The following is a 447,000-nucleotide window of genomic DNA, read 5'->3' on the forward strand; positions in this document are numbered from 1 at the left end:
ACTGTATCGCCGTAGCAACCGTCATTGCGACCAGCGGGCCAGGCACCCGTTTGAGACCGGGAATTTTGGACGCGGTGACGACCAGCAAAAGACTGAGTGCAGCCAGCAGGGTAGTGGCCATATGAAGATCCGGGAGCGCCTGTAGCAAATGCCAGAGCTTTTCATGGAAGTGCTCTCCACTGATCGCCGGTAAGCCGAAAAAGTCTTTCCACTGTCCGACCCAGATGATCACGCCGATGCCGGCGGTGAATCCGACGATCACGGGATCGGGGATAAACTTGATGATTGCACCCAGCCGGGCGATCCCGAGCAATAACAGCATGGCGCCCGCCATCATCGTAGCGATTTGCAGGCCGTCAACCCCATGCTTGGCCGTGACCCCCGCCAGAATCACGATGAACGCACCTGTTGGTCCTGCAATCTGTAAGCGGCTCCCCCCAAAGAGCGAAACCAGCAGGCCGCCAATGATTGCGGTGTAGATGCCTTGCTCGGGCTTGACGCCAGAGGCAATGGCAAACGCCATGGCCAGGGGGAGCGCCACGATCCCGACGATCACGCCAGACACCAGGTTGCGGAGCCAGTGCTTTCGACCCAACAACCCCGCCTTCCATGCCTCACCTATCGCAATCACGGCTAGCTCCTCAGTACATGCATGTGCATAATATTAACATGCAGTTATAATTTAAATACCTTGGAGCCACTGCTTCGAACGGCTGGAGATGTTGCCGGTAAAAGCTCGGACGGAACTGAGCGGGCATACACTGCATATAGAGAATTTTGAGAAAGCGCGTAGCGTGGTGACAGACATGAATCGCAAAGCTGTGAAAAGCAAACATGCCGAAGGCGTAACCTTTGACACCCACTTGATCGCAAACCCGACCAATCCCAAGGAGTGGATCGTATTCTTCAAGAAGGACGCCGGGAGGAGTTATTTTTTGGTTGATGACAATGAAGAAGTTGAGTCTTTCGGGCATCTGGATGACTTGATCGCCGAACTTCGAGACTTGGGTCTCAAGACCGCTGAAATCCATATCTGACCTTTGGATGGCGCCTTGGCGATGGTGACCCTCGACGTGATCAGCCAGCTCTCATCCAAGGGTGATCGGTACAGGCAGGTCGAACCTGCCCCTGCCTGTCTATCTGTGTGATCTACATAAAAGACGTCCTTGCCGCGACCCGCCACCTCGGCTTGCCGCCGGGCATCGGCATTCGAATGGTCCAGGGGCTAAGCGCGATGGCCGTTTTTTTAGCACGGCCTTGCTTCCAATAGAGGCAAGGCGTCGAGCCGATATTGGCGCTTCAATCCAGCAGGCGCGTGAGCGCCGCGACCCCCACAGGCGGCTCTGCCGTCCAGGGCACAACGATCACTGCATGCCGGGTTTGGTCGGCGACGCGCGCCATCTGTTTGCGCTCGCTCTCCAGTCGCGCTCGCAACAACGGGTCTTGGGTGTCCGTGGCCAGTAGCGACTTATTGACCACCCACGCAAAGGGTTCGATGTTGGCCCTGCGCAAGTCATCCTGCAGCGCTGCGGCCTGAGACACGGGCGTGGCTTCGGGCAGCGTCACCAGGATGATTTTGCTGTAGTGCGCATCTTGCAGGCGCATCAAGGGCGTAACGATGTGGTCCGAGGCCTTGCCTTCGAACGCCCGAACCATCTGGCGGTGATAGGCGCCAGTGGCATCCATCAGCAGCAGCGAGTGACCGGTGGGGGCGGTGTCCAGCACCACGAACGAGGTTCTGGCTTGAGAAACCACACGGGAAAACGCATGGAAAACGGCAACCTCTTCGGTGCAGGGGGAGCGCAGATCCTCAATGAGCAACGCTGTCTCATCTTCCGTCAAGGTCGGCGCGCGGGACGCTACGATCTTGTCCACGTATTTTTGAGTTTCGACCTTGGGGTCGATGCGGCCTACGCTGAGTCCCTGCACATCGGCGTTGAGGGTCACCGCCAGATGCGCCGCAGGATCGGTCGTACTCAAATGCACGGATTTGCCGCGCTGGACCAGGCCTAGCGCGATGGCGGCGGCAATGGTGGTTTTGCCAACGCCACCTTTGCCCATGACCATGATCAGCCCGCGCTCGTCCTTGGCAAGCTCGGCAACCAGTTCCGAGAGCCCGTGATATTCGAGGTGTGATGGCGCTTGGGATGCCGGGCTTGTTGATCGGGCAGGCTGCGGGTCAAGCAGCCCGCGCAGCGCGGGCAAGCCAACGGAATCCACAGCCTTGAGTGGAATGTAATCGACGGCCAGCGGGCGCAGCGAAGCGGGCATCTCGTCGAGCGCCTGTTGGCCAATGGCCTCGATGGCGGCAGCAATCGGGTCATTCAAGTCGCTGCGTTTGAACACGGCGTTCACGACCAGACGCTGATTTTTCAGGCCCAAATCACGAAGTTCGTCGGAGGAGCGTGCTGCTTCGGCGAGCGCGCCTTTATCGGGCCGGGCCACGAGCACGACGGTGGTCAGGGCAGGGTTATTGAGTGCAGCCAAAGCCTGGTTGAACAGCTGCTCCTGCATTTTCAAACCCGAGTGCGGCCCCAGACAGGACGCCCCACGATCATTGCCTTCCAGAAATCCGCTCCACGCTTTGGGCAGGCTCAACAGCCTGAGCGTGTGTCCCGTGGGAGCTGTATCGAACACGACATGGTCATAGGCTGCGCCGCCTTGCGCCAAGAGGTGGGAGAACTCATCGAAGGTGGCGATTTCGGTCGTGCAGGCCCCCGAGAGTTGCTCACGCACCAGTGCAATGTCTTGATCGCTGGCTTGCGAGCCCATTTGCTCGACCACTCTGGCTCGGTAGTCGGTGGCTGCGGTTGCGGGGTCAATGTTGAGCACGAACATGCCAGGCACGTCCGGCACCGCGACAGGCTGATTGCTCAGCTCGATGCCGAGCATCTCGTCAAGATTCGAGGCGGCGTCCGTGCTGACCAGAAGCACGTTCTTGCCTGCGTCAGCCAGCGCGATGGACACCGCCGTGGAGACCGACGTTTTGCCAACCCCGCCCTTGCCGGTGAAGAACACATATTTGGTGGGCTGATCGAGCAGTTTGATGGTTGGCTGCGTGGTCACTCTGACCTCTCCTGGGGAGCACGACTGGGGATCTGAGTGTAGACCGATGCCCGGCACTAAAAACATTGTCTTATGAGCCGGGCGGAACATTCAGGGGCTTGTTGAAGCGCCCTACAACTCACTTCCTGAAAGCTACAACACCCTGCGTCGTTGCCGACGGTCACGCCAGAATCCGCCGGCTTGTGCGCCTTGGGGCTGCTCGGTAACTTGATTCGCGTCACTGCGCATCAGTGATCAGGTTTAGTCGCCCTGTGGTGTATCGAAGCGCATCTGCCTCCGGATAGTCAGGTCATGTTAATGCTTGCATTTCATGGTAGTTGTGCGCAGGGCGCCTTCGGGTGCGCCGGTTTGGTACTCCCCGGTCGACTAACCTGCATGCAGCTTCCACCCCTTGTTTAGTCGCAAGTGATGACGGCTCCACGTTTTTGGGGACTGAACATGATCAAGCCTTCACCCAATCCCCCGATTTTCACAGCTGGCGGAAATCACGGCGAACCGGGTGCTGGATCAGATCGATCCGCGTGAGTAGGGCGGACACGCAAGTGGCAATCAAAATGACAGGGGCGGCATTGCGCCGCCCCCGTTTCAAGTGATGGGTTTCACTTCAGGTCGAAGCGATCCAGGTTCATCACCTTGGTCCAGGCCGCCACGAAGTCATGGACGAACTTCTCTTGCGCCCCGGCGGTTGCATAGACCTCCGCCAGTGCCCGCAACTGCGCATTGGAACCGAACACCAGATCGACGCGGGTGGCGGTCCACTTGGGCTGGCCGGTCTTGCGGTCGCGACCTTCAAACTCCTCATTGGCCTCCGACACCGGTTTCCATTCCACCCCCATGTCCAGCAAGTGGGTGAAGAAGTCGTTGGTCAGCGCTTCCGGGCGTGTGGTGAAGACGCCGTGGGCGGTTTTTCCGACGTTGGTGTTGAGCACGCGCAGGCCACCGATCAGCACGGTCATTTCCGGCGCGGTGAGGGTCAGCAATTGCGCCTTGTCGATCAGCAGCTGCTCGGCGGGTACGCGGTAGCGGGTCTTGAGGTAGTTACGGAAACCGTCGGCGATGGGTTCGAGGAAGCCGAACGACTCGACATCGGTCTGTTCCTGGCTGGCGTCCATTCGCCCCGGCCTGAAAGGCACCGAGATGTTATGCCCGGCGGTTCGCGCGGCGTGTTCGACACCGGCACCGCCGGCCAGCACGATCAGGTCGGCCAGCGACACTTTCTTGCCACCGGTATTGAACTCCTTCTGGATGCTCTCGAGTTTTGCCAGCACCTTCGCCAGTTGTTCCGGCTGATTGGCCTGCCAGGACTTCTGTGGCGCCAGACGCAGGCGTCCGCCGTTGGCGCCGCCGCGTTTATCGGAACCACGGAAGGTGGAAGCCGCCGCCCAGGCCGTGGACACCAGCTCTGACACCGTCAGGCCCGAAGCCAACACCTTGCTCTTGAGCGTGGCGATGTCACTGTCGTTGATCAATTCATGGTCGAGCGCCGGGATCGGGTCTTGCCAGAGCAGCTCTTCGTCAGGCATTTCCGGGCCGAGGTAGCGCGAAAGCGGCCCCATGTCGCGGTGGATCAGTTTGAACCAGGCACGGGCGAAAGCGTCGGCCAACTGGTCGGGATTGGCCAGGAAGCGACGGGCAATCGGTTCGTAGATCGGATCGAAACGCAGGGCCAGGTCCGAGGTGAGCATGGTCGGATCGCGGCGTTTTGACGGGTCATGGGCATCGGGAATGATGCCGGCGCCCGCGCCGTTTTTAGGTTTCCACTGGTGCGCGCCAGCCGGGCTCTTGGTCAGTTCCCACTCAAAGCCGAACAGGTTTTCCAGGTAGTTGTTGCTCCATTGGGTCGGAGTGGTGGTCCAGGTGACCTCCAGGCCGCTGGTGATGGTGTCGGGCCCTTTGCCGGTGCCGAAGCTGTTTTTCCAGCCCAGGCCCTGTTGTTCCAGGCCGGCCGCTTCGGGTTCTGGCCCGACATTGTCGGCAGGGCCGGCGCCGTGGGTCTTGCCGAAGGCGTGGCCGCCCGCGATCAGCGCCACGGTCTCTTCGTCATTCATGGCCATGCGGCCGAAGGTTTCGCGAATATCCAGCGCTGAAGCCACCGGGTCCGGCTGGCCTTCCGGGCCTTCCGGGTTGACGTAGATCAGGCCCATTTGCACGGCGGCGAGGGGGTTTTCCAGGTTGCGACCTTGCTCGGTACGGCTGTCCTCGTTTTTCCCCGGCTCGGCGACGAGCGGCACATCACCGGGCGCCTGCACGGGTTTGCTGTCATCTTTGCCATAGCGCGTGTCGCCGCCCAGCCATTTGTTTTCCGAGCCCCAGTAGACGTCCTCATCCGGTTCCCAGACGTCCGCGCGGCCGCCGGAAAAGCCGAAGGTCTTGAAGCCCATGGATTCCAGGGCGACGTTGCCGGTGAGTACGATCAGGTCGGCCCAGGAAATATTGCGGCCATATTTTTGCTTGATCGGCCAGAGCAGCCGGCGCGCCTTGTCCAGGCTGACGTTGTCCGGCCAACTGTTGAGGGGAGCAAAGCGCTGCTGGCCGGAGCCGGCGCCGCCACGGCCGTCACCGGTGCGGTAGGTGCCGGCGGCGTGCCAGGCCATGCGAATAAACAGCGGGCCATAGTGGCCGAAGTCTGCCGGCCACCAGTCTTGCGAGTCTGTCATCAGCGCGTTCAGGTCATTCTTGACCGCCGCGAAGTCCAGGCTCTTGAAGGCTTCGGCGTAGTTGAAACCCTCGCCCATGGGGTCGGACAGGGGCGAGTGCTGGTGCAGGATCCTCAGGTTCAGTTGGTTCGGCCACCAGTCGCGGTTCGTGGTGCCACCGCCGGCGGCATGATTGAACGGGCATTTCGATTCAGTTGCCATGTGTGCGCTACCCTCGGTCGTGTCCATGCCGCCATCCGGCCCGGCTCGGGCGGGAAAGCGGCCAGTGAAATCAATGACTCAGGCGGCGGGCCCAGGTCGATCAACGGATCGTCGTGGCCACGCGGACATTCATGACAGCGGCAATTGATGTGCCGAGAGATTACGGTACGCCTGGTCGGTTTCTGACTCATTGTTGTCTTGATATCAGGTCTTGGCCGGCCAGAGTGCACCGGCAGAAGCTAATGCTAGTTGCCCATTGGCAAGTCAGCTAATAGTCGCAGTATTGGCAGGTGATAGGCGCAATCTCTCAGCCCGGCACAGAGTATTGCAGGCGCGGCTTGGCAATGTGCCACAATAGTTGTTCGTTACGGCATCACGATCAGGCGGATTGAATGGACGGCCTTGGTTTTCGGCACGAGCAGGATCGTTACATTGCACAGCAGGTGCACATGGATCGATTGCATCAGTTGTTTCGCCAATCGGTTTCGGCGGTTTTCGGCAGTTTTCTGGCCGTGATCATGTTGAGCTGGCTGTGTTGGGATCGTTTTGATCATAACGTGGTTTTCTGGTGGATAGCCCTGCTGACGGGGGCGACGTTGATACGCATTTTGATGTTCGTAGTCTATTTCCACAGCCCGGCAGCGCTGCGCACGCCGCAGCGCTGGGAACTCAAGTATTGGCTGACGCTGGTGTTGTCCGCTGGCATCTGGGGCGCTGGAGCGTTGGCGGTCATGCCCAGGGACGACCTGTTGGCCCAGGCGCTGGTCATGTTGTTTACCGTCGGCATGTCCGTCAGTGCGGTGTCCTGTTACTCGGCCTACCGCTACATGACGGTGGTGTCGATTTCCCTGGTGCTGTTGCCTTGCACCCTGTGGCTGCTGTTCCAGCCGTCATCCCTGCAAATCGGGATGGCCGTGGCGGTCCTGGTGTTCGCCTCATTCGTGTTCAGGGCCACCAGCAGCCTGGCCAATGCGGTGGAAACGGCCTTTCGGCTAACCCGCGAAATGGAGCTGGCGCACAGCATCTCCACGCGCGCGGCACAAACCGATGAACTCACCGGCCTGAGAAACCGGCGGGCTTTTTTCCAGCATGCCCAGCAGCTCTATAGCCATTGCCGAAATTACCAGTTGCCGCTGTGTGCGGTCATGCTGGACATGGATCACTTCAAACACATCAACGACACCTACGGGCACCAGATCGGCGATCAGGTCCTGCGACAAATGGGGGTGGTGATCGGTCAATCCTTTCGCGAGGGCGATATCCACGGTCGACTGGGCGGGGAGGAGTTCGCGGTGTTGCTGCCCAATACCTCCATCGAGACCGCCCAGGGCATTGCCGAGGACCTCATCCAGTCCATTTCCGGGCTCATGACCGGCCCGGTTCACTGCATAACCGCCAGTGTCGGTGTGGCGATCATGGTGCCTGGCGACAATGATTTGCACAGTTTGATGTGCAACGCTGATAAAGCGCTTTACCGCGCCAAGGCCCGTGGGCGCAACCAGGTCGCGGTGGCCGAGTAACGACCGGTAGCACCGGTCGGGTGCTCATCCCAGTATGAAATACACCTTGCGCACCGCCGTGAGGTTTTCCCAGGTGCCTTGAAATCCGGCGGCTACCACAAACGAAGCGCCGGGGCCGAATGTGCAACTGACACCCTGCGCATCGGTCAGGCGCACCGTGCCTTCGAGGATATGGCACAGCTCGTCGTAATCGCATTGGCAGCGCTCCAGATGCGGGCCGGCTTCCCAGATGCCGGCCACGGCGTTTTTCTGCGGAGCCACGAAGTGGCGCCAGCTGCTGCTGCGATAGGGCGCATCGACAAGGGCCGGGTCATTGACTTCGAGCTCTTTGGGGATCAACTGCGGATTGGCGAAGTTGATCACGTGCTGGGGCAGGGCGCTGGACATGCGGATCTCCGGTTCAGGAATCGAAGCCGATACCAAAGGCATCGAAGGTTTTGAGCAACAGGTCGCGATGACCATCGCGGTCTTCCCGGGCCAGCGAGCGCTGCGCCAGCTTCACCCCGGCGTAGCGCAGTGGCTCTGGCGGAAAACGGAAGGGCGCCCTGGAGGTCATCATCAGTTCTGTTCGTTCGGTGGCTTCGCCGGCCAGCAGGTCGAGCATGTTCAGCGCGGCAAAACGGCTGGCCGACACGCCTTGCCCGGTGAAGCCGAGGGCGTAGGCCACGCGACCCTGCATCTCACAGCCGGTGAACATCGTGGTGCGCGCGGAGGTGTCGATGATGCCGCCCCAGGCATGGCTGAAGCGCACGTCGCGTAATGGCGGGAATGCCTGGTGAAACTGCTCGGCGAGGCGCTTGAAGCTCGCCGGTCGTTGCGTCAGCGCTTCATCGCGGCGTCCACCGAAGTGATAGATGGCGTCGTAGCCGGCCCAGAGTATGCGGTTGTCGGCGGTCTTGCGCAGGTAATGGAACTGGTTGCCCGAATCGGCGATGCCGTAGCGGCCGGTCCAGCCGATAGCCTGCAGTTGCTCATCGCTCAGCGGCTCGCTGACCAGGCTGTAGTCATATACCGGGATCACGCTGGAGGCCAGGTGCCCGAGCAGCGGCGGGGCGATGTTGGTCGCGAGGGCGATTTGCCCGGCTTCCATCCCGCCGTTCGCCGTGCGCAAGCGCAGACGGTCGCCGGTGTTCTGAAGTTCCAGCACCGGGCTTTGCTCGAACAACCGAATGCCCTGCTTAAGGCAGACCCGGCGCAACTCGGCGGCCATCTTCGCCGGGTTGAGCAGCGCGTAGTTCGGTTCGAACACTCCGGCACCGTAGAGTGGTGAGTTCAGGTGCTGTGCCAGCGCGCGGCCTTCAAGCCATTGGCACTCAATGCCGAACCGGGCGTAGTTGCGTTGCATCGAGCGCAAACCCTCGACCTGCCAGGGTTGGCTCGCCAGGTTCAACTTGCCTTCGCGCTCGAACTCGACCTGCATGCCGAAGTGCTGCAGGTCGGCCGCCAACTCGTCGAGGTTCTGCCGTCCCAGGCGGATCAGTCGCTCGGCTTCCTGGGGCCAGCGTTTCAGTGCATTGGAAACGCCATGGGAGATGCTTGGCGCGCAGAAACCGCCGTTGCGTCCGCTGGCTTCACCGCCGCAGTGGCGTGCTTCGATGATCGCAATGTTCAGGGTTGGCCGGCGTTGACGAGCCAACAGCGCCGTCCACAACCCGGTGAAGCCGCCGCCGACAACGGCCAGGTCGCATTGCAGGCTGCCCGCCAGTGGCGATGCGCTTGGCGCTTGTGCGACGGTGTCCTGCCAGAACGGGTGGGCGTGTACGTTGTCGAGCGAGTCGTGGCGCGGTGGGGACTTCATTCAGCAACTCCGGCGTTGTGGGCGGCAATGGTGGGTCAGCTGTCGGGCAAGGCCAGAATCGCCCGAGCCGCCAGGTCGGTGCCGCGAATCGCCTGCATGCGCTCGCTGAACGCCTTGAGGCGCTGTTTCATCCCGTGGTCGGCCAGCAACTGTTCGAGGGCGGCGGGCAGTGCCGCCAGCGGATCGGCGAAGCGTGGCAGGTAGCGGCCGACGCCGACTTCCTCGGCGCGCGCGGCGTTGTCGTGGCCGTCCCAGCAGTAAGGGATGATCAGTGACGGCAAGCCGAAGTACAGCGCTTCACAGAAACTGTTGTTGCCGCCGTGATGAATGAACAGCTCGCACTCCTTGAGCACCGCCGGTTGGGCAAACCAGCTGTCGAGGTACACGTTGTCCGGCACGGTGGTGTACATGTCGCGGTAGGCGCCGACGTTGATCAGGAAGCGATAGGGCAGGGTTTCGACCGTGCCGATCAGTCGTTTCATCATCTCGGTGTCGGCGGCACCGAGGCTGCCGAAACTGATGTAGATCAGCGGCGCTTCGTTGTGCCGCGGAAAGTCAGGAACGATGTAGGGCGCTTCGCGGCGCACGCAGCCGTCTAGGTAGACGTAGCGTTGCGGGTCCAGAGGTTGCTGGCGTTCGTAGCGTACCGGCGTCGGCGACAGCAGCAGGTTGAGCCACGGCGAGTCGACGAGGAACTGGCCGGGCGGGCAGGGTGGCGTGCCGTTGCTGGCGAGAAACTGCGAAAAGCGCTCATGGGCCGGTGCGACGGCTTTCAGGTAATGCTCGGTGAAGCGCTCGCGGCCTTCGACATCACTGGCCAGGCAACCGGACAGGTAGGGCGGCACGGCGGCGTCGGGGAGTTCGGTTTCCGCGCAGGAGACCATCCGCACCCACGGGCAGCCGGCGTTGGCGATGGCCGGAAACATGACCACGTTATCGAGGACGATCACATCCGGTTTCAGCCGGCTGAGCAATTGCTGCAAGGGTTTTTCCGCTTCGATCGCGGTGTCGATGATCGCGTCCCAGGCCGGTGCCACGTAGCTGTCGATCTGCGCCAGCGGGGTCTGGTCGAAGTAGGGAATGTTGCGCTCGATGAAGCGCTCCCAATAGTGCTGGTGCTCCGCCGCCGACAATGGGCTGGCTTGCGGGATCGGGTACTCGTCGAAACCGTATTCGGCGAAAAGTCCCCGGAAATGCTCGTGGCAGATGAACACCGGTTTGGCGCCCAGTTCACGCAGCGATTGGGCGATACCAATGCAGTTCAAGGCTGCGCCGAAACTGGCTTCTGGAAACAGGGCGATTAATTTTTGTGTGTGCATGGCGCCGCCAGATCCAAGGCGGGAAAGTCCCGCCGTTTCTGAAGATGATTTGATGCTGTCTTATTTTATAAAAAAAATCATCAAGTTTTTTGAGGCGCTTCAACGGCGCCCGAGCGGGTGGCTCTGCGGTATGCCACGGTTGGCGGTTTGCGGGCGTTGCGCGGCGCTCAGGCGCAGGTGCAGGCGCAGCAGGTCGGCAGCGATCTCCATTTGTCCGCGCTCGATGTGGGCGATGATTTGCAGGTGCTCGCGCAAGGCTTCCTGCAAGCGGTGCACGCTGACCGATGGCAGCAGGTTCGGCAGGCGTCGCAGGCTCTGGTGCTGGAGCAGGGCGTCGCCGATGAAACGGTTGCCGCAGCTCTGGGCCAGCAGTTCGTGGAAGCTGATATCCAGCTCGCGGAACTGCTGGATGTCGAAGTCTTCCACCGGGCGCGCCAGCAGGGTTTGCATGGCGCTGCGCAGAAGGGCCAGGCGTTGCGGGTCGGCGTTGAACTGCCCGCCGAGCAAGGCTTCCGGCTCGAGAATGAGGCGGAATTTCAGGCTTTCCTCCAGCGCGGCAAGGCTGTTCAGTGAGGGCCGAAACAGCCAGGACTGGCCGGGGCCGCGTTCAATTGCCTGGCTTTCGCTCAGTTGTTGCAGGGCTTTCTGCGCCGCCGGCCGGCCTATGTCGTACCGGCGCATCAACTCGCTGATGCTGATGCTGTCACCCAGGCGGCCGGCCATGCGGTCGCGCAGGACCGAGGTGGCCAGCTCTTCTTCTTCGGCCTGGGGCAGGGCGGCGTTGAAGGCCTGGCCAGCGGGGGCCGCAATCAGGCGATAGCCCTTGCCGGCTTCATGGCTCAGCAGGTTTTCTTCCAGCAGCACTTTGAGGGCGCCACGAATCAGGGTGCGCGAGACCTGAAAGGTGCGTGCCAGTGCTTGCTCGGCCACCGGGTCACCGGCCACCAGCCCGGTTTCCTGGGTGTGTTCCAGGATCCTTCGGGCCAGTTCAAGGTGGTTGGTGCGGGGTTTTTTCTCGGCTGTTGTGCTCAAGCGTTTTATCTCGGTTCGGTCGCTTCGGACTCAGGCGCTCATCTTATGCCATGCGCCGCTCAATCGTCAGGCGCAGAAAAAAAGCGTTGACATCTTTTGATGCTGGTCCTAATTTCTAAAAAAAAACACATGTAATCGTTTCTCGTTTTGCCGTACTGCCTTCGAAAAAACAATAAACAATCGTCGGGTGAGTATCATGAGAAAGCTGAAAGACGTGCTGTGCGTGGGGTTGGCCGTTTCCCTGGCGATCGCTACACAGGCTGCAAGCGCGAAAGACATGGTGATTTCCATCTGGGACGGCTACATGGCCCCGGATGCGCTGGACAAGTTCAAGGCGGCCAGTGGCGTCGATGTCGACAAAGCCTTGCACGCCACCAACGAAGAGATCATGGGCAAGCTCATGGCGTCTGGCGGTGAAGGGTACGACGTGGTCTTCGTCTCCTCGCCCTTCGCCGAAGTCCTGCACAAGCAAGGGCTGCTGACCGACATCGATCCGGTCAAGGTCCCCAATCTCAAAAACCTCTACCCCGAAGCCACTCACCTGGAATACGACCCCGGCAACCACTTCTCGGTGCCTTACACCTGGGGCACGACGGGTATCTGCTATCGCACCGACAAGGTGACCCCGGCGCCGCAAAGCTGGAACGACCTGCTCAACCCCAGCGATGCGCTCAAGGGCAAGGTCACGATGCTGGCCACCGACCGCTGGATGCTCGGGGCCGGATTCCTCGCCAAGGGCTGGTCGGTCAACGACAGCGACCCCGGCCAGATCGCCGCCGTACGCGATCAGCTGATCGCCACCAAAAAACGCATCCTCGCCTTTGACGACACCACCTTTTATTCCAAGCTCGCTTCCGGCGAATCGCTGATGGCGCACGCCTGGGATGGCTGGTGCAACTACGGCACCCAGGCCAACGCGGCGATCAAGTTTGTCGTGCCCAAGGAAGGTTCCGACCTGTGGGTGGACACCATGGTCGTGCTGAAAAGCTCGAAGCATCAGGACGAGGCGTTCAAGTTCGTCAACTTCATGCTGGCCAAGGAAAACCACGTCTGGGTCGCCGAAAACATCCTCTACAAAATCCCCAACCAGGCTGCAATGGCCGGCTTGTCCGCTGACCTGCTCAAGCAATACCCCAACCTGACCATCGCCCCGGGCGAGCTGGTGAAGATGGAGCAATTGCGCGACCTGGGCGGCACCACGCAGAAGGCCTACACCCGGGCCGTCACCGAAATCATGGCGGCACAGAACTAAGCCCCACACAACGCAAGCCGCATCGAACCGAGGCATGTCGTGCATGCCTCGCCACGCTCGCAAGCCGCCTCGGTCCTGAGGCGGGAGGATATGGGTAATGAGTGCTTTGCATGCTGACAGGCGTCTGTCGGCCTGGCTTCTTGCGCCCGGCTTCGGCTGGCTGCTGACTTTTCTGGTGATTCCTTGCTTGCTGGTGCTGGTCTACAGCTTCGTCGAACGCGGTGCTTATGGCGGCATCGATTGGTTGTTCACCTGGGAAAACTACCAGCGCGCCTTTGATCCGCTGTACCTGAGCATCCTGCTCAAATCGGCAAAAATCGCCGGTCTGGCAACGGTCTTCGCGGTGCTGATCGGCTACCCGGCGGCCTACGCCATTGCCCGTGCGCCACGGCGTCGGCAAGCGGTATTCCTGTTTCTGGTGATGCTGCCGTTCTGGAGCAACTACCTGATCCGAACCTATGCCTGGATCGTCCTGCTCAACCGTGAAGGCCTGATCAACCGCCTGCTGCAACTGTGCGGCTACAGCGGTGAACCCATCAGCCTGCTGTACACCGAAGCGTCGGTGGTGCTGGGGCTGGTCTACAACTACATCCCGTTTGTGATCCTGGCGATTTTCTCCTCGCTGTCGCGGATCAACAACGAACTCTGGGACGCCTCCAAAGACCTCGGTGCTTCGGGCTGGATGACCTTTCGCCGGATCATCCTGCCCCTGAGCGTGCCCGGCATTGCCGCGGGCGCGGTGTTTGTCTTCGTCCTCAGCATCGGCAACTTCATCACCGCCGATTTGCTCGGCGGCAAGCAGGTGCAGATGGTCGGCAACCTGATCTACTCGCAGTTCCTGACCGCGCGGGACTGGCCGTTCGGCGCGGCCCTGAGCTTCTTCCTGATCGCGATCATGCTGGTCCTGTTGTTCATCCAGGCACTGGTGGCCCGTCGTGCCGAAGGAGGCCGCCCATGAGTCGATCACCTTCCGTTGGCGGCAGCGTCCTCAATGCGCATCTGGGTCTGGTCTACGCCTTCCTCTATGTGCCGATCCTGGTGTTGATCCTGCTCTCGTTCAACAAGTCCGGCTTGCCCACCGCCTGGGGCGGGGTGTCCCTGAAGTGGTATGCGGCGCTGGCGCACAACTCGGCGATATTGTCGGCGGCGCTCAACACCCTGATCGTGGCGCTGTCGGCGACCTTCATTGCCTGTGTGCTCGGCACCTTGCTGGCACTGGGCATCGAGATGCGTCGCAAGGGCGATGACAAGGGGCAGGTAGTCGACACCTTGTTGATGGCGCCGATGATCATCCCCGACATCGTCCTGGCCATCGCGCTGCTGAGCTTCTTCAACCTGCTCAAGGTCGGGCTGGGGCTGCACTCGATCATCATCAGCCACGCGGTGTTCAACATCGCCTTCGTCTGCGCCGTGGTGCGCACCCGGCTCAAGCATTTCGACTATTCGATTCTCGAAGCCTCGATCGACCTCGGCGCGAGCGGGTTCACCACCTTTCGCCGGGTGCTGTTGCCGGCGATTTTTCCCGGTGTGCTGGCCGGTGGTTTGCTCGCGTTCACCCTGTCGGTGGACGAATTCATCATCGCCTTTTTCAACTCCGGTTCCGGCCAGGCCTCGACCACGTTACCGATGCAGATCTACGCCATGATCCGTTTTGGCGTCACCCCGGAAATCAACGCCCTGGCGACGCTGGTGATGCTGGTCAGCATCACTGCGCTGCTGGCTTCGCAGCGTCTCAACAAGGCTCCTCGCACCCATGAATAATTCATCTGCGGTACTGATCCTGGACAAGGTCAGCAAGTCTTATGGCAACGGCCTGGCCGTCGACGAGGTGTCGCTGAACATCCGCGAGAACGAGTTTTTCGCCCTGTTGGGACCGTCCGGCTGCGGCAAGACCACGCTGCTGCGCATGCTCGCCGGATTCGAGACGCCCAGCGGCGGCTGCATCTACCTGGACGGCAAGGACATCTCACCGCTGCCGGCCAACAAGCGGCCATTGAATTTGATGTTCCAGTCCTATGCGCTGTTTCCCAACATGACCGTGCGCAAGAACATTGCCTACGGCCTGGAAATGGAGCGTCTGCCGGATGCGGAAATCCGCCGCCGGGTCGATGAAGTGCTGAGCACCGCGCAACTCGGGGAGCTGGCCGAGCGCAAGCCCGATCAGCTGTCCGGTGGCCAGCGTCAACGGGTCGCCCTGGCACGGGCGCTGGTCAAGCGTCCTCGGGTGTTGCTGCTCGATGAGCCGCTGGGCGCACTGGATAAGAAGCTGCGGGAAAAAATGCAGCTGGAACTCAAGCGCCTGCAACTGGAAAGCGGTATCACCTTCATCATCGTCACCCACGATCAGGAAGAAGCGTTGGTGATGTCCGATCGCATGGCGGTGCTCGACGGCGGCAAGGTCTGCCAGTGCGGCAGCCCGAGCGAGCTCTACGAGAACCCCAACAGCCGCTTCGTCGCCAATTTCATCGGGGTCAGCAACCTGTTTGAAGGCGTGCGTTCGGGCGAGCGTTCGGTGCGGGTCAACGGCCAGGAGCTGGTGGTCGAGACCGACGTACCGCTGGTGCCTGGTCAATCGGTGGCCCTGGTGGTGCGTCCGGAACGTTTGCAAGTGCTGACCGAAGAGGCCGGCACCTGCGCCAACCAGGTCAGCGGCAAGATCGTCGAAATCGCTTACCACGGCCTCGACACCAATGTGCATGTGCAGACGGGCCTCAGCGACAAGGCCCTGATCGTTCGCGTGCCGTCGTCGCAATTCGAATTCGCCCGTTTCGCAATCGGTACGACCATCCGCTTGGGCTGGCAGCCTCGCCACGCCCGTGTTTTGACGCGCTGAACAATAAAAAGACCAGGCAGGAGTATCTCTCGATGAAACAGAAAGTGATCGCCTTCTTTCCGGAAGCCGCTTATGGCCCGGCGCTGAACTCAGTCGGTATCGCCCAGGCCTGCGAAGCGCTGGGCCATAAGGCGGTATTCCTCACCGACCCCGGAATGAGCGGCGTGTACGCCGGTTACGGGTTTGAAGAACACATGGTCAACATGTCGGCACCGATGCCCCCCGAGGACATGGCGCGCTACTGGGTCGACTTCATCAACGGCCACATTCCCAACTTCCGCAAGTCGCCGCTGGAGCAGATCGACAACTACGTGAAGGAATGCTGGGCCGCCATCGTCGAGACCGCCAAGTGGGCGCAAAAGGACCTGCCGGCGGTGCTGGACAAGGTCAAACCCGACTTGATCTGCGTCGACAACGTGATCCTGTTTCCGGCGATCAAACAGTACGGCAAGCCGTGGGTGCGGATCATTTCCTGCTCGGAAAACGAGATCGAAGACCCGGATATCCCGCCGCACCTGTCGGGCATGAGCATCGACGACAAGGCCGGGCATGCACAATTTCGCCAGCGTTTCGAAGAGGTGGTCGGGCCGATCCACGACGACTTCAACCAGTTCCTGCAAGCCCACGGCGAGCAGCCGTATCCGCTGGGGATCTTCTTCGAAGCTTCGCCTTACATGAACCTGCTGCTGTACCCCGACGCGGTCAAGTTCGAGCGCCGGCATCCGCTGCCGCCCGAGCGTTTTCATTACCTGCAAGGCTGTGTGCGGCACGACACGAACTATGAGATTCCGACGTTCCGCGCCAACAACGATAAGCCGTTGCTCTACGTCAGCTTCGGCAGCCTCGGCTCCGGTGATGTCGACCTGCTCAAACGCTTGATCGCGGCCGTGGGCCAGCTCCCGTATCGCGCACTGTTCAATGTCGGCGAGCATCTTGATGAGTACCCGGACCTGCCGGACAACGTGCAGATCTCCAACTGGTTCCCGCAGCCTTCGGTGATTGCCCAGGTCGATGCGGTGATCCACCACGGCGGCAACAACAGCTTCACCGAGTGCCTGTTTTTCGGCAAACCGGCGATCGTCATGTCGTACGTATGGGATGGCCACGACAACGCCATGCGCGCCGAGGAAAGCGGCCACGGCTTCAAGCTCGACCGTTACCAATGGACCGAAGCGCAACTGGCGGAAAAACTCGCCGCGTGCCTCAACGACGAGGCCATGCGCCAACGCCTGCAGCGCACCAGCGCGCAGATGCAATCACGCAAGGGCCCGGCCGACGCGGCCGCCATCCTCGACAAGGTGCTTAACGATGCCTGATTCATCCACCACGGCGGGATTCACGCCGTACCTCGAAGCCGTCAGCACTCGCACCGACCTGGTGGACTGGGGCGTGCAGAGCGACGCCGTCGAAGGTGTCTCACATTCCAGCGGTCGGCTGCTGTTCAAGGGGCCGAACAACAGCCCGGAAACCGGACTGTGGGTCTGCACGCCAGGTCGCTGGCGGCTGGCGATTCCCCGTGACGAGCTGTGCCATTTCATCGCCGGCGCGGCCACGTACCGCCACGACAATGGCGAAGTGATCGAGGTTCGCCCCAACACCCTGGTGCTGTTCCCGGCCGGCTGGACCGGCGAATGCCACGTCCGGGAAACCCTGCGCAACGTCTACATGCTGGCCTGAGCCTTTGACCTCTGTAGGAGCGAGCTTGCTCGCGATGGACGTCAACGATGACAAGGGCTGTCTGGATAAACGCGGTGCCCTGGCGTCCTTCGCGAGCAAGCTCGCTCCTGCAGTTGCCAGGCGTTAACCCTTTTTTATTGGAGAAGATTTATGACCACCCCGTTTCTGTACAACCCGCTGGAAATCACCGAAGTCAAGGACTGGGGCGTGATCCCGACCATGCTCGAAGGCGAGTCCCGTGTCTCGGGCGTGGTGCTGCACAAAGGCCCCGAAGGCCAGTCCGAATGCGGTGTGTGGATCTGCACGCCGGGCAAGTGGTTTTGCCATGTCACCAGCGACGAGTTCTGCCATTTCCTCGAAGGCCGCTGCACCTACGTGCATGAGTCCGGCGAAGTGATCGAGATCAAACCCGATACGGCGGCCTTCTTCCGCAAGGACTGGAAGGGCGTGTGCACCGTCCACGAGACCGTGAAAAAGGTCTACATGATCCGGTGAATGCCATGACAGATGCACCTGCGTCATTGCCCACCCGTGAGCACCAGCGCGCAGCCTTTCTCGCGCGCGCCGGTTACGCGGGGGCGTCCTTGGTCGCGTTGCCAGCCGACGCGTCGAGCCGGCGATATTTTCGCCTGGAAGGGGTCGGTTTGTTGCTGATGGATTCGCCGCCCCACAGCGAGCCGATTGGCCCCTTTGTCCAGGTTGCCCGTCATTTGCACGGGCTCGGATTGTCGGCGCCGGCCTTGTTGCAAGTGGATGAAGAGGCGGGGCTGGCGTTGATCGAGGATTTCGGTCACGACACCTACACCCGGTTGCTGGCGACCGGGTACCCGGAGCGCGAGTTGTATCGCCTGGCGGTTGATGCGTTGGTGGCCTTGCATGGCTCGGCGCCAGGCGCGGAGCTGGCGGCCTACGACGCCCGGCAATTAAGCGACGAGTGCGCGTTGTTCATCGACTGGTATGCGCCGTTGTTGATCGGCAAGGAGGCGGCGCAGGCTTTGCGCGAATCGTATCTGCAGCAGTTTGCCGATGCCTTCGCCGATGTTGCGCAACGTCGCGAAGCGCTGGTACTGCGCGACTTTCACGTCGACAACCTGATGCTGCTGCAAGGCCGCGAAGGCGTCGCGGCCTGTGGCCTGCTGGACTTCCAGGATGCGCTGGTGGGCGCTGCGGCGTACGACTTGATGTCGCTGCTCGAAGACGCTCGCCGCGACATGTCCGAAGGACTGCGTATGGCGTTGCTCAGCCATTACCTGGTGCAGCGCCCGGAACTCGACGCCCCGCGTTTTCTTGAAGATTACCGGCGACTGGCCGCCCAGCGTCACGCCAAGGTGCTGGGAATTTTCGTGCGCCTGGCCGGACGCGATGGCAAGCACGGCTACCTGGCTCACCTGCCGCGTACCCTCGGTCTGTTTGTTCGAGCGCTGAACGCCGAAGCCCTGGCGCCGCTGCGCGAGTGGCTCGACCGGCACTTGCCGGGCTGGCGCGAACCTTTGCCCGCCGCGACCCTGGCGGCACTGCGCGAAACCCCTTATCGATTGGTTCAAGGATCCTCCCATGGCCACGTTCAACACTGACATCGCCTCACGCTTCATCAACGCCGAATACCTGCCACTGACCAGCGCGCGGGTGCGCCAGGTGCTGGACCCGGCGACCCTGCAACCGGTCGGGCAGGTTGGCCTGTGCGACGAAACCGATGTTCAGGCGGCCATCGATGCCGCAACCGCCGCGCAAAAACACTGGCGCCTGGTCGATGCGAAAAGCCGCGCTGCACGCCTGCATCAACTGGCCAATGCGATTGAGCAGGACGTCGCCTGCAACCGTGAAGTCGCACGCTTGATGACCCTGGAAATGGGCAAGCCGTTTCCCGAGGCCATGGGTGAGCTGGCCAACTGCGCGCCGATCTTTCGCTATTACGCGGAAATGGCCCGGGACGATGCGGGCAAGGTCGCCGGCACCACGCAGATCGGTTCTTTCCAGCATGTGCGCTACGAGCCCTACGGTGTCAGCGTGCACATCATGCCGTTCAATTTTCCGATCCTGCTGATGTGCTGGACGGTCGCTGCCTCGCTGGCGGCGGGCAACGCCTGCATCGTCAAGCCGGCGGAAGCCACGACCCTGTGCACCCTCAAGTTCATGGAGCATTTCACCTCACTGCTGCCGGGGCTGATGTCTTGCGTGCCGGGCGATGCCGCCACCGCGCAGTTACTGGTGAAGTCAGCGCAGACCCACGCCGTGGCCTTTACCGGCAGCGTCGCCGCTGGCCAGGCGGTTGCAGTGGCGTGCGCGCAGCAGATGAAACCCTGTGTGATCGAGGCCGGGGGCAGCGACCCGTTGATCATCTCCAAACACGCGCCGCTGGAGGTGGCCGCTGCGGGCGCCGTGACTGCGGCATTCCATCTGAGCGGACAGATCTGCACCTCGGCGGAACGCTTCTACGTGGTCGATGAGATCCACGACGCGTTTGTCGCGAAGTTTGCCGAGCGTACCCGCGCCTTGCGCATCGGCCATGGCCTGGAGCGTACGGAAATCGGGCCGATGGTCAGCGAGGCGGCGCGCAACAAGGTCATGCGCCTGGTCGACGACGCCCTGGCCAAGGGCGCGACGCTGGTTTGTGGCGGACGCATACCGCCGCAGCACAGCGTCGGCTGGTTCTATGAACCGACCATTCTGACCGGCGTCACCGGTGACATGGCGATCCTTAAGGAGGAGTGTTTTGGCCCAGTGGCGGCGATCTGTCGTGTCAGCGATTTCGACGAAGCCGTGCGCTTGGCCAACGACTCGCCGTTCGGCCTGGGTGCTTCGTTGTTCACCACCGACCTTGCCGAAGCGATGGAGGCCGCCGATCGCCTGGAATCGGGGATGGTCTGGGTCAACAACCCGCTGATCGACAACGACGCGCTGCCGTTTGGTGGCTGGAAGATGTCCGGCCTGGGGCGCGAGTTGGGACGTCAGGGACTGGAAGCGTTCCGCCGCTCGAAAATGGTCATCATCGATCATCAGCCGAAGATCCAGGACTGGTGGTATCCGTATGCCGACGATGTGTTCTATCGCGATCCGGCGTGAGGCGTTGACGCATTGGGGGGATTTGTCATGACGGACAACGTTGGCTGGCCAACCCTGGCAGTGATTCTCGCCGCCGGGCAGGGCACTCGCATGCGGTCGCCGCTGCCGAAGGTCATGCACGCGGTGGGCGATCGACCGCTGCTCGGCCATGTGCTGGCGGCGGTCGAGGCCGCCGGCATCGAGCAGGTGGCAGTGGTGCTCGGGGCGGGTGGGCCTGTCGTGGCCGACTACCTGCGGCAGGCGGCACCGACCGCGCGGCTGTTTACTCAGCATGAACAGTTGGGTACCGCCCACGCACTGCTCGCCGCCCGTGGAGCCTTGCAGGCCCACGAACAGGGCTGTGTGTTGGTGCTGTTCGGAGACTCACCGCTGATCAGTGCGCAGACACTCTCGCGGTTGCGCCAGGCCTTGATCGATGGCGCCGCGGTGGCAGTCGCCGGGTTTCACACCGATCAGCCTGGACCCTACGGACGCTTGCTGGTGGAGGACGGCCACTTGCGGGCTATCCGCGAGGCCAAGGATGCCAGTGCAGAGGAGTTGCAAGTCAGCTTCTGCAACGGCGGGGTCATGGGCCTGCGCGCCGACAGCTGTCTCTGGCTGCTGGAACGCATCGGCAAGCAAAACGCCCAGGGCGAGTATTACCTGACCGATGTCGTGACCGTGGCCAACGGTGCCGGTTTGCCGGTGACGGCGGTGGAAGTGCAGGAGGACGATGTGCGCGGGGTCAATGACCGCGAACAACTGCTCGCCGCCGAACGGATTTACCGGCAGCGCCAGGCAAACCTGTAGGCGCGGGCGGTTCAGGCCTTCGTTGCAACTCCGTGCGGATGCCGGGCAGTCATTGCCGGGCGCTGGTGACCCCGAGGAACCGGCCAATCACCAGCGTCAGCAAAATCAGCGAAGCCTGAACTCAGGCCTTGACCCAGCGCTGGCGACTCCAGCTGCTCAGCGAATCGACGGCGAACACCAGCAACAGCATGGCCAGAATCACTGTGCTGGCCTGCGCTTCCTGGAACAGGCTGAGGCTGACATACAGCATCTGGCCCAACCCGCCTGCACCGACGAACCCCAGCACACTGGCCATGCGGATATTGTTCTCCCAGCGGTACAGGATGTAGGCCAGCAATTGCGGCAGCAGGTTGGGCAGGGTGCCGTAACAGAACGCCCACAGCGCATTGCCGCCTTGCAGGCGAATCGCTTCGGCCGGTTGCGGCGGGGTGTTTTCCAGGGCTTCGGCGAACAGGCGACCGAGTACGCCGGTGGTGTGCAGCGCCAATGCCAGGGTCCCGGCGTTCGGGCCGAGCCCGGCAGCCAGCACCATCAGCGCCGCCCATACCAGCTCAGGCACCGCACGCAGGGCATTGAGCAGCAGGCGCGAAGCGCTTTTGAACGGCCAGCCGAAGCGCCCGGCGGCGGGCAATGCCAACAGCAGGCCGAACACCGCCGCGAGCAGGGTGCCCAAGGCTGACATGGCGATGGTTTCCAGGGCGCCACGGCCGATGGCTTGCAGGTGACCGGCGCTCAGGTCCGGGCTGAGAAATCGCTGCGCGTAGGCGCCCATCTGTTTCAGATTGCCGCTGGCGCCCAATTCGCCGAGGTCGATGCCCAGGTAGCTGAATGAAGCGACGATGGCGGCGCCGATGCCCAGGAGCAGCGCCAGATTGATCAGGCGATTCATGCCAGCCTCCAGCGCAGCAGGCGACTGAGTTGATCGGCAAGCAGGACCAGCACGAGGAACGTCAGCAACAGGCTGGCGACTTCGCCGCTGGCGAACATGCGCAGCGACAGATCCATCTGCTGGCCCAGGCCACCGGCCCCGACGAACCCCATCACCACCGAGGCGCGAATCGCGCATTCCCAGCGATACACCGTGTACGACAGCAACTCCGCCGCGACATTGGGCAAGATCCCGTAGGCAAACGCCGCGAGCCGGCCACTGCCCGCCTGCAGCAACGCGTGGGCCGGGCGCTGGTCGACCGACTCGAAAATCTCCGCGTAGACCTTGCCCAGCATGCCGCTGTAGGTGATGGCGATGGCCAGCACCCCGGCCGTGGGGCCAAGGCCGACGGCACGCACGAACAACAGGGCCCAGACGATTTCCGGCACGCTGCGCAGGAAGATCAATAAGCCGCGCACCGGCCAGCGCAGCAATTGAGCCCAGGGGCTCGGGCGTCCGGCACGGGACGCCGCCGACAGCGACAGCGCCCGACTGGCCAGCAGGCTGGCGGGGACGGCCAACAACAAGGCCAGGGCCAGGCCCGCCGTGGCGATGGCCAGGGTCTGTAAGGTCGCTTGCACTAATAGCTCAAGGAATTCTTCGCCGTGGGCCGGAGGCCAGAAGGCGGAGACGAAACGGCCTATCTCGCTCTGACTGTCACCCGCCAGCAGCACGCTCAGGTCCAGCTCGCTGAAGTGGATGCCCGGCCACAACAGGGCAATCGCCAGCAGGCTGAGCAGCAGGCGCGGTCCGGCGGCGGGGTCGCGGTTGTCACGCGTCAGCATCGGGGTATCTGCACGCTCAAGGGCGGCGGCGCAACCGGGGAGAATTGCAGTTGCTCGTTGGCGTAGAGCGTGTCGAGCAGGTCGCGGTCGACCTGGCTGGCCGGCAGGTCGAACAGGATCTGTCCGTCGCGCAAGCCGATGATCCGCGAAAAGTGCGCCAGCGCCAGTTCCACCGCATGCAGGCTGGCGACCAGGGTGACGTTGTGTTCGCGGGCATGACGGCAGAGGACCGACAGCGTGTGCTCGGCCAGCACCGGGTCCATGGCCGACACCGGCTCATCGGCCAACAGCACTTCCGGCGCTTGGTACAACACGCGGGCAATGCCCACGCGCTGCAACTGACCACCGGACAATTGCTGGCACTGCGCGAACAATTTGTCGCTCAGGTCCAGCCGGGTCAACGCCGCGCGAGCGCCGGGAATGTCCAGCGGATGCACCAGGTTCAGCAGGCTTTTGCCCAGGCCCCACTGACCGATCTTCCCGGCCAGTACCGCCGTCACTACGCGTTGGCGGGGCGGCAGCGGGGGCGCTTGATGCACCAGGCCGATGCGCGCGCGCAGGCGCTGACGCTGCCGGGCGGACAGCTGCCAGGCCCGTTCGCCCAGCACTTGCAATTCGCCACTGCTGGGTCGCAGGGCAGTGGCCAGCAGGTTGAGCAGGCTCGACTTGCCGGCGCCGGACGGACCGATGATGGCCACCTGTTCGTTGGCCCCGATGTGCAGGTCCAGGCCCCGCAAGGCATGGACGCCGTTGCCGTGGGTCAGGCTGACGCCACTCAAGTGCAATGTCATTTGAGCAGGTCGGCGGCGCGTGCGGCTTCCTCGATGCCCTTGTAGTTTTCGGGCTTGGTTTCGATGAAGCGGCTGGCGGCTTGCAGATCGAGAATCTCCTTGTCCGCCGGTTTCGCCGGGTCTAGGGCGAGGAAGGCGGCCTTGATCTTCGCTGCCAGGGCCGGGTCGAGGGTTCCGCGCACGGTCCAGTTGTAATCGAAGTAGGCCGGGGTGGTGGCAAACACCCTGACCTTGGTGGTGTCGACCTTGCCGGCGGCCACCAGTTTTTCCCAGACGCTGGCGTTCAATACCCCGGCATCGACCTTGCCGGCCTGGACCCAGGCCACCGTGGCGTCATGGGCGCCGGAGTAGCCGACGCGGCTGAAGTACGTTTCCGGCTTGATGCCATCCTTGAGCATGAAATAGCGCGGCATCAGGCTGCCCGAGGTCGAAGACACCGAACCAAAGGCAAAGCTCTTGCCCTTGAGATCGGCCAGGGATTTGACGGCCGGGTCGGCGGTGATGAATTTGCTGGTGAACTGGGCGTCCTGCTCACGCTGTACCAGTGGTATTGCGTTGCCGGTTTTCAGGCGCGCCTGCACGAACGTAAAGCCTCCGAGCCAGGCCAGATCGATGCGGTCGGTGGCCAGGGCCTCGACCACCGCCGGATAGTCGCTGACCGGCACGAACTCGACCTTCATCCCCAACTGCTGCTCCAGATAAGCGCCCAGTGGCTTGAATTTGCGCAGCAGTTCGGTCGGGGCTTCGTCAGGAATGGCGCTGACTTTCAAGGTGTCAGCGGCCTGGGTCAGCAGGGTGCAGACAGACAGGGTCAAGCCGACGGCCAATGCCAGGGTACGCTTGAGCATGGAGGTTCTCCGGTGCATTAACGGAAGAGTGACGATGCGCCCGTTGCCAGCCAATTGCTGCCGGGCGCTTTGTGAGGGTAGACGAAACCTTCAGGTGATCGCATTGATGTTCGCAAAAAACGCAGAGCCAGCTCCTACTGGGGATCGCTGCCGGTCGCGGGTTTCGTGGTCATTGAAATCAGACTGTGGGAGCGAGCCCGCTCGCGATGGCCTCAAGGGCGCCGCGTTTATCCAGAAAGCACGCGTCATCGTTAACGCCCATCGTCGGAACGCCGCCCGGAGCCGGCTCGCTCCTACAGACGGCCGTGGAACGCTGCGTCGAAAATGTCCGCTGCGCCGGCCCGGGTGATCGGCAGTGGGTTGCCGCCGGCCGACGGATCGACAATGGCCATGTCCGCGATCAGGTCGGCTTGTTTGGCGTCCACCCCCAATTCAAACAGGGTGTGGGGCACGCCGATGTCCTTGCGCAATTTGAGGACGAAGGCCAGAAAGCTGTCGAACCCCGGCGAGGGCAAACGTAAATAAGCAGCCAGGCGGGTGATGCGCTCTTCAATGGCCGGGCGATTGAATTTCAGCACGTAGGGCATCAGGGTGGCGTCGGTCATGCCGTGATGGGTGTCGTACAACGCACCAATCGGATGGGCGAGGGCATGCATGCCGCCCAGGCCTTTCTGGAAAGCAGTGGCTCCCATCGCCGCGGCCGCGAGCATTTGCCCGCGCGCATCGAGGTCCGAAGGGGTATGCACCGCCCGTACCAGCGCATTGGTCACCAGGCGCATGCCTTCGACCGCGATGCCATCGGCCATGGGGTGAAAGCCGGGGGCGCAATACGCTTCCAGACAGTGCGCCAAGGCATCCATGCCGGTACCAGCGGTGACTTTGGCCGGCATGCCGACGGTCAGGGCCGGGTCGCTGATGACCACTCGGGGCATCATTTTCGGGTGGAAGATGATGCGTTTGGTGTGGCTCGCCTCGTCGATGATCACCGCCGCGCGGCCCACTTCAGAGCCCGTACCCGCCGTGGTCGGCACCGCGATGATCGGGGCGATGCGGCTTTCATCGGCGCGGGTCCAGTAGTCGCCGATGTCTTCGAAATCCCAGACCGGGCGGGTCTGGCCGCTCATGAACGCAATGAGCTTGCCCATGTCCAGGCCGCTGCCACCGCCGAAGGCGATTACACCGTCGTGTTGGCCAGCGCGCCAGGCGTCGAGGCCGCCGGCCAGGTTGGCTTCGACCGGGTTGGGCTTGAGGTCGCAGAACAGCGCGACGCCCAGGCCGTCGGCGCGCAGGGCATCGAGGGCCGCCGTGGTGATCGGGGCTCGCGCCAGGCCACTGTCGGTGACCAGTAACGGTCGCTGGATCCCCTGGCTGCGGCAGACCTCGGCCAGCTCGGTGATGCGGCCGACGCCAAAGCGAATGCTCGTGGGGTAGTTCCAGTTTCCGGTCAGGCTCATGGTTCAGATCTCGTGGCGCAGATGGAAGGATTTGGCGCGGGTCAGGTGTTCGTAGCCCAGCCGCGACAAGGTCACGCCGCGCCCGCTGTTCTTCACGCCGGTCCAGGCCAGGGCCGGGTCCAGGTAATCACAGCGATTCATGAACAGGGTGCCGGTGTCGATTTCGTTGCCCAGGCGTTCGGCGGCGGCGAGGTCCCGGGTCCAGATTGAGGCGCTGAGCCCGAACTCACTGTCGTTCATCAAGGCGATCGCCTCGTCGTCGCCGGTCACCGGCATGATGCCGACCACCGGGCCGAAGCTTTCATCGCGCATGACGGACATCTGATGGGTGACATCGACCAACACCTGCGGCGCGAGGTAAGCGCTGCCCGGCACATCGACGGCAAAGGCCAGTGGATCGATCAGCGCCCTGGCGCCCTGGGCCAGGGCCTCGGCGATCTGGGCGCGCACGAAGACCGCCGCGCCGGGCGTCACCAGCGGACCGAGGGTGGTGGCCGGGTCCAGTGGATTGCCGAGCACGTACTGGCGGGTCAGTTCGACGAAGCGCTCGACAAAGGCCGGGTAGATTGTTTGATCGACATAGATGCGCTCCACGGCGCAGCAGCTTTGCCCGGAGTTGAAGAAGCTGCCGTCCACCAGGTTTTCTACCGCCTGTTCGAGATCGGCGTCTGCCCGCACGTAGGCAGGGTCCTTGCCGCCAAGTTCCAGGCCTATGCCGAGGAAGCGTCCCGTGGCCGCGCTTTCCATGGCCCGGCCGGCTTCCACTGATCCGGTGAAATTAACCTGCTGCACCTGCCCGCTGGCAATGATCGCAGCGGTTTGATCATGGTCGAGCAACAGGTTCTGGAACAGCCCTGGCGGCAGTTGGGCGCGAGCCATGGCGGCGGCGAACCGTTCGCCCACCAGCAGGGTTTGCGAAGCGTGTTTGAGGATCACGGCGTTGCCGGCCATCAACGCCGGGATAATCGTGTTGACGGCGGTGAGGTAGGGGTAATTCCAGGGCGCGATCACCAGCACCGTGCCCAGCGGTTCACGTTTGATCAACCGGCGAAAACCGGCGACGGGCGTGGGTTCAACCGCTGCCAGGGACTCTGGTGCAATGGCGATCATGTAGCGTGCGCGTTCCTCGAAACCCCGCAGCTCGCCCGCGCCAAAACGCACCGGACGGCCCATTTGCCAGGCCAGCTCCGGGACGATCTCGTCTTTCATGGCCAGCATCGCGTCCACCGCCGCGCTGCAATACGCCGCGCGCTCGCTCAGTGGCCGGCGTTTCCATTGCGCCTGGGCGGCGCTGGCATCCGCCAGAGCCTGTTCGATCTGTGCCGCATCGGCATACTGGCGCTCGGCGTAAACCCGGCCATCGACCGGTGAGATCAGTTGAATCGTCGAAAGCATGTCGGTCTCAATAGCGCTCGAAGCCGCGCTGCAATTCCCAATCGGTCACCCGCCGGTCGTACTCTTTCTGTTCCCATTCGGCGGTGTGTACATAGTGGTCAACCACTTCATCACCGAAGGCTTCGCGCAACATGCTCGAGCCCTGGAGGGCGGCACTGGCCTCGCGCAAGGTCTTGGAGACTTCGGGCAGTTGCTCGTCGAGATAGGCGTCACCTTCGAAGGGTGGGGCGAGGTCGAGCTTCTCGTCGATCCCCGCCAGCCCGGCCGCGATCAACGCGGCGAAGGCCAGGTAGGGGTTGAGGTCGGCACCGCCAATGCGGCATTCGATGCGGATGGATTTGCTGCTTTCAGCGCACAGGCGAAAGCCTGCGGTTCGGTTGTCGCGGCTCCACACCGCTCGGGTCGGTGCAAAGGTGCCGGCCTGAAAGCGCTTGTAGGAGTTGATGTAGGGCGCGAGAAAACAGGTGATGTCGTTGGCATACTTGAGCTGCCCGGCCACCCAGGCGCGCATCAGTTTCGACATGCCGAACTCGGCCTTGGCATCGTAGAAAAGAGGCTTTTTGGCGTTCTTGTCCCACAGCGAATTGTGGATGTGGCTACTGGAACCGGCGGCGTCATAGCGCCACTTGGCCATGAACGTGATCGCTTTGCCTTGCAGTTGCGCGATCTCCTTGCAGGCATGCTTGATGATGACGTGGTGGTCGGCCATGGTCATGGCATCGGCGTATCGGATGTTGATTTCTTCCTGGCCCGGTCCCCATTCGCCCTTGGAGTTTTCCACGGGAATGCCGCACGCCTGCAGGTGCTTGCGAATCGCCCGCAGCACCGGCTCTTCGCGGGTGGTCTGCAGGATGTTGTAGTCCTCGATGTAGTGACCGGCGGTTTTCGGCTTGTGGTAGTTGCGCTTGTGAATGGCTTCGTAGCTTTCGTCGAACAGGTAGAACTCCAGCTCCGAAGCGAACATGCCGGTGTAGCCGCGCTCGCGCAGGCGCTCGACCTGCTTTTTCAGGATCGCCCGCGGGCTGTGCGGCAGGTCCCTTCGATGGTGATGGTCGAGCACATCACAGAGCACCAGCGCCGTGCATTCAAGCCAGGGCACCTTGCGCAAGGTGCTCATGTCGGGCTTTAGCACGAAGTCGCCGTAGCCTTTGCTCCAGCTGGCGGCGGCATAACCGGGCACCGGCTCCATGTCGATGTCGTCGGCGAGCAGGTAATTGCAGCAGTGGGTTTCTTCATGGCCGCTGTCGATGAAAAACTCGACCTGGAAACGCTTGCCGACCAGTCGCCCCTGCATGTCGACCATGCACACCAGGACGGTGTCGATTTCGCCGGAGGCGGCAGCACGCTTGAGTTCGTCAAAACTGAGGAGAGGCTCGGTCATCACGGCAAGTCCTGCGCAAATGGTGTTGGGCCTGTCTGAATCAGCTGTTGCAGACGCTCTCCAGAAAAACCCGAAACCTGCAGATGCGAGCATCGTGAGCAATAAGCTGCACTAAGCTTAGCCTACTGTTGCTTTTCGCAAGTTGCGCTGATCGAAGCCTTTATGAATCGTGTTGAACACTGCCGGGAACGGACCCATCGGTGCAGGCCGGCACGGGTTCGCGAGGAGAAAAGAGATGGCAAAGAAGAAAGAGCACAACACCTACCGACACCTCAAGCAGCAATACCCGCAGTACCTGGACGCCGTGGAGGCATTGGGCGCGGCCGTGCGTGAGGCGGGGCCGCTGGAGGAAAAAGTGGTCCAGTTGGTCCAGCTTGGCGCGGCGGCGGCCATCCATTCCGAAGGCGCTGTCCACAGTCATGCCCGGCGGGCCGCGCAAGCGGGGGCAACGCCGGAGGAAATCCGCCATGCACTGATCGCATTGACCAGCACGATCGGTTTCCCTACTGTCGTGGCCGCCCTCAGTTGGGCGCAAGATGTGATGGACGAGGGGGCACCCTAGTCCGAACTGCTTGGCATCGCGTTTCACCAACAGATTACGGAGTGGGTCGGGCATTGATCGAACGACGGCAATTCAGCGGAGGCATGAAGGGGAAAAACCTTCGCTATCTCAATGAGCACACAGGTGACCTGCGAACGGTTCGAACTGGATTCCTGTTGCTCGAACATTTCTCGCTGCCGGCGTTTACCCAGGCGCTGGACACCTTTGTCACGGCGAATCTGCTACGCCCGGAGGCGTTTTCTTCGCGAACCTTTGGCCTGAACGAAGGCGAGGTCGTCAGCGATCTGGGACTGGTGATTCGCCCCGATGCCAGACTCGACTGTTCGGAGATCAAGGCGCTGGATCTGCTGGTCATTTGCGGTGGCTATCGGACGGAACTCAAGGCCAGTGAGGGTTTTATCAACCTGCTGAGGACCGCAGCAGAGCAGGGTGTCAGTCTGGCCGGGTTGTGGAATGGTGCGTGGTTCCTCGGCAAGGCCGGTTTGCTCGACGGTTACCGCTGCGCCATTCACCCCGAACATCGTCCGGCGCTCGCGGAGTTCTGCAAGGCGACGCAAGTCAGCAGCGAACCCTACATCATCGATCGGGACCGGCTCACGGCGTCCAGCCCTTCCGGGGCATTCCACATGGCGCTGGACTGGATCAAGGGTCTGCACGACAAAGCACTGGTCGAGGGTATCGAGGACATCCTGGCTTTCGAAGAATCTCGCTACCGGCGTATCAAGCCCACTGAAAATATCTGCGTGAGTGCGCCCTTGCGCGAGGTGGTGAAGTTGATGGACGCCAACCTCGAGGAGCCTCTGGAGCTGGAGCAACTGGCGGTCTATGCAGGCCGTTCCCGTCGGCAACTGGAACGTCTGTTCCGGGAGCAACTGGGCACCACGCCGCAACGCTACTACATGGAGCTGCGGATCACTGAAGCGCGCCGGCTGCTGCAGCACACGGAGTTGTCACAGGTCGATGTGCTGGTGGCCTGTGGCTTTGTTTCGCCCAGTCATTTCAGCAAGTGCTACAGCGCGTACTTCGGTTACCGGCCATCGAAGGAAAAGCGACTCGTCAAATGACCCCCATTGATGGTCCGGGCGACCGTCCAGAATTGCCCTGTGCCGATTTCGTCATCCCCTGTGCCCAAACCCATCAAGCCAGCTCGCCTTGAACAGACCACCCTGAACGGTCTGTTCAAGGAGATGACCATGATCCATCTGAGCCTGATCGAAGCCCGTGAGTTGGCCGAATCGATCCTGTTGCACAACGGTTTTAATCTGGCCCATGCGCAAGCGGTGGCGGCGACGGTGATCGCCGGCGAGCGAGATGGCTGCGCCTCCCATGGTTTGTACCGGATTCTGGGGTGTGTGAATTCCCTGCGAGCCGGCAAGGTGTCGGCCACGGCCGAGCCGCAGGTGATCGACCAGGCACCGTCGATCGTGCGGGTGGATGCGGGGGGTGGATTCTCGCAGTTGGCGTTCCAGGCGGGGTTGCCGTTGCTGGCGCAGAAAACCCGAGACAATGGTATTGCCGCACTGGCGATCAACCGCTGCGTGCATTTTTCCGCGCTATGGGTGGAGATCGAGCAACTGACCGCAGAGGGCCTGGTCGCGCTGGCGTGCAACCCGAGCCATGCCTGGGTAGCGCCGGCCGGGGGACGTCTGCCGGTGTTCGGCACCAATCCCATTGCCTTTGGCTGGCCGCGGGCGGGACAGGACCCTTTCGTGTTCGACTTTGCCACCAGCGCCATCGCCCGGGGCGACATCGAACTGCACCGCCGCGCCGGCAAGGCGATCCCCGAAGGCTGGGGCGTGGATGCACAGGGTCAGCCGACGACCGATGCCAACGTGGTGCTCGACAGCGGCGCAATGCTGACATTCGGCGGACACAAGGGCTCGGCGCTGGCGGCCATGGTCGAGTTGATCGCCGGGCCGTTGATCGGTGACCTGACCAGCGCTGAATCGCTGGCTTACGACGCCGGCAGCAAGTCTTCGCCGTACCATGGCGAACTCATCATCGCACTGGATCCCCGACGCTTTCTGGGCGACTCGGCGCCGGTACATCTGGCCAGGGCCGAAGCGTTGTTTCAGGGCATTGAAGGACAGGGCGCGCGTTTGCCGTCGCAGCGACGTTATGCGGCGCGGGCGCGCAGCCTGGCGGAAGGGGTGCAGATTCCCGAAGCGCTGTACAACGACCTCAAGGCACTGCTGGCCTGAACGCTAAGGCACGCCACCTGACCTGCAGGAGCAGCCGGTCGAGGCTCCTGCAGGGATTGCGGTGGTTTTCAGATCGGGTCGCGATGGCTGGTGCCGTCGACCAGTCGGGTGATGCCCAGTGGATTGGCGTTTTTCAGGGCATCGGGTAACAGTGCTTCCGGGCAGTTCTGGTAGCACACCGGGCGCAGGAAACGCTCGATGGCCAGGCTGCCGACCGAGGTGCCACGGGCATCGGAGGTGGCCGGGTAGGGACCGCCATGCACCATCGCGTCACAGACTTCGACACCAGTGGGGTAGCCGTTGAACAACACCCGGCCCACCTTTTGTTCCAGCAGCCCCAGCAATTGCCCATGCGCCTGCAGATCTTCTACCTCGCCTATCAGGGTCGCGGTGAGTTGCCCGTGCAAACTGTTCAGGGCCTGTTGCAGCTGAGCCGCGTCGGCCACTTCGACCAGAAGGGTGGTCGGGCCGAACACTTCTTCCTGCAGCAGCGGATCACCCCGCAGCAACAGGCTGACATCGGCCCTGAACAGTTGCGGTCGCGCCTGATTGCCCTGTTGCTCATGACCGGCCAGGTGTGTCACCCCTGAATGGTTGAGCAAGGCCTGCACACCTTTCTCATAGCTGCCGAGGGTGCCGGCGTTGAGCATGGTTTGCGCGGGCTGCCCGGCCATCAGGGTCGCGAGCCGGGCGCTGAATGCGCTGAAGTGCGGGGAACGGATACCGATCACCAACCCCGGATTGGTACAGAACTGACCGCAGCCCTGAACCACCGAAGCGACCAGTTCGCCGGCAATGGTTTCGCCGCGCAGCCGCAGGGCTTCGGGCAATACCACCAGCGGGTTGATGCTGCTCATTTCGGCGAACACCGGAATCGGTTGTGGCCGCGCCGCCGCCATGTCGCATAACGCACGGCCGCCCTTGAGCGAACCGGTGAAGCCGACTGCCTGAATCGCCGGATGCTTGACCAGCGCTTCGCCAACGCCGGCCCCGTAGATCATGTTGAACACGCCTTTGGGCATGCCGGTCTGCTCGGCGGCGCGGATGATCACATCGGCGACGATGTCGGCGGTTGCCATGTGGCCGCTGTGGGCCTTGAACACCACCGGGCACCCGGCGGCCAGGGCGGCTGCGGTATCGCCGCCGGCCGTGGAGAAGGCCAGCGGGAAATTGCTCGCGCCGAACACCGCGACCGGACCGACGCCGATCCGGTACTGACGCAGGTCGACCCTTGGCAACGGTTGACGGTCGGGCAGGGCGCGGTCGATGCGTGCACCGTAGAAATCGCCGCGACGCAGGACCTGGGCGAACAGGCGCATCTGGCCGCTGGTGCGTGCGCGCTCACCTTGAATGCGTGCGCTCGGCAACGCGGTTTCGCGAGTGACCAGGGCGACGAACCGTTCATCCAGAGCGTCCAGTTGCGCGGCAATGGCGTCGAGGAAATCCGCCCGGCGCGCTGCCGGCAGGTTGCGAAAGGTCGGGTAAGCGAACGCGGCGGCCTGGGCGGCGGCGTCCACTTCCTCCGCCGTGGCTTGCATGAACGAGTAGGGCAGCGCTTCGCCTGTGTTGGCGTCACGGCTGTGCAAGGTGATGCTGCCAGCGGCACTGCGCGCACCGCCGATGTAGTTGTGGCCGAGGATCTCGGACATTGAGTACTCCTGTCGCAAATGAGGAATGGAACCCTTGTAGGAGCGAGCTTGCTCGCGATGGACGTCAACGATTACGCGTGCTTTCTGAATGAACGCGTTGTCCCTACGTTCTTCGCGAGCGGGCTCGCTCCTACAGGTAACAAGCTCACGCCAGGGAATCAGCCCGACGCGGGGTAGTCGAGGCCGGGTCCAGCGCGGCAATGCGCGCCGCCGACTCGGCATCCACCGAATGCAGCGACTTGCCACGGGTCTCGCGGGTCAGGCCGACGGCGACGATGGAGATCAATGCGGCACCGACCAGGTACCAGGCGATCGGTGTCGAGCTGTGGTACTTGTTGAGCAGGGTGATGGCGATCAGTGGGGCCAGGGAGCCGGCGAAGATCGGCGCCACCTGGTAGCACAGCGATAACGCGGTGTAGCGCACGTGCGTCGGGAACATTTCGGCCATCAGCGCCGAGTAGGGTGCGTAGGTCATCGACTCGATGGCCAGGCCCAGGGTGATGGCCGCCATGATCAGCCAGTTGTTGCCCGTGTCCATCATCGGGAAACCGACGAAGCCCCAGAAAGCGGTCAGCACTGCGCCGACCAGGTACACCGGTTTGCGCCCGACCAGGTCCGACAGGTAGCCCATCAGCGGAATCAGGAAGAAGTGCAGCAGGTGAGCGCCGAACATCAGCAACAGGATCTCGGAGGTGTCCTTGTGCACCACCAGTTTCAGGTAGGTGATCGAGAACGTCACCACGGTGTAGTAGAGGATGTTTTCGGCGAATCGCGCGCCGATGCCCACCAGCACCGAACGCCAGTGATGGCGCAGTACTTCCACCACCCCCAGTTGTTGCTGGCGGGTCTGTGCCTGGCGGGCCTGGGCTTCCTTGAAGATCGGGGCGTCATCGACACTGGTGCGAATCCAGTAGCCGATCAGCACCACCACCGCCGAGAACCAGAACGCCACGCGCCAGCCCCAGGCGAGGAATTGCTGCTCCGACAGGTTCGACGACAACAGCAGCAGGGCGACCGTCGCCACCAGGTTACCGGCGGGCACACCGGCCTGCGGCCAACTGGCCCAGAAGCCACGGCGATTGTCCGGGCAATGTTCCGACACCAGCAGAATCGCACCGCCCCATTCACCGCCAAAGGCGAAGCCCTGTATCAGGCGCAGCAGCACCAGCAACACTGGCGCGGCATAGCCGATCTGGTCGAAACCGGGCAGGCAGCCCATCAGGAACGTGGTGATGCCGACCACCACCAGGCTCAGTTGCAACAGGCGCTTGCGGCCGAACTTGTCACCGTAGTGACCGAACACCAGGCCACCCAGCGGGCGGGCGAGAAAGCCCACGGCATAGAGGGCGAAGGCGGCAATGATGCCGTCGATGGGGCTGTCGGTCTGGCGGAAGAACAACTGGCCGAACACCAGTGCCGAAGCCGTCCCGTAGAGAAAGAATTCATACCACTCGGCGACAGTGCCGGCCATGGCAGCGGCCACGACGCGCTTGAGTCCCGAGGGTGTGGTTGCGCTTTGAATGTGTTGAGCGTTGGACATGATGACGTTCCCTGTAGAGGCGCAAAAAACAGGCAGCCGGGCCGGACCCGCAAGGGCCCGCCCGGCAATCACTCAGAGACCGACGTCCGGCAGCTGCGGACGGTTGGCCAGGGCCTTGGCCATGATCTGTTCGACGAACACCCGGTCGGCTTCCGGCAACGCCAGGCGCGGTGGACGGGTCAGGGCGCTGCCGCGACCGGCGATGGCTTCACACAGCTTGATGCACTGCACCAGGTCGGCACGGGCATCCAGGTGCAGGATCGGCATCAGCCATTCGTAGATCGGCATGGCTTCGGCAAAACGTCCGGCCTTGGCCAGGCGGAAGATGGTTTCACCTTCTTTCGGGAACACGTTGGACATGCCCGACACCCAGCCCTCGGCACCGACGGCGATGCTTTCCAGCACGACGTCATCGAGACCGGCGAACAGCACGAAACGGTCACCGACCTCATTGCGCACGTCGATGAAACGACGGGTATCGCCAGACGAATCCTTGAAGCACACCACGTTGTCGCAGTCGGCCAGGGAAATCAGGATGTCCGGGGTGACGTCGTTTTTGTAGATCGGCGGGTTGTTGTAGACCATCAATGGCACGTCGGCGTTTTTCGCCACGTAGCGGTAGTGCTCGGCGGTCTCGAACGGCTTGGAACCGTAGACCAGCGCCGGCATCAGCATCACACCGTCGACGCCGACCTTGCGCACGGCATTGGCGACCTTGGCCGCTTGCACGCTGGTGAATTCGGCGACGCCGCAGATCACCGGTACACGGCCGCGAGAAGCGTCCACGGCCACTTCAGTCACGGCGATTTTCTCTTCGGCGGTCAGCGAGGTGTTTTCACCGACCGAACCGCAGACCACCAGGCCTGACACACCGTCACGGATGACGTTGGAAATCACCTGGTGAGTTTTATCCAGGTTAATGGTGAAGTCATCGTTGAATTGAGTGGTCACTGCGGGGAAGACGCCACTCCAGTTGATTCGCTTGCTCATTGTTGCCTCCGGTTCGTTAATTGTATTTCGTATACGATATTTAAAGTGAAAGATTTCGGCTAGTGCTTTTTTCGTTCAATGGATGGTTTTTCAGCCGTTGGTTTGGTGAAACTCATGTAGCGAGGGAGCAAGCACCCTCGCCACAAAGGCTTTGCATTGATATCAAGCACCGGGCCAGGTATCCGAAAGGCGATAGCCCTGTGGCCAAGGGTCGCTTGGATCGAGTAACAATTGGTGGGTGCCGGTGATCCAGGCTCGCCCGGAAATGCACGGATAAATGGCAGCACGGCCGGCCACTTCGGTCAGCGAATCAATGCGGCAGTGGAACTCGGAACCGATGATCGAACGCCCGATAAAGCGTTCGCCCACCTGCATCAAGCCCTTGGCCTGCAACACCGCCATGCGTGCCGAGCAACCGGTGCCGGTGGGCGAGCGGTCGATTTTGCCCGGTTGAATGACCACCGCATTGGCACCGGTGGCGATGCCATTTTCATGGACGATGGGCGCGGCGATCTGGCAGAACGAGATGTGCGACCAATCGGGGTTTAGCGGATGAACGAAGCCCAATTGTTCATTGGCTGCCCGGGTGATTTTCAGCCCGACCGCCACCAGGTCGGCGGCCTCGTCCGGGCGGATGGAAAAGCCCAGGCCCTTGGCATCGGCGATCACGAAGCTGTCGCCACCGTAAGCCGTATCGACCTGCAGCGAACCGAGACCCTCGACTTCGATCCAGGCATCCAGGCGATCGGCGAAGGAGGGCACATTCTTGATTTCTACCCGTTCGACCTTGCCGTCACGGCAATCGGCCACGGCCTCGATCAACCCCCCGGGGGCTTCCAGCACCAGGCGGGTTTGTGGCTCGGTCATCGGCAGGATGCCGCTGTCGAGCAACACCGTGGCCACGCACAAGGAATTCGAACCGGACATCGGTGGCGTGTCGGCCGGCTCCATGATGATCCAGGCCATCTGCGCCCGCGGGTCCTTGGCCGGCACCAGCAGGTTGACGTGACGGAACACTCCGCCGCGTGGTTCGTTAAGCACGAAGTTGCGCAGGGTTTCATCCCTGGCGATCCAGCGCGACTGCTCCCACACGGTGGCGCCTGGCGGTGGCGCGACACCGCCGACAATCACATCGCCGACCTCGCCTTCGGCGTGGCAGCTGACGACATGGATGACTTTTGATGAACGCATGCTGTGCTCCTTGTTGTGCCTGTCAGGGCCTCATCGCGGGCAAGTCGAATCGTCGCACCGCGATGGGTCCATCAATTACTTCACTGATTTGAGAAACGCCGCAGTCTCCGCATGCACCGGATTGCCAATGACCTGGTCGGGCGAGCCGATCTCGTGCACCAGGCCATTGCGAAAGAACGCCACGCGGTCGGACACGTCGCGGGCAAAGCGGATCTCGTGGGTCACCAGGACCATGGTCATGCCGTCTTCGGCGAGCATGCGCATGGTGTCCAGCACCTCGCCCACCAGTTGCGGGTCGAGGGCCGAGGTGGCTTCGTCGAACAGCATGTAGTCCGGCGACATCGCCAGGGCACGGGCGATGGCCATGCGTTGCTGCTGGCCACCGGACAGCTTGCCGGGGAAGGTCTTGAGCTTGTCGCCCAGGCCCACATGGGTCAGTTGCTTGACCGCCAGTTCTTCAGCTTCGGCCTTGCTCTTGCCCAGTACCTTGCGCGGCGCCAGCATGACGTTTTCCAGCACGGTCAAATGCGGGAAGGCGTTCCATTGCTGGAACACGATGCCGATCTTCTGCCGCAGGCGGTTGAGGTCGGTGGCGCTGTGATGGACCTCGACACCGTCGACGCGGATGTTGCCTTTCTGGATCGGTTCCAGGCCGTTGATGCACATCAGCAGGGTCGATTTGCCGGAGCCGGAGCCGCCGATGATCGACACCACCTCGCCCTTGTTCACCGTCAGGTTCACGCCCTTGACCACTTCGAGGTTGCCGAAGGATTTATGTACGTTGTCGATCTCAATCATTTTCTTGCCACCTTCTTTCCAGACGAGCGCCGAGGCGGGCGACCACCAGGCTCATGACGTAGTAGATAAGGCCCGCGATGCACAGCACCAGCAGCGGTTCCTGGATGCGGGTCACGATGGTTTGCGAGGCGCGCAGCAGTTCGACGATGCCGATCCACATCACCAGCGCGGTGTCTTTCATCACCCCGAGCACCAGGTTCAGCCAGCCGGGGAAGGCCACCCGCGTGGCCATCGGCAGGACGATCCAGCGCAGGTCCTGGAGAAAACTCAGGCCCAATGAACGGCTGGCCCGGCGCACCGTGAACGGCACGGCCAACACGCCGCCGCGCACGATTTCGGTGAAGTACGCGGCGGTGTAGACGCCCAGCACGATGCAGCCGACGCTGAAGGCGCTGATGTTCAGGCCGACGATGCTTTTGAGTGAGTTGAACAGCACGAACTGGATCAGCAACGGCACGCTGCGAAACACATCCAGCACCCAGGCCAGCGGCAGGCTGGCCCTTGGCAACAGCGCGCGCAAAAGGCCGAACAGCAGGCCCGCCAGGGAACCGAGGATGATCGACCAGAACGTCAGCTGCAGGGTGACCCAGGCCCCGTTGAGCAGGAACAGCAGGTCATTCGAGGAAAAATCGGTGGCAAACATGGACAGCTCCTCAGTAACGGAACAACCGCCAGGCCATCAGCCGGGCTGTCGCGACGATCGCCTTGGCAATCGCGTAATACAGCACCGCCGCGATGGCGAAGTACTCGAAGGTGCGGAAGGTTTTGACGTTGTATTCCTGGGTCACGCCGGTCAGGTCATTGTTCAGCCCGACGATCACCCCCAGCGACGTCATCAGCACCGCCCAGACCATCTGATTGGTCAACGGGTAGAAGACGATGCGCAGCAACTGCGGAACGATGATCATGCGGTAGGTCTGGAAGGCGCTCATGCCCAGCGAACGTGCGGCACGCACCTGGGTGTGGGGCACGGCCTTGAGCCCGCCGCGAAAGTTTTCCGCCAGGTAACCGGCATTGTTGAAGGTGATCCCGGCCAGCAACGCGAGCCACGAACTGACATGCAAGCCCAGCGAGCCGAGGCCGAAGTACAGGACGTAGATCTGGAACAGCGAGGGGGTGTTGCGGGCAATCGACACCCAGCCATTGCCGATGCCGCGCAACAGCGGATGCCTGGCTTCACGCATGACGGTCAGGGCCAGGGCGATCAGCACGCCGAAGATCATCGACAGGGCGGCGGTCTCGAAGGTGACCAGGGCGCCGTTGAGCATATCGGGCAGGGCGCGCAGGGCCGAGCGCCATTGGAAGGTGTAATCAAACATGCGCGGGGCTCTCCAGTTGGGCGGCAGGTTGCAGCCAGGCCGGCAGTCGCCCGCTGGCCGTGGCACTGCACGCGGCATCGACGCATTCGGCCAGGCTGGCGAAATGCACCTTGCGCCCCACCAGGCCCGGGGCGTAATGGGCGTACTTGCCGGAGTTGGTCATCAGGGTGGTCGCGGCCGGCGGAATCACCGGCTCGCCGAGCATGCACCAGCAGGTGTCGGTGACCAGGGTGGCGCCGAAGGCCTCGATCACCGCGATATGCCCGGCCTCGCGTGCCTGTTCCAGTACCGCGCGCCCGCAGGTGATGGCGAGCACCACGTCCGGGTGTTTGTGCCGACCCCGGCACAGCCGCGCCAGGTGAGCGAACTCGCCAAGGGAAAAATGCGGGTTGCCCAGCGACACCACATCCACCCGCGGGTCACGGGCGCTGTTGAGCTCGCGCCAACTGAGCATCAGGTCCTGCAGGCGGATTTTTTCCACGGGAATGCGTGTGCCGGCGTCCAGCACCTGTGCCGGGTCGATGGCCTCCGGGGTGACCCCGGCGATATGAAACAGCGGCGCCGCCGAGGTGGTGGCGAAAGCCGCACCAAAGGCTTTCAGGTCGTCCAGGCCCGGCTTGCGCTTTTCCAGGCCCAGCACCAGCGGCACGCGGCTGCCGGCCAACGCGCCGATGTGATAACCGAGCAGCGGGTAAAAGGCATCGTCCAGATCATCAAGGGCGGGCAACTCGATCTGCAACCGCGCCTTGCGTTGCGCGTCCAGATGGCAGCCGATCAACGGGGCGCGGCCGGTCAGGGCGATGCAGATGTCGAGGTAGTCCGGATACTTCAGGGTACGCGCGCCCAGCACGCTGTTGGCGTAGACCACCGCATTGGATTCGGCCCAGACAATCTGCTCGCCCGCCTTGGGCGCGCTGTCGAGCAAGTAGGGCGCGCAGGTGTAGCTGAGCTGTGCGCCCATCGCCATGTAGGCATCGCCCAGGGCACTGGCGGGTTCGCCGAGGGCCGGGTCGACGCCCAGCTCGCGCCAACGGCGCTGGTCCACGGAGATCGAATTGAGGGTGGTGGGCACCCGGACTTTCGCCCCCCATTGCACCAGTTGTCGGGCAAAGCGCAGGCTTGCCGGCCCCGTGTAGATGCAGCCATCGATGTGCGCCTGGGTGACATCCACCAGGCGGCGCGCACCTTGCAGTTCGGCCATGCGCAGGACGATCTGCATGGCCACCTGGGCGGCTTTGCCCAACTCGCCGTCGAGCAGGGCCTGATCCTGTTCGGTGAGTTCGATGGAGGTGTGTGTTGCGTCTTTCTGCAGCGGGCTGTCGATGGCCTGCCAGGCATCGCCCGGTGGCTGATCGAACACGCTGACCTCGGTGTTTTCGACCCGGGCGAAGGCCCCGCCGCGCAAGGCGGCAAAGGCCTCCCGGCCGATGCACAGCACCGGCAGGGAACGCTCGAAAATGGTCTGAGCCACCAGCACGCCCAGGGTCAGGATCTCGTCGGGTTCGGCCAGCACCAGTGCCGCCGGTGCATGGCCGTTGCTGATCAGCTCCATCAACACACTGCTGCCGGTGCACGAGCCACGGCCGCTGGGAATCGCCAGCACACAACCGGCCAGGTATTCGCCGCTGAGGGGATGGTGGCGATCGATGACCTCGCCAGTGGCGGAATCCACTCCGCCCCAGAAACTCAGGCCGACATCGGCGAACAACAGGGCGCCTTGAGCAGCGCCCGGGACCAGGCTGCGACCGGTCAGAAAAGTGGACCTGGGCATACCGGGCACCTTAGTAGTAGACCTGTGGCACGGTCAGGTTGGTCGGCGCGATATCGGTGCCGACCCATTTGACGAACAGCTCCTTGTAACGACCGGTGCGCACTTGCTGGTTGACGAACAGGTTGAGGTAGTTAAGCAGGCCGTACTCGTTGCGCTTGGCGCCGAGGGACACGTAGTCGATGACGTAGGGGGCGTTACCGGCGACTTTCAGATTTTTGTATTTACCCGACTTGAGCGTGGCGGCAGCGACGGTGTTGGTGACCACGGTTGCGTCGATGTGGCCCTGGGCGACGGCCAGCAAGGTGTCGTTCTGCGACTGGTACGCACGGAAGCTGCCGGTGCCCCAGTTCTTCACGTCTTTCTCCAGGGCGATGGCCTCATAGGTGCCGCTGGTATTGCCCACTGCTTTGCCCTTGAGGTCGTCAAAGCCATTGATGCCGGTATCGTCGCGGGTCAGCACCACCATCTGGAACGCGAAGTACGGCACGGTGAGGCCGACGGTCTTGGCGCGTTCGAGGGTGTCGGAGGTGGAGGCAACGATCACATCGGCGCGCCCCGAGACCAGCGCCGGGATGCGGTCAGGGAACGGTGTCTCGACCACTTCAGCCTCGACCCCCAGAATCTTCGCCAGGTCATGGCAGTAGTCCACGTCGAAGCCGGCCGGGTTGTTGCCCGCATCGCGGAAGCCCATGGGCGGGAAGTCCAGGGTGACGGCACAGCGCAGCTTGCCCGAGCCGATGATGTCATCGAGCTTGTCGGCCTGTGCGGTGGCGATAAAGGAGGTACTGAGAACAGCGCTGAGGGCTACGGCAAATGCGGGGTTTTTCATAGAGGCCTCGTTGGGTTAAGTGCTGTTGAATATCGTATTGGGGATTTCGTATACGATATTAACAATAGCAATCAATGTGCCTGTTTCCAGTTTCGGCAGTGAAATTGTTTTTGGGCCTCGGGTTAGAGGCGTTTCAGGGGCGTTGCGACTGGAAGGGTTGCGCCGTTGCCGCGCTGGGCGGTGTTACATATGGGAGCATCGGTTGCGCTGACGCCCCGTTAAGAAACATGGGAGTACATATCCGTTTCTGCGGTAACGGCTGCTGGCGGTTTCGCCCTTGCGGCGAGTCACTTGGAAAAGGCCCAACGCGACCAAAACCAGCCCAAACACCCCTAACCCCGATCCCCCCGATACTGACTCGGCGACAAACGGGTCAGCGCCCGAAACTGCCGGCTGAACGCACTGTGGTCGGTATATCCACAGCGCAAGGCAATTTCGGTGATCGGCAGGTCGGTGTGCAGCAACAACCGCGATCCCTCTTCCAGGCGCGCCTTGTGAATCATCTGCCGTGGCGTGAGCTGGAACACCCGCTTGCAATGACGCTCCAGCTGCGCCACGGAATAGCCGGCGATGGCGGTCAATTCGGCGAGGCTGATGGGCTGGGCGAAGTGATTGCGGATGTGCAAATCCACCGCGGCGAGTTTCTGATAGGCCGGATGATTGGACTGCGGCGATTGCAGGTCGCGGGAGATGCCGGCCAGGCCGACGATGTGGCCTTGCGCATCGTACAGCGCGAGTTTGTGGGTCAGGCACCAGATCGGCTGGTTGCCGAAATACAGGTGCAGTTCCAGTTGATCGGCCAGTACCCGGCCGCTGGAGAGCACGCGTCGATCCTGTTCGGTGTACAGCGGACCGAAGTGCTCCGGGAAGACCATGTCGGCGGTGCGTCCCAGCAGATCCTCACTGTGTTTGAAGCCGCAGCGCCGGGCCAGGGTCTGGTTGACGAAGGCGTAACGGGCCTCGCGATCCTTGATGAAAAACACCACATCGGACAGGGTGTCGAGTAGCGGCGCGATCGGCTGGAGACTGTTCAGCAGCGTCGGTAAATCGCAGGGCTTGAAGGTGGTGAGCGAGGGGTACATGGCGTTGGGGGCCTGATGGCGACCCCCGGGATCATAGTGGCTCGGCCGCGTGGCCGAAACCCCTGGCGCAGTCATGATGCTGGCGGGGTATCGTCCAGGGACATCAAGGTCTCGATGCGCGCCGGGCTGAACGGCGGGCGCGGCGTCGAGGGTGGCCAGCCAAACAGATGCTGTACCGCGCCGCCACACACACGCCCCTGGCAGGCGCCCATGCCGCAGCGGCTGGCCAGCTTGGCCGCGCGCCAATCGGTGTGCCTGGCCAATGCCCCATGGGGCACGTCTTCGCAGCGGCACACCAGGGTGTCGGGGCGGGCCAGCGACTTGAGTCGCGGGTCGAGGGCGAATGCCCGGTTCAGCGCTTTGGCGAACCCCTGCCAGCGTGCCCGGCGTGGCCACAATTGCCGGGCCGCTTCGACATCACCCATGGCGGCGTGGCCGGCAATCGCGCCTTCGACCAAGGCCAGTTCACTGCCACCGAAGCCGGTGCATTCACCCGCCGCGTAATGATCGACGCGGCTGGCTTGCCAGGCATCCACTGCCAACGCCTGGCCTTCGAGGGCATAACCCAGGGCCTGACCCAATTGAACGTTGGGGATCAGACCAAAACCACAGGCCAGCCGGTCACACGCCAGCTCGACGATCTTGCCTTGCTGGTGCAGGCGCACACCTTCGAGTCGGTCGCTGCCAAGGGCTGCCAGCACGTAGGTCCCGGTTCGGTAGTGGCGGTCCAACAGCGTGAACGTCTGCAGCAGTTTGTTGGGCCAGCGCGGCAGTTGCGCCGCGAACCCGGCCACCGCCTTGAGCGACGCTTGTTCGGCGACGCACTGCAGGGTGGCCCCGTTCTTTTTCGCGGTGGCGGCACTGGCCAGTAACAGCGGCCCGCTACCGGCGATCACCACGCGCTGATCCTGCACCGGCAACCCGGCCTTGATCAGCGCCTGCAAACCACCGGCCCCGGTGACCCCCGGCAGTGTCCAGCCGGGGAAGGGCAGCAGCAGTTCGCGGGCACCGGTGCACAGGATCAGTTTGTCGTAGCTGATCAGCCAGCCGTGCTCGTCGTCTTCGACCAGCAGTTGTTTCGGACCGGGATTGGCGATCACCCGGGTGCTGGGGTGATGGCGGATGTTGCGGTGGGACTGCACACGCTCGCGCAACTGACGGGCCTGGATCGGCACGCTGGCCTGTGGACCGTCGCGCCAGATTTGCCCGCCCGCCAGCGGATTGTCGTCGAGCATGACAATGCGGGCACCACTGGGCGCGGCGGCCAGTGCGGCGGCCATGCCGGCGGGACCGGCACCGACGATCAACAGATCGGCATATTCATTCATGGGCGTGTCTCCACCTGCATGCCGTCACGGCAGAGGGTCTGGCAGGCCAGGCGCCGTCGACCGTCGATGGTCACCCGACATTCCTGGCAGATGCCCATGCCGCACAGCGGTGCGCGGCGTTGACCACTGACCGAAGTGCGTGTGCAGCCGTCGCTGCCCAATGCCAGGGCCGCGGCGACACTGGTGCCCTCGGCGACTCTCAGGGCACGGCCGTCGAGCATCAATTCAGGCATAGGCGGGTTCTCCGAGGAAACGCTGGGGCAGATAGGGGTATGCGGCCAGTGGCGGGGTTTCGTTGAACAGTTGCGCGACCAGCAAATCGGCGGTGCCGGGGGCCGTGGTCACCCCCAGACCTTCATGACCGACCGCCAGCCACAAGCCCTGGCGTTGTGGGTGTTGACCCACCAGCGGCAGGCCATCCGGGCTGGCAGCGCGAAAACCGGTCCAGGCGCGGATGCCATTGAGTCGCGCCAACCCCGGCATGTATTGGGCCGCGCGCTTGAGCATTTTCGCCAGCATCCAGCCTTCGACCTGCGGATCGGTGGTGCCGAACTGCCGCGAGGCGCCGATGAACAATTGCCCGGTCGGACGCGGCTGGATATTGCAGGCCGTCGAGGGGCCCTTGGCGTTATGGGCGCTGGTGACGTAACCCAGTTCCACCAGGGTGTGGGTGACCGTGGCGGGGTAGCGGTCGGTGATCAGCAAGTGGCCTTTCTTCGGCTCGATGGGCAGCTCCGGGCACAGCTCATTGGCCTGGATACCGTTGGCCAGCACCACGGCCTCGGCACTGAGCCACTGACCGTCATCAAGCCGCACCCGATTGCCATCGACCTCGATGACCCGCGCCTGGCGCTGGCGGACGTTCGGTGTGTCGAGCATCCAGTTGGCCGTCGCGGGCGCGTACAGAATGCCGTCGCCGTTGATCAGCAGCCCCCCTTCAAGGCCTTCGTGCAGTTCCGGTTCACGCTGGCGCAAGGCCTTGGCGCCGACCAGCTCACAGGCCACGCCATGGGCTTGCAGGTTCAGGTATTTACTGTGGGCCACCGCCATCTCTTCGGCGTTGGCCGCCAGCCACAAGGTGCCGTTGCTACGGTACGCACAGCCCTCGGGCAAGTCTGCTGCCTGCTCGCGCCAGCGCTGCAGGGAATGATTGCTCAGGGCCAGTTCCGCCGGGTTGTCGTCGAGCACCAGCAGATGGCCCATGCCCGCCGCCGTCGCGCCGTGCAGGCCGGCGTCGAGCACCAGTACCTGCAAGCCACGCCGCGCCAGCGCCTGGGCGCAGGCCGCGCCGATGATGCCGGCGCCGATCACGATCACATCGGCCGCATGGCTGCGATTCACGGGCGGATGCCCCAGGCAAACGGGTCGTCCTGCTCGATGATCAGGCTGGCCTCGGCACTGATGAAGGCGCGGCCTCGAATGGTCGGCACGATGCGCTCGCCTTGCCACTCGAAAGAGCCTTCGAACTCGCTGCCGATGACACTCGCCTGGCGCCAGATCTGTCCGGGCTGCAACTTGTCGTCGGCCGCCAGGCACGCCAGTTTGGCGCTGGTGCCGGTGCCACAGGGTGAACGGTCGTAGGCCTTGCCGGGGCAGAGCACGAAGTTGCGGCTGTCCGCGTGATCGTCAGCGGCGAACAGTTCGACATGGTCGATCAGGCCGCCGTCTTCGCCACGAATGCCCTGGTCTTGCAGCGCTTGTTGAACGGCGTAGGTGTAAGCGGTCAGGGCATCAAGGTTGTCGCCAGCCACCCGCAGCCCGTGATCGGCGATCAGGAAAAACCAGTTGCCGCCCCAGGCGATGTCGCCGGTCACCTGGCCGATGCCCGGCACCTGTACTTGCAGCGCCTTGCGATAACGGTAGGCCGGAACGTTGCGCACACTCACCGAATGATCGTCGTGCAGGGTGGCCTGCACCGTGCCTACCGGCGTCTCGATGCTGTGCACGCCGGGGCCGATTTTGCCCAGGTGGGCCAGGGAGGCGACGAGGCCGATGGTGCCGTGGCCGCACATGCCCAGATAACCGCTGTTATTGAAGAAAATCACGCCGGCACAGGCGCTCGGGTCCGCGGGTTCGCAGAGCAGGGCGCCCACCAGCACGTCACTGCCCCGTGGCTCCAGCACACAGGCCGCACGCCATTGGTCGTGCTGTTCGGCCAGGCGTTGGCGCCGTTCAGCCATGCTGCCGGTGCCCAGATCAGGAAAGCCGGCGGTCACCAGGCGAGTCGGTTCGCCGCCGGTGTGGGAGTCGATCACGGAGATGCGTTTCATCGGAGGGCCACGTCCATTCGGTTGGGTGACCGAAAGAGTGGCCCGTACAGCGGGGTGCCGGCTTGATGGATTTAACCGATGCCGATGACGAAATCAGCACAGTCATCGCTGCGGTCAGTGAGCGTGGGGCAGGTGCTTGAACAGGGTCTCGCAGACCCCGGCGATATGTTCGTCCAGCAGCTTCACCGCCAGGTTGACATCGCCTGCACGGCACGCCGCGAGAATCTCGCGGTGCTCGTGATCGGCGCGCTCCTTGCCGGCCGACAGGCTCATCTGCATGCGCAGGTAACGCTCCAGCTTGTCATTGACCGAACGTATCAGACTGACCAGAAACGGCCGTTGCGCCGGTTCATAGAGGCAGGCATGCAGCTCCCAGTTCAGCTCGGCCCAGCGCCCCACGTCGTCTTCGCCGATGAACTCCTGGCAGATACGCTCGGCGCGGGCGAAGGTTTCTTCGGTCATGTTGGGAATCGCCAGGCGCAACACCTTGTCTTCAAGCAGCATGCGCACTTCGAACATCTGCGCCAGTTCCGCGTCGGAAATGCGCGTGACCATCGCCCCGCGATTGCGCTGGAACATCACCAGCCCTTCGGCCTCCAGCCGCTTGAGCGCCTCGCGCACCGGAATTTTGCTGACGTTGAACTGCCGGGCAATGTCGTCCTGGCGAATCGGCTCATCCTCGGCAAAGTGCCCGGCGACGATCGCGTCCCGCAGATGACGGGTGATGATTTCCGACGTCGAAGGCGTATTGCCAAGGTCGGGAGCGTTGAGTTTGGGTAGGTTCACGGCGGCGGTCGTTCGGAGTGGGAGATAGCGACAGGGTATACGAAATTCGTTCGCTGATCTTGCCTGGCGGCGACGAGCCGCCAGCCTCCAGGTGTACCCCCAGGTCCGGGCATCAGACTTCCTGATGCGTCGGCCGGAACAGTATTTCATTGATGTCCATGTCCTCCGGCTGGCTGATGGCGAAGGCCACGGCGCGGGCGAACGCGTCTGCTGGCAGGGCGATTTCGTACAGCTTGCGCACGCTGGCGGCGATGTCGGCTTCGGTGATGCTGTTTGGCAGCTCGGTGGCGACAGCGCCAGGGGAAATGACCGTCGTCCGGATGTTGTAGGGCTTGACCTCCTGGCGCAGCCCTTCGGACAGGGCCAGCACTGCATGCTTGGTCGCCGCATACACTGCGCTGCCAGGACGAACCTTGTGCCCGGCCACCGACGATACGTTGATGAACTGGCCGGACTTTTGCCGTTGCATGTGTGGTAGCGCTGCGGCTATTCCGTACAGCACGCCCTTGATGTTGACGTCGATCATCCGGTCCCAGTCCTCGACCTTGAGTCGCTCCAGGGGCGAGTGGGGCATCAGTCCGGCGTTGTTGATCATGACGTCGATACGCCCGTGAGCCTGAACGGCCGCATCAACCAGCGCCTTGACCTGATCGCATTGGGTGACGTCGGTCTGCACCGCAAGCGCTTGGGCGGCGTTGGCATTCAACTCATCGGCGAGCGCCTGAATACGGTCCAGCCTGCGGGCTCCCAGTATCACTTTGGCGCCCTGGGCGCTTAGCAGACGGGCAGTCGCTTCGCCCAATCCGCTGCTGGCACCGGTAATGACGATGACTTTGTCCTGAATGTTCTCGCTCATGCTGGCTCCTGGGTGGATGACCCTGTTTTCCCGGTTGGCGGTCAGGCGCCGGGTGGTGCGTGGTATCAACGGCCGACCCGTTGTTGCAGGTGTGCCGGGTAACGGTCGCCGACAATTTGAATCTGCTGCAGGGCGGCTTCGATAGTGGCCAGGTCCTGCGGGCCCAGTTCGATGAACGCCGCGCCGAGGTTTTCCTCGAGACGATGCAGTTTGGTCGTCCCCGGAATCGGCACGATCCATGGTTGGCGCGCCAGCAGCCAGGCGATGGCGATCTGCGCCCGGGTGGCGCCTTTGCTGTCGGCGATGTGGCCGAGGGCCTCGACCAGTTGGGCATTGGCACGACGGCTTTCTTCGTTGAAGCGCGGCACGACATTGCGAAAGTCATCGGCCGCGAACGTTGTTGCGGCATCGATGGCGCCCGTGAGGAACCCCTTGCCCAAAGGGCTGAATGGCACAAAACCGATGCCCAGTTCCTCAAGCAGGGGAAGGATTTCCTTTTCCGGCTCTCGCCACCACAGCGAATACTCGCTTTGCAGGGCGGTGACAGGTTGTACGGCGTGGGCCCGACGAATCGTCTGCGCGCCGGCTTCGGACAAACCGAAGTGTTTGACTTTACCTTCGGCGATCAGTTGTTGGACGGTGCCGGCGACGTCTTCGATGGGCACATCGGGGTCGACGCGATGCTGGTACAAGAGATCGATGCAATCGGTCTTCAAGCGCTTGAGCGAAGCCTCGGTCACTGCACGGATGTGTTCCGGGCGGCTGTCCAGACCCTGCGCCACCTCGCCGTTCTTGAAACCGAATTTGGTGGCAATCACGATCTGCTCACGAAACGGCGCCAGGGCTTCGCCCAACAGTGATTCATTGGTGAATGGGCCGTAGGCTTCGGCGGTATCGAAGAACGTCACGCCGTGCTCGAAGGCGCCGCGTATCAAACTGATGGCCTCGGCTTTGTCCATCGCCGGTCCATAGCCGTAACTGATGCCCATGCAACCCATGCCGATGGCTGACACTTCAAGACCGCTTTTGCCCAACAATCGCGTGTGCATGTTTTCGTCTCCGTTCAAGGTGTGCCGTTACCTTATATTGCTGTTTAGACCTCAACAATATAGGCTCGTGTACATGGGTTAGTGAGGAAAATTCATCAATGATTCGCGCAGATTTACCGGGGCTCACAGCGTTCATCGCGATCGCTGAACAGCGCAGTTTCAGTGGGGCGGCGAGGGTGCTGGGGGTGTCTTCTTCCGCGCTCAGTCACTCGATGCGCAACCTGGAAGCGCGCCTGGAAATGCGCCTGTTCAACCGCACCACGCGCTCGGTGGCATTGACAGAGGCGGGGGAGCAGTTGCTCAAGGGCGTACGGCCGCTCATGAACGATCTGGCGAAGGTGGTCAATGACGTCACTTCCGCCCGAATCTCGCCTTCGGGGTCCATCCGCATCAGCGCCTCGGAATCGTCGATCCGGCCGCTGATTCGCCACGTCGTTCCGGATTTCGTGGCCCGTTATCCGCACATCCATATCGAGTTCGTGGCCGACAGCAAGCTGCAAGACATTGTGGGCGATGGTTTCGACGCTGGCATCCGGCTGTTCGATGATGTGCCGCGAGACATGATCGCCGTCCGTTTCGGGCCGGACCTGCGTTTCGCGGCGGTCGCCTCGCCCGAGTACCTTGAGCGCCATCCGGCACCGCAGGCTCCCCAGGATTTGAAAGCGCACCGCTGCATTCGGTTTCGTTTTACCAGCGGTGGACTGTTCCGCTGGGATTTCAAGCACGACGGGCAAAGCGCCAGCCTTGACGTGGAAGGGCAGATCACCATGGACAACGTGAACCTGATGATCGAAGCCGCACTGGCCGGGGTCGGGGTGGCGTGGGTGCCCGAAGCGCAGGTTGCCGATCACTTGCAGGCCGGCCGGTTGATCCATCTGCTGGCGCAATGGAGCCCGAATTACTCCGGGCTTTGCCTGTATTACCCGGCCAACCGTCATCCACCGATAGCACTACGATTGTTCGCACAGGCCGTCCGGGAGTGGGCGGACCTGTAGCGATCCTGGGCCGGCGAGACTCAATCAGCCGCGAACCGCCCGGGAGCGCCAGACCATCATCTTTTCGATCTGCATCTCTTTCATGGTGTGTGGAATGCCTCCCACGCCATGCCCCGACAGGCGCGCTCCGGCGAACGGCATCCAGTCGACGCGGAATAGCGTGTTCTCGTTGACCATCACCGCCGTGGCGTCGAGGTCCTGATAGCACTGCATGGCGGTGTCCAGATCGCGGGTGAAGACTGCGGCCTGGAAGGCATAGGGCAGGGCGTTGGCCAGTTGGATCGCATCGGCCAGATCGTCATAGGCGTACACCGCCACCACCGGGCCGAACACTTCCTTTTGCATCACATTCGAATCGATGGGCGGGTTGAGCAGCACGGTCGGCGCATAGCCGTTGTAGTCCAGAACGCGACCGCCCGAGATCAAACGGGCCCCGCCGACGACGGCTGCATTGACCCATTGGTCCACGCGACGCACTTCACGTTCGGCGATCAGCGGACCGACATCGGTACGGATATCGGTCGGATCACCGACCACCATGGCATCGCCCAACTGGCCCAGGCGGACGGCGACCTGTTCGGCGATGCTGCGATGGCAGAAGATCCGTTGCACGCTCACGCAGGCTTGCCCGGCGTGCCAGAAACCGCCACGAGCGATGCGCGGCAGGGCGTCATCGAGATCGGCGTCCGCGGCGAGGATCACCGGCGCCACGCCACCATGCTCCAGCGCGCAGCGAGTGCCGGGTGCCAGGGTTGAGCGCAACATCCAGCCGACGGCCGCCGAGCCGATGAAGCTGAAGAAACCCACACGCGGGTCCGCGACCAGCTTGCCGGTGACGGCGTTATCGGTCGGCAGCACCATCTGCGCCCAGCCAGTTGGCAGGCCGGCCTCGGCCAGGATTTGCAGGAGCGTGCGGCAACTGAGCGGGGTGTTGGCCGCCGGCTTGACGATCACCGGGGCACTGACGGCGATGGCGGGCACCACCTGATGCACGATCAGATTGAAGGGATGGTTGAACGCCGATACGGCGGCGACCACACCGATGGGCTCGTATTGGGTGAAGGCCACACGGTTCTGCGAGGTGGCGTTGAGTCCCATCGGAATCACGTGACCGCCCTCGGTACGCAGCACCTCGATGCAGTTGAGGATGCCATCGATACCGCGCTCGACTTCGGTGATCGAGTCCTTCAGCGGCTTGCCGCCTTCGCTGGCCGCCTGGGTCGCAATCTCGACCTTGCGCGCGGCGATCAACCCGGCGGCGCGTTGCAGGATTTCAATACGTTGCGGCTTGGACAACCACTGGCTGCGGTCGCGAAAAATGCCATGGGCGACGCTCAGCGCCTGCTCGACATCCGCCTCGGTGGACACCGCCACCTGGCCGACGACGGCGCCATTGTAAGGGGCGTGCACAGTCAGGGTTTGTACGGACATGGGGCTTACCTCGTGGGGGACAAAAAGGCAGTCGACCTGCCTGATTACGATTCGGGCCGACGGTCTGTCAGCCTTTGGCGCCACGGTAATCCTGAATGAGTGTTTGCAAAAATGAATAATCGAGAGGGGGTTGTTCAGTTTTAGAGAAAACCTGTCTCCCACCCCCCACCCATGCCTTGCGCGTCTTTATATATGGCTCAAGGGTCCAGCGTTTTGCTGAAGAAAGAGCACACTATCGAGTCCTTCTCAGGTTTCTGGCCTTCAATTTCCTGAGCAAACCGATGACCGGCCGCAGCACAGACACCCTGTCAAAGAAGGACAGTTCATGCAGGTCCGTGCGCGAGGGTCTTTGATAGCCGAGATTGGCGGTGAAGTAGTAAGCCCGAATGGCGTTGTTCTGATGGATAAGGGTATTGAGGGCCGCGTCATAGTGCATCGGACCGCCGTCAGGGTGTCCTGGCGGTCGCTCCAGAATCTGCAATAAAAAATCCCTCAATGTGCCGAAGCATTTGCCGTTCACGGCGTAGAAATGGGCCAAATGGATGGGTTGGTCGACCACTTTCCAGGTGGGCATGCTTGAGTCCGTTTCAACCGGATGCCCAAAATAGATGATGTCCCAGTCCATGCCATCCAGCGCCTCGATGGCCTGTTTTCCATACTGGGAAATGCGTCTGGAAAACTGTATGTCGTCCTCCAGGATCAGGATGTTTTTCAAATCCAGGCGCATGGCCTCTTCGAGCACCCCCAGGTGACTCAAAAAGCAGCCTCTGACCCCGACGCTCGGGAAGCCTTCTCCCTCGGTGGGCGTAACAGCCTTGAAAAAGCCTACTTTTTCATCATCTATGTGAAAGCCGTTGCGAGCGAATTCTTCTTCCGTTTCGAGACGGCGATCCTTCCTCGACGCGATATTGATGATTTTTGCTCGATCAAAATAGTCGATCACATTCATCTGTCAGGTCCTTGGGGCAGACAATCAGGGCGGCTGGATGGGGAACCGGCAGAATGGCTGGCGATTTTGACCGTTTCTCTATCGACACCGGGCTGCAGTATAGGCGGCATTTCCCGATGGGTTCGGGTTTCGTGAACCGGCGTGCCGCGACCGCGAGAGGGCTCGGCGGCAGCCGGTTCCATGCGCATTTGGGGCATGCGGCTGATCCGGATCGAGGCTATTGCTCGAGACGGCCGTTGGGGGCGCGAAAAACCGCTGGCCCTGCTCAAAATCCCAGGTAGCTGAAGCACACGAGTGCCAGCGCCAAGGCAATACCCAGCGCCGTTGCGGCTTTTTTCGATGGGTTGAACCGGGGCAGGGTTTCGTTCAATGGCAGCAAGCCGGGATTCGAACAGGCGTTGAGGTCATGGCGGCGAGGTCGAAGGGTCTGGTAGGTGTAGCGCAAACCCAGCAGCACGAAAAGCGCCAGCAGGCTGAAGGCAAGCCAGCGAGCCATTGACGGTTTTGCAAGGGTAGCGGCACCCTCGTGTTCACAGATCGCGCTATTGAATTCCAGAACACTGATTTGCTGGGCCGCCGCCGGGGATAGCTTTTTGTCGGCGTTGATCGCTGCCAGTTGCGTCAGGTCCAGGTCCTGATATTTCCAGAGCGTTGACGATCCTTCACGGCAGTAGGTGAACGAGACAGGGTTTGAGGCTCTGATAACACAAGCGTCGTTGATCCCCATTTTTTTCAGGGTTTCAGTCGCTGACCTCGTGAAGTCCAGGTCGAGCACGGGGACGATCCCGTTGGCGCAAGCCGCGAACGAAACCAACAGGCTCCCCATGGCGCAGATGGATGACATTTTCAAAGTCGGAGCTCCCTGGGTTTCGGGTGGCTTTTTGTTATGGGTGCGGAGCCTGGCTGCAACCTGCCTTCGATGAAGTCTAGACGTTAACTTTTGAATGCTTGCTGCTTTTTATCGACGTGCAGAGAGCTGTTGTGGCGCCAGAAAAGCGTCGTGGAAGTAGTTACGAAAGGCCTGCATCGCCGGGCTGAATTCCCGTTCTCGATGCCAGGCCAGGCCGACGCTCATGGGCGTGACCTTGTCGGTGACGGTCAGGGTTTCGATGCGCTTGCCCTCCAGCGACCAGGGGCGGTGCACCAGGTCCGAGAGGATCGCCACGCCGCTGCCATTGGCGACCATGCTGCGCACCGCTTCCACCGAACTCGTCCGCACCCGCACGTTCGGCTGCTGGTGGGCATGTTCCCAGTAACGCATGGCGCTTTGTTCGGCCTCGTCGACGGTCAGCAGGATGTAAGGTTCCTTCGCCACGTCGGCAAGGCTGACGGCCGAGCGTTCGCACAAGGGATGGTGGCTGGGCAGCCATAGCCGGCGCTCGGAATTGAAGAGGATCTCCGAAACGATGTCCGGGTGAGTCAGGTTCGCGGTGAGCACCACCGCCATGTCGAAGCGGCCCTCCAGCAGGCCTTGCTCGATGGCCGTACGCTCCTGTTCGTGGACTTCGATGGCCACGTCCGGATGCCAATGCTCAAGCCGTTGCAGGTGGTGCGGCAGGAAGTAGCCGATCACCGTGTAGCTCGCCGCCAACCGCAACAGGCCGCTGGCGCGGACGTCTGGCAGCGGACTGTTCAACGCGTCATCGACGCTGCGCAAAATCACGTAGGCCCGGTTGAGAAAATGTCGCCCGGCATCGGTCAGGCTCATGCCTTGGGCCGAGCGCTGGAACAACAGCGTGCCGAGAATTCCCTCCAGTTCCTTGATCGCGGTGGTCACCGCCGACTGGGAAATATTCAAATGAATCGCCGCCTGGGAGATCTGTCCGATCTCGGCGGTGGCGACGAAGTAGCGGACCTGGCGCAGGGTCAGTGACATGGGCACTCCGGATGACGGGGTATCTGATTTTCAGAGCTATCTGTTTTTCAGAAGATGGGCCCTCTGATAATAGATCTTCCCAAGGGGGTGGCCGGAATTTAACTTGGCTTGCATGAAGTCACAAGCGTCAGGAGCAAGCGTCATGCAAGCAGTAGATTTCAACTCGGACATGGGCGAAGGCTTCGGCCCGTGGACCATCGGCGATGGCGTCGACAATGAACTGATGGCGTTCATCAGCTCGGCCAACGTCGCCACCGGTTTCCATGCCGGCGACCCCGGCACCATGCGCCGCACGGTCGAACGGGCCAAGGCCCTGGGTGTGGCGGTCGGTGCGCATCCAGGCTTTCGCGATCTGGTCGGGTTTGGTCGCCGGCACATCAACGCCCCGGCCCAGGAACTGGTCGACGACATGCTTTACCAGTTGGGCGCCCTGCGTGAACTCGCCCGGGTCCATGGCGTGGCGCTGCAACACATCAAGCCCCACGGCGCGCTGTACATGCACCTGGCCCGGGACGAGCAAGCCGCGCGTTTGCTGGTGGAAAACCTCCAGCGCCTGGAGCCCGAGTTGCTGCTGTATTGCATGCCTGACTCGGTGATCTGGCGCGTCGCCAAGGAACTCGGCCAACCGGTGATTCGCGAGTTCTATGCCGACCGTGAGTACGACCTCAGCGGCTCCATCGTCTTTACCCGCAACGTACGCGCCTACGACCCTGCCCAGGTGGCGGCACGGGTGCTGCGTGCCTGCCAGGAAGGCGTGGTGCGCACAGTAGAAGGTGAAGACCTGGCGATCGAATTCGATTCCATCTGCCTGCACAGCGACACCCCCGGTGCGCTGGCGTTGGTCGAAGCCACCCGCAACGCGCTCGATACCGCCGGGATCAAGGTTCGCGCGCCGCGCTGAATCAGCACGAATCATCGGGCACACAGACGCCCGGGATTGAATAACGATTCATTTTTTTGCCTGCCTTTCTACAACTATTCCAAGAGGAACAGACATGGCCGAACACGCTGTCATCACCCCATTGCCAGGGACCTTCTATCGCAAAGCCACGCCTGAATCGGCGAACTACGTCGAGGTTGGCGCGCAGGTCAGCGCCGACACGGTGATTGGCCTGATCGAGGTCATGAAGCAGTTTTCCGAACTGACCGCCGGGACGGCCGGTCGCCTCAGCGCATTCCTGGTCGAAGACGGTGATCCGGTGGAGCCGGGTCAGGTTGTCGCAACGCTCGACGACGAGTGAGGGGCGCGATCATGACTCAAGGCATTCGTAAATTACTGATCGCCAACCGGGGCGAAATCGCCGTGCGGATTATCCGCGCCGCCAAGGAACTGGGGATTCCCACCGTTGCCGCGTGCAGCGAAGCGGATGTCGATTCCCAGGCGGCGCGCATGGCCGACGAGGTGCATATTCTCGGCCCGGCCCGCGCTGACAAGAGTTACCTGAACGTCGAGGCATTGCTCGGCGCCTTGAAAGCCACGGGCGCCAATGCAGTCCATCCCGGTTATGGCTTCCTCTCGGAAAATGCCGACTTCGCCGAGGCGGTGCTGGGGGCCGGGGCCATTTTCGTCGGCCCGAGCCCGGAGACGATCCGGCGCATGGGTGACAAGGCTGAAGCCCGGCGCACCGCTCAGGAAGCGGGCGTGCCCGTGGTGCCCGGTTCGCCCGGTGAACTGTTCGATGTCGAATCGGCGCTCAAGGCTGCTGAAGCCGTGGGCTTTCCGCTGCTGATCAAGGCCTCGGCCGGCGGTGGCGGACGGGGTATTCGCCTGGCGGAAAACGCCGGACAACTGGCCGAAGAGTTCCCCCGGTCCCAGCGCGAAGCCCAGGCGGCGTTCGGCAACGGCGCGGTGTACCTGGAGCGCTTCATCAGCCGGGCACGGCATATCGAAGTGCAGGTGTTGGGCGACGGTCAGCACGCGGTGCATTTGTTCGAGCGCGAGTGTTCGTTGCAACGTCGCCGGCAGAAGATTTTCGAGGAAGCGCCATCGCCGGCCCTCAACCCACAGCAACGCGAGACACTCTGCGCCAGCGCCGTGCGCCTCACCGAGTCCCTGGGCTACAAGGGCGCGGGGACCCTGGAGTACCTGTATGACGACGCTACCGGCGAGTTTTTCTTTATCGAGATGAACACGCGGATTCAGGTGGAGCATCCGGTCAGCGAGTTGATTACCGGCATCGATCTGGTTCAGGCGATGTTGCGCATTGCCGGCGGCGAACCGCTGGGCCTCAGGCAAAGCGATATCCGGCTCAATGGCGCGGCGCTGCAAATGCGCCTGAATGCCGAAGACCCGGCACGGGATTTCTTCCCCAGCCCGGGCCTGGTCGAGTCCCTGGTCTGGCCGCAAGGTGAGGGCGTTCGGGTCGACAGCCATCTCTATCAAGGCTACCGCGTGCCGCCTTACTATGACTCGCTGTTGGCCAAGCTGATCGTCCATGGTCGCGACCGTGCCGAGGCCCTGGCCCGTGCCCGCATCGCCGTGGAGCAGACCACGCTCACCGGCATGGCCAGCACCTTGTCGTTGCACCGTGATTTGTTGGAGCAGCCCTGGCTGCACAGCGCCGACTTCCATACCGGCACCCTGGAAACCTGGCTGGCCGAGCGCCGCAGTGGAGGTCAAGCATGAGCACTGCAATCCGCTATAGTTTTGGCGCTGATGAGCATCTGTTTGCCGAAGTCAGCGACAGCATGTCCCTTGAGGCATTCTTCAAGGGCATGGCGGTCACCCGTGCGGTGGAGCGTCTGGCGCTGGATGGCGTGCTCGATGTGTGCCTGGCCAATGCCTCGTTCCAGATTCGTTTCGACCCGGACCGCATCGCGCCACACACCTTGCTCGAAGCCGTGCAGGGAGCCGAGGCCGAGGCGGTCGCCGAACGCACTTTGCAGACCCGGATCATCGAAATCCCGGTGCTCTATAACGATCCCTGGACCCACGAAACCCTGATGCGCTTTCGCGACCGTCACCAGGACCCGAGCGCGACGGACCTGGAGTACGCCGCGCGGATCAACGGCCTGGCGGACGTCGAGGCCTTCATCGCCGCCCACAGTGGTTCGCCATGGTTTGTCTCGATGGTCGGTTTCGTCGCCGGCTTGCCGTTCATGTTCCAGATGGTCGAGCGCGAGCGTCAGTTGCAAGTGCCCAAGTACCTGCGACCGCGCACCGACACGCCGAAGTTGACTCTGGGGCATGGCGGTTGCTTTGGCTGCATCTACTCGGTACGCGGTGCCGGCGGCTACCAGATGTTCGGCGTCACGCCGGCACCGATCTACGACCCGCAGCAGAACCTGGCGTACCTTAAGGAGCACATGGTGTTCTTCCGTCCGGGCGACATCGTGCAGTTCAAGCCGATGGACCGTGAGGCCTATGACCAGGCAGTGGCCGACGTGGAAGGCGGGCGCTTCGACCTGCGGATCCGGCCAGTGGAATTTTCCCTGGATGCCTTTCTGGCCGATCCCGTCGGCTATCCCAAGTCGCTGCAGGAGGTGCTGGTATGATCAAGGTACTCAAACCCGGCCTCGCCACGTCGGTACAGGACCTGGGGCGCGAAGGTTACTACCACCTGGGTATTCCACCCTCCGGCGCACTCGACCAATACGCGTTGAGCGCGGCCAACCAGTTGGTCGGCAACCCGGCCGGGGCCGCGGCGCTTGAATGCACCTTGCTGGGCCCGGAGCTGGAATTCCAGCAAGACGCACTGGTGGCGGTGTGCGGTGCGCACATGACGCCGAAGGTCGATGGCGTGGAGATGCATCACGACACGGCGTTCTCGGTGAAGGCCGGGCAAACGTTGCGCTTCGATTTTCCCAAGGCCGGCGCGCGTGCCTATCTGGCGGTGGCCGGCGGCATCGACGTACCGCTGGTGCTCGGCAGTCGTTCGACTTACGCCTTGGGCGCGCTTGGCGGTTTCCAAGGGCGGCGCCTGATGGCCGGTGACGAATTGCCCGTGGGGATTGCCAGTGGCAAGAGCCACGCCGGGGCCAGTCTGCCCATGGCGCTACGGCAGTCGCTGGGGGGCGAAATCACCCTGCGCGTCGTACCGGGGCTGTACTACGAGCGTTTGACGCCCGCGGCGGCGGACAGCTTTTTCGCCGAAGCCTGGACCGTCGGCTCCGAAGCGGACCGCATCGGCTATCGCTTCAAGGGCGGCAGCGCGCTGACCTTCCAGCCGCGCGAGCAACCCTTCGGCGCCGGCTCCGATCCCTCGAACATCGTCGACAGTTGCTACCCGATCGGTTCGATCCAGGTGCCGGCCGGGCTCGAACCCATCGTGTTGCACCGCGATGCGGTGTCCGGTGGCGGCTACGCGATGATTGGCACCGTGATCAGCGCCGACCTCGACTTGATCGGCCAGATGCAGCCCAACCAGAAGGCCCGTTTCAAAGCGGTCACCCTGGAAGAAGCACTGGAAGCACGACGTTCCTATAAGAAAAAACTCAGCTGCCTGAGCAAGCTGTTCCCTTCCTGATTCTGCCCGCCGCACGGCGCGGGTCATGCCAAACGGTTAGCCAACGCCGCACTTCGGTGCGGTGGCGGCTGCCCGCGCTTCAACCTTTGACTGGTTCTGGAGTTCACGCATATGGCTGCTTTATCGCAATCGAGTCAAACCGGGCAAGACCCGGCCAATCACCCCGTTCCCGCCGACGCACGCATGGGCCGATTGTCCCTGACCATGGCCTGGTGGGCGGTGTGCAGTGCAATGTTCTACATCGTGGTCGGCGCGTCGTTGGCGTTGTCGTACGGCGCCCGCAATGCGCTGATCGGCATGGTGCTATCGGTGATCAGCTACGGCCTGGTCAACACGGTGCTCAGTCGCTTCGCCATCCGCAGCGGTTTGTCGGTGGCCTTGTTTTCAAGGTTGCTGTTCGGCAGCACCGGGGCCTGTCTGGCGACCTTGATCTTCTTCTCGACGGCCATTTATTACGCGGTGTTCGAAGGCTCGGTGATCGCCGTGGCGCTCAATCACCTGTACCCGCAGCTGGTGTTCCCGCTGGCGGCATTGCTGGTGGTGCTGTACAGCGTGCCGATGATCCTGGGCAGCGTGCAGCACTGGCTGGACAAGCTCAACGGCGTGTTGTTGCCGGTGTACCTGGGGGGCTTGCTGGTGGCGGTGGGGCTGTCGATCAGTCGTTATGGCTACCAGCCGCAATGGCTGGATTTCGGCCCGGCAACCCCCAGCGCGTTCGGTTGGTGGGACTGCTTCGTCGCCTACATGGGCGTTTGGGTGCTGATGCTGTTCACCTTCGACTACGCCCGTTTCGGCAAACCCGAGGACGCCGAATACCACGGCCGCTGGAACTTCGGCATGCCGTTCTACGCGGTGACCTTTCTGCTCAACGGCGCGGCGGGGATCTATCTGGTCAGCAGCATTCCCCATGAAGGCGCGCTGAACGAAGTGTCGGTGGTCATGGCGATCCTGCAACTGATGGGGCTGTGGGGATTGTTGTTCGTCTGGGCCACGCAAACCCGGATCAACACCGCCAACTACTACCTGGCGACGATGAACATGCAGGCGTTCTTTGCGCGTTTTGGCGTGCGCGGTTCGTACCTGGCGTGGGCGCTGGCGGTCGGGGTGATCGTGTATGGCCTGATTCTCGCCGATGTGTTTGCCTACCTGCTCAAGGCCCTGGCTTATCAAGGCATTTTCGTCGTGGCCTGGGTCGGCGTGGCGTTGGCGCAGATACGCTGCGGCCGCAGTGACGTGGCGTCGCTCGAACGGGTAACAGCGTTCAATTCGGCGGGCTTGGGCGCCTGGTTTGGGGCCACGGCATTGGGACTGGCGCTGATGTTTTCCGGCCCTGGCTTGAGCAGCTTTTCCGCACCCTCAACCGTGATCGTGGCGTTCGCCTTGCAGGCGGGGCTGTCCCGTCGTAGCCGGTTGCGGTTGCAATTGGCAGAGTAAGGCTGGCTGACCCGTCGCTTGGCGATCAGCGAAAAAAGAAAGCGTTGGATCACCGGGCCGCTGCCGGGGTGTCGATGACCCTGGCAGCGGCTTTTGCACGAGCAGGAGCGGGTCAACTACGCTGAAGCTGCGCGGGGCAGTCATCGATGGCGACTCACTGCTTGCGCTGCGTCCGTCCCTGGAGCACCCGATGCCATCCATCATCCCGCGCCTGCTGGCGCTAGTGCTGCTTTGTCTGACGTTTGAAACGGCAGCCCCGGCCGACGCCTGCCCGGCTGGCGAAAAACAGGTGTGTCTGGACGGTTGCATCTGCCTGCCGGGACAGTTGCTCGGCACCTTGCCTGAAGACATCCATCTGGTCGCGGCACCCGCCCTGGCGCTGTGGCTGACCCAAGCGCGCGCTGAAGCCGCCGCTGGCGTCCAGGCCATCCCGGCGCATATCCGGGAGCAACTGTTGCGCTGGTACGACCCTGGTGTCCTCGATGCCGCGCGCTACAAAGTCAGCGACAACGGCCAGTTCAGCACCGCCACTGCCATGCTGCAAAACCCCGATGTGGGGGCCGTGACGCTCATCGACATCATTCTGTTCCGTGATGCCCAATCCGCCGAACAGAACCTCGCGCTCTGGGCTCACGAGCTGAAGCATGTGCAGCAGTTTCAGCAATGGGGGGTAGACGGATTTGCCCAGCGCTATACACAAGATTTCAATGCGGTGGAGGCGCCGGCTTATGCCGTACAGGCTGAGGTCAGGCGATCGGTACGGGAAGGGGCTGACTGAAGAGACGCGACGCCCGTCGAGGGGCGCTATCGACGCAACTGTACCGGACTCACGCCAAGGCGCTGCCTGAACGTGGTCGTCATGTGCGCCTGGGAGTTGAAGCCACAGGTGTGGGCGATTTCTGCCAGTGTCGCGGTTGAGTCGCGCATCAGGGCGCGGGCCTTGGCCAGGCGCCGGTCGATCAGGTAACTGTGCGGGCTTTTGCCCGCTGCGTGCTTGAAGGCTCGAATGAAATAACCTTCGGACAATCCCAGCAAGTCCGCCATCGCCTGCACACCCAGCGGACCGTCGAGACCGGCGTCAATGAACTCGTCGAGCAATCGCATCCGGCTGGCGGTGATGGCGCCCAGGGCGGGTGTCGCCCCTGCCTGGTGATCGCTTGTCCGTTCAGCCAGGGCGAGTGCCCAGGCTTCCCAGTCATCCTCAACCGAAGCCTGTAACAACGCCGCGCGCATTCGCAGCGCCAGGGTGATGGCCTGTTGATCGATTCGATTGTTGAAGGCGCGGTCCCCCACCAACGGCAGGCCATCGGTGCGCATGACCCGCAGGTATTCACCGCCCTTGGGCGACTCGGACAGCACGTCGCACCCGGCGGGGACGAATGCCAGGCCATTGGGCATGGCGTCGAAGGGCAAAACCCGGTCGCTGCCGATGGCGTGCAGGCCTCGCTGGCTGTCGAAGGCAAAGCCGATCGCTGATTGGGTGGCCACGTATCGGGTCGCATAAGCGGCGCCGGGCAGCAGCTCGATCGCCCAGGGCCCGGCCTCGACACGACGGGCCGGTTCAGAGGGGAGCGGGGGTGGAGGGCGGTTTCGATGGTTCATGCCCGCCATAGTAATGAACAGGGGGCGCAAAAGTCAGGTCAGTTTTCTGAAAGCCGGGGTGATCAAGCCCTGTCTAGACTGGGCAAAACCTCAGGGAGACCCCTCATGCACAGACTGACTCGCGACGATATCGAACAGGCGGCACGCCACGTGTACCAGGTCATGCCGGCCACTGCCCAGTACGCGTGGCCCTTGCTGGCCGAGCGCCTGGGTTGCACGGTGTGGGTCAAGCACGAAAATCACACGCCGACCGGTGCGTTCAAGGTGCGTGGCGGCGTTACCTTCATGCACTGGCTCAAGCGTACGCACCCTGAGGTGCGGGGGATCGTCAGCGCGACCCGCGGCAACCATGGCCAGAGTCTGGCGCTGGCGGCCAGCGCGTCGGGTTTGCGGGCGTTGATTGTCGTGCCGCAAGGTAATTCGCTGGAGAAGAACAACGCGATGCGCGGCTTTGGCGGCGAAGTGGTGGAGTACGGCCGCGATTTTGACGAGGCCCGCGAAGAGGCCGCGCGCCTGGCGCAAGCGCATGGCCTGTACCTGGTGCCGCCGTTCCATGCCGAGTTGGTCAAGGGTGTGGCCACTTATGCGCTGGAGTTGTTCAAGGCCGCACCGGATCTGGATACGGTCTACGTGCCGATTGGCTGTGGCTCGGGGATCTGCGGGGTGATCGCCGCCCGTGATGCGTTGGGCCTGAACACCCGGGTGGTGGGGGTGGTGTCCACCGAGGCAGCGGCGGCCAAATTATCCTTTGAAGCGGGAGAAATCCTCGAAACCGCCACGGCCAATACCTTCGCTGATGGTCTGGCCGTGCGTAAACCGGTGCCCGCCGCCTTTGATATCTACGGGGCGGCTGCGGCGCGAATCGTATCGGTCAGCGAGGATGAGATCGCCGAGGCCATGCGCGTGTATTACACCGATACCCACAATCTCGCCGAAGGCGCCGGCGCGGCGGCCCTGGCGGCGTTGATGCAGGAATGTGAAGCGATGGCGGGAAGAAAGGTCGGCGTGATTCTGTCGGGCGGGAATGTCGATCGTTCGGTGTATGCCAGGGTGATTGGGTGAAAAAAGGGCTCAATATCTGTAGGAGCCAGCCTGCTGGCGATGATCGTTAACGGTAACGCGTATGAACGGGTTAAACCCGGGATGTTTTAGACCATCGCTGGCAAGCCAGCTCCGGACGTACGCGTGCAGTCACGGGCTCGTGACCTGCAGGGTTCGATCGACCAGGCGGATGCTGTCGCGTCCGCCACGCTTGGACTCGTAGAGCGCCGCATCGCCCTGTTCGATCAAGGCTGCCAGGCTGGAGGGCGGATGGTCGAACAGGTTGGCGCCGATGCTCAGGGTCACTGCTTCGGGCGTGGCGAAGGTTTGTGAGGCCGTGATGTGAAAGCGGCCTCGCAGCAGGTTGCCCAACTCGACGATGTGCTCGTTCGATGTGTCACTCAGCAGGATGACGAACTCGTCACCGCCCAGCCGGGCCACCAGTGCGCCCTCGGGCGAATGCGAACGAATCATCTCGCTGAGTGCGACCAGCAGGCGGTCGCCTGCGGTGTGGCCGTAGAGGTCGTTGACCAGTTTGAAGTTGTCGATATCGATCAACAGCAGGGCACCGGGGCGAGCGCTCGAGACTTCAGCCAACAGGCGTGGTGCCCGTACCTCCAGGGCTCGGCGGTTGTACAGGGCGGTCAACGGATCGCGTTCGGCCAGCCGGGCGATCTGCTCCTCCCGCCTGTGGCGTTCGGTCCCGGTCATCGAGAGGGCGATCAGCATGATCGCCATGGCGCCTTCGACCAGCGAGATCTGAATGATTTCGCCCCGCAAGGCTGCCAGATCGATCAGCGTGCCCGGAATAACCACCGAGATGGCCTTGGCCAGATAGAACAGCCCATGGATCAACAGCACAAAGCGCAGCTGTGCCGCGCCCACGCTCAATGACTTGCCATGGGGGCGCAGGAGGAAACTGGCGCGCAGCGTCGGCAGCGCCACCAGCAAGGAATTGGCCACCAGCATGATCTTCGACCACGAGGGGTCATCCGGCAGTGCCAGCAGTGCACACCAGGCGACGACGATCAGCCACCAGGCACGAGACAGGCGTATCCGGGAAAAGCGCGCGACGCCCAGCAGGAAAAGCCAGTGGGCCAGGACCAGCAGGCCATTGGCAAACCAGATGCCAATCAACAAAAGGCCGCTCATGCGCAGCAAGGCGAGCGTAGACCCCACGGTGATCGTGGCGAAGCCCGCGCTCCAGAACAGCAGTGAAGATTCACGGATGCTGCGCCATTCGACCGCCAGATACAGGGCGGCGGCCGCAGCGAGGGCGATCGAGATTGTCAACATTGTGGGAGGGTCGAGCGCCATAACCTTGTTGCCTGCTGATTTGCGGTGAAGGGGGCGATTGTAAGCGTTTGGGTGGAATTTTCAGAGAGTAGCGGCCCGGCACCGCAACAGGACGTCGGCAGGGCGGGCAGCTGAAGGTTGATCTGCCCGCCCGGGAACGATCAATGCAATCCGCATTGTCTTCGTGAAATTTATGGTGTATTTTTTCATGAAATTATAAGAAATTAATTTCATGAGGCCCGTATGTTTCAGCAGTCCACCCAGCATGTCGCGAGCTACTACGCCTACAGTTGCGCCAATCGCCTGACCACTCGACCTGCGCTGGTGGGAGACCATGACACTGAAATCGTGATCATCGGCGCTGGCTTCAGCGGGCTGCACACGGCGCTGCGTCTGGCATTGGCCGGCAAACGGGTGACGCTGCTGGAAGCCAGCCGCGTGGCCTGGGCTGCATCGGGGCGCAATGGCGGGCAGGCCATTCTCGGTTGGTCGTGCGACATGCCGCCGCTGGAGGCTGCCCTGGGTTATGAACGTGCCCGGCGCCTGTGGGACGGCATGCGCTGGGCCGCCGGGGAGTTGCGTGAACTGCCCGGGCGTCATGGCTTCGACTGCGACTATCGGGCCGGGCACCTGTGGACTTCGGTCATGCCGCGCCGGGTCAGCCTGTTGACCGAATGGCAACGCGAAGCCAGTCACAAGTGGGGTCACGACGGCTTGCAGTTCATTCCCCGCGAGCAGTTGCCCGATTGGGTGGCCAGCGAGCGCTATCAGGCCGGCCTTTATGATCCCGAAGGCGCGCACCTCAATCCATTGAAGCTGGCACTGGGCCTGGCCGCCGCCATCGAGCGTGCCGGTGGCCGTATCCATGAACAAAGCAAGGCGTTGAACTATCGGGAAGAGGGCGGTCGGTTTCAGGTGAACACCGAACGTGGGTCGATCCGGGCCGATGTGCTGGTCCTGGCGTGCAACGCCTATCTGGATCGTCTCGACCCGAAGCTGGCCAGTTGTGTGTTGCCGGTCGGGACCTATCAGGTCGCCACCGCCCCCCTGACGCCCGAGAAAGCCACCTCGCTGCTGCCGACCAATGTGTGCGTCACCGATAACCAGTTTGTCCTCGATTACTTCCGCCGTACCCCGGACAACCGTTTGCTGTTCGGCGGTGGCTGCACCTATCTGGGTGGCATGCCCAAGGACATCGCCAGGGCGACGCGACCATTCCTGGAACGCGTGTTTCCACAGCTCAAGGGTGTCGATCTGGCGTTCGCCTGGGGCGGACACATCGACCTGACCCTGAACCGCACACCGGATGTTGGCCGCCAGGGGGATCGCTACTGGCTACAGGGGTATTCCGGCCACGGCGTGCTGCCGACCCTGGCAGCGGCGCGCGCGGTGTCGGATGCGATTCTCGGCCAGGCGGATGAGTTGGCGTTGTATCAAGGTTTGAGTAATGGCAGCTTTCCCGGCGGCAAGTACCTGGCAGCGCCGCTGGAGGCGATCGGCAAAGCCTGGTATCGACTGCGCGACAGCATTTGATGAGTCATTCAGCGGAATCCCGGTCATGAACAAGCAAGAAGAAATCGCCGCGCTGGCGATCCTGATTCACGATTTACGCAAGCACAAGAAGTTCACCTTGAAGGAGCTGGCAGACCGGATCGGTCGATCGGTGGGGTTTTTGTCTCAGGTCGAGCGCGGTTTGTCGCGGCCGACAGTGGCCGATCTGACGGCGATCAGTGAAACCCTCGGCGTGCCGACCACCTATTTCTATAGCTTGCCCAAACCCAAGGTCCTGCCGTGGGTGACCCGGCCGGACGAGCGCCGCACCGTGTATTACGCCAACGGGATTACCGACATCCTGGTATCGCCGAAGATGCGCGCTTCGTTCTCGATGCTCGAAAGCCATCTGGAAGCCGGCGCCAGCAGTGGTGACAGGCACCTGACCGACAGCTCGGAGCAGGGCGGCTACGTGCTCGAGGGCGAGTTGACGTTGTGGCTGGGCGACGACGAGCCGGTCACGTTGCGCGCCGGCGACAGTTTTCAATTCGACAGTCACACCCGTTGCCGCTACGGCAACCTGACCGAGCAGCTGACGCGCGTGCTCTGGGTCTACACATGATCGCCACCCCAAGAACTTTCCAAGGAACAACCATGATGGATGCTGCCTGCTCTGATCTGCTCGCCGAAGTGCGTGCCTTTCGCCAACGCTACCCCGAGGTGCGTTATGTCGACCTGATTTCCCTGGACATTCCCGGGCACTTCTACGGCAAGCGTTATCCCGTAGAGATGCTGGAAAAAGTCGCGGCCGGCAGCGCGCTCAAGCTGCCGCAGAACTGCGTGTTGCTGGGCGTGCAGGGCGGGTTGTTCAAGATCGGTGACTACTGCTTCAACGACGGTGACCCGGACGCGCTGCGGCGCCTGGTCCCTGGCACGCTCAAACCGGTGACCTGGGAAGCACAGCCCCTGGGGCAGATGCTGATTACTTCCGACGGCACCGAAAAGCCGATCGTTTTCGAACCGCGCGAAGTGCTGGCGCAGGTGCTGGATCGACTGGCGCGCAAAGGCATTCATCCGGTGGTGGCCTTCGAGCTGGAGTTTTACCTGTTCGATAAAAAGCTGCGTGACGGCTTGCCGCAATTCCCCCGCGATGACCTGACCGACGATGCCGACGATCAACCGAACATGCACATCGAGCGCCTGACGCGCTTTGCCCCGGTGCTCGATGAAATGGTCGAGGCGTCACGGGCCCAGGGCATCGATGCCACGGTGATTACGGCGGAACTGGGACCGGGGCAGTTCGAAATCAACTTCGGGCATCTCGACGACGGTCTGCGTGCTGCCGACTGGGCCGCGCTGTTCTGTCGCAGCACCCGTGGCGTTGCGCTCAAGCACGGCTACCGCGCCAGCTTCATGGCCAAGCCTTACTTGCAGCACCCCGGCAGCGGCATGCACGTGCATGTCAGCCTGTACGATGCCGAGGGTAAAAACCTGCTGGCCGCCAACCAGCAGCAACCCCTGCGCCATGCCGTGGCCGGTTGCCTGGAATTGCTGCCCCACAGCATGCCGATCTTCGCGCCGAACCAGAATGCCTATCGCCGCCTGGGCGGCACGACCAACGTGGCCACCCATGCGAGCTGGGGCTTTGAAGACCGCGATGCGTGCCTGCGCATTCCGGAGTCGGACGCGAAAAACCTGCGCATCGAATATCGCCTGGCCGGTGCCGATGCCAACCCTTATCTGGTGCTGGCGGCGATTCTGGTAGGGCTCGAGCATGGCCTGGAAGCAGGCAAGGAGCCGATCCCGCCGCTCAACGAAGACCGCAACAGTGGCATCGATTTCCCGGTGGAAATGCTCGAAGCCGTGCGCGCGATGCAGCATCAGCCGCAATTGCGCGAAGGCCTGGGGGCGGAGTTCGTCGATGTGTATTGCGAGAACAAACGTCAGGATCACCTGGCGTTCATGCAGGAAATCAGTGCCCGGGAATATCGCTGGTATCTGTGACGCCTGGGTGTTGAGGTGGCATCCCGCCTCAACACCCACCGCCATCGCGCCTTGAATGGCAGTGTCTACGCGTCCCGGTCATGGGCGGCGGCCGCCAGCTGCGCGGCGTCCACACGAACGAAAATCGAGTCTCCGATCGCCGTGAGTACGTCCCCGGCGTAGACCTCGCAGATCACGCGACTCTTGCGTCCGACTTCACCTTCCACTTTCGCCCGCAGGGTCAACGGAACGCCCATGGGGGTCGGTTTGATGAACTTGATGCCCAGGTTGCCCGTGACGCAATTGATGCGGGGCAGGCTGGCGACGTCGCGCTGTTCGGCGCGGTAGTGATAGGCCATTGCCGCCCAGTTTGAATGGCAATCCACCAGCATGGCGATCATTCCGCCGTAAACCAGATCGGGCCAGCCACAAAATTGAGCGTCGGGCAGATGCTCGGCCACGACATGCACGCCGTCCTCATGCCAGTAGCTTTTAATGTGCAGCCCGTGGGGATTGCTGCCGCCGCAACCATAACAAACGCCCTCGGGCGCAGCGGTGTCTTGCAGGGAGAGGTCGAGCCTGGACATACCTTGAGGATCCTCGAAAAGTGTGGGGCAAGCCTAGCGGATTTCCAGGCCGGACCGAAAGTGATGCGTGCGTTGTAACCTCAGGTGAATGCGCTGAAGCTATCCACAAATTGCGTGGGTATACCTGTGGATAACGCGCCAGGCAGCAGGAAACGTGGGGCTTGTAATGTGTTGGTCATTTATTGATCTTTTATTGCGGAACGCGCTTCGTTGCCCACGACGGTCATCGGCTGACGAGGCTGGCGACGGGCTCGCCGGCGCGGGAGGGTCCTTCCATCAGCCCGTCGCCTTCCCGTTCAAAGCACAAGACTTCCGGCCGAAAAGCCGGATAATGGCGGCCATTTCGTTTAGCTCGTCATTTTGGTAATCCCGCATGGAAATCAAGGTCAACTTTCTCGACAACCTTCGACTTGAAGCCAAGTTCGATGACTTCACTGTCGTGGCCGACCAGCCTATTCGCTATAAGGGCGATGGCTCGGCCCCTGGTCCGTTCGATTACTTCTTGGCTTCTTCGGCTTTGTGCGCGGCTTATTTTGTGAAGCTGTATTGCGACACTCGCGGCATTCCCACGGAAAATATCCGCCTGTCGCAGAACAACATTGTTGACCCGGAAAACCGCTACAACCAGATTTTCAAGATCCAGGTCGAGTTGCCAGCCGATATCTCCGCCAAAGACCGCCAGGGCATTTTGCGTTCCATCGACCGTTGCACCGTGAAAAAAGTGGTGCAGACCGGGCCTGAGTTCGTGATCGAAGAAGTGGAAAACCTCGATGCCGATGCCCAGGCGTTGTTGATGCCTCATTCGGGGTCGCAAGAGGGCACCTATATTGCGGGCAAGGATCTGCCGCTGGAGCAGACCATCGCCAACATGTCGGGGATCCTGGCTGACCTGGGCATGAAGATCGAAATCGCTTCGTGGCGCAATATCGTGCCCAATGTGTGGTCGCTGCACATTCGCGATGCGCACTCGCCAATGTGCTTTACCAATGGCAAGGGCGCGACCAAGGAAGGCGCGTTGGCGTCGGCGTTGGGCGAGTTTATCGAGCGACTCAATTGCAACTTCTTCTACAACGATCAGTTCTGGGGAGAAGACATCGCCAATGCGGCGTTCGTGCATTACCCGGATGAGCGCTGGTTCAAGCCTGGCCCCCAGGATGCGCTGCCGGCAGAAATACTCGACGAGTACTGCCTGGCGATTTACAACCCCGATGGCGAGTTGCGGGGCTCGCACCTGTACGACACCAACTCCGGCAATACACAGCGCGGTATCTGTTCGCTACCGTTTGTGCGCCAGTCGGATGGCGAGGTGGTGTATTTCCCGTCCAACCTGATCGAGAACCTGTTCCTCAGCAATGGCATGAGTGCCGGTAACACCCTGGCCGAAGCCCAGGTGCAATGCCTGTCTGAAATCTTCGAGCGCGCGGTCAAGCGCGAGATTCTCGAAGGTGAAATGGCACTGCCGGATGTGCCGCAGCACGTGCTGGCAAAATACCCGAGCATTCTGGCCGGCATCCAAGGGCTGGAAGAGCAGGGCTTCCCGGTGCTGGTCAAGGATGCGTCGCTGGGAGGGGAGTTCCCGGTGATGTGCGTCACCTTGATGAACCCGCGTACCGGTGGCGTGTTTGCCTCGTTCGGCGCGCACCCAAGCTTTGAAGTGGCACTGGAACGCAGCCTCACCGAGTTGCTGCAGGGGCGCAGCTTTGAAGGTCTGAACGATCTCCCTCAGCCGACCTTTGAGGGGCAGGCCGTGACGGAGCCGAATAACTTCGTCGAGCACTTCATTGACTCCAGCGGTGTGGTGTCGTGGCGCTTCTTCAGTGCCAAGGCCGATTTCGAATTCGTTGAGTGGGACTTCTCCGGGCAAGGGGAAAATTCCAATGCCGTAGAAGCCGCCACCTTGTTCGGTATCCTTCAGGACATGGGCAAGGAAGTGTACATGGCGGTCTATGAGCACATCGGCGCCAAGGCCTGCCGCATTCTGGTGCCGGATTATTCGGAAATCTATCCGGTCGACGATCTGGTCTGGGACAACACCAACAAAGCGCTGACATTCCGCGCCGACATTCTCAACCTGCACAGCCTGAGCAAAGTCGGGCTGAGAACCCTGGCCAAGCGCCTGGAAGACAGCGAGCTGGACGACTACACAGACATCACCACCTTGATCGGAATCGAATTCGACGACAACACGCCGTGGGGCAAGTTGACGATCCTGGAGTTGAGGCTGCTGATTTACCTGGCCTTGCAGAAGTTTGAACAGGCGAAGGATCTGGTGGAAGCCTTCCTGCAGTACAACGACAACACCGTCGAGCGCGGCCTGTTCTATCAAGCCGTGAACGTGGTCCTGGAAATGCAGTTGGACGACGATCTGGAACTGGCCGACTACGAAGTCAATTTCCGCCGGATGTTCGGCAATGAGCGCATGGACGCTGCGATCGGCTCGGTCGACGGCAGTGTGCGTTTCTACGGCCTGACCCCGACGAGCACGAAGCTGGAAGGGCTCGATCGACATTTGCGTCTGATCGAAAGCTATAAAAAACTGCACACGGCGCGGGCCAGTGTGACAATTGCCTGACGCCGCTCAGTCAAGGGATTGAACGAATGAAATCATTCAGCATTCGCGAGCTTGAAAGTACGGATACCGAAGCACTGCTGGCCTTTGAACGCCATAACCGCGCCTGGTTTGAATCTCATATTGATGCGCGCGATCCTGCGTTTTATTCATTGCCGGGTGTCGCCGAGCACATTGCGGGCTATTTGTCCGATTTTGCTGTCGGTGCCTGGCATCCGTTCGTTATCGAAGATTGCAGTGGGAACATAGTGGGGCGAGCCAATCTGAAAGACATTGGTTCGCCGCCAGGTTCTGCGCAAGTGGGCTATCGGATTGATCAAGGCGTGTGCGGGCAAGGACTGGCCACACTGGCGCTCAGGCACCTGATCCAGGCGGCACGGACCCGTTGGCGACTGACCCAATTGGTTGCCTGTGTATACGAGACAAATGTTGGCTCAAGAAAAGTGCTGGAACGGTGCGGATTCCTGCCCGAGCAACCCTCTTGCACCGACGAGACCGGGGGCGAACGCCGATTCGTCCTGTCGATCCAGTGAGCCGGCCCCGGCCCCGGCCAAAACAAAGCACAGGGATACAAGTACGGCGCCGTCGGGCACTCCATAGTTGAAGGGTAGTTTTTCATTCAACAATGGAGCGACTCCCATGCCTACCGCATCCGCCGTGCCCGGAAAGACCCTGCTGAACCCTGACGATCACACCCTCATCATGATCGATCATCAGTCGCAAATGTCCTTTGCGACCAAGTCCATCGACGCTGTGAATCTGCGCAACAACGCTGCCCTGGTGGCCAAGGCGGCGAAAGAGTTCGGGGTCGCGACCATCCTGACCACGGTCGCAGAGAAAAGCTTTTCCGGACCCATCTTCGATGAAATCAAATCGGTCTTCCCAGAGCAGCCCGTCATCGACCGCACCAGCATGAACACCTGGGAAGATCCGCGCATTGCGGTGGAGGTGAACCGTCACGACAAGGCCAAGATCGTGCTGGCGGGCCTCTGGACATCCGTGTGCATCGTGGGCCCGGCGCTCTCTGCCCTGGATCAGGGTTTCGAGGTGTATTTCATTGCGGACGCTTGCGGTGATGTGTCGGTCGAGGCCCATGAAATGGCCATTCAGCGCATGATCCAGCTTGGCGCGCGCCCGATGACTTCCCTGCAATACCTGCTCGAGTTGCAACGTGACTGGGCTCGTACCGACACCTACGATGCCACCGTGAAAACTTCCATCGCCAATGGTGGCGCCTATGGTTTGGGACTGATCTATGCCAAAACCATGTTCAATGCGTCCGAAGGCCACTGATTGCCCGGCGTTACCGAACAGGTAAAGGGCAGCGGTGCTCCCCGACACACCTGAACGCTGGTCATGGCGCCCCTTGATTGGGGCGTTTCCATTTATATCGAACGCTTTATAACCCATGGGGAGCGGGGCGCGCCCCCATTTCATGACGTTGATTTGATTCCACGCTCGAACCGGTTAATATACGATTTATATGCATTTCATATAGTGGAAGTCATGGGAATCGTCAAAATTTCAGAAAACATGCATGAGAACCTGCGCGTCGCCAGCGACGCGCTGAGTCGCTCGATCAATGCGCAAGCCGAACACTGGATGCGCATCGGGATGCTCGCGGAATTACATCCAAACCTCGATCACAGCGATATTTGCCGCTTGCTGATTCGTGCCGAGTCGGCGGGCGGACTGGATCTGAAACAGCTCTGCGCTGTCGCGGATATCGCTCAAGGCTCCCAACCCCATGCAAGCTCAGGAGCCAGTCAATGAAGGCGAACGTCAGGATCAACAGCCTCGCGGAAATCGCCCAGTCACGCGCGGCAGGCACATTGGCCGCCGAAGTGCTGGCCATGATCACTCCCCATGTGAAAGCCGGGGTCACCACCAACGAACTCGATCGGCTCTGTCACGACCACATCGTCAACGTGCAGAAAGCCATCCCGGGCAACATTGGCTATCACGGCTTCCCGAAGACCGTGTGCGCATCCGTCAACGAAGTGGTCTGCCATGGCATCCCTTCGAACAGGACGTTGAAGGATGGCGACATCGTGAACATCGATATCGCTGTCATCAAGGATGGCTGGTATGGCGATACCAGCCGCATGTACTTCGTTGGCGAGCCCAGTGCGCAGGCTCGGCATTTGGTCAAGACAACCTATGAAGCCATGTGTGCCGGCATAAGACTCGTCCGCCCCGGTGCCACGTTGGGCGACATTGGTCATGCCATCCAGGCGGTCGCGGAAAGGGATGGGTTCAGCGTTGTGCGCGAATACTGCGGCCATGGTATCGGCAAGATCTACCACGACGAGCCGCAGGTACTGCATTACGGTTATCCGGGCCAGGGCCTGAAATTGAAAGCCGGGATGATTTTCACCATTGAGCCCATGCTCAACGCGGGCAAACGTCATGTGAAGACCCTCGCCGATGGCTGGACGGTGGTCACCAAGGATCAATCGCTATCGGCCCAGTGGGAGCACATGGTGGCCGTCACTGACGATGGCTTTCAGATTTTGACGCCCTGGCCCGATCGTAGCGACGAATATCCCGCCATCGGGCAATAGCCGTTCAGGTGCACGGAAGACGGGATCTGTCTTCCGTGCATGGCGCTAGTGACTGCAACGGTGACTGGTCGGGTGGCACAGACGCTGAGACCAAAGACAGCGAGTAAAGAGTTTCGGGTAATAATCGACAACTTTCGGCGAGCAATTTGTTGTCTGTCTCATTGTTGGCGCCAAAGCAAATAAAACCATTGAAAAAAATCGTCATAAGCTATAAACAAAAAGCTCACTGGCATATTGCTAGCAATCAGTAAGTGGGCATCGCCAGTTTTTGGCTCAGGGAGCGCTGATGAGTGTTCGTCAATTGACCGACTCCCCGCGGCAATCGAACGACTGCGACGTTGTCGCATCTCAACCAAAAGGGACGTCGGGTACTGTCGGCATGGCTTACGCTGGCAACGAGAACATGATCCAGCAAATGCTGGACTCAGCGCGCAACTGGGCCCATACCTGCGCGTGGGCGGTTTACCGCACCGGTGAACAATTGCATCGGGTCGGTCAGGGCGACGCCTGGATGCAGTGGCCGTCCAGCATCCCGAACGAAGAGTTCGACGCCTTCTGCCAGACCCGGCGATTGCACCGCTGGCCCACCGGCAAGGGCGAAAGTGAATTGGGTTGGCTACTCGCGCCGGTCAGCGAAGCCGCAGACCCGGCGCTCGCCGACTTTGCCCTGCGGCTGGGCATTCAGGTCCAGACCAATACCCTTGCCCGTGCGCAGATCACTCAGCGAGTGCTGTATGAGATCACCTACCTGGCCAGTTCGACCCGCGACCGCTCGGTGTTTCTGGTGGGGGTTCACCGGCTGCTGGCCAGCCTGATCGATGCCGAGAACTTCTATCTTGCGCTGTATGACCCCCATAGCGGCAAGATCGACTACCCGTATTACGTCGACATCATCGATGTCGATGCCCTGGAGTCCGAAAACTACGAATACCTTGACCCTTCGCACCTGTCGTTGACCGGGCAGGTATTGACCACTGCCCAGCCGTTGCTGATCGACGCCGCCGGTATCCTCGCGGCTGAAGCCGAAGGCCGTTTCTACTGTGTGGGTGACCGTCCCGAGTTCTGGATGGGCGCCCCGTTGAAAAATGCCTCGGATGACGTGTTCGGCATGCTCGCGATGCAGGTCTACGACGTTTCTCGTATCTACAGTGCTGAAGATCGCGCGCTGTTCCTTGTGGTGGCCCGCCACGTCGCCATGGCCCTGGATCGGATTCTGCACCGCGAGGACCTGGAAGAAACCGTGATGCGTCGCACCCTGGAGCTTTCGGCACTCAACGAAGCCTTGAGGCAGGAAGTGGCGGATCGGGAGCGCGCCGAACACCTGCAGAGCGCGTTGTTCCAGATCGCGGAGCTATCGAGTCAACCGGGCGACATGGCTGAGTTGTTTCAAACCTTGCATGGCATCGTCGGTGACTTGCTGTTCGCGCAAAACTTCTACATCGCGCTGTTCGACGACGCGACCAGTGAAGTGACCTTTCCCTATTACGTCGATGAGCGGCAGACGACCAGCCCGGCAGCGCGGCGTGGGTGCCGGGGCTTGACTGAATACGTTATCCGTCAGCGCCGACCTTGCCTGATTGACTCTGACAAAGCCGAGCGACTGGCGGCCGAGGGTGAAATCGAACTGGCCGACGAGTCCGTCCGATCCCATTCCTGGCTGGGCATTCCCTTGTTCGATGGCGACGTGGTGCGTGGCGTGCTGGCGGTGCAAAGCTACACCTCGCAGGTGCGCTATACCCTGCGGGATCAGGATCTGCTGACGTTCGTGTCGCGGCACATTGATACGGCGTTGTCGCGGCGCACGGCTGCCGAAGCGATCCACGCCGCCAACCTCAAGCTGGAAGCGCGGGTGCAGAGCCGCACCCGCGAACTCGATCACGCCAATGCCAAGTTGCAACACGAAAACTCCCACGATGCGCTGACCGGGTTGCCGAATCGCACTTACCTGCAACAGCGCCTCAATTCGGCCTGGTCGCAGTTCGGCAGGGAAGGCGGGCACCTGGCGGTCATGTTCATCGACCTGGACCGTTTCAAGATGGTCAACGACAGCCTCGGCCACCATTTTGGCGACCTGCTGTTGATGCAGGCCGCCCATCGCCTGCGCGGATGCCTGCGCGACGCCGACATGCTGGCGCGCCTGGGGGGCGATGAGTTTTCGGTCCTCGCTCCCGAAGCGCCGCTGGACGTGGTGATCGAAATCGCCGAACGGATCCTGGTGGCGTTTGACCTGCCGTTTTTCATCAATGGCTACGAAGTGTTTTCATCCTGCAGCATCGGTATTGTCAGTGCCGACAGTCAGTTCCATCACGAACCGGCGGATTTGCTGCGTGATGCCGACGCGGCGATGTACCGGGTCAAGAGCGCCGGGCGCGACAGTTACGCGGTGTTCAACCAGGAAGTGCGCCGGGAAGTCTCGGACCAGGTGGAGCGCGAAGGGGCCTTGCGCAACGCGCTCAAGCGCACGGACGAACTGCTGCCGTATTTCCAGCCGATCGTCAGCGTCGAAAGCGGCGAATTACTCGCCCTTGAGGCGCTGGTCCGCTGGCATCAACCGGGCGGCCGGGTGATCGCGCCGGGCGAGTTCCTGCCGGATGTCGAGGGTTTGCGCCTGATCGGCCGGCTGGATCTTTACATGCTCACCAGCGTTGCAATGATCCTCGCACAACCCGAGCACGCCAATTGGCCTGCGGTGCACGTCAATTGCTCCAGCTACAGCATGACGCGCCCGGACTTCGCCAATGAAGTGCTGGCGCTGCTGGCGCGACACGGGGTCGAACCATCACGCATTTGCCTGGAGTTGACCGAAGGTGCGCTGGTCGCCGAGCCGGCGATTGCCCGGCTGACCATGCAGCAATTGGCCGACAACGGTATGTCGGTGATGCTCGATGACTTCGGCGCCGGGTTCTCTTCCCTGAGCTATGTGCATCAATACCGCTTCAGCGGCTTGAAGATCGACAAGTCGTTCATCCTCGAACTGACCACCAGCGCCCGCAGTCGCGCGATCGTCCGGGCGATCGTGCGGATGGCCGAATCGCTCGACCTCAGCGTGGTGGCCGAAGGTGTCGAGGATCAAGCGACGCTGGACTTGCTGCGCGAAATGGGCGCAGGGCAGGCCCAGGGATATCATTTTGCCAAGCCAATGGGACTGGAGGCGTTGCTGGCCAGTTCGCTGATCGGTCACTAGGGCTTGTCGGTGTTTTGCATCTGGAGAAACCGCGATTCAGAGCGGTAGAAGCGCTTTTTTTGCTGCCGCGCCATTACTTTCTGCATTGCGCCAACACCACTTGGCAGGTGTCCGGCGTGCCACCGGACCGCCCGGCATAGCGTATGCAATTGTCCAGGGATTTTTTGCGAGCCATGTTCAAGGTGTCGCCCCATGCCAGACCGCCTTCACCGGAAGTGGGCAGCGCTTTTGCGTAACAGTTCGAGCCGGTGCTCGACGTCGAATAGCGAGCCTTGGCGGCTTTGCCTGAACATCCCGCTGTCAGCACCAGGCTGAGGGCGAGTAACGAGGGCAAGACCCATGACCTGCCTTTTCGTGCGGTGTTTGTGGTCATCCCGTTGCCCCCGTATCAAACGGCTCAAAGCGTGATTGCGATCATACTGCACTCGGGCTGGACGGTGTTGCGCCTGACCGTGGTGACCTGCCGGGGGAGGATTTGGACGGGGCGAACCATGGCCCTGGTCGCCGGGATTTGAAATCCAGGGCGTTGCTCGACAGAATTGCGTCCCGATCCGGCCTGCGGTGCTGGACGTTCGTAGTGAAAAGGGGTTGCAGTTGAACCAACAGACATTGTCCATGCGCCTGGAGCGTGTGGCGGCGCATGTGCCAGCCGATGCACGCCTGGCCGATATCGGCTCGGATCACGCCTACTTGCCGGTGGCCTTAATGCGTCGTGGCGCCATCGCGGCGGCGGTGGCCGGCGAGGTGGCATTGACGCCATTGCGCTCGGCCGAACGCACCGTGCGCGAGAACGGCCTGGAGCAGTGGATCACCGTGCGCCTGGCCAATGGCCTGGCGGCGATCGAGCCGGGAGACGGCATCACGGCGATCAGCCTCTGTGGCATGGGTGGCGAGACGATCCGCGACATCCTCGACAGCGGCAAGGCGCGCCTGAGCGGCCGGGAACGCCTGATCCTGCAGCCCAACGGCGGCGAGCAGCCGCTGCGTCAATGGCTGATGGACAATGGCTACCGAATCCTCTGCGAGGAAGTGCTGCGGGAAAACCGCTTTGACTACGAAATCATCGTCGCCGAGCGCGACGGACCGGTGACCTATACCGCCGAGGAACTGTACTTCGGCCCGCTGCAGATGCAGGCACGCAGCCCGGCGTTCCTGACCAAGTGGCAGCGCCTGCTGCGCCATAAACAGCAGACCCTGACCCACTTCGCCCGGGCGCGACAGGCAGTGCCCGAAGAGAAGGCCGAGGAAATCGCCCGGCAGGCCCGGTGGATCACTGAGCTGCTGAATTGAACCGCGAAGTCGCGCAAGGCGGGGGAGCGTCTGAGCGACGATCAAAAGTCTGAATACGCTTGCCGAATAATGTTGGCCGCGACGCACGTTAATGGCTGATATCTTTGCGCCATCATGCTACAACCCTGCCAACTCTCGCACCTTCACGCAGACGTTTTACATTGGTTAAAAAGGGATGTTCTCGCAATGACGCGCGCCGTTTTCGGTACCAAGTCGGTACACGACCTCATCACCCACGCAAATGGACAGCCCAACCGGTTCTGGATACCCGCCTACCAGCGCGGTTACCGATGGAAGCCGATGCAAGTGACGCAATTGCTCGAGGACGTCCGGGAATTTGCCAAGCGTGAGAATGCTCAGCCCCACGAGTATTACTGCCTGCAACCGTTAGTGCTCAAAGACACACGCCAGGGCCAATACGAGGTGGTCGATGGCCAGCAGCGCCTCACGACGCTGCTGCTGATACTTCGTCATTTCAATGAGCGGGTGACCGTCAAGTATCGATCAAAACTGTTCAGCCTGGCATACGAAACCCGACCGGAGTTGCGGGACTTTCTGGACGATCCTTCTGAGGACACCGCCACCCGAAACGTTGACTATTTCTATCTGTACCAGGCGATCCAGACTATCGAACAATGGTTCGAATCACGGGACCACGAATTCGAAGAGATCAAATCGACGCTGCTCAACAAGACCCGTGTGATCTGGTACGAGCTCTCTGACCGGGAAAATGCCGTGGACGCCTTTACCCGGCTGAATGTGGGCAAGATAGCCTTGACCAACGACGAGCTTATCCGGGCGTTGTTTTTGCGCCAACGGGACGATGCCGAGGGTGCTGTTAGCCTCCAGCAGTTGCAGATTGCCCATGAATGGGACCAGTTGGAAAAAGCGCTACAGAACGACGCGTTCTGGTATTTCCTCAATAACAAGACCAGCGGCGGCCACAACCGTATCGGCTTCCTGTTCACGCTGATTGCCCGCCTCGACGCAGAGCCCTCGTTTGACCCGGACGAGCGATACTCGGTTTTCCACACTTACAACCGCAGGCTTTCGGCAGCAGGCGCCACGACCGCGAGCGAATGGTTGAGGGTCAAGCAGGTTTACATGCTGCTGGAGGAATGGTTCGAAGACCGGCGTCTGTACCATATCATCGGCTTTCTGGTGCAATCGGGCACAGCGGTCGATGCCATCTTCCGACTGTCGCAAAACATTCCCAAAAGGCAATTCGAACAAAAGCTTCGTAGCCTTGCATTCCTCAAGTTAACCGGCTCGGCGATGCCGGAGGCAGCAACGGCTGACGTTCTGAGGGCGACGATTAAACAGTTCCTCGGCGACCTGGAGTACGGCCAAAAGCATGCGCTCAAAATCCGTGCAACGCTGTTGCTCTTCAATCTGACCAGCCTGCTGCAAAACACGGCTTCGAACATTCGTTTTCAGTTCGACAGTTTCAAGGCGAACAGCTGGGACATCGAGCACGTCCGGTCGGTGACCACCTCTATTCCCAAAGGTAAAACTGAAAGAGACAGATGGCTACAACTGGCTCAGAAGCAACTGACGGGCGCAGACGATCAACGGGATCTTTGCAGGGCCATCGCGGCGTACTTCGCGCAAACCGAGTCTGCTACCGACACGCAGTTTCACGATTTGCACACTCGCGTCCTGGCGGCCTTCAAAGAGGACAGCGAAGTTGATGACAGTATCGGCAACCTTACGCTGCTGGATGCTCAAACGAATCGTGGTTACGGCAATGCGGTGTTTGCCGTGAAACGGGAGCGGATACTGGAACTTGATCAGCGTGGCATTTTTGTACCGCTGTGTACGCGAAACCTGTTCCTCAAATGCTACAGCCAGGGTGTGGACCACCTGCTTTTCTGGAGCGTCAAGGACAGTCAGGGTTACCTCGAAGCCATGTGCAATACCCTCGTCAACTTCTTTCTGGACAAGCAGGAGCCAAGCGTATGAGCGGCGCAGGAAGCCAGATGGTGTTCGCTGATCTGTTCCAGGGCGGTCAAAGCATTCGCATCCCGCTAATTCAGCGGGATTACGCGCAAGGACGATCCGACAGCATCGATGTGCGCAACGATTTCCTCGTTGCACTGAACAAGGCATTCCAGTTGCCGGAGGACGCCCCGGAACTCCCCCTCAACCTGGATTTCATTTATGGCACCCTCAATGAGGCGGGTCAGTTTCAGCCGTTGGACGGTCAGCAGCGTCTGACCACACTGTTCCTCCTTCACTGGTATATCGCGCTGCGGGACGGTCAGCTGGAGCTGTTCAGAACGCTTTTCTGCGACGATCAGGCCTCACGCTTCACCTACAGTGTTCGCCCGAGCAGTACGGAATTCTTTGATGCGCTCAGCCAATTCAAACCGGACCACGCCATTACCGCCGAAGCGTCCATCGCTGCGCAGATTTGCGACCAGCCCTGGTATTTCCGCCATTGGAGACTGGACCCTACCATCCAGTCCGCCCTCACGATGGTGCAGGCCATCCACGAGCTTTTCTTCGAAACACGGACGGCAACGCTCGCTCGCCTGGTGGATCGCGAGCGCCCCGTCATCAGCTTTCAGAAACTCGACCTGCGTGATTTTGGCCTGGCCGATGATCTCTATATCAAAATGAACGCCCGCGGGATGCCGCTCACGCCATTCGAAACATTCAAGGCCCGTTATGAACAGGTTCTGGAGAAACAGTTCGAGGGTGAGACGCGCAACATGGGCGGCGTTCAGACGAGCGTGGCGAAGTTTTTCGCCTGGCGTCTGGACACCCAATGGGCCGATTTTTTCTGGAACATCTGTAACCAGGACAATCGCGATTCATCACCCACGGCGATGCACCTGTTTGACGATGCGGTGATGAACATGTTGCGCCTGATTGCCATTGCGACCCGCGACTGCAGTCAAACTCGCTACAACGATGAATTCGTCAAGCTGAGGGCTGCGGATCAGCGCAACACCTATCAGACGTATGAGGAAAATGGCTGGCTCGACCGGGCATTTTCGGAAACGGTCCTGATGCTGTTTGAAGGGTGGAGCGCAGGGCAAACGGGTTTCGCCCTGAAGCTACCGGACGACCGAGTCTTCGACGAAAAGGCATTCTTCAAGACGGCCATTGCCGAACCGTTGTCGATCAGCTATCCGCAGATCGTTGAGTTCGTCGCCTACATCGAATTTCTCAGAGCGCATGGTGACAGCCAGCCGCAAGCGTTTCAGGAATGGATGCGTGTGGTGGTGAACCTTACCGTCAACACTACTTACGTCAGGCCCGAGGATGTGCGACGCAGCATCAATGGCCTGCGCGAGTTGATTCCTCATGCCGTGCAAATTCTTGAATACATCGCTTCAACCCCTGGCCCGGTGACTGGATTCAATGGCGCGCAGGCGTCGGAAGAGGTGCAGAAGGCGAAACTGATCCTGGCAGAGCACAATTGGCGAGGGCTGATAGAACAAGCGGAATCTCATTTGTATTTCCGTGGGCAGATCGATTTTCTCCTGGAGCGCAGCGAAGCACTTCGCTTGTTCGACGACAGTGAGGACGCTCAGTCTGTGGACCATGCTAGTGCGCAACTGGCATTCCAGCGCAGTTTCGATATGGCCCAGAAGACGTTTACCCCACGCGGTCTCGCGAGCTTCAAGGATTTTCTATGGGAAAGGGCCTTGCTCACCCTCGGTGATTATTTCTTGCGCAATGGCAGTAACTGGTCCTTTCTGGTCAATGGCGCGACGGAGCAGGGCAGTTGGAAGCGACTGCTCGGCGGAGCACGTGATGCGCGCAATATCCTGTTCAAACTCTGGGACCAATTGGACGCTGAGCAGCCACTGGAGCCTCAACTGCAGCGCATCATTACTTCGGCCCATCCAGAGGCGCTTTGGCAAAAACTGCTGATCGAAACGCCCGAGGCATTCAACTACTGCAGCAGGCGCCAGATGCGCTTCGTCAATGACGATGTGCAGGACATCTATTTGCTCGCCAGAGAACGCATGAGCGGTGCGCATGCCGAACTCAACACGTATGCCCTGCATGCCCGGTTACAGCGAGAAGGTGGTGCAGCGTTACAACCACTTTCGCTTCCGTACTACGAATCCGTATCGGGGGAAGCGGAAGAGCCTTACCTGTATTTTCATCATGAGCACGCTGGCAGGGAGATACACCTTTACGTCAGTTACAAGAAGGGCCAATTCCAGCTGCAGATCGAAAATTCCGAGCTTCAAGGAAGGGAGGCGCTACAGGCACAATTGTGCCAAGCCATCGGTTTTCAACCGCGCCCGGAATACCTGACCGCTGAATGCCCATTGGGCGAGATCGACGAGGCCTTGCTAAAAGTCGCGGCGCTGCTCAAGGCAAACTGAACAACGCGTGACGCAGGGCCTGTCCTCGGAGGACGGCCCCGCGTGCGTTTGTTGTAGCGTGGCTGCCAGTTCATGGGGGCGCAAACTCACGGTTGCCGCGACCTCATCCAGCGGTTGATAGGCCGCTGCCGCCCGTTGCAGCGTCTCGCCGATTTGCGCCCGCAGTTCGACTGGCCGCTCCACGATCATTGCGTCGCCCTGGGACAGAATCCACCAGTGCAACTGCCAGGTGTTGCTCAGCGTCGCATGCACCCGATAGCCGTTCTCCAAGGGTTCCAGCGTCATGTCCGGACTCAAGGGCGTCTCGCGAATCAGGCGTGCCTTACGTTCACTCACCCAAGCCTGGAAGCGGATTTTTTCCGACAATCCGAATTGCAACGCATCGCTGCCCAGGTAGGCGCGCAGGTCGAACTCGTGCAGGCCCTCGGCAGGCTTGTCCAATTGATCGACAGATCGAAAACGATGCACTGCGAACTGGCGCACATCGGTGTACGGATGCGCCGTGGCAATCAAATAGGTCACCAGCCCGCGCTGCACCATCGCCAAGGGGTTGAGCGTCATTTCGCTGAGCTTGTCGGTATGGGCGGAGTAGTACTGGCACTGCACCTGACACTCATTGATCAGTGCCTTTTGCAGGGATTCGAGCCGCTGCGGATCAATGTCCGGCGCCTGCAGATTCAGGTCCGGTCGCACACTGGCAACCTTTTCCAGCCAACGGGCGGCGGGGTTGTCGTCCTCCAGTCCCTTGAGCTTGCGCCGGGCATGCACAAAACGAGGTTCCAGCACGCTCAGCATGCTGGCGGGCAGCAGGGGGCGGATGGCATCTTCAACCAGCGCCAGGCTCAAGGCTTCGGTCAACGTGATGCCTTGCAATTCGACATTGACCCCGGGCGTCCAGTACCAGGCTTGCGGCGTGTCCCCGCTGCACTGCAAGGGGAACACCAGGGACAAATCATTCAAGTCTCGCTCGACGGTGCGCCGGCTGATGATGTAGCCGGACGCCTCGAGTCGCCCCAGAAGCTCGGTCACCGTGATGCCCGACTCGCGTTTGGGCAAGTGCTTGAGCAGTTCCCACTGGCGACTGACAGTGGAATGGGATTTGGCTGACGGCACGGTGTTTTCCTTGTGCAGGGGGGCAGAGTGCGGCAGCGGAGGACACTGCCTGGCGGTGAACGTCAAGCTGATGTCGGCGCAAAGCGCCCGTGCTTGAGCCTCTCCAGAGATATTTCCCGGATGCATTCTGTCGCGGAATGGCGATAAGCTATCACTTATTGAAGTTCGGGAAAACGCCAAAGAAGTTGTTTCATCCTTGTCGTATCGACGACTGCGCGCTGATCGAAATCATGCAACCCGAGTCTGCCTCTGATGTAGATCCGTCCTGATTCAAATGGAGTTTTCATACTTGGTTAAACACTTCAAGTTCCTGACCTTGCCACACGGTGCCAGTGAGGTAGCGAATGTGTTCGTTCATGGTTATTCCGCCGGGCACGATCTAAGGGATCGTCGGCTGTTGTCCAAGCAAATTCCTTCCACGCTGCACAGTGGCATCAATATCCTCGGCTTCTGGCGCTCGGGTCATTTCATGCAGATGTCAAATGCCTCCCGGCAGTTGATCGCGGGTGCCAGCCGGGTCCATCCCTATTTCGCCGTGGCGGCATTCGCCGCGGAGCGGGTGGCACATTTTGCGCGCAGCCGACGTCGGGCGGTGGAGATGGGCGAGGTGCTGCTCAGTGAGCTTGACGATTACCTGTTGGCCAGGCACCCCTACGTGACCGAAATCAATCTGATCGGTCACTCGTTGGGCGGTCGAGTGCTGGTCAGCGCGCTAAGAAAACTGGTTCGCCAACCGGGTGGTTGCAGTCTCACCATCGGCGATGTGTTGCTGATGGCGGCAGCCGTCGAAGTCGGTGCCGAAGAAGCGCGAGGACTCAAGGACTGCATCAATGGCCGGTTGATTAATGCCTTCTCCAGGAATGACCGGATCCTGTTGATGAACGCAGACGAGAAGTGCCTGGGTCGCCACGAGGTTGCGAACTTCGACAACGTTGAGATGGACGGCTTCGGCCACCAGGATTACTGGCCGAAGCTGCATAAAGTATTGGCCAGCACCGGTTTCGCCGGATTCCAGGGCCAGCATTACCCCGCGCCCATGGGCAAGGAAGTGGCCTCGCAGGAGGATCACGTGCGTGATGACTATTTGCTCTACGACCTCTTTGAACAGATCGAGCAGTCGCATCCCGCCTTGTTGGGTGAGGCGATCAAACACCTCAAGACCAGCAGTTGGACAGATCTGGACGACAACGAAAGCGACAAGCTCTACGCCTTCACACGGGAATTTCAGCTATTGGGCGGACATTGCCTGGCAAACATGACGCGACGCCGTGGTTTGCCTTATGCCGAAGTGCTTGAAATGTTGGTAGCGCATTTCGAGTTAGGTGACGACCTGCATGACTGTGCGACGATCCTGGAACTCGAGGCCGCCTTGGTTCGCACGTTTTTCAGTAACGCTTTTGCGGATGGGCATGTGTTGTGCCAATCACCTGAGAAAGTCCTGGAAACCCTTTCGGCGGAGCACTATTTCAAGCACGTCGATGCGCTGGCGGAGCGCTTGACGTTGAGCTCCTATTTCAAGTCGCCGACCTCTGACGACGGCGCCCAGGTAGTTGGCCGGGTGAGCACAGGAACGACGATGGGAACCATTGCCGGTGCCGCCTCCTTGAACGTGTTGTCGATGGTGCCCAAGCTCTTGGGGAATTCCGTCGGGCGGGTCATCACCAATTTCAAGACGGCTCTGAAACCCGGTTATTCGGCATTGATTCCGGCGGTGGCCATCATCTTTTATGCCCGGGTGAAACTAGGCAACAGCGGGTTGCATTGAGGGAAGGGGCCGCCAGGCCTTCATGCCGGGCGGCGAACAGGCAGGATCAGGTCGTCAATGCTTTTATTTAAGGCGCTGCGAGAGCTGGAAGCCCGAGCGCGCCAAGTTTCTCTTGCACTTGATTGAGCTTCTGCTGGCGATTGCGGATGAACTCCGAACGCTCGGTGACGACTGCGATGATCTTCTCGAACTCCTTGAGCTGAGGAGCAAAGAAATCGAGCAGTTTTTCATCATCACCAATAATGTCGTAGATGTCCTTGAACGAACTCTTGATGACCACGGTGATGGACTCTTTGACGGTCTTCAGTTCCTGCTCGAGTTCATGGGCCTTGTAAGCACTCAGAAGGTCGGAAGTCAGGTTGAAGGCCGCGCCTGCCGGACCCGCCCATTTGGAAATGGCACCGGCAATCTTGGTAGCTTGCCAGGGCTTGAACTTGATGACCACGCCGGTCACGTCACCCAGTATGTTTCGCGCGGCAAATATAGCACCCTTGATGGCATCGGGGCTCAGGTTGGCGATGCCTTTGGCAGCGCCGCCCAGTGACTTGAGCGCGCCCTCGCTCATGGCATTGAGGAAGCTTTCACTTGAGTTGAGTTGACGGCCGATGTCCTGGGAAATACGGCTGGTGACCTTGGATGATTGATCGAACGAGCGATCGATGGAGGCCTTGATCCTCAGGTTGAGCTTGTAGCCGACGCCTTCTTCGGTGTACCCGATTTCATCCTCGAGATAACCACGAATGTCTTCCAGTGACAGTGGACGGAGTTTGCCGAGCAACTCGTTCTCGATGTTGCGCAGCTCCTCGAATAGCTCACCCGCGAGGCGTTTGACTTCGCGACGGCCCTTGGAAATATCCTGCTTGATACGGATCGATTCCTCGTTGTTCTGCTGATCCAGAATTTCCAGCTTGCTTTGTTGTTCCTGGGCTTTGAGCACATGTTGAGCGACGACATCGTGCACGACGTCCATACCCGTTTTGGCAATCAATACTGCAGGTACATTGTCCTGCAGGATACGACTGGTCATGGCCTTCAGATCGTTGATCCGAGAGCGACTTTCGTAATGCTCGGGTTTACCGAACCAGAACTCCAGGCCTCGGCCACCGGGGTTAGAGGCCAGGCAGACGATGTTCAGGCGCGTCAGTTCGTCCGCACTCAGATTGGCTGCACGCTGTAGCTTGGCTTTCAGGTTGTCCTTCTTGATGGTGGCCTGATCATCGAACAGCACCTGTTCGGTCAAGTCGGTCACTTCATCCATCTTGTTGATCACGAAAACCGTCGAAGACAATTTGTTCAAGTCACGCAGTACCCACTTGGCGATCGCGTTGTGGCTTTCCTTGAGGGGGTTGGTGGCGTCCACTACGTAGAGGATCAAGTGCGCTTCGGAGATGTAGCGTTTCGTCAGATCCTCATAAACCACCTGATCGCCATCGACGGTCTTTTCCTTATCGCCGAAAAGTCCAGGGGTGTCGACGATTTCGCACTTGCCAGGAAGCCCCTCGGGGCTATAAATCGCCAGGCGATCGGAGGATTCATCCATGTCGATCTTCATGTCGGCCATGACTTTGCCGAGCCACGCGGCAATCACGCTGGTCTTGCCATCGGAGAATGCACCCAACAGTGCAATGCGCAACACGTCGGCTTCGATCGCCTGAACCGCCGAGTCCAGTTTTTCCATTTCGGCGCTGACATCAGTGCCCAACTCGCCCAGTTCCTTCAAGATTTTCCGAAGTTCATCGAGGCCTTTGATCGCCGCCTGTTTATCAACATTGAATTGCGAAAAGTGTTCCATGGGGCATGTTCTCCAATTGATCTTTAGTACGGTTCATCAACGCCATCTGCTGCTTGATGATGTGCAGCGGGCGAGTCAGAGATGTATGGATGTCGTTGACCTGCCCAAGGACTTTGTCTTCGATCTGGCGGCGGACCGGAGCGAGCAAATCTTTCAGTTCCTCACGCAATGAGCCGATGGCCTGGTCGCGTGCCTCGTCGATTTTTTCCTGGACCTGAGCTTGGGCTTTACGAACGCGCTTGTCCTTGCCGACGAAGAAATTCATGACGTTGATCAGGACCCCCACCAGGGCGCCGGCTACCGCGCCAATAATGTTCCCGACGACGGGAAATGCCGTGCCGATACCCGCCCCGGCCAGGGCATAGGAGCCGACGTTGAACAGCATCCAGCCATAGTCGCCGAGATCGAGACCCAGCCCCAGCTCCGGTGTCTTGTAGGTGGAGTCAATGTCTGAGTGGGTGTAAGCGATTGCCTGTTCGAATTCAACCCGTGAGACGTCCTCCAGCAGTCGTTGCATGGCCTGGACCAAATCATCCTGCAACTCTTCCAGGTACTTTTCGAATTGTGTCTGCAGATCTTCTTTGAGCCGCTCCTGACGCTCCCGAAACGCGCGCTGGATCTTGCTGGAAATCAACTCGTTCTCGCCGAAATTTTCCTCGACGATCTTGTCGGCAGCGGCGCTCAAGTCGATGAACAGTCCTTTCCAGAGGTTTCTACGACCGTCCTGGACCAGTCGTTCGAATCTGGCTAATCCGTCCTTGACGGCGACACGGCACTTGTCGAATTCCGCCTCGGTCCGGGCCAGAAAGGTCTCATGGCTGTCATGGAGCTCTTTCAAGATGCCGAGGTTTTCCACCAGCAGCTCGCGCACCTTGGTCTTGTTGCTTTCAATCATGTCCTCTTTGAAGGTGCCCAGTTTTCCATGAAGCACCTGCGCGACCGACTTGATCTGACTGAATTCATACATGGCCTTCGACGAGGCGAAGTGCTTGCGGTAATTGCGTTGCTGGATGACCAGGTCGCGATCACGGGAGGGGTGGATGGTCGTACGTTGCGTACCGGGTTCAAGGGCCAGGGCCGAAAAGGCCAACAATCCCTGAACGCAGTGACCGGACCGTATGGCATTGGCGCCCAGCACTGATTCGAGTACACCCACGGTCTGCTGCAATGCCGTTGCCGAACCCCCATGTTCGAGGACCTGTCGATCTTCCTCGAACTCATAGGCATCGGCGTTGCCGCGCACATTCACCAGTGGACACACTTGGGTGCCGAGACGCAGATAGGAGTGGATCTTCTGCGCGGTGGCTTTTTCAGGTTTCTTGTTTGTGCCGTTGACGTAGAAGACCAGATGCGCTTTGGCCACCGCTTCGCGGACCATATGAGCATATTTGTCTTCGTCACCTTCAATGCCGGGGACGTCAATCAACTGGAAGCGTTTGCCCTTGTAGTTAAGGGTGTAGAACGTATTGCCTTTGGTGAAGTCTGCCTCGCCCGTACCGATGATTCGTCCGTCTATGCGCAGGGCCAGGGCCTTTTTTTGTTCGAACGCCATGATCCCGGAAAAAACGCCGTCCAGGCGCTGATTCAGCAATTCATTGAGGGCTGCCGAGTTCGTCTCGATAGGGGTAAAGGATCTTTTTCCGAACGCCGGCTCAGGTACGGCGGTCGCTTCATCGAACAGTTCGTCGAGCTCGAAATTGCTCATCTCAGACTCCCGCCAGCTTCAGGAACATGGCCGAAGCGACTGCCCCCAGCACCATTGCGCCGAAGGTACATAGCATCAGCCGGGTCTTGATCCTGGCGCTGGATGCTTGCTGTGCAATTTGCAATCGTTGAGCGGCTTCTTCCTGTTCGGCTTTCAAGCGGGTATCGGCTTCCTGTTCAGCCAAACGCTTTCTGGCGTCTGCCTCCGCTTCAGCGATACGGTTTCTGGCAGCTGATTCTTCCTGAATAATTAACGAAAGACGGGCCGTTGCGGTGCGCAGGATGGTGATCTCCGATGCATATTCCTCATAGACCCTGTAGAGGCCTTCACGCAATCGGTCGATATGCTCGGCCAGCGCTTTTTCGTATTTCTCCAGGTCGTGAGCGTTTTGCTCCAGTAGCGCCTGACGGGATTCTTCCTTGAACAGGATGCGCAACGACTCGATGATCGTGCTCTTTCCGGCGTTGGTTTCGCCAAAAAACGCCATGGTAAACATGTCCCATTCGGCGTGCGTCTTCAGTTGGACGAGCTCGTCATCGAAGCGGGTCTGGATGGCGCGCAGCTTCTCGGTCATGTTGCCGAGTTCGCGCTTGCCGTCCTTGTGTTCGACATTGAGCTCCAGAATGTTAGCCATGGCGCTGGCGATGCTGTCGGAAACATCGGAATACAGGCGGTTGAGATCTTGAGGCGTGTTCATTGCTTTTCCTTGTGTGCGTGAATCAACCTGAACATCAATGTTCAAGGACGTTCGAGTCGAGGGACGATAAACGTGTGATAGATACAGGTCGTACTAAGTGTCCTGTAACGCGACGACATTTTGTGTCGTGCCTTAGTTGGATTTCAGGCCTTCGGCACGGTTTATCGGCAAAGTATGAAAAAAATCCAATGGTAAAGGGGGCTAACGGTTTACCTTCAGCGCGACTCAATCTGTCGCACCGCACCCGCATGCTCGCGTCATCGAACAAAGGTGGATCTGTCATGCTGAAAAACATTCTGGCTGCTGTGGGCTTCGTGGTGATCGCCAAGAAAGGGTATGGGTTGTTCCGGCAGTACAAGACGATGGAGGCGCAGGTCGAGTTCTTGCGCAAGGGGCGCGGGGAGGCTTAATGTCACCCGGTCATTTTTCTCAATCCCGTATTCGGCAAGGAAGTCAGCATGATTCAATCGGCAGCCCAGACAATCTCGTCGCTGTGGCCAATGATGGGGACGTTGGGAACCCTTCGAACGCCTTCCCGGCGCTCAACATTCGATATCGATAGCGTGACGCCGGAGCGGGTCAAGGTGCTTGCCGGCCAATCAGGGGTCGTGATTCCCAAGGCAGCCTTCGAAGCGGTGGTGGAATATCTGTACGACAATGGCCACCATGCGGGCAATCCGTGCACGATTGAGTCTGACAATGATCATGACAAGGCTGGCCCCCTGTGCAAAATCGCCCGACGATTGCCGGCAAGGGGGTACGGTCCGCGAAATATCACCTATTTGCTGCCGATCCTTGAGCAACTGGGCGTTGTGGGGATCCGACCGAGTCGGCCCACGGCTGTCTGGTTGACCACGGTTGCGGGGACGGCTTCGGTCGATCCGCTGCCCATACTGGCCGCCGCTGACGTCACGCCCGCGGGAAGCCTGAGTGCAGTCCAGCAGGCCTTCGCCCGTCATTTGGCGACGTTGTGGTCAGGCGCGCCGGGCTCTTTCAAGCACCGTTATCTCACCACCACGCATCACTCCTGGAAACCCTGGAAAGCGCGAAGCCAAGGCGACGATTGGTGGTGCCTGACCCTGGCCCAGGCAGAAGCGCATTACTCCTGGCCTGAAAGCGCTGCACCGCATGACTTCGCCAGCATCGCGGCCCGGCTTCGCACCGCTTTGGCCGAAAACGATCACGCGGCTGCGCTGCAGGCTTGCCTGGACATATTCGATTGGGGCGGCGTCGCGCGAAAGGAGGACGATGCTTCCCTGGTCTGGGTCAAGGCGCAAGCGGCGGCCAAGACCCTGTGCGGCTCGATCCTCGCCGCGGTCGAATTGCTCCGGCCTGGATGCACGCAGTCGTTGAAGGCGTTCGATGGCAAGGACCTGCTGATGAACTCGGCGATGACCAAAATCTACGCCGCCGCTGACCCGAAGAACATCATCATCTACGATGGGCGGGTAGGGGCTGCCTTGGGGTTGTTGGCGCGTCAGTGGCTCGAAGCCGCTGGACAGAGCGTTGTACCGGCGGACCTGGCGTTTCGCTGGGGCCCCAATACCAAGACACCGAGCAACAAGGTCGAAACCCGGGATCCCTCCCGGGGTGGCTTTCAGTTTATCCAGCTGTATCGAAGCTCGGCCCGGGAACCGAACCCGACTCAGACTTGGGCCGAGCTCGTACGGATGACCAATCGCCTTTTGCGCGAGGTGATCCGCCTGCGAGCCCAGGAGCAGCAGAGTGTGACCTTGCTGGCGCTGGAACGTGCATTGTTTATGGTTGGCTATGACGTGCGTTGCCTGCCGGCAGCGATCAAACACCCACCCGAAGAAGCCGGGTCCTGGCCGAGTGCTTGATTCGGCCATGCCGATGGCCCGCAAGGGGTCGTGATGGCGTTCCAGACTCAACGGTTGCGCAACGCACGCCACGTCGTGGTTTTCTCCGGTGCAGGCCTCAGCGCCGAGAGCGGCATCGCGATATTTCGTGATGCCCTGACCGGGCTGTGGGAGCATTTCGATCCCGCAGCGCTGGCCACTGCCCAAGCCTTCCGCAACGACCCCGCCCTGGTGTGGAGCTGGTACGAGTGGCGGCGGGCCAAGGTGCTTGCGGCGCAACCGAACGCTGCGCATCGGGCGATAGCCACCCTTGCTCAATACATTCCCAGGCTGACCGTTGTCACCCAGAACGTTGATGACTTGCTGGAGCGCGCCGGTTGTTCCGACGTTCTGCATTTGCATGGCAGCCTGGGGTCACCGCGTTGTTTTGCCTGCGCGCGATCGTACAGCTTCGGTGCCGATCAACCCGTTGAAGCGCAAGAGGGGCGTCGCATCGAGCCGCCGCGTTGCCGGCATTGCAACGGCAAGGTCAGGCCTGGCGTCGTCTGGTTTGGCGAGTCGCTGCCGGATGACGTGTGGCGCAAGGCCGTGTCGGCAGCGAAGGATTGTGATGTGCTGCTGTCGGTCGGGACGTCCGGACTGGTGCAGCCGGCGGCGGAGATTCCACGCATGGCCTTGCAATAGGGCGCACAGGTCGTACACATCAATCTGCAACCGGAGGCTGTGGCAGGGGATCGCGAATTCAGCCTCGCCGGCAGGGCGGCAGAGGTTCTGCCACGCCTGCTCGAACAGGCGTTCGGATAGTACCCGGACTGCGGCGTGCCCCTTCAAGGCGCACTCATTGGATGAACCCGATGGGACGCTGCAGTCTGGCAGACTTCAGTCGACACTCGGCCAGCAACGCCTGTGCCATTTCCTCGGCGTTCGAAAATGGCTTGAACCGAGCCCGTCGTGCCAAGCTGGCAAAATCCCCAGGCGTCAAACGCCCTTCACCGCGTAGCCGCTGGCCGGCGGAGTGTTCCGGGTCTTCAAGGTTCAACGCCTTCAGATGCGCTGCAAACAAGGCCTGGGCCTGGACCTGGTTCAGATAACCAAAATGCACCTTCAGATCGAAACGCCGTAAGGAAGCCTCGTCCAAGTCCTGGATCAGGTTGGTGGAGGCGATGAAAAGCCCGCGATAGCTCTCCATCTGTGTGAGCATTTCATTCACGGCGGTGATCTCCCAGCTCTGGCGTGCATTGCGGCGATCTTGCAGAAAGCTGTCGACTTCATCGAGCAGCAGGACCGCGTCTTCCTGCTGCGCGCGTTCGAAGGCTCCGGCAAGATTCTGTTCGGTCATCCCTACGTAAGGAGAGACCAGATCGGACACGCGCTTGACCATCAGTGGCTTGCCCAGCTCTCGCGCCAACCAGCGGCCAAAAGCGGTCTTGCCGGTTCCCGGCGGCCCGTAGAAACACAGCCGTGCATGGGGGTGGGTGCGCAAACCATCGACCAGTCCGGCGAGGGGCAGGTCGGCATTTATCCATTGCGGTGAATAGAAGGCCGGCAGGCCGTTGCCATCGACCTGCTGCAGCCTGTCAAAACCCTGGGCTTTCAAGGTACCGTCGATGATGCAGCGGATCGTGCTGTCGAGCGTGGTGCCGGCGCGTTTCGAGACGCTGTGGCCCACCCGTACTGCGCGTTCCAGGACCGCCGGGGTGACCTGTTCATTGGCCGCAAGGTGTTCTACCAACTCGTCGCTGAGTTTGCCGGCGACACACTCACGCAGCATCCGTTTGCGCTGCGCCTGTGGCGGGTTAGACACCTCGATCACCAAGTCGAAGCGACGAATGTGGGCGGCGTCGATGGCCTCGATGCTGTTGCTCAACCAGAAACACGGCAGCGAATTCTCTTCGAGCATGCGGTTGATCCAACCCTTATGGGAGCGGGCATTGGCGTCGGCGCCGACAGTCTGGAAAATGTCTTCGATCTCATCGAGTGCCAGCAGCGCCCGTTGTGAGCGCAATACGCTATTGGCCGCGCGCAGGGAGCACAATCGTTGCTTGGCAAACACCGGGTCGCCATCGCGGTCGGTACAGGCCACTTCATACAGCGCGCTGTCCACGCTCTTGGCGAGCAAGCGGGTCAGTTGCGTCTTGCCGGTGCCCGGTGGCCCGTAGAGCAAGATGTTCACACCCGTTTTGCCTTGTACCAGGGCCTTGGCGAGGTAGCGTTGAGCGATATCCAGAGGGCGCTTGACATGGCTGTAGTGCTCTCGGCTCAAGCTGCCCGGCGGGCTCAAGCGGAATGCATAAGAAAAAAACTCCAGCGGCGTGCCCTTGCTGTATCGCAGCATCGCGGGCAGTTGGGTGTTGCTCACCAGGAGTATGGAGCTCAATGCCATGGATACGCGGTGGCCGGTACCGATTTCCAGCAAGCCCGCCCGGATCAGCGGGCTATCAAGCCCAAGGCCTGCCTCCACCTCCGGCAGGGTGAGGCCCAACAGTACCGATAACACTTTCACTGCGCGCTTGAAGCCCAGCATCCCCAATTGATCGGTGGCGTCACTCAGCACCGGGTCGTTGTGCATCAGTACGCAGAAGCCGAGTATTCGCAACTCGGCCTCGCTCAGGTTCAACAACGCCCCCAATTCCCCGAGATTGCTCGCCAGGCGATCAGGATAGGAGGCTTGTGGATGAGCGGCCTGAAACTTGCGCGCATCCTGACGCAACGTGGTCAATGCCTCGGCCGCGCTGTACTCATCGTCGTCGACCCATTTCTCCAGGCCCAGCCCGAGCGCCAGGTCGTCATCGTTGAACCCGTGCCGACCGAGAAAATTCCGGTGACCGCCAAGCTCCAGCAGCAGTTGGAAGCACCACTTCAGGGAAAGCGGGCACGTATCGGCGGCACGTTGGTTGTCGGGGGCGAACGGAGTGAGTGTGGAGCGCATAAAAGGTGTCCTGACACATGAGAAAGGACACGATGAATGCAGTCGTGGTCAGAATGCGTCGCGAGCCCGGCAAGGATGACTCACTCGTAAAGCCATGGCTTCAACTCATCCAGGTTCTTCACCACGATCTGCTGGGCCGCTGCCTTGGGGTCGTGTTTTTTCGGGTCGATCTGGAACCGTTGCAACACGTATTTGACCAAGGCCCGGCGTGTGGGAATGACCAGCACGCCCTCCGCCATCCCGAAGTCCGCTTCAATGATTGCTTTCTGGGCCGGTTTGAGACGTGAGTCGGGTTCGATGACCACAGCGATTTCCGTGTTCCAGTCCTCGTCTTCGTCGATGAGATTGTCGGTCTTGCGTTCGAACTCCGGTTGGCCACGCAGGCGACTCAACACAAAATCCCGGTACTCACGATTTTTCTCGCAATAGGCCCGGACATGCCAGCGCATGCCGGTGTAAATCAGGGTGTGAGGTGCAATCAGACGAGTTTCCGGTTCCGGGTTGGCCAGGGACACGTATTCGACTGCAATCACCTCGCTGTCGCGACAAGCCTTGAGCAACGGGCGCAACACTTCGGGACGAATCGTGCGGTCGGGCACCTCCAGGACCAGCGTGTGGGCATACGCCAGGGCGAGCCCTTCTATATGCGGCGCTCGGGAATGGGTCTGGTTCAGCAGATGCAGATAAGCGTTGGCACTGTCGTCGATGAACCGCGGCTTGAACTGCTTGCTCGGTACGTAGCCCTTGAGGTGCTTGTCATATGTAAGGTTTTTGGGCGCATGTTCGGTGATGTAGGTATTGATGTCCTTCGAGGCCTGCTGACGACTGATCCCGAAGCTCTGAATCAAGTGCCCCGTGGTCAGCCGGCCTTCCCACCAGGCAACCGTCTCGATCAAGCGATAGCGAAGTGCCAGGTCCCAGCGAACCTGCTTGATGTCTTGCATGCGTTTCATGGTCACCTGATCTGCTCGAATTGTTTACCTGTATAAGTCTACATTCTAGACCTGTCGTTAAACACTACATATCGTGTTCCTGTCTTTGACGTTGATTGGACTCATGAAGGAAATGGATATGGACATGTTGGACATGTTTTCGCTGCTGGCTCTGGCGTTACTCGGGATGATCCTGTTGGCCTTGTCGCTACAGTATCTGAGACTGCGTGGCATCTGGAAGATGATGCTCGATTGCCGCAGTTCGATGCGCTGGGCGCGGATCCAGGAAATGGAAAACAAGGAGCTTCGCTCCGCCCTGCGCGCAGAAAAAGCGCATGTCGAGCAACTGACGCGAAAGCTGGTGCTGTTGCAGGCGCTGGTCCCGCAGACGTAAGGGCACAGGCGTTGCCTGGGGATCATGGCGCTCGCTGCTGAGTCGAGCGCTGGAATGAAATGACTATTTGAGGGACAGAGAATGCCAATAAAGCCCAAGCCGTTCACTTTTGTTTGCGGCAAATGCGGCTGGAACAAAGTCATGGCGCCCCAGAGCGATTGCCTGGGGCCAGGTGATTGGTACGAGCGGTGCCCGAAATGCGGCAACCAAACATTGAGCGTGCGCAGGGCAGGGTGGCTGGAGGGGAAATGGGCGGAGCTGCGCCCGTGGCGTTAAAAAAACCAGTGAAGTCGGGGGGAAGGGCACCGTACAACGGGGATATTGAACGGTGCCCTGAAGGGGTCCATCGACGGGGGTGTGCGCTGCCTGATTTGCGATTCGCACTCTTCGTTCAGATATCTCTCACCGGGGTCGATCCCGTACAACCGCCGCTAGAGTCTGGCCTGATGCTCGGGTTTATTCACAAACTGAACTTCAACCCGGCGATTCTTCTCGTCTGAAGGATCGATGTTCGGCAAGGGCTGTGAGTCTCCGTAGCCGGCAACGATCACCCGTTTGGCCTGTTGCTCACCCAGCATCTCGATCAACAACTTACGTGCTTCGCGTGCCCGAGCTGCGGAAAGGGTGAAGTTATCGTCATACACCGTGCAGTATTTCGCGAAGTCAGTCACTGGCCGACCCACCTGGATGTTGTCGGTATGGCCTTCGACCAAAATCTGGGCCTGACTGGAGGTGTCGATGAAGGCGGCGATTTTCGGGCTCAAGAGTTTGAGTTCGCGATGAGCTTCATCGGTGACACAGGCGCTGCTGCGCGCGAACATCTTGTCGCCCAGGGTGATCTTGCCGCCCGCCAGGTCGAATGAAACCAACCCGGCGTCCCCCTGGTCGGCAAGCGCCTTTTGCATCTCCTGCAAAAGACCGCTCAGCCGCTCCTGGTCGGTCACCAGGCTCTTGTTCTTTTCCTCCTGGCGCTTGAGTTCCGCAAATTGGTTCTGCAGTACCGACACCACCAGCAGCAGCATGACCACCGCCATTACTCCGGCCATCAGGTCGGAGATGGATACCCATTCGTTTGGTTTGTCCTTCATGCTTGCTCCAGGGCCTCGGCTTCTTGCCTGGCGCAGAGTGCTTCACGAATGCTTGCGGCGGCATGGTTCAGCTGATCCAGGGAGACCTGGAGCGGTTTGAGATCCGGTACGGGACGCTCAGGGGCCGAGGCCAGCGTCTTCAGGGTGTCCGGGATTTGTTCCAGCATTTTGCTGACATTGGCATATCGGCTGTCCAGATCTGCCATGCGCTGACCGTTCTGCGAAACAGCCGTCAGACTCAACTTGATGTCCTTCGTCACCTTCTCGACCATCGAGGTCATGGTGATGACGCTGGCATTGAGGCTGCCACTGATTTCCTTGAACTCTTCGCTGCTCTCGATCTGAATGTTGGCGGTGGCCTTCATGTTTTTCGCCACTTCATTCATGGCCGCGTTAACGGAGTCGGACATGTCAACGATGGACGTGGAGATGTTGTCGGTTGCCTTATCGAGGTTGGTCGACATGTTCGACAGGTTGACCTTGAGGTCATCGCTCATGCTCCTGATGGTCGAGTCCAGACTTACGCTGACCTCATTCATGACCCCTGACAATCCAGCTGTCGCGCCTTCAAGATCCGAACCCATTTTCTGCAGGTTGACGCTGAAGTCATCGTTCATCGTTTTCAGCGTGTCGTTGAGGCCGTCTTTGACACCGTTCAGAACCACAGTCATCTGATTGCTCAAGTCATTGACCACGACTTGCAGATCGCTTGCCGATGCGCCGACCTTCAGCGCGGCATCGCCCATGTTGGCGCCTGCTTGCTGCAGGGCGGCGAGGTTGTCCTGGCTGCTCTGCGTGAATTGACGCAGTGCTGCCTGGGATTGATCCGACGAGCGCGCAATTTCAGCGAGCTGAGTGAGACTGTCCCGAGCGGTTGCATGGTGTTCTTCACCGCGCTGGAGGACTGCTGCAACCCCGGTGCCCAGATCGACGACGCCTTGACTGACCTGCTCGAAATTGTGCTGCCAACGAGCATTTTGCGCCTCATCCGACTGCAGGCGCTGTTCGTTGATCCGCTGCGATTGATCTATCAGCGACGCTGTCTGGGCACTGAGGGCCGACACGGTTTGATCCGACGATTGGGCAATGCCTGCAAGGTGAGCGAGGCTTTTCTCAGCGGTTGTGTGGTGCTCATTGCTGCGATTCAGCGTGGCCGTGGCCACCCTTGTCAGGTTGACGATGCCGTCGTTCAACTGTTCGAAATGGGCCTGCCAGCGAGTGTTTTGCACTTGGTCCGCTTGCAGGCGCTGCTCGGCCATGCGCCGCCCTTCGGTTTTCATGGATTCGGTCTGGACGGCCAGCGCCGAGACGATAACCTTGGCTGATCCCATCATCGAAGCTTGAAGGAATTCGGCTTGTCCGGCCTTGGCTTTTTCCTGTTGCTGGCGCGTGTTGTCCAACTCGCGTTTCATCTTGCCGATGCACCAGATCAGCCGGCGGTCTTCGAAGCCATTGATCGACTCCCAGACCTTGAGCAGGATAAACGCGATAATCCCCCAGGTAGAGGTTTTGAATTTGGTGCCCAGACCTTGCATCATCGAGGTCAGGTCCTGCATGGCACCGCCCATCGCGCCGACGGATGCGCCACCACTGTTCTGCAGAATCGTCGAGGCCTTGTCCAACGCCAGACCCAATCCCAAAAAGGTCCCGAGAAGACCCAGTATCAGCAGCATGCCGGGCATGATGTTGGCAATTTTCTCGGCGGTGGTTGCTACAGCCTGGCTGAGTTCATGAATCGAACCGTGTTCGACCTCGAGCGTCGTATCCTGCTGTTGGTCTTTTTTACCCTGCCATTTCATCTCCCAGGACTTCTCCCGGGCCTTGATCTTTACCCACACAATCGTGCTGAGTACGCCCACGACAATGATCGAGGAAAACGCAATCTGGATGGGTTCGTTGCTCGGTGTCAGAAAGTTGAGGACATCGACAATCATGCCGCGACCTCGACCAGGGTAAAGGCCTCGGTTCGTGCGCGGCAGTCTTCTTCGAATATGTTCGCAAAGTCGACGATCAGCGCTTGCTGGTCTTGCGTGAGCTCATCCCATTTCTTTTGATTTTGCGCGCAATCGATGATGAGTTTGCCCACCTCGTTGCTACGCTCGATCATATAGCCCTTGCCTTCTGCCGTGAGACCCTCTTCTCCTTTCTCGAGCAGTTGCAGGAAGCCCTCGGATGCATATACGTAATTGCACTTCTCGCGAACGGAATTTTCCAGCGTTTGCAACTTGACGGCGTCGGTATCGACCGATTTCAGCAGGTCATTGAGCACGACCTGTTCTTCCGGAGTAAGGGTTTCCAGACGCTTGGCCAGTGTCAGTCGTTTAGCCAGGATTTTGTCGCGGGCCAGTGTCTGGTTCAGCTCTTTCCAGTTTGCTTCGAGCTTCTCAAGGTCTACGTTCCAGGCCAGGATCATTTCTTCGAAGACGAACGGAATGACTGATTTGCCGAAGTGTTGGGTGGTCAGTTGATCCAGCGTTCTGGCTTGCTCAATCGTCAAGCTTGGTGCGCTGGAGATCAGGCAGGCTGAAATGTCCATCAAGGCAATCATGTCGTTATTGACGTCCGCCAGCGTTTCGATCGACGTCATGCTCTTTTCGTAGAACGCCAGCAATTTTTGTGCAGCTCTCACCCGCAGGTAATGGTTGAAGTCTTCAACTTCACCGGCGTTCACGGCTTTGAGGATTTTTGCGCGCACCAGCATGTAGCTGTTGATCAGAGCCGCCACGCGTACGGCGGGTTGTTCAGCGGCAGGCACTTCTTGCATGGCTGCCTGAAAGGCTTCTGCTCGTGCTTCGGCTTCTTTGATTTCGATGTCGTTGAGGACTTTTTCCTTGATGTCCTTGGCATGCTTGATAACCCAGTCAATGGCCTTTTTCAGTTGGCCCATCAGCGGGTGGCTTTCAATGTTTTCGAGAAACGCCAGTGCGCGTTCCAGGCCCTGGGCCATCAGTTTCACCACTGGCCATGGCGCAAGGTTCGCCAGCGTGGTCAAGGCGACGCGTGCCTTGCTGATGTGAGGTTTTACCGCCTGCCATATTTTCTGTACGTCGCCGACAAACGTTTCGGCTTCATCCGCCAGCCAACTGATGGTCTTGACCGCTACTTCCTTGACCTTGTTGATGACCGCCGGAACCACACTGGCCACGGTATCGACCACATCAGAGACGAAGCCGGAAATCGCGCTGCCCAAACTACTGAAAAATCCCATGTCCTACTCCTTTAGCTGACGCCCAGCAGTTTTCTGGCAACGTCCAATTTTGAATTCGAGGGGTGATGGGTCGCGGTTGAGCCCAACTCTGCAACAGCTGTCCGAACTTGATCGATGGCTGCCTGGATATGGCTTGCCGACAGGCGGGGAGTGGTGGATTGAACCAGCGCCTTGGGCAAAGCCAAGCGCATGCAGGTGCGAATTTCGCGACCGGAAAGTGATTCGGATAATTGAGCGGCACTGTCGAGGATCATGTCGCGATCATCAGCAAGCGGTATGCCTGGCACCAGCATTTTCGACCAGATGAAGCGCCGTTCATCATGACCCGGAAGTTCAAACATGATGTGTTGGGAAATGCGGCTGACGAAGGCTGAATCGTAATTCTTGGCAAAGTTTGTCGCGAAAATCACGATGCCTTCATGGCGCTCCAGTTCGATCAATAACGTTGAACGCATCGCGTTGACTTCGTTGTCGATTCCCTGGGTAACAGAAGACAGTCGCTTGCCGAGCAGCGTATCGGCCTCGTCGAAAAACAACACAGCGTCTTCGACTTTTGCCGCTTCGAAGACCTGGACAATGTTTTTCGAGGTATCGCCCATGAACTTGCTTTCAAGATCGGCAATGCTCACCAGCATGATTTTTTTGCCAAGGCTCCCGGCGAAGGCTTCTGCGGTGAGTGTCTTGCCTGTGCCAGGCGGACCATAGAAGTTCAGGATCAGGCTTTTCCCTGCCGGATCCACCGCGCCGAAACCCCATTCAACGTAAATTTTCTGATAGTGCTCGATTTTCAAGAGCGCTTCGTCAAGTTGAGCGCGTACCGATTCTGATAGAACGACGTCTTCATTGAGCGTATAGCGTGGCGGGGTGCATCTGAAGTCCGTAGACGGTGGCGGGGGCGGTTTTACAGCATTGCCCGGCATATCCAGGCCTTCAGTGAACTGAGGCCGAAGGCGACTCAGAAGTGAATCTTTCGATGACATGGTATTCGGCCTTGAGATGATAAACGTCCATAAACAGTCAAGCGTCGCAGGACCCGCTGCGCTTTAGAGCGGGTCGTGGATCGCCAGTGGCTATGTCGGCAGCCCTGAGCAGACCTTGATCATTCGGCCAGTAAATTCAAACTCGGACAGACCAGACGCACCATCTTGTCCGCCTTGCGTCGATAGTTCATGTTTTCGTCCGAGGTCCAGACGTAAGCCTTCAACCAGATCGTCATGTTCAGGTATTGAAACCGGATGCAGCTTTCACCATCGAGTTTTTTCAGCGTTCGCTTGACCTTCCGTTCACGCTCGAACACGGTGGCGACCAGGCCGACCCGATAGTCCAGTGCATCGTCCTGCAAGGCTTTGACGGACCGGAAATCCGCGTCGGAGAATCGGTAGTAGTGACCTCGTTCAAGTTCGAGTTCGGTTTTGATCTCGTCATTCTCGTGACTGTACGGATGACTGTGATAGTCCCCCAGATAGCAAACTTCCGGGAAAAACGTATCAATGAAGCCTTGTTTCAGGTCCTGAGCTTCATCGGTATAAATGACGGAGTTCTGATCTCTTTCAACGGCAGTGGAAGTGTCTGCCAGTACCACTCGATACATCGTCTGGGTGCCAATGGTTCGCTGACAGTACCCCCACAAATGCCCGAACGTTTCGACTTCCGCCGCCGAGTCGCCGTTGGTCAAGACATGTTCCAGTTTGTAGGCTTCCAGTGCTGACGTGACGATACTGAAAAACGCTTGTTCGGATATTGAAACAACGGAGTCAATCATGACGTTCCTTAGTCATTCAGAAGGTGCATTGCGACAGGAATCTATAGAAGAATGAAGAGGTTGTCAGTTGAATAGTGGCGAAATGATTCCTATGAGGTCAGGCCCCCGAGTAGCATGAGCTTCAACTGACAGGGCCGGCATGTCCTTTAGCCGACATCCGCTGGCTTGTTAGCGTTAGTCGGTAATCCGTCAGCGGGTTAGAGTCGCCGATACCTTCCTGGCAAAACCGGATGATCCCGATGACGCGCCCGCGCTTTTTACCCGACAACTTCACCCTGACCCTGGTCGGCGTGGTCCTGCTCGCCAGCTTGCTGCCTGCCAGTGGCCAGGTGGCGGTAGGCTTCGGCTGGCTGACCAACATCGCCATTGCCTTGCTGTTTTTTCTGCATGGCGCCAAATTGTCCCGCGAATCGATCATCGCCGGCGCCGGCCACTGGCGCTTGCATCTGCTGGTGTTCAGCCTGACTTTCGTGCTGTTTCCGCTGCTTGGCCTGGCGCTCAAGCCTGTGTTGTCGCCGTTGATCGGTGATGACCTGTACATGGGCATGCTCTACCTCTGCGCGCTGCCTGCCACGGTGCAGTCGGCGATTGCCTTCACTTCCCTGGCACGCGGCAACGTTCCGGCGGCGATTTGCAGCGCGGCGGCGTCCAGCCTGTTCGGGATTTTCCTGACGCCATTGCTGGTGACGTTGCTGTTGAACGTGCACGGCGACGGTGGTTCGACCCTCGATGCGATTGTGAAAATCAGCGTGCAACTGTTGCTGCCGTTCGTGGCCGGGCAGATCGCACGACGCTGGATCGGCGCTTGGGTCGGGCGCAACAAGGGCTGGCTGAAGTTCGTCGATCAGGGCTCGATTCTGCTGGTGGTCTACGGGGCGTTCAGTGAAGCGGTGAACGAAGGCATCTGGCACCAGATTCCGCTGCGGGACCTGGCGGGGCTGGTGGTCGCCTGCTGCGTGGTACTGGGGCTGGTGCTGGCGGCGTCGACCGTGCTGGGCAAGGCCTTTGGCTTCAATCAGGAAGACCGCATCACCATTCTGTTCTGCGGCTCGAAGAAAAGCCTGGCGACCGGGGTGCCGATGGCCCAGGTCTTGTTCGCTGGCAGCACCATCGGCGTGTTGATCCTGCCGTTAATGTTGTTCCATCAGATTCAACTGATGGTCTGTGCGGTCCTGGCGCAGCGCTACGCCAATCGCCAGGAGTCGGTGGCCGAACTGATGGGGCAGGTCGATCCTTGATAATCAGGGGGCCGGAACTCGAATTCCGGCTCAGACACACGGCTTCGATACACCCGGTGTCCGCGCGACACCGCTGCGCACTTCCCTGGCGGTGCAGCCGAAATGCTGGCGAAAGCTGCGGGTGAATTGCGCCTGGTCACTGAACCCCCAACGCATGGCCAGTTCGCCGATCGACAGGTGGCAATTGGGGTCGTGCAGGCCTCGGTGGACCGCTTCGAGGCGGCGCAGACGAATCCATTCCCCGAGGCTGTAAGGCGTGCTGCTGAAGAGTTTGTGCAAATAGCGCACGGACAGGCCGCAAGCCTGCGCGATCACTTGGGGCGCCAGGTCCGGGTTGCCCAGTTGTTTGTCGACGTAATGTTCGATGCGTTGCAAATGCATGGCTGCCAGGTTCGAACTTTCACTGCTGAGCACTCGCTCATCGTCGCGCAAGGCCATTAACAAGGTTGAAAGTGCCTGCTCCAACAGCATGTGGCGGGCGGGTTCGTCACATTCGTCGAAGCGGGCGGCACACATCGCCAGTTGATCGACGAAAATCCGTCCGAGTGCGCGCTTGGCATCGAAGCAGAAGCGGGTGTAGCGCTCGGCCCCGCGCAGTTGCCCATGCAACGCGCGTTCGGGGAGCTTGAACACCCAGAGGTCGTTGTCGCTGGCATAGTGAAAGCGGTAGGGGGCATCGCCACGTTCGAAGATGAATCCGCCGGGCTGGCAATGCAGGGCGCGGCCGTCCTGCTCGAAATGCACTTCGCTGCGACGCGGTACGGTGACCAGGTAGCAGGCTTCATGATCTTCACTGACCTGGGCCTTGCTGCGCGAATAGCCGAGCTGACTGGAGCGCAAGCGTGACAGGGTCAGCGGGGTGCTGCCGGTTTCCCAGATCTGCAGGCTGCCGCTGAAGGTGCTGCTGGGGGCGAACTCCAGGGACAATGGGAAATAGGCGCTGCCGATGGCCTGGGCCCAGAGCGGCTGGCGTTGACTGTCGGGCCAGGAGCGGGTGGAAAGTTTGTACGCCATGGCGGCCCTCGTATCTTTTTATTATGAGGACGGTGCCGAGGTAGAGAACCCTCGGCACCGCTGGTTTGCCATCATTTGCCAATGCTTACGGGCGGTCAATCATCAGGCGTCAGCCGGTAGGTGGCCGAGGGCGCCAGCGTCGCCTGCCAGCCCGGAGGAACCACGATGTTGGTGGTCGACTCCTCGATCACACAAGGGCCTCGCACCCTTTGTCCGGATTGCAGCCGGTCACCGTTGTACACCGGGGTTTCCTGCCAGGACGACTGCGCGCTGAACAGCATCGAGCGGTAGCTGCTCGCCTGGGGTGCGGCGTCTTCGTCGGGCGCCGGCAGCTCCGGCATCGGTGGGCGTTGCAGACGGGCAATCACCGAACACTCAAGGTTGACCAGCTCGGCGGGGCTCTCAGGCTCGCTGTAGGAAAACAGTGCCTTGTGCCGCGTGTGGAACGCTTCACGCAAGGCCACCAGACTCGACTGATCCAGTTGATCGCAGGTCAGCTCGACGCTGCATTCGTGAATCTGGCCGAGGTAGCGGATTTCCAGGTTGTACAGGCACTCCACCTTGTTGTCGGCACCGAAGCCATCGTCGCGCAGGTTGTTCATGCCGCGCTCGCGCAAGTCGCGCAGGGTCTGATTGAGCAGGGGCAGGTTGACCAGATCGTCGTCCAGGCGCATGGGCAGGGTGGTCAGCTGGTCGTATCGGATGTCCGAGAGAATCTGCCCGTAGGCGCACAGCCCGGAAGCCACTTTCGGAATCAGTACCACCTGGCTGCCGATTTCCTCGGCCAGACGCATGACGTGCATGCCCGCCGCACCGCCCGCACCGATCAGGGCGAAGTCCCGTGGGTCATAGCCACGCTCCACCGAGACCCGGCGAATGCCGCTGACCATGTTCAGGTTGACCAGGGTGATGATGCCGATGGCCGCACGTTCGACGCTGATGCCCAATGGCTCGGCGATTTTGCTCCGGATCGCGTCGATGGCCGCTTTACGATTGAGGCGAATGCTGCCGCCCAACAGCGCGCCGTCGGCCAGGTAGCCCAGCGCCAGGTTGGCGTCGGTCACGGTGGGCTCGGTACCGCCCTTGTCGTAGCACACCGGGCCGGGGTTGGCCCCCGCGCTGCGCGGGCCGACCTGAAGCATGCCGAAGTCATCGAGGTAGGCGATCGAGCCACCACCGGCACCGAGGGTTTCCACCTGGATCATCGGCACGCCGATGCGATAGCGCAGGAAGTCGGTGTCCTTGCTGAAGTTGGTGCGCCCGGATTTGCTCAGGGTGATGTCGAACGAGGTGCCGCCCATGTCTACGGTGATCACGTTATTGATGCCGAACGGCTGCGCGACACACAACCCCGCTTGCGGCGCGGAGGCCGGGCCGGAGTTGATGGCATTCACCGCCCGCTCGCGCATCACCACACCCGGCGCCAGGCCGCCGTTGGACTGGAAGTAGCGCGTCGGTTGCTGCGCGCCAAGCTCCTCGAACAGCGCATCGATCCGTTCGATGTAGCGGCCCATGACCGGGCTCAGGTACGCGTTGACCACGACGGTCGAGGTGCGGGTGTACTCGCGGATCTGCGGGAACACTTCGCTGCCGGTGCAGACGAACACCCCCGGCAATGCCGCACGCACCATGGCGGCGGCGCGCAGTTCGTGGCTGGGGTTGCGCACCGACCAGACGAAGGAAATGGCCACGGCCTTGACGTCCTGCTCGCGGAAATACTCGATGGCCTGGCGAATCGCGTCTTCGTCGAGCGCGGCGTATTCGCTGCCGTCACTGAGCATTCGGCCACCGATGGGCCGGCGCAGGTGACGGGGCACCAGCATGTAGGCCGGCGGGTAGCTGGCGTCATAGCGATGCCCGTCTTCCTTGTGGCCCAGGCGGATTTCCAGGCTGTCCTCATGGCCGTCGGTGCACAGCAGGCCAACCTTGACCCCGGTCTTTTCGATCAGGGCGTTGAGGGCCACGGTGGTGCCGTTGATGCACAGGTCACAGTCGCCAATGATCTCGGCCGGCGTACGGCCAATGGCATCGGCGATTTGCGCCAGGCCGTTGCGGATCGCGATCGTGCCGTCCTGGGGTGTCGAGGGTGCCTTGAACAGCTGCACGTTGCCGGTGCGGTCGGCGAGGATGAAATCGGTGAAGGTGCCGCCGGCGTCGATGCCCAGACGATATTGTTGCTTGCTCATGATGAGGGATTCCAGATTGCTCAAAGGGGCCGGGCTCGATTAGTGCGCGGTACGGCAGGCGTGGGTCGCGGCGTCATCGACCTGGCCATTGCTGTCGATCACCACGCCGTACTCCAGGCGCGCGCCTTCGCGGGATACAAGGCCGTTGCGCACATCGTTGACGACGCTGGCCACCGGGCGACGCAGCGGATTGCCGTAGCCACCGCCGCCAGGGTTGACGTTGATCACCCGTTCGCCCGGTTGCGCGGTGAGTTGCGCGTTGTAGATGAAGGACTGTTCCTCACCATCGGCCTTGCGGTGGATCAGCCGCCCCAATTTCGGTTCGAGCAAGACGTTATTCGCGCCCGCGGCACCCGATGTCGGCAGTTGCCGACCCTCGCCAAAACCCACCACCGTCATGGCGTGGTTCAGCGGTTCGATTTCGATGCGCGTACCCGAGCCACCGCGAAATTCGCCGGCACCACCGCTGTCGGTCATCAGGCTGTAGCGATGGATGAGGATCGGGTAGGAGTACTCCAGCAATTCGATGTCACCGGACATCAGCGCGCCAAAACAGCACAGCGGACCGCACGCCGGCCAACCGTCCATGGCCTTGTTCGCACCGGCACCGGAGATGATCGACGCGAGCACCATGGTCACGTACTCGTCGTTGCCATTGCGCGGGTCGTGGCCGGCAATGTTGATCCCGCTGGCGTGGCCCCAAGAGGCGGTCACACGGTCGGGAGCGGCTTGTTCCAGGGCCTGGCGCACCGCATCGGCCAGGGTTTCCATCGGCGTGGTGGTGCTGTTGACGTGGGGCGCCGGTTCCTGCGCGTTGCATAGGGTGCCCGGCGGGCCGAGATCGACGGACACGCAGCGGTACAGCCCTTCGTTATACGGCGGCGGCACCTGAGCGAACATCATCAGCCCCAGGTAAACCCCGGACACTGAGTTACCGGCATACGAGTTGATGAAATAGGGCACCTGGGGCGGACTTTCGATGAGGATGTGCGCTTCATCACCACGAATCTCTACCTGCGCGGTGATCGACAGTTCGCCCAGCCCATGGCCCGAGTCTTCCAGCACCGCGGTGCCGGTGTAAAAGCCGTCCGGGACGTCACGCAGCAAGGCACGCATGTGCCGGTCCGCCATGTCCTTCAACTCGGCGATGCACGCGCGCACCTGTTCCACGCCATAGCGATCGAGCAATTCGAGCAAATGCCGTTCGCCGACGTTGCAGGCGCCGTATTGAGCGTTGAGATCGCCTTCCTGATAGGCACGGGCACGCATGTTGGTCAGCAGCAGGTTGATCACGTCCTCACGGCGCTTGCCCCGCGACCATAGTTTCACCGGCGGGATGCGCAAACCTTCGGCGTAGATTTCCTTGGCATCGGGGTTGTAGCCGGCGGGCACCGGGCCGCCGATGTCGGTCAGGTGGCCTTTGCAAACGGCCCAGAACACCAGTTCGCCCTGGTAGAACACCGGTTTGTACATGCAGCAGTCGAGGATGTGGCTGCCCATGTAGGCCGGATCGTTGTGATAGATCACATCGCCTTCTTCGACTTCGTCACCGAAGAAACCGGCGACGCATTTCATCGCCGGAATCAGCGAACCGAGGTGAATCGGGATGTCCTGGCCTTGCAGGATCATTTCCGGAAGGTGGTCAAACAGTGCATTCGAATAGTCGTGAGCCAGGTTGAAAACGCTCGAACGACCGGTTTTCTCAAGGGTGATGGTCATTTCGCGTTGCGCGGTTTCCAGCGCGCCTCGCACGACGGCCAGGGTGATCGGATCTACTGTACTCATGGGTCACCAGAAATCTTGTTGTTATCCAGGTGAAGGTCAGGACGAACGTCTAACCCACGACACCAAACTACCTGCTCGAACCATCGGCTGGCTTGGCGCAAAGCGCACTGGAAGTTGATTGCCCGTGCACTGTTGGTGGGTTTGCGTTTGCCTGAAGACGGTCATTAGTAAACGTAGGGATCAGCCGCAACTGGCGCGCACGAACCAGCTGCGCCTGGCGTTGTTCAGCAGCAGCCAATAGGCGCTGAAGGCGCTGAGGAAGGTCACGGGTGCAGACCAGGTGGCCAGGGCCGCATGGCCACAATTAAGCAGCGCAATACCCAGGGCGGCGGCAAGGAACCACGCCCCGAGCCCACAGGGGTTGAAGGCGCTGACCCTATCCACCTGGTATTCGATCCGGTCCTGGAACAACTGGCTGTAGCGCGGCGAGAAAATGTGCGCCAGAGCAATCGCGACCCAGGCCACCACGAAGATGCTCTGGTACGACAGCGCTTGCAGGATGTAAGCGAAAACGTTCAGGCGCATCAGGGTGTAGACCAGTACGCCGACGGCGATGGCCCAGGCGATGTAAGGCACTTTCGCCAGTCCGATGCCGCCGAAAAAGGCCTGCATGTTGGTGGCCGCCAGGTAGAAGTTCGCCGAGTTGATGCGCGTCTGGCTGATCCAGACAAAGATCAGGCCCCAGATCCCCATCAGCTCGACGATCGCCATCACCACCGACACCTCGCTCAGGCCGCCGGGGGCAGGAATGGTCCCGGCCAGGAAAATCCCGACCAGGCCATTGATCAAAAAGGTGACGGTGTAAAAGGGCAGGCCGAAGTTGAAGCGGGCATGGTAGGTGGCGTCTTCCTTGCGGCCGAAACGTGCGTAGTCCCAGGTGTACATCATCAGGATCCACACGCCCATGAAGTAGCTGAAACAATCCCACCAGCCATTCGCCACCGGGCCGCTCGCCGGTCCCATTTGCAGCCAGGCAGCGCTGTAGCCGTATTGTTCGATGGTCACCACTACCAGCGCGGCCAGACCGATCAGGTAGAAGGGCAGCAACACGCCGTTGAGCTTGTCCATCCAGTTTTGCACGCTGCCGAAAATCAACGGCACGCTGTACAGCACCACCAACAGGTAGGCCTGATTGATCGACAAAGTCGGCACGTACTGTTGAATTGCAATGGCAATCACCGAGCCTTCGAACACGCTGTAATAGGTCGCGGTGGCGAAGAAGATCAAGGTCGCGAGGATCGCGCCCTTGCGCCCGAACAGCACCCGCGAAAACAGCGCGACCGACAGTCCGGTCTTGATCGCATAGCGCGCAATCACGCCATTGATGGCGGCGTAGGTCACGACCGACAACAGCAGGCCGATGATCGCGTTTTGAGTGCCGAAGGTCATTGCCAGGGTGGCGGAAACGACAAGCCAGAACATCGCGCTGCAAATGCCCCACCAGGCCATCGTCAGCGAGGGTTTACTCATGCGGTGTGTGTCGGCGACGGCGGCGACCGAAAAATCGGTGCTGTCGCCCTGTTTCTGAAGGATGGCGGCCATGGTTCTTCTCTTGTTTTTGGATGAAGAACCAGGATGGTAAGAGGCCTTTGGCGCCGAATGATTGCTATTGGCGGCCCTGTCTTTTGTCGTGGAGTGAAGCGCATGGACAGTCACTACGGCCTGCCAACCCGGCCGGCGCCGGGACAGCAGAGCCGTGCTGCGTCCCGTCAGTGCGAATGCCGGGGCTCGCCGCCACTGCGGGCGATGACTCGCAGGTGCAGGGTCGCCGGTTCCAGGCAGCCGCCGGTGGACAGTTGCCCGACCAGTTGGCGGTAAAGCTCCTGCCAGGGGGTTTGCGAGGCGGGGATGTTCGGCGTCCACTCGGCGCGGCGCCGGGCCATTTCGGCTTCATCGACCAGCAGGTTGACCGATCTGGCGTTGAGGTCGACGCGCAGGCGGTCGTTGGTTTTCAGCAACGCCAGGCCGCCACCGACCGCCGCTTCCGGCGACATGTTGAGGATCGACGGGCTGGCGGAAGTGCCGCTCTGGCGACCGTCGCCCAGGCAGGGCAGGGAGTCGATGCCTTGCTTGATCAGTGCCGCCGGCGGAGCCATGTTCACCACTTCGGCACTGCCGGGATAGCCCACGGTGCCAGCGCCACGAATCACCAGGATGCAGCGTTCGTCGATATCCAGCGACGGGTCGTCGATTCGCGCGTGATAGTCCTCCGGCCCTTCGAACACGATGGCCCGCGCTTCGAAGCTGTTTTCCGCGCCGGGTTCGGACAGGTAGGTCTTGCGGAACGCCTCGCCGACCACCGACATCTTCATGATCGCGCTGTCGAAGAAGTTGCCGCTGAGCACGATGAAACCGGCGCGGTGCTTGAGCGGGGTCTCGAAGGGATAGATCACGTCGGCGTTGCTGGTCAGGGTGCCGCTGACGATTTCGCCGATGGTCTTGCCGCTGACCGTGGCGCAGTCTTCGTGCAGTCGCCCGGCTTTTTGCAGTTCATGCATGACCGCCGGAACACCGCCCGCGCGGTGGAAACCTTCGCCCAGGTATTTGCCGGCCGGCATGCAGTTGACCAGCAGCGGCACGTCTTCGCCAATGCGCTGCCAGTCATCCAGGCTCAATTCCACGCCCATGTGCCGGGCGATGGCGATCAAGTGCGGAGGGCAGTTGCTTGAGGCCCCCAGTGCCGAGGCCACGGCGATGGCGTTCTCGAAGGCCTCGCGGGTCATGATCTGTGACGGGCGCACATCCTGCATCACCAGTTCGCAGATGCGCTTGCCGGTGGCATAGGCCATTTGTCCGCGTTCCCGATAGGGCGCCGGAATGCTTGCGCAGCCGGGCAGCGACATGCCCAGGGCTTCGGCCAGCGCATTCATCGACAGGGCGGTGCCCATGGTGTTGCAGTGGCCCACCGAAGGCGATGCTGCGGTGGTCATTTCCATGAAGCCTTCGTAATCGATTTCTCCGGCCGCCATCAGATTGCGTGCGTGCCAGAGCACGGTGCCGGAGCCGATCAGTTCACCCTTGTGGTGACCGTCGAGCATCGGCCCGCCGGACAGGACGATGGAGGGCAGGTCGGTGGTTGCGGCGGCCATCAGGCAGGCGGGGGTGGTTTTGTCGCAACCGGTGGTGAGCACCACGCCGTCCAGTGGGTAGCCGTGGAGGATTTCCACCAGCCCCAGATAGGCCAGGTTACGGTCCAGCGCGGCGGTCGGTCGACGGGATTGCTCGGCGATCGGGTGCACCGGAAACTCCATGGGAATGCCCCCGGCGTCACGAATGCCGGCCTTGACCCGCTGGGCCAGTTCCAGGTGATGGCGGTTGCACGGCGTCAGGTCGCTGCCGGTCTGGGCGATCCCGATGATCGGGCGGCCGGACTGCAACTCTTCACGGGTCATGCCGTAGTTCATGTAGCGTTCGACGTACAGGGCAGTCATGTCCGCGTGGGCAGGGTCGTTGAACCATTGCTCGCTGCGCAGGCGGCGTTTTGGAATGTCACTCATGATCGGGTCTCTCTTGTCATTGGATGAATCGACAATCTGTCGTGGCTTCAGCGCGCGAGCAGTCCTCGGGCTGCCAGGTTACGCAGCAGGGCGTTCACACCAAAGGTCCAGGGCTCGGCGTCACAGCTGTGAGTGACGCGGTTGTGCAGACTGCCGAGCAACGGACTGCTGATGCTGACCCGGTCGCCGAGTTTGTGGGTGAAGCCGCTTCCGGCATGATCGCGATCCTCGGTCGGGGCGAACAGAGTACCGAGAAACAGCAGGAAGCCGTCAGGGTATTGGTGATTGGCGTTGAGGGTCTGGCTGGCCAGGTCCTGCGGGTCGCGGCTGATCTGGTTCATGGAACTCGAGCCCCGCATCCGGTAACCGTCTTCGCCCTGCACCTCGAGGTCGACCACGCAGGCACGCACGTCATCGAGGCTGAAGTGTTCATCGAACAGGCGAATGAACGGCCCGATGGAGCAGGAAGCGTTGTTGTCCTTGGCCTTGCTCAGCAACAGGGCGCTACGGCCTTCGAAATCCCGCAGGTTCACATCGTTGCCCAGGGTCGCGCCATGGATCTGGCCACGGCTGTTCACCGCCAGCACCACTTCCGGTTCCGGGTTGTTCCACTGCGAACCGGGGTGAATGCCGATGCGGCTGCCACTGCCGACGGCGGCGAGTACCGGTGCCTTGGTGAAAATCTCCGCGTCCGGACCGATACCGACTTCAAGGTATTGCGACCACATGCCCTGTTCGATCAGCAAGGCTTTCAAACGCATGGCCTGCTCGGAGCCGGGGACGATCGAACGCAGGTTGTCACCGATGACCCCATGCACGGTGGCGCGAACGGCTTCGGCCTTTGCGGCGTCACCGCCGGCCTGCTCCTCGATCACCCGTTCGATCATGCTGGCGGCGAAGGTGACACCGGCCGCCTTGATCACCTGTAAATCCAGGGGCGGCAGCAGATAAGGCCTGGTCGGATCAGCATCGGGGCCCGTGTTGGCCAGCAGGGCTTCGACACTGGCGATGAAGGTGCCGGGTGTCTGGCGTACGGCCGACAGCGGCGAGTCCGATTCCAGCAAGTCACTCAAGGTCGCGAAACGGTCCGACAGATCGAACACACCGTCCGCGCGCAGGACAATCGGCGATGGCCCGGCAATCTGGCCGGGAACCCAGGCGCGGCCGATCAGAGTACCGGCCACACCGTCGACCGGCAGGGTGTTTTCAGGCGTAAGCAGTAGCGACATGAGGAATCTTCCTGGTTCGTAAAGCCTTCACGCTAGGGCGGCCAGTCGATAAACTCCAATGAGATATATTCAGTATTCGATAACTTCCGGTTATTGCTTCTTCGGGGAATGCCCATGTCAGAACTGTCCTTCTCCAGCGTCTGCGGCTGGCTCAAATTCCGCCATCTGTTGCTGATCGACTCGCTGGGGCGCACGCGCAACATGCACCTGGCGGCGCAGCAGATGAACCTCAGCCAGCCGGCCATCAGCAAGATGCTCAAGGAAATCGAAAGCCTGCTCGGCTTTGCCCTGTTCGAACGCCAGCCGCGGAGCATGCCGCCCACGGCGCTGGGCGAGCATGTGCTGCGTTACGCGCAGATCGCACTGAACGATGCCCGCTCGTTCGTCGAGCAGATCAGCAGTCTGCGCGAGGGCGGTCACGGTCACCTCAAGGTCGGCGGGATTTTTGCCGCCACGGCGGTGGCGCTGCCGGAGGCGATCCTGCAGATCAAGCAACGCTGGCCCTTGCTGTCGATTGAAGTGGTGGAGCAAACCAGTAATCACCTGATGGAAATGCTCGAAGAGAAAAAGCTCGATCTGGCGGTTGCCCGCTTCACCGATCAAAGCCAGCAGCAGCGCTATGATTTCCAGCCACTGGCGCCCGAGCCGTTCTGCATTGTGGTCAACAGCCGTCATCCATTGGCTGACGCTGGCCCGACCTCGTTGCAGCAATTGGTGGATTTGCCCTGGATTCTCTACCCGGTCGGCACGCCGATTCGCGCACGCATGGAGCTGGCCTTCGCCGAAGCCGGGGTAGGGATGCCGAAAAACACCGTCGATACCATTTCCATGCAGACCTTCCTCCAGGTCCTGCAGCGCGGGGCGATGATCGGGATGTTGCCCAATGCCATGGTCAATCCGCTGCTCGACAGCGGACAGTTGAAAACCCTGGATACGCCGTTGCACCTGGTGCCACAGGACTACGGCATCCTCACCCGCAAGGGCGAGCACCTGCTCGGTGCGGCCCTGGAGTTCGCCGAGATCCTCAAGGAAAACGCGCGGCTGGCCAGCGATACGGCCCATTGAAACGTGCCGGCTCCTGCGGGGCTGGCCGTTGCCAAAAAAACGCGATTTTCGATAACGTTTCGTTATCGGTTAATCCAAAAATGCCATTGGGAAAGAATCGGTTCGCGACAGTAGAGTATCGACCAGCTTCCAATCAGGGTCAGGAGACTGTCATGCCCGAACTGTCCGGACACAATTTCATCGCCGGTGGCCGTAGCGCCGCCGGGTCGGTGGTGCTGCACAGCATTGATGCGACCACCGGGCAACCACTGCCCACGGCTTTCATTCAGGCTACGGTTGAGGAAGTGGACGCCGCTGCCTCGGCTGCCGCCCAGGCCAGCCCGATTTACCGCAATCTGTCCGCCGAGCGCCGGGCGCAATTCCTCGAAGCGATCGCCGCTGAACTGGATGCGCTGGGCGATGATTTCGTCGACCTGGTCAGCCAGGAAACCGCGTTGCCAGCGGCCCGTATCCAGGGCGAACGAGCCCGTACCAGCGGTCAGATGCGCCTGTTTGCCCAGGCGTTGCGGCGCGGTGATTTCTACGGCGCCCGTATCGATCTGCCACTTCCGGCACGCCAACCTTTACCGCGCGTCGATCTGCGTCAATGCCGCCTGGGCATCGGCCCGGTGGCGGTGTTCGGCGCCAGTAATTTTCCCTTGGCCTTCTCCACCGCCGGTGGTGATACCGCCGCCGCGCTGGCGGCAGGCTGCCCGGTGGTGTTCAAGGCCCACAGCGGGCATATGGCGACGGCGCAACGGGTCGCCGAAGCGATCATTCGTGCCGCCGAGAAAACCGGGATGCCGGCGGGTGTGTTCAACATGATTTTCGGCGCCGGCGTCGGTGAAGCGCTGGTCAAGCATCCACAGATCCAGGCGGTCGGCTTCACCGGCTCGCTCAAGGGCGGCCGGGCGCTGTGTGACATGGCGGCTGCACGTGCGCAACCGATCCCGGTGTTCGCCGAGATGAGCAGCATCAACCCGGTGCTGGTCCTGCCCGAGGCCCTGCAAGTACGTGGCGAGCGTATCGCCAGCGAGCTGGCCGCGTCGGTGGTGATGGGCGCCGGGCAGTTCTGTACCAACCCCGGCCTGGTCATCGGCATACGCTCTGCGGCATTCACCCGCTTCGTACAGACACTCAGTGCCCTGATGGCCGATCAGCCGGCGCAAACCATGCTCAACGCCGGCGGCCTGCGCAGTTATGTGCACGGTTGCGAAACCTTGCTCGCGCATCCGCAGATCACCCATCTGGCCGGGCAGGCGCAGGCAGGCAATCAAGCCCGGGCGCAATTGTTCCAGGCGGACGTCAACCTGTTGCTGACGGGCAACGAATTGCTCCAGGAAGAAATCTTCGGCCCGGCCACCGTGGTGGTTGAGGTGGCTGACCGGACTGAGCTATTGGCGGCCCTGCAAGGGTTGCGCGGGCAACTGACCGCCACCCTGATCGGTGAACCGGCGGAGCTGGAACAATCTGTCGACCTGGTGGCCGTACTCGAACAGAAGGTCGGTCGCGTGCTGGTCAACGGGTATCCCACCGGCGTGGAAGTTTGCGATGCCATGGTTCACGGCGGCCCCTGGCCGGCGACTTCCGACGCCCGTGGCACCTCGGTGGGCACCCTGGCCATCGACCGCTTCCTGCGCCCGGTGTGCTACCAGAACTTCCCCGATGCCTTGCTCCCCGAGGCGCTCAAAAATCGCAATCCACTGGGGCTGACGCGCCTGGTCAACGGAGAGAAAACCACCCAGGCGCTGTAGCCGGCATCACCGCCGAGTGAACCGCTCACTCGGCGTAACCCATTCGATAAAAACAATCAGGCATGTCCACATGCCCAGGGGTTACCTCCATGCAAACCATATCCGAGCATTTGCCCGCGCAGGCGCACGCCAGCGAACAAGACTTTGAAGACCGGACCTACCGCAAGGTCATCTGGCGCATCCTTCCCGTCCTGCTCCTGTGCTACATGGCCGCGTACCTGGACCGGGTCAACATCGGCTTCGCCAAGCTCGACATGCTCAACGAGCTGCAATTCAGCAACACCGTCTACGCCTTGGGCGCCAGTATGTTCTTCTGGGGCTATTTCCTGTTTGAAGTACCGAGCAACCTGTTGCTGCATCGCTACGGCGCACGCTTCTGGATCGCCCGGATCATGTTGACCTGGGCCGTGATCTCCATGGCCGTGGCATTCACCGTGCCGCTGGCGGGCGTGTTCCACATCGAATCGAGCACGATGTTCTACGTGCTGCGCTTCCTGTTGGGCATTTGCGAAGCGGGCTTCTTCCCCGGGGTGATTCTGTACCTCAACTACTGGTTTCCGACGCACCGCCAGAGCCGCGTGATGTCCGGGTTCCTGATGGCCATGCCGATCAGCCTGACCCTGGGCGGAATACTGTCCGGTTGGTTGATGAACAGCATGCAAGGCGTGCACGGCATGTCCGGCTGGCAGTGGATGCTGATCATCGAGGGCATTCCTTCGATCATCATGGCGTTCGTCGTGATCGTCTGCCTGGCGAACAACATCGACTCCGCCAAATGGTTGTCCGCGGCGGAAAAGGCCTTGCTCAAGGCCAATCTGCACACCGATAACCAGGGCAAGGCTTCACGCCTGAGCGAAGTGTTCTTCAATCCACGGGTGTGGTTGCTGGTACTGATCCTGCTGACCTTCAACACCGGCTTTTACGGCCTGGCGTTCTGGATGCCCTCGATCATCAAGAGCACCGGTATCACCAACAGCTTGCACATCGGTTTGCTGACTGCCATTCCTTACGCGGTGGCCGTGGTCGCGATGCTGCTCAACGCGCGGCACTCCAACCGTACCGGAGAGCGACGCATGCACGCGGCGATTCCGGCGTTCATCGGTGGCCTGGGGCTGATGCTCAGCGCCTATTTCGCCGACAACCTGGTGCTGTCCGTGCTGTTCCTTAGCGTATCCGCCTCGGGGATTCTCAGCCTGATGCCGATTTACTGGACCCTGCCGGGGACAGTCCTGTCCGGCGTCGCCGCAGCGGCTGGTATCGGCATGATCAACGCCTTCGGCAACCTGTCCGGCTTCACCGGTTCGATGATCACCGCCGTGGCGGAAAACCTCACTGGTAATATCAACAACGGCACTTACGTATTGGCGCTGTGCCTGTTCGTCAGCGGTGGGCTGATCCTGGCCATTCCCGCCTCAATGCTCGGCCGGTCCCCGAAAGTCGCCATCGCCACTGCCAAACTGGAAACAGCATGAACATGCAACACAAGCGGGTGCTGGTCACGGCGGCCGGGCAGGGTATCGGCATGGCCAGCGCCATCGCCTTTGCCCGGGCCGGTGCCGAGGTGTTTGCCAGTGATATCGATATCCGCGCGCTGGAGGGCGTCGAAGGCATCACCGCCCTTACGCTGGACGTGACGTCGGCGAGCGCCATCAGCCAGGCCTGTGAACGTATCGGTGGCCTGGATGTGCTGTTCAACTGCGCTGGCTACGTGCACAGCGGCAACATCCTCGAGTGCGATGAAGCGGCCTGGGCGCGTTCGATGGACATCAATGTCACCGCCATGTACCGGATGATCCGCGCGTTTCTGCCGGGCATGCTGGCGCGTGGCGGCGGCTCGATCATCAACATGTCGTCGGTGGTGTCCAGCATCAAGGGCGTGCCCAACCGGTTCGCCTATGCTGCCAGCAAGGCGGCGGTGGTGGGGCTGACCAAGGCCGTCGCGGCGGACTTCATCGGCCAGGGCATTCGCTGCAACGCGATCTGCCCCGGCACCGTGGAGTCTCCGTCACTGCGCCAGCGTATCTCGGCCCAGGCAGCACAACAGGGCGTCGACGAAGCCCGGGTCTACCAGCAATTCCTCGACCGCCAGCCGATGGGGCGTATCGGCAGCCCCGAGGAAATTGCCCGATTGGCCTTGTACCTGGGCAGCGACGCGTCCAGCTACACCACCGGTGGTGTGCATGTCATCGATGGCGGCATGAGCATCTGAAACCGGTCTGTATTTTTCGATCAAGCAGGAGAACCCCATGAAACTGTTGCGTTATGGCGAAAAAGGTTCGGAGAAACCCGGCCTGCTGGATGCCGACAATCGGCTCCGCGACCTCTCGGGCCATGTGCCGGATATCGCCGGACAGGTCCTGTACCCGGACAGCCTGGCGGCGCTTGCGGCCATCGACCCGCTAAGCTTGCCCCTCGTTGAAGGGCAGCCACGGATCGGTGCCTGTGTCGGGCAGGTCGGTAAATTTATCTGCATCGGTTTGAACTACGCCGACCATGCGGCCGAGTCGAACATGGAAGTGCCGAAAGAGCCGATCATCTTCAGCAAATGGACCAGTGCCATCGGCGGCCCGAATGACAACATCGAGATCCCGCGCGGCTCGCTCAAGACCGATTGGGAAGTCGAACTCGGCGTAGTCATCGGCAAAGGCGGGCGCTGCATCGACGAGGCGAACGCCATGGAGCACGTCGCCGGTTATTGCGTCATCAACGACGTGTCGGAACGCGAGTGGCAACTGGAGCGCGGCGGCACCTGGGACAAGGGCAAAGGCTTCGACACCTTCGGCCCGCTCGGCCCGTGGCTGGTGACCCGCGATGAAGTCGCCGACCCCCATGTGCTGGACCTGTGGCTGGAGGTCGACGGCCACCGCTACCAGCAAGGCAATACGCGGACATTGATCTTCACTGTGCCACAGCTGATTGCCTACCTCAGTCGTTGCATGAGCCTGCAACCTGGCGATGTGATTTCCACCGGCACACCGCCTGGCGTGGGCCTGGGGATCAAGCCTGCCCCTGTCTTCCTGCGCCCCGGCCAGACCATTCGCCTGGGCATTACCGGCCTGGGTGAGCAGCACCAGGTCACCGTGCAGGCGGATTGATCGGGACGCTGGCCTTGATTCCGGAACGACCGCCTCTTCCGTGGCGTAATGGTCATGTCGTTGGCAAGCGTCCCAGCCGACCTTGCCGCCGACTGGGACGCTGCTGCTTGAGGCGGTGGCTAGCGAGCGCGGTTAATTCAGATCTTCGGCCTGATGCCGTTCAGGCACCTGACTCGCCTCATCCCCCCACGTCCGGTTGACACGCTGACCCCGAATGACCGCCGGCCGGTTGGCAATCTCCTCGGCCCAGCGTTGCACATGGGTGTACTCATGCGCAGACAAAAACTCGGCAGCCGAGTACACCTTGTCCCGCACCAACTGGCCGTACCAGGGCCAGACCGCGATATCGGCGATGGTATAGCGGTCACCGGCCAGGTACGGGCTTTGGGCAAGACGGCGGTCGAGGACGTCCAGCTGACGCTTGGCTTCCATGGCGAAACGGTTGATCGGGTACTCGAACTTCTCCGGCGCATAGGCGTAAAAGTGCCCGAACCCGCCACCCAGGTAGGGCGCCGCACCCATCTGCCAGAACAGCCAGTTCAGGGTTTCGGTGCGCCCTGCGGGATCGGTGGGCAGGAAGGCGCCGAACTTTTCCGCCAGGTAAAGCAGGATCGAACCGGACTCGAAGACACGGATCGGCGGCTCGACGCTGCGGTCCAGCAGCGCCGGAATCTTCGAGTTCGGATTGATCTCGACGAAGCCGCTGGAGAACTGATCACCCTCGCCGATGCGGATCAGCCAGGCGTCGTACTCGGCGCCGGTTTTGCCCAGCGCCAGCAGTTCCTCAAGCAGGATGGTCACCTTCACGCCATTGGGCGTGGCCAGTGAATAAAGCTGCAGGGGATGCTTGCCGATCGGCAACGCCTTGTCATGGGTCGGGCCCGCAGTTGGGCGGTTGATGCTGGCGAACTGGCCGCCGGACGGGGCGTCGTTTATCCAGACCTTGGGTGGGACGTAGGGCTTATTGCTCACGAGATGGACCCCCATAGTGTGTTTGCTGTGATCACGTGGTTCTTGGACTCAATACCACCCGGGTGGGGCGGTCAAGCCGATACTGCGCGCGTCCTGATAGACAGGGCTGTTGTACCACGCGCGTGCGGCGGCCATGGCGGGAAAGCAGCTGAATGTCGAATAGGGACGACCCTCAGCGCGCATGATTGACGCGTCAGGTATCGAGCTCAATCACACAGGCATCATCAAAGTCCGGGTTTTCATTGATGCCATTTTTTGCGTAGCCCCGGGCATTGCAAATGACGCGGGTGTTGCCCACTCGATAATCAAAGCTCCCGTGGGTGTGGCCATGCAACCAAAGCGCCGGCTGCCAGTCCTTGATCCGCTGTTCGAGGTCTGAAACAAAACTCGAATTGATCGGTGAATTCGCGAAGGCCGGGCTGATGCTCGAGCGTGTCGGCGCGAAATGGGAAACCACCACCGTGGGAAGGGCGCTGTCGCGGCTGAAGCATTCATCCAGCCAGGCGACGGTCTGCAGGAACATCAACTGGGAGATGGCCGGCGTGAACAGGTCGGGAAAATCGGGGGAGATTTTGATGTGGCTGAAGTCCCGGATGAGCGCCGTCGCCAGGTCTACGCCCTGGGCCCGGTCTTGTGCGTCATCGAACAAACGATAGTCAGACCACAAGGTGCAGCCCAAAAACCGTACGCCGTCGTGGACATACTCCGAGCGCTCCAATACGTGAATCCCTGTGCCTTGGGACAACCGTTTCAACTGCTCGCAGGTGGAGGTCAGGTCGCTGCCATAAAACTCATGATTGCCGGCTACGTACACGATCGGAGCAGGACAGGCTTTGGCCCACTCGATGGCGGCGGTCGGCCGGGCGATGTCTCCGGCGAGCACGACAATATCGGCATCCACGACGGGAAAAGGGATCGCGTTGACGGACAAGTGGACATCGGACAGCAAAGCAATGCGCATTGATCAACTCCGTCGTGTATTGAAGGGCGTTTCATCTTAACCCTTCACGACGAGTGTGGGAGCGAGACTGTTCGCAATGGCGGCCTGGCGGTCGACAGTTTTGTGGGCGGTGCCGACGTCATCGCGGGCAAGCCAGCGCCCACAGGGACCGTGAGCGACCTCGGTTTTTGAGGTCGCTGAAGCTCACATTGTGGAAGCAAGCCTGCTCGCGAAGCGGTCGGTCTGTTTACTTCAAATACCAGCCCCAGGGTTGCTCGCTGACGTACTCGGTGACCTGCTTGACCTCCAGATAATTGTGCAAGCCCCATTCCCCCAGCTCACGGCCGATCCCGCTGTGTTTCATGCCGCCCCACGGCGCTTCGACGAAGGTCGGTTGCGAGCAGTTGACCCAGACAATCCCGGCGCGCAACTGGTTGGCCACCCGTGCGCTGCGTTGCAGGTCGGCGCTCATCACCGCAGCGGCGAGGCCGAAGCGGCTGGCGTTGGCCATTTGCACGGCTTGTTCTTCGGTGTTGAAGCGCTTGATGCACAGCACCGGGCCGAAGACTTCTTCGCGCCAGAGAATGCTGCTGTGTCCCGGTTCGTCGAAGATCGCCGGCTCGATGAAGTAACCCTCTGGCAAATGCGCTGGCCGGCGGCCGCCGGTGAGCAGGCGCGCACCGCTGGCCAGGCCCTGATCGATAAAACCGAGCACCTTGTCGTACTGGCCCTGACTGACCAGAGGCCCCAGCAGCACGCCCGGCTCCAGGCCCGGGCCGATGGTGATCTTGCGGGTTTCTTCCACCAGTCGTTCAATCAAACGCGGGGCGATGCTGTCCTGCACCAACAGGCGCGAGGTGGCGCTGCACACCTGGCCCTGGTTCCAGAAGATCCCGAACAGAATCCACTCCACGGCAGCTTCGACATCCGCGTCGTCGAACACGATGAACGCCGACTTGCCGCCCAGTTCCAGGCTGATGTTCTTAATGTCACGGGCCGCGGCCGACATGATTTTCGCGCCCGTGGGCACGCTGCCGGTGAAGGCCAGTTTGTCCACGCCGGGGTGCTCGGTCAGCGGGCTGCCAGCCTCGGCGCCGAGCCCGGTGACCACGTTGAGCACGCCCGCCGGCAGGCCGATGCGGTCAGCGGCGGCGGCCAGCTCCAGCGCTGTCAATGGCGTCAGCTCGGACGGCTTCAACACCACCGTGGCGCCCGCCGCCAGGGCTGGAGCCACTTTCCAGGCGGCCATCAGCAGCGGGTAGTTCCAAGGGATGATCTGCCCGGCCACGCCAATCGGCTCGTGGCGGATACGGCAGCGGAAACGGGCGTCCGGCAATGCCAGGGGCTGGTCCTGCTGTTCGTCGAGTTCACGGGCCAGGCCGGCGTAATAGCGAAAACAGCCAATCGCATCGCCGATGTCCCACTGCGCTTCGGGCAAGGGTTTGCCGTTGTCGCGCACCTCCAGTTCCGCCAGCGCGGACTGGCCGTTTTCCAGTTCATCGGCCAGGGCCTCCAGCCACTGCGCGCGCTCGGCGCCGGTGGTTTGGCTCCAGCCATTGTCGAAGGCGCGCCTGGCGGCGCGCACGGCATGGTCGACGTCCTCTTCGGTGCCGGCCGCCACCCGGTGGAATACTTGTTCGGTGGCCGGGTCGACGACCTCCAGATAGCCGCCCAGGTCCGGGCTGACCCACTCGCCGTTGATGTATAGCTGATCACGCATGGTGCGACTCCTGAACGCCGGTCTGGCGGTTTTGCAGAGAGCGGGAAGTGAATAACAGTGCCAGCGACACGCAGATGATCACCGTCGAGATCGCGTTGATCTCTGGCGTCACACCGCGGCGGATGGACGAGAAAATGTAGATCGGTAAGGTCGTCTCGGAACCGGCGACGAAGAAGGCGATGATGAAGTCGTCGAAGCTGAAGGTGAACGCCAGCAGGAACCCGGCCATGATCGCGGGGCTGATCTGCGGCAGGGTCACCCGCCAGAAGGTTTGCATGGGTGGGGCGTAGAGGTCGGCCGAGGCTTCCAGCAACGCCTTGTCCAGCGAGTCGACACGGCTGCGCACAATTACCATGACCAGCGCCATGGTGAACAGCGAGTGCGCGGCGATCACGGTGAAGAACCCCATGTTCAACCGTGGCACGCTGGGCATCCAGCTCGCCAGCAGCGGGTTGATCAGGTCGAACAGGCTGATGAAGGCGATCAGCGTGGAGATGCCGATGACGATGCCCGGGACAATGATCGCGCAGTAGGTCAGGGCATCGAACAGCAGGCGAACCTTGCGTCCGGCGCGCTGCAGGCCGAACACCGCGAGGGTGCCGAACAGCGTCGCCAGCACCGCCGAACACAAGGCAATGAAGGCGCTGTGACCGAGGGCTTCCATGATGAACGGGTTGTCGAAGGCGCGGCCAAACCATTGCACCGAGCAGCACTCGAAGGCCAGGCCACTGCGCCCGGCGTTGAAGCTGAACAGGATGATCAGGGCGATCGGCGCGTAGAGAAACAGGTACAGCGAAGTCGAATAGCTGCGCAGCCACATGTCACAGGCCTCCGTCGGCAGGGCGGCCGCCATAGCGCGCCACGAGCTTCAAATACAGGCCGATGATCAGCAACATCATCGCCACCAGGGTCATCGCCAGCGCACTGCCGAAGGGCCAGTTGCGTGACTGAAGGAACAGGTCGACCAGCGCGTTGCCGACAAAGAACACCTTGCCGCCACCGAGAATGGCCGGGATCAGGAACTCACCCATCAGCAGGATAAACACCAGCATCACCCCGGTGATGATCCCCGGTGCCGAGAGGGGCAGGGTGATCCTGCGAAAGCTCTCGAAGGCACTGGCACCCAGGTCCGCCGACGCTTCGAGCAGGCGCTTGTCGAGTTTTTCCAGGCTGACGTAGATCGGGAACACCATCAGCGGCAGGTAGCCATAGACGATGCCGATCAGCACGGCCCAGGGCGTGTTGATCAGCCGCACGTCTTCCAGGCCAAGGCTGGCCAGCAACGCCGGAATGCCCTTGCCGCTGAGGATGAAAATCCACGCGTAGGTGCGGATCAGGAAACTGGTCCAGAACGGCACGATCACCAGGGTCAGCAACAGCGAACGGTTTTTGCTGACCTTGACGGCGAGGAAGTACGCCAGCGGGTAGGCCGCCACCAGGCACACCAGGGTGCCCAGTGGCGCCAACACCAGCGTGTTGCCGAACGCCGCCGCCCGCGAACCGAGGTTCAGGTAGTTGGCCAGCGTGAAGCCCCCGGCATACCCGCCCACGGCGCTGCGCTCGCCGAAACTGAAGACCAGGATGATCACCAGCGGCATCAGTAACAGCAGCAGGAACCACAGGGTCGAAGGCAAGAGCATCAGCAGGGTGATCCGCCGGCCGAGGCTGCGCCGTGGGCGCACCTCGACTGACAGGGCACTGCCCGGCTGCACCGTTTGCGGGTGGGCGGCGGCATTCATGGGCGACTCCTCGTTAGCCATGGCAAGTGATCAGGCGGATTTGAAACGGGCCATCAGTTCGGCGCGGGCCGGGCTGGTGAGCGTCGCTGCCGCACCGAATTCCAGTGGGCTGAGGGCTTCGGCGGCCGGGTACATGATCGGATCACTGAGCATGGCCGTCGGCAGCAGGGCATCGACCCGCTTGTCACCGCTCGGGTAGCCGTGGCTCAGCACTTCGAGCTTGTTGTGCTGCGGATCGAGCAGGTAGTTGATGAAGGCGTAGGCGGCGTCCTTGTGCTCCGAGTTTTTCGGAATGGCGAAGAAGTCGCTCCACAGCTCGCCGCCTTCCTTGCCCAGCTCGAACTGCATCTGCGCGTTGTCGCGATGCAGCTGCGAGGCGTCACCGGTCCACGACATGGCCAGCCAGGCGTCGCCGCTGCGCATCGACGGCTGGATGTCGGAGTTGATGGCGAACAGGTGCGGCTTGACTTCGATCAGCAGCTTTTCGGCATCGGCCAGTTCTTTCGGGTCCAGGGAGTTGAAGCTGTAACCGAAGCTTTTCAGGGCGTTGCCGATGGCAGTGAGTTGATAGTCGTGGACCATGGTGCGGCCACTGGCAGGCCCCTGGGCGGCGGCCCAGAATTCTTTCCAGCTGGTTGGGCCGTTCTTCAGCTTGCCAGTGTCATAAAGCATGCCGGTGGTGCCCCAGTTCTTCGGCACCGCATAGACCTTGCCGTCGACTGTGCCCTGGGCCATGAACTTCTGCTGGAACGCCGAGGCATCGAAATTGGGAATGCGCGACAGGTCCAGGGGCTCGATCAAGCCCAGGCCAACGTAGGTGCTGATGGTGTAGTTGGTCGGCACCAGCACGTCCCAGCCACTGCCGCCGGCCTGCAACTTGGCGAGCATTTCTTCGTTAGAGCCGAACACGCTCATCGATACCCGCGCTCCTGTGGTCTTGGCGAACGCGTCGAGGTTTTCCTGACTGTGGTAGTTCGGCCAGGTCGCCAGCGACAGGCGATCCCCCAGTTTGCCCTGCTCGGCGGCCTCGGCCGTTGAGGTCAGCAGGCCGGGCATATGGGTGGCGACCACCGCCGCGGCGATCCCGAGGCCGGTACGGCCAAGAAAGTCGCGGCGACTGATCGAGCCGTTCTGCCAGCTGCGCAGGGTTTTGATAAAGGTCTTCTGGTCCATAGCACGCTCCCCATCCGGTTGATGAAACGAATCGACGACTTACAACGCCATGGCCAGGCCATTGGCGTGATCCCAGCCGACGCGTACAGCCGCGCCGTGTTCGAATGCGTTGGCGCCGTGGTCCTGCTGGCGCGGCACGCGCACGCAGACCACGCCGAAGGCCTGGGTGCGCACGCGGTATTCGGTGGTGTTGCCCAGGTAGATCCGGTCCTCGACGCAGCCTTGCAGGGTCACTTCCCGCGCCATGTCGGCGCTGGCACCGGCAATGCTGATCAGTTCAGGGCGCACGGCGATGCAGCCGTCGGCGTTGGCGCTCAGGGCCTTGCCGGTGGGCGTCAGCGGGCTGGTCAGTTCCAGTCCCTGCTCGGTGCGCAGGACCACCGAACGGCCATTCAGATGGCGGACGGTGCCGTTGAACAGGTTGGACTCACCGATAAAGTCGGCCACGTAGCGGCTGGCCGGAGCTTCGTAGAGTTGTTCCGGGGTGGCGGTCTGGATGATCGAGCCGTTGTGCATCACGCTGATGCTGTCGCTCATGGACAGCGCTTCTTCCTGATCGTGAGTGACCAGCACGAAGGTGATGCCGACCTCGCGTTGCAGGCGCAGCAATTCCGACTGCATCTCCTTGCGCAACTTGCGGTCCAGTGCCGCCAGCGGCTCATCGAGCAGCAGCACGGTGGGCTTGTTGACCAGCGCCCGGGCCAGGGCCACGCGCTGTTGTTGGCCGCCGGAAAGCTCACTCGGTTTGCGCTGGCCGAAGCCGCTGAGGCGCACCATTTCCAGGGCTTCATCGGCCATGCGCAGCTGTTGTTTTTTGTCGGGGCGCGGTGTGCGATAGCGCAGGCCATAGGCAATGTTTTGCGCCACGGTCAGGTGCGGGAACAGCGCGTAATGCTGGAACACCATGTTCACCGGCCGCTCGAAGGCCGGAACGCCGGCAACGTTCCTGCCCGCCAGGCGCACTTCACCGCTGGTGGGCTGTTCGAACCCGGCGATCATGCGCAGGGTGGTGGTTTTGCCACAGCCCGAGCCGCCGAGGAAAGAATGGAACGAACCGCGCCGCACGGCGAAATTCAAACCACTGACAGCCTGTACCTGGCCATAGCGTTTGACCACGTTGCAGAATTCGATATCGCTTGGCGGGTTGTCGTTCACGAGGCGGGCTCCCTTGCAGTGATGAATCAGTGCGTCGGGGGCCAAACTAGCAATGAGGGTTTTGCGGCGTATATATCCCTTGGGGGGTAGGAGAGGGTATGCGGAGCCTGGGCGAGGCTATAAAAGGGCATGTAGGAGCGAGCCTGATCGCGATGGTCGTGAACGATGGCGCGTGCTTGCAGGCTAAGCGCGGTGCCCTTGGGTCCATTGCGAGCAGGCGTTCCTCCTGTAAGGGGTGTGTTGCAGGCGAGCGTTCTTGGATTAGATAATTTTGCCATTTGGCACTATAGTTTGTGCCAGATGTCATAGCGACGGAGACTGCCATGAGCGCCAAGAAAAAAGATGATGTAGCTGATGAGGCTGTCAAAGATGCCGGTCGCTTCACGAGTGCTCAAATGCGCCAGCTTGAAGCGGCAGTAAAAATCTCGGGTCGAAAGAAACCTGCGGTGACCACTACTGCGACAGATCACCCGCCACGCATGGTCGCGATCTTGCTCTCCGGGAATGCGGGTGATGATCGTATGGAGATTTACCGAGCCGTAAGAAACGGTTTTCCGCTGCAGTCAGTGCTCAACATGATCGAAAACAGCGAGGTGTATAAGCAACGCGGCGTGCTGTCGAAAATCGTTGGCGCTTCTGATCGCACGCTGGCGCGGCGGCTGAAAACGCCCAATGAAATCTTGACCTCGGAGCAAAGCACGCGCGCGCTCAACTATGCCGAAGTCTTGGAAAAAGCCACGGAGGTGCTGGGCTCGCGCGAGCTGGCCGAGCAATGGATGGTCAAACCTGCGCGTGGCCTGGACGGTGAAATACCCATCGATTTGATTTCTAACTCGGTGGGCTATGAGTTGGTGACTGATTTTCTGACGCGCATCGAGTATGGGGTCTATTGATGGCTAAAGACCCCTTCAGCAGTGAGATTCACTTCTGGCGCCTCGACCCTGCCGAGTATGCCCCCACATGGCATTTGGGCGTGGGGGCAGAAAAGGTCGGTGGACGCTGGAACCCTAAAGGCATGGCCACGGTTTATGCCAGCCTGGATGCCTCTACGGCCATTCTCGAGGTGGCGGTGCACAAGGATTTCGACGCGTTGGATTGCAAGCCTCATCGCCTGACGCAGGCCCGTGTGCTGGACCCGTCCAGGATTCACGTGGTACGGCCCGAAACCATCGCAAACCCCAATTGGTTGGTCCCTGGCACCCCAAGCCGCAGCCAGCAACAGTTCGGTGCCGATCTGCTGCGCCAGCATCCGTTTGTTTTGGTGCCATCGAGCGTGTCGCCGCATAGCTGGAATTTGCTGATGAACCCGCAAATGGCCAATGGTTTGTACGAGCTGGTGCTGCAAGAGCCTTTTGGTCTGGATGGCCGGCTTAACAAGCCTCAAGCCTGAAGCGCATCATCCCCTCTAGTACCCATCCAGTGATGTTTAATGAACGGGTACGTGCTGCTTGCAAGCACTGTGCAAGCTACCAGCCAACGGCGCGACCTCGATCCCCTTGCAGCCTGTCGCTTGAAGCTTGCAGCTGATTTTCAGTGAGGTCGCGGATAAACAGTCCGAGCAATTCCGACTGGCTGCCGATGCCGAGCTTGGCGTAGAGGTTCTTGCGGTGGATTTTTACCGTGCCCGGACTGATGTTCAGTTGTTCGGCAACCGAGGCGCTGGAGTGACCGCGCAACAGCAGCTGCACAATCTCCTGTTCGCGTCCGGTGAGAATGTGCGCGCCGAACTGATCGAAGGCTTCGCGGATCTTGAAGTCCAGATCCTGCGCGGGTCGCGGTTGCTGGGCCTGACGCAAGCGCCAGGCTTCATTGATGACCTGCTCGACCACCGCTTGCGCGCACTCGATCAACTGCATTTCGTCACGGCTGAACGCGCAACTGGCCGAGGAACGCATCAGCGACAGCACGGCCGTGGCACCGGCGCCGAGGTCGACGAAAAACGCCACTTCTTCTGCCAGACCGGTTTGCTGGTAATAAGTCAGGTAGTACTCGCCGAGGTAGAAGTGGTCGGGCGCGAACTGGCGCAATCGCCACAATCCGGGTGCCTGCCCGCGCGTACAGGCCAGGTAGAACGGATCGAGCAAATACGGTCCGCACTGATAGTCATCGACATACACCGCGCGTTTGTCCGCCGAGAAGGTGTCGAACAACGCCAGGGGCCGGTGATTGCCTTCGTAGACGAACAGGACGAAATGATCGACCGGGCAGACTTGCCGCAACCAGTGACTAAGGCCCGACAGCCGTGCATGCCCGGCGGGCAAGTCGAGCAGGTGGGCGACACCGGTGGTCCAGAGTTTCAGTTCCTTGGGGCGCATGGTGGCTTCAAGCAAGGGAGGATCGCCTTGAGATGCACAAAGTACGCCATGCCTGTTTTGGCCGTGCGGGGCAGGGCGGGGGGATCGAAATGCTTGAAAAAGATGCACTGCAATGGGGCCGGGTGTTACCGAGTGCTACAGCTTTGGTAGCAGAAGTGATGAGTTTCAATCACGTTCGAGAACGTCGAATGAGCAAGCGGTTGGCGCCGACACCGGCTGTGGTTGCTTCAATAGATTTTCGGAATCAACCGCCAGCTCCGGGTGCAATAAGCCTCGTAGTCAGCACCAAACTGCGCCCGCAATAGCGCCTCCTCCGAATCGATCCGCGCAATCAGCGGGATCACCGTCAGCGCGGCCAGCAACAGTCCGACTGCCGAACGGAATGCCAGCGCCCAGCCTACAGCGATGATCAACATCCCCAGATAACTGGGGTTACGCAGGCGGCGATAAATTCCGTCGGTGACCAGGCTGTGCCCCGGTTGAATCGCCACCAGCCCGCTGAAGCGCTTGCCCAGCACGAACACCGGCCAGATTCGCAGGGCGCCGCCCAGGATGTACAGCACTGCCCCGAGCCAACGCACACCCTCGCCGCCGAACGTCCAGACGTCGACCCGGTCGGTGTAGGCCGGTAGAAATCCGCTCAGTAAGCCAATGATGCCAAAGGCCGGCAGCACCCAGCGGTTGGCCCGGTCTTCACGTTCGCCGGAACTGAGGTTGACCTCGGTGAACAGCGAAGCGACGACCATCGCCAGGGTGGCAAGCGCCACCACGACCAGCGCGCCATGAGAGAAAAAGGCGGCGAATCCGCCCAGCCCCCAAATCGCGAGCCAGAGGTAGGCGAAGGTGGACACGAAGGCGATAAAAGCCAGTTTTACGGAAATTTTCATGATGCTTCGATCAGTGGGCACACCCTTGATTATAGGATCCGTCCCAGTCGGCGGTCGCCCCTGGCCCCGCGCTGCGTTATCGCTGAAACGCCAGTCTCGGGTCAGGGTGAACTAAGCTTGAAACAGGACCGTTCACCGCTGGCTCGCGGAACATTCGACGAGTGGGCGGCGTGCACCAGGAGCCGCCATGCTTCACATCAGAACCCCGTTGATCCTGCACCCTGGCCTCTCTTCCCCGGCCCGTCGCATTTGGCTCAAACTGGAAAACCTGCAACCCAGTGGCTCATTCAAACTGCGTGGCATGGGGCTTTTGTGCAGTCAGGCCGAAGCCCAGGGCAAAACCAGAGTCGTCTGTCCTTCCGGGGGCAACGCCGGGTTCGCCACCGCCGTGGCGGCCGTCAGCCTGGGATTGCAGGCGTGCATCGTCGTGCCGCACACCACCCCTGAAAGCACCCGCGCCAGAATCCGCAAAACCGGCGCCGAGGTGATTGTCCACGGCAAGGTCTGGGACGAAGCCAACCAACGGGCCATGGAGCTGGCGCAGGGGGCGGACACCGAATATGTCCCGGCTTTCGATCACCCGGTGCTGTGGCAAGGGCACAGCACGATGGTCGATGAAATCCTCGAAGACTGCCCGCAAGTCGATGCGTTGGTCACGTCGGTGGGCGGCGGCGGTTTGCTGGCGGGCCTGCTCACCGGGCTGATCCGCCATCGGCGCATGGACTGCCGGATCGTTGCCTGTGAAACCCGAGGCGCGGCGTCGTTCGCGGCAGCCATGGCGGCCGGGCATCCCGTGCGCCTGCCACGGATCGACACAGTCGCCACGTCACTCGGCGCCTCTGAGGTGGCGGCGTGGCCGGTGCGGCACATCCTCGATTTTCCCCACGAGTGCGTGGTGCTCGGGGACGAGGAGGCGATCATGGGCGTGGTGCGGTACGCCAATGATTGTCGCCAGTTGGTCGAGCCGGCATGTGGAGTTTCACTGGCGATTGCGTACCTGGATCATCCGGCGATTGCCCAGGCCCATGACGTGGTGATTGTGGTCTGTGGCGGTGTCAGCATCACCCCGGCCCTGGTGGCCGGGTGGGCGCGGCATGCTTGAAGCCACACCCGTCAAGCAAGGCAGGGCTGAAAACGCTGTCCAGGTTTCACAAGCCCCACCGCTGAGGTTGGCCATCGTTATTGACCGGCTGGAACGCCTTCCTGGACGAGAATGGCGCGAGCCAGGTCTTCGTCGCTTGCGTTGTTGAGGTCGGGGTGCTCCTGCCGGAGCTGTTTGAGAACCGATTCCAGATAGGCGCCGCGAATCGTACCGCCACTGGCCACGAAGCTGGAGGCGTCATCACGGGCGGGAATCATGAGTTTGTGGTCCTTGAACGTCGAGTACAGCGATGCGGAAACCCCGGCTGAGGTGGCGACATCGCCTGCGTCCACCTTGGCCATTGCAGAGCCGAAGGGTAAACACAGCAACAGAGAAGAAACGATAATCAGACGGCGCATGACGGTGTCCTCTGAAAGCGTGAAGCAAAAAGGAAGTACCTCATCATTTAGGATGCATGGCGGTCGCCAGGAGTTCCCTGATGGTGAAGATTGACACGGGTGCAGTCGGATAATCATTTTTCCTCCGGGACCGGGTTCCCAAGGTCCGGACTGTAGGCGCTGGCTTGCCAGCGAAGGCGGTTGTGGGAGCGGCACGATATCCAGAGGCGACATGGGCGGCCGGCTCCCGATGCCCATCGTCTTCGTGGTCAGGGCCATGCTGTTGGCGATATTCTCCTGCCTGATCGATTACCGAGAGCGGGAGCTGGTTTGACATGAAGGCAGGGCGGGTGAGCGTCGATATCGACAGCGTGGTGGTTGGGGCCGGAGTGGTCGGGCTGGCGGTGGCCAGGGCGCTGGCCATGAGCGGGCGCGAAGTGATTCTGGTCGAGGCCGGCGAAGGCATAGGCGTGGGCATCAGTTCGCGCAATTCCGAAGTGATCCACGCCGGCATCTATTACCCCGGCGGCAGCCTCAAGGCGCAGTTGTGCGTGGAGGGCAAGCAACGCCTCTACGCCTTCTGCGACGAGCGTGGCGTCAGCCATCAGCGCCTGGGCAAGTTGATCGTGGCCACCGATGAAGCCCAGCGCACGGCGTTGCAGGGTTTGCTGGAGCAGGGCCGGCGCAACGGTGTCGATGACCTGCAATGGCTGGCGGCGAGTGAGGCGCGGGAACTGGAACCGGCGTTGTCCTGCGTCGCCGCGCTGTGGTCGCCGTCCACCGGCATCGTCGACTCCCATGGCTTGATGCTGGCGTTGCAGGCCGATGCCGAAGCCGGGGGGGCGTCACTGGCGTTTCATACGCCGCTGTTGTCGGCGCGTTGCCTCGAACAGGGTTTCGAGTTGCACATGGGCGGTGCCGAACCCATGACCTTGAGCTGTCGCGAACTGATCAACTGTGCAGGGTTGTCTGCGCCCGAGGTGGCAAGCCGCATCGCCGGCCTGCCTGCGCAATACATTCCAGAGGCGCGGTTGTGCAAGGGCAGCTATTTCAGTTTCAGTGGCCGGGCGCCGTTTCGCCATCTGGTGTATCCGGCACCGGAAAGTGCCGGGCTGGGTGTGCACATGACCCTCGACCTGGGCGGCCAGGCGCGATTCGGGCCTGATGTGGAATGGGTCGATCACATCGACTACCGCGTCAATCCATCGCGGGGCGACGGCTTTTATCAGGCGATCCGGCGTTACTGGCCGGGGTTGCCCGATGGCAGTCTGCAACCGGCCTACAGCGGTATTCGCCCGAAAATCAGCGGCCCGACTCAGCATGGCGTAGCGGGATTGGTGAACCTGTTCGGCATTGAATCCCCAGGCCTGACCAGTAGCCTGGCGCTGGCCGATCGGGTACTGGATACGCTCGCGCAGTAACCACCGTACCGATGATCAGCCACAGCACTGCGGCGTGGGGATAGCGCTATCCTTGAAAGATGCGCTCATCGCCATCGGAGAAGTCTGATGATCAACGTACGCACTGCCCGCCTGCTTGCCGATTACAAACAATGGGCCAACCAGCGCCTCTTCGATAACCTGGCGCAACTGCCCCCGGCCGAGGTCTACAAACAGCGCGCCGGCATTTTCAAGAACATGATGGGCACGCTGAACCACATCTATGTAGTGGATTGCCTCTGGCAAGCCCACCTCGAAGGCCGGGGACACGGCTTCAAAACCTCCCACGACATGGTTCACCCTGAACTGTCGGCACTGCGCCAGGCGCAACAGATCGTTGATCACTGGTATTGCGAGTGGACCGCCCGGCAGACCGATGCCTCACTGGACAAACCCGTCCGGTTTACCTTTCTCTCCGGTGAAAGCGGCACCATGAGCGCCGGCGCGATGTTGATGCACGTGGTCAACCACGCCAGCTATCACCGTGGCTGGGTGATCCAGATGTATTTCGAGATCCCGGCCATGCCACCCATGACGGACCTGCCGATCTACTTGCGCGAGACCGATCCGCAGTTCAATTCGCTCAATGTCCCGGTGGTGGAGCAGACATGTGCTCCACAATTTTCGAGCGCAACCAACGTTCTGCCGGATCGTTATCGTTGACGCCGTTCCAGACCATGGACAGTTCGGACAGCTTGATCTCGAACGGCGCATCGTCGGCACGCAGTTGGGGACTGCCTTCGATCAGCGCGCTCGCCGCGTAATCCGGCACCGTTGCCAGCATGTCGGTGCCCGCCAGCAAGGCGCGCAGCCCGGCAAACTGCGGCACCGCCAGCACCACCCGGCGCGAGCGGCCGATGCGGGCGAGATCGGTGTCGATCGCCCCGGTCAGATCCCCGGAAAACGACACCAGTGCATGGGGACGTTCGCAGAATTCATCGAGCGTCAGGGGGCCGGGCCGGTTGTCGCCGCGCAGGATCTTGACGCTCAAGTCTCGCAGTTTCTTGCGCTTGGCATTGGCCGGCAATTCCGTGGTGTAGCTGATCCCGACGGTAATCTCCCCGGTGGCGAGCATCGACGACATCAACAGGAAATTCACCCGCCGCACGACGACCACCACGTTCTGCGCTTCTTCGCGTATCTGCTTGAGCAACGGTGGAAACAGCCCGAATTCGGCGTCATCCGACAGGCCGATGCGAAACACGTCACGGCTGGTGGACGGGTCGAAGTCCTTGGCCCGGCTGACCGCACCGGAAATGGTGTCCATCGCCGGCTGCAGTTCCTTGAGAATCACCAGGGCGCGCGGCGTCGGCTCCAGGCTACGGCCATTGCGTACCAGCAACGGATCGTCAAACAAATCCCGCAACCGCGCCAGCGCCGCGCTGACCGCAGGCTGGCCGAGAAACAGTTTCTCTGCGGCGCGGGTCAGGTTCTTCTCGAACATCAGGGTTTCGAAAATCACCAACAGGTTCATGTCCACGCGGCGCAGGTCGTTGCGGTTCATGGTGGGGGCTCGTGGGGGGGCTGGGTCTTTTCAGTAAAGCAGCAAACCCTGGGCCTGCTCTGTGGCCGGATGACTTGCGAGCTATTTGATCGAACGGCTGAACTTAATGTCGTCTCGTAACTTCTCTAAAAGATGCTTGTTGTTTAAGAAGCAAATTGGAAGTATTGAAGAAAAATGTGGCGCTTATGCTGATTAAGTATTTGCTTTTGGGATTCGCGAATTGCGAGCAGCCTTTCATTGTATTGTTTAGCAACCTCCGATGATATTGTTATCGGCTCGCCGTTTTTGGTGTGTGTTACAGGTCTATGCGTCGCCAGGATAAGCCTATCCACCCACGCCTGGTCGGCTCGCGGCTGATCTCCATGCACATAGTCCAGTAGATTGATCTGGGCGCTCAGTTTTTCTTGGTTGGGGTAATGCAGGGCGGGTGGGAATTCATCTATTGGCAAGCTGCTTAGTGAGACACCAGACAAGGCGAGTTTTTTTCTTGCGATCATTTCCAGGTTTATGGGCTCAGTGCCTAGCATTTGATAGGCTTTTCTTTGTTTGAAATCGTTCTCAACTATGTTTTTGAGTGGTAATTTCATTTGACTTGTCATTTTATTGTATTGTTTTGCTGCGAGTAGAGCTTGGTTTTTAGTTATGTGTTCATAAGGTTTTAATTTGCTCCCGTTGAGCTTGAATGTTATTTTTCCGAAAATACTGGTTTTAATATGTATTTGGGGTTGATGTCCGCTAGGGTCGTTAAAGTTTACTGGATCCCCTGCGCAATAAGCATAACAATTCAGCCCACCCTTCCCAAACGGACTCAAACTGTCCGGGCTGTTAAATCGCATCAGCACCGGATTAAACGCCCTATAACCATTACCCAGCAGATAATGCCCGGTCAGTGGGTCAGGCCGTTCGCCATTGAACCCCATCAAACTCATCCATCCATTTGTCGCTTGGCGGTGACCATAGGGTGCATAGGCGATGGGTTGTGCCTGGTGGTTGGCTTTGAGTGTGTTGAGCACCGAGCGTTGCTGATCAATCGCCAGTAGCGTGGTGGCGTGCTCGACACCCTGTTGCTCTTGTTGCGCCAGCAGCCAGTCACCGTGCTGGAAGAGGGTTTGGCGCAACGCCCCCTGAATTTCAGTGGCCAGGCGGCTTTTGCAGTAGAAGCGCTGAAGGGGTGGCGCGTCAGTCAGTCCCTGGCCGGTCAAGCGGTCGAGGGCGTCGTAGCGGTATTGGCAGAGCAGTGTTGCGCGTGTTGCTGGCATGTTGGGCGCTCCCGAAAGGCTGGCGTGGTGGCGAGCAGTATTGGGGTTTTCGGAACGGGCGTGAACTATCAGAACTGTTAGGTTTGCTGGGGGGCAGAGTCGATGGTGAATGATCAGCTGTGGGAAAGGTTTGTCGGAACGCAAGGTTTGGGGCCGCTGCGTGGCCCGGCGGGAGCGAGCTCCCTCGCCACAGGGTTGGGTGTTTACAACATCGACGACATCAACGTGAAATTCACTCGCCGCACGACGACCACCACGTTCTGTGCTTCTTCGCGTATCTGCTTGAGCAACGGTGGAAACAGCCCGAATTCGGCGTCATCGGACAGGCCGATGCGAAACACGTCACGGCTGGTGGACGGGTCGAAATCCTTGGCCCGGCTGACCGCACCGGAAATGGTGTCCATCGCCGGTTGCAGTTCCTTGAGAATCACCAGGGCGCGCGGCGTCGGCTCCAGGCTACGGCCGTTGCGTACCAGCAACGGATCGTCAAACAAATCCCGCAACCGCGCCAGCGCCGCGCTGACCGCAGGCTGGCCGAGGAACAATTTCTCTGCGGCGCGGGTCAGGTTTTTTTCGAACATCAGGGTTTCGAAAATCACCAACAGGTTCATGTCCACGCGGCGCAGGTCGTTGCGGTTCATGATGGGGGCTCGTGGGGTTTTGGTTTCCTTAGTAAAGCACCTAATCCTAGAGGACATAACCGTCGCCTCGGCTTTGAGGGATGGAGAGACTTGTTCAAAAATCACGTGAAATGATCAGACCTGATGCGCTTGGCCTGCTCGATTAATTTGTCATGATCACGATGTTTTAAATGATTTAGCGAGCGGATAAACATGCTGGCGGTTTCAGGTCTTGGTCTGTCAAGTTGCGATGATGAGGGGTGGTAAACGCCTTCGCTGGCTGCAAGTAACCGGGCCATAGAAAATGGACGAGTCTGATCGATATCGGCGCCATATCTATTTGTTCGGATGTACCTGATAAGTGCTTCGCTATCAGCAAGCGATGAAACGTTTTTTAATTCTTCTTTTAATTTGGTTTTGATTTCTATGGCAGGGCTGTCAATAATTTTTTTTGAGTTTCTAAGTTTGTACAATGTCATTTCTTTCAGGGTTGGAACTTTGTTCGGTTGATCATAAAAAAGCCCTAAATAGCGGGCGTCTTGGGCGGACTCATTGAGCGCCGTGATTGTAAGGTTGTCCATGTTCTGGATGGCGCGAATACCGGCTTCTTGAGATATTCCAGCTTTCAAAGTGTATACAGATGGAGCTCCGACTGGATTGCGCACGATTATAGAAGTCGGTGATGTATGAAGAATACTTCGGGGGAACTTTAGATGGCCACTAGGGTCACTTGAATTGACAGGGTCCCCCTCGCAATAAGCATACGCATTCAACCCACCCTCGCCAAACGGACTTAAACTGTCCGGACTGTTAAATCGCATCAGCACCGGATTAAACGCTCGATAGCCATTACCCAGCAAATAGTGCCCGGTCAGTGGGTCAGGCCGTTCGCCATTGAACCCCATCAAACTCATCCATCCATTTGTCGCTTGGCGGTGACCATAGGGCGCATAGGCGATGGGTTGTGCCTGGTGGTTGGCTTTGAGTGTGTTCAGCACCGAGCGTTGCTGATCAATCGCCAGCAGCGTGGTGGCGTGCTCGACACCCTGTTGCTGTTGTTGCGCCAGCAGCCAATCACCGTGCTGGAAGAGGGTTTGGCGCAACGCTCCCTGAATCTCCGTGGCCAGTCGGCTTTTGCAGTAGAAGCGCTGAAGGGGTGGCGCGTCAGTCAGTCCCTGGCCGGTCAAGCGGTCGAGGGCGTCGTAGCGGTATTGGCAGAGCAGTGTTGCGCGCGTTGCTGGCATGTTGGGCGCTCCCGAAAGGCTGGCGTGGTGGCGAGCAGTATTGGGGGTTTCGGAACCTGCGGGAACTATCAGAACTGTTAGGTTTGCTGGGGGGGGCAGAGCCGATGGTGAGTGATCACCTGTGGGAAAGGTTTGTCGGAACGCAGGGTTTGGGGCCGCTGCGTGGCCCAGCGGGAGCGAGCTCCCTCGCTACAGGGTTTTGTGCTCAGTCGGGAGGGTCGATGCGGTCCAGTGCGCGGTTCACGGCCAGTTCGCCGAGCATGATCACTTGTGCGATGCCCAGCAGGGTGTTGCGACTGGTGCCTTGCGTACGGTCCGCGAGGTCCAGGGTCATGACGTTGGCCGAGGCCAGGGATTCGCAGGCGTGGGCCAGCAGGGATTCGGTGTCGAGCTCGGGGTCGACGATGAACATGCGGCAGGTTTTGCGCGGGGTGGCGCGGATGTCGGCGGCGGAGGGGATGCGGTCGGTGGGTTCGTGGTGGTTTTCTGGATTGGGGTTTTCGGAGGGAGATGCTGGATCGGTGTGTGGCGGGGTGGGTGTAGTTTTCAACATGGATGGAGCTCCTGGGCTGTGACTTGGGAGCCGTCACCTTTCGCTACCAAACGAGGGTGGCGGCCATGCTCAGGTGGGTAGACCGGTAGTCCCAGGAAACCGGTGCATCCGAAGACGCCCTGTGCATGGCCACCATAAGCAGCAAAGACAAAACAGTCTCTGCAAAAGGTGGCGTTACACGCCTGGAAAATCCGGGCTACCAAACCCGATCGCTGTTCTTTTCAGCGACCGGCAAACGATAGAACCCGCCCCCAAGGCGCAAAAGCCGGCGGATTCTGGCGTACCCGTAGGCAACGGCGCAAGGCGCTGTAGCTTTCACGAAGTAACGCTGACAGCCATTAAACATCTGCCCACGGCCAGTGCTCTCGCCATCCGGTTTTCACTCAATTCTTGTGCTGACCCGCGTGTGCGACGCCGGCGTGATCAGGGGCTGGCGCCTGTGAAACAAGGTCGTGCCAGGCGAATTGACCCTTGATCCGAGCGAAGCGCAGCCAGAGGGTAATTTTCTGACGGGTCGCTACACTCTTTCCGTCCATGACCGCGTGATTCCCGCAACCTTCTGGCAGGCGCTGCGTGAGGCAAAACTGTTATCCGAGCGCGCACCCCTGCCGATCACTGGAGCTTGAGCATGAAAATCGATCTGAGTGGAAAACTGGCGATTGTCAGCGGCAGCACGGCCGGCATCGGCCTGGGCATCAGCCAGGCGTTGGCCGAGTCCGGCGCCACGGTGGTGGTGATCGGTCGCGATATGGCCAAAGTCGAACAGGCTTTGGCGAGCATTCGCCAGCAGGTGCCGGGCGCTCAACTGCGGGGGCTGGCTGCCGATCTCGGGACAGCCGAAGGTGCGGAAATTCTGTTCGCCGCCGAACCACGGGCCGACATCCTGGTGAACAACCTGGGGATCTACGAAGCGGTGGATTTCTTCGACACCCCCGACAGCGAGTGGACGCGCTTCTATGAAGTCAACGTGATCTCCGGTGTGCGTCTGTCCCGGCATTACGTGCCGGACATGGTCAAGCAGGGCTGGGGGCGGGTGATTTTCCTGTCTTCGGAATCCGGGATCGCGATCCCGGCCGACATGCTCAACTATGGCGTGACCAAAAGCGCCAACCTGGCGGTGTCCCATGGGCTGGCCAAACGGCTGGCGGGCACCGGGGTGACGGTGAATGCGATCTTGCCGGGCCCGACCTTGACCGATGGCGTGGAGAAGATGCTCAAGGATGCCATTGCGCAATCCGGTCGCAGCCTCCAGGAGGAAGCCGACGCCTTCGTGCGCAAGGCCCGTCCCACTTCGATCATCCAGCGCGTGGCCCATGTCGAGGAAGTCGCGAATCTGGTGGCTTACATCGCTTCGCCGCTATCCTCAGCCACCACGGGCGCCGCCCTGCGGGTCGACGGCGGTGTCGTCGACAGCCTGGCCATCTGAACCTACTGACCAAGAGAGAATATGACATGGCATCTGCATCAGCCTTCATCGACATCCCGGCCTCGGCCGATCAGGTCTGGCAACTGATTGGGGGATTCAACTCGCTGCCGGACTGGCTGCCGCTGATTCCCAAGAGTGAACTCAGCGAGGGCGGGCGTGTGCGCAGCCTGAAAACGGCGGATGGCGCGGTGGTGATCGAGCGCCTGCAAGGGTTCGATAACGCGGGCAAGACCTACAGCTACTCGATTGAGCAGGCGCCGTTTCCGGCCACTGAGTACCTGGCGACGATCAAGGTTGAAAGCCAGGGCGAGGGCGCCCGGGTGACCTGGTCCGGTCGGTTTGAGCCGGTGGGGGTCAGTGACGAGGAAGTGGTGGCGTTGTTCGCCGGGATTTATCAGGGCGGACTGCAGGCACTGCGGGCCAATTACCCCGCCTAGCCTGGATCTGTGGGAGCCGGCTTGCCGGCGAAGAGTCCTTCCGGCCTTGCAGCGCTGCCACGGCCGCTTTCGCTGGCAAGCCAGCTCCCACAGGTTTTGTGTTTATCCTCAGGTCGGGGTAATCAAGCTTTGGCGGCAATCGATCACCAGCCGCGCCCCCCCGAGCTCACTGCGACCCACCTCCAGCGTAAAGCCGTGCAGGCTGACAATTGCCGCGACGATCGACAGGCCCAGGCCGAAACCGCTTTTCTGATTGCCCGCCTCGGCGCGATAGAAGCGCTGGAACACCGCCTCGCGTTCAGCCTCCGGGATTCCGGGACCGGAATCGAGCACTTCGATGCGGGTATGCCCCCCCTGATTGACCCCTCGCAAAATCACCGCGCCGCCGGGCGGGGTGAACTTGATCGAGTTGCTCAACAGGTTCGCGATCGCCTCGAACAGCAACGCCCGGTCGCCCTTCAGGGGCGGCAATGACCCAGGCACGTGCAATTGAAAAACCAGGCCATCGTCTTCGGCCAGTGGCAGATAAAAATCATGCAGTTCCTGCAGCAACGGCACCGGGTCGAGTTGCACGAAACCGGAGCGGCGTTGGCGGTCTTCCAGTTCGGAAATCCGCAGCAAGCCCCGAAAACGCGCCATCAGGGTGTCGGCCTCGCTCAGTACCGAATCGAGTTGCGCCGCTTCGGCAGAGCCTTCACCGGCCTGTTGTTGCATGCGATAGAGCTGTGCGCGCAAGCGGGTCAGCGGCGTGCGCAGGTCGTGGGCGATGTTGTCGCACACGCCCTTGACCTCGTTCATCAAGCGCTCGATGCGTTCGAGCATGGCGTTGACGATGGCGGCGAGCATGTCCAGTTCATCGCGGCGATTGGACAACGGCAGGCGCTTGGTCAGGTCCCCGGCGACGATGGCCTCGGCACTGGCCTGAATCGCGCGAATTCGCCGCAGCGGACGGCGGCGCAACAAGTGCCAGCCGACGATGCCCGGCAGGATGGTCAGGGTCACGCCCCAGAACAATGCATGGAGGATGATGCGGGTGACGGCAAACAACGAACCGTTGTCCCGTACCAGGACCAGCCAGCGTCCATCCTCGGTTGCGGTCGCCACCGCGTCGCAGCTGTCGGCGGGCAAGGTCGGGTCGTCGGAGTCGGTGCAGTCGCTTAGCATGTGGATCTCGCCGTCCAGCGGCAAGTCGAGCGGGATACGGCGCAGGGCGCCGCTGAGGTGACGGTGCTGATCATCGAACAGGCCATAGGCGTCGATGCCGCGAATGTCGAAGGTCATGCTGACCGCGAGGGCATCCACCAGTTGTTCACCCTGAAAGCGCGAAAACAGGTGCTGACGCTGCATCAGCGAATGTTTGGCCAGATTGTCCAGGTAAGCGGACACCTCGTAGTACATGACCCCCATGAGAATCCCGCTCCAGGTCACGAACAGCGCACTGTAGAGCGCCAGCAGACGACTGCTGGAAGAACGCCAGCCTTTAGACGGGTTCGGCAATGACATAACCCGAGCCTCGCACGGTTCGAATCAGTGGAACATTGCCCGGTGGGTCGATTTTTTTGCGCAGGCGGCCAATGTGCACGTCGATCAGGTTGGTGCCCGGATCGAAGTGATAGCCCCAGACTTCTTCGAAAATCATCATCCGCGACAGGATTTGCCCGGTGTTGCGCATCAGGAATTCCAGCAGCTTGTATTCGGTGGGCAGCAGCGTCAGTAACTCACCATTGCGGCTGGCTTCGTGGCTGATCAGGTTCAGTTCCAGGTCCGCCACCCGCAACGTGGTGACGTGCGCCGTCACGGTGTTCTGGCGGCGCAACAGGACTTCGACGCGGGCGGCCATTTCATCGGTGGCGAAGGGTTTGGTCAGGTAATCGTCGCCACCGGCACGCAGGCCGCGCACGCGTTCGTCGACGTCGGAGAGGGCGCTGATCATCAGGATGGGGGTCGCCACGCCCATGGTCCGCAGTGTGGTGACGATGGCCAGGCCATCCAGCTCGGGCAGCATGCGGTCGAGGGTGATCAGGTCATAGTGGCCGCTGACTGCGCGCTCCAGCCCTTCGCGGCCGTTGTCGACCCAGTCGACTTCGAGGCCGTGGCTGCTCAGTTCGGCGACAATTTCCCGGGCGGTTACGGCGTCGTCTTCGATGGTCAAGATTCGGGTCATAGGCTGGCCTGATAAATCGGTTCAAGTCTGAGTTCGAAGCATTTTGCCAAGAATTGCCAGTGACTTAATAAATTAACTTTCATGTGATCGCGGTGCATTTAAGGAACGTTGATATCATTGGGCCATAATTTCAACGGGAAGTTGCACCTTGCGTACTCTAAAGCCTGGCTGGATGCCGATGTGCCTGCTGTTGCTGAGTGTTGTCTGCTCATCGACATGGGCCGCCAATACACCGTGTTCGGGAAAGAAGGGCGGTGTCGCCCGTTGTGACGGTGATCTGTTCCTGTGTAACGACGGCTCTATCAGTGCCTCGAAAAAAAGTTGTTCATCTATATATGGCAGCAAAAGCCAGGCCCGGCCACAAGCACGTGTGCAGGAGGCCGAGGGTTGTGCTTGCGGAACCGGTTCGTTCTGCACGGGCCCCAGAGGCGGCGTTTACTGCCTCACGCCGGCAGGCAATAAAAGCTATAGGCGCAAGTAGTTTTCGCAATGCAGAAAGCCCGCCCGGGCGGGCTCTTTATTGCATCTTGCATGACCCTCGGAAGTTCCATCTTTGTAACCATCTGAAGTTAAAGGACTTATCTGGAATTCGCGACTGGCATGGTCACTGCAATTGTTCATTCGAAGAGTTGTAACACCATCTTTCTGCCTGGAGCGATACAACGATGAATAGATCCTCTGATGGTTTCTATCCCGCCGCGGATGAGTCGAGCACGCTCTCGGGTGTGTCCTGGGGGGCGATTTTCGCCGGGGCCGCGGCCGCGGCCGCGTTATCGCTGATCCTCGTGCTGCTGGGTTTCGGCCTTGGATTTTCGGCGGTTTCGCCTTGGGCCAATGAGGGGGTGAGCGCCAAAGGCCTGGGTATTTCAACCATCGTCTGGCTGGCCGCCACCCAGATCATCGCCTCCGGGGCCGGTGGCTACATCGCCGGCCGGCTGCGGGTGAAATGGGCGTATATGCACGGCGATGAAGTCTACTTCCGCGACACCGCCCATGGCTTCCTGGCGTGGTGCGTGGCGACACTCGTGACGGCGACGCTGGTGGCCGGTTCGGTCAGCAGCCTGATCAGCGGCGGGGTGCAGGCCGGGGCGAATGTCGCCGGTGGCGCGGCCAGTGCCATGACGCAAGTGGCCGGTACGGCTGCCGTCAATTCGGGCGGCGATCAATACGGTTACTTCGTCGACAGCCTGTTTCGCGATGATCGTCCGGCCGCCGTCAGCGATGACGCCGCCCGCGGCACCGTCACCCGCATTTTCGTCCGCTCCTTGAGTAACAACGGGCAACTGGCTGCCGAAGATCGCACTTATCTCGCGCAGTTGGTGGCGCAGCGGACCAACCTTACCCAGGCGGACGCTGAACGTCGTGTCGATGAAGTCTATGCCCGCACCCAACAGGCCGTGGCCGACGCCAGGCTGAAGGCACAACAAGCGGCAGACACGGCCGCTAAAGTCGCTGCCTGGACCACGTTGTGGATGTTCGTTGCACTGTTGGCCGGTGCGTTTTTCGCCAGCCTTGCCGCGACTTTCGGCGGTCGTCGCCGGGATGCCGTGGTGTATCTGGAAACCGACACCTACGTGACCACCACAGCCATTCGTTAACTCAGGAGAAACACCATGCGCTCATTACTGTTGTTCTTTCTTGGTGTACCCATCCCGATCATCATTCTGATCGCGCTGTTCATGCACTGATCTTCCGGGGCCTGAGCCTCTGCCGCTTCTGCCTTTGGCAGAAGCGGCCTTTTGGTTGGAGGCCAAATGAGGCGCCGCCTGTCTGTCAGTCAATCGGCGTACTGACAAACGCCTCAAGCCCTTCGGCATACTCGGTGAATGCAGCGATTCGCGGACATTGCGCCCCGGCGACCTGATCCGGCACCACCAGGTTGGTAAAGCTCCAGGCCACGGCGAGGGTGAGTCCATCCTGATCAATCGAACCGTCGGTTTTCAGCGGGTGTTTTTCCAGTTCCCGTTCCAGGGCTGAATAAGCCGCCGCCAGTTGTCCTTCGACTCGCTCAACCCAGGGTTCGTATTGAATCTCCGCCGGCCGCAGGTTGCGCTCGTAATAGAGCTGCACCGATTTTTCGCAGGCTGCCAACGCCAGCCCGATAAGGCGCAACGAGCGCACACGTTGCTCGATTCCCTTGGGCATCAGGCTGCGGCCAGGTTCGGCCAGTGCCTCCAGGTAATCGATGATCAGGGTCGAATCCATCAGTACTTCGCCATCATCCAGCACCAGCGTGGGGGCCTTGACCACGGGGTTGATCTGCTGGAACTGCTCGAAGTGCCTGAACACCGAAACCGATTCATGCTCCAGCGCAATGCCCAGGCGTTTGGCAGAAATGGCGACGCGTCGTACGTAAGGCGAATCCAGCATGCCGATCAGCTTCATTTAACCGCTCCTTGAAATAGCCACTTCGGGACGGACAACCTTAGCTGAGGATGCCTGACGTGAAAATGGGGGGCGTGCCGGTAGCCATTTGTCTTCTATATACCTCCGCTGGATTGAATTTCTTGCTATAAACGCACTCCGATGCCCGCCTTAGATCATTTTCGAGGCTTTGCCGGGAAAATTCGCTGTCTTTTCAGTTGCTGAGGCCTCAAGTCGGCCTTAGACTGCCGCCCCTCGTAAATTGAGTGCCGGGTGGCGCTTGGAACAAACGGCGCCTTTCCGATGGCCTGCCCAGGTCCGCCGGAAAGCTCCCTTATTCGCCTTAATGCACGTTTTTTTATAGAGATATCAATGACAAAGGACAAGTTGCTGGCCATGCCGGCGGATGACTACATGAATGCCGAGCAACATGCTTTTTTCGCCGAGCTGTTGCAGAACATGAAAGTCGAAACCCATGAGCGCATCGAACAGAACCGCATTGCCATCGAGAGCCTGGACACCCCGGCCGACCCGGCTGACGCGGCTTCCGTCGAAGAAGAGCGCACCTGGCTGGTGAACGCGATCGATCGCGATCAGCGCATGCTGCCTCAGTTGGAACAAGCCCTGGAACGCATCAAGGAAGACAGCTTCGGCTGGTGCGATGACAGCGGTGAGCCCATCGGCCTGAAACGCCTGCTGATCAGCCCGACGACCAAGTACTGCATCGAAGCTCAAGAGCGTCACGAGCAGATCGACAAGCACCAGCGTCAGGCGTGATTCTGCAGGCCGCCCGTTTAACTCGGGTAGCCTGTGAAAAGATCGCAGCCTTCGTCAGCGCCTGCCTTCCTTCCGGTCGGCGCTGCCGAAGGCTGCGATCTTTGCTTTTCAACGCCTGCGTAAAGCCCCGCACTTCTATTGATCTGCTGCAACGACCACGACTAAAGGCCCATGGATAATGGCTTTCTGCTGGCGTTTAATGCGATGACAACAATTAGAAGATGGCGGGGTGATAACGATGACGAGAGACGGATCTCTGGTTGCGGCAGTGCCTGCACCAGTACTTTTGCCGAAACACCGCTGGCTGACGCCGTCGCTGCAGAGCATCGCCCTGATGCTGTTGCTGTGTGGCATGACGCTGGGGGGCTGGTCGCTTTACCTGAGCCTGCCATTGGCGGTGCTCATTATCTGGCTGCCTCGTCTGCGTTCGCGTGCGGCACCTGAAGCGGTTCCAGCGGATACGTCCAGCGCCATCTCCGCGTTAACCCGCGATCTTTCCTACACCACCAGTCATAACGCCTTGTCGGCCGCAGGCGTGGCCTTCTCGGTCAAGCAACTGGCGGACAAGCTGCAATCGCAACTCGGTGCGGCGGCGCAGATCGTCAGCAATGCCGAAGTGATGATTGCCACCGAACAAGCCACCTCGACCCTCAGCCGCGAAGCCCTGAGCGCCGCCAGCGAGGCGCATCAGAGTGGCGTGGCCGGGCGAACCGAACTGATCGAGTCGATTGCGCGCATGCATCAGCTCAGTCAGCGCGCCAGTAACAGCCGCGAGCTGATCGAGGCCCTGAGCCTGCGCAGCGATGACATTCAGCGGGTCACTTTGGTGATTCAGTCCATCGCCAGCCAGACCAATTTGCTGGCGTTGAACGCCGCCATCGAAGCGGCGCGCGCCGGTGAGCACGGGCGTGGTTTTGCAGTGGTGGCCGACGAGGTTCGTGGCCTCGCCGCGCGCACCGCCACGGCAACCGGTGAAGTCGGGGAGATGGTGGCCGATATCCAGCAACGCACCGCGCAAGTGGTGGAGCAGATCCGTCAACTGTCCAGCGACCTCGACACCGGCGTCCAGCAGGTCGAGCACACGGGGCAGCACCTGGATAACATCGCGCGGCTGGCGGCCAGTGTCGAACACCAGGTCGGGGAAATTGCCCGAGGCGCAGAGACCAATCGCGAACAGCTCGACAGCCTGTTTCATGCCATCGAACAGATGCGCAGCGACCTGGCCATCAGCGACCAGCAGACTCAGCGTCTGGCTCAGGCCGCGGTGCAGATGGAAGGTCAGGCCGAAACCATCAGTGAGCGCCTGGCGGCAGTCGGGCTGGATGACTATCACCAGCGTATCTACGACCTGGCCCGCGAAGGGGCGAGCCAGATTACCGCGCGATTCGAAGCGGATATCGATGCCGGACGTATCAGTCTCGATGACCTGTTCGACCGAAACTATCAGGCAATCCCCGACACCAGTCCGCCCAAGTACCAGACGCGCTTCGACCGCTACACCGATCAGGTCTTGCCGGCGATTCAGGAGCCGCTGTTGCCGCGCCACGAAGGCCTGGTGTTCGCCATTGCCTGCACCCCTCAAGGCTACGTGCCGACCCATAACAAAGTCTTCAGCCAGCCGCTGACCGGCGATGTGCAGGTCGATACCTTGCAAAACCGCACCAAACGCAAATTCGCTGATCGCACCGGCGTCCGTTGCGGCAGCCACCAACAGGCGGTGCTGCTGCAAACTTACACTCGCGATACTGGAGAGCTCATGCACGACCTGTCGGTGCCGATCATGCTCAAGGGGCGTCATTGGGGCGGTTTGCGCCTGGGCTACAAGCCGGAAAATCCGCGCTAGCGGCTTGATGCTGTTCAGACAAGGACGACCACTTCTGCTATGACGAGCACGCTTGCTCGCCATAGATACAGTGGTCGTCCTGAATGGCGTCTTTCGCAGGGGCCCGTCAAATCGGTTCCAGCAGGTGGGATGAGGTGCTTTATTGTTACGGTTTTGGCAACTCTGCTGTGCGGGGCCGCTGCTTTTTCCGCTCGTATCCGCTGATTAACATGCCGGCATAGTTAGGTTGCTAACTGAGCTCGAGAGGTCAGCATGCACGGTAAGGTTGATGTTGCGGTGATGATTGGCAGCGGTGTGCCCGCCAGTTTGCGGGCGTTGGGGCAGAGTGTCTGCTGGGTGGTGCTGCTCAACGGTGAGCGCCGGGGGACGGCGTTTTCCAGTCGCGATGAAGCGGAGGAGTGCAAGGCTGCCTGGTTGGCGCAATTGAATACTGCAACACCTGGCAGCCTGCGTTACGCCCGGGGTTAGTGAATTTGATGCATACGCAGGTTCAAGTCGTCGACCACCCGCGCCCAGTCGGCATCTTCACGCAATTGTTCTTTCAGGAAGCCTGCCTGTTGCGGCGTCCAGAACTCGGCGTCGATGAGTTTCTTGTCGTCGGGCAACGGTGAATGACTGGCAATGAAATCGTCGATAGCTTTCTGGGTGGAGTCCAGGCCGAGCTGGTCGAACAAACCTTTCAAGTCGTGTGTCGGTGATTCCATCTTCATCTCCTTGCAGCGGGTCGGTCACGTCGAGTACGAGATCTGAGGCGCGGCTACATTGCATCTGAGGGGGCCGCGCGTCAGGAGTTCGAAAGCGATGTTCAAACGCAGCAGTGAGCATAGACCGCAAACTCGAACATCAGGCTTTCAATGCACCTGCATCGACGGCCGCCTTCAACTCCCTGGCGGATTCCTGGGCTGCGGTGGCGGCGACGTCCGAGGTTTTGAACCAGCGATCTTTTTCGACCTGATGGTAGCTCACGGTATTCAGCGGCGGCTTGGCGCGCATGACAATGACAGCCTGGAATTCGCCGTCGACCTCTCTGGCTTCGCCCCAAATAAAAAATTCGCCGATATCAAATTCCGTCACGTAGCTGCCTTCCCTTGGAAATAACTGTTTGTTTAACGCTGCCCACCCAGAGAGGGGTGCGTGTCGTTGGCCGGCCAGTATGGCAGTTGTTGCAGGCCGGCGGCTGAGTTAAGTCGCCGGCATGACGAAACGTCTATCCAAAGGCAAGGAGCGATCCGGTCAGGTACGTGATTCAAGTGACCGGGCGAGTGCGCAGGCTTCGTTGTGATCGCCGCGGAAACCTCTTACATGCCCTGTGGAAATTTCTTTGATATGGAAGAAGGCATTGCCGGCCAATATCACCTGGAACCTCGGTGGGCCGGGGATGTGGGTGACCCGTTCAGGGTGCTGTAACACCGCCGGATGCGGCGTTTGGGGATGAGCGAAGTGTGTCAGTGTGCACATATGAAGTCCTTTTCATTGTTTTACCGACGTATGTACGACGGTATGGGTAGTCTCGATGAGCGTCGCTGCTCTAGAATCACCCCCACTGGTGGGTGATCGATGTTTATCTAAAGCAATTTCTTTCTGGCGATATGTCAGAAAAGTGCTTTTTTTTGAGAGAATTTTCCTCGAAGTTGATAGTCCGTACTTCTCTGACCGTACAAAGGGCGTTTTCCTTCAACCTTTGACGAACGTCAGGCAAGACGATGTGAGCGACATCCAGTAGTCTGCTCAAGCGTCGTGATGGATGAGCCTCCTGCTCATCTCAGGATTTCAATTCGGGTTATCTGGCTTCACCTTCGGCATTGCCGCTTTTTTTGGCTGTGCGCTGTTTTCGCGTGCAGCGTCATTTTCAGATGTGGGGATGTTTCCTTGGCAGTAAGTAATCTCGATATGCATGCTTTGTTCGTGCTGGGTGATTTGCGCGCAAAGCTTGTTAAACAGTTTCAGTCACGTTTCGTTTACATCACCGAACAGAACGCTGAAGGCATTTACGTTGCCGAAATCGACACCGAGTCAGCGCTGGTGGTGGACGATAAACCCGGGCTCAAACTCAAGGTTGGCGATCATTTCAGTGCCTCGGTTTTGCCCAGTCGCGAAGGCGGCAAACTGGAAATCAAATTCCGCGATATCAAACTGACGGTCTACGGCCTGGGCGATTATGCCTTTGTCACCACCGCCGACGGTCATGCCATCGTGTTCAAGGAGGGTCACAACGTGGTGATGGTGTTCGCCGCCCACGAGCAGTTGCAGGAAGGCCTGACCAAAACCCTCAAGGCCGTGACAGCCAAGGCCGCCAAGTGGCGCAAGGGTGAACTGGTGACGTTCAAGGCCAGCGAGTAATGAGCCTGACCCGCGCCGACTTCCATGAGCAGAACCTCGCCAACGCTCAAGCCGAGGCCCAACGGCTATTCGGGCAGAAGGCTGTGCTGCAGGGAGCCTGGCTGAATTGGGTGGCCTCGCAGATCTACGCGTTGCGCCCGGCAGCGTATGCCAGCATGGTCAGAAGAGAACTGGCGCGCTTGCAGGAAACTTCCTAAAACCAGGGCATGCCCCCTCGAAAGCGGGAACCTCTACTACAGTCAGTTGACTGACTATTCAGAGGCTTCGCGGCCTTCTGCCAGGCCATCCTGCGATTGCTGTGAACAGCACGAGGTGTAAAGCATGAAAGGTTTTCGACGGTTGCTGGCCGCTGCCCTGGCCACTTTCGGGTTGTTGGCGTCATCGGTTCCCGTATCGGCTGCCCAGGCACCGATCCACTTCGCTGACCTGAATTGGGAGAGTGGCAGCCTGATCACCGATATCCTGCGCATCATTGTCGAGAAGGGCTACGGGTTGCCGACCGACACCTTGCCGGGCACCACCATTACCCTGGAAACCGCCCTGGCCAACAATGACATTCAGGTCATTGGCGAGGAATGGGCCGGGCGCAGTCCGGTCTGGGTCAAGGCGGAGGCCGAAGGCAAGGTGGCGAGCCTGGGGGATACGGTCAAGGGCGCCACCGAAGGCTGGTGGGTGCCGGAGTATGTGATCAAGGGTGACCCGGCCAGGGGCATCAAGCCGCTGGCGCCGGATCTGCGCAGTGTCACTGACCTGCCGCGCTACAAAGAGGTGTTCAAGGATCCGGAGGCCCCGACCAAGGGACGGTTCCTCAACAGCCCCATCGGCTGGACGTCGGAAGTGGTCAATAAACAGAAGCTCAAGGCGTATGGGCTGGAAGACAGCTACGTGAACTTCCGCAGTGGTTCCGGTGCGGCACTGGACGCGGAGATCAGTTCCTCGATCCGTCGCGGCAAACCGGTGCTGTTCTATTATTGGTCGCCCACGCCGCTGCTCGGTCGATTCAAATTGATTCAACTGCAAGAGCCGCCGTTCGACGCCGAAGCCTGGAAAACCCTGACCGACGCTGACAATCCCAATCCGAAACCGACCCGTTCGCTGGCTTCGAAACTGTCCATTGGTGTGTCTACGCCGTTCCAGAAGCAGTACCCGCAGATTGCCGAGTTCTTCACCAAGGTCGATCTGCCCATCGACCCGTTGAACAAGGCCCTGGCCGAGATGAGCGAGAAACACACCGCGCCGCGCCAGGCCGCCGAAGCGTTCATGAAGGCGCACCCGGATGTGTGGAAAGCCTGGCTGCCCAAGGAGGTGGCGGACAAGGTTTCGGCCGGGCTCTAATGCCGCCTCGGCGATCGCTGGCGGTGGCGTTGGTCGGGTCGGACCGACAAGTTCGTGCAGTTCAGGAAATGCCAACTAGGATGATTTTGTTCAAATCCCTTTCAAGGATTTCTGACCATGACTCTGGTGTTGGCTCAATGGCTGGTGACGATCTTCGCCGCGATCAGCCTGATGCATGTCTACTGGGCTTTGGGTGGCGAGTGGGCCGCCGTGGCGGTGGTGCCGCAAGTGCCGGTGGAAGGCGGGCTGAAATTGCGACCGGCCTTCAGACCGCGGGGCTGGATCACGTTGATGGTGGCCGGTGCGTTGTTGCTGATTTCATTGCTGGTGTGCTTGCGCGTGGGGTGGTGGGTGCCGGCGGTGTCCCATTGGTCGCTGCAATGGCTGATCAGTGCCATCGCGATCATGATGTTCGCCCGGGCCATTGGGGATTCGGACCTGGTGGGCTTTTTCAAAGAGGTCAAGGGCTCGAAGTTTGCCCGGCTGGATACCTGGGTTTATTCGCCGTTGTGTGTGGTGCTGGGGGCGGGATTGTTGGCGGTGGCCTGGGTCTGAATCCATCGCGAGCAGGCTCGTGACAGCGTCAGCCCGGCCAATACAAAAACGCTGAACTAGCGACCGCTTTCGCTGCGCCGGCTGGACACCTCCGCCGGCACATCATCCCCCGCCATGCGCTTGCGAAACAGCGCCGCCCTGGCCAGCAGCAAGGTGGTCACCGGCACGGTAATCGCCAGCAGAATCGGAATCAGCCAGGCGTGCAGCACCGGCGCGGACTTGAGTGCCGAAAAGTAGATGATCGAGGCCAGTGCCACGCACCACGCGCCCAGGGTCGAGGCCAGCGCCGGCGGGTGCATGCGCTGGAAGTAATCCTTCATTCGCACCAGGCCGATGGCGCCGACCAATGCAAACAGACTGCTGAGCACCAGCAGGATGACCACCGGGATTTCCACCCACACAGACAGTTGCGCGCTCATTCGATCACCTCGCCACGCAGCAGGAATTTCGCCAGGGCAAACGAGCCGACGAAGCCAAACAGCGCAATCAGCAGCGCTGCCTCGAAGTAAGTGTCGCTGGCATAGCGAATGCCCAGTGCCAGCATCATCAGCATCGCGATGATGTACAGGTAGTCCAGTGCCAGTACCCGGTCCTGGGCCGACGGGCCCTTGAACAGGCGGATGAGGGTCAGAATCATCGCCACGGAAAACAGCAACAGGCTCAGCATAATTGCATTCGATAGCAGGGCGCTCATTCGAATATCTCCATCAACGGGCGCTCGTAGGTCGCCTTGAAGTGCTCAATGAACAGTGCTTCGTCTTCCAGATCGAAGACATGCAACAGCAGAATGCTGCGGTCCAGCGCCAGTTCCGACCAGACCGTGCCGGGCACCACGGTGCAGATCATCGACAGCGTCGCCAGGCCGTTGGCGTCGCGCAGGTCCAGCGGTACCTTGATGAACCGCGAGCGCGGTGGCCGGCGCCCGGCGTTGAGCACGCTCCAGGCCACGGCGAGGTTGGACACCACCACATCGCGTCCAACCATCAGGAACAGGCGCAGGATCACCCCCGGCCGGCGGATGCGGATCGGCAGCGGGCGCAACTTGCGCATCATCAACGGTGCGCAGAACCCCAGCATTGCACCCAGCAACAAATTGCCGGGGCTCATCGACAGGTTCAGCACCAGCCACAACAGCCACAGCGCCAGCGACAACCACGGTGCAGGAAACAGGCGCTTCATGGTTGCACCTCCAGCAGCGCGGCCTTGGATTCCGGGCTGGGCACTGCCCGGGTGCCGAGCACGGCCATCACATACTGCTGCGGGTTGTTCAAGGTATCGGCGGCCGCCTGGGTGTAGCGCAACAGCGGTTCGGCCTTGAAGGTCAACAGGATGCTCAGACCCAACAGCGCGAAAATCGGCACGCACTCCAGCCGCCGCAGGACCGGCGACGGTCGTTCTTGCGGCGTCCAGAAACGCTGGATGCCCAGGCGCGAAAAAGCCACCAGCGAGGCCAACCCGGAGAGGATCAGCAATGCCAGCAACCCCCACGCCGCGTTCGACACCGGCTCGTCACCGGCGCTGCCCAGGCCCAGCGGGTTGAGCAGGGCGCTGAGCAGGCTGAGCTTGCCGATGAAGCCGGAAAGTGGCGGCATGCCGATGATCAACAGCGCGCAGGCAATGAAGCTCAAGCCGAGGAAGGCCATGGTCCAGGGAATCACCTGGCCGACCACGGCTTTGAGATCGTCGTCGAGGTTGTCCTTGACCGGCACCGAAGCTTGCAGTGGTCGCGGCAGCATCTCGTTTTCATCTTCCAGCGGGATCTCGACCGCCGAGCGCGAACGTTCGATCAATTCTGCCAGCAGGAACAGCGCGCTCAGTGCGAGGGTCGAGCTGACCAGATAGAACAGCGCCGCGCCGATCAGGTTGGGTTGGGCGAAACCGATGGCCGACAACAGAATGCCCGCCGACACCAGAATGCTCAGGCTGGCCATGCGCTCCAACCGTTGCGCGGCGAGGATCGCTATGGCCGCGCAGACGATGGTCGCCATGCCGCCGTAGATCAGCCAGTCGCCGCCGAAGTACGCCGACGCCCCGGCCTGCCCGGAGAACAGCAGGGTCCACAGGCGCAGCAGGGTGTAGATGCCGACCTTGGTCATGATCGCGAACATCGCTGCCACTGGCGCGCTCGCCGAGGAATAGGCCGGCACCAGCCAGAAGTTCAGCGGCCACATCCCGGCCTTGGCCAGGAACGCCACCGCGAGAATGCCTGCACCGGCATGCAGCAGGCCGCGATCGGCCTGCGGCACCAGCGGAATCTTCAACGCCAGGTTGGCCATGTTCAAGGTGCCGGTGACGCCGTAGATCAGCGCCGCGCCAATCAGGAACAGGGTCGAGGCCAGCAGGTTGATCGAGATGTAGTGCAGCCCCGCCGACACCCGCGCGCGACCCGAACCGTGCAGCATCAGGCCATAGGAAGCGGCCAGCAGCACTTCAAAGAACACGAACAGGTTGAACAGGTCCGCCGTCAGGAAGGCGCCATACAGGCCCATCAACTGAATCTGGAACAGCGCATGGAAACTCGAACCGGCACTGTCCCAGCGCGCCATGGCGAACAGCAACGCGCTGACGCCGATGATGCCGGTCAGTACCAGCATCAACGCGGACAGGCGATCGACCACCAGCACCAGGCCGAACGGCGTCTGCCAGTTGCCCGGCAGGTAGACGCCTATGGAGCCGGGCACGCCGGTGGTTTGTGTCCATTGCAGCAGCAGTACGGAAATGCCCAGGCCCATCAGGCTGGAGAACAAATTGATCTTGGCCTTAAGCGGTCGATGTTTCTCGCCAAGCATCAGCATGATGGCGGCGGTCAGCAGCGGCAGCAGAATCGGGGCCGCGATCAGGTGCGTCATTGCATTCATTCTTTAGGCTCCCGGCCATCCACATGGTCGGTGCCGGTCAGGCCCCGGGAGGCCAGCAAAACCACCAGGAACAGCGCGGTCATGGCGAAGCTGATCACGATCGCCGTGAGGACCAGCGCCTGCGGCAACGGGTCGGTGTAATGCAGCAGGTCCTGCGGCACGCCGTCCTTGATGATCGGCTCCTTGCCGATGAACAGGCTGCCCATGCTGAAGATGAACAGGTTGACGCCATAGGACAGCAGGCACAGGCCCATGACCACCTGGAACGTCCGTGGCCGCAGGATCAGCCAGACGCCGGACGCGGCCAGTACGCCGATGGCGATGGCAATGACTTCTTCCATCAGACGGTCTCCTTCATGGCGACGGGTTTTGGCTGCGCAGCCGTTTTGTGACCCCGAACCGATTGGTGGGCGAGGGCGGTGAGGATCAGCAGGGTCGAGCCCACCACCACGGCGTACACGCCAATGTCAAAGAACAGCGCGCTGGCCACATGAATGTCGCCCAGCACCGGCAGGTCCAGATGCCAGGTGTGAGTGGTGAGGAATGGATACCCGACCGCCATGGCACCCAGGCCCGTGACGGTGGCGAACAGCAGGCCGGTGCTCATCCAGCGCAGCGGTCGCAGACTCATTTGCGCCTCGACCCACTGGGTGCCGGCGACCATGTATTGCAGGATGAACGCCACCGACATCACCAGGCCCGCGACGAAACCGCCACCCGGCTGGTTGTGCCCGCGCATGAACAGGTAAAAGGACACCACCACGGCAATCGGCAGCAGCAGGCGCACCAGCACCGCCGGCACCATCATGAAGCCCAGGGCGGTGTCGCTGGCGTGGCGCGGGTTGACCAGATCAGTAACCACGTCGGGCGCCAGCAGGCGTTGTTGCGCTGGCAGTTGCAGGCTTTCTTTCGGTGGGCGGAAACGTCGCAACAAGGCGAACACGGTCAGGGCCACGGCCACCAGCACGGTGATTTCGCCCAGGGTGTCGAAGCCGCGGAAGTCCACCAGCATCACGTTGACTACGTTACTGCCACCGCCTTCAGGCAGGGCGCGACTGAGGTAGAACGAGGAAATGTCGTTCGGTGTCTGCCGGGTCAGCATCGCGTAGGCCAGCAACGCCATGCCGCCGCCGACCACGGTCGACAGCAGCAAGTCACGGATACGGCGGATGCGCGCTTTGCGCAGGCTGCTCGGCAAGGGCGAGACTTCTTCGATCCGTCGGGGCAGCCAGCGCAGGCCCAGCAGGATCAGCACCGTGGTCACCACTTCGACCACCAGCTGCGTCAGGGCCAGGTCCGGCGCCGAGAACCAGACAAAGGTCACGCAGGTCATCAGGCCGCAGACGCTGACCATGGTCAGGGCGGCGAGACGGTGGTACTTGGCCTGCCAGGCGGCGCCAAGGGCGCAGGCAATCGCCAGCAGCCACAGGATGACGAACACGATCGAGCCGGGAATCTTCGGCCGGTCGCCCCAGTGCAGGCTGCTGTGCAACATCGGAATCAAGCCGGCCAGCACGGCGGCGAGCACCATCAGGAACAGCTGGGTCTGCAGGCGTTTGGTACTGATCCGTCGTTCCAGGCGCCGGGCCAGGCGCATTTTGATCACCAGGATGCGTTCGAACAGGCGCTTGCCGTTGAACCGTCCAATCAGCGGCGGGTAGCGGAAGCGCCCGCGCTTGAGCTGATTACGCAGCAGCAGATACACCACGATGCCGCCGGACATGGCGATCAGGCTCATGATCATCGGCGCGTTCCAGCCGTGCCAGATCGCCAGGCTGTACTCCGGCAAGGTGCCGCCCACCACCGGCAGCGCGGCAGCGGCGAGCAGCGGGCCCACCACCTGAGCAGGGAAAATGCCCACCACCAGGCAGGTGAACACCAGCAACTCGACTGGCGCGCGCATCCAGCGTGGCGGTTCGTGCGGGGTGTGGGGCAGGTCGGTGGCGGTCGGGCCGAAGAACACGTCCACGGTGAAGCGCAGAGAGTAGGCGACGCTGAAGGTGCCGGCGATGGTCGCGACGATCGGCAGGGCCATCTCGACCCAGGCTGTGGCGTTGATGAACACGGTTTCGGCGAAGAACATCTCTTTTGAGAGGAAGCCGTTGAGCAATGGCACGCCGGCCATGGAGGCACTGGCGACCATGGCCAGGGTCGCGGTGAACGGAATCAGCTTGAACAGGCCGTTGAGCCGGCGAATGTCGCGGGTGCCGCTTTCGTGGTCGATGATCCCGGCGGCCATGAACAGCGAGGCCTTGAAGGTGGCATGGTTGAGGATGTGAAACACTGCTGCCACGGCCGCCAGCGGACTGTTCAGGCCCAGCAGCAGCGTGATCAGGCCCAGGTGGCTGATGGTCGAGTAGGCCAGCAGGCCCTTGAGGTCGTTCTGGAACATCGCGCAATAGGCGCCGAGCAACAGGGTGCAGGCCCCGGCCCCGCTGACGATGTAGAACCATTCTTCGCTGCCGGACAGCGACGGCCACAACCGTGCCAGCAGAAACACCCCGGCCTTGACCATGGTCGCCGAGTGCAGATAGGCCGATACCGGTGTCGGCGCCGCCATGGCGTGGGGCAGCCAGAAGTGGAAGGGGAATTGCGCGCTTTTGCTCAGCGCGCCGATCAGGATCAGGGGGAGCAGAATGGGGTAGAGGGCATGTGCGCGAATCAGATCGCCGGCGGCCAGGACCTTGTCCAGGTCATAGCTGCCGACCACATGGCCGAGCAGCATGACCCCCGCCAGCAGGCACAGACCGCCAGCGCCGGTGACCATCAGCGCCATATAGGCTCCGCGCCGGGCATCGGCCCGGTGGTGCCAGTAGCCGATCAGCAGGAATGAAAAGAGGCTGGTCAGCTCCCAGAAAAACACGATCTGAATCAGGTTGCCGGAGATCACCAGCCCGAGCATGGCGCCCATGAACGCCAGGAAAAACGCAAAGAAGCGGGGCACCGGATCGTCCGGCGACATGTAGTAACGGGCGTACAGGGACACCAGCGTGCCGATGCCCAGTACCAGCATCGAGAACAGCCAGGCGAAACCGTCCATGCGCAAGACAAAGTTCAGGCCCAGGCTGGGCAGCCAGAAGAACTCTTCACGGATCACGCCGCCATGGGCGATTTGCGGGTAAAGGAGCGCGACCTGAAGGGTGCCGATCAAGGCCACCAGGCCAGCCAACAGGGATTCGGTATTACGCGCGTTGTGTGGCAGCACCGCTGCCAGACAGCTGCCTATGAAAGGCAGAAGCAGTAGAACTATCAGGGACATAGGCTTCTAATCTGCGGAAGTTTGTGAAGCATCATACGTGCCAGCTCCCGGATCGCCAAACGCCAAGCTGTCGCAGAATCCTACAAGGTAGACGGAAAAAGCCCGTTTTTCGTTGTTTCAGAGAAGGTGTCTGACCGGACTGACACCATCGCGAGCACGCACTGGCCCCTGGGGTGCGAGCTTGCTCGCGATGGCGATTTATCAAACGCCACCGATTTCATCGCTTAACCTTGAGTTTCGCGCTCCAGGGCTTCTTCAGGCGTAGCCACCTTACCCTTGGTCTTCAACTCGCTGACAATCACCGCCGCGACGATCAACCCCGCCCCCAGTAGCGCAATCGCCGGCAAGCGCTCCCCGGCAATCCGCCCGACAATCCCGGCCCACACCGGCTCACCGGCATAAATCAGCGTGGCGCGGGTGGGCGAAACACTCTTCTGCGCCCAGTTCATTGCCACTTGAATCGCGGCGCTCGCCATGCCCAGGCCCAGGGCACTGCACAGCAGCAGCCAGGAGAAATCCGGAATCCGTTCCTGGGTCGGGACCACCATCAAGAACGACAGCAGGGATGTGACGGCCAGTTGCACCACGGTCACCCGCTTCACATCGACCTGGCCGGCATAGGTGCTGATCAGAATGATTTCCGCCGCAATGGCAATGGCGCTGATCAAGGTCGCGATTTCACCGGGGCTGAAGTGGAAAGACGCCCCGGCCGGGCCCGACAGCAGCATCAGGCCAGTGAAAGCCAGCATGATGCCGATGCTCGGCATCAGCCCCGGACGACGCCCCAGTACCAGCCATTGCAGCAAGGGCACGAAGGGCACGTAAAGCGCGGTGATGAACGCCGACTGGCTGCTGGGAATACTTTGCAACCCGACGGTCTGGAGGCCGTAACCGAGCATGATCGCCACGCCGATAAAGGCGCCGGCCTTGAATTCGAAAAAGGTCAGGTCGCGCAGGGTGCGCCAGGAGAAGAGGGCCACGATGCTTGCGGCGGCGGCAAAGCGCAGGCCGACGAAAAACATCGGCCCGCTGACGGTCATCGCATGCTGAACCAGCAAAAAGGTCCCGCCCCAGACCATGGTGATCAGCACCAGCACGCACTCGGCCTTGCTGAGCCGCAGGAAACGAGAGGAAGCTTGGGGAGCGTTCGGCGACGTCATGATCTTGCGCACTACCTGAGGGGGACGCACAATGCGCCCGAAGTTGGGCAGTATACTGCGCAACACCACCAAGTGAGCAATATAGTGCACAAAGATTCCACGCCCCGGGCTTCGGTCCTGCAGCACGTCAGCCAGAATATCCGACGCCTGCGCCATGCCGCCGACATGAGCCAGACTGCCCTGGCTGAAAAGTCCGGTGTCAGCCGCCGCATGCTGGTGGCCATCGAAGCCGGCGAAAAGAACGTCAGCCTGACCACCCTCGATCGCGTGGCCGAAGCACTGGACGTGGCGTTCAGCGACCTGATCCAGGCCCCCGACGCCCGCGATCACAGCCGCATCAATGAGCTGGCCTGGGCAGGGACGATCCCCGGTAGCAAGGCGGTATTGCTGGCCAAGGCCAACGCCACCCGTGAAGTCGAACTCTGGGAATGGCGCCTCGAACCGGGTGAGCATTATCCGTCGGAACCGGATGCCGATGGCTGGAGCGAACAGTTCTACGTCTTCGAAGGCTGCCTGACCCTGATGGTCGGTGATGTGCCGCACCGTATCAGCGCCGGCGAGTTCTTCATGTTCGCCAGCAACCAGCCACATTCCTATCGCAACGATGGGCCGGTGGCGGTACGTTTTGTGCGCAACGTGGTGATCTGAACTGTTTGCCCATCAACACTGGATAAACATTTTGCTGTTCTCAAGTTGTGAGGCTTTCTCGGTTAATTGGTTAACTCATTGAAAATTAATTAATTAAATTTCAGGCACGACTCCTGCAAAAGCTCTGGTGCACTCACCCAGAACCTGGAATCGGCCCATGACAGCCTCAGCCCAACCCCTTCATACCGCCCATGTGATCCGCTCGGACGCCGAGGCGATTGCCGTCGCTCACAAGCTCGCCGAGCGTTTCGTCGTCGAGGCCAGCGTACGGGATCGCGAGCGACGCCTGCCCGTCGCCGAACTCGACGAGTTCTCAGCCAGCGGCCTCTGGGGCATCACCGTGCCAAAAGCCTACGGTGGTGCCGGCGTCTCCTATGTGACCGTGGCCGAAGTGATCAAGATCATTTCCGCCGCCGATTCGTCCCTCGGCCAGATCCCGCAAAACCACCTCGGCGTGCTCGACATTCTGCTGCAAACCGCCAGCGAAGAGCAGAAGCGCTACTACTTCGGCAAAGTGCTGAAGGGCTACCGTTTCGGCAATGCCTTCTCCGAATCCAAAAGCAAAACCGCCGGCGCCTTCGAAACCCGGATTCGTTTCAACGATGACAGCGCGCAAATCGATGGCGAGAAGTTCTACTGCACCGGTGCGCTGTTCGCGCACATCGTGCCGGCCGTGGCGGTCAACGAGCAGAACCAGGCGTTCATCGCCTTCATCGAGCGTGATAACCCGGGCTTGAGCGTGATCGACAGCTGGGACGGTTTTGGCCAGCGCACCACCGCCAGCGGCGGAGTGACCCTGAACGCGGTGAAGGTTCCGCTCAGCGCGGTGATCCCGGCCCATAAAGCCTTCGACGAACCCACCGCCGACGGCCCGATCTCGCAAATCATCCAGGCCGCCGTCGACACCGGCATCGCCGTCGGCGCCCTGGAAGAAACCAAGCGCTACGCCCGTGAGGCGCGACCCTGGATCGACAGCGGCCAGGATCACGGCTGGCAGGACCCGTACAGCATCGCTGCCATCGGCGACCTCGAGTGGCGCGTGCATGGCACGGAAGCAATCCTGAAAAAAGCCGGCCAGGCCATCGATGCCGCGCTGCTCGACGCCAATGAAGACACCGTGGCCCACGCCTCGGTGGTGGTGGCCCAGGCCAAAGTGTTGTCCGCCGAGATCGCCTTGCTCGCCAGCAGCAAGCTGTTCGAGCTGGCGGGAACCCGCTCGGTGCTCGGCAAATACAACCTCGATCGCCACTGGCGCAACGCCCGGACCCACACCCTGCACGACCCGGCGCGCTGGAAATACCACCTGATCGGCAACTACCTGCTCAACGGCGTGAAACCTGCGCGCCACGCCTGGAACTGAGGAGCTCAGCATGAACGCCTTGACCCAACCGATTGCTACCGAACAACCCTTGTCCAACAGTCAGCACGACCTGCACAACGCCCGCAGCCTGCTCGAGGCCACCCTGCGTTTCGTCCGCACGCAGGCTCACCCCTGGGCCGGCAGCGGCTTGACCAACGCCAGCGAAGATCCTTACGTGATCAGCCGTTTCGGCGACGTACAGATCCGCATCGAAGTCGCTGCCGCACTGCTCGAACGTGCCGAAGACTTTGTGAACAGCCATGAAGACGCCACCGAAACACGCATCGCCATTGCCGAAGCGCACCTGGCCAGCGCCGAAGCCCTGAGCACCGCGAGCAACGCCGAATTCGAACTCACCGGTCAACGCACTGCGCTGCCCGGTTCGCTGCACGACCCGTTGCGCTGGAAGCTCCAGGTCATCGGCAACTTCCGCCTCAATGGCATTCATCCCCCAAGTTCTCCAATCTCCGCAAAGGGAGCCGTTTGATGGCCCGTGAAATTCGTCTCAACGCCTTTGACATGAACTGCGTCGGCCACCAGTCGCCGGGATTGTGGGCACACCCACGGGACCGCTCATGGCAGTACAAGGACCTGGAATACTGGACTGACCTGGCGAAAATCCTCGAGCGCGGCAAGTTCGACGGTTTGTTCATCGCCGACGTACTGGGTATCTATGACGTGTACAACGGCAATGGTGATGCGGCGATCCGCCAGGCCGCGCAAGTGCCGGTCAACGATCCGTTGCAACTGATCCCGCCGATGGCGCTGGTGACCGAACATTTGGGTTTTGGCCTGACCGCGTCGCTGTCGTTCGAGCATCCGTATCCGTTCGCCCGCCGCCTGTCGACCCTCGATCACCTGACCAAGGGGCGCGCGGGCTGGAACATCGTCACTTCGTACCTGGAGAGCGGCGCGAAGAACCTCGGGCAGAAATCCCAGACCGAACACGACGCCCGTTACGACTACGCCGAGGAATACCTGGAGGTTTGCTACAAACTGTGGGAAGGCAGCTGGGAAGAGGGCGCCATCCTGCGCGATCGTGCGCGGCGGGTGTTCAGCGATCCGAGCAAGATCCATGAAATCCGGCACGTCGGCAAACACTTCCAGGTGCCGGGTATTCATCTCTGCGAGCCCTCGCCGCAAAGGACTCCGGTGCTGTATCAGGCCGGCGCTTCGAGTCGCGGCAAACAATTCGCCGCTGAACATGCCGAGTGCGTGTTCGTCGCCGCACCGTCGAAAGTGCTGCTGAAGAAAACCGTCGCCGATATCCGCCGGCGTGCGGCGGAGGCGGGGCGCGATCCGAGGAAGATCCTCATCTTCAACCTGCAAACGGTGATCCTCGGCGAGACCGACGCCAAGGCCAAGGCCAAGTTCGAAGAGTACAAGACCTGGGTCAGTTACGAAGGCGCCATGGCCTTGATTTCCGGTTGGACCGGCATCGATTTCAGCCAGTTCAAACCCGACGAACCGCTCAAGCATGTGCACACCAACGCCATTCAATCTGCGGTGGAGGCGTTCTCCAGTGCCGACCCGAACAAAGTCTGGACCCCCAACGAACTGGCCGACTGGGTCGGGATTGGCGGCTTTGGGCCGTTGTTCGTCGGCAGCCCGGAAACCGTGGCCGACCTGTTGCAGGAATGGGTTGAAGAGACAGACGTGGACGGGTTCAACCTGGCGTACGCGCTGACCCACGAAACCTTCATCGATGCCGTGGAATTGCTGGTGCCCGAGTTGCAGAAACGCGGGGTCTACAAGACCGAATACGCCCCCGGCACCTTGCGCGAGAAGCTGTTTGGTGAAGGGCCGCGATTGCCCGAGATCCATCCAGGCAGTGGCTATCGCGATCTGGCGGCGTTGCGTCAGCAGGAGAAAAAAGTCGTGTCTGCCTAGCGCCCGAGCACGCCACCTGTCCCCGTGTGGGAGCGAGCTCGCGATGAAGCCGGCACCGACAACATCGATGTCACCTGGCAGGACGCCATCGCCGGCAAGCCGGCTCCCACAGGAAATTGGCTGTGCCCCGGATTTCCGGTTCAGTCAGTGCCCCCTGTGGGAGCGAGCTTGCTCGCGATGAGGCCGGCACAGCCAACATCGATGTCACCTGGCAGGACGCCATCGCCGGCAAGCCGGCTCCCACAGGAAATTGGCTGTGCCCCGGATTTCCGGTTCAGCCAGTGCCCCCTGTGGGAGCGAGCTTGCTCGCGATGAGGCCGGCACAGCCAACATCGATGTCACCTGGCAGGACGCCATCGCCGGCAAGCCGGCTCCCACAGGAAATTGGCTGTGCCCCGGATTTCCGGTTCAGCAAGTGCCCCCTGTGGGAGCGAGCTTGCTCGCGATGAGGCCGGCACAGCCAACATCGATGTCACCTGGCAGGACGCCATCGCCGGCAAGCCAGCTGCCACAAGGACAGTGTTGTTTTAGAGATTGCGTTAATTCTTCAGCCCAGCGGACCACCGCACGCTTTTGCCCATGACAGAGAGGTCAACCCATGAGCGTGCACGAACTCAAACGTCCGCCGATTGCGGACACCACGGAGTGGCGGGTCAATGTGCCCCAGGCCCTGGAGCATCTGCGCCATTGGGCGCAGGTCAACCCCCTGCAGCCGGCCTTGCGGCACAAACGGCACGGACAGTGGTTCATCTGGCGCTGGATCGACGTCTTGCGGGATGTCGAACGTCTGGCCGATGGCCTGCGTCGGCAAGGAATCGATGAGGACTCGCGGCTGGCCGTCAGCGGGGCCTTCGAACCGAACCTGTTGCTGCTGGCCCTGGCCACCCGACAGGTGGGCGGTGAGGTGCTGGTCGTTGCGGACAACCTCGATGCACAGGCGCTGCATAACGTTCTGTGGCGCGCGCGTCCCACTCACGCCTTTGTGTCGGGCCGGCAGGCGCAGCAACTCTGGTTCAACCAGGGCCAGTCACTGCTCGACTTCGACCAGTTGCTTGGCCCGGTGGAAACCCCGCAACGCCTTCGCCTGGGGGTATTCGGCGCGCAATGGTGGAGCGAAGAGGGCACCGAGTGGCAGGCCGGCCTGACGGTGTTGTTCGAGCAATGGTTAAGCCGTGGCCACACCCTGGCCTTCCCGGAGAGCCCCGGCAGTGCCAGCCGCGACCGTCGCGAAGTGGCGCCGTCGGGCTTGCTGCTGTCCGCCGGGCGTTTGCACGTGCTGGCCGCTGAGATCGACAGCCGTCTGGCCCCGCTGGGCACCTGGCGCCGACGTCTGTGCGACTGGGCCATTGCCCATCCGGAAAGCGGTCCGCAACGCCTGATCAAGCACCGCGTTCGCCGTTTGCTGGGCTTTCACAACCTGCACTTCATCTGGCAAGCCACACGCAGCGCCGAGTCTCCAACCGAGCCGACCTGGCTCGCTGAATTCAAACGGGACATCGCATGAGCTCGACCGATTCCATTCTGCAAGTCAGCGGCATTTCCCTGTCCTTCAAAGGCGTCAAGGCGATCAACGAGCTCTCGTTCGACGTTCGCCGTGGCGAGATCTGCGCCTTGATCGGCCCCAACGGTGCGGGCAAGAGTTCATTGCTCAATGTGCTCAATGGCGTGTATCGCTTCGATGCCGGTTCGATCGTGTTCGAACAGCAACCGTTCAAACGCATCGACCCTTTGAGCGCCGCCCGCCGGGGCATTGGCCGCACGTTTCAGAACAACGCGCTGTTCAAGAAAATGAGCGTGATCGACAACCTGCTCACCGGCCTGTCGCGGCATCTGCGCAGCAGCTTTATCGAGCAGGCATTGGGCCTGCCGCGAGCCCGCCGTGAAGCGCAGCAGTTGCGCCAGCAGGCACAGGGCGTTCTCGAGTTCCTCGAACTGCAGGCCCAGCGCGATGTGCCGGTGGGCAATCTTTCCTACGGGCTGCAAAAACGCGTGGAGTTGGGCCGTGCCTTGATTGCCGGCCCAACCCTGTTGCTGCTCGACGAACCGCTGGCCGGGATGAACGCCGAAGAAAAACAGGAAATGGCCCGGTTCATCGCCGATATCAACCGTGAGCTTGGCACCACTGTGGTGTTGATCGAGCACGACATGAGCGTGGTGATGGGTCTGTCCGACCATGTGGTGGTGCTCGATTACGGGCGCAAGGTCGGCGACGGCACGCCCGCCGAAGTGCAGGCCAACCCCGAGGTGATCGCGGCGTATCTGGGAGTGGTGCACGGATGACGTTTTTCTTCGAAACCCTGCTCGGCGGCTTGCTCGCCGGGACCATGTATTCGCTGGTCGCCATCGGCTTCGTGCTGATCTACAAGGCCAGCGGTGTGTTCAATTTCGCCCAGGGCGCCATGCTGCTGTTTGCCGCGCTGACCTTCGTCAGCCTGCACGATCAAGGTGTGCCGTTCGCCCTGGCGCTGGCGCTGACGGTGGTGGTGATGATCATCGGCGCGCTGTTGATCGAACGGCTGGTGCTGCGGCCGCTGGTCAATCGCTCGCAGATCACCCTGTTCATGGCCACGCTGGGGCTGTCCTTCATCATCGAAGGTTTGGCGCAGGGCCTGATGGGCTCGCAGGTGCGGGCGCTGGATCTGGGCATTGATGATGTGCCGCTGTTTATCGGCGGGATGATGGTCAGCCAGTTCGACCTGATCGCCGCTGCTGCCGCCATTGTCTTGGTGACGGTGCTGGCGCTGTTGTTCAACAAGACCCGTATCGGCGTTTCCTTGCGTGCGGTGGCCGATGACACCACCGCCGCGTTGTCGATCGGCATCAACCTCAACCGTATCTGGCAGATCGTCTGGGCGGTGGCCGGGGTCGTCGGGCTGGTGGCCGGGTTGCTCTGGGGCGCGCGGCAAGGGGTGCAGTTTTCCCTGTCGCTGGTGGTGCTCAAGGCCTTGCCGGTGTTGATCATCGGCGGCTTCACCGCGATTGGCGGGGCGATTGTCGGTGGGCTGATTGTCGGTGCGGCGGAAAACCTCGCCGAGGTCTACATCGGCCCGCTGATCGGCGGCGGCATCACCCCGTGGTTCGCTTACTTCCTGGCCCTGGCCTTCCTCTACCTGCGTCCCGCCGGCCTGTTCGGCGAGCGCGCCATCGAGCGAGTCTGAACCCATGTCAATTTCCCTTACCCGCGAAACCGCACCGGCGGTACTGGTCCAGCGGCGCCTGCCATTGGGTCTGATAGGCCTGCTGTTGATCGCGTTTATCGTCGTGCCGCTGACCGGCAATGATTATTGGCTGAACGCCATTTTGATTCCGTTTCTGGTGCTGTCCCTGGCCGGGCTCGGCTTGAACCTGCTCACCGGCTACACCGGGCAGACTTCGGTGGGCGCGGCCGGGTTCATGGCGGTCGGTGCCTTTGCCACTTACGGGTTTCTCCTGCGTTTGCCTGAGGTGGGTCTGCCCGTGGCCTTGCTCGGCGGCGGCTTGATCAGTGCCTTGGTGGGCTTCGTCTTTGGCCTGCCGAGTTCGCGAATCAAGGGTTTCTACCTGATGGTCAGCACGCTGGCGGCGCAGTTTTTCCTGGAGTGGCTGTTCGTCAAATTCCCCTGGTTCTACAACTACGGCTCCTCGGGAACGATCACCGCGCCGAGACTGGCGTTGTTCGGCCATGACCTGAACACACCGCTGGGGCGCTACCTGCTGACCCTGAGCACGGTGCTGCTGTTGACCTGGGTCGCGCTGAACCTGGTGAAAAGCCAGATCGGCCGCAACTGGATGGCCATCCGCGACATGGACACCGCCGCTGCCGTGATCGGCATTCCCGTGGCGCGCTACAAACACCTGGCGTTCGCCGTCAGCTCGTTCTACCTCGGCATTGCCGGCGCGTTGTGGGCCTTCGCCTACCTGGGCACGGCCAGTGCCAGCAGCTTCGATATCAACCGGTCGTTCCAGATCCTGTTCATCATCATTATCGGCGGCATGGGCAGCATTGCCGGCAACTTCGTCGGCGCGGCGTTCATCAGCCTGTTGCCGATCCTGCTCAGCCACGCCGGGCAAGCCTTGCTCGGGGGCGCGGTGGACGCCGGGCAACTGCAGAACCTGCAAAAAATCATCTTCGGCGTGCTGATCATCCTGTTTCTGATCAAGGAACCGGAAGGCCTGATCCGCCTGCTAAGCAACCTTCGTGAACGGCTGAGCCATTGGCCGCTGCGCTTCTAAATCCCACCCCTTAATTAGAGAGACAACATGCGTGCATCCTTGAAACGTTCCCTGATCGGCGCCGCGCTGACGCTGGCGGTTTTCGGCAGTGCTGTACCGCCGGCCATGGCCTCGCCGGACCAGCAGTTCTTCCCGCTGGCCACTTACCGGGTCGGCGCCTACGCCTCCAGTGGCGTGCAGGTGTGGGCCGGGATGATTGATTACCTGAACTACATCAACGAGGTGGAAGGCGGCATCAACGGGGTGAAACTGGTCTGGCAGGAATGCGAAACCGAGTGGACGGCAGAGAAGGGCATCGAGTGCTACGAGCGCTTCAAGAAAGGCCTGGATGGCGCGCCCGTGGCGGTCTATCAGCCAAACGGCGCCCCGGCGGCCTACGCCTTGAGCGAGCGGGCGGAAGTCGACAAGATCCCGTTGATCACCCTGGGCTACGGCCGCACCGAAGCCACCGACGGCACGGTGTTCCCCTATAACTTCCCGGTGATGCTGACCTTCTACAGCGAGGCGTCGAGCCTGATCAATTACATCGCCCAGCGTGAAGGCGGGTTCGACAAGCTCAAGGGCAAGAAGATCGCCACGGTCTACCACGACTCGGCCTACGGTCGCGAAACCCTTGGCCCGTTGAAGTTGCTGGCCGAGAAGTACGGCTTCGAAAACATCCAGATTCCGGTGGCCGATCCGGGCAACGAGCAATCGGCGCAATGGCGGCAGATCCGTCAACTCAACCCGGACTGGGTGTTCCTGCGCACCTGGGGGGTGTCGACGCCCGTCGCGGTCAAGACCGCCGCGCGTTTCGGCTTCCCGGTGGACCACATCGTCGGCGACATCTGGGCCAGTTCCAGCGAAGACGTGCTGCCCGCCGGCGCTGCCGCCAAGGGATATCTGGCGCTGACGCCATACCCGGCCGGCACGGATTTCGAAATTCATAAACGCCTCAAGCAATACATCCTCGACAAGGGCAAGAGCGACCTCAAGGACCTGAAGAATTTCGGCAGCGTCTACTACAACTCCGGGCTGGTGAACGCGGCGGTGGCGGTGGAAGCGATTCGCACCGCCCAGGCGAGGTTCGGCAAGCGTCCGCTCAACGGCGAAGAAGGGCGCTGGGGCCTGGAACACTTGAACATCGATGATGCGCGGCTCAAGGACATGGGCTACTTCGGCCTGATGCAAAACCTCAAGCTGTCCTGCAAGGATCACGAGGGCGGTGGTTCGGCGCGGGTCCAGCAGTGGGACGGCGCCAACTGGACGCTGATCAGCGACTGGATCGCCGCCGACCGCGCGTTGCTGCGGCCGTTGATCGACGAAAAATCCGCCGCGTTCGCCAAGGAAAAAGGCCTGACGCCACGCACCTGCACCGGAGATGAATAAGCCATGAACCAGGCCACCAGCGACATCGCTGCCCCTGACCTGTTGCGGGTCAACGACATCGAAGTGATCTACGACGGCGCTATCCTGGCCGTGGCCGGGGTGTCGCTGACCGTGCCCAAGGGCGGCATCGTCGCCTTGCTCGGGGCCAACGGCGCGGGCAAAAGCACCACGCTCAAGGCGATTTCCGGGTTGGTGCGCGCGGAGCGGGCGCAAGTCAGCCGCGGCAGCATCGAGTTTCTGGGCTGCGATACCGCAGGCGTCGACCCGAGCCTGCGGGTGCGCCAAGGCATGGTGCATGTGCTTGAGGGACGCCATGTGTTCGCGCAGTTGACGGTCGAGGACAATCTGCGCAGCGGCGGCTTTGTCCGTGGTCTCGGCCACCAGGACATGGCTCGGGATCTGGAGCGCATCTACACCTGGTTTCCCCGCCTGAAAACCAAGCGCAAGACCCAGGCCGGGCTGACGTCCGGCGGCGAGCAGCAGATGGTCGCCATCGGCCGGGCCCTGATGACGCGTCCTACTTTGGTACTGCTCGATGAACCGTCCATGGGTTTGGCGCCTATTATCGTCCAGGAGATTTTCGAGATCGTCGCCCAGCTCAATCGCGAGGCGCAGGTGAGCTTCCTGATTGCCGAGCAAAATATTAATGTCGCGCTCAAGTACGCCTCACAGGCCTGTGTTCTCGACACCGGCCGGGTGGTGTTGTCCGGCAGCGCCGAAAGCCTGCGCACGCGGGACGATCTGCACGACTTCTATCTAGGCAAACATTGATCAGCGAGAACGGCATGAGCGAAACCCCAAGCGGACAGGCGACCGACGCCATCCGCCACGCAGACATCCTGATCATCGGCGGCGGCCTCAGCGGCGCGATGCTGGCGGCGCAACTGTTGCGGCTGCCGGGCAAGCGCCGGGTGCTGGTGATCGAACCCCGCGCCGAGCTGGGTCGCGGCGAGGCCTACAGTGCCGTGGAGCTGGGCCATACCCTCAACGGCAACGCAGCACGCATGAGTGTCGACCCGGACAATGCCGACGACCTGACCCAATGGCTGACCGAACACATCGCCGCCGGTGGCTGGCCGGAATCGGACGAGCAACATGTGCCGATCAGCGAACTGTTCCCGCCTCGGGGCCTGTTCGGTCTGTACGTGCAACAGCGCCTGGCCGAGGCGCAGGCGGTGGGCGCGTTGAACGGTTCAACGGTGGAACATGTGCGGGCCGAGGTGGTGGATCTGCAAACCGATGCGGATTCGGTGCGGTTGACCTTGAGCGATGGCCAGCGCTTGCAGGGCGCTTTCGCGGTGCTGGCCACCGGAATGTTCCCGGCTGCGCGCACGCCGCAGACTGAATCCAGCGGCTTGAATGCGGCGGCGCTCGATCCTTGGGATGTGGTGGCCATGGGACAACTCGATCCGTATTCGACGGTCCTGATCATCGGCTCGGGCCTGACCATGGTCGATGCCGTGGTGTCGTTGGAACAGGCGGGGCATCGGGGGCCGATCGAGGTGTTTTCCCGGCACGGCCTGCTGCCCCATGTGCGGCGACAACCACCGGCCTGGGTCGATTTTCTGGCCGAGGATCACAGCATTCGTACGCCGCGACAGTTGGTCCGCGAACTGCGTCGGCATTGCCGCGATGCGATCGCCCAGGGCATCGATTGGCAAGCGCCACTGGACACGGTGCGAGCGCATATCGGCCGCTTGTGGAGTCAGGCCACCGATGTACAGCGCCGGCAATTCGTGCGGCACGTGCGCCCCTGGTGGGAAAGCCATCACCACCGCTCGCCACCCTTGAGCGCCGAACTGGTGGCGCGCCTGCACAGGGAAGGGCGGTTGCGCATCCAGGCGGCGTCGTTCAAAGGGCTTGCGCCTTCCCGGGGCGGTGAGGTGAGCATCCACATTCGCCGCCGGGGCGAGGCTGGCACTACGGTCGTCAGCGGCGCCGCGCTGATCAACTCCAGCGGCATCGAATATGACTGGCGACGGGTGGCTCGGCCGTTGCCACAGCAATTGCTCGCGCGGGGATTGATCCGGCCGGGGCCTCTGGCGCTGGGAATCGCTGCGCAGGCCGATGGTGCGGTGCTGGATGCCGACGGCCTGCCTGCCAGCCGTCTGTTCGCCATGGGCCCCCCATTGCGCGGGATGTGGTGGGAAAGCACCGCGGTGACGGACGTCGCCAGCCAGGCCAAAGCCCTGGCCGCACGACTGGCTGCACCCTAAACGAAGAAACCCAACCATGTCGGCTTTTGACGCGAGATAAAAACAAGCGGTCAGGGAAACGTTGTTCCGCAAATGGGCTAAGCGGGATGAATTGGAGGGGCGTGGGGTACGGCGAGTCAAGAGGGGAAGGCGGAGCGCAGGGCCACGAAGCGAGGTCTGATCTGGAATGGGCGTGAGCCTGTCAGCATTGAGGCGGTAAAAAGCGACGCAGGCCCCATCCCGTGGGGCCTGCGCCTACGGCTTGTTACGCCGTGGTATTTATACGTGTGCCGATCGAACCTGAGGTCGCTTTGGTCTGCTCGACTTCGCCCGGTTTGCTCCCGTCATGATCGCCGTCGCTATCGATTTGTACCGTCGGGGGCTTTTGGTGTTTGATGGCTGGGGTTTGTGGCAGGGTGATATGGGTCGAAGAACTTATTGCCGATGTCATGTTAATCCCCTTAAGGAGCAGTAGTTTGAGTGGGTACTATCGGCATCTTATTTTAAATATTCAGGGTATTTGGCACGAGATCCACTCAATTAAAACAAGTGAGATCGGTTCCCAGTCATTAGTTGGTTTGTGTATGTTGGAAAGTTGTAAGGTGTGAAAAAAATGTGATGCCTCTGTGAATAATGGGAGATTTGTTGTAACGGCTTTAATACAAACACTTGAGTGCTCGCCAGGCCGTCACTATTCAAAGATGCGCTGTCAGTGATCAATGATCGAGGTCCGGGCGCTGCCAGGGATCAACGTGCGTCATCAGATTCAAAACGCGGTGCCTTCGCATGACGTTCTCCCGGGCTGCAACGGCGATGGCATGACCGTGCTCAACGGTAATCGAGGCATCTACTTCTATGTGAGCGTCCACAATGATCATGTCGCCCATTTTTCGAGTACGTAGATCATGTACCCCTTTAATACCTGATGTTTGTTGGAGCGTATCGCGGATAGCTGCGATCTCTTGCTCATCCGCAGCACGGTCCATCAGGTCGTGCAATGAGTCCCAGGTGAAGGTCCAGCCCATTTTGGCAATCATGCCACCGACAACCAGCGCAGCAATGGGGTCAAGAATCGGGTAGCCCGCCAGGTTTCCGGCAATGCCTATCCCAACCACCAAGGAGGAAGCGGCGTCGGAGCGCGCGTGCCAGGCATTGGCAACCAACAAGCTGGATTTAACTTTTTTGGCGACGCTCAGCATAAAGCGAAACAACAACTCCTTGGCCACCAACGCTGCCAGGGCAACCCACAACGCAGTCGCATGCACCGTCGGAATGGATTCGGGGGTTTCAAGCTTTAATACCGCAGAACCAATCATGCCGACACCCACGATCAACAGCAGCAGTCCCAATACCATGGACGCAGCGGTCTCAAAACGCAGATGCCCATAGGGATGACCTTCGTCGGCATCCTGCTTGCTTTTATGGCTGGCGAACAACACGACAAAGTCAGCGATCAGGTCGGATAAGGAATGAATACCATCCGCGACAAGTCCCTGGGACTTAGATAGCAATCCAACGGCAATCTGGGTTAGCGAAAGTACAATATTAACGATGACACTTACCCAGGTGCATCGGGAGGCTGCCGCTGCACGCGCGAGTTGACTGTAACCCTCGTCCTCAGACTCGTTGGAGAACTCTTCGTGAATCATTACTTATGCCTTTAGTTGAGATTGATACTCGTTGTATTACACGAGCAGCAGGGGCGCGGTGATAGCGCTATTTGAATAGCCCAAAAGCATAATGCTTGTAAGAATCTTGGCGCAAGAACATACGCAGTATTAATCAAGCGACGTGAAGGAAATATGACTGGGTTGTGGAGTATAAAATTGTAAATGCTAATATTTCACGTACTCAAACTTATTGGGTTTGGGCAAGTTTGATGTTCCAAGTGGGGATGAGCTGCAGGCGATTTGGTTGCGTTTGCAAATGACCGCTTTTGGCCGTTCTTTGCCGATTCCTCCTATTTAATCCAAAGCCTCCGTCTAACCGCGATCGCGAGTTGTCTCGATCTCTCAGCGTTATCCGGTGGCGCCTGATTCTTCTGTGCCTGGAAGCAACGAGCCGAAGCAATGGCTTCGGCTCGCGATCCAACAGTCTGGATTAGCTGGCTTATGCAACCACTTGATAACACGGCACATACGCCGCGCCGCCGGGCAGTTTCATCCGGTGCTGGGCAACGAAGGCCTTGAGCAACAGATCCAATGGCTGCATCACCGCCGCATCGCCCCGGATCTGGTAAGGCCCGTTTTCTTCGATCAGGCGGATGCCCTTGTCCTTGACGTTGCCGGCAACGATGCCGGAGAACGCGCGGCGCAGGTTGGCGGCGAGTTCGTGTGGCGGCAGGTCGCGGCTCAGTTTCAGGTTGGCCATGTTTTCGTGGGTCGGGTCGAACGGGCGCTGGAAGCCTTCGTCGATTTTCAGCAGCCAGTTGAAGTGGAACGCGTCATTGCGCTCGCGGCGGAACTGCTTGACCGCTTTGAGGCCCTGGGTCATCTGCCGTGCGACTTCGGCAGGGTCGTCGATGATGATTTCGTAGTGTTGTTTGGCCGTCTCGCCCAGGGTGGCGCCGACGAAGGCGTCCAGTTGCTCCAGGTACGGCGCGGCGTGTTTCGGGCCGGTGAGGATGACCGGGAAGGGCAGGCCCTTGTTGTCCGGGTGCATCAGGATGCCGAGCAGGTACAGGAACTCTTCGGCGGTGCCGGCGCCGCCCGGGAAGATGATGATGCCGTGGCCGACGCGGACGAAGGCTTCCAGGCGCTTTTCGATGTCCGGCAGGATCACCAGTTCGTTGACGATCGGGTTCGGCGCCTCGGCGGCAATGATGCCCGGCTCGGTCAAGCCCAGGTAACGACCGCCATGGATGCGTTGCTTGGCGTGGGCGATGGTGGCGCCTTTCATCGGTCCCTTCATCACGCCGGGGCCGCAACCGGTACAGATGTCGAGGCTGCGCAGGCCCAGTTCGTGACCGACTTTCTTGGTGTATTTGTATTCTTCGGTGTTGATCGAGTGGCCGCCCCAGCACACCACGATCTTCGGCTCGACGCCGGGACGCAAGGTGCGGGCATTGCGCAGCAGGTGGAAGACGTAGTCGCTGATGCCCTGGGAGGTGCTCAGGTCGATGCGTTGGCTGTCGAGTTCGTTTTCGGTGTAGACGATGTCGCGCAGGGCGCTGAACAGCATTTCCCGGGTGCTGGCGATCATTTCGCCATCGACGAAGGCGTCGGCCGGGGCGTTCAGCAATTCCAGGCGTACACCGCGGTCCTGTTGGTGGATGCGGATTTCGAAGTCCTTGTAGGCTTCGAGAATGGTCTTGGCGTTATCGACGTGGGCGCCGGTGTTGAGGATGGCCAGGGCGCATTGGCGGAAGATGTCGTAGGTGCTGCCGGATCCGGCTTCGCTCAGTTGTTGGACTTCCCGTTGGGAGAGGGTTTCCAGGCTGCCTTTAGGGCTGACCGAGGCGTTGATTACTTGTCGTTGGGACATTCAATGATCCTTAAAACGATGTCATTCCCACAGAAACAACGAATGACATCCGAATAGTGTGTATCCAGGAAAGAAGATGGCACTGATTGCACGGTCTCGCCACGTCCCCATTTGACGATAAAAAGATGAAAAGGAGCTCCAGCATAGCTAAATCCCGCGCAGAGGCGATAATGCCCGCTATCTTTTTCGCTGCGACTGAAGGAAACCCGACGCAATGTTCGAAATCCAGCCGATGAACGCCGAAGCCTATCGTCAACAAACGCGGCGCAGTACGGTGATGATTGCCTTGATTTTCCTGGCGCTGGCCATGGCGCTGTCGACGTTGGCGGTGGCGGTGTTTGGTGAACCTGGCGGGGACAATCTTCGGTTCAACATTGGCGGCGTGTTTGCCGCAGTGCTGGTGATGGCGGCGCTGATGCGCCAGGTGTTCTGGACCCGGCCATGGATGGCGCCAGCGGTCTACAGCTGGCAACTCAAGCGCAGCCTGATGAGCATCACCAACGTCATGCACCATGTCACGACGGCGGTGGAGGCGGGCGATCCGACAGCGATGAAGCTGCTGCGCTTCTATCATCTGGGTTTGAGCCAGATGCATCAACTGGACGGCAACTCCAGCGATCATGGGCAATTGCACCGGGAAATGGAGCAGCACAAGGCGCGGATGGACGCGTTGGGAATCGATACCGAACAGACGCGGCTGGATCCGGTCTGGATAGAGACCGTGAAGCAGGCATCGCGTTAGACGCCGGCGTCTTCACACGCATTAAAGGAGCGAGGCATGGGGCATCCCTCCATTTACGAGCACATTGAAACAAACCGCTCCGGCGTCGCGAGGCGCAAGATTCGCTCGGCCGTAACGCTGATGGTTGCCGTGTGCCTGTCGATGACGGTGATCGTGATTTGGGAAGCCTGGAGTTCGCGCCGGTACCATCTGCATGACAAGGAAGTGGCCATGTCCAACCTTGCGCAGACCCTGGCCTCGCAAGCGCAGTCGTCAATCAAACAGGCCGATACGCTGCTGTTTGCATTAGTCGATCGCCTGGAAAACGAGGGCGTCGGGCCGGGGCAACTGGATCGCCTGCAACGCTTGCTCAGCGCCGAGCGCAGTGAGCTGAGCCAGATCCACGGCCTGTTCGTGTATGACGAAAACGGGCGCTGGATCGTCAATTCGAACGGCGCCGAAGTGGGGGGCGCCAACAACTCGGACCGTGAATATTTCATTTACCACCGTGACCATCCCGACCGTGGGCCGCACATTGGACCGTCGATAAAGAGCCGTTCCAGCGGCGAATGGATCATGACGGTCTCGCGCCGGGTCAATTATCCGGATGGCCGTTTTGCTGGCGTGGCGCTGGCGACGATCTATCTCAACCACTTCCTGCAGCTCTACGACAGCATCGACATGGGCGATAACGGTGTCATCAACCTGATCGCGGACGATGCCAGCATTATCGTGCGGCGTCCCTTCAATGAAGCGGATATCGGCACCAGCCTGGCCAAAAGCGCACTGTTCACCCGGTTGTTGCCCGCTGCCGGATCAGGGACGGCTTCGACCAGTTCCATCATTGACGATGTCGAGCGAGTCATCGGGTATCGGCGGGTCGAGGGTTATCCCTTGATCGTTTTTGCCGCGCTGGACAAAGCAGAAGTTCTGGCGGGCTGGCGCAGGCAGTCCTTGCTCAGCGCGGGGGTCGTCTTGCTGTTGCTGGGGTTTTCCGGCGTGCTCGGTTATCGCCTGATCAAGTTGATGAAACAGCAGGATCGTGCCCGGATCGAGCTGCTCGGCACCCAGGACAAGCTCCTTGAACTCAACCGCAACCTTGAGTTGCTGGCGCTGGAGGACGCATTGACAGGGCTGGCCAACCGCCGCCAGTTCGATTTGTTCATCCACTCGGAAATGGGGCGCGCGCGGCGCAACGAGACGGGCCTGGCGCTGCTGATGATCGATGTCGATCATTTCAAGGCATTCAACGATCAGTATGGCCATCTGGCCGGTGATGAGTGCTTGCGCAGTATCAGTGCAATCATCATCGACAATATCAAGCGCCCGGGGGACCTGGCGGCCCGGTTCGGTGGCGAGGAGTTTGCCGTGGTGCTGCCTGGCACCGATTACGTGGGGGCGTTTCTGGTGGCGGAAAATATCCGTCGCGCGGTGGAGGCGGCCGACCTCGAGCACAGTGAAAGCCCCGAAGGCCGGGTGACCGTAAGCGTCGGAGTGTGTGGCTACAATCCGGCCTTGCAAGCGCAGACCGAGGACTTGATCGGTGCCGCCGACAAGGCGCTCTACGTGGCCAAGACCAGCGGGCGCAACATGAGTGTGATTGCCAACTGACACTCAGACAAAGCGATCACTGCCCTGAACCAGTTGGGTGGCCAGGTACGACTGCTTGAGCTTTTCCAGCCACCAGTCCAGAGCGCGACCGTCATGATCGCCGCGCCAACCGGCGTACAGCACGTTGGGCTCACGAGGGTCGGCCATCTGCTTTTCAATCAGCGCACCGCTCTTGAGCAGCGAGCCGACCCGGTGCCTCGGCAGCCAACCCACACCCAATCCGTCGCACTGCGCGAGGATTTTCGCGCGCATGGTCGGCACCGCCAGCATGGGTTGTCCGCCGGACACGCCGTAGGTACTGCCCTCGGTAGACCTGGATGAATCGGCCACGACAATCGCCCGGTGTCGGGCCACCTCGGCGCGAGAAACCGGTTCCCTGGCCTTGGCCAGCGGATGCTTTGGCGACACCGCGAACACCCACTCCATTTCACCCAACTGCATCCAGCGCAAGGACGGGATCGCCGGTGGTTCGTTGGTGGCGCCGATGATCAGGTCCGCGCGCCCTTCACGCAGGGCTTCCCAGACCCCTCGCAGTACTTCCTGGGTGATGCGCAGCGGGACACCGGAACCCAGCGCGTCGAACTCATGAATCACCGGCATCAATGTCTCGAATTCCAGCAGTTCGTCAGTGACGATCCACAATCGACTCTCCCAGCCGTTGGCCACTTGCTGAACCCGTTGCGTCAGGCGCGAGACATCCTGCATCAGCCGCGCCGCTTCGTTCACCAGTAACTCGCCGGCGGGGGTGAGTTGCAGGCGATAGCGACGGCGGTCGAAGAGCAGCGCATCGAAACGCTCTTCCAGTTGCCGGGCGGCATAGGACACCGTGGACGGCGCTTTGCCGAGGTGGGCGGCGGCCCGTGACAGGCTGCCGGTTTCGCGGATGGCCTCCAGCAAGGCCAGGTCTTCAATCGACAGCATGTTGTTCAATCCTCAATCGAGCACGCCACTATTGCAGGAGCCACCCTCGGCAGTTCACACCCGGTGCCTCAGGGCATGCGACGTATTTGCCACTGCCGAAACAATCGAAGATAGACCAGCCCGTTGATCAGCAGCACTACGCTGCCCAAACCCAGTTGTATGCCCGGTGTCAGACCGGCCGGATAAATGACCGGCCAGACGTAATGTTCGATGAAACCAGCGCCATAGCCGCTTTGCCCGGCGGCATGGCGCAGCCGGTTTTCCCAGTCGGTGAGCGGGCAGGGCAGGTGGAAGAACTCCACCGCCATACCCCACAGCGCGGCGGGCAGGTGCCACCAGACCAGGCAGCGCCATTTGAGCACCAGTAGCCCGCCGAACACGACGAACAGAATGAACGACAGATGAAACAGTACCAGCCCGTCGGCGGCGATTCGGTAGAGCATGTCGACTCCCGGACGCTTCAGGCGAATCGTTCCATGGTACTCGGGCGGGTGGCGGGTGCTCTATCGATTGTCGTGCGCCAGCGCGTCGAGCACCTCCTTCAATCGCGTCACCATGGCCTCGCTGCTGGGTTGCATCGGCGCGCGCAGTTCATCCTCGATCAAGCCTTCAAGGGCCAGGGCGGTTTTCACCGGGGCGGGATTGGGTTCGACGAACAGGCTCTGGATCAGTGGCAGCAACTGGAAGAAGGTCACACGCCCGGCGGCCAATTGGTTGTCGCGTATCTGTTGATACAGCTGGACGAACAGTTCCGGATGAACGTGCGCCGACGCCGCGATGGCCCCTTTGGCACCCAGGCACAGGGCGCTGAAAATCTGGTTGTCTTCGCCGCACAGCACATCAACCAGACCACTGGACAGCAGCGCGAGGGTGCTGGTCAGGTTGCCGCCGCAGTCCTTGATCGCGACGATGCGCTCGTGGGCGACGATGTTGAGCAGGGTCGCCTGTTCGAACGTCACGCCGGTGCGGTAAGGGATGTCGTAGAGAATCAGCGGCACGCTGGAAGCATCGGCGACGGTCTGGAAAAACGCTTCGAGCCCCGCCTGGGACGGGCGGATGTAGTACGGTGGTGGCACCAGCAAACCGGCCACCGGACGCTTCAGGATCTCGCGCTGCAACTGCAGCAACTCGCTCAGGTTGTTGCCGGCCAGGCCCATGACCACGCGATGGGCCGGTACTTGCTCGAGCACGGCATCGAGCACCGCCAGTTGCTCCTGTTTGCTCATGGCCGCCGGTTCGCCGGTGGTGCCACAGACAATCAGGCCATCGATGCCTTTTTCCAGCAGGTGGCCGACCAGTCGGCGCAAAGCGACGAAATCGATGGCACCGTTGTGGAACGGCGTGACGAGTGGAACCCAGATACCTTGAAACGATGACATGCGATGACTCCTGAAGGTTTGACCGATTTCGTCACCGTCAGAAGCGTAGTAGGAAGCAAGCAAGGGGAGGGTGGTCCGTCGCGCTCAATGTCCTGTCAGCTCATCTGACGGGACAGCGCGCCCCGGTCACATGAGCGACTGTTTCTTCGATTTGAGGGCGTGCGCAACGCAACCTTGCGCCTTGGCATTCAAGCCAATGACGTCAATGTTGAGGTTGAAGGTTGCGGACATGTTTGCTTACACCCTGATTGAGGCGCTCAGTTTTAAAAGGCGGCGCCGGGTTTGTCAATCACGAAAATCTGCGAACGATGCGCGCATGCGTCCGTTGCGCTTGGCCTGATAGAGCAATTTGTCGACCTGCTCGACGAACACCAGTGCCGTAGTGTGCTGCGTTGCGTGGGTAGTACCGACCCCCAGGCTCAGGCTGAGCAGCGGCGATACTGCGGAAAATTCGTGGGGAATCTGCTGCTGGCGAATCAGGTGCAGGCACTTGTTGGCCACCAATCGCGCGGATTCGGCATCGGTTTCCGGCAGCAGCCAGACGAACTCTTCACCGCCGATCCGGGCGATGAAATCCCGTGGTCGATTCGCCGCCAGCGACAGCGTGCGCGCCACGCGGCGCAGGCATTCGTCACCCTTGATGTGGCCGTAATGGTCGTTGTACTGCTTGAAATAATCGATATCCAGCACGATCACCGACAGCGGCGCGCCGCTGCGCTGGGCACTGCTCCATTCCCGTTCCAGCACGGTGTCGAACATGCGCCGGTTGGCGATGCCCGTCAGGCCATCCTGGAAGGAATACTCTTCGAGCTGTTTTTGCAGGCGTAGCAGGTGCTCTTCGGTTTTCTTGCGTTCACTGATGTCGAACATGAACCCGACCAGCGCCTCGACCTCGCCGTCCTTGCGCACCACGTGCACCACATCGCGAATCCACACGTATTCACCGCTGCGGGTCAGTGCCCGGTAATCCGCCTCGTGATCGACGCCGGCACGGGATTGCGAGACGCAGAACTCCACCACATAGGCGCGATCGTCCGGGTGCATGCGCTCGACCCAGTCATTGACGCCGACCCAGCTGTCCTGCTTCCAGCCCAGCAGGCTTTCGATCTGCGGCCCGATGTAGCTGAAGGTCATGGTCTTCCAGTCAATTCGCCAGGGAATTGCCTTGGTCGACTCAAGCAGGGTTTTGTAAACGTCGCTTTCGGTTTCGACTGAATACATGGACGGCCGCACCTCGAGGGGAAAAATGCAGCGCCATCATGTTGATACTATTGAGCCGACGCAAGCAGGCAGCCGATGAATGGCAATATGCGCAAGATAGTTCAAGCCAACGTCGGCCAGTACTGGCACAGTTTGCCGTCCTTCACTGGTTGTAGAGCGTTATGTCCAATTCACTCATGCCGCGCAGTGCGTTCCTTCGCGGCGCCGCGGCGATCATGCCGCTGTCCCTGGCCACCGCACCCTGGGGGTTGCTGGCCGGCTCCATGGCCATCGAAGCCAACCTCACCCCCCTGCAAGGCCAGGGCTTGTCGAGCATCGTGTTTGCCGGCGCCGCGCAATTGGTAGCCATCGGCATGCTCAAGGGCGGCGCCGGGATCTTTTCGATCCTGCTGACCACGCTCTTGCTGACCTCCCAACACTTGCTTTATGGAATGAGCCTGCGTTCGGTAATTTCGCCGCTGCCGGGTCGCTGGCGGGCAGGATTGGGCTTTCTGCTCACCGATGAGTTGTTCGCCCTGACCAGTCAGCATGACAAGCAACAGTTCAACCGTTGGTACGCCCTCGGGGTCGGCTTGACGTTCTACGTCGCCTGGAACCTCTTTACCCTGGCCGGCATCGTGCTCGGCAGCAGCATTCCGGGCCTTGAGCACCTGGGGCTCGACTTCTCCATCGCCGCCACCTTCATCGCCCTGATCACCCCGGTGGTGCGCAATGTGCCGACGGTGGTGTGTGTTGCGGTGTCACTGTTCTGTTCGGTGCTGTTCAGCTACTGGCAATGGGGCTCGGCGCTGGTGTTGTCGGGGTTGGCGGGCATGAGCGCCGGTTTTATCTGCAATAAATTCTACGGTGGACGCACATGATGGTCTGGGCAGTGATTTTCGGGATGGGCGCGTTGGTGTTCCTCAACCGCTATGTGTTTCTGGAACCGCGCCTGCCGGTGCGCTTGAGCAGCAATGCCCGACAGTTCCTGGGCTTTGCCGTGCCGGGCATGTTGACCGCGATCTGCGGGCCGATTGTGTTCATGCCGGAAAAGCAGCTGAATCTGCATTGGGACAACCCTTACCTGATCAGCTCGCTGGTGGCCATCGGCCTGGTGCTGTACACCCGCAACACCTTGCTTAGCATGCTGTTGAGCATGGGCTTCTTCTTTTTGCTGCGAGGGTGGCTGTGAGCCGGGCACGGGAAATTGTTCTACGCTTAAGATTGATGACCGATCCCTTCAGGAAGAGAGGTGAACATGACAACTGACCCAAAGCGTCCGGACCTTGACGACGACACGGATGAACCAACGGAAGAAGAGCTGGAACAGCAGAAGCACTCGCAGCAGACATGGAAACATGACGACAGCCGGGAGCTGTCGGAGCGCGATATGGAGATGCCATTGAAGCCCTGAGCGGGCCGCGTACAAATCAGCCCCGTCGTCGAACGCGTCGTCGAACGGGGCTTTTCAATTCTGTCAGACCGCTTCATCCCAGCGAATCTGGGTGATTCCCAGTTGCCGTGCCTCGATGCGCGCCGTTTCGAGGGAAGAATGTGCAGTCAGTTGAAACTCGTGCTGCGGGAAAGCGTGGGTGTAGGCCGAATGAAGGATGAATGACAGGTTCAAGTTATTTCATCAATCAAGGTGGCTGCCTGGTTTCTGACGTTGCCAACCGCTTTGCTCACCCTGTGCCATTGAAATGCATCGCTGCCTTCACCCTGCAAAAGTACCAACTGCTCGGCGCGCTCCTTTGGGGTGGCCGGGTCCAGCCATTCCCGCGCCAGCTCGGCCGACAGCACGACGGGGCGGCGGTCGTGAATGTCCAGCAAGCCGCCGGCGCTGTCGGCGGTGATGATGACAAAGCCGTCATCGTCCCGAGGCGCGGCGCCGCCAACGGGGAACTGTCCGATTGCCGCGCAGTAGATCGGTCCCCGGTCGTGTCGTCGGATCAGCCAGGGTTGCCGGGTGCCGTCGCCGGCGTCCACCCATTCGAACCAGTTGTCGATCGGGCAGATTGCCCGGTGCGGCCAGATCGCCCGGAAAAACGGGCCATGGGCGACTTTCTCGACCCGCGCGTTGATCGGTGGCGCGCGATCCTTCGCCCAGTGCGGGCGCCAGCCCCAGCGCTGTGGGTCAGCATGCAAGCCATCGTTCTCCAGATGCAGCAATGCAAGTTGCGTGGTGGGCGCAGCGTTGTAGCGCGCCAAGGGTTCATCGCCAACGCGATTGATCATCGCGTCGGGAATGCTTAGCGCAGCGACGAAATCGTGGATGCCTCGATACTGCGACAGCCTTCCGCACATCGACCGAACCCTCCGGATTGGAGTGTTCAGCATAGTTGCTTCCTGCGGGCGCCAGGCGCCTTCAGGATTTGGCATGCAGGTTCAGATCACATGCGCCCGCTGCAACTCGGTCAACGACAACGCTTTGAGTTGTGCCAGCAGCGGGTCCCGGCGGTCACGGGGATGCACCAGTTCTACCGCCAGCTCCTGGCGAATGCTGCTGGGGCGATTGTCCATGACCAACACGCGATCACTGAGGTAGAGCGCTTCATCGACATCGTGAGTCACCAACAGCAAGGCAATGGCGTGGCGCTCGGCCAGTTGTAGCAGCAAGTCCTGCAGTTTCATGCGGGTAAAGGCGTCTACCGCGCTGAAAGGTTCGTCGAGCAGCAACACTTGCGGCCGCGAATAGAGGCCACGGGCGATGGCCACCCGTTGCGCCATGCCGCCGGAAAGGGCCTTGGGCAGGGTCTGGGCAAAGCCACCGAGGCCGACTTCCTCGATCAACTGCGCGACCCAGGCCTTGTCGTAATGGTTGTCGGCGCTGAAACCGATGTTCTGTTCAACCGTCAACCAGGGTATCAGCCGTGGTTCCTGGAACACGAACGCTACCTCACCGGCGCGGCTGCGCAGTTCGCCCTGGAAGTCCTTCTCCAGTCCGGCGACGATCCGCAACAAGGTGCTTTTGCCGCAACCGCTGGGGCCGAGCAGGCTGACGGTTTCCCGAGGCAGCAACTGCAAGTGGATGTTGTTGAGCACGGTGGTGGCGGCGAAGGTTTTGCGCTCGACGCGAATATCCAGCAAGTGTTCGGTCATGGCTCAATCCTCTGCGCTGTGGCCGTTGAAAGTGTCGCGCCAGGCCAGGAAACGTTTCTCCAGGCTGGCCAGCAGGCCGTCGCTGAGCTTGCCCAGCAGCGCCAGTACAATGATTGCCGCCAGGACGATGTCCGGGCGAGAAGTCTCGCGGCCGTCACTGAGCAAATAACCCAGGCCTTTGGTTGCCGCGATCAACTCGGCGGCCACCAGAAACATCCACGCCAGACTCATGCCGCTGCGCAGCCCGGTGAACAGGCCGGGCAGGGCGGCGGGCAGCAGAATCCGCAGCACCAGTCGGCGGTGGCTGAAACCGTACATCTGCCCGACCTCCACCAGTTTGCGGTCGATGTTGCGGATCGCCGCGACGCCATTGAGGTACACCGGAAAGAACGCGCCGATGGCAATCAGGACAATTTTCGAAGTCTCGTCGATCCCCAGCCACAGCAACAACAGCGGTACCCAGGCCAGGCTGGGAATCGAACGCAGGCCGGCGAATGTCGGTTCCAGCCAGGCTTCGGCTTCCCGGCTCAGCCCGACCCAGGCAGCGAATACCAGGGCCAGGCTGGCGCCGATGGCGAAACCGAGCAAGACGCGCAACAGGCTGGCGCTGATGTGCTTCCACAAGGCACCCTCGGCCAGATCCCGCAAAGTCAGGGCAATGTCGCTCGGCGCCGGCATCTGGTAGGACGGCAGCCAACCGACGCGTACGACGATTTCCAGCATGAGGATGATCAGCGCCGGCAGCGCCAGCGCCTTGAGACGCAGGCGCCAGACATTGTTCAGCCGACGCGGAGCCGGCAATGCCAAGTGGGCTGGCAGGTTTTTGGTTTTGCTGGACATGGGATTCTCCGGTGATGACGAATCCGCGGCGGGCGCGGATTCAGTCTTGACCGTTGGCAGGTATTTACTGGCGAGCGACGGTTTCTTTGAAGCCGGTGTCGATCAGTTGGTCGATGACTTGATCGACATTCACCCCGCGCCGCACAAGTTCTTCGGAGACCAGAATCGGCGCGGCGGCCTTGGAGGCGAGCACGTCCCTGGCGGTCAGTTGCGGGTTGCTCAGGTCGGTGCGCGACAGTTGCAGCCTGGCCACTTCCAGCGGCAGCCCGGATTCGGTGGCGAGCAGTTTCGCCAGGTCTTCAGGGTTTTTTACCGCCCATTCCCGAGCCTGTTCGTACGCCTTGAGCACGGTGTCGATGGTGTGTGGGTGCTCCTTGGCATAACGGTCCGTGACGCTGACCACGCCATAGCTGTTGAAGTCAGTGTTGCGGTACAGCAGGCGCGAGCCGGCCTGGACCTGGCTGGCGGCCATGTGCGGATCGAGCCCGGCCCAGGCGTCGACATCACCTTTTTCCAGTGCGGCGCGACCGTCCGGGTGCTGCAAGTGCACCAGTTCCACATCGTCTTTGTTCAGGCCGGCCTGTTGCAGGCTGCGCAGGGTGAACAGGTAAGGGTCTGTGCCTTTGGTGGCGGCGATTTTCTTGCCTTTGAGGTCGGCCACGGTTGTGTACGGTGAATCCTTGCGCACCACGAGCGCGGTCCACTCGGCGCGGCTATAGACGTAAACCGATTTGATCGGGCTGCCATTGGCGCGACTGAGTACGGCGGCGAGGCTGGCAGAGGAGGCGAAGTCGACGCCGCCGCTGTTGAGGTATTCCAGCGAGCGGTTACTGCCTTGGCTCAGCACCCAGCTGACCTTGGTCTGCGGCAGGGCGTTCTCCAGAAAACCGAAATGCTTGAGCACCAGGCTGACCGGTGAGTAATAGGCGTAGTCCAGATGCACTTCGGCTGGCGGTGCTTCAGCTGCCTGGGCCGTGGGTTGCAGGCTCAGGGCCAGGGCGCAGGCGCTGAGCAGAGACCGGATGGCGGGAAAACGGGCGATCGATTTCATGTAGCGGCTCCTGGCGAGATTCTTATATCCAAAAAAATAATTTATTCGAGTTCATCCTGCATAAAAGGAATATTGCAGGCTCTGTGCCATGTTCTCGAAGTCGCGCTTTATCAGGGCTTTGCCATTGAGGTGGGGGCGTCGGGATGTACGGCAGAAAACACTCTGTTGAGTTGCTGTTGCTAAGCCAACAGCACGCAATGCGGGTCATTAGCTTATGCATAAATAGAATTTAAACGCTTCTTGTAAGAGCGTTATGGTCTAGCGCAATCACTTTCAAGGAGCCCCCGATGAACCTCTCCCGATTCGTGCGCGGTCTGTTGACCAGCGCGTTGTTTGCCGCACCACTGGCCTACGCCGCCGAGCCGATCGTCCTGCACATTGGCGATCAGAACTACTACAACGTGCGCGCCTCGGTGGAAGCCTCGGGTGTACTGGAAGGCGCGCCGTATACCGTTGACTGGAAGCACTTCCAGGCCGCCGCGCCGCTGGCCGAAGCGTTGAGCACCGGCGCGCTGGACCTGGGTTTTCTCGGCGATTCGGGGTTCCTGTTCCTTGCCGCCAAGCAGGCGCCGGTCAAGCTGATCGGTGTCTCGCGGCAAAACCCGGACACCATCGCCTTGCTGGTGCCCAAGGATTCGCCGGTGAAAACCATCGCTGATCTCAAGGGCAAGAAAGTCGCTTACTGGCCCGGTGCCTGGAGCCAGCAATTGACCTTGCGGGCGCTGGAAAAAGCCGACTTGCCGGAAGACTATGTCGACTTCATCAAACTGATGCCGATCGATGCCGCCGCCGCATTGCCCCAGGGCAGCATCGATGCCTTCCCGGTCTGGGAACCCTACATTTCCCAGCAAATCCTGTTTTCCGGCGCACGGCCAATTCTCACGGCCAAGAACCTGATGCCGGGCCTGAGCGCCATCGCCGCGTCGACGCCTTCGATCGACAGCAAGCGGGAAGCCATCGCTGACTTTCTGGGGCGCCTGAAAAAAGCCCGCGCCTGGGTCGACAACCACACCGACGAATACGCTGACCTCTGGGCGAAGAAGGCCAACCTCGATCAGGACGTTTCCCGGCATTGGTTGCGCCAGGCGCACATGTCCGTCGGCCCGGTGGATGCCCAGGCCGCCAAGGACTTGCAGAGCACCGCGGACTTCCTGTTCAAGGTCAAGGCGCTGCCGAACGAATTGGCCACCGCACCGATCATCGACGACTCGTTCCGGCAGTCTTTTAACCACTAACCCCTGTTTCCGGCAGCGGCGGAACCAAACGCTGTGTACCCTGATCCAACCTCGGCCCGCAGCGACCTGCGGGCCGGCGAAGGATGAACGGGTGAAGGATTTTTGCCCTATCAAGTGGTGACCGAAACGGTCTGGCACAAGGCAAAACATGAAACAGTTGGTCAAGGTCTTATCGGCGATCGCCATGGCAGCCAGTCTGCTGGGTTGCATCGCTGCGCCTATCGAAATGACGCCGCAGACTGAACAACGTCTACGCACTCAACCGCCCATCCGCTTTCTGTTGACCTTCGATGACGGTCCCAGCGCGTCGAGTTTCTGGAACCCGAGTGAAACCGTGCTCGATAGCCTGGCGCGCAATTCGTTGCAACCGGACGTCAAGGCCGTTTTCTTCGTGCAGACCCGCGCTACACGGGCCGGCGGCAGCGATATAGGGCGCGCGGTCATGCACCACGAGCGCGATGCCGGGCACATTCTCGGTTTTCATACCGCCACGCCTTCGCACACCAACCATCGTTCCCTCGACCCGCAAGCGCTGGAACAGGCACTGACCGATGGCAGCGCCGACATCGCCGCGATCACCGGCGCCCCTCCGACGCTGGTGCGTCCGCCATTCTGGAACTACGACAAACGCACCTTTGCCGCTTATCAGCAGCATGGCATGCATGTGTTGCTGACCGACTTGAGTGCCAATGACGGCAAGATCTGGGGCTTTAACGCCAGCCCGCGCCGGCGCGCTCACTTCCTGCGCTCGATGTCCGAAGTGCGCGAACGCATCGCCCGGGGAGAGCTGCCGGTGGTCGATGGGGTGATTCCGGTGGTGGTGACGTTTCACGATCTCAATCGCTACACCGCGCGGCACACCCGCGAGTACCTGCAAATCCTGCTCGACAGCGCCCAGGCAACGGGGGTGAGCACCGCAGAACAGCCGTTCTACGACGACACCGCCGCACTGCAGCGGGCGGCGATGGCGCGTACTGTGCGCGACAGTTCGCAGCCGGTTGAGTTGCCCGGTTTCTGGAACTGGATCTGGGGCGCGAACGCCCATTGAAGAAGTGCTCGAAATTGAGAGGCCGCTAACATTTTTTGCTGGCGCAGGATTGGCAAAGTGCATCTATCCTGAGTGGGATCCAATCCGATCAATCGCCGTACGAGGCAGCGGCCATGGTTCCCATTTCAGTCCTTTGCAATATTGTCGAGTCTGGTTTTGTGCCGTTGGCCTGTGAGTGTACGGAGCGCGGCGGTCTTCTGCGTATCGAGATCTACGAACCCGCGAGCAGGCGAGTGGAGTTGTTCATCAGCGGTGTCTCGACCGAACACCTGACCAGCGTGCGTGCCATTTCCGATTTCATTGGCGAGTTGCGCACCGAGATGAAGGCCGGGCGCCGGGCGTTTGCCGGGTAACGCCGATCGAGGGCCGCAGGTGTTCGTTGGTCGTGCGATCGCCCTAAGTGGCCTGCGGCAACAACTCATCGATCATCCTCAGACAGTGGTTCAACCCCGGCGACACATCGCCCACCCGTCGGCTGAGAATGATCGGCGAGGTCGCGTTGTCTTCCAGTAACGGGGTGAAACCGATGTCGTCGCGGTGCACCAGTTGCACCGAGGCCGGCACCAGCGTGACGCCGATTCCGGCCCCCACCAGTCCGATTGCCGTTTGCAGTTCGTTGGTCCATTGCGCCACATGGATCCTCACGCCACAGGATTCGAAGAGTGCAATCACGTGGTCGGCGTAGCTTGGTCGTGGATTGCCGGGGTACAGCACGAAGGGTTCTTTGGCCAGGTCGCGCAGGCTGATGGGACCGGCGAGCAAAGGGTGGCCGGCGGGCAGGGCGGCGACCAGGCGATCTTCGGTGAGGACGGTCTGGATGATCGCCGGATCGTCGATGCGTATTCGACCGAAGCCGATGTCGATACGCCCGGCCTTCAGTGCCTGCACCTGTTGCAGGGTGGTCATCTCGGACAGCCCGAGCTCCAGCTCCAGGGGTTCACCGCTGCGCAAGCGGCGGATCAGTTCCGGCAACACGCCATAGAGCGTCGACGGCGCAAAACCGATGCCCAGCCAGGTCTTTTCCCCCAGGCCGATCCGCCGCGTGTTGTCGCAGACCTTGTTCAGTTGTTCCAGCAGCGCGGTGGAGTGTTCCTGGAAAAACCGCCCGGCGTCGGTCAGCTTCAGCGGTCGCCCGCGTTCCAGCAGCATCACGCCGAGTTCGTCTTCCAGCTGCTGGATCTGCCGGCTCAGGGGCGGTTGGGCGATGTGTAGCAACTCGGCGGCGCGGGTGAAGTTGAGGGTTTGGGCCAAGACCTGAAAGTAACGCAGGTGACGCAGTTCCATGGAGCCTCCAATCGCCGATCGGTTGTATACCTAAAAGGTATCAAATCAGACCAATTCTATATTGGCTTCACGAAAAAAGCCGTACGAGAATCGATCCCAGAACTTCAAGAACCTGACGGGTATCGAAATGCTTGCAACAGCCATTGAGTCGATCGAGACGATCATCGTCGATTTGCCGACCATCCGCCCGCACAAGCTGGCGATGCACACGATGCAGAACCAGACCCTGGTGATCATTCGGGTACGTTGCGCCGATGGCATCGAAGGCATCGGCGAATCCACCACCATCGGTGGCCTGGCCTATGGCAATGAAAGCCCGGACAGCATCAAGACCAACATCGACACGCATTTCGCGCCACTGTTGATCGGCCAGGACAGCGGCAACGTCAATGCCGCGATGTTGCGCCTGGAGCGCAGCATCCGTGGCAACACCTTCGCCAAATCCGGGATCGAAACCGCGTTGCTCGACGCCCAGGGCAAGCGCCTCGGCCTGCCGGTCAGCGAGTTGCTCGGCGGTCGCGTGCGTGACGCCCTGCCGGTGGCCTGGACCCTGGCCAGTGGCGACACCGGGAAAGACATCGCTGAAGCGGAAAAAATGCTCGAGCTGCGCCGCCACCGCATCTTCAAACTGAAAATCGGCGCCGGTGAAGTCAACCGTGACCTGGCTCACGTGATCGCGATCAAGAAAGCCTTGGGCGACCGCGCCAGCGTGCGGGTCGACGTCAATCAGGCCTGGGACGAAGCGGTCGCGCTGCGTGCTTGCCGGATTCTCGGCACCAATGGCATTGACCTGATCGAACAGCCGATTTCGCGCAACAATCGCGCCGGCATGGTGCGCCTCAATGCCATGAGCCCGGCGCCGATCATGGCGGACGAATCCATCGAGTGTGTGGAAGACGCGTTTAACCTGGCCCGTGAAGGCGCGGCTTCGGTGTTCGCCTTGAAGATTGCCAAGAACGGTGGCCCGCGCGCCGTGCTGCGTACCGCGTCCATCGCCGAAGCGGCGGGCATTGGCCTGTACGGCGGTACCATGCTTGAAGGTGGCCTCGGCACGATGGCGTCGGCCCATGCCTTTATTACCTTGAACAAACTGGCGTGGGACACCGAACTGTTCGGCCCGCTGCTGCTGACCGAAGACATCCTCAGCGAACCGCTGGTGTATCGCGATTTCGAATTGCACGTACCGAAAACCCCGGGGCTGGGCCTGAGCCTGGATGAAGAACGCCTGGCGTTTTTCCGTCGCGACAAAACATCCACTGCCATCCATCAAGCCTGAGGAGAGCATTATGCTGTTCCACGTAAAAATGACCGTGAACCTGCCGGTCGATATGAATCCGGAAGCAGCCGCCAGACTGAAAGCTGACGAGAAAGCCCTGGCCCAACGCCTGCAAGAGCAAGGCAAGTGGCGCCACCTGTGGCGAATCGCCGGGCACTACGCGAACTACAGCGTGTTCGATGTCGACAGCGTTCAGGAACTGCACGACCTGCTCATGCAATTGCCGTTGTTCCCGTACATGGCCATCGAGATCGATGCGATGTGCCGCCATCCTTCTTCCATCCGTGACGATGACCGCTGAACTCCGCCCGTTCAGCTCGCAACGCCAATAATTACAAGATGAGGAACCTACCAAAATGAACATCAAGATTTCCCATACTGCCGAAGTCCAGAAATTTCTCGAAGAGGCCAGCGGCCTGTTCAACGATGCTGGCAACCCACGTGTCAAGGCCCTGATGTACCGCATCCTGCGTGATTCGGTGAACATCATCGAAGACCTGGCCGTGACCCCGGAGGAATTCTGGAAAGCCGTTAACTACCTCAACGTACTGGGCGCGCGCCAAGAGGCCGGGCTGGTGGTGGCCGGGCTTGGCCTGGAGCATTACCTAGACCTGCTGATGGATGCCGAAGACGAACAGGCCGGCAAATCCGGCGGCACGCCGCGCACCATCGAGGGCCCGTTGTACGTGGCTGGCGCACCGCTGTCGCAAGGCGAAGCTCGCCTCGATGATGGCGTTGATCCCGGTGTGACGCTGTTCATGCAAGGTCGCGTGTTCAACACCGCTGGCGAACCGCTGGTCGGCGCCGTGGTGGACGTGTGGCACGCCAACACCGGCGGCACCTACTCGTACTTCGATACCGCACAATCGGAATTCAACCTGCGTCGCCGTATCGTCACTGATGCCGAAGGCCGCTACCGTTTCCGCAGCATTGTGCCGTCGGGTTACGGCTGCCCACCGGACGGTCCGACCCAGCAACTGCTCGATCAACTGGGCCGTCACGGTCAGCGCCCGGCGCACATCCACTTCTTCATTTCCGCGCCGGACCATCGTCACCTGACCACCCAAATCAACCTCGATGGCGATCAATACCTGCATGACGATTTCGCCTACGCCACCCGTGACGAGTTGATCGCCAAAATCACCTTCAGTGATGACCAGGCGCGTGCAGCGGCCCACGGTGTCAGCGGTCGGTTTGCGGAAATCGAGTTCGACTTCACGCTGCAATCGTCGGCCCAGCCTGAAGAACAGCAGCGCCACGAGCGGGTCCGCGCACTGGAGGACTGATAGCAAAATCCTGTAGGAGCAGCCGGTCGACGCTCGACTGCTCGCGATGGTCGTTAACGATAACGCGTGTTTACTGGCTGAACGCGGTGTTCTCGAGTCCATCGCGAACAGGCTCGCTCCTACAGGTGATTCGGTTCTAGAATGAAATGATGCCACCCAAAATAACAATCAGAGTGACCCGATGATGCAAGCGCAACTGTTGAGTCAGCGCAGCAGAGTGTTCGACCACGCCGACCCCCATGCGGTGTCTGGCTACGTCAATCAGCATGTCGGCAACCATTGTATTCTCATGCCCCGGGCAGGCCGCCCGCTGGCCAGTCTCGACCATCGCAAATTCGCCAGCCTCGATCTGTGTCGCATCAGCTACGGTGGCAGCGTGCGGGTGACCTCGGGTGCGCTGGAGGATATCTACCACCTGCAAGTGTTGCTGCGCGGCAACTGCCTGTGGCGCGGGCACGGCCAGGAACATTACTTCGCCCCCGGTGAATTGCTGCTGATCAACCCCGACGATCCGGTCGATCTGACGTACTCGGCCGATTGCGAAAAATTCATTCTGAAAGTCCCCACCCGGTTGTTCGAGTCGGTCTGCGATGAGCAGCGCTGGCGTTATCCGGGGCAGGGCGTGCGGTTTCTGGAGAGCCGTTACCAGCTCAATGAGCTGGAAGGTTTCGTCGGCTTGCTGGCGATGATTTGCCAGGAGGCCGAGGCCACCGAGCAGATTCCCAGGGTGCAGGAGCATTACGCACAGATCATCGTCAGCAAGATGCTCAGCCTGATGAAGACCAATGTCAGTCGCGAGTGCCTCGGTTCGCCGACGGCCACCTTCGACGTAATCGCCGATTACATTGCGCGCAACCTCAAGCAAGACATCGACAGCGAAGAACTGGCGCGGCAGGCCAGCATGAGCCTGCGTTCGTTGTATGGCCTGTTTGAACGCAATGCCGGGCTCACACCGAAAAACTACATCCGCCAGAAACGCCTGGAACGCATCAATGCCTGTCTGAGTGACCCGACCTGCAACGTGCGCAACGTCACTGAAGTGGCGATGGATTACGGTTTCCTGCACCTTGGTCGATTCTCCGACAGCTACCGCAAGCAGTTCGGCGAGCTACCCTCCGACACCCTCAAGCGCCGCCACTGAAACCTTCAGGCTTGATGTTGTCTGGTCTGGCCCTATCGCGAGCAAGCTCGCTCCCACAGTGATTTCGGTTGGACGCAAAACTTGTGTTCAGCCACTAGACCTGTAGGGAGCGGGCTTGCCCGCGAAGAGGCCCGTACATTCACCATCGATGGCGCATGACACAACGCCAGCCCCCTGCACAAAACGGATACAGGTCTGCATTCCGCGGATAGTCCGTCATATCCCCCCGTCCTAGCATGACCCTGCCTGAACAATAACAACGGAGGCGGCGGCCATGACCCTGCGACCTGAATATATTCACTCCCTGCTTGAAGACGACCCTGCCCAAGGCCTGTATCGCTGCAAGCGCGAGATGTTCACCGACCCGCGCCTGTTCGATCTGGAGATGCAGCACATCTTCGAAGGCAACTGGCTGTACCTGGCCCACGAAAGCCAGATTCCCAATATCAACGATTTCTACACCACCACCATGGGGCGCCAGTCGATCTTCATCGCGCGCAACAAGGATGGTGTGCTCAACGCCTTCATCAACGCTTGCAGTCATCGCGGCGCGACCCTGTGCCGGCACAAGTCCGGCAACAAGAGCTCCTATACCTGCCCGTTCCACGGCTGGACCTTCAACAACTCCGGCAAGCTGCTCAAGGTCAAGGACCCGGCCAACGCCGGCTACCCGGCGAGCTTCAACTGCGAAGGCTCCCACGACCTGACCAAAGTTGCGCGTTTCGAGTCCTATCGCGGTTTCCTGTTCGGCAGCCTCAAGGCCGATGTAGTGCCGTTGGTGGAGCACCTGGGCGAGTCGGCGAAGATCATCGACATGATCGTCGACCAGTCCGTCGATGGCCTGGAAGTGCTACGCGGTTCCTCCACCTATATCTACGAAGGCAACTGGAAACTCACCGCCGAAAACGGTGCCGACGGTTATCATGTCAGCTCCGTGCACTGGAACTACGCCGCCACCCAGAACCAGCGCAAGCAGCGCGAAGCCGGTGACGAAAACCCGACCATGAGCGCCGGCAGCTGGGCCAAGCAGGGCGGTGGTTTCTATTCCTTCGACAAGGGCCACATGCTGCTCTGGACCCGCTGGGCCAACCCAGAGGACCGTCCTTTGTACGAACGTCGCGACGAGCTCGCCCAGGACTTCGGCAAGGCTCGCGCCGACTGGATGATCGAAAACTCGCGCAACCTGTGCCTGTACCCGAACGTGTACCTGATGGACCAGTTCAGCTCGCAGATCCGCATTGCCCGGCCGATCTCGGTCAATCGCACGGAAATCACCATCTATTGCATCGCCCCCAAAGGCGAAAGCGACCACGCGCGTTCGAGCCGGATTCGTCAGTACGAAGACTTCTTCAATGTCAGCGGCATGGCCACGCCGGACGACCTGGAGGAGTTCCGCTCCTGCCAGACCAGCTACCAGGGCAGCGTCACCACCTGGAACGACATGTCCCGGGGTGCCGAGCACTGGATCGAAGGTGCAGACGAAGCCGCCAAAGAGATCGACCTGCATCCGCTGCTCAGCGGTGTGCGCACCGAAGATGAAGGCTTGTTCGTGCTGCAACACAAATATTGGCAGCAGACCATGCTCAAGGCCCTGGCGGCCGAGCAGTCCGAGTTGATTGCCGTGGAGACCGTGCAATGACCATCACCTATGACAGCGTGCGCGATTTTCTCTACCGCGAAGCACGTTACCTCGATGACCGGCAATGGGATGAGTGGCTGGAGATGTACGCGCCGGACGCTACATTCTGGATGCCGTCGTGGGACGACAACGACGAGTTGACCGAAGACCCGCAGCGGGAAATCTCGCTGATCTGGTACGGCAACCGCACCGGCCTGGAAGACCGCGTCTTCCGCATCAAGACCGAGCGTTCCAGCGCGAGCATTCCGGACACTCGCACTTCGCACAACATCAGCAACATCGAGTTGCTCGAACAGGCCGACGGACTGTGCAAGGTGCGCTTCAACTGGCACACCCTGAGCTTTCGCTACAAGACCGTCGACAGCTATTTCGGCAGCAGTTTCTACACCCTCGATGTGCGCGGTGAGAATCCGCTGATCAAGGCCAAGAAAGTGATCCTGAAGAACGACTACGTTCGTCAGGTCATCGATGTCTATCACCTGTGAGGCGGCCGTCATGACCCATTCCATTGCGTTCAACTTCGAAGACGGCGTCACCCGGTTCATCGACGCCAATGCCGGCGAAACCGTGGCCGATGCCGCGTACCGTCAGGGCATCAACATTCCGCTGGACTGCCGCGACGGTGCCTGCGGTACTTGCAAGTGCTTTGCCGAGGCCGGTCGCTACGACCTGGGCGAGGAGTACATCGAAGACGCCCTCAGCGCCGATGAGGCCGAGCAGGGCTTTGTCCTCACCTGCCAGATGCGCGCCCAGAGCGATTGCGTGGTGCGGGTGCCGGTATCGTCGGACGTCTGCCGCACCCAGCAAGCCAGCTACGACGCCACCATCAGCGCCGTGCGCCAGTTGTCCGACAGCACCATCGCGCTGTCGATCAAGGGCGAGGCCTTGAACAAGCTGGCGTTCCTGCCGGGGCAATATGTGAACCTCGGCATTCCGGGCAGCGGTCAAACCCGTGCCTATTCGTTCAGCTCGTTGCAGCGCGACGGCGAAGTCAGTTTTCTGATTCGCAACGTGCCTGGCGGCCTGATGAGCAGCTTCCTCACCGGCATGGCCAAGGCCGGCGACAGCATGAGCCTGGCCGGACCCCTGGGCAGTTTTTACCTGCGCGACATCCGTCGGCCGCTGTTGTTGCTGGCCGGCGGCACCGGGCTGGCGCCATTCACCGCAATGCTGGAGAAAATCGCCGAGCAGGGCAGTGAGCATCCGCTGCACTTGATCTACGGCGTGACCCACGATTTCGACCTGGTGGAGCTCGATCGCCTGGAAGCCTTCGCCGCGCGCATCCCGAACTTCAGCTACAGCGCCTGCGTGGCCAGTCCCGACAGTCAGCACCCGCTCAAGGGCTATGTGACCCAGCACATCGAGCCGAAGCATTTGAACGATGGCGACGTTGATGTCTACCTGTGCGGCCCGCCGCCGATGGTGGAAGCGGTCAGCAAGTACATCGGCGAGCAGGGCATCAAGCCTGCGAACTTCTACTACGAAAAATTCGCCGCCAGCGCGGCGTAAGTTGTGCGCAAATCCCGTGCACGACACAGAACCCATGTGGGAGCGAGTCTGCTCGCGATGAGGGCAGAACATTCGACATCGATGTCGCCTGTGAGCCGGCTATCGTGAGCAGGCTCGCTCCCACAGAACTGTGTTTCGTCCGGTACTTCTTCATTGACCTGCATCCTTAGTCATGGGGTACACATGAACAGATTTCACGAAAAAGTCGCGCTGATCACCGGCGCTGCCCAGGGCATCGGGCGCCGGGTTGCCGAACGTATGGCCGCCGAAGGCGCAAAGTTGATCCTGGTCGATCGTTCCGACCTGGTGTTCGAGGTGCAGACGGCACTGTCACAGACCAGCCAGGTCCTGGCCCTGACTGCCGATCTTGAGCAATACGATGAATGCAACCGGGTGATGCACACCGCCGTCGAACGCTTTGGTCGGCTCGACGTGCTGATCAACAACGTGGGCGGCACGATCTGGGCCAAGCCGTTCGAGCACTACGAGGCCGCGCAGATCGAGGCCGAAGTGCGCCGCTCGCTGTTTCCGACGCTGTGGTGCTGCCATGCCGCGCTGCCATTCATGCTGGAACAGGGCAGCGGGGCGATCGTCAACGTTTCGTCCATTGCCACCCGTAGCGTCAACCGCGTGCCGTATGGCGCGGCGAAAGGCGGGGTGAATGCGCTGACTGCGTGCCTGGCGTTCGAAACCGCCGGGCGCGGCGTGCGAGTCAATGCCACCGCGCCGGGCGGCACCGAAGCGCCACCTCGGGTCATTCCGCGCAACAGTGCCGAGCAGAGTGCACAAGAGAAAATCTGGTACCAGCAGATCGTCGATCAAACCCTCGACAGCAGTTTGATGAAGCGCTATGGCACGCTGGATGAACAGGCCGGGGCGATTCTGTTTCTGGCCAGCGACGAAGCGTCCTATATCACCGGCATGGTCATGCCCGTGGGCGGTGGCGATCAGGGCTGACGCACAGGCCGTTACAGGCGACGCTGAAACGCTTTGATGATGCGCAGCGTGGCGTCGCTGGTGCTCAGGTTTTGTACGGTATCCAGCGGGAACCAGATGAAGTCGACAATTTCATTTTGCGCCCGGACCTCATGCAGATTCACCACGGAGGCTTCGTAGACGTGGTGTCGGGTATCGCCGGTTTCCAGTTCCATCAGGTACAGCATCTCGTCGGCGTACAGGCCGGTTTCTTCCTGCAGTTCCCGTATGGCGGCGTCAGCCCGGGTTTCTCCGGGCTCGACTTTGCCACCGGGCAGCGCCCAGCGGCACCTCAGCTTACGCACGAGGAGAATGTGTCGGTCCTGCTCGCAAATGACGGTTGCGCGTACTTTCATGTGTGACCTGATGGCTTGCTGTCATTAAACTGTAACAAAAATGCAATATTCACGCCGCGTGCCGTTTTGCCTGTGGCTGTGCTGTTCGATGCGAGTCATACCTGAAAGTGCCATTGAATCGGTCGTGGTGATACGACGTCTGGTCGGCATTCGGACAAAGGGTGGGTGTAAGGTAGGCACGTCAACGTGGACATCACTGCCAAAACGGAGGTGACTATGAGTCTTTCGATGTTGAACAAGATGCATATGAACGGCTATGACGTAATCAGCGTGAACAACGGTCCGTGGCGGGTATGCACCAAAGGTGACCGTCTTGCCTCATTTGGTAGCCGCGAAGAAGCACTGGCGTTTGCAGCGTCGCTTCCTGGCTACAAGGCACGTTCGGGCAGGCAGGCGAACAGCCGGTAAGCCAGTTGATTGCATGTAAAGCCCCGGCATTCCGGGGCTTTTTGACGTTGGCGCGGTGGTCAGTAGCCTCCGCCACCGGAGTGCGAAGGCTCCCTGGCTTTTTGTTGTGCGTGGCTCCATTCGGCGCAAGTCATGAAACTGGTGTGGTCGACCTTTCCGCGGCTGTCGAAACTGACGTTGTACGGCTGTTTTTTGCCGGATTGGGTCAACGTGTAATCGAAGCAGGTGCCGGGCTCGACGGTGCGGTCCGTTATCGATAGCGGTGGGCCGCCGATCTGCTGGACCTGTTCCTTGCTCATGCCGGTGTCGACCTTGGCCACCAGCGGCTGCCCCCGGAACGCCCCAGACTCGGTATTACAGCCACTCAATGCCGTCAGCACCACGACCAGCGAGCACAGAAGCCTGTTCATGTCGGCGCTCCGCTCAGTGAGTTTTGGTGGTTCGACTGATGGCCCGGGCTTTGACTTCTTCGGCGTAACCCGCCAATCGTCCTTCATTGCTCTGGAAAACTTCGCACAGCCGCAGGGCGGCCTGTGCGTCTACATCATTGCCGGCCTGGCGTAACTGCTCGGCGATGCGTAACAGTTCCACGGCGGACCACCTCAGATCCGACGCAACACTCTGCAAATCACGGCGAAGTTCTTGTTCCGACTCGTTAAGCCACATGATGACCTCCTGAATGTCCGCACTACGAAATTTTAGACCCGTTTCCCAACGGGGCGTTGTGTTCGTCTGATCCCGTGCGGCTTCCTTTGGTCGGGAAGTTTGCGCGAACTCGTAAATCCGCTGTCGTATTGGAGTATCGATTTCCTGGGCGGGGGCAATGCAAATGACAACGACCGATGACTTCCGGGCGCACGCTCATGAGCTGATCGTGGATCTGGATGCGGCCACCAGCGCAATGATGACACTCATTTGCGAACACCGGCTCAGTGGGCCGGAATGGGAGCGGGTCACGCAATGGCAGCACGAGGCCTATGAGCGGTGGATGACTTATCTCAACACGCGCTCCTACCCCGGCCCCGGCGATAATACGGTCGGCCATTGAGTGGCCGGACTCACCAATGCTGTGGTGAGAAATGGATGTCAGGGCGACGATACGTTACATTTCATGTTTTCAGGTATTAAGGGCGCTTTATGCAGAGCCGGATGTTGATGGGCGGAGTTGGATTGGCGTTATTGGCGGGGTGTTCATTGCCGACGTCCCTGGTCCCAGGTGAACCGAACGTCAGCAAGTACAGTGAAAAGAAACCAAAAGAGCTCGCGGCGTGTGTGTTGCCCGAGTGGCAGAAGGAGATATCCCACACCACTCAGATCTCGATTTCCAACGGCTACAGGATTACCGCGCCGAGTATCGTCACTGCCGATGAAGTGCTGGATATCGTGAAGTACAAGGATGGCAGCCGCGTATCACTTTATCAGGGGCCACCCTGGGCCAAGTCAGGCGCGCTGCGCAAGGGCGTGCGCGACTGTCTGTAGGATTCAATCGGATAGTTCAGTGACCTGGATGAGTTGATCGTCACCTGTGTGGGCGGCAGCGGATCCTCTGATCCCGATTGCATGACTCAGGTTTCGCCCAAGTTAAGGTGATTTCTACCTTAGCCTTAAAAAATATCAGGATATTTAGAGGGTTAGAATGCTTAGTAACCAGGTAGTTAATTAAAATATCTTGTTACAGAGCGAAATATTCCGTAATATCCGCGCCGCGTTCACCACCACGGTTTATGCATTTTTAAATCCCGGGCGTCCATCAGCTGCCTGGGATTTTTTTTTGCCTGAAAATCAGCCGCGTTTAGAACGATTATTTCCTTCGGTTATTTAATTAGACTCGACTGGCATATCCATAACCGCGAAATCCACGTCATCGCTTTTGCCTTGTCCGTGATCGAAGACAATCATTTGTCATAACGGAAATATCCGTCCTGCCTGCCTCGTTAAAGCTGCCCTGACATCGACTTTGGCTGTTTGACCATCAGCTTGTTGCGCCTGGCCGATTCCATAGAATCCGCCCCATCAGCTTCGTCCAACTATCCGATCCTTCAGGGAGCAACACCATGATGAACGCCATGCCGATGCAAATGCCGATGAACACCAGCATGCCAACGATGCCGATGATGGGCATGCCGATGATGATGGCGACCATGACCTGCGAAATGATGGACGACGGCATGATGTGCAAGATGATGCCGGCCGCTGGCATGGACATGGCGATGTTCAAGAACAGCGCTGAAATGATGCAGATGATGATGAACTGCGGCATGCCGATGATGATGCACTGCGGCAACATGAGCATGATGTGCATGTCTCAGGCGAGCATGGCCATGCCGATGATGAACATGATGATGCCAATGCCGATGATGGGCATGCCGATGCCATCGATGAAGTGCGTGATGGAATGCACCATGATGGCCGACGGCATGATGTGCAAAATCATGCCGATGGCCGGCATGAGCATGGACATGATGAAAAACTGCTGCGCCCTGATGATGAAAATGATGAACGATTGCAGCATGCCGATGATGATGAGCTGCAATGGCATGCCACTGATGTGCTGCACCTGCTGATCCCTGGCGGCAAGCATTGAAAAGCCCGGCCAATGCGAATTGGCCGGGCTTTTCATTGGCTATCTGCGGTTCAGTCCAGGCGTTCGGGGTAAGTCACCACCAGGTACGCCACCGCTTCACTGTCGGCGGGGTTGCGATAGCGATGGGGCTGGTCGGCATAAAACAGAATCGAATCCCCGGTGGAAAGCAGATAGCGCTCATCGTTGACGCTGATTTCCAGCGCCCCCTGAGCCACCACCAGGTTTTCCTGGACACCAGGACCATGCCCCTCGGACTGATCCTCGCCCAGCGGGCTCAAGCGCAACTCGTAAAATTCCGATTGTCGCGCAACGTCGTAGGGAAACAGGGCGCGACTGACAAAAGTGCCGCTGGCGCTGACCAGGCGCTTGCTCTGACTGGCCGACAATACCGCCACGCCTTCAAAGGCCCGATGCTCAAGAAAGGCGGCCACCGATACCTTCAAGCCCTTGGCGATTTTGCATAGCACTTTGATCGACGGCACGCTGCGGCCGGATTCGATCTGCGCGAGCATCGCCCGGCTTACACCGCACAGTCGGGCCAGGGCATCGAGTGACAGAAGACGCTTGCTGCGCAGGCGTTGAAGATTCTGTGCGACCCGCTCGCAGTTGGCATCTTCATCCTGTGGGTCCAGGTGATTCAAATCCAGTACCGGTTCATCGGCGCTCACCAGCAAGCGCGAGGGTTGATGCGCGTTCACGCGTGACGCGTCTCGCTGGTCCGGGCAGCTTGTACCCATTGAAACGCCTGGAGTCCGGCGTTGCGTGCATACATTTCCCACATGGCCCGAGCCCGTTGCTGAGCGTGTTTGCGTTTGCGATAGCTGGCGAAGTCGATGAGGTTTTCAGTCGGATTCATGGGGCACTTCACTGTGTAGATGAATGACGGGATGAAGTGAGAGTACGTGGATATTTTTATAACGATAAATACTGTTTTTGTATTTGTTAATTCTATTTTGTTCTTATTGGAGTCAGCGTTTCAGGCCGTTGAATAGGGTGGCTTGATATCTCCAAAAAGAATAATAAAAGAATTATTTATTCCTTTTAATGTGTATTCACTCAGTGCACCTTGAGGTCCTGCACATCCATGTGGATGTACTCGACATCAGACAGGAAGCCTCACCATGACTATCAAAGCGATCAACGTCCGTAACCAGTTCAAGGGCGTCATCAAGGAAATTCTGCTGGGCGAAGTGGTCTCGGAAATCGACGTGCAAACCGCCTCCGGCATTGTCACGTCGGTGATTACCACCCGTTCGGTGCGCGACCTCGAGTTGAAAGTGGGCAGCGAAGTCATTGCCTTCGTGAAATCCACCGAAGTCTCGATTGCCAAGCTCTGAGGCCTGATACGACGGTTACCTGAAGGCGCCGGCTTGCCGGCGACGGCGATCCCGAGGGCACGAATGGGGGTTAGCGCGAAATGATCCCGTGATCGATCGCGTATTTGACCAGTGCCGCGGGTTTGTCGATGTTGAGCTTGCGGCGGATGCTCAGGCGATGGGTTTCCACCGTGCGCACGCTGATGTCCAGCTCTCGTGCCATTTCCTTGTTGTTCAGGCCCTGGGCCATTTTGTAGAGCACCTGGCTTTCACGAGGGGTCAGCTCATTGTCGGTGTTTTTATCGGCGATGAGCCGTTGGGCTATTTCGGCGCTGTAGAAGGTGCCACCGCTGGTGATGGCCTCGATGGCGGCGATGATCTCCCGTGACGGTGCGTTTTTCAGCACATAGCCGCTGGCACCGGAACGCACCGACTCACTCACGTACTCATAGTTATCGTACATGCTCAGCACCAGCACCTTGAGCGCCGGATACTGACTGCGCAGGACGCGGGTCAGTTCAAGGCCGTTCATGTCCCGCAGGCTGATATCGACCAGCAACAGGTCTGGCTGGCAGCGCCCGACCATCTCGATGGCCTCGGCACCGCTCTCGGCTTCACCCACCACTTCCAGGGGCGCCATCACGCCCAACAGCGCCTTGATCCCGTCACGGACCAGGGAGTGATCGTCAACCAGGGCGACGCGGATCGGGGAGGGCAGGGTCATCGTAGGCATTCACTCGTGTTGTTCTTGGGCGCAGTCAGCGTTGGCTGCCCGAGGGCTTCATGGGTAGCAGAACATCCAGCGAGCTTCTTCCCGGCATCGAGATCAACTCGAAACGCCCGCCAAAATGTTCGACACGTTCGCGGATATTACGCAAGCCAATGCCGGCGTGACGACGCTCGACCTGAGCGACGTTGAAACCGACACCGTCATCGACCACCGTCAGGCGCACGTTTTCTTCCGAACCGTGCAAGGTGATGGAGACGTTTTTGGCCTGAGCGTGGCGTTCGATGTTGGTCAGACCTTCCTGGACGATACGAAACAGCGAAACGGCGGCGCCATCGACCAACTGGCAGTCGAACTCGTTGTCGTTGTACGTCACCGTCAGCCCGCTGCGTTGCTCGAATTCGGCGGCCAGTTGGCCGATGGCGGCCGGCAGGCCCAGGGTGTCGAGCAAGGACGAGCGCAGGTCGTGGGAGAGGCTGCGCACTTCGCCAATCGCCTGGCCCAGGCGTTCAGTGGCGTCTCTCAAAATGCCCAGGCCTTTGTCTTGTCCGTTCTCCAGAACATGGCTGGCCAGTTCGAACTGAAACTTGATCGAGACCAGCACCTGACTGATGCCATCGTGCAGTTCGCGGGAAACCCGTGATCGTTCTTCTTCCTGCAGGCTGACAATGCGCTGGGTCAGGCGCTGCAGTTTTTTATCGGCCAGACGATGCTCGCTGACATTCAGGGTCATGCCGGTGGCGAAGACGAACAGCACGGCCACCAGTGCGACCACGGCAATCGCCATCATCGTCTTGCGAATGCCTTGGGCGACTTCGGCACGGGCCTGCTGGGTAGCGCGCTCGACGTCTTCAAGGTAGATACCGGTGCCGAGCATCCAGCCCCAACGGTCGAGCATCACCACATAAGCGAGCTTGTCGGTCACCTGGCCGGAGGAGGGTTTGTTCCACGCGTAGCGTTGAAAGCCTTCGCCCGATTGCGCGCTTTTGAGCAGCGCCTGAATCACCGGTAAACCGTGGGGGTCTTTCATGTCCCACAGGTATTGGCCTACCAGATCCGATTGCCGCGCATGCATCAGGCTGCGGCCCTCGTGGTCATAAACGAAGAAGTAACCGTTGATGCCAAAGCTCAGCTTTCGCAGTTCTTCGAGCACCTGTTGCTGGGCATGCGCGTCACCGTGGCCGTCGTCGTACAGCGGCGCGATCAGGCTCTGCGCCATTTCCACGTAGTTTTTCAGTTCGGCACGCTTGCTCGCCAGAATGCTGTCTTCGATCAGCTGTGCCTGTTGATCGCCCAGCTGGCGATTGAGGGAAATCACCAGCGCACAGATGACGGCGATGGCCAGTACCAGCGGCAGAATCCCGAGCGCGACGATTTTGTGTTTGAGCTGCATCTTGACTCCTGCCCCCGCGAAGGCTCGGGATCATATGCCAAACAAGCACCTTGTAGGAGATAGCCAAAGGTCCGCTGGTCATGCAGACCTCCTGCTCGGGAGGGGCGTCAACGATGACGCGGGTTGTCTGAATGCCCGCGTTGCCATGACGTACATCGCGAGCAGGCTCGCTCCTACAGGGGATTGGGGGAGGGGCGTCTACGTAGAACTACGTAGAAAACACGTACGTAGTAACGCGGATTTATTTGTGGACGACATACGGGGATATTGGGCCAGCTCCGCATTGCGGACACAATTATAAAAATTACCGCCGCAGTCCACTGGCTGTCGGCAGGAGACCTTGTATGCCCCGTCTGGCTAAACACCTTGCCTGGTTTGCCGTGGCCGTCCTGGGAGCGGTTGCGCTGAGTGTCGTGGCCTTGCGCCGCGGCGAAGCGATCAACGCCCTGTGGATCGTCGTTGCAGCCGTCGCTATCTATCTGGTTGCTTATCGCTATTACAGCCTGTTCATCGCTAATAAAGTGATGCAGCTCGACCCCAATCGAGCCACTCCCGCTGTGCTCAACAACGATGGTCTGGACTACGTACCGACCAACAAGCACGTGCTCTTCGGTCACCACTTCGCGGCCATCGCGGGCGCGGGTCCGCTGGTCGGGCCGGTGCTGGCGGCGCAAATGGGCTACCTGCCCGGCACGCTGTGGCTGATCGCCGGTGTGGTGCTGGCTGGCGCCGTGCAGGACTTCATGGTCCTGTTCATGTCCACCCGCCGCAACGGCCGCTCCCTGGGCGACATGGTCCGTGAAGAAATGGGCCGCATTCCCGGCACCATTGCGCTGTTCGGCTGCTTCCTGATCATGATCATCATCCTCGCGGTGCTGGCGCTGATCGTGGTCAAGGCCCTGGCGGACAGCCCGTGGGGCATGTTCACGGTCATGGCGACCATCCCGATCGCGATGTTCATGGGCATCTACATGCGCTATATCCGCCCGGGCCGCATCGGTGAAATTTCGGTGATTGGCGTAGTGCTGTTGCTGGGTTCGATCTGGCTGGGCGGGCAGATTGCCGCCGATCCGGTGTGGGCCAAAGCCTTTACCTTCACTGGCATCCAGATTACCTGGATGCTGATCGGCTACGGCTTCGTCGCTGCCGTGCTGCCGGTGTGGCTGATCCTGGCACCGCGCGATTACCTGTCGACCTTCCTGAAAATCGGCACCATCGTGGCCCTGGCCATCGGCATCCTGGTGACCATGCCCGAGCTGAAAATGCCGGCACTGACCCAATTCATCGACGGCACCGGCCCGGTGTGGAAGGGCGGTCTGTTCCCGTTCCTGTTCATCACCATCGCCTGTGGCGCGGTGTCCGGTTTCCACGCGTTGATCGCTTCCGGCACCACACCGAAACTGCTCGCCAGTGAAGGCCATGCCCGTTACATCGGTTACGGCGGCATGTTGATGGAATCCTTCGTCGCCATCATGGCCATGGTCGCGGCTTCGGTGATCGATCCTGGCGTGTATTTCGCTATGAACAGTCCGGCCGCCGTCGTAGGCGCCGATGCCGTGAGCGTCGCGCAAACCGTCAGCAGCTGGGGCTTTGCCATCACCCCGGACGCCCTGCAAGCGGTCGCCAGGGATATCGGTGAAACGACGATCCTGGCCCGTGCCGGTGGTGCGCCGACCCTGGCGGTCGGTATCGCGCAGATCCTGCACCACGTCCTGCCGGGTGAAAACACCATGGCGTTCTGGTACCACTTCGCGATCCTGTTCGAAGCGCTGTTCATCCTGACGGCGGTCGACGCCGGTACCCGTGCCGGTCGCTTCATGCTCCAGGATTTGCTGGGCTCCTTCGTGCCGGCGCTGCGCCGCACGGAATCCTGGACCGCCAACCTCATCGCGACCGCCGGTTGCGTGGCGATGTGGGGTTACCTGCTGTATCAAGGCGTGATCGATCCGCTGGGTGGCATCAATACCCTGTGGCCGCTGTTCGGCATCTCCAACCAGATGCTGGCCGGTATCGCGCTGATGCTCGGCACCGTCGTGCTGATCAAGATGAAACGCCAGCGTTACGTCTGGGTCACGCTGTTGCCTGCCGTGTGGTTGCTGATCTGCACCACCACCGCCGGCTTCATCAAGCTGTTCGACGCCAACCCGGCGATCGGCTTCCTGGCCCTGGCCAAGAAGTACAGCGATGCACTGGCCAACGGCCAGGTGCTGGCGCCGGCCAAGGACATCACGCAGATGCAGCATGTGATCTTCAACGCCTACACCAACGCAACACTGACCGCGCTGTTCCTGTTCGTGGTGTTTAGCATCCTGTTCTTTGCGCTGAAGGTCGGTGTCGCGGCCTGGGGCACCAAGGAGCGTACGGATAAAGAAGCGCCATTCCAGGCATTGCCGGAGGCGTAAGCGAGGAGTGCACCATGTTCAATGACCTGAGTCGCCTCGGTAAATACCTCGGTCAGGCCGCGCGCCTGATGGTCGGCATGCCCGACTACGACAACTACGTCGAGCACATGCAAACCAAACACCCGGACCAACCGGTGATGGACTACGAGGCGTTCTTCCGCGAACGCCAGGAAGCCCGTTACGGCAGCAAGGCTGGCCCGAAGTGTTGTTGAGCGAATGAAAAACCGGCCGGTCAGGCCGGGTAAATGAGAAGGTCAGTCAGACCAGGAAGCCCTGCAGGTTCACGCGTGCAGGGCTTTTTTCGTTTCGCTCGGCAGGCATTGGCGCGCCGGTTCACCTTGAGCTGATCCGCCTTTTTCCGCCACGCCTGATGCTTCCCGGCGCAATCGGCTGACCTCTACAGTCAAGAGCGCTACGTTACGGGAGATCAGGTCATGTACAGCTCACTGCAAATACCGGGCAGCGCTCGGCAGTTTCACGATCGGATCTATGCTGGCGACATCATTCGTATTGCCGAGTTGCCCGCCATGGCGGCACTGGTGGCATTGACCCGTGCATGGCTGGAGGACGCGCTGCATCCCTGGGCGCCGCCAGAGATTCACCGTTATCTGAGCCATGATGAACAAACGCTGCGTTTTGCCCAATGCCAGAACGCCTTTGCCCGCTCGAAAGAGGTTCGCGAGCATTGGCGGGGCGTGGTGGAAAGCCTGGGCCTGGCCCCCGATGCCCTGGCCTGTGACCGCCTGCACCTGCGTTTTCAACCTCACCGAGAACCCCGGCAATCGACGCCGCGCGCCCGCGCCACCGCCACCGTCGCCTTTCACCGCGATACCTGGGGCTCGAATCTCTATGCACAAACCAACTGGTGGGCGCCGATCTATCCGATCACGACGGGGCGGACCTTTGCCTTGTATCCGCACCTGTGGCAGCAAGCGCTGCGCAATTGCAGTGCGGATTTCGATATGCGCGCGATCCTTGAGCGCTCCCATCGTGACGGTCGTAATGCGGTGGATGCCGACGAGGCCATCCCGCATCTGCTGGAGGCAATCGACCCGCAGCAGGGGTTGGCCGTGGATATCGCCCCGGGGAGCCTGATTGCCTTTTCCGGGGCGCATGCCCATGCCGGCGTCGGTAACAACACCGGATTGACGCGAATTTCGTTCGAAACCCGCTCCGTTCTGATCGACGACGTGCTGGCCGGGTTGGGCGCGCCGAACATTGACGGTCACGCGCCGTGGCGTACGCCCGGGTTGTTTCGCCGAATGAGCGATACCCGGCGGCTGAACGAAATCCTGGGTTGCGGGTTCATCGAACCCTATCGACGGCCGCAAAACCGCTAGTTATGGATAGCCGTTTGTCGGGCGTATCGGTATGCTCCCCCGCACGCTGCGAATGCCCAAAACAAATAACCACAGTGATGCCATGAGCCAATCAGAATCGCGTGCGAATGTTTTAGCGCTGTATCCGGAAGACACCCGGGAGGCCGCGGCCTTGCTCAAGCAGGCCGTGCCCCTGATGGTCCGCCACAACATTGCGCCCAATCCTGTGCATTACGCACTCTGGTACACCTACAGCAAGGGCCAGGACCCGGAGCTCAATCGCCACCTGGACCGGGTGCTCAGAGACTTCGACTACTTTCCGCCGGAATCCGCCACCAAGCTGTTTCGCGAGCACATCATCCGTGACGAACTGGACGATGTCCGTGCGGACCAGCATCAGGTCATCAGTCTGGTGGATGGCATGGAGCGGGATGTCTCGCGCAGCGTAAAGGGCAATCTGACTTTTCAGAGCCGTCTCGGCCAGTGCATGGAGATGCTCGATGAGCCGGTCAGCGCTCGTCTGCCGGACATCTTGAGCGAGCTGCAGCAGAGCACCCGGCTGATGCAGAGCCAGCAGGAACACTTCCTTGCCCAGTTGCAATCAGCGCAAAGTGAAATCAAAACCCTGCGGGACAAACTCGAGCGTGCGCAACGGGCCGCCACGCTGGATGGCCTGACCGAGCTGCTCAATCGGTCTGCGTTCACCCGCCAGCTGGAGCAGGCGCTGGTCAAAGCGTCGCAAAACGTGGCGCTGGTCATGCTGGATATCGATCATTTCAAGCAGTTCAACGATCAGTACGGTCATCCGCTGGGCGATCGGGTGCTTCAGCATGTGGGTCAGGTATTGCGCGACGCGCTGCCAGCCAACGCTTTCGCGGCGCGCTACGGCGGTGAGGAATTTTGTGTGGTGCTCGAACACTGCGCCGATCTCACTGTGGCCAACGCCTTCGCCGAACAACTGCGGTTGAAAGTCCAGTCGCTGCGGATCAAGGCGCGGGGCACCGACACCGTGCTGGACACGGTCACCGCGTCCTTTGGTGTCGCCTTCACTGAACCCGGCGACAACCTGGAAAGCCTGGTGACCCGCGCTGATGACGCGTTGTACCAGGCCAAGCGCAATGGCCGGAACCAGGTGCATACCTTGGAAAAAGACCCGGCAACCCCCTGAGTACCGGGCCTTCGTTGACACCTACTGACCGTCCACGCTGCGTGGCACTGCAAGGGCGTTGATGTCTCGCAGTGCCTCCGGTAGCAGCGCATCGGGAAAGCCCTGATACGACACCGGACGCAGGAAACGCTCAATGGACGTCATGCCCACCGAGGTGAAGCGGCTGTCCGATGATGCCGGAAACGGTCCCCCGTGGATGGTGGCGAAGGACACCTCCTGTGGGTGGGCAAACGCGTTGACGACAATGCGACCGGTGCGACGCTCCAGTATCGGCAGCAAGCGCCGGGCCAGTTCGATGTCTGTCTGCTCAAGGTGCATGGCAGCGCTGAGCTGACCGCGAAGCGAGCGGGCGACGGCGAGCATTTGCGCCGCGTCCCTGACCTTCACCAACAACGCCGCCGGCCCGAACACTTCGTGCGCCAGTGCCGTCTCGCTGAGAAAATGCGCGCCATCGACTTCCAGCAACGCAGAGTGGCCATCCAGATCCCCATGGGCGCGCTCCCCCTCGACCGCCAGTCGGGCGCCGGCGCGTTGCAGGTCGTCGAGGCTGCGGATGTAAGACGCATGAATGCCCGGCGTCAGCATCGGACGCGCAGCTGCTTGGGCCACGCGCTGGGCCATCGCGGCGCGCAATGCGTCAAATCCGGTGCCTTCGATGGCGATCAGGATCGCCGGTTTGAGGCAGGCCTGACCGACATTGACCAGCATGCGCTCGGCGAAACCATCACCGATCTGCGAACCGCGCCCGGCCAGCGCGTGGGGCAGGACGAATGTGGGGTTGACGCTGGTCATCTCGGTAAACACCGGAATCGGGTCCGGGCGCCGTTGCGCACGACGGTACAGCGCCATGCCACCTTGTTCCGAGCCGGTGAAGGTCACCGCCTTGATCAGCGGATGGTCGACCAGGGCTTCGCCAATCGCGTTGCCACTGCCGCGTACCATGGAGAACACACCTTCAGGCAGTCCGCTGTCCTGCACCGCCTGGCGGATGGCTCGGGCCTGAATTTCCGAGGCGCCCGGGTGGGCGTTGTGGGCCTTGACGATGACTGTTGCGCCAGAGGCCAATGCTGAAGCGGTGTCGCCCCCGGCCACCGAGTAGCTGATGGGGAAGTTGCTCGCGCCAAAAATCGCCACCGGGCCGATGGCGATTTTCTGCAGTCGATGGTCCATGCGCGGGCGGGGTTGGCGATCAGGTTGCGCCGGGTCGATGGCCACTTGCAGGAAGCGCCCTTTGCGCACGACATCGGCGAACTGGCGGAACTGGGTGGTGGCTCTTGCGACTTCACCCTGCAGTTGCGCCTCGGGCAAACCGGTCTCCAGCGCTGCCCGTGCGGCGAGCTCTTTGCTGGCGGCATCGAGATGGTCGGCGATGCGTTCGAGGAACGCCGAGCGCTCGGCGAGCGAGGTATGGCTGTAGGCGTCAAAGGCCTCGTCGGCGAGGGTCGCGGCCCTGTCGACCTGCTCGACGCCGCCCAGGGCGAAATCCGGCTCGATGAGCTGGTTGGTCGCGGGGTTCAGCGCCTTCATGGTCCCTTCGGTGGCAGGGATTTCATGGGCGCCGATCAGCAGATTTCCGGTCAATTTCATTTTGTGCACCTTACTGCGCCAGCGTGGCGATGAGTTCGTCCGTCGTCACGATGGCGTGGGCGAACGTCGGGCCGTTGAGTTCATGGGCGGCGTGCATCATTTCCGGCTTGAATGCCGCAGTGGCGTCTCGCACCAGGGTGACGTGGTAGCCGAGTTCCTGAGCGTAACGGGCGGTGGCCTCAATGCAGGTGTTGGCCAGCAGGCCGACGATGATCACGTGGGTGACACCCATTTGCTTCAAGCGGAAATCGAGGTCGGTGTTGGCGAAACCGCTCGATCCCCAGTGTTCGGAAACAACGATGTCACCGTCCTTTGGCGCGAAATCCGGGTGCCATTCCCCGCCCCATTCCCCGCGTGCGAAGTGGTGCATGTGCTGGATCTTGCACTGGGAGGGGCTCGGGTGATCCCAGTTTTCGTAGTCGCCTTTTTCCCAGCGCCGGTGCGGTACGATGACCACCGGAATGTCGAGGGAGCGGACAGCACGATCGAGGGCGCGCAGGTTGTCGAGCAGGCCGACTTGCTCGGCGATCGGCTTGATCAAGGGGAAGACTTTGCCGCCCTCGGACAGAAAATCGTTGTAGGGGTCGACCAGCAGGTAAGCGGTCTGGCCAAGCGGGTAGGCAGCGTTCGACATGACAATTCTCCAGGGAAGGGGTTGATCCGTGCCACGGGCTTGCCTTGGCATGTTATAGATATGATAATCATAGTGAGTGTGAAAGAGGCAAGACCGTATGTCGATAAAAAAGAGTAGTCCTGAAACCCTGTGCCCGATTTCCCGGGCCGAATCGGTCGTCGGAGATCGCTGGACCGTGCTGGTGCTCAGGGAATTGTTCATGCGCAGTCATCGCTTCGATGAGATCCAGGCGCAGACAGGTGGCACTCCCCAGATGGTCGCCGCACGCCTGAAAAGCCTGGAAGCCGACGGGCTGGTCGAACGTCGTGCCTACAGCGAACGGCCGCTGCGTCACGAGTACCACCTCACTGAAAAGGGGCAGGCCTTTTACTCGGTGATTCTTGCCTTGCGTGCCTGGGGGGAAACCTGGTGCAAATCGCAAGAGGAGGGCCTGGCGGTGCGATACACCCATCAGACCTGCGGGCAACCCGCCGGGCTCGGGCCGCTTTGCGAACATTGCGGCCAGCTGTTGCGCCGTGAAGAACTGATCAGTGAGCCGAGTGCCGCTTATGCCCTGGAGCGACAGGCGCGGCGTGATGCGTTCAAGGGCAGCCGTGCCGCGGAGCCCTCAACGAAAGTCGATAAGCCTGACTGAGCCTGGTCACTGCGGGTGACTATTCGTTCAGGTAATAGTGACCATCACCGATCTCAAGTTTTGTTGTGTGCCAAAAACAAGGAAAATCGCGCACATCCAAATGCTTCCCAGGAATTTGCGCGATGAATATGTTGACCCGGCAAGCGCTCGTCGCATGCTTGCTGTTGTCGGGCTGTGCCTCGGCCCCGAACGCCCCGACGCTGACGTTGCAGACCAGGAAAGCTCCTGCGGATTACGCACACTGCGTATTACCGAAACTGCAGCACGACTCGCTGCAAGCCACCGTATCGGAGACCCAGCGCAGCTACCGGATCGTCGTGTCCAGCAAAGTCGCCGCGGACGATGTGCTCGAGGCCTACAAGGACAAGGCATCGAATGGCGGCAAGGTGTTTTTGTACGAGCGTGCGCTGCTGGCTTCGACTTTCGGTCCTTCCCCACTCGAACGCGCCGCGCAGGAATGCCTTTAAGCCAGGTGCCGGTCGTTCCGTTTCCATGACATCTGCTCGCTTGTGCGGGCGCGTCTATGGACCTGAATTGATGCCATGGGCATTGCCTTAAACGTTCGCGGGCGTTGAGTGGATCAACGAATGCGACCTGTCCGCACTGTAAGCGACAAGGCCACGAACTTTACCCACCTTTCTTCGGTCGACCCATCACCTGCCAGATCAGTGCGCTCGAGCGTGAGGGCCATGACAGATCGGGCACAACCATAAAAAGGTGATCGTGATGAGTTGTCTTATTTGTGCCGGCGTCGCACAGCGAATTCAGTGTCACGGCCCCTGGGAAGAGAGAGATTGCCCGGAGTGCGGCCGCTATCGCGTGTCCGATGAGCTCATCCTGACGCTGATGGAGCAGGGACAGATTTTTGATGTCGGCAAAACCAGGGGCTGGCTTGATAGCCGGCGTGTGGGCGGTGCAGTTCCTTCCATCGAGATCCATGAAGCACTGCTGGTGCCTTGATGGAAGCATGAGACAGAACTCCGGTGCCTGTCCCCCGGCGCGACTGCGTCACAGCCACCTGGCTTGTTGTAGAACAATGAGACAACTGGCGGCCTCAGAAGAACGTGATCTCGTAGCCGAATCGCGATGCGGCACTGACAATGTGCTGGCCCATGATCCGACGCGCCGCTTCCGCATCCCGGTTGATGAATGCCTGCACGAGGTCTTCATGCTCGCCGCGCGCTGCATGGGGAATATTGCTGAACACCGGACCCCGCCGTGCAAAGGTCATGGAGATCAGCGCTCGCATCGGTTCGAGCACCGTGCGGATCATTGTCTCGAGATAGTCGTTGCCTGACGCGGCAGCCACCGCCCGATGGAAGTCGAGGTCAGCGTTGACCGTGTCCAGAGTCGGTTCCCCTTCGTACTGCATTCGCAGCACTGCCGCCTGAATCGTTTTCAGCGTGTGGGGCGTCATATGCGATGCCGCCAGCGCAGCGGCCTGGCTTTCCAGTACCGCCCGTACTTCGAACATGTTGCGCATCGTATTGTCGCCGTCCAGCAACGGCGTGCTTTCACGCGGCGCCAAAGGCTCCGGCGACTGGGCGGCGGCCGAGACGAATACGCCCACGCCCTGGCGCGACTGGATCAGTCCCTGGGCTCGAAGCGTGGCGATGCCTTCGCGCACCACATTCCTGCTGACACCGAAGTTTTGCGAGAGAAACTGTTCGGTCGGAAGGCGGTCGCCTGGCCGCAGTCGGCCGGAGGCAATCTCGTCACTCAACGAGCGGGCGATGTGCTCAGCCAGATGAGGGCGCCGCGCCACGGGTTGCACATTCATTTCACTCATGCGGATTCATTCCTCTCACTTGTCTACTTAATCTACATCAGAAGACTTGTTCCTGACAGTTGAAACTGAATTTCATTATCGACATAAGTAAAATAAATCAATAAAAACAATAGTTTAAGTATTTGTTTGATCTGGAGTCATCAAAAGGCAGCAGTTGTTCAGTTGAAGGACAACAGGATGTCTTGTACGTTGTCCTCAACTTGGCACGGGCGAAATCCGAAAACACCGCGCCACCGTTGCAACCTGCTTGAGGCACCGTCTATGAAAATTGCCAGTATTGAAACCATTCCGCTGCGGATCCCCTTTACCACGGGAGGGCGGTCGGCCGGCGGGGTATGGGGGCCGAAAGACCTTCAGATGGTCGATTCCCTCGTGGTCAAGATCACCACCGATGACGGTCTCGTGGGCTGGGGCGAAACCTTCGGTTTTACCGCGATACCCGCTGTGAAAGTCGTCATCGACACTATCCTTGCGCCCGAACTGATCGGCAGTGATGCCACTCGGCGCGAGAAGTTGCAGGGCGATCTGCAGAAGAAATTTCACGTCTTCGGTCGCAGCGGTGCCTTCATCTATGGGCTCTCGGCGATTGACATCGCGCTGTGGGATATCGCGGGCAAAGCGGCCGGCAGACCGATCTACCAACTGCTTGGCGGCAGTGAGGCCACTTCGCTGGCGGCCTATGCAAGCCTGATCCGCTATGCCGACCCCGAGCTCATCCGCATCAACGTACAGCGTGCGGTCAACAGCGGTTTCCGCCACCTCAAGTTGCACGAGGTGGATGTCGAGGTCATCCGCGCCGCGTGCGAAGCCGCTGGCCCCAGCGTGGAAATCACCCTCGACGTCAACGCCCCCTGGACGGTGCGCGAAGCGCTCGACATGACCGAGAAACTTCGCCCGTTGAATCTGCGCTGGATCGAAGAGCCGGTGTGGCCGCCGGAAAACTATTCGGGGCTGGCGACGGTGCGCCAGCAAGGCGGCATCCCGGTTGCAGCCGGCGAAAACGCGTCGACGCTGATGGACTTCCAGCACCTGCTTGAAGCCGGCGCGGTCGACTTCGTTCAGCCCAGCCCGGCCAAAATGGGCGGCATCACCGAACTGCAAAAAGTCTATGCGCTGGCTAACGCCCACGGCGTCACCGTGATGGTCCACGCCTTTTATGACGGCCCCGGCCTGCTGGCCGCCGTGCATGGCAGTGCGGCCCTGGGCGGTGCGAAATCCTTGGTCGAATGGCGTTACTTCGATCTCGAAGCGCAGTTGTATGGCGACGCCATCATTCCGCGTAACGGCCGCATCGACGTACCACAAGGGCCGGGGCTCGGCATCGAGCCAGACCAGGACGTCATCCGCGACTACCGCTTCAAACCCTGACCACCCAAGCCGCCCGGTCTTTGCCGGGTGATCGCGGCCGACACAACAGCCGTCGGCCGCGATCAGCGATGGCGACATTCTTGATAAAAATAAATACGAGGATTGCGGACATGTTAGACAGGATCGTAGGGCCCATTCTGCCCGTCGCCTTTGTGATCGCGCTGGGCTATATCGCCGGCAAGCGCGGTCGACTCACCCATTCGGACAGCCTGCTGATCAGCCGGCTGGTACTCGGCTGGATTTTCCCGGCGCTGCTTTTTGTCGGGATGGCGAGCACGCCGCGTGAACAGCTCCTGGACTTCAAATTCGTCGCGGCCACGTTTATCGGCATCATGGGCATGTACACGATTGCGCTGGCGATCGGCTGGTTCACCACTCGCAATCTCAAGGTTGCAACGCTCAAGGGCTTCGTCAACGGTTACCCGGACGCAGCGTTCATGGGCATCCCCATCCTCGCGACGATGTACGGCGCCGGCAGCATTTATTCGGTGCTCGTGCTGAACCTGGTTGCGAGTCTGGTGATGATCCCGCTGACGACCATGTTGCTCACCATCGCCGATGGAAAGGGCAGTGGTTCCCAGGCATTCGTGTCGAGCCTGTCGGGAGCGGTCCGTCGTCCGCTGATGTGGGCGCCGGCCCTGGGCATTCTGATCTCGCTGCTGCAGGTCAAGATGCCACCGATTGCGGCGGAGTCCCTCACGCTTCTGGGCAAGGCAACGCCTGGCGTATCGCTGCTGTGCCTGGGTTTGATCATGTCGTCGGAGAAACTGAAAATGTCCGGCGAAGTGTGGGGCAACCTCGGGCTCAAGCTGTTCATCCACCCGGTACTGATGTTCGCCGCCACTGTCGTACTGGGCACCCACGGGCTTTACGCACAACAGATGATTCTGCTTTGTGCGCTTCCGTCGGCGACCATCCCGGCCATGTTCGCGAACCAGACCGGTGCTTATCAGAGTGAAGCCGCGACCTCCATTCTGGTCAGCACGGTGCTGTCGATCGTGACGTTTTCTGCGGCGATCTACCTGATCGATGGAGGGCTTGCCGCAGCCTGAGCATGCCCAACGGCTTGAACAGGTGTCGCCTACACCTATCGCAGCCTGCAGGAACGGCCGCAGGCTGCGGTCTTTTATGAATCCACGGCTGTTCTCTGTCGATCGCTTCTTCGACGTGCGCGTAGAATGCGAGCGCCGTTGAGCACTAATGTGAGTTGTGACGGTCAATAAATCCCGCACGACCCTTCAGTGGTCATGCCGCTCGTAGCCGATCGGGTTCGTATCGGTATTTTGATCAAGGACAGTGAAAGCATGCTCGCCGCCATGTAACCGCAACAATCTCCACCCGGTTTCGTGATACGGCACTCGCCGTACGCTTTCCCCGCCATTCCATTCGAAGAATCTAAAGCATGTACCTACGCAAAATTGCAGTTGGGCTGTCAGCCCTTGTTTTGCTCTCGACCGGGGCAGAAGCCCGCAGTCTGCTGGACTTCATCAAGCCGCCTGCCCAGCATCAGGAGCCGCAGTCCCGCTCCGGTTCGATCAGCCAGAGCGCGGCACTGGACCTCTACTCAAACAAACAGAAGCAACCGTCGTTCGATGGCTGCGCGGATCTGTTCCCGGCCTCCAGACCGATCAACCTGGCCACCGTGCCTTCCTCCATGAACCCCCTGGCCCTGTGTTCCGACAATTTCGCGGTGCTGTACTCACAAACCAGCAAGACGCCGCTGGTGGTCGTAGAGCGTCTTAATGCCGCGCAGCTACAGGATGCAAAAGGGGAGGAACGCACTAACCAGTTCTACCCGGACCCTCGCATCCCCAAGGGTGGGCGGGCAGAATTGAGCGATTACCGCAGCCAGCATCCGGCCGTGGACCGCGGTCATCAATCCCCGGCCGCCGATGCGCCGAGCCCCAATGCAATGGCCCAGTCCTTCGCGCTGTCGAACATGGTTCCGCAAGACCCGACCAATAACCGCAAGATCTGGAGCAAGGTCGAGTCTGACGTCAGGAAGTTTGCCAAACGGGCCGACGGCAATGTCTTTGTCTTCACCGGACCGCTTTTCGACGCTGGCCACGCGACGATTGGCGACAACAAGGTCTGGGTGCCCACGCGCCTGTTCAAGCTGGTGTATGACGCATCGTCCAAGCGGGCCTGGGCTTACGTGCTGCCCAACGCGGAAACCCGTATCGAGCGACCGATGGACTATGACGCCTTCGTGAAAAGTACCGGACTCAAATTGCTGGGCAATCTGCCGGTCACGGGTTCAGTGGGGCGCAGTTGATGGCGTCGACTTGATGAGTGGCACCCCAAGGTTGCACGCAACCCAGGGGTGCTGCACATAGACCGGCATCACGCGGGCCGGGTCTAGCGCTTGATCAGGGATATCTTCGTCCCTTCGATACTGATCCCGGCCATCAATCCTTGCTGGTCGAAGATAAACGCGTAGGCGTCGTCCTTGAGCGTAGAGCTGGACAGGTTCTTCGCAACCCCTTCATCGACCACCACAACCGTCGGGCCTACGCCGATTTCCCAGCCCTTGGTTTCAGTGACGTATTTCAAGGCTTTGTCGTTCATCAGGAAAACCACATAGCCATAGGATTGGGCGCCCGCCTGCAGCCCCCACGAACCGCTGACGGAGTTGTAGTAATCCTCGACTTTCGTGCCCTTCATTAACACACCCTCACCATAGCTGCCGCCGAATACAAGGCCCGCCTTGATGATTTTCGGGAAGACAAGCACGGCTTTGGCTTTGTGCGAGAGGGTCTCGGATAAGGGATTGGTCTTGTAGAGCGTCTGCAATGCTTGTCGAGAGTCGGTATTCAGATCTTCGGCGGTGGCCGCTCCCGCAGTGTTCAGGAGGCTTGTCGATGCCAATGAGGCTGTCGCGAGGACCATCGACAGGAAGAAGCGCATTGATTGAGTCATTTGCGTACTCCGATAAGGGAGCAAGGGACGAGAGTGGCGATCAGCACCTGCCTCAGACAGGAACGGAACCCACTGAAAATATCCGGCGCACCCTAAAGTGTGTGAATCGCAAGCGTCGCTGTGGAGGCCGGAGGCCTTGATCAGTCGCGATGCCATCATTTGTTGTGACCACTGTGCGAGAGCCGGGTTCGCCGTTGACCGGCACTTTCGTTCGATGGCGGGCCTGGCTTTCAACCACCGACAGGGGAAAAGCGATTGGAAAGGTGTGCGTCACCATTTTTTAACAAAGTATGAACAACTGCTGTGATTTATTGGGAAGGCAGTTCGAGCTTTATTAACCCCCCCTGATCGACCCTGGCCAGTGAGTTCCTGATTGAAACGCACATCGACTCCATCGCTGTCTGCAAAACGCTTGGTACTCCGAAGGATTGTGCGCTGCGCAGGCATCGCCATCGTTCTTTTATTGGCCGGTGGTGGTTATTGGCTGTACACCCCGCCATCGCCCTTTGTTCCGTTGTCAGGTCTGGAGCCTTCCGCTGTGTCGATGATCGCGTTGGGCGATCAAGGCAGCGGAAACATGCAGCAGTGGCGGGTCGGGCAGGCCATGGAACAGGTTGCGGCCAGAGAAGGGCGCCTGGACATGGTGGTGCTGCTGGGCGACAACTTCTACGGCAAGGCATTGACCAGTACCCATGACCTCAGCTGGCAAATCAAATTCGAGCGGGTCTATTGGGGACACTGGCTCAGTCACGTGCCGTTCTACGCGGTCCTGGGCAACCACGATTACCCGGTGTCACAGAAGGTCGAAATCGAATACGGCCAACAACACAAGGGGTCGGGTCGCTGGCAAATGCCGATGAACTTTTACACCAAGGATTTCGGTAGCGTCGATGGGCGTCCGTTGGTGCGAATGGTGTTCCTCGATACGTCGGCGCCACGTGAAAGCCTGCAACAGCAAATCGACTTGCTCGATCAGGCGTTCCAGGCACCCGGCCCGGCACCGGTGTGGCGCATTGCAGCGTCCCATCACCCGGTGCGCAATGAGGGCGAACATGGTGAAGAGTCGGACTTGATCGCCCGGCTCCTGCCGGTGTTGCAACGCAATAAGGTTGATGTGTTCCTGTCCGGACACAATCACAATCAGCAGCTGCTGCTGCGTGCCGGGGAACCCGCGTGGGTCATCTCCGGTGCGGGCGGTCAGAAGCTCGACAACTTGAGTATCTCCCCGGAGCAAAGCACGTTCGCCGCATCACGGGCAGGTTTTGCCAAACTCGACTTTAACGCCGATCAGTTACGGCTGGCGTATTACAACGATCGAGGTGATCTGGAGTCCGACTATCGCTGGGCCAGAAACTGCCCGTGGATGGCCAAGGGATGCTTGCTTCCCGGCGTCGTTCCACAAGACATCGCCCAGTCGGAGCACTGACGGGCAGTTTCGCCATGTTGAAAGTCGGGGCCGCCGACGCGCCCTGGCAGGATGAATCCGGCCAGGTCCTTGACAGGTGACGTCAGGCGCGTGGGCCCTGTGTATCGCTGTGTATCCGAACGCGGCGTACGCAGACTGGCTTACAAATGCCCCTCGATACGGATACATCCGGGATACACGGTTGCAGTCAAATAGCCCTGCCTTAGCGAGAAAGCACAACGCCCTCGCACCACGGCTTATCGCCTTGTGGCAATGACCTTAGCGGCTTGGCCGCACACCGTACCCGGAGAACCACCATGTCCCGTATGTCGAACAAATCCCGCATTGGCCTGATCGCAGTTGCACTGGCCGGCAGCATGAACCTCGCTTCGTCCGCCTTTGCCGCAGACGCACTGCCACAAGGCTATCAACTCGCGTCGGCGGAAAAGACCAGTGAAGGCAAGTGTGGCGAAGGCAAGTGTGGTGCCAGCGAAACCGGCGCCAAGGCGACCAAGACCAGTGAAGGAAAATGCGGTGAAGGCAAGTGCGGCGATGCATCCTTCGCCCGTACCGACACCGATCACGATGGCCGCGTGTCGCTCAAGGAGCTGCTGACCGTTGCTCCCCAGGGTGGCGAAGAGTTCAAGGCGATGGACACCAACAACGACGGTTACCTCTCCGAGGCCGAGGTTTACAAGTACCGCACCAATCAGTACACCTCCAACGGCAAGAAAGTGCCGACCGAACTGTTCACCAAAATGAGCAAAGCCCAAGGCTGATGTCATCGCGCCGTTCCAACCTCCCCGGGGTCGCACCCAGGGAGGTTTTCTGGTTTTCAGGCTTGGTTTTTTGCAAGCGCTGACTTGCCGGCGAAGGCGTCAGCACACGCAACATCAATGCTGGCAGTGCCTACGCCATGGCGAGCAAGCTCCCACAAAGGGCATTGGTCGAACCGGAAATACGGGGCACAGCGAATCCCGTGTGAGCGTCCGATCAGTCGAAGGCGTTGCGGTAAGCGAAAATGCCGGGCAGGCCGCCGGTCATCACAAATAGCAGGTTGCTTCCTGCCGGATAGTCGCCGGCGCGAACCGCCGCCAGCAGTCCGGCAAAGGCTTTGCCGCCGTAGACGGGATCCGTAAGGAGGCCTTCGTGGGATGCCAGCAGCCGTACCGCGTCGAGCATGGCCTCGGTGGGTGCGCCATAGGCTTCGCCGCGCTGGCTGCCGTCAACGCTGACAGCGCTTTCGGCCAACGTGGCGCGGGGGGCAAGTAGTTGTAGGACCTGGCGGGTTTTTTCCAGGGTCGTGGCCGCCGCCTGGTCTTCGGTAGCGAGTACGGTATAGCCGGCGATTTGCGTTGATGAGTGGGCGAGGGTGACGCCGGCCAACAGGCCTGAATGGGTTCCGGCACTGCCATTGGGAACGATGATCCGGTCGAAATGCACACCGAGCGCATCGGCCTGGCGCAGGATCTCGGCCGCGCAGGCGGCGTAACCCAGACTGCCTCTGGGGCTGGAGCCGCCCAGCGGCATCACGAAGGGTTTTTGACCTTCATGCCTGAGTTTTTCGACCCGTTCGGCGGCATAACCATCAGGAACGACGCCAAGGGGAAGCCGATGGATCTTCGCGCCGAAAAGGGCGTCCAGCACAACGTTGCCGTTGTGACGAAAGTCATCGTCGGTGCGCACGGCGGACGGGGTCAGAATCAGTTCGCAGGCCAGGCCCTGGCGAGCCGCGACTGCCGCGGTCAACCGTGCGTGATTGGACTGGAAACCGCCCCAGGTCACGAGTGTGTCGGCACCTTGCGCCAAGGCTTCGCCGAGTAAAAACTCCAGTTTACGCAGCTTGTTTCCGCCACCGCCGAGACCTGTCAGGTCATCTCGTTTGACGTAGAGATTGCAGCCGTTCATCTCGGGCAACTGGCTCAATCGGGTCAGTTTCTGAATCGGTGTCGGGCCTTCGAGCAGCGTTGCCCGCGGGTAGGCGGCGAGCGCGGTTTCGAGGTGACTCAAGTCATGGGGCATGCCGGTGTGCTCGTGAGGTAGAGGATGGAGTGGGTCTGTCACTCTATTAAGCGTCATCACGAAAGATAACTGCATCATGGGGAATTACAGTTGATACACCATGTAATGAGCGCTGGAGCCCACGCCCGCTCTGCACATCACTCATACAGATTGCTCCGATCAAATTAATTCGTTTTTTAAGATGCGTTGTCCCGCGTAGTGTCCGCCTGAATCCGTTTCTTCAATCCGAGCACACTACCGGAGCCCCCATGAGTTATGCCGATCGCAATCTTCTATATTGGCGCCGCAACCTGGCCGTCTGCGTGTTCGGTTCCTTCACCACGCTGGTGAGCCTGAGCCTGTTGCTGCCGTTTTTGCCGCTCTACGTGCAGCAGTTGGGCGTCACTTCGCAGGCGGCGGTGGTCCAATGGTCGGCCGTGGCATTCGGGGCGACGTTTTTCGGCACGGCGCTGACAGCGCCGATCTGGGGGCGTCTGGCCGACCGTTATGGGCGCAAGCCGATGTTGGTTCGAGCGGCCATTGGCATGGCTGTTGTGATGTCGATGATCGGGCTGGCGCGGGACGTGACTGATCTGGTGGTACTGCGCCTGATCGCGGGTCTGATCGGCGGCTACGCTTCGGCCTCCATCGTGATGATCGGCTCCCAGGTGCCGAAGGAAAAGGCCGGTTGGGCGTTGGGTGTGCTGTCGACGGGGGCGTTGTCCGGCAATTTGATCGGGCCGTTGGTGGGAGGGTTTTTGCCGGAGTTCGTCGGTATCCGCGGCACGTTCTTCGTCGGTGGCGCCATGATCGCGGTGGCTGCCATCACCACGATCCTGCTCATTCGTGAGGATTTCGATCGCGCCTCGGACGGGGCGCGCCGCCACAGAGGCACGCGGATTGAGCGCGGGAGTTCACGTTGGCCGGTCATCGCCGCGTTATTGTCGACCGCGATGATGGTGTTGCTGGCCAACATGTCGATCGAACCGATCATCACGGTTTATATCGGCCACCTGGGTGTCGCACTGGATGACCAGGCGCGCATCGCCGGCGTGATCATGGCCTGTTCCGCGCTGGGCAGTATCTTGACCGCCGCACGGCTGGGGGCACTGGCGGACCGCGTCGGCAGCTGGAACGTCATCATCGGCTGTTTGCTGTTGACGGGTGCGGTCATGGTGCCCCAGGCGTTTGTCACCCAATGGTGGCAACTGGCGATTCTGCGCGGGCTCATGGGCATGACCATTGCCGGACTGCTGCCGGCGATTGCCAAGCTGATCCGCCATTCAGTGGAGGAGCACAACACAGGCAAAGTCCTCGGCTATCTGCAATCGGCGCAATTTTCGGGGCAGGTGATCGGGCCTTTGATCGGTGGCCAGGTCGGTGCGCACTTTGGATTGCACCCGGTGTTTTTGGTGACGGGCGCGCTGCTGGTGTTCTGTGCCGGAATCAATGGTTGGGTGAAATATCGTTTTCAATCGGAGGCATTGAAATTCACCAAAAACGATCGACAGATTCATAATTGATCATTTTACATGATCATGGGCCGGGCATAGGTTGAGGGTGCAAATACACCGCAGCCGGTGGCGGATCGAGTCTTCGAATCTGAGGCTGTGGAACAACAATAACGCAACCACTGCTCCACGGAGTCAACGTGACCCATGCATCTGAATCAGCCAGAATCCGCAACCACCCCCGTTACAAGGATTTGGTCTCAAGGCAGCGACGGTTCGTCGCTTGCCTGACCGCCGCCACCCTTGTTCCGTACTTCACGTTCATCCTCGTCGCCGCGTTCGCGCCCAACCTTCTGGCGACCAAGCTTTCGGCAACCAGCATCATCAACATCGGTTGGCCGCTGGGCCTGGCGTTCATCATCGGGGCCTGGTTGTTCACCGGGCTCTACATCCTTCGGGCCAATGGCGAGTTCGATGAACTGACCGCAGAAATCCGCGCGGGGGTGATCGTATGAAACACCTCCTTCGCAATCTCGTCCTGCCTGTCCTGCTCGGCGCATTCGCGGCTCGCGCCATGGCCGCCGATGCCTTGCAGAACGTCGAAAAACAACCGATCAACATCACCGCGATCAGCATGTTCCTGGTCTTCGTCGTGACGACCCTGGGCATCACCTACTGGGCCGCTTCCAAAACCAAATCGATGGATGATTTCTACAACGCCGGCGGTGGCATCACCGGGTTTCAGAATGGCCTGGCGCTGGCGGGTGACTACATGTCGGCTGCGGCGTTGCTGGGCGTCACCAGCATGATCTTCTTCAACGGCTTTGATGGGGTGCTGTACTCCATCAGCTTCTTTGTGGCCTGGCCGTTGCTGTTGTTTCTGTTTGCCGAGCGCATCCGCAATCTGGGGCGCATCACCCTCTCGGACATCGCCTCGTTCCGGCTCGATCAGAACCGCATCCGCACCCTGACAGCCTTTGGCTCGTTGACGGTGGTGTGCTTCTATCTGGTGGTGCAGATGGTCGGGGCAGGGCAGTTGATCCAGCTGTTGTTCGGCTTGCCTTACCACTATGCAGTCATCGCGGTGGGCCTGTTGATGGCGGTCTATGTCACCTTTGGCGGCATGGTCGCGACCACCTGGGTGCAGATCATCAAGGCCGGGTTGCTGCTATTGGGCGGCACCTTGCTGGCGTTTCTGGCGTTGAGCAAGTTCGGCTTTTCCTTCGACGTGCTGTTCGAGAAAGCGGTGGCCGCGCACCACGACGGCGAGCGGATTCTGCTGCCGAGCAAACTGGTGGCCGACCCGCTGTCGCTGATCTCACTGTCATTGGGCCTGGTCTTCGGCACGGCGGGGCTGCCACACATCCTCATGCGTTTCTTCACCGTTCCGGACGCCAGGCAGGCGCGCAAGTCGGTATTCGTTGCCACGGGATTCATCGGTTTCTTCTACCTGATCGTGGCCGTGCTGGGCCTGGCCGCCATCGTCATCGTCGGCCAGGACCCGGCCTTCTACGAGTCGGGGATTGTCGGCGGCAAGCTGATCGGCGGCGGCAACATGCCGGTGATGCACCTGGCCAAGGCCGTGGGCGGGGATCTGCTGCTCGGTTTCATCTCCGCCGTCGCCTTCGCGACGATTCTGGCGGTGGTGTCCGGACTGACCATGGCGGGCACCTCGGCGATTTCCCATGACCTCTATGTGATGGTCATCAAAAAGGGGCGAGCCGATGCCAGGGACGAACGTCGTGTGTCGCGCATCGCTTCGGTGGGCATCGGTATCGTCGCCGTGGTGCTGGGGATTCTGTTCAAGGATCAGAACATCGCCTTTCTGGTGGCGTTGACCTTTGGCGTGGCGGCTTCAGTCAACTTTCCTATCCTCGTGCTCTCGATGTACTGGAAAGGGCTCACCACCCGCGGCGCGTTAATCGGCGGTGTCGCCGGGCTGTTGAGCGCGGTCGGCCTGGTGATTCTCTCGCCCGCCGTGTGGGTCAAGGTACTGGGCAATCCCGAGGCGATTTTCCCGTATGACTACCCGGCAATCATCTCGATGAACGTGGCGTTCTTCTTCACCTGGCTCGGTTCGGTCACCGACCGCAGTCATGGCGCAGGGCTTGAGCGCGAGCGTTTCGACGATCAACTGATCCGTGCCCGGACCGGGCTCGGTGCCGCGCAGGCGGTCAGCCACTGACGCGTTGTCGCCCAACCCATACCTATGCTGTTTTGCGCATTTTGCAAACGGAGTCAGCCATGCAACTAAAAGACAATGGCCTGAGATTTTCCCCTGTCACCGTCGCCCTGCACTGGGTCGTCGCATTCGCGCTGTTGGGGATTTTCGGCCTTCAGCTGGCCATCGGTCACGCCTCCGGCGAGGCACTGCGGGCAGCGCTCGGCCGGGTGCAAAACCTGTTGGGCCTGATCTTGTTTCTGGTATCGATCTACCGCTTCTGGGCCCGGATCACCGCTTACCATCCACTGCCCGTGGGCACGCCCAATCCCATCGAAGTGATTATCAGCCGCTCGGTGGCGGTGGCACTCGCCCTGGCCATGGTGCTGCTGCCAGTGGCCGTGTGGGCTTCACGGGCCGCTGCCGGCGAAGGGGTGGAACTGCCGGGCGGATGGTCGATTCCGACAGTGCTGCCGGTCAACGCGGTGTTGAAGGACGTCGTCGACGTGCTGTTCAACATCGGTGCTTCGGCCTTCCTCGCCGGCTTGGCCCTCCATGTGTTCGGCGCAATGAAGAATCACTTTCTCCTGAAGAACGACACGCTCAAGCGGATGCTTGGAAAACATGTGGAGCTGTGAGTCATGAACGAAGCCAGATTCGATTTTGCCGGTAACGCCATTACCCGGCTCTGCGGTGTGAAGTACCCGATTTTCCTCGGTGGTATGGCTGCGATTTCCGGCCCGCCACTGGTCGCTGCGGTGGCCAATGCCGGGGGCATGGGGGTGATTGGCGGCTTGCGCTTGCCGCCGTTGGCCTTGCGCCGCTGGATTCAGGAAACCCAAGCGCTCACCGATCAGCCCTTTGGCGTCAATCTGGTTCCGCAGTTCGGCGGGCCGGACGTGTTTGAAGCGCAGTTTCAGGTGATCCTCAAAGAGAAGCCCAAACTGCTGTCGCTGTTCTACGCCGAAAAGTATGCCGCCGACATGATTGCCCGGGCGAAAGACGCCGGACTGGTGGTCATGGTGCAAGCAGGGTCGGTGGAACTGGCCCGCCTTGCCATCGCCCAGGGCGCGGACATTATCGCGGCCCAGGGCAGTGAGAGTGGTGGGCACTTGAATCGCGGCACGATTGGCATCATGCCGTTGTTGACGTCGATCCTGGCGGTCTCGGAGGGGCGACCGGTGTTGGCCGCCGGCGGCATCGTCAATGGCGAAGACGTCCGCGCGCTGATGTCGCTCGGCGCGGCGGGGGTATTGGTGGGCACGGCGTTTATCGCCACCGATGAGTCAAACGCCCATCCGCTGTACAAGCAGAAAATCGTCGAGGCGACCACCGATGACACCGAGTACCGCACCGGCTACTCGTTCGGCTGGACCTGGGGCACACCACACCGGGTGATCCCCAACCGGGACAAATGGAACCTGCTGCGCCTCATCGGCGGTGGGGCCCGCGCCATCGACAAACCGCGCATGGCGAAAAAGCTGTCGCTTTATGCGGGGCAGGGCGTGGGCAAGATCCACGGTGTCGTCCCGGCCGCCGAGCGCGTGGCGGAGCTGGTGCGCGGGTTGCCGGTGACGACAAGTCCAGTACACCCCTGGTCATTGGTCGAGCCGGAAATCCGGTTACACAACCAATTGGTGTAGGCGCTGGCGTGTCGGATCGCCGCATCGCAGCGATGGTCGTTAACGATGATGCGTGTGAGCTGGATAAACGCGGCGTGCTTGAGGCCATCGCGAGCAGGCTCGCTCCTGCAGAGGGTATACAGGGACGTTTTACACCGCAGCCGGGCGGGCTATCTGCTGTTGTGCCAGGCCGATGAAGGCGCTCATGGCCGAGGTGATCATCGAGTCGTTGCGGCGGATGAACACGGTGGACACATGGGCGAACTCTGGCGGCAGCGTGTGGCAGCGAATCCCGTGGCGCACGCTGCAACTTTCGGCGATGGCCTTGGGCAGCAGGGTCACGCCCATGCCGGCGGCAACACACGAGAGGATGCCGTCTAGGGTGCCCAGTTCCATGATCTGGTTGGGTACCAGCCCGACCTGATAGAACCAGTTTTCCAGGGTCGAGCGATAGAAGCAGCCGGTGCGGAACACCAGCACCGTTTGCTGGGGCATTTTCTCGATCAGCGCGGCAAGCGTTTCGAAGTGGTTGCTGCTGACCAGCACCAGTTCTTCGGAAAACACTTCCTCCTGGGACAACGCTGAATTCTGGTGGAAGCCACCGACGAAGGCACCGTCCAGACGATGGGCTTCAATCGCCTTGATCAGCTCCACCGTCGTGCCAGTCAGCAGCGACAGCTGGACGTCGGGGTATTGCTCGCGGTACTTGGTCAGCACTTGCGGCAAGCGGATGGCGGCAGTGGTTTCCATCGAGCCCAAACGCAGCAGGCCGGTCGGGCTACCGGTGTCCATCAGTGCGCTGCGACTTTCATCGGTCAGTTGCAGGATGCGCCGCGCATAACCGAGGAACGTCTCACCCGCCGAGGTCAGCACCACCCCGGACTTCTTGCGGATGAACAGCTCCCGGTTCAGTTCGGCCTCTAGCTCTTTCACGCGCATGGTGACGTTGGATTGCACCGTATTCACACGCACCGCAGCGGCGGTGAAGCTGCCCAGCTCGGCCACGGCGCAGAAAATCTTCAGTTGGCGCATTTCCATGAACGTCTCCATGCATCTTAAAAAGTGATTGCAGACATGCTTATCGATCACTTTACGGCCTTTAACGACGATTAGTAAAGTGATCGAAACCGACTGATGAGCGTAGTTCGACGATGACACTGACTTCGACAATCGACCATGTCTTTGCCGGAGGGCTGGAGGTGTTGCAGCCCGAAGGTCAGCGCACCGGCATGTTCAAACACCGAATCACGGGCCCGGCCCGCGTGGAGCTGCACGGCATTGTCGGCGACCAGCACGGCGACACGAGGGTGCACGGCGGCCCGGAAAAAGCCCTGCATCACTATGCGGCGCAGCATTACGAGCGATTGGCGCAAGCCTTTACCCACAGTGCCGGACAACTGGTGGCGGGTAGCCTGGGCGAGAATATTTCGGCCCGCGGACTGTCCGAATGCAGCGTGCACATTGGCGATGTATTCCGGATTGGCAGCAGCGTGGTGCAGGTGTCCCAGCCGCGTAGTCCGTGCTGGAAGATCAATCACCGTTTCGATGCCGAGCACCTGTCGATGTTTGTTGCCAGGGAGCGAATCACCGGTTGGTACTACCGGGTTCTTCAGCCGGGTTTCATTGAAGCGGGGGATCGGTTCGAACGGCTGGAAAGGCACACCGAACGTTTTTCCATCGATCAGTTCTGGCGGGTGCAGTTGTCGCATCGGCCGGTGATTGACGATCTGCTGGCATTGGCGGCAGTCCCTGGCCTCGCGGACGATTGGCAGCGGCGCCTGACACAACGGGCGAACTGGTTGCAGAAAAGCTCTCACAATTAGTGATCCATAAGATCATTAATCATCATTTTACATGATTCATTGGCAGGCCTACCTTGGCCCTGCCAGACACGCAGACAACCCGCCTGGCACCTGACAACAACAAGAGATGGCTCTTATCCATCACCAGGGGACACCCGCCATGAGCAACCAGCCAGCAGAGATCGCCCACTACATTCACGGCCGCACGACCCCAGGTCATTCTGGTCGTACGCAGAACGTCACCAACCCCGCCACCGGTTCGGTCATCGGCACGGTGGCCTTGGCCAATGTCTCGGAAGTCGACGCGGCGGTGCAGTCGGCAGCGGCTGCATTCCCGGCCTGGTCGGCAACGCCTGCGCTGCGCCGCGCCCGCATCCTGTTCAAGTTCCTGGCCTTGCTCAACGAGCACCGCGACACCCTGGCGCGGATGATTACCCGCGAACACGGCAAAGTCTTCACCGACGCCCAGGGCGAAGTGACGCGTGGTATCGAAGTGGTCGAATTCGCCTGCGGTATTCCGCAGTTACTCAAGGGTGACTACACCGAGCAGGTCTCGACCAACATCGACAACTGGACCATGCGCCAGGCGCTGGGTGTGGTCGCCGGCATCACCCCGTTCAACTTCCCGGTGATGGTGCCGATGTGGATGTTCCCGGTGGCTATCGCCTGCGGCAACACCTTCGTGCTCAAGCCGAGTCCGATCGACCCTTCGCCCTCGCTGCTGATCGCCGAGCTGTTCAAGGAGGCCGGATTGCCCGATGGCGTGTTCAACGTGGTGCAGGGCGATAAAGACGCGGTCGATGCGCTACTTGATCATCCGGACGTGAAGGCCGTGAGCTTTGTCGGATCGACGCCGATCGCCAACCACATCTACGAGACCGGTGCCCGCCACGGCAAGCGCGTACAGGCGCTGGGCGGGGCGAAGAACCACATGGTGGTGATGCCCGACGCCGATATCGACCAAGTGGTCGACGCACTGATGGGGGCGGCTTTCGGCTCCGCTGGCGAGCGTTGCATGGCGATTTCGGTGGCGGTGTTCGTCGGTGACGTTGCCGACAAGGTCATGCCGAAACTGGTGGAACGTACCCGCACGCTGAAGATCCTCGAAGGCACGAACCTCGCGGCCGAGATGGGCCCGATTGTCTCGAAGGCGGCGCTCCAGCGCATTACCGGATACATCGAACAAGGTATCGAGGAAGGGGCCGAGTTGCTGGTCGACGGTCGTGGCTTTGACGGTGCCCTGGCCGGAGAGAATTGCGCCGAAGGGTTCTGGCTCGGCGGCACGGTGTTCGACCATGTCACCGCCGACATGAAGATCTACCAGGAGGAGATCTTCGGCCCGGTGCTGGCCTGCATGCGCGTCAAGGACTTTGCCGAAGCGATCGATCTGGTCAATGCCCACGAGTTCGGTAACGGCACCGCGTGCTACACCCGTGACGGCCACATCGCCCGTGAATTCGCCAGCCGCATTCAGGTGGGCATGGTCGGCATCAATGTGCCGATCCCCGTGCCCATGGCCTGGCACGGTTTCGGCGGCTGGAAGCGCTCGCTGTTCGGCGACACCCATGCCTATGGTGAAGAGGGCGTGCGCTTCTACACCAAGCAGAAATCGATCATGCAGCGCTGGCCGAACAGCATCGCCAAGGGCGCCGAGTTCGCCATGCCAACCTCCAAGTAAGGATTGACGTTTTTGGGTGGGAGGGCGTGTAGGCGCGGGCTTGCACGCCGTCCGTTGTCCCGGGGGGGCGAACTCCTCGCTCCCGATTTTTTCCAAGGTGTGCTTTATGTCCAATCCACTGTTGTCCCTGTTGAACATCGAACTGCCCATCATCCAGTCGCCCATGGTGGGTGTTTCCACGCCCAGGCTCGCGGCGGCGGTATCGAATGCGGGCGGGCTCGGTTCCATCGGTATTGGAGCGAGCAGCGTCGAGCAGGCACGCGTCATGTTGCGGGAAACGGCTGCACTGACGGATAAGCCCTTTAATGTGAACCTGTTCTGCCATCGGCCTGCCGTGCATGACCCTGTTCGGGAGTCGCAGTGGCTGGATGTTCTTGCCCCTTTTTTTAGCGAATTCGATGCGCCCCCACCGACGGCGCTGCGTGAGATCTACACCTCGTTCGTCGAAGACCCGGACATGCTGCACATGCTGCTGGAAGAAAAACCGGCGGTGGTCAGCTTCCATTTCGGCTTGCCGTCGCAACCGGCCATCGACGCACTCAAGGGCGCCGGCATCGTCCTGCTGTGTTCCGTGACCAGTCTGGCCGAAGCGCGGATGGCGGAGGGGGCTGGGGTAGATGCATTAGTGGCGCAAGGATACGAGGCGGGTGGCCATCGCGGGGTTTTCGACCCACGGCAGGACAGTGAAATGGGCACTTTCGCCCTGGTGCGGGTGCTGAGTGCGGGCTGCCGACTGCCGATCATTGCTGCCGGCGGCATCATGGACGGTGCCGGCATCAATGCGGTCATGCAGCTGGGGGCGAGCGCCGCACAGCTGGGAACGGCATTTATTCTCTGTCCTGAATCCTGCGCCAATGGTGCCTATCGGGAGGCATTGAAAGGTCCGCGCGCGCATCAGACGCAAGTCACCAGCGTCATTTCGGGCCGTCCTGCACGGGGCATGGTCAATCGCAACTTCACCTCACTGGAAGCAGGGGCCGTGGCGCTGCCGGACTATCCGCTGACCTATGACGCCAACAAGGCACTCAATGCGGCGGCAAATGCCAGGGGTAACACGGACTTCGCCGTGCAATGGGCCGGGCAGGGCGCACCGCTGGCCCGGGAAATGCCCGCTGCGGCATTGGTGAAATGGCTGGCGGCGCCAATGCAGTCCTGAAGGGATGGTTAGAGCGTGTCCGGCCTGGTCTGCGACGCGGTTAGCGGTCGAATCGACACCCTGGAGCCTGCCGATCCGTTGAGCGCCGAGTCGAAAGCCAAAAGCCCTGAATAATCAGGGCTTTTTTCGTATTACGAAGGATGGAGGAAATGAACGAAAGGTCAGCTCGAACCCTTTGACTGGCCAGTGCGCTGATGGCTCATTTGCTGCGTGCGGCCGCTCGGTTCTGTGCAGCGCATTTCGCAAGGTTGTTGGATTCTTCTTCAAGATACAAATCCGCCGGACTCGGCCCTCTTGCCGCAATCAGTTCTATATCCGCGGATACCGCGATAAAGCGTCTGCCGGCCTGGGCGTTCGGGGATGAGTCAGCGGTTAGGGCGTTTCGTTTTGCGCCTGACATGGTGACGTCCTTGTATTTGTTTAAAAGTCATCAATACCGGCACGCAGCCACTATTTCAATCCTTTCATTTGGCTTAACTGAGACAATTTATGACAAGAAAGTAACCAGTTGAAAGACAATCACAGGCTGGCCGCAGGGCCTATCGCATCAGGCTTTCGCCAACCAGCGTACCCAAGCAAGGTCCGAGGCTCATCGCCGTGGTTCGGCCACCAGGAGCAACGACTGCGGTACAGGGCTTTGCGGGTGTTGCGGCTCCTGCAGATTGACCAGCTGAAACCCGGCCATGTCCAGCGCATTGAGCCAACTGCTCAAGGTCCGGAAGTACCACGGCATGGGTTGCCACTGGCCCTTGAACCCGTCGAAGCGCTCTTCGCGCCAACCATCCTGATAGTCGCCTGCCGCCGCCGTCCAGGGATGCAGCGTCTGGATCACCAGTGCCCCGCCAGGGGCGAGCAGGGCATTCATTGCGGCGAGCAAAGGAATGATGTCCTGATGGAGCAAGGCGAAGTTGGCGCAGATCAGATCGTAGTGACTGCCGATGTTCACCGCCGTTTCTGCCAACTCTTCATAGGTTGCCAGATGTACCGGTGAAGAGCCGGCCGCCCGCGTTGCCTCGACCAGCGTCGCATCGCCATCCACACCGACCGCGTTGATCGCCCGTTTTTCCAGTTCACGCAACAACCAGCCCTCACCGCAGCCCAGGTCGAGCACGCGTTCGGGTTGGCGCCCCAGCACCGCGAGCAGGATGGCCTGGTCGGTGACGGTAAGGCGGCTTTCAATGGCGCCGGTGCGGATCGCTTCGATCCAGGCCTGGGCGTTGTGGTTCCAGCTTTGCAGGAGTGTGGATTGCGGGGCGGGCATTTTGTCGTCCGATGTGGGTTGTCGGGATGGCGGCCAAACCGCCGTGCGTCGGGTTTGATGAACCTCACCTTGTTTCTGACTTCCACCGTCACTCGGTGTTCGGAGGTGTCACCCTGCACGAGGGCCACAAGTTGGCATTCCTTATTTAGCTGTTGCTTTCCAGCAACCCATTGAGGCCTTTGGCATGCGGTTCACAACCAGTAGCGGTTTACCGCGCCATGGGGGCCTTGCACAGGGTCCTGGCCGGGAAAGGGTAGCTTGTCGATATTCGCCAACTGCGCAGGATTCGGCGCTTCGCGACAGATGTCAGCGTGCTGGCCCGGTGGGTACGCTCCAACCACCAGAAAATCATCGCTCGATTCGATATTGCAGTGGCCGGTGCCGGCGGGTAACAGCAACACATCGCCGTCGCTGACTTCCAGCACCCGCCCGTCCGGGCCGCCAAGCATCAGGCGAGCGTAACCTCTGGCGATACCCAGCACTTCATGGCCCTGGGTGTGATAGTGATGATAGTCGTAAACCCCGTCACGCCATTGCGGCGGCCAGCCATGGGCGCTGAAGATTTGTTCGAACAAAGCCGCCGGATCTTTGCCTTTGGCGGCAATGGCCTTGATGTAAATCAGCACCCGCAGGCGAGGGTTGTTCGGAACCCAACCGTTGCGTTCGAGCAACAGGGTTTGCAAGGGGGCGTCGACAGCTTCTGACCTGATCATTCGAGATCCTCCGCGACCTGCCAGGCCACTGATTAAAGTCACCGTTAAGGAGTGACATCGGAGGGTCTTCAATCGTTCAAGATTTAAGCAGCCAACCCCAAAAACCGGACAGGCAGTCGCCACGATTTGCGATGATCTCGTGAGACCGGGCCAATGGACCTTGTTGCCGCAGGGGATCTGCGCACGACCGGACTGCAGCTGTTCGCCGATCACCGCTCTCGACCGTTCACACTCATACCTGATCCATCGCCTCAATCACCCCCTCATCCTCACCCAGAAACCCACCGCTTTGATGCTGCCACAGTCGCGCATAGGTGCCGTTTCTTCCCAGCAGTTCGGCGTGGGTGCCTTGTTCGATGATGCGCCCCTCGTCCATGACAATGAGCCGATCCATGGCGGCGATCGTCGACAATCGGTGGGCGATCGCGATGACGGTCTTGCCCTTCATCATTTCATCGAGGCTTTCCTGGATGGCGACTTCGACTTCGGAATCCAGGGCACTGGTGGCCTCGTCAAGTAACAGGATCGGGGCGTTCTTGAGCATCACCCGGGCGATGGCAATGCGTTGGCGCTGGCCGCCGGAAAGCTTGATGCCGCGCTCACCCACCAGGGTGTCATAGCCGGTACGGCCTTGCCGGTCGCTCAGTTGGCTGATGAAACCGTCGGCCTGGGCATTGGCTGCGGCGCTGCGGACCTGCGCGTCGGTCGCGTCCGGGCGGCCGTAGGCGATGTTGTCGTGAATGGAACGGTGCAACAGGGAAGTGTCCTGGGTGACCATGCCGATAGCACTGCGCAGACTGTCTTGGGTCACTTGAGCGATGTTTTGACCGTCAATGCGAATCTCACCGCTGTCCACGTCATAGAATCGCAGCAGCAGATTGATCAGAGTGGATTTGCCGGCACCGGAACGGCCCACCAGGCCGATTTTTTCGCCCGGGCGGATGTTCAGGCTCAATCCGTCGAGCACTTGGCGTTCACCGTTGTAGTTGAAGCTCACGTTGTCAAAGGTCACCGCGCCGCCAGAGGGCACCAGCACGCCGGCGTTCGGCGCATCCTGCACCTTGGGGCCGCGGGTCAGGGTGGCCATGCCATCCTGCACGGTGCCGATGTTTTCGAACAGCGAAGCCATTTGCCACATGATCCAATGCGACATGCCATTGATACGTAACGCCATGGCCGTAATCGCCGCCACAGCCCCCGTGCCGACTTCGCCCTGGTGCCACAGCCACAGGGCATAGCCGCCTGCTCCGAGGATAAGCGCAACCACCAGTGCCTGATTGACGATCTCGAACTGGCTGACCAGGCGCATCTGGCGAAAACCGGTGTGCTTGAAATCCTCCATCGCCGCGCGCGCGAAGTGCGCTTCACGCTTGGAGTGAGAGAACAGTTTCACGGTGGTGATGTTGGTGTAGGCATCCGAAATACGCCCCGTCATCGACGATCGCGCATCGGCCTGTTCCTGCCCGACTTGGCCCAGGCGTGGCACAAAGTACAGCATGGCCAGCCCGAACAACGCGACCCAGGCAATGAAAGGCAGCATGAGTTTCAGGGCGAAGCCGCCGGCCAGTGCGATGATCGCAATGAAGTAAACGCCGATGCCGGGCGCGATTTCGATGAGGGTGAACAGGACTTCGCGCACGGCCAGTGCAGTCTGCATCACCTTGGTCGTGACCCGGCCGGAGAACTCATCGGAAAAGAATGAAAGGCTTTGCCGCAGCATCAGCCGATGGAAGTCCCAGCGCAGCCGCAGCGGCAGATTAATCGCCAAAATCTGGTGCTGCACCAGGGTGCGAAGCGCCACCAGCCCAATGCTGGTGAGCAATACGATTGCGATACCCCACAGAACTCGACGTTCTTGTCCATTCACACCGTCGCCGGCCTGCCAGGTCGAGAGCAGATCCACGACCTGCCCCAGAAAGGAAAACAACCAGGCTTCGTAGATCGACACACTGGCACTCAGAAAGGCAAGCGCAAGGATATAGCCACGGGCGCCTCGGGTGCAGGCCCACAGGAACGGCATCAGGCCGATAGGCGGTGGTGGTGCTTCGTCGGGGGGGAATGGGTCGAGCCTTCGTTCAAACACGCGAAGCATTGTGGTCTCCGAATTGATGAAATTGAGGGGATTCTGCCATTTAACGCTTGCTTTGAGGGTTCGCAGGTTAAGGGTATGTCACCATCAAGGGTCGGGCTCCCAGGTTCAGCTGCCGCCTGCGCCGCAGCATGTCCCTCTGAGTGTGCGACGGCATTGCCGCCTTGTAGACGTTGGCCTCTTTGGGTCTTTCGTTATGGTTTCAACGTGACGCATGCATCGCCCCGCACAATCCTTGCTGATTTCACCTCGTCCGCATAACCCGCCAGCTGATTTGCAACCTCAATGGAGCGTCTTGCGACTTTCACCAATCCTGATCCGATCGAGTGCCCGGTTTAATGCGTCCAGGGCGTCGAGGAGGGCTTTCGCTTCAGCTTCCCGACCATCCCCCCACAGGCGTTCCGCCATTTTGTTCAGGGCTTGGATAGATCGTTCAATGTCTGAAGCAGTCACTGCTGCTTTGCTGTCCGTCTGCGTCTTCTTCATTGAGTAACCATTTGCAGGGTAATGGAGTGAGTGTGCCATCCTGGTCAATCCTTAAGCCAGATCGGTTACCCGTTCACGTCGCGTCACCTCAGACCAGATGAGCATTCCACACCAGTAGCGCGCGTACCTGAATGAAGGTCTCATCTGCACTGATCGTTTGCGGAGGGTACCGCGCGCGCCGGATCTACTCCTGATCCGTGCTGAATGTTGGAGACTCACCCGCAAGGTGGCAGACAGCAGTGCTGTACAGGGGGGAGTGCGGAGGGTGTGGCGCGATGGCGAGCCCGGCCGTTCTGGGCTGGCGTCCGAATTGGCGGCGCCAGGTTCGGGGTTTTCTTCGTCTGGAGATTGAAAAGGCAAACTTTTCGCCTGAAGAAAAGTTAGGACCGCAACTGAAAAAGACCGCGACATCCTCGCTCGCACACTTTGGGGGGCGGCTCGCGGCGAAAGCCTGGCCGGACAGATCGCCGTCGCCTGGACGATCCGTGGTCGCGTGGACGACGGCAATGCCAAGTCCTGGTGGGGGGAGTGGGATGCCGGCGTTTGCCAGAAGCCGTACCCGTTCAGATGCCGGAACAAGAACGACCTGACCGCCATCAGCAATGCGGCTACTGCGCAGGTACGCATGGCACTAGAGAAGCAACAGGCCGCCGAGATGGCCTGGGACGATATTGTTGGGCATCGCAAATCCTCGGTTTTGAGGTCAGCGTAGCACCGCGTTTCGTGAAGGATTTTTTACTGTCGGCAGGACGCCGGGGGAAGTGATATAGCGGCTTAGTTCTGGAATGCGCCCATAAAAGTTATGGAACACATTCCGGTGCCCAGTATTTTTACCAAGCCCCAGAAACGACAAAGCCCTGAAAAATCAGGGCTTTGTCGTATAAAGATGGCGGAGGCGATGGGATTCGAACTCATGGACCTGTTACAGTCGACGGTTTTCAAGACCGCTATTCAAAGTAGCTGAATTCGCGGCTTGCAGAGATTTTTCGTTCCAATACTTTTGGTTTTCAGCCCCTCTGTAGACCGCATTCTACAAGGGGCCATGTTGGAGTTTTATAACGCAATTTCAGGCTATTTTGATGGCTTTGCAATGGCGCCGACGCGGCGATAAACCCGCTCGGTAATGTCGCCTTTGGTGTGTCCAAGAAGCAGGCTCGCCTCGCCTACATCGGAAATCTCCGAAGCAGCCTTCGGCCTGATGTCCCGGAACTGAAAACCACCAATCTTCGCCGCCAGCAGTTCGTCGCCAAGCTCGATCGCTGCCAGCTTGGCTTTTTCGCGAGCAATGTCCCAACGCTTTCTCAGCATCGTCGCAGTCATCCGTTTACCGTGTCGGCTGACGATCAAGTAGTTCGAGACGTGCTGAGCATTGCGCTCAGATATCTCCGAAATAAGCCTGCCCAGGCTGTTTGCTTCGCCGCCGGTCGTCATCTGGATACGCAGCTTCTTGTGCGTCTTGTTCTGCTGCACGCCCAAATAATCCCCTTCGACATCATCCTTCCTCATCACCAGGACATCTGCCGGCCGCTGTCCTGTCAGGTAGGCTAGGTCCATCGCGTCTTTCAGCTCTTGAGCTGCCTTCTTGTAAACCGCATCCCAAACCACGTCATTTGCGTAATAGTCCCGCGGCGTCTCTTTGTTTTTGCGCACGCCCTGACAGGGGTTCTCTTTGGTGGTCAGCCCCCATTCCCTCGCGATATTGAACACGTGGGACAGGGTGGCTATCTCGCGATTCGCCCGCACCTTTGCCGTTCTCGCGTCCCGGTATCCAGCAATGGTGGCGGGGGTGATCGAGTCAATCGGGGCGCTGTCGAACATCGGCCGAAGTTGCTTAATCTCGGACAGGTTGTCCTTCTGAGTGCGCGGCGCTTTTTTGGAGACGATGTCGCGGATATACCGGTCGAAGATGCCCTTCATGGTGCGCAGGTCGAGCGGCTTTTCCTTGGCTTCGAGTTCTGCCCATTTGATCCTGGCCAGGTCCAGATCCTTGCCCAGAGGGATCGCCTTGCCGGTCAGGTCCAAGTAGTAATAGGCAATCCAGTCTTTTCCGCTTTTCCGTTTTCTCGTCCATTGGTACATCCGGGGCGGCAAATTGCGTGTTTCGGCCTTGCGGGGTCGCATATCAGTTCACTCGCGAGAAGTCAGGCGTCCATGCCGGCGCCGCCGGCGGTGGGTTTAGGTCAGCGATGGCAGGCGAGATCATGCCCAGCTTCATGCGGGCATACATTCGGCCAACGAGTGGGCGCTTTCCGCGGCTTTCCACGAATACCCACTGGCGATCCACCAGCCAGCGACGCTGGTAGGCCCTTGCCTTGTAACCGGTGAGGTCCGCCAGCTCTTCGTCCGAGAGGATTTCTGTTTCCATGATGATGCTCCATGCCGCGCGTGGCGGCAGAAGTTGGTGGAGGGTAAAAAACAAACTGCGAGGAGTTACGCGGATCGGCGCCGATTCTCTTTCTGGCGCTCCACGTCGATCTGTTCATAAAGGGCGTCGATCTTTTTGCTTTTCCTGTCGATCGCTTGTGATCGCTTTATGTGGTCTGACATAGCCTTGTCATAAGGCTGGATCTGCTCGAGTAGTCGCAGCTTCTCGTCGGGGTCTTTCGACTCATTGAATCGGATAGCCAGCCGGTCGCGCTCCTTGAAATCAACTCCATCGAGTGCGCGATTCTCCTTCTGCATTTCCTCAAGCACCTCGGCCGACTGCCGCTCCCAGCGCAGATAAAGAACATCGCTTCGTTTGGGGCGCGAGAAGTGATGGTTTCTGATCCACGCTACCAGGTCCTCCTTGGTCATTTCGTCGAGAACATCTTTCACGGCTTGTTTGCTCATACGTACATAGCTCTGCCCGCCGTTCACCGGCAGGCTGTTGAGTTGCAGGGTTTTGGTTGGCAGCGGGACGAATTCAGCGGGGACGCTGAGGGTGGCTATCAGGGATTAGCTGATATACGAGGAAGGCCCGCTCGAATAAGGTTCCATAGTTCGCCCTGCCAGCTGTTTCAGAGAAATGCTGAGTGGCCGCAACTGGTCAGGGTGGGCTTACTTCTTTAGCGTTGCCCTTGTAGCAGTACACGTAGGCGAACCAGGCGAGGGCGGTCATGGGGTCACCTCAGTGTTGTAGCGTTTGTAATCCTCGCCGAACTCCCAGCAATACGTAGCAGGCCATGCGCCGCGCGTGCCTGGTTCGACAAAAATGTAGCGACTGCTGAACTCGCCTGAACGGTCCGGCACCGACTTGCACCACATATGCTTCGGGCCGCCCAAGAACCAGCCCGGGCATTCCTTCACTGCCTCAGCCATGAACTGCTCAAGATCGTGATGACCGCGACTCATGGCAATGTATGTGTCGCTGCCAGCGGACTCAATTTCGAGTGGGTAAGTCTTCATGGCGTCACCTCGCGGCGTGCCCATTGCACATACGGGCCGTCCTCGGTGTCGAAAATCCCCATCAGGAACCACTCAGGCCCTGGTGACTCTGGATTCCAAGCTGTGCACGCCGCATCTTCTTCCGGAAGGTCGTAAATCTCGTCACCCGAGTGCCAGCCTTTCAGCTCCAGCCCTTGCTCCTTCGTCCATGCGTTATAGGGTGCGGGGTCTTCGCCCTCACCAAAGTTCGGGATATTCGGGTGGTACCACCATCCATCCTTGTCGCGCTTCACTTCTACTGGGCCGAAAGGTTTGTGGCTGTGGGCAGCGCACGGCATCACGAAGAGCACATCGGAGTAATCGCCGCCGCCAGAGCTGAACTTCATCTGGCAGCCGCATTTGGCTGGTTCGCCATTTACGAACGTTATCTTTTCTTCAGGCATGACTTCGTCCTTGCCGCTATAGCGGCTGACTTTGAAGGGGGAGGGGGTTACTGGTATTTGTTGCTGATGCGCTCGGCGATGTCTTCGAGCTCTTCGGCCATGCCGTACATCCTGTTGTTGTCGCGGCGGGATACGACCGGGGAGCGGTGGACATTCCGGCCTTCGAGGATCTTCGCGGCCAGCAAGATCAGCCAGGCTTCAACTTTGCGGCGGATGAAGCGCTTCACGGCTTCACCGTTTCGTCCGGGTCGAACCCGAACCGCCGGCAGAGCGCATGCGCGACACCGGATCCGCAGCAGAAAGCGTCCTTCATTGCGACCCAGCGCTGCGTGCCGCGTCGGCTGGTGCCAGTCACCATCCGGACGGCTGTGCGGAGAAGTTCGTGTTCGCTAAATTCGCAGCCCGACAGGGTGATCATGCGGCTTTCTGCCTGCTGCGCGGTCAGCTCATCAATCCGCTGATCCGCTGCGTTCAGGCGCAGCTGGAGAGCGTCACGCTCGGCGGTGAGTCGATCGAATTCCACGGCATAAACGTATTCGCCTGCCGCCCCTTTAAATCGGTAGCGCTTCACTTCGGTACGAGGTTCGGAAATTCGGTTTTCTGTGGTCATGGGGAAACCTCGCCGGTATGCGGTGGCTTGAGAAGAAATAGAGAAAGGGCGGCCCGAAGGCCACCCCGAATAGTGGCTAGTACCGGTTGCTTTAGATGAAGCTCCAAACCTCATAGTGGTGGGTGACTACAGCTACGAGAATGCTGAAGAAAATGCCGCTGAGGAAAGAATGTTGTTTTTCTTCGTCGGACTTGGCTTTGCAGCAATTGCACTTACGATTGCTAAACATCTAGGGGTTTCCCTTTTCACGTTCATGGAGAGTGGAAATGATCCACACCTATATGTAGTGGGAGGGGAGTGCCCCTTTTTTGGCTATTCGCGCATACCGTTCGTCTGATTCTGCGAAAATTTCAAGCTGCCTGTAGAGAAACTGCGAGACGCCAAGGATCGTTGGCTCGAGCCAGTGCAGCCATCGGCGGAGGGCTGACGCTGTTACCGCACATGTGCACCTGTTGGGTCTTGGTGAACGGCTTGCCGTCGGCGCCGTGGCTGATGATGTAGTCGGCGGGGAAGCCCTGGGCCTTGTAAAGCTCGGCCGGTTGCAGCATCCGCAGGCAGATATCGACGATCACGTACGGCGTGCCCTTGATCGTGACGGTGACCAGGCCCAAGCGATCCTTTGTGGTGATCGTTGGTGTTGGTGCGTCGGCGGCGCTCATGTTCTCGGTGCCGTAGTAGCTGATCAGGAATGCCGCGACCCGCAGCGCGCCTTTTTCATGCTCTGGAGAAAGCGTGTACTCAAGTAGAGCGTGGTGTTCGGCGCCGGCGGTCATTGTCTGTACCGGTTCGTCCATTCCCCGGCCAACGCAGTTTTTCCGAAGCGTTGTCAGGTGTGCTGAGCAAATTGCGTGGTGCTGCCCAGTCGTAACTGTCGGTACCGGATTTCTGAGATCTGTTGCAGCGTGACCGGTTGTGTTGGTGATCAGCGTCGCGGTCACCAGCTGTTGCTGGCTGCCGGTGTTGGTCACGGTAGTTATTGGGTCTTCGATGCTCTTGGCGACCGTGGTGTTGAATCCGCCATTCATTTGGGCCATGAACACCGTCGAAATACCCATTGCGTGGGCGGCCCCGGCTGGGCGCTGGTAGTTGCCGCCACTGGTGATGGTCGGTAGCGGCTCGTCGAGCGCCCGGCCTTCGTCCGCAAACCTGAATTTGACCAAGTGCGCGGCGGCGATTGAATGCCCGCCGCTCGCAGTAACAGTGCCCAGCGGATCACCGGCAGACTTGCTGCCATCGCCCCAGCGTTGAACACCGCCTGGCTTCCCTTCGCCATGCGCAGCGGTGACCATCACCGGGCTGATCAGCGTCAGCTCGCCGCGATTCGCGCAGGTCACTGTCGGCAGCGGGGCGTGTGGATCGTTGACCCGATCACTGCCCTGGTGCGTGGCTGGCGCGATGATCGGGCTGGCCATGGCGAACGACCCACCGCGCGGCCAGGAGGTCACAGTGCGCAGCGGCTCATTAGCTGATTGCACGCTGTCACCGGACCAGTTCGCGATCGGCACAATGAATGGGTCAGCGCTATCGATGACGAACCTCTTCATGCCCTTGGCAATCCGGCGCAGGGTGGCGTCTGCCAGCGGCTTTGCCCGACCGAAGATGCTTTTGCTCGGGACTGTCCAGTCGATGCACTCGGCGGCGGTGCGCCACTTCTTCTGGCCTTTGGCCGGGTGCTTGGCGTGGGTCGGCTCCGGCCACGCGATTGGCTGGCCATCGCATCTGGCGATCATGAACAGGCGTTCCCGGCTGGTCGGTGCACCATAGTCGCAGGCCTTCAGCACCCGCCACTCAACGACGTAGCCCAGGTGCTGCAGCTCGGCGACGAAAACAGCCCAGGTCTGCCCGCGGCGTTTCGGATCTGGCACCAGGAACTGGTTGTTCACCGGCACAACCTCGCCCTTGTCGGCGATGCGGTTGATCAGGCTCTTTGATTTAGTCGGATGCGGCACTAGGTCGAGAGTCACCACGCGGCCGGTTGCCTTGCAGCGCTTCGCGATCAGCGGCCCCCACTGGAGGATCTGTTTCACGTTCTCCAGGCTGATAACGCGGGGCTTCTTCTTGCCGGCCCACTTCAGGCCGATCCACGACAGGTTGCGAATCTCGCGTTTGCGCGGCTGGCCGCCGGCGGCCTGGCTGTGGTGCGTGCAATCCGGCGACATGTGGAACCAGCCCACGGCCTTACCGCCGCATTCAGTATCCGGATCACCGTCGAATACGTCGGTGGTGTAGTGCACGGCGCCCGGGTGATTAACGGTGTGCATGCTGATCGCCTGGGGGCTGTGGTTCTTTGCCACATTCACCGCGCGGCCCAGGCCCATTTCCAGCCCGGTCCCGGCGCCGCCACCACCGCAGAAGAAGTCGACAACGATCTCATCGTCCTGAGTGTTGAAGCCAAGTCCGTATTGGGTTTTGAAATCGAAGGGGTGTTTCTTCTGTTGTGCGGACATAGGGGATCCTTGTCGGTATATTTGGCCGAATTGATTTTTGGGCGAGCGTTATGATTTGCGCACTTTGTAGGGAAGAAAAAGGCAAGCTTATCGATAGCCATTTTATGCCAGCGGCGGCCTACCCTCATATTCGAGGAACCGAAGAAACGGGTGATGGGCCACCCGTATTGATTAACTTACGAAGAAAAAGCGCGATCCAAACAGATAGGCAAGTTAAGCGCCCGCTGCTTTGTATCGAGTGTGAAGATCTTTTCTCAAAAAATGGAGAAAAAAGGATGGGGCAGCTTTGGGCTACAGCATCCGGATTCCCGTTACTGGACCTGTTGAATTCTGAGGCAGCAATCTCCAAAGGTGAGAGATTCGATATTTACGACAGTCGTTTGCTGGATGCAGGCGTTGTGAACTCGATTTTCTATTTTGCGATGAGCATCTTTTGGAGGGCGCAGGTCTGGGATTGGGGCTATGAAGGGGACGCTTACAAGCGTGCGCTCGGGAATCATTACGAATCAAAATTCAGGAGTTTTTTGTTGGGTAAGGAAAAATTGGATAACGTTTTGTTGTTCGTCGATGTGAACTCCGACTTAGATACTTCAGCCGTTATGACGTTTCCTATTTCAGGGAAGAGTGGGCCGGATCGACTTCACTCATTCAGTCTGCTTGGAATGAAATTCAACATGTATGTTGGCCGATCAATAAGCTCTGTGGCTCGAACTCCATTTAAGTTTCATAATACGCAGATTATGTTTGTTTTTTCAGACCTTAAAAAGTCGGCCGCATTTCAGAAATTGGCAGGCCGAGTTCAATCAGAAGTGGAGGCGAAAGGGAAATTGAAAGCCAGTCCCGCGAATAAGTTCAATCATTCACAAAGACCATAAGCGGAAGAGCAACTGTTCTGACTGTCGGTTCGAGCGATCAAATCGACCATGTCGAACTGTCTGCCCCCGCGCGCGGTGTTGCTCCAGTCGACTATCCGGTCAATACCGTGCGTCACTGAGCTCACCTTGTCATCAGATCTGACCGTGGGGTCGGTCACGACAGCGAAGAACGTGGCGGATCCTCTCTTGCTGGCAATACTCACCAGCCGCTCCCATTCGCGCACCCGGTCAACTTCCTCTGGCCACCTGGAGGCTATCTGCCTGAGTTCGTCTTTTGCGCACATGATGCAGGGCATGCACCCGACACGATTGCAGCCTTTTAAGTACAGCGGGTTCGGTTTGATGCCGGCGGCTCGATGAGCTTCGAAAACTGAATCTATAGTCCATTTCAGGATCGGTCGGTAGTTGAACAGGCCGCCTCCAACCTCATCGCATTCTGGTAAGTACTTGCGGGCCGGCGACTCATCAGCCCGCACGCCTTGCCACGACAGCAGCATGTTCTCGCCGTCCATAAGTGGCAGGTAGACCTGCTCGATGATTGGGTTGCGCTTGAGCTCGTCGGTGCAGAATCTGGCTTTGGTGCTGGGGAAGCGGCCTTTCCACAGACACAAGTCCAGGAATGGGTTGCCGGTTGGGTGCAGAACTTCCAGAGCTCCCAGCACCACGGATTCCGCCACACCTTTTTCGCGCCATTTCGTCTCAATGAATTTGCGCTTGCCCGCGATCTGCCTGGAGAAGTCTGCCTTCACCCACCGGATGGGAACGCCAGTGGCGTCGGCCAGGTAATGGATGTAGTCATATGTTTCTGGATGCTCATGCCCGGTGTCAGCCACTACAGCGCTGAGGTTCGGCACCTCCAGCTCGCGGGCGACCAGCAGCGTAGCCGTGCTGTCTTTACCGCCGCTTATGCTGACGATGTTGTGAGTAGGCATAGGGGATCCTCGCCGGCTGGCGTGATTCGTTGAAGTGGGGTATTTGTGTCCGGCCCGGCATGAAGCCGGATTAGGGAGCTGTGATGAGTGAGTTAGAAGTTTTCTCTTTTGCCCAGAAAATGACCGATGCAGTCACCGCGCTTAGGGATGGCGGGCATCTTGTTCCCGCAGTGATGCTTACATACGCGGGCATAGATCAGATGGCATGGCTATCGATTTCTCAAGAGCGATCATCGGGGAGAGATTTCAAAGCCTGGGTGGATAAGTTCGTGCTTCCGCATGTTCAGATCGCATGCACCGCTCAAGAGCTGTGGGAGGCGAGAAACGGAATTCTTCATACTGGGACAGCTGAGTCTTCCGCAAATCAGAGTGATGCCTCAATTCGCAAGGTTCTCTACACGTTCGGAGGTGTAAGTTGCACCACCAACAATTCAAGCGATACCGTTTTCGTCAGTGCAGAGAGCCTGATAATTGGGTATCTGACGGGAGTGATTTGGTTTATGGAGGAGCTGAAGACCGATGCGGCTAAGCTTCAAGTTGCCCTTGAGAAGCTGAAGCGAACTCTAACTTCGCGCGGCCTACCGGCTGCTTGAGAGCAAGAGAGTCGGATCTACGATCTCATCTTCTGGCTCGCCGGGGTGTTTCGCCAATTGCAGCAGTCCGGCAGCTTTCAACTGTCGCAACACCTTTTCGCTCATCTCATAGGGTGTCGTGACATTTCGAAGCATCCAGGCTGCTGTCTTATGGTCAGCTGCGATAAGAGTTCTCAGCAGCCGCTGGTGTATGTCCTGCTGGTTGTTGATGCCGTGGGCGGCCATGACCCGCTTGAGGTCTGGCTTGAACACGCCAGCGACTTCAACCGTAAACTTCTCGACGCCCAATGCGGCGTCCCTGGCTGCCGCTTTCTCGCGCTTCTTGCGCTGCTTCTTGGCTTCCGCCGTCAGCTCCTGCTGTTCCTCGGCCATGACCTACCTCTTCTATCCCACTGGCCGGCAATGCCAGCCAGGTTTGTCGTTTGCGTTGTTGAACTCGAGCTATGCGGCGCATGAAATTCTGCCTTGGCGCGCTTTCGGGTAGTCGATGCCATGGGCCGCAATGATTCGCTCGAAGGCTTTGTTGCCGATGGCCAGCTTCCCGCAGCACTGGCGCCGGGAGATTCCAAGCTCCATGAAGGCCCTGATCCGCTCGGCATACTTCGCGTCTCTGGCATCAGCTTGCTCCTTGCGCAGCGCGTCATTCGCACCGCCGCGGGTTGGGCGCTGGAATGTGATGCCATGCTCTTTGGCGATGTTGTAGATAGCCTTTCTGCTGATGCCGACGGCTGCCGCAACTTCCACTTGGGTATGTGTGCTGCTCAACCTACGAACTTGATCGACCAGTCTTTCGCGCGCCTGCTGGCGGGCATCAAATGCAGTTGGTGGCGGGGGAGGCGCTTCCACCCGGCGCCGAACAAATGGCTTCGGCGCCGGCGGCATCTGGTTGCTGTAGCTGATCGGCTTGGGCTTGTAGTTGTAGGGCTCGGCTTCTTCGATCTTGCCGCCTGCGACCAGGTACTGCTCGACTTGGGCCGCCAGTTCGTTCGACTTGGGTCGATGCTGCTCGACCAGACTGAGGTGGTTGCTGATCATGCTGACCTCACTTGATCCGGATAGAACTTTCGCCGCGCTCCAGGTGAGCCCAGACCGGTTCAGGAATGAGTTCGTGTTCTGCGTCTTCACCGGCCTCGACCCGTTTACGCACCGCGTCGTTGTGGTCGCGGATTTCCTTGAGCTTCGCTGCAATCGACTTCTTGTCTGGAGCGAAAACGGTTTTCGTCTCGATGAAGTCGTCGGGGATTTCGTCCTCTTTGTCGACGATCACTTTTTCCGGGGCTAGAGCCAGGGTGATGGTGAAGAGAGGGCGCTTGATCGATTTGATGTTCGCCGCTTCCATGTTGCGGCGCAGGTAGTCACTAATCTGCGCCACGCTGTTGGACTTGACGCGCTTGAGCTCCTTCAGACGCTCAATCTCGGTATCGATGGCAGTCACGTCGCTTTCGATGTTTCGGCGCAGCATGACGATGTTGTCGGCCTTGTCGTTGAAGTCGCCTTGAACCTCGTCCATGGCATGCTGCAGAGCCTCTTTCAGGCCCTCATCGTCCGTGTCGGCCATGGCTTGAAGTTCGGCGAGCTTGCCGGTCAGTGCGTAAAGTTGGGTCATGCTGCGTTCTCCCGTTCGGTGGCTTCAGTGATGCGCTTCCATTCCAGCGAAATGCGTTCAGCGCCTTTTGTATCTTTGCGAATGGTCAATTTGCGTACGGCGACGTCGTGGATCTTCTTCAGCTCTTGAGCTGACTGAGCGCCGGCCATGGTGTCGATCACAGACTTGATGTAGTCGAGCCGCTCCTGTTTTTGGCGATCTTCCTCGACGACCCGGTCTTCGGCTTTGTTCAGTGCTACTTCATCCCGTACCGTCTCGACATAAGCAGCGTCGTCGAACAGGCCCATGTGGATGTCTGCTGCAAACCCGAGGGGCTGCAAGCATTTGCCAATTGCGTCAGTGAGCGATTTTTTCGCTGCCTCCCAATCGGTGATGATCTTGCCTTGTTGCAACAGTACGAATGGCGTGTGCCCGTAGTGCTGCACCGTGCACTTCTGGCCTTCCTTGCCCAGGTACCAGAGTTCGATTTTCAGCGTGTGCAGCTTCGCGTTAATCCGTGGCGCTTCTGGCCATTCCTTTGTTGGCGCCTGGAGAGGGCCGCCCTCGTCAAATCGGTCTTCAAGCACTGTCCAGCCCCAACCTTCGCCGCACGGGCCGAACACCTCGGTGGCTTTGCGCATGAGGTAAGTTGGTTTGATTGCTGTGCCTTTGAAGCCGCCCATACCGGTGAAGTTTTTGGTGGCGCTGGGGTCGGTCGTGTCGACCTGATCCCAGATCCGCGTATTCGTGGACATGAGTGATCCTTGCCGCGATGCACGCAGCGTTTGAAGGTGTGGGGTTATTGAGTGATCTGGCCGGAGTAGGCGCTTGCCAGCATCCAGGCAGTGAAAAACAGAAGGGTGATGGCAGAGCCGCGCCAGAACCAAAAGCGTTTGGCGCGTTGGTAGGAGGTCATGGCATGCACCATTGGCTGCCGCAGTAGTAGCGGCCATCATCAAAGTTCGGCGGCCCGGATTTGCGTCCGCATCCACACTCAACTTCTTCCTCGGCCTCTTCTTCCTTATCAGCTTCGGGCTGCACATCGCGCTGGCAGTTCGTGCCACCGCAATGCGGGCATTCGGTGTGGGTCAAGTTGCCATACGGCCCCATCCACCGGATTCCGAACTGGCCGCAATTACCGCAAATCATGGTCATGGCCTTGCCCTCACGGCGATTCGCCCAGCCTTAACAGCTTCAACAAGCTTTGGCGGCAGCGCGGATACCGGCAATTCGCGTGGAAGGCCCGCGCCGATAACAGCCAGGCTGCGCTCGATCTCGTCGAGCTGCTCGTCGATCAGGGTTTTGACTGGTGGTGTGGTCATGCTGCTACCTCTTGCTTGATCGATGCGTTGTAGTCGGCGTAAATCTGATCGATGCGCGCCCGGTAACAGCGATGCTCTTCCTCACTGATTGCGCGGAGCAGGAAGGCGAGGGTGATTGCTGAAGTCGCTGCAGCGCTGGCGTTCGGCTTGCCGAGGTCGCGGATCATGTTGTTGATTTCACCCTCGATCCAGGTGACGGCTGTCTGATGGTCTTGCTGTTGCTGGCTCATGCTGCCCACCTCCGCCGGCGCTGGTTCGCGTCGATCTCAATCCATAGGGCGGTTTCGATCTGCGGTCCGTACTGCTTGGCTAGTAGAGGAAGCAGGTGCCGTTCGACACCCATTCGGGCGCCGTCTTCGTCGTAGCAGATGCCCGATACCAACTTGAACTCCAGTTCCCGGGAACCCTGCGCATCCCAGTCGCTGTCCCAACTGCTCGGGCAGGGCGGCGTGTTCTCGCAGTGGGTAACCTCCACCTGGAGGACAAAGCCTTCAACAATCACTTCGTAATTCATGGTCGCCTCCAGAGTGGCGGGATTCAGTGGGCGGGGAGAGGAAAGGCTGCCAGTGTGTGACGCGATGCTCGAATCGAGAACCGTCGGGGTAGCGCCAGTCGATGCCGTTCCAGTAGAGGAAGCGCGACCCGTTCGCGAAGCGCTGTGCGGATCTCGACGGCGTGTAGGCAATGACGTGATGTTTTCCGCCGCCTTTTGGCAGCACCGGCATCGCCTCTGTGCACTTGATCCAGCTGCTCATGCTGCCTCCGGCCAGTGGTGATCAATGCTTTCTTTGGCGTACGGAGAGAGGCGCGCATAGCCGTTCACGGATGCGCAACCAGGCATGGTTCCTTCCAATTCGACGCAGGCGCGAATGTCGCAGCGGCGCGAGCAGACCCAGCCGCCGTAATGACAGCGGTGGACTTCACCTCTCGGCTCTGGGTGATAGGCGAGGCCACCTTTCCATGATGGCGATCCGCGCAGCTTGAGGCCGCAACCACGGCAAACAGCTTGGGTATCGGTACAGTCGTGCATGGCGACCTCCAGTGTTTGGGGTTAGGCGCCGGACCTGGCCGCGATTAGCTGCTTGGCCTCAATCTCTTCGTCGAATGACAGAAGGTGAGGCGCCGCTAGGTAAAGGTTGAGCAGCCGCTCGTTTTCATCCGTTGACCATGTTTGGTCGGCCAAGGATTCTTCATTGGGCCCGGCAAACGCCAGAAGCGCTGACTCGATAACCCCACTCATGGTTCTGCGCTGGATGCGACCCATTACGTCAAGCATGTACTTAACGCGAGGACTGATTCGCACGCCGATTTGGGCGCTCCGGGTTTTCACGCCAACCTTCTTGGCCATGACTCTCTCCTTCGTTGGCTCACCGGTTAGGCGGTAGCGATGACTGCTTCACGAAAGCGCGATGGGCTCCAGTCGCAAGACTCATCAGCGGGGATATGGCCAAACATCAGCGTGCAACGGCGGCAATGCACGCAGTCGCCGCAGGTCTTGCCCTCGGGCAGGTTCATCTGATCGGCGTTGTCCGCCGACCGTGGATACGGCGCTCGTTGCTCAGCCATGATTTGCTCCATTTGATTGATCCAACAAAACTCGGATGCACTCATCCGCTCCGCTGGTTGCCGTTGGGCGCGGAGGGGAGTGCATGCGGGTGGTGTCGGAAGGGAAGGGATGCAGGCGCCGGCGCTTCCCGGATGCGTCGAGTCTGGCCAGCTATGCCCTCGGACTCGCCTGCGGTATATCGTCTTGATTTGGGTTGGGCCTACCTTTCGGTTGATGCGCGGTCACATCGTCGGCCCTGCTGTCCGCTGCCTGTATGAGTGTTGGGCGCAGCCTTCAGGCTTACTGCGCCACGCGGGTGAATCGGTTACTGGTGCATGGGTGCAAATCCTCCGTGCAGGGTTGCTGGTGAATGCAGGTGGGCGGTTATAGGCCGCAGTTTCGTCCGCATCGGGGTGTGATCGGAACACCGGGGCGCTACCCCCGCTTGGTTCCCGCCGCGTTTGTAGTATTGGCCGTCTCGCTTATACCGGCTCAGGACATTCACGGGTCTTTGCGATCCTAGCGCTGCAGCCCACTTGGGCACGCTCCGATCACACTCCGATGCGCTCTCATAGAGAGGATCGGGCAGTTAACGACAGGCTGTCGTGGCGCTGGTTGTTCGGGGTGGTAGTGGCGTTATACCGCTGCTAATCTCGCGAAATGCGAACTCAGAGGCGGACGCCATGGAACTAAAAGAGTCGAAACATCCAAAGCCCGTCTCGGATACGGATGCGCTGACTATTGAGCTCAGGAATGAGTTTGCTTTGCTCAACAAGATCCTTGAGCTTCGCGAAATCGCTCTTGACCGCAGCAAAAAGAAACTGAGCCGAAAAGCGGCTAGGGCTGCAATAAAGGAGGCGAGGAAATCAGAGAAGAAAAACTCTTCCCTGAAAGCGCCCAAAATACCCAAACCAGCTCCGCCACCTAGCAAGCCGGATGGTGAGTGGCTCAAGAAACTCTGCTGGCGCTGCAATTCGAAATTCGCCGTACTTTCCACATGGGATAATCCGCCGAGCTTGTGTAGGGCGTGTGCCAAAGACCTTGACGAAACCTACCTACCTTCCGGCGATGATCGCTCCACGCCTTTCACAAAAGTTCACTTCGTAAGCGGTGGGGCGCCCAGCCTCGGAAAGCGGCGGTAGTCGCAGAATCCTGCTTTCCACAAGGCTCTTGTCAGAACCTTCTGGAGAGCATCCGGCCCACACTCGGCGGGCCGGTAATCTCTGAATCTCCCTTCATCCGCTGGGATTCGCGGGGCGCATTGCTTGCCGGGTCACTCACTCGGTTAAGGCGTTTCACCATCGATCAGCCGTACAGGGTGTTCCTGTCGTGGGCGGGCTATCTGACCCGTCTGATCGCCGGTCGCCGGTAGAGGCAATGCGGTCTGTTGGTATTTCTGTATTGCGCTGACTTTTAAAGAGCGTTCCGGTTGCCCGAGGCCTCTCGGCCCTTCGCAGTGGCTGTGTGTCGCTGCGATGGGTTTAAGTTAACCGCCGGTTTCTTTGTCGTCAATACCGGCGGTTAATTTATTTTTCCGAAGGGTGCGGTATGCTTTTCCTAAAACTGTATGGATGTACAGCATTCAAGGAGTAATGCATGGGCGTGATGCAGCAACAAAAAAAGCACCAACGAGTTGAGCTGACAGGTATCGAGCGGCTTAACCTTCGGGTGTCAAATATGATTAATCACCCGGTTGCGCAGATTCAGCGGTGGGTGACGATTCACCGCCTGGATACGGACGGAGAGAGAGAGTGGGATGAGGTGATGGGGTTGCTGTCCGAGGTGGACGGGATAGAAATGACGTTCAACGACGACGAGTCGGTAACGCTGAGGTGGGAGGCTCAGGCCGAAGAAGATCGCGTGGTCGAAGTGGAGGATGCGCTGGAGATGGAGGAGGTCGCGCCTTTCTGATCAGCACAAAAAAGCCCGCTCAGCGGCGGGCTCATCTGTTCGGGTTGATTCAGTCTTCCGGATCAATCTCTTCCTCCGGCTTTCGCCTGGCTATCAGATCAGCCATCAGCTCAGCAATGGCATCAACGTTGCCTTCCAGTACCTGTAAATGCGCGTTGATTCGGTCGGACGCTTCCGTGGATCCGCGCTGATCTATCCAGATACCGATCTCTTCGATAGCAGACCCAAGGGCCATGACGTTCTGGTTCATGCGGTAGAGCAGGGCAGGGGTTGGATCGTCTGGCAGAGACATGGCTTTCCTCCATCGAGAGTGAAAGCATAGTCCAGGAGTGTGACCGGCGTGTGAGTGGATCGCAGACAAAGAAAAGCCCGCATGCGGGCGGGCTTAAAGTCTTGAAGGGAGCAGGGGTAATTTGCGCTCTACCTTGTGAGTGATTGGTGAAAAGCATGTCGCTGAAATGGAAAAGCCCGACACTTGGTCGGGCTCTTGATGCATGTGGCCAAATCCCTTTGACTGCCTGCATTGTGCGGGGTAGGTGTGACGAAGGCGTGACAGGGTAGATACGAAAAGCCCGGCGCTGGGCTGGATGGCCCGGAAGAATACTGGCTAAAGGTAGCTGATAGGATGAATCTCAGTCGCTATACTGTTCGCCTATGATGACTCCAAATGAAATAAAAGCGCTCCTGCGGCAATGGATCGTTAGATCGCTCCCCCATGGAGATGGTGACGCCCTTATTGATGAGCTTTGCTTTGTGGATAAGGCAAGGCGAGCAGACGTTGTGCATGCCAATGGGAAACTGTCCGCTTTTGAAATAAAAAGTCACGCAGATACTTTGCAGCGCTGGATCGGGCAGCAGGACGCTTACCTTTCCTGTTTTGATGAGGTATGGCTCTGCTGCCATTCCAAGCACTTGGTCAAAGCCCTAGAGATCACACACAGCGATGTTGGTATTATTTTGATTGATGATCTTGGCGGCGTTGCGATTGTTCGTCGCGCCAAGTTAAATAAGAAAGTTAGCTCTTATAATTTAACCGGGTTCTTGTGGCGTGATCAGTTGGATGTTTTTGCTAAAGAAAACGGTCTCAAACTAAGTGGAAAAATGAGAATCAAAGATGTGCGTCGTCAAGTTAGTGAGGAGATTCCTCAGGACGAGCTAAGGAATCTCGTTCTCTCTGTTCTCAAAGAGCGATACAGCGATCAGACGAGATCGTCGTAATCATTCGGATCTTTTGCAGCAGAAGAAAGCTGGTCAATTACAACACAGATATGCTGGTTTGTTTTGATACCATTCCACTGCCCGTTCCCACCATATCCTGCGTCCGCGTCGGCTGGGAGTTTTGATATTCTGAAAATTTCCCTATTTGCCCAGCAATAATCGTCATTATGATAGCCAGGTAACTGTCGTATTTCTTTGGCTATTTCAATATAGTTAAAGAACTCGCGGTCGCCACCTTTTCTCCTTTGCCACCACTCAGGCGCAATGTAGTAGTTCGCAAAAGGCAAGATGACCATGCCATTAATGAATTCCATCGGGGCGGTTGGGTTTGTAGCTCCGAAATCGCCGTATATTATTTTGGTTCTTAGCTCTAGCGCCTGCGCATTGGCTTGCCACTCTGGGTCACTGCATTGCACCATTCTAGACGTGTTGGAAGGCGGCTTATCCGCTGGATAAGAGGTACTAAGCAGGCAGATTCCTTCAAGTGCGTACCCGTCTATCTTTAGCATCATCTTGTGAAATTCAGAGCCTGCGGATAAATCTGCTGGTCGCGTTGAGCCATAGTCAAAAATTACTGTTGTCGTTTCTGGGCGTTGAATCGAATCAAGAATAGCAAGAAGCCTTGTAATTGATGCGTCACTGGGTTTTGAGTTTGCTGCGACCCTAACGGCTATTCTTTCATATTTGGTATTTAGCTGCATGGCAAGCTGAACAACCTGCCTTTGTTCGTCAGTGTCCCGCCACGAAACGACTGGAATCATTCTGTTGTTGGTGTCAAAAGCTCGGTCAAATAATTTTTTCTTTGCGGAGAATGCGTCTGCTGGATTGTGAAGGTCTTCATTTACAATGTATTCATCTTTTGCGTCAGCAGTAACCCGAGATACATCGAGAAAAAATGGGCTCTGGGTCCAAGACTCAAGGAATGCTTGAAGATACTTGTTATCCTTGCCTCGCATATCCAGAAGTGGACTGAAATTTTCTCTTCTTTCATCTTCAATGTTTATAAGGGCATTCACATCATTTAGCCCTACTCGCAAACAAGCTATGTATTTCATTTGTCACTCCATGTGTTTCACGAAAAAACAAAACTTTGTTCGTAGGCGCCCTCAGAGACCCGCCTACTCGGGCTTGCCCCGCACAATCCTCCCCGCCTTAACCTCATCAGCCAGCGCCGCCAGCCGATCCGCATCCTCATAGAGCTTCGCAATCAGCTTCAGGACGGCTGCTACCTCGGCATCTCGGCAATCCTTGTTCGTCTGCAGCTTGCTCAAGGTCAAGCCCTAGATCCTTGAGTTCGCGGCGTAGCTCTTGGTTCGGTTTGGTGAGGGCCATGCTGACCTCAGGCTATCGACTCAGGATTTTGGGCGGAGATTTCCACTGATCGGACATTAAGTCTTTCTTCGCCAGCTTTGAAAATAGTGATCAGGTGATGGATGGCCTGGGCATCGATCTCATTACCGGCAAGGCTCAACCGCTCAGCAATACGCTTTAGCTCCACCGCCGACCACTTCAGATCGGAGGCGATTCCCTGGAGGTCGCGCTTTAGGTCTTGCTCTGGTTTGTTTAGGGGCATGCTTTGTACCTTATCTCGTCGGCGAGCCTTTGACTGAACTGCTCCACCGGTATGCCCGTGAGCTTCAACACCGCTAGAGCCACTTCAATCCCGAGAGCTCTTCTCCCACCAAAATAGGCATTTATGCTTGCCGGCGTAACCCCTAATTCAGTCGCGATACGGCGTTGGGTAATACGCTCCGCTATTGGCCTGTGCGCGTTGTGTTTAGCTAGAACCGCGCGAAGTGCCAAACATTCATCTTCTTCCCATATCCACAAAACACGACCAGACATAAAAGCCACTCAAACACTCGTTCGTGCCATCCTGGCTATTCAGTTCGTACAATCCTTTCCGTCTTCCAGCTCCCAGCATAAGCAGTCAGCCGACTCCACCACTTCGTGCCGCAATAGCAACTCTCAGCACTATCACAGCCTCAAGCAGCCTCTGTACCTGAGCCAAGACTACAGAGGCTAGATCCTCATCCCCAGCCACTTTAAGAGAGTCGACTACGTCGAGCAGCCTCTCTACCTCGGCCTCAATGGCATGGACGGATTCGCCTATGTGGTAATGGAGTGAGTGCGCCATCTCGGTCAGTCCTTGTCCGCATCTCTCCGACGCGTCAGATCATTCAGCCTTCGCCCTGGTGATAACGCTTTTCTTCACCTCGTCTGCATACTCGGCCAGCTTGTCCTCTGCGTCAGGAAACCCCGAAGTGATCGCCAGTATTTCCCGCGCATCACTCTCAAACCCAGCCTCGGATAGTCGTACGGCCATCTTCATCAGATCGACACTGGACCACTTGAGTAGGGCGGCGACTTCTTTCAGGTCGTGGCGCAGCTCTTGGTTTGGCTTGGTGAGGGGCATGCAGGCTCTCCCATTGAGTCGTCTTACGGCGGATTACCACTAAAGCAAATTAGCGTTCCATACCAGCAACACCCGAGCCTGGATGTAGGTATCTTCAGCCCTAATTGTTTGAGGCGGATGCCGAGGGTTGTCAGAGAGCATGTTGATCTGCTCGTCACCCAGCCACTGAAGTCGCTTGATGTAGAGGTGGCCTTCCCAAGAGAACATGTAGATCCCATCCCCCACGAATTCCCGAATACTGATGTCGACGAGGAGGGGGTCGCGATGCTTAATCGTGGGAGCCATCGATTGGCCCCAGCCGGTCACCATCTTGAGATGGAAGTGCTCCTTGAACTCAACGCCCATCTCGCGAAGATGTTGAGGGCTTACCCTCACGTCCTGGAGTAATTCCGGATAGTCGTGCGGTATTTGCCCGCCACCCATCGCGGCGCGGACGTCGTAGTGCGCGATCCATACCTCGTCACCGACTACGCCTGGGCGGTAGTAATCAACCTCGATAACGCCGCCGTCATCGTCCGCATCAGCTGCAGCCAGCAATCGCCGGCGGGCATCTTCTGAAAGCCCTTTTCCCTGCTTCTCCAGCATCTGGCGAACCATTTCAGCCGCCGACAAGCTCAGGGTTGACGGCACTGCGTGCTCCGCAATGCTTGTCAGCCCGCTTATCTCATGGGCCAGCCTCTTGCTGAATTTCTCGATAGGCACTTCAAGAACGCGCGACAGCACTGACGCGAATTTCGCGTTCAGGGGATTGGTGCCGTTCAAGTACATCGCGACAGCGGCGGCAGAGATATCAGCCGCTTCAGCAAGGCTTGCCTGCGTGAGGCCAAGGGCATTTTTTTTCGATACGAAAATCGCCTTGGCGGCGTCGCATTCAGCTTTTAGCTCTGGGGAAAGTTCTTTCTTTTTGCTCATCCGTGAAATTTAACCGTTGGTTAATTTATTTGCGGCAACCGGCGGTATTGCTAGAAAACTAACCGGCGGTTAATATTGAGGCTGACAACACCATTCGAGATTTCAGAATGAAGCAGATCCCACTTACAGAGCTGGTTGCTACGAAAGGACAGGCCTTTGCGGCCAAGTCTCTTGGGGTCAGCCCCGCTGCAATCAGCAAAGCGATTTCCGCCGAGCGAAACATTTCAGTCGTCTGCAACGAAGACGGGACTTTCGAGGCTCACGAACTCAAGCCGTTTCCGGCCCAGGTGACCCCGAAAAAATCCGCCGCCTAACCCACAACCCGCTGCGAACTGAGTGATGCAGTCGCCCGCTCAAACCCTCGCAGCTCTTCACGACCAAGCCGATTCCGTAACGGACCGGCAACCCTCTCAAACGCAGGCCAAAGCCTGAGTTGAGACGACAAGGGCAGGGTGGAAGCCAGTGCGACTACCAAGCAGCAAAGGGCGGCTACTTCGCCTTGTAGTTCGGAAGAGTCGGTCATGGATGCGTCCTTGATCAGTAGTAGCGATTTGGCATGAACCCAGAATACGAACGAGAGAGCCTCATGGAAACGTCGAACTTGCGACACGAAACACGCGATGCGGTCTTGGTCGCTATTGCGCGCGACATGATCGCCAGGACCAGCATGAGCCAAGACGGCTTTGCCGAGCAGCTCAACCACCAGCTGTTTGATCGTGCGCCAGAACGCTGCAAAGAGAAGGGCTTTCCAGATCTCCAGGCGATGACCAAGACCGCAGACATGCAGGCTTACGGCCGCGCCTATAAAGCGTGGAGCAAGCGTGTTGAGCGCTGGCTCGATGACAGCGGAGACCGCGTCGAGATTCCTTCGTGGATTGAAGAGGCGTGGGTCGCCGCCCTTGATCAGCCTTGGCGTGACCGTGCACTGATTGAGCTATCGAGCCGTTACGGCCTCCTTGCCGTCAGACAGATCGGCTCAGGGATCGACGACGCCTTGCAGGTGTTCGCCGGTATCTCGACCAGCTTTGGCCATGTAGCCGGATTGGGCGGGAAGGTTTTCGCGGACGGCGTGTTTGACCAGAAGGACCGGGTTTACGCCGAGTCGTTCGAATCCTTCTGCCGCTCCCTGGCCGCGCATGCCGTCGCAATGGCTGATCGAGCCGCTCTTGTCGCCTCGAAGATTCACTAAATCCCAGACACAAAAAAGCCGACGTACGAGGTCGGCTTTTTCAGCAGCGGTAAAACAAGTGGAGCCGAGTATGCACACACAATTCACCACCGGCAATACCCCGACCAATGTCGCGACACGTTTTGGTAATTCTGAAAACGTGTCGCGCATTAAACCGGTGACGCCTTTCGACTTCCATGGTTTCCCTGTTCGCGTCATTGATGACGGCCATGGCGAGCCTTGGTTTATTGCCAAGGACATCGCAGAGGCCCTGGGCTACGCGAACACCTCGAAGGCGATCAACGCTCACTGCAAGGCCATAAACACCTGCCATACCGAAATGGGAGGTCAGGTCCGTGCGGTGCAGATCATCCCCGAGCGCGACATGTACCGGCTGGTGATGAAGTCGAAGCTTCCTGCTGCCGAGCAGTTCGAAGAGTGGGTGGTGGGGCAGGTCCTGCCGACCATCCGCAAGACCGGTGCCTTTACAGCCCAGCCAACGAACAACTCCAAGATCGTTGGCGAGCTGGCCATCCTCGAATGCTTTGACCGTCTGCTCAAGCCGGCGCCGTCGAGCAAGATGCTGATGCTGGCCAAGATCGCCGCGAACAACGGCCTCGACGCCAAGTTCCTGCCTGGCTACGCCGTCGATGCCGCTCCCGATGCCACCGGTGGCAGCTCCATGCCGACCAAGGCCATCACTGCTCTGATCAAAGACCACGGCATCGCCAGCACCGCATCTGCTTTCAATGTTTGCCTGGAGAAGCACGGCTACTTGAAGCGCCTACAGAGGAAAAACTCCAAACAGGAACTGATCTGGTTCTGGTGCGTGACCGACAAGGGCATGACCTACGGCAAGAACCTCGCCAACCCTCAATCCCCTCGCGAGACGCAGCCTCACTGGTACGTCGATCGTTTCCTCGAACTGGCCGCACTGGTCGGGAAGGCCTGACATGCAATTCACCGTGACGATCAACCAGGCGAAGGCGCTTGAATGGGGGCTCAACTCCCAACAAGCGTTGCTGTTCGCGTTCGTCTACGGCTGCCCAAGCTGGGCCAAAGCGCTCAAGACTGATGACGGGATCTTCTTTGCTTTGAGCAAGGCCAAGATCGTGGAAGAGCTGCCTTTGCTGACCGACAAGCCGGACACGGCGTATCGGATGCTGAAGGCCCTGGAAGAGGCCGGTTTGATCGAGCTTTCCAGCACTTCGAACATCACGCTTTTTCGCCTGACCCAGAAGGCTACCGAGTGGAACAAGAAGCAGGATGGGTCGGAAAAATATCCGACCCCGCCAGAATCCAAGGGTCGGAAAAAAATCCGATCTACCTCGGAAAAATCTCCGAGCAAGGTCGGAAAAAAATCCGATCTAGGGTCGGAAAAATCTCCGACAAATCAGGATACCAATAATCAGGTTACCAATCAGGAGACCAGTCACAGCTTGCAGGATGGCTCGGACAAGCCGACCCAGTCCCGCGGCTTGCTGCTGGTGGTTGATCGTACCGAAGCTCCACGGGTTGAGATTCCCGCCGACATGCCGGGGCCCAAGGACCAGACCTGCAAAACCTTCAAGGTCTGGGCGAACTACGCCATGGCCTACCGCAAGCGCTACAGCACATGGCCAGTGTGGAATGCCAAGGTCGGCGGTCAGCTCGGCCAACTGGTCGACCGTCTCGGCGCCGACGTCGCCCACCATGTCGCAGCCCACTTCCTGAAAACCAGTGATGCCGCCGTCATACGCAAGTGCCACAGCCTCAACGAGCTGCTGGCCAACGCTGAGAGCTACCACACCCAATGGGTAACCGGTCAGCGCGTCAACGGAACAACCGCCCGCCAGATGGAGCGCACCGAAGCGAATCTGTCCGCAGCGGAACAGGCTGCCCAGATGGTCTTGGCCAAGCGCCAGGCAGGAGAGCGCAATGAATACCTCTGAAATGAACGACCAGCAGGTTGCGGGCTTGGCGGCGGCGATCTGTGCCACGGCCGAGGCCATGGGCCAGGAGATGAACCCAGGCACTGCGGCGATGATGGCCGAGGATCTGTGCGCTTACTCGGTGTCTGTCGTCAAAGCCGCGCTGAAGGCCTGCCGCTTCGAGGTGAAGGGCAAGCTGGCGATGGCTGACATCCTGCAGCGTGTTCAGGCGGCCGACGGTCGCCCGGGCAAGGACGAGGCCTGGGCCATCGCCCTGACTGCCAGCGACGAATCTGAAACCGTGATTATGACCGCCGAGATCCAGCAAGCCATGACCGCCGCACAGCCAGTCTTGGCGCTGGGCGACAAGGTCGGTGCGCGGATGGCGTTCATGAACGCTTACGAGCGACTGGTGACCAAGGCTCGCGCCGAAGCAGCTTCGACAACCTGGAGTGTTTCCCTTGGATTCGACCCGGTCCGTCGCGTTACGGCCATCGAGTCGGCCGTGCGCATGCAGCTGATCAGCCAGCATACCGGCACCCAGTACCTGGCTGACTTGCGCATCGCACCGATCACCGTCGACGGCCAGGCCATTGCCGGACTGCTCACTGGCTCATCCGCTCAACCATCCGCAAGCCTGCGCTCCCGCTGGCAGCAAATCAGGGATGACCTGCAGGCGCACCGCCGACGCAAAGACATTCAAAACCGCTGGGATGCACGTTCAGAGCGCCGGCGTTTCGCCTCGCGCAAGGCTGAACAGCTGAAAGCGGCAGAACAACTGGCCCGCAAGGAGAGCCTGTGATGAACGAGTCCCGCCAGCAACAAATCCTCGCCGGTCAGTCCTCAATCGCACAGAAGATCTTCGCCTACGTCCCGATCCAAACGAGCTGGAGCAACCACGAGATCCACGGCGCCGTATCGACGGCCAAGGCCACCGGCGCATCGCCCTATGCAATTCGTCGCGCCCTGGGTGAACTCAAGGAGGCCGGCCTAATCCGCGAGCCGGTCGGCGGAAAGTTTCAGCGTGACGCAGCAACCCCAAAACCAAAGAAGGAGCCAGTCATGACCCAGGCAGCCAAGCCGACCGTTGTTTCGATGAAGAAGTCCGAAGGTGCCCTGGATGTTTTGGCCGCGCTCTCGGGTGAGGTGGTCAGCCTCTCCGATGAGTTCAGCAAGCGAATGAAGGCGCTCGCAGGTCGCATTGAGGAAGTGGCGCTGTCGGTCGAGGCTGAGCGCGAGACCAATGCAGTCGCCGTGGGCAAGCTGAAGCAGTTGCAAGAGTTGCTGAAGGGGATCTCGCAATGATTCCTAAATCAGCAATGACACTGGTTTGCACTCTGGCTGGTTTTGGCATCGGCGTGTTCTGCGTCCTGATCACAGTGGCGGTGAACCATGGCTGAACTCGCATTGATCCGCACCGCCCAAGGCTTGGTGCCAGCCACCGAAGCTGACCGCGAACTGGTCCAGAAGTGGAAGGCTGGCCAGGTCATTCACGGCAAGTTCACCCGCATGCGTAACGGCAAGTTCCACGGCAAGTTCTTCTCGATGCTGGATCTGGCATGGGATTACTGGGAGCCGGTTGGTGGCCTCATCCCGCGCCAGGAGATGCGAGGCATTCAGGGGCTGGCCAAGTTCTTCGAGGCGCAGAGCGGCAAGCCGGGGCAGCTGTCTCACGCGGTTGCGGCTTATGTCTCCGGTCTGGAGACGGCCCGCGCTGAGCGCTTCCCAGCGGTAGACAAGAGCCGTGAAGCCTTCCGCGAATGGGTGACGATCGAGGCCGGCCACTTCCACCTGGTGCACACGCCGGAAGGTATCCGCAAAGAGGCCAAGTCGATCAGTTGGGCAAATATGGACGATACGGCCTTCGAGCCGCTTTACCGCGACGTGTTCAACGCCTGCTGGCGGTTGGTGCTGTCCGCGCATTTTGAGAGTGAGGCTGAGGCGCTGTCTGCTGCTGATCAGTTGGGGAGCTATGCATGAGAGTCGCCATCAAGGAAGCCAAGGCGAAGAAGTGCAAGAACCCGGCCTGCGGGGCGAGCTTTAAGCCGTCATTCTCCACCGCGCAAAAGGTGTGCAGTTGGGCATGTGGCCTGGCCATCAAGGACGTGAACCAGGAGAAGGCGCGCAAGTCGCTGGCCCAGATCGAACGCCGCGAGATCAAGGTCCGCAAGGAGAAGCTGAAGAGCAGGGCGGAGCACCTCAAAGACACGCAGATCGCCTTTAACGCTTGGGTTCGTGCGCGGGATGCTGAGTTGCCGTGCATCAGCTGCGGCCGGCATCACCAGGGTAAGTACGATGCAGGCCACTACAGGACGGTGGGGAGTAACCCAGCATTGCGTTTCGAACCACTCAATTGTCACCGCCAATGCTCACCGTGCAATACCCAGCTTTCCGGAAACATCGTGAACTACCGCATTGAGTTGGTGAGGCGAATCGGCGCTGATGCGGTCGAGTGGTTGGAAGGCCCTCATGAGGCCAAGAAGTACACCGTCGAAGAGTTGAAGGCGATGACCGCCGAATATCGGGCAAAGACCAGAGAGCTGAAGGGGAGAGCAGCATGATCGAGCCAATCAAGATGAGTCCGTGCCCATTCTGCGAGGGGCCTCCTTGCATCATTGCGCGCAACTGGATTACCGGGGAAGAGGTCTTTGAGGAACGCAAGCAGAGCGAAGACTTCGACGAGGCTTATGAGGCGCATGTTTGGTGTCACGACTGTGGTGCCCAGGGCCCGAACATCAACACATGCTCCCTTGGCACGTTCGAACACCTCTACGACCTCGAGGTTGCCGACGTGATGCGGATCGCGATTGAGCGCTGGAATGACAGGCATAACCGTTCACGAAGCTGCTTCGACAGCGGTGAAAAAGAAGGTTTGAACATTTGGCCGAGGGCAGAAGCATGACCTATCGCAACGTGGTATCCGCTGTAGTTCGGGCGCTCGCCGCCGAGACCATCAATTCCGCCGGCGGCTGCGACTTCGAACCGAAGGTGCAATGTGCCAAGCAGAAGGGGGAGATCGTAGGCAAGGAGGCAGCGTTTCTCCAAGACTGCTGGGTGTTCGGGCGGCTGCATAAGTCGCTGTCCGCGGCGCACTGGAGGGCATTGGTTGCGAAGTACTCGACGCATGACGAACGCAAGCACGGCGCCATCCTGGAGCTGCTGAGCTCGGTCAAGTCGCCAGCACCGAAGCGGTTCCGAGAATGCGCGATACTTACCTGGGCCATTCCGCGGGTGGCCGGCACCGACGGTAAGCGATCTGCGGCAGTGCTTCCGGCAGCGTGGTACGACATCACGAACTGGGACGATGACGGCAGGTCGGAGTCGACCCGGTACCGGTGGCGTTCGTCGATCCGTAAGGCACTGGATGACCAGGTGAACGAAGCGCTTTCCGCCGCTCAGGAGCTGCTTGATTCGGAGGGCTTGATCGAAAGTTGCGCAGCGTAGCAAATAGCCATTGCATCGAGTGAGAAAGTGAGAGAGTATTTGTCTATCCTGTCGATCTTGCGCGTTGAGGTTGTACAGTAAAGCCCGGCATGAAGTCGGGTTTTTTATGTGAGGCAAAGGAAGATGCGAACTCTCTTACTGTTCGGAATGCTGCTATCGCCCTTGGTGCTTGCTGACATGATCGAGCCCTCACATGACTGTAATCAGCCAGACATTCCTTACGAATTTCAAGATCAGTACGAGCGTGATCAATTTCAGGCTGATGTGGATGAATACAAAACCTGCATAACTGACTTCGTAGAGGAGCAGCAGGACGCCATTCGAAAGCACAAATCAGCAGCCGATGACGCCATTGAAGAATGGAACTCGTTTGCTAGATCGACATAATCGTGCAGCTATTTCAGAGCCTCGCCAAGTGCGGGGCTTTTTTATGCCTTAAATTCACCGCAGCCAGGGCGGCCTCGCGGAAGGCCTGGACGTCGATAGACGGATAGTGCGACGTACGGAATCAACACCGGCAGCCCGTGCACCCTTACCTCGCATGCTGTCGGGGTGGCGCGAGACCGGCTCAGCGAGATCGATGCAATGGGGCGTCGACGCTGGGAAGGTCTATGGCGGACAGCGCGGAAAGATGAGCGCACCTATCACGGCGCGCGCTCAGCAAGATCTTTTATTCCTGAATGTCCAGCTCCTTGAAGCCCGACGAGTATCTGGTAGCGAAATATCCGCGTGCTTGCAGTGACTTAAGGACGACCTCGCGATCGATCCCTGTTGGAATATTGGACAAATCAACCTGGCGCTGGAAAACCATCCCTTCCAGAAACTTTGAACCTTCCCCAGATATGCGGGGGATACCTTTTCCGTCTTCAACGATTAGTGTGCGGTCTTGCACCTGAAAAATATCAACTCGCATTTCTGTGCCTCTTTTCCATGGCTGGCCCTAATGGCGCTTACCTGAAGCGCTTTGTTATCACGATTCTTCCAGATTTTACAGGCTCGTTAGTAGATGAGCCTTTTCATTCAACATGCCCACGGAGTCGAGCGCATGGATTTTTTGCACCGCCTGCTCGACAGGTTGGATTTGTTGATCGCCGGCCTGTTCGGTGTGATCGTCGCCAGCTGGTGGCACAAAGATGACCTGACCGATTGGCGAGCCTGGGCGATCTTCTTGGTTACCGGGGTTGCCTGCTCTCTCTACTTGACAGGAATGGTCAGCGCTTACTTTGGCGTCGCCGAGCCGAGTATCGTCGCTGGCATCGGCTTTCTGCTAGGTACGTTCGGCGGCTCGCTCTTGGCAGCAATCAACCGAGCCATCAAAGCTGCTGACCTCTGGGCACTCATCCGCCAGCGGTTCGGGGGAGGCAATCCACCATGAATCTTGAACTGATCAACTCCATCGCCTGTGGCTTGATTGCCTTGTGGGCGACCTGGTGTGTTCTGAGCGGGAAAGTGCGGGACGGCATTCTCGGCAAGCTGATCTATTCGGCGATCGCGATCAGCGGTTTCGTTGTGATGAGCCGGGAGCAGAACATTTTCATGATGGGCCCGACCACCGCCGGAATCACGCTGCACGTCTCGCTAGCGTTGGCCGGTATGCGCCACATCTTCATGGTCATTTGGTGGCAGTGGGTGAAGGACTGGCTGTGCCGGACGCTGAACTGTGAGCATTGCCTGCGCTGTGACAAGGCGCCGGGCGGTATCGAGCGTCGATCCAAGTAAATCGCGACACGTTTCGCGAATCAGCAAATTGTGTCGCGACACTGAGGTGAGAATGACCGCAGAAATTCACGACATTGCCGACCAGCGCCCGCACCTGACGGTAACGGCTGATGACGGTGTCCACGTGCTGCCCTGTGATCTGGTGTGCTCGGTGATCGCCGGCGACAAGCTATCAGCAATCCTCACCGAACCGGTTCTGCGCCGAATCATTAAAGAGTGGTTTCAGAGGGTGACTGCATGACCGCAAAGCTCGTTGAGTTCAAGCGTGAGGGCTGGCGCGATGCCGCCAAGACTCTGCGCAAGATCGCTGACGAACTCGATGCTGGTGTGCATCCGGAATGCACCGTAGGCGCGCTTACCCTCATGGGGCCGAAAGGCGAAGTGACGGTATTCGGGCTGGGTCCCAAGTGCGACGACTTGCAGTGCCTGGGCGCCATGCGCCTGGGTGAGCAGAAGCTGATTGATGTGCTGCTCAATGGAGGGGAAGGGTAGATGTGCCGCAGATTGCGGCACGGAACGCTCTATTTTTTGAATTCAACATTGGCTGTGACTAGGAGCTGGCCGTTGACGGTGACCTTGCACGCCCGCCCGGTTTCAGTCTTAGTGCCAGGTGCAAGAATCGGGTCACACTGCAGAAACACAGTCTTCCCTTGATAATCTCGTGTCACACCTGCCGTTGTTGTGCTTGCTGGTTCCTTCATGAATTTCCGATTCCACGGCCCAAAGTAGATCTCTGGTTCGCCGCCGCCGAAGAAGCCAGATTCAGGAGTGGCGCAAATAGTGCCTTGCATCCGCTCTCCGTCGATGATGTTTGCGTCTTCGTAGCAAGAGATCATCCCTTTGGCGGTGACAATCGTCGACGGCCCTCTGTTAGTCCATGTTGGAGCGGTCACACAGCCAGAAAGGGTGATTGCGGCAAGAGCAGCGGCGACGAGGGAAATTTGTTGAATGCGCATTAGTTGGGCGTCCTTACTTTTCGAGGCGCACACAAATACCGGCTATGGGCCACTATTTCAAGCTTAAAGGGTGAATAATGGACAGGCCATATCCTCCACCTTCACTAGTTGAGCAGGCCGATTTCAGGATGCGGCTGATTCCTGCTCCAGAAGTTTGGGAGTGGCTCCAAGCCGAAATCCTCGCTGACACCGGAAGCATTCACAATGAAGAGCACGTCCATCTCATCGATGCGGACATTCGTGTGATGTGGGCGTCTGCTGCCTTCACGAAGAAGGGGCGGACAGTCGCTGGTCAGGCTGAGCAGGTGGCGTTCCGTGCAGGTGGCTGGCAGAAGGCTCGGATGGAACAGCAGATGCTGGATTGGTTCGGCGACGTGCCGGCCTACATCATCACGCTGGCCGCCGACTACTGCGCGGATTGCTCAGACGCTGACTTTTGTGCACTGGTCGAGCATGAGCTGTATCACATTGCCCAGGCGACCGATAAGTACGGTCAGCCAGCGTTCACCCAAGAAGGATTGCCCAAGCTTGAGATGCGTGGCCACGACGTCGAAGAGTTCGTTGGTGTGGTCCGCCGCTACGGTGCGAGCCCTGACGTCCAGGCCTTGGTAGACGCTGCAAACAATCCTGCTGAGGTGGGGAAATTGAATATATCGAGGGCCTGCGGAACCTGTCTGCTCAAGTCGGCCTGATTCTGGACAGGCTCTGGACGGATGAAAATCTATGGCAGCCCTTCAAAACGACGTGAAGGCCTTTATCGTTCAGGCCTTGGCGTGCTTCGACACGCCTTCACAGGTTGTTGAAGCCGTCCAAAAGGAATACGGAATCACGGTGACCCGCCAACAGGTGGAGACACACGATCCCACGAAGACGTCAGGGAAAGGCCTGGCCAAGCGCTGGGTGACGATGTTTGAAGATGCCCGCAAGCGCTTCCGCGAAGAGACCGCCGAGATTCCAATCGCCAACCGAGCTTATCGCCTGCGCGCCATGAATCGGTTCGTCGAGAAGGCGGAATCGATGAAGAACATCGGTCTGGCCATGCAGATCCTGGAGCAGGCCGCGAAGGAAGTCGGCGACGTCTATGTCAACCGGCAGAAAAAATCCGACGATGAGGGCGAGCCAGTTGTTCCGACTTCGGTGCAGGTCCATGTGATAAATGCGAGGAAGCCGGATGCCGAGCCTGAATGTTCCGCAGGCTGACTTCCTCCAGCTCCCGCACAAGTTCCGTGGCTTCGTTGCCGGGTTTGGCTCGGGTAAGACCTGGGTCGGCTGCGCGGCGCTGTGCAAGCACGTGTGGGAGTGGCCTAGCATCAACTCGGGCTACTTCGCACCAACCTACCCGCAGATCCGCGACATCTTCTTCCCGACAATTGAGGAAGTGGCGTACGACTGGGGTCTGAAGGTCAAGACGAAGGAGAGCGACAAAGAGGTCGATTTCTACAGCGGCAAGCAGTACCGAAGCACGACGATCTGCCGTTCGATGGAGAAGCCGCAGACCATCGTCGGTTTCAAAATTGGCCATGCGCTGGTGGATGAACTCGACGTGCTGCCCTCACTCAAGGCTCAGCACGCCTGGCGCAAGATCATTGCCCGAATGCGCTACAACGTACCCGGGCTGAAGAACGGCGTTGACGTAACTACGACCCCCGAAGGGTTCAAGTTCGTCTTCCAGCAGTTCGTGAAGCAAATCCGCGAAAAGCCTGCGCTGGCCAGTATGTACGGGTTGGTGCAGGCCAGCACTTTCGACAACGAGCTCAATCTGCCTGACGACTACATCCCCTCGCTGATGGAGTCGTACCCCGAGCAGTTGATCCGCGCTTACCTCAATGGGCAGTTCGTCAACCTGACTTCCGGGTCGATCTATCACGCGTACGACCGCAAGCTGAACCAGTGCTTCGACACTGTGCAGCCAGGTGAGCCGCTGTTCATCGGCATGGACTTCAACGTCGGCAAGATGGCGGCGATCACCCACGTCAAACGTGACAACGGGATGCCGCGCGCGGTGGATGAGCTGATGGATGGCTACGACACGCCGGACATGATCCGCCGCATCAAGGAGCGCTACTGGCGCCATAACGGCAACGACTTCGAGAAAACCTGCGAGATCAGGATCTACCCGGACGCCTCGGGTGATTCGCGCAAGTCGGTAAACGCCAGCGTCACGGATATCGCCATGCTCAAGCAGGCCGAGTTCGCAGTGATCGCGCCGGCGGCTAACCCACCAGTTAAAGACCGGATAAATGCCATGAACGCCATGTTCTGCAACGCACAGGGTGAGCGGCGTTACCTGGTCAATCCGTTCACATGCCCGACTTATGCAGATGGCCTTGAGCAACAGATCTGGGCGCCTAATGGCGAGCCGGACAAGAGCCAGGGCAACGACCACGCCAACGACGGCGGCGGTTACTTCATCCACTGCGAGTACCCGATCGTTAAACCGGTCACCTCAATGAAAATGGGAGTCGCCCGATGACGGACGTCACTTTTACTCGTCCCGAGTACAAGGCGGCACAGTACCGCTGGTGCTTGGTGCGTGACGTCTGCAAAGGTTCGGAAACCATCAAGGCCGCTGGCGACCGATACCTGCCGCGGCCGAACGCATCGGACACAAGCCAGGACAACCGGGACCGCTACGACGCGTACAAGAAGCGCGCCGTTTTTTATAACGCCACAGGCCGGACGAAGCACAGTTTGGTGGGCGCAGTGTTCCGCACCTGGCCAACGCTAACTGTTCCAGGTGCTCTCGACTACGTGTCGAAGGATGTCGACGGGCAAGGCGTGAGCATCTACCAGCAGTCGCAGTCGGTCATTGGGCATCTGCTAGAAGTCGGCCGTCACGGGCTGCTGGTGGACTATGCCGCCGTTGAGGCTGGAACCGTGAGCAAGGCTGACGAGCAATCGGGTCGTGCTCGGGCGAACGTCGCCAGCTACACGGCAGAGTCGATTATCAACTGGAAGACTCGTCAAGTCGGCGGCCAGCACCTGCTGAGCCTTGTCGTTCTGCGTGAGAAGGTCGACGTCGACACTGATGACGGCTTCGGTAGCGAGCAGGTCGTTCAGTATCGGGTGCTGCGACTGGATTCTGCCGGCGTCTACACACAGGAAGTGTGGGAAGAAGGCTCCGGCCAGACGGCAATGATCATCGCGCCCTTCACGCCGTTGAATGGCCTCGGCCAACCGTGGCGTGTGATCCCTTTCCAGTTCCTGGGCAGCGAGAACAACGACACAACCATCGACGATTCGCCGCTGTACGACATGGCGGAAGTCAACGTGGGTCACTACCGCAACAGCGCTGACTACGAAGAGGCGGCTTACCTGGTGGGCCAGCCTCAGCCGTGGATGGCGGGGCTCGATGAGCAGTGGCGCGACCACATGGAGAAGAACGGCATTTTTCTTGGCTCCCGCGCACCATGGCTCTTGCCAGTCAGTGGCACTTGCGGCGTCTGGCAGGCTCAGCCAAACACGGTCGCCAAAGAGGCCATGGACTCCAAGAAAGAGGACATGGTGTCGCTCGGCGCCCGGCTGATCGAGCGGGGCAGTGCGGTGAAGACTGCGACCCAGGCCGATAACGACAGTGCCGCTGAACACAGCGTTCTGTCTCTGATCGTAAGCAACGTGAGCGAGGCCTACAGCCAGTGCCTGGCCTGGATGGCTGAGTTCGTGAATGCCACCGGCGAAGTGATCTACAAGCTCAACCAAGACTTCAGCCAAATCACTCTGGACGCGACGATCCTCGCAGCTCTGTTCAACGCAGTGCAGGGCGGGAAATTGCCGGAAGGTGACTTCTGGCAGTACCTGCGCGATCGCGGCGCGATCAACCCGGAGAAAACAGACGACGAAATCCGGGATGAGCTGGAGGCGCAAAGCACCGGGCCCGCACTTGATGACACTGAGGTAATCCCGAATGGCGGCAAACCAAGCAATCCTTGATGCCACCATCCGGCACGCTGTGTTCTTGGAGCAGCTGAAGTCGGGGGAAGTGGCGAAGTTCACACCCTTCCTCAAGGAGATTGATCGCTCGATTCGTGAGAGGCTGACCCGGGCTGACCTGACGGATTACACCGTCGCGCGGCTGGAACGGTTGCTGAGCGAGGTCGATAGCCTGCTGCTGGGCATTTTCGGCCGCTACAGTGAGAAGCTGAACCTTGACCTGGTGGATATTGCCAACTACGAGGCGGAGTTTGAGGCTACCAGCCTTACCCGGGCGGCGCCGGTTGGCGTCTCGTTCGATGCGGCGGTGCCAAGTGCTGCGGCGATACGGGCAGCCATCCTCACCAACCCGCTCAGCGTGCGCGGTGCAGATGGCGGAAAGCTGCTTGAGTCGTTCATTGAGGGCTTCACCACCACCGAGCGGCAGCGCATCACTGGTGCGATCCGGCAGGGCTTCTTCGAAGGCCAAACCAACTTCCAGATCATCAAGAGCATTCGCGGGACCAAAGCGCTCCAGTACAACGACGGCATCCTGGCCACGACCAACCGGAATGCCGGCGCCATAGTGCGAACGGCGGTTCAGCACGTCGCCACCCAGGCACGCATGGAGACGCTGAAAGCGAACTCCGATGTCGTGCCGTCGGTGGAGTGGGTCAGCACCTTGGATTCGAAGACAACCAGCCAGTGCCGCACGCTCGATAAGCGCCGGTTCAAGCTGACCGAGGGGCCGAGGCCGCCGATCCACATCAACTGTCGCTCGACGGTGGTGGCGGTGACTCGCTTCAGCGCTTTGTTCGCCAAGGACGCCACACGGGCATCCATCGGTGACGGCGGTGCCCAGCAGGTGAGGGCGGACCTCAGCTACTACGACTGGCTCAAGCAGCAGCCTGCGGCGTTTCAGGACAAGGCCATTGGCCCGGTCCGCGCCAAGCTGTTCCGCGAAGGCGGCCTGAGCATCGAACGATTCTCCGAGCTGCAGCTTGATCGCAACTTTTCACCTCTGACACTTGCGCAGATGAAGGCTCTTGAGCCTCTGGCGTTCCAGCGGGCAGGTATCTGAGTCTTGATTTCGATCATCTGATCCCCATTTACCCGGAACACGATAATCTTTTGGGGCGGGACGAATGACTGAGTACAGGGCAGTTGAACTGGGGGAGCTTAGCGGCTGGAGACTTGATTACGCCGTACTTCACTATGTAGACAAAGCGTCGGCTTCATGGGTTCAGGTGGGAAATACCATCCAAGAGCACATGAGGAAAAGATTCAAAGACGGAACCGAAGTCCAGTACACACCCTCGCAAGCGTGGGCTGACGCAGGGCCTTTGATCACTATGTACGGTATTTCGATCGTCAAAGGTGCTGATGGCTACTGGACCTCATATGTCGGAGGCAGCCAAGAATTCAGGCATCACCAGCCGCTGGTCGCTGCAATGAGAGCGCTACTGGCCTCGGAGTTGCGCGGAGTCTGCGAGGTTCCTTTTTTTGACTAAAACCGATGTTTAGCATCAGACATTCCATAAACCCGGACAAGCGCCGGGTTTTTTTATGCCCGCAGGCAGGGCCTGCACCTACGTCTCTGGGAGACAACCAATGCTGAAATTCCAACTGGATACCCTGGAAGGGGTAGACGAAGCCGTGCGCACTCTTTACGTCGAGAGGGACGGCAAGTTCGTACTCGGCATTGAAGGTCTGCCGCAGCCTGAGGACGTCTCGGGTTTGAAATCCAAGGTCCAGGAACTGCTGGACGAGAAGAAGGCCGCTGACAAGGCACGTAAAGATGCCGAAGACCAAGCCCGACTGGAGCGTGAAGAAAACGCCCGGAAGACCGGCAATGTCGAAGAGCTTGAAAAGTCCTGGTCAGAAAAATACAGCCGCCGCGAAGCTGAGCTGAACGGCATGCTGGAACAGGAGCGTGGGACGCTGAGCACTCAGATCCGGGATCTGACCGTCGGCCGTACCGCTACTGATATCGCCTCTGCACTTGCAGTGCAAGGCAGCGCAAAAGCCCTGTTGCCGCACATCGAACGCCGTCTGAGCGTCGAGCAGCGCGACGGGAAGCCTGTTGTGGTCGTCCTCGACGCACAGGGCAAGCTCTCAGCGGCGACGCTGGACGAGCTGAAAGCAGAAATCGCGAATGACGCGGCGTTCGCGCCGCTGATCGCGGGCAGTAAAGCATCTGGCGGCGGGGCCGGCGGTGCAGGTGGTGGGGGCGGGGCCCCGAAAGGAAAAATCGGCGGTACCAAAGAGGAACGGACGGCTGCGATCGCAAGCCGGTTCCCAGATCTCCCTCAATCGTAAGGAAATAACTCATGTCCCTGTCGCAAATGCAGGTCTTCAACCAGTACATCATGCCGGCGACTCTCGAGACGCTGGATCAGTACCTGGCCGCTTTCAACGCTGCGAGCCGCGGCGCTATCGTGCTGTCCCCGGACGGCTTCACTGGCGACTTCCTCCAAGAGTCGTTCTTCCAGACCCTGGCTGCTGCTCAGCGCCGCGTGGACCGCTATAGCGCCAACGCCGCTGTTGCTGCCACCGACCTGACCGAACTGAAGAACACTTCGGTGAAGGTCGCAGGCGGCTTCGGCCCGATTCGCTATGAGCCATCGCAGATGACCTGGCTGGAGCGCCCAACTGCCCAAGGTATCGAAGTCGCGAGTCGCGCGTTCGCTGAAATCCTGCTGAAGGACCAGTTGAACACTGCGATCGCGGCACTGGTTGCAGCGATCACCGCCCAAGCCGCCGCAGTCAACGATGTGTCGGCGACCGCAGGCATCACCTACGCCGGCCTGAACAACGCGCATGCGAAGTTCGGCGACGCCAGTCAGAACTTGGTCACCCAGGTGATGCAGGGCACCAGCTACCACAAGTTGGTCGGCCAGAACCTGGCGAACCAGCAGCAGCTGTTCCAGGCGGGCAACGTTCGCGTGGTGGACATCCTCGGCAAGATCTCCGTTGTGACGGATGCCCCTGCGCTGATGCAGGCCGGCACCCCGAACAAGGAAATCATCCTGTCCTTGGTGCAGGGCGCTGCACTGGTCCACGACGGCCGCGACATCATCAGCAACGTCCAGACCACCAACGGCAAGGAGCGCATCGAAACCACGCTCCAAACCGATTACACCTTCGGCTTGGGCCTGAAGGGTTACACCTGGGACACCACCACCGGCGGCAAGTCGCCAACCGACGCGGAGTTGGCGACCGGTACCAACTGGGACAAGACCGCTACCAGCATCAAGCACACCGCCGGTGTGGCTCTGATCGGTGACGCCTCCAAGTAACCCCGTGATGTCCAAGCCGGGACGTGTGCCCGGCTTGGCGGAGATGCAATCATGAGCAACAAAATCTGGTACCTGCCTGGTCCGTTCCATCAGTATCTGGAGGACGTGAAAGGCCTGGCGAAGGAGCGTGGCCTGCGCATCATCGACGCGAACGTCACCGAAAGCCGCGAGGGTGAGGTTGACGATGTGCCGGAGGTCACCCTGCGGCAGGCTGACTCGGCACCGGTGCTGCTGATCGCCGATAGTGCTGCCGTTGATGGCGGCGCGCTGCTGGAGTTGATCGGCAAGTTGAATGCAGAGCGTGACGGCATCGTGTTGCTGATCGAGGCTGCCGAAGGTCTGACCGAACTGGAACACCCGGGCGCCGGCGAACTGCCAATCCGCTTGTTCGGTGCGCTGAAAGCGATTCACGAGGGTTTCGAAACCCTCACGAGCGAGCGCGACAACCTGGCGAGCGAGGCCGAATTGCTTCGCGCCGAAGTCTCGCGCCTGAAGGCTGCGGCAGAGCCGGTCGACAATGCCGAAAAGATCGCTGGTCTCAAAGCGAAGCTCGACGCCGCCAATGTGCCGTATCGAGCGAATGCTTCGGTAGAATCGCTTGAAAAAGCGGTTTCGGAACTGCCTCAGGCGTAATTGTCCGGGTGCGCATTCACCGGCGCCCGGCCCAACCCATACAGCGAGTTGATCCATGGCACTCATCATCGAGGACGGCACCGGTAAGCCTGACGCCGAAAGCTACGCATCTGCCGAGGACCTAGCCATGTACGCCGTTAAGTTCGGCGTGACCATCCCGGCAGATGTGCCAGTACAGGAAGCGCTGCTGCGTCGGGCCGCCGTGGCGATGGATGGCAAGACGTGGAAAGGGCGCAAGACCAACAGCGAGCAGGCACTGTCCTGGCCCCGCCGTGGTGTTGAGCTTGATTACGAGATCAAGCCCGACAATTACCTGCCGGCGCGCATCCAGTACGGCCAGATGGCCCTGGCCGCTGAAATCCATCAGGACGATATTGACCCGATCGATAAGCGCAAAGGCGCGGTGACGCTTGAGCGTGTCGAAGGGGCAGTGACTCGCGAGTACGCGGCTATCCCGAACACAAGCGGCCGACTGATGCCTGCGGCGCCAGATCGGCCGAGCGCGACGCAATTTTCAGATTATTTGCTGCGGCGCGGATTGTTTGCTGTCAGAGCTTAATCAAAGACCCAAGTCTTTTTCGAGAAGTTTTACCTTAAAAACGTCTACAAGAGAGGGGGTTCGGCAGACCTTAATCCCATCTGCGATTATGGATAAGTCCTCTGCGTTAAATCGCCCGCTAATTGGAATCAAGCTATCCGCCAAGTCATCGTAGATCTCGCTGCCCCTTGTTCCGTCTAGGACTTTCTTGAGCCTGGTCCGCAATGACAGCTTCTTTGGCACGGTCAATGGGTCATTGTTTTCTATAGCTGTTTCTAAATCTCGTATGCCTTCGTGTAGGTATTCTGATTTTTCTGCGTTGTTCATTTCTGATCTCTAAAGGTGACCTAATGGCGTTTTATAACGAAATGGCGTTAACGGCGCTGGAGATGATCGCAGAATATGGCCAGCCGGTGACCATCCATGCCCTCACTATCGGCGAGTATGACCCGGAAACCGGCACCGCGCCGCCCGACACCATCACCGAGCAGAGCGCCCAGGGCATCCTGCTCGACTTCACCGGCCAAGAGTTCCAGAACAACAGCCTCATCAAGCAGGGCGACAAGAAGCTCAAGATCGCCGCGCAGGGGCTTGAGTGGGCTCCGGATCTGCTGAGCAAAGTGGTCATTCAGGGCCGGACCTGGTCCATCGTTCCGCCGCTGAAAGAGATCAACCCCGCCGGTACGCCGATTCTGTATGAGTTGCAGGTGCGGTCGTGAGCCGGGCAGGTGCCGGACAGTCCGGAAGTTTCGCCCTGAGTCTGGCCGAGTTCGCCGCCAAGACCAGCGAAGCCATCGACGCCAGTGTGCGCGAGATCATCATCGAGGTCGGCAGCAGCCTGATCCGCATGTCTCCCGTGGGTAACCCGGAGATCTGGGCGCAGAACGCTGTCGCGACCCAGTACAACAAGGCTGTCAACGAACACAACACCGCGCTTCGAAGTGACCCGGCCAACCTCACGAAGGGCGGCAAGCTGAAGAAAGGCCGCAAGCTCAACGACGGCATGGATATCGTTGCCCCGGAAGGCTACGTCGGCGGTCGGTTCCGAGCGAATTGGCACATTTCCCTCGGCGTGGTCGAGAGCGTCATCTTCGACGAGGTAGACCCGAGCGGCGCCGAGACCACTGCCGCCCTTGTGGCTGCGATGAGCGACTTCACCGCCGGCCAGATGGCCTACATCATCAACAACCTGCCATACGCGATTCCGCTTGAGTTCGGGCATTCGACCCAGGCGCCCGGCGGCATGGTCCGGGTGACCGTGGCTCGCTTTCAGCAGATCGTGCAGGAGGCCATCAGGAATAACCAGGTATGAGCCACAACATCATCGCGTCGATCTTCGAGGCCAAGCTAATCAACTGGGCGAAAGCTTTACCGGTACCGCTGAAGGTGGTGGTCGAAAATGAGGCTTACACGCCTGTGAATGGCGCGACCTACCTGAAGGCCTTCACGCTGCCGGCTGATACAGCCAGTAATACGCTCGGCGGAGACCACAAGCTGTACACCGGAGTGTTTCAGGTCAACATCGTGACCCCTTCGGGCAAATACCGCGGCGCGGCGGGCGCGCTGGCTGACCAGATCGCTGCGCTTTTCCCGCTGTACGAGCGGAACACGAAGGGGGCGCTGACTGTGGTGACGATGAGTCCGGTTGACCCCGGCCCGGGCATTTCGGACGACACCACCTACATCGTGCCTGTGTCGTTCCTATACCGAGCTGACACCACTACCTAATCCGCCCGTTGGGCAAACCCAGAACCCGCCATTGAGTGGGTTTTGTCATTTCTGCAAAGAGGAAAACCCATGAGCGTCAAGATTCCCAACGGCACCACGTTCGAGATTGCGGCCACCTTGAGCGCCCCGAAAGCGTTCACCGCCATCAGCAATGCCAGTCCCGCAGTGCTCACGGCTGCCGCCCATGGACTGGCCAACGGCGACGTGATCGTCATCGATTCCGCCTGGGCGAAGCTGAGCGGTCGTCCAGCGCGGGTCATCGATTCGGACGCCGGCGATTTCGCTGCGGAAGGCATCGATACCACCAGCGTGAAGAACTACCCGGCAGGCTCTGGTGCGGGCACCGTCCGTGAGGCTTCCGGCTGGACGCAGATCTCGCAAATCACTGAGCCGACGGCGAACGGTGGCGAGCAACAGTTCCTCACCTACGGTTTCCTTGAAGACGATGATGACCGTCAACTGCCCACCAATAAGTCTGCCAGCAGCATGACGCTGCCCGTCGCGGATGATCCGGCCAAAGCGTATGTCGCGCCGGTTGAAGCTGCGGACGAAGACAAAGAACCGCGCCTGATCCGCGCGAACCTGCCGGGCGGCGCGACCATTTACTACTTCGCGTACGTGTCGATCACGGCGACCCCGACGCTGAGCCGAAACAACATCATGACGCGGACTATCACTCTGTCGTTCGCCTCTCGCCCAACCCGCTACAACGCCTAAGGGGATCCCATGGCAAAGTTTTCCATTGCGCCGAAGCCGACGTTCACCGTTGACGTGGCCATCCCTCAAGTCGGCGGCAAGCCAGCCATGGTGCCGTTCACGTTCAAGTATCGCGACCGCACCGAGCTGGCGGAACTGTTCGATTCCTGGAAGGAAAAAGCGGAGGCCATCGGCGAGCGCTTTAAGGGTACTGAACCGACCCTCACGGAAATTACCGCGGCGGAGGTCGAGCAAGGCGTCGACCAAGTCAAGGACCTGGTGGTGTCCTGGGGTTTCAACGACAAGCTCAATGATGAGTCGATCACCGCGCTGGTGAAGAGCTGTATCGGTGTGTCGGATGCCGTTGTGAAGGCTTACAGCGAAGCCTTCGGCAAGGCCCGCCTGGGAAACTGATCGCCGCAGCCCGTGCGCTGTATGAGTCTGAAGGATCTGCCGAGCAGATGGCGATGTTCGGCTTCTCGCCAGAGGACTACGACGAAACAGTTGAGGTCTGGCTGGACAACTGGCCGTCATTTCTCGTCATGGACTCAATGGGAACTCAGTGGCGCACAGGCGCAGGCGGCGCGACCGGCCTCGATTACGGTGTTTTGCCCAATGTGATGAAGCTCGTCGGCATCCCGGCGAAAGACTGTCCCGGCGTGTTTCAGGACATCCGTGTAATGGAATCTGAAGCTATCGCGGTTATGGCCGAAGCCCGCGACAACAGCCCGTGAAGACGGGCACTTATTCAAGGTGAGTCGATGAACATTGCAGAACTCGGCATCAAGGTCGATTCGGCTGATGCCGCCAACGCTGCGACCGATCTCGACAAGCTGACCAAGGCTGGTGATCGCGCTGAACAGTCCGCCGTTGGCCTGATGAAAGAGATGGAGGCGCTGGAAAAGTCGCTATCGAAAGGCGCGACCTCCACGCAGGAACTGGCCAAGCAACGTGACAGCCTGACGAAGCTGACCCAGACCGGCGCCTATGGTGAAGCTGAATTCACCAAGATCACCGCGCAGTTGGATAAGCAGCAGGTGGCACTGGCAAAGTCGACGCTGGATGAACAGAAGGCCCTGAACAGTCTGCTGGGGGCAATCGATCCGGCCCGGGCTGCGATGGCCAAGCTCGACAAACAGGTCGAGGACCTGGGTAAGCATCTGGATGCCGGTCGTATCAGCCAGGACCAGTACAACTCGGCGCTGGGTAAGATCGACGGCAACTACGCGGCGCTGGAGAAGACTGCCACTGGTTTCGATCGGTTGCGCCTCGGCACTCGCCAGGCGCAAGAAAATGTCGTCCAACTCGGCAACGCGTTGTCGTCCGGGGACTGGGGTAGTGGCGTTCGTGCAGTTGCCCAGTTGGGCGCAGGCGCTGGTGCCTCTGCTGCAGGGCTGCTTGCCGTTTTGGCACCAATCGCGCTGGCCACTGCCGCCGTGGGTGGTTTGGCGGTCGCCTACTACAAGGGCAGCGAAGAGCAGGATGCGTATAGCAAAGGTCTGATCCTTACTGGCAATGCTGCCGGCGTAAGCGCTGATCAGCTTGGTTCGCTGGCTCGGCAGGTGAGCGCCACTTTTGGCACCACCGGGCAAGCGGCTGAGGTATTGGCTCTGTTGGCCGGTAACGGGAGGATCGCGGGCGAAAGCTTCGCAGATATCACCCAGGCTGCCGTGTCGATGCAGGAAGCAACCGGAAAGGCTGTCAGCGAAACGGTTGCCGAGTTTTCCAAGCTGGCCGACGACCCGGTTAAGGCGTCCGCTGCGCTGAATGAGCAGTACCACTACCTGACGGCCTCGGTTTACTCGCAAATCGCAGCACTGGAAGAGCAGGGCGACCACGCTGGCGCGGTGAAGCTGGCGACCGAGCAGTACGCGGACGCGATCAACGAGCGTACGCCGAAGATCCTCGAAAATCTGAGCTTCTGGGAGAGGGGCTACAACGCTGTCGCGCGCGCCGCCGACAATCTGAAGAACATCGGCAGGCCGGATATCGATGCTGATATCGAGCAGGCACGGCGCAATCTCACATCCGCCCAATCCGGCGATGTCGGCTTGTTCCAAAACCAGAAAGAGATGGTTGAGGTCTACAGCAACCAGCTCAACATGCTGGAGGATCAGAAAGCCGCGGCCGCCGACATTGCCAAATACGACGGTGAGCAGACAAAGGCACAGCAAAGCGCAGTTGTCGCGATGTCGAAGGTCGACGCGCTCACCAAGTCCTCACTGACGAACGAGCAGAAGCGCGCTGAGGCGATCGAGGACTACAAGAAAAGCCTGGACGACATTCGGAAGGTCAACCCGAACGACTCCCGGCTTGATCCTGCAGCAGTCGCCAAGAACATGGCGAACCTAAACGACAAGTTCAAGGATCCTAAGGCTGCCGCTGGCAGTGTCGACCTGACGGGCTTCAGCAACGCGAAGAACGTTCTGGCCGAGACACTGGCCTACTACAAAAACGCCGACAAGGAACTGGAGGCATCGCAGCGCGCCGGTGTGATCTCACAAGCCAGTTACACCGAGCAGCGCGTCAGTCTGTTGAAGCAGCAGGCTGACGAAGTTGCCCAAGGCTACCAATCTGAAATCGATGCGCTCGAAGCAGCCAAGACTAAGAAGAGCACGACCGGTGCTCAGATTGTCCAAATCGACCAGAAGATCGCGGATGCTCGCACCGCAATGGTCAAGGCGCAGCAAGACAGCGACAGCGAACTGGCGATCATCGCCACCAACGAAGAGGGCCGGCTGCGCAAGCAGACTTTGGCTGTCAACACGTACACCAGCGCCCTGCAGCAACAAGTCGAGACGCTTCGACAGCAAGGATTGCGCGCCGCTTCCAGCCTTGGTCAAGGAGACCGGCAACGCGGGCTGACGGATCAGCAAAACGGCATTGATGATCGATTCAATCAGCAGCGCTTGGAGTTGGCCAACCAGTATGGCGACGGTTCGCGCGGTATGAGCCTGGACGAGTACAGCCAGAAGCTGAAAGCGCTGAAGGCTACGCAACAAGATCTGCACGACACCGTGCAGGCCAATTACGACGACATGACCGCCGCCCAGGGCGACTGGACGAATGGAGCGTCCTCGGCGTGGCAGAACTACCTGGAGTCGGCGCGCGACGTTGCGGGGCAGACCAAAAGCCTGTTCACCAACGCCTTCAGCTCTATGGAAGACGCCATCGTCAACTTCGCCATGACTGGGAAGCTGTCGTTTGCTGACTTCGCGAAGTCGGTACTGACGGATATGGCGCGTATCGCGGTGCGGCAGGCCAGTTCGTCTGCGCTGAGCGGGCTCTTCGGCTTGGCGGCTTCTGCCGCAGGCTCTTACTTTGGTGGAGGGTCTTCCAGTTCGTTAGGAGCATCGCAGGCCGGCTATTCCTCGCAGTACTTTCCGCAAGCGAAAGGCGGTGCCTGGTCCGGCGGCTTGCAAATGTTCGCCAACGGCGGGGCCTTCACCGACAGCATTGTCAGCAAGCCGACAGCCTTCGGGATGGCCGGTGGCAAGACCGGAGTGATGGGTGAGGCTGGGCCTGAAGCGATTGTGCCACTTGCCCGCGACTCGCAGGGACGACTCGGTATTCGCGGCGGAAGCAGCGCAACACCGATCACCATGACTTTCTACATCGATGCGGCTGACAACGGGGCCAGCACAATCCCCGATCCTGCGAAGTTGGCGGAAGCCATGAAGGCTGTCGCGCAGCAAGAAATAGCCCGACAGCGCCGTAACGGCGGGCAACTCGCCTAAGGAGAAATCATGCAGGTTTTCACCTGGAGAGCGGGTTATGACGCCTCGAAAGCCGTTGCTCCGACCGTCAAGGTCATCAAGTTCGGTGACGGCTATGAGCAGCGGCAGGCGTCCGGCATCAACCGCCTGCCACGCAAGTTTTCATTGATGTTCAAGAACAGAACGGAGGTGATCGCAGAAATCGACGATTTCCTCTCCGCACGAGGTGCCGTCGAAGCGTTCGCTTATACCCACCCCGGCCAATCTGCCGGGGTTTTTGTTTGTCGGGAATGGACGCGCGGCGATATCGCCTATGGCGCATCTAGCCTATCAGCTGCCTTTGAGGAGGTATTCGAATGAGCGAGTTACAGGGACAGCTCTCGCTGGCCACCGGACTGGTGATTTGGGAGGGTTTCGAGTTGGTGCTGCCCGACCAGACGCTTCGCTTTCATGCTGGAGTGAACGAAACGCTTGGGTCAGTTGTGTGGCAGGGGAACGTTTATACACCCTGGCCGATTAAGGCTCAGGAGTTCGCTACGCCCAGTCAAGGATCGCCGGCCCGGCCACAGCTTCAAGTCGGTAACTTCGGCGGGACGGTTTCGGCGCTGTGCCGAGAATATGAAGACCTTCTTGGGGTTAAGCTCAAACGCCGTCGCACGCTGGTCAAGTACCTGGATGCGGTTAACTTTGCTGGCGGCAACCCAACTGCAAACCCCGCCGAAGAGTACCCGGTTGAAACCTGGATCATTACGCGCAAGGTCAACGAAACACCAACCGCCATCGAGTTCGAGCTTGGCTCACCGCTCGACCTGCAGGGCGTGAAACTGCCGCGCCGGCAAGTGGTGGCCGGCACTTGCCTGTGGGCCTATCGCTCTGGTGAGTGTGGTTATGGCGGCGGCCCGGTGGCCGACTATACCGACAACCCAACCAGTGACCCTGCCAAGGATCAATGCAGCCGCACCTTGCGGGGTTGCAAGAAGCGCTTTGGCGAGAATGGTGAGTTGCCATTCGGCGGCTTCCCGGGCATTGCCCGCGTTCCGAGACTTTGACTATGAGCAAATTGTTCGAGAAATGCCGGGCTGACGCCGAGGCGCATGCCCGCGCAGAATATCCGCAAGAGTCATGCGGTCTGGTCGTCAGCGTGCGCGGAAAGCCGTCCTATGTGCCGTGCCGCAATCAGTCGGAAGAGCCGGATCACTTCATCTTGCACCCGGAGGATTACGCCGCTGCCGAGGACTTGGGCGATATCGTCGCGGTGGTGCATTCGCACCCTGATGCCGGCCCTGAGCCAAGCCTGCACGATATCGCGAGTCACGCGGCCAGCCGCATGACCTGGTGGATTGTCGGGCTGAAGGATGGTGCTGCAACCTGGCACGAAATGCCGGCCGCCGGCGAAATGCCGCTCGAAGGCCGGGTCTTTGTCCATGGCGTGATCGACTGTTACACCCTGGTCCGCGATTACTACCGCCAGGTGCTCGGCATCATCCTTCCGGACTACCATCGCAAGGATGATTGGTGGCACAACGGCGAGAACCTTTATGTCGATAACTTCGAGCAGGCTGGGTTTGTTCCTGTTTCTACACCAGAGCCAGGCGATCTGATCGTTATGGCTATCGGTAGCCCAACACCGTGCCATGGTGCGATTTGGCTTGAGGGCGACGTCCTGCTACACCACTTGTATGGGCGCCTGAGTTGCCGCGAGGTCTACGGCCGCGCCTACCGCGAGTGCACCACCCACATCATGCACTACAAGGGCGTTAAGGCCCCTGATGAAGACAGGAGAACCATCAAGGATTGTGTGAAACGATTTGATGGGTATGGGCCGCTGATCGAGCCATTCCCGGGGGTGTCACGCATATAGGCCCTGTATTTGTTCGGTCTTTGCCTGTTAGAGTCGCCAAAACACATGGAGGCTCAGCAATGCGGAAAGCTATAACAGCCCTGGCCCTGATCGCGCTGGCGGGGTGCACTACGCCGGGCGATCTGCTGAAAGGTGACCCAGCGGTTTCCAAGGTCACCAATAAAGACCCGAAGGCATTCGCTCTTTGTGTTTATCCAGACTGGCAGGAATACCAATCGACAGCCACAATGAGCGAAACCACAGACGGTTATCGACTCGTATCGGGCGGGGAGATGAACGGACAGACAAACGACGTTCTCGACATCAAGCGCACTGCGAGCGGGAGCACGGTCAAGCTCTACCAGCGAATGGCCTGGCAACAGGTTGGACGCAGCAAGGTAACCGAATCACTTAATCGCTGCCTGTAGATAGGGCAGAACAAACAAGCCGCCTCCGGGCGGTTTTTTATTGCCTGGAGAAAAGTATGTGCGCTGCCAACGTCAAGCCTATGACCACCATCTTGCTGTCCGGCAGCCTGGCACAAGCTTTCGGTCGCGAGCATGTCAGATATCTTGAGACCGGCACGACTATTGAGGCGTTCAGCGCCCTGAAGCACACGATCCCAGGCTTCGAAGATTTCATCCGTGACTCCGCGCGCAAGGGTCTTCGTTACGCCATATTCCGCAATCGTGAGAACGTCGGCGAGCGCGAGCTCACCTTGAGCGGGACGACCGAAATTCGAATAGTTCCGGTCCTTTCTGGCAGCAAAAATGGCGGACTGTTCCAGACCATTGTTGGTGTTGCGCTGATCGTTGCGTCATTCATTCCGGGCTTCCAAGCGCTTCTGCCAGTAGGTATCGCGATGACCCTTGGTGGCGTCGTACAGATGCTGTCACCGGTTCCAAAGTCTTCAAGCCAGCAAGACCAAGCCAGCACCGAAAACAAACCCAGCTACCTCTTCAACGGCGCCTTCAACTCAACGCAGCAAGGCCTTCCTGTGCCTGTGGTTTACGGAACAATGCTGGTCGGCTCCAGTGTGGTCGCGGTTGGTACCTGGGCGGAGGCACTGCCGACATGAGTGAAGTCATTATCGGTAGGAAGGGTGGCGGGAAGGGCGGTAGTGGCGGATCTGCGCGTACTCCAGTAGAGGCGCCCGATAGCATTCGCTCAAGACAACACGTACGGATTCTTCACGCGATCTGCGAGGGTGAAATACAAGGAATTGTTGGCGGCGACCAAGGCGTTTTCTTCGATGATGTGCCGTTGCAAAACCCTGACGGCAGCTACAACTTCTCCAGCGTCGGTATCGATGGCCGTGTGGGGACTCAATGGCAGGCCTACATGCCGATTACGGGGCTTGAGGCTGAGCAAACGGTTGGGGTTGAGCTGAAGCAGTACGTGAGCGTGGAACGAGCAATTACCGACACCGATGTCGACGCGGTGCGGCTGACGTTTAGCGTTCCCCAACTATCAGAGCAGAACCTGCAAAATGGCGATACCAGCGGATCAAATTTCGCATTGAGGTTAGACGCAAAACTGGGTACTGGCGCCTGGTATCAGATGTGCGATGACATCGACATCCATGCCAAAACCATGAGTCGTACCCAGTTTTCCTTTTACTTGCGCCTACTGCCATCGGGCGGGCTTCCGCGCTACATCCGCGCAACTCGACTGAATGTCGACTCCACTAGCGCCGCAATCCAAAACCGCACATCTTTCGATAGCATCACGTTGCTGTGGGATGAAAAGCTTCGGTACCCGAATACTGCAATGGTCGGCATATCAATTGATGCCGAGCAGTTTTCCAGCATCCCGCGCATGGCGTTCTTGATCCAGGGCATCAAGGTCTTGGTGCCGAGCAACTACAACCCGATTACCAGGGTCTACAGCGGCTCATGGGACGGCACGTTTCATAGGCTGTGGACTGATAATCCCGCCTGGGTCTGGTATGACATGCTCACCAATACCCGATACGGTCTGGGCGGCTCGCTCGATTCGTCGCTGATCGACAAATACGCGCTGTACAGCATAGCCCAGTATTGCGACGCTTTTGTCCCTGACGGCTATGGCGGCTATGAGCCGCGCTTCACCTGTAATCTGGCACTGACCACGCAACAGGATGCGTGGAAGCTGGTAAACGACATGGTGTCGGTGTTCCGAGCGATCTGCTTCTGGGCTGGCGGTACGTTAACTGCCGTACAGGATGCTCCGCGATCCAGTCGGTATCTGTTCAACAACTCCAACATCGTCGGCGGGGATTTCAACTACCAGTCAGTTGCCTCTGACCAGCGCTTCAACGTTGCAGCGGTGACCTGGAACGATCCGCTTCAGCAATACAAGCAGTCGGTCGAGATTGTTGAGCGCCCGGACCTGATCGCGAAATGGAATCGGATTCAGCAGAGTGATGTTGTGGCGGTTGGCTGCACCTCGCGCGGACAGGCTCGCCGCCTGGGGCGCTGGTTGCTGTACGCCGAAAGCGAAGCGGTGACGTTTGCAGTGGGTGCTGACGGGGCCATTCCGCACCCGGGCGATATCGTCGACATCGCTGACGCTAACCGGGCCGGCGCACGCAACGGCGGCCGACTTCTGGCCGGCAGCACGGCCTCATTGCTGCTCCTGGACGCGCCAATCGGCTTGGCCGGTACGGGCGTTGTCGGCGTGGTTATGGCGGATGGTTCGTATGCAACTGCCGCCGTCACTGTTGGGGCTGGCGCGACCTCTATTACGGTATCACCGCCGCTGGCTTCGGCACCTCTGGCCAGCGCGCCATGGGTCTTCTCGACTGCGGCGCTGGAGACGCAGAAATTCCGTGTCATCGGTATCAGCGAGGGAGATGACGGCACCTATGCGATCAGCGCTGTTGCCTACGACCCCGACAAGTTCAACGAGGTCGAGTACGGCACGCCGGACACCGATAACCCGACCAGCATCGTCAACCTTGGCAAGCCGGATGCGGTCGGCCAGCTGACGTTCACCGAGTCGCTGTATGACACCGGGACCGGGCTGGCGGCGGCCAGATTGACGGTCAGCTGGACACCGCCGGCACGCGCCATGCGTTACCAGATTGAGGTCAAGAAGCCGGGCGGTAACTGGGAATATGTCGCCGAGATTGCGACGCCGAGTATCGATTTCGACTCGGCTTCATCGGGCCTGTGGTCGTTGCGGGTGACGTCGAAGTCCGTGCTGGGTTTGGCCGGACCTGCTTCCATTCAAACCTATACCGCGCAGGCGCTGCTCGCGCCTCCGTCGGCGCTGGTTGGGCTTCGGCTCGATGTCATCAACAGCGTGGCCGCGCTGGCCTGGGAGCCCGTGCCGGAGCTGGACGTGAAGCTGGGCGGCAGCATCAACATTCGCCACTCGCGCAACACCTCTGCGACGTGGGACTCGGCCTTGCCGCTGACAGAAGTGGCGGGGCGCTCGACGTCCACCGTCGTCTCGCTTTTGCCAGGAAAATACCTGGCGCGAGCTGTGGACTCCTCTGGTGTTGGCGGGGACATCGTCGAGGTTTGGTCGGATGCACAAGTGCCTCTGCCGGACAACGTCGCGCTGACCATTACCGAGTCGCCCGCCTTCACGGGCGCAGTGGTCAATGCGTCGGCCGGCGGTGGGACTTTGAAAATGGCTGCCACTGGCTTGTTTGACGGTATCGCAGACGTTGATGCAGTTCTGGGTGAAATCGACAAATTCGGCGGTTCGGCTTTGTCGATGTCCTACAGCTTCGCCGCGCCCGCTGACTTGGGGCACGTCTATGACTGCCGCCTGACGGCGGATGTCGTCGCGGCGCTGTACGACGACGGTACCTATGTCGACACGATCGCTGACTTTGATTTGCTGATCAGTATTGATGGCGATCCACCCAATGGCGCTTCTCTGTCGCTGTGGGTACGCACGTCGGACGTGACACCGGTGGCCTGGTCAGCCTGGAAGCCCTTCGTCGTCGGTGACTACCGCGCGCGATTGTTTGACTTCCAGCTTCGTGGATCGGTGTTGCAGCCATCTAACTGGATTGATGTGACAAAGCTCGAAGTTGTCATCGATATGCCGGATCGGATCGAGAGCGGGAACGATATTCCGGTGCCGGTTGGCGGCCTGACCATCACCTATTCGCCACCGTTCAACGCTTCTCCAGCGGTCAGCTTGACGGCGCAAGGGTTGTCGGCTGGCGACTACTTCGATGTTTCAGCCAAGACCGAAATGGGCTTCACGGTCGTCATTCGCAACTCCAGTGGAGTCGCCAAGTCCGGCTGCTCGATTGACTACATCTCAAAGGGGTATTGATTTATGTCGCAGCACGATATGGACGTTGCAAACGGCCCAGGACTGACGGTTCGAACTGATATGAACGCAGCACTGCAGGCGCTCGCCTCAAACAGCGTCGGGCCGCTGGCGCCGGCTACGACATTTCCATGTCAGTGGTGGGGTGACACCACCGCGAATCGGTTGAAGCGGCGGGACAGCGCCAACACGGCATGGATTGACATGGGGCCGCTTGATTCGTTGAGTTACCTGCTTGTCTCTGGCGGGACCTTGACCGGGCCAATCAACGATGCGCCACCTCAAACAATCACGTCAGCGACGCTGACGGATATCGGGGCAGCCACTTCGAATGTAGTATCGATCAGCGGTACCACCACGATCACCGGACTTGGCACAATAGCCGCCGGCGCCCGACGTACCGTCAGATTCCTCGCTAGTTTGCTGCTGACCCACAACGTCACGTCGCTGATACTGCCTGGTGCAGCCAGTATTACAACAGCGGCCAATGACACTGCTGAGTTTTTGAGCTTGGGAAGTGGTAATTGGTTGTGTCTACACTACTCGCCTGCGATTGGAACGATTATCGCATCAGGGAGTAATGCCAACGGAAAATATACCAAATGGGCAGACGGGACAATGATATGCGAGTTCTCCAGCGCGTCGGGGTTTACAACGAGTAATTCATTTGGTCCGCTTTACCAAAGCGGGGTGGCGAGCTACACGTTTCCGGCCACTTTCGTCGGGTCGGCCCCTACCGTTACCCCAGTTGTTTCAGAGTCCACCGTGGCTCTATGCTGGGCGTGTATATCTGGGGTCCCGTCTGTTTCGTCGATATCTATCGCCGCGGTATCTGTGATCAACACAGCAACTACAAAACCTGGATACATAGCTAAAGGTCGGTGGCTCTAATGATTATTAAACTTTCGCCAGATGGGAATATCGGCCTAGATCTGAGTGTGATCAAGGCTGGAGAAGTGCTGAATATTAACGGGGAGGACTTTGATTTTTCTCCGATGGCCAGCGGAGACACGCTACCAGTATCAGCTATTACCAGCACATGGTTCCGCGGCGACGTTGAAAAGCTGGAAGACGGGAGCCTGGTGATCACCCTGGCACTGCCAAACGGGCCCAATGCAAGTCCGGAGCAGAGATTCCCTGTAGACCTCGTCAGTGTCCCGGATGGCCCGGTGGTCTTCCCAGCGCCGCTCCCGCCTGAGCAGGTTATCCCAGAGGAAATTCAATGAACATTGACTGGTCAAAACTCATCACGAAGGCCATGAAGGAAACGGCGGCCGTAGCCGATCACCTGGTTGCCATGAAAGCCGAACTCTCTGCACGTAACGCTCAATGTGTCACGCAGATCGCCCGCATTCAGGATCGCATCGATACGCTTGGATACGGCATTGATGCAGGGGAGGCGACCGAGGAGGACGAAGCCGAGCAGGCGGCGCTGATGATCAGTATTGCCGCATGGAAGGCCTACAAGTTCGCCCTCGGCAAAGTCACCAAGCAGCCGACTTGGCATGCGTCACCGGCATGGCCGAGCGTTCCGGCTATCCCGGACATCGTTGCGGACCCGGAACTGGCACAAACACCAGCGGCGTAATCACCTGCATCAAAGCGCACCCGCCATTGAGCGGGTATTTTTTTGCCTGGAGAAAAGTGATGACTGTTACCGATAAAGACCGCGACATCCTCGCGCGCACTCTGTGGGGTGAGGCCCGCGGCGAAAGCCTGGCTGGCCAAGTCGCCGTGGCCTGGACCATCCGCAACCGCGTGAACGACGGCAAGGAAAAATCGTGGTGGGGGGAGGGCTATGCCGGCGTGTGCCAGAAGCCGTACCAGTTCAGTTGCTGGAACAAGACCGATCCGAACTTTGCCTTTCTGAGCGGAGCGCGTCAGATCCCATTCCGCGAACTGGCCCAGGCGCGGATCGCTGCTGATCAGGTGATCGATGGCAAGGTGCCTGATCCCACCGGTGGGGCCACGCATTACTACGCTACCACCATGCCGAAGCCACCGGTTTGGGTGAAGGGCGCTAAGCAGATGCTGGCGCTTGGGCATCACATCTTCTTCAGGGATGTGCCATGAGCCCGGGTGCGACGAAGCTGGTACTGGTCGGCGTGCTGACGCTGTTGCTGATCACCGCTGGAGCCGCTTGGAAGGTCCAGGACTGGCGCTACGGCCAGAAGCTCGCCGAGCAGGCAGGCCTGCACAAGGATGACCTGACCTCCATAAGCAACGCAGCCGCCGCCCAGGTCCGTGCTGATCAGGATAAACGCCTGGCGCTCGAGCAGCGTCTTGCAGCCAGCGACCAAACCCACTACGAGGCGTTGACCAATGCTCAAAAAGACCAAGCTCGCCTGCGCGATCGCCTTGCCACTTCTGATCTGCGGCTGTCAGTCCTCCTCGCCGAGGATTCAACCGGTGGCTGTTCAGTGCCAGCCGGTACCGGCGCCGGCGGCGTGGTTCATGGAGGAGCGCGCGCCCGACTTGACCCAGCGCATGCTCAGCGAATTATCGGCATCACCGACGCCGGCGACCAAGGATTGATTGCGCTGGCGGCTTGCCAGTCGTATGTCAGAAAGATCTCTGGGTTTGACTGAGGGAGCGGAAAATTCGAAAAAATGGTTACCGCTCTGTGCTTGATGGCATGAGCTATTGTGGGAGTCGATGAGTGACCTTCAGACTGGCTTTTGATAATGTGCGGTGCCGTCACATGCAGCAGACAGGATGATGGGAGAAACCTACTGGCTCAGCGGGTTACCGAGAGGTAGAACGGCATGGAAGATTTAACAAATTCGGAATATAGATGAAGCGAATTAGCGCAGAACATAGGGAAATGAGGCAGGCTGCCGGGGAAGCTCGTTGGCTTACACGACTGCGTCGAAAAAATAAAAAATATGTCCCAGGAAAAGTTGCGCCTATACGCGCCCTGATTGATAGAGATGTTTTCATTGCCCCCAAATATATATCTATTTATGAGTTTGAGAGTAGGGTCAGTCCGTACAATGAAACAATGGAGTTCCTTCATCAAATCAGGAAAAAGTATCGGCATCGTGATTGCGTAGTTGATTTTTCCAGAACAGAGAAGATTTCTGCAGCGGCGTTGGTTGTGGTTTATGCTGCAATTGAACTAGCAGGGGTAGGTCGGTCAGGAAAGGCGAGCGTTTCTCTGTCTCTAAAGTCTCCTGCAGTTAATAATGCAATAAAATCCAGTAATTTGCATAAGCTTATCAATGGGTTTGAGATTAAATATGCTCTCACTAGTGCCAGGAATATGCCAATAGTATCGAGTGTTGGTAGGGAGCAGATGGATGAAGTCGTCGATTTTATTCAGCGTCGAATTTACGACGGTCGGATGAGTCCAGAGCAGGAGCATGTCTACGGTGATGCGGTCTCAGAAACTATTAATAACGTGAGATTACACGCCTATCCCGGGGAGCCTAACGAAAATAAACGCTGGTGGCTAATGTGCAGTACTTTTGGGAAGAAATTATATCTGGCGATATATGATTGTGGTGTAGGTATCCCGAAAACTGTGGTGAAACAACCATGGTTTTTTCCGCTCTTGAAATTTACTGATCCGAAGCTTTATGAAGATATGACGAAAGATATTCCAGAATTCGAGAGCTCGGGTGTTAAAATTTTTGATGCAGTACCTACCAGGGTTTCTGACGAGAGATTAATTTATTTCTCCATGCAGAATGATGTTTCTGGAACTCGTCAAGAAAAGCATGGTCAAGGAAGTAAGAGTATTAAAGCGCTGGTTAATGATACGGATGGTGGCGTTTTATGGGTTTTCAGTAATAATGGCCTTTATACATTTAATGAGGACGGACAGCAGCCAGGTGCGTCTAAGCTGAAGAATAAGTTCCCTGGTACTTTGGTCCAATGGAATATAGAGTTATGAGCGAATTTACAATTAGTGTCGTAAAGGATTTTAATAAGCGTCCGTATGGTAGATATCCCGACGACGGAGATGGCTGCGGTCAGTTCTTCAGAGAAAAACTTCTTGCGCCGAAATTGCGAGAGTACGACAAGGTTCACGTAGATCTTGATGGCTATAATCGATACGGCCGCTCTTTCCTAGATGAGGCTTTTGGTGGATTGATTCGTGAGGAAGGATTTACTTGGGAGGAGTTACAGGTGAAGCTAACTTACTCTCATAGTCTTGTTAAGAGTATTGAAGCTTTAATTAAGGATAGAATTGACGCGGCAGGTGGTAAGGGGAAATGAATTTTCAGAATCTCCCTGGCCAGCTAATAGTTTTGTTGATTGGTTGGATGTTCACTCTTTACCTTCAATATAATGCCAATCGGAGAGCAGAAGCTCTTAAGCGTAAAGATAAAATAATTGACCGGTTGGATGACTTGGCATCGTGGGTCGAGGATGAGGTCGGGAAGGAAAATTTCAAAGCAAGTCGGGCAGAGGAAGCTTACACAGGGCTTATGTTGGAGCTAGAGTTGCGTGTTAATCAGTTTAATGGTCACGTGCGGACAGCTATTGTCGATATTGAAATGGTCGGTGCATTGAGGGATCTAGATTTCTTCGAAGAGTCTGGTCGAGATGAGCTTAGCTATAAAGCTAGAGCGCTAGCGTCCCAGATAGTGGAAAAAATCGAAATGGGATGCGATGACTTGTATTTTAGTCGCTCCGTGTTGCACCGGATCAACAGGTTTTTGTATGAGCTCAGTGGTGTAGCTTTCGGGATGCTATCACTTTTTATTTTTATTCTATTGATTTGGGCTTTCAGCAACTTATCTTTCGGATGACTTTATGTTGTACGTATTGGCACTCACTGTGCCTGTCAGCGAATCGATAATCTCGAACCACTTTTTGAACCATTCCTGCGTTTTTTAGGTGGATCCAGGGGGTTGAATACCCCCTGAAGCCTTTAAAACCCCCGGACCAGAAACGCCAGCTAATCCGCACAACTCGTGCTGTCCCCGCTCACTCCGGCGTCATCATCACTGCCAGCGTCATCTTGATGAACTCCTCGTTCCGATCGATTGCGTCCAGAGCGCTGCGAACGTTGTCGGCGACATCGGCCGCGCCACGTTGCTCTACCCAAAGCGTGAGCTCCATGATGGCGGCTTCCAGGGCGAGCTGATTTTCGTTGATCTTGAATAGCAGGGAAGGGAGCAGGTCTGAATTTGGCATGGGAATTCCTCCGTGGACGAGGAAAGCGTAGCACCAGGTTATATGCAGGATTTTTTACGATTGGCAGGACGCCAGAAGAGGGGAAAATCAGGAAAGTTTTGTAACGGTTACCAAATAGTTTTGTAACGCGTCGAAATCACCAGGCCGAAAGCCAAACCCCAGAAACGACAAAGCCCCGAAAAATCAGGGCTTTGTCGTATAAAGATGGCGGAGGCGATGGGATTCGAACTCATGGACCTGTTACAGTCGACGGTTTTCAAGACCGTTGCCTTAAACCACTCGGCCACACCTCCGTTTGTGTTGCGGGCGCCATAATACCTGAATGAAACACACTGTCAAACTCTCTGCATAGCTTGTTACAGGGCGTCTGTTATGATCTTTGCGACTGAACGTTTCAAACCAACAGGAGTGTCGCCATGCGCGAACAGGATTACGCAGTTAATAACAGCTTGCAGGCTGAGCAGCTAGAGGTTAGCCGCGTCCTGCGCAACACATACGGCTTGCTTGCACTCACGCTCGCATTCAGCGGTGTGATGGCCTTCGTTGCCCAGCAGATGCGTGTCGGTTATCCAAACATTTTCGTGGTGCTGATCGGCTTCTACGGGCTTTTCTTCCTCACCAACAAACTCCGTGATTCCGCCTGGGGCCTGGTGTCGGCATTTGCCCTGACCGGTTTCATGGGCTTCCTGCTCGGCCCGATCCTCAACCGTTACCTGGGCATGCAGGGCGGTGCTGAAGTGGTCAGCTCGGCCTTCGCGATGACCGCACTGGTGTTCGGCGGTCTGTCGGCCTACGTGCTGATCACCCGCAAGGACATGAGCTTCCTCGGCGGTTTCATCACCGCCGGCTTCTTTGTGCTGCTGGGCGCAACGCTGGCGGGCATGTTCTTCCAGATCAGCGGTCTGCAGCTGGCGATCAGCGCCGGTTTCGTGCTGTTCTCTTCGGTCTGCATTCTGTTCCAGACCAGCGCCATCATTCACGGCGGCGAGCGCAACTACATCATGGCGACCATCAGCCTGTATGTATCGATCTACAACCTGTTCATCAGCTTGTTGCAGCTGTTCGGCATCATGGGTCGCGATGATTGATCGCCAGCCTTGAGTGAAAAAACCCGCTTCGGCGGGTTTTTTCTTGCCTGTGATTTGCCGCAAGCGACTAGGCCATCGGCGGCAACCGGCGTTTGACCGGGGTTTTCTTGACGATGGCCGTATTGGTTTCGGCGTGGGTATTGAGCCGGTCGAGCAGGGTGTCCAGCTGTTCCATCGAGCGTACATGCAGGCGTGCGATGAAGCAGTCGTCGCCGGTCACCTTGTCGCATTCGGTGAATTCGGGGATGGCCTGGATCTGCCGTTCCACCTCCTGTAACTGGCCCGGCAGCGGGCGAATGCGCACGATCGCCTGGAGCTGATAACCGAAGCATTTCGGGTCGATTTCGACGGTATACCCCTTGAGCACGCCGCGCTCTTCAAGTCGGCGCAGGCGCTCGGCGACGCTGGGCGATGACAGGCCGCTGATCTGCGCCAGGGCCTTGAGCGAGCGTCGTGAATCCTCCATCAATGCCGTGATCAGCACTTGGTCGATGTCATCGGTCATGGTGCAATCCTCGATTAGGCAACTCTTCGAAGTCGCCTTGATAAAAAAGGCAGAATCCAAGTTTAGCCTGATTTATGCACTGGAGAAGCCCTCGCCTGGATCGGCATACTTTGGGCTCAAACACAGGAGTCTGATGATGGACAAAACAATACGTCGCGGCTCGTTCGAAATGACCGCCGCCATGCTGATCTCCGGAACCATCGGCTGGTTTGTGCTGGTATCCGGGCAACCGGTACTGGATGTGGTGTTCTGGCGCTGCCTGTTCGGGGCCGGCACTTTGCTGCTGATTTGCGCCGCATTCGGTTTCCTGCGCCGCGGTATCCTGACCCGTACCACCTTCTTGCTGGCGGTGCTCAGCGGCGTGGCGATTGTCGGCAACTGGGTGCTGTTGTTCGCCTCTTATTCCAGGGCTTCGATTGCCATCGGCACCGCCGTCTATAACGTGCAGCCGTTCATGCTGGTGGGCCTGGCCGCGCTGTTCCTCAACGAGAAGATCACGCTGCAGAAGATGGCCTGGCTGGGCGTTTCGTTTCTCGGGATGCTGGCGATTGTCAGTGCCCATGGCGGGCAGGGCGAGAGCGGTAACCAGTACCTGATCGGCATTGTTCTGGCGCTGGGCGCTGCATTTCTTTATGCAATTGCCGCATTGATCATCAAGCGCCTGACCGGCACGCCGCCGCATTTGATCGCACTGATTCAGGTCAGCACCGGCGTGCTCCTGCTGGCGCCGTTCGCGCACTTTTCGGCGCTGCCGCAGGCACCGAGTGCCTGGGCCAGCCTGGTCACGCTGGGCATCGTGCACACCGGCGTGATGTACGTGCTGCTATACGGCGCGATCCAGAAACTGCCCACCGCACTGACCGGCGCGCTGTCGTTCATCTATCCGATCGCGGCGATTTTTGTCGACTGGTTTGCCTTCGGTCATCGCCTGGAACCCCTGCAATGGATCGGCGTGGCCGCGATTCTGTTGGCGGCGGCGGGAATGCAGCAGGGCTGGGGCCTGAAGTTGCGTCGCACGGTTGCACAGTGATCAGGCGTCAAATGTTCCAGCGCGGCGCAGTCTGCGCCAGTCGCTGGCGCATCTCGCCGATGTTGGCCGCCAACTGCCGGACCAGCAATCGATAACCGTCCAGCGAGCTATAGACCGGTGTATCCAGGCTTGAATCCGGCAGCACTTCAGCAGGCCGCCCGAGCCGCTGGGACACGCCGGATTTCAGTGCCCGGGCCATGCCGATCAGTTGCACGCGAATCAACCGGTGCTCCGCTTTCAGCGCTGATTGCAGATGGGCCATGGCGTCCGGATCACTGGCATCCGGCCGGGTGTTGCCAAGGATCTCCAGTGTGCTGACGCACATGCGCAAGTGACGCTGGATGGCATCGAGTTCGGTCATGGAAATCTTCACTTCCTTGGACACCGAGGGCATCAGTGAGCGCAACTGCACCATCACCGTGTTCAGGCGCCCCATGAGCTTGAGATGTTCGTCCGCCGTGACCGGTTGACCGTTGATGATGCGTCCGTAGATCGTCGCGCAATCACGCAAGGCATCGGCCAGGTTGTAGCGCCAGGAATAGACCGCGTACAGCGGCAGGGCGAAGGAAAACGCCAGGGCCAGGGCAATACCGATGAGGATATCGACCCCGCGCCACAGCCCATCGGAAACCGGATTATCACCATGGCCGGCGACAATGAACACGGTAATGGCGGCCAGCAATGCCGTATAACCGCCCTTGCCGATGGCGTGGTACGAGAAAAAGCCGCAAATCACCGCCATGGCGAAATAGGTCAGCCACGGCATGCCAAGCCACGCCTGTTGCACCACCAGGACCAGGCCGATCGCCGCCCCGACCAGGGTGCCGATGGCCCGCTCGGCGGATTTTTTGCCGATGTTGCCGTGGTGTTGCAAGCCGCCGATCACCACCAGCATCGTCACCGACGCCCACTCGCCGTGGGGCAGGTGGATGCCGGTGGTCAGCAGGATCGACGCCAGCAACCCCAGTGACACCCGTACGGCGTGGATGACCCTGGCATGACGATAGCGTCGGTACGGGTCCAGCAGCGGACGCAGTAAACGGCGCAGCAGCGGTGGCAATTGAAGGGCTCTGGACTGGCTCAGGTCGGCACTCCTCAGAAAATGTAATCGGTGGTCAGGAAGCTTGAACTGCGGCCGCTGATGATCTCGCTGATCAGTTCCTTGTTGCTCTCCTGGAATTTGGTGGCAACCAGTGTCCGGATCGAAAACACCCGCAGGGCATCATGCACCGACAATGTGCCCTCGGCCGAGTTCTTGCGGCCGTTGAACGGGTAGGTGTCGGGGCCGCGCTGGCATTGGGCGTTGAGGTTGATGCGTCCGACCTGATTGGCAAAGGTGTCCACCAGACGTCCGACCGCCACCGGGTTGGTGCCGAAGATGCTCAACTGCTGGCCGAAGTCCGACTCCAGGACGTAATCGATCACCGTATCCAGATGTCGGTACGGCACGATCGGTACCACCGGGCCGAACTGTTCTTCCTGATAGACGCGCATTTGCGGCGTCACCGGGTATAGCACCGCGGGATAGAAGAACGACGCACGGGTCTCGCCGCCATGGGGGTTGACCACCTGCGCGCCTTTTTCAACGGCATCCGCCACCAGCCCATGCAGATAAGCGACCTTGCCCGACTCCGGCAACGGCGTCAGGGCTACGCCGCTTTCCCACGGCATGCCGGGTTTGAGCGTGGCGAGTTTGGCGTTGAATTTCTCGATGAAGCGCTCAACCACGTCTTCGTGGACAAAGAGGATTTTCAGCGCTGTGCAGCGCTGGCCATTGAACGACAGGGACCCGGTGACCGCTTCATTGACCGCATTGTCCAGATCCACTTCCGGCAAGACGATACCGGGATTCTTCGCATCCAGGCCCAGCGCCGCGCGCAAACGGTGGGGTTTTGGATGAAGTTTTTTCAGGTCACTGGCGGCTTTATTGGTGCCGATGAACGCAAAGATATCGATCTTGCCACTGGCCATCAGGGCGCTCACGGTCTCGCGACCGCTGCCGTAGATCACGTTGATCACCCCGGCCGGGAAGCTGTCGCGGAAGGCTTCCAGCAATGGACGAATCAACAGCACGCCGAGTTTGGCCGGTTTGAACACCACAGTGTTGCCCATGATCAGCGCCGGAATCAGCGTGGTGAAGGTTTCGTTCAGCGGGTAGTTGTAGGGTCCCATGCACAAGGCCACGCCCATCGGTACGCGGCGGATCTGGCCGAGGGTGTCCTGCTCCAGTTCGAAACGGCTGGAACGGCGGTCGAGCTCCTTGAGGGCGTTGATGGTGTCAACGATGTAATCACAGGTGCGGTCGAATTCTTTTTCCGAGTCCTTCAGGTTTTTGCCGATTTCCCACATCAGCAACTTGACCACCGCCTCGCGTTGTTCGCGCATGTGCTTGAGGAAGGTCTCGACATGCTGGATGCGCTCGGCCACACGCAGGGTCGGCCACAACCCCTGGCCGCGGTCATAAGCGCGGACGGCGGCGTCGAGGGCGGTCAAGGCGGTCTCGGCATCGAGCAGTGGCGTACTGCCGAGGATGACTTGCTCATCGCCATTCGGGCCGCTGATATACACCGGGCTGCGGACTTGGGCGAGGGGGCCTGGCCAGGTCCTCAATACGCCATCGACCAGGTATTCACGCTGCTCGGTCGGGCCGTCGAGGCGGTATTTTTCCGGGATGCTGCCGGGCTCGGGAAACATATTGCCAAGGATATTCGCTGTGGTCATGTCGCTACCCCGTATCAGATGTTGGCGAGCCCGGGCCACGGTAGGCGCGGGCTCGCTCGCGAAGGTCGTGAACGATAACGCGTAAAATCAGACGCCCCGCGGCGGTTATGGGTTTTTCGCGAGCGAGCTCGCTCCTACATTCAACGTTCAATGCCCCGGATTTTGAGTCGATCGCGCGGCGACAGGCAGAGTAGAGGGGTTGAGGGTCTGGATATTGTGTCTCTAGCGTAGACCGCTTTGCGCAGTTCTTGTACATGGACATTGACCTGAGCACACACAAGGGCCGGTGCTGCGGTTAAACTTCGCGCTCTTTCATAAGGAGTTCATATGAGTCATTACCAGCCGGGCATTCTCGCCACCCCTGTTCCGCCTCAAGCTCGTCATATGTTCTTCGCCCTCGAATCCGCCGCTGCGTTGCCGGCGGCGCTCGACAATTTGATGCAACTGGTGGACGGCCAGTCGGCTGTGGTCGGCTTCGGTGAGTCCCTGGTCAAGGCCCTGAACGGCAACATTGAAGGGCTGCGGGTGTTCCCGGCGCTGACGGGCGTGGGCGTTGATAACCCGTCGACCCAACACGCGCTGTGGTGCTGGTTGCATGGCGTTGACCGTGGTGAACTGCTCAATCGCAGCAACGCCCTTGAAGCGGCATTGGCGCCGGCCTTGCGCCTGGTGCAGATGACCGAAGGCTTCCGCCATCGCGATGGCCATGACCTGACCGGCTACGAAGACGGCACCGAGAACCCCCAGGATGAGGCCGCTGCGGCTGCCGCGCTGGTGGCTGAAGGCGCTGACGGCACGGTCGGTGGCAGCTTTGCCGCGATCCAGCAGTGGCAGCACGATTTGAAGGGCTTCCACGCGCTGCCTTCCCACGAAACCGACCACATCATGGGCCGACGCCTGAGCGACAACGAAGAACTCGATGACGCGCCGATCTCCGCCCACGTCAAGCGCACTGCCCAGGAAAGCTTCGCGCCCGAGGCGTTCATCGTGCGTCGCTCGATGCCGTGGATCGAAGGCGACCGCGCTGGCCTGATGTTCCTCGCCTTCGGTTTTTCCCTGGACGCCTTTGAAGTCCAGCTGCGGCGCATGAGCGGCCTGGAAGACGGCATCACCGACGGTTTGTACCGCATCAGCCGGCCGATTACCGGCGGCTATTACTGGTGCCCGCCGCTCAAGGACGGTCGACTGGACCTGCGTGCACTGCGGATCGACTGACAGATCACGAGCTGGCTTTTGTAGCGAGGGAGCTGGCTCCCTCGCTACAGATGTTTCACCGCACGATTGATCGTGCGCTCTAACCTTATTCCCAAACAGTATTTCTCAGCCCTCTCTTTAGAACTCTAAGATCACGTCATAACTCGTTATGACAAGTGATCTTCATGACCGATAACGTTCTATCCCTCAGTAGCGTTCCCTTGCACACCCAGCTGCGTGATGTGCTGCGCGCCCGCATCCTTGATGGCCAATACCCGCAAGACAGCCAGATGCCTTCGGAAAGCGAGCTCGGCGCGCTGTTCAAGGTCAGCCGCATCACCGTGCGCCAGGCCCTCGGTGACCTGCAAAAGGAAGGGCTGATCTTCAAGATTCACGGCAAAGGCACTTTCGTCGCCAAGCCCAAGACCTTCCAGAACGTCAGCACCCTGCAAGGCCTGGCCGAATCCATGACCGGTCGCGGCTACGAGGTGATCAACCGCCTGCGCAGTTTCAAGTTCATTGCCGCCGACAAACGGGTGGCCGAGCGGTTGCAGGTCGCCGAGGGTGAAACCGTGGCGCAGATCAAACGGGTGCGGTTGATCAATCGCGAGCCGATTTCGCTGGAAATCACCTACCTGCCCAAAGCCATCGGCGAGCGCCTGGAAAAAGCAGACCTGGTTACCCGCGACATCTTCCTGATCCTCGAAAACGACTGCGGCCTGGCCCTCGGTCACGCCGATCTGGCCATCGATGCGGTGCTGGCCGGCAGCGACCTGACCCAGGCGCTGAACGTCGAACCCGGCTCTCCGATCATGCGCATCGAGCGTCTGACCCATGACGCTGAAGGCCGGCCACTGGACTTCGAACACCTTTACTACCGAGGCGACGCGTTCCAGTACCGCCTGCGGATTGACCGGCTAAAAGGGGAGCAGGCATGAGCCGAAACACGTTGGAGCAGGAATACGACATCGTCGTGATCGGCGGTGGCACCGCCGGGCCCATGGCGGCGATCAAGGCCAAGGAGCGTAACCGTGATCTGCGGGTGCTGTTGATCGACAAGGCCAACGTCAAGCGCAGCGGCGCGATCAGCATGGGCATGGACGGCCTGAACAACGCGATCATCCCCGGCCATTCGACGCCGGAGCAGTACACCAAGGAAATCACCATCGCCAACGACGGCATCGTCAACCAGGCAGCGGTCTACGCCTATGCGACCCACAGCTTCGAAACCCTCTCGCAACTGGACCGCTGGGGCGTGAAGTTCGAGAAAGACGAAACCGGCGACTACGCGGTGAAAAAGGTCCACCACATGGGCGCCTACGTGCTGCCGATGCCGGAAGGGCACGACATCAAGAAAGTGCTGTATCGCCAGTTGAAGCGGGCGCGGGTGAGCATCACCAATCGCCTGGTCTGCACCCGTTTGCTCAAGGACGAAGAGGGCGCGGTCAACGGTGTAATGGGCTTCGACTGCCGCACGGCCGACTTCCATGTGATCAAGGCCAAAGCAGTGATCCTGGCGTGCGGCGCGGCCGGACGTCTGGGCCTGCCGTCCTCGGGCTATTTGATGGGCACCTACGAAAACCCGACCAATGCCGGCGACGGCTACGCCATGGCCTATCACGCCGGGGCTGAACTGGCGAACCTGGAATGCTTCCAGATCAACCCGCTGATCAAGGACTACAACGGCCCGGCCTGCGCTTATGTCACCGGCCCGCTGGGCGGCTACACCGCCAACAACAAGGGCGAACGCTTCATCGAGTGCGACTACTGGAGCGGGCAGATGATGTGGGAGTTCCACCAGGAACTGGAAAGCGGCAACGGCCCGGTGTTCCTCAAACTCGATCACCTGGCCGAGGAAACCATCCAGAACATCGAAGAGATCCTGCACAGCAACGAGCGCCCGAGTCGCGGTCAGTTCCACGCCAATCGCGGCACCGACTACCGCACGCAGATGGTCGAGATGCACATTTCCGAAATCGGTTTTTGCAGCGGGCATTCGGCGTCGGGTGTCTGGGTCAACGAGCGAGCCGAAACCTCGGTCAAGGGGTTGTACTCGGCGGGGGACATGGCCGCGGTGCCGCACAACTACATGCTCGGCGCGTTCACATACGGCTGGTTTGCCGGGTCCAATGCGGCGGATTTCGTCGCCGGGCGTGAGTTTTCGGCGCTGGATGCCGCGCAGATCGAAACCGAGAAACAACGGGTCTACGCGCCATTGGACCGCGAACACGGCCTGCCACCGGCCCAGGTCGAGTACAAATTACGGCGCTTCGTCAACGACTACCTGCAACCGCCGAAAGTGACGAAGAAGATGCAAATCGGCCTGCAGCGCTTCAGCGATATCCAGCGCGACCTCGATCAGATCAAGGCCCACAACGCCCACGAACTGATGCGAGCCATGGAAGTCAGCATGATCCGCGACTGCGCCGAAATGGCCGCCCGGGCCTCGTTGTTCCGCGCTGAAAGTCGCTGGGGGCTTTACCACTATCGGGTCGACCACCCGCAACGCAACGACAACGACTGGTTCTGTCATTGCCACCTGAAGAAGGATGAAAACGGCCTGATGACCAGTTTCAAGAAAGCCGTCGAGCCTTACATCATCCCGCTCGACGCCGATGAAATGCAGGCCTACGACCGGTTGCGGGTCGGTGCCGATGCGGCTTGATGCCGTCAACCAAAGAGAGACCGAACATGGCCTATCAACCCCAGGAAATCTTCTTCCGTTCCAACGCACCGGTCACCGTCGATGAGGACCTGTGCATCGCCCACAAAGGCTGCACCGTGTGCGTTGATGTTTGCCCGATGGACTTGCTGGCCATCAACCCGGCCACGCAAAAGGCCTACATGGCTTTCGATGAATGCTGGTACTGCATGCCCTGTGAGAAGGACTGCCCGACCGGGGCGGTGAAAGTGGACATCCCTTATTTGTTGCGCTGAATGACAGGACGCCATCGCGAGCAAGCTCGCACACAGTGTCTCTGTCTGCACCCACGAAACTTGTGGGAGCGAGCTTGCTCGCGATGAGGCCGGTACAAACAACCCAAAAGCCATCCGGCAACCACCGGACGCCTGTTTCAAACACCCCTCGTTTCCCACCACGCCCTGATCGTGGCGGAGACGAACATCCTATAAATGATTCGAGGGGATTCATCATGGTTTTGCCAACATCGCTGCGTGCAACATTGGCCGGTCTGGTACTGGCCTCATTCACCTTGTCGGCTTCGGCCGAAACCATCCGCATTGCCATCGGCACCCAGGACACCACGATCAACTGCGCCGCTGGCGGACTGTTGATCCGCGAATTGGGCCTGCTCGACAAATACCTGCCCCACGACGGGCAATACAAGGACGCGAAGTACGACGTGGAGTGGAAAAATTTCACCAGCGGCGCGCCCCTGACCAACGAGATGGTTGCCGGCAAACTCGACTTCGGCGCCATGGCCGATTTCCCCGGTTCGTTCAACGGTGTGGCGTTCGAAACGGCGGGCAAGCACAGCCTGTTCATCAGCGTGCTGTCGGGCAGCATCAAGGGCAGTGGCAACGGCATCGTCGTGCCGAGCGCCTCGGGCGTGCAGTCGCTGGCCGAGCTCAAGGGCAAGAGCATTTCCGTGCCGTTCGCCTCGACCGCCCATGGCATGTTGCTGCGTGCCGTGGCTGCCCAGGGATGGGACCCTCTCAAAGACGTGAACATCATTGCCCAGCCACCGGAAGTCGCCGGCTCCGCCTTGCAGGCCGGCAAGATCGACGCCCATGCCGACTTCGTGCCGTTCGCCGAGCTGTTCCCGAGCCGGGGCTTCGCACGCAAGATCTATGACGGCTCCCAGGCCGGGGCACCGACCTTCCACGGTGCGCTGGTCGATCAGAGCTACGCGAAAAAATACCCGGAGATCGTCGTCGCCTACCTGCGCGCCAGCCTCGAGGCCAATCAGTTGCTGGCCGCCGAGCCGGAGAAGTACAGCGAACTGATCGCCAAGGTCACCGGGGTCGATGCCGAGGTCAATTATCTGTTCCACGGCCCGCTGGGCGTGCAGACCCGCGACCTGAGCTGGAAACCGGAATATCGCCAGGCTGTCGGCACCGCCATCGACACCCTCAAGCTGCTGAAAAAGGCTGATCGCGGGCTCGATTTGAATACCTTCATCGACGACCAGTACATCCGCGCTGCCTTCAAGGCTTCGAACCTGGACTACGCCGCGCAACTGGCCAACTACGCGCAAACCCCGCTCAAAGCGGTCGATGCATCCACCGGCAAAGCCATCACCGACTTCAGCCATGTGGCCGAGATCTGGGTGCGTGGCGAACCGAAAGTCCGTCAGTACGCATCGGCCGATGCCGCGTTCACCGCGTTGGCCAGCCTTAAGCAGGAAGGCAGGAACATCCGCGCGGTGTATGCCCAGGCCAGCGACAGCGGCATCAAGTTGCTGGCGGATCAGGCGTGGTTTGCCAGTGATGCGAAAGGGCGCCTCAGCGCGTTTCTGCTCAAGGGCCAGGCCCAACAATTCGCCACGGCCCAGGGCGGCAAAGTCTTCGACTTTACCGATGCGACGACTCAAGCCGTGGTCACCCGCTGACCCTGTGGGAGCCGGCTTGCCGGCGATTGCTGACGGACATTCAACGTTGATGTCGACTGACCCACCGCTTTCGCCGGCAAGCCGGTTCCTACAGGTTTTTGGTTGAGAGGAACAATTGTGAACGGACCGTTTAAGCGCTGGCCCCCCCGGGCCGCATCCTTGCTGCTCTGCCTGCTGTTCTGGCAACTCGCCGCCAGCCATCACTGGAACCTCGGCCTGGTGACATTCGCCAATGTGCCAACACCGCTGGCCGTGATCCAGGCCGCCTTCGGTCTCGGTGACTCCGGCAAATTGGCCCGGCATTTGAGCAGCAGCCTCGGCCGGGTGTTCGCCGGTTACCTCGCGGCATTGGTCATCGGGGTCGCCCTGGGCCTGGCCATCGGCCGTTCGAAATGGGCCGAAGACCTGTTGCTGCCGCCGCTGGAAGTACTGCGGCCGATACCGGCCGTGGCCTGGATTCCCCTGGCGATCCTGATGTTCCCCTCGTCAGAATTGTCGATGGTCTTCATCACCTTCACCGGCGCATTGTTTCCGATCCTGCTCAATACCGTGCACGGCGTCGAAGGTGTCGATCCACGGCTGATTGCCTCGGCGAAAAGTCTCGGGGCAGGGCGGCGGGCGATTCTGCTGGAAGTGATTCTGCCGGGGGCTGCGCCAAGCATCATCACCGGCCTGGCCATCGGCATGGGCACCTCGTGGTTTTGCCTGGTGACCGCCGAGATGATCTCCGGCCAATACGGCATCGGCTATTACACCTGGGAGTCCTACACCATCCAGAACTACGCCGACATCGTGGTCGGCATGTTGCTGATCGGGGTACTCGGGATGGGCAGCAGTTTGCTGATCAAACGCCTGGGCGGTTTGTTCACGCCTTGGCATCGACCACGAGGAAAAGCCTGATGAGCGTTTTTCAACATCCGGAAGGGCGCATCGATATTCGCGCCCTGTCGATCAGCCTGGGCGAGGGCCGCGCCGCTTTTGAAGCGGTGCAGGGGCTCGATTGCCAGATTGAACCGGGACAGTTCGTGTGCATCCTCGGTCCGTCCGGTTGCGGCAAATCCACCTTGCTCGGTGCGCTGGCCGGTCACTTGCAGCCGCGCACCGGCGTCCTCAATGTCGACGGTGCGCCGGTGTCTGGCCCGTCGCCGCAGCGCGGCATGGTGTTCCAGCAGCACACGCTGTTTCCTTGGCGCACAGTGCGCGACAACGTCGCCTTCGGCCTGAAAATGCGCGGCATCGGCAAAGCCGAACGGCACCGGGCCGCCGATGAAATCCTCGCCCTGGTGGGCCTTGAAGGCTTTGCCGAGCGCTGGCCGGATCAACTGTCCGGCGGCATGCAGCAGCGGGTGGAAATCGCCCGGGTACTGGTCAATCGTCCCCGGTTGTTGCTGATGGACGAACCCTTCGGTGCCCTCGACGCCCTGACCCGCTTGAACATGCAGGAATTGCTGCTGGACATCTGGACACGGATTCGCACCACCGTGGTGTTCGTGACCCACGACATCGACGAAGCGCTGTTCCTCGCTGATCGTTTGCTGGTGATGAGCTCGCGCCCCGGCCGGATCATCGAAGACCTGCACCTGGACTTCCCGCGACCACGCACCACCGAGCTGGTGACGAGCCATGAATTTTCGCGCTTGAAGCGTCACTGCCTCGAGCTTCTGCGTCACGAAGACGGTCGGCAGCTACCGCGCCTGAACCCTCTCGGACTTCCTCCTGAAAACAAACTGCCGCGATTTGCCCTATGACCTCACTCTTTGATGTAACCGATAACGACGACATTCTCGCCCTGCAACCACGCCTGATCGATGAGGACGCCGGCGTGCGCCGCATCGCCCTGATCGACCTGGCTGACCTGGAAGAACCCGATGGCCTGCTGTGTCTGGTCGATCGCCTGGCGCACGATCCGGCCGAGGAGGTTCGCGCCGAAGCCGCGCGCTTGCTTGAAGCCTGGGAGGACGAGCCCGTGGTCGAGGCGCTGTGTCAGGCCCTGACCGATCACTCGCCAGCGGTACAGGCCGCCGCCGCGCAAAGCCTCAGCCTGCTCAAAAGCGAAGCGGCCGGCAGGGTGATTCTGCCGTGGACCGGGCATGCCGACATCGGCGTGCGCATCGCCGCATTCAGGGCCTTGCGCGAGTTGCGCTTTCCCCAGGCCGCCCCGGCGGCCTTGCTGGCGCTGGACGATCACGACGCCAACGTCCGCCGCGAAGCGGTCGGCGTGCTGGGCTGGCTCAAGCAGCTCGATGCCTTGCCGGCCCTGGCACGGCTGGCCAGTGATGACCCGGACACCGACGTCCGTCGCGCAGCCACCGGGGCGTTGGGGCTGGCGTCTGACGCACAGGTGCTGCCGGCCCTGCGACAGGCGCTGCAAGACCAGGCCTGGCAAGTGCGCGAAGAGGCCGCCACCACGCTGGGCAAGGTCGGGCACGCCGACGCCGGTGCCGCGCTGGTCGAAGCCTTGGGCGACGATTACTGGCAAGTGCGCCTGCGCGCCACCCGCAGCCTTGGGCGTTTACGGTATGCCCCGGCCCTCGATGCGCTGATCGAAACCCTCGGCCACCGCATCAGCAATCTGCGCAAGGAAGCCGCACTGGCCCTGGGCGAGTTGAACGAGCGGGGTGCCATTGCGCCGCTGTTGGCCGCCCAGAACGACGGCGACCCGGAAGTGCGCAAGGCGGTGCGCATTGCCCTGAGTCAACTGCAATGAACCCGCTGGCCATCGGCAACTCCCGAAGCAAACAACAATTGCGCCTGAACTGGCCGGACGGTCGCGAACAACGGCTGGACCACGTCGAGTTGCGTCGCCAATGCCCGTGTTCTCAATGCCGGGCATTCCGATTGCGCGGGACGCCGCCGATGGTTGATGGACGGGTTCAGGTGATCGAAGTGAATTCGCAGGGATATGGCTTGCAATTGGTGTTCAGTGATGGGCATGAGCGGGGGATTTATCCGTGGGCTTATCTGGCTGGACTTAGGGACTGAATATTCAGTCTGGAGCTTTTCCCCCCTATGTGCGGTTCCAGTTGTTTATGTCGCGAATGCAGGTTCAGTAACGGCCCGGATAAATGCATCGTCCACAGTCTTTGCTCCATACTTGTGCATGAACTCACTACCGTTGGCAAAGCGATTGAAGCGTTGCTGACTAATCATGTAAAAATAATCACAATGGTTAATGACTTCATCAACATTGTGCGAGGAGACAAGAATGGCGGAGCCCTCTCTGGCAGCGCCGTGAAGGCATTGCCAAATATAGTGACGAAACTCGGGATCTACACCAGCAGTAGGTTCGTCGAGAATCACGAAGTCTGCAGCAATTGAAAGAAGAGAAAGGGTAAAGAACCAGCGTGTTTCTCCGTAGCTGCATAGCGATGATTTTTTGTTCCAGATATCTTGGTAGCGGTCAACTATCGCAGGGCTCCACGCACTTAATTTTTTTAGGGTTTTGTCTTGTGTCATTGGCTCGCTTGATGACAGCGCAGTCACCATTTTAAAAATGTCACGCATGCGCAACGGGGGAGAAGTGGTAATGATCTGGGAAAGGTATAAGAAATGACTAAAGTCGTTTTTTATGAAGCCGCACTTTGCTTTTTTAAGATCACAGATGATATCGAAAAAAGTTGTTTTTCCAGAGCCATTGGGCCCGAGAATTCCGACAATATCGCCTTGAGCAACCTCAAGAGACGCCTGGGTTAAGAGGGGGGTGGTTGAATAGGAGAAATCAATGTTTTGCGCCCTGAACTTTTTCATCAGTATCGGCTCCATACAGGATTTATTCTAAGGTATTTGAATGTCTTAAATAGTGTAAAAGTGAATAAAAGAACTATTGCGATTGTGGTGGGCTTGTTGGATTGAAAGCCTTGTTCCATTATTTTGCTTGCAAGAGTTAGTGGGTTTGCAAGATTCAAAGTATCAGTGATGTTGTTTGCCCTGCTGGCACTCATTGTTCCGAGAATTAGCATGCAAAACGAAAAAATGGAAAGCAAAGTGTTCGAGTTCTGAAAGTTGATCGGTAGCCATGAAAATACAGCCCCGAGAGTGCAAAACATGATGAAGCAGACATAGAAGCGTAGTGTGATACTTAGTAGTTCATTGAGGTTGTAGTTTCCAAATGGAAATTTCGTCATTAGGTAAAAGGTCGCACAATAGAATGTCGATATTAGTGAGTAGGTAATGAAGTGTGATGAAAGGAAAATTAATTTTGAGTCCTTGGAGTAAATAAATGATCGGGTGAATCCGCTTTCCCTTCTTCCGATAATGTAAAAGGCGAATCCGAATAATGCGACGCTCGAGGAAATATAGGCATAAAACCATGCTGAAACTGTAATGTAGTTACTGGAAAAATAGTTGGCGTCTTGCCTGGTTGCTGCGAAAAAATAGAACGTCGCGCAAGGTGATATCATGATCCAAAATAATGAGATGGGTTCTTTTAATTGTTCTTTAATGAATATAGAGGTCAGGGAAAAAATTCTGGGCCAGATATTTTTAGTCATGATTGAATTCTCTATGGGAATGGAGCCGTTGTTTCTTTTCTTTCGTTGTGTATTGCGAGGTGAAGGGAGTTTGTCACTTGAAATTAAATGGTGTCGCTAGAGTTAGTTGATTTTTCTGTTGGCTGCAAGTGGGTTTTTTTTGTCTTGTGGGGGTATTCCTACTTACTTTTAAGAAGTGTCCTGCATGCGATTCGGAGTCTTGGTGGTTTGGTTTGGTTTTAGTGTGGATAGTGTCTGGCGTGGAGTTGTAAAATTTCTTTTTCATACCGTATTTTAGTTTTCGATAAGTGGGAATGATCTTGCTATGACGAGTAGGGTGTTTCTGTAGGATTAAATGTGCGTCTTGTACTTTTTTTATGATTTTTATTTTTTCTAAGTGCTGATTTTTTTAAAAATACGACGAACGGTAGGGCTTATTTTTTTATTGTTCGCTTTGTTAGAGTAGGGCGTGCAGGGCATTGCATCTTTCAGCACTGATTCTCCAACGTTGGCAGGAACTTTTAGCGGCGGGAGACTTTGTGCTCGGCGAGGAGGTCGAGAAATTCGAGGCATGGATGTCCGGGCGATGTAACAGAGCCCACGCCATTTCCCTCAGCTTTGCTTCTAGCGCTGCGGGCTCTTGAAATAGGCCCCGGCGATGAAGTGATCACCTGCGCAAATACCTTCGTAGCGACGGTAGGGGCAATAGTTTCCGCAGGCCTCAGTGATGGGCATGAGCGGGGGATTTATCCGTGGGCGTTTCTGGCCGGGCTTGGTCGGTGAATGGAATACCGCTTTCGCTGGCAAGCCAGCGCCTACAAATGATCATCGTTTTGGTCATCTGAGCTGGCTTGCCAGCGAAGGCAATCTGAAATTCAGTACACATTTCAAAGATCCAATCACCAACAAACCAGCAAACGGCGAACTCAGAAAGGCCTGCTCACGCTCGCCACTACCGTCGCGCTGCACACGTCATCGAAGCCCCAGTTGCTGGCGCACTGGCTCTTCGACAGGTTGGTGTCGACGTAGCTCAGGCCCAGCACGACGCCTGCCAGTTCATGGGTTAGTCGGACTTCCCATTCGCGGTACGAATCCTCGGCTTCACCCGAGTTCGAATACAGGGTCGGGTCCTTGAAGTCCATGTTGCCGTAACGCAGTTTCAGGCCGGTGCCATAGGGCAACTCGGTTTCATAGCCGACGTAGGTGTAGAGCGAGTTCTGCTGGCTGTCGATGCCCGGTGCATCGTCGGAGTAATAGGCACCGAGCTTCACCCCATAAACGCTGAGAATGCCGTAGACCTCGCTCTGATTGAACTGGCTCTCTTTCGGGTAACTGTATTTGAGATAACCAAGGTCGAGATTGACCGCATCGGTGGCTTGCCACAGCCAACCGGCGTAGTAATCGATCTCCTGTCGGGTCTTCAGGCCGCCGCCAAAGTCGACGTTGGAACTCCATGCGCCCAGGTACAGGCCACTGCTGTGGGTCAGGGTCGCGCCGGCTTGCAGGGCCGGGTCGTTCTGGGTTTGCGAGATACCACGGCTGCGGTAGTCGCTGGCCAGGTTCACGTCCAGCAGCAACGAGAAATCATCATTCAAGGGCACGGCGTGGCTGCTTAAAGGCAGCAGGCTCAAGGAGCCGAGGGCGAACAGGGTGAAAACGTTCATGGGGTACGTCCCGCTATTGTGATTGTTATAGGCAGAAGTCGGACATGGCTGCGCCTGGCCCCGTGTTGAGAAACACGGAGTCGGGCAGCGGAGGGGTTGCTGTTTTTCTTAGAGGGTTGGTGCGTAGACCTGACGACCGGCGAACCAGGTTTGCAGCACTTGGGTGTCATGCAGGGCTTTTTCGTCGACGCTGAACACATCGCGGTCGACCACGATGAAGTCGGCCTGTTTGCCAGCGGTCAAGGAACCGATCTGTTTGTCCAGGCCAATGGTGCGGGCGGCGTTGAGGGTATAGGCGTAGAACATGGTTTCGCGGTCGATGCGTTCATCGGCGTTGAGCACGCCCATTGGGCCGACCCGGGTCATGGCCTGGGCCATGGCGTTCCACGGATTGGGCGACGACACCGGCCAGTCGCTGGCCCCGGCGATGGTTGCGCCTTGCTTGAGCAACGAGTGCGCCGGGTACTGGTAACGGAACGCCAGGGCACTGATGTAAGGCTTGATCATGTCCGTGGTGTAGTCGTCGGCGCTGGCCCACAGCAGTTGCATGGACGCGATGACATCGAGCGGTTTGAAGCGGGCGAACTCTTTCGGATTGACGATCTGCAAGTGCGTGATCGAGTGGGTCACACCGCTCTGGCGGTCCTTGCGCGCCTGGGCGATGCCGTTCAACGATTCGCGTACCGCGCGGTCGCCGATGGCGTGGATGTGCACCAGCCAGCCCCGTTGATCGATGGCGCTGACCAACTCGCCGAAGTGCTTGGGATCGATCAGCAGTTCGCCCGGTTTGTGCGAGTTGGTGTAAGGGTCGATCATCGCCGCGCTCTGCGCCGGATACTCGATCACGCCATCGGCGAAGATCTTGATGCCGGGCAGCGTCAGGTTGGGAATGCCCTGGAACTGCTGGCGGACCTTGTCCAGGGTGTCGAGATCGGCCGGAACGCTTTTGCCGTTGGCCACCAGCAGCGCCGCGACGTGGGCGGTCATGCCGCCGCTTTCGGACAGGGCCTTGTACACCGGCAGCACGCCGACGGTTTTCTCCGTGGGCTTGAGGGCGAATATCGGCTCGCCGGGCGCGGCGTTGGCGGCGGGGTCCATCCATGCCGTGATGCCAAGACTGTTGTTGTAACTCACGGCGGTTTGCGCCGCCTTGAGCATGTCGGCGGCACTCGGCGACGGCATCTTCGAGGCCACCCGGTCCCAACCGGCGTCCACCAGAAATCCGTTGGGGCTGCCATCGGCGAGTTTGCCAATGGTGCCTTTCTCGGCGTCCGGCAGGTTTTTCAGCAGCGTCGCGTCGACGCCGGCGCGCTTGAGCATTACATTGTTGGCCCAGGCCGTGTGGTGATCGCTGCCGGTAAACACCACCGGTACGTCGGCCCATTCGCCGCTGTTGAATATCTTGCCCAGGGCTTCGGCCTGCGCCCAGTAAGCCGAACTCATGCCGGCCACGGTCAGGACATCGCCATGCCGGGCCTTGCCGTCGTCACGCCAGGTGCGCAGGCGTTTTTCCAGTTCGTCGAGTTCGACCACCTCGTCTTCCATGTTGGCCGCGACCATTTCCAGTCCGCCGAAAATCGCGTGGGAATGGCTGTCGATCAGGCCGGGCATCAGGGTTTTACCGCCCAGATCGATGACTTGGGTCCCTGAGTCGATCAAGGCCTTGATCTGCGCATTGCTGCCCACTTGCAGCACTTTGCCGTCCTGCACCGCCAGGGCCTGAACCTTGGGCTGGTTACGGTCGGCGGTGAAAATCTTGCCGTTGAACAGCACCAGATCAGTCGCCGCCATGGCTTCCAACGAGGCAAAACTCATGGCCGCCATCAGTAGATTCGGGATGAATCTTTTCATTGAATGTTTCCTTGTTATTGCGTCTGATGGCCAGATTAGTGGCTTGCCGGCGTCGGCAGAACGCCTCACTCACGAAAAACGTTTTTGCCTGAATGGAAAAAGAATGGACAAGTTGGGTGCACTGAAAATGTTCGTGGTCACCGCGCAACTGGGCAGTTTCAGTCGCGCCGCCGAGCAGTTGGGCAAGACCCCTTCGGCCCTGACCAAAGCGGTCAATCACCTGGAGGCGGAGCTGGGGGCGCGTTTGTTCGAGCGCAGTACCCGGCGGATTTCGCTCACGGAATCCGGACGGCTTTACCTGGAAACCGCGCGTCAGGTCTTGCAGCGGCTGGACGAGGCGGGGGAGGAGATCGAGCAGTTGCAGCATGGCTTGCGCGGCAGTCTGAAAATCACCGCGCCGCTGGCCTATGGTCGGGCTTTTCTCGACCAGGTGGTGGGCGGTTTTCTTGAGCAATACCCGCAGATCGACCTGCAAGTGGACCTGTGCGACGCGTTCGTCAATTTGCTCGAAAGCGGCTACGACCTGGCGTTGCGCGAAGGGCATGACGACTTGCCGGGGTTGATCGCCCGGGTGGTCGGCAGCAATCGCCTGGCGCTGTGTGGCAGCCCGGAATACCTGGCGCGCAAGGGGCTGCCGGTCACCCCGCAAACCCTTGATCAGCACGAATGGTTGTTGTATTGCCACCCATTGCTCAGCCGTGAATTCTGGTGGGTCGAGCGCGACGGCCAGCGCGTGAGCCTGCCGCAGCCCCGGACACCGCGATTGCGCAGCGACAATTACGACCTGCTGCTGGCCAATGCCCTGGCCGGACGCGGTCTGCTACACACCCCGCTGTGGAGTGCCGCGCCGTACCTGGCCGACGGACGACTGGTGCAGGTGATGGCCGATTACGACATCGACCCGGACAGCTTCGGCCCGCACATTCTGGCGGTGTACCCCAGCCATCGGCGGGCCACGGCCAAAGTGCTGGCGTTTATTGATTACATCACCGCGTATCTGGCTGACCCCCTGTAGGAGCGAGCCTGCTCGCGATGGTCGTCAACGATAACGCGGGGTGCCTGATACCCCGCGGCGGCCTCGGGTTTTTCGCGAGCAATCGAGCGTCGACTGGCTGCTCCTACAGAAGTCCTTGTAAGAAAAAACCGAAAAGAGTACAAATGTACTCCATGACGACTTTAACTCCCCGCCGTACCGCCATCCTGACCTTCATCCGCGAACGCATCGCCGAACACGGTCAGTCCCCGAGCCTCGCCGAGATCAGCGAGGCGTTCGGTTTCGCCTCCCGCAGCGTGGCGCGCAAGCATGTGCTGGCGCTCACCGACGCCGGGTTTATCGAGGTCAACCCGCATCAGGCCCGGGGCATTCGCCTGCTCGGGCAGCCGCCGCGCCCCGAACTGCTGGATGTCCCGGTACTCGGCCGGGTGGCGGCCGGTGCGCCGATCGGGGCCGATGCCGAAATCCATAGCCGCTTGCTGCTCGATCCATCGATCTTCTCCCGGGTGCCGGACTACATGCTGCGGGTCCAGGGTGACTCGATGATCGAGGACGGCATTCTCGACGGCGATCTGGTGGGCGTGCACCGCAACCCCGAGGCGCTCAACGGCCAGATCGTCGTGGCGCGCCTGGACGGCGAGGTCACCATCAAGCGTTTCGAGCGGGTTGGCGACCGGGTTCGCCTGTTGCCGCGTAACCCGGCCTACCAGCCGATCATCGTCGAAGCCGACCGGGACCTGGCCATCGAAGGGGTGTTCTGCGGTCTGGTGAGGCAAGGCTGATGGGTGCCGTCGTTGCGCTGGATACGCTGTTCAATGGCGGCCAGGTCTGGAAGGGCCGGCCTGCGCCGCCTGCGGTCAGCCCGCAACCCACCGGGCATGCCGCGCTGGATGCAGCGTTGCCCACGGGCGGCTGGCCGGAAGCGGCACTGACCGAAATTCTCCTGGCCGGGCAGGGCATCGGCGAATTGCAACTGGTATGGCCGGCACTGGCGCGGCTGTCGGCGGCGGGCGAGCGCATTGTGCTGGTGGCGCCGCCCCATGTGCCGTATCCCCAAGCCTGGCAGAGCGCCGGGGTCGATCTGCGCCAGTTGTCGATCATCCAGGCCAGCGAACGCGATGCGCTGTGGGCGGCGGAACAATGCCTGCGTTCGGGCAGTTGCGGTGCGGTGCTGTGCTGGCCGCACAAGGCCGATGACCGCGCCCTGCGTCGCTTGCAGGTGGCGGCGGAAACCGGCTCGACCCTGGCGTTCGCCTATCGCTCGATCAGTGAAGCGATCAACCCGTCGCCAGCGGCCCTGCGCATCGCCATCGATGCCCCCATCAATGCCAAGCCTGCGCAATTGCGGGTGCTCAAGTGCCGGGGCGGCCTGGCCCGTTCGGCGCCGATTGCCTTTGCCGTGGGGCATTGAGGTTGCCATGCGCTGGGTCTGCATTCTTTTCCCGCAATTGGCGCTGGACGCGGTACTGCGTCAGCGCGCCGATCCCGAAGCGCCGCTGGCGTTGCTGACCGGCCCGGCCCAGCGCCGGGTGTTGCAGACGGTCAACGGCGCGGCGCGGGCGCTGGGCTTGCGTCCCGGCCAGTCCATGAGTGCCGCCCAGGCCTTGAGCAAGGGCTTTGCCACGGCCGAGTACGACACGGCTGAAATCGAACACTGGCAGCAGTTCCTGGCCGCCTGGGCCTATCGCTTCAGTTCCCAGGTCAGCGTGCATTACCCGCGCGCGCTGGTGTTTGAAATCGAGTCCAGCCTGGGGCTGTTCGGTGGCTGGTCGCCCTTCGAGGCGCGTTTGCGCAGCGAGCTCGGCGAGTTGGGTTTCCGTCACCGCATCGTCGCCGCGCCCAACCCGGTAGCGGCGCGGATGCTGGCCAACGCCCATGACGGCCTGGTGGTGCCCGACGATCAAGCCTTGCGGCATCACCTCGGGCAATTGCCCGTCGACCGCATCGGGCTGGAGGCCAACGTCGCCACCGCATTGTCGCGCATGGGCCTGCGCACCTTGAGTCAGGTGCAGGCGTTGCCTCGACACAGCCTGGCGCGGCGCTTCGAGGCCCCGGTGCTCAAGCACCTGGACACCTTGCTCGGTTTGCGGTGCTTGCCGCTGGCGTTCTATCTGCCGCCGGACCGCTTCGATGTGCGTATCGAGCTCAACTTCGATGTGCAATCCCATCAGGCCTTGCTGTTTCCGCTGCGCCGGTTGACCGGCGACCTGTCGGCGTTTCTCTGCGGGCGCGACAGCGGCGTGCAACGCTTCGACCTGCATCTGGAACACGCCGGCTTGCCGGACACGCTGATCAAGGTGGGGCTGCTCAGCGCCGAACGCGACCCGGCGATGCTCTTCGAACTGGCGCGAGGTCGGCTTGAGCAAGTGCAGGTCGAGGCGCCGGTGCGTGGTTTTCGCCTGCGCGCCGAAGACTTGCCGAGCTTCGTTCCGCAGTTTCAGGAGCTGTTCGACGATCGCCCACAGCAAACCTTGCCCTGGGAACAACTGCGCGAACGCCTGCGCGCTCGGTTGGAGGACGACGCGGTGCACGGCTTGCGCTTCCAGGCCGATCATCGACCCGAGTGCGCGTGGCAGGCCAGTGTCGACCACCAGCCCTGCGCCGGATTCCCCAGCGTGCAACGGCCAGGCTGGCTGCTGACAGAACCCCTGGCGGTACACGAAGGCTCGACGCGCATTCTCATGGGGCCGGAACGCATCGAGTCCGGCTGGTGGGACGGCGACGACGTACGCCGCGACTATTACCTGATCGAAACCCGTAGCGGCCAGCAGGGCTGGGCCTATCGTGCGGTCGGCGAGGATGGCCCGTTGTGGCTGCAGGGCTGGTTTGCATGAGCGCCGGGTATGCGGAACTGCACTGCCTGTCGAACTTCAGTTTCCAGCGCGGTGCCTCCAGTGCCCTTGAGTTGTTTCAGCGGGCGAAAAAGCAGGGCTATCAGGCCCTGGCGATCACCGATGAATGCACCCTGGCCGGCATCGTCCGCGCCTGGCAAGCGGCGAAGTCCGTGGAGCTGCCCCTGATCATCGGCAGTGAAGTGCGCATCGAGAACGGCCCGAAACTGGTGCTGCTGGTGGAAAATCTTGAGGGTTACCAGGCGTTATGCCGACTGATTACCCGAGCCCGCCGGCGTACGCAAAAAGGCCAGTATCAAGTCTTGCGCGAGGACTTCAGCGAACCGTTGCCGGGGTTGCTGGCGCTGTGGGTGCCGGATGCGGTCGATGACTTCGCACAGGGGCACTGGCTGAAACAGGTGTTCGCTGAACGCTTGTGGCTGGCGGTGCAGTTACACCGGGGGCAGGACGATGCCCGGCGCCTCAATGATCTGCTGGCATTGGCCAGGGAGCTGCGGATGCCTGCGGTGGCCAGCGGCGATGTACACATGCACGCTCGCGGGCGGCGCGCCTTGCAGGACACCATGACCGCGATCCGCTATCACCTGCCGGTGGCCGATGCCGGATTGCGCCTGCACCCCAACGGTGAGCGGCACCTGCGCAGCCTTGACGTCTTGCGCGATCTCTATCCAGCGGCCTTGCTCGACGAAACCCTGAACATCGCCCGGCGCTGCACGTTCGACCTCGGCCAGCTGCGTTATCAATATCCACGGGAGCTGGTGCCAGAGGGACACAGCGCAGCGTCCTGGCTGCGGGAGTTGACCGAGCGCGGCATGCGCGAGCGCTGGCCCGGCGGGGCGAGCGAGAAGGTGCGCGGGCTGATCGACAAGGAACTGGGGCTGATCGCCGAGCTGGGCTATGAGAGTTATTTCCTGACCGTGCAGGACATCGTCGCCTTCGCCCGGCGCGAGAAGATTCTGTGCCAGGGCCGGGGCTCGGCGGCCAACTCGGCGGTGTGTTTCGCCTTGGGCATCACCGAGATCGACCCTGATCGCATGAACATGCTGTTCGAGCGTTTTCTCTCCAAGGAGCGCAACGAACCGCCGGACATCGACGTCGATTTCGAACACGAGCGCCGAGAAGAAGTCTTGCAGTATGTGTTCCAGCGTTATGGCCGGGGGCGTGCCGCGCTGACCGCCGTGGTCAGCAGTTATCACGGCGCCGGTGCGGTGCGCGACGTGGCCAAGGCGCTCGGGTTGCCGCCGGATCAGGTCAACGCCCTGGCCGACTGCTGTGGCCACTGGAGCGATCAGGCTCCGCCCGTGGAGCGCCTGCGTGAAGGTGGGTTCGACCCTGACAGCCCGGTGTTGCGCAGGGTCCTCAGCCTGACCCAACAGTTGATCGGATTCCCCCGACATCTGTCCCAGCATCCCGGTGGTTTCGTGATTTCCGAGCAGCCGCTGGACCATCTGGTGCCGGTGGAAAACGCCGCGATGGCCGAGCGCACCATCATTCAGTGGGACAAGGACGATCTCGACGCGGTCGGGTTGCTCAAGGTGGATATCCTGGCCTTGGGCATGCTCAGCGCGATTCGTCGTTGTTTCGATTTGCTGCGCCGTCATCGCAACCTGGACCTGAGCCTGGCGTCGATCCCCTCCGAAGACGCACCAACCTACGACATGATCGGTCGCGCCGACACCATCGGCGTGTTCCAGATCGAGTCCCGGGCACAGATGTCGATGTTGCCCAGGCTCAAGCCGCGCAAGTTCTATGACCTGGTGATCGAGGTGGCCATCGTTCGTCCCGGACCGATCCAGGGCGGCATGGTGCATCCGTATCTGCGTCGGCGAAACAAGGAGGAACTCGAAAGCTATCCCTCGGAAGAGTTACGGGAGGTGTTGAAGCGCACCCTGGGGGTTCCACTGTTTCAGGAACAAGTGATGCAAATCGCCATTGTCGCCGCCGACTACAGCCCCGGCGAGGCCGACCAGCTACGCCGCTCGATGGCGGCCTGGAAACGTCATGGCGGGCTGGAACCGCACAAGGACCGGCTGGCCGCCGGCATGAAGAAAAAAGGCTACACGGCTGAATTCGCCGCGCAGATTTTCGAGCAGATCAAGGGCTTTGGCAGTTACGGTTTTCCCGAATCCCACGCCGCCAGTTTCGCCTTGCTCACCTACGCCAGTTGCTGGTTGAAATGCCACGAACCGGCCGCCTTCGCCTGTGCGCTGATCAACAGTTGGCCCATGGGTTTCTACAGCCCGGACCAGATTCTGCAGGACGCGCGTCGCCACCATCTGCAGATTCGCCCGGTGGACGTGCGGGCCAGCGACTGGGATTGCAGCCTGGAACCGCTCACCGGCGCGCAACCGGCGATTCGCCTGGGTTTGCGCATGATCAAGGGCTTTCGCGAGGACGATGCCCGGCGTATCGAGGCGGCGCGCTCGAACGGTGCGTTTGCCGACGTCGCCGACCTTGGCGAACGGGCCCGACTCGATGCCCGCGCCCAGGAGCTACTGGCCGATGCCGCTGCGCTGCGGGGGCTGGCGGGCGATCGGCATCGGGCGCGCTGGGAGGTGGCGGGGGTGCAAAAGCAGCTTGGCCTGTTTGCCGGCCTGCCCAGTCAGGAGGAGGGCGCGGTGGCGCTACCCAAACCCACCGTGGGCGAGGACCTGCTGGCCGATTACAACAGTCTGGGCACTACCCTGGGGCCGCATCCGCTGGCGTTGTTGCGCGGTGAGTTGAAGGCACGACGCTGTCGCAGTTCGAAGGAATTGCTGGCGGTCGAGCACGGGCGGCCGGTCAGCGTCGCCGGGCTGGTGACTGGACGGCAGCGACCAGGCACCGCCAGCGGCGTGACCTTCGTCACCCTGGAAGACGAGTTCGGCAACGTCAACGTGGTGGTCTGGCGTGACCTGGCCGAGCGGCAACGCCAAGTGCTGGTCGGTTCACAGTTGCTCAAGGTCGATGGACGTTGGGAGAAGGAGGGCGAAGTGCGCCACCTGATCGCCGGGCGTTTGAGTGACCTGAGCCCGCTATTGGATGGCATCAGCGTGCGCAGCCGGGATTTTCGCTGACGATGCATCCCCCTGTAGGAGCGAGCTTGCTCGCGATGGGCGTAAGAACTCCGCAGTCCGTCAGGCGCCCCGCATTTTCGTTGACGTTTTTCGCGAGCACGTTCGCGCCTACAGGGGATATGCGCTACGTACTACTTGGCCACCGGCCAAAACCGCTCCCCACCCCCCGGCGCTTCTGTCCAGGCCTGCAAGGAGCGTGTCGGCAGGTCGAAGTAATCCCGCGTTCGCGCATAGCCATGCCCGCCCATCCGCCCGATCGCATCGAGCCCGAGTTGATCGATGTACAGGGTTTTTGGGTCGATCAGTTCATCGCGTACATGGGCCATCAGCACTTCGCCGAAGATGATTTCCCGCGACTGGCCGATGGACAGCGCCATCATCCGGCGGCATTCCAGCGCCACCGGGGCTTCGCCGATCCGTGGGCATTTGACCGTGGTGCCAGGAATGGCGGTGAGGCCGGCGGCGGTGAGCTCGTCGAAGCCGGGGGCGAAGGGCACGGCGCAGACGTTCATCGCTTCCACCAACGCATCGCTGACGATGTTGACGGTGAATTCCTGGTTGAGCTGAATGTTGCGCGTGGTGTCTTTGGGGCTCTGGTCGCCGTAGTTTTCAACGCCCAGGGCGAGGATTGGCGGATCGGCCGAGAGTGCATTGAAAAAGCTGAACGGGGCGGCGTTGATCCGGCCTTCACCGTCGACCGTGGTGACCAGGGCAATCGGCCGTGGCACCACGCTGCCGATCAGAATCTTGTATTTGTCTCGCGCACTCAGTGTGCTGAAGTCGAAGCTTTGCATGGGCAGGATTCTCTAAAGAAGTGGATCGATGGCGCTCAGTGGCGCCTGTGCGCTGTAGTTGTCGGCGAACGGGATGGCCGGTTGGAACAAGGTCTTCCAGTCCGGTTGGCCAAAGGCCCGCTCGCTGTGGCTGCGCATCAGTTTTTCGAATTGCTGTTGGGCCTGGCGTTGCAGGGTGGGGTAGTCGACACCGTGAACCTGGCCGTCCTGCATCACGCAGCGGCCATCGATGTAACTGGCGATGCAGTCGTCGCCGCGCCCGGCCAGCACCAGGTTTTTCAACGGGTCGAACAGCGGCCCCAGGTGCAGGCCGCGCAGGCTGAACACGGTGATGTCGGCCTTGGCCCCCGGCGCCAGGCGACCGAGATCGTCACGGCCCAGCGCCTTGGCGCCGCCGAGGGTGGCGGCGTTGTACAGGTCCAGTGTGCTGGTCTGCGAGTTGCCGCCCTCCATCAGGCGCGCGATGTTCAGGCCCTGGCGCATGTTGTCGAGCAAATCCGCTGGCCAGGTGTCGGTGCCCAGGGCGAAGTTGATGCCTTTGGCGCGATAGCGGCCGAAGGAGTTGAGCGCCTCGCCATCCCGGGCGAAAACCACCGGGCAGTGCACCAGGCTCGCGCCGCCATCCACCAGCCGCTGCAGGTCGTCATCGCCCTGGGTGTAGATGCCGTGGGGCAGCAGGCTGCGCGGATTCAACAGCCCAAGCTGCTGCAACCAGCCCAGCGGTGAAGCGCCGCGCAGTTGTTCAACCATTGCCACCTCGCCGGGCCCCTGGCAGCAATGCAAACGCATCGGGGCGTGCAGCTCGCGGCTCAGTGCAGCGGTGCGTTGCAGCAGCGCCGGCGTGCAGGTCTGGATGCGGTCCGGCAGCAGCGCACCACGAATCAGGCCGCCGTTCGCGCCGTCGAAATCACGGTAAAACCGCTCCGCCGCATCGAGTCCGGCCAGGCCCCGGGCTTCATCCCAGTGATGCGCCAACGTACCGTCGGCCTGCCAGTAACTCATGCCGCTCATGTAACAAGGGCCGAGATAGGTGCGCAGTCCCAATTCGCTTGCCACACCGGCCACCGCCGCAAACTCGTCGTAGGTTTCCGCCCATTGGCGGTAGTACATCGAGGTGATCGGCATGGCGGTGGTGATGCCGTTGCGGATCAGTTGGGTGAAGGCGTAGCGATACTTGAAGACTTCCTCTTGCAGGCTGTAACTCTCCCGTGACCCGCGGGCCAGATAGTCCGCCGACCACATCCGGCCCATGTCGCGCTCGTCGCCGTTGTCCAGGGTCAGGACCGTAGAGTCAAGATCGCCCAAGGCATCCAGATCGATGAAACCGGGGCCGATCAGCGCATTGCCGTAGTCGATCCATTGCTCCACTGGCCCTGGATAACCGCGCCCGACAAACACAATGCGCGAGCCTTCGAACACCACTTCGCCATCGCGCCACAGCACGTGTTGCGTGCCGTCGAAGCCGACCACGCAACTGGCTCGAAGCCCGATGCGATTCACAAACGACTGTCCAGCAAGCGACCGCCCGCAGCGATCAGCCGCCCACCGCGATAAACCTGGCGAACCGGCCGCGAAACCACGGCTTCACCCAGGGTCTGCACCGGCATCAACAGAAAGTTCGCCGGCCCGCCCAGCGCCAGCCCATAGTCCGTAGTGCCCAGTGCCCGAGCGCCATTTACCGTCGCCGCTTCGAACGCTGCCGCCAGTTCATCGTCCTTGTTCAAGTCGAAACGAAACGCCAGCAACATCGCCCGCTCCAGCATGTCGCCGTTGCCCATGGGCGACCAGGCATCGCGGATGCCGTCGGAACCCAGGCAGACATTCACCCCGGTTTCGCGCAGGGCCAGGAATGGCGGCACCGCGCAATCGGCCGGTGCCGAGCTCATCAACGAAATACCCAGCGCCGCCAGGCGTTCGGCCACGGGTTTGACCTGGCTCCACGGCAGCATGCCGAGGCAGTAGGCATGACTGATCATCACCCGGCCCTGACGCCCGAAGTGTTCGGTGTAATCAGCGATCAGCGCGATTTGCCACAGACCCAGTTCACCTTTGTCGTGCAGGTGAATGTCCACCCCACGGTCGAACTCGCTGGCCAGTTTGAACACGAAATCGAGTTGGGCGATGGGGTCGTTGTCGATGCCGCAGGGGTCGAGGCCACCGACGTTCTCCACGCCCAGGGCCACGGCTTCGCGCATCAGTTCGGCGGTGCCGGGACGGCTGATCAGGCCGGTTTGCGGGAACACCACCAGTTGCAGGTCGATCAGGTCGCGGTACTTGTCCTGCAGTTGTTGCATGGCTTCGACGTGGCGCAGGCCGAATTCCGGGTCGATGTCGACGTGGCAGCGCATGGTCAGGGAGCCACGGGCGATGCAGTTTTCCAGCAGGGCACCGGCTCGCTGCGCGATGGGGGTTTCGACTTCACGCAGGATCCGTCGTTCGTTGGCGATGTAATCCTTGAGGGTCGGGCCAGCGCTGTTGGGGCGCCACGGCTGGCCCCAGAGGGTTTTGTCCAGGTGCACATGGCTTTCCACCAGGGCCGGGGTCAGCAGTTGGTTTTGGCCATCGATGTCGGTGGCGAGTAATTCAGTGGTCGAGGCCGGGCGACGTTGGGTGAACCGGCCGTTTTCGATCAGCAGGTCTTCGGCGGGGGAGCCGTCGGGGCGCACATTGCGCAGCCAGCGGGGTTGAGTCATTTAAACCTCGAATTCTGTGGTGTTTGGGAGGGCCCCATCGCTGGCAAGCCAGCTCCCACAGGGTTTGGGGGTGTTCACAAATGTTGTGATCAACACAAATTACTGTGGGAGCTGGCTTGCCAGCGATGGCCGCGTCAGGGTTTCAAGTCAGCCCTTGAGCTTCGCCCAGATGCGGTCCTGCAGTTCCCGCGCCTTGTTGCTGCACTCTTTTTCAGGGCGCAGTCGCGAGGCGAATTCGTCGGGCATGTTGATGGCGTCCATCACCCGCCATTTGGCGTCGATCAACGTGTCGCTCTGGATGCCATTGGCGTAGGCGATGGCGTTGGACACGGCGGCGGCGTTTTCCGGTTTCATCATCCAGTCGATGAAGATTTTCGCGTTGCCAGGGTGCGGGGCGCTTTTGGGCACGGCGAAGTTGTCCTGGAACATCGCCAGGCCTTCGCGCGGGTAGACGTACTTGATGGTGCTCTTCTGCAGCGTGGCTCGCGCGGTGGAACCGTTCCAGTTCTGCATCATGATCACTTCACCGGAGGCCATGCGGTCGACGGTGTTGTCGGAGCTGTACATTTTCAGGAACGGTTTCTGTTTTTGCAGCAGCTCGAGGATGCGCTTGGCGTCCTGCGGGTTTTCGCTGCATTCGTCGACGTTCAGGTAATGGCTGGCGGCATTGATCACGCTGCTGGAGGTGTCGAGCGCGGCGAGTTGGCCTTGCAGTTCCTTGCGCGGTTCGAAGAACTCTTTCCACGAATCGTCGAGTTTGCCGCCCGGCACCCGCGCACTGTCATAGGAAAACCCGGTGCTGCCCCACAGGTACGGTGCCGAGAATTTGCGGCCGGGGTCGAAACCCGGGTCGCGGAATGCCGGTTTCACGTATTGGAAATTGGGCAGGGTCGAGGCGTCGATTTCCAGCAGCAGGTTCTGGTTGATCAGGGTGCGCATGATCGACTGCGACGGCACGATCACGTCATACGCCGCGCCCCCGGCCTGCAATTTGGCCAGCAGGGTTTCGTTGCTGTCGTAGCCGTCCATGGTGACCTTGATTCCGGTCTCTTTTTCGAACTTGGCCAGCAGGTCGACCGGGTAGTAGTCAGTCCAGTTATAGAAGAACAGCTCCTTGGGTTCGGCGGCGTGCGCGCCGAACGCGGTGAAGCAACTCAAGGCCAGACTGGCAACGGCGAAACGCATGCTTTTCACTTTCTTGTTCATAAACACAGGCTCCAGGCTCATTGTTGTTTACCGCGCTGTCCCAGCCAGAAGGCCAGCACGACCAGCACGATGGAAATCACCAGCATCAGGGTCGAAATCGCGTTGATCTCCGGCGTCACGCCGGCCTTGATCGCGGAGAAGATGTACACCGGCAAGGTGGTCGAACCCGGCCCGGCGACGAAGAAGGTCATGATGAAATCGTCGAGACTGACCACGAACGCCAGCACCGAACCGGACAACACCGCTGGCCACAGCAGCGGCAAGGTCACCCGGCGAAACACCTGCCACGGGTTGGCGTACAGATCGTTCGCCGCTTCCAGCAGGCTCTTGTCCAGGTCATTGAGCCGCGCGCGGATCGGCAGGTACGCGAAGGGAATGCAGAAGCCGACGTGCGCGATGATCACTGTCAGCAAACCGAGCTTGATCCCCAGTGCCATGAACAGCAGCAAGGTGGCGACCGCCGTGACGATCTCCGGCAGGATCAGCGGCAGGTTGATCCCGCCCTCGACCATTTTCTGTCCGTAGAACGGCCGGTAGGTGGCCAGCGCCGCGAGCAAGGCAATGGCCGTGGCGCAGACCGTGGCGATGCTGGCGACAATGATCGAGTTCAGCGCCGCCGTCTGGATCGACGGGTTGGCCAGGATCCGCCCGTACCAGGCGAAGGAGAACTCGGTCCACACCGTGGCCGAGCGGTTGGCGTTGAAGCTATAGGCAATCAACACCAGGATCGGCAGGTACAGATAAGCCAGCATCAACAGACTGACTTCACGGGTCAGGGGCAGTTTTTTCAGGTGCAAGGCGATCATGCTTGGGCTCCCCGACGCAGGGTCTTGGCGGCGTTGCGGCTATAGAGGGCGTACAGCACCAGGGACAGCAACATGATCCCCAGCAGCAGGAACGACAACGAACTGCCCAGCGGCCAATTGCGCGCGGTGCCGAACTGTTGCTGGATCAGGTTGCCGATCATCAGCGTCTTGCCGCCGCCGAGAATCGCCGGGGTAATGAACGCGCCGAGGCTCGGCACGAACACCAGCAGGGAACCGGCAATCACCCCCGGCATCGACAGCGGCAAAATGATCCGCTTCAGCGCGTGCCAGCGATTGGCACCGAGGTCATAGGCGGCTTCCACCAGACGCCAGTCGAGTTTCTCCAGGGTCGAGTAGATCGGCAGGATCATGAACGGCAGGAAGCTGTAGACCAGGCCGACGCTGACCGCGAAGTCGTTGTAGAGCAGGGTGATGCCACCGGCCTGGGGGAACAGCGCATTGAGGGTTTGGGCGACCCAGCCCTGTTCGCGCAGGATGATCAGCCAGGCGTAGTTGCGGATCAGCAGGTTGGTCCAGAACGGGATGGTGATCAGCAAGACCATCAGGTTGCGCCGGCGCGGTGTCAGGCTCGACATCCACAACGCCACCGGAAAGCCGAACAGAAAGCACAACACGGTCGTGCCTCCGGCCTGGAACACCGAGCGCAACAGCGCCTGGGCGTAGACCCAGTTCAGTTCCAGTTCGCCGTCGAAACCTTCCTGGAAAAACAGCTGCACGTAGCTTTGCAATTGCCAGTTGGCCTGCCAGTCGACGCCGCCATATACGTTGCGCGGCAACAGGCTGATGTAGCCCATGATGCCTAGCGGGATGGCGATCAGGGCCAGCAAGGTCAGTACCACCGGGCTGAGCAACAGCGCGCGGTTGAGGGCGGGAGAAGTGCTGCTGACGCTCATCTCAGGCCTCCATCAGCAGGCAGGCGTGGGGCGGCAGGTTGACCGCGACGCGATCGCCGACACCGCGGCTGCGATTCAGGCCTTCGTTGTTTTCGCGCAGCATGACCTTGATGTCGTTGTTCAAGCGGCACTGGTAGAGGGTCGCGGTGCCGACATACAACACGGCCTCGATCACCCCGCGCAGGTGATGCGGTTGCGTCGGCTCGACCAGTTGCGAGCGCTCCGGACGGAACGCCAGTTGCACGCTGGCGCCATCGAAGCCCTGGGCCGGGCAGGGGATTTCAACCGGCATGCCGTTGGGCACGAACAGCTTTTCGTTCTGCTGGCCGCGCTTGAGATGGCCGGGCAGGAAGTTGATGTCACCGATGAACTGCGCGACAAACTGATGCTGCGGCCGTTCGTAGATGTCATTCGGCGTACCGATCTGCAGGATCTTGCCGGCGGACATCACCGCAATACGATCGGACAGGGTCAGGGCTTCTTCCTGGTCATGGGTGACAAAAATGAAGGTGATCCCGGCTTCCTTCTGCACGCGCTTGAGCTCGACCTGCATTTCCTTGCGCAGCTTGAGGTCCAGGGCCGACAGCGGTTCGTCGAGCAACAGCACTTTCGGTTTCGGTGCCAGGGCCCGGGCCAGAGCCACGCGCTGTTGCTGGCCACCGGACAATTCCGCCGGTTTGCGCTTGGCCAGGTGCTGCATTTGCACCAGCGCGAGCATTTCGTCGACCCGCTGCGCAATCTGCTTGTGATCAAGACCCTGCATCTCAAGGCCGAAGGCGATATTCTGCGCGACACTCATGTGCGGAAACAGCGCGTAGCTCTGGAATACCGTGTTGACCCGACGCTTGAACGGCGGCAAATCATTGACCGGTTCGCCCGCGAGGCGAATCTCGCCGGCGCTGACGTGTTCGAAGCCGGCGATGGTGCGCAGCAGGGTGGTTTTGCCACAGCCGGAGGGACCGAGCAGGGTAAAGAACTCGTTGTCGGCAATGTCGACTGAAACGTTGTCGAGGGCTGGAGCCAGCCCCGGATCATCGGAATACCGTTTAAAGACGTTACGCACTTCGATTGCAACTGGATGACCCATAATGGTGCATTCCTCTAATTATTGTATGCAAAATCTGGATGCAATTTAGAAATACCCGGATTAACCTGCTCGTGCAACCCCCTTTTTCAAGGCAGTTCATTCGCCTGGGGCTGATTGCATGGCGCTGAAGGAGTGATCGAATGGCGGAAAAGAAACTGGAAACCACGGTCGACCGTGTCTACCAAGGGGTTTACGAGGCGATCAGCAAGCGCACCTTGCGTCCCGGGATGAAGCTGGGCGAGTCATCCCTGGCCGAACTGTTCAATGTCAGCCGCACATCGGTTCGTGCCGCCCTCAAGCAGTTGGAAGCCGATGGCCTGGTCACCACCGAGCCCAATAAAGGTGCATCGGTCTCGTTACCGAGTGACGAAGAGATCCGTTCGCTGTTCGAGACGCGACGTTTGATTGAAATCGGCATCGTCAGCGAACTGTGCCGTCGTCGCGATACCGCCGTGACCCAGGATTTGCGCGATCATCTGCTGCTGGAGGACGAAGCCCATCAAAGCGGCGACCACGAGCGCCTGATCCATTTGCTCGGCGAGTTCCACATCAAACTGGCCCGCAGCCTGAACAACCCGGTGTTGCTGGACTGGTTCCAGAAACTGATCTCCCGCGCCTCGCTGTACGCCGCCGCACTGGACGACGACAGCCACGAAGCCTGTCGCGATGACGAACACCTGCGGTTGATCGAGTACATCGAAGCCGGCAACCAGAGCGCGGCGATCGAACTGACCTGCATGCATTTGAATGGCATCGAGAAGGCGATTCTGGATGTGGCCGCCACCTTGAAAACCGGTTATCACCCGCTCAAGCATTTGATCGAGGTGTGATCATCGATTGGCTCTTTGTGGGAGCACGCTGTGGCACCCTAAATGCTTCGACGATATGAATCAGCTATACCTCTATGAAACCATTGCCATCCGCGATGCTCGAAACAAACGGGTATGATTTTCTGGATAAGGCCAACTGATGCAGTTTCTAGAGGATAGCCACGGGTGTGCCGGCTGGAACGGTGAAATGGCCGGGCGTATCCGTGCGTTCGACTGGAGCCGGACCGAGCTGGGCAACCTCGATACCTGGCCCAAGAGCCTGAGCAGTTCGGTGCAGTTGATGCTTGCCTCGCCACTGCCGATGGTGATGCTCTGGGGGCAGCCCGGCTACATGATCTATAACGACGCCTATTCGGAGTTTGCCGGCGGGCGTCATCCTTATCTGTTGGGTTCTCCGGTCGAGCTGGGCTGGCCGGAAGTCGCCGAATTCAATCGCTACGTGGTCGATACCTGCCTGGGCGGCGGCACCTTGTCCTTCCGCAACAAAGAGTTGGTGCTGTTGCGCAGCGGAATCCCCGAAGAGGTGTGGTTGGACCTGTATTACAGCCCGGTTGCCGATGATAACGGCAAGCCCGCCGGGGTCATGGCGATGGTTGTCGATACGACTGAACGGGTGATTTCCGAGCGCCGTCGCCAGGCCGCCGAAGATGCCTATCGCGCCGACAACGAGCGCGTACGCCTGGCGTTGAATGCCGGCGCCTTGCTGGGGTCGTTTGTCTGGGACGTGAAGAGCAATGTGCTGAGCGGCGATGAGCGTTTCGCCCGCACCTTTTCCTATCCCGCCGAACAGCCGCTGGACAACCTGCCACAAGACATCGCTGAAGCGCATATCCACCGTGACGACCTCAGTTGGCTGCAGGAACAGGTCCGGCAATCGATGGCGACGGGCGAACCCTTCAATGCCGAATATCGGGTCATCCGCCCTGATGGCAGTTATCTGTGGGTACTCGCCAGTGGCTGTTGCGAGTTCAATGAACAGGGCGAGCCGTTTCGTTTCCCCGGGGTGTTGATCGACATTCATGAACGCAAGATCGCCGAAGAGTCCTTGCTCAGGTTCACCCGCAACCTGGAGCAACGCGTGGCCGATGAAGTCGAGGCGCGACTGGCGGCGGAAGAACAACTGCGCCAATCCCAGAAGCTCGAAGCCATCGGTGGCCTGACGGGCGGCGTGGCCCACGACTTCAACAATCTGTTGCAGGTGATCGCCGGCAACCTGCACCTGCTGGCCCGGCATGAGCCAAATAACGCCAATGTCCAGCGCCGGGTGGCGGCGTCGATTGCCGCCGTCGAACGCGGGGCAAAACTGTCTACGCAATTGCTCGCGTTTGCTCGTCGCCAGCCCTTGTCCCCGGCCATTTATACGCCTGAGCAGATTTTCGATGGCCTGGGTGAGTTGTTGCAGCGTGCGCTGGGTGAAACCTTCCAGGTGCAAATGCGTGCGCCCGCCAACCTCTGGCAGGTGTTCGTCGATCGCAATCAACTGGAAAATGCCATTCTCAACCTGGCCATCAATGCCCGTGACGCCATGAAGGGGGAGGGCACCATCGACCTGAGCGCGGAAAACATCCGCCTTGATCGCGCATTTTGCAAAGGCAAGGGCATCGGCGCCGGCGACTATGTGCGGGTATCGGTGGCCGACACGGGGGCAGGCATGCCGCCGCAGGTGCTCGCCCAGGCGTTTGAACCGTTTTTCACCACCAAGCCCGACGGCCAGGGCACGGGGCTTGGCTTGAGCATGGTGTTCGGCTTCGTCAAACAGAGCGGCGGGCACATCGAGATGTTCAGCGTCGTCGGCGAAGGTACCCGGGTGCAGCTTTACTTCCCGCGCAGCCTGCGCACGGCGGGCAATGAAATATCCACTCTTGAAGTGCAGCAACGAGGCGGACACGAGCGGATTCTGGTGGTCGAGGACAATGAAGCGGTGCGCGTTTCAACGGTGGAGTTGTTGCGCGAGGAGGGCTATCAGGTGCTGACGGCCACCAATGCCGATGTCGCCATGCAGATGTTGCTGGAAGGCGTGGCGGTAGACCTGATTTTCACCGATGTGGTCATGCCGGGCCTGATCAAGAGCTCGGATCTCGCGGCGTGGGCCAAGGTACAGAATCCGCCCGTGACGGTGCTGTTCACCTCGGGGCACACCCGTGACATTATCTCGCGCAATCACCAACTCAGCCCGGATACCTTTTTGCTGAGCAAACCCTACGGCCCCGATGCGCTGACCCGGATGATTCGTACGGTGCTCAACGGTTGAGCAAAAAGACCGGCATGGGTGGGTTTTGCGCTATCCAATCAAGGCGACTCGATGACCTCAAACCGCACCTCCAATCCAACCTCCGGCATGGTCAAGGTACGCGGTGCCCGGGAACACAACCTCAAGAACGTCGATGTCGATATTCCCCGCGATGCCTTGGTGGTGTTCACCGGGGTGTCCGGTTCGGGAAAATCGTCGCTGGCGTTTTCGACCCTCTACGCTGAAGCGCAACGCCGCTATTTCGAATCCGTCGCTCCTTATGCGCGCCGCTTGATCGATCAGGTCGGCGTCCCGGATGTGGACTCCATCGAAGGCTTGCCACCGGCCGTGGCCTTGCAGCAGCAGCGGGGCACGCCGAGCACGCGTTCTTCGGTGGGCAGCGTGACGACGTTGTCGAGCCTGATCCGTATGCTCTACTCCCGCGCCGGCAGTTACCCGCCAGGCCAGCCGATGCTGTACGCCGAAGATTTTTCGCCCAATACGCCCCAGGGTGCCTGCCCGGAATGTCACGGCCTGGGCAGGGTGTATGAAGTCACCGAGGCGCTGATGGTCCCGGACCCGAGCCTGACCATCCGCCAGCGGGCCGTCGCCTCATGGCCCCTGGCATGGCAAGGACAGAACCTGCGCGACATTCTGGTGACCATGGGCTACGACGTCGATATTCCCTGGCGTGACCTGCCGAAAAAGCAGCGCGACTGGATTCTGTTCACCGAGGAAACGCCGACGGTGCCGGTGTACGCCGGCCTCACCCCGGAAGAAACCCGGGTCGCCCTCAAGCGCAAAATGGAACCGAGTTACCAGGGCACCTTCACTGGCGCGCGCCGCTACATCCTGCACACCTTCACCCACTCGCAGAGTGCGCTGATGAAAAAGCGTGTGTCGCAGTTCATGCTCGGCAGCCCGTGTCCGCTGTGTGAGGGCAAGCGGCTCAAACGCGAGGCGCTGTCGGTGACCTTTGCCGGCTACGACATCGGCGCGCTGTCACAGATGCCGTTGTTGCAAGTCGCTGAGGTGCTGAAGCCGGTGGCGGCCCAGCATTACCTGGAGGAGGGTGATGAAGCGGGCGAAGTACTGAGCCACAGCCAGACCCGCGAGGCCCGTGAACAGCGCGTGGCCCATGGCGCCAGCGGCCACGCCAACGCCCCCGATGTACGCCATACGCCGAACCTGTCGGTGGAGAAACGCCTCGCCGCGCAACGGATCGCCCAGGATTTGCTGGAACGGGTCAGCACCCTGACCGACCTTGGCCTCGGATACCTGGCGCTGGAGCGCAGCACGCCGACGCTGTCATCGGGTGAGTTGCAGCGTCTGCGCCTGGCGACGCAGTTGGGCTCGCAGTTGTTCGGCGTGATCTACGTGCTGGATGAACCCTCGGCCGGCCTGCATCCGGCGGATGGCGAGGCGTTGTTCGACGCCCTGCAACGCTTGAAGGCCGCCGGCAATACCTTGTTCGTGGTCGAGCACGATCTGCAAACCATGCAGCGTGCCGACTGGTTGATCGACGTCGGCCCGGCGGCGGGAGAGCATGGCGGACGGGTGCTGTACAGCGGTCCACCGGCCGGGTTGGCTGAAGTGGCCGAATCGCAAACCCGCGCCTACCTGTTCGCCGAGCAGGCCAGTCACGCCCGTACCAGCCGCAAGGCCGGGGATTGGCTACGCCTGGAAGGCATTACCCGCAACAATCTGGATAACCTCGATGTCGAGTTTCCGTTGGGTTGTTTCACGGCGGTGACCGGTGTCTCGGGTTCGGGCAAGTCGAGTCTGGTCAGTCAGGCGTTGCTGGAACTGGTCGGCGCGCACCTCGGGCGCCCGGCCGCCGACAGCGAACCGCAAGAGTTGAATCTGGAGGACGACACGCCGCAGGTCAGCAGTGGCCAGGTCACGGCGGGACTGGCGTCGATCAAGCGTCTGGTGCAAGTCGATCAGAAGCCCATCGGTCGCACACCGCGCTCCAACCTGGCGACCTATACCGGGCTGTTCGATAACGTGCGCAAACTCTACGCTGCCACGCCCGAGGCACAAGCGGCGGGTTATGACGCCGGGCAGTTTTCCTTCAACGTTGCCAAGGGCCGTTGCCCGACCTGCGAAGGCGAGGGGTTTGTCAGCGTCGAGTTGCTGTTCATGCCCAGCGTCTATGCACCGTGCCCGACCTGTCACGGTGACCGCTACAACCCCGAGACGCTGGCGATTAGCTGGCAGGGCCGCAACATTGCGCAGGTCCTGCAATTGACGGTGGATGAGGCGGTCGAAGTGTTCACCGAACAAGCGGCTATCCGCCGCTCGCTGGAGGTGCTGCGCGACATTGGCCTGGGCTATTTGCGCCTCGGTCAACCGGCGACGGAGCTGTCCGGTGGCGAAGCCCAGCGCATCAAACTGGCCACCGAACTGCAACGCAACCAGCGCGGGGCCACGCTCTATGTGCTCGACGAGCCCACCACCGGACTGCACCCACGGGATGTCGATCGCTTGCTGGAGCAATTGAACAACCTGGTGACGGCGGGGCACACGGTGATCGTCGTCGAGCACGAAATGCGCGTGGTGGCGCAGAGCGACTGGGTGATCGATATCGGCCCAGGGGCGGGGGATCAGGGCGGCAAGGTGGTCGTGGCGGGGACGCCGCAGAAAGTCGCCAAGAGCAAGAAGAGCCGGACCGCGCCGTTTTTGGCTCGGGTGCTTGGCGCGGTGTGAACGGGCGGTGTACTTGCGGGCCCGTTCGCGAGCAAGCTCAAGGCTTCTAGCTGTGGAGGCCGTCCGGCGGGCAAAGGTTTTATCGCATTGGCCAAAGGACGACGAACGGACACCGCTGGTCTGACAGGTGGTCGACAGAACCGGTCAACCAAGGCCATTCTGATAGTTGGCGAGCGCAATCAGAGGCGTTTGCTGCCGATTAACAAACGGAGGTGTTCCATGCCGGTGTCACACGACCTTTATCAGGATCTGAAACGCTCAAAGGAAGAAATCCAGCACAAACGCACCAAGGATCCGTTATTGGATTCGCTGCTTAACAAGTATTCGCAGGCCGATGCCGAAGTGGTCAAGGCAGAGCAGGCCAAGTCCAGTGATGACGCAGTGAAGAAGCTCAAGGAGACGCGCCTGATGGTCAAGGACAAGATCGTCAAACAACTCGAGTCGCCGTCCTGAAAGTTCCCGTGAGCCGCCGACAACCGGTGGCTGAACAATTGGAACGGCGCTAACGACCGGCACCTCGAATGATCAGAGACCGTCATTACGGCGACAGACGAGGTGCCCCATGACTCATCCAAAATTCCCCAGCGAAGAACAGGGTGGCTTCGATCCCATCCCCACCCATCCCGAGCCTTTGAGTCCGGGGCGCAATGCCGTCGATCCTGAAGAAGAGCCCGGCCTCGACGAAGTGCCGGATGATGAAGCAGGCAAACCGCCGACCAGGCGCGATCGTATTGATCTGGATTCCGATTGACTCCTATCCCTGTGGGAGCGGGCTTGCCCACTGCTGCAATGTGATTGCGTTGTTATTGCAGCGCCGCGCTCAGCGGCAAACGCACCATGTGTTTCGCCTTCAGCGAGCCGAAATACAGCCAGTCGCCATATTCACGCGCGGTGGTGATCGGTGAGTAATTGCCGCTGCTGCTGTCCTGCAGGTTGGCAATGACCCTGCCTTCGACATCGAGCCCGAGAACGAAGGCGCGTTTCTCCACCGGTTTGGGCAGCACGGTCATGGCACGTGCGATCACCTTGCGTATGAAGGGATGTGCCGCCGTGGCGTCGAGCAAGGCATTGCGCGGAGCGTACAGCGCCACCCAGAAACGGTCGTGACCATTGAACGCGAGGTTGTCGGGCAGGCCTGGCAAGTTGTCGATGAACAGATCGTGGGTGCCTGCCTTGGGGCCGCTCAACCAGTAGCGGCTGATGCGATAGGCACCGGTTTCATTGACCAGCACATAGGCATCGTCCGGTCCGAGCGTCACGCCGTTGGCAAATTCCAGTTTGTCCAGCAGCACCGAGGTTTTGCCGGTCTGGAAGTCATAACGCAACAAGCGGCCATCGCCACCGTGTTCAATGATCGCCTCACCATCCTTGCCGTAGCCGAAGCGGCTGGAGGCATCGCTGAAATAGGCATAGTGCCCCGGCTTGTCGATGGCGACGTCGTCGGTGAAACCGAAGGGCACGCCGCTGGCCTCTGTCGCCAAGGCCACAAGGCGACCTTGGCCGTCCAGCGACAGCAAACCCTTGGCCGCATCAGCGATCACCAGCAAGCCGTTGGGGTGGCGAGCCAGGCCCAAGGGCCGGCCACCGGTATCGGCCAGGACCGTGGTTACTTTGCCGTCAAGGCTCGTGCGGATCACCCGGCCGTCATGCAAACCGGTGATCAGCGTACCGTTTTCCAGCAGCAACGCTTCGGGGCCATCGATGTCCGCAGCGCCAACAGGCTCCACGCCCTTGAGGCGCTGATTGTCGGCATAGGTGCCGCTGGTGAGCGATGGCGCGGGGGCTGGCGTCCAGGCCACGGGTTTGACCCTGGTCGGCATCAGCAGCAAGAAGGCAGCAACGACAATGACCACCAGCAGCAAGCCATGGCGAAACCGGATCGAGCGACTCAAGCGCGGGCTTCCGACAGGGCCAGGTGTTTTTCCGCCATCTCGCGCAGCGCCAGCATCGAGGCCGCCGACTCACGATCGATCCGGCGCTTGAGCAACAACCGATTGGCAAGGCGCATCGCCACGCCACTGAACTGATACTCCAGTGTGCGGACAAACCGCGTGCCGTCGCCCACGGCTTCACATTCGTAAGTCAGTACCAGCGACAGTCCATGGTCTCCGAGCGCCTGGGCACGCCAGCGCAACCCAGGCAGGTATTCATCGACGACCCAACGCAAATGCCCGTCACGTCCACCGGCGCGGATGTCTTCCTCGAACCGCGCGCCGGCGTGCAGCGGACCCTTTTGTCCGTTGATCCTGAGGGACGATGGATGCCACTGCGGCCAGTGGCTCACGTTGCTGGCGTACGCCAGCACGGCAAAGGGCGTTCCGGCGATCTCGATCTGATGCTGCATGCGGGTCATGGGCGTGCTCGTCGGCTGCGGGATCGCCGGCTCCGGCTCCCAGTAGAGGGTGCCGAACAGGTAATCCATCAATGGAAAAACGATGTTGAAGTTACGTTCCTGCATCAACTCACGGCGGTGATGCAGCTCATGCAGGCGCCGCATCTGGCAGACCCAAGGCAGGCGCGTCAGCGGGTTGTGCGGCGGTAGATGCTCGCAGGCATGGAACGCTTCATAGGCCAGGTATCCGAGGACCAGGAAACCGCCGACCAACCCGGCGACGTTGACGTCCACTTGCATGAGCAGCCACCAGAGAGGCAGGGTGATGAGCAGGGTGTGCAACACGATCAGCCAGGCCGGAAACAGAATCACCCGCCAGTCACGGGCGCTGTCATAAGTCATGTGGCCCGGTGCGAAAAAACTGTGATGGTCGCCGGTATGGCGAGCATAGAACAATCGCGCGTAGCTTTTTTTCTGATGGCCCAGGTGCCGATGCACGCAGTACACACCGAAGTTGAAGAGCAACAAGGTCAGAGGCACCGCCAGCCATTCTGTCGGTTGCACCTGGTGCACAGTGCTCCAGAAAACGGCCATGGCGAACACGCCGAACAGCAACACGAAGGTGCCGTGAAGCCAGGGGTTGTAGCGCGGATGGATGTTGGCGCGGTAGCGGCTGCGGAATGCTTCGGTGGTCTGCCTCACTGCAATCACCTGTCGTTATCGTTATCTCCAGCAGCGTAGACGATCCCGGCGTGTTGGCTGCAGAACTTCAACGACACGAGTGCCACGATCCGGTGCAAGGCGTATTCAGGTCAACGGGTTCCAGCGTTGCGACCAGTCTTCATCGGACTGGATGACTTCGCGCAGCAGGTCGAAGGCTCTTTGCAAGGTCGGCGAGTCGCGGTCGCGGGAGTAAACCAGATAGGTCGGGTAACTGAACTCCGGTGCTTTCGGGACTTGTTCCAGTACACCGCTTTCCAGGTAACTGCGCACGACGCGGGTGCGGAAGTAGCCGCTGCCGCCGTTTTCCAGAATGTATTGCAGGCCCAGCGGGCCGAGATTGAAACTCAGGGCGGCTTTGGCTTTTTCCGGCAGCGCGGCATCGTGCCGGCGTCGGAAGTCCTGGCCCCAGTCAATGTAAACGTAAGGTTCGGCACGACCAGGCAGGCGGACAAGGACAAGCTTTTCCTCCAGCACCTGCTCGACCTGCAGGCGTGGCCAATACTCGGGCTGATAGACCAGCGCCGCGTCCAGCACCCCCAGTTCCAGTTGGCGCAACAGGTTTTCGCCGTCGCGGATTTCCATGCGCAGGGCGTGGCTGGGGATTTTCTCGCGTAGCTCGCCGGCCCAACTGAGCATCAACGGGTTGCACAGACTGACCTCGCCGCCGATGTGCAATACATCGCGGTAACCCTCGGGCAACGGCAAGTCCCGCCGTGCGGCCTCCCAGGTTTCCACCAGTTGATTGGCATACACCACAAAGGCTTCGCCGTTGGGCGTGAGGCGGGCACCGGCGCGGTTGCGCACGAACAGGGTACTGCCCAGCTGGCTTTCGAGTTTTTGTACCCGCGCGGTGATCGCGGTCTGGGTGACGTGGAGCTTCTCGGCCGCTGCGGCAAGGCTGCCGTGGCGGACGATTTCCAGAAAGGTGCGGGCGAGATCGATGTCCATGGGATGGCCGATGGCGGAAGTGTTCGCATTGTAAGAGCACTGTTCACCTGCGGATAGGCGTCACTTTTACCTTGTGGCCCGGGATTCAAAACGCAAAACACGAACAGCCAAACGCTCCCCAGAACCCACGGAAGTCACTGACCGGCGCATTCGACAGGCGCGCCCGCTCATGGCTGTGCGCATGTACCGCGCACGCGCCGACACACTGATGGACCTGGGCCGTCAGCGGCGCCAGCGGCTTCCAGTGCCCTGGCACCTTGGACACCGGTGACCATTGCGGCACCACGGGGATCGGTGGCGGACCGAGCTTCTCGAATTCGACGCTGCCGTAAACGATCTTGCCGTCGACGATGGTCAGCACCGCTTCGATGGCTTTGATGCCTTCGTCCTCGATGTGGAAATAGTCCGCCGACAGCGCAATCAGGTCCGCCAATTGCCCGACCTTGATCTGGCCTTTCTTGCCCTGTTCAGACGAGAACCAGGCGCTGCCATGGGTGAACAGCTCCAGCGCGGTGTCGCGGCTCAGGCCTTGGGGATGAAGCGCCAGCCCGCCGACAGTCCGGCCGCTGACCAGCCAATAGAGCGAAGTCCACGGGTTGTAACTGGATACCCGCGTGGCATCGGTGCCAGCCCCCACCGGCACCCCTTCGGCCAACATCCGGGCAATCGGCGGCGTATGTTCAGCCGCTTTGGCACCATAGCGGTCAACGAAGTATTCACCCTGGAACGCCATGCGATCCTGAATCGCGATGCCGCCGCCAAGGGCTTTAACCCGCTCGATGTTGCGCGGGGTGATGGTTTCGGCGTGATCGAAAAACCACGGCAAACCGGCGAACGGAATGTCGCGATTGACCTTCTCGAACACATCGAGCATGCGGCTGATCGACTCGTTGTAAGTGGCGTGCAGGCGGAATGGCCAGCGTTGTTCAACCAAGTGTCGAACCACGGGTTCCAGATCCTGTTCCATGGTGGGTGGCAGGTCGGGGCGGGGCTCCAGGAAGTCTTCAAAGTCGGCGGCGGAGAACGCCAGCATCTCCCCGGCACCGTTGTGCCGCAGGAAGTCGTCGCCCTGACCGTAGTGCGAGGTACTGGTCCAGTTCTTGAAGTCGGTCAGTTCTTCCTTGGGCTTTTGAGTGAACAGGTTGTAGGCGATGCGAACGGTGAGTTGTTGCTCCTTGGCCAGTTGCTGAATGACTTGATAGTCGTCCGGGTAATTCTGATAACCGCCGCCGGCATCGATTGCACTGGTGACACCCAGGCGATTGAGTTCGCGCATGAACTGGCGCGTGGAGTTCACTTGATATTCCAGCGGCAGCTTCGGACCCTTGGCCAGGGTCGAATACAGAATCATCGCGTTGGGGCGGGCGATCAGCATGCCGGTGGGGTCGCCGTTGGCGTCCCGCTGGATTTCGCCGCCCGGAGGGTTCGGCGTGTCGCGGGTATAGCCGACCACTTTCAGCGCGGCCCGGTTGAGCAGCGCGCGGTCGTACAAATGCAGGACGAATACCGGGGTATCGGGCGCAGCCTTGTTCAGTTCATCGAGGGTCGGCAGGCGTTTTTCGGCAAACTGGAATTCGTTCCAGCCACCCACCACCCGCACCCATTGCGGTGTGGGCGTGCGGTCAGCTTGATCCTTGAGCATGCGCAGGGCATCGACCAGTGACGGTACGCCTTCCCAGCGCAGTTCGAGGTTGTAGTTGAGACCGCCACGGATCAGGTGCAAGTGTGAGTCGTTGAGCCCGGGAATCACCGTACGACCATGCAGGTCGACGACTTGCGTGGCCGGCCCCTGCAAGGCCATGGCCTGGGCATCGCTGCCAACCACCACGAAGCGCCCGTCCTTGATCGCCACGGCACTGGCCTGGGGTTTCTTGCGGTCAACGGTGTGCAGGCGTCCGTTGTACAAAATGAGATCGGCGGGGGTGTCGGGCATGGTTTTACTCCCTGCAAGCAGCGGGCTGATCCAGGCGCCTATGGCTCCTGCCGAAAGGCCTTGCAGTACACTTCGGCGATTGACGCCGTCGTGGTCGTCAGGTGGGCTCATGGCAGTGCTTCGCGCAAAAGGATCGAGGGGCAATCGGTCGGTGTCTGATGCATGCGGCCACAAGAAATATAGACGGCAATTCCATGGCTGAACGATTCTTTGCCCCGGAAACGACGAATCCCGCCACTAGAGGCGGGATTCGTGTGCAGCCAGAGAGGCTCCCGGGGACGGGAGCCGTCGTCTTAGCTCGGGAACAGCTCGGACAGCTTCATTGCCAGCATCATGTCGCCTTCAGCGCGCAGTTTGCCGCCCATGAACGCTTGCATGCCGTCGGTTTCGCCGCTGACGATGCCTTCCAGGGTTTCGCCGTCCATCACCAGAGTGACCTGGGCGTCCGGGTTCTCGCCTTCTTTGAGCTCGCAGGTGCTGTCTTTGACAACCAACGAGAAGTTCTTGGTGTCGTCGATGCGGAAACCGAAAACCAGGTCCAGACCGGCAGCAGCGGCTGGGTTGAACTTGGCTTTCATTGCTTGTACGGCATCAGCTACGGAGGTCATGGTTCGATCCTTTCTTGGGTAATAGGAGCTGGGTGATTACAGCCAGGGTCACAATAGTCCGGACTCAACGAAACGTGATGAGTTCCGGGGCCTTCAGCAGTTGCAGGTGCGCATGACTGTTGAAGGAAGCCAGTGCCACCTCGCGACCACGGAACTTCAGGTGGTTGAGCGAGGTGTTGACGATTTGCCAGTTCAGTTCAAATGCCTGCTTTGCAGGCATGTGCGTTATGAGGTGCAGCAGGGCAGTGATGGTGCCGCCGGAGGTGAACACGGCGATTTTCTGCGTGTTGTCGGCCTGTTCGAGAATCCGGTTCAGACCGGCCTGCACACGCTCGACAAAGCTTGGCCAGCTTTCCAGGCCCGGAGTGTCGTAAGTGCCGGAGAGCCAGCGCTCGATGATCAGGGCGAATATGCGCTGGAACTCCGCGCGGTTTTGCGCGGCATTGCGCAGGATGTCCAATGCTTCCGGTTCGTCCGGCAACATGGCCGGGAGCAGGGCGCGGATCACCGCGTCGGCGTCGAACTCATTGAAGGCGGAATCGGTTTCCAGGATCGGGACCGGCAGGCCTGCGGCGGCAAACTGTTCCAGCGTACTGTTGGCCGTGTGTTGCTGACGGCGCAGGTCGCCGGACAGGCATCGATCGAAGCGGATGCCGAGTTCTGCCAGGTGTTGACCGAGGATTTCCGCCTGGCGAATACCGGTGGGCGACAGGACGTCATAGTCGTCTGCACCAAAGGAGGCCTGGCCATGTCGAATCAAATAGATACTGCCCACGTCCGCGTCGTCCCGGTACGTTGAAGGTTCGGCGAGGTTATGAGGATGGCGGTGAGCTGTCAATGAAAAAACATACGCTTGTTTGAAATGCTCGTTAGACGCCCGTTGCCAGAGGTTTCACAGCTGGTCGCAAGGGCGGCGCATGGGTATGCTGGAGTTATCCGCGCGCGTTCATGCCGCGCATCGTTTGAGGAGTCCCTGTGGAGTTTTTCACCGAGTACGCCAGTTTTCTGGCCAAGACCGTGACCCTGGTGATCGCCATTCTGGTGGTCCTGGCCAGTTTTGCGGCATTGCGCAGCAAAGGTCGACGCAAGTCTGCCGGGCAGTTGCAAGTCAGCAAGCTCAATGATTTCTACAAAGGCCTGCGCGAGCGCCTTGAGCAGACCCTGCTCGACAAGGACCAGCTCAAGGCCTTGCGCAAGTCCCAGGCTAAAACCGAGAAAAAGCAGAAGAAAAAAACCGAGGCCAAACCCCGGGTGTTCGTGCTGGATTTCGATGGCGACATCAAGGCGTCAGCGACTGAAAGCCTGCGTCATGAAATTACCGCACTGTTGACCCTCGCCACCCCCAAGGATGAAGTCGTACTGCGCCTGGAAAGCGGCGGCGGCATGGTCCACAGCTATGGCCTGGCTTCCTCGCAACTGGCGCGTATCCGTGAAGCGGGCGTGCCGTTGACCGTCTGCATCGACAAGGTCGCGGCCAGCGGTGGCTACATGATGGCGTGCATCGGCCAGAAGATCATCAGCGCACCCTTCGCGATCCTTGGTTCCATCGGCGTGGTGGCGCAGTTGCCCAACGTCAATCGCCTGCTGAAAAAGCATGACATCGACTTCGAAGTGCTCACCGCCGGTGAATACAAACGCACTCTGACCGTGTTTGGCGAAAACACCGAGAAGGGGCGGGAGAAATTCCAGGAAGACCTGGATATCACCCATCAACTGTTCAAGAACTTTGTCTCGCGCTACCGCCCGCAACTGGCTATCGACGAGGTAGCCACCGGTGAAATCTGGCTGGGTGTCGCGGCATTGGAAAAGCAACTGGTGGACGAACTGAAGACCAGTGATGAGTATCTGGCCGAACGCGCCAAGCAGTCCGAGCTTTATCACCTGCACTACGCCGAACGTAAGAGCCTGCAAGAGCGTATCGGCATGGCGGCCAGCAGTTCGGTCGATCGCGTACTGCTGAGCTGGTGGAGCCGCTTGACCCAGCAGCGCTTCTGGTAAGACATCGACAGGCATCGAACCGGGGCATTTGCCCCGGTTTTTTTTCGCCTGGCAATCTGCAGGGTTGTCCTCCAGAACGTGGCGAATTCTCCGAGGTCAGGAGTCGATCCGTCCTGCTTTCGAGGGCGTGGCGGAGGGTTATGTTGGTGTTCCCAATGTTTGCCATGGAATGCACATGAATGACCAACCGCGTGACCCTCACATTGCGTTCGCCACAACTGATCGGCCCATGCACGACGCACTGAACTCAATGGTGAACGGCGCCTTGCCGCAATCTCCCGAGCAATTCGGCACCCAACTGATCCGGAAAAAATGGGGCGAGAACATCGACCCGCAGACTGCGCAGTTGGTAACACTGGATTACCACTATAGAGGACATCCGCCGCAAGACGGGGTCGAGCAAGGTCAGGTGGCGAGCTCACAGACGCTGGTACAGGCGCTGCTGTCCAATTATCAAACCGTCGGTGACGGCCGTTTCGCGGAAACCGTTTTCGGTCTTTACACACCGCCCGACGTCGGCCCGTCCATTCGCATTGTCCAGAACGTCGATGAATTTGCTGACCACGGCAATGGCAACCATCACACTTACGAAGGCATCTATCGGCAAACCGTGCCGCAGGTCTATGGGCCGACCACGCAAATCGCGCTCAGGCCGGCGGACTTCAAACGGTGGGTGTGGGAGTTGAATCTGAAAACCCGCTATCAGGCCTACCTTGAAAACGCCTGGCCCTCGGATGAGCAGATCGCAGGTGCGGCGCCTTGCGACCTGAGGACTTCGACCAAGGCTGCCTTCGTCATGAGTGCGTTCCTGCAACACCAGGAAGGCAGTTTGACCCAGGAGGGGATGGCGCTGGCGCTGCTGGCGTGCGGGTTGCCGGAGCGGCAGACCTGGGACGCACTGACCCTCACTCAATTGAATGCAGCAACCCGCGTCCATTCGCCCGTCGTCGCCGGTCGCCTGACGATCTACCGTTACACCTCGAGCGATCTCTGGTGTTTTCGCCAGCGCACCAGCTCCAGGGTCTTGCTGTACATCCCGGGCAACTCCTCACCGCTGCATGAATTCGTCGACATCCAGCACCTGCGCCAATGGATCGTTGCCCAAGGCAAGGTGACCGAGACAGGGCAGGCTTTGGCCATGCACTTTGCCGAAGATGATCGGCAAGACGGCACCTTCCATGCGGGCGTGTTGACAGCGCTGGAGGGCATGGCGGTGTTCCCAAGGGAGCACTGGTTGAAAAAGAATGCCGGGTTTTTCAACAATGACGGATTCTGGGACCCGCAGGACTATGTGGGCATTGAGCGCTCACCTGCGGCCACTGACCCGTTCGCTGAATTGGTGCTGACCATGAAGCAGGCGGCCATGGCCAGCGTCAACACCATCCGTGATGATGCCCAGGTCAACCGGGACGACTTGAGCGCGGTGGTGGAGCCGCTCGTACAGTGGATCAACTGCCTGGGCCCTTTGGCGTTGTTCATTCCCGGAGGCGAGGGCGTGCTGGTGCTGGCCGGGATCATCGACGCCGGTTATGGCATCAACCAGGCCGTCAACGGTGACACCCCGGAGAAGCGCTCGGAAGGCGTGACACGCACGGTCTTCGGCTTGCTCAATGCGCTGCCCCTGGCCAAATCGATTGCCGCACTCAAGGTCGAGGGCCGAGTGGCCGAAAGTCTTCACGACGCTCCTGAGCCGAGCCGTGAATCGAGCCTCCAGCCACTGACCGATACAACGCTTCAACCCGTCTCCGCGCCAGCCCTGAAGCCGCCTGCGACTCGCCTGGAACTCATGCGCGGCGTGTGTGCACCGTTCGCGTCCTTCAGCGACGAGGTACTGGGCCAGATTGCCCGGGTGAGTACGGTTAACGATGACATGTTGCGTCTGATGCAGACGGGGCGCCCGCCGACTCCGCTGCTGGCCGATACCATTGCCCGCTTCAAGCTTGACCAGGAGCTTGAGGCGACAGCCGATCCGACGACACGCGCCAGTTTATTCAACGCCCGTTATCAGGCACTCCAGCACTCGGATCATGAATGGGTCCGCTTGTTCCAGCGCGAGTACCCCGGTTTGCCGAAAGCGGTTGTGGAGCAAATCCTCGACCGTTCGGGCGTGGAGATCGAAGGGCCGGTCGATGCTGCCGAAGCGGTGAAGGTGCTCAGGCGGCTGGACGATAAAGCGCGTGAATATCAGCAGCATGTCAGGCTCAATCGGGCCTATGAAGGCCTGTACTTGCGCTCGATTGTCCACCCCGAATCCGATGTCCTGGCCTTGCATTCTCTGGCGCGGTTACCTGGGTGGCCGACATCCTTGCGCATCGAGGTGCTGGAAGGATCTGAGGGTGGTCGGCTGCTGGATCGCTGTGGCCCGCTTGATGCGCCGGATTGCCGACGCTTGATCAAGGTCGCCGATCGCTATTGGCCTTCTGCGGCGTTGAAACCTGGCCGTGAAGGCTCGGACCTGTTCACTGCGCTGGTCGACCTGTTATCCGTTGAAGAGCGAACCGCGTTGTCATTGCGCGCACCCGACCCGACAGGTGAGTTGCGCCTGCGTCTGGGTGAGCGAACATTGAGCCGTACCGAATTGATGCTCGGCCTGAGCAGGATGGATTCGAAATTGCCTTTCGAATCCCCTGGACTTCGCGGCGGCGGTTTTCCAAATACGCCCCAGGGGGCGTCCCTGAGTCATGAAGTCGTGCGCTTGCAGGTCAGGGATATTTACCCGGACTTCACCAACGCCCAGGTCGACGAGCTGTTGGCGGGCGCCGGTGCCGGGGCACAGGCGCTGCTGGAGCGCCTTACCCTGCAATTGCGACAACTGCATACCGATCTGGTGCATTGGGTCGAACAGACCGTGTCGGACCTTGATGACATGGATCTGGATTTTCTTGCCGTTGGCGATGAAGGTGCCGTGGGCATGACCCCTCAACAGGTGGCGGCACACAATGCTGAAATGCTGGAGCACGTGATCGATTGGGAGCGTGAAACCAGGATAGAGCTTGCCAACGAATTGATGCTCATCTGGCAGAAGTGCCCGCCCGAGGCCAGTAGAGTCATGTCCGACGGGGCATTGGCCGGCTACCGGCTCGATCTGGCCTTTGAGGACTACCACCGCTTGCCGGTGATGAACGTTCGATTCGATGAAGTCGTCGAACTGTCGATGCAGGGGCTGCACCTGGTCGAACGCGAAAGTCTCAACGGGTTTCTGGAGAGTTTCCCTAACCTGCGCACGTTGAATCTGGAGCGACTTGACCTGCGTCTGCCCAACACGAATGACGTGCTGGAAGGGCGCTTGCCGCCAGCGATCCTGCAAATGAAGCGGCTCACTTCGCTCAACCTCAAGTCGACGTTTCTGGAGTTCAAGGAGCACACGGCTGCGCAATTGAGCGACCTGGTCAGGGTGCAGAGCCTGGACCTGAGCGATAACCCTTTGGCCATTGCGCCTGTCGTTTTGGGGATGAAGGCGCTACGCGAGCTGAAACTGAGCAATACCGGCATCAGTCACTGTCCGATCGGCATCGTCGATGAGCCATTCATGACTTCACTGGACTTGCGTCATAACCGCATCAGCCGGGTACCCCAGGCGATATTGAACCAGGCAGTCTCCCGGGATCGGGTCTGGCTCTGGGACAACCCGCTGACGGATGAAGAGACACTGTCGCGTCTGGTCGACCACCGTGAACGGACTGGCATCAATCTGTGGTTAAGCCAGCCGGGTGAGGGGTATGGCAGTGCCACGCCGTGGCTGCAAGAGGGTGATGAAGTGCTGCGCGCGGCGCGGCAGCAGATCTGGCAACGGCTGGCCGCCAAACCGTTGGGCGACGCGTTTCTGCGTGTTATCGATGGCTTGAGCCTGACGGCGGATTTCCAGGTGGGTTACCTGATCCTGCAAGCGCGGGTATGGCGACTGCTGCAGGCAGCGGAGGCTTCAGAGGAGTTGTGGGGCTGGCTGCGCCAGTGCATGGAAGCAAGGACGCCCGATGCGGAAAATCCGTTCAGGCTGTTCACTGTTCTGGAGGATCGAGTGCGGCTGTACACCGATTGGGTCGCGTTGGGGCGGCCAATTCCTATGGCGAATCTTCCGAATCGCTGATCGGAAGCAAAACGCCTTGAACCCCGCAAAGGGTTCAAGGCGTGACGATCAGCGGCGACGGAACAGCGGCAGCGGTTCGTCGGTGGCGGCCTGATAAGTCACCGAGAAGTCTTTGAGGCTTTCCAGCGCTTCATACGGATCTTTGTCGGCACGCAATGCAAAGGCATCGAAACCGCAACGATGCAGATAGAACAACTGGTCGCGCAACACATCGCCAATCGCCCGCAGTTCGCCTTTGAAACCATAACGGTCACGCAGCAGACGGGCGTTGGAGTAGTTGCGGCCATCGGTGAAGGCCGGGAAGTTCAAGGCGATGACCTTGAAGTTCGCCACGTCGTCACCGATCTCTTCGGCTTCTTCATCGGCATCCAGCCATACGCCCAGGCCGCCATCGCGGGCCTTGAGCATACGGCTGTGTTCGCGCCACAGTGCCAACGGGACGATGTAGTCGTCGCAGTTGGTGATCTCGTCGATGCTGAAGTCCTTGGGCAGCAGGTGCCAGGTTTCGTCGACGACCTCGTTGTTCTTAATGATTCGCTGCATAGACGCGTTCCTTGAAGAGGTCGATGCCAATACGCTGATAGGTGTCGATGAAGCGCTCGTCTTCGGTACGCTGTTCCACGTACACGTCGATCAGCTTCGAGATCACGTCCGGCATGTCGTTCTGGGCGAACGACGGGCCAAGGATCTTGCCCAGGCTGGCGTCGCGGCTGGCGCTGCCACCGAGGGACACCTGGTAGAACTCTTCACCTTTCTTGTCCACCCCGAGAATGCCGATGTGACCCACGTGGTGATGACCACAGGCGTTCATGCAACCGGAGATGTTCAGGTCCAGCTCACCGATGTCGAACAGGTAGTCCAGATCATCGAAGCGACGCTGGATAGATTCGGCGATCGGGATCGACTTGGCATTGGCCAGGGAGCAGAAATCACCGCCCGGGCAGCAGATGATGTCGGTCAGCAAACCGATGTTCGGCGTGGCGAAGCCTTGCTCGCGCAATTCGCCCCACAGGGTGAACAGCTTGTCCTGCTCGACGTCGGCCAGAATGATGTTCTGCTCGTGGGACGTGCGCAGTTGGCCGAAGCTGTAGCGCTCCGCCAGATCGGCGACGGCGTCGAGTTGCTTGTCGGTGATGTCGCCCGGTGCCACGCCGGTCGGCTTCAGGGACAGGGTCACGCAGACATAACCCGGCTGCTTGTGGGCCTGGGTGTTGCGTGCGCGCCAGCGGGCGAAACCCGGGTGCTGCTGGTCGAGTTCGGCCAGTTGGGCGTTCTGGTTGTCCAGGGCCCTGTAGTCCGGGTCGACGAAGTGTTTGGCGACGCGATGCACTTCGGCTTCGGTCAAAGTGGTCTGGCCACCGCGAAGGTGCTCCATTTCCGCATCGACTTTCTGGGCGAAGACTTCAGGTGTCAGCGCCTTGACCAGAATCTTGATCCGCGCCTTGTACTTGTTGTCGCGACGACCGTAGCGGTTGTAAACCCGCAGGATGGCGTCGAGGTAGCTCAGCAGGTCTTGCCACGGCAGGAATTCATTGATGAACGCGCCCACCACCGGCGTACGGCCGAGGCCACCGCCGACCAGCACACGGAAGCCCAGTTCGCCAGCGGCGTTGTGCACCGGCTCCAGGCCGATGTCGTGGACTTCGATGGCGGCACGGTCGGACGTCGAGCCGTTGATGGCGATCTTGAATTTGCGTGGCAGGTAGGCGAATTCCGGGTGGAACGTGGTCCACTGGCGGACGATTTCGCACCATGGGCGCGGGTCGATCAATTCGTCGGCTGCGACGCCGGCAAACTGGTCGGTAGTGACGTTGCGCAGGCAGTTGCCGCTGGTCTGGATCGCGTGCATCTGCACGGTGGCCAGTTCAGCCAGGATGTCCGGGATATCTTCCACCGCCGGCCAGTTGAACTGCACGTTCTGCCGGGTGCTGATGTGGGCATAGCCCTTGTCGTAGTCACGGGCAATCCTGGCCATCATTCGCACTTGGCGCGAAGTCAGTTGGCCGTAAGGCACCGCAACACGCAGCATCGGCGCGAAGCGCTGGATGTAAAGCCCGTTCTGCAGGCGCAGGGGGCGGAATTCTTCTTCGCTCAGCTCGCCTGCCAGATAGCGTCGGGTCTGATCACGGAACTGCTTGACGCGGTCCTCGATGATCCGCTGATCGTACTCGTCGTATACGTACATATAAGTCCTGTTCTCAGGCTTGGGCCGGTCGGAAACAGCGGCGTTTTTTGCTTGCCGGAATCCGATAATTCCTCGGCAATTCTGCGCGCACGGCCGCGCACTCCGTACGGAGCCGGGGCAAGATACCAGTTTGCGGTTATGCGCAAAAGTGATGTTTGAGTATATGTAAAGAACCAAATCGCCTAATGAGGATCGTTGTAGCAAAGACCCTGTTTGTGATGCGGGCAATCGTCGTCTTTACTGTGATCGAGTCTTTATGCAATCACCGATAAAACCGACAAGAGGCGATGCAATGAGCAACCCTACCAAAGCGACAAAAACCGATAGCACGGTCGATGCTTGGGCGATTCTGTTCCTGATCATTCTGGTCGTCGGCACAGCGGTATATTGGGTCAGTCATCAATAAACGACCCCGTTCGGGCCCACTTCCGACGATTGTCGGACAAAAAACGGAATAAACGCCGTTTTGCGGGCGTTCGCTGGCTATAATGCGCGGCGGATTTCCGGGGGCTCGGACGATAAATGTTGAAGTTTCTATGTGGTGCATTTCTGGCGCTGGGTATGGTCGTGGGGCCTTTTGCCCGGGCGGAATCTGTGCTGTTCCTGAATCCGGGGACGCCCGTGGAACTTTTCTGGACCAGCTACTCGCAATTCATGCAGGCCGCGGCCGATGATCTGCACATCGACCTGCGCATCCTGTACTCCAACCGGACCTCCGAGGTCGTCATCGCGCAAGCGCGCGAAGCCCTGCTTGGACCCCATCGCCCGGACTATCTGATATTCGTCAACGAGGAAAGTGTCGCGCCCGAAATCCTGCGTCTGGCGAAGGGCAGTGGTGTGAAGCTGTTCATGGTCAATAGCGCCCTGAGCCCGGACCAGACGCGCCTGCTCGGCGCTCGCCCTGACAAGTATCCCGATTGGGTGGGCAGCCTGGTGCCCAACGACGAGGAGGGCGGCTACCTGATGCTCAAGGAGTTGATTCGCCTGCATCCGCCGGTCGCCCCCGGCCAGACGATTGACCTGTTGGCCTTCTCGGGATTGAAAATCACTCCCTCCGCGCAGTTGCGAGAGAAAGGCATGCGACGGGCATTGGCCGAACACCCTGAAGTGCGCTTGCGACAATTGGTTTACGGGGGCTGGACCCGTGCGCGGGCCTATGAACAGGCCAAGCTTCTGTTCAAACGCTACCCACAGACATCCCTGGTCTGGTCGGCTAACGACGAGATGAGCTTTGGCGCCATGCAGGCTTTCGAAGAGACGGGCGCAAAGCCCGGCAAGGATGCGCTGTTTAGCGCCATCAACAATTCACCGGCTGCGTTGCACGCGTTGCTGGACAATCGGCTGAGCGTGTTGCTGGGCGGTCATTTTACTCTGGGTGGCTGGGCCCTGGTGCAGCTGCATGACTACAACCAGGGCGTCGACTTCAGCCGTTATGGCGGTCGCGACCGGCAGATTTCGCTATTGCAGGTGATTGATCGGACACAGGCCAAGCGCCTGCTGGCGCTGGGCAGCGAAAAAAAATTCGGTGTGGATTTTCACAAATTCTCGGCCAAGGGGCAGCCGGTGTCTTATCGATATCCGTTCAGCCTGCAAGCCCTGATGCACTGATTCAGTTCATAGCCCGGCCAGAACCAGCACCAGCTTCACGATGCCGAACAGCGTCAGCGCGAACACGGCCGTGAACAGCACCCCCAGGATCACGAAATGGCTGGGTTTGCCGTGAGTAAAATCACGCGCCCGGTTTTTTCCGCTTTGCACCCCGAACGCCGCCGCCACGACGCTGTGCAGCATCTGCCAGAACGACGGTGGTTTGTTGTCGACTGGATCGTCCATAAATCCCCCGGCTTTAAAGTAGGTCCCCCAAGCATAGCCAATCCGCCGGCCACTGGTGCGGGCGGTCGGCGGATCGACGCATTTTGAAATCAGTCCGGGCTGATGCGATAACTATCTACTGCAAATACGGTTCACTGAAATGATGTTCTGTCGTTCCATTTTTCAGGAGCGACACAATGTCTACCCATCCGCCCTCTGCGGCCCGCCAACGTTTGGTTGCGGGCCAAACCAGCATTCACCGCGAACTTCTTGAAAAACTGACGCCTGATTGGTTGATCGATGCCACGCCGCAGCGGCGAGCAGCCATGAAAGCCAGCGGCTCGCTCGCACCGCACTGGTATACGCGAGCATCCATCGAGCAACAGCAGGCACTGAAAGACCGTTTCACAGACAGCCTGGTTTCCCAGACCCGACTCGACAAAACGATGTCGTCGCTGCCAGATGCCGAAAGTTTTGCCGAGCCGATACTGCAAAAGGCGCTGAAGGATCAGTTCGGGGTCGAGGCCGACGTCAACAAAACCATGGTGTGTCTGAGGCGAGCGCTGGAAGTCAGCGAGCTTGAAATCGAGATCAGCTCATTCGAGGTCATGAAGCTTTCGTTGTTGCAGGCGGCACTGCATAACTTCGAAGCATCCGAATGCGAGGCGGGCGCCTTTCATAGCGAGTCAGGGTTTGTGGTTGAGACTTCAACGCCTGGTACATTCGAGGTCATTGCCCTCAACATCTCGGTCAGGCAATTCCTCTCACTCTGCCGCAAGCTCGATATCGGCGCGCAGTATCAAACCCGTGTGAAGGCGTTTTTCCAGGCAACGGATGCGCAGAAGGAAACGACACTGTCCGAGCAGTTCATTGCCAGCCAGAAAGCGGCAATGAAAGCCGCCGCTGAATTGGCGCTGCTGAAAAAGGACATCGAAGCCGACGACTACGCAATGATCCTTTCAGTGGTTAACGGCGAGGTCCATCCCCGTGTTGGCAACAGACCGGTCTGGTTTCGCGACTTGAGCCTGATGAAGCGCAGATTGACGGGCTGCGTCGTGTTCAGCATCAGTGAACAATATCGCTATACCAACGACTACATCGTCTACATTCCCCACGATCCCGAACACCCGCTCAAACGCTATACCGCTGAGCAACTGCGTGAAGAATTCAAGCGCCAGTTCACTGCCCAGGACCCATTGTCCGCCAGTGGCAGCGGACCAACCTCCCATCAACGGTTTTTCAGCCAGTTCGTCGCCTACGCCGACCGCCCTTATTACTTCGGTCAATTCACCCGCAAGGCCGCAGACTCTGCGACCGATCCTTTGCATTCATTCTGGTTTAAAGTCGTCCAGTACGTGCCCACCTTGTCGGCCGCCATCCGCATCAAAGCGCTGCCGCCAGAACCTGCAGGCAAACGTGAGCCGGTCGACGATCCATACCTCAATCCTTTCGGGATCGTTCGTGAAGGTGTGGCGGGCATCTGGTCCGCCAACAGCGATCTGTGGACTTATCTCTACGAGCAAAACCGCAAGAAAGTCATCGCCGACGCACGCAGTCATGCGGTGCCCACGGCGGAAGTCGATGCGCGAGTACGGGCGCAAAAGCTCAATCATCTGCTGGAATTTGGTCTGCTGGGCCTGAACATGGTGTCGATGTTCGTTCCGGTACTGGGGGAGATCATGCTGACGGTCATGGCGGGTCAGCTGCTGTACGAGTCGTTTGAGGGGGCGATCGAGTGGAGTGAAGGGGATCGAACTGCGGCCAAGGCGCACCTGATCGATGTGGCCGAGAATCTGGCGATGATCGCGGTGATGGCCGGTGCGGGCAAAGGGTTGGCCAAACTGTCGTCGGTGCAACCCGAACCACTGGTTGAACGCCTGCAACCCATCCAGCGCGAAGACGGCAAAACCCGCTTATGGAAAGCTGACCTGAGCGGTTACGAGCGCAACCTCATCCTGCCTCGCCATTCAGTCCCTGATGCGTCGGGACTGCACCGGATAAATGGCAAAACCTTTATCCGGCAGGATGGCAAGGTCTTCGAAACTACCCTTGACCCTTCGCTGAAAAAATGGCGCCTGCGGCATCCGACTGATTCGGATGCCTGGCAACCGATACTCGAACATAACGGGCATGGCGCCTGGCGTCATGCGCTGGAGCGTCCCCGGACCTGGGATCGGCTGACCCTGCTGCGGCGCATCGGCCATACCACCGAGGCGTTTTCCGATGAGCAACTGCTCGACATCGCCGAGGCCTGTGGTGTCGAGGACAATGCCTTGCGCAAGATGCACATGGATCATCTTCCCCCGCCACCGGAACTGGAGCACGCCTTGCGGCTATTCGAAGATGAACCGGGCATTAACGGGTCATTGCTCAAAAAACTGCAACGGGCCACCCCGGGGCTGAGTAATGCCGCCGCCCGCAGGATTGTGCTCGACGCCAATGCCGAAGAGCTCAACCGCCTGAAAACTACGAGTCGAATTCCCCTGAAAATGCAGGAGGAGGCCCGTTGGTATGCACAGCAGGGGCGCCAGGCCCAGGCTTTCACTGGCCTGCGCATGGAGTCTGCGCTGTCGGCGGACAGCCGCTGGCTCGCACTGCATGCCCTGGAAAAAATGCCGGGATGGTCCGGCGAAGTACGGCTGGAGATTCGCGACGGCCACATCGAGGGCGCGCTCATCGACGGCATCGGTAGCGAGACCGCGACAATCCGTAAGTACGTGGTTAAAAACGGCCCGTCCTATCAGGCATTTGATGAGCGTGGCGAGACGCTCAATGGCGTGCCGGCCACCGGCGATAATTTTTTCGCCTCGCTCATGCACGCATTGCCCGATGAATCCCGTCGCGCATTGGGCGTTCCGCACGTGGGCCAAAGCGCCGGTCTGAAGCAGGCTGTCATCGAATCGGCCTTCGAGCATAGGGCGCAATTGTCGCAAATGCTGGAGCAGCGCAGCGGCCAGAACAAGACGTTCAAGCCGCCCGTACGCGTAACGGAGCGCCGGGTGGGCTACTACGCCAGCGGGCGCGGACAAGGTTTGAATCCTTCTCTGGTGACCCGGGTTCAGGACGTCTACCCGGCACTGACTGATCAGCAGGCCAACGGGTTTATCCTGGCGCAATTGCGCGCGGGCAGAACCGACGCACAGATTTATAGCCTGTTACAGGCGCGTATGCGCGAGTGGGAGACCCTTGAGTCGACGCTCGATCAATGGGTCGGCGAGCCGATAGCGGGTTCTATGCTGGAGTCGGTGCTCGGAGGCAAGGCCGCGGTCGCACAGAATCTCAAGCAATCCTGGCGTAATTCGCCGCTGGCCGGGGAGCATTCGCGCTACAGAATGCTCGACCTGGTTTGCGACGACCCGATCCCTGCGCTGTCGGCGGACTTCTCCCATGTGCGTGATCTGTATGTCCGGGGTCGAAGCGTCACCGACGCCAATGTCGATGCGTTGTTGGCGAATTTTCCCAAGCTCAGAAGGCTGCGGGTCAATGGCACAGGCAACGCTTTCACCACCGTGCCCCAAGTATTGAGCAGTATGCCGGACCTCACGGGGTTGAGCCTGTATTCAGCTGCGCGCTTCGCCGCAGACATGCCGTCGAGACTGGGTGCGTTGACGACGCTCGAGGAGCTCAGCCTGTATTCAACCTGGGGCGTTCCGGTGGCGTTGGACGTCAGCCGGCTACGCAATCTGCGCCTGCTTGAGGTGATTGCCCCGTCAATGGATCAGTGGCCAATCGGGGTTCTGCAATTGCCCCGTCTTGAGCGCCTGAATCTCACCGGCACAGGCATCAGAACGCTACCTGAAGGTATTTTCGAAGGGCATGAAAAACTCTGGTCCGGATTGTCGCTGGACTGGTCGAACGTCCTGCGTAAAAACTTCAAGCCGGCGTATGAGTATCTCAAGCGTCAGCCGCAGCACCTTGTTGACCTGGAAGAAATGGTCAGGGATTACTGCAAGGGCGAGTTGAAACGTCTGGGTGAAGGCATCAATGACCCGTCCGCGGGAATGTTTGATCAGTTTGTCGAACAGTGGCCAGACGCAGGGGCGAGATTCGACGCCGTCGAAGCATTGAGTGAACAGCATCATCAGCTCAACCAGCACCTCAATGACTGGTCCCAGCGCGCGCTACAAATGCCTGGAGCGGCCCACGAGATCATGGGGCGTACATGGACGGCAAATGCCCTGAGAACCAGCTGGCGCAACGGCGCATTCAAACGCTACGGCTCGACGGCCAATGCCTCTGTACTTGATCTGCCGAATCTGGCGCTGAGTGAGTTTCCCGAATTGCCGGACGGCGCCTTCCCCGAAGTACGAACCTTGTCTTTGAAGGGCAATGGAGCGCCCGTCCAACAGATCCGCAGTTTTGTACGCGGGTTCCCTGCGCTGGAAAAACTCGATGTGAGTGGCAGCGATCTGACCGAAGTGCCCTTTGCGCCCGGTGATCTTGGAAAACTGACTGAGCTGGATCTTTCCAAAAACCGAATCGTTGGCGATACCGGGATTCAGCAAGCTTTTGATGGGTTGCAGGCGCTGCAACGCCTGGACTTGAGCAACAACCCGTTGAACACCCTGGATGTCAGTGCAATGACTCGTCTCAAGGCCTTGAATCTGAGCGGCACAGCACTGCATGAATGGCCGACCGGGGCACAAGCGCTGCCAGAGTTGTATTGGCTGGATTTGCGCGACAGCAGGGTCAACGCGCTGCCGGAGTCGCTTGCGGATGAAACGCTGCTCAAGACCAACCTCACCGGCACACCTTTAACCCCTCAAGCCGTCGCCGTACGCAATGCGGCCCGGCATCGAATGGAAATGGCCAAAGGGCTGCCGGCCGGCGCTCTGGAACGGTTCGACCTGGAACAGGTGCCACTGGATTTCCCGCCGCTTGAGAGCGCAAGTTCGATCGCACGTCACTTACTGCCGCTGCCGGAAGTGCCAGCGGGAGAAGGGAATGCGGTTTTAACAAAGCGCCTGCAACGCCTGAAACCGGCACTCGCCGATGAGGACGCCTTGCAAATGATCGAACAGATGCAGGGGGGCGAAGCTGCAAGCGTGAAAATTGCCGAATGGGAGCAAGCCTTTGAAACGCTCACGCGCCAATTGAATGGCTGGCTGTTTACCCGGGGATCTCTAGGTAGCGGCTGGATGACGTCCTCCATCATTCGCAGGCAGGCCGCTTTGCGCATCCTCGAATGCTGGCGCACAGGTCTGAGCGGCAACGGCGCCGTGACGGATGCGGTGCTGGATCTCAACGGTCTGCAACTGGGTGATCTGCCTGAGGTGCCAGCAATGTTCGAGCATGTCGGCACGTTGAAACTGACGAGTGTAAAACTGACCCGGCGAGGTTCCGACGGGTTCCTGAAGGCCTTTACCCGCCTGAAAACCCTGGACCTCAATGGCAATGGGCTGGATGGCGTTCCAGAACCGGTCCGTTCCATGGGCGGCCTCGAGCGTCTGGAAATGTCCTCGAACCGGATAACCGATGCCGAGCAGCTGTATGCCGCTTTGGACAATCTGGAGGGTTTGCGCTGGCTGGACTTGAGCTACAACGAACTGGATGCCTTTGATATTGGCAATTTCGAGCGATTGGAAACGCTGGATCTGCGTAACAACAATTTGACCGAATGGCCGGACGGGGTGTTCGACAGCCCCTATCTGGGCACGCTCAATCTCAGTGGCAACGACATCACGTCGATCCCCGTGCAGGCCCTCAATGGTGACCATGAGGTGCTGATGGCCGGTACGGATTTGAGCGACAACTACAACCTTTCCCTTGAGAGCCTTGAACAACTCAGGGATTACCGTGAAGCGGGTTTGCGCGACGCGGTGCTGGGAATCTCGCGGAGCGATCTTGACGAGTTGATCGATGACAACCACGCCTATGGCGGCGACAGCAGCGAAGCCATCGATACGGATGAGGATCTGCCTGAGATTGAGCCGGATCCCGAGCAAAAAACACCGTGGTTAACCCATCTTCCTCCCGAGGAAGTGGCCGGCAAAACCGGGATATGGAATCAGCTCGCGGCGGAACCGGACAATGCGGCGTTCTTTCATCTGCTTTCGCGATTGCAGGATACGCAGGAGTTCCGGGTGGCGAACGCCGATCTGACGCGGCGGGTCTGGACGGTCATTGAAGCTGCCGCCAGCAACTCCGAACTGCGGGAGATCCTGTTTGCCAGCTCCAGCACCCACGGGACTTGTGTCGATGGTCGAATCCTGACGTTCAGCGGGCTGGAGAGCAAAGTTTTCACCCACAATGCCTTGCTTGATATTCCCGTCGGGCGCCCGGCTGTGAAGGGGCAAGCGCTGCTGAACTTGTCCCGGCAGTTGTTTCGACTGGACAAGGTCGACGATCTCGCGAGGAAAGTCGCCATTCGAACCGGTCAGGATGAGGCCGAGGTACGTTTGGGTTATCGAATCGGCCTGACGCAAGGCTGGGCGGACGGTCTGGAGTTGCCAGGGCAACCGAAACACATGACCTATGGCTCGGGAGTGACCGCTCAGCAACTGACGGACGCGCGCCTCGAGATCACCAACGCAGAGCAATCCGATGGTTTTTTCGAAGACTTGATCCAGCGCGACTATTGGGTGAGTTATCTCAAGGAAAAATACCCTGACGTGTTCAGGGCGCTCGATGAGCTGGATGTTCAGGAGGAGGTTGATAGCGCTGACGAGGGGGCGTTCCTGAGTCAGCTGTTCGAGCAGGCGGCGGCGCGTAACGCGAAGATGATCGAGTTGTCCCGCCAGGAGGTTTCGCAGCTGGCGGCTGCTTCAAACAGGTAAATCACCTGTGGGAGCGAGCAAGCTCGTTCCCACAGGGTTTATTTCAATTGAACACTCAGTTGTCGTAACCGAGGTTCGGTGCCAGCCAGCGCTCAGTCACGCTCAGCTCCTGACCTTTACGCGACGTGTAGCTCTGCACCTGGTCCTTGTCGATCTTGCCCACGGCAAAATACTGCGCTTGCGGGTGGGCAAAGTACCAGCCGCTGACCGCCGCCGCCGGGAACATTGCGTAGTGCTCGGTAAGGAACACGCCGCTGCGGCCGGCGTGCATTTCGCGGGCCTCGGGGTCGAGCAGGGCAAACAGCGTGGCTTTCTCGGTGTGATCCGGGCAGGCCGGGTAGCCCGGGGCAGGGCGGATACCGGTGTATTGCTCCTTGATCAACGCCTCGTTGTCGAGGGTTTCGTCCTTGGCATAACCCCAGTGTTCTTTTCGCACCTGCTGGTGCAGCCACTCGGCACAGGCCTCGGCCAAACGGTCGGCCAGGGCCTTGACCATGATCGAGTTGTAGTCGTCGCCAGCGTCCTGATAAGCCTTGGCCACTTCTTCGGCACCGATACCGGCGGTGGTGATGAAGCCACCCACGTAGTCAGTGATTTCGCTGTCCTTCGGCGCGACGAAGTCGGCCAGGGAGAAGTTCGGCTTGCCGTCGGTCTTGATGATCTGCTGACGCAGGTGATGCAGCTTGGCCAAGGGCTTGCCGTCATCCCCGTAAACTTCGATGTCATCGTCGCGCACCTGGTTGGCCGGCCAGAAACCGAACACAGCGCGGGCGCTGATCAGCTTCTCGTCGATCAGTTTGGCGAGCATTTCCTGGGCATCGGCGTACAGCGCGGTGGCGGCTTCACCGACCACTTCGTCCTGGAGGATGCGCGGGAACTTGCCGGCCAGGTCCCAGGAGATGAAGAACGGTGTCCAGTCGATGTATTCGGCCAGCACTTTGAGGTCGATGTTATCCAGCACTTTGGTGCCGGTGAACGTCGGTTTGACCGGCTCGTAGGTGCTCCAGTCGAACTGCGGTTTTTTCGCAATCGACGCGGCGTAGCTCAAGCGTTCGGTGCGGGCGCTGCGGTTGGCGGTGCGCTCGCGGACCTCGATGTATTCCTCGCGGGTTTTCTCGACGAAACCGGCCTTCAGTTCCTTGGACAGCAACTGCGTGGCCACGCCGACGGCGCGGGAGGCGTCGGTGACGTAGACCACGGCGTCGTTGCTGTACTTGGGCTCGATCTTCACTGCCGTGTGCGCTTTGGAGGTGGTCGCGCCGCCGATCATCAATGGCAGATGGAAGTCCTGGCGCTGCATCTCGCGAGCGACATGGACCATTTCATCCAGTGACGGAGTGATCAGGCCGGACAGGCCGATGATGTCGCACTTTTCGTCCTTGGCGACCTGGAGGATTTTCTCCGCCGGTACCATCACGCCGAGGTCGACGATGTCGTAGCCGTTACAGCCCAGCACCACGCCGACGATGTTCTTGCCGATGTCGTGCACGTCGCCTTTCACCGTGGCCATCAGGATCTTGCCCTTGGCTTCCGGCTTGTCGCCCTTTTCCAGCTCGATGAACGGGATCAGGTGCGCCACCGCCTGTTTCATCACGCGGGCGGATTTCACCACTTGCGGCAGGAACATTTTGCCGGCGCCGAACAGGTCGCCAACGATGTTCATGCCGGACATCAGTGGACCTTCGATCACTTCGATCGGGCGGGCGAACGATTGACGGGACTCTTCGGTGTCTTCAACGATGTGGGTGGTGATGCCCTTGACCAGTGCATGCTCCAGGCGCTTGTTGACGTCCCAGTTGCGCCACTCTTCGGTCTCGGCTTCCTTGACGCTGCCGTCGCCCTTGTACTTGTCGGCGATGGCGAGGAGGGCGTCGGTGCCTTCCGGGGTGCGGTTGAGGATCACGTCTTCAACGGCGTCGCGCAGCTCCACCGGGATCTGGTCGTAGATCTCCAGCTGGCCGGCGTTGACGATACCCATGGTCAGGCCGGCGCGGATCGCGTACAGCAGGAACACCGAGTGAATCGCTTCACGCACCGGGTTGTTGCCACGGAACGAGAACGACACGTTGGACACGCCGCCCGAGGTCAGCGCATACGGCAGTTCGTCGCGGATGTAGGCACAGGCGTTGATGAAGTCCACCGCGTAGTTGTTGTGTTCTTCGATGCCGGTGGCCACGGCGAAGATGTTCGGGTCAAAGATGATGTCTTCCGGCGGGAAGCCGACTTCGTTGACCAGAATGTCATAGGAGCGTTTGCAGATTTCTTTCTTGCGCGCTTCGGTATCGGCCTGGCCGGCTTCGTCGAAGGCCATCACGACCACGGCGGCGCCATAACGCTTGCACAGCTTGGCGTGATGAATGAACTGCTCGACACCTTCCTTCATGCTGATGGAGTTGACGATGCCCTTGCCCTGGATGCACTTGAGGCCGGCTTCGATCACTTCCCACTTGGAGGAGTCGATCATGATCGGTACGCGGGAGATGTCCGGTTCGCCGGCAATCAGATTGAGGAAGGTCACCATGGCCTTCTTCGAATCGAGCATCCCTTCGTCCATGTTGATGTCGATCACCTGGGCGCCGGCCTCGACCTGCTGCAGGGCGACTTCCAGGGCTTCGGTGTAGTTGTCTTCGCGGATCAGGCGGGCGAATTTGGCCGAACCCGTGATGTTGGTGCGCTCACCGACGTTGACGAACAGCGAGTTGCGATCGATGGTGAACGGCTCCAGGCCCGACAGGCGGCAAGCCTTGGGGATTTCCGGAATCTCGCGCGGCGCGTAACCGGCCACGGCCTTGGCGATGGCTTCGATGTGGCCCGGCGTGGTGCCGCAGCAGCCGCCCACGATGTTCAGGAAGCCGCTTTGGGCAAACTCTTCGATGACCTTGGCGGTTTGCGCCGGCAATTCGTCGTACTCGCCGAATTCGTTTGGCAGGCCGGCGTTCGGGTGCGCCGAGACGTGGGTGCTGGCCTTGTTCGACAGCTCTTCCAGGTACGGGCGCAGCTCGCTGGCACCGAGGGCGCAGTTCAAACCGACGGAAATCGGCTTGGCGTGGGCCACGGAGTTCCAGAAGGCCTCGGTGGTCTGGCCGGACAGGGTGCGACCGGAGGCGTCGGTGATGGTGCCGGAGATCATGATCGGCAATTCGATGCCCAGTTCTTCGAACACGCCTTGAACGGCAAAGATCGCAGCCTTGGCGTTGAGGGTGTCGAAAATGGTTTCGATCAGGATCAGGTCGGCGCCGCCTTCGATCAGGCCTTTGGTGGACTCGGTGTAGTTCTCCACCAGTTCATCGAAAGTCACGTTGCGGTAGCCGGGGTTGTTCACGTCTGGCGACAGCGAGCACGTGCGGCTGGTCGGGCCGAGCACGCCGGCGACGAAGCGCGGCTTGTCAGGGGTTTCCAGGGTCTTGGCGTCGGCGACCTTGCGCGCCAACCGTGCACCTTCTACGTTTAATTCGTACGCCAGGCCCTGCATGCCGTAATCGGCCAGAGAAATCTGAGTGGCGTTGAAGGTGTTGGTTTCGAGAATGTCGGCGCCGGCATCCAGGTAGGCTTTTTCGATACCGCCAATCACATCCGGGCGCGTCAGCACCAGAAGGTCGTTGTTGCCTTTGACATCGCTCGGCCAGTCGGCAAAGCGTTTGCCACGGTAATCCTGCTCCTCGAGCTTATAGCTCTGGATCATCGTGCCCATACCGCCATCGAGAATCAGAATGCGCTCTTTGAGGGCGTGCTTGAGAGCTTGAAGGCGAACGCTGCGATCGGACATTTGGACTACTCGGTAAGGCCATGACGAAGGGCCGGGATGATAGCAAACCTGTGCGCTATTGGAGCATGTCTGGATTTAACGTGAATATCGCTCATGATGGTGTGATGGCCAGACCGGTAGAATCGCCGCGTTTTTTAAAGATCGGGACCAGGGACATGTCGTATCGCGTCGTCATCAGCATTGCATTGTTGCTGTTTAGCTGGGGCGCCGTCGCGCAAAGTCCCGCTGTATCTAACGGCATTTCCTACACGCGTGACATCCAACCGATCTTCACTGAAAAGTGTGTGGCCTGCCACGCCTGCTACGACTCCGCCTGCCAGCTCAACCTGGGCAGTGGCGAAGGCGCGGCGCGCGGCGCCAACAAAATCCCGGTCTATGACGGTGATCGCAGTCAGGCCGCCGCGCCGACCCGGTTGTTTTATGACGCGTTCGGTAAGCGTGCCTGGCAGCAAAAGGGCTTCTATTCAGTGCTCGACGCCCAGGGCAGTCAGGCCGCGCTGATGGCGCGGATGCTCGAGTTGGGTCACAAGGCGCCAATGCAGCCCAATGCCAAGCTGCCCGAAGAGATTGTCCTGGGTCTGAATCGGGAAAACACGTGCGCCATGCCGGCGGAGTTCGATGCCTATGCCGGTTCCCACCCGAAGGAGGGCATGCCGTTGGCGGTGACGGGTCTGACCGATCAGCAATATCAGACGTTGCAACGCTGGCTGGCCTCTGGCGCGCCCATCGATGAGCAAGGCCTGGCGCCCAGTGCGAAAGAAGCCTTGGAGGTGGTGCAGTGGGAGAACCTGCTGAATGCGCCGGGTGCGCGACAAAGTCTGGTGGGGCGCTGGTTGTTCGAGCACTGGTTTCTTGCGCACATCTATTTCAAGGATGGCGAGCCCGGGCATTTCTTCCAGTGGGTGCGTTCGCGCACGCCGAGCGGCCAGCCTATCGATCTGATCAACACCCGCCGGCCCAATGATGATCCCGGCACTCAGATCTATTACCGCCTGTGGCCGGTACAGGGCGTGATCGTGCACAAGACCCACATCACCTATCCGCTGAGCGCGGCGAAGATGGCGCGGATCAAAACCCTGTTCTACAACGGCAACTGGCAGGTCAACGCGCTGCCGGGCTACGGGCCGGAACGCCGGGCCAATCCGTTTACCACCTTCGAAGCCATCCCGGCCCAGGCGCGTTATCAGTTCATGCTCGATAACGCCGAATATTTCGTGCGCACCTTTATTCGCGGCCCGGTCTGCCGGGGTCAGATTGCCACGGATGTGATTCGCGATAATTTCTGGGCGCTGTTCCAGGCCCCGGAACATGACCTCTACATCACCGATCCGAAGTATCGCGGCCAGGCGACACCATTATTGGCGATGCCAGGGCAGAACGACGACGTTGGCAGTGTCCTGAGCCTGTGGCATGACTACCGCGACAAGCGCAACGCGTATGAAGCCCTGCGCCGGGACAGTTACGCGGACTTGCGGCCGCCGAGCTGGTCCAGCCTGTGGGCAGGCAATGACAACGCCTTGTTGAGTATCTTTCGACATTTCGACAGCGCCTCGGTGACCAAGGGCCTGATCGGTGAGGTGCCGCAAACCATCTGGCTGTTCGACTTCCCGTTGCTGGAGCGCACTTACTATCAGTTGGCGGTGAATTTCGACGTGTTCGGCAACGTCTCTCATCAAGCCCAGACGCGCTTGTATTTCGACTTGATCCGTAACGGCGCGGAGCAGAACTTCCTGCGCCTGATGCCGGCCAACTCCCGCGACGATTACCTGGACGACTGGTACCAGAGCAGTGGCAAATTCAAGATGTGGCTGGACTACGAATCGATCGACAACGACACGCCGACGGCGCTGAAACTCGATCCGAAGGACCCCAAGCGCGATTTCGTCATGCAGTTGCTGGCGCGCTATGGCGAGCTCAATGCCAACCCGGACCCGATCAATCGCTGTGACGGTGCCTACTGCTCGCGACCCAACATCGATCTGGACTTGCAGGGTGCCGAACAAGCCCTGAGTCGCCTGACTTCGCGCCCGGCGGCCGGACTCAAGGTCATAGACCAGTTGCCTGAAGCGACCATGCTGCGCGTCGAGACGGCGAGTGGCCAACGTGTGGTCTACAGCCTGCTGCGCAACCGCGCACACAGCAACGTAGCGTTCCTGCTTGGCGAGTCGCTGCGGTATGAGCCAGGGCTCGACACGCTCACCATTTATCCGGGGGTCATGAGCAGCTACCCGAACTTCATGTTCAACATTCCCGCCGAACAAGTCCCGGCCTTTGTCGACGCCATGGAAAACGCCAAAGACGCCGGCAGCTTCGAGAGGATTGTCGATCGCTGGGGCGTAAGGCGCAGCCATCCGCAGTTCTGGCAGTACTTCCATGACCTGAGCCGCTATATCCATGAGACCGATCCGGTCGAGGAGGGCGTGCTGGACATGAATCGCTACCAGAATCTTTGATCGATTTTTGCAAGGTGCCTGATGTCCCGGACTAAGAAGCGACCATCGAATCAGGATCGTGGGAAAGCCGCGATTGGGTGGTCAACTGCAGCTATCGGTGGTTTAAAGTCGGGATTGACGGCGAATGGCCGGGTGAGGTTGCCATCGTTCTTTCCTGACAAAAATACTGGGACTTTGTCCGGCGCGATGATTGGCGTAAACTGCGCCCAAGCCTGCGAGGAGTTTCCATGACCGCTATAACCATCACCGACGCCGCCCACGATTATCTGGCTGATCTGCTCTCCAAGCAGAACACCCCGGGCATTGGCATCCGCGTCTTCATCACCCAGCCTGGCACCCAGTACGCCGAAACCTGCATTGCCTACTGCAAGCCGGGCGAAGAAAAACCCGAAGACACCGCGCTGGGGCTCAAAAGCTTCACCGCTTACATCGATTCGTTCAGCGAAGCTTTCCTGGACGACGCGGTTGTCGACTACGCCACCGACCGCATGGGCGGCCAACTGACCATCAAGGCGCCAAACGCCAAAGTCCCGATGGTCAACGCCGACAGCCCGATCAACGAGCGCATCAACTATTACCTGCAGACCGAGATCAACCCGGGGCTGGCCAGCCACGGCGGCCAGGTCAGCCTGATCGATGTGGTTGAAGACGGCATCGCCGTTCTCCAGTTCGGCGGTGGTTGCCAGGGCTGCGGCCAGGCAGACGTGACCCTGAAGGAAGGCATCGAGCGCACCTTGCTCGAGCGTATCCCCGAGCTCAAGGGTGTTCGTGACGTGACTGACCACACGCAGAAAGAAAACGCCTACTACTAAGGTGTTCGCTGCGAAATTAAAAAACGGCGCCCGTGAGCGCCGTTTTTTATGGGTGTTCGATAACCTGTTGCGATCCGATAAGCCCCCGCCACAGGATTCAGCAGGGTTCAAGGTCGATAGAGATGCGCATGCCCCGCGCGATACAGCGACGATTCGCTGAAATGGTCACTGCCCAGCACCCGTCCCACCAGAATTAAGGCCGTGCGCCGAAACCCCTTGGCCTGAACCTTCCCGGCAATGTCTTCCAGCGTACCCACCACCCAATCCTGATCCGGCCAGGTCGCGCGGTGAATCACTGCAATCGGACAATCCGCGCCGTAATACGGCAGCAATTCGGCCAGGATCTTTTCCAGATGATTGACCCCCAGGTGAATTGCCATGGTGGCTCCATGCTGCGCCAGGCTGCCTAATTCTTCACCGGCCGGCATCACGGTTTTGTCGGCATAGCGAGTCAGGATCACGCTCTGTGAGACGTCGGGCAGGGTCAGCTCCGCCCCCAAAAGCGCTGCGCAGGCGGCCGTAGCGGTGACCCCGGGAATGATTTCAAAGGCAATGCCGAGTTCGCGCAGGTAGCGAATCTGCTCGCCGATGGCGCCATACAGGCTCGGGTCGCCAGAATGCACGCGAGCCACGTCCTGGCCCTTGGCGTCGGCGGTCTTGATCAGGTCGATAATCTGTTCCAGATGCAGTTCGGCGCTGTTGACGACTTGCTCGGCACAATGTCCTTGCAGTACTGCGGCGGGCACCAGCGAACCGGCATAGATGATCACCGGGCAGCTGCGAATCAGCCGCTGGCCTTTGACGGTGATCAGCTCGGGGTCGCCAGGACCTGCGCCTATGAAGTAGACGGTCATCGTCGATTCCTGTGGGAGAAAGGGGCTGGGCAAGGCAGCAGATGAAGATTGCTCATGATCGAAAGCGCGGATTATCGAGGATTTTACGTCGAGCAGGCCAATGCGAAGGTGGCCTGGGCATATTTCTGCCGCTTGATCAGCAGTTTGGCCGGCGAATGGGTCAACTGCTCGGCCAGGGCCAGTGCGGCACTTTCCGCTATGCCGTAGCAGCCGGTTCGCTCGAAGGCGATCTGCGAATGATGACTGAGTTGTGGCTCATAGCCGGCCAACTGTTCGCTGCTGAAATACGTCAGTGGCAGCGCGAGTTGCTCGGCCAGCTCGACAAGGGCCGGCTCATCTCGCTTCAAGTCGATACTGGCCAGGGCCTTGATCTGATGCAATTCGATCTGGTGCGCTTGCAACGCCTGATCGAGCAACGCCCGTAACGTGGTGACGGGGCAGCCCCGTTGGCAGCCCAGGCCGACCACCAGGGTCGGCGCTGTGCCGGTATCGGTCATGCGTGGTATTGACCATCGCTCTTGCGGCGGAACAGCCAGGCGCTGATCAGGCCCAGGGCCAGCCAGAACGCGACATTGGTCAGCTGCGAAGCGATTTTGAATTGGGTTTCCAGTGCTTGCGGTGCCAGCATCGAGTGCGCGTCCGGCTGCGGTGCGCCAATCACATGAGGGACGGCAATGATGGCTGCACCGAGGACTTTCATCAGCCAGTGACGGCTGAAAGCGATCAGCGCGATGCCGACAGCGGTTGAAGCGGCGGTGCCAATCCACCAGGTCTGCCGTTGCGCCAGGTCGGCAGCGGCGGTGCCTGGCAGTTCCGGCGGCAGGCCAAGGGTCGGCGCGAGCACGAAGGTCGCGTAACCGGCCAGGCCCCAGAGCAATCCCTGAGAGGTTTTGGTCGGCGCGCGCAAGGTGTACAGGCCGGCGAGCATCAGGGCGAAACCGACAGCCACCACCAGATTGCCGCCGGTGGTCGACAACACGCGCTGCCAGCCGTTTTCCGGCTCCCAGGCTTCGGCATCGTGGGTGTGAGCGGCGACGCCAGCGGCGTGTTCGTGGACTTCAACAGCAGCGGGTTCGGATTTTTCGTAGGTTTCGGCCTGCAGAATCAGCGGAGCGACCCAGAAGCTTTGCAGCAGGGTCAGCAGCAGGGCGGCCAGCAGCCCCGTGAACCCCGCGGTTTGCGCGATACGCTTGATCATGTCGACAGGTCTCAATGGCACGGGAAGGCAGCGCTGTGACGGGTATCGTGAGCGGCGTTGTGAACCGCCTCGATGTGCGAGAAGCCGGCGAAATACACAAGGCACGCACCAAGGATCGACGCACACACGGCGGCGGTCAGGCGTTGAGTCAGGGTTGTGGTGCTGCTGGCGGTGGTGCTGTGGCCGGTGGTGCTGATGATCGACATGGCGCTTCCCTCAGTTCTGTCAGCGGGGAATGGGAGCGCATGCAAATCCCTGCACGAGCGAGCGCGCAGAGGTTCGAACAGCGCCCGCCCACCGCGGGTTTGTCATTCAGTGATTGTAAGGTTCACTTTGTGTTGCGGGCCGGTCTCCGGGCTCACGAGGGGTGCTGGCTATCGCCTGAACCTGCAAGCATCACCTTCCCATGCCGCACTGGCACAGTGGATCTGACGCTTCGCTCGCTTACCGTTGCGGGGGCAGCACCGGACTGACATGGCTTTAGAGTAAAGCACATGATTCACCGGTTTCCCGTTTCACCCTGTGAAGGGCACCCGTAACAAGGCGTGTAGGAGAGCATGGGCAGAGGTGGGGCGTCAATTGGCAAGTGTTCTCAACTCGGGACTGAGTTGCTTGATTCGCGAGCAGGCGCTGTAGAACTCAGCATGAACATTGACCCGCCCCAATACGATGCGTAGCCTTGCGCTTTCGAGGTTCTTCGGCGTTTGCCGAAGCTAAGAAGGGAACGCGGTCAATGCCGCGGCTGCCCCCGCAACTGTGAACGGTGATGTTCGCTGCCACGCCACTGCACGCTCAGGTCCTGAGCCCGCGGGAAGGCGCAGCCAACGCCAGTCAAGCGACTGGCACGCCGTCAGCCAGGAGACCTGCCTCGAACAGATTCTCACTACAACCGGGCGGGGTGATCCGGTGGCGAACGCTTCCGGCGCGCACAGGCGTTGCCGGTTCTCGTCCCGTATGCCCGCCACCTTGCCAAAGGGCATCCGATGAAAACACTGGCCAAACTCCCCGTCACCATCGTTACCGGCTTCCTCGGCTCGGGCAAAACCACCTTGCTGCGGCACATGCTCGACAACGCTCAAGGGCGTCGCATCGCGGTGATCGTCAACGAGTTCGGCGAGCTGGGCATCGACGGCGAAATCCTCAAGCAGTGCTCCATCGGTTGCACCGAAGAAGAAGCCAATGGCCGCGTCTACGAACTGGCCAACGGCTGCCTGTGTTGCACCGTTCAGGAAGAGTTCTTCCCGGTGATGCGCGAACTGGTTGCCCGTCGCGGCGATCTCGACCATATCCTCATCGAAACCTCCGGCCTGGCGCTGCCAAAGCCGCTGGTCCAGGCCTTCCAGTGGCCGGAAATCCGCAGCGCCTGCACCGTTGACGCGGTGATCACCGTGGTCGATAGCCCGGCCGTGGCCGCCGGCACCTTCGCCGCGTTCCCGGATCAGGTGGACGCCCAGCGCAAACTCGACCCGAACCTGGACCACGAATCGCCGCTGCACGAGCTGTTCGCCGATCAGTTGTCCAGCGCCGACCTGGTAATCCTCAACAAGGCTGACCTGATCAGCCCGGAAGACCTGGCCCGCGTGCGCCTGGAAGTCGCTGAAGAGTTGCCGCCTGCGGTGAAAGTCATTGAAGCCAGCAGCGGTCGCCTGCCACTGGACGTTCTGATCGGCCTGGGCGCCGGTTCCGAAGAACACATCGACAGCCGCCACAGCCATCACGATCATCACCACGACGATGATGATCACGACGACCACGATCACGACGCTTTCGACTCCATCTCCATCGAACTGCCAGCCTCTGACGAGAGCTTGCTGATGGACGCGCTGACGCAATTGGTGGTGGAGCACAGCATCCTGCGGGTCAAGGGCTTCGCGGCGATCCCGAATAAACCGATGCGCCTTTTGATCCAGGGCGTGGGCACTCGTTTCGACAAGCACTTCGACCGTCAGTGGGGGCGCGAAGAAGAACGCACCACACGTCTGGTGTTGATCGGCCAGGCGCTGGACGCCGCGCTGCTCGAAACGCAATTGCGCGCCGCGCTCAGCGTATAAGCCATGCACCTGCTCAGGACTCAGCCCGGCGGTTTCGTGTCGGACGACAACATTGCCGACCTTGGGCAAACCCCCGCCGAGCTGGTGATCCTGTGCAGCGGCGATTCCAGCCTGGCGCTGCTCGCCGAAGCGGCCCAGCAGTTGCCTGACGATTACCCGAGCGTGCGCCTGGCCAACCCGATGCAGGTGCAGAATCACGCTTCGGTCGATTTGTACGTCGACGAAGTGCTGCGCCACGCCAAGGTCATTCTGATCTCGCTGCACGGCGGCATCGCCTATTGGCGTTATGGCGTAGAGCGCTTGGTAGAGCTTTCCCGGCGCGGGGTGCAGCTGATTCTGGTGCCGGGTGACGATCGTCCGGACCCGGAGCTCAGCGACCTTAGCACCGTGGGTGCTGAGGACCGCGACAGACTCTGGCAGTTTTTGCGTCAAGGTGGCATGGGCAATGCCCTGGGCTTTTTTCGCTGCCTGGCCAATCGCTGGCTGGGCCGTGATTACGCCTGGTCCGAGCCACAAGCCTTGCCGCGCACGGCGATCTACCACCCACACAAAAGTCCGGCGCAACTGAGTGATTGGCAAGCCGAATGGCGGACCGATCAACCGGTGGCGGCGGTGCTGTTCTACCGCTCGCACTTGCAGGCGGCGAACACCGCTTTCATCGACGTCTTCTGTCAGCGTTTGCAGGCAGCGGGGTTGAATCCGTTGCCTATCGCCCTGGCCAGTTTGAAAGAACCCGGCTGCCTGTCGGTGGTCGAGGACTGGCTGGACGAGGTCTGCGCCTCGGTGATTCTCAACACCACCGGTTTCGCCCAATCGAGTCCTGAAGCTCCGCATTTGCGTCCGTTTCGCCGCAATATCCCGGTGATTCAGGCAATTTGCGCCCAGGATAACGAACCGGGATGGCGCGCCAGCGAACAAGGGCTCGGCCCGCGTGATCTGGCGATGCATATCGCCCTGCCGGAACTGGACGGGCGAATCATCAGCCGACCGATCAGCTTCAAGGACCTGGCCTGGCGCAGTGAGCGCAGTCAGTCCGATGTGGTCTGCTACCGCGCGCAACCGGAACGCATGGACTTTGTCGCCGAACTGGCGCGGCGCTGGATTGATCTGGCGCGGCTGCCGAATGCCGAAAAACGCGTCGCGCTGATTCTCGCCAATTACCCGACCCGCGACGGGCGTATCGGCAATGGCGTCGGCCTAGACACCCCGGCTGCGGCACTGAATATCCTCCGTGCACTGCAGGCCGAAGGTTATCCTTTGCCCGCGCCGTTGCCGGACAGCGGCACCGCGTTGATCCAGCAACTGCTCGGCGGCGTCAGCAACGATCTTGACACCCTCGACCAGCGCCCGTGTCAGCAAAGCCTGGCCATGGTCGACTACCTGCAGATGTTCAACGCGCTGCCCGAAGCCAACCGCCAGGCAGTGCTACAACGCTGGGGTGCACCCGAGAGCGATCCGATGTGCCGTGCCGGGCGGATGATGATTGCCGGGTTGCGTTTCGGCCTGACGTTCGTCGGCATTCAACCGGCGCGGGGCTATCAGGTGGACCCGAGCGCGGTGTATCACGACCCCGACCTGGTGCCGCCCCACGGTTATCTGGCGTTTTACTTCTGGTTGCGCAACACCTACGGCGCCCACGGCGTGATCCACGTCGGCAAGCACGGCAACCTCGAATGGCTGCCGGGCAAGGGTGTCGGGCTCTCTGAACACTGCTGGCCGGACGCGTTGCTCGGGCCGTTGCCGAATATCTATCCGTTCATCGTCAACGATCCGGGCGAGGGCGCCCAGGCCAAGCGGCGCACCCAAGCGGTGATCATCGACCACTTGATGCCGCCGTTGACCCGCGCCGAAACCTACGGCCCGCTGCGCAATCTCGAGCTGTTGGCGGATGAGTACTACGAAGCGCAACTGCTTGATCCGAGACGTGCCCGGGAGTTGCAACGCGACATCCTGCAACTGGTGCGCGACACTCATATTGACCGCGAACTGCAACTGGACGAACAACTCGACAGCGATGCCGACGCGGCGATCTGGTTGCCGCGTCTGGACACCTACCTGTGCGATTTGAAAGAGTCGCAGATCCGCGATGGCCTACACGTGTTCGGTGAGTCACCGACCGGGCGCCTGCGCATCGACACCTTGCTCGCACTGCTGCGCATTCCCCGTGGCGATGGGCGTGGTGCGCAATCAAGCCTGCTCAGGGCGCTGGCGAAAGCCTTTGAACTGGGGTTCGATCCGCTCGATTGTGCACTGGCCGAGCCGTGGAACGGGCCGCGTCCGCATGCGTTGTTGTCGATCAGCGATGAACCCTGGCGCATTACCGGCGACACCCGCGAACGCCTGGAACTGTTTGCCACACAACTGATCTCTCAGGCGCTGGATGCCCCTTGTAGGAGCGAGCCTGCTCGCGATGGTGTGTCAGTTGACATCAATGCGGCTGACACACCCCCGCGAGCAAGCTCGCTCCTACAGGAGGCCGGTTGGACCGAGGTGCAAGCCATTCTCGACAACCTGCGCGAAGTGGTCGCGCCACGCCTGGACGCCTGTGGCCCGGCCGAAATGCGCGGTCTGCTCGATGCCCTGAGCGGGCGCTTCGTTCCGGCCGGCCCCAGCGGCGCACCGAGTCGCGGGCGGTTGGACGTGCTACCCACCGGACGCAATTTTTACTCGGTGGACGTGCGCAACCTGCCCACCACCACGGCATGGCGCATCGGTTTCCAGTCAGCCAACCTGATTCTCGAACGGCACCTGCAAGACCACGGCGATCACCTGCGCCAGCTCGGCCTGTCGGTGTGGGGCACTGCGACCATGCGCACCGGTGGTGACGACATTGCACAGGCCATGGCGCTGATGGGCGTGCGTCCGGTGTGGGCGACCGGTAGCCAGCGGGTCGACGACTTTGAAATCCTGCCGCTGAGTTTGCTCGACCGCCCCCGCGTCGACGTGACGTTGCGCGTCTCGGGTTTCTTCCGCGATGCCTTCGCCAATCTGATCCGCCTGTTCGACGCCGCCGTGCAAGCGGTCGCCGCGCTGGACGAACCCGACGACCTCAACCCCCTGGCGGCCAAGGTTCGCGCCGAACGTGAAGCGTTGTTGCAATCGGGACTGGACGAAGACGCGGCCAGACGCCAGGCCGGTTGGCGCATCTTCGGTGCCAAGCCCGGCGCGTATGGCGCGGGCGTGCAGGGTGCCATTGACGGTCGCCTGTGGCAGAGCCGCGAGGATCTGGCCGAGGTGTATCTGAACTGGGGTGGCTACGCCTACGGCGGTTCCGACGAAGGCACCGCTGCCCGCGAGCAGTTCGCCCAGCGCCTGAGCCAGGTGCAAGCGGTGCTGCAAAACCAGGACAACCGCGAGCACGATCTGCTCGACTCTAACGACTATTACCAGTTCCAGGGAGGCATGTTGGCCGCCGTGGAAAGCCTCAGTGGTGCAACGGCGGCCAGTTATCACGGCGACCATAGCCAGCCGGACCTGCCCAGAATCCGCACGCTCAAGGAAGAACTGAACCGGGTCATCCGCTCTCGGACGGCCAATCCGAAGTGGCTCGAAGGCGTCAAGCGTCACGGCTACAAGGGCGCGTTCGAAATGGCGGCGACAGTCGATAACCTGTTCGCCTTCGATGCCACCACCCGGTTGATCGACGATCATCAATACGCGTTGCTGGCGGATGCCTATTTGCTCGACCCCGATACCCGTGACTTCGTTCGCGAGCACAATCCCCATGCCTTGCGCGACATGACCGAACGCCTGCTCGAAGCGCAACAGCGGGGTATGTGGAAAGCGCCGGGCGAATATCGCGAGGCGTTGGAGAATCTGTTGCTGGATATAGAAGAAGACAGTTAATACACCGCCGACCCTGTGGGAGCGAGCTTGCACGCGATGGAGCGTCAGTCACATCAATAGCCACTGACACGCCGCTTTCGAAATCACCGACCATGACCGAGATTGAACAATGACCGATACCCCCCATTTCCCGCTCTCCGCCGTGGTCGGCGCCGATGATTTGAAACTCGCGCTGTGCCTGACCGCCATCGACCCGAAGATCGGCGGTGTGTTGATCGAAGGTCCGCGCGGCATGGCCAAGTCGACGCTGGCCCGTGGCCTGGCGGACCTGCTGGCCAGCGGTCAGTTTGTCACCTTGCCTTTGGGCGCCACTGAAGAACGCCTGGTGGGCACACTCGATCTCGACGCCGCATTGAGCGAAGGTCGCGCGCAATTTTCCCCGGGCGTGCTGGCCAAGGCTGACGGTGGCGTGCTCTACGTCGATGAAGTGAATCTGCTGCCTGATCACCTCGTCGATCTGCTGCTCGACGTGGCCGCCAGCGGCACCAACCTGGTCGAGCGCGACGGCATCTCCCATAGGCATTCGGCGAAGTTCGTGTTGATTGGCACCATGAACCCGGAAGAGGGCGAGCTGCGCCCACAACTGCTCGATCGTTTTGGCTTGAACGTCGCCCTCGGTGGTCACACCGCGCCGGCCGAGCGCGGGCAAATCATCCGACGGCGCCTGGACTTCGACACCGATCCGCACGGCTTCTGCGCCGAGTGGGAAGGCCAGCAGCAGTCGTTGCGCGAGCGTTGCCAGCAGGCGCGCAGCACATTGGCCAGCATTGCCCTCGACGATGACGCCCTGTCGCAGATTACCGAGCGTTGTTTTGCCGCCGGCGTCGACGGTTTGCGTGCCGACCTGGTCTGGTTGCGCGCGGCGCGGGCCCATGCCGCCTGGCGCGGGGCGCGAGCCATCGCTGTGGAAGATATCGATGCGGTCGCCGAATTCGCGTTGCGCCATCGCCGTCACGAGCAAGCGCCACCGGCACCCCAACAGCAACAGTCCCACGCCGGTCAACAGCCAAACGCCGGCGAAGGCCAGGGGCAGTGGGGCGAAATGCCCGCTCAGGCGCTGCCGGTCGGGGCTCGTCGTGAAGTGCCGAGCTGGCCAAAAAAGCCCTAGGCATTCGCCCTCGCTCAGACGCGGGGGCGAATGCCAGACCCCGCGCAGGGCGCCTCGATCACGGCAAACAGGGCAAGCGTCACGCCGCGCGCGACGGTTCGATCAACTGGCCCGGCACGTTGCTGAACGGCCGGCCACGTCAGCGCGATGACCTGTTGTTCCACCTGCGTACCCGTTCAGCCCAGGAGCTGTGGCTGGTGATCGTCGATGCGTCGGCATCCACGCGTCGCCATCACGCCTTGAGTGATGCCAAGGGCTTGCTGGCGCAGCTGTTCGACGATGCTTACCGCCAACGTGCGCGCCTGGCCTTGCTGACCGCCAGCGGAACGCAGCCGAAGTGGCAGGTGCAAGGCTTGAAGGCATCCAGCGGTTTGCGCGCCTGGCTCGATGGGCTCGGTGCCGGCGGTGGCACGCCGTTGCTGGCGGCGTTGAGTGAAGCGGGGCGCTGGCTGGGCGCGCGGCAAAAGCGCTTCCCGGCGGAGCAGCAACGGTTGCTGCTGGTCACGGATGGCCGTTTGAAGGACTGGCCGACGCTGCCCGTGCTCGACTGTCCGGGGCTGGTGATCGACATCGAACGCGGGCCGATTCGCCTCGGGCGCAGCCGGGCCCTGGCGGCGCAGTTGCAGGCTGATTATCGGCATATCGACGGATTGCTTCCCGGCTGAGATGCGCAGTGCGCAGGCTTGCCTCATCGTCGGACTGCACATTCAAAGATGAATTCGGCAGGCTAACCCTTCCTCACAGGCCTGGACGCCGGGTGTCATTCCAGCACCAAGGCTGAGCGTTGCGCTGGAATCGGCTTGCGCATCAGCGTTCCCACAACCCCTGCGCCCAATAATCCCGCCAGGCCGGCGACCCACAGCAACAGGCTGAAACCGCCCACGAACGCCTGTCGCGCCAGTGGTTCCACCACCGGCCGCGCGGCTTGTGGCAACAGGCTCATCGCCGCCGGCATGTCACCGGCCACCACCCGCGAGGCGACGCCCTGGGTTTGCTCGAGCCACTGTCCGCCCTGTGCCGACAGGCTGTCGTGCAGCAGCCGTTCGCTATGCCCGGAAAGCAGCGCACCATACACGCCGATGGCCAGCATCACCGCACTGAAACGCATGGTGGTGCTCATGCCCGAGGCCATGCCGGTGCGCTCGCGCGGCACGCAGGCCATGATGTTTTTCTGCGTATCGCCATTGAGCAACCCGGCGCCGGCACCGGTCACGGCGATCGCCAGGGCGAAGGGCAGGTAGCCGCCACTGTTGACCGCCCAGGCGCTGAGCAGGTTGCCGCTGCCCACCAGAGTCAGGCCGATGGCCATCATGTTCGCCGGGGTTACACGTCCGGCCAGGCGCGCGCCGAGTCGCGGGAAGATCAACATGGTCACGGCAAAAGGCAGCATGCCCAGTCCCGCGGAAATGGCGCTGAAGCCCAAGCCGTTCTGCAGGTAAAACGGCAGCAGGGTCATCATCACTTGGGCGCACGCGGCGTAGGCGAACATGCCGAGCAGGGCGCCGATGAAGCGCGGATGCCTGAACAGTTGCAGGTCGATCATCGGCCGCTGTTGCAGGCGCTAGAACAGCACAAACAAGCCCATTAACAGCGCACCGCCCAACAGGCGGGTGTAGGTGAGGGGGCTGTTCCAGCCGATCCGGCTGGCTTCGATCAGGCCCCAGATCAGGCACAGCAAGCTCGCGCTGAAGGCGAGGCTGCCCCATGGGTCGAGGCGCGCAGCCTGAGCGTCACGGGATTGCGGCACTGCACGCCAGACCATGTACATCAGGAACAGGCCGACGGGCAGGTTGAGGTAGAAAATCCAGCGCCAACCAACGTATTCGGTAATCAACCCGCCCAGGGTCGGCGCCGCAGTCATGGCCACGCCCATGCAGCCACCCCAGAACGCCCAGGCTTTGGCCCGTTCCACTTCATCGTGGAAGGTGTGGCCGATCGAAGCGAGCGCCGAGGTCAGCAACAATGCGGCGCCGACGCCTTTGATGGCCCGGGCGATGTCGAGGAACAACGCGTTTGGCGCCGCGCCGCAACCGAGGGACGCGAGAATGAAAATGCCCAGGCCCCAGATCAGGGTTTTCTGTCGGCCAAAGCGGTCGGCCAGGCTGCCAGCGGGTAGCAGCAAGGCGGCGAAGGCCAGCATGTAGGCGCTGACCACCCATTCGATGTCTGCGAAATTGGCCCCCAGATCCCGGGCGATGCTCGGTAAGGTAACGGCGACGATGTTGGTGTCGAGCACGATCAGCGAACACACGGCCGACGCGGTAAGTAAGGTCAGTTGCTTGCTCACTCTGGGTTTGACGGACATGGCACGGGTTCTCTACTGTGAGGTTTCGTGCAGCTTATCGCCGGTATACGGAGCCTTTGTTAGGCGTACCTCGTCACTTCATTACCTTTGAGCTAATGCACCGATGGACATTCGTCATTTCCGCTATTTCCTCGCGGTCGCCCGGCACCGCAACTTCACCCGTGCCGCCGAGCAATTGGGGATCGCGCCGCCGACCTTGACCCGGCAAATCCAGGACATGGAAGCCGAACTGGGGGCGCGTCTGTTTTTGCGCCAGGCTCGGGACGTCAGCTTGACCGAAGCGGGCGCGGCGCTGGTGATCGAGGCCGAAGCCACGGTGCGGCAATTTGAGGCGGCCCAGCGCAATGCCCAGCGTGCCGGCCGTGGCGACATCGGGCACATCGAACTCGGTTATGTTGCTTCGGCGGTGTATTCGGGGCTGCTGCAAAAGCAGGTGCAGGGTTTTGTCGGCCAATACCCGGATGTCAGCCTCAATGTGCGTGAAAGCCCCATGGCCAGCTTGCCGAACATGATTCTTGAGGGGCGCTTCGACCTGGGCTACATCCGCTGTCCACTGTCCTTGCCCGATGGCATCGAAGGCGTACGCCTGAGCGACGAAGGTTTTGTGCTGGCGTTGCCGGCGGACTCGTGGCTCAACCGCCTGACGGTCATCAATTCGGCGCACTTGCAGAATGAAAACTTCATCCTCCCCGAACAAGTCGTTGGCACCTTGCAGGTGGCCGCTCAGGGCGATTTTGTGCCGAAGCTGGGGGCGCAGCCGGGTGGCCTGGTGGCGGTGATCGCGCTGGTGTCCCTGGGGCAGGGGGTGGCGGTGGTACCGGAGTCGGTGGTCGGCCATGTCAGCTTGCCAAACGTGGTGTATCGGCCCATCAAGGATTGCAGTGCATCGTCGTGGCTGGCGTTGATCCATCGGCGGTTTGAGAAATCACCGGCGGTTCTCCGGTATATCGATTGGGTAAGAAAAGCGGGGTAGCTCCAAAAGAGCCTTTACAGATTTTGAAATGATTTTCGGCTGTAGGAATTATCCCGATCAACTGTACGATCCAAGTCCTTTTTTCCATTCAGGACTTACATGAACACCCTCACGGAGCCTCCCGGTTACCCTTTCCCTTCGCACCAACGCGCGTTCTTGACGCACGCCAAGCCCCCGTTATCCCGGCACCCAAACGCCCTTGTCCTTGCAGTTTCCCGGCCTCTGCGCCGCGCCTTGCCGTGCCCGGCAATCTGAATTCACTGACGAGATCGAGACGTTTATATGGAATGGATAGCTGACCCCACCGCATGGCTGGGCTTGTTGACGCTGATTGTGCTGGAGCTGGTGCTGGGCATCGACAACCTGGTGTTTATTGCGATTCTCGCCGACAAGTTGCCGCCTGAGCAGCGCGACCGTGCGCGAATCATTGGTCTGTCCCTGGCGTTGTTGATGCGTCTGGGCCTGCTCGCCAGCATTTCCTGGCTGGTAACCCTGACCCAACCGCTGTTCGAGGTGTTCGACAAGAGCTTCTCCGGCCGTGACCTGATCATGTTGTTTGGCGGTGTGTTCCTGTTGTTCAAGGCCACCATGGAGTTGCACGAACGCCTCGAAGGGCATGTCGGCCAGCGCTCGCCCAACACGGCCTACGCCTTGTTCTGGCCGATCGTGGTGCAAATCGTGGTGCTCGATGCCGTGTTCTCCCTCGATGCGGTGATTACCGCTGTGGGCATGGTCGATGAACTGGCGGTGATGATGATCGCGGTGATCATTTCCATCGGCCTGATGATCGTCGCCAGCAAACCGCTGACCCGTTTCGTCAACGCGCACCCGACGGTGATCATGCTGTGTCTGGGCTTCTTGATGATGATCGGTTTTGCGCTGACCGCCGAGGGCCTGGGCTTCCACATTCCCAAGGGCTACCTGTACGCGGCCATCGGTTTCTCGATCCTGATCGAGGTGTTCAACCAGGTTGCCCGGGCTCGCCGCAAGCGTTCGATGCAGGGCCTGCGACCGATGCGCGAACGCACGGCTCACGCGGTGATGCGCTTGCTGGGCGGTCGCAAGTTGGCCGTGGAGGAGGTCGGCGAAGACATTGCCGACCTGTTGGACAACGGCGAAGCGCCGACTGAAGAGCTGTTCGACCGTCGCGAGCGGGTGATGATCAGTGGCGTGTTGCAACTGGCTGAACGGCCGATCCGAACCCTGATGACCGTGCGCGCCGACGTCGATCATATCGACCTGGACGATGATGCCGAGGCCATTCGTACAAGGTTGATGCATTCGTCCTACTCGCGTCTGCCGTTGATTCGTGACGGTGCAGTGGATGAGCCGTTGGGCTTCGTGCACAAAAAGGAACTGCTGAAGGAGTACCTGGCCGGTAACGAGCCTGATCTTGCGCACCTGGCACGCCAGACCATCAATGTGCTCGACAGCTATTCGATCCTCAATGCCCTGGAGCAGATGCGCAAGGCATCGACCCACATCGCTTTTGTGGTCAATGAATTCGGGGATTTCGTCGGGGTGCTGACCATGACCGACATTCTGGAATCGATTGCCGGCGAGTTGCCCGATGCGAGTGAGATCGAAGGTCCGGATGTGATCGAGGACAACGGCGGGTTTGTGGTCAGTGGTGCCTTGAACCTGGCGCGGGTGCGGCAACGCACCGGATTTGCGGCGCAACCGACCGACGACTATCAAACCCTGGCCGGGTTGGTGGTGAGCTTGTTGGATCGCCTGCCGATGATCGGTGACAGCCATGAGTGGCAGGGCTGGCGCATGACCGTCCTCAAGGTTGAAGAGCGACGGGTGACGCGGGTGTTTCTGGCGCGTGTCGACGGCTGACGTTACGGCGGGCCCGAGGGCCCTTTTTCTGACAAGCCAGTGTTTACAAATACGGTGGAACGGTAGGCGTTGGCTGGCCGGCTGAGCATTTCGGAAAATCTTCAGGCGAAAAATCCCACACAACAAAAACACCATTCCCACATCAGAAGCGGAGTTGCCCTGCATCAATCCCGCATTCACTCATTCACAGTCCCGCCCTTCAAAATCAGCACAAGGGATGTGTGATGTTCAGCCCTGCCGACCAAGCCTCTTTTATCCTTGATATCGAGGGGCTCAACCACGATCTGCAAGTCCTTGAGTTCACCGGCAAGGAAGCCATCAGCCAACCCTTCCGCTTTGATCTGAAACTGGTCAGCGAAAGTCCCGACCTGGATCTGGAAAGCCTTCTGCATCGCATGGCGTTCCTTGGCTTTGATCGCCACGGCGCGGGTATTCATGGCCAGGTTTACAGCGTCGGCCAGGGCGACGCAGGCAAGCGCCTGACCCAGTACCAGCTCTGCCTGATGCCCAGTCTTGCCTATCTGGGCCACCGTTTCGACCATAAGATATTCCAGAAACTGAGCGTGCCGCAGATCATCGCCCGGGTACTGGAAAGCCACGGCATCCTCAGTACTGCCTATCGCTTTACCCTCGGCACGGATTACCAACCACGGGACTACTGCGTCCAATATGGCGAGAGCTGCCTGCATTTCCTGCAGCGCCTCTGCGAAGAAGAAGGCCTGCATTACCACTTCGAGCACAGCCGCGAGGGACATGTAGTGGTGTTCGGGGATGACCAGACAGTGTTCCCCAGGCTCCAACACCCCACCGTGTACCTGCAAGACAGCGCAATGGTCGCCGATGAGCCGGTGATCAAGGCCTTCACCCTTGCAATGGAGACCCGACCCACGGCCGTGACCCGACGCGACTACGACTTCGAAAAGCCTTTGTTGCAACTGGAAAGCGGCGCGAAGGATCCTTCGCCGCTGCGACTCGAAGACTACGGCTTTCCCGGCCGTTTCACCGACCGCGAACTCGGCGATCATCGCGCTCAACGAGCACTTGAACGACACCGCAGCGATTATCGGCAAGCCACAGGACGTAGCGATCAACCGATGCTGCTGAGTGGTCATTTCCTGACGCTGACCGGTCACCCTCGCCAGCAGTGGAATGATCTGTGGTTACTGACCGAAGTCATCCACACCGGCCAGCAACCGCAATCGCTCGAAGCGTCGATCCTAAGTGCCCCGAACGACGAACTGTCCCAAGGCTATCGCAACACCTTTCTCGCCACACCGTGGGACGCGCCTTACAGACCTCCGCTTGCCCACCCCAAAGCCACGATCAACGGTTATCAGCATGCCGTTGTCTGCGGCCCGCCTGGCGAAGAAATTCATTGCGACGAATACGGTCGTGTTCGTGTCCAGTTTCCCTGGGACCGCGACGGCGCTAAAAACGATCATTCAAGTTGCTGGGTGAGAGTCGCCAGCAAGTGGGCTCACGACCGGCATGGCAGCGTGTTGATTCCCCGCGTCGGCATGGAGGTGGTCGTCGGTTTCTATCAGGGCGACCCGGACAAACCGCTAATCGTCGCCTGCTTGAGCAATGGCGCCAATCGTCCTGCGCTTGACCTCCCGGCCGAGAAAACCCGCAGCACCTTCAAGACTCAAACCAGCCCCGGTGGCAGAGGTTTCAACGAACTGCGCATCGAAGATCGCAAGGGCGCAGAGGAAATATCCATCCGTGCCCAGCGCGACTACCGGCAACACGTGCTGAACGACGAGCGGCTTCAAGTCGACAACCTACGCAGCGTCGTGGTCGCGGGTAACGCCCGTCATGAACAGCGCGCCGAAGAGCGGCGCATCACCCACGGCGAGCGGCGCACGGAAATCAGGCAGGACGATCATCTGACGGTACAGGGCAGCCGCCACATTCGCGCCGCCAACCATCGGTTGAGCGCTCAGCATCAGGTCAACGTCAGTGCCAGCCAGAACATCGTCATCGATGGTGGCGCCAGCACCACGATTCAGGCCGGCGGCGTGTGGATCACGATCAATGCGGCCGGGATTTTCAGCAGCGTGCCCGTTGAAGTGGGCGGCGCGCCGAAGTCGATCATCGCGGCGACCCCGGTGATGCTCGATGCGAGCGAACCACCATTGCCGGAAGCGGTATCAACTGCATTACTCAAACGACTGCTCGGCGACGCAGCACTGGTTGAACTCTGCCAGATGCCTGCGGGGGGGACGCCCATGGACTGCCCGCTGAGTGATTGCCAATGCCGTAAAGCCCTGGGCTATGGAGACCGGACATGAATACCTGGATTCTGCTGGAGCGCCCGACGGCGCAACTGAAAACGCTGTATCGCCTGGCGACGCACCCCGACACTCACATGCTGTACGCCGGCACCTCCTTAGACAGTTTCGCCGAGCAAGGCCCCTTGCTCGTTAGGCTGAACAACCAACCGACATTCAATCAGGCGATCGAGCAATCCCCGGCTGAATGGCCCGGTCTGCTGATCGAAAGTAACTTCGACACACCCTCGATACTCGCGCATCTGCGGCAGATTCTGATCGTCAACTTCGACCCGCAACGTAAAGGCGTCCTGCGCTACAGCGACCCCACCGTCGCCAGCTATTTCTTTGCGGCCTGCCCGGTGCAAGACCTCGGCCGGTGGCTGGGGCCGATCAGCCGCCTGCGCTGGTTCGGTGGGACATGGGCCACGAAAGCTGCCGGTGAAGCCGACTGGCAGCAACTGGATAACCCGCATGCGCCCCACTGGACCATTGAAAACACGCGTCGGGCCGTGTCCCTGAGCGCCGCCCAGGAAGAGGCCCTGACGCGCCTGCGTAATGAGCAATTTCTCCATGACTGGTGGCTGCGACACCCACAGCATTCATTTGTGCAGGCCAATCAATTGATGGAGCAAGCGCTGGCTCAAGGCATCGACGACAGCAACGCCATCAGCGAATACCTGAGCACCCATTGCACGCAGGTTAAGTCATGAAGCGCCTTGGAAGATTATCCGACGGCCCTTGCTGCGAGCCCGACAGGCTGATCGTCCAGGTGATCGGCACCGGCCATTCCAAAGACCAGCGCCTGGTGCTCTTCGACCGGCCCGGCGTTGAACCGCTGCCGGCCCTGACCGATGAGGTGGATCGCGAAACGGAGCGTTTATTCAGCGTCCACTGCGAGCTGTTCGTGTGGAACTGGTACGCCCGGTACGAGCATCAGTTGTGGCTGGAAATTGCCACGACCCATGGGGCGCCCATTCGCCTGCCGTTGCTGGAGGACGTACGGATCACCCCGCGCCAACTGGATGCGCAGTGGAACCAGATCGTCCCCGTCGTGCCTTTCGTCGCGCTGCCCGGTACGCGCAGCCGTCACGACCTCGGCACGCCGGTCCTGTGCCGCAGCGGCTTTGTCTATGTGTTTTACCGCGGGCGCCTGTGGCGTGAACTGGAAGTGCGGCAGGACGGCGAACGCACGACTTACCACGACATTGACGTGTCGATGTTTCGCGAAGGCCAGGATCTGTGCGACGACTACCGCCTGGCCAAGGGTGTCGCACTCAGCGACATCTGGCTGCCCGCTACCTGGAACCGACAACCTGCCGAAACGGTGCAGCTGTGTTTCAGCGAGATCCAGCTCAGTGCTGCCCGCGTCAAGCGCCTGGAGGAGGACCCGGAGTTACGCGCCCGGCGTTGCCAGAGCCCCGCGTTGCCGTGCGACAGTCAGACGTTCGAACGGCTTTTCGACCAGCAGCCCGATGGCCAGGCGATGCTCGAGGCCTTCGGGCGCTTCAATGCGTGGGATGCCCAGGCGTCCAACAGCGCGGCGAAAGCCAGCGTCACCTGGCGCAACCTGGCCGAACGCGCTTTTCCGCTCAGCCTGATCGCCCCGCAACGGGCACGCCAGAGCGGGTTCGAATATGGGCTGGAGCATCCGGGGCGTTACGTATGCGACCTGTCGGGGCAATTTGCCGCACAACGCAAATTCGAAGCCAGGCGCTGCCTGGCTCAGTGGGAGCAGGGCGCCACGCCTGATGTGCCTGCCACGTTCGAAAGCAGCGCCTGGGCCGACTGCCTCGCCACGCTGTTGCAGCGCTTGCAAGGAAAGACCCCGCCAGACGATGAAGCGGATCTGTGGCAACCCCAGCCCAGCGTCGTCGACGTGCTGGAGACCGCCCGCCAACGGCGCGTGTGCGGCGTGCTGCTGGAGGACCCGCGCTACCGTTTGCGGCACCTGCTGTCGCAGATCCGGCAGCAACAGCAATTGCTGGCGCTGTATGCCGAGCGCGCCAGCCTTTATCCCCACCACGCCAGCGCGGTGATGGTCCAGCAACTGATCGTGCCGGCGACCCTCGGCGGCCAGAAGAACCCGCTGCACGCCTGTTTCGACAAAGTGAAGGAGGCCGGGCGCCGCGACATCAACCGTTTCACCGCCAGCGCCGAGCGCGCCCTGATCTGGCAACAACTGAACATGGCGCAGGCGCTGCTTGCCGAGTGCCTGCAGCAACCGGTCACGCAGCAAACCCTGGCCGATCATTTGAGCCAGGACGGCTTTGACTATCTCGCCGCGCTGTTTGCCGTGAGCCAGACGTTCGCGGCCCTGGCCACGGTGCCCGCGCAACTCGATCCGCTGGCCAGCAACGGCGACGTCACCAACGCGCTGACCGGTGTGAGCCTCTACAGTCCACGGGCCAGCGTCGGCCAGACCCTGCTCAACGACATCGCCCACGACCCGGCGCACCCGCTGCACCCGATGCTCTGGCCGGCCGTCGATGAAGCGAAGCTGGCCGCGCCCTATGTGCCACCCGCCCAGACAACCCTCAACGAGGGCGATGGTCATTTACGCGCCGATGACCTCGCCGCATTCGAAAGTCACCCGGGGCCCTATTACCCGCAGGTCGACCACCTCGACGGCCACTTGCTCAAAGACCTGCTGGCCAGCGGCAGCCTGAACAGCACCCTCACCGGGCAATCGAAAGCGGCCGCCGGTAGCCTGATCGGCATCTACGAAAACCTCGCGGGCGCCCTGGAAACCGCCAGCAGCGCGGTGAACAAACGGCCCGGGCCACACACCGGCCAGGCCATGCCCGCCAGCACCTATCTGCACGGCCTCGGCGTGGGGCTGTTGCGCAGCCTGATGCCCAAGACCTTTGGCGACGCGCACTTCATCCAGCGGCGTGACGCCGACCCGCAGCATTACTACGTTTTTGGCCTGACCGATGTGCCGTCCGGCGATCAGCGGCCACACCGGGTGATGGGTCAGTACCTGGATGCCCAGGGCCGACCGCTGAAGGTGCGCGACGACGTACTCGACACCCCGTACGCCCTTCGCGAAACCCATCACACACTGCTGGCGATCCCGCTCAAGCATCCGACGGCGAACAATCTCAGCGTACTGAATCAGCGGATCAACGCGGTTTACAAAGCCGATGTGGAGGCGCGGGCGACGGGTGATGCGTACGTGAAAAGTCCGTTGCAGCGGGGCGTGGATGAGCATGTCGAGTCGGCTAACAGCCGGGTTCATCGCGTGCTGGGCTCGTTGCCGTTTGCGGCGGGGGTTTTGATGTTGGAGGTTTGGAATGTGAGGGTGGAGAACAATTCGTTCAAACAAACCGAAAGAGAGAAAGGATTCGGAAGAGCATTTCTCGGGATGGGCGGAGCAGCAGTCGATCTTACTATTGCGCTAGAAATGTTGACGGTAAAATTTGCCAGTACACAGTCTGTTTTAGCGGTTGGGCGAAAAGTGCTATTCAATATCCCCGTTGAGGCCGCTAAGAAAATCTTCGGCCAACTAGCAGAACATTTAGCGAAGGAGTTTACCGGGCGCCTACTTGCACAAATGGCCAGTGGTCTGATTTTTTCGGGTATATGCCTGACAGACGCTTGGTATGCGCGGAGATGGGGCGACGATGCCAGCTGGGGGTATCTGATGATGGCTGTGGGCGGCTCCATCAGCACTCTCAGTAACTTGATTGTTAGCAGCGTCACCTTTCTCGGTCTGGGTCCGGGTGGTTGGGCCGCGCTGATATTGATCGTGATCGGTGCCGGATTGGCCTGGTGGCTGAGCAACAAGCCCATCGAAGAATGGCTGGTCAATGGCCCGTTCGGCACGCAAGTTCATTCAGATAATGCGCACCTGCTGGATCCGCAGCGCGGTTTTTATTACCTGATCAGTTTGTTTGCCGACATTCGCATCAACATAGGCCCCAACCCTCAATTCGTCCCCAATGCCAAACATGACTTTCGCGCCAGAACACCTTTTCAAGTGATCTCGTCCAATACCTGCATTCGCATTGAAAGTAACTTGCCGGGCTTAATTGCAAACCTCGGCACCCTGAACATCAATGCCCACTGTCGACTTAATACCTTCGAACTCAAAGGGGGTCGCCTCAAAAGTGAAACGGTGCCGTTCACAAAATTGATCGATAGCCGCCTCGTTCCACCCAATGCCCAACGGCTGCTACCACAGGGGCTGGAACTGTTTTTCAAAACCCCAGCGAGCTACGCCTTCGACCCGGTAACCGGCTCATCCGGTATCGCCCATCAATGGCAAGTCCGGGCTCAGTGTGTACTGGAGCAACACAATCACCGCTGGCACTTTCCTGCGCCACCACCGAAGGATGGTACGTCATTTGTTGCCACCCATATAAAACCCGATTTCGGCAGTGAGGGTGCACTTTACTGGGCAGATGAGGTGACACATACATCACGAGACACTAACAAATGACCCAGGAATCGTATTATGCCCAGACGGCCTATGGGGCGGCCGAAGTGCCCCAGCAAGAGCAATCAGCTGAACGTCCTTGGATTATGCGTTTTGCCAAGGTTAGATTACCTTGGGGTAGTCCGAATGAAATAGCGCCTGCGAGTTTTCTCGAAAAAATTTCGCCAAAGAAACTTCGCCTTCATGAAAAATCCAAAAAGGAACGTGAAGAGCAAATAGCCGCAGGGACCTATACCTCAAGCTCATTCGAACATATCGATTTCCACATCAGAGGCGATCATGAATGTTTCAGGTATGCACTTTTGTCAGATGCATCGCACTTCTGGATTTATTTATACTCTATAGGGAGATTTTTATTTTGGTTTTCTTTGTTTATATTGCTTTTCATCTCCACTTTAATACTAATTAATGCCGAAGAGAGCTGGCAGGAAACGGCGCTTAATATCACAAAATATTCATCCATAACCCTTGGAATCCCATTGGGTTCCTGGGCAATAGGTAAGTTGGTAATAGATAAATTCCCCAACCTCTGGATAAAACCCTCCCGAGGCCCCATCTGGGAACTCAACCGCCGCACTGGCCTGGTCACGGTCTTCGACTACAAAAACAACGGTGAATACAAAAAGAACGGCACCATCGGTGAACTCACCGCGCCGTTCTACGAGTTTGATGCCTACATCGCCACGTCCCCGGACAGTCAGGGCATGCCGTTGAACGTGCTTTACCTCGCCCATCGCTACCGCAACATCATGATCAACTTCGGCGCGCTGCTGTGCCCCGGTCCCGACGTTCAACCGCCTTGCGCCCTCTGGGATTTCATCCAGAACTACATGAACGTCAGCCGCCCGTTGCCGGACCTGCCGCAATACGAGGAATACCGCCACCTTGACCCCACCACCGCTGAGTACGACCGCCTCACCGGCCGCAACCCGCGTTACTGGATCGACATGGATGATGCAACGTTCAAGCAAATCGTGAATGACATGCACCAACGAGTCGAGGATATCGATACGTTCGAGCGGCCGAACTTGATGGCGGGATACGTGACCTATGTCGACTGAGCGACAAAAAATGTGCGTGTGTTGGGGGAAGGCCTCAACCCTCAATTCATCCCTGATGCCAAACATGACTTTCGCGCCAGGACGCCTTATACGCTGGCATTTTTCTGCGCCACCACCGAAGGATGGGACGCCGTTTGATGCCACTCATATAAAACCCAACTTCGGCAGCGAGGGTGAACTTTATTGGGCAGATGAGGTGACACATACATCACGAGGCACTAACAAATGACTCAGGAGTCGTATTACGCCAAGACGGCTTACGGGTTGACCGAGGTGCCCCAGCAAGAACGCTCTGCTGAGCGCTCATGGATCATGCGTTTTGCCAAGGCCAGATTGCCTTGGGGTGGTGCGAATGACTTAACACCTGCAAGTGCTCTCGAAAAATTCTCTCCCAAGAAGCTTCGCTTGCATGAAGAATTCAAAAAGGAGCGTGAAGAGCAAATAGCCGCAGGAACCCATATTTCGAGCCCATTCGAACATATCGATTTCCACATCAGGGACGATCATGAATGTTTTAGATATGCACTTCTTCCTGCAAGCTCCCATTTCTGGATGTATATGTTAAGCGGCGGACGTTTTTTATTTTTTTTATTTTGTATTATCAGTATTCCCGCCTACTTTTTAGGTGTATCAACAGGAAATGATCCTATTTGGGAGTCAACCAAAGTTATATTTATCCAAGTATTTTCCTGGCTTCTCGGCCTCCCGCTTCTCTGCTGGGCCATCGGTTCATTCGTCATCAAGCACTTCCCCAACCTCTGGATAAAACCCTCCCGAGGCCCCATCTGGGAGCTCAACCGCCGCACTGGCCTGGTGACGGTCTTCGACTACAAAAACAACGGCGAATACAAAAAGAACGGCACCATCGGTGAACTCATCGCGCCGTTCTACGAGTTTGATGCCTACATCGCCACGTCCCCGGACAGTCAGGGCATGCCGTTAAACGTGCTTTACCTTGCCCATCGTTACCGCAACATCATGATCAACTTCGGCGCGCTGCTGTGCCCCGGTCCCGACTTCCAACCGCCTTGCGCCCTGTGGGATTTCATCCAGAACTACATGAACGTCAGCCGCCCGTTGCCGGACCTGCCGCAATACGAGGAATACCGCCACCTCGACCCCACCACCGCCGAATACGACCGCCTCACCGGCCGCAATCCGCGTTACTGGATCGACATGGATGATGCGACGTTCAAGCAGATCGTCAGCGAAATGCATCAGCGCGTCGAGGATATCGATACGTTCGAGCGGCCGAACTTGATGGCGGGATACGTGACCTATGTCGACTGAGCGACAAAAAATGTGCGTGTGTTGGGGGAAGGCCTCAACCCTCAATTCATCCCTGATGCCAAACATGACTTCCGCGCCAGGACGCCTTTTACGCTGGCATTTTTCTGCGCCACCACCGAAGGATGGGACGCCGTTTGATGCCGCCCACATAAAACCCAACTTCGGCAGTGAGGGCGAACTTTATTGGGCAGATGAAGTGACACATACATCACGAGACACTAACAAATGACCCAGGAATCTTATTACGCCAAGACGGCTTATGGGTCGACCGAGGTGCCCCAGCAAGAGCAATCAACTGAGCGGCCATGGATCATGCGTTTTGCCAAGGTCAGGCTACCTTGGGGTAACGCCGATGAAGTAACGCCCGTCAGTTTTGTGGAAGATTACTCGCCACGAGACCTTCGAAATCAAGAGCAATCCAAGAGAGAGCGTGAAGAGCAAATAGCCGAAGGTATCTATACTCCGAGTCCATTCGAGCATATTGATTTTCATATGAGGGATGATCACGAAAGTTTTAGGTATGCACTCCTTCCTGCGAGCTCCCACTTTTGGATATACATGCACGGAGTAGGGCGTTTTTCGTTCTTTCTGCTTTTTATTTTCAGTATCCCCGCTTACTTCGCAGTTGTTTCCATTGGGTATGAGCCTATTTGGGAATCAACGAAAACCTTGTTTATTCAACTATTTTCCTGGCTTCTCGGCCTACCACTTCTCTGCTGGGCCATCGGTTCATTCGTCATCAAGCACTTCCCCAACCTCTGGATAAAACCCTCCCGAGGCCCCATCTGGGAACTCAACCGCCGCACCGGCCTGGTCACGGTCTTCGACTACAAAAACAACGGCGAATACAAAAAGAACGGCACCATCGGTGAACTCATCGCGCCGTTCTACGAGTTTGATGCCTACATCGCCACGTCCCCGGACAGTCAGGGCATGCCGTTAAACGTGCTTTACCTTGCCCATCGTTACCGCAACATCATGATCAACTTCGGCGCGCTGCTGTGCCCCGGTCCCGACTTCCAACCGCCTTGCGCCCTGTGGGATTTCATCCAGAACTACATGAACGTCAGCCGCCCGTTGCCGGACCTGCCGCAATACGAGGAATACCGCCACCTCGACCCCACCACCGCCGAATACGACCGCCTCACCGGCCGCAATCCGCGTTACTGGATCGACATGGATGATGCGACGTTCAAGCAGATCGTCAGCGAAATGCATCAGCGCGTCGAGGATATCGATACGTTCGAGCGGCCGAACTTGATGGCGGGATACGTGACCTATGTCGACTGAGCGACAAAAAATGTGCGTGTGTTGGGGGAAGGCCTCAACCCTCAATTCATCCCTGATGCCAAACATGACTTCCGCGCCAGGACGCCTTATACGCTGGCATTTTTCTGCGCCACCACCGAAGGATGGGACGCCGTTTGATGCCGCCCACATAAAACCCAACTTCGGCAGTGAGGGCGAACTTTATTGGGCAGATGAGGTGACACATACATCACGAGGCACTAACAAATGACTCAGGAGTCGTATTACGCCAAGACGGCTTACGGGTTGACCGAGGTGCCCCAGCAAGAACGTTCTGCTGAGCGCTCATGGATCATGCGTTTTGCCAAGGCCAGATTGCCGTGGGGTGGTGCGAAGGACTTAACACCTGTAAGTGCTCTCGAAAAATTCTCTCCCAAGAAGCTTCGCTTGCATGAAGAATTCAAAAAGGAGCGTGAAGAGCAAATAGCCGCAGGAACCCATATTTCGAGCCCATTCGAACATATCGATTTCCACATCAGGGACGATCATGAATGTTTTAGATATGCACTTCTTCCTGCAAGCTCCCACTTCTGGCTATACATGAAGTCTTTCGGAAGAGTTATTTTTTTCCTGCTTTCCGCTGTCAGCGCCCCTATATTTTTTTTGGATGTTGCAACCGGGAAAATGCCTGTATGGGAATCAATAAAAAGTTGGTTTTTTGATTTTTTTCCTTGATTCTCGGCCTTCCACTTCTCTCCTGGGCCATCGGCTCATTCGTCATCAAGCACTTCCCCAACCTCTGGATAAAACCCTCCCGAGGCCCCATCTGGGAGCTCAACCGCCGCACCGGCCTGGTCACGGTCTTCGACTACAAAAACAACGGCGAATACAAAAAGAACGGCACCATCGGTGAACTCACCGCGCCGTTCTACGAGTTTGATGCCTACATCGCCACGTCCCCGGACAGTCAGGGCATGCCGTTGAACGTGCTTTACCTTGCCCATCGTTACCGCAACATCATGATCAACTTCGGCGCGCTGCTGTGCCCCGGCCCCGACGTTCAACCGCCTTGCGCCCTCTGGGATTTCATCCAGAACTACATGAACGTCAGTCGCCCGTTGCCGGACCTGCCGCAATACGAGGAATACCGCCACCTCGATCCCACCACCGCCGAATACGACCGCCTCACCGGCCGCAATCCGCGTTACTGGATCGACATGGATGATGCAACGTTCAAGCAAATCGTCAGCGAAATGCATCAGCGCGTCGATGAAATCGATACGTTCGAGCGGCCGAACTTGATGGCGGGATACGTGACCTATGTCGACTGAGCGACAAAAAATGTGCGTGTGCTGGCGGAAGGCACCAACCCTCAATTCATCCCTGATGCCAAACATGACTTCGGCGCCAGGACGCCTTTTACGCTGGCATTTTCCTGCGCCACCACCGAAGGACGGTACGCCGTTTGATGCCGCCCATATAAAACCCAACTTCGGCAGTGAGGGTGAACTGTTCTGGGCAGACGAAGTGACAAACAGATCGCGGAATACTGATTCATGAGCAATACATCGTATTACGCCAAGACTGCTTATGGAGCGACGGAGGTTCCCCAGCAAGAACGCTCTACTGAGCGCTCATGGATCATGCGGTTTGCCAAGGTCAGACTACCTTGGGGAAACACCGATGAAGTAACGCCCGTCAGTTTTGTGGAGGATTACTCGCCACGAGATCTTCGAAATCAGGAGCAACTGAAGAGAGAGCGTGAAGAGAAAATAGCCGAAGGTATCTATACTCCGAGCCCATTCGAGCATATTGATTTTCACGTGAGGGATAACCACGAAAGCCTTAGGCATGCACGTCTTCCTGCAAGCTCTAACTTTTGGCTATATATGAGACTTTTTGGCAAGTGGTTTTTTTTACTGATCTTTATTGCCAGTCTGCCAGGTCACTTCGTGATGACTTCCACAATGGCGGAAACATTTTGGGAACTAACAAAGCGTTCAATAATAGAGTATTACTCCTGGGTTCTCGGCCTACCACTTCTCTGCTGGGCCATCGGTTCATTCGTCATCAAACACTTCCCCAACCTCTGGATAAAACCCTCCCGAGGCCCCATCTGGGAACTCAATCGCCGCACCGGCCTGGTCACGGTCTTCGACTACAAAAACAACGGCGAATACAAAAAGAACGGCACCATCGGTGAACTCACCGCGCCGTTCTACGAGTTTGATGCCTACATCGCCACGTCCCCGGACAGTCAGGGCATGCCGTTGAACGTGCTTTACCTCGCCCATCGCTACCGCAACATCATGATCAACTTCGGCGCGCTGCTGTGCCCCGGCCCCGACTTTCAACCGCCTTGCGCCCTGTGGGATTTCATCCAGAACTACATGAACGTCAGTCGCCCGTTGCCGGACCTGCCGCAATACGAGGAATACCGCCACCTCGATCCCACCACCGCCGAATACGACCGCCTCACCGGCCGCAATCCGCGTTACTGGATCGACATGGATGATGCAACGTTCAAGCAAATCGTGAATGACATGCACCAACGAGTCGAGGATATCGATACGTTCGAGCGGCCGAACTTGATGGCGGGATACGTGACCTATGTCGATTGAGCGGGGGCGGCGAGCGGTTGGAGAGACGGTGCACCAATTGTGATCCTGCTACCCGTCCTTTGTAGCCAACGGTAGCGTTCGCCAATTGTTCCTTTCGTAACAGGTTTTCCCGGTTTTTACGCATCCTTCTGATTCGAAACACTTTTCGATCTCCCCAGCATTCTGCGCACAACCTGTGGCACACTTTCTGCTGTCTATTCCGTTGTTACATACCATGTTCCGGTATAGCGGAATAACCATCATCTGGAGTGCTTGCCATGCATCGCCGTCCTTCCTTGTTCAAAGCGTGTGTTTTTCTTTTCGCAGCGTCTGCTGCTGCCGTGGGCGTGGCCCAGGCAGCCGACAGCAAGCTCGATAGCGTTCTGGCCCGCGGCAAACTGATTGTGGGCACCGGCAGTACCAACGCGCCGTGGCACTTCCAGGGGGCGGATGGCAAGTTGCAGGGTTTCGATATTGACATCGGGCACATGATCGCCAAGGGCTTGTTCAATGATCCGAGCAAGGTTGAGTACGTGGTGCAGTCGTCCGATGCGCGGATTCCCAACCTGCTGACCGACAAGGTCGATATCAGTTGCCAGTTCATCACCGTGACCGCCAGCCGTGCGCAGCAAGTGGCGTTCACGCTGCCGTACTACCGCGAAGGTGTTGGCCTGTTGTTGCCGGCGAACAGCAAGTACAAGGAAATCGATGACATGAAAGCCGCCGGTGACAGCCTTACCGTGGCGGTGCTGCAAAACGTCTATGCCGAAGAGTTGGTGCATCAGGCATTGCCCAAGGCCAAAGTCGATCAGTATGACAGCGTGGACCTGATGTATCAGGCGGTGAACTCGGGCCGTGCCGACGCGGCAGCCACCGACCAGTCCTCGGTGAAATACCTGATGGTGCAAAACCCCGGTCGCTACCGTAGCCCGGCCTACGCCTGGAGCCCGCAGACTTACGCTTGCGCGGTTAAACGCGGCGATCAGGACTGGCTGAACTTCGTCAACACAACCCTGCATGAAGCCATGACTGGCGTTGAGTTCCCGGCTTACGCGGCGTCGTTCAAGCAGTGGTTCGGTGTCGAGCTGCCGACGCCTGCCATCGGTTTCCCCGTCGAATTCAAATGACCCCGTGAGAGCGGGGCGCTGATAAATCGCCCCGCTCAAGGTACTGCCAATCATGAACTATCAGTTGAATTTTGCCGCCGTGTGGCGCGATTTCGACACCTTGCTGGCGGGGCTTGGTCTGGGCCTCGAGCTGGCGTTGGTGTCGATCGCCATCGGCTGCGTGATCGGCCTGATGATGGCGTTTGCTTTGCTGTCGAAGCACCGCGCATTACGGGTGCTGGCGTCGGTGTATGTGACGGTGATCCGCAACACGCCGATTCTGGTGTTGATTCTGTTGATCTACTTTGCGCTGCCGGGTCTGGGCATCCGGCTGGACAAGATTCCCTCGTTCATCATCACCCTGTCGCTGTATGCCGGGGCGTACCTGACCGAAGTGTTCCGTGGCGGTTTGCTGAGCATCCCCAAGGGGCAGCGTGAAGCAGGGTTGGCGATCGGCCTGGGCGAGTGGCAGGTCAAGGCTTATGTCACCGTGCCGGTGATGTTGCGCAATGTGTTGCCGGCCTTGTCGAACAACTTCATTTCGCTGTTCAAGGACACTTCGCTGGCCGCAGCGATTGCCGTGCCGGAGCTGACCTATTACGCGCGCAAGATCAATGTCGAGAGCTACCGGGTGATCGAAACCTGGCTGGTGACCACGGCGCTGTATGTCGCGGCCTGTTACCTCATTGCCATGCTGCTGCGTTACCTCGAGCAGCGTCTGGCGATCCGCCGATAGGAGGCCCCATGTACGAATCCCCCAGTTGGTTGCATGAGTTGTGGGTCGCCCGGGAAGTGCTGTGGCAAGGCTTTCTGACCAGTGTTCAGGTGTCGGCCCTGGCGATCTTGCTCGGCACCGTGGTCGGTGTATTTGCCGGTCTGGTGTTGACCTACGGCAAGTTCTGGATGCGCGCGCCGTTTCGTTTCTACGTGGACGTGATTCGCGGCACCCCGGTGTTTGTGCTGGTGCTGGCCTGCTTCTACATGGCGCCGGCGCTGGGCTGGCAGATCAGCGCGTTTCAGGCCGGTGCATTGGGCCTGACGCTGTTTTGCGGTTCCCACGTCGCCGAGATCGTGCGCGGTGCGTTGCAGGCGTTGCCCCGTGGGCAGATGGAAGCGAGCAAGGCCATCGGCCTGACGTTCTATCAGGCCCTCGGTTACGTGCTATTGCCCCAGGCACTGCGGCAGATCTTGCCGACCTGGGTCAACTCGTCCACCGAGATCGTCAAGGCTTCGACACTGCTGTCGGTGATTGGCGTGGCCGAATTGCTGCTCAGCACCCAGCAGATCATCGCCCGGACCTTCATGACCCTGGAGTTTTACCTGTTCGCCGGTTTTCTGTTTTTTGTCATCAACTACGGCATCGAATTACTCGGCCGGCACATTGAAAAGCGGGTGGCCCTGCCATGACACAAGTACAACCATCCAACGTCCCGAGCGGACAGCCTCTGCTGGACATTCACGGCCTGCATAAACAATACGGCCCGCTGGAAGTGCTCAAGGGCGTCGACCTGACTCTGCAGCGCGGCAACGTCGTCACGCTGATCGGCTCCAGCGGCTCGGGCAAGACCACGCTGCTGCGTTGCGTGAACATGCTCGAAGAGTTTCAGGGCGGGCAGATCATGCTCGACGGCGAATCCATCGGGTACGACGAGGTCAACGGCAAACGCATCCGCCACTCGGAAAAGGTCATTGCCCGCCATCGCGCCATGACCGGCATGGCGTTCCAGCAATTCAACCTGTTCCCGCACCTCACCGCGTTGCAGAACGTCACCCTGGGTTTGCTCAAGGTGAAAAAACTGCACAAGGACGAGGCCGTGGCGCTGGCGGAAAAATGGCTGGAGCGCGTCGGTTTGCTGGAACGTCGCGATCACTATCCTGGCCAGTTGTCCGGCGGTCAGCAGCAGCGCGTGGCGATTGCCCGGGCGATTGCAATGAACCCGAGCCTGATGCTGTTCGATGAAGTGACCTCGGCACTGGACCCGGAACTGGTCGGCGAAGTACTGAACGTGATCAAGGGCCTGGCCGAAGACGGGATGACCATGCTGCTGGTGACCCACGAAATGCGTTTCGCTTTTGAAGTCTCGGACAAAATCGTGTTCATGAATCAGGGGCGTATCGAAGAGCAGGGGCCGCCCAAGGAACTGTTCGAGCGCCCGAAATCGCCACGACTGGCGGAGTTCCTCAAGAACACGCGGTTTTAAACATTCGATTTTCAATCAGGAGAAACACTCATGAGCATTACTCGTTACGGCACCGGCAGCACCGCCGCTGGCGGTCAGCCTCGCCCTTTCGCCCGCGCCGTTGAAGCCGATGGCTGGCTGCACGTTTCCGGGCAGGTGCCGGCGGTGGATGGCGAGATCATCACGGGCGGCATCGTCGAACAGACCCACCAGACCATGAAGAACCTGATCGCGATTCTGCAAGAGGCCGGTTATGGCCTGGAAGATGTGGTGCGTGCTGGCGTGTGGCTGGAGGATCCGCGGGATTTCACCAGTTTCAACAAGGTCTTCTCCGAGTACTTCAAACCCGAACACGCCCCGGCCCGGGCCTGCGTACAGGCGAACATGATGGTCGACTGCAAGGTCGAGATCGACTGCATCGCGTACAAGAAAAAGGCCTGAACCGAGGTGGCTCCATCGCTAGCAGGCTAGCTCCCACAGGAACGCCTTCCACATGTGGGAGCTAGCCTGCTAGCGAGGACGGCCTTACGGTCGCCGCCGCACTCTAGGTAAACTCCCGGCACTTTTATGGGAATCACTGACATGACCGAAGACACCATCAAACGCCGGGCGCGCGGTCTGGACCGGGCGTTCGACATCCTCGATTTCCTCAAGGAGATCGGCCAGCCCTTGCGCCCGAACGAAATCGCCAGCGGCATCGGTAGCCCGAAATCCACGGTCTACGAACTGGTGGCCTCGTTGCTGGAACGACGGATTCTGGAGCCGGTGGGCAAGGACGGTCACGTTTACCTCGGGCGTCAGCTGTACTTTCTCGGGCAGGCGCATCTGCGTCATTTCGACCTGTCCCGCGAGGCCGATCACGCCTTGCAGGAGATCGTCAGCCAGACCCACGAAACCGCGCAGATGTGCCTGCTCAACGGGCGCAAGTACACCGTGGCGCTGATGAAGGAGGGCGAGCGGCATTTCCGCATTTCCTCGGACATCGGCGAAAACGCCCCGATCCCCTGGACCGCATCCGGGCGCTTGCTGCTGGCGCACCTGAGCGACCAGGCAATCATCGACCTGATCGACCATGACGACTTCATCCTGCCCGATGGCGAGCGCCTGCCGCTGGAGCAGTTTCTCAAGGAAATCCGTCAGGCCGGCATCGATGGCTTTTTCTCCTTCGACAGCGTCGCCGACACCTTTACGCATTGCTTCGCCGCCCCGGTCAAAGACCCCGGCGGCGTGGCCATCGCGACCCTGTGCATCGTCGCCCCCCGGGCCGATGCCAAGAAAAATTACAACGACTACCGCCGGGTGCTGATCGACAGCGCCAACAGCCTGGCCCGTCGCATCAACGAATAACAGCGGCTGCCTACGGCCGCGAATGTGAGGAGTTCGACCATGACTACTGCCGAAAATACTGCTGCCGTGGAAAAGGGTTTTGCCCGGACGGGCGCCAGTCTTGTCCGTGACGTCAGCCTGCCGGCGCTGGTGCTGCATCGTGAAGCGCTGGAGCACAACATTCGCTGGATGCAGGATTTCGTCAGCAACAGCGGCGCCGAACTCGCGCCCCACGGCAAGACCAGCATGACCCCGGCGCTGTTTCGCCGGCAGCTTGACGCCGGTGCCTGGGGCATTACCCTGGCCAGCGCGACGCAAACCCGCGCGGCCTATGCCCATGGCGTGCGTCGGGTGTTGATGGCCAACCAACTGGTCGGCACGCCGAACATGGCGCTGATCGCCGATTTGCTGGCCGATCCGACGTTCGACTTCTACTGCATGGTCGATCACCCGGACAACGTTGCCGACCTCGGCGCGTATTTCGCCTCGCGTGGTGTGCGCCTGAACGTGATGATTGAGTACGGCGTGGTCGGCGGCCGTTGTGGCTGTCGCAGCGAACAGGAAGTGCTCGACCTGGCCAAAGCCATCGCCGCGCAACCGGCGCTGGCCCTGACCGGGATCGAGGGCTATGAAGGGGTGATTCATGGTGATCACGCCATCAGTGGCATTCGCGCATTTGCCGGCTCCCTGGTGCGCCTGGCGGTGCAACTGCAGGACAGCGCTGCGTTCGCGATTGCCAAGCCGATCATCACTGCTTCGGGCTCGGCCTGGTATGACCTGATTGCCGAGGAGTTCGAAGCGCAGAACGCTGCAGGACGGTTCCTCAGCGTGTTGCGTCCAGGCAGTTATGTCGCGCACGACCATGGCATCTACAAGGAGGCGCAATGCTGCGTGCTCGACCGCCGCAGCGACTTGCACGAAGGGTTGCGCCCGGCGCTGGAAGTCTGGGCGCACGTGCAGTCGTTGCCGGAGCCGGGCTTTGCGGTGATTGCCCTGGGCAAGCGTGACGTGGCGTACGACGCCGGTTTGCCGGTGCCGTTGCTGCGTTACAAGGCCGGCGTGGTGCCGGCCAAAGGTGACGACGTGAGTGCCTGCAAAGTGACAGCGGTGATGGACCAGCACGCGTTCATGACCGTGGCGCCGGGTGTCGAGTTGCGTGTGGGCGACATCATTTCGTTCGGCACCTCGCACCCATGCCTGACATTCGACAAGTGGCGTACGGGGTGCCTGGTGGATGAGCAATTGAACGTCATCGAAACCATGGAAACCTGTTTCTAAGTTCAGAACCGACTCGTGGCCATCGCGAGCAAGCTTGCTCCCACCCCGGAAGGACTTCTCCTGTGGGGGCGAGCGCGTCCGCCCAGACAACAAAGAACACCGGAGCCCCCACAACCATGAGCACCCTCAACACCCTGGGCCCCCATACCCCGCGCATTGCCTTGATCGGCGAATGCATGATCGAGCTGCAGCACCATGCCGACGGCAGCCTGCGCCAGAGCTTCGGTGGCGATACCTTGAACACCGCGGTGTACCTGTCCCGAGAGCTGGGCAGCGCGGGCGCGGTGGACTACGTCACGGCCCTGGGCGATGACAGTTTCAGTGATGCCATGTGCCAGGGCTGGGCCGAAGAAAACATTGGCCTGGGCATGGTGCAGCGCCTGCCCGGACGTTTGCCGGGGCTGTATTGCATCCAGACCGACGCCGCTGGCGAGCGTCGTTTCCTTTACTGGCGCAATGAAGCAGCGGTGCGCGATTGCTTCACTACGCCGGCCGCCGCGCCGATTCTGGCGGCGCTGCCGGACTACGACGTACTGTATTTCAGCGGTATTACCCTGGCGGTACTGGGCGTGAAGGGCCGGGAAAAGTTGCTGGAAACCTTGATCGAGGCCCGCCAGCGCGATGCGCGAATCGTCTTCGACAATAACTACCGGCCACGGCTGTGGGCCTCGGTCGAGGAGGCGCGGGCGGCTTACCGCAGCGTGCTGCCTTATGTCGACCTGGCGTTGTTGACCGTCGATGACGAACAGGCGTTGTTCCATTTCTCCGATTGCGCGGCGGTGTTTGGCGCTTACGAGCAGATCGGCACGCCCGAAGTGGTGCTCAAGCGTGGCGCCGAGGCTTGCCTGATTCGGTGTGAGGGTGAGTCGTTCGAAGTGCCGGCACAGAAAGTCGAGCGTGTGGTGGACACCACGGCGGCGGGGGATTCGTTCAGTGCGGCGTACCTGGCTGCGCGGCTCAAGGGCGCAAGCCCGGTCGAGGCGGCGGAGGCGGGGCACCGGTTGGCGAGTCGGGTGATTCAGGTGCCGGGGGCGCTCATTCCCAGAGCTTGAAAGGCATGCCCTGTGGTGAGGGCGCAAGCTCCCTCACCACAGGGAGCTTCAATCCCGGTAAAACACCTGCACCAGGTGATAGCCGAACTTGCTCTTGATCGGTCCATGCACCACCCGCAGCGGTTTCTTGAAAATCACCGCATCGATGGCGCCGACCATCTGCCCCGGCCGCACTTCGCCCAGGTCTCCGCCGCGTTTGCCGGACGGGCAGGTGGAGTACTTCTTGGCCAGCACATCGAAGGCTTCGCCCTTGGCGATGCGTAGTTTGAGCTGCTCGGCTTCTTCCGAGGTTTTCACCAGAATATGGCGGGCTTGAGCTTTCATGGAGCGGGTACCTGGCAACGGTGGTGGCATGGAGGGTGATGCGGGGCGCGCGATTATGCCCTAACTCACTGCGGTTGGCCGATCATCGTGCGAATCTTGTTGGCCAACAGATCAATGGAAAACGGTTTGGCCACCATGTCCATGCCTTCCTCAAGAAAACCCTGACGCTCGGCGGCTTTTTCCGCGTAACCGGTCATGAACAGCACTTTGAGCTCAGGTCGGTGCTGACGGGCAATTTCCGCCAGTTGCCGGCCATTCATGCCGGGCAACCCGACATCCGTCACCAGCAAGTCGACCCGCAGTCCGGATTCGAGCAGGGGCAGGGCGCTCTTCGCGTCTTCGGCTTCGTAGGCGTGATAACCCAGCTCCTTGAGCAGGTCGAACACCAGCATGCGTACGGCCGGGTCGTCTTCCACCAGGACCACGGTTTCACCGGCAATGGCCGAGGGCGCCTCGCTGATGACCGGCGATAACACGTCTTGCGGTTCAACGCCGTGCAGGCGCGGCAGGTACAAGCGCACGTTGGTGCCCTGGCCAGGCATGCTGAACAGGGTCACATGGCCACCGGACTGCTGGGCGAAACCATAAATCATCGACAGACCCAGGCCGGTGCCCTGGCCGATGGGTTTGGTGGTGAAGAACGGATCGAAGGCCTTGGCCAGGATCTTCGGTGTCATGCCCGTGCCGTTGTCGCTGACGGCGATCATCAGGTAATCCCCGGCCTTGACCGGTTCCAGGGTGGTGATGTCGCTGCCGTCGAGGTAGACGTTGGCGGTTTCAATGCACAACTCGCCACCATCGGGCATGGCGTCCCGGGCGTTGATCACCAGATTGAGCAGGGCGTTTTCCAGTTGGCTGACGTCAGTGCTGACCGTCCAGACGTCCTTGGCCAGGCGCAGTTTGAGCGCGATATGGTCGCCCTTGGTGCGGCGGAACAGGTCTTCGAGGGAGTGAATCAGGTCGTTGGGATTCAGCGGTTTGCGATCCAGCGACTGACGCCTGGAGAACGCCAGCAGACGATGGGTCAGGGCGGCGGCGCGGTTGGCCGAGGACACCGCTGCCTCGGTGAAACGGGCAATTTCGGCGGCGCGGCCGTCGGCGATGTAGCGTTGCATCAGGTCGAGGCTGCCGATAATCCCCGTGAGCATGTTGTTGAAGTCATGGGCAATGCCGCCGGTGAGCTGGCCTACCGCTTCCATTTTCTGTGCATGGCGCAGGGCTTCTTCGGCGCGCTCGCGTTCGAACATCTCGTTGAGCAGCTTTTCGTTGGCTTCGGCCAGTTGCCGGGTTCGGGCGCTAACCCGTTCTTCGAGGGTTTCATTGAGGTTGCGCAGCGCTTCTTCGGTTTGTTTACGCTCGGTTTCGTCGATCACGAAGATGTAGAAACCGTTCACCGCGCCGTCTGCACCGTGGCGCGGCAAATAGTTCATCAGTGCGTGACGGATGCTGCCGTCACGGTGCGGCGTCTTGATGCTGAAACAGCAGGGCCTGCCGGACAGGGCTTCGGCGATGTACCCGGCGCGCAAGGCGTAGGCCTCGTCGCCCAACACCTCTCGAACGGTCCGGCCGTAGAGCTCCTGGGGTGTCAGGCCGTACCAGTCCAGATACGCGGCGTTGTTCAGGCGAAAACGCTCCTCGCGGTCGACGTAGCTGATCAGGATCGGCATGGCGTTGATGATCAGTTGCAGCTCGGTCTGGCTCTGGCGCAGGGCCTGCTCGGTGTTTTTGCGCTCGGTGATGTCCAGGGCGGCGCCCAGGAAGCGGATGGGCCGACCATGGTGGTCCTTGTAGCAACGACCGCGGGCAAACACCCAACGTAACTCGCCATCGGGTTGCAGCAAGCGGTATTCCTCGGCGTACTCGGTGCCATGGGCGATGCAATGCTTGATGCTGCGGGCGATCAGGGCGCGGTCTTCCGGGTGCACGCTGTGAAGGTACTCGGTGATCGGCAATTGGCTGGCCATGGCCGGGTCGATGCCATGCAATTGGGCGAAATAGGCATCAGCCAGGAAGCGGTCCTCGCTGATGTCCCAGTCCCAGGTGCCGACCGTGTCGGTGGCGGCGAGGGCCAGTTGCAGGCGTTCCTCGGTATCTTGTTGAGCCTTGAGGCTGGCGGCGGAACGCTGTTCCAGTTCGAGGGCGATTCGACGGCGTTCATTGGTTTCGATGGCGGTGACCAGAATCCCGGCCACCTCGGCGCTTTCGTCGCAAATGGGGCTATAGGTCAGGTCGAGCCAGAAGTCGGAATCCTTGCCGTCGCGCTGCAGGGTGAAGCGTTGTTCGCTGTAGGTCCGCACTTGCCCTTGCAGGACGGCTTTGTAAATCGGATCGGTAAAGTCCTTTAACTCTGGCCAGACAAGGTGTGTCGGCTGTCCGAAAGCGTGCGGGTGCTTGCTGCCGGCGAGCAGGGCGAAGCCGTCGTTGTAGATCTGCGTCAGCTGCTCGCCCCAGAGCAACAGCATCGGCATCGGTGAATGAATCACAATGTCCACGGCGGTTCGCAGGCTCTGCGGCCAGGTGCTGGCCGAGCCCAGCGGGCTGCTTTCCCAGTCCAGTCTGGCAATCAGGGCCTGGGCATCGCTGCCGGTCGGTGAGGCGTTCATCTAGGTGTCCTGCATCAAATCGGTATGACGGCGTCTACTCGCTGGCTGAGCGGCAAACGCTGGATGACCCGGCATTTCGGTGGCCCGGGCCATTTTATTCATTGAATGCTTCGCAGGTGTTTTTTGCTATGGGCATCAACGCGTATTAAGACAACTGGCCAATCTGTACGCGAATTTAGCATCTGACAAGCAAACCCTGTGGGAGCGGGCTTGCCCGCGATGAGGGTGGCACCGTCAACATTGACGTACCGTCATCGCGATCAGGCTCGCTCCTGCAGTGGAATACTTTAATCCCGCAGCTCCGGGCGGTCGCGAAATTGCTCCAGTGCCTCGGGATTGGCCAGCGCATCGGTATTCTTCACTTTTTGCCCATGCACGACATTGCGCACTGCCAATTCGACGATTTTGCCGCTGATGGTCCGGGGGATGTCCGTGACCGCGACGATCTTTACCGGCACATGGCGCGGCGTGGTGTTGGCGCGAATGGTCTGGCGAATCTGTTGTTGCAGTGTTTCATCCAGTTCAACGCCTTCACGCAGCCGTACGAACAGGACCACCCGCACATCATCCTGCCACTGCTGACCGATGGCCACGCAGTCGAGCACTGACGGGACTTTTTCCACCTGGCGGTAGATTTCCGCCGTGCCAATACGCACGCCGCCGGGGTTGAGCACCGCGTCGGAGCGGCCATGGATCATCATCGCGCCGTGGGGCAGTTGTTCAGCGTAGTCACCCTGGGCCCAGACCCCAGGGAACTGGCTGAAATACGACGCCCGCAGCTTTTCGCCGTCGGGGTCGCTCCACAAGCCGATGGGCATCGCCGGGAAGTGCCGCGTACACACCAGCTCGCCTTTTTCGCCAATGACCGGTTGGCCGTCCTCGTTCCACACTTCAACCGCCATGCCCAAGCTTTTGCCTTGCATTTCACCGCGACGCACCGGTTGCAACGGGTTGCCGTTGACAAAGCAGGAGACGATATCGGTGCCGCCCGACATCGAGGCCAGGCACACGTCAGCCTTGAGGTCGCGATAGACGTAGTCGTAACTCTGCGGTGAAAGCGCGGAGCCGGTGCACAGCAGGGTTTTCAGGCTGCTCAAGTCATGGCTTTGCCGGGGTTTGACGCCGTTGGCTTCCAGGGTGGCGAGGTACTTGGGGCTGGTGCCGAACACACTGATGCGCTCGTCGTCGATCAGGTCGATCAAGCGTTCGGGAGCGGGATGAAACGGTGAGCCGTCGTACAGCACCACGGCACTGCCCACCGCCAGCGCCGAGACCAGCCAGTTCCACATCATCCAGCCGCAGGTGGTGTAGTAGAACAGGCGTTCGCCGGGGCCCAGATCGCTGTGCAAGCCGTGCTCTTTCACGTGTTGCAGCAACACGCCCCCGGTGCTGTGGATGATGCATTTGGGCACGCCGGTGGTGCCGCTTGAATAGAGGATATAGAGCGGATGGGCGAAGGGCACGGGGACGAAATCCGGCTCGCCGCCGGGGTCGTAGAAGTCGTCCCACAGCGTCACATTGGCCGCTGTGCGGAAGTCTTCGATGCGGGCCTGCGGCCGCGCGTAGGGCACGACGATCAACTGTTGCAGCGTTGGCAGGCGTTCGAGGATTTCGTTGACCTTGACGGTCTGGTCGATTTCCTTGCCGGCATAGCGATAGCCAGCGCAGGTGAGCAGCACTTTCGGCTCGATCTGGCCGAAACGGTCGATCACGCCTTGGGTGCCGAAGTCCGGCGAAGAACAGGACCAGATCGCCCCCAGGCTGGTGGTGGCGAGCATCGCCACCAATGTTTGCCAGGTATTGGGCATGCACGCGGCCACCCGGTCGCCGAGGCCGACACCGGCGGCGATCAGGCTGTTTTGACAACCGGCGACATGCTCGGCCAGTTCGCCCCAGGTCAAGTGTTCACGCTGTCCGTTTTCGCCCACGGCCACCACGGCCACGGCATCGTCGCGGCGGCGCAACAGGTGTTCGGCGAAGTTCAGGGTGGCGCCGGGGAACCACTGGGCGCTGGGCATTTGCGGGCCTTCCATCAGCACCGCGTCGGGTTGCTGATGGAAGCGGATATCGAAGAAGTCGACGATGGCCTGCCAGAAATCCACGCGTTGATCGATGGACCATTGGTGCAGGGCAGGGTAGTCATCGATGTGCAGGTGGTGTCGCTGATTGATGAAGCGCCGAAAGGCCTCCATGCGGGTCTTGCCGATGCGTTCGGCGCTGGGTTGCCAGAGGATGTCGGACATGGCTTGCCTCTTCTTATTCATAAGTTCAAGCGGGCATTTGTGGTGAGGGGCAAGTCCTCTCGCCACAAGGGTTTAGCGGTGCTTACTGTGCCAACCATCCACCATCAATGTTCCACGCCGCGCCGCGCACCTGGCTGCCAGCTTCGCTGCACAGGAACAGCACCAGTTCCCCCAGTTGCGGCGGTGTCACGAATTCCAGCGACGGTTGCTTCTCGGCCAGCAGATCATGTTGCGCCTGCTGCGGGTCGATCCCGGTAGCGGCGCGGTCATCGATCTGCTTCTGCACCAGCGGTGTCAACACCCAGCCGGGGCAAATGGCGTTGCAGGTGATTTGGGTGGTTGCGGTTTCCAGCGCGACCACTTTGGTCAAACCGATCACTCCGTGCTTGGCCGCGACATAAGCCGCCTTGCCCACCGAGCCGACCAGGCCATGCACCGAAGCAATGTTGATCACCCGACCCCAGCCCTTGGCGCGCATGCCCGGCAGGCTCAGGCGAGTGCTGTGGAACACCGACGACAGGTTAATCGCGATGATCGAATCCCAGCGCTCCACCGGGAACTCCTCCACCGGCGCTACGTACTGGATGCCGGCGTTGTTGACCAGAATGTCGATGCCACCGAACTCGCGCTCGGCATAGGCGATCATCTCGGCGATCTGTGCCGGGTCGCTGACATCGGCCGGGTGATGACCGACCTTGCCGCCGTACTGCGCCACTTCGGCAATCACCGTGGAGGCATCGCCGAAGCCGTTGAGGATCAGGTTGGCCCCAGCCTTGGCCAGGCTGAGGGCAATGCCCAGGCCAATGCCGCTGGTGGAGCCGGTAACCAGTGCGGTCTTGCCCGAAAGAGTCGTCATGAATACCTCACACAATGCCAGTGGCGTAGAAAGTGCCGATCACCACGAAAACCGCCAGGGTCTTGATCAGCGTAATACAGAAAATGTCTTTGTAAGCCTCGCGGTGTGTCAGGCCGGTGACCGCGAGCAGGGTGATCACCGCACCGTTGTGCGGCAGGGTGTCCATGCCGCCACTGGCCATCGCGGCTACACGGTGCAGCACTTCCAGCGGGATATTGGCCGCATGGGCCGCGGCGATGAATTGTTCGGACATGGCCGCCAACGCGATGCTCATGCCACCCGAAGCCGAACCGGTGATACCGGCCAGCAGGGTCACGGTGATCGCTTCGTTGACCAACGGGTTGGGAATGCTCTTGAGCCAGTCGGCCAGGACCAGGAAGCCGGGCAGGGATGCGATGACCGCACCGAAGCCGTATTCCGACGCGGTGTTCATCGCCGCCAGCAACGCACCGCTGACCGCGCTTTTGCTGCCTTCGGCGAGTTTGCTGCGAATCGCCTGGAACCCGAATGCGAGCACCATGAGGATGCCCACCAGCAGCGCCGCCTGTACCGCCCAGATCGCCGTGAGTTTGGCGATGTCGGTGGTCACAGGCGCCGCCATGCCCGGCAGCGCGAGGCTGTGGGTCTTGCCGTACCACTGTGGAATCCACTGGGTGAACAGCAGGTTCATGATGCCCACGGCCAGCAGCGGCGACAGGGCGATCCACGGGTTGGGCAGCTTGATGTCGGCGGCGGTTTCTGGCTCGTTGCGCAGTTCGGTGCCATAACCTTCACCCGCGCGTTGGGCCTTGTTGCGCTGGCGCTGCAGGAACAGCATGCCGGTGCAGAACACAAAGATCGTGCCGATCACGCCCAGCCATGGCGCGGCCCAGGCCGTGGTGTTGAAGAAGGTGCTGGGAATGATGTTCTGGATCTGTGGAGTGCCGGGCAAGGCGTCCATCGTGAAGGAGAACGCGCCGAGGGCAATCGTCGCTGGAATCAGGCGCTTGGGGATGTTGCTCTGGCGGAACATTTCAGCGGCAAACGGGTACACCGCGAACACCACCACAAACAGCGAGACGCCACCGTAAGTCAGCAGGGCGCATACCAGCACGATCACCAGCATCGCCTGGCGGGTGCCGAGCAAGCGAATGGCGGCGGCGACGATCGAGCGCGAGAAACCCGACAGCTCGATCAGCTTGCCGAACACGGCACCGAGCAGGAACACCGGGAAATACAGTTTGATGAAGCCGACCATTTTCTCCATGAACACGCCGGTAAACGCAGGCGCAACAGCAGAGGGGTCGGTGAGCAGAACGGCGCCGAGGGCGGCGATCGGGGCAAAAAGGATAACGCTGTAGCCACGGTAAGCAGCCAGCATCAACAGCGCGAGGGCTGCCAAGGCAATGATCACACTCATGGTGTGTCTCCTGGGTTGTTATTTTTCTAGGGTGGATCTTTTGTAGGAGAGCGCTATAGCGAATTGTGTGCCAGATGGTTAAGTGACTGAAATATAAGGGAATATTTAGATTTTCTTGGGGTGAGTCCAGGCTTTTGTCTCTATATTGAGACTTTTTTTGCTGGGCCAGCCTCATCGCGAGCAGGCTCGCTCCTACAGTTGATTGCGTTTTTTGCAATCGATCCAGTAAATCTGTGGGAGCGAGCTTGCTCGCGATGGTCTGTCTATCAATGGAGATCAATGTCTCTTTATGGAGACTCTGCAATTCCCAGCGCCAGCATCTTCTTGTACAGCGTCGACCGACCCAGCCCCAGCCGCGCCGCCGCTTCAACCACCTTGCCCCCGCATTGCGCCAGGGTGGTTTCGATCAATTGCCGATCGAAGCGTGCCCGGGCAGCACTGAAGGTCTCGTGCTCCAGCGGTTCGACGGGCAGCGGTGCCATGCGCTCCACGGGTGTAAAGGTCCCGATGGCCGCGCGGATATCCGCCACCGTGAGCCGCAGGTCATCACTGAGCAACGCCGCCCGTTCCAGCACGTTGCGCAGTTCGCGAATATTCCCCGGCCAGGCATGCTGCCCCAGCAGCCCCAGTGCCTCGCCGTTGAGTTCGTGCTGGCTGCGCAGCTCTTCAAGGATCGCTTCGCTGAGGGCGGGCAGGTCGTCGAGGCGGTCGCGCAGTGGCGGAACCTGAATGGGCAGGACGTTGAGGCGGTAGTACAAGTCGGCGCGAAATTCGCCGCGTTTGATCGCGGCTTCCAGATCGGTTGAAGTCGCGGCGATCACCCGCACATCGCTCTGGATCACGTCGTTGGAACCCACCGGTTCGAATTCCTTTTCCTGCAACACCCGCAGTAATTTGCTTTGCAGCGGCAGGGGCATGTCACCGATCTCGTCGAGAAACAGCGTCCCGCCCTGGGCGATCTGCAATTTGCCGGCGCGGGCCTTGCGGTCGGCACCGGTAAAGGCGCCGGGTGCGGTGCCGAAGAATTCGGCTTCCAGCAGCGATTCGGGGATCGCTGCGCTGTTGATGCTGACAAACGCCTTGAGCGCGCGCGGCGAAGCATTGTGGATCGCCTGGGCCAGCAGTTCCTTGCCGGTGCCGGTTTCACCGAGCAGCAGCACGGGTGAGTCGGTACTGGCACTGCGGCGAGCACGGCGTTTGACTTCCAGGCTGGCGGCGCTGGTGCCGATGAAATGGGCGAAGTTGTATTTGGTCTGCCGCGCCCGCAACAGCGAGCGGGTCGATGCCAGCTCTTCCTGCATGCTCATGTAGCGTTTGAGCATCGGCGACAGGCTGCGCAATTCGTCGAACAGGGCAAAGCCGATGGCGCCGATCACTTCGCCGGCATCGTCGTGAATCGGCAGGCGCATGACCACCAGCGGTTCCTTGGGGGTGTCCTGCATGTCGAGCAAAATCGGGCGCCCGGTGCGTACCACTTCGCGCAACAGGCTGCCGGGAATCACGCTTTCGCAGGCCTTGCCGATCGCGCTTTGCGCCGATTGCAGGCCGAAACGCTTGGCGTAGCGCTCGTTCATCCACACGATATTGGCGTCGCGGTCGACAATCACCGTGCCCTCGCTCGACTGCTCGATGATCTCGAACAATGAGCGGATCGCCAGCAGGCGTACGCGCTGGTAGTCCTTGAGGCTTTCGGTGGTGTTCATGAGGGTTGATCCTGATTAAGTGTTGCCTGTGCCGGCCTTATCGCGGGCAAGCCCGCTCCCACATTGAAATGCATTCTCCTGTGGGAGCGAGCCTGCTCGCGATGGCCGCGACGCGGTTCAGCGGCATGCGCCGGATTATGACGCCCCCGGATGCGCCGCGGCCAACAGCTCCTTGGTGTACGGGTGCTGCGGCGAATCGAAGACGTCGTGGCTGGCGCCGCTCTCGACCACCTTGCCGTCCTTGACCACGATCATGTCGTGCGCCAGGGCGCGGACCACGGCCAGGTCATGGCTGATGAACAGATAAGTCAGGCCATGTTTTTCCTGAAGCTGGCGCAGCAGGGCCACGACTTGCTTTTGCACGGTGCGGTCAAGGGCCGAGGTCGGTTCGTCGAGCAGGATCAACGCCGGTTTCAGCACCAGCGCCCGGGCGATGGCAATGCGTTGGCGTTGGCCACCGGAAAACTCATGGGGATAGCGGTGGCGGCTCTGCGGGTCGAGGCCGACTTCTTGCAGTGCCCGTATCACTTCGGCGTCGCACTCGTCGGGGCTCAACTGGCTATGGACTTCCAGGCCTTCGCTGATGATCTGTGCCACGGACATTCGTGGGCTGAGACTGCCGAAGGGGTCCTGGAACACCACCTGCATCTTCTTGCGCCACGGCCGCAGCTGTTTCTGCGTCAGGCCATTCAATGCGTGACCCTGGAAGCGAATACTGCCCTCGGAATCAAGCAGGCGCAGGATGGCCTGGCCGAGGGTGGACTTGCCGGAGCCGGATTCGCCAACGATACCCAGGGTCTTTCCCCGCTGCACATTCAGGCTGATGCCATCCACGGCCTTCAGGTAAGTCTTGCGCTGAAACAGGCCGCCACCGACGGCAAACTGCACCCGCAGATCCTCCACCTCCAGGACTTTCTCCCGTTCGTCCCGGGGCAGGGCTTCGCCTTCCGGTTCGGCATTGAGCAGGATGCAGCTGTAAGGGTGCTTCGGTTCGGTGAACAGCGTTTCGCAGGGCGCCTGCTCGACGATTTCGCCGGCCTTCATCACGCACACCCGCTGGGCGATGCTGCGCACCAGATTGAGGTCGTGACTGATCAGCAGCAACGACATGCCCAGTCGTTGTTGCAGGGATTTGAGCAGCAGCAGGATCTTGCGCTGCACGGTCACATCCAGGGCCGTGGTGGGTTCGTCGGCAATCAGCAATTCGGGTTCGCAGGCCAGGGCCATGGCGATCATCACCCGCTGGCGCTGGCCGCCGGACAGTTGATGGGGATAAGCCTTGAGCCGCTCCTTGGGTTTCTGGATGCCGACCAGATGCAGCAACTCCAGAATCCGCGTTTGCGCCACCTTGCCCGCCAGGCCCTTGTGCACCAGCAAGGTCTCGCCGATCTGCTTTTCGATGCTGTGCAGCGGATTGAGCGAGGTCATCGGCTCCTGAAAGATCATCGCGATCCGGTTGCCGCGCAGTTCGCGCAATACGCTGGACGGAGCGCCGAGCAGTTCGCGGCCGCGATAGCGAATGCTGCCATGGCTTTCGGTGCCGACGTCGGGCAGCAGTTGCAGGATCGAGTGGGCGGTCACCGATTTGCCAGAGCCGGACTCGCCCACCAATGCCAGGCATTCGCCGGGGCGGATGTCCAGGCACAGATTGCGCACCACGGTCTCGCCACTGAAGGCCACGCTGAGGTCACGGATTTCGATCAGGTTGGTCATATCAATATCCGCATCAGGATCGGGGATCGAAGGCGTCGCGCAACGCTTCGCCAATGAACACCAGTAACGAAAGAATCAGCGCCAGGGTGAAAAACGCCGTCAGCCCCAGCCAGGGCGCTTGCAGGTTCTGTTTGCCCTGAGCGATCAGCTCACCCAGGGATGCGCTGCCGGCGGGCATGCCGAATCCGAGGAAGTCCAGCGCGGTAAGGGTGGAAATGGCCCCGGTGAGAATGAACGGCAGGTAGCTCAATGTCGCGTTCATGGCGTTGGGCAGGATATGCCGCACGATCACCTTGCGATCGCTCAGGCCCAGCGCGCGGGCAGCCTTGACGTATTCAAGGTTGCGTCCACGCAGGAACTCGGCGCGCACCACATCCACCAGGGCCAGCCAGGAAAACAGCGCCATGATCCCCAGCAGCCACCAGAAATTCGGTTCGACGAAGCCCGACAGAATGATCAGCAGGTACAGCACCGGCAGCCCGGACCAGACCTCCAGCAGCCGCTGACCGATGAGGTCGACCCAGCCGCCGTAATAGCCTTGCAGGGCGCCGGCAGCGATGCCGATCAGCGCGCTGACGAAGGTCAGCATCAAGGCAAACAGAATCGACACCCGTGCGCCGAAAATCACCCTTGCCAACACGTCCCGCGCCTGGTCGTCGGTGCCCAGCCAGTTCACGCTAGAAGGCGGGCTCGGGGACGGTTTGTTCAGGTCATAGTTCGGCGTGTCGTCACTGAACGGAATGGGCGGGAACAGCAGCCAGCCTCCGTCCTTCTTGATCAGGTTTTGCACGTAGTCGCTGCGGTAGTCGGCCTGGAACGGCAGTTGCCCGCCGAACGCCTGCTCGGTGTAGCGCTTGAGGGCAGGGAAATACAACGAGCCCTGGTAGCTGACGATCAGTGGCTTGTCATTGGCGATCAGTTCGCCGCCCAGGGTCAGCATGAACAGACCGACAAACAGCCACAGCGACCACCAGCCACGGCGGTTTTTCTTGAAGCGTTCGAAGCGGCGACGGCCCAACGGCGAAAGCTTGAACATCAGGCGTTCCTCGCGGCGAAGTCGATACGCGGGTCGACCAGGGTGTAGCACAGGTCACCCACGAGTTTTATCAGCAGCCCGAACAAGGTGAAGATAAACAGCGATCCGAACACCACCGGATAGTCCCGCGACACCGCCGCTTCGTAACTCATGCGGCCCAGGCCGTCGAGGGAGAAAATCACCTCGATCAACAGCGAACCGGCAAAAAACACGCTGATAAATGCCTGGGGAATCCCCGACACCACCAGCAGCATTGCATTGCGGAACACGTGGCCATACAGCACGCGGCGTTCGCTCAAGCCCTTGGCGCGGGCGGTGACCACGTACTGGCGGGTGATTTCATTGAGGAACGAGTTCTTGGTCAGGATCGTCAAGGTCGCGAACCCACCGATCACCAGCGCCGTCACCGGCAGCACGAGGTGCCAGAAGTAGTCGACGACCTTGCCCAGGGTCGACAGTGACTCGAAGTTGTCCGAGACCAGCCCGCGCACCGGGAACCAGTTCAGCGACGTACCCCCGGCGAACACCACGATCAGGAACATCGCGAACAGGAACGCCGGCATCGCATAGCCGATGATGATCGCGGTGCTGCTCCAGATATCGAAATGGCTGCCGTGGTGCACGGCCTTGCGGATGCCCAGCGGGATCGACACCAGATAAGTGATCAGCGTCGCCCAAAGCCCGAGGGAAATGGTCACTGGCATTTTTTCCAGGATCAGGTCGGTGACGGTGGCGCCACGGAAGAAGCTCTTGCCGAAGTCCAGGCGCGCGTAGCTGGTGAGCATCAGCCAAAGGCGTTCGTGGGCCGGCTTGTCGAACCCGTACTGTTTTTCGATGTCCTTGATCAGTTGCGGGTCGAGGCCGCGGCTGGCCCGGGAGCTGCCGCTCACGGCTTCGCTGGCGCCACCGCCGACACTCACCCCGCCGATGCCTTGCAAGTGGGCGATGGCCTGTTCCACCGGCCCGCCCGGTGCGGCCTGGACGATCACGAAGTTGACGAGGAGGATGATCACCAGCGTCGGAATGATCAGCAGCAGGCGCCGCAGAATGTAAGTCCACATCAGTGCGGTCCTCCGGGTCTGCCACGGCGGATGCGCTCGGCGGTCATTTCCTGGTTGGTCAAGGGCGTGGTGCTCATTTCCCACCAGCTTTCGATGGCTTCGTCATTGCTCGCTTGCACATCGGGCATGCCAAAGCGATTCCACCACACGGTGGAGGTGCCCGGCGGGTAGTAGTTGGGAATCCAGTAGTAGTTCCACTGCAACACCCGGTCCAGGGCGTGGGCGTAGCGCAACATGTCCGCCTGGGTGTTGGCGCGCACCAGTCCCTTGATCAGGGTATCGACGGCCGGATTCTTCAGGGCCATGTAATTGTTGGAGCCTGGGTCAGTGGCCGCCTCCGAACCGAAATAGTTGAGCAGTTCGCCCCCCGGAGACGTGGTGACCGGGTAGCCGGTGACGATCATGTCGTAGTCGCGGCTCATCAGACGATTGACGTACTGCGAGGAATCGATGCGGCGGATGTTCATGTCGATGCCGATCTGTTTCAGGGTGCGCTTGTAGGGCAGCAGCAATCGGTCCAGGCCGTTCTGGCTGACCAGGAAAGTGAAGCTCAGCGGATCTCCGTCGGCGTTGACCAACTGATCGCCATCCGGTTTCCAGCCGGCCTGTTCCAACAGGTCCAGGGCCTGCAACTGCTTGTCGCGGATCACGCCACTGCCATCGGTTTTGGGGGCTTCGAACACAGTGGTGAATACTTCGTCGGGAACTTGTCCGCGAAGCGGTTCAAGAATCGCTCGCTCGCCGGCATCCGGCAGTTGCCGGGCAGCGAGGTCGGTGTTGGAAAAGAAACTTTGCTGGCGGATGTACATGTTGCGCATCATCTGCCGGTTGCTCCATTCGAAATCCCAGAGCATGGCCAGTGCCTGACGCACGCGGCGATCCTGGAACATGGGCTTTTGCAGGTTGAACACAAAACCCTGGCTCGGTTGCGGCGCTTCGGTCGCCAAATGCGCTTTTTGCAGTCGACCGTCGCTCAGGGCCGGGCTTTCATAACCGATGGAGTAACCGGTGGCGGAAAACTCGCGGTTGTAATCATAGGCACCCCCGCGCAGCACCTGGCGTGCCACGTCGGTATCGCCGAAGTACTCGATGCTGAAATGATCGAAGTTGTAGAGACCGCGGCTAACCGGCAGGTCCTTGCCCCACCAGTCGGGATCGCGCTCGAAGGTGATGCTGCGCCCGGAGTCGACCTTGCTGACCTTGTAGGGCCCGCTGCCCAGTGGGGGTTCGTAACCGCCGCCACCGGCGAAGTCGCGGGTCTTCCACCAGTGTTCGGGAAACACCGGCAGCGTCGCGATGTCCAGCGGCAGGGTGCGGTTTTCGTTGGTCTTGAAGTCGAAGCGAATGGTCAATGGCGCCTCGACTTCGACGCCTTTGACGTCAGCGAATTGAGTGCGATAGCGCAGACTGCCCTGGGTCATCAATAGATCGAAGGTGTAGCGCACGTCTTCGGCGGTGATCGGCTTGCCGTCGGCGAAACGCGCCTTGGGGTTCAGGTAGAAGCGCAGTGACAGGCCGTCATCGGAGCGTTCCATCTGCCGCGCCACCAGGCCGTACACGGTATAGGGCTCATCCAGCGAGCGCTGGGCCAGCGGCGAGTAGATCAGGCCGTCAATCTGCGAGACGCCAATGCCTTTGTCGATATATGGCAATACATGATCGAAGTGCCCGATTTCGATCGCCGAACGGCGCATGGTGCCACCTTTGGGGGCTTGCGGGTTGGTGTAGGCGAAATGGCTGAATCCGGCAGGGTATTTGGCCGGTTCGCCGTAGACGGTCAACGCGTGTTGTGGTGCGGCATTCACACCAGCGGCACCTAACAGCAGGGCCACGGCAGTGAATAACAAAGTCGGGAAAGCCAGTCGCATTGTCAGCCTTAGAGCCGGGTGGTCGTTAACGACAATTTGTACGCTAGCGGCGCGTCCCTCGCCAGCCTATTGCGTATCTGAAACGCAACGGCCCACCAAAAGGCGGGCCGTTGCGCGCAAAACACAGGCGTCGATCAGTCCTGACGGCTGGTCACTTCCAGCAGGTGGTAACCGAACTGGGTCTTGACCGGACCTTGCACCACGTTGATCGGTGCGCTGAACACTACGGTGTCGAATTCCTTGACCATCTGGCCCGGACCGAACGAACCCAGGTCACCGCCCTGGCGGCTGGAAGGGCAGGTGGAGTTGGCTTTTGCGATTTCGGCGAAATCTGCGCCAGCCTCGATCTGGGCCTTGAGTTCGTTGCACTTGGCTTCGCTGGCAACAAGGATGTGGCGGGCAGTGGCTTTAGCCATGGGAAATACTCCTTTCAATATTCGGCAAAGTGCTGAGCCTACCGGATTCGGTGGGCTATTTCTCCTCAAAGTTCCGTTCCATATGGCCTGAACAGTGCGAGTCTTATCAGAGACCGGCTTTTTTCAGGCGTTCGGCATGCCGCACATACAGGTCGATCGGGTCGACTTTTTTGGCAAATTGAACGGCTGGCGCCTGGAGTGTGCCGAGATGATCGAGTGCATAGTCGGACCGGATGACAGTGCCCAGATGGGAACTGTATCGACCGACCATGCCATCGTTCTGCTGCGCTTCAGTGGTGAAATATTGGGAAAATGCACGCAAAAAGCCATGCAGCGGATCCAGTGCCTCCAGCCCTTCGTCCAGAATGCTGGCCTGCAGGATGCCGCTCCAGGAGTAATAACGAACGCCGTTGACCAGTTCCCGCCCTTTGCCACCCCAGGTTTCCGGTAGCCCTTGAGGGTACTTGTCGTTGAAGAGGCTAACGCCCTCGGTGCTCAGGGCGTTCAGCGCGGCGATGGCATTTTGTGGCAGATGACGATGACCGCTGAGTAACGAGAGGAAGTCTGCGAACAGGGTCGCGACCGTTTCCGCCACGTGTTCCGGCAGACCTCCGGGCGTCAGCGCCTTGCGCAGGAAGTCAGCCAGTTCCGAGCCATGGTTCGGCCCGCTGACAGACGTTACTGAGGCCACGCACTGTGGCGCAACCGCTCCCGCATACCGGGCGGCGAGTGCACCCTGGCTATGACCGATCAGGTTGACTTTATTCGCGCCGGTCCCTTCCAGAACCCGTTCGATCTGAGCCAGTAGCTGCTCGCCCCGGGTTTCGTTGCTGTGGGTCGCCGACAGGTGAGGCACGAACACCCTGGCACCCGCACTGCGCAGCGCCTGTTTGATGTCGTGGAAGAGCTCGAAGGTGCCGATACGGTCAAAACCGAAAAGCCCGTGGACCAGCAGGATTGGATATTGAGTGTTTGCATTCCGTTGCATGTTCATACCTTTCAGCCGTTCAGGGAGGTGTGTCGTGCCTCACTCTAAAGCACTCCGCCGGCCGCGCGATGTATGAAAAAGCCGCTGTATCCCGATGAAAACGGACTAGAAACAGTGAGAGAACTCGGATGTGAATGAAGTCTTGATCGGACTGTCCGGACAGCTTTTTAGCGTGTGCTGAGTGTAAATCGACAAATGGCCTACTTCGTGTAGGCCATTTTTCCGCGAAATCCGAAGGGTTCCAACCGCCGCCCCGTCTCCGGATGAAGACGGGGCGGTGAGTCGGGGTCATACCGGTTGTGGAATGCTGCGTTGTGCGCGCAGACGCTCTGCTGCCTGACGCAGCAACGCTTGCGTGCCGGCCCAGCCCAGGCAGCCATCGGTGATCGACATGCCGTATTTCAGCGTCGGGCTCAGCGGCTGGCAGCCTTCGAACAAGTGACTTTCGATCATCATGCCGATCAGCGAACGATCGCCTTGCAGGCGCTGTTCGAGCACGTCGTTGAACACCGCCGGTTGGCGCAGCGGATCTTTGCCGCTGTTGGCGTGGCTGCAGTCGACCATGATCCGTGCCGGGATCTTCAGTCTGGTCAAATCGCCGTGCACTTTGGCGACGCTGGCCCGGTCGTAGTTCGGCCCGCCATGACCGCCGCGCAACACCAGGTGAGTGTCCGCATTGCCCGGGGTCTGGATGATCGACGGATGTCCTTGGCTATCGACGCCGAAATGACGGTGCGGATGTGCGGCCGAGCGCATGGCGTCACTGGCGACCCCGACCCCGCCGTCGGTGCCGTTCTTGAAACCGACCGGCATGCCCAGGCCGCTGGCCATTTCGCGATGGATCTGCGATTCGGTGGTCCGGGCGCCGATGGCGACCCAACTCAGCAGGTCGTCGAAGTAACCGGCAGCCATGGGTTGCAGCAACTCGGTGGCAACCGGCAACCCCAATAGGAGCATTTCACGCATCAGTTCACGGGACAGGGTCAGGCCGCCTGCCATGTCGTCGCTGCCGTCCAGGTGCGGATCATAGGCCAGGCCTTTCCAGCCGACGGTGGTGCGAGGTTTTTCGACGTAGGCGCGCATGACCAAGAGCATTTCGTCGCTGACTTCGGCGGCGAGTTGGGCCAGGTTGCCGGCGTATTCGAGCGCGGACTTAGGATCGTGGATCGAGCAGGGGCCGACGATGACCAGCAGACGGGAGTCTTCACCGTTGAGGATCGCCCGAACCGCCTGGCGATGAGCAGCGACTTGCTGGTTCAGGGCGTTGGTCAGTGGCAATTGCTGTTTGAGTTGCAACGAGCTTGGCAGACGCAGGGTCAGCGCTTCGTTGGCAGGACTGAGGGTGGACAGTGGCAGAGCAGAGACGGACGAGTTCATGTTCAGGCTTCCTGGGCAGGCGGCGGGTTCGTTCCCGCGCACTCGGCCCTACTGGGGTGTTCGACAATTGGCCGGATTGGCTACGTGTATGTGCTTGCCACCTGTGGGTGACCGATCGGAGGCGGCAGGCTGTCCCGAGCGGAGGGTGGTAAATCGCCAGGCGGTAAAACTGTCGTAACGGTAATAAGTGGCGTAGTTCATTGCGTTGATCCTCAAGATGTCTGGTGTGTCGCAGAAAATGTCAGGTGCTGAAAAAACAAAACCCCCGGTCGGGAGGCCGACCGGGGGTTGAGAATTCTCTGGTGGCGACCCGTTTAAAGTGGACGCCGGGTGGGTATCAGGCGCGCCAGTGGCTAAACCAATACCCAAAATAAAAGCTGACCGGAGTACAGACGTCGCTCACCCGGGCAGCCGCAACCGAGCGCAGGGCGCTGGCGGTACGAAGCGGTGAGAGGGCGTTGATCATGGTGTATCTCCGATGGATGCTCCGAGCTTACTAGAGCCAGGTACAAGGATTCAATCAGAAATTGCTATTGATGATTCAGGGCATTCTCAATCAGTTGAGCGCCTTGGAGGTTGTGACACACTCTGCGTTTCCGAATACATCAAGTCACAAGGACGGAACATGCCGCCTCTGATCATCGCCGCCGCCCAATCGTCTTCCATTGCCGGCGACCTTGCCGGCAATATCGCCCGGCATCAACGCTTCATGCAGATAGCAGCCGAGCATGGCGTGCAATTGCTGGTGTTCCCTGAGTTGTCGTTGACCGGTTACGAGCGCGGACTCGCCGCACAGTTGGCGCTCGCGCCGGAGGCTGCCGTGCTGCAACCGCTGCGTGATTTTGCGCAGGAAGTCGGGGTGACGACAGTGGTCGGGATGCCGATCCGTCTGTCGGACGCTGCTCCCGTATTGATCGGAGCGCTTGTACTGGGCGCCGACGGCTCACTCGGGGTCTATAGCAAACAGCATTTGCACGCGGGAGAAGAGGTCGCATTTGCACCCGGATATGGCGGCAAGACGCTGCTTGTCGGTGCCGATACTGTCGCCCTGGCGGTGTGTGCAGACTTTACCCATGCCTCCCATGCCGCTGCGGCTGCGCAGCAAGGGGCTGACGTGTACGCGGCCGGAGTGTTGATCACCGAAAAGGGCTATGGCCCGGATACGGCGTTGTTGAAAGGTTATGCGCAAACCCATTCGATGGTCGTGCTGATGGCGAACCATGGTGGGGCCACGGGAGGTTGGGAGTCGGCGGGGCGCAGCGCAATCTGGTCGGCGGGCGGCTCCTTGATTGCAGCTGCACCGGGTGTCGGTGACTTGATGGTCGTTGCTCGACGCGATACTGACGGATGGAACGGACAAATCGTGCCGGTCAGGGAGGTTTGATGGGCTTCGAATGGTGCGCGGCGACGGAGGGTGATCTCGATTTCTCGCGCGGACTGACTCGCAGGAACATGCTGCGCTATTACATTCGATACGACCTGTTATGGCTGGACGACGCCTTCGACGCCGCCTGGATGGGGCGTGAAAACCGGATCATCATGCGTGATGACAGTCGAGTGGGGTATGTCAGTCTGAGTCGGGATCCCCGGGCGCTTTACATCCGCGAACTGCACATCGTCGAAGCATGCCGAGGGCAGGGGGCCGGTTCCTGGGTGATCGATCAGGTATTTGCCATGGTTCGCCAGGAACGACGCCCGGCCTTGCGTTTGACCGTGTTTGAAAATAATCCGGCGCGAGCCTTGTATGAAAGAAAGGGCCTACAGGTGGTGGGCGCGGACGAGTGTTTCCTGAGAATGCAGCGCGATGTCGAGGGTTCGCATCGCTGAAACACGCTGGCCACAAGCCTTTCAAGATGTATTGAAACTTTTTATATGGCGCTTGCCGCTAGGTCTGCCAGTTGCTTTTTGCTAAGGTGTCGGCAACCCAATAAGACCATATCGCGAGGTGTCTGCTTGATTAGGGTTCTAGTAGTCGATGACCATGATCTCGTTCGTACAGGCATTACTCGAATGCTGGCTGACATCGATGGCCTGCAAGTGGTTGGCCAGGCTGAATCGGGTGAGGAATCCCTGCTCAAGGCGCGTGAGCTGAAACCTGATGTGGTATTGATGGATGTCAAAATGCCCGGTATCGGTGGCCTTGAGGCCACGCGCAAATTATTGCGCAGTCATCCGGACATCAAAGTCGTAGCCGTGACCGTGTGTGAGGACGATCCGTTCCCTACACGGCTGTTGCAAGCCGGTGCTGCCGGGTACCTGACCAAGGGCGCCGGGCTGCCGGAAATGGTCCAGGCCATCCGCCTGGTGTTCGCCGGGCAGCGCTATATCAGTCCTCAGATTGCCCAGCAATTGGCGATCAAATCCTTCCAGCCGACCAACGATTCTCCCTTCGATGCCTTGTCGGAGCGGGAGATACAGATCGCGCTGATGATCGTCGGCTGCCAGAAAGTCCAAATTATCTCCGACAAGTTGTGCCTGTCGCCGAAGACCGTGAACACGTACCGTTACCGCATTTTCGAAAAGCTTTCGATCAGCAGTGATGTCGAGTTGACGCTATTGGCGGTACGTCACGGCATGGTCGATGCCAGCCTCTGAAATGACTGATAATTTTGATCCAGGCGCCTTTCTGTCGACCGTCAGCGGGCGTCCCGGTGTGTATCGCATGTTCGACAGCGATGCGCGCCTGCTCTACGTCGGCAAGGCCAAGAACCTCAAGAATCGCCTGTCGAGCTACTTCAGAAAAAGCGGCCTGGCGCCCAAGACCGCTGCGTTGGTGGCGCGAATCGCTCAAGTCGAAACGACCATTACGGCCAACGAAACCGAAGCCCTGTTGCTTGAGCAGACGCTGATCAAGGAATGGCGTCCGCCCTACAACATCCTGCTGCGTGACGACAAATCCTACCCTTATGTTTTCCTCTCGGATGGCCAGTTCCCGCGCTTGAGCATTCATCGCGGCGCGAAAAAGGCCAAGGGCAAATATTTTGGTCCGTACCCCAGTGCCGGCGCGATTCGCGAAAGCCTGAGCCTGTTGCAAAAGACCTTTTTCGTCCGGCAGTGTGAAGACAGCTACTACAAGAACCGTACGCGCCCTTGCCTGCAATATCAGATCAAGCGCTGCAAGGCGCCTTGTGTCGGCCTGGTGGAGCCTGAGGTGTACGCTGAAGACGTGCGACACTCGGTGATGTTCCTCGAAGGTCGCAGCAATGCACTGAGCGACGAGTTGTCCGCTGCAATGGAAGAGGCAGCGATCAATCTTGAGTTCGAGCGCGCCGCGGAGTTGCGCGACCAGATCTCGCTGCTGCGTCGGGTTCAGGATCAGCAGAGCATGGAAGGCGGGACGGGCGATGTTGATGTCATCGCGGCGTTCGTCAATCCGGGCGGTGCCTGCGTTCACTTGATCAGCGTTCGTGGTGGGCGAGTACTGGGAAGCAAGAACTTCTTTCCGCAGGTCGGTATCGAAGAGGACGTTTCCGAAGTCATGGCGGCGTTTCTCGGTCAGTATTTCATCAGCAGCCCGGAACGCGACTTGCCGAGCGAGTTGATCGTCAACGTGGTTCATGACGACTTTCCGACACTTATTGCGGCCATTGATGAGCTGCGTGGTCGCGAATTGACCATCAGCCACCGGGTGCGTGGCACGCGAGCACGCTGGCAACAATTGGCGGTGACCAATGCCGAACAGGCACTGGGCGCGCGCCTGGCCAACCGCCAACACGTTGCCGAGCGCTTTGAAGCCCTGGCGCAGGTGCTGAAACTGGATGAGCCGCCCCAGCGCCTTGAATGCTATGACATCAGTCACTCCAGCGGCGAAGCAACCGTCGCCTCTTGCGTGGTATTCGGCCCTGAAGGCCCGATCAAGTCCGACTACCGCCGCTACAACATCGAAGGCGTTACGGCGGGTGATGACTACGCGGCGATGCACCAGGCACTGACCCGGCGCTTCAGCAAGCTGAAGGACGGGGAGGGCAAACTGCCGGACATTCTGCTGGTGGATGGCGGCAAGGGGCAGTTGTCCATGGCGCGAGATGTGCTGAATGAGCTGGCGGTACCGGATCTGATCCTGCTCGGTGTGGCCAAGGGGGCAACGCGTAAAGCCGGTTTCGAAACCCTGTACCTCAATGACGCCGCTCACGAGTTCACGTTGCGCGGTGACTCCCCCGCACTGCATTTGATCCAGCAGATACGCGACGAAGCTCACCGCTTTGCTATTACCGGGCATCGCGCCCGTCGTGGCAAAACCCGACGTACGTCTACACTGGAGGGCGTTGCCGGCGTTGGACCGACACGTCGCCGCGATTTGTTGAAACATTTTGGTGGATTGCAGGAGCTGTCTCGTGCCAGCATCGACGAGATCGCCAAAGCCCCCGGGATCAGTAAAAAGCTCGCAGAGTTGATTTATGCAAATCTGCACAGCGAGTAGAATGCCACCTCACCTCGTAGCCAGTTGTGCCGATGAATATCCCTAATCTGATTACCGTTCTACGCGTCCTGCTCATCCCGATCTTTATTTTACTGTTCTACCTGCCTTACCAATGGAGCTACGTGGCGTCAGCCTCTGTCTTCGCATTTGCCGCTGCCACGGACTGGCTGGACGGGTATCTGGCCCGCCGTCTTGAGCAAAGTACCCCATTCGGTGCTTTTCTCGATCCCGTTGCCGACAAGTTGATGGTTGCCGTTGCCCTGGTGCTGTTGGTGCAGGAACACGGCAACCTCTGGCTCACGTTGCCGGCTGCCGTCATCATCGGTCGAGAAATCGTTGTATCTGCCCTGCGGGAGTGGATGGCCGAACTCGGTGCCCGCGCGCACGTCGCGGTGTCCAACCTGGGCAAATGGAAAACCGCCGCGCAAATGCTGGCGCTGGTGATCCTGCTGGCCAATCCGTCGGATTTCAGCTTCTGGGTCCTGATGGGGTATGCCTTGCTGATGGTGTCTGCCGGTCTGACATTGTGGTCCATGGTCCAGTACTTGCGGGCTGCCTGGCCGCATCTGAAGACCGACGTGGAAAAAAAATAAAACTTTTTTGAATCAAGGGGTTGACGGGGCTTCTGAATTCTATAGAATGCGCCACACCAAGACGCGGGAATAGCTCAGTTGGTAGAGCACGACCTTGCCAAGGTCGGGGTCGCGAGTTCGAGTCTCGTTTCCCGCTCCAAACATAGCGCTGCATATTTCAACTGAAGTGTGCGGCGATCGAAAAGAGGACCTTCGGGTCCTTTTTTCGTTTCTGCAGGAACCACTCAAGTCCAGCACCACCCAGTGTTTTAAGTCCCGACTTGAATTCGGACGCGCACTGAATCGGTTTGTTGTTGGAGCAGTCTGGATAGTGAGATGAGCATCTGGCCCTGACGCTGATCAGGGGCTCGCGATAGCACTCTCAGAGAGGTCTGTTCGGTATGTCCGAATCATTGGCATTGATTGGATACTCGCTGCCAGTGACGGCCCTCAGTGGAAAGTCCGGCTTTACCGGTACTGCTGGGCGGGCAAGCAGAAGCGCGTGCGCCGCGCCGTGCTGCTTCTTGCGACAGAGCATGCCTTCGAGGCGATGTTCGATCGGTGGGAGGAGTCCTGCAGGCTCTCGAGAATCCTGGCCCTAGAGCGTTGTCGCACGGCACGCCCGAGGCCGCCCGGTTCACGAATCCCGGGCGGTCCTGGTTTTTTTCGCACGATCAGTAGCGAATCATCACCGATTTCAGTTCGGTGTAATCCTCAATAAAAGCACTGCCAAACTCCCAACCGACCCCTGAAGATTTATTGCCGCCAAAGGGAACTGCCGGATCAAGCAGGGTGTGCATGTTCACCCAGACCGTTCCGGCGTTGATGGCAGGTACCATGCGCAGCGCCTTGCTCAGGTCATTGGTCCAGAGGCTGGCACTCAAGCCGTAAGGCGTGTTGTTCATCAATTCCAGTAGCTCTTCTTCGCTGTCGTAAGGGAAGAACGTCGCAATCGGACCGAACGTTTCTTCGTTGAGCAGCGTGTCGTTGACTGTGTTAGCGAGGATCACCGTGGGTTCGACGTAGCAGCCCGGGCGGTCGATAAGATTGCCACCGTGAATGATGGTGTTGTTTTCTGCTCGTGCCTTGGCGAAAAACTCGCCGAGTTTAAGTTGGTGCTGGCGATTGGTGACCGGGCCGAATTCGGTGCGCTCATCCAGCGGTGAGCCAATGTTCAGTGCGCCCAGGCGTTGGGCCAGTTTGTCCATGACCGGATCGATCTGTGAGCGATGGACGAAGAACCGCTCGGCGGCGGCGCAGATTTGCCCTGAGTGCAGGAAACCGGCTTCGATGATGCCGTTGACCGCCTTGTCCACCTCTACATCGCGCAGGAAACCCGCGGAGTTTTTCCCGCCCAGTTCCAGTGTGGCGCGGGTCAGCCCGGCACCCATGGCGCTCTGGCCGACGGCAATGCCTGTCGGCACCGAGCCGGTGAACGAAACCTTGTCAGTGCCTGGATGTTCGATCAGGCCTTTACCCACCAGACCGCCACCGGTCAATACGTTCAGGGCACCGGCAGGCAGGCCGGCTTCGATGGCCAGTTCGGCAATCCGCAGAATGGTCAGCGGGGTGAATTCGCTGGGTTTGATGATGATGCTGCAGCCGGTCACCAGTGCCGAGGCGAGTTTCCAGATGGCGATCATGGTCGAGAAATTCCACGGCACGATCCCGACGACCACCCCGACGGGTTCGCGAAGGGTGAAGGCGGTATAGCGTTCGCCAGCGAAGGAGGGCAGTGACGGGGTGAGGGTCTGACCGCTGATCTTGGTCGCCCAGCCAGCGTAATAACGCAGAAAATGTGCGGCCTGGTCGACTTCGAAGGCCCGGGAAATCTGGATGATCTTGCCCGATTGGCAGGTTTCGATCTGCGCCAGCTCCTCGCGGTTTTGCTCCAGCAGGTCGGCCAGTTTCATCAGCACGTTTGCGCGAGTCGCCGGTGCCACCTGGGACCAATGCTTGAAGCCGCGGTTGGCCGACGCCACTGCCGCATCGATATCGACAGGATCTGCGTCAGCGACTCGGGCGATGACCTGGCCAGTGGCAGGGTTGATCACCTCCAGCGTCTGGCTGGAATGACTCTGAACGTAGCCACCGTCGATGAACAGCGCATGGCTTCGACTGAGGAAGGCTTCAACTTCGGGCAGCAGTGGAATATCGCTCATGGGGGTTTCCTGGTCGCGAATAAAGAAAAGCGCGAGGTTAATCCATGGGTTCCAGGCTGGCTTGACTGTGGCTGCCGGCGCCTATGTCTGTGGCTGCCAGCGCCGTAAGGATGTGTTCGGCAGGTTTGGCTCATCGCCTTTGAAAAGTACAATCTTGGCTCTGGAAGGTGCATTTTCTACCAGGATGGGTGTCTCCATACTGGCTCTGCATCCGGCGCCACTCTGCAATTTCGAGAGTCGCCTGGACATCCAATAATAAGCAGGGCCATCCATGAAAAAGCCAAACCCGCTCCTTGAAGACCTGAAGTCCATCCTGCCGACCATCGCTGCAAACGCCTTCCAGGCGGAGCAGGATCGCAAGGTCCCCGACGAGAATATTGCGCTGCTCAAAAGCATCGGTTTGCACCGTGCCTTTCAGCCGAAAGCCTTCGGTGGCATGGAGCTATCGCTGCCCCAGTTTGCCGATTGCATTGCCTTGCTCGCGGGGGCCTGTGCCAGTACTGCCTGGGCCATGAGCCTGCTTTGCACCCACAGTCATCAATTGGCGCTGTTCTCGGCCGAACTGCAGCAGGAAGTCTGGGGCGATGATCCGAATGCCACCGCGAGTAGCAGCATCGCGCCTTTTGGTCGCACCGAAGAAATAGAAGGCGGAGTGCTGTTCAGTGGTGAAATGGGTTGGAGCAGCGGCAGCGACCACGCCGAGTGGGCGATTGTCGGCTTCCGTCGCAAGAACGCCGAGGGCACTCAGGATTACTGCTTCGCGGTTCTGCCGCGCAGTGATTATCAGATTCGTGACGACTGGTTCGCCGCCGGTATGAAAGGCAGCGGCACCAAGACCTTGATCATCGACAATGTGCGGGTGCCGGAACACCGGATCCAGAAAGCCAAGGACATGATGGAAGGCAAGTCCGCGGGCTTCGGTTTGTACCCGGACAGCAAAATCTTCTACTCGCCGTACCGTCCTTATTTCGCCAGCGGGTTCTCCACCGTGAGCCTGGGTGTGGCCGAGCGGATGCTTGACGTGTTCCGCGAAAAGACCAAGACCCGCGTGCGGGCTTACACCGGTGCGGCGGTCGGTGCCGCAACCCCAGCGTTGATGCGCCTGGCCGAGTCGACTCACCAGGTCGCCGCCGCCCGGGCTTTTCTCGAGAAGACTTGGCAGGAGCACGCTGAACACAGTGAACAGCAGCGCTATCCAAGCCGCGAAACCCTGGCGTTCTGGCGCACTAATCAGGCCTACGCCACCAAAATGTGCATCCAGGCCGTGGATCGGCTGTTCGAGGCGGCCGGTGGCAATGCCTGGTTCGAACATAACGAGATGCAGCGTCTGTTCCGCGATTCACACATGACGGGTGCCCATGCCTACACCGACTACGACGTCTGTGCACAGATCCTCGGTCGCGAACTGATGGGTCTGGAGCCTGACCCGAGCATGATCTGAACCCGCCTTCATAACAACAATCAGGACTGCTCATGGAAGCCGTCCGGGAGTCTTGCATGACTGATCACAGCGTTCGCGCAGCCACTGAAACCACCTTCGACCCGCGGGCGTTTCGCCGGGCACTGGGCAACTTCGCTACCGGGGTGACCGTGGTGACGGCCGCCACCGCCTCCGGGCGCAAAGTCGGGGTCACCGCCAACAGCTTCAACTCGGTGTCCCTCGATCCGCCTCTGGTGCTGTGGAGTATCGATAAACGCTCCAACAGTCATGAGGTGTTCGAGCAGGCCAGCCATTTCGCGGTCAACGTACTGGCCGCGGACCAGATCGATCTCTCCAACAACTTTGCCCGACCCAAGGAAGATCGCTTCGCTGAAATCGAGTACGAATCCGGGGAGGGTGGCTCTCCGGTATTCGCCGATTGCTCGGCGCGTTTTCACTGCGAGAAGTACCAGCAGGTGGACGGTGGCGACCATTGGATCATGATCGGCAAGGTGGTGGCCTTCGACGATTTCGGTCGCTCGCCATTGCTGTATCACCAGGGCGCCTACTCCATGGTCTTGCCTCATACCCGCATGACCAAACGCGATGAAAGCCAACCGCCGAGCAGTCATTTTCAGGGCCGCCTTAGCCACAACTTGTACTACCTGATGACGCAGGCAGTGCGGGCTTACCAGTCGAGCTATCAGCCCCGGCAGTTGTCCACGGGCCTGCGTACCAGCGAGGCGCGGATGTTGATGGTATTGGAAAACGACGCCAGGCTCAGTCCCGGCGACCTGTTGCGCGAGGTGGCGATGCCGGTCCGGGAAATTGATGAGGCGATAGCCAATCTAAAACGCAAGGGGCTGGTCAACGATGATGACAGTCGCGTCAGGTTGACCGCTGCGGGTATCGAGCAGACAGACGATTTGTGGGCCATCGCACGGGAGCAGCAGGACAAGGTATTCGCCGATTTCAGCGACGAACAGATCGATACCTTCAAGTCGGTATTGAAGACGCTTGTCAGCCGCTGTTGATCCTCCAGGCATTTCTGCGGCGCTCTAGGGCGCCGTTTGCATTCATGGCAGGCAGGAGCAAACGGCGCTGCAGCGTCGTACAAGCAATTCTCTTCAGCTTCCTGTCAGATCCAGTCCTTAGACTCGATGAACAAAGGACTGGCTGATGTTTTTCAAGAAACATAAACAGATGCTTGAACTCGCTGAGGCTTTGCAGCGCCTGCTGGCCGGCGAGGCTTTTGAGGTGAAGGGGCTTGGCGCCTGCCCGCAGTTGCAGATGTGCCTGGATGAGTTAGTCAGGCAAAGCGCTGAGGTTGCGCATCAACGGCTGGCCGCCGAGTCGCAGACCCGGGACCTGAGCCTGCAACTGGAACGCAGTGAACAGTCGCTTGCCGAGCGTTGTCAGCAACTGGAACAGGTGCGCGCTCGTGAACAATCACTTGAAGTCGAGTTGAACCGGCGCGTTCTGGATGCTCGCCAACATGAGCAGGATGCGAAAATCTGGGACCTGTTGCAGTCAACGCTCACTGAAGGTTGCTGGGACATCAATGTGGTCAACGGTGATGTCCAGGACCCTGCCAGCTGTATGCGCTTCTCCAGCCAGTTCCGCCTTCTCATGGGCTACGGCCCCCAAGAGTTGCCCGACGGCTGGGATGCACAAGTCGGGATCACTCATCCAGATGACCTGCCAAAAATCATGGCGATCTTTGATCGTGAGATTCTCAGTCCACAGGGCAGTGGCGAGTATGTCTTTGAGTACCGGATGCGCCACAGGACCCGCGACTACATCTGGTGTCGCGAACGTGGTCGTGCGGCCCGTGACGAGCAGGGGCGTTTGACCCGCGTCATCGGCGCAGTACGTGACATCAGTGATGAGCGTTCGGCCAGGGAAACCCACCGTCAGATGCTTGAGCAGAATCAGGCGACCTACGGGCAAATCGCAACCGTCGTGAGTGTCATCAAAAGCATTGCGGACCAGACGAACCTGCTGTCGCTGAACGCCGCGATCGAGGCGGCAAGGGCAGGAGAGATCGGGCGTGGGTTCTCGGTGGTGGCCGACGAAGTCCGAAAGCTGGCGGAATGTACCCGCCAGGCCACGCATCGGATTCAGACCATGTTGCTTGAACACAAACAGTAGGTTGGCTCAGGAGCTGCGCAGTGCAGCTCCTGAAGGTCATCAGAACGGTACGGCCACGGTTAGCTGGCTGTAAACGTTGGTGCCATTGCCGCCCACCTGATTCCCGCCGTTGCTTTCGTCTTTATTCGGCTTGTACAGGCCCAACAGTGGAGTGACGATCAGGTGTTCACTCACAGCCCATTCGGCGTACAGATCCAGCTCGCGACCATCGAGGTTCAGTGCGTCGCTTTTGTGCAGTGTCTTGTAGTCAAAGAACAGTGCGCCGACCGTTACCACGTCGACCGGTTTGACCTTCAATGCGACATGTTGGACCGAGGTGTTGCTATTGAAGGGGCCGGAATAATTGGAGGCCACTTCACCCTGGAACCAGGTGCCATAACCGCGGTTGAAGCCGTTGAACATCGAATCCCAGTTCTTTGAATAGCGGCTGTAGCGGTAAGTCAGGTCGGGCGACCAAGGCAAATCTGCGAAGGTGTAGCCGGCTTCGGTGTACCAGGCTTTTTCGTTGCCGGCGTCCTTGTCCTGCCACGCATATTCGAAAGCAAAGTGGGCGTTTTCTATCCCGGCATTGCCCGCGCCGCGAAGGCTATAGATGTTCATGCCTTCGCGTTGCTTCTGGAAGTCGCTGGCATAGCGGTCGTCAACGTCGATGCCGTGGATGTAGGTCAAGCCCAGGGTACCCGGTGCTGCCGTGTATTCCAGCGTGCCGGCGGCCATTTCAGTGTTGGCTTGTGAGCGATTGTTGGACTTCATCCACATCATGCTGCCGTGTACGCCGTCTTTGCCCCCCAGGCGAACGACAGCAGTCTCGTCGAAAGCATGTCGAGCGGCCAGATAGTAGGCGCCTCCTCGATTGAGCTTGCCGTCGGCAGGTCCCTTGCCAAAATTCAGGCCGTCATCGTTGATGATGAAACCGTCGCCGAGGGTGATGATCTGGCGGCCGAACGACAGGTCTACGCCGTCCTTGCCCAGGACTGGAAAGAGTTCGCCCGAACGCCATCCTGCAAAGGCTTCGTCGAATTTCGTGGTGCGCTCGGTGCCATCCGTAATACCCGCCGCATCACCGTCCCCCCAGGTGCCCGAACTGACCAGGTTGGCCGTTCCATAGACGCTCCCCGCGCTGCCAAGTGTCTGATCGACACTGAGTCCATATTTGATAAAACCTTCGCGCCAACTGGAGCCACCGGTGGTGCCGTCAAAGTTTTTGCGGCTGTTAAACATCCCGTAGACAGCCAGGAAGTTGCCTGTGACTTTAGTGTCTTCATCGGCATAAAGCTCGTAGGCGTAGGTGGACGAGTTGGCGGTCAACAGCGCGACGCCCAGGCCAATGGCCTTGGAAAGCGATCGTGTTTTCAGCGTTTGCTCCATTGTTACGTTCCCCAGCATTGTTGGTCGAGGGCGCATTAGGATGACTGGGAGGGAGGGAAGTCTTTGATCTGCGTGCCACGCAATTGACTCTGCCAGCCAGGCAGTGCTCCTTGGCAGGCAGCAACAAAACCGGCGGCAGACATGGGCAAGACGACGGACCGGGACGAGCGCAAAGTGATCCTGAACACGAGGCCGTTTCGATCAGGGACTGGCTGGGGAGGGCTTCATCGCCGGCTCCTTGAACGGCTCGATACATCCATCAAGAAATCCGCTTTCGAGGATCCGCACCATGTCGATCAATGACCGGCTCACACAGCATCTGAAACGGGGCAGCGTTGGCTTTCCAACCGCGTTGGCCAGCACCATCGGCCTGATCATGGCCAGCCCGGTGATTCTCACCGCGACCATGGGCTTTGGTATCGGCGGCAGCGCATTCGCGGTGGCCATGCTGATTGCGGCAGTCATGATGCTCGCCCAGGCGACGACCTTTGCCGAAGCGGCGTCGATCCTGCCAACCACTGGTTCGGTCTACGACTACATTAATTGCGGGATGGGGCGTTTCTTCGCGATCACCGGCACGTTGTCGGCGTACCTGATCGTGCATGTGTTCGCGGGCACCGCGGAAACCATTCTGTCCGGGGTCATGGCGCTGGTGAACTTCGAGCACCTCAATACCCTGGCAGAGAATGCCGGCGGTTCCTGGTTGCTCGGGGTAGGGTTCGTCGTCGTGTTCGGGGTTCTCAATGCGTTCGGCGTCAGCGCCTTTGGTCGCGCCGAGATCATTCTGACCTTCGGCATGTGGACCACGTTGATGGTGTTTGGCGTGTTGGGGCTGATCGCGGCACCGGCGGTACAACTGGATGGCTGGTTCGGCGTCTCTCTGGTGGGTACCGACTTGATCACCATTTTGTCGCTGGTGGGCATGGCCATGTTCATGTTCGTCGGTTGCGAGTTCGTGACGCCATTGGCGCCGGACTTGCGCAACTCGGCCAAGGTCATGCCCAAGGCCATGATTCTGGGTCTGTTGAGTGTGGCCGCCTGCATGTTCATCTATGGCGCCGCGATGAAGCGTCAGGTCGAAAACGTGTTGCTGGATGCTGCCACGGGTGTGCATCTGCTCGATACCCCCATGGCCATTCCGAAGTTCGCCGAGCAGGTCATGGGGCATGTCGGCCCGATGTGGCTGGGGATCGGCTTTCTGTTTGCCGGTGCCGCCACGATCAACACGCTGATGGCGGGCGTGCCGCGAATTCTCTACGGCATGGCGGTGGACGGTGCGCTGCCCAAGATGTTCACGTATTTGCACCCGCGTTTCAAAACTCCGCTGTTGTGCATTCTGGTGGCGATGCTGATTCCGTGCCTGTATGCCCTGTGGTTGGGCGGCAACACCGATAACATCATGCACCTGGTACTGGCGGCGGTCTGTGCGTGGAGTTTTGCCTACCTGTTGGTGACGCTGTCCGTGGTCATCCTGCGGATTCGTCGTCCGGATCTGCCACGCGCTTATCGCTCGCCATTCTTCCCGTTGCCACAGATTCTCTCCAGCGTCGGCATCTTGCTGGGCATGTGGTTCATTACCCCGCCAGGGATGAACCCGGCGGATATCTACGTGCCGTTCGGGGTGATGCTCGGGATAACGGCGTCGTACGCCCTGTTCTGGACATTGGTGGTACAGCGAGTCAATCCATTCAAGCCAGCTTCGGTCGAAGAAGTGCTGGCCAAGGAGTTTTCCCATGAGCTTGGCAACCCTCACAACGGGTATCTCGACCATGCTGCAAAAACTGTCTGAGATATTCAGTGCCCAGCGAGCCCCGGCAGGTTACCGACCAGGGGTCACGCTGGAGTACCTGCGGCGTAACCTCGCACGGGAGGGTTTTACCTCGACAGGCCCGGCCGAGGCCGTGCTGATTCTGGAAGAAGCCGACCTTCAGATCGACATTGTCGAGCGCACCGAATCGCAATTGCTGATGCACCTGGTGATGACGCAATTCATGATCAGGGTGCCCGCCTCAGAGGAGGGCAATGCTCGCTTCGAGTTGCACCATGGCGGGTCGATTCGACGTACGGGATTGAGGTGTCGGCAACGGGCGGGAGACCCCGCTTTGGCAGCCAGGCTCCAGGCCCGCCTGGAAGAAGACCAGGCATTGCATCAATCGTTGATGGTGCTTGATTTCAAGACCCTGCAAATCGACCTGGACGGGCCTCAATGGCAGGTTCGGCTGGAGCATATGGGCGGTAGCGAGGTGGTCAACCGAATGCCGGCCTTTCGTCGTTACATCGCCCTGAGCGGCGAGCAACGTCAGGAATTGCTCAATGTGCTGGTGGGGTTTCAGCGGGTATTGAGCGGGCTCTGAATTCAGGAGTTGGCACCATAAGTGCTTCTGTAGTCGGGACCACGGATTTGTTGCGTCTATATAGATAACATGTTAACTATTGGCCAACAAAAACAAGATGCCACTGCGGAGATGCCCATGAGCACCTATCAGTCTGCGCAACATGGATTAGAAAACTGGACTCGGGATTTGCGAGCGGCCTGTGGCCATTTCGACACTGAACTGGCCTACAACCGTTCGCTGTTCATCGGCGAGGTTTCCAAACAGTCCAGGGGCGGCCTGTCACTGGCCAATCTGCGTACCAACGCCGGTTTGATCTCCCGCGACCGGCCCAATGCCGATCACGATAACGATCAACATTGTTTCCTGGTCAGCCAGCGCAGTGGCTATTGTCAGATCACCCAAAATGGCCAGGTCATTCAGTTGGCCCCGGGCGATATGTTGTTGATGGACTCCACAGGGTCGATCGAGATCAGTCCTTTCGGGCTTATCGAACATGCCTCGCTGTCGCTCTCGCGCAACGAGGTGTACAAACACCTGGGAAGCGCTTCGAGAACCTTCGGCAAGATTTCTTCCAGCAAGGCCTGTGGCCGCATGCTTCATGTGTTGATGGATCAACTGTGCAGGGAAGGGCAGATCGGGCAGGACTCGAGTGCAGAAGGTGAAGCGCTGCAATCAGCCTTTGTCTCGCTGCTCGGTTCCGCCTTCGAAATGGATGACACGCAGGGTGACAGCGCTGCATCCCTGCAGGGCAATAATCTGCGTAGCTATGTCCAGAAAGTCATTGAGGAATCCTTGACTCAGCCGGGGCTAAGCCCGGTGGGGCTCGCCAGTCGATTGAACATCTCGGTTCGTCATTTGTACCGGTTGTTCGAAGAGCAGGACGACAGTGTCTGCCGCTACATTCAGCGTGCGAGACTCAAACGAAGCGCGGATGACCTGACGAATCCGTTCTTGAAGAGTGAGTCGATCACATCGATCGCCTACAAGTGGGGGTTCACCGATTCCGCTCACTTCAGTCGATCGTTCAAGAAACAGTTCGACCTCTCGCCCAAGGACTTCCGCTCGACCCATTTGCAACAAGCGGTCGGAGCTGCGTAGGTCATTAATCTATTAACGAATTGATGTTGACCAAGGTGCTGGATAAGCTGGCGAAGGCTTCCTGCCGACGGACAGGAGGCCACCGCTAGCACTGATGTCGCTGGCCATGACTTGTCAGGACCGAGCACTGAGTCCTTATTTTATGAGTCAGGGAAAACGATGTCATGAAACCGCTCACCCCGTCGGCCAGCAATATTTGCGCAGTAGCGGTCGAACACTTTGCCGATCACGGTTACGACGCCTCGTCCCTCAACGAGATCGCCGTCCGGGCGGGCATGCGCAAGGCGTCGCTTTACGCGCATTTTGTCAGCAAGGATGACCTGTTTCAGACGGTCTTCGAGATCGCCCTGGAACATGAGCATCAGTACATCAGCACCTGTTTCAAGGAAGAGGCCCGGCACACGGATATACCCGGTCAATTACACCTCGAACGTTTGATCGGACGCTATGACGTGTCGGCGCATCTGCGCTTTCTATTGCGCACGGCCTACTTCCCGCCGGCGGATATCCGCACAGTGATTACCACGGGGTTCGAGGGTTACCTGGCACGAATTCGCCGGTGCTTTCAGAGCGCCGCGCATGACAAATACCAGTCGGCGGGGGTTCAGCCTGAGCAGCTGGAAGTGTTCTGCGACGCGTATCTTGGCATTGTCGACAGCCTGCATGTGGAGCTGATTTATGCGACGCCGCAGGGTTACGTCAAACGGCTTGCAGCCTTGTCGCGTGTCTTCAGGGATTCCCTGTCGATGCTCGAAGGTGCAAGCCGTGTCTGATGGCGTCCAGGCGGCTCAGGTCGTTTACCCGAGGTGCGAAATCACACCTCTGGCAAGGTCGATCCACCGTCAACGACGATGGTCTGTCCGGTGATGTAAGTCGCCAGGTCAGACGCAAGAAAAAGCATGGCCCCGGCAATATCCTCGGCAGAGCCGAGTCGTCCCAACGGTACCCGGTTGGCAATGTCGCCATTGACCTGATCGTCGCCCAGATTGGCCATGGCTGGCGTGGCAATCATGCCGGGCTCGACACCATTGACGCGCACGCCATGACAGGCCAGTTCCAGAGCGGCGTTGCGGAGGAAGCCGTTGACCCCGGCCTTCGACGCCGCGTAATGGCTCAGCCCCGGATAGGCCACCCGTGGACCGGTGACCGACGAGGTGACCAGCACGCAGCCAGCACCCTGACGCTGGAACATCGGCAAGGCGGCCTGGGTCAGCCAAAACAGTGCCGAGAGATTGACTGCCAGCGTGCGCTCGAGAATCGGTGGGGTGATCTCGGCGAACGGCGTCAGCGGAAAGTAGCCGGCGTTATGGATCAGAATATCCAACCGCCCCCAGTCTCGCTCCAACCCTTGAACCAGTTTGGCTACCGCTGTCGCGTCGGCCAGATCAATGTCCACAGCCTCAACCTGGCACGCTCGCGCCTTCAAGTCTGCAGCGACCGCCTGAGCTTGAGCCAGACGAAGATCGGCGATCATCACTCGCGCCCCGCGCAATGCGAAGGCTTCGACGATTGCCCGGCCAATGCCCTGCGCGCCACCGGTCACCAGTACCGTTTTACCGCTGAAATTGAAGTCTTCACGCATGGGCGGCCTCCATGTGAGCGTAAGCCAGCGTTGGCACATCGACGATGCTGGAACCCCCGTCGGCGACCACGGTCGCCCCTGTGATGATCGACGCGTCGGCGCTGGCGAGGAAGCGACAAACCCTGGCGATTTCGTCGGCGCTGGCAGGGCGCCGCAAGGGCACATCGGCACAAACCCGGTCGTAGGCTTGCTGCAGCGTATCGCCATAGAAACTCATCAATGGCTGCATTTCCCCATCGGCCATCGGGGTCGTGACCCAGCCCGGACAAACTGCGTTCACCCGCACGCCGCGTGGCCCGTAGTCCCTGGCCAGTGAGCGGTTGAGCCCAAGCAATGCGTGCTTGGCAGTGGTGTAGCCGCACACTTCGGGTCCGGCGGCCAGAGAGGCTATGGAGCCGATCAGCACGATGTTGCCGGCATGTTCGATTAGCAGCGGCAGGCAGGCCCTGGCACTGTAGAACGCGCTGTCCAGATTGCTGCGCAGCGATGCTTCCCAGGTGTGCGGACTGGTCTGAGTCGCGCTGCCCACGCCATGGCCACCGGCACAAGCGAGCAGTACATCAAGCCGACCGAAGCGCTCACGAATCTGCGCAACGAATCCTTCCCACGTGTCCGGACAGGCCGCATCGCCGACCAGGATCAGGCCGCCGGTTTCCCGAGCAACCTGCTCCAGAGGCTCGCGTCGACGACCGACCAGAACCAGATGGGCACCTTCGGCCGCATACAGCCGCGCGCAAGCGGCACCGATGCCCGTTCCGGCCCCGGTGATGACAATCGTGCGTGACTCAGGCATCGGGATACTCCGTGCGATTAAGGACCTGGCAGTAGGAGCTGACCGGAAAGTTCGACAGCTCATCGAAGGACGCACCGGCATAGCCGAAGATCTTGCCGTCGCTGCGGTGCTGTTGCAGGTCGATCAATACCAGGCCCAGGGTGGGGATGATCTTTTCACGCCAGACGAACAGGTACAGTTGCTCGGCGATCTTGTAGTAATGGCAACGGTCGGTATCGCACAAGCCTTGCTCTACGCCCTTGAGGCACTGCCAGGCATAGAACTGATCGTTGAGATAAATGTGCTCGTACACTTCGCTGGGGCTATAGCGATACAGGTTGCGCAACCCGACCAATTCTCGGGTCGGCGCGTGTGGGCATTGGCCTTCTTGCCAGGGGCGGTCGAGGCTGCCCTGCAGAAATTGCACCTCAACCGACGTCAGGGGTTTACCGGCAAGCGCGCGGCTGTACAGTCCTTCCTGTGTTTCTGCCTGCGTCGGCATGCTTGCGATCACGGCGGTGAACGACGACGTGGCGGTGTCCAGGACCAGGCTCACCGACCACGCCTGACCGGCTTCGCGCTTGATGAAATCGACCAGATACAGGCCAGGACGCACGGACGTGGCGCGGTACGCGGCAGATCCGCTGGAGTGACCGTCAGCGGCGTTCCAGCTCAGTTCTGCTGTTTCGAAGCGATGCTCGATCTGCCAGCCGTTAGCGAAGTGCAGCGTGAAGGTCTTGCCGTTGAGATCGGCGAGGTTGGGCAGGATAAAAGCTTCTGGGGCGAAACCGTCGGCGAGGGCACCTACGGTGATCCAGTCAGATTGTGTGGTCATTGCATGGCTCCGGTTGAATGAGTTGACAACCTGGAGCATGCGGCCGGGACAGTGGTTCGCCTATCAACCAGATGGTTGAACCGGCTTACAGAAACAGCGCCCCCACCAGTTCGGTGCGGCTGGTCACGCCGGTCTTGCGGAACAGGTTGATCAAGTGGGTCTTGATGGTGGGAAGACCGACATCCAGCTCCAGGGCCAGTTGTTTGTTGCTGGCGCCCTGGCGCAACAACAACGCGATCTGACGCTCTTTGGGGGTCAGTCCTGACAGCGAATCTTCAAAGGGCTGCATGTTGGCAACCGCCATTTGCAGCAGCGCCTGCAAAGCACTGAGTTGAGCCAACTGATCTGCGGTGAAAGCACCTTGTGCAGCGGTGCGCAACAAGGAGATAGCGGCCTGAGGCTGGCCGGAGCGATGAGCAAGTATCTCTACGACGTCGACGACACCGTAGCGTTGCAGGAAGTCTCGATAGCGGCGACTGTCACGGCTGGGCTGTCGGGCCATGGCGAAACCAAGAGGCACCACTGCCAGACCGCTTGATTGACAATTGCGCGGTTGCAGCGGATCGAATTGACGATAGTTGTCCAGATAATCGCGATGCATTTCACCGCTCATCTGGTGCAACCGGAAGTCGCGGGCTTGCAGCTGTCGGTCGACACAATAAAACGCGGCCTGGCTGGCAGGAACGATTTGAGTGAAAGCCTGCAGGCATTGGCCAGCGACTTCCTGGGCAGGGATGGCGTTCATGGTCGGTCACTTCGCCAAAAGGCTGCCGGCGTGAGCCGGCAGCGGGTAACGGTCAGGCAACCGCGAAATAATGCTTCACGAAGCTTTCGCTGACAATGTCCCAGAGCACAGGCGTGCCCTTGGTCACGAACCAGCTGTCGCCGGCCTTGTAGCGAGTGCTCTGGCCCGTGGATTCGTCAGTCAAGACCACTTCGCCGGTGACCACGGTGGCTTGTTCTGAAAATGGGTAGACCATGCGGAATTTGCCTTGGGTGGTGCCGAAATACGCGCTGCTGACTGGATCGGTCGGTGCGCCAAACGTCATTTTCCCAAAGGCTTTGACTTCGCCTTCGAGGATTTCGGAGCCGAGGTCGGCGACAGTGCCCCAGGCGTCGAGCTCCGACAGTTGGATGTCTTTCTTGAGAGTGGTAACGGGCATGGCAGTTCTCCTGTGAATGAAAGGGTGGGGATCAACGGCGACCGTTGAAGTAGCCCGAGAGTTGGTGAAGGCTTTTGCCGGCCGTCAGCAGCAGCGGGCGGATGTGATCTTTGCCCATGATTTGCGCATGTTTGACCGAGCTGATCAGGTCGTAGCGGGAAGACCCTTCACTCATGCCCTCCGCCAATACCTTGCAAATGATGTGGCTGGGCGTCACCCCGAAGCCGGCGTAACCCTGCACAAAAAAGGCGTTGGGACGACCGCTGAGCGTGCCGATTTGAGGGAAGAGATTGGCCCCGGTCGCCATCGGACCACCCCATGCCAGGTCGATTTTCACGTCCTTCAGGTACGGGAAAATTTTCAGCATCAGGTTGCGGTTCCACGCCTTCAAGTCCTGCGGGATGTGCTCGACAAAGGGTGTCGCGGCACCAAACAGCAGACGGTTTTCATTGGTGACACGGTAATAGTCGATCACCGGCCGAATATCGCTGTAGGCGCCGCGTATTGGACTGATGCGGTTAATCATTTCGTCCGATAGCGGTTCGGTCATCAACTGGAAGGCGTAGGTGTTCAACGTGGTCTTGTGCAGCTCCGGTTCCAGTTTGTTGAGGAAACTGTCACAGGCCCACAGTAACTTGGAGGCTTTCACCGAGCCCCGGCCCGTGCGTACGGTGATGCGTTCGCCATAACTGACTTCCAGGGCCGGGCTGTGTTCGTAGATGCGCACACCGTGCCCGACCAGTGCCTTGGCTTCGCCCAACAACAGATTCAGTGAGTGAACATGCCCGCCGCCCATGTGCAGCAGCGCGCTGGTGTAAGCATCGGAGCCAATGATCTGCTTGACCTCGGACCCTGCCATAAAACGGATTTCGTCCTTGGTATTGATCGACTTGAAGTCTTTCTCCCAGGCGCGCAGGGTCTTTTCCTGGCGGGCGTTGAAGCCCATGTAGCCATAGCCGTTGCAGAAGTCAGCATCGATTGAGTATTTGGCGATTCGATCCTTGATGATGCCGGCGCCCAGCTCACTGATCTCAAAGATCTCGCGCAGCCCTTGTTCGCCCACGTGCTTCTTGATTTTCTCGAGATCGTGGCCGATGCCCGCCATGATTTGTCCGCCGTTGCGGCCAGTACCACCAAACCCCAGGTAACGCGCTTCCAGCACCACGATATTGGTGATGCCTTTTTCAGCCAGTTCCAGCGCCGTGTTGATGCCGGAGAAACCGCCACCAATCACGACGACATCCGCCTCCACGTCCTGCTCAAGGGTCGGAAAGCTGAGGTTGTATTTTTTGGTTGCCGAGTAGTAGGTAGGCGTTTCGATATTGATCATGGCGCAGCCTGGAAAAGTGAAGGGAAACTCAACTGCAGGGCCTACAAGAAGCTCTGTACCTGTTGGGTGGTATTAAGTGCCTTCCGACCGGTAGGTGTCTTGATCCTGTGTGCCGCGAGTTTTGACCGTGGCTGCCAGAATTGGAAAGGCTCGCGGTCCGCGCGAGTGTCCGATCAAGCGCAACGGGATTTCACGACGCTTCGTAATGATCAGGAACGCGCAATGCTGAGCGGAGGATGATAGAGTTTAGTTAATTTATTAACTAACGATGAGTTCGAACGTATTCCGATGTCCAGGCCGCGCCAATCTTTGACCCTCACATTGCTCCAGGCTCGCGAAGCCGCAATGGGGTTTTTTCGTCCCTCTTTGAATCAGCACGGGTTGACCGAGCAGCAATGGCGGGTCATTCGTATCCTCAGTCAGCACGAGGAGCTGGAAATCAATCGCCTGGCGGAGCTGGCATGCATCCTCAAGCCGAGCATGACCGGCGTGCTGGTGCGCATGGAGGCCGCAGGCATGGTCGAACGGCGTAAGGCGGAGCAGGATCAACGACGAGTGCTGGTGCGGCTGGCAGAAAAGGGGCGGGCCTGCTTCAGCTCGATGAGTCAGAGTATGGAAGCGAATTATCAGCGGCTGCAGGCTGGTTTTGGCGAGGAGAAGTTGCAGACGTTATTGACGTTGCTCAACGAGTTGAAAGCGCTCAAGCGCTAGCGGGAAACGATTGCTGTCATCGGCTTCGATCCATTGGCCATTGACGTAAATCTGTGCGCGCAGCAGTTTCAAATCGTTGAGTCTCGTCGGCTATCTCGAAGGAATCAGTACACGCCGCCGGAGCTGGTAGGTGCCGGAGCATCTTTGAAGGTGGCAGCGAGGGTTTGCAGGCCGCGCATCAAGACGGTGGTGTCGACGCCGACAGCCACGAACGCCGCGCCCAATTCGATGTAACGCCTGGCCAGTTTCTGATCGGCGCTGAGAATGCCGGCCGCTTTGCCGGCTTTCTGGATGCGGGCGATGGCGTCCTCGATCGCGGCCTGAACGTCGGGATGGCCCGGATTGCCGCGAAAACCCATGGAGGCGCTCAAGTCCGCCGGGCCGATGAAGACCCCGTCGACACCCTCTACCGCCGCAATCGCGTCCAGATTGGCCAGGCCCTCTTGATTCTCGATCTGCACCAGCAGACACATTTGCTCATCGGCCTTGTCGAGGTAGCCGGGGATACTGTTCCAGCGCGATGCGCGGGCCAATGCACTGCCTACGCCGCGAACGCCGCTGGGTGGGTAATGGATGGCTCGGACCAGTTCCCGTGCCTGTTCCGCGCTTTCGACCATGGGCACCAGCAACGTTTGCACGCCAATATCGAGTACTTGCTTGATCAATGCTGTATCGCCAATGACCGGGCGAATCACCGGATGGCTGGGGTAGGGCGCCACGGCCTGGAGCTGGCCGAGCATACCGCGCAGGTCGTTGGGCGCATGTTCGCCATCGATCAACAGCCAATCGAAACCGGCGTTGGCCGCCAGTTCTGCGCAGTACGGGTCGGCAAGCCCGAGCCAAAGACCGATCTGCGCTTCACCGCTTTGCAGGCGAAGCTTGAAGGTGTTAACAGGCATATCCATTGTGCGGGTCTCCGGTCAAACGAAACGACAGGCAATAGAGCCCAGCATGTCGTAATCAACATGGAAGGTATCGCCAGGGTTTGCGGCCACAGGGCGGGTGAAGGAACCGCCCAGGATGATTTGTCCGGGTTGCAGAGTGACGTCGTAAGCCGCCAGTTTGTTGGCGAGCCAGGCCACACCCTTCGCCGGGTGATTGAGCACCGCGGCGGAGACACCGGACTCTTCGATTACGCCATTGCGGTAGAGCACGGCTGGCACTTTGCGCAAGTCGATCTCCGTCGGACGCACCGCGCGACCGCCCATGACCACGCCGGCGTTGGCGGCGTTGTCGGAGATGGTGTCGAACACTTGGCGAGTTGCCTTGGTTTGCGGGTCAATCTGCTGGATGCGCGCGTCGATGATTTCCAGCGCCGGGATCACCCATTCGGTGGCGTCCAACACATCAAAGACCGTCACATTCGGGCCTTTCAGGGGTTTGCCCAGAATAAACGCCAGCTCGACTTCTACCCGCGGCACGATAAAACGTTCAAACGGAATGTCGGTGCCTTCGTCGAAGAACATGTCATCGAGAAGAGCGCCGTAATCCGGCTCGGTGATGTTGGACGAGACCTGCATGGCCCGCGAGGTCAGGCCGATTTTGTGCCCGACCAGTTTTCTGCCGTCCTTGATTTTCTGCGCCACCCAAGCGCGTTGAATGGCGTACGCGTCTTCGATGGTGATGGCTGGATGATCCAGGGAAAACTGACGGACCTGCTCGCGTGAACGCTCGGCGTGGTCGAGGCGGGCGGCGGCTTGCTGAATGAGTTGTTGGTCAAGCATGACATTGATCTCTTACTGAGGGTTGACGATGGCGGCCTGGGTGCGCAGCACCAGAAAACCACCGAGTGCGATGAGAAGTGCCAGGACGTAAAGGGCCAGGCTGGCACTCTGGGTTGTGTCGCGCATCCAGCCGATCAGATAGGGCGCGAAAAACGACGCGATGCTTCCGAAGGAACTGATCAGGGCAATGCCGGCGGCTTGGGTATTGTTGGAAAGAAAGGCGGGCGGGAACTGCCAGAACATCGGCAACGCCGCGCTGGCCCCCATGCCGGCGAGGATCAAACCACTGAGCACCCACGTCGGGTTGGTGGGGGAGAGTCCGGCGACAGCGATACCGACAGCAGACATCAGCAAGGGAACGCAGAGGTGCCAGCGGCGTTCACGGTGACGATCGGACGAACGCCCACAGCCGATCATAAAAAAGCAACCGGCCAGATAAGGCACGGCACTGAGCAGGCCGACCTTGCCGTCGCTGCCGATCCCCGCTCCGTGAATCAGCGTAGGCATCCAGAAGGCGAGGGTGTTGACCGCCAGCATCACCGCGAAATACACCGCCACCAGCAGCCACACCTGCGGGTTGGTGAGAATGGCCGATAGCGAGGTGATTGATTTGCGGTGTTCTTCTTTGTTCAGTTGCTCGCGCAGTTGTTGTTTCTGCTGCAGGGTCAGCCACTTGACCGTCTCGAAGCTGTCTGGCAAGCACTTGAGCACCACCAGCCCGAGCAGGATAACGGGCGTACCCTCGATGACGAACATCCATTGCCAGCCGCGCAGGCCGCCAAAATCATGAAAGTGTTCGAGGATGCCACCCGAGAGCGGGCCACCGATGACACCGGCCATCGGCACCGCGATTGCAAACAGTGCGGTTATTTGCGCTCGGCGGCCGGCCGGATACCAGCGGTTGAGAAACACCAGTATGCCCGGGAAAAAACCGGCCTCGGCCACCCCCAGCAAGAAGCGAAGGACATAGAACCCCATAGCACTGTCGATCAAAAACATGCAGGTCGACAACGCCCCCCAGACGACCATCAGCGTGGCAATCCAGCGTCTGGGGCCAACACGGTCCAGGGCCATGTTGCTGGGTACGCCAAACAGCGCGTAGGCGATGAAGAACAGACCGGCGCCAAGGCCATAGACCGTGTCGCTGAAATTCAAGTCGGCGCTCATCTGCATCTTCGCGAAGCCAATGTTGATGCGGTCGAGGTGAGCGAAGAGGTAGCAGATCAACAACAACGGCATCAGCCGCCAGGTGATGGTGCTGTGGGTTCGGTCGCGTGCGAGGGTGTTGAGGGTGTCGGCGGTATTGGCTGTGCTCATGGTTTTATACTTTTTGTCTGAGGGGCCGATGGAACGAACGGGCAGGCCGGGTTAGCGGGCTTGAGATTTGAGGAAGGCGTGGACGTTGTTTTCCTTGAAGTTGAGTTGCTCGTGCAGTTCGATCATTTCGAATGACAAGGCCAGCAGGCGCTGAGCCTGAAGGTCGGCGAAGTGCCGGGTAATAACGTCGAAGAGTGTTTGCGCGACTTTCTGGCGCGTGGCCAGATCACGGCCATGACCGACCTTCAAGGTCATGTGGACGAAGGCGTAGTCATGCTTGCCGTCGGCCATGCGCCAGGTGTCCAGGCGCACGCCCCGGCTACGGATTCCACCCAGGGGGAACACGCCACTGTTACCCAGTGTTTCGTGGACTTTTTCGAACAGCCCGGGCAAGTCGGCTTGCTGTTCAATGTTGTCGGTGTACTCAGCAATGAAGTGGGGCATGAACGGCTCCTTCAGGCCGCGCGGGAGGGCCGCGCGGCCGTACAGTCAAACAGGGAAAATGGCGTTGAGCTGACCGGTGCCTGAACTACCGAAGGGTTCGGTAATGATTTCAGCGGGCTTGTCGTAATTCGGTCCGCCGAGCAAGCCGAGGAGCATGGCGGTGTCATGCATCTTGCCTTCGCCGAAACAGTGCTCGGCGTAGTCCGGGAGCATGGCGCAGAACTCTTTCCAGCGACCCTGACGCCAGAGATTCACGACGTGCAGGTCGACTTGTTTGTCGAACTCACGGGTCCAGTTATGAATGTTGGCTTCGGCATCGCGATCATCGGAAAAGCGGTGCGACAGCGATCCGGACGCCAGCACGAGGACCTTGCGGTCACTCTTCTCGATGGCACGGCGTACGGCGGCGCCGAAGGTGAAGCTGTCTTGCAGGCGATGCCAGGCGCACCAGGCGGCAATCGAAACGACATTGAATTTCTGGTCTTGCGGTACTCCCATGTGCATATAGCGCATCGGCACCAGGGTTCCGTATTCCAGCTCAAGGCTGGGAATGTTGTGGGCCAGGGTGCGCACGTCGGCGGCGTTGGCCTCGGCGGCGATCAACTCGCCCAATTCAGGACAGCCCGGGTACTCGTACTCCATGTTTTTAATGAAGTGCGGTAATTCGTTGCTGGTGTAGATGCCTTTGAAATGCTCGCCACAGTTAACGTGGTAAGCGCTGTTGACCAGCCAGTGCACATCGAACACCACGGCAGTATCGGCACCCAGCTCACGGGCGCGACGACCGATTTCCTTATGCCCGGCAATGGCCGCTTCACGGCAGCCATGGTGTTTGCCGGGAAGCTCCGACAAGTACATCGAGGGGACGTGGCAGATTTTCGCGGCCAGGACGACTTCGCCCATGATGATTCTCCTGAAATTGTTGTTATGCGTTTAAACCCGACATTGAGCGAAGCCGCGACAGGCCGATGCGCGACCCTCGCGGACTTCAGCAATCGATAGGCCGGTTACAGTCCCCACCGGGGAATGTGATGGCTGCCCATCGAGATGCAGATGTTCTTGATCTCGGCGAACACTTCAAAGCTGTACTGGCCGCCTTCACGGCCCGTGCCGGAGCCTTTCACACCACCGAACGGCTGGCGCAGATCGCGCACGTTCTGGCTGTTGATGAACACCATGCCCGCTTCGATGCCATAGGCCAGGCGGTGCGCCTTGCCGATATCCTGAGTCCAGATGTACGACGCCAGGCCGTACTCTGTGTCGTTGGCCAGTTGCAGGGCTTCGGCTTCATCCTTGAACGGGATCAGGCACACCACCGGGCCGAAGATCTCTTCCTGGGCAATGCGCATCTTGTTGTTGACGTCGGCGAACACCGTCGGCTGGATAAACTGACCTTTGCTCAAGTGAGCTGGCAGGTTGGCCGGACGTTCAAGGCCGCCGGCGACGAGGCTGGCGCCTTCTTCGATACCGATCTTGATGTAGCCGGTGACCTTGTCGTAGTGGGCCTGGGTGATCATCGAACCGACCTGGGTTTTCGGGTCTTGAGGATCACCAACGATCAAGCGTTTGGCACGTGCCGCGAACTCGGCCACGAACTGCGGGTAAACGCTTTCCTGGATAAAAATCCGGCTGCCGGCGGTGCAACGTTCGCCGTTGAGCGAGAAGATGGTGAACAGCGCCGCGTCCAGGGCTCGCTCAAGGTCCGCATCTTCGAATATCAGCACCGGCGACTTGCCGCCCAGCTCCATGGAGTACTTTTTCAGGCCTGCGGTCTGCATGATTTTCTTGCCGGTGGCGGTGCCGCCGGTGAAGGAAATTGCGCGAACGTCCGGGTGCCGCACCAGGGCATCTCCTGCCGTCGCGCCATAGCCCTGAATAACGTTCAGTACACCCTTGGGAATGCCCGCTTCGACGGCCAGGCGACCCAGTTCGTTTGCGGTCAGCGGCGACAGCTCGGACATTTTCAGAACGGCGGTATTGCCCAGCGCCAGGCACGGCGCGGTCTTCCAGGTGGCCGTCATGAACGGGACGTTCCAGGGCGAAACCAGGCCGCAAACACCTACTGGTTGATAGAGGGTGTAGTTGAGCATCTGGTCATCGACCGGGTAGCTGTGCCCGTCCATGCGCGTGCAGACTTCGGCAAAAAAGTCGAAGTTATGCGAAGCGCGTGGAATCAATACATTTTTGGTCTGGTGAATTGGCAGGCCGGTATCGAGGGTTTCCAGTTCGGCCAGGTGCGGCACATTTTGCTCGATCAGTTCGCCAAGCTTACGCATCAGCCGGGCACGTTCCTTGGCTGGCGTGTTAGCCCACTTTGGAAACGCTTCCTTGGCTGCGGCCACCGCCTGAGCCACTTCATCGGCACCGCCGCTGGCGACCTCACCAATCGCTTCACCGGTGGCCGGGTTGTAATTGACGAACACATCTTTGCTTTCGACCTCGCGGCCGTTGATCCAGTGTTTGATCATGGTGCTCAAGCCTCTTTTTGCGCCGAGAAGAATTCCGCTTCGCTGACAATCCGATTGACCAGGCGACCTACACCTTCAACTTCCACGATGACTTCATCGCCCGGCACCACATCGGCCAGACCTTCAGGCGTGCCCGTGGCGATCATGTCGCCCGGCTGCAGGGTCATGAAGCTGGACAGGTATTCGATCAGGTAGGGGATGTCGAAAATCATGTCCCTGGTGCTGCCTTCCTGACGCAGTTCACCGTTGATCCAGGTGCGCAGCTTCAGGTTGCCCGGGTCCGGCACGTCGGCCACATCGACGATCCAAGGACCGACGGGGGTCGTGGCGTCGCGATTCTTCACCCGCAAGTTGGGCCGGTAGTAATTTTCCAGGTAGTCGCGGATCGCGTAGTCGTTGCACACGGTGTACCCGGCCAGGTACTCCAGGGCATTTTCACGCTTGACGTTGCGTGCCGGCTTGCCGATGACGGCAACGAGCTCACACTCGTAGTGCATGTACGCGACGTTGTCGGGGCGCCATGTCACCTGGTTGTGGCCGGTGTAAGTCCCCGGGGATTTGATGAATGCCAGCGGTTCGGTCGGCGGCTTGAATGCGAGTTCTGCGGCGTGGTCGGCATAGTTCAAACCCAGGGCAAACATGCTGCCGGTCGCCGGTGGCAGCCATTGCACCTGATCTTCGGCCAGCAGGCGACCGTCAGCCAGGCGTACGGCGTTATTGTCTTCGACATGGGCGAGGTGGACTTCGCCTTCAAAGTGTATGCGGGCGTGTTTCATGGAGGCTCCTGTTACTCGGCCACGATGTGGTTGGCGAGGCGGCCCAGGCCGCTGATTTCGACTTCGACGGTGTCGCCCGGCTGCACATCGACGCGATCTTCCGGGGTTCCGGTGATCAGGACATCGCCTTCGTGCAGGGTCATGAACTCGCTGATTTCGGCGATCAGCAAAGGAATGTTGCGGACAAAGTTGGCTGTGGTGTTTTGCTGGCGAATCACGCCATTGACGTACAGCTTGATGGCCAGACTGTGTGGGTCGGCGAGTTGTGTGGTCGGGACCAGTTCGGGGCCGATGACACAGAACCCATCACGGCATTTTGCTTTGACAGCAGGGCGGTAGTAGCTGTCTTCCGGCAGGCTGAATTCATTGACGATGGTGTAGCCGGCCACGTAATCGAGTGCCTCGTCTGGACGGACCCGGCTGGCTGTCTTGCCGATCACAACCCCTAATGCCGGCCCTGGCTGCAGACGCTCGCCATTTCCCGGATGCACGACATCGGCCCCGTGCTGATTGCGCGTGTTGGGCGTCTTGATGAACAGCACCGGTTTGATGGGCGGTTTCTGATAAGGCGGCTGTTCGAATTCGGCGAGGCGCTGTTTCAGCAGTCCCTGATAGTTCAGCGCGACACCGAAAAGGGTGCCGGTCGCGACGTCATGCAAGGCACGGCTCATGCTTTTCTCCTGGCAGAGCCATGAGGGCTCTGTAATTTCGTTAATGTGTTAACAGTTATAATTAATATGTTAACTATCGTCAAGCGTGGCAGACTGTCCGCACAGTGGTTGTGGGACCGATTTGGGTGCAGGATGAAAGCGACTGCGAAGCGTGAATCAAGAAAATGAGTAGTGTGCAATGACCGACCGTCAACCGATCCCGAACATCAACATTGGCCAGGTCTACGATCAGCGTTATAGCGACGCTGAAGTCCATTACGACAAATTGGGTAACCTGGCGGGTTTCTTCGGCCGTAACATGCCGGTTCACCGGCATGACCGGTTCTTCCAGGTTCACTACGTGAAAAGCGGAACAGTGCGGGTGTATCTGGATGATCAGCAATACGTTGAGTCCGGGCCGATGTTCTTCCTGACACCCCCCACCGTCCCGCACTCCTTTGTGACCGAGCCCGACAGCGATGGGCACGTGCTGACGGTGCGTCAGCAATTGGTATGGCAACTGATCGATGCCGATTCCAGCCTGGCGCCGGCCGGAGCGAAATTGCCGGCGGCGTGTGTCGCGCTGGCTCATTTGGGGCCGGAAGAGGCGGGTGATGTCCGCCGACTGGAATATCTGTTCGAGGAACTGAGCGAGGAGGTGATCGCTGAGCGTTCCGGGCGTAGCGCCGCCCTGGACAGTTTGACGCGATTGATCATGGTCAGCCTGTTGCGGCTGTGCTCCAACTCCTTGAAAGCCACGCCTGCCAGGCACGAGGATCTGAAAATATTCCATCGTTTCAATGAGCTGATCGAGGTCCATTATCAGCAGCACTGGCCTTTGTCGCGTTACGCTGAAGGCATCGGGGTGACAGAAGCACGACTCAACGATGTCTGCCGACGGATCGCCGACCTGCCTTCCAAGCGTTTGATCATGGAGCGGTTGATGCAGGAGGCCAAACGATTGCTGTTGTTCACGGGCAGCTCTGCAAACGAAATCTGCTACCAGCTCGGGTTCAAGGATCCGGCCTATTTCAGTCGTTTTTTCCAGCGCTATGCAAAGCTCACTCCGGGGGAGTACCGCCAGCGTCAATCGGGTTTGCGTTAAGCAGGGCATAGGTATTTTTGCGTCGGTCTTGTTGATCTTGTCCGGATCATCATGGCCACCGCCGCTGTTTGACAGAATGGCTTTTACGGGGAACCGATTGTACTTTTCACAGGCGCTGCCGCTGGGCGAGGTCCACTGGGGGCACGTTGTGAAAACGGTAACAAGCGATTAAACGAGTGTTGGTCCGCAGCTTGCCCCCGTTGGCTGGCGACACTAAGCTGCCGACTCGTCCATTCAAGTAGTTTCGTCATGGCCAACCCCAGACCTTCTTTGACATTGACCTTATTGCAAGCGCGTGAAGCCGCAATGGCCTTCTTCCGGCCTGCACTCAACAAACATGACCTGACTGAACAACAGTGGCGGATCATTCGGATACTGCGCCAGCAGGGTGAACTTGAAAGCCACCAACTTGCCGATCAGGCCTGCATTCTGAAACCGAGCATGACGGGGGTTTTGAGTCGCCTGGAACGTGATGGCCTGGTGCGTCGACACAAGTCAAGCCAGGATCAGCGTCGGGTTCTTGTGGCGCTCACCGAGCGCGGCCAGCAATGCTTTGTCTCCATGAGCGAAGGCATGGAAAGCAACTACCTCAAGATTGAGGAGCAGTTTGGTGCGGAAAAAATGGAGCAGCTAGTGGCGTTGCTCAATGACCTGAAAAATATCAAGCCTTGACGGCGGACTGATCACGCGAAGGGTGATAATAAATTAACATGTGAACATTATTTGCCGCTGACGGAATCTCTGTCGTGAATGACTTCCAAGCACCTGCGTCGTCTCGTTGGCCGTACTCCATTCGGGCTCTGCGCCATCGCAACTTTCGCCTTTACTTCATTGGCCATGCGATTTCCACGCTGGGCACCTGGATACAGATGGTGGCGCTGTCCTGGCTTGTCTACCGTCTTACAGGCTCCGCAGCCCTTCTGGGTATCACGACCTGCGCCAGTTTATTGCCGCAGTTGCTGGTCGGCCCGATCGCCGGTGCATGGATTGATCGACATGATAAACGTCGACTGCTGTTGTTCACTCAGACGCTGCTGGGTATCCAGGCACTGCTATTGGCACTGCTGACCTACAGTGGCCATATTGGCGCCAACCTGATTGTCATCATGTCATTCGCACTGGGTGTGCTGAACGCCGTGGACACGCCGCTGCGCCAATCGCTGCTGAGCCGGTTTGTCGACAATGTCGAAGACCTGCCGAATGCCCTGGCGTTGAATGCCACTCTATTCACTTGTTCTCGTTTTGTCGGTCCGCCGCTGGCCGGGTTACTGATCGGTATGGTCGACGAGGCGGGTTGTTTTGCATTGAATGCACTGTCTTACGCTGCACTCATCTTCGGCCTGCTGGCCGTTCGCATGAGCGCGGGCGTGCGTGCCAACGGCACCATGGGCAACATCTTTCGCGAAGGCCTGGCCTACGCCCTTCAAACGCCGTCGGTGCGCGGCCTGATCCTGGGCGTATTGGTCGTAAACGTTAGCGCTTCCAGCTACGCCGTATTATTGCCGGTGTTCGCTCGCGATATCTTTTCCGGTGATGCCAGGACGCTGGGCTGGCTTTGGGGGGGCCGCGGGATTCGGCTCACTGCTTTCGACGCTACTGCTCGCCGGTCGCCAATCCGCCGAGCAACTGCAGCGTTTGATTATCCTCACAGCCGTATTCAGTGCTATCGCCTTGTTGGTGTTTGCGGCCAGCACCCACCTGGCGTTGTCGTTGGTTGCAATGGCCGTATTGGGTTTCGGCGTAACGATCAACAATGTCGGCACCAACATCCTGCTGCAAAGCCAGGCGCCGGAAGTGTTGCGTGGTCGGGTGGTGTCGATCTACACCTCGACACGCTTTGGCTTCGACGCGATTGGAGGCCTGATCGCCGGCCAGTTGGCCGCAAGGTTTGGTGGCCCCTGGGCAATGCAAATAGCCGGCACCTTCCTGTTGATTTACTGTGCGTGGCAATTGATTTCGCAGCGCATAACCGCTCGGCAGAGCGCTCAGGCAAATGAGAAGGCGACACGCTGATCGGATAGGCACAAACCTCAACGTATGCCCAAGAGACAAGGCCACAGCATGAACGAACTTGTACGACAGCAATCCACCATCACCCTGAGACTGGCCATGCAGGCGCTGCAATCGGCTTTGGACAAGGCCGAAGAAGAGCAAGTACGCATCAGCATTGTGGTCGTCGATGCTGGCGGGCAACCGATTCACAGCGCGCATATGGACATGGCGCCCAGGCAATCGCGGGATATCGCGCTGAACAAAGCGCTAACTGCCGCAGGGTTTGGCATTTCCACCAAGGCTTGGCAGGAGCGTCTGGAAAAATGCTCGGAAGGCGTCCGTCAGGGGTTACCGCTGCAGCGCAACATGGCGATGTTCGGTGGGGGAGAGCCCTTTTTGCTTGATGGACAGGTGATTGGTGCCATTGGTGTTTCCGGCGCCTCCGAAACCATCGATGAGTGTTGTGCCTGCGCCGCCGTTGAACAGGTCCGAGCACTGCTGATTTCATCCTGAGGCCCGCCTGGATCTGTCACTTGAGATTGGCTGCTTTACGTGCGAAAGGCTTGTGCCATTTTTGGTGATCTTTTGAGGTGTCCGAACGAACCGCACGTCGCTACAAAAGGCGTGTTTGTTGTTTTTGCGAAAGTCGGCGATGGTTTTGAAGTCGAATTTGAGCCGATTGAACAGCCACATCACTTCGAGGTTACGCCCCTGGTGTTTCGGGGCGCTGGTCTCGATAGCCCGGTCTGACCCGGAACCTCCCGCTTCAATTGGCCGCCGAGTCGGATGCCCAGCCAGGGCGCTGGATTGAGCTGTGGCGGGAGCGTTACCTTCGCTGTTCAAGTTTCGCTCCCCCACCCTCGGACCCAGGCCGTAAACATTGAGCCCAAGCGACTCGTCAACTCAGAAGTCCAAAGTCACCCCGGTATACAGCGCTCGCCCGTCACCCGGCGAGTGCAGCGAGGCCTTGGCGCCGTCGGGGTCATACCAGACGTATTCATAGTAGCGGTTGGTCAGGTTTTTCAATTGCAGGTTGACACTGACGGACTCGGTCACCTGGTAGGTGGCGCCGAGGTTCATCAAGACGTAGCCGCCGTAGGTCCCCTTGGTGTTCTCGCGCTCCAGGTAGTAGTTGGTCTGGCCATTCATCCAGGCCGTCAATTGCAGGGCAGGCGTGGCCTGGTAGCTGACACCGGCGTTGTACAGGTGATGAGGAATATGGTCGATTTCCTGGCCTTTGCTGTTGGGCAAGGTCGAGCTTGGCTGGAGGATTTTCGAATACTGCCAGGAGTAGGCCATCCAGAGGTCGGTGCGCTCGTTCGGGTGCAGGTTCATCTGTGCGTCATAGCCCCAGCGCCGCGTTTCGCCCACGTTATCCGACTCGCCACTGGGGTCGTTGAGTCGACGACTGACTTCGCCACTGGCCTCTTGTTGCCAATAGGCCACGCGGCCGTCGATCCAGTCCGCCGGGGTGAACTTGATGCCGGTTTCCCAGCCATCGTTGATGGACGGGGCCAGGTCGGTGTTGCGCGGTGGAATCTTGTAGGCCGCTGCGCCTGTGCCCACCTGGAAGGTGCGCCCCCAGTTGGCATAGAGGCTGGCCACGTCCCACGGTGAATACACCACGCTGAGCTTGGGTTGTTTGATCAGCCCGTAGTCATTGATGTCGTAGTTCATGCCGGTCATTTCGTTGGAGAAATCACCCTGGATCTTGTCGACGCGATACGCCGGGACGATCTTGAGCGACTCGAACGGCTTGATCTCGGCCTGCACGTAGGCGCCGTAGGTGTCGAAGTCGAATGGCTGATCACGGGTTTGTGCCAGGCGCGTACGCTCCCTGGTGCGGTAGCGCTCGCTCTTGTTCTGTTGCTGCTGCATGTCCGCGCCGCCCTCCAGGGCGAAGTCATGCAGCCAGCTGACCTCAGGACGCCAGGTCAGGGAGGTGAGGGCGCCGTATTGGGTTTCGTAGGTGTCGCGCTCCTGTTGGGCGCTGGTGCTCCAGTATTGTGTCCAGCGCCGATCGTCGAAGGTGTTGACGTAGGTTTTTGCCGACCAGGCCAGTGAGTCGGCCAGTTCGGTGTCGAAGTGCACGCTGACCTGGTTCATCCGCCGCGTGCCTTTGTCGGTGGCGTTGTAACTGTTGGTCATGGTCGGGTGTTGGTGAGCATCCTCTTCACTCAAGTAACCGGGTTCCTGCGCCTCGGTTTCGTAGTGACGGGCGATCAGGCCGATGCGGTAACTATTGTCGTCCGGGGTGTAGAACCATTTGCCGGACATCGAATACCTGTCGGCCTCGGCGTGATCGCGATAACCGTCGGACTTCTGGTAGGCGAAGAAGTAGTTTTGCGTCCAGTTGCTGCCTTCGATGCCCTTGGCCAGTTGAGTTTCCTGGGTGTTGTAACTGCCGTAGCGAATTCGTGCCTTGGTGTAGTCACCGCCAGTGCGGGTCAGCATATTGACGTTGCCGGCGATGTTATTCAGCCCATAGCGCGCATCGCTGGTGCCGCGTACCACCTCGATGCTGTCCAGTTCCATGGGGAAAATCATGTCCATGTACGGCATGTTGCCGTCGTTACTGTTGCTCGGGATGCCATCGATCAGCAGCTTCACCGCGTTGACCTCGCCTTCACCGTTGAACCCGCGAAAGGAGATCTTGCCGGAAGTGGTGCCCTGGTTGAATTCGGTGAGCATCACTCCGGGGGCGCGACTGAACAGTTCCCAGCTGTAGGTGACCGGCATTTTTTCCAGAATGTCGGCGCCAAGGATATCCACCGAGCTGAGCACGCTGCTGGTACTCAGAGGGCCGCTGCTGCCGGTGGCACCCTGGACCGTCACGGTGCCCAGGGTCAGGGTCGAGTCTTCGACCTTGGGGGTTTCCGCGAGGGCGCAAGGCAACGGTGCCAAGGCGAACAGACCGCACGTCAGCAGCGAGCATTTGAAAGGAGACACGGGCACAGCCTTTGCGCGAAGCAAAGTCGAAAAAGCAGGCATAACTCAGATTTCCTGATGACCAAGAGCTTTCCCGGGGAGCACATTGGTGTGCACAACGCCCAGGCAATAGAAAACCACGCCGAACAGGTGACGGCGGGCAAAGGGTCGGTAATCAGGCGGTGGGGGAGGCGCGAGGTGTCAGGCTTGGCCAGCGTACCCTGGGATGCAGGGTGGGCAGTGGCGGGTTATCGAAGGCGATATCGGCGCTGTAGCGCGGTAAATAATGGCGATAGTAATCGCCTGGCACAGCCGCTAGGCCTGCATGCCCACAGCAACAATCGCCATGTTGCATGACGCTTTTGTTCGGGGGCGTCGGCAGCGGGACCAGTCGTTTATCGAATGAAGCCGGCAGCGCCTGGGAGCTGCCGCCCGAGCAAAAGCCTCCCCAGAGCATCAACTGCAGATCTGGCGTTTGCATTGCGCGGCTCATGGGCATGGCCAGCATGTTCAGGAGCAGAGCCAGGCAGGCGATCCAGGGGCTTATGCGCTTGAGTGAGAACATCGACGAGTCCAGCGGCGGGGCGGTATTCGATTGCAACGGGCAACGTTCAATGGGGCGCTATCTTGCCTGATTTTTTCGCGCTCCGTGACCGGAAGTTGCGGTCATCCACAAGGCAGGCATGGGACACGTTGACGCAGTTTGACGCGGCGTGGGGGCAATCTCCAGGTACTGGCTCGGAGGGTGAGGGCATCCGTCTGGACGAAAGTATTGGGTGTGCAAGCTGTCGCAGTTTCGGCAGTGGAGCTCAGAGGGATGCCGCCAGTGGCAGTCGCTGGTTTCGCCGCGCGTCAGTTTCTCGATCTTCCGAGCTGGCGACGCTTTTGTTTTTCCAGGAAAAACATCACCTCAAGCTTCAGGCCATCGGGCCCTTGCCATAATCCGGATAACGTAAAACACCCTTGAGCGTTCCAGATCACTGACACGAATGGCCAAGTGATCGATCCCGATGACGTTCACCATGTCAGGTCTCCTCGATTTTGATTTCCAGGGACAAAGGGCTGCGTTGGCACTCAGAACGGTGCGTCGAGATCGACCACGACAATCCCAGAACCGTTTCGACTGATGGACCAGACCGTCGCTGAGTGCATGCGCCGGGGTTGACGATGCTCTGCCGAGCAGCCTCGCCAGTTGATCTTTGTCATAGAAAGGCGAAGAAGAGGCGTCCTTGCGCGGATTACCTGACTAATAGGCATCCCCCTTTGCTGAGACTTGTGCCATAAGATCGGGAGCATCGGCGACCCGATGGCGGGCATTGCGCCAGACTTCGGAACGCTTGAAGAATTGTGCTGTACGGCTCTGGCACTTGTTGGACCTGCTGTAACGCAAGCTCACTCACGGATACAAGGAGATAAGCATGAAAGCTGCAGTTGTTGCCCAAGGGCAGCGCGTGAACGTGACTGAAAAAACCTTACGGCCTCTGAAGCATGGTGAGGCGCGCCTCAAAATGCAGTGCTGCGGCGTCTGCCACACTGACCTGCATGTCAAGAACGGCGATTTCGGTGATAAAACCGGGGTGATCCTGGGTCATGAAGGCATCGGTATCGTGCAAGAGGTCGGGCCGGGCGTCACCTCGCTGAAACCCGGTGATCGGGCCAGCGTCGCGTGGTTCTTCCAAGGGTGCGGGCATTGTGAGTACTGCAACAGCGGAAACGAGACACTCTGCCGT

General features: G+C 60.0%; 436 protein-coding genes, 2 tRNA genes, 7 pseudogenes and 2 riboswitches (2 of these 447 only partly in view). Of the genes and pseudogenes, 237 read left to right on the forward strand and 208 right to left on the reverse strand.

Going from position 1 to position 447,000, the window contains the following annotated elements:
- On the reverse strand, positions 1-631 hold the 5' portion of the coding sequence (locus ACX3YD_RS11805) for a SulP family inorganic anion transporter (RefSeq protein ID WP_458960033.1). The gene continues 1,031 nt to the left of window position 1, outside the view; the window shows 631 of its 1,662 coding nt (coding positions 1-631); the start codon lies at positions 629-631; the stop codon falls past the left edge of the window.
- Between the two features lie 175 nt (positions 632-806).
- Here ACX3YD_RS11805 and ACX3YD_RS11810 point away from each other — a divergent pair, with 175 nt between their 5' ends.
- Positions 807-1,037, forward strand: a complete 231-nt coding sequence (locus ACX3YD_RS11810) for a hypothetical protein (RefSeq protein WP_047538824.1) — start codon at positions 807-809, stop codon at positions 1,035-1,037.
- A gap of 262 nt (positions 1,038-1,299) precedes the next feature.
- Here the strand turns inward: ACX3YD_RS11810 and arsA are convergent, their stop codons facing one another.
- Both arsA and katG read right to left on the reverse strand, forming a co-directional pair.
- Positions 1,300-3,156 carry an arsenical pump-driving ATPase gene (arsA, locus tag ACX3YD_RS11815; RefSeq protein ID WP_458960034.1) on the reverse strand — a complete coding sequence of 619 codons (1,857 nt, stop codon included), beginning with the start codon at positions 3,154-3,156 and terminating at the stop codon, positions 1,300-1,302.
- A 509-nt stretch (positions 3,157-3,665) separates the two neighbouring features.
- Positions 3,666-5,924 carry a catalase/peroxidase HPI gene (gene katG, locus ACX3YD_RS11820; protein ID WP_458960409.1) on the reverse strand — a complete coding sequence of 753 codons (2,259 nt, stop codon included), beginning with the start codon at positions 5,922-5,924 and terminating at the stop codon, positions 3,666-3,668.
- 392 nt (positions 5,925-6,316) lie between these two features.
- On the opposite strand from katG, the gene ACX3YD_RS11825 reads away from it, so the two are divergent.
- Positions 6,317-7,444: a GGDEF domain-containing protein gene (locus ACX3YD_RS11825; RefSeq protein WP_103404342.1), complete on the forward strand. Its 1,128-nt coding sequence runs from the start codon at positions 6,317-6,319 to the stop codon at positions 7,442-7,444.
- Positions 7,445-7,468: 24 nt separating this feature from the next.
- Here ACX3YD_RS11825 and ACX3YD_RS11830 read toward each other — a convergent pair whose 3' ends face one another.
- From ACX3YD_RS11830 to ACX3YD_RS11845, 4 genes are all read right to left on the reverse strand, one after another.
- Positions 7,469-7,831, reverse strand: a complete 363-nt coding sequence (locus ACX3YD_RS11830; RefSeq protein WP_103404343.1) for a cupin domain-containing protein — start codon at positions 7,829-7,831, stop codon at positions 7,469-7,471.
- Positions 7,832-7,844: 13 nt separating this feature from the next.
- Entirely contained in the window at positions 7,845-9,242 is a 1,398-nt protein-coding gene (locus ACX3YD_RS11835; RefSeq protein ID WP_458960035.1) for an NAD(P)/FAD-dependent oxidoreductase, read from the reverse strand.
- A gap of 35 nt (positions 9,243-9,277) precedes the next feature.
- Positions 9,278-10,561, reverse strand: coding sequence for a nucleotide disphospho-sugar-binding domain-containing protein (locus ACX3YD_RS11840; RefSeq protein ID WP_103404345.1), 1,284 nt, complete (start codon positions 10,559-10,561; stop codon positions 9,278-9,280).
- A gap of 99 nt (positions 10,562-10,660) precedes the next feature.
- On the reverse strand, positions 10,661-11,593 hold the full coding sequence (locus tag ACX3YD_RS11845; protein WP_103404346.1) for a GntR family transcriptional regulator: 933 nt from the start codon (positions 11,591-11,593) through the stop codon (positions 10,661-10,663).
- 196 nt (positions 11,594-11,789) lie between these two features.
- Here ACX3YD_RS11845 and ACX3YD_RS11850 point away from each other — a divergent pair, with 196 nt between their 5' ends.
- From ACX3YD_RS11850 to ACX3YD_RS11895, 10 genes are all read left to right on the forward strand, one after another.
- Entirely contained in the window at positions 11,790-12,845 is a 1,056-nt protein-coding gene (locus ACX3YD_RS11850) for a polyamine ABC transporter substrate-binding protein (protein ID WP_458960036.1), read from the forward strand.
- 97 nt (positions 12,846-12,942) lie between these two features.
- Entirely contained in the window at positions 12,943-13,803 is an 861-nt protein-coding gene (locus ACX3YD_RS11855; RefSeq protein WP_052193571.1) for an ABC transporter permease, read from the forward strand.
- Complete coding sequence (locus tag ACX3YD_RS11860; protein WP_458960037.1) at positions 13,800-14,606, forward strand: ABC transporter permease; 807 nt, start codon at positions 13,800-13,802, stop codon at positions 14,604-14,606. Before ACX3YD_RS11855 ends, ACX3YD_RS11860 begins: the two co-directional genes overlap by 4 nt.
- A complete protein-coding gene (locus ACX3YD_RS11865) occupies positions 14,599-15,678 on the forward strand; it encodes an ABC transporter ATP-binding protein (RefSeq protein ID WP_458960038.1) in 1,080 nt (359 codons plus the stop codon). Before ACX3YD_RS11860 ends, ACX3YD_RS11865 begins: the two co-directional genes overlap by 8 nt.
- Before the next feature lie 32 nt (positions 15,679-15,710).
- On the forward strand, positions 15,711-16,994 hold the full coding sequence (locus ACX3YD_RS11870) for a nucleotide disphospho-sugar-binding domain-containing protein (RefSeq protein WP_458960039.1): 1,284 nt from the start codon (positions 15,711-15,713) through the stop codon (positions 16,992-16,994).
- Positions 16,987-17,355, forward strand: coding sequence for a cupin domain-containing protein (locus tag ACX3YD_RS11875; protein WP_103404351.1), 369 nt, complete (start codon positions 16,987-16,989; stop codon positions 17,353-17,355). The genes ACX3YD_RS11870 and ACX3YD_RS11875 overlap by 8 nt, the downstream gene beginning before the upstream one ends.
- Before the next feature lie 150 nt (positions 17,356-17,505).
- A complete protein-coding gene (locus tag ACX3YD_RS11880) occupies positions 17,506-17,850 on the forward strand; it encodes a cupin domain-containing protein (RefSeq protein ID WP_090462618.1) in 345 nt (114 codons plus the stop codon).
- 5 nt (positions 17,851-17,855) lie between these two features.
- Positions 17,856-18,929 (forward strand): aminoglycoside phosphotransferase family protein, encoded by a 1,074-nt coding sequence (locus tag ACX3YD_RS11885; protein WP_458960040.1) that lies wholly within the window; start codon positions 17,856-17,858, stop codon positions 18,927-18,929.
- Complete coding sequence (locus ACX3YD_RS11890) at positions 18,910-20,418, forward strand: aldehyde dehydrogenase family protein (protein ID WP_458960041.1); 1,509 nt, start codon at positions 18,910-18,912, stop codon at positions 20,416-20,418. Before ACX3YD_RS11885 ends, ACX3YD_RS11890 begins: the two co-directional genes overlap by 20 nt.
- 27 nt (positions 20,419-20,445) lie before the next feature.
- Positions 20,446-21,207: an NTP transferase domain-containing protein gene (locus ACX3YD_RS11895; protein WP_458960042.1), complete on the forward strand. Its 762-nt coding sequence runs from the start codon at positions 20,446-20,448 to the stop codon at positions 21,205-21,207.
- A gap of 121 nt (positions 21,208-21,328) precedes the next feature.
- On the opposite strand, the gene phnE is transcribed toward ACX3YD_RS11895, so the two are convergent.
- From phnE to ACX3YD_RS11930, 7 genes are all read right to left on the reverse strand, one after another.
- Positions 21,329-22,096, reverse strand: coding sequence for a phosphonate ABC transporter, permease protein PhnE (gene phnE, locus ACX3YD_RS11900; RefSeq protein WP_458960043.1), 768 nt, complete (start codon positions 22,094-22,096; stop codon positions 21,329-21,331).
- The gene (locus ACX3YD_RS11905) at positions 22,093-22,920 is read right to left on the reverse strand and encodes a PhnE/PtxC family ABC transporter permease (protein ID WP_047530212.1); all 828 of its coding nucleotides are present in this window, start codon (positions 22,918-22,920) and stop codon (positions 22,093-22,095) included. The genes phnE and ACX3YD_RS11905 overlap by 4 nt, the downstream gene beginning before the upstream one ends.
- Positions 22,914-23,711, reverse strand: a complete 798-nt coding sequence (locus ACX3YD_RS11910) for a phosphonate ABC transporter ATP-binding protein (RefSeq protein WP_103404355.1) — start codon at positions 23,709-23,711, stop codon at positions 22,914-22,916. Before ACX3YD_RS11910 ends, ACX3YD_RS11905 begins: the two co-directional genes overlap by 7 nt.
- Entirely contained in the window at positions 23,708-24,559 is an 852-nt protein-coding gene (locus ACX3YD_RS11915; protein WP_458960044.1) for a putative selenate ABC transporter substrate-binding protein, read from the reverse strand. Before ACX3YD_RS11915 ends, ACX3YD_RS11910 begins: the two co-directional genes overlap by 4 nt.
- A gap of 293 nt (positions 24,560-24,852) precedes the next feature.
- Positions 24,853-26,013 carry an iron-containing alcohol dehydrogenase gene (locus ACX3YD_RS11920; protein ID WP_458960045.1) on the reverse strand — a complete coding sequence of 387 codons (1,161 nt, stop codon included), beginning with the start codon at positions 26,011-26,013 and terminating at the stop codon, positions 24,853-24,855.
- A 3-nt stretch (positions 26,014-26,016) separates the two neighbouring features.
- Positions 26,017-27,408: an aldehyde dehydrogenase family protein gene (locus ACX3YD_RS11925; RefSeq protein ID WP_458960046.1), complete on the reverse strand. Its 1,392-nt coding sequence runs from the start codon at positions 27,406-27,408 to the stop codon at positions 26,017-26,019.
- A gap of 7 nt (positions 27,409-27,415) precedes the next feature.
- Positions 27,416-28,789 (reverse strand): glutamine synthetase family protein, encoded by a 1,374-nt coding sequence (locus tag ACX3YD_RS11930; protein ID WP_103404359.1) that lies wholly within the window; start codon positions 28,787-28,789, stop codon positions 27,416-27,418.
- Between the two features lie 235 nt (positions 28,790-29,024).
- Between ACX3YD_RS11930 and ACX3YD_RS11935 the strand changes: the two genes are divergently transcribed.
- The 3 genes from ACX3YD_RS11935 to ACX3YD_RS11945 all read left to right on the forward strand — a co-directional run bounded on the left by ACX3YD_RS11935 (position 29,025) and on the right by ACX3YD_RS11945 (position 31,552).
- On the forward strand, positions 29,025-29,351 hold the full coding sequence (locus tag ACX3YD_RS11935) for a carboxymuconolactone decarboxylase family protein (RefSeq protein ID WP_458960047.1): 327 nt from the start codon (positions 29,025-29,027) through the stop codon (positions 29,349-29,351).
- 83 nt (positions 29,352-29,434) lie between these two features.
- On the forward strand, positions 29,435-30,415 hold the full coding sequence (locus tag ACX3YD_RS11940; RefSeq protein ID WP_103404434.1) for a GlxA family transcriptional regulator: 981 nt from the start codon (positions 29,435-29,437) through the stop codon (positions 30,413-30,415).
- A 129-nt stretch (positions 30,416-30,544) separates the two neighbouring features.
- On the forward strand, positions 30,545-31,552 hold the full coding sequence (locus tag ACX3YD_RS11945) for an Ldh family oxidoreductase (RefSeq protein ID WP_458960048.1): 1,008 nt from the start codon (positions 30,545-30,547) through the stop codon (positions 31,550-31,552).
- Between the two features lie 68 nt (positions 31,553-31,620).
- Here ACX3YD_RS11945 and ACX3YD_RS11950 read toward each other — a convergent pair whose 3' ends face one another.
- From ACX3YD_RS11950 to ACX3YD_RS12030, 17 genes are all read right to left on the reverse strand, one after another.
- Complete coding sequence (locus ACX3YD_RS11950) at positions 31,621-33,201, reverse strand: aldehyde dehydrogenase (NADP(+)) (protein WP_458960049.1); 1,581 nt, start codon at positions 33,199-33,201, stop codon at positions 31,621-31,623.
- A 145-nt stretch (positions 33,202-33,346) separates the two neighbouring features.
- Positions 33,347-34,741: a fosfomycin efflux MFS transporter AbaF gene (gene abaF, locus ACX3YD_RS11955; RefSeq protein ID WP_458960050.1), complete on the reverse strand. Its 1,395-nt coding sequence runs from the start codon at positions 34,739-34,741 to the stop codon at positions 33,347-33,349.
- A 72-nt stretch (positions 34,742-34,813) separates the two neighbouring features.
- Positions 34,814-35,731, reverse strand: a complete 918-nt coding sequence (locus tag ACX3YD_RS11960) for a dihydrodipicolinate synthase family protein (protein WP_034150208.1) — start codon at positions 35,729-35,731, stop codon at positions 34,814-34,816.
- Positions 35,732-35,893: 162 nt separating this feature from the next.
- Positions 35,894-36,922, reverse strand: a complete 1,029-nt coding sequence (locus ACX3YD_RS11965) for a trans-3-hydroxy-L-proline dehydratase (RefSeq protein WP_458960051.1) — start codon at positions 36,920-36,922, stop codon at positions 35,894-35,896.
- A 75-nt stretch (positions 36,923-36,997) separates the two neighbouring features.
- Positions 36,998-37,720, reverse strand: a complete 723-nt coding sequence (locus tag ACX3YD_RS11970) for an amino acid ABC transporter ATP-binding protein (protein ID WP_047530195.1) — start codon at positions 37,718-37,720, stop codon at positions 36,998-37,000.
- Positions 37,713-38,363: an amino acid ABC transporter permease gene (locus ACX3YD_RS11975; RefSeq protein WP_047530192.1), complete on the reverse strand. Its 651-nt coding sequence runs from the start codon at positions 38,361-38,363 to the stop codon at positions 37,713-37,715. The genes ACX3YD_RS11970 and ACX3YD_RS11975 overlap by 8 nt, the downstream gene beginning before the upstream one ends.
- 10 nt (positions 38,364-38,373) lie before the next feature.
- Positions 38,374-39,039 carry an amino acid ABC transporter permease gene (locus ACX3YD_RS11980; protein WP_103404364.1) on the reverse strand — a complete coding sequence of 222 codons (666 nt, stop codon included), beginning with the start codon at positions 39,037-39,039 and terminating at the stop codon, positions 38,374-38,376.
- Positions 39,032-40,810 (reverse strand): cis-3-hydroxy-L-proline dehydratase, encoded by a 1,779-nt coding sequence (gene lhpI, locus ACX3YD_RS11985; protein WP_458960052.1) that lies wholly within the window; start codon positions 40,808-40,810, stop codon positions 39,032-39,034. Before lhpI ends, ACX3YD_RS11980 begins: the two co-directional genes overlap by 8 nt.
- 10 nt (positions 40,811-40,820) lie before the next feature.
- Positions 40,821-41,639 carry an ABC transporter substrate-binding protein gene (locus ACX3YD_RS11990; protein WP_047530186.1) on the reverse strand — a complete coding sequence of 273 codons (819 nt, stop codon included), beginning with the start codon at positions 41,637-41,639 and terminating at the stop codon, positions 40,821-40,823.
- A gap of 332 nt (positions 41,640-41,971) precedes the next feature.
- A complete protein-coding gene (locus ACX3YD_RS11995; RefSeq protein WP_047530184.1) occupies positions 41,972-42,721 on the reverse strand; it encodes a helix-turn-helix domain-containing protein in 750 nt (249 codons plus the stop codon).
- Positions 42,722-42,792: 71 nt separating this feature from the next.
- The gene (locus ACX3YD_RS12000; protein WP_458960053.1) at positions 42,793-44,049 is read right to left on the reverse strand and encodes an FAD-dependent oxidoreductase; all 1,257 of its coding nucleotides are present in this window, start codon (positions 44,047-44,049) and stop codon (positions 42,793-42,795) included.
- Complete coding sequence (locus ACX3YD_RS12005; RefSeq protein ID WP_090462573.1) at positions 44,046-44,282, reverse strand: (2Fe-2S)-binding protein; 237 nt, start codon at positions 44,280-44,282, stop codon at positions 44,046-44,048. Before ACX3YD_RS12005 ends, ACX3YD_RS12000 begins: the two co-directional genes overlap by 4 nt.
- On the reverse strand, positions 44,275-45,390 hold the full coding sequence (locus ACX3YD_RS12010) for an NAD(P)/FAD-dependent oxidoreductase (protein WP_458960054.1): 1,116 nt from the start codon (positions 45,388-45,390) through the stop codon (positions 44,275-44,277). The genes ACX3YD_RS12005 and ACX3YD_RS12010 overlap by 8 nt, the downstream gene beginning before the upstream one ends.
- Positions 45,387-46,319, reverse strand: coding sequence for a 4-hydroxyproline epimerase (locus ACX3YD_RS12015; RefSeq protein WP_103404368.1), 933 nt, complete (start codon positions 46,317-46,319; stop codon positions 45,387-45,389). Before ACX3YD_RS12015 ends, ACX3YD_RS12010 begins: the two co-directional genes overlap by 4 nt.
- Positions 46,320-46,433: 114 nt before the next feature.
- Positions 46,434-47,105 (reverse strand): GntR family transcriptional regulator, encoded by a 672-nt coding sequence (locus ACX3YD_RS12020; RefSeq protein ID WP_458960055.1) that lies wholly within the window; start codon positions 47,103-47,105, stop codon positions 46,434-46,436.
- Positions 47,106-47,217: 112 nt separating this feature from the next.
- Complete coding sequence (locus ACX3YD_RS12025) at positions 47,218-47,961, reverse strand: SDR family oxidoreductase (RefSeq protein WP_458960056.1); 744 nt, start codon at positions 47,959-47,961, stop codon at positions 47,218-47,220.
- Positions 47,962-48,026: 65 nt separating this feature from the next.
- A complete protein-coding gene (locus ACX3YD_RS12030; protein WP_458960057.1) occupies positions 48,027-49,010 on the reverse strand; it encodes an aldo/keto reductase in 984 nt (327 codons plus the stop codon).
- A gap of 98 nt (positions 49,011-49,108) precedes the next feature.
- On the opposite strand from ACX3YD_RS12030, the gene ACX3YD_RS12035 reads away from it, so the two are divergent.
- Positions 49,109-50,005: a LysR family transcriptional regulator gene (locus ACX3YD_RS12035; protein ID WP_458960058.1), complete on the forward strand. Its 897-nt coding sequence runs from the start codon at positions 49,109-49,111 to the stop codon at positions 50,003-50,005.
- A gap of 24 nt (positions 50,006-50,029) precedes the next feature.
- On the opposite strand, the gene ACX3YD_RS12040 is transcribed toward ACX3YD_RS12035, so the two are convergent.
- The 4 genes from ACX3YD_RS12040 to ACX3YD_RS12055 all read right to left on the reverse strand — a co-directional run bounded on the left by ACX3YD_RS12040 (position 50,030) and on the right by ACX3YD_RS12055 (position 54,261).
- Entirely contained in the window at positions 50,030-51,436 is a 1,407-nt protein-coding gene (locus tag ACX3YD_RS12040) for an aldehyde dehydrogenase family protein (RefSeq protein ID WP_458960059.1), read from the reverse strand.
- Between the two features lie 232 nt (positions 51,437-51,668).
- Positions 51,669-52,385, reverse strand: coding sequence for a glycosyltransferase family 25 protein (locus ACX3YD_RS12045; protein ID WP_103404370.1), 717 nt, complete (start codon positions 52,383-52,385; stop codon positions 51,669-51,671).
- A gap of 265 nt (positions 52,386-52,650) precedes the next feature.
- Complete coding sequence (locus ACX3YD_RS12050) at positions 52,651-53,229, reverse strand: hypothetical protein (protein ID WP_458960410.1); 579 nt, start codon at positions 53,227-53,229, stop codon at positions 52,651-52,653.
- Between the two features lie 114 nt (positions 53,230-53,343).
- A complete protein-coding gene (locus tag ACX3YD_RS12055) occupies positions 53,344-54,261 on the reverse strand; it encodes a LysR family transcriptional regulator (RefSeq protein ID WP_090462567.1) in 918 nt (305 codons plus the stop codon).
- A gap of 142 nt (positions 54,262-54,403) precedes the next feature.
- On the opposite strand from ACX3YD_RS12055, the gene ACX3YD_RS12060 reads away from it, so the two are divergent.
- The 7 genes from ACX3YD_RS12060 to ACX3YD_RS12090 all read left to right on the forward strand — a co-directional run bounded on the left by ACX3YD_RS12060 (position 54,404) and on the right by ACX3YD_RS12090 (position 60,939).
- Positions 54,404-55,162: a 5-oxoprolinase subunit PxpA gene (locus ACX3YD_RS12060; protein ID WP_047530169.1), complete on the forward strand. Its 759-nt coding sequence runs from the start codon at positions 54,404-54,406 to the stop codon at positions 55,160-55,162.
- A gap of 94 nt (positions 55,163-55,256) precedes the next feature.
- Positions 55,257-55,502: an acetyl-CoA carboxylase gene (locus tag ACX3YD_RS12065; protein ID WP_047530167.1), complete on the forward strand. Its 246-nt coding sequence runs from the start codon at positions 55,257-55,259 to the stop codon at positions 55,500-55,502.
- 11 nt (positions 55,503-55,513) lie between these two features.
- Positions 55,514-56,887 carry an acetyl-CoA carboxylase biotin carboxylase subunit gene (locus tag ACX3YD_RS12070; RefSeq protein WP_047530165.1) on the forward strand — a complete coding sequence of 458 codons (1,374 nt, stop codon included), beginning with the start codon at positions 55,514-55,516 and terminating at the stop codon, positions 56,885-56,887.
- Positions 56,884-57,756, forward strand: coding sequence for a 5-oxoprolinase subunit B family protein (locus ACX3YD_RS12075; protein WP_458960060.1), 873 nt, complete (start codon positions 56,884-56,886; stop codon positions 57,754-57,756). The genes ACX3YD_RS12070 and ACX3YD_RS12075 overlap by 4 nt, the downstream gene beginning before the upstream one ends.
- A complete protein-coding gene (locus ACX3YD_RS12080; RefSeq protein WP_458960061.1) occupies positions 57,753-58,727 on the forward strand; it encodes a 5-oxoprolinase subunit C family protein in 975 nt (324 codons plus the stop codon). The genes ACX3YD_RS12075 and ACX3YD_RS12080 overlap by 4 nt, the downstream gene beginning before the upstream one ends.
- A gap of 111 nt (positions 58,728-58,838) precedes the next feature.
- Positions 58,839-60,161: a purine-cytosine permease family protein gene (locus tag ACX3YD_RS12085; RefSeq protein ID WP_458960062.1), complete on the forward strand. Its 1,323-nt coding sequence runs from the start codon at positions 58,839-58,841 to the stop codon at positions 60,159-60,161.
- 190 nt (positions 60,162-60,351) lie between these two features.
- Positions 60,352-60,939 carry an eCIS core domain-containing protein gene (locus ACX3YD_RS12090; RefSeq protein WP_458960063.1) on the forward strand — a complete coding sequence of 196 codons (588 nt, stop codon included), beginning with the start codon at positions 60,352-60,354 and terminating at the stop codon, positions 60,937-60,939.
- A 26-nt stretch (positions 60,940-60,965) separates the two neighbouring features.
- Here ACX3YD_RS12090 and ACX3YD_RS12095 read toward each other — a convergent pair whose 3' ends face one another.
- The gene (locus ACX3YD_RS12095) at positions 60,966-61,772 is read right to left on the reverse strand and encodes a helix-turn-helix transcriptional regulator (protein ID WP_458960411.1); all 807 of its coding nucleotides are present in this window, start codon (positions 61,770-61,772) and stop codon (positions 60,966-60,968) included.
- A 96-nt stretch (positions 61,773-61,868) separates the two neighbouring features.
- On the opposite strand from ACX3YD_RS12095, the gene ACX3YD_RS12100 reads away from it, so the two are divergent.
- A complete protein-coding gene (locus ACX3YD_RS12100) occupies positions 61,869-62,825 on the forward strand; it encodes a threonine dehydratase (protein WP_458960064.1) in 957 nt (318 codons plus the stop codon).
- Between the two features lie 129 nt (positions 62,826-62,954).
- On the opposite strand, the gene ACX3YD_RS12105 is transcribed toward ACX3YD_RS12100, so the two are convergent.
- Entirely contained in the window at positions 62,955-64,121 is a 1,167-nt protein-coding gene (locus ACX3YD_RS12105; RefSeq protein ID WP_458960065.1) for a GGDEF domain-containing protein, read from the reverse strand.
- A 222-nt stretch (positions 64,122-64,343) separates the two neighbouring features.
- On the opposite strand from ACX3YD_RS12105, the gene ACX3YD_RS12110 reads away from it, so the two are divergent.
- From ACX3YD_RS12110 to ACX3YD_RS12120, 3 genes are read left to right on the forward strand one after another with little or no spacing between them, the layout of a single operon-like run.
- Entirely contained in the window at positions 64,344-65,633 is a 1,290-nt protein-coding gene (locus tag ACX3YD_RS12110) for an NAD(P)/FAD-dependent oxidoreductase (RefSeq protein WP_458960066.1), read from the forward strand.
- Positions 65,634-65,658: 25 nt separating this feature from the next.
- Positions 65,659-66,213 (forward strand): helix-turn-helix domain-containing protein, encoded by a 555-nt coding sequence (locus ACX3YD_RS12115; protein WP_103404395.1) that lies wholly within the window; start codon positions 65,659-65,661, stop codon positions 66,211-66,213.
- A gap of 35 nt (positions 66,214-66,248) precedes the next feature.
- Positions 66,249-67,595 carry a glutamine synthetase family protein gene (locus tag ACX3YD_RS12120; RefSeq protein WP_458960412.1) on the forward strand — a complete coding sequence of 449 codons (1,347 nt, stop codon included), beginning with the start codon at positions 66,249-66,251 and terminating at the stop codon, positions 67,593-67,595.
- A 65-nt stretch (positions 67,596-67,660) separates the two neighbouring features.
- On the opposite strand, the gene ACX3YD_RS12125 is transcribed toward ACX3YD_RS12120, so the two are convergent.
- Positions 67,661-68,161, reverse strand: coding sequence for a PaaI family thioesterase (locus ACX3YD_RS12125; RefSeq protein ID WP_130207181.1), 501 nt, complete (start codon positions 68,159-68,161; stop codon positions 67,661-67,663).
- 373 nt (positions 68,162-68,534) lie between these two features.
- Between ACX3YD_RS12125 and ACX3YD_RS12130 the strand changes: the two genes are divergently transcribed.
- From ACX3YD_RS12130 to ACX3YD_RS12155, 6 genes are all read left to right on the forward strand, one after another.
- Positions 68,535-70,733 carry an OsmC domain/YcaO domain-containing protein gene (locus ACX3YD_RS12130; RefSeq protein ID WP_458960067.1) on the forward strand — a complete coding sequence of 733 codons (2,199 nt, stop codon included), beginning with the start codon at positions 68,535-68,537 and terminating at the stop codon, positions 70,731-70,733.
- A 26-nt stretch (positions 70,734-70,759) separates the two neighbouring features.
- Positions 70,760-71,263 carry a GNAT family N-acetyltransferase gene (locus ACX3YD_RS12135; RefSeq protein WP_458960068.1) on the forward strand — a complete coding sequence of 168 codons (504 nt, stop codon included), beginning with the start codon at positions 70,760-70,762 and terminating at the stop codon, positions 71,261-71,263.
- Positions 71,264-71,369: 106 nt separating this feature from the next.
- Positions 71,370-72,023 carry a hydrolase gene (locus ACX3YD_RS12140; protein WP_103404400.1) on the forward strand — a complete coding sequence of 218 codons (654 nt, stop codon included), beginning with the start codon at positions 71,370-71,372 and terminating at the stop codon, positions 72,021-72,023.
- Between the two features lie 213 nt (positions 72,024-72,236).
- The gene (locus ACX3YD_RS12145) at positions 72,237-72,503 is read left to right on the forward strand and encodes a ParD-like family protein (protein ID WP_047530105.1); all 267 of its coding nucleotides are present in this window, start codon (positions 72,237-72,239) and stop codon (positions 72,501-72,503) included.
- The gene (map, locus tag ACX3YD_RS12150) at positions 72,500-73,294 is read left to right on the forward strand and encodes a type I methionyl aminopeptidase (protein WP_103404401.1); all 795 of its coding nucleotides are present in this window, start codon (positions 72,500-72,502) and stop codon (positions 73,292-73,294) included. The genes ACX3YD_RS12145 and map overlap by 4 nt, the downstream gene beginning before the upstream one ends.
- Before the next feature lie 286 nt (positions 73,295-73,580).
- Entirely contained in the window at positions 73,581-76,478 is a 2,898-nt protein-coding gene (locus ACX3YD_RS12155) for a sensor domain-containing phosphodiesterase (RefSeq protein ID WP_103404402.1), read from the forward strand.
- 73 nt (positions 76,479-76,551) lie between these two features.
- Here ACX3YD_RS12155 and ACX3YD_RS12160 read toward each other — a convergent pair whose 3' ends face one another.
- Entirely contained in the window at positions 76,552-76,851 is a 300-nt protein-coding gene (locus ACX3YD_RS12160; protein WP_458960069.1) for a hypothetical protein, read from the reverse strand.
- Positions 76,852-77,072: 221 nt separating this feature from the next.
- Here ACX3YD_RS12160 and ACX3YD_RS12165 point away from each other — a divergent pair, with 221 nt between their 5' ends.
- The 3 genes from ACX3YD_RS12165 (at position 77,073) to ACX3YD_RS12175 (ending at position 82,117) form a co-directional block, all read left to right on the forward strand.
- Positions 77,073-77,768: a tRNA (adenine(22)-N(1))-methyltransferase gene (locus ACX3YD_RS12165; RefSeq protein ID WP_279627435.1), complete on the forward strand. Its 696-nt coding sequence runs from the start codon at positions 77,073-77,075 to the stop codon at positions 77,766-77,768.
- Between the two features lie 186 nt (positions 77,769-77,954).
- Positions 77,955-79,730, forward strand: coding sequence for a DUF262 domain-containing protein (locus ACX3YD_RS12170; RefSeq protein WP_458960070.1), 1,776 nt, complete (start codon positions 77,955-77,957; stop codon positions 79,728-79,730).
- On the forward strand, positions 79,727-82,117 hold the full coding sequence (locus ACX3YD_RS12175) for a DUF262 domain-containing protein (RefSeq protein WP_458960071.1): 2,391 nt from the start codon (positions 79,727-79,729) through the stop codon (positions 82,115-82,117). The genes ACX3YD_RS12170 and ACX3YD_RS12175 overlap by 4 nt, the downstream gene beginning before the upstream one ends.
- Here ACX3YD_RS12175 and ACX3YD_RS12180 read toward each other — a convergent pair.
- Positions 82,085-83,230 (reverse strand): helix-turn-helix transcriptional regulator, encoded by a 1,146-nt coding sequence (locus ACX3YD_RS12180; protein ID WP_458960072.1) that lies wholly within the window; start codon positions 83,228-83,230, stop codon positions 82,085-82,087. The two genes, ACX3YD_RS12175 and ACX3YD_RS12180, sit on opposite strands and share 33 nt — an antisense overlap.
- Before the next feature lie 289 nt (positions 83,231-83,519).
- On the opposite strand from ACX3YD_RS12180, the gene ACX3YD_RS12185 reads away from it, so the two are divergent.
- Positions 83,520-84,995, forward strand: a complete 1,476-nt coding sequence (locus ACX3YD_RS12185) for a DUF726 domain-containing protein (protein ID WP_458960073.1) — start codon at positions 83,520-83,522, stop codon at positions 84,993-84,995.
- 67 nt (positions 84,996-85,062) lie between these two features.
- On the opposite strand, the gene ACX3YD_RS12190 is transcribed toward ACX3YD_RS12185, so the two are convergent.
- From ACX3YD_RS12190 to ACX3YD_RS12200, 3 genes are read right to left on the reverse strand one after another with little or no spacing between them, the layout of a single operon-like run.
- A complete protein-coding gene (locus ACX3YD_RS12190) occupies positions 85,063-86,787 on the reverse strand; it encodes a LeoA/HP0731 family dynamin-like GTPase (protein WP_458960074.1) in 1,725 nt (574 codons plus the stop codon).
- Positions 86,759-88,492 carry a hypothetical protein gene (locus ACX3YD_RS12195; RefSeq protein WP_458960075.1) on the reverse strand — a complete coding sequence of 578 codons (1,734 nt, stop codon included), beginning with the start codon at positions 88,490-88,492 and terminating at the stop codon, positions 86,759-86,761. The genes ACX3YD_RS12190 and ACX3YD_RS12195 overlap by 29 nt, the downstream gene beginning before the upstream one ends.
- A 1-nt stretch (position 88,493) precedes the next feature.
- The gene (locus tag ACX3YD_RS12200; protein WP_458960076.1) at positions 88,494-89,234 is read right to left on the reverse strand and encodes a hypothetical protein; all 741 of its coding nucleotides are present in this window, start codon (positions 89,232-89,234) and stop codon (positions 88,494-88,496) included.
- A 236-nt stretch (positions 89,235-89,470) separates the two neighbouring features.
- Between ACX3YD_RS12200 and ACX3YD_RS12205 the strand changes: the two genes are divergently transcribed.
- From ACX3YD_RS12205 to ACX3YD_RS12215, 3 genes and pseudogenes are all read left to right on the forward strand, one after another.
- Entirely contained in the window at positions 89,471-89,599 is a 129-nt protein-coding gene (locus ACX3YD_RS12205) for a hypothetical protein (protein ID WP_458960077.1), read from the forward strand.
- Between the two features lie 48 nt (positions 89,600-89,647).
- On the forward strand, positions 89,648-91,030 hold the full coding sequence (locus ACX3YD_RS12210; RefSeq protein ID WP_458960078.1) for a hypothetical protein: 1,383 nt from the start codon (positions 89,648-89,650) through the stop codon (positions 91,028-91,030).
- A gap of 33 nt (positions 91,031-91,063) precedes the next feature.
- Positions 91,064-91,813, forward strand: a pseudogene (locus ACX3YD_RS12215) (SIR2 family NAD-dependent protein deacylase).
- Between the two features lie 34 nt (positions 91,814-91,847).
- Here the strand turns inward: ACX3YD_RS12215 and ACX3YD_RS12220 are convergent.
- Complete coding sequence (locus tag ACX3YD_RS12220; RefSeq protein ID WP_458960079.1) at positions 91,848-93,938, reverse strand: AAA family ATPase; 2,091 nt, start codon at positions 93,936-93,938, stop codon at positions 91,848-91,850.
- Between the two features lie 80 nt (positions 93,939-94,018).
- Complete coding sequence (locus ACX3YD_RS12225) at positions 94,019-94,891, reverse strand: WYL domain-containing protein (RefSeq protein WP_130207214.1); 873 nt, start codon at positions 94,889-94,891, stop codon at positions 94,019-94,021.
- A gap of 118 nt (positions 94,892-95,009) precedes the next feature.
- Here ACX3YD_RS12225 and ACX3YD_RS12230 point away from each other — a divergent pair, with 118 nt between their 5' ends.
- Positions 95,010-95,264: a hypothetical protein gene (locus ACX3YD_RS12230; protein WP_130207216.1), complete on the forward strand. Its 255-nt coding sequence runs from the start codon at positions 95,010-95,012 to the stop codon at positions 95,262-95,264.
- 431 nt (positions 95,265-95,695) lie between these two features.
- Here ACX3YD_RS12230 and ACX3YD_RS12235 read toward each other — a convergent pair whose 3' ends face one another.
- The 5 genes from ACX3YD_RS12235 to ACX3YD_RS12255 form a co-directional block, all read right to left on the reverse strand.
- The gene (locus ACX3YD_RS12235; RefSeq protein ID WP_130207220.1) at positions 95,696-96,352 is read right to left on the reverse strand and encodes an OmpA/MotB family protein; all 657 of its coding nucleotides are present in this window, start codon (positions 96,350-96,352) and stop codon (positions 95,696-95,698) included.
- Positions 96,349-98,286 carry a hypothetical protein gene (locus ACX3YD_RS12240; protein ID WP_458960080.1) on the reverse strand — a complete coding sequence of 646 codons (1,938 nt, stop codon included), beginning with the start codon at positions 98,284-98,286 and terminating at the stop codon, positions 96,349-96,351. Before ACX3YD_RS12240 ends, ACX3YD_RS12235 begins: the two co-directional genes overlap by 4 nt.
- Positions 98,283-99,560, reverse strand: coding sequence for a hypothetical protein (locus ACX3YD_RS12245; protein WP_130207222.1), 1,278 nt, complete (start codon positions 99,558-99,560; stop codon positions 98,283-98,285). The genes ACX3YD_RS12240 and ACX3YD_RS12245 overlap by 4 nt, the downstream gene beginning before the upstream one ends.
- A gap of 11 nt (positions 99,561-99,571) precedes the next feature.
- Entirely contained in the window at positions 99,572-100,540 is a 969-nt protein-coding gene (locus tag ACX3YD_RS12250) for an ATP-binding protein (RefSeq protein ID WP_458960081.1), read from the reverse strand.
- Positions 100,541-100,659: 119 nt separating this feature from the next.
- Entirely contained in the window at positions 100,660-101,322 is a 663-nt protein-coding gene (locus ACX3YD_RS12255) for a hypothetical protein (RefSeq protein ID WP_103404405.1), read from the reverse strand.
- Between the two features lie 239 nt (positions 101,323-101,561).
- On the opposite strand from ACX3YD_RS12255, the gene ACX3YD_RS12260 reads away from it, so the two are divergent.
- Positions 101,562-102,560, forward strand: coding sequence for a bile acid:sodium symporter family protein (locus tag ACX3YD_RS12260; RefSeq protein ID WP_103404436.1), 999 nt, complete (start codon positions 101,562-101,564; stop codon positions 102,558-102,560).
- A 30-nt stretch (positions 102,561-102,590) separates the two neighbouring features.
- Here the strand turns inward: ACX3YD_RS12260 and ACX3YD_RS12265 are convergent, their stop codons facing one another.
- The 6 genes from ACX3YD_RS12265 to ACX3YD_RS12290 form a co-directional block, all read right to left on the reverse strand.
- On the reverse strand, positions 102,591-103,574 hold the full coding sequence (locus ACX3YD_RS12265; RefSeq protein ID WP_458960082.1) for an AraC-like ligand-binding domain-containing protein: 984 nt from the start codon (positions 103,572-103,574) through the stop codon (positions 102,591-102,593).
- A 95-nt stretch (positions 103,575-103,669) separates the two neighbouring features.
- Complete coding sequence (capA, locus tag ACX3YD_RS12270; RefSeq protein WP_458960083.1) at positions 103,670-105,760, reverse strand: caprolactamase subunit alpha; 2,091 nt, start codon at positions 105,758-105,760, stop codon at positions 103,670-103,672.
- Positions 105,761-105,799: 39 nt separating this feature from the next.
- Positions 105,800-107,545, reverse strand: coding sequence for a caprolactamase subunit beta (gene capB, locus ACX3YD_RS12275; protein ID WP_458960084.1), 1,746 nt, complete (start codon positions 107,543-107,545; stop codon positions 105,800-105,802).
- A 180-nt stretch (positions 107,546-107,725) separates the two neighbouring features.
- Complete coding sequence (locus ACX3YD_RS12280) at positions 107,726-109,087, reverse strand: purine-cytosine permease family protein (protein WP_458960085.1); 1,362 nt, start codon at positions 109,085-109,087, stop codon at positions 107,726-107,728.
- A gap of 167 nt (positions 109,088-109,254) precedes the next feature.
- A complete protein-coding gene (locus tag ACX3YD_RS12285) occupies positions 109,255-111,042 on the reverse strand; it encodes an IlvD/Edd family dehydratase (protein ID WP_047530089.1) in 1,788 nt (595 codons plus the stop codon).
- Positions 111,043-111,089: 47 nt separating this feature from the next.
- Positions 111,090-112,271, reverse strand: coding sequence for a fumarylacetoacetate hydrolase family protein (locus ACX3YD_RS12290; protein WP_458960086.1), 1,182 nt, complete (start codon positions 112,269-112,271; stop codon positions 111,090-111,092).
- Between the two features lie 114 nt (positions 112,272-112,385).
- On the opposite strand from ACX3YD_RS12290, the gene ACX3YD_RS12295 reads away from it, so the two are divergent.
- The 5 genes from ACX3YD_RS12295 to ACX3YD_RS12315 all read left to right on the forward strand — a co-directional run bounded on the left by ACX3YD_RS12295 (position 112,386) and on the right by ACX3YD_RS12315 (position 118,164).
- Positions 112,386-113,336 carry a LysR family transcriptional regulator gene (locus tag ACX3YD_RS12295; protein ID WP_458960087.1) on the forward strand — a complete coding sequence of 317 codons (951 nt, stop codon included), beginning with the start codon at positions 112,386-112,388 and terminating at the stop codon, positions 113,334-113,336.
- A 152-nt stretch (positions 113,337-113,488) separates the two neighbouring features.
- Positions 113,489-115,069 (forward strand): aldehyde dehydrogenase (NADP(+)), encoded by a 1,581-nt coding sequence (locus tag ACX3YD_RS12300; RefSeq protein ID WP_458960088.1) that lies wholly within the window; start codon positions 113,489-113,491, stop codon positions 115,067-115,069.
- 89 nt (positions 115,070-115,158) lie between these two features.
- Positions 115,159-116,541 (forward strand): MFS transporter, encoded by a 1,383-nt coding sequence (locus ACX3YD_RS12305; RefSeq protein WP_103404413.1) that lies wholly within the window; start codon positions 115,159-115,161, stop codon positions 116,539-116,541.
- The gene (locus ACX3YD_RS12310; protein ID WP_103404414.1) at positions 116,538-117,278 is read left to right on the forward strand and encodes an SDR family oxidoreductase; all 741 of its coding nucleotides are present in this window, start codon (positions 116,538-116,540) and stop codon (positions 117,276-117,278) included. Before ACX3YD_RS12305 ends, ACX3YD_RS12310 begins: the two co-directional genes overlap by 4 nt.
- A gap of 37 nt (positions 117,279-117,315) precedes the next feature.
- Positions 117,316-118,164 (forward strand): ureidoglycolate lyase, encoded by an 849-nt coding sequence (locus ACX3YD_RS12315; protein WP_103404415.1) that lies wholly within the window; start codon positions 117,316-117,318, stop codon positions 118,162-118,164.
- A gap of 132 nt (positions 118,165-118,296) precedes the next feature.
- Here ACX3YD_RS12315 and yghU read toward each other — a convergent pair whose 3' ends face one another.
- From yghU to ACX3YD_RS12355, 8 genes are all read right to left on the reverse strand, one after another.
- Positions 118,297-119,136, reverse strand: coding sequence for a glutathione-dependent disulfide-bond oxidoreductase (gene yghU / locus ACX3YD_RS12320; RefSeq protein WP_130207249.1), 840 nt, complete (start codon positions 119,134-119,136; stop codon positions 118,297-118,299).
- A 48-nt stretch (positions 119,137-119,184) separates the two neighbouring features.
- Positions 119,185-119,319: a DUF1330 domain-containing protein gene (locus ACX3YD_RS12325; protein ID WP_103404416.1), complete on the reverse strand. Its 135-nt coding sequence runs from the start codon at positions 119,317-119,319 to the stop codon at positions 119,185-119,187.
- 10 nt (positions 119,320-119,329) lie between these two features.
- Positions 119,330-120,097 carry a metallophosphoesterase gene (locus ACX3YD_RS12330; RefSeq protein WP_458960089.1) on the reverse strand — a complete coding sequence of 256 codons (768 nt, stop codon included), beginning with the start codon at positions 120,095-120,097 and terminating at the stop codon, positions 119,330-119,332.
- Positions 120,098-120,323: 226 nt separating this feature from the next.
- Positions 120,324-121,796 carry an aldehyde dehydrogenase family protein gene (locus tag ACX3YD_RS12335; protein WP_207291491.1) on the reverse strand — a complete coding sequence of 491 codons (1,473 nt, stop codon included), beginning with the start codon at positions 121,794-121,796 and terminating at the stop codon, positions 120,324-120,326.
- Positions 121,789-122,616, reverse strand: coding sequence for an ABC transporter permease (locus tag ACX3YD_RS12340; RefSeq protein ID WP_458960090.1), 828 nt, complete (start codon positions 122,614-122,616; stop codon positions 121,789-121,791). Before ACX3YD_RS12340 ends, ACX3YD_RS12335 begins: the two co-directional genes overlap by 8 nt.
- A gap of 1 nt (position 122,617) precedes the next feature.
- The gene (locus ACX3YD_RS12345) at positions 122,618-123,535 is read right to left on the reverse strand and encodes an ABC transporter permease (RefSeq protein ID WP_090462509.1); all 918 of its coding nucleotides are present in this window, start codon (positions 123,533-123,535) and stop codon (positions 122,618-122,620) included.
- A 30-nt stretch (positions 123,536-123,565) separates the two neighbouring features.
- Positions 123,566-124,708 (reverse strand): ABC transporter substrate-binding protein, encoded by a 1,143-nt coding sequence (locus ACX3YD_RS12350; protein WP_047530069.1) that lies wholly within the window; start codon positions 124,706-124,708, stop codon positions 123,566-123,568.
- Between the two features lie 39 nt (positions 124,709-124,747).
- Positions 124,748-125,863 (reverse strand): ABC transporter ATP-binding protein, encoded by a 1,116-nt coding sequence (locus ACX3YD_RS12355; protein ID WP_090462506.1) that lies wholly within the window; start codon positions 125,861-125,863, stop codon positions 124,748-124,750.
- A 323-nt stretch (positions 125,864-126,186) separates the two neighbouring features.
- Here ACX3YD_RS12355 and parS point away from each other — a divergent pair, with 323 nt between their 5' ends.
- The gene (gene parS, locus ACX3YD_RS12360; protein WP_458960091.1) at positions 126,187-126,756 is read left to right on the forward strand and encodes a type II RES/Xre toxin-antitoxin system antitoxin; all 570 of its coding nucleotides are present in this window, start codon (positions 126,187-126,189) and stop codon (positions 126,754-126,756) included.
- Positions 126,756-127,253 carry an RES family NAD+ phosphorylase gene (locus tag ACX3YD_RS12365; protein WP_047530063.1) on the forward strand — a complete coding sequence of 166 codons (498 nt, stop codon included), beginning with the start codon at positions 126,756-126,758 and terminating at the stop codon, positions 127,251-127,253. The genes parS and ACX3YD_RS12365 overlap by 1 nt, the downstream gene beginning before the upstream one ends.
- A 76-nt stretch (positions 127,254-127,329) precedes the next feature.
- Here the strand turns inward: ACX3YD_RS12365 and ACX3YD_RS12370 are convergent, their stop codons facing one another.
- Entirely contained in the window at positions 127,330-128,178 is an 849-nt protein-coding gene (locus ACX3YD_RS12370) for a response regulator transcription factor (RefSeq protein ID WP_047538793.1), read from the reverse strand.
- Positions 128,179-128,405: 227 nt separating this feature from the next.
- Positions 128,406-129,065, reverse strand: coding sequence for a methyltransferase family protein (locus tag ACX3YD_RS12375; RefSeq protein WP_458960092.1), 660 nt, complete (start codon positions 129,063-129,065; stop codon positions 128,406-128,408).
- Between the two features lie 187 nt (positions 129,066-129,252).
- Between ACX3YD_RS12375 and ACX3YD_RS12380 the strand changes: the two genes are divergently transcribed.
- Positions 129,253-130,167 carry a pyridoxal-phosphate dependent enzyme gene (locus ACX3YD_RS12380; protein WP_458960093.1) on the forward strand — a complete coding sequence of 305 codons (915 nt, stop codon included), beginning with the start codon at positions 129,253-129,255 and terminating at the stop codon, positions 130,165-130,167.
- A gap of 77 nt (positions 130,168-130,244) precedes the next feature.
- Here the strand turns inward: ACX3YD_RS12380 and ACX3YD_RS12385 are convergent, their stop codons facing one another.
- Positions 130,245-130,565, reverse strand: a complete 321-nt coding sequence (locus ACX3YD_RS12385) for a DUF2388 domain-containing protein (RefSeq protein WP_090469717.1) — start codon at positions 130,563-130,565, stop codon at positions 130,245-130,247.
- A gap of 329 nt (positions 130,566-130,894) precedes the next feature.
- Here ACX3YD_RS12385 and ACX3YD_RS12390 point away from each other — a divergent pair, with 329 nt between their 5' ends.
- A complete protein-coding gene (locus ACX3YD_RS12390; protein ID WP_458960413.1) occupies positions 130,895-131,965 on the forward strand; it encodes an NAD(P)/FAD-dependent oxidoreductase in 1,071 nt (356 codons plus the stop codon).
- Positions 131,966-132,052: 87 nt separating this feature from the next.
- A complete protein-coding gene (locus ACX3YD_RS12395) occupies positions 132,053-132,646 on the forward strand; it encodes a DinB family protein (RefSeq protein ID WP_458960094.1) in 594 nt (197 codons plus the stop codon).
- Here ACX3YD_RS12395 and ACX3YD_RS12400 read toward each other — a convergent pair.
- The 5 genes and pseudogenes from ACX3YD_RS12400 to ACX3YD_RS12420 form a co-directional block, all read right to left on the reverse strand.
- Complete coding sequence (locus ACX3YD_RS12400; protein WP_103404428.1) at positions 132,567-133,487, reverse strand: LysR substrate-binding domain-containing protein; 921 nt, start codon at positions 133,485-133,487, stop codon at positions 132,567-132,569. The two genes, ACX3YD_RS12395 and ACX3YD_RS12400, sit on opposite strands and share 80 nt — an antisense overlap.
- Before the next feature lie 143 nt (positions 133,488-133,630).
- Complete coding sequence (locus ACX3YD_RS12405; protein WP_458960095.1) at positions 133,631-134,746, reverse strand: RHS repeat-associated core domain-containing protein; 1,116 nt, start codon at positions 134,744-134,746, stop codon at positions 133,631-133,633.
- Positions 134,747-134,952: 206 nt separating this feature from the next.
- A pseudogene (locus ACX3YD_RS12410) lies at positions 134,953-135,387 on the reverse strand (LysR family transcriptional regulator); the annotation flags it as partial.
- 101 nt (positions 135,388-135,488) lie between these two features.
- Positions 135,489-136,610, reverse strand: a complete 1,122-nt coding sequence (locus ACX3YD_RS12415) for an RHS repeat-associated core domain-containing protein (protein WP_458960096.1) — start codon at positions 136,608-136,610, stop codon at positions 135,489-135,491.
- Positions 136,611-136,815: 205 nt separating this feature from the next.
- Positions 136,816-137,163, reverse strand: coding sequence for a DUF6124 family protein (locus tag ACX3YD_RS12420; RefSeq protein WP_458960097.1), 348 nt, complete (start codon positions 137,161-137,163; stop codon positions 136,816-136,818).
- 392 nt (positions 137,164-137,555) lie between these two features.
- On the opposite strand from ACX3YD_RS12420, the pseudogene ACX3YD_RS12425 reads away from it, so the two are divergent.
- From ACX3YD_RS12425 to ACX3YD_RS12435, 3 genes and pseudogenes are all read left to right on the forward strand, one after another.
- A pseudogene (locus tag ACX3YD_RS12425) lies at positions 137,556-137,789 on the forward strand (hypothetical protein); the annotation flags it as partial.
- 2 nt (positions 137,790-137,791) lie between these two features.
- Entirely contained in the window at positions 137,792-138,589 is a 798-nt protein-coding gene (locus ACX3YD_RS12430; protein ID WP_458960098.1) for an SDR family NAD(P)-dependent oxidoreductase, read from the forward strand.
- A gap of 26 nt (positions 138,590-138,615) precedes the next feature.
- Positions 138,616-139,026, forward strand: a complete 411-nt coding sequence (locus tag ACX3YD_RS12435) for an SRPBCC family protein (protein ID WP_103404724.1) — start codon at positions 138,616-138,618, stop codon at positions 139,024-139,026.
- A gap of 108 nt (positions 139,027-139,134) precedes the next feature.
- Here the strand turns inward: ACX3YD_RS12435 and ACX3YD_RS12440 are convergent, their stop codons facing one another.
- A complete protein-coding gene (locus ACX3YD_RS12440; RefSeq protein WP_458960099.1) occupies positions 139,135-140,529 on the reverse strand; it encodes a sensor histidine kinase in 1,395 nt (464 codons plus the stop codon).
- The gene (locus ACX3YD_RS12445; protein ID WP_047530042.1) at positions 140,507-141,190 is read right to left on the reverse strand and encodes a response regulator transcription factor; all 684 of its coding nucleotides are present in this window, start codon (positions 141,188-141,190) and stop codon (positions 140,507-140,509) included. Before ACX3YD_RS12445 ends, ACX3YD_RS12440 begins: the two co-directional genes overlap by 23 nt.
- A gap of 178 nt (positions 141,191-141,368) precedes the next feature.
- Between ACX3YD_RS12445 and ACX3YD_RS12450 the strand changes: the two genes are divergently transcribed.
- Together ACX3YD_RS12450 and ACX3YD_RS12455 are read left to right on the forward strand one after the other, a co-directional pair.
- On the forward strand, positions 141,369-141,671 hold the full coding sequence (locus tag ACX3YD_RS12450; protein ID WP_458960100.1) for a YdcA family protein: 303 nt from the start codon (positions 141,369-141,371) through the stop codon (positions 141,669-141,671).
- A 184-nt stretch (positions 141,672-141,855) separates the two neighbouring features.
- Positions 141,856-142,788, forward strand: coding sequence for a hypothetical protein (locus ACX3YD_RS12455; protein ID WP_458960101.1), 933 nt, complete (start codon positions 141,856-141,858; stop codon positions 142,786-142,788).
- A 175-nt stretch (positions 142,789-142,963) separates the two neighbouring features.
- On the opposite strand, the gene ACX3YD_RS12460 is transcribed toward ACX3YD_RS12455, so the two are convergent.
- A complete protein-coding gene (locus ACX3YD_RS12460) occupies positions 142,964-143,575 on the reverse strand; it encodes a glutathione S-transferase (protein WP_458960102.1) in 612 nt (203 codons plus the stop codon).
- A 351-nt stretch (positions 143,576-143,926) separates the two neighbouring features.
- On the opposite strand from ACX3YD_RS12460, the gene ACX3YD_RS12465 reads away from it, so the two are divergent.
- The 3 genes from ACX3YD_RS12465 to ACX3YD_RS12475 all read left to right on the forward strand — a co-directional run bounded on the left by ACX3YD_RS12465 (position 143,927) and on the right by ACX3YD_RS12475 (position 146,642).
- Positions 143,927-144,331, forward strand: a complete 405-nt coding sequence (locus tag ACX3YD_RS12465) for a TraR/DksA family transcriptional regulator (RefSeq protein ID WP_047530036.1) — start codon at positions 143,927-143,929, stop codon at positions 144,329-144,331.
- Between the two features lie 619 nt (positions 144,332-144,950).
- On the forward strand, positions 144,951-146,174 hold the full coding sequence (locus tag ACX3YD_RS12470) for a methyl-accepting chemotaxis protein (protein ID WP_371919921.1): 1,224 nt from the start codon (positions 144,951-144,953) through the stop codon (positions 146,172-146,174).
- Between the two features lie 252 nt (positions 146,175-146,426).
- The gene (locus ACX3YD_RS12475) at positions 146,427-146,642 is read left to right on the forward strand and encodes a hypothetical protein (RefSeq protein ID WP_047530032.1); all 216 of its coding nucleotides are present in this window, start codon (positions 146,427-146,429) and stop codon (positions 146,640-146,642) included.
- Here ACX3YD_RS12475 and ACX3YD_RS12480 read toward each other — a convergent pair.
- The 4 genes from ACX3YD_RS12480 to ACX3YD_RS12495 form a co-directional block, all read right to left on the reverse strand.
- Entirely contained in the window at positions 146,639-146,878 is a 240-nt protein-coding gene (locus tag ACX3YD_RS12480; RefSeq protein WP_047530030.1) for a DUF2789 domain-containing protein, read from the reverse strand. The genes ACX3YD_RS12475 and ACX3YD_RS12480 overlap by 4 nt on opposite strands.
- 139 nt (positions 146,879-147,017) lie before the next feature.
- A complete protein-coding gene (locus tag ACX3YD_RS12485) occupies positions 147,018-147,248 on the reverse strand; it encodes a hypothetical protein (protein ID WP_090462473.1) in 231 nt (76 codons plus the stop codon).
- A gap of 159 nt (positions 147,249-147,407) precedes the next feature.
- Entirely contained in the window at positions 147,408-147,632 is a 225-nt protein-coding gene (locus ACX3YD_RS12490) for a hypothetical protein (RefSeq protein ID WP_081997898.1), read from the reverse strand.
- A gap of 312 nt (positions 147,633-147,944) precedes the next feature.
- Positions 147,945-148,070 carry a hypothetical protein gene (locus ACX3YD_RS12495; RefSeq protein WP_256590283.1) on the reverse strand — a complete coding sequence of 42 codons (126 nt, stop codon included), beginning with the start codon at positions 148,068-148,070 and terminating at the stop codon, positions 147,945-147,947.
- On the opposite strand from ACX3YD_RS12495, the gene ACX3YD_RS12500 reads away from it, so the two are divergent.
- The 4 genes from ACX3YD_RS12500 (at position 148,044) to ACX3YD_RS12515 (ending at position 150,404) form a co-directional block, all read left to right on the forward strand.
- Entirely contained in the window at positions 148,044-148,514 is a 471-nt protein-coding gene (locus tag ACX3YD_RS12500; RefSeq protein ID WP_458960103.1) for a hypothetical protein, read from the forward strand. The two genes, ACX3YD_RS12495 and ACX3YD_RS12500, sit on opposite strands and share 27 nt — an antisense overlap.
- On the forward strand, positions 148,514-148,711 hold the full coding sequence (locus ACX3YD_RS12505; RefSeq protein ID WP_047530026.1) for a hypothetical protein: 198 nt from the start codon (positions 148,514-148,516) through the stop codon (positions 148,709-148,711). The genes ACX3YD_RS12500 and ACX3YD_RS12505 overlap by 1 nt, the downstream gene beginning before the upstream one ends.
- A gap of 124 nt (positions 148,712-148,835) precedes the next feature.
- Complete coding sequence (locus tag ACX3YD_RS12510) at positions 148,836-149,849, forward strand: ABC transporter substrate-binding protein (RefSeq protein ID WP_103404731.1); 1,014 nt, start codon at positions 148,836-148,838, stop codon at positions 149,847-149,849.
- A gap of 117 nt (positions 149,850-149,966) precedes the next feature.
- Entirely contained in the window at positions 149,967-150,404 is a 438-nt protein-coding gene (locus ACX3YD_RS12515; RefSeq protein ID WP_103404732.1) for a DUF3995 domain-containing protein, read from the forward strand.
- Positions 150,405-150,460: 56 nt separating this feature from the next.
- Here the strand turns inward: ACX3YD_RS12515 and ACX3YD_RS12520 are convergent, their stop codons facing one another.
- The 7 genes from ACX3YD_RS12520 to ACX3YD_RS12550 form a co-directional block, all read right to left on the reverse strand.
- The gene (locus tag ACX3YD_RS12520; protein WP_103404733.1) at positions 150,461-150,823 is read right to left on the reverse strand and encodes a Na+/H+ antiporter subunit G; all 363 of its coding nucleotides are present in this window, start codon (positions 150,821-150,823) and stop codon (positions 150,461-150,463) included.
- Entirely contained in the window at positions 150,820-151,098 is a 279-nt protein-coding gene (locus tag ACX3YD_RS12525; protein ID WP_047530017.1) for a K+/H+ antiporter subunit F, read from the reverse strand. The genes ACX3YD_RS12520 and ACX3YD_RS12525 overlap by 4 nt, the downstream gene beginning before the upstream one ends.
- On the reverse strand, positions 151,095-151,583 hold the full coding sequence (locus ACX3YD_RS12530; RefSeq protein WP_047530014.1) for a Na+/H+ antiporter subunit E: 489 nt from the start codon (positions 151,581-151,583) through the stop codon (positions 151,095-151,097). The genes ACX3YD_RS12525 and ACX3YD_RS12530 overlap by 4 nt, the downstream gene beginning before the upstream one ends.
- Complete coding sequence (locus ACX3YD_RS12535) at positions 151,580-153,262, reverse strand: monovalent cation/H+ antiporter subunit D (RefSeq protein ID WP_458960104.1); 1,683 nt, start codon at positions 153,260-153,262, stop codon at positions 151,580-151,582. The genes ACX3YD_RS12530 and ACX3YD_RS12535 overlap by 4 nt, the downstream gene beginning before the upstream one ends.
- Positions 153,259-153,603 (reverse strand): Na+/H+ antiporter subunit C, encoded by a 345-nt coding sequence (locus tag ACX3YD_RS12540; protein ID WP_007986256.1) that lies wholly within the window; start codon positions 153,601-153,603, stop codon positions 153,259-153,261. Before ACX3YD_RS12540 ends, ACX3YD_RS12535 begins: the two co-directional genes overlap by 4 nt.
- The gene (locus ACX3YD_RS12545; RefSeq protein WP_458960105.1) at positions 153,603-156,521 is read right to left on the reverse strand and encodes a monovalent cation/H+ antiporter subunit A; all 2,919 of its coding nucleotides are present in this window, start codon (positions 156,519-156,521) and stop codon (positions 153,603-153,605) included. The genes ACX3YD_RS12540 and ACX3YD_RS12545 overlap by 1 nt, the downstream gene beginning before the upstream one ends.
- A gap of 224 nt (positions 156,522-156,745) precedes the next feature.
- Positions 156,746-157,771: a DMT family transporter gene (locus ACX3YD_RS12550; protein WP_130205398.1), complete on the reverse strand. Its 1,026-nt coding sequence runs from the start codon at positions 157,769-157,771 to the stop codon at positions 156,746-156,748.
- Here ACX3YD_RS12550 and ACX3YD_RS12555 point away from each other — a divergent pair.
- The 11 genes from ACX3YD_RS12555 to ACX3YD_RS12605 all read left to right on the forward strand — a co-directional run bounded on the left by ACX3YD_RS12555 (position 157,766) and on the right by ACX3YD_RS12605 (position 169,375).
- Complete coding sequence (locus ACX3YD_RS12555; RefSeq protein WP_047530003.1) at positions 157,766-158,329, forward strand: helix-turn-helix domain-containing protein; 564 nt, start codon at positions 157,766-157,768, stop codon at positions 158,327-158,329. The genes ACX3YD_RS12550 and ACX3YD_RS12555 overlap by 6 nt on opposite strands.
- A 157-nt stretch (positions 158,330-158,486) precedes the next feature.
- The gene (locus ACX3YD_RS12560) at positions 158,487-159,689 is read left to right on the forward strand and encodes an SfnB family sulfur acquisition oxidoreductase (protein WP_458960106.1); all 1,203 of its coding nucleotides are present in this window, start codon (positions 158,487-158,489) and stop codon (positions 159,687-159,689) included.
- 10 nt (positions 159,690-159,699) lie between these two features.
- Positions 159,700-160,176 (forward strand): acyl-CoA dehydrogenase, encoded by a 477-nt coding sequence (locus ACX3YD_RS12565; RefSeq protein WP_458960107.1) that lies wholly within the window; start codon positions 159,700-159,702, stop codon positions 160,174-160,176.
- Complete coding sequence (locus ACX3YD_RS12570) at positions 160,176-161,579, forward strand: LLM class flavin-dependent oxidoreductase (RefSeq protein WP_458960108.1); 1,404 nt, start codon at positions 160,176-160,178, stop codon at positions 161,577-161,579. The genes ACX3YD_RS12565 and ACX3YD_RS12570 overlap by 1 nt, the downstream gene beginning before the upstream one ends.
- Positions 161,580-162,177: 598 nt before the next feature.
- Positions 162,178-163,083: an AMP-binding protein gene (locus ACX3YD_RS12575; protein ID WP_458960109.1), complete on the forward strand. Its 906-nt coding sequence runs from the start codon at positions 162,178-162,180 to the stop codon at positions 163,081-163,083.
- Positions 163,080-163,859: an ABC transporter ATP-binding protein gene (locus ACX3YD_RS12580; protein ID WP_103404741.1), complete on the forward strand. Its 780-nt coding sequence runs from the start codon at positions 163,080-163,082 to the stop codon at positions 163,857-163,859. Before ACX3YD_RS12575 ends, ACX3YD_RS12580 begins: the two co-directional genes overlap by 4 nt.
- Positions 163,856-164,737 carry a branched-chain amino acid ABC transporter permease gene (locus ACX3YD_RS12585; RefSeq protein WP_458960110.1) on the forward strand — a complete coding sequence of 294 codons (882 nt, stop codon included), beginning with the start codon at positions 163,856-163,858 and terminating at the stop codon, positions 164,735-164,737. The genes ACX3YD_RS12580 and ACX3YD_RS12585 overlap by 4 nt, the downstream gene beginning before the upstream one ends.
- Before the next feature lie 4 nt (positions 164,738-164,741).
- On the forward strand, positions 164,742-165,791 hold the full coding sequence (locus tag ACX3YD_RS12590) for a branched-chain amino acid ABC transporter permease (RefSeq protein WP_458960111.1): 1,050 nt from the start codon (positions 164,742-164,744) through the stop codon (positions 165,789-165,791).
- Between the two features lie 27 nt (positions 165,792-165,818).
- On the forward strand, positions 165,819-167,159 hold the full coding sequence (locus ACX3YD_RS12595) for an ABC transporter substrate-binding protein (RefSeq protein ID WP_458960112.1): 1,341 nt from the start codon (positions 165,819-165,821) through the stop codon (positions 167,157-167,159).
- A gap of 3 nt (positions 167,160-167,162) precedes the next feature.
- The gene (locus tag ACX3YD_RS12600; protein WP_458960113.1) at positions 167,163-167,930 is read left to right on the forward strand and encodes an ABC transporter ATP-binding protein; all 768 of its coding nucleotides are present in this window, start codon (positions 167,163-167,165) and stop codon (positions 167,928-167,930) included.
- 14 nt (positions 167,931-167,944) lie between these two features.
- A complete protein-coding gene (locus ACX3YD_RS12605; RefSeq protein ID WP_458960114.1) occupies positions 167,945-169,375 on the forward strand; it encodes an FAD/NAD(P)-binding protein in 1,431 nt (476 codons plus the stop codon).
- A 695-nt stretch (positions 169,376-170,070) separates the two neighbouring features.
- On the opposite strand, the gene ACX3YD_RS12610 is transcribed toward ACX3YD_RS12605, so the two are convergent.
- Both ACX3YD_RS12610 and ppnN read right to left on the reverse strand, forming a co-directional pair.
- A complete protein-coding gene (locus ACX3YD_RS12610; protein WP_103404747.1) occupies positions 170,071-171,003 on the reverse strand; it encodes a cation diffusion facilitator family transporter in 933 nt (310 codons plus the stop codon).
- 460 nt (positions 171,004-171,463) lie between these two features.
- Positions 171,464-172,837, reverse strand: a complete 1,374-nt coding sequence (gene ppnN, locus ACX3YD_RS12615; RefSeq protein WP_047529980.1) for a nucleotide 5'-monophosphate nucleosidase PpnN — start codon at positions 172,835-172,837, stop codon at positions 171,464-171,466.
- Between the two features lie 214 nt (positions 172,838-173,051).
- Here ppnN and ACX3YD_RS12620 point away from each other — a divergent pair, with 214 nt between their 5' ends.
- Positions 173,052-173,579 (forward strand): DUF3087 domain-containing protein, encoded by a 528-nt coding sequence (locus tag ACX3YD_RS12620; protein WP_458960115.1) that lies wholly within the window; start codon positions 173,052-173,054, stop codon positions 173,577-173,579.
- Positions 173,580-173,615: 36 nt separating this feature from the next.
- Complete coding sequence (locus tag ACX3YD_RS12625) at positions 173,616-175,169, forward strand: GGDEF domain-containing protein (protein ID WP_458960116.1); 1,554 nt, start codon at positions 173,616-173,618, stop codon at positions 175,167-175,169.
- A 3-nt stretch (positions 175,170-175,172) separates the two neighbouring features.
- Here ACX3YD_RS12625 and ACX3YD_RS12630 read toward each other — a convergent pair whose 3' ends face one another.
- The 4 genes from ACX3YD_RS12630 to ACX3YD_RS12645 form a co-directional block, all read right to left on the reverse strand.
- Positions 175,173-176,090, reverse strand: coding sequence for a LysR family transcriptional regulator (locus tag ACX3YD_RS12630; RefSeq protein ID WP_103404750.1), 918 nt, complete (start codon positions 176,088-176,090; stop codon positions 175,173-175,175).
- Positions 176,091-176,158: 68 nt separating this feature from the next.
- Positions 176,159-176,533 carry a DUF2784 domain-containing protein gene (locus tag ACX3YD_RS12635; protein ID WP_458960117.1) on the reverse strand — a complete coding sequence of 125 codons (375 nt, stop codon included), beginning with the start codon at positions 176,531-176,533 and terminating at the stop codon, positions 176,159-176,161.
- A gap of 60 nt (positions 176,534-176,593) precedes the next feature.
- Complete coding sequence (gene dapA, locus ACX3YD_RS12640; RefSeq protein ID WP_458960118.1) at positions 176,594-177,469, reverse strand: 4-hydroxy-tetrahydrodipicolinate synthase; 876 nt, start codon at positions 177,467-177,469, stop codon at positions 176,594-176,596.
- 285 nt (positions 177,470-177,754) lie between these two features.
- A complete protein-coding gene (locus tag ACX3YD_RS12645) occupies positions 177,755-178,690 on the reverse strand; it encodes a sensor domain-containing diguanylate cyclase (RefSeq protein ID WP_458960119.1) in 936 nt (311 codons plus the stop codon).
- A gap of 161 nt (positions 178,691-178,851) precedes the next feature.
- Between ACX3YD_RS12645 and ACX3YD_RS12650 the strand changes: the two genes are divergently transcribed.
- The 3 genes from ACX3YD_RS12650 (at position 178,852) to ACX3YD_RS12660 (ending at position 180,083) form a co-directional block, all read left to right on the forward strand.
- Positions 178,852-179,550 carry an AzlC family ABC transporter permease gene (locus tag ACX3YD_RS12650; RefSeq protein ID WP_103404754.1) on the forward strand — a complete coding sequence of 233 codons (699 nt, stop codon included), beginning with the start codon at positions 178,852-178,854 and terminating at the stop codon, positions 179,548-179,550.
- On the forward strand, positions 179,550-179,861 hold the full coding sequence (locus ACX3YD_RS12655; RefSeq protein ID WP_178083136.1) for an AzlD domain-containing protein: 312 nt from the start codon (positions 179,550-179,552) through the stop codon (positions 179,859-179,861). The genes ACX3YD_RS12650 and ACX3YD_RS12655 overlap by 1 nt, the downstream gene beginning before the upstream one ends.
- Positions 179,862-179,927: 66 nt before the next feature.
- Positions 179,928-180,083, forward strand: coding sequence for a hypothetical protein (locus ACX3YD_RS12660; protein ID WP_178083132.1), 156 nt, complete (start codon positions 179,928-179,930; stop codon positions 180,081-180,083).
- Positions 180,084-180,146: 63 nt separating this feature from the next.
- On the opposite strand, the gene ACX3YD_RS12665 is transcribed toward ACX3YD_RS12660, so the two are convergent.
- From ACX3YD_RS12665 to ACX3YD_RS12685, 5 genes are all read right to left on the reverse strand, one after another.
- The gene (locus tag ACX3YD_RS12665) at positions 180,147-180,296 is read right to left on the reverse strand and encodes a hypothetical protein (protein WP_458960120.1); all 150 of its coding nucleotides are present in this window, start codon (positions 180,294-180,296) and stop codon (positions 180,147-180,149) included.
- Entirely contained in the window at positions 180,293-180,973 is a 681-nt protein-coding gene (locus tag ACX3YD_RS12670) for an SOS response-associated peptidase family protein (RefSeq protein WP_458960414.1), read from the reverse strand. The genes ACX3YD_RS12665 and ACX3YD_RS12670 overlap by 4 nt, the downstream gene beginning before the upstream one ends.
- A gap of 81 nt (positions 180,974-181,054) precedes the next feature.
- Positions 181,055-181,768: an ABC transporter ATP-binding protein gene (locus ACX3YD_RS12675; RefSeq protein ID WP_458960121.1), complete on the reverse strand. Its 714-nt coding sequence runs from the start codon at positions 181,766-181,768 to the stop codon at positions 181,055-181,057.
- A 3-nt stretch (positions 181,769-181,771) separates the two neighbouring features.
- Positions 181,772-182,608, reverse strand: a complete 837-nt coding sequence (locus ACX3YD_RS12680) for an ABC transporter permease (protein ID WP_458960122.1) — start codon at positions 182,606-182,608, stop codon at positions 181,772-181,774.
- A gap of 64 nt (positions 182,609-182,672) precedes the next feature.
- Positions 182,673-183,659: an aliphatic sulfonate ABC transporter substrate-binding protein gene (locus ACX3YD_RS12685; RefSeq protein ID WP_458960123.1), complete on the reverse strand. Its 987-nt coding sequence runs from the start codon at positions 183,657-183,659 to the stop codon at positions 182,673-182,675.
- A gap of 287 nt (positions 183,660-183,946) precedes the next feature.
- On the opposite strand from ACX3YD_RS12685, the gene ACX3YD_RS12690 reads away from it, so the two are divergent.
- From ACX3YD_RS12690 to ACX3YD_RS12700, 3 genes are all read left to right on the forward strand, one after another.
- Entirely contained in the window at positions 183,947-184,894 is a 948-nt protein-coding gene (locus tag ACX3YD_RS12690; protein ID WP_458960124.1) for an ABC transporter substrate-binding protein, read from the forward strand.
- Between the two features lie 148 nt (positions 184,895-185,042).
- A complete protein-coding gene (locus ACX3YD_RS12695; protein ID WP_458960125.1) occupies positions 185,043-185,942 on the forward strand; it encodes a polysaccharide deacetylase family protein in 900 nt (299 codons plus the stop codon).
- Between the two features lie 113 nt (positions 185,943-186,055).
- The gene (locus tag ACX3YD_RS12700) at positions 186,056-186,295 is read left to right on the forward strand and encodes a DUF1652 domain-containing protein (protein WP_458960126.1); all 240 of its coding nucleotides are present in this window, start codon (positions 186,056-186,058) and stop codon (positions 186,293-186,295) included.
- A 43-nt stretch (positions 186,296-186,338) separates the two neighbouring features.
- Here ACX3YD_RS12700 and ACX3YD_RS12705 read toward each other — a convergent pair whose 3' ends face one another.
- The gene (locus ACX3YD_RS12705) at positions 186,339-187,226 is read right to left on the reverse strand and encodes a LysR family transcriptional regulator (RefSeq protein ID WP_103404762.1); all 888 of its coding nucleotides are present in this window, start codon (positions 187,224-187,226) and stop codon (positions 186,339-186,341) included.
- 127 nt (positions 187,227-187,353) lie between these two features.
- Between ACX3YD_RS12705 and ACX3YD_RS12710 the strand changes: the two genes are divergently transcribed.
- From ACX3YD_RS12710 to ACX3YD_RS12745, 8 genes are all read left to right on the forward strand, one after another.
- On the forward strand, positions 187,354-188,502 hold the full coding sequence (locus tag ACX3YD_RS12710) for a muconate cycloisomerase family protein (protein WP_458960127.1): 1,149 nt from the start codon (positions 187,354-187,356) through the stop codon (positions 188,500-188,502).
- 10 nt (positions 188,503-188,512) lie between these two features.
- The gene (gene catC / locus ACX3YD_RS12715; protein ID WP_007978984.1) at positions 188,513-188,803 is read left to right on the forward strand and encodes a muconolactone Delta-isomerase; all 291 of its coding nucleotides are present in this window, start codon (positions 188,513-188,515) and stop codon (positions 188,801-188,803) included.
- Between the two features lie 55 nt (positions 188,804-188,858).
- Complete coding sequence (gene catA, locus ACX3YD_RS12720; protein ID WP_103404764.1) at positions 188,859-189,788, forward strand: catechol 1,2-dioxygenase; 930 nt, start codon at positions 188,859-188,861, stop codon at positions 189,786-189,788.
- A 181-nt stretch (positions 189,789-189,969) separates the two neighbouring features.
- Positions 189,970-190,929, forward strand: a complete 960-nt coding sequence (locus tag ACX3YD_RS12725) for an AraC family transcriptional regulator (RefSeq protein WP_458960128.1) — start codon at positions 189,970-189,972, stop codon at positions 190,927-190,929.
- A gap of 274 nt (positions 190,930-191,203) precedes the next feature.
- Positions 191,204-192,568, forward strand: a complete 1,365-nt coding sequence (benA, locus tag ACX3YD_RS12730) for a benzoate 1,2-dioxygenase large subunit (protein WP_103404766.1) — start codon at positions 191,204-191,206, stop codon at positions 192,566-192,568.
- Positions 192,565-193,053, forward strand: a complete 489-nt coding sequence (gene benB, locus ACX3YD_RS12735) for a benzoate 1,2-dioxygenase small subunit (RefSeq protein WP_047529940.1) — start codon at positions 192,565-192,567, stop codon at positions 193,051-193,053. The genes benA and benB overlap by 4 nt, the downstream gene beginning before the upstream one ends.
- A gap of 10 nt (positions 193,054-193,063) precedes the next feature.
- Positions 193,064-194,077 carry a benzoate 1,2-dioxygenase electron transfer component BenC gene (gene benC / locus ACX3YD_RS12740; RefSeq protein WP_047529938.1) on the forward strand — a complete coding sequence of 338 codons (1,014 nt, stop codon included), beginning with the start codon at positions 193,064-193,066 and terminating at the stop codon, positions 194,075-194,077.
- A 183-nt stretch (positions 194,078-194,260) separates the two neighbouring features.
- Positions 194,261-195,034: a 1,6-dihydroxycyclohexa-2,4-diene-1-carboxylate dehydrogenase gene (locus ACX3YD_RS12745; RefSeq protein WP_103404769.1), complete on the forward strand. Its 774-nt coding sequence runs from the start codon at positions 194,261-194,263 to the stop codon at positions 195,032-195,034.
- A gap of 11 nt (positions 195,035-195,045) precedes the next feature.
- Here ACX3YD_RS12745 and ACX3YD_RS12750 read toward each other — a convergent pair whose 3' ends face one another.
- Positions 195,046-195,408, reverse strand: a complete 363-nt coding sequence (locus tag ACX3YD_RS12750) for an NUDIX hydrolase (protein WP_103404770.1) — start codon at positions 195,406-195,408, stop codon at positions 195,046-195,048.
- Positions 195,409-195,624: 216 nt separating this feature from the next.
- Here ACX3YD_RS12750 and ACX3YD_RS12755 point away from each other — a divergent pair, with 216 nt between their 5' ends.
- Positions 195,625-195,816, forward strand: a complete 192-nt coding sequence (locus ACX3YD_RS12755; RefSeq protein WP_458960129.1) for a DUF2188 domain-containing protein — start codon at positions 195,625-195,627, stop codon at positions 195,814-195,816.
- A gap of 59 nt (positions 195,817-195,875) precedes the next feature.
- Here the strand turns inward: ACX3YD_RS12755 and osmE are convergent, their stop codons facing one another.
- Together osmE and ACX3YD_RS12765 are read right to left on the reverse strand one after the other, a co-directional pair.
- A complete protein-coding gene (gene osmE / locus ACX3YD_RS12760) occupies positions 195,876-196,226 on the reverse strand; it encodes an osmotically-inducible lipoprotein OsmE (protein ID WP_090462424.1) in 351 nt (116 codons plus the stop codon).
- 13 nt (positions 196,227-196,239) lie between these two features.
- Positions 196,240-196,482, reverse strand: a complete 243-nt coding sequence (locus ACX3YD_RS12765; protein ID WP_047529928.1) for a hypothetical protein — start codon at positions 196,480-196,482, stop codon at positions 196,240-196,242.
- Positions 196,483-196,645: 163 nt separating this feature from the next.
- Between ACX3YD_RS12765 and ACX3YD_RS12770 the strand changes: the two genes are divergently transcribed.
- The 3 genes from ACX3YD_RS12770 to ACX3YD_RS12780 all read left to right on the forward strand — a co-directional run bounded on the left by ACX3YD_RS12770 (position 196,646) and on the right by ACX3YD_RS12780 (position 198,380).
- Entirely contained in the window at positions 196,646-196,864 is a 219-nt protein-coding gene (locus ACX3YD_RS12770) for a hypothetical protein (protein WP_103404811.1), read from the forward strand.
- 89 nt (positions 196,865-196,953) lie between these two features.
- A complete protein-coding gene (locus ACX3YD_RS12775) occupies positions 196,954-197,295 on the forward strand; it encodes a hypothetical protein (protein WP_458960130.1) in 342 nt (113 codons plus the stop codon).
- 575 nt (positions 197,296-197,870) lie between these two features.
- Positions 197,871-198,380: a hypothetical protein gene (locus ACX3YD_RS12780; RefSeq protein ID WP_458960131.1), complete on the forward strand. Its 510-nt coding sequence runs from the start codon at positions 197,871-197,873 to the stop codon at positions 198,378-198,380.
- Between the two features lie 70 nt (positions 198,381-198,450).
- Here the strand turns inward: ACX3YD_RS12780 and ACX3YD_RS12785 are convergent, their stop codons facing one another.
- Both ACX3YD_RS12785 and ACX3YD_RS12790 read right to left on the reverse strand, forming a co-directional pair.
- Complete coding sequence (locus ACX3YD_RS12785) at positions 198,451-199,098, reverse strand: helix-turn-helix domain-containing protein (RefSeq protein ID WP_458960132.1); 648 nt, start codon at positions 199,096-199,098, stop codon at positions 198,451-198,453.
- Positions 199,095-199,256, reverse strand: coding sequence for a hypothetical protein (locus ACX3YD_RS12790; protein ID WP_458960133.1), 162 nt, complete (start codon positions 199,254-199,256; stop codon positions 199,095-199,097). Before ACX3YD_RS12790 ends, ACX3YD_RS12785 begins: the two co-directional genes overlap by 4 nt.
- 265 nt (positions 199,257-199,521) lie before the next feature.
- Between ACX3YD_RS12790 and ACX3YD_RS12795 the strand changes: the two genes are divergently transcribed.
- Positions 199,522-199,737, forward strand: coding sequence for a TOBE domain-containing protein (locus tag ACX3YD_RS12795; protein WP_003173733.1), 216 nt, complete (start codon positions 199,522-199,524; stop codon positions 199,735-199,737).
- Positions 199,738-199,807: 70 nt separating this feature from the next.
- Here the strand turns inward: ACX3YD_RS12795 and ACX3YD_RS12800 are convergent, their stop codons facing one another.
- Entirely contained in the window at positions 199,808-200,440 is a 633-nt protein-coding gene (locus ACX3YD_RS12800; protein WP_047529914.1) for a response regulator, read from the reverse strand.
- Between the two features lie 34 nt (positions 200,441-200,474).
- Positions 200,475-201,836 (reverse strand): cache domain-containing protein, encoded by a 1,362-nt coding sequence (locus ACX3YD_RS12805; RefSeq protein WP_047529913.1) that lies wholly within the window; start codon positions 201,834-201,836, stop codon positions 200,475-200,477.
- 344 nt (positions 201,837-202,180) lie between these two features.
- On the opposite strand from ACX3YD_RS12805, the gene ACX3YD_RS12810 reads away from it, so the two are divergent.
- The 4 genes from ACX3YD_RS12810 to ACX3YD_RS12825 all read left to right on the forward strand — a co-directional run bounded on the left by ACX3YD_RS12810 (position 202,181) and on the right by ACX3YD_RS12825 (position 206,725).
- Positions 202,181-204,238 (forward strand): carbon starvation CstA family protein, encoded by a 2,058-nt coding sequence (locus tag ACX3YD_RS12810; RefSeq protein WP_047529912.1) that lies wholly within the window; start codon positions 202,181-202,183, stop codon positions 204,236-204,238.
- A 14-nt stretch (positions 204,239-204,252) separates the two neighbouring features.
- A complete protein-coding gene (locus tag ACX3YD_RS12815) occupies positions 204,253-204,450 on the forward strand; it encodes a YbdD/YjiX family protein (protein ID WP_047529911.1) in 198 nt (65 codons plus the stop codon).
- Between the two features lie 222 nt (positions 204,451-204,672).
- A complete protein-coding gene (locus tag ACX3YD_RS12820) occupies positions 204,673-205,578 on the forward strand; it encodes a hypothetical protein (RefSeq protein WP_458960134.1) in 906 nt (301 codons plus the stop codon).
- 82 nt (positions 205,579-205,660) lie between these two features.
- Positions 205,661-206,725, forward strand: coding sequence for a GGDEF domain-containing protein (locus ACX3YD_RS12825; protein ID WP_256590279.1), 1,065 nt, complete (start codon positions 205,661-205,663; stop codon positions 206,723-206,725).
- Between the two features lie 21 nt (positions 206,726-206,746).
- On the opposite strand, the gene ACX3YD_RS12830 is transcribed toward ACX3YD_RS12825, so the two are convergent.
- Together ACX3YD_RS12830 and ACX3YD_RS12835 are read right to left on the reverse strand one after the other, a co-directional pair.
- The gene (locus tag ACX3YD_RS12830) at positions 206,747-208,312 is read right to left on the reverse strand and encodes an aldehyde dehydrogenase (NADP(+)) (RefSeq protein WP_458960135.1); all 1,566 of its coding nucleotides are present in this window, start codon (positions 208,310-208,312) and stop codon (positions 206,747-206,749) included.
- A 10-nt stretch (positions 208,313-208,322) separates the two neighbouring features.
- On the reverse strand, positions 208,323-208,946 hold the full coding sequence (locus ACX3YD_RS12835; RefSeq protein WP_458960136.1) for a cysteine hydrolase family protein: 624 nt from the start codon (positions 208,944-208,946) through the stop codon (positions 208,323-208,325).
- A 97-nt stretch (positions 208,947-209,043) separates the two neighbouring features.
- On the opposite strand from ACX3YD_RS12835, the gene ACX3YD_RS12840 reads away from it, so the two are divergent.
- From ACX3YD_RS12840 to ACX3YD_RS12850, 3 genes are all read left to right on the forward strand, one after another.
- On the forward strand, positions 209,044-209,580 hold the full coding sequence (locus ACX3YD_RS12840) for a winged helix-turn-helix transcriptional regulator (protein ID WP_103404777.1): 537 nt from the start codon (positions 209,044-209,046) through the stop codon (positions 209,578-209,580).
- A 122-nt stretch (positions 209,581-209,702) separates the two neighbouring features.
- The gene (locus ACX3YD_RS12845) at positions 209,703-210,047 is read left to right on the forward strand and encodes a hypothetical protein (protein WP_103404778.1); all 345 of its coding nucleotides are present in this window, start codon (positions 209,703-209,705) and stop codon (positions 210,045-210,047) included.
- 259 nt (positions 210,048-210,306) lie between these two features.
- Positions 210,307-210,540 carry a hypothetical protein gene (locus ACX3YD_RS12850; protein ID WP_047529899.1) on the forward strand — a complete coding sequence of 78 codons (234 nt, stop codon included), beginning with the start codon at positions 210,307-210,309 and terminating at the stop codon, positions 210,538-210,540.
- Positions 210,541-210,634: 94 nt separating this feature from the next.
- Here ACX3YD_RS12850 and ACX3YD_RS12855 read toward each other — a convergent pair whose 3' ends face one another.
- The gene (locus ACX3YD_RS12855) at positions 210,635-211,369 is read right to left on the reverse strand and encodes a FadR/GntR family transcriptional regulator (RefSeq protein WP_458960137.1); all 735 of its coding nucleotides are present in this window, start codon (positions 211,367-211,369) and stop codon (positions 210,635-210,637) included.
- A gap of 357 nt (positions 211,370-211,726) precedes the next feature.
- Here ACX3YD_RS12855 and ACX3YD_RS12860 point away from each other — a divergent pair, with 357 nt between their 5' ends.
- The 3 genes from ACX3YD_RS12860 to ACX3YD_RS12870 all read left to right on the forward strand — a co-directional run bounded on the left by ACX3YD_RS12860 (position 211,727) and on the right by ACX3YD_RS12870 (position 215,012).
- Positions 211,727-212,737: a mandelate racemase/muconate lactonizing enzyme family protein gene (locus tag ACX3YD_RS12860; protein ID WP_458960138.1), complete on the forward strand. Its 1,011-nt coding sequence runs from the start codon at positions 211,727-211,729 to the stop codon at positions 212,735-212,737.
- Between the two features lie 110 nt (positions 212,738-212,847).
- The gene (locus tag ACX3YD_RS12865) at positions 212,848-213,789 is read left to right on the forward strand and encodes an AEC family transporter (protein ID WP_103404782.1); all 942 of its coding nucleotides are present in this window, start codon (positions 212,848-212,850) and stop codon (positions 213,787-213,789) included.
- A 350-nt stretch (positions 213,790-214,139) separates the two neighbouring features.
- Positions 214,140-215,012, forward strand: coding sequence for a DNA/RNA non-specific endonuclease (locus tag ACX3YD_RS12870; RefSeq protein WP_458960139.1), 873 nt, complete (start codon positions 214,140-214,142; stop codon positions 215,010-215,012).
- Between the two features lie 83 nt (positions 215,013-215,095).
- On the opposite strand, the gene ACX3YD_RS12875 is transcribed toward ACX3YD_RS12870, so the two are convergent.
- A complete protein-coding gene (locus tag ACX3YD_RS12875; RefSeq protein ID WP_458960140.1) occupies positions 215,096-215,656 on the reverse strand; it encodes a lipid-binding SYLF domain-containing protein in 561 nt (186 codons plus the stop codon).
- A 373-nt stretch (positions 215,657-216,029) separates the two neighbouring features.
- On the opposite strand from ACX3YD_RS12875, the gene ACX3YD_RS12880 reads away from it, so the two are divergent.
- Together ACX3YD_RS12880 and ACX3YD_RS12885 are read left to right on the forward strand one after the other, a co-directional pair.
- Entirely contained in the window at positions 216,030-217,082 is a 1,053-nt protein-coding gene (locus ACX3YD_RS12880) for a metallophosphoesterase (RefSeq protein ID WP_458960141.1), read from the forward strand.
- A 296-nt stretch (positions 217,083-217,378) separates the two neighbouring features.
- Complete coding sequence (locus ACX3YD_RS12885) at positions 217,379-217,840, forward strand: HvfA family oxazolone/thioamide-modified RiPP metallophore (protein WP_047529891.1); 462 nt, start codon at positions 217,379-217,381, stop codon at positions 217,838-217,840.
- Positions 217,841-218,054: 214 nt separating this feature from the next.
- Here the strand turns inward: ACX3YD_RS12885 and ACX3YD_RS12890 are convergent, their stop codons facing one another.
- Complete coding sequence (locus tag ACX3YD_RS12890) at positions 218,055-219,083, reverse strand: D-cysteine desulfhydrase family protein (protein WP_458960142.1); 1,029 nt, start codon at positions 219,081-219,083, stop codon at positions 218,055-218,057.
- Between the two features lie 248 nt (positions 219,084-219,331).
- Between ACX3YD_RS12890 and ACX3YD_RS12895 the strand changes: the two genes are divergently transcribed.
- From ACX3YD_RS12895 to ACX3YD_RS12915, 5 genes are all read left to right on the forward strand, one after another.
- Entirely contained in the window at positions 219,332-220,585 is a 1,254-nt protein-coding gene (locus tag ACX3YD_RS12895) for an MFS transporter (RefSeq protein ID WP_458960143.1), read from the forward strand.
- Between the two features lie 128 nt (positions 220,586-220,713).
- Positions 220,714-221,028, forward strand: coding sequence for a DUF485 domain-containing protein (locus tag ACX3YD_RS12900; protein WP_103404788.1), 315 nt, complete (start codon positions 220,714-220,716; stop codon positions 221,026-221,028).
- On the forward strand, positions 221,025-222,698 hold the full coding sequence (locus ACX3YD_RS12905) for a cation acetate symporter (RefSeq protein ID WP_458960144.1): 1,674 nt from the start codon (positions 221,025-221,027) through the stop codon (positions 222,696-222,698). Before ACX3YD_RS12900 ends, ACX3YD_RS12905 begins: the two co-directional genes overlap by 4 nt.
- Before the next feature lie 59 nt (positions 222,699-222,757).
- Positions 222,758-223,312 (forward strand): cytochrome b, encoded by a 555-nt coding sequence (locus ACX3YD_RS12910; protein ID WP_458960145.1) that lies wholly within the window; start codon positions 222,758-222,760, stop codon positions 223,310-223,312.
- Positions 223,313-223,315: 3 nt separating this feature from the next.
- The gene (locus ACX3YD_RS12915; protein ID WP_458960146.1) at positions 223,316-224,317 is read left to right on the forward strand and encodes an NAD(P)H-dependent flavin oxidoreductase; all 1,002 of its coding nucleotides are present in this window, start codon (positions 223,316-223,318) and stop codon (positions 224,315-224,317) included.
- Positions 224,318-224,446: 129 nt separating this feature from the next.
- On the opposite strand, the gene ACX3YD_RS12920 is transcribed toward ACX3YD_RS12915, so the two are convergent.
- Complete coding sequence (locus ACX3YD_RS12920) at positions 224,447-225,334, reverse strand: LysR family transcriptional regulator (protein WP_458960147.1); 888 nt, start codon at positions 225,332-225,334, stop codon at positions 224,447-224,449.
- A 113-nt stretch (positions 225,335-225,447) separates the two neighbouring features.
- On the opposite strand from ACX3YD_RS12920, the gene ACX3YD_RS12925 reads away from it, so the two are divergent.
- The 3 genes from ACX3YD_RS12925 to ACX3YD_RS12935 all read left to right on the forward strand — a co-directional run bounded on the left by ACX3YD_RS12925 (position 225,448) and on the right by ACX3YD_RS12935 (position 228,932).
- A complete protein-coding gene (locus ACX3YD_RS12925) occupies positions 225,448-226,119 on the forward strand; it encodes an MOSC domain-containing protein (RefSeq protein WP_458960148.1) in 672 nt (223 codons plus the stop codon).
- A gap of 139 nt (positions 226,120-226,258) precedes the next feature.
- On the forward strand, positions 226,259-227,776 hold the full coding sequence (locus ACX3YD_RS12930) for a CoA-acylating methylmalonate-semialdehyde dehydrogenase (protein WP_458960149.1): 1,518 nt from the start codon (positions 226,259-226,261) through the stop codon (positions 227,774-227,776).
- Positions 227,777-227,882: 106 nt separating this feature from the next.
- Positions 227,883-228,932, forward strand: a complete 1,050-nt coding sequence (locus tag ACX3YD_RS12935) for an NAD(P)H-dependent flavin oxidoreductase (RefSeq protein ID WP_458960150.1) — start codon at positions 227,883-227,885, stop codon at positions 228,930-228,932.
- Positions 228,933-229,521: 589 nt separating this feature from the next.
- On the opposite strand, the gene ACX3YD_RS12940 is transcribed toward ACX3YD_RS12935, so the two are convergent.
- The 4 genes from ACX3YD_RS12940 to ACX3YD_RS12955 all read right to left on the reverse strand — a co-directional run bounded on the left by ACX3YD_RS12940 (position 229,522) and on the right by ACX3YD_RS12955 (position 233,481).
- A complete protein-coding gene (locus ACX3YD_RS12940) occupies positions 229,522-230,193 on the reverse strand; it encodes a class I SAM-dependent methyltransferase (RefSeq protein WP_458960151.1) in 672 nt (223 codons plus the stop codon).
- 191 nt (positions 230,194-230,384) lie between these two features.
- The gene (locus ACX3YD_RS12945; protein WP_047529870.1) at positions 230,385-230,906 is read right to left on the reverse strand and encodes a cupin; all 522 of its coding nucleotides are present in this window, start codon (positions 230,904-230,906) and stop codon (positions 230,385-230,387) included.
- 232 nt (positions 230,907-231,138) lie between these two features.
- Positions 231,139-232,998 carry an ABC transporter ATP-binding protein gene (locus ACX3YD_RS12950; RefSeq protein WP_458960152.1) on the reverse strand — a complete coding sequence of 620 codons (1,860 nt, stop codon included), beginning with the start codon at positions 232,996-232,998 and terminating at the stop codon, positions 231,139-231,141.
- Between the two features lie 279 nt (positions 232,999-233,277).
- Positions 233,278-233,481: a hypothetical protein gene (locus tag ACX3YD_RS12955; RefSeq protein ID WP_047538758.1), complete on the reverse strand. Its 204-nt coding sequence runs from the start codon at positions 233,479-233,481 to the stop codon at positions 233,278-233,280.
- Between the two features lie 409 nt (positions 233,482-233,890).
- On the opposite strand from ACX3YD_RS12955, the pseudogene ACX3YD_RS12960 reads away from it, so the two are divergent.
- Positions 233,891-234,067 (forward strand): annotated as a pseudogene (locus ACX3YD_RS12960) (cell wall hydrolase); the annotation flags it as partial.
- Positions 234,068-234,552: 485 nt separating this feature from the next.
- Here the strand turns inward: ACX3YD_RS12960 and ACX3YD_RS12965 are convergent.
- The 8 genes from ACX3YD_RS12965 to ACX3YD_RS13000 all read right to left on the reverse strand — a co-directional run bounded on the left by ACX3YD_RS12965 (position 234,553) and on the right by ACX3YD_RS13000 (position 240,347).
- A complete protein-coding gene (locus tag ACX3YD_RS12965) occupies positions 234,553-235,602 on the reverse strand; it encodes a tyrosine-type recombinase/integrase (protein WP_458960153.1) in 1,050 nt (349 codons plus the stop codon).
- A 1-nt stretch (position 235,603) separates the two neighbouring features.
- On the reverse strand, positions 235,604-235,846 hold the full coding sequence (locus tag ACX3YD_RS12970; RefSeq protein WP_458960154.1) for a DUF4224 domain-containing protein: 243 nt from the start codon (positions 235,844-235,846) through the stop codon (positions 235,604-235,606).
- Positions 235,847-235,911: 65 nt separating this feature from the next.
- On the reverse strand, positions 235,912-236,313 hold the full coding sequence (locus ACX3YD_RS12975) for a hypothetical protein (RefSeq protein ID WP_458960155.1): 402 nt from the start codon (positions 236,311-236,313) through the stop codon (positions 235,912-235,914).
- A gap of 264 nt (positions 236,314-236,577) precedes the next feature.
- The gene (locus tag ACX3YD_RS12980; protein ID WP_458960156.1) at positions 236,578-236,868 is read right to left on the reverse strand and encodes a hypothetical protein; all 291 of its coding nucleotides are present in this window, start codon (positions 236,866-236,868) and stop codon (positions 236,578-236,580) included.
- Entirely contained in the window at positions 236,865-237,290 is a 426-nt protein-coding gene (locus ACX3YD_RS12985; protein ID WP_458960157.1) for a hypothetical protein, read from the reverse strand. The genes ACX3YD_RS12980 and ACX3YD_RS12985 overlap by 4 nt, the downstream gene beginning before the upstream one ends.
- 47 nt (positions 237,291-237,337) lie before the next feature.
- On the reverse strand, positions 237,338-237,517 hold the full coding sequence (locus tag ACX3YD_RS12990; RefSeq protein WP_458960158.1) for a hypothetical protein: 180 nt from the start codon (positions 237,515-237,517) through the stop codon (positions 237,338-237,340).
- Positions 237,514-237,900, reverse strand: coding sequence for a hypothetical protein (locus ACX3YD_RS12995; RefSeq protein WP_458960159.1), 387 nt, complete (start codon positions 237,898-237,900; stop codon positions 237,514-237,516). Before ACX3YD_RS12995 ends, ACX3YD_RS12990 begins: the two co-directional genes overlap by 4 nt.
- Before the next feature lie 350 nt (positions 237,901-238,250).
- Positions 238,251-240,347 (reverse strand): DNA cytosine methyltransferase, encoded by a 2,097-nt coding sequence (locus ACX3YD_RS13000; protein WP_458960160.1) that lies wholly within the window; start codon positions 240,345-240,347, stop codon positions 238,251-238,253.
- A 50-nt stretch (positions 240,348-240,397) separates the two neighbouring features.
- On the opposite strand from ACX3YD_RS13000, the gene ACX3YD_RS13005 reads away from it, so the two are divergent.
- Positions 240,398-241,222 (forward strand): hypothetical protein, encoded by an 825-nt coding sequence (locus ACX3YD_RS13005; protein ID WP_458960161.1) that lies wholly within the window; start codon positions 240,398-240,400, stop codon positions 241,220-241,222.
- Here the strand turns inward: ACX3YD_RS13005 and ACX3YD_RS13010 are convergent.
- The gene (locus ACX3YD_RS13010; RefSeq protein ID WP_458960162.1) at positions 241,204-242,154 is read right to left on the reverse strand and encodes a phosphoadenosine phosphosulfate reductase domain-containing protein; all 951 of its coding nucleotides are present in this window, start codon (positions 242,152-242,154) and stop codon (positions 241,204-241,206) included. The genes ACX3YD_RS13005 and ACX3YD_RS13010 overlap by 19 nt on opposite strands.
- Positions 242,155-242,237: 83 nt before the next feature.
- Between ACX3YD_RS13010 and ACX3YD_RS13015 the strand changes: the two genes are divergently transcribed.
- The gene (locus ACX3YD_RS13015; protein ID WP_458960163.1) at positions 242,238-242,747 is read left to right on the forward strand and encodes a hypothetical protein; all 510 of its coding nucleotides are present in this window, start codon (positions 242,238-242,240) and stop codon (positions 242,745-242,747) included.
- Here ACX3YD_RS13015 and ACX3YD_RS13020 read toward each other — a convergent pair.
- The 12 genes from ACX3YD_RS13020 to ACX3YD_RS13075 all read right to left on the reverse strand — a co-directional run bounded on the left by ACX3YD_RS13020 (position 242,733) and on the right by ACX3YD_RS13075 (position 247,220).
- Complete coding sequence (locus ACX3YD_RS13020; protein ID WP_458960164.1) at positions 242,733-243,119, reverse strand: hypothetical protein; 387 nt, start codon at positions 243,117-243,119, stop codon at positions 242,733-242,735. The genes ACX3YD_RS13015 and ACX3YD_RS13020 overlap by 15 nt on opposite strands.
- 69 nt (positions 243,120-243,188) lie before the next feature.
- Positions 243,189-243,782: a hypothetical protein gene (locus tag ACX3YD_RS13025; RefSeq protein ID WP_458960165.1), complete on the reverse strand. Its 594-nt coding sequence runs from the start codon at positions 243,780-243,782 to the stop codon at positions 243,189-243,191.
- 7 nt (positions 243,783-243,789) lie between these two features.
- The gene (locus ACX3YD_RS13030; protein ID WP_458960166.1) at positions 243,790-244,353 is read right to left on the reverse strand and encodes a siphovirus Gp157 family protein; all 564 of its coding nucleotides are present in this window, start codon (positions 244,351-244,353) and stop codon (positions 243,790-243,792) included.
- Positions 244,350-245,087 (reverse strand): hypothetical protein, encoded by a 738-nt coding sequence (locus ACX3YD_RS13035; RefSeq protein WP_458960167.1) that lies wholly within the window; start codon positions 245,085-245,087, stop codon positions 244,350-244,352. Before ACX3YD_RS13035 ends, ACX3YD_RS13030 begins: the two co-directional genes overlap by 4 nt.
- A gap of 157 nt (positions 245,088-245,244) precedes the next feature.
- Positions 245,245-245,487: a hypothetical protein gene (locus ACX3YD_RS13040; protein WP_458960168.1), complete on the reverse strand. Its 243-nt coding sequence runs from the start codon at positions 245,485-245,487 to the stop codon at positions 245,245-245,247.
- Entirely contained in the window at positions 245,484-245,654 is a 171-nt protein-coding gene (locus ACX3YD_RS13045) for a hypothetical protein (protein ID WP_458960169.1), read from the reverse strand. The genes ACX3YD_RS13040 and ACX3YD_RS13045 overlap by 4 nt, the downstream gene beginning before the upstream one ends.
- Complete coding sequence (locus tag ACX3YD_RS13050; RefSeq protein WP_454838245.1) at positions 245,651-245,884, reverse strand: hypothetical protein; 234 nt, start codon at positions 245,882-245,884, stop codon at positions 245,651-245,653. Before ACX3YD_RS13050 ends, ACX3YD_RS13045 begins: the two co-directional genes overlap by 4 nt.
- Positions 245,881-246,168, reverse strand: a complete 288-nt coding sequence (locus ACX3YD_RS13055; protein WP_458960170.1) for a hypothetical protein — start codon at positions 246,166-246,168, stop codon at positions 245,881-245,883. The genes ACX3YD_RS13050 and ACX3YD_RS13055 overlap by 4 nt, the downstream gene beginning before the upstream one ends.
- Entirely contained in the window at positions 246,146-246,409 is a 264-nt protein-coding gene (locus ACX3YD_RS13060) for a DUF551 domain-containing protein (RefSeq protein ID WP_458960171.1), read from the reverse strand. The genes ACX3YD_RS13055 and ACX3YD_RS13060 overlap by 23 nt, the downstream gene beginning before the upstream one ends.
- On the reverse strand, positions 246,406-246,684 hold the full coding sequence (locus tag ACX3YD_RS13065; protein ID WP_458960172.1) for a hypothetical protein: 279 nt from the start codon (positions 246,682-246,684) through the stop codon (positions 246,406-246,408). Before ACX3YD_RS13065 ends, ACX3YD_RS13060 begins: the two co-directional genes overlap by 4 nt.
- A 21-nt stretch (positions 246,685-246,705) precedes the next feature.
- On the reverse strand, positions 246,706-247,002 hold the full coding sequence (locus ACX3YD_RS13070; RefSeq protein WP_458960173.1) for a hypothetical protein: 297 nt from the start codon (positions 247,000-247,002) through the stop codon (positions 246,706-246,708).
- 26 nt (positions 247,003-247,028) lie between these two features.
- Positions 247,029-247,220, reverse strand: coding sequence for a hypothetical protein (locus ACX3YD_RS13075; protein ID WP_458960174.1), 192 nt, complete (start codon positions 247,218-247,220; stop codon positions 247,029-247,031).
- Positions 247,221-247,883: 663 nt separating this feature from the next.
- Here ACX3YD_RS13075 and ACX3YD_RS13080 point away from each other — a divergent pair.
- Both ACX3YD_RS13080 and ACX3YD_RS13085 read left to right on the forward strand, forming a co-directional pair.
- Complete coding sequence (locus ACX3YD_RS13080; RefSeq protein WP_458960175.1) at positions 247,884-248,342, forward strand: hypothetical protein; 459 nt, start codon at positions 247,884-247,886, stop codon at positions 248,340-248,342.
- Positions 248,343-248,796: 454 nt separating this feature from the next.
- Entirely contained in the window at positions 248,797-249,111 is a 315-nt protein-coding gene (locus ACX3YD_RS13085) for a DUF1654 domain-containing protein (protein WP_458960176.1), read from the forward strand.
- Positions 249,112-249,160: 49 nt separating this feature from the next.
- Here ACX3YD_RS13085 and ACX3YD_RS13090 read toward each other — a convergent pair whose 3' ends face one another.
- Entirely contained in the window at positions 249,161-249,403 is a 243-nt protein-coding gene (locus ACX3YD_RS13090) for a hypothetical protein (RefSeq protein ID WP_458960177.1), read from the reverse strand.
- A gap of 362 nt (positions 249,404-249,765) precedes the next feature.
- Here ACX3YD_RS13090 and ACX3YD_RS13095 point away from each other — a divergent pair, with 362 nt between their 5' ends.
- The gene (locus ACX3YD_RS13095) at positions 249,766-250,329 is read left to right on the forward strand and encodes a sce7726 family protein (RefSeq protein WP_454838237.1); all 564 of its coding nucleotides are present in this window, start codon (positions 249,766-249,768) and stop codon (positions 250,327-250,329) included.
- Here ACX3YD_RS13095 and ACX3YD_RS13100 read toward each other — a convergent pair.
- The 7 genes and pseudogenes from ACX3YD_RS13100 to ACX3YD_RS13130 form a co-directional block, all read right to left on the reverse strand.
- Positions 250,311-251,384, reverse strand: a complete 1,074-nt coding sequence (locus ACX3YD_RS13100; protein WP_454838236.1) for a beta family protein — start codon at positions 251,382-251,384, stop codon at positions 250,311-250,313. The genes ACX3YD_RS13095 and ACX3YD_RS13100 overlap by 19 nt on opposite strands.
- 63 nt (positions 251,385-251,447) lie before the next feature.
- Positions 251,448-251,661 (reverse strand): annotated as a pseudogene (locus tag ACX3YD_RS13105) (hypothetical protein).
- A gap of 7 nt (positions 251,662-251,668) precedes the next feature.
- Complete coding sequence (locus ACX3YD_RS13110) at positions 251,669-251,902, reverse strand: hypothetical protein (RefSeq protein ID WP_458952321.1); 234 nt, start codon at positions 251,900-251,902, stop codon at positions 251,669-251,671.
- Entirely contained in the window at positions 251,893-252,174 is a 282-nt protein-coding gene (locus tag ACX3YD_RS13115) for a helix-turn-helix domain-containing protein (RefSeq protein ID WP_458960178.1), read from the reverse strand. Before ACX3YD_RS13115 ends, ACX3YD_RS13110 begins: the two co-directional genes overlap by 10 nt.
- Before the next feature lie 85 nt (positions 252,175-252,259).
- The gene (locus ACX3YD_RS13120; protein ID WP_198132192.1) at positions 252,260-252,466 is read right to left on the reverse strand and encodes a hypothetical protein; all 207 of its coding nucleotides are present in this window, start codon (positions 252,464-252,466) and stop codon (positions 252,260-252,262) included.
- A gap of 39 nt (positions 252,467-252,505) precedes the next feature.
- Positions 252,506-252,745 (reverse strand): hypothetical protein, encoded by a 240-nt coding sequence (locus tag ACX3YD_RS13125; protein ID WP_458952322.1) that lies wholly within the window; start codon positions 252,743-252,745, stop codon positions 252,506-252,508.
- A 39-nt stretch (positions 252,746-252,784) separates the two neighbouring features.
- Positions 252,785-253,657: a S24 family peptidase gene (locus ACX3YD_RS13130; RefSeq protein ID WP_458960179.1), complete on the reverse strand. Its 873-nt coding sequence runs from the start codon at positions 253,655-253,657 to the stop codon at positions 252,785-252,787.
- 107 nt (positions 253,658-253,764) lie between these two features.
- On the opposite strand from ACX3YD_RS13130, the gene ACX3YD_RS13135 reads away from it, so the two are divergent.
- The 11 genes from ACX3YD_RS13135 to ACX3YD_RS13185 all read left to right on the forward strand — a co-directional run bounded on the left by ACX3YD_RS13135 (position 253,765) and on the right by ACX3YD_RS13185 (position 260,566).
- Complete coding sequence (locus ACX3YD_RS13135) at positions 253,765-253,971, forward strand: Cro/CI family transcriptional regulator (RefSeq protein WP_198132194.1); 207 nt, start codon at positions 253,765-253,767, stop codon at positions 253,969-253,971.
- A 272-nt stretch (positions 253,972-254,243) separates the two neighbouring features.
- Positions 254,244-254,846 carry a hypothetical protein gene (locus tag ACX3YD_RS13140; RefSeq protein WP_458960180.1) on the forward strand — a complete coding sequence of 201 codons (603 nt, stop codon included), beginning with the start codon at positions 254,244-254,246 and terminating at the stop codon, positions 254,844-254,846.
- A gap of 70 nt (positions 254,847-254,916) precedes the next feature.
- Positions 254,917-255,777, forward strand: a complete 861-nt coding sequence (locus ACX3YD_RS13145) for a BRO-N domain-containing protein (protein WP_458960181.1) — start codon at positions 254,917-254,919, stop codon at positions 255,775-255,777.
- 1 nt (position 255,778) lies between these two features.
- Complete coding sequence (locus tag ACX3YD_RS13150; protein WP_458960182.1) at positions 255,779-256,756, forward strand: phage replication protein; 978 nt, start codon at positions 255,779-255,781, stop codon at positions 256,754-256,756.
- Positions 256,743-257,537 carry a hypothetical protein gene (locus ACX3YD_RS13155; protein ID WP_458960183.1) on the forward strand — a complete coding sequence of 265 codons (795 nt, stop codon included), beginning with the start codon at positions 256,743-256,745 and terminating at the stop codon, positions 257,535-257,537. The genes ACX3YD_RS13150 and ACX3YD_RS13155 overlap by 14 nt, the downstream gene beginning before the upstream one ends.
- Positions 257,537-258,040: a hypothetical protein gene (locus tag ACX3YD_RS13160; protein ID WP_458960184.1), complete on the forward strand. Its 504-nt coding sequence runs from the start codon at positions 257,537-257,539 to the stop codon at positions 258,038-258,040. The genes ACX3YD_RS13155 and ACX3YD_RS13160 overlap by 1 nt, the downstream gene beginning before the upstream one ends.
- Before the next feature lie 87 nt (positions 258,041-258,127).
- Positions 258,128-258,715, forward strand: coding sequence for a DUF1367 family protein (locus ACX3YD_RS13165; RefSeq protein WP_458960185.1), 588 nt, complete (start codon positions 258,128-258,130; stop codon positions 258,713-258,715).
- Complete coding sequence (locus ACX3YD_RS13170; protein WP_458960186.1) at positions 258,712-259,296, forward strand: recombination protein NinG; 585 nt, start codon at positions 258,712-258,714, stop codon at positions 259,294-259,296. Before ACX3YD_RS13165 ends, ACX3YD_RS13170 begins: the two co-directional genes overlap by 4 nt.
- Positions 259,293-259,637, forward strand: coding sequence for a Lar family restriction alleviation protein (locus ACX3YD_RS13175; protein WP_458960187.1), 345 nt, complete (start codon positions 259,293-259,295; stop codon positions 259,635-259,637). Before ACX3YD_RS13170 ends, ACX3YD_RS13175 begins: the two co-directional genes overlap by 4 nt.
- Positions 259,634-260,179, forward strand: coding sequence for a hypothetical protein (locus ACX3YD_RS13180; protein ID WP_458960188.1), 546 nt, complete (start codon positions 259,634-259,636; stop codon positions 260,177-260,179). The genes ACX3YD_RS13175 and ACX3YD_RS13180 overlap by 4 nt, the downstream gene beginning before the upstream one ends.
- Before the next feature lie 123 nt (positions 260,180-260,302).
- Entirely contained in the window at positions 260,303-260,566 is a 264-nt protein-coding gene (locus ACX3YD_RS13185; protein ID WP_458960189.1) for a hypothetical protein, read from the forward strand.
- A 283-nt stretch (positions 260,567-260,849) separates the two neighbouring features.
- Here ACX3YD_RS13185 and ACX3YD_RS13190 read toward each other — a convergent pair whose 3' ends face one another.
- A complete protein-coding gene (locus ACX3YD_RS13190; RefSeq protein WP_458960190.1) occupies positions 260,850-261,092 on the reverse strand; it encodes a hypothetical protein in 243 nt (80 codons plus the stop codon).
- A gap of 132 nt (positions 261,093-261,224) precedes the next feature.
- Between ACX3YD_RS13190 and ACX3YD_RS13195 the strand changes: the two genes are divergently transcribed.
- From ACX3YD_RS13195 to ACX3YD_RS13210, 4 genes are read left to right on the forward strand one after another with little or no spacing between them, the layout of a single operon-like run.
- Positions 261,225-261,554 (forward strand): MFS transporter, encoded by a 330-nt coding sequence (locus ACX3YD_RS13195; RefSeq protein WP_458960191.1) that lies wholly within the window; start codon positions 261,225-261,227, stop codon positions 261,552-261,554.
- Complete coding sequence (locus ACX3YD_RS13200; protein WP_458960192.1) at positions 261,551-261,898, forward strand: hypothetical protein; 348 nt, start codon at positions 261,551-261,553, stop codon at positions 261,896-261,898. Before ACX3YD_RS13195 ends, ACX3YD_RS13200 begins: the two co-directional genes overlap by 4 nt.
- A gap of 52 nt (positions 261,899-261,950) precedes the next feature.
- Positions 261,951-262,139: a hypothetical protein gene (locus ACX3YD_RS13205; protein WP_458960193.1), complete on the forward strand. Its 189-nt coding sequence runs from the start codon at positions 261,951-261,953 to the stop codon at positions 262,137-262,139.
- Positions 262,136-262,390: a hypothetical protein gene (locus tag ACX3YD_RS13210; RefSeq protein WP_458960194.1), complete on the forward strand. Its 255-nt coding sequence runs from the start codon at positions 262,136-262,138 to the stop codon at positions 262,388-262,390. Before ACX3YD_RS13205 ends, ACX3YD_RS13210 begins: the two co-directional genes overlap by 4 nt.
- 29 nt (positions 262,391-262,419) lie before the next feature.
- Here the strand turns inward: ACX3YD_RS13210 and ACX3YD_RS13215 are convergent, their stop codons facing one another.
- Entirely contained in the window at positions 262,420-262,854 is a 435-nt protein-coding gene (locus ACX3YD_RS13215) for a hypothetical protein (RefSeq protein ID WP_454838219.1), read from the reverse strand.
- A 77-nt stretch (positions 262,855-262,931) separates the two neighbouring features.
- Between ACX3YD_RS13215 and ACX3YD_RS13220 the strand changes: the two genes are divergently transcribed.
- From ACX3YD_RS13220 to ACX3YD_RS13265, 10 genes are all read left to right on the forward strand, one after another.
- Positions 262,932-263,546 carry a putative metallopeptidase gene (locus ACX3YD_RS13220; protein WP_458960195.1) on the forward strand — a complete coding sequence of 205 codons (615 nt, stop codon included), beginning with the start codon at positions 262,932-262,934 and terminating at the stop codon, positions 263,544-263,546.
- Between the two features lie 31 nt (positions 263,547-263,577).
- Positions 263,578-264,054, forward strand: a complete 477-nt coding sequence (locus ACX3YD_RS13225; protein WP_458960196.1) for a DUF2280 domain-containing protein — start codon at positions 263,578-263,580, stop codon at positions 264,052-264,054.
- Complete coding sequence (locus tag ACX3YD_RS13230; RefSeq protein ID WP_458960197.1) at positions 264,026-265,327, forward strand: terminase large subunit domain-containing protein; 1,302 nt, start codon at positions 264,026-264,028, stop codon at positions 265,325-265,327. The genes ACX3YD_RS13225 and ACX3YD_RS13230 overlap by 29 nt, the downstream gene beginning before the upstream one ends.
- Entirely contained in the window at positions 265,324-266,784 is a 1,461-nt protein-coding gene (locus ACX3YD_RS13235) for a DUF4055 domain-containing protein (RefSeq protein WP_458960198.1), read from the forward strand. Before ACX3YD_RS13230 ends, ACX3YD_RS13235 begins: the two co-directional genes overlap by 4 nt.
- Positions 266,759-267,844, forward strand: coding sequence for a minor capsid protein (locus ACX3YD_RS13240; RefSeq protein WP_458960199.1), 1,086 nt, complete (start codon positions 266,759-266,761; stop codon positions 267,842-267,844). Before ACX3YD_RS13235 ends, ACX3YD_RS13240 begins: the two co-directional genes overlap by 26 nt.
- A 64-nt stretch (positions 267,845-267,908) precedes the next feature.
- Entirely contained in the window at positions 267,909-268,274 is a 366-nt protein-coding gene (locus ACX3YD_RS13245) for a phage protein NinX family protein (protein WP_458960200.1), read from the forward strand.
- A gap of 100 nt (positions 268,275-268,374) precedes the next feature.
- Positions 268,375-269,082, forward strand: coding sequence for a hypothetical protein (locus ACX3YD_RS13250; protein WP_458960201.1), 708 nt, complete (start codon positions 268,375-268,377; stop codon positions 269,080-269,082).
- Between the two features lie 11 nt (positions 269,083-269,093).
- On the forward strand, positions 269,094-270,062 hold the full coding sequence (locus ACX3YD_RS13255) for a major capsid protein (protein ID WP_170045135.1): 969 nt from the start codon (positions 269,094-269,096) through the stop codon (positions 270,060-270,062).
- Positions 270,063-270,113: 51 nt separating this feature from the next.
- Positions 270,114-270,695 carry a hypothetical protein gene (locus tag ACX3YD_RS13260; protein ID WP_458960202.1) on the forward strand — a complete coding sequence of 194 codons (582 nt, stop codon included), beginning with the start codon at positions 270,114-270,116 and terminating at the stop codon, positions 270,693-270,695.
- A gap of 55 nt (positions 270,696-270,750) precedes the next feature.
- Positions 270,751-271,254 carry a DnaT-like ssDNA-binding protein gene (locus tag ACX3YD_RS13265; protein WP_458960203.1) on the forward strand — a complete coding sequence of 168 codons (504 nt, stop codon included), beginning with the start codon at positions 270,751-270,753 and terminating at the stop codon, positions 271,252-271,254.
- Here ACX3YD_RS13265 and ACX3YD_RS13270 read toward each other — a convergent pair whose 3' ends face one another.
- Entirely contained in the window at positions 271,255-271,560 is a 306-nt protein-coding gene (locus ACX3YD_RS13270) for a hypothetical protein (protein WP_458960204.1), read from the reverse strand. It lies immediately after the preceding gene.
- Between the two features lie 23 nt (positions 271,561-271,583).
- Here ACX3YD_RS13270 and ACX3YD_RS13275 point away from each other — a divergent pair, with 23 nt between their 5' ends.
- From ACX3YD_RS13275 to ACX3YD_RS13370, 20 genes are all read left to right on the forward strand, one after another.
- Positions 271,584-271,952: a hypothetical protein gene (locus tag ACX3YD_RS13275; RefSeq protein WP_458960205.1), complete on the forward strand. Its 369-nt coding sequence runs from the start codon at positions 271,584-271,586 to the stop codon at positions 271,950-271,952.
- On the forward strand, positions 271,949-272,545 hold the full coding sequence (locus tag ACX3YD_RS13280) for a hypothetical protein (RefSeq protein WP_458960206.1): 597 nt from the start codon (positions 271,949-271,951) through the stop codon (positions 272,543-272,545). Before ACX3YD_RS13275 ends, ACX3YD_RS13280 begins: the two co-directional genes overlap by 4 nt.
- Positions 272,542-272,961: a phage tail terminator-like protein gene (locus tag ACX3YD_RS13285; RefSeq protein ID WP_454838206.1), complete on the forward strand. Its 420-nt coding sequence runs from the start codon at positions 272,542-272,544 to the stop codon at positions 272,959-272,961. The genes ACX3YD_RS13280 and ACX3YD_RS13285 overlap by 4 nt, the downstream gene beginning before the upstream one ends.
- Positions 272,962-273,030: 69 nt before the next feature.
- On the forward strand, positions 273,031-273,678 hold the full coding sequence (locus ACX3YD_RS13290; RefSeq protein ID WP_458960207.1) for a phage tail protein: 648 nt from the start codon (positions 273,031-273,033) through the stop codon (positions 273,676-273,678).
- Between the two features lie 9 nt (positions 273,679-273,687).
- Positions 273,688-274,071: a phage tail assembly chaperone gene (locus tag ACX3YD_RS13295; RefSeq protein WP_458960208.1), complete on the forward strand. Its 384-nt coding sequence runs from the start codon at positions 273,688-273,690 to the stop codon at positions 274,069-274,071.
- 47 nt (positions 274,072-274,118) lie between these two features.
- A complete protein-coding gene (locus ACX3YD_RS13300; RefSeq protein WP_458960209.1) occupies positions 274,119-274,391 on the forward strand; it encodes a DUF1799 domain-containing protein in 273 nt (90 codons plus the stop codon).
- A 27-nt stretch (positions 274,392-274,418) separates the two neighbouring features.
- Positions 274,419-277,394, forward strand: coding sequence for a phage tail tape measure protein (locus ACX3YD_RS13305; RefSeq protein WP_458960210.1), 2,976 nt, complete (start codon positions 274,419-274,421; stop codon positions 277,392-277,394).
- A gap of 9 nt (positions 277,395-277,403) precedes the next feature.
- On the forward strand, positions 277,404-277,733 hold the full coding sequence (locus tag ACX3YD_RS13310; protein ID WP_458960211.1) for a phage tail protein: 330 nt from the start codon (positions 277,404-277,406) through the stop codon (positions 277,731-277,733).
- Positions 277,730-278,422 (forward strand): phage minor tail protein L, encoded by a 693-nt coding sequence (locus ACX3YD_RS13315; protein WP_458960212.1) that lies wholly within the window; start codon positions 277,730-277,732, stop codon positions 278,420-278,422. Before ACX3YD_RS13310 ends, ACX3YD_RS13315 begins: the two co-directional genes overlap by 4 nt.
- 2 nt (positions 278,423-278,424) lie before the next feature.
- Positions 278,425-279,234 (forward strand): C40 family peptidase, encoded by an 810-nt coding sequence (locus tag ACX3YD_RS13320; protein WP_458960213.1) that lies wholly within the window; start codon positions 278,425-278,427, stop codon positions 279,232-279,234.
- A 59-nt stretch (positions 279,235-279,293) separates the two neighbouring features.
- Positions 279,294-279,641: a hypothetical protein gene (locus tag ACX3YD_RS13325; RefSeq protein ID WP_458960214.1), complete on the forward strand. Its 348-nt coding sequence runs from the start codon at positions 279,294-279,296 to the stop codon at positions 279,639-279,641.
- Between the two features lie 56 nt (positions 279,642-279,697).
- On the forward strand, positions 279,698-280,291 hold the full coding sequence (locus tag ACX3YD_RS13330; protein WP_458960215.1) for a tail assembly protein: 594 nt from the start codon (positions 279,698-279,700) through the stop codon (positions 280,289-280,291).
- Entirely contained in the window at positions 280,288-283,491 is a 3,204-nt protein-coding gene (locus tag ACX3YD_RS13335; protein ID WP_458960216.1) for a TipJ family phage tail tip protein, read from the forward strand. The genes ACX3YD_RS13330 and ACX3YD_RS13335 overlap by 4 nt, the downstream gene beginning before the upstream one ends.
- A gap of 887 nt (positions 283,492-284,378) precedes the next feature.
- Entirely contained in the window at positions 284,379-284,714 is a 336-nt protein-coding gene (locus tag ACX3YD_RS13340) for a hypothetical protein (protein ID WP_458960217.1), read from the forward strand.
- On the forward strand, positions 284,711-285,076 hold the full coding sequence (locus tag ACX3YD_RS13345; protein WP_458960218.1) for a phage tail protein: 366 nt from the start codon (positions 284,711-284,713) through the stop codon (positions 285,074-285,076). Before ACX3YD_RS13340 ends, ACX3YD_RS13345 begins: the two co-directional genes overlap by 4 nt.
- Positions 285,077-285,135: 59 nt before the next feature.
- On the forward strand, positions 285,136-285,561 hold the full coding sequence (locus ACX3YD_RS13350; RefSeq protein WP_458960219.1) for a cell wall hydrolase: 426 nt from the start codon (positions 285,136-285,138) through the stop codon (positions 285,559-285,561).
- Complete coding sequence (locus ACX3YD_RS13355) at positions 285,558-286,076, forward strand: lysis protein (RefSeq protein WP_458960220.1); 519 nt, start codon at positions 285,558-285,560, stop codon at positions 286,074-286,076. Before ACX3YD_RS13350 ends, ACX3YD_RS13355 begins: the two co-directional genes overlap by 4 nt.
- Positions 286,077-286,282: 206 nt before the next feature.
- Positions 286,283-287,383, forward strand: a complete 1,101-nt coding sequence (locus ACX3YD_RS13360; protein WP_458960221.1) for a hypothetical protein — start codon at positions 286,283-286,285, stop codon at positions 287,381-287,383.
- A complete protein-coding gene (locus tag ACX3YD_RS13365) occupies positions 287,380-287,709 on the forward strand; it encodes an STAS-like domain-containing protein (protein WP_458960222.1) in 330 nt (109 codons plus the stop codon). Before ACX3YD_RS13360 ends, ACX3YD_RS13365 begins: the two co-directional genes overlap by 4 nt.
- Positions 287,706-288,245 (forward strand): hypothetical protein, encoded by a 540-nt coding sequence (locus ACX3YD_RS13370; protein ID WP_458960223.1) that lies wholly within the window; start codon positions 287,706-287,708, stop codon positions 288,243-288,245. The genes ACX3YD_RS13365 and ACX3YD_RS13370 overlap by 4 nt, the downstream gene beginning before the upstream one ends.
- 178 nt (positions 288,246-288,423) lie before the next feature.
- Here the strand turns inward: ACX3YD_RS13370 and ACX3YD_RS13375 are convergent, their stop codons facing one another.
- Positions 288,424-288,633, reverse strand: a complete 210-nt coding sequence (locus ACX3YD_RS13375; protein ID WP_090463389.1) for a hypothetical protein — start codon at positions 288,631-288,633, stop codon at positions 288,424-288,426.
- Positions 288,634-288,838: 205 nt separating this feature from the next.
- A tRNA-Ser gene (locus tag ACX3YD_RS13380) sits at positions 288,839-288,926 on the reverse strand.
- Between the two features lie 123 nt (positions 288,927-289,049).
- Here ACX3YD_RS13380 and ACX3YD_RS13385 point away from each other — a divergent pair.
- Positions 289,050-289,721, forward strand: a complete 672-nt coding sequence (locus ACX3YD_RS13385; protein ID WP_047529859.1) for a Bax inhibitor-1/YccA family protein — start codon at positions 289,050-289,052, stop codon at positions 289,719-289,721.
- A gap of 67 nt (positions 289,722-289,788) precedes the next feature.
- On the opposite strand, the gene ACX3YD_RS13390 is transcribed toward ACX3YD_RS13385, so the two are convergent.
- Positions 289,789-290,226 (reverse strand): Lrp/AsnC family transcriptional regulator, encoded by a 438-nt coding sequence (locus ACX3YD_RS13390; RefSeq protein WP_008155029.1) that lies wholly within the window; start codon positions 290,224-290,226, stop codon positions 289,789-289,791.
- Between the two features lie 136 nt (positions 290,227-290,362).
- On the opposite strand from ACX3YD_RS13390, the gene ACX3YD_RS13395 reads away from it, so the two are divergent.
- Entirely contained in the window at positions 290,363-291,256 is an 894-nt protein-coding gene (locus ACX3YD_RS13395) for a DMT family transporter (protein WP_458960224.1), read from the forward strand.
- Between the two features lie 7 nt (positions 291,257-291,263).
- Here ACX3YD_RS13395 and ACX3YD_RS13400 read toward each other — a convergent pair whose 3' ends face one another.
- Positions 291,264-292,307 (reverse strand): FUSC family protein, encoded by a 1,044-nt coding sequence (locus ACX3YD_RS13400; protein WP_458960415.1) that lies wholly within the window; start codon positions 292,305-292,307, stop codon positions 291,264-291,266.
- A 44-nt stretch (positions 292,308-292,351) separates the two neighbouring features.
- Entirely contained in the window at positions 292,352-293,977 is a 1,626-nt protein-coding gene (locus tag ACX3YD_RS13405) for an NADP-dependent glyceraldehyde-3-phosphate dehydrogenase (RefSeq protein WP_458960225.1), read from the reverse strand.
- A gap of 327 nt (positions 293,978-294,304) precedes the next feature.
- On the opposite strand from ACX3YD_RS13405, the gene ACX3YD_RS13410 reads away from it, so the two are divergent.
- The 9 genes from ACX3YD_RS13410 (at position 294,305) to ACX3YD_RS13450 (ending at position 302,724) form a co-directional block, all read left to right on the forward strand.
- Complete coding sequence (locus tag ACX3YD_RS13410) at positions 294,305-295,192, forward strand: Dyp-type peroxidase (protein ID WP_458960226.1); 888 nt, start codon at positions 294,305-294,307, stop codon at positions 295,190-295,192.
- Between the two features lie 164 nt (positions 295,193-295,356).
- Positions 295,357-296,109, forward strand: a complete 753-nt coding sequence (locus ACX3YD_RS13415; RefSeq protein WP_458960227.1) for a GntR family transcriptional regulator — start codon at positions 295,357-295,359, stop codon at positions 296,107-296,109.
- Positions 296,106-297,836 (forward strand): fumarate reductase/succinate dehydrogenase flavoprotein subunit, encoded by a 1,731-nt coding sequence (locus ACX3YD_RS13420; protein ID WP_458960228.1) that lies wholly within the window; start codon positions 296,106-296,108, stop codon positions 297,834-297,836. Before ACX3YD_RS13415 ends, ACX3YD_RS13420 begins: the two co-directional genes overlap by 4 nt.
- A 26-nt stretch (positions 297,837-297,862) precedes the next feature.
- On the forward strand, positions 297,863-298,108 hold the full coding sequence (locus ACX3YD_RS13425; protein ID WP_008060065.1) for a 4Fe-4S dicluster domain-containing protein: 246 nt from the start codon (positions 297,863-297,865) through the stop codon (positions 298,106-298,108).
- Positions 298,109-298,323: 215 nt separating this feature from the next.
- Entirely contained in the window at positions 298,324-299,742 is a 1,419-nt protein-coding gene (locus tag ACX3YD_RS13430) for an ABC transporter substrate-binding protein (protein ID WP_458960229.1), read from the forward strand.
- 117 nt (positions 299,743-299,859) lie between these two features.
- Positions 299,860-300,642 carry an ABC transporter permease gene (locus tag ACX3YD_RS13435; RefSeq protein ID WP_458960230.1) on the forward strand — a complete coding sequence of 261 codons (783 nt, stop codon included), beginning with the start codon at positions 299,860-299,862 and terminating at the stop codon, positions 300,640-300,642.
- A complete protein-coding gene (locus ACX3YD_RS13440; protein WP_458960231.1) occupies positions 300,642-301,490 on the forward strand; it encodes an ABC transporter ATP-binding protein in 849 nt (282 codons plus the stop codon). The genes ACX3YD_RS13435 and ACX3YD_RS13440 overlap by 1 nt, the downstream gene beginning before the upstream one ends.
- Entirely contained in the window at positions 301,487-302,449 is a 963-nt protein-coding gene (locus tag ACX3YD_RS13445) for a HEAT repeat domain-containing protein (protein ID WP_458960232.1), read from the forward strand. The genes ACX3YD_RS13440 and ACX3YD_RS13445 overlap by 4 nt, the downstream gene beginning before the upstream one ends.
- Positions 302,446-302,724, forward strand: a complete 279-nt coding sequence (locus ACX3YD_RS13450; RefSeq protein WP_458960233.1) for a DUF971 domain-containing protein — start codon at positions 302,446-302,448, stop codon at positions 302,722-302,724. The genes ACX3YD_RS13445 and ACX3YD_RS13450 overlap by 4 nt, the downstream gene beginning before the upstream one ends.
- 45 nt (positions 302,725-302,769) lie before the next feature.
- Here ACX3YD_RS13450 and ACX3YD_RS13455 read toward each other — a convergent pair whose 3' ends face one another.
- Entirely contained in the window at positions 302,770-303,489 is a 720-nt protein-coding gene (locus tag ACX3YD_RS13455; protein WP_458960234.1) for an AAA family ATPase, read from the reverse strand.
- A 1,340-nt stretch (positions 303,490-304,829) separates the two neighbouring features.
- On the opposite strand from ACX3YD_RS13455, the gene ACX3YD_RS13460 reads away from it, so the two are divergent.
- The gene (locus tag ACX3YD_RS13460) at positions 304,830-304,994 is read left to right on the forward strand and encodes a DegT/DnrJ/EryC1/StrS family aminotransferase (protein WP_458960235.1); all 165 of its coding nucleotides are present in this window, start codon (positions 304,830-304,832) and stop codon (positions 304,992-304,994) included.
- 143 nt (positions 304,995-305,137) lie between these two features.
- Here ACX3YD_RS13460 and ACX3YD_RS13465 read toward each other — a convergent pair whose 3' ends face one another.
- Together ACX3YD_RS13465 and ACX3YD_RS13470 are read right to left on the reverse strand one after the other, a co-directional pair.
- On the reverse strand, positions 305,138-305,875 hold the full coding sequence (locus tag ACX3YD_RS13465) for a TorF family putative porin (RefSeq protein ID WP_458960236.1): 738 nt from the start codon (positions 305,873-305,875) through the stop codon (positions 305,138-305,140).
- Between the two features lie 108 nt (positions 305,876-305,983).
- Positions 305,984-307,726: an amidohydrolase gene (locus ACX3YD_RS13470; protein WP_458960237.1), complete on the reverse strand. Its 1,743-nt coding sequence runs from the start codon at positions 307,724-307,726 to the stop codon at positions 305,984-305,986.
- Between the two features lie 103 nt (positions 307,727-307,829).
- Here ACX3YD_RS13470 and ACX3YD_RS13475 point away from each other — a divergent pair, with 103 nt between their 5' ends.
- From ACX3YD_RS13475 to ACX3YD_RS13495, 5 genes are all read left to right on the forward strand, one after another.
- Positions 307,830-308,741, forward strand: coding sequence for a LysR family transcriptional regulator (locus ACX3YD_RS13475; protein ID WP_458960238.1), 912 nt, complete (start codon positions 307,830-307,832; stop codon positions 308,739-308,741).
- Between the two features lie 143 nt (positions 308,742-308,884).
- Positions 308,885-309,502: a transcriptional repressor LexA gene (gene lexA / locus ACX3YD_RS13480; protein ID WP_458960239.1), complete on the forward strand. Its 618-nt coding sequence runs from the start codon at positions 308,885-308,887 to the stop codon at positions 309,500-309,502.
- A complete protein-coding gene (gene imuA / locus ACX3YD_RS13485; RefSeq protein ID WP_458960240.1) occupies positions 309,502-310,131 on the forward strand; it encodes a translesion DNA synthesis-associated protein ImuA in 630 nt (209 codons plus the stop codon). Before lexA ends, imuA begins: the two co-directional genes overlap by 1 nt.
- A 7-nt stretch (positions 310,132-310,138) precedes the next feature.
- Positions 310,139-311,554, forward strand: a complete 1,416-nt coding sequence (locus ACX3YD_RS13490) for a Y-family DNA polymerase (protein WP_458960241.1) — start codon at positions 310,139-310,141, stop codon at positions 311,552-311,554.
- Complete coding sequence (locus ACX3YD_RS13495) at positions 311,530-314,628, forward strand: error-prone DNA polymerase (protein ID WP_458960242.1); 3,099 nt, start codon at positions 311,530-311,532, stop codon at positions 314,626-314,628. Before ACX3YD_RS13490 ends, ACX3YD_RS13495 begins: the two co-directional genes overlap by 25 nt.
- A gap of 131 nt (positions 314,629-314,759) precedes the next feature.
- Here ACX3YD_RS13495 and ACX3YD_RS13500 read toward each other — a convergent pair whose 3' ends face one another.
- The 7 genes from ACX3YD_RS13500 to ACX3YD_RS13530 form a co-directional block, all read right to left on the reverse strand.
- A complete protein-coding gene (locus tag ACX3YD_RS13500) occupies positions 314,760-315,422 on the reverse strand; it encodes a flavin reductase family protein (RefSeq protein ID WP_090462345.1) in 663 nt (220 codons plus the stop codon).
- A gap of 12 nt (positions 315,423-315,434) precedes the next feature.
- Positions 315,435-316,922 (reverse strand): amidohydrolase family protein, encoded by a 1,488-nt coding sequence (locus ACX3YD_RS13505; protein WP_458960243.1) that lies wholly within the window; start codon positions 316,920-316,922, stop codon positions 315,435-315,437.
- A complete protein-coding gene (locus ACX3YD_RS13510; protein WP_458960244.1) occupies positions 316,919-318,115 on the reverse strand; it encodes an amidohydrolase family protein in 1,197 nt (398 codons plus the stop codon). The genes ACX3YD_RS13505 and ACX3YD_RS13510 overlap by 4 nt, the downstream gene beginning before the upstream one ends.
- A gap of 147 nt (positions 318,116-318,262) precedes the next feature.
- Positions 318,263-319,321 (reverse strand): extracellular solute-binding protein, encoded by a 1,059-nt coding sequence (locus ACX3YD_RS13515; RefSeq protein WP_103405781.1) that lies wholly within the window; start codon positions 319,319-319,321, stop codon positions 318,263-318,265.
- 17 nt (positions 319,322-319,338) lie between these two features.
- A complete protein-coding gene (locus ACX3YD_RS13520) occupies positions 319,339-320,127 on the reverse strand; it encodes an ABC transporter permease (protein WP_047529819.1) in 789 nt (262 codons plus the stop codon).
- Positions 320,124-321,041 carry an ABC transporter permease gene (locus tag ACX3YD_RS13525; protein WP_047529818.1) on the reverse strand — a complete coding sequence of 306 codons (918 nt, stop codon included), beginning with the start codon at positions 321,039-321,041 and terminating at the stop codon, positions 320,124-320,126. Before ACX3YD_RS13525 ends, ACX3YD_RS13520 begins: the two co-directional genes overlap by 4 nt.
- A 1-nt stretch (position 321,042) precedes the next feature.
- Positions 321,043-322,128 carry an ABC transporter ATP-binding protein gene (locus ACX3YD_RS13530; RefSeq protein ID WP_103405780.1) on the reverse strand — a complete coding sequence of 362 codons (1,086 nt, stop codon included), beginning with the start codon at positions 322,126-322,128 and terminating at the stop codon, positions 321,043-321,045.
- A gap of 140 nt (positions 322,129-322,268) precedes the next feature.
- On the opposite strand from ACX3YD_RS13530, the gene ACX3YD_RS13535 reads away from it, so the two are divergent.
- The 5 genes from ACX3YD_RS13535 to ACX3YD_RS13555 all read left to right on the forward strand — a co-directional run bounded on the left by ACX3YD_RS13535 (position 322,269) and on the right by ACX3YD_RS13555 (position 328,648).
- Positions 322,269-322,958: a GntR family transcriptional regulator gene (locus ACX3YD_RS13535; RefSeq protein WP_047529816.1), complete on the forward strand. Its 690-nt coding sequence runs from the start codon at positions 322,269-322,271 to the stop codon at positions 322,956-322,958.
- Between the two features lie 139 nt (positions 322,959-323,097).
- Positions 323,098-325,209, forward strand: coding sequence for a hybrid sensor histidine kinase/response regulator (locus tag ACX3YD_RS13540; RefSeq protein WP_458960245.1), 2,112 nt, complete (start codon positions 323,098-323,100; stop codon positions 325,207-325,209).
- Positions 325,210-325,260: 51 nt separating this feature from the next.
- On the forward strand, positions 325,261-327,897 hold the full coding sequence (locus ACX3YD_RS13545) for an excinuclease ABC subunit UvrA (RefSeq protein ID WP_458960246.1): 2,637 nt from the start codon (positions 325,261-325,263) through the stop codon (positions 327,895-327,897).
- A gap of 219 nt (positions 327,898-328,116) precedes the next feature.
- Complete coding sequence (locus ACX3YD_RS13550) at positions 328,117-328,350, forward strand: DUF465 domain-containing protein (protein WP_103405777.1); 234 nt, start codon at positions 328,117-328,119, stop codon at positions 328,348-328,350.
- A 109-nt stretch (positions 328,351-328,459) separates the two neighbouring features.
- Complete coding sequence (locus ACX3YD_RS13555; protein WP_103405776.1) at positions 328,460-328,648, forward strand: hypothetical protein; 189 nt, start codon at positions 328,460-328,462, stop codon at positions 328,646-328,648.
- 52 nt (positions 328,649-328,700) lie between these two features.
- On the opposite strand, the gene ACX3YD_RS13560 is transcribed toward ACX3YD_RS13555, so the two are convergent.
- From ACX3YD_RS13560 to ACX3YD_RS13585, 6 genes are all read right to left on the reverse strand, one after another.
- A complete protein-coding gene (locus ACX3YD_RS13560) occupies positions 328,701-329,789 on the reverse strand; it encodes an SMP-30/gluconolactonase/LRE family protein (RefSeq protein ID WP_458960247.1) in 1,089 nt (362 codons plus the stop codon).
- A complete protein-coding gene (locus ACX3YD_RS13565) occupies positions 329,786-330,931 on the reverse strand; it encodes a sterol desaturase/SRPBCC family protein (RefSeq protein WP_103405774.1) in 1,146 nt (381 codons plus the stop codon). Before ACX3YD_RS13565 ends, ACX3YD_RS13560 begins: the two co-directional genes overlap by 4 nt.
- 105 nt (positions 330,932-331,036) lie before the next feature.
- Positions 331,037-331,900 (reverse strand): LysR family transcriptional regulator, encoded by an 864-nt coding sequence (locus ACX3YD_RS13570; protein WP_047529801.1) that lies wholly within the window; start codon positions 331,898-331,900, stop codon positions 331,037-331,039.
- 85 nt (positions 331,901-331,985) lie between these two features.
- The gene (locus tag ACX3YD_RS13575; RefSeq protein WP_458960248.1) at positions 331,986-333,833 is read right to left on the reverse strand and encodes an amidohydrolase; all 1,848 of its coding nucleotides are present in this window, start codon (positions 333,831-333,833) and stop codon (positions 331,986-331,988) included.
- A 293-nt stretch (positions 333,834-334,126) separates the two neighbouring features.
- Positions 334,127-334,441, reverse strand: coding sequence for an SCP2 sterol-binding domain-containing protein (locus ACX3YD_RS13580; RefSeq protein WP_047529794.1), 315 nt, complete (start codon positions 334,439-334,441; stop codon positions 334,127-334,129).
- A 64-nt stretch (positions 334,442-334,505) separates the two neighbouring features.
- Entirely contained in the window at positions 334,506-335,216 is a 711-nt protein-coding gene (locus tag ACX3YD_RS13585) for a histidine phosphatase family protein (protein WP_458960249.1), read from the reverse strand.
- A 200-nt stretch (positions 335,217-335,416) separates the two neighbouring features.
- Between ACX3YD_RS13585 and sohB the strand changes: the two genes are divergently transcribed.
- Entirely contained in the window at positions 335,417-336,439 is a 1,023-nt protein-coding gene (gene sohB / locus ACX3YD_RS13590; RefSeq protein ID WP_047529790.1) for a protease SohB, read from the forward strand.
- 175 nt (positions 336,440-336,614) lie between these two features.
- Positions 336,615-340,526 (forward strand): dermonecrotic toxin domain-containing protein, encoded by a 3,912-nt coding sequence (locus tag ACX3YD_RS13595; protein ID WP_458960250.1) that lies wholly within the window; start codon positions 336,615-336,617, stop codon positions 340,524-340,526.
- A 48-nt stretch (positions 340,527-340,574) separates the two neighbouring features.
- On the opposite strand, the gene ACX3YD_RS13600 is transcribed toward ACX3YD_RS13595, so the two are convergent.
- The gene (locus ACX3YD_RS13600; protein ID WP_047529786.1) at positions 340,575-341,069 is read right to left on the reverse strand and encodes a DUF934 domain-containing protein; all 495 of its coding nucleotides are present in this window, start codon (positions 341,067-341,069) and stop codon (positions 340,575-340,577) included.
- Positions 341,053-342,711 (reverse strand): nitrite/sulfite reductase, encoded by a 1,659-nt coding sequence (locus ACX3YD_RS13605; protein WP_458960251.1) that lies wholly within the window; start codon positions 342,709-342,711, stop codon positions 341,053-341,055. Before ACX3YD_RS13605 ends, ACX3YD_RS13600 begins: the two co-directional genes overlap by 17 nt.
- 522 nt (positions 342,712-343,233) lie before the next feature.
- On the opposite strand from ACX3YD_RS13605, the gene ACX3YD_RS13610 reads away from it, so the two are divergent.
- The gene (locus tag ACX3YD_RS13610) at positions 343,234-344,319 is read left to right on the forward strand and encodes an ABC transporter substrate-binding protein (protein ID WP_458960252.1); all 1,086 of its coding nucleotides are present in this window, start codon (positions 343,234-343,236) and stop codon (positions 344,317-344,319) included.
- 6 nt (positions 344,320-344,325) lie between these two features.
- On the opposite strand, the gene ACX3YD_RS13615 is transcribed toward ACX3YD_RS13610, so the two are convergent.
- Entirely contained in the window at positions 344,326-344,544 is a 219-nt protein-coding gene (locus ACX3YD_RS13615) for a DUF2970 domain-containing protein (protein WP_103405769.1), read from the reverse strand.
- A 176-nt stretch (positions 344,545-344,720) separates the two neighbouring features.
- On the opposite strand from ACX3YD_RS13615, the gene ACX3YD_RS13620 reads away from it, so the two are divergent.
- Positions 344,721-351,299, forward strand: coding sequence for an NEL-type E3 ubiquitin ligase domain-containing protein (locus ACX3YD_RS13620; RefSeq protein ID WP_458960253.1), 6,579 nt, complete (start codon positions 344,721-344,723; stop codon positions 351,297-351,299).
- Between the two features lie 55 nt (positions 351,300-351,354).
- On the opposite strand, the gene metH is transcribed toward ACX3YD_RS13620, so the two are convergent.
- Entirely contained in the window at positions 351,355-355,065 is a 3,711-nt protein-coding gene (gene metH, locus ACX3YD_RS13625) for a methionine synthase (RefSeq protein WP_458960254.1), read from the reverse strand.
- A gap of 155 nt (positions 355,066-355,220) precedes the next feature.
- Between metH and ACX3YD_RS13630 the strand changes: the two genes are divergently transcribed.
- Both ACX3YD_RS13630 and nfuA read left to right on the forward strand, forming a co-directional pair.
- A complete protein-coding gene (locus ACX3YD_RS13630; protein WP_103405766.1) occupies positions 355,221-357,518 on the forward strand; it encodes a fatty acid cis/trans isomerase in 2,298 nt (765 codons plus the stop codon).
- A 227-nt stretch (positions 357,519-357,745) separates the two neighbouring features.
- Positions 357,746-358,330, forward strand: a complete 585-nt coding sequence (gene nfuA, locus ACX3YD_RS13635) for a Fe-S biogenesis protein NfuA (protein ID WP_007959519.1) — start codon at positions 357,746-357,748, stop codon at positions 358,328-358,330.
- A gap of 107 nt (positions 358,331-358,437) precedes the next feature.
- Here the strand turns inward: nfuA and cobM are convergent, their stop codons facing one another.
- From cobM to ACX3YD_RS13655, 4 genes are all read right to left on the reverse strand, one after another.
- Entirely contained in the window at positions 358,438-359,184 is a 747-nt protein-coding gene (gene cobM, locus ACX3YD_RS13640; protein WP_458960255.1) for a precorrin-4 C(11)-methyltransferase, read from the reverse strand.
- Positions 359,185-359,267: 83 nt separating this feature from the next.
- Positions 359,268-359,681, reverse strand: coding sequence for a cobalamin biosynthesis protein (locus tag ACX3YD_RS13645; protein WP_103405765.1), 414 nt, complete (start codon positions 359,679-359,681; stop codon positions 359,268-359,270).
- A complete protein-coding gene (locus ACX3YD_RS13650; RefSeq protein ID WP_458960256.1) occupies positions 359,678-360,382 on the reverse strand; it encodes a CbtA family protein in 705 nt (234 codons plus the stop codon). Before ACX3YD_RS13650 ends, ACX3YD_RS13645 begins: the two co-directional genes overlap by 4 nt.
- An 11-nt stretch (positions 360,383-360,393) precedes the next feature.
- Entirely contained in the window at positions 360,394-360,588 is a 195-nt protein-coding gene (locus tag ACX3YD_RS13655) for a CbtB domain-containing protein (RefSeq protein ID WP_458960257.1), read from the reverse strand.
- Positions 360,589-360,708: 120 nt separating this feature from the next.
- Positions 360,709-360,934, reverse strand: a riboswitch (cobalamin riboswitch).
- 121 nt (positions 360,935-361,055) lie between these two features.
- A riboswitch (cobalamin riboswitch) is annotated at positions 361,056-361,267 on the forward strand.
- A gap of 98 nt (positions 361,268-361,365) precedes the next feature.
- On the opposite strand from ACX3YD_RS13655, the gene cobW reads away from it, so the two are divergent.
- From cobW to ACX3YD_RS13675, 4 genes are all read left to right on the forward strand, one after another.
- A complete protein-coding gene (cobW, locus tag ACX3YD_RS13660) occupies positions 361,366-362,433 on the forward strand; it encodes a cobalamin biosynthesis protein CobW (RefSeq protein WP_458960258.1) in 1,068 nt (355 codons plus the stop codon).
- Positions 362,434-362,436: 3 nt separating this feature from the next.
- Positions 362,437-366,279, forward strand: a complete 3,843-nt coding sequence (gene cobN, locus ACX3YD_RS13665) for a cobaltochelatase subunit CobN (RefSeq protein ID WP_458960259.1) — start codon at positions 362,437-362,439, stop codon at positions 366,277-366,279.
- Positions 366,280-366,388: 109 nt separating this feature from the next.
- Positions 366,389-367,387 (forward strand): ATP-binding protein, encoded by a 999-nt coding sequence (locus ACX3YD_RS13670; protein ID WP_458960260.1) that lies wholly within the window; start codon positions 366,389-366,391, stop codon positions 367,385-367,387.
- Positions 367,388-367,506: 119 nt separating this feature from the next.
- Positions 367,507-368,052, forward strand: a complete 546-nt coding sequence (locus ACX3YD_RS13675; RefSeq protein ID WP_458960261.1) for a vWA domain-containing protein — start codon at positions 367,507-367,509, stop codon at positions 368,050-368,052.
- Positions 368,053-368,147: 95 nt separating this feature from the next.
- Here the strand turns inward: ACX3YD_RS13675 and ACX3YD_RS13680 are convergent.
- A pseudogene (locus tag ACX3YD_RS13680) lies at positions 368,148-369,692 on the reverse strand (MFS transporter).
- 103 nt (positions 369,693-369,795) lie between these two features.
- Here ACX3YD_RS13680 and ACX3YD_RS13685 point away from each other — a divergent pair.
- From ACX3YD_RS13685 to ACX3YD_RS13775, 19 genes are all read left to right on the forward strand, one after another.
- The gene (locus ACX3YD_RS13685; RefSeq protein WP_458960262.1) at positions 369,796-370,665 is read left to right on the forward strand and encodes a LysR family transcriptional regulator; all 870 of its coding nucleotides are present in this window, start codon (positions 369,796-369,798) and stop codon (positions 370,663-370,665) included.
- Between the two features lie 282 nt (positions 370,666-370,947).
- Entirely contained in the window at positions 370,948-372,507 is a 1,560-nt protein-coding gene (locus tag ACX3YD_RS13690) for a TerC family protein (protein ID WP_458960263.1), read from the forward strand.
- A 224-nt stretch (positions 372,508-372,731) separates the two neighbouring features.
- Entirely contained in the window at positions 372,732-374,798 is a 2,067-nt protein-coding gene (locus ACX3YD_RS13695; protein WP_458960264.1) for a type VI secretion system Vgr family protein, read from the forward strand.
- Complete coding sequence (locus tag ACX3YD_RS13700) at positions 374,795-375,490, forward strand: DUF4123 domain-containing protein (RefSeq protein WP_458960265.1); 696 nt, start codon at positions 374,795-374,797, stop codon at positions 375,488-375,490. The genes ACX3YD_RS13695 and ACX3YD_RS13700 overlap by 4 nt, the downstream gene beginning before the upstream one ends.
- A complete protein-coding gene (locus tag ACX3YD_RS13705) occupies positions 375,487-379,221 on the forward strand; it encodes a toxin VasX (RefSeq protein WP_458960266.1) in 3,735 nt (1,244 codons plus the stop codon). Before ACX3YD_RS13700 ends, ACX3YD_RS13705 begins: the two co-directional genes overlap by 4 nt.
- Positions 379,218-380,279, forward strand: a complete 1,062-nt coding sequence (locus ACX3YD_RS13710) for a hypothetical protein (RefSeq protein WP_458960267.1) — start codon at positions 379,218-379,220, stop codon at positions 380,277-380,279. Before ACX3YD_RS13705 ends, ACX3YD_RS13710 begins: the two co-directional genes overlap by 4 nt.
- 225 nt (positions 380,280-380,504) lie before the next feature.
- Complete coding sequence (locus ACX3YD_RS13715; protein WP_458960268.1) at positions 380,505-381,569, forward strand: hypothetical protein; 1,065 nt, start codon at positions 380,505-380,507, stop codon at positions 381,567-381,569.
- Positions 381,570-381,794: 225 nt separating this feature from the next.
- A complete protein-coding gene (locus tag ACX3YD_RS13720) occupies positions 381,795-382,859 on the forward strand; it encodes a hypothetical protein (protein WP_458960269.1) in 1,065 nt (354 codons plus the stop codon).
- Between the two features lie 225 nt (positions 382,860-383,084).
- Complete coding sequence (locus ACX3YD_RS13725; protein WP_458960270.1) at positions 383,085-383,552, forward strand: hypothetical protein; 468 nt, start codon at positions 383,085-383,087, stop codon at positions 383,550-383,552.
- Positions 383,549-384,148 carry a hypothetical protein gene (locus tag ACX3YD_RS13730; RefSeq protein ID WP_458960271.1) on the forward strand — a complete coding sequence of 200 codons (600 nt, stop codon included), beginning with the start codon at positions 383,549-383,551 and terminating at the stop codon, positions 384,146-384,148. The genes ACX3YD_RS13725 and ACX3YD_RS13730 overlap by 4 nt, the downstream gene beginning before the upstream one ends.
- Before the next feature lie 225 nt (positions 384,149-384,373).
- Positions 384,374-385,438, forward strand: a complete 1,065-nt coding sequence (locus ACX3YD_RS13735) for a hypothetical protein (protein WP_458960272.1) — start codon at positions 384,374-384,376, stop codon at positions 385,436-385,438.
- Positions 385,439-385,695: 257 nt separating this feature from the next.
- The gene (locus ACX3YD_RS13740; RefSeq protein WP_458960273.1) at positions 385,696-386,544 is read left to right on the forward strand and encodes a transporter substrate-binding domain-containing protein; all 849 of its coding nucleotides are present in this window, start codon (positions 385,696-385,698) and stop codon (positions 386,542-386,544) included.
- A 52-nt stretch (positions 386,545-386,596) separates the two neighbouring features.
- Entirely contained in the window at positions 386,597-387,259 is a 663-nt protein-coding gene (locus ACX3YD_RS13745; protein WP_090462280.1) for an amino acid ABC transporter permease, read from the forward strand.
- Between the two features lie 8 nt (positions 387,260-387,267).
- Positions 387,268-387,930, forward strand: a complete 663-nt coding sequence (locus ACX3YD_RS13750) for an amino acid ABC transporter permease (RefSeq protein WP_047529742.1) — start codon at positions 387,268-387,270, stop codon at positions 387,928-387,930.
- A complete protein-coding gene (locus ACX3YD_RS13755; protein ID WP_458960274.1) occupies positions 387,927-388,724 on the forward strand; it encodes an amino acid ABC transporter ATP-binding protein in 798 nt (265 codons plus the stop codon). Before ACX3YD_RS13750 ends, ACX3YD_RS13755 begins: the two co-directional genes overlap by 4 nt.
- 30 nt (positions 388,725-388,754) lie before the next feature.
- Positions 388,755-389,144 carry a RidA family protein gene (locus ACX3YD_RS13760; RefSeq protein WP_047529738.1) on the forward strand — a complete coding sequence of 130 codons (390 nt, stop codon included), beginning with the start codon at positions 388,755-388,757 and terminating at the stop codon, positions 389,142-389,144.
- A 141-nt stretch (positions 389,145-389,285) separates the two neighbouring features.
- Positions 389,286-390,050 (forward strand): IclR family transcriptional regulator, encoded by a 765-nt coding sequence (locus ACX3YD_RS13765; protein WP_090462272.1) that lies wholly within the window; start codon positions 389,286-389,288, stop codon positions 390,048-390,050.
- A gap of 39 nt (positions 390,051-390,089) precedes the next feature.
- Positions 390,090-391,307: an amino acid deaminase gene (locus tag ACX3YD_RS13770; protein WP_458960275.1), complete on the forward strand. Its 1,218-nt coding sequence runs from the start codon at positions 390,090-390,092 to the stop codon at positions 391,305-391,307.
- 116 nt (positions 391,308-391,423) lie between these two features.
- Positions 391,424-392,359 carry a sugar kinase gene (locus ACX3YD_RS13775; RefSeq protein ID WP_458960276.1) on the forward strand — a complete coding sequence of 312 codons (936 nt, stop codon included), beginning with the start codon at positions 391,424-391,426 and terminating at the stop codon, positions 392,357-392,359.
- A 48-nt stretch (positions 392,360-392,407) separates the two neighbouring features.
- On the opposite strand, the gene ACX3YD_RS13780 is transcribed toward ACX3YD_RS13775, so the two are convergent.
- From ACX3YD_RS13780 to ACX3YD_RS13840, 13 genes are all read right to left on the reverse strand, one after another.
- The gene (locus ACX3YD_RS13780; RefSeq protein WP_103406617.1) at positions 392,408-392,683 is read right to left on the reverse strand and encodes a peptidylprolyl isomerase; all 276 of its coding nucleotides are present in this window, start codon (positions 392,681-392,683) and stop codon (positions 392,408-392,410) included.
- A gap of 65 nt (positions 392,684-392,748) precedes the next feature.
- Positions 392,749-395,286, reverse strand: coding sequence for a hybrid sensor histidine kinase/response regulator (locus ACX3YD_RS13785; RefSeq protein ID WP_458960277.1), 2,538 nt, complete (start codon positions 395,284-395,286; stop codon positions 392,749-392,751).
- A gap of 287 nt (positions 395,287-395,573) precedes the next feature.
- On the reverse strand, positions 395,574-397,529 hold the full coding sequence (locus tag ACX3YD_RS13790) for an acetoacetate--CoA ligase (protein ID WP_458960278.1): 1,956 nt from the start codon (positions 397,527-397,529) through the stop codon (positions 395,574-395,576).
- An 82-nt stretch (positions 397,530-397,611) separates the two neighbouring features.
- Entirely contained in the window at positions 397,612-398,385 is a 774-nt protein-coding gene (locus ACX3YD_RS13795) for a 3-hydroxybutyrate dehydrogenase (RefSeq protein WP_103406615.1), read from the reverse strand.
- A gap of 7 nt (positions 398,386-398,392) precedes the next feature.
- Positions 398,393-399,784 (reverse strand): GntP family permease, encoded by a 1,392-nt coding sequence (locus tag ACX3YD_RS13800; RefSeq protein ID WP_458960279.1) that lies wholly within the window; start codon positions 399,782-399,784, stop codon positions 398,393-398,395.
- Positions 399,785-400,071: 287 nt separating this feature from the next.
- Positions 400,072-401,487, reverse strand: a complete 1,416-nt coding sequence (locus ACX3YD_RS13805; RefSeq protein WP_103406614.1) for a sigma-54 interaction domain-containing protein — start codon at positions 401,485-401,487, stop codon at positions 400,072-400,074.
- Positions 401,488-401,622: 135 nt separating this feature from the next.
- Positions 401,623-403,200, reverse strand: a complete 1,578-nt coding sequence (locus ACX3YD_RS13810) for an ABC transporter ATP-binding protein (protein ID WP_458960280.1) — start codon at positions 403,198-403,200, stop codon at positions 401,623-401,625.
- Between the two features lie 13 nt (positions 403,201-403,213).
- Positions 403,214-404,236 carry an ABC transporter permease gene (locus tag ACX3YD_RS13815; protein ID WP_047529717.1) on the reverse strand — a complete coding sequence of 341 codons (1,023 nt, stop codon included), beginning with the start codon at positions 404,234-404,236 and terminating at the stop codon, positions 403,214-403,216.
- Complete coding sequence (locus ACX3YD_RS13820) at positions 404,236-405,297, reverse strand: microcin C ABC transporter permease YejB (protein ID WP_103406612.1); 1,062 nt, start codon at positions 405,295-405,297, stop codon at positions 404,236-404,238. The genes ACX3YD_RS13815 and ACX3YD_RS13820 overlap by 1 nt, the downstream gene beginning before the upstream one ends.
- Positions 405,297-407,165, reverse strand: coding sequence for an extracellular solute-binding protein (locus ACX3YD_RS13825; protein ID WP_103406611.1), 1,869 nt, complete (start codon positions 407,163-407,165; stop codon positions 405,297-405,299). Before ACX3YD_RS13825 ends, ACX3YD_RS13820 begins: the two co-directional genes overlap by 1 nt.
- A 134-nt stretch (positions 407,166-407,299) precedes the next feature.
- The gene (locus ACX3YD_RS13830; RefSeq protein WP_047529711.1) at positions 407,300-407,581 is read right to left on the reverse strand and encodes a peptidylprolyl isomerase; all 282 of its coding nucleotides are present in this window, start codon (positions 407,579-407,581) and stop codon (positions 407,300-407,302) included.
- Positions 407,582-407,687: 106 nt separating this feature from the next.
- Entirely contained in the window at positions 407,688-408,569 is an 882-nt protein-coding gene (locus ACX3YD_RS13835; RefSeq protein ID WP_047538744.1) for an esterase/lipase family protein, read from the reverse strand.
- A gap of 288 nt (positions 408,570-408,857) precedes the next feature.
- Positions 408,858-409,946, reverse strand: a complete 1,089-nt coding sequence (locus ACX3YD_RS13840; protein WP_458960281.1) for a 3-deoxy-7-phosphoheptulonate synthase — start codon at positions 409,944-409,946, stop codon at positions 408,858-408,860.
- A gap of 625 nt (positions 409,947-410,571) precedes the next feature.
- Here ACX3YD_RS13840 and ACX3YD_RS13845 point away from each other — a divergent pair.
- The 6 genes from ACX3YD_RS13845 (at position 410,572) to ACX3YD_RS13870 (ending at position 415,098) form a co-directional block, all read left to right on the forward strand.
- Positions 410,572-411,330: a carbon-nitrogen hydrolase family protein gene (locus ACX3YD_RS13845; RefSeq protein ID WP_458960282.1), complete on the forward strand. Its 759-nt coding sequence runs from the start codon at positions 410,572-410,574 to the stop codon at positions 411,328-411,330.
- On the forward strand, positions 411,330-411,773 hold the full coding sequence (locus ACX3YD_RS13850; protein ID WP_458960283.1) for a GNAT family N-acetyltransferase: 444 nt from the start codon (positions 411,330-411,332) through the stop codon (positions 411,771-411,773). The genes ACX3YD_RS13845 and ACX3YD_RS13850 overlap by 1 nt, the downstream gene beginning before the upstream one ends.
- Positions 411,774-411,899: 126 nt before the next feature.
- On the forward strand, positions 411,900-412,541 hold the full coding sequence (gene gacA / locus ACX3YD_RS13855; protein ID WP_047529704.1) for a response regulator transcription factor GacA: 642 nt from the start codon (positions 411,900-411,902) through the stop codon (positions 412,539-412,541).
- A gap of 1 nt (position 412,542) precedes the next feature.
- Positions 412,543-414,366: an excinuclease ABC subunit UvrC gene (uvrC, locus tag ACX3YD_RS13860; RefSeq protein ID WP_458960284.1), complete on the forward strand. Its 1,824-nt coding sequence runs from the start codon at positions 412,543-412,545 to the stop codon at positions 414,364-414,366.
- A 32-nt stretch (positions 414,367-414,398) separates the two neighbouring features.
- On the forward strand, positions 414,399-414,959 hold the full coding sequence (gene pgsA, locus ACX3YD_RS13865; RefSeq protein ID WP_047529703.1) for a CDP-diacylglycerol--glycerol-3-phosphate 3-phosphatidyltransferase: 561 nt from the start codon (positions 414,399-414,401) through the stop codon (positions 414,957-414,959).
- A 63-nt stretch (positions 414,960-415,022) separates the two neighbouring features.
- Positions 415,023-415,098 (forward strand) — tRNA-Gly (locus tag ACX3YD_RS13870).
- A 514-nt stretch (positions 415,099-415,612) separates the two neighbouring features.
- Here ACX3YD_RS13870 and ACX3YD_RS13875 read toward each other — a convergent pair.
- On the reverse strand, positions 415,613-417,100 hold the full coding sequence (locus ACX3YD_RS13875; RefSeq protein WP_458960285.1) for an aldehyde dehydrogenase family protein: 1,488 nt from the start codon (positions 417,098-417,100) through the stop codon (positions 415,613-415,615).
- Positions 417,101-417,371: 271 nt separating this feature from the next.
- Between ACX3YD_RS13875 and ACX3YD_RS13880 the strand changes: the two genes are divergently transcribed.
- From ACX3YD_RS13880 to ACX3YD_RS13890, 3 genes are all read left to right on the forward strand, one after another.
- A complete protein-coding gene (locus tag ACX3YD_RS13880; RefSeq protein ID WP_458960286.1) occupies positions 417,372-418,541 on the forward strand; it encodes a p-hydroxyphenylacetate 3-hydroxylase oxygenase component in 1,170 nt (389 codons plus the stop codon).
- A gap of 56 nt (positions 418,542-418,597) precedes the next feature.
- A complete protein-coding gene (locus ACX3YD_RS13885) occupies positions 418,598-419,554 on the forward strand; it encodes a p-hydroxyphenylacetate 3-hydroxylase reductase component (protein ID WP_090462240.1) in 957 nt (318 codons plus the stop codon).
- Positions 419,555-419,699: 145 nt separating this feature from the next.
- Positions 419,700-420,671 (forward strand): methyl-accepting chemotaxis protein, encoded by a 972-nt coding sequence (locus ACX3YD_RS13890; protein WP_047529674.1) that lies wholly within the window; start codon positions 419,700-419,702, stop codon positions 420,669-420,671.
- Positions 420,672-420,710: 39 nt separating this feature from the next.
- Here ACX3YD_RS13890 and ACX3YD_RS13895 read toward each other — a convergent pair whose 3' ends face one another.
- On the reverse strand, positions 420,711-422,039 hold the full coding sequence (locus tag ACX3YD_RS13895) for an alginate export family protein (protein WP_458960287.1): 1,329 nt from the start codon (positions 422,037-422,039) through the stop codon (positions 420,711-420,713).
- Between the two features lie 289 nt (positions 422,040-422,328).
- Between ACX3YD_RS13895 and ACX3YD_RS13900 the strand changes: the two genes are divergently transcribed.
- From ACX3YD_RS13900 to ACX3YD_RS13915, 4 genes are all read left to right on the forward strand, one after another.
- The gene (locus ACX3YD_RS13900) at positions 422,329-423,828 is read left to right on the forward strand and encodes an APC family permease (protein ID WP_047529671.1); all 1,500 of its coding nucleotides are present in this window, start codon (positions 422,329-422,331) and stop codon (positions 423,826-423,828) included.
- Positions 423,809-424,393 carry a DUF3156 family protein gene (locus ACX3YD_RS13905; RefSeq protein ID WP_458960416.1) on the forward strand — a complete coding sequence of 195 codons (585 nt, stop codon included), beginning with the start codon at positions 423,809-423,811 and terminating at the stop codon, positions 424,391-424,393. The genes ACX3YD_RS13900 and ACX3YD_RS13905 overlap by 20 nt, the downstream gene beginning before the upstream one ends.
- Before the next feature lie 117 nt (positions 424,394-424,510).
- Positions 424,511-425,473 carry a transcriptional regulator FeaR gene (feaR, locus tag ACX3YD_RS13910; protein ID WP_047529668.1) on the forward strand — a complete coding sequence of 321 codons (963 nt, stop codon included), beginning with the start codon at positions 424,511-424,513 and terminating at the stop codon, positions 425,471-425,473.
- A gap of 164 nt (positions 425,474-425,637) precedes the next feature.
- The gene (locus ACX3YD_RS13915) at positions 425,638-426,246 is read left to right on the forward strand and encodes a TetR family transcriptional regulator (RefSeq protein WP_458960288.1); all 609 of its coding nucleotides are present in this window, start codon (positions 425,638-425,640) and stop codon (positions 426,244-426,246) included.
- A 41-nt stretch (positions 426,247-426,287) separates the two neighbouring features.
- Here ACX3YD_RS13915 and ACX3YD_RS13920 read toward each other — a convergent pair whose 3' ends face one another.
- From ACX3YD_RS13920 to ACX3YD_RS13945, 6 genes are all read right to left on the reverse strand, one after another.
- Positions 426,288-427,055 (reverse strand): SDR family oxidoreductase, encoded by a 768-nt coding sequence (locus tag ACX3YD_RS13920; protein ID WP_458960289.1) that lies wholly within the window; start codon positions 427,053-427,055, stop codon positions 426,288-426,290.
- A complete protein-coding gene (locus ACX3YD_RS13925) occupies positions 427,048-427,848 on the reverse strand; it encodes an SDR family NAD(P)-dependent oxidoreductase (RefSeq protein ID WP_458960290.1) in 801 nt (266 codons plus the stop codon). The genes ACX3YD_RS13920 and ACX3YD_RS13925 overlap by 8 nt, the downstream gene beginning before the upstream one ends.
- Positions 427,841-428,662 (reverse strand): molybdenum cofactor biosynthesis F family protein, encoded by an 822-nt coding sequence (locus ACX3YD_RS13930; RefSeq protein WP_103404706.1) that lies wholly within the window; start codon positions 428,660-428,662, stop codon positions 427,841-427,843. Before ACX3YD_RS13930 ends, ACX3YD_RS13925 begins: the two co-directional genes overlap by 8 nt.
- An 85-nt stretch (positions 428,663-428,747) precedes the next feature.
- A complete protein-coding gene (locus ACX3YD_RS13935) occupies positions 428,748-429,407 on the reverse strand; it encodes a helix-turn-helix transcriptional regulator (RefSeq protein ID WP_458960291.1) in 660 nt (219 codons plus the stop codon).
- Positions 429,408-429,459: 52 nt separating this feature from the next.
- Positions 429,460-429,825, reverse strand: coding sequence for a cupin domain-containing protein (locus ACX3YD_RS13940; RefSeq protein ID WP_047529659.1), 366 nt, complete (start codon positions 429,823-429,825; stop codon positions 429,460-429,462).
- 31 nt (positions 429,826-429,856) lie between these two features.
- On the reverse strand, positions 429,857-431,155 hold the full coding sequence (locus ACX3YD_RS13945) for an NAD(P)/FAD-dependent oxidoreductase (protein ID WP_458960292.1): 1,299 nt from the start codon (positions 431,153-431,155) through the stop codon (positions 429,857-429,859).
- 288 nt (positions 431,156-431,443) lie between these two features.
- Here ACX3YD_RS13945 and hpaR (ACX3YD_RS13950) point away from each other — a divergent pair, with 288 nt between their 5' ends.
- Positions 431,444-431,866 (forward strand): homoprotocatechuate degradation operon regulator HpaR, encoded by a 423-nt coding sequence (gene hpaR / locus ACX3YD_RS13950; RefSeq protein ID WP_103404703.1) that lies wholly within the window; start codon positions 431,444-431,446, stop codon positions 431,864-431,866.
- 104 nt (positions 431,867-431,970) lie between these two features.
- On the opposite strand, the gene hpaI is transcribed toward hpaR (ACX3YD_RS13950), so the two are convergent.
- The 8 genes from hpaI to ACX3YD_RS13990 all read right to left on the reverse strand — a co-directional run bounded on the left by hpaI (position 431,971) and on the right by ACX3YD_RS13990 (position 439,266).
- A complete protein-coding gene (gene hpaI, locus ACX3YD_RS13955; RefSeq protein ID WP_047529654.1) occupies positions 431,971-432,771 on the reverse strand; it encodes a 4-hydroxy-2-oxoheptanedioate aldolase in 801 nt (266 codons plus the stop codon).
- Between the two features lie 15 nt (positions 432,772-432,786).
- Entirely contained in the window at positions 432,787-433,590 is an 804-nt protein-coding gene (gene hpaH / locus ACX3YD_RS13960; RefSeq protein ID WP_103404702.1) for a 2-oxo-hept-4-ene-1,7-dioate hydratase, read from the reverse strand.
- Between the two features lie 12 nt (positions 433,591-433,602).
- Positions 433,603-434,907: an MFS transporter gene (locus ACX3YD_RS13965; protein ID WP_103404701.1), complete on the reverse strand. Its 1,305-nt coding sequence runs from the start codon at positions 434,905-434,907 to the stop codon at positions 433,603-433,605.
- A gap of 51 nt (positions 434,908-434,958) precedes the next feature.
- The gene (locus ACX3YD_RS13970; protein ID WP_458960293.1) at positions 434,959-435,351 is read right to left on the reverse strand and encodes a tautomerase family protein; all 393 of its coding nucleotides are present in this window, start codon (positions 435,349-435,351) and stop codon (positions 434,959-434,961) included.
- Positions 435,352-435,396: 45 nt separating this feature from the next.
- A complete protein-coding gene (gene hpaD / locus ACX3YD_RS13975; RefSeq protein WP_047529646.1) occupies positions 435,397-436,254 on the reverse strand; it encodes a 3,4-dihydroxyphenylacetate 2,3-dioxygenase in 858 nt (285 codons plus the stop codon).
- Positions 436,255-436,358: 104 nt separating this feature from the next.
- Positions 436,359-437,819 carry a 5-carboxymethyl-2-hydroxymuconate semialdehyde dehydrogenase gene (gene hpaE, locus ACX3YD_RS13980; RefSeq protein WP_103404700.1) on the reverse strand — a complete coding sequence of 487 codons (1,461 nt, stop codon included), beginning with the start codon at positions 437,817-437,819 and terminating at the stop codon, positions 436,359-436,361.
- Positions 437,820-437,824: 5 nt separating this feature from the next.
- A complete protein-coding gene (locus ACX3YD_RS13985) occupies positions 437,825-438,595 on the reverse strand; it encodes a fumarylacetoacetate hydrolase family protein (protein ID WP_090462216.1) in 771 nt (256 codons plus the stop codon).
- 11 nt (positions 438,596-438,606) lie between these two features.
- The gene (locus ACX3YD_RS13990; RefSeq protein WP_458960294.1) at positions 438,607-439,266 is read right to left on the reverse strand and encodes a fumarylacetoacetate hydrolase family protein; all 660 of its coding nucleotides are present in this window, start codon (positions 439,264-439,266) and stop codon (positions 438,607-438,609) included.
- 178 nt (positions 439,267-439,444) lie between these two features.
- Here ACX3YD_RS13990 and hpaA point away from each other — a divergent pair, with 178 nt between their 5' ends.
- The 4 genes and pseudogenes from hpaA to ACX3YD_RS14010 all read left to right on the forward strand — a co-directional run bounded on the left by hpaA (position 439,445) and on the right by ACX3YD_RS14010 (position 442,855).
- Positions 439,445-440,350 carry a 4-hydroxyphenylacetate catabolism regulatory protein HpaA gene (hpaA, locus tag ACX3YD_RS13995; protein ID WP_103404697.1) on the forward strand — a complete coding sequence of 302 codons (906 nt, stop codon included), beginning with the start codon at positions 439,445-439,447 and terminating at the stop codon, positions 440,348-440,350.
- A 249-nt stretch (positions 440,351-440,599) separates the two neighbouring features.
- Positions 440,600-441,022 (forward strand): homoprotocatechuate degradation operon regulator HpaR, encoded by a 423-nt coding sequence (gene hpaR / locus ACX3YD_RS14000; protein WP_047529638.1) that lies wholly within the window; start codon positions 440,600-440,602, stop codon positions 441,020-441,022.
- A 74-nt stretch (positions 441,023-441,096) separates the two neighbouring features.
- Positions 441,097-442,363, forward strand: a pseudogene (locus ACX3YD_RS14005) (MFS transporter).
- A 48-nt stretch (positions 442,364-442,411) separates the two neighbouring features.
- Entirely contained in the window at positions 442,412-442,855 is a 444-nt protein-coding gene (locus ACX3YD_RS14010; RefSeq protein WP_458960295.1) for a GlcG/HbpS family heme-binding protein, read from the forward strand.
- 390 nt (positions 442,856-443,245) lie between these two features.
- Here the strand turns inward: ACX3YD_RS14010 and ACX3YD_RS14015 are convergent, their stop codons facing one another.
- Positions 443,246-445,333, reverse strand: a complete 2,088-nt coding sequence (locus ACX3YD_RS14015) for a TonB-dependent receptor (protein WP_458960296.1) — start codon at positions 445,331-445,333, stop codon at positions 443,246-443,248.
- 112 nt (positions 445,334-445,445) lie between these two features.
- Positions 445,446-445,835 (reverse strand): DUF2946 family protein, encoded by a 390-nt coding sequence (locus ACX3YD_RS14020; RefSeq protein ID WP_047529603.1) that lies wholly within the window; start codon positions 445,833-445,835, stop codon positions 445,446-445,448.
- Positions 445,836-446,688: 853 nt separating this feature from the next.
- Here ACX3YD_RS14020 and adhP point away from each other — a divergent pair.
- A protein-coding gene (adhP, locus tag ACX3YD_RS14025) for an alcohol dehydrogenase AdhP (protein ID WP_103404692.1) crosses the window boundary here: on the forward strand, positions 446,689-447,000 show its 5' end (the start). It continues 699 nt past the right edge of the window; 312 of the gene's 1,011 nt are visible here — the first part of the coding sequence; its start codon is at positions 446,689-446,691; its stop codon lies off the right edge, out of view.

The organism is Pseudomonas fluorescens group sp. PF-1, from assembly GCF_054481335.1.

What these genes read in the sequence shown, in the direction of transcription:
- ACX3YD_RS12690 (WP_458960124.1), top strand. Translation starts at nt 183,947, where the DNA reads ATGAACCTCTCCCGATTCGTGCGCGGTCTGTTGACCAGCGCGTTGTTT.
- ACX3YD_RS11920 (WP_458960045.1), bottom strand. Translation starts at nt 26,013, where the DNA reads ATGAGCCTGACCGGAAACTGGAACTACCCCACGAGCATTCGCTTTGGC.
- ACX3YD_RS11915 (WP_458960044.1), bottom strand. Translation starts at nt 24,559, where the DNA reads ATGCTCAAGCGTACCCTGGCATTGGCCGTCGGCTTGACCCTGTCTGTC.
- nfuA (WP_007959519.1), top strand. Translation starts at nt 357,746, where the DNA reads ATGACCGCTATAACCATCACCGACGCCGCCCACGATTATCTGGCTGAT.
- ACX3YD_RS12645 (WP_458960119.1), bottom strand. Translation starts at nt 178,690, where the DNA reads ATGTATTCAGTCGAAACCGAAAGCGACGTTTACAAAACCCTGCTTGAG.
- ACX3YD_RS13290 (WP_458960207.1), top strand. Translation starts at nt 273,031, where the DNA reads ATGAGCGTCAAGATTCCCAACGGCACCACGTTCGAGATTGCGGCCACC.
- ACX3YD_RS11925 (WP_458960046.1), bottom strand. Translation starts at nt 27,408, where the DNA reads ATGCTTTCGACGATTCAACTGATCTCACCGGTCGATGGCCGGGTTTAC.
- ACX3YD_RS13825 (WP_103406611.1), bottom strand. Translation starts at nt 407,165, where the DNA reads ATGCGACTGGCTTTCCCGACTTTGTTATTCACTGCCGTGGCCCTGCTG.
- ACX3YD_RS13930 (WP_103404706.1), bottom strand. Translation starts at nt 428,662, where the DNA reads ATGACCACACAATCTGACTGGATCACCGTAGGTGCCCTCGCCGACGGT.
- ACX3YD_RS13060 (WP_458960171.1), bottom strand. Translation starts at nt 246,409, where the DNA reads ATGAGCAGCTGGATCAAGTGCACAGAGGCGATGCCGGTGCTGCCAAAA.
- ACX3YD_RS12625 (WP_458960116.1), top strand. Translation starts at nt 173,616, where the DNA reads ATGGGGCATCCCTCCATTTACGAGCACATTGAAACAAACCGCTCCGGC.
- ACX3YD_RS12415 (WP_458960096.1), bottom strand. Translation starts at nt 136,610, where the DNA reads ATGCCAGCAACGCGCGCAACACTGCTCTGCCAATACCGCTACGACGCC.
- catA (WP_103404764.1), top strand. Translation starts at nt 188,859, where the DNA reads ATGAACATCAAGATTTCCCATACTGCCGAAGTCCAGAAATTTCTCGAA.
- ACX3YD_RS13000 (WP_458960160.1), bottom strand. Translation starts at nt 240,347, where the DNA reads ATGTCCGCACAACAGAAGAAACACCCCTTCGATTTCAAAACCCAATAC.
- ACX3YD_RS13710 (WP_458960267.1), top strand. Translation starts at nt 379,218, where the DNA reads ATGACCCAGGAATCGTATTATGCCCAGACGGCCTATGGGGCGGCCGAA.
- ACX3YD_RS12120 (WP_458960412.1), top strand. Translation starts at nt 66,249, where the DNA reads ATGGATGCTGCCTGCTCTGATCTGCTCGCCGAAGTGCGTGCCTTTCGC.
- ACX3YD_RS12075 (WP_458960060.1), top strand. Translation starts at nt 56,884, where the DNA reads ATGAGCACTGCAATCCGCTATAGTTTTGGCGCTGATGAGCATCTGTTT.
- ACX3YD_RS12195 (WP_458960075.1), bottom strand. Translation starts at nt 88,492, where the DNA reads ATGAGCAATTTCGAGCTCGACGAACTGTTCGATGAAGCGACCGCCGTA.
- ACX3YD_RS13315 (WP_458960212.1), top strand. Translation starts at nt 277,730, where the DNA reads ATGAGCGAGTTACAGGGACAGCTCTCGCTGGCCACCGGACTGGTGATT.
- ACX3YD_RS12820 (WP_458960134.1), top strand. Translation starts at nt 204,673, where the DNA reads ATGTACAGCTCACTGCAAATACCGGGCAGCGCTCGGCAGTTTCACGAT.
- ACX3YD_RS12465 (WP_047530036.1), top strand. Translation starts at nt 143,927, where the DNA reads ATGACAAAGGACAAGTTGCTGGCCATGCCGGCGGATGACTACATGAAT.
- ACX3YD_RS12340 (WP_458960090.1), bottom strand. Translation starts at nt 122,616, where the DNA reads ATGTGGCTGCGCAGCTATTCGACTTCGCTGTACCTGTTTCTCTACGCG.
- ACX3YD_RS13750 (WP_047529742.1), top strand. Translation starts at nt 387,268, where the DNA reads ATGTACGAATCCCCCAGTTGGTTGCATGAGTTGTGGGTCGCCCGGGAA.
- ACX3YD_RS12525 (WP_047530017.1), bottom strand. Translation starts at nt 151,098, where the DNA reads ATGAGCGCCCTGCTATCGAATGCAATTATGCTGAGCCTGTTGCTGTTT.
- benC (WP_047529938.1), top strand. Translation starts at nt 193,064, where the DNA reads ATGACCCATTCCATTGCGTTCAACTTCGAAGACGGCGTCACCCGGTTC.
- ACX3YD_RS13745 (WP_090462280.1), top strand. Translation starts at nt 386,597, where the DNA reads ATGAACTATCAGTTGAATTTTGCCGCCGTGTGGCGCGATTTCGACACC.
- ACX3YD_RS13970 (WP_458960293.1), bottom strand. Translation starts at nt 435,351, where the DNA reads ATGCCCCACTTCATTGCTGAGTACACCGACAACATTGAACAGCAAGCC.
- ACX3YD_RS13540 (WP_458960245.1), top strand. Translation starts at nt 323,098, where the DNA reads ATGCAGTTTCTAGAGGATAGCCACGGGTGTGCCGGCTGGAACGGTGAA.
- ACX3YD_RS12815 (WP_047529911.1), top strand. Translation starts at nt 204,253, where the DNA reads ATGTTCAATGACCTGAGTCGCCTCGGTAAATACCTCGGTCAGGCCGCG.
- ACX3YD_RS12505 (WP_047530026.1), top strand. Translation starts at nt 148,514, where the DNA reads ATGAGCCTGACCCGCGCCGACTTCCATGAGCAGAACCTCGCCAACGCT.
- ACX3YD_RS13985 (WP_090462216.1), bottom strand. Translation starts at nt 438,595, where the DNA reads ATGAAACACGCCCGCATACACTTTGAAGGCGAAGTCCACCTCGCCCAT.
- ACX3YD_RS12515 (WP_103404732.1), top strand. Translation starts at nt 149,967, where the DNA reads ATGACTCTGGTGTTGGCTCAATGGCTGGTGACGATCTTCGCCGCGATC.
- ACX3YD_RS12285 (WP_047530089.1), bottom strand. Translation starts at nt 111,042, where the DNA reads ATGAGTGACATTCCAAAACGCCGCCTGCGCAGCGAGCAATGGTTCAAC.
- ACX3YD_RS13080 (WP_458960175.1), top strand. Translation starts at nt 247,884, where the DNA reads ATGGAACTAAAAGAGTCGAAACATCCAAAGCCCGTCTCGGATACGGAT.
- ACX3YD_RS12610 (WP_103404747.1), bottom strand. Translation starts at nt 171,003, where the DNA reads ATGATTCACGAAGAGTTCTCCAACGAGTCTGAGGACGAGGGTTACAGT.
- ACX3YD_RS11885 (WP_458960040.1), top strand. Translation starts at nt 17,856, where the DNA reads ATGACAGATGCACCTGCGTCATTGCCCACCCGTGAGCACCAGCGCGCA.
- ACX3YD_RS14020 (WP_047529603.1), bottom strand. Translation starts at nt 445,835, where the DNA reads ATGTTCTCACTCAAGCGCATAAGCCCCTGGATCGCCTGCCTGGCTCTG.
- ACX3YD_RS12930 (WP_458960149.1), top strand. Translation starts at nt 226,259, where the DNA reads ATGAGCAACCAGCCAGCAGAGATCGCCCACTACATTCACGGCCGCACG.
- ACX3YD_RS12545 (WP_458960105.1), bottom strand. Translation starts at nt 156,521, where the DNA reads ATGTCCCTGATAGTTCTACTGCTTCTGCCTTTCATAGGCAGCTGTCTG.
- ACX3YD_RS13335 (WP_458960216.1), top strand. Translation starts at nt 280,288, where the DNA reads ATGAGTGAAGTCATTATCGGTAGGAAGGGTGGCGGGAAGGGCGGTAGT.
- ACX3YD_RS12070 (WP_047530165.1), top strand. Translation starts at nt 55,514, where the DNA reads ATGACTCAAGGCATTCGTAAATTACTGATCGCCAACCGGGGCGAAATC.
- ACX3YD_RS13945 (WP_458960292.1), bottom strand. Translation starts at nt 431,155, where the DNA reads ATGATCAATATCGAAACGCCTACCTACTACTCGGCAACCAAAAAATAC.
- katG (WP_458960409.1), bottom strand. Translation starts at nt 5,924, where the DNA reads ATGGCAACTGAATCGAAATGCCCGTTCAATCATGCCGCCGGCGGTGGC.
- ACX3YD_RS13115 (WP_458960178.1), bottom strand. Translation starts at nt 252,174, where the DNA reads ATGTCTGGTCGTGTTTTGTGGATATGGGAAGAAGATGAATGTTTGGCA.
- ACX3YD_RS12135 (WP_458960068.1), top strand. Translation starts at nt 70,760, where the DNA reads ATGAAATCATTCAGCATTCGCGAGCTTGAAAGTACGGATACCGAAGCA.
- ACX3YD_RS13650 (WP_458960256.1), bottom strand. Translation starts at nt 360,382, where the DNA reads ATGATCAAGCGTATCGCGCAAACCGCGGGGTTCACGGGGCTGCTGGCC.
- ACX3YD_RS12945 (WP_047529870.1), bottom strand. Translation starts at nt 230,906, where the DNA reads ATGATCAGGTCAGAAGCTGTCGACGCCCCCTTGCAAACCCTGTTGCTC.
- ACX3YD_RS13015 (WP_458960163.1), top strand. Translation starts at nt 242,238, where the DNA reads ATGAGTGAGTTAGAAGTTTTCTCTTTTGCCCAGAAAATGACCGATGCA.
- osmE (WP_090462424.1), bottom strand. Translation starts at nt 196,226, where the DNA reads ATGAACAGGCTTCTGTGCTCGCTGGTCGTGGTGCTGACGGCATTGAGT.
- ACX3YD_RS11840 (WP_103404345.1), bottom strand. Translation starts at nt 10,561, where the DNA reads ATGCACACACAAAAATTAATCGCCCTGTTTCCAGAAGCCAGTTTCGGC.
- ACX3YD_RS13475 (WP_458960238.1), top strand. Translation starts at nt 307,830, where the DNA reads ATGGACAAGTTGGGTGCACTGAAAATGTTCGTGGTCACCGCGCAACTG.
- ACX3YD_RS13880 (WP_458960286.1), top strand. Translation starts at nt 417,372, where the DNA reads ATGAAAAAGCCAAACCCGCTCCTTGAAGACCTGAAGTCCATCCTGCCG.
- ACX3YD_RS12885 (WP_047529891.1), top strand. Translation starts at nt 217,379, where the DNA reads ATGTCCCGTATGTCGAACAAATCCCGCATTGGCCTGATCGCAGTTGCA.
- ACX3YD_RS13110 (WP_458952321.1), bottom strand. Translation starts at nt 251,902, where the DNA reads ATGCCCCTAAACAAACCAGAGCAAGACCTAAAGCGCGACCTCCAGGGA.
- ACX3YD_RS12420 (WP_458960097.1), bottom strand. Translation starts at nt 137,163, where the DNA reads ATGTTGAAAACTACACCCACCCCGCCACACACCGATCCAGCATCTCCC.
- ACX3YD_RS12310 (WP_103404414.1), top strand. Translation starts at nt 116,538, where the DNA reads ATGAACATGCAACACAAGCGGGTGCTGGTCACGGCGGCCGGGCAGGGT.
- ACX3YD_RS11855 (WP_052193571.1), top strand. Translation starts at nt 12,943, where the DNA reads ATGAGTGCTTTGCATGCTGACAGGCGTCTGTCGGCCTGGCTTCTTGCG.
- pgsA (WP_047529703.1), top strand. Translation starts at nt 414,399, where the DNA reads ATGAATATCCCTAATCTGATTACCGTTCTACGCGTCCTGCTCATCCCG.
- ACX3YD_RS11905 (WP_047530212.1), bottom strand. Translation starts at nt 22,920, where the DNA reads ATGCTGACGCGTGACAACCGCGACCCCGCCGCCGGACCGCGCCTGCTG.
- abaF (WP_458960050.1), bottom strand. Translation starts at nt 34,741, where the DNA reads ATGTCCAACGCTCAACACATTCAAAGCGCAACCACACCCTCGGGACTC.
- ACX3YD_RS12775 (WP_458960130.1), top strand. Translation starts at nt 196,954, where the DNA reads ATGCAGAGCCGGATGTTGATGGGCGGAGTTGGATTGGCGTTATTGGCG.
- ACX3YD_RS12955 (WP_047538758.1), bottom strand. Translation starts at nt 233,481, where the DNA reads ATGAAGAAGACGCAGACGGACAGCAAAGCAGCAGTGACTGCTTCAGAC.
- ACX3YD_RS13330 (WP_458960215.1), top strand. Translation starts at nt 279,698, where the DNA reads ATGTGCGCTGCCAACGTCAAGCCTATGACCACCATCTTGCTGTCCGGC.
- ACX3YD_RS12230 (WP_130207216.1), top strand. Translation starts at nt 95,010, where the DNA reads ATGGACATGTTGGACATGTTTTCGCTGCTGGCTCTGGCGTTACTCGGG.
- ACX3YD_RS13190 (WP_458960190.1), bottom strand. Translation starts at nt 261,092, where the DNA reads ATGCGAGTTGATATTTTTCAGGTGCAAGACCGCACACTAATCGTTGAA.
- ACX3YD_RS13510 (WP_458960244.1), bottom strand. Translation starts at nt 318,115, where the DNA reads ATGACTCAACCCCGCTGGCTGCGCAATGTGCGCCCCGACGGCTCCCCC.
- ACX3YD_RS12650 (WP_103404754.1), top strand. Translation starts at nt 178,852, where the DNA reads ATGTCCAATTCACTCATGCCGCGCAGTGCGTTCCTTCGCGGCGCCGCG.
- ACX3YD_RS13735 (WP_458960272.1), top strand. Translation starts at nt 384,374, where the DNA reads ATGAGCAATACATCGTATTACGCCAAGACTGCTTATGGAGCGACGGAG.
- ACX3YD_RS12870 (WP_458960139.1), top strand. Translation starts at nt 214,140, where the DNA reads ATGTACCTACGCAAAATTGCAGTTGGGCTGTCAGCCCTTGTTTTGCTC.
- ACX3YD_RS13215 (WP_454838219.1), bottom strand. Translation starts at nt 262,854, where the DNA reads ATGCGCATTCAACAAATTTCCCTCGTCGCCGCTGCTCTTGCCGCAATC.
- ACX3YD_RS12445 (WP_047530042.1), bottom strand. Translation starts at nt 141,190, where the DNA reads ATGACCCGAATCTTGACCATCGAAGACGACGCCGTAACCGCCCGGGAA.
- ACX3YD_RS13845 (WP_458960282.1), top strand. Translation starts at nt 410,572, where the DNA reads ATGCCGCCTCTGATCATCGCCGCCGCCCAATCGTCTTCCATTGCCGGC.
- ACX3YD_RS12685 (WP_458960123.1), bottom strand. Translation starts at nt 183,659, where the DNA reads ATGAAATCGATCGCCCGTTTTCCCGCCATCCGGTCTCTGCTCAGCGCC.
- ACX3YD_RS13430 (WP_458960229.1), top strand. Translation starts at nt 298,324, where the DNA reads ATGGTTTTGCCAACATCGCTGCGTGCAACATTGGCCGGTCTGGTACTG.
- ppnN (WP_047529980.1), bottom strand. Translation starts at nt 172,837, where the DNA reads ATGTCCCAACGACAAGTAATCAACGCCTCGGTCAGCCCTAAAGGCAGC.
- ACX3YD_RS12440 (WP_458960099.1), bottom strand. Translation starts at nt 140,529, where the DNA reads ATGTCATTGCCGAACCCGTCTAAAGGCTGGCGTTCTTCCAGCAGTCGT.
- ACX3YD_RS12015 (WP_103404368.1), bottom strand. Translation starts at nt 46,319, where the DNA reads ATGAAACGCATCTCCGTGATCGACTCCCACACCGGCGGCGAACCGACT.
- ACX3YD_RS12530 (WP_047530014.1), bottom strand. Translation starts at nt 151,583, where the DNA reads ATGAAGCGCCTGTTTCCTGCACCGTGGTTGTCGCTGGCGCTGTGGCTG.
- ACX3YD_RS12460 (WP_458960102.1), bottom strand. Translation starts at nt 143,575, where the DNA reads ATGAAGCTGATCGGCATGCTGGATTCGCCTTACGTACGACGCGTCGCC.
- ACX3YD_RS12595 (WP_458960112.1), top strand. Translation starts at nt 165,819, where the DNA reads ATGCGTGCATCCTTGAAACGTTCCCTGATCGGCGCCGCGCTGACGCTG.
- ACX3YD_RS13780 (WP_103406617.1), bottom strand. Translation starts at nt 392,683, where the DNA reads ATGAAAGCTCAAGCCCGCCATATTCTGGTGAAAACCTCGGAAGAAGCC.
- arsA (WP_458960034.1), bottom strand. Translation starts at nt 3,156, where the DNA reads ATGTTCCGCCCGGCTCATAAGACAATGTTTTTAGTGCCGGGCATCGGT.
- ACX3YD_RS11930 (WP_103404359.1), bottom strand. Translation starts at nt 28,789, where the DNA reads ATGACCGAGCCTCTCCTCAGTTTTGACGAACTCAAGCGTGCTGCCGCC.
- ACX3YD_RS12060 (WP_047530169.1), top strand. Translation starts at nt 54,404, where the DNA reads ATGCAAGCAGTAGATTTCAACTCGGACATGGGCGAAGGCTTCGGCCCG.
- ACX3YD_RS11990 (WP_047530186.1), bottom strand. Translation starts at nt 41,639, where the DNA reads ATGAAAAACCCCGCATTTGCCGTAGCCCTCAGCGCTGTTCTCAGTACC.
- ACX3YD_RS13320 (WP_458960213.1), top strand. Translation starts at nt 278,425, where the DNA reads ATGAGCAAATTGTTCGAGAAATGCCGGGCTGACGCCGAGGCGCATGCC.
- ACX3YD_RS13905 (WP_458960416.1), top strand. Translation starts at nt 423,809, where the DNA reads ATGCTGCAAAAACTGTCTGAGATATTCAGTGCCCAGCGAGCCCCGGCA.
- ACX3YD_RS12875 (WP_458960140.1), bottom strand. Translation starts at nt 215,656, where the DNA reads ATGACTCAATCAATGCGCTTCTTCCTGTCGATGGTCCTCGCGACAGCC.
- ACX3YD_RS12895 (WP_458960143.1), top strand. Translation starts at nt 219,332, where the DNA reads ATGAGTTATGCCGATCGCAATCTTCTATATTGGCGCCGCAACCTGGCC.
- ACX3YD_RS12090 (WP_458960063.1), top strand. Translation starts at nt 60,352, where the DNA reads ATGCCATCCATCATCCCGCGCCTGCTGGCGCTAGTGCTGCTTTGTCTG.
- ACX3YD_RS13925 (WP_458960290.1), bottom strand. Translation starts at nt 427,848, where the DNA reads ATGCCTGAGTCACGCACGATTGTCATCACCGGGGCCGGAACGGGCATC.
- ACX3YD_RS13875 (WP_458960285.1), bottom strand. Translation starts at nt 417,100, where the DNA reads ATGAGCGATATTCCACTGCTGCCCGAAGTTGAAGCCTTCCTCAGTCGA.
- hpaD (WP_047529646.1), bottom strand. Translation starts at nt 436,254, where the DNA reads ATGGGCGAAGTCGTCCTGGCCGCGAAAATCTGCCACGTCCCCTCGATG.
- ACX3YD_RS13070 (WP_458960173.1), bottom strand. Translation starts at nt 247,002, where the DNA reads ATGGCCAAGAAGGTTGGCGTGAAAACCCGGAGCGCCCAAATCGGCGTG.
- cobN (WP_458960259.1), top strand. Translation starts at nt 362,437, where the DNA reads ATGCACCTGCTCAGGACTCAGCCCGGCGGTTTCGTGTCGGACGACAAC.
- ACX3YD_RS12755 (WP_458960129.1), top strand. Translation starts at nt 195,625, where the DNA reads ATGAGTCTTTCGATGTTGAACAAGATGCATATGAACGGCTATGACGTA.
- ACX3YD_RS12265 (WP_458960082.1), bottom strand. Translation starts at nt 103,574, where the DNA reads ATGGCGTACAAACTTTCCACCCGCTCCTGGCCCGACAGTCAACGCCAG.
- ACX3YD_RS13805 (WP_103406614.1), bottom strand. Translation starts at nt 401,487, where the DNA reads ATGAACACCACCGAAAGCCTCAAGGACTACCAGCGCGTACGCCTGCTG.
- ACX3YD_RS13900 (WP_047529671.1), top strand. Translation starts at nt 422,329, where the DNA reads ATGTCGATCAATGACCGGCTCACACAGCATCTGAAACGGGGCAGCGTT.
- ACX3YD_RS12580 (WP_103404741.1), top strand. Translation starts at nt 163,080, where the DNA reads ATGAGCTCGACCGATTCCATTCTGCAAGTCAGCGGCATTTCCCTGTCC.
- ACX3YD_RS13775 (WP_458960276.1), top strand. Translation starts at nt 391,424, where the DNA reads ATGAGCACCCTCAACACCCTGGGCCCCCATACCCCGCGCATTGCCTTG.
- ACX3YD_RS13725 (WP_458960270.1), top strand. Translation starts at nt 383,085, where the DNA reads ATGACTCAGGAGTCGTATTACGCCAAGACGGCTTACGGGTTGACCGAG.
- ACX3YD_RS12905 (WP_458960144.1), top strand. Translation starts at nt 221,025, where the DNA reads ATGAAACACCTCCTTCGCAATCTCGTCCTGCCTGTCCTGCTCGGCGCA.
- ACX3YD_RS12800 (WP_047529914.1), bottom strand. Translation starts at nt 200,440, where the DNA reads ATGACCCTGCCCTCCCCGATCCGCGTCGCCCTGGTTGACGATCACTCC.
- ACX3YD_RS13530 (WP_103405780.1), bottom strand. Translation starts at nt 322,128, where the DNA reads ATGGGTCATCCAGTTGCAATCGAAGTGCGTAACGTCTTTAAACGGTAT.
- ACX3YD_RS11965 (WP_458960051.1), bottom strand. Translation starts at nt 36,922, where the DNA reads ATGCGTTCATCAAAAGTCATCCATGTCGTCAGCTGCCACGCCGAAGGC.
- ACX3YD_RS13820 (WP_103406612.1), bottom strand. Translation starts at nt 405,297, where the DNA reads ATGTGGACTTACATTCTGCGGCGCCTGCTGCTGATCATTCCGACGCTG.
- ACX3YD_RS13065 (WP_458960172.1), bottom strand. Translation starts at nt 246,684, where the DNA reads ATGCACGACTGTACCGATACCCAAGCTGTTTGCCGTGGTTGCGGCCTC.
- ACX3YD_RS12480 (WP_047530030.1), bottom strand. Translation starts at nt 146,878, where the DNA reads ATGGAATCACCGACACACGACTTGAAAGGTTTGTTCGACCAGCTCGGC.
- ACX3YD_RS12145 (WP_047530105.1), top strand. Translation starts at nt 72,237, where the DNA reads ATGGGAATCGTCAAAATTTCAGAAAACATGCATGAGAACCTGCGCGTC.
- ACX3YD_RS13130 (WP_458960179.1), bottom strand. Translation starts at nt 253,657, where the DNA reads ATGAGCAAAAAGAAAGAACTTTCCCCAGAGCTAAAAGCTGAATGCGAC.
- hpaE (WP_103404700.1), bottom strand. Translation starts at nt 437,819, where the DNA reads ATGATCAAACACTGGATCAACGGCCGCGAGGTCGAAAGCAAAGATGTG.
- ACX3YD_RS12110 (WP_458960066.1), top strand. Translation starts at nt 64,344, where the DNA reads ATGTTTCAGCAGTCCACCCAGCATGTCGCGAGCTACTACGCCTACAGT.
- ACX3YD_RS13030 (WP_458960166.1), bottom strand. Translation starts at nt 244,353, where the DNA reads ATGACCCAACTTTACGCACTGACCGGCAAGCTCGCCGAACTTCAAGCC.
- ACX3YD_RS12170 (WP_458960070.1), top strand. Translation starts at nt 77,955, where the DNA reads ATGACGCGCGCCGTTTTCGGTACCAAGTCGGTACACGACCTCATCACC.
- ACX3YD_RS12565 (WP_458960107.1), top strand. Translation starts at nt 159,700, where the DNA reads ATGAACGCCTTGACCCAACCGATTGCTACCGAACAACCCTTGTCCAAC.
- ACX3YD_RS13255 (WP_170045135.1), top strand. Translation starts at nt 269,094, where the DNA reads ATGTCCCTGTCGCAAATGCAGGTCTTCAACCAGTACATCATGCCGGCG.
- cobM (WP_458960255.1), bottom strand. Translation starts at nt 359,184, where the DNA reads ATGACCGTCTACTTCATAGGCGCAGGTCCTGGCGACCCCGAGCTGATC.
- ACX3YD_RS13535 (WP_047529816.1), top strand. Translation starts at nt 322,269, where the DNA reads ATGGCGGAAAAGAAACTGGAAACCACGGTCGACCGTGTCTACCAAGGG.
- ACX3YD_RS13550 (WP_103405777.1), top strand. Translation starts at nt 328,117, where the DNA reads ATGCCGGTGTCACACGACCTTTATCAGGATCTGAAACGCTCAAAGGAA.
- ACX3YD_RS13895 (WP_458960287.1), bottom strand. Translation starts at nt 422,039, where the DNA reads ATGGAGCAAACGCTGAAAACACGATCGCTTTCCAAGGCCATTGGCCTG.
- ACX3YD_RS11980 (WP_103404364.1), bottom strand. Translation starts at nt 39,039, where the DNA reads ATGTTTGATTACACCTTCCAATGGCGCTCGGCCCTGCGCGCCCTGCCC.
- ACX3YD_RS12980 (WP_458960156.1), bottom strand. Translation starts at nt 236,868, where the DNA reads ATGAAGACTTACCCACTCGAAATTGAGTCCGCTGGCAGCGACACATAC.
- ACX3YD_RS12470 (WP_371919921.1), top strand. Translation starts at nt 144,951, where the DNA reads ATGATTGCCACCGAACAAGCCACCTCGACCCTCAGCCGCGAAGCCCTG.
- ACX3YD_RS13840 (WP_458960281.1), bottom strand. Translation starts at nt 409,946, where the DNA reads ATGAACTCGTCCGTCTCTGCTCTGCCACTGTCCACCCTCAGTCCTGCC.
- ACX3YD_RS13120 (WP_198132192.1), bottom strand. Translation starts at nt 252,466, where the DNA reads ATGGCGCACTCACTCCATTACCACATAGGCGAATCCGTCCATGCCATT.
- ACX3YD_RS12350 (WP_047530069.1), bottom strand. Translation starts at nt 124,708, where the DNA reads ATGGACCAGAAGACCTTTATCAAAACCCTGCGCAGCTGGCAGAACGGC.
- ACX3YD_RS13170 (WP_458960186.1), top strand. Translation starts at nt 258,712, where the DNA reads ATGAGAGTCGCCATCAAGGAAGCCAAGGCGAAGAAGTGCAAGAACCCG.
- ACX3YD_RS12540 (WP_007986256.1), bottom strand. Translation starts at nt 153,603, where the DNA reads ATGGAAGAAGTCATTGCCATCGCCATCGGCGTACTGGCCGCGTCCGGC.
- lhpI (WP_458960052.1), bottom strand. Translation starts at nt 40,810, where the DNA reads ATGCCCAGGTCCACTTTTCTGACCGGTCGCAGCCTGGTCCCGGGCGCT.
- ACX3YD_RS12660 (WP_178083132.1), top strand. Translation starts at nt 179,928, where the DNA reads ATGACAACTGACCCAAAGCGTCCGGACCTTGACGACGACACGGATGAA.
- ACX3YD_RS12210 (WP_458960078.1), top strand. Translation starts at nt 89,648, where the DNA reads ATGATTCAATCGGCAGCCCAGACAATCTCGTCGCTGTGGCCAATGATG.
- ACX3YD_RS13940 (WP_047529659.1), bottom strand. Translation starts at nt 429,825, where the DNA reads ATGCCCGTTACCACTCTCAAGAAAGACATCCAACTGTCGGAGCTCGAC.
- ACX3YD_RS12375 (WP_458960092.1), bottom strand. Translation starts at nt 129,065, where the DNA reads ATGAAAATTTCCGTAAAACTGGCTTTTATCGCCTTCGTGTCCACCTTC.
- ACX3YD_RS11970 (WP_047530195.1), bottom strand. Translation starts at nt 37,720, where the DNA reads ATGATTGAGATCGACAACGTACATAAATCCTTCGGCAACCTCGAAGTG.
- ACX3YD_RS12305 (WP_103404413.1), top strand. Translation starts at nt 115,159, where the DNA reads ATGCAAACCATATCCGAGCATTTGCCCGCGCAGGCGCACGCCAGCGAA.
- ACX3YD_RS12400 (WP_103404428.1), bottom strand. Translation starts at nt 133,487, where the DNA reads ATGAACCGCAACGACCTGCGCCGCGTGGACATGAACCTGTTGGTGATT.
- ACX3YD_RS13175 (WP_458960187.1), top strand. Translation starts at nt 259,293, where the DNA reads ATGATCGAGCCAATCAAGATGAGTCCGTGCCCATTCTGCGAGGGGCCT.
- ACX3YD_RS11810 (WP_047538824.1), top strand. Translation starts at nt 807, where the DNA reads ATGAATCGCAAAGCTGTGAAAAGCAAACATGCCGAAGGCGTAACCTTT.
- ACX3YD_RS13815 (WP_047529717.1), bottom strand. Translation starts at nt 404,236, where the DNA reads ATGTTCAAGCTTTCGCCGTTGGGCCGTCGCCGCTTCGAACGCTTCAAG.
- ACX3YD_RS13450 (WP_458960233.1), top strand. Translation starts at nt 302,446, where the DNA reads ATGAACCCGCTGGCCATCGGCAACTCCCGAAGCAAACAACAATTGCGC.
- ACX3YD_RS12915 (WP_458960146.1), top strand. Translation starts at nt 223,316, where the DNA reads ATGAACGAAGCCAGATTCGATTTTGCCGGTAACGCCATTACCCGGCTC.
- ACX3YD_RS13345 (WP_458960218.1), top strand. Translation starts at nt 284,711, where the DNA reads ATGAACATTGACTGGTCAAAACTCATCACGAAGGCCATGAAGGAAACG.
- ACX3YD_RS13235 (WP_458960198.1), top strand. Translation starts at nt 265,324, where the DNA reads ATGACGGACGTCACTTTTACTCGTCCCGAGTACAAGGCGGCACAGTAC.
- ACX3YD_RS13720 (WP_458960269.1), top strand. Translation starts at nt 381,795, where the DNA reads ATGACCCAGGAATCTTATTACGCCAAGACGGCTTATGGGTCGACCGAG.
- ACX3YD_RS11950 (WP_458960049.1), bottom strand. Translation starts at nt 33,201, where the DNA reads ATGTCCGAGATCCTCGGCCACAACTACATCGGCGGTGCGCGCAGTGCC.
- ACX3YD_RS13795 (WP_103406615.1), bottom strand. Translation starts at nt 398,385, where the DNA reads ATGACGACTCTTTCGGGCAAGACCGCACTGGTTACCGGCTCCACCAGC.
- ACX3YD_RS11890 (WP_458960041.1), top strand. Translation starts at nt 18,910, where the DNA reads ATGGCCACGTTCAACACTGACATCGCCTCACGCTTCATCAACGCCGAA.
- ACX3YD_RS13350 (WP_458960219.1), top strand. Translation starts at nt 285,136, where the DNA reads ATGACTGTTACCGATAAAGACCGCGACATCCTCGCGCGCACTCTGTGG.
- ACX3YD_RS12845 (WP_103404778.1), top strand. Translation starts at nt 209,703, where the DNA reads ATGAATATGTTGACCCGGCAAGCGCTCGTCGCATGCTTGCTGTTGTCG.
- ACX3YD_RS12590 (WP_458960111.1), top strand. Translation starts at nt 164,742, where the DNA reads ATGTCAATTTCCCTTACCCGCGAAACCGCACCGGCGGTACTGGTCCAG.
- ACX3YD_RS12205 (WP_458960077.1), top strand. Translation starts at nt 89,471, where the DNA reads ATGCTGAAAAACATTCTGGCTGCTGTGGGCTTCGTGGTGATCGCCAAG.
- ACX3YD_RS12765 (WP_047529928.1), bottom strand. Translation starts at nt 196,482, where the DNA reads ATGTGGCTTAACGAGTCGGAACAAGAACTTCGCCGTGATTTGCAGAGT.
- ACX3YD_RS12160 (WP_458960069.1), bottom strand. Translation starts at nt 76,851, where the DNA reads ATGACCACAAACACCGCACGAAAAGGCAGGTCATGGGTCTTGCCCTCG.
- ACX3YD_RS12620 (WP_458960115.1), top strand. Translation starts at nt 173,052, where the DNA reads ATGTTCGAAATCCAGCCGATGAACGCCGAAGCCTATCGTCAACAAACG.
- ACX3YD_RS12655 (WP_178083136.1), top strand. Translation starts at nt 179,550, where the DNA reads ATGGTCTGGGCAGTGATTTTCGGGATGGGCGCGTTGGTGTTCCTCAAC.
- ACX3YD_RS11910 (WP_103404355.1), bottom strand. Translation starts at nt 23,711, where the DNA reads ATGACATTGCACTTGAGTGGCGTCAGCCTGACCCACGGCAACGGCGTC.
- ACX3YD_RS11895 (WP_458960042.1), top strand. Translation starts at nt 20,446, where the DNA reads ATGACGGACAACGTTGGCTGGCCAACCCTGGCAGTGATTCTCGCCGCC.
- ACX3YD_RS11825 (WP_103404342.1), top strand. Translation starts at nt 6,317, where the DNA reads ATGGACGGCCTTGGTTTTCGGCACGAGCAGGATCGTTACATTGCACAG.
- ACX3YD_RS13425 (WP_008060065.1), top strand. Translation starts at nt 297,863, where the DNA reads ATGGCCTATCAACCCCAGGAAATCTTCTTCCGTTCCAACGCACCGGTC.
- ACX3YD_RS13075 (WP_458960174.1), bottom strand. Translation starts at nt 247,220, where the DNA reads ATGGCTGAGCAACGAGCGCCGTATCCACGGTCGGCGGACAACGCCGAT.
- ACX3YD_RS13045 (WP_458960169.1), bottom strand. Translation starts at nt 245,654, where the DNA reads ATGACCACACCACCAGTCAAAACCCTGATCGACGAGCAGCTCGACGAG.
- ACX3YD_RS13740 (WP_458960273.1), top strand. Translation starts at nt 385,696, where the DNA reads ATGCATCGCCGTCCTTCCTTGTTCAAAGCGTGTGTTTTTCTTTTCGCA.
- ACX3YD_RS12865 (WP_103404782.1), top strand. Translation starts at nt 212,848, where the DNA reads ATGTTAGACAGGATCGTAGGGCCCATTCTGCCCGTCGCCTTTGTGATC.
- ACX3YD_RS12095 (WP_458960411.1), bottom strand. Translation starts at nt 61,772, where the DNA reads ATGGCGGGCATGAACCATCGAAACCGCCCTCCACCCCCGCTCCCCTCT.
- ACX3YD_RS13050 (WP_454838245.1), bottom strand. Translation starts at nt 245,884, where the DNA reads ATGAGCCAGCAACAGCAAGACCATCAGACAGCCGTCACCTGGATCGAG.
- ACX3YD_RS12035 (WP_458960058.1), top strand. Translation starts at nt 49,109, where the DNA reads ATGATTCGCGCAGATTTACCGGGGCTCACAGCGTTCATCGCGATCGCT.
- ACX3YD_RS11935 (WP_458960047.1), top strand. Translation starts at nt 29,025, where the DNA reads ATGGCAAAGAAGAAAGAGCACAACACCTACCGACACCTCAAGCAGCAA.
- ACX3YD_RS12605 (WP_458960114.1), top strand. Translation starts at nt 167,945, where the DNA reads ATGAGCGAAACCCCAAGCGGACAGGCGACCGACGCCATCCGCCACGCA.
- ACX3YD_RS13555 (WP_103405776.1), top strand. Translation starts at nt 328,460, where the DNA reads ATGACTCATCCAAAATTCCCCAGCGAAGAACAGGGTGGCTTCGATCCC.
- ACX3YD_RS13200 (WP_458960192.1), top strand. Translation starts at nt 261,551, where the DNA reads ATGAATCTTGAACTGATCAACTCCATCGCCTGTGGCTTGATTGCCTTG.
- capB (WP_458960084.1), bottom strand. Translation starts at nt 107,545, where the DNA reads ATGAGTACAGTAGATCCGATCACCCTGGCCGTCGTGCGAGGCGCGCTG.
- ACX3YD_RS13100 (WP_454838236.1), bottom strand. Translation starts at nt 251,384, where the DNA reads ATGAAATACATAGCTTGTTTGCGAGTAGGGCTAAATGATGTGAATGCC.
- ACX3YD_RS12025 (WP_458960056.1), bottom strand. Translation starts at nt 47,961, where the DNA reads ATGAGCGAGAACATTCAGGACAAAGTCATCGTCATTACCGGTGCCAGC.
- ACX3YD_RS13285 (WP_454838206.1), top strand. Translation starts at nt 272,542, where the DNA reads ATGAGCCACAACATCATCGCGTCGATCTTCGAGGCCAAGCTAATCAAC.
- ACX3YD_RS13755 (WP_458960274.1), top strand. Translation starts at nt 387,927, where the DNA reads ATGACACAAGTACAACCATCCAACGTCCCGAGCGGACAGCCTCTGCTG.
- ACX3YD_RS13690 (WP_458960263.1), top strand. Translation starts at nt 370,948, where the DNA reads ATGGAATGGATAGCTGACCCCACCGCATGGCTGGGCTTGTTGACGCTG.
- ACX3YD_RS13385 (WP_047529859.1), top strand. Translation starts at nt 289,050, where the DNA reads ATGCGCGAACAGGATTACGCAGTTAATAACAGCTTGCAGGCTGAGCAG.
- ACX3YD_RS12700 (WP_458960126.1), top strand. Translation starts at nt 186,056, where the DNA reads ATGGTTCCCATTTCAGTCCTTTGCAATATTGTCGAGTCTGGTTTTGTG.
- ACX3YD_RS13355 (WP_458960220.1), top strand. Translation starts at nt 285,558, where the DNA reads ATGAGCCCGGGTGCGACGAAGCTGGTACTGGTCGGCGTGCTGACGCTG.
- ACX3YD_RS12300 (WP_458960088.1), top strand. Translation starts at nt 113,489, where the DNA reads ATGCCCGAACTGTCCGGACACAATTTCATCGCCGGTGGCCGTAGCGCC.
- ACX3YD_RS12080 (WP_458960061.1), top strand. Translation starts at nt 57,753, where the DNA reads ATGATCAAGGTACTCAAACCCGGCCTCGCCACGTCGGTACAGGACCTG.
- ACX3YD_RS12345 (WP_090462509.1), bottom strand. Translation starts at nt 123,535, where the DNA reads ATGAATGCCGCCGCCCACCCGCAAACGGTGCAGCCGGGCAGTGCCCTG.
- ACX3YD_RS12290 (WP_458960086.1), bottom strand. Translation starts at nt 112,271, where the DNA reads ATGTCGCTACTGCTTACGCCTGAAAACACCCTGCCGGTCGACGGTGTG.
- ACX3YD_RS12385 (WP_090469717.1), bottom strand. Translation starts at nt 130,565, where the DNA reads ATGCGCCGTCTGATTATCGTTTCTTCTCTGTTGCTGTGTTTACCCTTC.
- ACX3YD_RS13180 (WP_458960188.1), top strand. Translation starts at nt 259,634, where the DNA reads ATGACCTATCGCAACGTGGTATCCGCTGTAGTTCGGGCGCTCGCCGCC.
- ACX3YD_RS13810 (WP_458960280.1), bottom strand. Translation starts at nt 403,200, where the DNA reads ATGACCAACCTGATCGAAATCCGTGACCTCAGCGTGGCCTTCAGTGGC.
- ACX3YD_RS12675 (WP_458960121.1), bottom strand. Translation starts at nt 181,768, where the DNA reads ATGACCGAACACTTGCTGGATATTCGCGTCGAGCGCAAAACCTTCGCC.
- ACX3YD_RS13670 (WP_458960260.1), top strand. Translation starts at nt 366,389, where the DNA reads ATGACCGATACCCCCCATTTCCCGCTCTCCGCCGTGGTCGGCGCCGAT.
- ACX3YD_RS12245 (WP_130207222.1), bottom strand. Translation starts at nt 99,560, where the DNA reads ATGGGATTTTTCAGTAGTTTGGGCAGCGCGATTTCCGGCTTCGTCTCT.
- ACX3YD_RS12040 (WP_458960059.1), bottom strand. Translation starts at nt 51,436, where the DNA reads ATGTCCGTACAAACCCTGACTGTGCACGCCCCTTACAATGGCGCCGTC.
- hpaH (WP_103404702.1), bottom strand. Translation starts at nt 433,590, where the DNA reads ATGCTTGACCAACAACTCATTCAGCAAGCCGCCGCCCGCCTCGACCAC.
- ACX3YD_RS13360 (WP_458960221.1), top strand. Translation starts at nt 286,283, where the DNA reads ATGAAGCGAATTAGCGCAGAACATAGGGAAATGAGGCAGGCTGCCGGG.
- ACX3YD_RS12635 (WP_458960117.1), bottom strand. Translation starts at nt 176,533, where the DNA reads ATGCTCTACCGAATCGCCGCCGACGGGCTGGTACTGTTTCATCTGTCG.
- ACX3YD_RS12705 (WP_103404762.1), bottom strand. Translation starts at nt 187,226, where the DNA reads ATGGAACTGCGTCACCTGCGTTACTTTCAGGTCTTGGCCCAAACCCTC.
- ACX3YD_RS12450 (WP_458960100.1), top strand. Translation starts at nt 141,369, where the DNA reads ATGTGCCTGCTGTTGCTGAGTGTTGTCTGCTCATCGACATGGGCCGCC.
- ACX3YD_RS13525 (WP_047529818.1), bottom strand. Translation starts at nt 321,041, where the DNA reads ATGAGCGTCAGCAGCACTTCTCCCGCCCTCAACCGCGCGCTGTTGCTC.
- ACX3YD_RS14010 (WP_458960295.1), top strand. Translation starts at nt 442,412, where the DNA reads ATGAACGAACTTGTACGACAGCAATCCACCATCACCCTGAGACTGGCC.
- ACX3YD_RS13520 (WP_047529819.1), bottom strand. Translation starts at nt 320,127, where the DNA reads ATGATCGCCTTGCACCTGAAAAAACTGCCCCTGACCCGTGAAGTCAGT.
- hpaA (WP_103404697.1), top strand. Translation starts at nt 439,445, where the DNA reads ATGACCGACCGTCAACCGATCCCGAACATCAACATTGGCCAGGTCTAC.
- ACX3YD_RS12985 (WP_458960157.1), bottom strand. Translation starts at nt 237,290, where the DNA reads ATGCCTGAAGAAAAGATAACGTTCGTAAATGGCGAACCAGCCAAATGC.
- ACX3YD_RS11835 (WP_458960035.1), bottom strand. Translation starts at nt 9,242, where the DNA reads ATGAAGTCCCCACCGCGCCACGACTCGCTCGACAACGTACACGCCCAC.
- ACX3YD_RS12780 (WP_458960131.1), top strand. Translation starts at nt 197,871, where the DNA reads ATGATGAACGCCATGCCGATGCAAATGCCGATGAACACCAGCATGCCA.
- ACX3YD_RS12770 (WP_103404811.1), top strand. Translation starts at nt 196,646, where the DNA reads ATGACAACGACCGATGACTTCCGGGCGCACGCTCATGAGCTGATCGTG.
- ACX3YD_RS12750 (WP_103404770.1), bottom strand. Translation starts at nt 195,408, where the DNA reads ATGAAAGTACGCGCAACCGTCATTTGCGAGCAGGACCGACACATTCTC.
- ACX3YD_RS12045 (WP_103404370.1), bottom strand. Translation starts at nt 52,385, where the DNA reads ATGAATGTGATCGACTATTTTGATCGAGCAAAAATCATCAATATCGCG.
- ACX3YD_RS11875 (WP_103404351.1), top strand. Translation starts at nt 16,987, where the DNA reads ATGCCTGATTCATCCACCACGGCGGGATTCACGCCGTACCTCGAAGCC.
- ACX3YD_RS12325 (WP_103404416.1), bottom strand. Translation starts at nt 119,319, where the DNA reads ATGCGCGCTGAGGGTCGTCCCTATTCGACATTCAGCTGCTTTCCCGCC.
- ACX3YD_RS12855 (WP_458960137.1), bottom strand. Translation starts at nt 211,369, where the DNA reads ATGAGTGAAATGAATGTGCAACCCGTGGCGCGGCGCCCTCATCTGGCT.
- ACX3YD_RS13205 (WP_458960193.1), top strand. Translation starts at nt 261,951, where the DNA reads ATGACCGCAGAAATTCACGACATTGCCGACCAGCGCCCGCACCTGACG.
- ACX3YD_RS12235 (WP_130207220.1), bottom strand. Translation starts at nt 96,352, where the DNA reads ATGAAGGACAAACCAAACGAATGGGTATCCATCTCCGACCTGATGGCC.
- ACX3YD_RS13595 (WP_458960250.1), top strand. Translation starts at nt 336,615, where the DNA reads ATGAATGACCAACCGCGTGACCCTCACATTGCGTTCGCCACAACTGAT.
- ACX3YD_RS13685 (WP_458960262.1), top strand. Translation starts at nt 369,796, where the DNA reads ATGGACATTCGTCATTTCCGCTATTTCCTCGCGGTCGCCCGGCACCGC.
- ACX3YD_RS12825 (WP_256590279.1), top strand. Translation starts at nt 205,661, where the DNA reads ATGAGCCAATCAGAATCGCGTGCGAATGTTTTAGCGCTGTATCCGGAA.
- ACX3YD_RS13240 (WP_458960199.1), top strand. Translation starts at nt 266,759, where the DNA reads ATGGCGGCAAACCAAGCAATCCTTGATGCCACCATCCGGCACGCTGTG.
- ACX3YD_RS13500 (WP_090462345.1), bottom strand. Translation starts at nt 315,422, where the DNA reads ATGCAAAGCTTCGACTTCAGCACACTGAGTGCGCGAGACAAATACAAG.
- ACX3YD_RS13615 (WP_103405769.1), bottom strand. Translation starts at nt 344,544, where the DNA reads ATGGACGATCCAGTCGACAACAAACCACCGTCGTTCTGGCAGATGCTG.
- ACX3YD_RS13325 (WP_458960214.1), top strand. Translation starts at nt 279,294, where the DNA reads ATGCGGAAAGCTATAACAGCCCTGGCCCTGATCGCGCTGGCGGGGTGC.
- ACX3YD_RS12155 (WP_103404402.1), top strand. Translation starts at nt 73,581, where the DNA reads ATGAGTGTTCGTCAATTGACCGACTCCCCGCGGCAATCGAACGACTGC.
- ACX3YD_RS13705 (WP_458960266.1), top strand. Translation starts at nt 375,487, where the DNA reads ATGAAGCGCCTTGGAAGATTATCCGACGGCCCTTGCTGCGAGCCCGAC.
- ACX3YD_RS11975 (WP_047530192.1), bottom strand. Translation starts at nt 38,363, where the DNA reads ATGTTTGCCACCGATTTTTCCTCGAATGACCTGCTGTTCCTGCTCAAC.
- ACX3YD_RS12370 (WP_047538793.1), bottom strand. Translation starts at nt 128,178, where the DNA reads ATGCGCCCCAAGGAACTGAAACTCTGGACCACCGGTGTCGCCCACCTG.
- parS (WP_458960091.1), top strand. Translation starts at nt 126,187, where the DNA reads ATGAGCGCCAAGAAAAAAGATGATGTAGCTGATGAGGCTGTCAAAGAT.
- ACX3YD_RS12745 (WP_103404769.1), top strand. Translation starts at nt 194,261, where the DNA reads ATGAACAGATTTCACGAAAAAGTCGCGCTGATCACCGGCGCTGCCCAG.
- ACX3YD_RS13850 (WP_458960283.1), top strand. Translation starts at nt 411,330, where the DNA reads ATGGGCTTCGAATGGTGCGCGGCGACGGAGGGTGATCTCGATTTCTCG.
- ACX3YD_RS13210 (WP_458960194.1), top strand. Translation starts at nt 262,136, where the DNA reads ATGACCGCAAAGCTCGTTGAGTTCAAGCGTGAGGGCTGGCGCGATGCC.
- ACX3YD_RS13365 (WP_458960222.1), top strand. Translation starts at nt 287,380, where the DNA reads ATGAGCGAATTTACAATTAGTGTCGTAAAGGATTTTAATAAGCGTCCG.
- ACX3YD_RS12680 (WP_458960122.1), bottom strand. Translation starts at nt 182,608, where the DNA reads ATGTCCAGCAAAACCAAAAACCTGCCAGCCCACTTGGCATTGCCGGCT.
- ACX3YD_RS13040 (WP_458960168.1), bottom strand. Translation starts at nt 245,487, where the DNA reads ATGACCATGATTTGCGGTAATTGCGGCCAGTTCGGAATCCGGTGGATG.
- ACX3YD_RS11995 (WP_047530184.1), bottom strand. Translation starts at nt 42,721, where the DNA reads ATGTACCCCTCGCTCACCACCTTCAAGCCCTGCGATTTACCGACGCTG.
- ACX3YD_RS12100 (WP_458960064.1), top strand. Translation starts at nt 61,869, where the DNA reads ATGCACAGACTGACTCGCGACGATATCGAACAGGCGGCACGCCACGTG.
- ACX3YD_RS13010 (WP_458960162.1), bottom strand. Translation starts at nt 242,154, where the DNA reads ATGCCTACTCACAACATCGTCAGCATAAGCGGCGGTAAAGACAGCACG.
- ACX3YD_RS12395 (WP_458960094.1), top strand. Translation starts at nt 132,053, where the DNA reads ATGATCAACGTACGCACTGCCCGCCTGCTTGCCGATTACAAACAATGG.
- ACX3YD_RS13310 (WP_458960211.1), top strand. Translation starts at nt 277,404, where the DNA reads ATGCAGGTTTTCACCTGGAGAGCGGGTTATGACGCCTCGAAAGCCGTT.
- ACX3YD_RS12695 (WP_458960125.1), top strand. Translation starts at nt 185,043, where the DNA reads ATGAAACAGTTGGTCAAGGTCTTATCGGCGATCGCCATGGCAGCCAGT.
- ACX3YD_RS12435 (WP_103404724.1), top strand. Translation starts at nt 138,616, where the DNA reads ATGGCATCTGCATCAGCCTTCATCGACATCCCGGCCTCGGCCGATCAG.
- ACX3YD_RS12055 (WP_090462567.1), bottom strand. Translation starts at nt 54,261, where the DNA reads ATGTCACTGACCCTGCGCCAGGTCCGCTACTTCGTCGCCACCGCCGAG.
- ACX3YD_RS13270 (WP_458960204.1), bottom strand. Translation starts at nt 271,560, where the DNA reads ATGAACAACGCAGAAAAATCAGAATACCTACACGAAGGCATACGAGAT.
- ACX3YD_RS14015 (WP_458960296.1), bottom strand. Translation starts at nt 445,333, where the DNA reads ATGCCTGCTTTTTCGACTTTGCTTCGCGCAAAGGCTGTGCCCGTGTCT.
- ACX3YD_RS12725 (WP_458960128.1), top strand. Translation starts at nt 189,970, where the DNA reads ATGATGCAAGCGCAACTGTTGAGTCAGCGCAGCAGAGTGTTCGACCAC.
- ACX3YD_RS13300 (WP_458960209.1), top strand. Translation starts at nt 274,119, where the DNA reads ATGGCGATGTTCGGCTTCTCGCCAGAGGACTACGACGAAACAGTTGAG.
- ACX3YD_RS12280 (WP_458960085.1), bottom strand. Translation starts at nt 109,087, where the DNA reads ATGGCCGCCATCCTTCAGAAACAGGGCGACAGCACCGATTTTTCGGTC.
- phnE (WP_458960043.1), bottom strand. Translation starts at nt 22,096, where the DNA reads ATGAATCGCCTGATCAATCTGGCGCTGCTCCTGGGCATCGGCGCCGCC.
- ACX3YD_RS13165 (WP_458960185.1), top strand. Translation starts at nt 258,128, where the DNA reads ATGGCTGAACTCGCATTGATCCGCACCGCCCAAGGCTTGGTGCCAGCC.
- ACX3YD_RS12830 (WP_458960135.1), bottom strand. Translation starts at nt 208,312, where the DNA reads ATGAAATTGACCGGAAATCTGCTGATCGGCGCCCATGAAATCCCTGCC.
- ACX3YD_RS13410 (WP_458960226.1), top strand. Translation starts at nt 294,305, where the DNA reads ATGAGTCATTACCAGCCGGGCATTCTCGCCACCCCTGTTCCGCCTCAA.
- hpaR (WP_047529638.1), top strand. Translation starts at nt 440,600, where the DNA reads ATGGCCAACCCCAGACCTTCTTTGACATTGACCTTATTGCAAGCGCGT.
- ACX3YD_RS13295 (WP_458960208.1), top strand. Translation starts at nt 273,688, where the DNA reads ATGGCAAAGTTTTCCATTGCGCCGAAGCCGACGTTCACCGTTGACGTG.
- ACX3YD_RS12495 (WP_256590283.1), bottom strand. Translation starts at nt 148,070, where the DNA reads ATGCATATCGAGATTACTTACTGCCAAGGAAACATCCCCACATCTGAA.
- ACX3YD_RS12510 (WP_103404731.1), top strand. Translation starts at nt 148,836, where the DNA reads ATGAAAGGTTTTCGACGGTTGCTGGCCGCTGCCCTGGCCACTTTCGGG.
- ACX3YD_RS13195 (WP_458960191.1), top strand. Translation starts at nt 261,225, where the DNA reads ATGGATTTTTTGCACCGCCTGCTCGACAGGTTGGATTTGTTGATCGCC.
- ACX3YD_RS13835 (WP_047538744.1), bottom strand. Translation starts at nt 408,569, where the DNA reads ATGCAACGGAATGCAAACACTCAATATCCAATCCTGCTGGTCCACGGG.
- ACX3YD_RS12670 (WP_458960414.1), bottom strand. Translation starts at nt 180,973, where the DNA reads ATGTGCGGAAGGCTGTCGCAGTATCGAGGCATCCACGATTTCGTCGCT.
- ACX3YD_RS12950 (WP_458960152.1), bottom strand. Translation starts at nt 232,998, where the DNA reads ATGCTTCGCGTGTTTGAACGAAGGCTCGACCCATTCCCCCCCGACGAA.
- ACX3YD_RS12335 (WP_207291491.1), bottom strand. Translation starts at nt 121,796, where the DNA reads ATGCGTGATCAGCTATACATCAACGGCGAGTGGGTCAGCCCGGACCTG.
- ACX3YD_RS13620 (WP_458960253.1), top strand. Translation starts at nt 344,721, where the DNA reads ATGTCTACCCATCCGCCCTCTGCGGCCCGCCAACGTTTGGTTGCGGGC.
- ACX3YD_RS13575 (WP_458960248.1), bottom strand. Translation starts at nt 333,833, where the DNA reads ATGCCCGACACCCCCGCCGATCTCATTTTGTACAACGGACGCCTGCAC.
- feaR (WP_047529668.1), top strand. Translation starts at nt 424,511, where the DNA reads ATGAGCACCTATCAGTCTGCGCAACATGGATTAGAAAACTGGACTCGG.
- ACX3YD_RS13095 (WP_454838237.1), top strand. Translation starts at nt 249,766, where the DNA reads ATGATGACTCCAAATGAAATAAAAGCGCTCCTGCGGCAATGGATCGTT.
- ACX3YD_RS13390 (WP_008155029.1), bottom strand. Translation starts at nt 290,226, where the DNA reads ATGACCGATGACATCGACCAAGTGCTGATCACGGCATTGATGGAGGAT.
- ACX3YD_RS13915 (WP_458960288.1), top strand. Translation starts at nt 425,638, where the DNA reads ATGAAACCGCTCACCCCGTCGGCCAGCAATATTTGCGCAGTAGCGGTC.
- ACX3YD_RS11860 (WP_458960037.1), top strand. Translation starts at nt 13,800, where the DNA reads ATGAGTCGATCACCTTCCGTTGGCGGCAGCGTCCTCAATGCGCATCTG.
- ACX3YD_RS12600 (WP_458960113.1), top strand. Translation starts at nt 167,163, where the DNA reads ATGAACCAGGCCACCAGCGACATCGCTGCCCCTGACCTGTTGCGGGTC.
- ACX3YD_RS13765 (WP_090462272.1), top strand. Translation starts at nt 389,286, where the DNA reads ATGACCGAAGACACCATCAAACGCCGGGCGCGCGGTCTGGACCGGGCG.
- ACX3YD_RS13085 (WP_458960176.1), top strand. Translation starts at nt 248,797, where the DNA reads ATGGGCGTGATGCAGCAACAAAAAAAGCACCAACGAGTTGAGCTGACA.
- ACX3YD_RS12330 (WP_458960089.1), bottom strand. Translation starts at nt 120,097, where the DNA reads ATGCGCATTGCTTTGCTGTCCGATGTCCACTTGTCCGTCAACGCGATC.
- ACX3YD_RS13275 (WP_458960205.1), top strand. Translation starts at nt 271,584, where the DNA reads ATGGCGTTTTATAACGAAATGGCGTTAACGGCGCTGGAGATGATCGCA.
- capA (WP_458960083.1), bottom strand. Translation starts at nt 105,760, where the DNA reads ATGAGCAAGCAACAATATCGTCTGGGCATCGACGCCGGCGGCACCTTC.
- ACX3YD_RS13800 (WP_458960279.1), bottom strand. Translation starts at nt 399,784, where the DNA reads ATGAGTGTGATCATTGCCTTGGCAGCCCTCGCGCTGTTGATGCTGGCT.
- ACX3YD_RS13490 (WP_458960241.1), top strand. Translation starts at nt 310,139, where the DNA reads ATGCGCTGGGTCTGCATTCTTTTCCCGCAATTGGCGCTGGACGCGGTA.
- ACX3YD_RS13375 (WP_090463389.1), bottom strand. Translation starts at nt 288,633, where the DNA reads ATGCCAAATTCAGACCTGCTCCCTTCCCTGCTATTCAAGATCAACGAA.
- ACX3YD_RS13220 (WP_458960195.1), top strand. Translation starts at nt 262,932, where the DNA reads ATGGACAGGCCATATCCTCCACCTTCACTAGTTGAGCAGGCCGATTTC.
- ACX3YD_RS12315 (WP_103404415.1), top strand. Translation starts at nt 117,316, where the DNA reads ATGAAACTGTTGCGTTATGGCGAAAAAGGTTCGGAGAAACCCGGCCTG.
- ACX3YD_RS12975 (WP_458960155.1), bottom strand. Translation starts at nt 236,313, where the DNA reads ATGAGCAAACAAGCCGTGAAAGATGTTCTCGACGAAATGACCAAGGAG.
- ACX3YD_RS13160 (WP_458960184.1), top strand. Translation starts at nt 257,537, where the DNA reads ATGAACGAGTCCCGCCAGCAACAAATCCTCGCCGGTCAGTCCTCAATC.
- ACX3YD_RS13150 (WP_458960182.1), top strand. Translation starts at nt 255,779, where the DNA reads ATGCAATTCACCGTGACGATCAACCAGGCGAAGGCGCTTGAATGGGGG.
- ACX3YD_RS12430 (WP_458960098.1), top strand. Translation starts at nt 137,792, where the DNA reads ATGAAAATCGATCTGAGTGGAAAACTGGCGATTGTCAGCGGCAGCACG.
- ACX3YD_RS13305 (WP_458960210.1), top strand. Translation starts at nt 274,419, where the DNA reads ATGAACATTGCAGAACTCGGCATCAAGGTCGATTCGGCTGATGCCGCC.
- ACX3YD_RS13420 (WP_458960228.1), top strand. Translation starts at nt 296,106, where the DNA reads ATGAGCCGAAACACGTTGGAGCAGGAATACGACATCGTCGTGATCGGC.
- ACX3YD_RS13445 (WP_458960232.1), top strand. Translation starts at nt 301,487, where the DNA reads ATGACCTCACTCTTTGATGTAACCGATAACGACGACATTCTCGCCCTG.
- cobW (WP_458960258.1), top strand. Translation starts at nt 361,366, where the DNA reads ATGAAAACACTGGCCAAACTCCCCGTCACCATCGTTACCGGCTTCCTC.
- ACX3YD_RS13370 (WP_458960223.1), top strand. Translation starts at nt 287,706, where the DNA reads ATGAATTTTCAGAATCTCCCTGGCCAGCTAATAGTTTTGTTGATTGGT.
- ACX3YD_RS12795 (WP_003173733.1), top strand. Translation starts at nt 199,522, where the DNA reads ATGACTATCAAAGCGATCAACGTCCGTAACCAGTTCAAGGGCGTCATC.
- ACX3YD_RS11945 (WP_458960048.1), top strand. Translation starts at nt 30,545, where the DNA reads ATGATCCATCTGAGCCTGATCGAAGCCCGTGAGTTGGCCGAATCGATC.
- ACX3YD_RS12190 (WP_458960074.1), bottom strand. Translation starts at nt 86,787, where the DNA reads ATGGAACACTTTTCGCAATTCAATGTTGATAAACAGGCGGCGATCAAA.
- ACX3YD_RS12810 (WP_047529912.1), top strand. Translation starts at nt 202,181, where the DNA reads ATGCCCCGTCTGGCTAAACACCTTGCCTGGTTTGCCGTGGCCGTCCTG.
- ACX3YD_RS12260 (WP_103404436.1), top strand. Translation starts at nt 101,562, where the DNA reads ATGACGCGCCCGCGCTTTTTACCCGACAACTTCACCCTGACCCTGGTC.
- benA (WP_103404766.1), top strand. Translation starts at nt 191,204, where the DNA reads ATGACCCTGCGACCTGAATATATTCACTCCCTGCTTGAAGACGACCCT.
- catC (WP_007978984.1), top strand. Translation starts at nt 188,513, where the DNA reads ATGCTGTTCCACGTAAAAATGACCGTGAACCTGCCGGTCGATATGAAT.
- ACX3YD_RS12490 (WP_081997898.1), bottom strand. Translation starts at nt 147,632, where the DNA reads ATGTGCACACTGACACACTTCGCTCATCCCCAAACGCCGCATCCGGCG.
- ACX3YD_RS13405 (WP_458960225.1), bottom strand. Translation starts at nt 293,977, where the DNA reads ATGACCACAGCGAATATCCTTGGCAATATGTTTCCCGAGCCCGGCAGC.
- ACX3YD_RS13155 (WP_458960183.1), top strand. Translation starts at nt 256,743, where the DNA reads ATGAATACCTCTGAAATGAACGACCAGCAGGTTGCGGGCTTGGCGGCG.
- ACX3YD_RS13830 (WP_047529711.1), bottom strand. Translation starts at nt 407,581, where the DNA reads ATGGCTAAAGCCACTGCCCGCCACATCCTTGTTGCCAGCGAAGCCAAG.
- ACX3YD_RS13770 (WP_458960275.1), top strand. Translation starts at nt 390,090, where the DNA reads ATGACTACTGCCGAAAATACTGCTGCCGTGGAAAAGGGTTTTGCCCGG.
- ACX3YD_RS13005 (WP_458960161.1), top strand. Translation starts at nt 240,398, where the DNA reads ATGATTTGCGCACTTTGTAGGGAAGAAAAAGGCAAGCTTATCGATAGC.
- ACX3YD_RS12065 (WP_047530167.1), top strand. Translation starts at nt 55,257, where the DNA reads ATGGCCGAACACGCTGTCATCACCCCATTGCCAGGGACCTTCTATCGC.
- ACX3YD_RS13225 (WP_458960196.1), top strand. Translation starts at nt 263,578, where the DNA reads ATGGCAGCCCTTCAAAACGACGTGAAGGCCTTTATCGTTCAGGCCTTG.
- ACX3YD_RS13055 (WP_458960170.1), bottom strand. Translation starts at nt 246,168, where the DNA reads ATGAATTACGAAGTGATTGTTGAAGGCTTTGTCCTCCAGGTGGAGGTT.
- ACX3YD_RS12380 (WP_458960093.1), top strand. Translation starts at nt 129,253, where the DNA reads ATGCTTCACATCAGAACCCCGTTGATCCTGCACCCTGGCCTCTCTTCC.
- dapA (WP_458960118.1), bottom strand. Translation starts at nt 177,469, where the DNA reads ATGTCATCGTTTCAAGGTATCTGGGTTCCACTCGTCACGCCGTTCCAC.
- ACX3YD_RS13035 (WP_458960167.1), bottom strand. Translation starts at nt 245,087, where the DNA reads ATGTCCACGAATACGCGGATCTGGGATCAGGTCGACACGACCGACCCC.
- ACX3YD_RS13455 (WP_458960234.1), bottom strand. Translation starts at nt 303,489, where the DNA reads ATGAAAAAGTTCAGGGCGCAAAACATTGATTTCTCCTATTCAACCACC.
- ACX3YD_RS13580 (WP_047529794.1), bottom strand. Translation starts at nt 334,441, where the DNA reads ATGACCTCCGTAGCTGATGCCGTACAAGCAATGAAAGCCAAGTTCAAC.
- ACX3YD_RS13790 (WP_458960278.1), bottom strand. Translation starts at nt 397,529, where the DNA reads ATGTCCGACATCCTCTGGCAACCCAGCGCCGAACGCATCGGCAAGACC.
- ACX3YD_RS11960 (WP_034150208.1), bottom strand. Translation starts at nt 35,731, where the DNA reads ATGAGCAAGCGAATCAACTGGAGTGGCGTCTTCCCCGCAGTGACCACT.
- ACX3YD_RS12105 (WP_458960065.1), bottom strand. Translation starts at nt 64,121, where the DNA reads ATGGCGCTCGACCCTCCCACAATGTTGACAATCTCGATCGCCCTCGCT.
- ACX3YD_RS12970 (WP_458960154.1), bottom strand. Translation starts at nt 235,846, where the DNA reads ATGGAAACAGAAATCCTCTCGGACGAAGAGCTGGCGGACCTCACCGGT.
- ACX3YD_RS13025 (WP_458960165.1), bottom strand. Translation starts at nt 243,782, where the DNA reads ATGATCAGCAACCACCTCAGTCTGGTCGAGCAGCATCGACCCAAGTCG.
- ACX3YD_RS12365 (WP_047530063.1), top strand. Translation starts at nt 126,756, where the DNA reads ATGGCTAAAGACCCCTTCAGCAGTGAGATTCACTTCTGGCGCCTCGAC.
- ACX3YD_RS11865 (WP_458960038.1), top strand. Translation starts at nt 14,599, where the DNA reads ATGAATAATTCATCTGCGGTACTGATCCTGGACAAGGTCAGCAAGTCT.
- ACX3YD_RS12240 (WP_458960080.1), bottom strand. Translation starts at nt 98,286, where the DNA reads ATGATTGTCGATGTCCTCAACTTTCTGACACCGAGCAACGAACCCATC.
- ACX3YD_RS12405 (WP_458960095.1), bottom strand. Translation starts at nt 134,746, where the DNA reads ATGCCAGCAACACGCGCAACACTGCTCTGCCAATACCGCTACGACGCC.
- ACX3YD_RS13515 (WP_103405781.1), bottom strand. Translation starts at nt 319,321, where the DNA reads ATGAACAAGAAAGTGAAAAGCATGCGTTTCGCCGTTGCCAGTCTGGCC.
- uvrC (WP_458960284.1), top strand. Translation starts at nt 412,543, where the DNA reads ATGACTGATAATTTTGATCCAGGCGCCTTTCTGTCGACCGTCAGCGGG.
- ACX3YD_RS13935 (WP_458960291.1), bottom strand. Translation starts at nt 429,407, where the DNA reads ATGAACGCCATCCCTGCCCAGGAAGTCGCTGGCCAATGCCTGCAGGCT.
- ACX3YD_RS13630 (WP_103405766.1), top strand. Translation starts at nt 355,221, where the DNA reads ATGTCGTATCGCGTCGTCATCAGCATTGCATTGTTGCTGTTTAGCTGG.
- ACX3YD_RS12575 (WP_458960109.1), top strand. Translation starts at nt 162,178, where the DNA reads ATGAGCGTGCACGAACTCAAACGTCCGCCGATTGCGGACACCACGGAG.
- ACX3YD_RS12630 (WP_103404750.1), bottom strand. Translation starts at nt 176,090, where the DNA reads ATGCTGTCGATTGAAGACCTGGCCTTGCTGGAGGCCATCCGCGAAACC.
- ACX3YD_RS12130 (WP_458960067.1), top strand. Translation starts at nt 68,535, where the DNA reads ATGGAAATCAAGGTCAACTTTCTCGACAACCTTCGACTTGAAGCCAAG.
- hpaI (WP_047529654.1), bottom strand. Translation starts at nt 432,771, where the DNA reads ATGGATATGCCTGTTAACACCTTCAAGCTTCGCCTGCAAAGCGGTGAA.
- ACX3YD_RS12000 (WP_458960053.1), bottom strand. Translation starts at nt 44,049, where the DNA reads ATGAATGAATATGCCGATCTGTTGATCGTCGGTGCCGGTCCCGCCGGC.
- ACX3YD_RS13760 (WP_047529738.1), top strand. Translation starts at nt 388,755, where the DNA reads ATGAGCATTACTCGTTACGGCACCGGCAGCACCGCCGCTGGCGGTCAG.
- ACX3YD_RS12295 (WP_458960087.1), top strand. Translation starts at nt 112,386, where the DNA reads ATGTCAGAACTGTCCTTCTCCAGCGTCTGCGGCTGGCTCAAATTCCGC.
- ACX3YD_RS13990 (WP_458960294.1), bottom strand. Translation starts at nt 439,266, where the DNA reads ATGAGCCGTGCCTTGCATGACGTCGCGACCGGCACCCTTTTCGGTGTC.
- ACX3YD_RS12220 (WP_458960079.1), bottom strand. Translation starts at nt 93,938, where the DNA reads ATGCGCTCCACACTCACTCCGTTCGCCCCCGACAACCAACGTGCCGCC.
- ACX3YD_RS13465 (WP_458960236.1), bottom strand. Translation starts at nt 305,875, where the DNA reads ATGAACGTTTTCACCCTGTTCGCCCTCGGCTCCTTGAGCCTGCTGCCT.
- metH (WP_458960254.1), bottom strand. Translation starts at nt 355,065, where the DNA reads ATGTCCGATCGCAGCGTTCGCCTTCAAGCTCTCAAGCACGCCCTCAAA.
- ACX3YD_RS13250 (WP_458960201.1), top strand. Translation starts at nt 268,375, where the DNA reads ATGCTGAAATTCCAACTGGATACCCTGGAAGGGGTAGACGAAGCCGTG.
- ACX3YD_RS13695 (WP_458960264.1), top strand. Translation starts at nt 372,732, where the DNA reads ATGTTCAGCCCTGCCGACCAAGCCTCTTTTATCCTTGATATCGAGGGG.
- ACX3YD_RS11880 (WP_090462618.1), top strand. Translation starts at nt 17,506, where the DNA reads ATGACCACCCCGTTTCTGTACAACCCGCTGGAAATCACCGAAGTCAAG.
- ACX3YD_RS13230 (WP_458960197.1), top strand. Translation starts at nt 264,026, where the DNA reads ATGCCGAGCCTGAATGTTCCGCAGGCTGACTTCCTCCAGCTCCCGCAC.
- ACX3YD_RS12925 (WP_458960148.1), top strand. Translation starts at nt 225,448, where the DNA reads ATGACACTGACTTCGACAATCGACCATGTCTTTGCCGGAGGGCTGGAG.
- ACX3YD_RS12940 (WP_458960151.1), bottom strand. Translation starts at nt 230,193, where the DNA reads ATGCCCGCCCCGCAATCCACACTCCTGCAAAGCTGGAACCACAACGCC.
- ACX3YD_RS12850 (WP_047529899.1), top strand. Translation starts at nt 210,307, where the DNA reads ATGAGTTGTCTTATTTGTGCCGGCGTCGCACAGCGAATTCAGTGTCAC.
- ACX3YD_RS12520 (WP_103404733.1), bottom strand. Translation starts at nt 150,823, where the DNA reads ATGAGCGCGCAACTGTCTGTGTGGGTGGAAATCCCGGTGGTCATCCTG.
- ACX3YD_RS12050 (WP_458960410.1), bottom strand. Translation starts at nt 53,229, where the DNA reads ATGTCATCCATCTGCGCCATGGGGAGCCTGTTGGTTTCGTTCGCGGCT.
- imuA (WP_458960240.1), top strand. Translation starts at nt 309,502, where the DNA reads ATGGGTGCCGTCGTTGCGCTGGATACGCTGTTCAATGGCGGCCAGGTC.
- ACX3YD_RS13140 (WP_458960180.1), top strand. Translation starts at nt 254,244, where the DNA reads ATGGAAACGTCGAACTTGCGACACGAAACACGCGATGCGGTCTTGGTC.
- ACX3YD_RS12475 (WP_047530032.1), top strand. Translation starts at nt 146,427, where the DNA reads ATGCACGGTAAGGTTGATGTTGCGGTGATGATTGGCAGCGGTGTGCCC.
- ACX3YD_RS11830 (WP_103404343.1), bottom strand. Translation starts at nt 7,831, where the DNA reads ATGTCCAGCGCCCTGCCCCAGCACGTGATCAACTTCGCCAATCCGCAG.
- ACX3YD_RS13545 (WP_458960246.1), top strand. Translation starts at nt 325,261, where the DNA reads ATGACCTCAAACCGCACCTCCAATCCAACCTCCGGCATGGTCAAGGTA.
- ACX3YD_RS13185 (WP_458960189.1), top strand. Translation starts at nt 260,303, where the DNA reads ATGCGAACTCTCTTACTGTTCGGAATGCTGCTATCGCCCTTGGTGCTT.
- ACX3YD_RS12255 (WP_103404405.1), bottom strand. Translation starts at nt 101,322, where the DNA reads ATGATTGACTCCGTTGTTTCAATATCCGAACAAGCGTTTTTCAGTATC.
- ACX3YD_RS12560 (WP_458960106.1), top strand. Translation starts at nt 158,487, where the DNA reads ATGACAGCCTCAGCCCAACCCCTTCATACCGCCCATGTGATCCGCTCG.
- ACX3YD_RS12175 (WP_458960071.1), top strand. Translation starts at nt 79,727, where the DNA reads ATGAGCGGCGCAGGAAGCCAGATGGTGTTCGCTGATCTGTTCCAGGGC.
- ACX3YD_RS12085 (WP_458960062.1), top strand. Translation starts at nt 58,839, where the DNA reads ATGGCTGCTTTATCGCAATCGAGTCAAACCGGGCAAGACCCGGCCAAT.
- ACX3YD_RS13415 (WP_458960227.1), top strand. Translation starts at nt 295,357, where the DNA reads ATGACCGATAACGTTCTATCCCTCAGTAGCGTTCCCTTGCACACCCAG.
- ACX3YD_RS12225 (WP_130207214.1), bottom strand. Translation starts at nt 94,891, where the DNA reads ATGAAACGCATGCAAGACATCAAGCAGGTTCGCTGGGACCTGGCACTT.
- ACX3YD_RS13715 (WP_458960268.1), top strand. Translation starts at nt 380,505, where the DNA reads ATGACTCAGGAGTCGTATTACGCCAAGACGGCTTACGGGTTGACCGAG.
- ACX3YD_RS12910 (WP_458960145.1), top strand. Translation starts at nt 222,758, where the DNA reads ATGCAACTAAAAGACAATGGCCTGAGATTTTCCCCTGTCACCGTCGCC.
- ACX3YD_RS12840 (WP_103404777.1), top strand. Translation starts at nt 209,044, where the DNA reads ATGTCGATAAAAAAGAGTAGTCCTGAAACCCTGTGCCCGATTTCCCGG.
- ACX3YD_RS12835 (WP_458960136.1), bottom strand. Translation starts at nt 208,946, where the DNA reads ATGTCGAACGCTGCCTACCCGCTTGGCCAGACCGCTTACCTGCTGGTC.
- ACX3YD_RS13090 (WP_458960177.1), bottom strand. Translation starts at nt 249,403, where the DNA reads ATGTCTCTGCCAGACGATCCAACCCCTGCCCTGCTCTACCGCATGAAC.
- ACX3YD_RS12805 (WP_047529913.1), bottom strand. Translation starts at nt 201,836, where the DNA reads ATGCAGCTCAAACACAAAATCGTCGCGCTCGGGATTCTGCCGCTGGTA.
- ACX3YD_RS13610 (WP_458960252.1), top strand. Translation starts at nt 343,234, where the DNA reads ATGTTGAAGTTTCTATGTGGTGCATTTCTGGCGCTGGGTATGGTCGTG.
- ACX3YD_RS13700 (WP_458960265.1), top strand. Translation starts at nt 374,795, where the DNA reads ATGAATACCTGGATTCTGCTGGAGCGCCCGACGGCGCAACTGAAAACG.
- ACX3YD_RS12965 (WP_458960153.1), bottom strand. Translation starts at nt 235,602, where the DNA reads ATGCGACCCCGCAAGGCCGAAACACGCAATTTGCCGCCCCGGATGTAC.
- lexA (WP_458960239.1), top strand. Translation starts at nt 308,885, where the DNA reads ATGTACTCCATGACGACTTTAACTCCCCGCCGTACCGCCATCCTGACC.
- ACX3YD_RS13265 (WP_458960203.1), top strand. Translation starts at nt 270,751, where the DNA reads ATGGCACTCATCATCGAGGACGGCACCGGTAAGCCTGACGCCGAAAGC.
- ACX3YD_RS13920 (WP_458960289.1), bottom strand. Translation starts at nt 427,055, where the DNA reads ATGCGTGAAGACTTCAATTTCAGCGGTAAAACGGTACTGGTGACCGGT.
- benB (WP_047529940.1), top strand. Translation starts at nt 192,565, where the DNA reads ATGACCATCACCTATGACAGCGTGCGCGATTTTCTCTACCGCGAAGCA.
- ACX3YD_RS12455 (WP_458960101.1), top strand. Translation starts at nt 141,856, where the DNA reads ATGAATAGATCCTCTGATGGTTTCTATCCCGCCGCGGATGAGTCGAGC.
- ACX3YD_RS13645 (WP_103405765.1), bottom strand. Translation starts at nt 359,681, where the DNA reads ATGACCGATACCGGCACAGCGCCGACCCTGGTGGTCGGCCTGGGCTGC.
- ACX3YD_RS11940 (WP_103404434.1), top strand. Translation starts at nt 29,435, where the DNA reads ATGAAGGGGAAAAACCTTCGCTATCTCAATGAGCACACAGGTGACCTG.
- ACX3YD_RS12995 (WP_458960159.1), bottom strand. Translation starts at nt 237,900, where the DNA reads ATGACCACAGAAAACCGAATTTCCGAACCTCGTACCGAAGTGAAGCGC.
- ACX3YD_RS12585 (WP_458960110.1), top strand. Translation starts at nt 163,856, where the DNA reads ATGACGTTTTTCTTCGAAACCCTGCTCGGCGGCTTGCTCGCCGGGACC.
- ACX3YD_RS12860 (WP_458960138.1), top strand. Translation starts at nt 211,727, where the DNA reads ATGGTCGATTCCCTCGTGGTCAAGATCACCACCGATGACGGTCTCGTG.
- ACX3YD_RS11850 (WP_458960036.1), top strand. Translation starts at nt 11,790, where the DNA reads ATGAGAAAGCTGAAAGACGTGCTGTGCGTGGGGTTGGCCGTTTCCCTG.
- ACX3YD_RS13655 (WP_458960257.1), bottom strand. Translation starts at nt 360,588, where the DNA reads ATGTCGATCATCAGCACCACCGGCCACAGCACCACCGCCAGCAGCACC.
- ACX3YD_RS12005 (WP_090462573.1), bottom strand. Translation starts at nt 44,282, where the DNA reads ATGCCTGAATTGATGCTCGACGGCCGTGCCCTGAGAGTCGCCGAGGGC.
- ACX3YD_RS12535 (WP_458960104.1), bottom strand. Translation starts at nt 153,262, where the DNA reads ATGAATGCAATGACGCACCTGATCGCGGCCCCGATTCTGCTGCCGCTG.
- ACX3YD_RS13145 (WP_458960181.1), top strand. Translation starts at nt 254,917, where the DNA reads ATGCACACACAATTCACCACCGGCAATACCCCGACCAATGTCGCGACA.
- ACX3YD_RS13125 (WP_458952322.1), bottom strand. Translation starts at nt 252,745, where the DNA reads ATGCCCCTCACCAAGCCAAACCAAGAGCTGCGCCACGACCTGAAAGAA.
- ACX3YD_RS12115 (WP_103404395.1), top strand. Translation starts at nt 65,659, where the DNA reads ATGAACAAGCAAGAAGAAATCGCCGCGCTGGCGATCCTGATTCACGAT.
- ACX3YD_RS13965 (WP_103404701.1), bottom strand. Translation starts at nt 434,907, where the DNA reads ATGAGCACAGCCAATACCGCCGACACCCTCAACACCCTCGCACGCGAC.
- ACX3YD_RS12890 (WP_458960142.1), bottom strand. Translation starts at nt 219,083, where the DNA reads ATGCCCCATGACTTGAGTCACCTCGAAACCGCGCTCGCCGCCTACCCG.
- map (WP_103404401.1), top strand. Translation starts at nt 72,500, where the DNA reads ATGAAGGCGAACGTCAGGATCAACAGCCTCGCGGAAATCGCCCAGTCA.
- ACX3YD_RS12935 (WP_458960150.1), top strand. Translation starts at nt 227,883, where the DNA reads ATGTCCAATCCACTGTTGTCCCTGTTGAACATCGAACTGCCCATCATC.
- ACX3YD_RS11870 (WP_458960039.1), top strand. Translation starts at nt 15,711, where the DNA reads ATGAAACAGAAAGTGATCGCCTTCTTTCCGGAAGCCGCTTATGGCCCG.
- hpaR (WP_103404703.1), top strand. Translation starts at nt 431,444, where the DNA reads ATGTCCAGGCCGCGCCAATCTTTGACCCTCACATTGCTCCAGGCTCGC.
- ACX3YD_RS13605 (WP_458960251.1), bottom strand. Translation starts at nt 342,711, where the DNA reads ATGTACGTATACGACGAGTACGATCAGCGGATCATCGAGGACCGCGTC.
- ACX3YD_RS13890 (WP_047529674.1), top strand. Translation starts at nt 419,700, where the DNA reads ATGTTTTTCAAGAAACATAAACAGATGCTTGAACTCGCTGAGGCTTTG.
- ACX3YD_RS12140 (WP_103404400.1), top strand. Translation starts at nt 71,370, where the DNA reads ATGCCTACCGCATCCGCCGTGCCCGGAAAGACCCTGCTGAACCCTGAC.
- ACX3YD_RS13020 (WP_458960164.1), bottom strand. Translation starts at nt 243,119, where the DNA reads ATGGCCGAGGAACAGCAGGAGCTGACGGCGGAAGCCAAGAAGCAGCGC.
- ACX3YD_RS12125 (WP_130207181.1), bottom strand. Translation starts at nt 68,161, where the DNA reads ATGTCCAGGCTCGACCTCTCCCTGCAAGACACCGCTGCGCCCGAGGGC.
- ACX3YD_RS13570 (WP_047529801.1), bottom strand. Translation starts at nt 331,900, where the DNA reads ATGGACATCGATCTCGCCCGCACCTTTCTGGAAATCGTCCGCCACGGC.
- ACX3YD_RS13440 (WP_458960231.1), top strand. Translation starts at nt 300,642, where the DNA reads ATGAGCGTTTTTCAACATCCGGAAGGGCGCATCGATATTCGCGCCCTG.
- ACX3YD_RS13245 (WP_458960200.1), top strand. Translation starts at nt 267,909, where the DNA reads ATGACTGAGTACAGGGCAGTTGAACTGGGGGAGCTTAGCGGCTGGAGA.
- ACX3YD_RS12710 (WP_458960127.1), top strand. Translation starts at nt 187,354, where the DNA reads ATGCTTGCAACAGCCATTGAGTCGATCGAGACGATCATCGTCGATTTG.
- ACX3YD_RS12030 (WP_458960057.1), bottom strand. Translation starts at nt 49,010, where the DNA reads ATGCACACGCGATTGTTGGGCAAAAGCGGTCTTGAAGTGTCAGCCATC.
- ACX3YD_RS12570 (WP_458960108.1), top strand. Translation starts at nt 160,176, where the DNA reads ATGGCCCGTGAAATTCGTCTCAACGCCTTTGACATGAACTGCGTCGGC.
- ACX3YD_RS13885 (WP_090462240.1), top strand. Translation starts at nt 418,598, where the DNA reads ATGACTGATCACAGCGTTCGCGCAGCCACTGAAACCACCTTCGACCCG.
- ACX3YD_RS13395 (WP_458960224.1), top strand. Translation starts at nt 290,363, where the DNA reads ATGGACAAAACAATACGTCGCGGCTCGTTCGAAATGACCGCCGCCATG.
- ACX3YD_RS13600 (WP_047529786.1), bottom strand. Translation starts at nt 341,069, where the DNA reads ATGCAGCGAATCATTAAGAACAACGAGGTCGTCGACGAAACCTGGCAC.
- ACX3YD_RS13340 (WP_458960217.1), top strand. Translation starts at nt 284,379, where the DNA reads ATGATTATTAAACTTTCGCCAGATGGGAATATCGGCCTAGATCTGAGT.
- ACX3YD_RS13135 (WP_198132194.1), top strand. Translation starts at nt 253,765, where the DNA reads ATGAAGCAGATCCCACTTACAGAGCTGGTTGCTACGAAAGGACAGGCC.
- ACX3YD_RS12790 (WP_458960133.1), bottom strand. Translation starts at nt 199,256, where the DNA reads ATGAATCCGACTGAAAACCTCATCGACTTCGCCAGCTATCGCAAACGC.
- ACX3YD_RS12250 (WP_458960081.1), bottom strand. Translation starts at nt 100,540, where the DNA reads ATGTCATCGAAAGATTCACTTCTGAGTCGCCTTCGGCCTCAGTTCACT.
- ACX3YD_RS13470 (WP_458960237.1), bottom strand. Translation starts at nt 307,726, where the DNA reads ATGAAAAGATTCATCCCGAATCTACTGATGGCGGCCATGAGTTTTGCC.
- ACX3YD_RS13260 (WP_458960202.1), top strand. Translation starts at nt 270,114, where the DNA reads ATGAGCAACAAAATCTGGTACCTGCCTGGTCCGTTCCATCAGTATCTG.
- ACX3YD_RS12920 (WP_458960147.1), bottom strand. Translation starts at nt 225,334, where the DNA reads ATGGAAATGCGCCAACTGAAGATTTTCTGCGCCGTGGCCGAGCTGGGC.
- ACX3YD_RS13785 (WP_458960277.1), bottom strand. Translation starts at nt 395,286, where the DNA reads ATGAACGCCTCACCGACCGGCAGCGATGCCCAGGCCCTGATTGCCAGA.